The organism is Virgisporangium aurantiacum, assembly GCF_016863635.1.
Taxonomy (GTDB): domain Bacteria; phylum Actinomycetota; class Actinomycetes; order Mycobacteriales; family Micromonosporaceae; genus Virgisporangium; species Virgisporangium aurantiacum.
In genome coordinates, this window is the sequence record NZ_BOPG01000034.1 from 1 (window position 1) to 344496 (window position 344496).

A 344496-nucleotide genomic window follows, 5' to 3' on the forward strand; every position below is an offset into this window, starting at 1 on the left:
GCCCTTGCTGGGCCCGGTTACTACCTTAACCGCTTCCCGGCCCGAGTGCAAAATCGGCGTTTACCGATTTCTTGCTCTACACCGGTGGACATGGTTCTAAATGACCGCTTGGGCCCTCTAGTCAGTCCAGTGAGTTCGGCAAGCCGTCCGCGTAGAACCGCGCACGTTTCCTTGCCGATCTCGAAGCTTACCCCCACTCTCACCGGCCACGCAAGTGACCGGATCAAGATCCTTCCGGGGTTATCCCCGAACCGGGGCCGTGAGGCCCGTTGCCGAGGCGTCGACAAACGTACGCGCGACGCCCCGGCAACGTCAAATCGGGCGACCCGGATCACACTCCGAGATCGACGCCGGCCACCGTCTTCTTGCCACGCCGCAGCACCAGGTACCGCCCGTGCAGCCGCTGACCTGCGGGAACGGGCTCGTCTGCCGCACCGGTCACCCGTTCGTTGTTCAGGTAGGCGCCGCCCTCCGCGATCACCCGGCGTGCCTCGCCCCGGCCGGCCACCAGGCCGGCCAGCCGCATCAGCTCGGCCAGCGGCGCGTCCGCCGGCGCCGTGACCAGCCCGGCCTCCGCCAGCGCCGCCCGCAGGGTGGAGACCGGCAACGACGCCAGGTCGCCGCGCCCGAACAGGGCCCCGCTGGCGGAGACGGCCGCGGAAGCCTCCTCCGCGCCGTGGACCAGACTCACCACCTCGAGGGCGAGCTTCTTCTGCCCGGCCCGCAGGTGCGGCCGCTCCGACGTCTCCTTCTCCAGCGACGCGATCTCCTCGCGGTCGCAGAACGTGAAGACGCGCAACAGGTGCGCCACCTGCGAGTCCGGCGTGTTCACCAGGTACTGGTACAGCGCGTACGGGCTGGTCATCGTGGGATCGAGCCACAGCGAGCCGCCACCGGACGACTTCCCGAACTTCTTGCCGTGCTCGTCGGTGATGAGCGGCGTGGCGATCAGGTGCACCGTCTCGCCGGTCACCCGCCGGATGAGGTCCGTGCCCGCGGTGAGGTTGCCCCACTGGTCACTGCCGCCGAACTGCAACCGGCACCCGTGCCGCCGGAACAGCTCCAGGTAGTCCATGCCCTGCAGGATCTGGTAGCTGAACTCGGTGTAGTTGATGCCGAGCTCCGAGTTCAGGCGGGCACTCACCGCGTCTTTGGCGATCATCCGGTTGACCCGGAAGTGCCGCCCGATGTCGCGCAGGAACTCGATCGCCGACAGCTGCGACGTCCAGTCCAGGTTGTTGACCATCGTGGCCGCGTTCGGACCGGAGAAGTCGAGGAACGGCTCGATCTGGGCCCGGAGCCGGTCGACCCACTCGGCCACCGTCTCCAATGGATTGATCTTGCGTTCGGAGTCGGGGTTCGGGTCACCGATCAGGCCGGTGGCGCCGCCCACCAGGGCGAGCGGCCTGTGCCCGGCGAGCTGCAGCCGCCGCGCGGCGAGCACCTGCACGAGGTGCCCGATGTGCAGGCTCGGGGCGGTGGGGTCGAACCCGACGTAATAGGTGACCGGCCCCTTCGACAGCTCGGCGCGTAGTGCGTCCAGGTCGGTGGAGAGCGCGATCAGGCCGCGCCACTGCAGTTCGTCGATAGCATCGGTCACGTCGGCGATTGTCGCAAACCTCCGGGCCGCCGGGCGCACGCATATCCCAAAGCAACAGGACGATGGGAGGCATGACACCTGAAGACGCCGTCGCCTTCGGCAGCACCTTCACCGAGTTCATGGACTACGTCCGCACCATCGCCCCCGCCAAACCGAGTTCGCTGGTCGCCCGCCTCACCGACCACCTCGGCCAGCCTCCCGACAAGCTTCCCGTGGTCACCTCGCCGTTCCCGGTCTACCAGCACGCCAACCTGCAGGTCGCCATCGATGCCTATCTCGCCGTGGAGGGCCGCACCCACGACCTCGTCGGTGCCGCCGGGCCGGGCCGGGAACACTTCACGTTCGCCGAGATCATCGCGAGCTCCGGCGTCCGCGGCATGTACGGGCTCGGCACCGCCGACTACATCTCGGTGCCCGTCGGGATCGACGCGGAGATGGCCTGCGTCAGCTTCGGCATCTTCCTGATCGGCGACGGTGACAGCCGCTTCGCCGTCCTCCTCCGGTACAGCACCCAGCGCGGCCCGCAGCCGCGCTGCGAACTCGACGTGCTCGCGCCCGACACCGGTACCGCGCGGCGCTTCCTCGCCGAGATCCAGGACCTGATCCGCAAGCACAACCTGCTGCGCGGACAGGTCATCTCGTTCGAGCCGCACGAGTTCGGGCACGGCGTCGGCCCGCTGAGTTTCCACCGGCGACCGCAGATCGACGCGGCCGACGTGATCCTGCCGCCGGGCACGCTCGACCTGATCCACCGGCAGGTGCTCGGCGTCGCCGAACACCGCGACCGCCTGCTGGCCGCCGGTCACCACCTCAAGCGCGGCGTGCTGCTGTTCGGGCCGCCCGGAACGGGCAAGACCCACACCGTCCGGCATTTGATGGGACGCCTGCCCGGCGCGACCGTGGTGGTGCTCACCGGCCTCGGGCTGGGCGCCGTCCGCGAGGCCTGCGCGCTGGCCAGGCAGGTCACGCCGGCGCTGGTGGTGCTGGAGGACGTCGACCTGGTCGCCGAGGAGCGCATGCCCGGCGGTCACCAGAACCCGCTGCTGTTCCAGGTGCTCAACGAGATGGACGGCGTGGCCGGCGACGCCGACGTGGCGTTCCTGCTCACCACCAACCGGGTCGACCTGATCGAACCGGCGCTCGCCCAGCGGCCGGGCCGCGTCGACGTCGCCGTCGAGGTCCCCCGCCCCGACGAGGACGGCCGCCGCCTGCTCCTCGACCTGTATGGGCGCAACCTGAAGCTCACCGGCGCGGAGGTCGACGAGCTCGTCACGGCGACGGCCGGCGCCACCGCGTCGCTGTTCTCCGAACTGGCCCGCCGCGCCGAACTCCTCGCCGCCGTCGCCGGGGAGCCGACGGCCACGGCCGCGCAGACCCGCGCGGCGCTGGCGGAACTCCAGGCGAGTGCCGCCGCCCTAACCCGGAGCGAGCATCGGGCGTAGTGCGTCCAGGACCGCGGGATCTTCGATGGTCGAGGGGACGGGTTCCTCCCGGCCGTCGGCGATTCCGCGCATGGTCTTGCGGAGGATCTTTCCCGAGCGGGTCTTCGGGAGGGCGGGCACCACGGTCACCTGGCGGAAGGCGGCCACCGGGCCGATGCGGTCGCGCACCAGCGCGACAAGCTCACGAGCCAGCTCGTCGGGGTCCACCGAGACGCCGGCCTTCAACACCACCAGGCCGCGCGGGACCTGGCCCTTCATCGAATCGGCGACGCCGATCACCGCGCACTCGGCGACGGCCGGGTGCGCGGCGAGCACCTCCTCCATCGCGCCGGTCGACAGCCGGTGCCCGGCGACGTTGATGACGTCGTCGGTGCGGCCCATCACGTACAGGTAGCCGTCCTCGTCGAAGCGCCCGCCGTCGCCGGTGAGGTAGTGGCCGGGAAACGCCGACAGGTACGACGACACGTAGCGCTCGTCGTCGTTCCACAGCGTGGGCAGGCAGCCCGGCGGCAGCGGCAGCCGGATCACGATCGCGCCGTCCGTTCCCGGCAAAGCGTCGTCGCCGGCGGCGTCGACGACCCGCACGGCATAACCCGGCACGGGGACGGTCGGCGAGCCGGCCTTGGTCGGCATCGGTTCCAGCCCCTGCAGGTTGGCGACGATCGGCCAGCCGGTCTCGGTCTGCCACCAGTGGTCGACGACCGGCACGCCCAGCTTGTCCACCGCCCAGTGGTACGTCTCGGGATCGAGGCGCTCGCCCGCGAGGAACAGCGTCGACAGCGACGAGAGGTCGTACCGCGCGAGCAGCGCCCCGTCGGGGTCCTCTTTCTTGATCGCCCGGAACGCGGTCGGCGCGGTGAACAGCGCCTTGACGCCGTGCTCCTGCACCACGCGGAAGAACGCGCCGGCGTCCGGCGTCCCGACGGATTTTCCTTCGTAGAGGACGGTCGTGGCGCCGGCGAGCAGCGGCGCGTAGACGATGTACGAGTGCCCGACCACCCACCCGACGTCGGACGCCGCCCAGAACACGTCACCCGGTTGGATGTCGTAGACCGCGCCCATCGACCACCGCAGCGCCACCGCGTGCCCGCCGTTGTCGCGCACGATCCCCTTCGGCCGGCCCGTGGTGCCCGACGTGTACAGGATGTACAGCGGATCGGTGGCGGCCACCGGCACGCACGGGACGGGAGAAGCGCCGCTCACCACGTCGTCCCATGAAACGAAGCCCGAAGCCTCAGCCTGCGGACGCTGCCGGACCACGATGTGGTTCGGTTTGAAGGAACTCAAGGCCAGCGCCGCCTCCAGGAGCGGCCCGTACCGCACGACGCGGGTCGGCTCGACGCCGCACGACGTCGCGACGATCACCACCGGCCGGGCGTCGTCGATCCGCGCCGCCAGCTCGCTGGCGCCGAACCCGCCGAACACCACCGAGTGCACGGCGCCGATGCGGGCGCAGGCGAGCATCGCGATCACCGTCTCCGGGACCATCGCCATGTACAGCACCACGCGGTCACCCTTGGAGACGCCGAGTCCCCGCAACGCGCCCGCGAAGAGCGCCACCTCGTCGCGCAGCTCGGCGTACGTGTAGGAACGCTGAGCGCCCGTCACCGGGCTGTCGTAGATCAGCGCGACCCGGTCGCCGTGGCCGGCGAGGACGTGGCGGTCGAGCGCGTTGTGGCAGGTGTTCAGCTCCCCGTCGGGGAACCAGCGGTAGAAGGGCGGGTTGTCGGCGTCGAGCACCCGCGTCGGCGGCCGGGACCACTCGATGGCCCGGGCCGCCTCCGCCCAGAATGCCTCCGGCTCAGTGATGCTCCGCTGGTACGCGCTCAGGTACGGGCCCATCCGCTGATACTGCACCGATCCGGGCCAGCTTAGAAGGCCACCAGGACCGCGGGCCGGTATCGAGCACCAGTGCCGGTACCAGCAGCGACCGGACCACGAACGTGTCCAGCAGCACGCCGACGGCCACCGTCACGCCCAGCTGCATCATGAAGACCAGTGGCAGCACGGCCAGCACCGAGAACGTCGCCGCGAGCACGAGGCCGGCGCTGGTGATGACGCCGCCGGTCACCGCCAGCGCCCGCGGCACACCGACCGCGTGCCCGTGCCGGGCGGTCTCCTCGCGGGCCCGCGTCATCAGGAAGATCGTGTAGTCGACGCCGAGGGCGACCAGGAACAGGAAACCGTTGAGCAGCAACGAATTGTCGACCGTCGGGAACCCGATCAGGTGGAAGATCATCGCGGACGCACCCAGAGCGGCGCCGAACGACAGCACCACGCTGAGGAGCAGCAGCACGGGTGCCACCACGGCCCGCAGTAGCACCACCAGGACCAGCAGCACCACCACCAGGATCACCGGCAGCACCACCCGCAGGTCCCGGTTCATGGCGGTGTCGGCGTCGAGCCCTTCCGCGGCCGGCCCACCGACGAGGGCGGCCGGGTCCGCCGTGCGCACGGCTGCGCGCACGGCACCCACCGTCTTCCGCGCTCGTGCGCTGTCGGACTCCGCGGTCAGCGTCAACGGGACGCGCACCCAGGCGCCGTTCGTCGACCGTTCCGGTTCGCCCAGCTCGGCCACCCCGGCGATCCCGCCCAGCGCGGCGGTGACCTCGGCCTGCCGGTCGGCCCGGGCGTACACGTCGGTCGGGCTGTCGGAGCCGGCCGGGAAGTGGCGACCGAGCTCCGTCATGCCCCGCACCGAGTCCGGTGTCGTCACGAACGACGCGCTCAGCGGGAGTCCCGTCGACATGGTCGCGACACCCGCGGTCAGCGCGGCCAGGACCACCGCGGTGCCCATCCAGACCACGCGGGGCCGCCGCGCGCCTCTTTTCACCAGGCGGGCATATCGCGACCCCACCGGCGCGAGGTCCGGACGGAACCTGGGGGTCGCGGGCCAGAACACCCAGCGACCGCAGACCACCAGCACCGCCGGCAGCAGCGTGATCATCGCCAGCAGCGCCGACCCGATGCCGAGCGCGGCCACCGGGCCGAGGCCCCGGGTGGAGTTCATGTCGGCCAGCACCAGGGCGAGCAGCGCCAGGATCACCGTCGCCGACGACGCGACGATCGCCGGCGCGCTGCGGGCGAGCGCCCGTCGCATGGCGGTGTGCCGGTCCGGTTCCCGGTGGAGTTCCTCCCGGTAGCGCGAGACCAGCAGCAGCGCGTAGTCGGTGCCCGCGCCGAACAGCAGCACGGTGAGAATGCTGGCGCTGGCACCGTCGACGACCAGGCCGCCGTACCTCGCGCTCACGGCGACCAGTGCCTGCGCCACCGTCACCGCCGCGCCGACCGCGACCAGCGGCACGAACAGCAGCAGCGGGCTGCGGTAGGTCACCAGCAGCACCAGCGCCACCACGCCGGCGGTCACCAGCAGCAGCACCGAGTCGAGCGACTCGAACGCGCCGTCGAAGTCGGCGCCGATCGCCGGGCCGCCGGTCACCCACACCCGCAGGCCGGCCGGCCCGCCGGTGATCTGCTCGCGCGCCCGCTCGACGATCGGACCGACCGCGTCCTCGGCCGCCTGCTCGGCGGTCAACGGCATCCGGACGAGGATCGCCGTGCCCTTCTCGATCGGCGGCGTGGCGGCGAGCGCTTCCGCGTCCTGCCGCGCCTTCCGCCGGTCGTCGTCGGTCAGGCCGCTGTCGCGGACGTAGAGCAGCAGCAGGTACTCGGGGTCGCCGCGGGTGAACTCGCGGTCGGCGAGGTCGAGTGCCCGGGTCGAGCCGGCGTCGGCCGGCAACCAGTTCCGGGCGTCGTTGGTCTCGACATCACCGATGCGCCCGGCCACGATCGTGGCGATCGCGATGACGAGCACCCAGCCGGCGACCACCAGCCACTTGGTCCGGCGGCCCGACGGGATGGCCGCGATCCGTTCCCAGGACATGTCGTCCCCTCCTCTGTCGTCGCCGACAGCGTGGGGATCGACGGAGGTCGCGCGCATCAGCGCGGGAGCGTGCTCTCTGTGTACGCACGCCGACGTACTTGCTACTCCGCGAGTCGCCGGTCGAGGAAGCGGCGTTCGGCGCCGTCGTCGGTGAGGTCCCGCGCCCGCCGGTAGGCGGCGCGTGCCTCGTCCGCGCGCCCGAGCCGGCGCAGCAGTTCCGCCCGGGTCGAGTGCAGGTAGCGGAAGTCGTGCAGGCCGAGCCCGTCGACGATCCGCAGGCCGGCCTCCGGCCCGTCGGTCTCGGCGACGGCGATGGCCCGGTTCAGCTCGACGACCGGCGAGGCGGTCAGGCGGCCGAGCTCGCCGTACAGGGCGGCGATCTGCGGCCAGTCGCACGGCTTTTCGGCGTGCAGCGAGGCGATCGCCGCCTGCAGGACGTAGGGCCCGCGTCCGCCGAGGGCGATGGCCCGGTCGAGCTCGGCGCGGCCCCGGGCGATCTGGGTGGCATTCCACCGGGCCGGGTCCTGGTCGCCGAGCAGCACCAGCTCGCCGTCGGCGAACCGGGTCTCGCGGCGGGAGTCGTGCAGGAGCATCATCGCCAGGAGCCCGCGCACCTCGGGCTCGCCGGGAAGCAGTTCGCTCAGTGCGCGTCCCAGCCAGATGCCCTCGGCCGCGAGTTCGTCGCGGCCGCCGTAGCCCTCGTTGAAGATCAGGTAGACGACGGCGAGCACGGCGTCGAGCCGTTCGCGCAGCAGGTGGTCCGGCGGCACCCGGAACGGGATCCCGGCCGCCTTGATCTTGCGCTTGGCCCGCACCAGCCGCTGCGCCATCGTGCGCTCCGGCACGAGGAACGCGCGGGCGATCTCGTCGGTGGTCAACCCGCCCAGGGTGCGCAGGGTGAGCGCGACCTGCGCCTCCAGCGCGAGCGCCGGGTGGCAGCAGGTGAAGATCAGCTCCAGTCGCTCGTCCGGAAACGCGGTCTCCATCGGCACCTCGGCGGCGCTCTGTGTCGCGGCGGTCTGTTTGGCGGCGCTCTGTTTGGCGGCGAGGGTCCGGTCGCGGCGGATGCGGTCGACGGCCCGGTTGCGCGCGGTCCGCATCAACCAGGCCCGCGGGTTGGCCGGCACGCCGTCGCGCGGCCACCGGTCGGCCGCGATGGCGAACGCCTCCTGCGCGGCGTCCTCGGCAAGGTCAAAATCACCGAGGACGCCGATCAGGGTGGCCAGGACGCGTCCCCATTCCGCCCGGAAGACGTCGCCGAGAGCCGTTACCAATACACCTCCGACGGCCGGATCTCGACGGCGCCGCCGTGGCGCGCCGCCGGAACGCGGGCCGCCACCTCGATGGCCGCGTCGAGGTTGTCGGCCTCCAGAATGAACAGGCCGCCGACGGCCTCCTTCATCCCGACGAACGGCCCGTCGGTCGTGAGGGTCCTGCCGCCCTCGACCCGCACGGTGGTCGCGTTCTCCGCCAGCCCGAGCGGCGGCATGGAGGTGACACCGGGCATCTCGTTGATCCCCTGGTAGTCGGCGTAGACCTGCTTCTGCTCGTCCTCGCTGAGCGCGGCCTGTTCGTCGAGAGCCGGGCCCTGGTAGATCAACATGACGTACTTCATCGCTGCCTCCCGTGTCGGTCGCGGTTTCGTCGCAGTAAGACGAACACAGCGCCGGAAAATCGACAGCGCGACACGGAGAATCTGATCAGTCCAGGTGGTCGGCGGGGGCGGTGGTCAACAGCCAGGCCAGCGGCAGCTTCGTCGCGACCTCGTACTCGCCGGACGGGGCCAGGCGGTGCAGGGTCACGGTCTGCGCGGCGTCGCGGTCGACCAGCCAGTACCGGGCGATGCCCGCGCGGGCGTACTCCTGCCGCTTGACCATCTCGTCGGTCGCCTCGGATCCCCGCGACACGATCTCGACCACCAGCAGGAGATCGGTCAGCGCGAGCCAGACGCCGCGCGGTTGCGGTTGTGACCACACCGTCAGGTCGGGGATCCGGCCGGCGTCACCGTTCGGCCCGGGAACCCGGATGCCAACCGCCTGGAGAACCTGGTCGGCAGACCAACCCGCGGCGGCGAACCAGAACATCAGACGGCTGGCGATCGTGGCGTGCTCCGAATCGGGCGGCGGCATGATGGAGACCCCTCCCCCGGAGCTCATCTCGTACCGATGGCCGTACCGATCGGCGGTCATCATCGCAGTCAGGTCGTCGAGCGTCACGACAGGCGGCATCTGTTGCCCCACGGCTTCCGCAGTCATAAGCCAATCCTACGGGCGGGGGATGTCCAGGCCGCTCTGGTACGCGAGCACGACCAGCTGTGCGCGGTCGCGGGCGTTGAGTTTGGTCAGGGCGCGGCTCACGTGGGTGCGCACGGTCGCCGGGCTCACCACCAGTGCCGCCGCTATCTCGTCGTTCGACAGGCCGGTGGCGACCCAGCCGACGATCTCCCGTTCGCGGTCGGTCAGGGTGGACAGGTCGGCGGTCACCGGGCGGGTGGTCGGTGCGGCGCCGCCGAAGCGCTCGATCACGCGGCGGGTGACCTTCGGCGACAGCAGGGCCTCGCCGGCCGCCACCACGCGGATACCGCGCAGCAGCTCCGCCGGCTCGGCGTCCTTGGTCAGGAAGCCGGCGGCACCGCGGCGCAGCGCCTCGAAGACGTACTCGTCGAGCTCGAACGTCGTCAGGATGACCACGCGACACCCGCGCAGTTGCGGGTCGGCGGTGATGCGGCCCAGCGCGTCGAGGCCGTCGAGGCCGGGCATGCGCACATCCATCAGCGCCACGTCGGGCGTCGTCGCGCGGATCAGGTCGAGGGCGGCGGCGCCGTCACCGGCCTCGCCGACCAGGTCGAGGTCGGGCTCCACCTCGATCATCGTGCGCAGGCCCATGCGCATCAGCGGCTGGTCGTCGACCAGCACCACCCGGATCACGAGCCCCATGGTGCCCTCGCACACGTGCTCGGTCACGCGCGCACCGGCAGGCTGGCCCACACCCCGAACCCGCCGCCGTTCCGTGGTCCGGCCGCGAACGTTCCGCCCACCGCCCGGGCCCGCTCGCCCATGCTCGCGAGCCCGGTTCCGCCGGCCTCGCCGTCGACGGGGCCGCCGACTGTGCCGTCGACAGGGCCGCGGCCGTCGTCGGTCACCGTGATCGCGACGGTGTCCGGGCCGTACGTGATTTTCACTGCCACGTGACGCGCGTGAGCGTGCCGGACCGCGTTCGTGAGCGCCTCCTGGACGATCCGGTAGCCGGCCACGTCGACCGGAGCCGGCACCGGGAGCGGTGTCCCGTCGACGTCGAGCCGTACGGCCAGCCCATCCACGTCGGTGGCGGCGACCAGCGCCGGCACGGCGGCGAGCCCGTTCACCGGCGCCGAGCCGAGCGTTCCGGTGAACGTGGCCAGGGTGGCGCGCAGCTCGTCAAGCGCGCCGTTGCTGGCCTGGCGGATCGCGGTCAGCGAGCGGGCCAGCGGCTCGGCCGCCACCGGGCCGGGCTTGCCCAGCACGTGCAGCGCCGCACCGGCGTTCACGCTGATCACGGCGAGACTGTGGCCCACCACGTCGTGCACCTCCTGCGCGATCCGCAACCGCTCCTCGTAACCGGCCTGCCGGCGCGCCTCGGCCAGCCCGCGGCCGAGGGCCTCCCGCCGCAGCCGCACCGCCACCCCGGCACCGACCGCCGCCGCGATCCAGACCGTCGACCCGATCAGCGTGGCGAGCGGCCCCTCCTTGTCGTTCTCGAACCACAGTGCCCACGCGACGTGCACCACCACGGTCGCCAGCCCGGCGACCTTCGTGAACCGCCCGTCGCGCCAGGCGGCCACGGAGTACAGCGCGACCCCGCTCAGCAGGAACACCGGGCCGTACGGGTACCGGAACTGGAGGAAGACGATCGTCGCCGCCAGCGCCACCGCGAGCGCCACCCCCGGCCACCGCCGCCGGACCACCAGCCCGCCCGCACCCACCGCGACCAGAACAACGCCCAGCGCGTCCATCGGCCGCGCCTCGTCCTGGCCGTTGCCGGCCGCCCCCGACGTGACGGCGACCAGCACACCGACCACGACCGCGAAGAGCGTGTCGGCCACGAGCGGATGCACCCGCCACCACCGCATGCTGCCCGACTCTACGGACGGCACCCCACGAGCGCGTCAGCACGCCGACGTACATCGGATGGCGTATGAGCCCGGTCACGGCAAGGACCGATTACCCAGATGAACCCTTACCGTGGCTGACGTGAGCTCCGTTCGCCGTGGTTACCTGTTCGGCATCGCCGCATACCTCGGCTGGGGATTCTTCCCGCTCTACTTCAAGCTGCTGGAGCCGGCCGGCCCGAACGAGATCCTCGCCCACCGCATCGTGTGGTCGACCGTGTTCATGGCGGTACTGCTCGCCGTGCTGCGCCGGTACCGGTTCCTGCGCGAGTTCGTCCGCCAGCCGAAGCGCGTCGCCGGGATGGCCCTCGCCGCCGTGCTGATCGGGCTCAACTGGTTCGGCTTCATCTACGGCGTCGGCACCAAGCAGGTCGTCGAGATCTCGCTGGGCTACTTCATCACGCCGCTGGTGAGCGTGGTGCTGGGCGTGCTCGTGCTGCGCGAGCGGCTGCGGCCGATCCAGTGGGTGGCGGTCGGCGTGGGCGGCGTCGCCGTCATCGTGCAGGCGGTCGACCTCGGCCGGCTGCCCTGGCTCGCGCTGCTGCTCGCCGCCAGCTTCGGCTCGTACGGCCTGCTCAAGAAGCAGCTCGGACTGCCGGCGGCGGAGGGCATGTTCGTCGAGTCGACCATGCTGGTGCTGCCGGCCCTGGTGTACCTCATCGTGCTGGCCGGATCGGGCGACGCGACGGTCGGCAAGACGTCGGTGGCGCACACGGTGCTCATCGTGCTCGCCGGCGTGATGACCGCGCTGCCGCTGATGAGCTTCGCCGAGGCGGCCAACCGCGTACCGCTCACGGCGCTGGGCATCCTGCAGTACATCGCGCCGATCATGCAGTTGGCCACCGGCGTGCTGATCTTCCACGAACCGATGCCGCCGGCCCGGTTGGCGGCGTTCGGCCTGGTCTGGATGGCGCTGGTGGTGTTCACCTGGGACGGGCTGCGGCAGCGCCGCGCCCGGCTGGCGTCAGCCGCAAATTCATTGCCCGCGGCGACAGCCGCAGATTCAGCGCCCGCGGCGACAGCCGCAGATTCAGCGACGGCGCAACGAACGCACCAGAACCCACGCGATGACCGCGAGCACGAGCGCACCGAGGCCGTAGACGGCGGTCTTGCGGGCGGCGTCGGTGCTACCGGCGAGGCGGAAGAGGTCGACCGGCTCGGCCTCGTCGAGCGTGGCGGTCGCGGCCGGGGCCGCCGCCGGCTGCACGTCCCCTGACCCACCCGACACGGCGGCGGCCTCGACCGGCGCCGCCGGCTCGTCGCCGCCGCCCAGCTTGCCGGCCAGGCAGTCGGCGAACTGGCCGAGCAGCTTGGCGCTGACGTCGGAGATCATGCCGCGGCCGAACTGGGCCGGCTTGCCGGTGACGGTGAGATCGGTGACGACGTCGACCAGGGTCTCCTCGCCCTGCCCGACCAGATGCGCGGTGATCGTGGCACCGGCGGTGCCGGCCGAGCGGGTGTCGCGCCCGCTCGCCTCGACCACCACACGGTGGGCCGCCTCGTCGCGCTCGACGAAGCGGCCCTTGCCGCTGTAGGTGAGGCCGATCGGCCCGAGCTTCACCTTGACGGTGCCGGTGAACTCATCGCCCTCGACGCCGGTGAGCGTGGCGCCCGGCATGCACGGGGCGACTCTTGGCAGGTCGAGCAGCACCTCCCACGCCTTCTCCACCGGGACGGGCACCGTGAAGGTGTGCTCGAGCTTCATCGTTGAAGACCTCCGCTGTCAGCCCAGCGCGGACAACACCGCGCGCTCAGTCAACACCCTAGCCAGATGCGTGCGGTACTCGCGCGAACCGGTCAGATCGTCGGACGGTTCGGCGCCGTCGGCCGCGTGCGCGGCGGCCGCCCTGACGGCGTCCTTGTCGGCTCCGGCTCCCGCCAGGGCCGACTCCACGGCGTTCGCCCGCACCGGCTTCGGTCCCATGTTGGTGAGCGCGACGCGGGCCTCCGCGATGCTGCCGTTGCTGCGCTTCACCAGCGCCGCCACGCCGACCAGCGCCCAACTCTGCGCCGTGTGGTGGAACTTCTCGTAGTGGCTCGACCAGCCGGTGCGCTTGGGCACCCGCACCGCGACGAGCACCTCGCCCGGTTCCAGCGCACTCGTGAGGTAGTCGACGAAGAAGTCGGCCGCGGGTACGGAACGCCGCCCGTTCGGGCCGGCCACCTCGAAGACGGCCTCCGAGGCGACGGCCACCGCCGGCAGGTCGCCGGCCGGATCGGCGTGCGCCAGCGCGCCGCCGAACGTGCCGCGGTGGCGCACCTGCCGGTCGGCGACCGTCGCCGTGGCCTGTGCCAGCAACGGCGCGTGCTCGGCGACCAGCGGATCGCGCAGCACGGTGGCGTGCGTGGTCATGGCGCCGATGACGAGGTCGTCGCCGTCCTCACGCACGCCGCGCAGGTCGGCGATGCCGCCGAGGTCGACCACGGTGGTCGGCGCGGTGAGCCGGAGCCGCAGCAGCGGCAGCAGGCTCTGGCCGCCGGCGAGGACCTTGGCGTCCTCGTCGGCCAGCGCCGCGACGGCTTCGTCCACAGTGGACGGCCGGGTGTAATCGAACGCCGCCGGGATCACTTGGCACCTCCGGACTGGATGGCCCGCCACACCCGCTCGGGCGTGCACGGCATGGCGACGTCGTTGACCCCGAACTGGCGCAGCGCGTCGACGACGGCATTGACCACGGCGGGCGTCGACGCGATCGTGCCCGCCTCGCCGACACCCTTGGTGCCGAGCGGATGGTCGGGCGCCGGTGTCTCGGTGCGGTCGGTGGTGAAGTCGGGCAGGTCGGCCGACGACGGCAGCGTGTAGTCGACGAACGTGCCGGTGAGCAGGTTGCCGTCGGCGTCGTAGACGGCCTCCTCGAACAGCGCCTGCGCGACGCCCTGCGCGATCCCGCCGTGCACCTGGCCCTCGACGATCAGCGGGTTGACCACCTTGCCGATGTCGTCGACCGCCACGTACTTGCGGATGCTGACCCGGCCGGTCTGCGTGTCGATCTCCACCGCGCACAGGTGGGTGCCGTGCGGGAAGGAGAAGTTGACCGGGTCGTAGGTGGCGTCGGCGTCGAGCGTCGGCTCGATGCCCTCGGGCAGGTCGTGCGCGGCGAACACCGCGAGCGCGCAGTCCTGGATGCTCTTGCCCTCGCCCGGCGTGCCGCGCACCTTGAACTGGCCGCCGCTGAACTCCAGGTCGTTCGGGTCGCATTCGAGCATGTGCGCCGCGATCGGCTTGGCCTTGTCGACCACCTTCTCGCAGGCGTTGTACAGCGCGATCCCGCCGACGGCGAGCGACCGGCTTCCGTAGGTGTCGAGGCCCTTGTGCGAGGTGCGGGTGTCGCCGTGCAGCACCTCGATGTCGTCGAACGGCACGCCGAGGGAGTCGGCGACGATCTGGCTCCACGCGGTCTCGTGGCCCTGGCCGTGCGGCGACGACCCGGTGACCACCTCGACCTTGCCGGTCGGCAGCATCCGGACGCTCGCGGTCTCCCAGCCGCCGGCGCCGTACCGCAGGCTGCCGAGGACGCGCGACGGCGCGAGCCCGCACATCTCCGTGTACGTCGAGGTGCCGATGCCGAGCTGCACCGGGTCGTTCGACTCCCGACGACGCTGCTGCTCGGCCCGTAGGTCGTCGTAGCCCAGCAGATCCAGTGCCTTCTCGGTGGCCGCCTCGTAGTTGCCCGAGTCGTAGGTGAGCCCGCAGACCGTGGTGTACGGGAACTCCTCGTGCGTGATCCAGTTGCGGCGGCGCACCTCGATCGGGTCGAGGTTCAGCTCCACCGCGAGCTCGTCCATGATCCGTTCGATCGCGTACGTGGCCTCGGGCCGGCCGGCACCGCGGTACGCGTCGGTGAACGTGGTGTTGGTGAACACGCCGAGGCACTCGAACCGGTACGCGGGCACCTTGTAGATCGCGTTGTACATGAACGCGCCGAGGATCGGCACGCCCGGCGTCACCAGGCCGAGGTAGGCGCCCATGTTGGCGTGCAGCTTCACGCTGAGGGCCTTCAGGTGACCCTCGCGGTCGGCCGCGATCTCGATGTCCTGGATGACGTCGCGGCCGTGGTGGGCGGTCAGCAGGCTGTCGGACCGGGACTCGGTGTACTTGACCGGCTTGCCCATCTTCTTCGCCGCCATGAAGGCGATCAGTTCCTCGGGCGTCACCTGGAGCTTGCCGCCGAACCCGCCGCCGACGTCGGGCGCGACCACGCGCACCTTGTGCTCCGGCGTCCCGGTGATCATCGAGACGAGCAGCCGCAGGATGTGCGGGATCTGCGTGGCCGACCAGATCGTGTACTGGTCACCGGTCGGGTCGACGACGACGCTGCGCGGCTCCATGAACGCGGGGATCAGCCGCTGCTGCTTGTACCGCCGCTTGAGGTGCACCTCGGCGCCCTCGATCGCCGGACCGACCGCCTCGCCGGTGCCGGCCTCGGCCGAGTCGAACACCCACGTGTACGACTTGTTCGTGCCCTTGTCGGCATGCACCAGGTCGGCGCCCTCCTCCAGGGCCGCCTCCATGTCCATGATCGCCTGCAGCGGCTCGTAGCCGACCTCGATCGCGGCGAGCGCGTCGATCGCGGCGGCCCGGCTCCGCGCGACCACGACGGCCACCGCTTCGCCCACGTGGCGCACGGTGTCGACGGCCAGCGGCAGGTGGTCGGGGTGCACCATGTCCTCGGTGACCGGCCAGGCGCACGGCAGGCCCGGCTGTTCCACGTCACGGCCGCTGAACGCGGCGACCACGCCCGGTTCGCGGGTGGCCGCGGAGACGTCGACCGAGGTGATCCGGGCGGACGCGAACGGGCTGCGCAGGATCGCCAGGTGCAGCATGCCCGGCAGGATCACGTTCTCGGTCCAGGTGGTGCGGCCGGTGATCAGCCGCGCATCCTCTTTGCGGACGCGCGGGGCGCCGACCTCCCGCTTCGCGGTTACCGGCTCTTCGGTGATTGTCATGTGACGCCTGCCTTACGGAGCCGGGACCGGGACGACTTCTTCGGGGACGTCTTCGCGCGGCAGCCCGGCGTCGGGCGTGCCCGCCTCACCGGCCTCCGCGTTCGACGAGAACGAGGTGACGCCCTCGGCGCGCATGATCTCGGCCGCCGCACGCACCGCACGCACGATGTTCTGGTAACCGGTGCACCGGCAGAGGTTGCCCTCCAGACCCTCCCGGATCTCGGTGTCGGTCGGGTCGGGGTTCTCGCTGAGCAGGTCGACCGCGGCCATGATCATGCCGGGGGTGCAGAAGCCGCACTGCAACGCGTGCTTCTCGTGGAACGCCCGCTGCACCGGGTGCAGCGAGTTGTTCGGGCCGGCCAGGCCCTCGATCGTGGTGACCTCCACGCCGTCGGCCTGCACCGCGAGCACCGAGCAGCTCTTCACGCCGCACGGATGCCCGTCGGGGCCGGTCATCAGGATGGTGCAGGCACCGCAGTTGCTCGTGTCGCACCCGACCACGGTGCCGATCTTGCCGAGCTGGTCGCGCAGATGATGGACGAGAAGCGTGCGTGGTTCGACGTCGTCGTCGTACCGGACACCGTCGACGGTGACGCTGATCCGGGTCATGGGACCTCCCGGCTGCAGGATTGGGTGTGTTGCTGTTCACACAATCTTGTTGAGCCGGAAGCCGCAAGGCCCTTCGCGTAACCCGCCGGAAATGAGGGTCGCCTTACTCGACGAGTTCGTGGTGGATGCGGCCGTCGAGGGCCGTGAGGCGGTTTCCGGTGCCGCCCCACCGGGCGGCGATGATTTCGGCGGCGATGCTCACGGCCGTCTCCTCGGGGGTCCGGGCACCGAGATCGAGCCCGATCGGCGACGCCAACCGGTCCAGTTCCGCCCCGGTGAGCCCGGCCTCGCGCAGCCGTTCGAGGCGGTCGTCGTGGGTGCGGCGGGAGCCCATCGCGCCGACGTAGGCCAGCGGGAGCCGCAGCGCCGTCTCCAGCACGGGCCCGTCGAACTTCGGATCGTGGGTGAGCACGCACACCACGGTGCGCTCGTCAACCAGCCCCTGCTCGGCCTGCGCCGTCAGGTACCGGTGCGGCCAGTCGACCACCACCTCGTCGGCGTCGGGGAACCGCGACGTCGTCGCGAACACCGGGCGGGCGTCGCACACCGTCACGCGGTACCCGAGGAAGCCGCCGATGCGGGCGACGGCGGCGGCGAAGTCGATCGCGCCGAAGACGATCATGCGCGGCGGCGGGGCGTAGCTGGCGACGAAGAACGTCAGGTCCTCGCCGCGCCGCTCGCCGGAGTAGCCGTAGTGGAGCTGGGCGCTGCGACCGGTGGTGAGCAGGCCGCGCACGTCGTCGGCGACGGCCGCGTCGAGGCGGTCGCTGCCCAGCGTGCCGTCGACCCGGTCGGTCCAGACCACCAGGCGGCGCCCACGGCGTCCAAGAGGATCTTCAGCCGGTGCCTCGACACACGTCGCCACCGCGACCGGAACGCGGTCGCGGATCGCGGCCGCGACCGCGCCCAGCTCCGGGAACGACGAACGGTCGACCCGCTCCACGAACACGTCGATGATGCCGCCGCAGGTGAGCCCGACCGCGAACGCGTCGTCGTCGCTGACCCCGAACCGCTGCAGCACCGGCTCGCCGGAGGAGATCACCTCCTTGCCCAGGTCGTACACGGCGCCCTCGACGCAGCCGCCGCTCACGCTGCCGACCGCCGACCCGTCCGGCCCGACCAGCATCGCCGCACCGGCCGGACGCGGCGACGAGCGCCAGGTCCCCACGACCGTTCCCATCCCGACCGGTTCCCCCGCGGCCCACCACCGGTGCAGGTCCGCCAGCACGTCACGCACGAGCGATCACCCTCACCAACTCCTCCAGCGCGTCGAGGCTGTGCCCCGCCACGAAGTCGTCACAGAACGGCAGAGCGGCCGCCATGCCGCCGGCGAGCGGCGCGTAGCCGCTCTTGCCCCGGTGCGGGTTCACCCACACCAGCCGGTACGCCAGCCGGTGCAACCGGCCGACCTGGGCCGCGAGCAGGGCGGGATCGCCGCGCTCCCAGCCGTCGCTGCAGATCACCACGACGGCGCCGCGGGCGGTGCCGCGCTGCCCCCACCGGTCCACGAAGGCGCGCAGGGAATCGGCCAACCGCGTGCCACCGTGCCAGTCGGGGATCACCGCGCCGGCCGCGGTCTGTGCGGCGTCGGGGTCGCGGTGGCGAAAGGCCCGGGTGACGCGCGTGAGGCGCGTGCCCAGCGTGAAGACCTCGGTGCGGGTGGGGCGGAGGCGCACCGCCGCGTGGGCGAAGCGCAGCAGCGCGTCGGCGTACGGGGTCATCGAGCCGGAGACGTCCACCAGCAGCACCAGCCGACGCGGGCGCCGCAGCCGGCCGCGGCGCCGCAGCGCGGTCGGCTCGCCGCCGTTGCGGATCAACGCGCGGACCGTGCCCCGCGCGTCCACCTCGCCCCGCGACGCGGGCCGGCGCCGCCGGGTGCGACGCGGCGCGGTGCCGGGGGTCAGCAGCGCGAGGAGGCGACGGACCTCGGCGCGCTCGCGCGCGGTGAGCGCGGCGACGTCGCGGGTCCGCAGGATCTCGACCGTGCTGGTGGAGACGCCGACGGTGCCCTCTTCCTCGTCGTCTCCGGCAGCTCCCGGTGTGCCACCGACGAATGGCGCGGTCATGCTCGGCATGGTCGGTGCCGTGGGGAGCGGTTGCCGCTTCGTGCTGTTGCCGAAGTAGGTCCGGAAGACCCGGTCGTAGATCGGAAGGTCGTCGGGCTCGGCACACAGCGTGAGCCGGCCGGCCCAGTACAGCTCGTCGACGCCGAGCAGGTCGACGGCCGCGAGCATCGCCGGCACCCGGTGCGCGTCGGCGACCACCCCGGCGTCCCGCAGCGCCCGGGCGAACCCCACCAACGCCGCGACCGTCACAGGATGTCCTGGATCGTGGCGCGGACCCGCTCGATGTCCTCCCGGTACTTGAGCACCGCGCCGAGGGTGGCGGCGGCCGTCTCCTTGTCGAGGTCCGTGGTGCCGAGCGTGTCGAGCGCCGCGGCCCAGTCCAGCGACTCGGCGACACCGGGCGGCTTGATCAGGTCGAGCTCGCGCATCTTTCTGGCCGCGCTCGCGACCTGCGTGGCCAGCCGCTCGGCGACGTCCGGCAGCCGGGTGCGCAGGATTTGGGTTTCCCGCTCCACGTCGGGGTGCTCCACCCAGTGGTAGAGGCAGCGCCGCTTGAGGGCATCGTGGACCTCGCGGGTGCGGTTGCTGGTGAGAATGGTCAGCGGCGGGGTTTTCGCCTCGATCCGCCCGAGCTCCGGGATCGTCACGGCCGCGTCGGCGAGCACCTCCAGCAGGAACGCCTCGAACTCGTCGTCGGCCCGGTCGACCTCGTCGACCAGCAGCACGCAGGGGCTCTGCTCCAGCGCCTGCAGCAGCGGCCGGGCGATGAGGAACCGCCGGTCGTAGAGCCCGTTCTCGAGGTCCTTCCTGCCCTCGGCCTCGGCGGCGCGCAGGTGCAGGATCTGGCGCGGGAAGTCCCAGTCGTAGAGCGCCTGTGCGGCGTCGAGGCCCTCGTAGCACTGGAGACGTACGAGCTGCGCGCCGGTCGCTTTCGCCAGCGCCGCGGCGAAGGCGGTCTTGCCGACCCCGGCGTCGCCTTCGAGAAAGAGCGGGCGGCGCAGTCGCAGGGCCAGGTATCCGGCCATGGCCAGGCCGTCGTCGGCAAGATAACCGGTGGACGCGAGCAGCGCGGCCAACTCGGCCGGTGACGTGGGGTCGTTGGTGGCCGCCGCGCCACCGCCCGCCGCGCCGGTGTCGTGCACGGCCTGTTCTGCGTTCCCGGCGCTCATGGGCCTACTATGCGCCCGCCTCGGCCAACCGGCCAGATCTTGGCCCGGGTTGCGGACTTTTCACCTTTTACTCATGAAAGCGCCTTAGCCTCGCACTCATGTCGTTAATGCGCATTCCGGCCGCAGTTGCCCTTTGCGTCGCCACCGCCCTCGGCCTGGCCGTCGGCGCCACGACCGGTGCCGCCGCGGCCGGATCCGACACCCGACTGACCCACGCCCAGGCCGTCAAGCAGATGGACGCCGCCGGCATCACCTGGGACGCCAGCGGCAACTGCACCGAACGCACCCGGCCGGTGTGCACGTCGTTCACCGGCGTCCGCCAGTCCACGATCGACGGCCTCCGCACGCTGAAATCGGCGAGCAGGTGCCCGATCGTGGTCACCGGCGGCACCGAGACCGGGCACGCCAGCGGCACCTACAGCCACTGGAACGGCTGGAAGATCGACGTCCGGCGCAACGCCTGCGTCGACGCCTACGTCGCGAAGTGGTTCAAGCCGATCGGCGAGGTGGCCGGCTGGGGCATCCAGTACCGCGCCAAGTCCGGCAACCTGTACACCAACGAGGGCCACCACTGGGACATCCTCTTCTACAGCTGCGGCTGCCGCTCCTGAGCGCGGGCGCGGGGAACGTGGCGGCGGTAGGTGCTCACGGTCGGGTCGTCGGCGTACCAGAAGCGCCAGGGAATGTCGTGGGCGCCGGTCACGCCCACCCGGGGGCCGGCCTCGATCTCGGGCGGCTCACCCACGGCACGCGGCCGACGCAGGCGCACGGCCGAGCCGAGGGCGAGCAGGTCGACGCCGTAGTGCTCACGCGTGATGCCCAGCGTCGAGCACAACCGCGCCGGCCCCCGGGCCAGCTCCGCGTCCCGCCGGGCCGCGGGTCGCCGTTCGCGGGCGGTCGCCAGCCCACGGACCACCTCGCCGGCCCGCAGCAGCACCGCCGAGGCCTCCCCGTCGGGTCCGCAGACCACGTTCATGCACCAGTGCATCCCGTACGTGAAGTACACGTACGCGAACCCGGCCGGCCCGAACATGATCTCGTTACGCGGTGTGCGTCCCCGAAACGCATGTGACGCGGCATCGCGCATCCCCGCGTACGCCTCCGTCTCCGTGATGCGGACCGTGACCCCGCCGGCGGACAGCGCGCACCCGAGCAGACCGCGCGCCGCCTCCTCTACCGGCCCGGCCAACAACCGACGCAGGCTCAGCGCGGGACCACGTTCTCGCCGGCCCATTCGCGCCAGCGGTCGATCCGGCCCGCCGCCGTCGCCAGCTGGTCCGAGACCGGACCCGGCCCGGTCGACCCGGGCGTCATCCGGGCCGCCAGGGCCCCCGCCACCGACAGGACGGAACGCACGTCGGGGGTCAGATGGGGACTCACCGACGCCAGGTCCTCGTCGGTGACCTCGTCGAGGGCGCAGTCGCGGGCGGTGCAGATCACCACGAGTTTGCCGGTGATCTCGTGGGCCTCGCGGAACGGGACGCCGCGGCGGACCAGCCACTCGGCGACCTCGGTCGCCAGCGTGTACCCGCGGGGCGCGTCGAGAGCCATCCGCTCCTCGTCGACGCGCATGGTGGCGATCATGCCGGTCATCGCGGGCAGCACGAGTTCGAGCGTGTCGACGGCGTCGAAGACCGGTTCCTTGTCCTCCTGGAGGTCGCGGTCGTAGGCGAGGGGCAGGCCCTTGAGCATCGCGAGCGTGCCGGCGACGTGGCCGATCAGGCGGCCGGACTTGCCGCGGGCCAGTTCGGCGATGTCGGGGTTCTTCTTCTGCGGCATGATCGACGACCCGGTGGCGAAGGCGTCGTCGAGCTCCACCCAGCCGAACTGCGGGGTGGTCCAGATGACCACCTCCTCGCCCAGCCGGGACAGGTGCACACCGACCAGCGCCGCGACGAAGAGGAACTCCGCCGCGAAGTCGCGGTCGGCGACCGCGTCGATGGAGTTCGCGGCCGGGCTGTCGAAGCCCAGTTCCTTGGCGACCTGCGCCGGGTCCAACGGCAACGAACTTCCCGCCAGGGCTCCCGCGCCCAGCGGCGACACCGCGGCCCGCTTGTCCCAGTCGCGCAGCCGGTCGAGGTCGCGCAGCAGGGCCTGGACGTGCGCCAGCAACTGGTGCCCGAACGAGATCGGCTGGGCCGGCTGCAGGTGGGTGAAACCGGGCGCGGGCGTGTCGATGTGCCGGCCGGCCTGGTCGGCCAGCGCCGACGCCAGCTCGGCGAGCCGACCGGCCAGCCCGCGGACCCGCTCGCGCAGGTACAGCCGGAGGTCGGTGGCCACCTGGTCGTTGCGCGACCGGCCCGCCCGCAGCTTGCCGCCCAGCGCGCCGAGCCGTTCGAGCAGCCCGCGTTCGAGCGCGGTGTGCACGTCTTCGTCGTCGACGGACGGCCGGAACTCGCCGGCGGCGCAGGCGGACTCCAGGTCGTCGAGCGCGGCGAGGATCCGGCCGAGCTCGTCGGCGTCGAGCAGGCCCGCGCGGGCCAGGACACGGGCGTGTGCGCGGGACGCGGCGAGGTCGTACGGGGCGAGCCGCCAGTCGAACTGCACGCTGACGGACAACCGGGCGAGGGCCTCGGCCGGCCCGCCGGTGAATCGCCCGCCCCACAGCCGGGTGGCGCCATCGGTCTGCTGGGTCACGCCTCAGATCCTCTCAGTCCTGCATCTCGTCGGTGTCAGAGGCCCAGTCGGAGGCCGAGTCGGAGGCCAAATCGGAGGCCGAGTCGGAAGCCAGGTCGGACGCCCAGGCGGTGAAGCGGGCGGCCAGGTCGGCACCGCTCACCCCCTCCCGCGCGACCAGCAGGATCGTGTCGTCGCCGGCGATCGTGCCGAGCACGTCGGGCAGCCCGGCCCGGTCGATCGCGCTGGCCAGGAACTGCGCCGCGCCCGGCGGCGTGCGCAGCACCACCAGGTTGCCGCTGGCGTCGGCGCCGGTGAGCAGCTCACGCAGCAGCCGGATCAGGCGCGCGGGCGCCTCCCCGACGACGAAAGGACGCAGCGGCCGCTCGTTCTCCGGCGGGATCACGTAGGCGCCGCGGACCTTCACGGCCTGCAGCTCCTCCAGGTCGCGGGAGAGCGTCGCCTGGGTGACGTTCATCCCGTCGGCCCGCAGGTGCTCGACGAGTTCGGCCTGCGACGTCACCAGGTTGGCCCGGATCAGTTCCGAGATCCGCGCGTGCCGGGCGGCCTTCGTGTGGGTCACGGACCGATCAGCCACTGCAGCAGCGCCTTCTGGGCGTGCAGCCGGTTCTCCGCCTGGTCCCACACCGCGGACACCGGTCCGTCGAGCACGTCGTCGGTGATCTCCTCGCCGCGGTGCGCGGGCAGGCAGTGCAGCACGATCGCGCCGTCGGCGGCGCCGTCGAGCAGGCGCGCGTTCACCTGGTACGGCAGGAACGGGGTGATCCGGTCGAGCCCGTCGCCCTCCTGGCCCATCGAGGTCCAGGTGTCGGTGGCGACCACGTCGGCGCCGGCAACGGCCGCGACCGGGTCGGTACCGGCATCGACCGAACCCCCGGTGGTCGCGGCGATCGCGGCCGCTTTCGCCAGAACGTCGGCGTCGGGGACGAAGCCGGCCGGCCCCGCCACCCGCACGTGCATGCCCGCGGTGGCGCCGCCGAGCAGGTACGAATGCGCCATGTTGTTCGCCGAGTCGCCGAGGAACGCGAGCGTGCGCCCCTTCGTGTCGCCGAACCGCTCCCGCACGGTGAGCAGGTCGGCGAGGATCTGGCACGGGTGGAAGCCGTCGGTGAGCGCGTTCACCACCGGCACGGTGGCGCCCGCGGCGACCTCGCTGAGGCGCGTGTCGGCGCTCGTCCGCATCACGATCGCGGCGACATAGCGCGAGAGCACGCGCGCCGCGTCGCCGAGCGTCTCGCCGCGGCCGAAGTGGGTGGTCTGCGCGTCGATGATGAGCGGGTGGCCGCCGAGTTCGGCGATGCCGGTCTCGAACGACGCCCGCGTGCGCAGCGACGACTTCTCGAAGATCACGGCGACGGCCCTGGGCCCGGCGAGCGGCCGGAATCCGGTGCGGTCGGCCTTCATGGCGGCGGCGAGATCGAGCACCGCGGCCTGGTCGGTCGGGTCCAAGTCGTCGTCGCGCAAAAAGCTGTTGGACGTCATGAGAGCGCACCGGTCAGGGCGGCGACGAACCCGTCCGCTTCCTCATCGGAGAGCACGTACGGCGGCGCGATCCGGAGCACGTCGGGCTGCACGGCCTGGGCGAGGTACCCGGCGTCCATCAGCTTCGCCGCGAGCGTCGCCGACACCGGTTCCGTGAGCACGATCCCGAGCAGCAGCCCCGCGCCGCGGACGTGCGAGACCACCGGCGAGCCGATGCCCTCGATGGCGCGCCGCAGCCGCTCCCCCAACCGCTTCACGCGGTCGAGCAGGCCCTCGCTCTCGATCGTGTCGAGCACGGCTAGGCCGGCCGCGCAGCACACCGGGTTGCCACCGAACGTGGTGGCGTGCATGCCGGGCTGCAGCAACGTCGCGGCGTCGCCGAACGCCAGCAGCGCGCCCAGCGGAAGCCCGCCGCCGAGCCCCTTCGCCAGCGTGATCGCGTCGGGCTCGACGCCCTCGGTCTGGCAGGCGAACCAGTGCCCGGTGCGGCCGACGCCGGTCTGCACCTCGTCGAGCACGAGCAGCGCGCCGTGCCGGGTCGCGATCTCGCGCGCCGCGCTCAGGTAGCCGGCCGGCGGGACGACGACGCCGTTCTCGCCCTGGATCGGCTCCAGCAGCACCATCGCGGTCGTGTCGTCGACCGCGTTCGCCAGCGCCTCGACGTCGCCGTAGGGCACGTGCGTCACGTCGCCCGGCAACGGCAGGAACGGCTCCTGCTTGGCGGGCTGGCCGGTGAGCGCCAGCGCGCCCATCGTGCGTCCGTGGAACCCACCCTCGGCCGCGACGACCCGCGTCCGGCCGGTGCGCCGCGACAGCTTGAACGCGGCCTCGTTCGCCTCCGCGCCGGAGTTGGAGAAGAACACCCGGCCCGGGCGACCGGCCAGCGCCAGCAACCGCTCGGCCAGTTCGACGGCGCGCGGGTGCGCGTACAGGTTGGAGACGTGCCCGAGCGTGCCGATCTGCTCGGCCACGGCCGCCACCACGGCGGGGTGGGCATGCCCGAGCGCGTTCACCGCGATGCCGCCGATGAGGTCCACATAGGACCGTCCGGACTCGTCGGTGACGACGGCGCCCTCGCCGCGCACCAACGCCAGCGCCGGCGGCCCGTACGTGTTCATCGCGGCGTTCGACCAGCGATCGATCAGAGTCATGGGGTCACCATCGTTCCGAAGCCCTCCGAGGTGAAAATCTCCAGCAGTATCGAGTGCGGCACCCGCCCGTCGACGACGTGCGCGGCCGGCACGCCGCCCGCCACCGCGCGGTGGCAGGCCTCCATCTTGGGTGCCATCCCGGCGTCGAGCGTGGGCAGGATCTTCTCCAGTTCCGCCGCGGTGAGCCGGGAGATGAGGCTGGCCGGGTCGGGGTAGTTCGCGTACAGGCCCTCGACGTCGGTGAGCACGATCAGCTTGCGGGCCTTCAGCGCCACCGCGAGCGCGCCGGCGGCCGTGTCGGCGTTGACGTTGTGCAGCACGCCGTCGGCGTCGGGCGCCACGGTGGCGATCACCGGGATGCGCCCGGCGGCGATGAGGTCGGTGACCGCGTCCGGGTTGACGTACCCGACGTCGCCCACCTGACCGATGTCGACCGGCTCCCCGTCGACGATCGCGTGCCGCCGCACGGCGGTGAACAACCGCGCGTCCTCCCCCGACATGCCGACGGCGTACGGGCCGTGCTCGTTGATGAGCCCGACGAGTTCCCGCCCGACCTGCCCGACGAGCACCATGCGCACGACGTCGGCCGCCTCCGCGGTGGTGACCCGCAGCCCGCCCCGGAACTCCGACTGCATCCCGAGCCGCTTCAGCATCGACGAGATCTGCGGCCCGCCGCCGTGCACCACCACCGGGTGGATGCCGACGGTACGGAGGAACACCATGTCGGCGGCGAACGACCGCTGCAGTTCCGCGTCGACCATCGCGTTGCCGCCGTACTTGACGACCACGATGCTGCCCGCGAACCGTTGCAGCCACGGCAGCGCCTCGATGAGCGTGCTCGCCTTGCCCAGCGCGATCCCGAGGTCCCGCGCCCGTTTCCCGTTGTCGCTCATGTGGAGTAGGCCGAGTTCTCGTGGACGTAGGCCAACGACAGGTCGTTGGTGCGGATCGTCGCCGCCGCGTCGCCGGCGTGCAGGTCGATGGTGACGTCGACGGCCCGTCCGGACAGGTCCACAGTGGACCGGTCGGCGCCGGCCGCGCCACCGACGCAGATGGGCACGCCGTTGATCGCCACGTCGATCCCGTCGGGGTCGAAGGCGGCACGTGTGGTGCCGATCGCCGACAGGATGCGGCCCCAGTTCGGGTCGTTGCCGAAGAACGCGGTCTTCACCAGGTTGCTGCGGGCGACGGCGCGGCCGACCTCCACCGCATCGGCCTCGGTGGCCGCGTTGGTCACCGCGATCGCGATGTCCTTTGTGGACCCTTCGGCGTCGGACTGCAGTTGCGCCGCGAGGTCTTCGCACGCGGCGGTGACGGCCGCGGCAAGCTCCTTTGTGGACGGTGCGACGCCGCTCGCGCCGTTGGCGAGCAGCAGCACGGTGTCGTTGGTGGACATGCAGCCGTCGGAGTCGAGCCGGTCGAACGTCAGCCGGCACGCCTCGCGGAGCACGGTGTCCACTGTGGACGCGTCGGCCACCGCGTCGGTGGTGAGCACCACGAGCATGGTGGCCAGGCCGGGCGCGAGCATGCCGGCACCCTTCGCCATGCCGCCGACGGTGAAGCCGTTCGCCGCGATGGCAACGTTTTTCGGCCGGGAGTCGGTGGTCATGATGGCTTCGGCGGCTGATGCGCCGCCGTCGGTCTCGGCCTTCTCCAGAGCCTCGGTGACGCCGGTGAGCAGCGCCGGCATCGGCAACCGCTCGCCGATCAGCCCGGTGGAGCACACCGCCACCTCGGCCGCGCCGACGCCGAGCGCCGCCGCCGTGTGCTCGGCCGTCGCGTGCGTGTCCTGGAAACCGGCCGCGCCGGTGCACGCGTTGGCGCCGCCCGAGTTCAGGACGACCGCCCGCACCTGCCCGTGCCGCACCACTTCCCGGCTCCACAACACCGGCGCCGCCTGCACGCGGTTGCTGGTGAACACGCCGGCGGCATCGTAGCGTGGGCCGTCGTTGAGCACCACGGCGACGTCGAGGCCGCCGCTGGCCTTGAGCCCGGCGGCCACACCCGCCGCCCGGAAACCCTTGGGGGACGTCGTCGTCACGGCGCGACCCCGTTCACCGCGAGGCCGGCGGTCTCGGGCAGGCCGAGCATCAGGTTGGCGCACTGCAGGGCCTGGCCCGCGGCGCCCTTCACGAGGTTGTCGGTCGCGCTCGTCACGATGATCCGTCCACTGTCGACGTCCACGCCTGCCTGCATGAGGCAGGTGTTGGCGCCCAGCGTCGCGCCGGTGTGCGGCCACCGACCCTCCGGCAACACGTACACGAACGGCTCGTCGCCGTAGGCGTTCTCCAACGCCTCGCGCGCTGCTCGCGCGTCACCGATGGGTCTTGCCGTGACGGTGGCGAGGATTCCGCGTGGCATCGGCGCGAGCACCGGCGTGAACGACAGGCCGCGGGCGCCGGTGGCCTGCTTGATCTCGGGGACGTGCTGGTGCGCGCCGACCCGGTACGGCGTGAGCCCGCCCATCACCTCGCTGGCCAGCAGGTGCGGCTTGAGCCCCTTGCCGGCGCCCGAGGTGCCCGACGCGGCGACGACCACCACGTCGTCGGGGTCCGCGACACCGGCCGCGATCAGCGGGGCCAGCGCCAGCGTGATGGTGGTGGCGTAGCAGCCCGGACCGGCCACCCGGTCGGCGGCGGCGATCACGGCGCGCTGCCCGGGGAGTTCCGGCAGCCCGTACGGCCAGGTGCCGGCGTGCGGGCCGGAGTAGTACGCGGCCCACTTCTCCGGGTCGGCGAGCCGGAAGTCGGCGCCCAGGTCGACCACCTTGACGCCCGCCGGCAGCTTCGACGCGATCGCGGCCGACTCGCCGTGCGGCAGCGCGAGGAACACCAGGTCGGCCTCGGCCAGGGCGGCGGGGTCGGTGGCGGTGAACGTGCGGCCGGCATATTGGACGAGGTGCGGGTGGACGTCGCCCACCGCGGCACCCACGGACCCCTGCCCGGTGACGGCGCCCACCTCGAGGTGCGGGTGCCCGGCGATCAGGCGCAGCAACTCACCGCCGGCGTAGCCGCTGGCACCGGCGACGCTGACCGTGAGTCCCATGATCCACATCCTCTCGCGTGACGAATAGTTATGCAGCGGACAGTATCATCATGCGTAACACGGTGGCAACAACCGTACGCCCACAGCGAACCCGGCTCGCGGGGGTCATGGCGGCGTGATCGGGTGGGTCGATGCGGATCCTCGTCATCGGTGGCACCGAGTTCATCGGCCGGCGCACCGTCGAACTGCTCGTCGAGCGCGGCGACGACGTCCTGATCGTCCACCGCGGGCAGACCGAACCGGAGCCCGTGCTGGGCACCCACCTGCACGCCGACCGGTCGCAGTTCGCCACGCTGGGCGAGCAGATCCGCGCGTTCGGGCCGGATGCCGTGCTCGACGCCATGGCGATGACCGCCGCCGACGTCGAGGCCGTGCTGCCGCACCTGCCCGACGTGCCGATCGTGCTCCTGTCGAGCATCGACGTCTCGCTCGCCTACGAGATCCTGCTCGCCCGCGGGCCGGCCCGGGTACCCGTCCCGTTCGACGAGGAGGCGCCGCTGCGCGCGAACCGGTACCCGCACCGCGCCGGCACCACGCCCGGCGAGCGCGGCCACGACTACGACAAGCTCGACGTCGAGCCCGCCTACCTCGCCCGCGGCGCCGCCGTGCTGCGGCTCGGCATGGTGTACGGCGCCCGCGACCCGCAGCGGCGCGAGGAGTTCGTGCTGCGCCGGGTGCGCGCCGGCCGCACCCGCATCCCGGTCGGCCCGGCCACGCTGCTGCTCCCCCGCCTGTACATCGACGACGCCGCGTCGTCGGTGCTCGCGGCGCTCGACCGGTTCGACCAGGCGAGCGGGCAGGTCTTCCACGTCAACGAGCAGGCGACGTACCCGGTCGGCGCGTGGATGCGGGCGATCCTGGCCGTCGCCGGGCACGAGGCCGAGCTGGTGCGCGTCGCGGACGATCTTCTGCCCGCCGACCTGGCCCTTACCGGCGGCATCGAGCAGCACCTCCTCGCCAGCAGCGCGAAGGCGACCCGCCGGCTCGGCTGGCGGCCCACCGACCTCGACGAGGCGATCGGCCGATCGGTGCGGTGGCACCTGGCGAACCCGCCGGCCGACCCCAACCCGGATTTCGCCGGAGACGACGCGGCGCTCAAGGCGACCTAGCGTCGCGCACCAGCAGGGCGGCCTGCACCCGGTTGGCGCAGTCGAGCTTGGCCAGCACGCGGCTCACGTACGTCTTGATCGTGGCCTCGCTCATGTGCAGCCGGGTGCCGATCTCCGCGTTGGTGAGCCCCTCGCCCACCAGCGCGGCGATCTCCGCCTCGCGCCCGGTGAGCGCGCTCAGCCGGCGCGCGGCGCGCTGCCGCCGGTCGGCGCCGTCGGGGGCCACCATGCCGAGCAGCATCCGGGTGACCGGCGGCGACAGCCACGCGTCGCCGGCGTGCGCGGCCCGCACCGCCCGGAGCAGCTCCTCCGGCGTGCAGTTCTTCAGCGCGAACCCGGCCGCGCCGCCGCGCAGCGCCCGCACCACGTTCGGCTCCACGCCGAACGCCGTGAGCAGCACCACCCGCAGGGCGGGCAGGCGCCGGCGCAGCTCCTCCGCGGCCGAGAGGCCGTCGAGCAGCGGCATCCGGATGTCGAGCAGCGCCACGTCGGCCCGCTGGCGGACGGCCGCGTCGACCGCCGCCCGCCCGTCGGCCGCCTCCGCGACCACCGTGACGTCGGCCGCCGACTCCAGCACCGTGCGGACACCGGCCCGGATCAGCGGCTCGTCGTCGGCGATCACCACCCGGATCACGTGCGCACCCCGGTGATCATCGAGAGCAGCACCAGCACGAGAACCGACGCCGCCACCACGCCGCCGAGGGTGACGGCCTGCCGCGTCGGCCGCCCCGGTTCCAGATCGGCGGGGACCGTCGGCAGCATGGCCAGCACCGTGAACCCCGCACCGGCGCGGTCGTGACGCAGCATCCCGCCCGCCGCGCGCACCCGCTCGTCGAGCCCGGCCAGCCCGAACCCGCCCGAGCTGCCGACCGGCGCGTCCGCGGCGACCGGGTTGGCGACCGGGTTGGTGACCCGGACCAGCACCGAATCGGGCTCCCAGGCCACGGTGACGGTGACCGGCTGCCCCGGCGCGTGCTTGGCCGCGTTGGTGAGCCCCTCCTCGACCACCCGGTAGACCGCCTCGTCGACCGGCGCGCCGACCCGTTCCCGGTCGCCCGACGACGCGAGCGTCACCGTGACCCCGGCCGACCGGTGCTCGGCGACCAGCGCGTCGACCGAGTCGACGCCGGGGCCGGCGGCGGCCGGCCCCGGCTCGCGCAGCGTGCCGACCAGGACGTACAGGTCGTCGAGCGCGCCGCGGGCCGCGCCGGCCAGCTGCCGCACCGCGTGCCGGTGCTCGGCGGGGAGGTCGGCCACCTCCAGCGCCGCCGCCTGCACCGACACCAGGCTCAGCCGGTGACCCAGCGAGTCGTGGACGGTACGGGCGATGCGCAGCCGCTCGTCGAGGCGTTCGCGGTCGGCCTGGAGGTCGCGGCTCCACCGCAGGTGGCGCACCAGCCGCTCGTGCTGGGCCAGGTAGCGGCCGGCCAGCAGCGGCAGCACCGCGAACACGAGGTACGTGGTGACGGCGGCGGCCGCGGTGCGCGTCACCGGCCCGTCTTTCGGTTGAAGCGCGAGCTGACCGACCAGGCCGCCCACCGCGGCCCCGACCACCACGGCGCCGCCCGACCGGCCGACGACCGCGCGACCGGCCTGGTAGCCCGCCCACAGCAGCAGCACCAGCCCGGCGCCCGACACCAGCGCGAGCCCGATCGCGGCCACGTACGCGGCCGGCGCCGACCGGCGGCGCAGCGCCACCGCACCGGCGACGGCCAGCCCGTACGCGACCGTCGCCCACCAGCCCGGCGAGCGCGCGCCGGCGAAGATCAGCGTGTCGGCCAGGACGATGGCCACGGGACCCCAGGGCATGACCGGACGCTACCGCCCGCCACCGACGACTTTCGGCTACGGAATCCGCGACTTTGGTGAACTGCACCGGGGTTTGATCGGAACCTAACGTCCGCCCGGTGATAGAAGTCGACGGAGTCACCAAACGCTACGGCCGCGCGACCGCGGTCGACGACCTGTCCTTCACCGTCCGGCCGGGACGGGTGACCGGGTTCCTCGGGCCGAACGGCGCCGGCAAGTCCACGACGATGCGGATCGTCCTCGGCCTCGACCGGCCGACCGCCGGCCGGGCCCGGATCGACGGCCGGCCCTACCGCGACCTGGCCGATCCGCTGCGGCGGGTCGGCGCGCTGCTCGAAGCGGACGCGGCGCACGGCGGCCGGCGCGCCGTCGACCACCTGCGGTGGCTGGCCCGGAGCAACCGGATCGGCCGCGCGCGGGTCGCGGAGGTGCTGGAACTGGTCGGCCTCGACGAGGTGGGTCGCAAGCGGGTCCGCGGCTTCTCGCTCGGGATGAAGCAGCGGCTGGGCATCGCGGCCGCCCTGCTCGGCGACCCGCCGGTGCTGCTCTTCGACGAGCCGGTCAACGGGCTCGACCCGGCGGGCGTCGTGTGGATCCGGACGCTGCTGCGCTCGCTCGCTGCGGAGGGCCGGACCGTGCTGGTGTCGAGCCACCTGATGGCCGAGATGGCGCAGACCGCCGACCACCTCGTGGTGATCGCCCGCGGCCGGCTGCTCGCCGACGCGCCGCTCGCCGACGTGGTGGCCGACGCGCCGTCGCTGGAGGACGCGTTCATGCGCCTGGTGACCCCATGATCTCCGCCGATCTGATCAAACTCCGGACGCTGCGGGCGACCCCGGTGACGGTCCTTCTCACCATCGTGGTGTGCGGCGGGCTGAGCTACCTGCTCGGCCTCTCCGGCTCCTCCGCCGCCGAGCACGGGCGGTTCGACGTGGTCTTCTTCACGTACTACGGCGTGCTGCTGGGCCAGTTCGCGCTCGTGGTGTTCGGCGTGTTCGCCATGGGTGGCGAGTACTCGTCGGGCACGGTGCGCGCGTCGCTGCTCGCGATGCCGCGGCGCGGCCGCTTCTACGCGTCCAAGATCATTGCGACCGGGCTGGTCGCGCTCGCCACCGCCGTGGTGGCGGTGGCGGCGGCGTACCTGGGGGCCCGGGCCGGCCTCGGCGAGTACGGCACAGGTCTCGGTGACCGCGACATGCTGGCCGGGTTCGTCGGCGCCACCCTGTACCTGCCGCTGATCGCGCTGTTCGCGTTCGGCGTGGCGACGATGGTCCGCAGCTCCGCGATCGCCCTCGGCGTGCTGATGCCCGTGCTGTTCCTCGGCTCGCAGGGCATCGGCAACGCCCCGAAGGCCGGCACCGTGCTGCAGTTCCTCCCCGACCAGGCCGGCGCGACGATCCTGCACATCGCCGGCCGCCCCGACGACCCCGACTACTCCCGCGACTTCGGCCCCTGGACCGGCCTGGCGATCCTCGCGTTGTGGACGGCGCTGGCGCTGATCGGTGGCCACCTGGTGCTGCGGAGACGCGACGCCTAATCCGCCGGTGTGGTGTCGAGGACCCGCGCCAGCGCGGCCCGGTTCCGCACGCCCAGCCGCCGGTACAGGCGGGTCAGGTTCGCCTCGACGGCCTTGATCGACAGGAACAGCGACCGGGCGATCTCCCGGTTCGTCGAGCCGGCCCGCACGAGTTCGACGATGCGCCGCTCGGTGTCGCTGAGGCCGGCCGCCCGTGCGCCGTCGAGGCGCAGGAGGTCGGCCTCGGCGATCGCGAGCCACGGCGCCGCGCCGATCGCCTCGTACCGGCGGACCGCCTCCGACAGCGCCGACCGCGCCGCCGCCCGCCGGTGCGCGCGCCGTTCGAGGACGCCGAGCGTGTGCCAGGCCCGGGCCAGCTCCAGCGGGTACGGATGCTCGGTGCAGGCGTCGACCACCGCCCGCAGGAACGCGACGCCGTCGCGGGGCTCCTTGGTGGCGGCGATCAGCACCGCCTCGGCCCGGTCGAGCCCGAGCAGCACCACCCGCCGGTCGAGCCGGTTGGCCCGGGCCCGCACGTCGGCGAGCACGTCGGCGGCCTCGTCGCGGGCACCGGCGGCGACCAGCGCCTCCACGAAGTCGGCGTGCCACAGCAGCACCGACGGGTCGGTGCGGGACAGCCGCTGCTCCAGGTCGTAGCACTGGCGCATCAGCTCGACGGCGGCCACCGAGTCGCCCCGCATCTGGTGCACCTGGCCGCCGATCGCGTAGGCACCCCGGAGCCAGTCCTCGTCGCCGGCCGACAGCGACTCGGCGAGCGCCCGCTCGGCGAGGTCGGCCGCGGCCGACACGCTGCCGCCGTACATCTCGGCGGTCGCGGCGGCGATCAGGGCCGGCCCGGGGGTGGGCGCGACGTCGAGGTACAGCCGCAGGCAGGCGTGCCCGGCCGCCACCGCGTCGGCGCACCGGCCGGCCCGGGCGAGGATGTTGGCCGCGTACAGCAGCACCCGCATGAGCTCGCGGACGGTGCCGGTGCGCTCGACGGCGTCGCGCAGCGCGTCGATGCGCCGCTCGGCGTCGACGACCTGCCCCGCGAACAGTTGCCGCAGCGCGGCCATGTGCCGGGCGTCGACGGTCTCCTCCGACAGCGGAAGGTCGTGCGCCATGTCGCCGGCCCGCACCGCCAGCTCATCGCCGGCCGGGCCGCCGAGGATGGTGCCCTGCCAGCTCAGCACCTCGACCAGCCGCTCGGCGGCGGCCGACTCGGTGGCCGACTCCGCGGCCCGCTTCAGCTCGGCCATCGCGGTTTCCCGGTCGGCGTCGTACCAGGCCTTCTGCGCGCGGTAGAGATGGACGTTGGCCAGCAGGTCGGGCTCGTCGACCGCGTCGCCGTAGGCGGCGTCGAGCAGCGGCGCGATGCCGCTCTGGTCCTGCCCGGCCAGGTCGATGAGCAGGAGCCGGGCGTTCACGCGGGTGCGCCGGTCGGCGGCGTCGCGCAGCGCGGCCGACGCGTACCGGTGCGCCTCCTCCTCCGCCCCGGCGTGGTAGGCGTACTGGGCGGCGTGCAGCCGGCGCACGGCGGCCACGTCGGGGGTGTCGCGGGGCGTGCGATCGGCGGCCAGCGCGGCGAGATCGGCGGCGGCGTCGGGGGCGCCGCGCAGTTTCGCGGTGGCCGCGGCGTCGGCGAGCGTGCGGGCCAGCGCCTCGTCGGGCGTCGACGAGGCGGCGGCGAGGTGCCGGGCCCGCTCGACCGGGTCGGACACCACGTCGGCCAGCCGGCCGTGCGCCCAGCGCAGCTCCTCGGTGCGGGCGTCGGCGTAGACCATCTCGCGCAGCAACGGGTGGGTGAAGCGCACCGCGCCGTCGAGCGCGGCGGTCACCACCCCGGCTTCGATCGCGTCGGCCAGGCCGTCGGGGTCGGCGCCGCTCCGTTCGATCAGATCACGGGACGGGCGTGCGGCGGCCGCCGCGATCAGCAGCGGGGACCGGCCGGCGGTGGACAGCCGGGCCAGCCGCTCGGCGAGCAACGACCGCAACCGGTCGGGCACGGGCAGCGGACCGGTGGGCGAGACCTCGCCCCGCTCCTGGAGGCTGCGGCCCAGCTCGACGGCGAACATCGGGTTGCCGCCGCTGGCCGTGTACACCCGGTGCAGCCGGTGCCTCGGCACCCCGGCGCCGAACCGGTCGCGCAGGATGTCGGAGACGTCGGCCGAGGTCAGCGGCGGCACGGCGAGTTCGGCGCAGGGCGGGGGGCACAGGTCGGCGCGCGCCGGCGACTCACCCTGCGCGACCCGTTCGGCCGCGACCACCTGGACGGGCACCGTGCCCAGCCGGCGCGCTACGAACCGCAGCACGCCGGCGCTCGGCTCGTCGATCCACTGGGTGTCGTCGAGCACGAGCAGCACGGGCCGCTCGACGGCCAGCCCGCGCAGCAGTTCGAGCACGGCGAGCCGCACGGCGAGCTGGTCCTGCGGGGTGGCGGGCACGGCACTGCGCAGCAACGCCCCGTCGAGCGCGGCCCGCAGGTGCGGCGGCAGCGGCGGTGGCTTCGGCCCGTCGAGCACGCCGTCGAACAGGTCGACCAGGGCGAGATACGGAAGGTCGGCCTCGGCCTCGGCGGCCGCGGCCCGGAGCACCAGCGACGTCGGGGGCAGCGTTAATGCGTCGATAACGGTGGATTTGCCAATTCCCGCCGGACCCCACAGCAGGACGCTACGGCCCGCGGCGAGCTCGGCACCGGCCTGTGCCAGGAGCTCACCGCGGCCGACGAGCGTCACCGGCCGGGAGGTAACCACGTGACGAGTCTGCCGTTGACGGCAGAGAAATGCGACCGGGAAAATGGACCGGTTTCATACCTTGGCCTGCGGATCCGGGCGCACGATCGGGTGAATTTGCCCCGGTCGATACGGGTCCGGACCGCCCTGCCGCCACAGGCTCTGCCCATTCGTGCACAGCGATCCGACCCACCTTGAGATGATATTCACGCACCGCATCAGGCGCCGCGCAGCACCGCCCCGAACCGCGACGACGCGACGGCCACCGCCGCGTCACGGGCCGCAACCGCCTCCTCGACGGTCAGCGTGCGGTCCGGTGCCCGGAACGTGAGCTTGTAGGCGAGCGACTTGTGCCCGTCGCCCACCTGCGCGCCGGTGTAGACGTCGAACAACCGCAGCGACTCCAGCAGGTCACCCGCCCCCTCGACGAGCGCCTGCCGCACCTCCGCCGCCGGCGTCCCCGCGCCGACGATCAGCGCGACGTCGATGAGCGCCGGCGGGTAGCCGGAGATCGCCGGCGTCACCACCACGCCCGGCAGCGGCAGCGCGTCGAGGTCGAGCTCCATCGCGCAGGTGCGCGCCGGCAGGTTGAGCGCCGCGCAAACGGCCGGGTGCAGCTCACCGGCGTGCCCGACCACGACACCACTGTGTACGAGCTCGGCGCAGCGGCCGGGGTGCCACGGCGGGTTCGTGCCCGCCCGCACCTCCAGAACAGCGCCGGCTGCTTCGCCGACCCGCAGCGCGGCCTCGACCGCGTCGGCCCACGACGCCGGGCGGCCCGCGCCCCACCAGCCGGCCGGCTCGACGTCACCGGCGAACACCGCGGCGACGTGCCACGGCTGGCGTGGGACGAACGTCTCAGCTTTGGCGAGGTCCTCGTCGGCGGGCCGGTGGGCCACCGGCAACGCGGGCGGCTCGCCGCTACCCGTGGCGGGGTGGAACACCCGGCCGATCTCGAACAGGGCGACGTCGCGGTGCCCCCGGCCGATGTTGCGGCGCAGCGTCACCAGCAACGGCGGCAGCAGCGTCGTGCGCAGCGCCGGCTCCTCCTCGGAGATCGGGTTGCGCAGCTTCACGCTCGCCCGGCGCGGGTCGTCGTCGGGGATGCCGAGCGTGTCGAGCGCGGCCTCGCCGACGAACGGGTAGCTCAGCACCTCCACCAGGCCGGCCTCGGCCAGCGAGCGGCCGACCGTGCGGCGGCGGCGCTGGGCCGGGGTGAGGCCGTTGCCGGGCGGGGCCACCGGCAGCAGGCTCTGGATCTTGTCGTACCCGTCGATCCGGATGACCTCCTCGGCCAGGTCGGCCGGGTCGGTGAGGTCGGGCCGCCAGGTCGGCGGCGTCACCACGAGCTCGTTACCGTCGACGGACACCGCGCAGCCGATCTCGCGCAGGATGTCGGCGGCCCGCCCGTCGGCGTAGGGCACCCCGGCGACCCGGGCCGGCAGGTCGGCGTCGATCGTCACCGGCGCGGTCACCGGGTGGACGTCGAAGTCGAGCACCTCGGCACCGGCCGTGCCGCCGCCGTGCTCGACGAGCAGCCGCACCGCCTTCTCGATCGCCGGCAGCGCCAGTTCCCGGTCGACGCCGCGCTCCCACCGCTTCGACGCCTCGCTGCTCAGCCTGTGCCGCCGGCAGGTGCGGGCCACCATCACCGGGTCCCAGTGCGCCGCCTCGAACAGCACGTCGACGGTGTCGGGCTGCACCTCCGACGTCTCGCCGCCCATCACCGCGGCGAGCGAGATCGGGCCGGTGTCGTCGCAGATCACCATGTCCTCGGGGTCGAGCGTGCGCTTGACGCTGTCGAGCGTCGTCAGCTTCTCGCCCTTGCGGGCCCGCCGCACCAGCAGCGGCCCGTTGATCAGGCTGAGGTCGAACGCGTGCATCGGCTGCCCGAACTCGAGCATGAGGTAGTTGGTGATGTCGACGGGCAGGTTGATCGACCGCACGCCCGCCGCGATCAGCCGGCGCCTCATCCACGACGGGCTCGCCGCCGTGGGGTCGACGCCGCGCACGGCGCGCGCCGCGAACCGGTCGCAGCCGGCCGGGTCGTCGATCGTGACCGGGTACGCCGGCTCCGCCGTCGCGCCGGGCGCGTCGATCGCCGCCGGGTCACGGAACGCCAGGCCGAGCGAGTGCGACAGCTCCCGCGCCAGGCCACGCACCGACAGGCAGTAGCCGCGGTCGGGCGTCACGTTCAGCTCGACCACCGTGTCGTCGAGCCCGACGAACGGCCGCGCGTCGACACCGGGCACGACACCGGCTTCGTCGGCCAGTTCGATGATGCCCTCGTGATCGTCGCTGACCCCGAGCTCGCGCCCGGAGCAGATCATGCCGTTCGAGATCTTGCCGTACGTCTTGCGGGCGCTGATCGTGAAGTCGCCCGGCAGCACGGCACCCGGCAGGGCGACCGCCACCAGCAACCCTGGACGCACGTTCGGCGCGCCGCAGATGATGCCCCGCGGTTCCCCATCGCCGACGTCGACCAGGCAGTAGTTGATCAGCTTCTTCAGGCCGGGCACCTGCTCGGCCTCGAGAACGCGACCGACCACGAGAGGACCGGAAACCGCGGACCCCAGCGCCGTGATGCCCTCGACCTCGAGCCCGACCCGCACGAACGCGTTCTCGAGCCGCTCGGCGTCGAGGTCGGGAAGGTCGACGTACTCCTTGAGCCACGAGAGGGAAACCTTCATGTCAGCCCTCCGTCCCGAACGCGCGGGAGAACCGCACGTCGCCCTCGACCATGTCGCGCATGTCGGTCGCCTCGTTGCGGAACATCAGCGTCCGCTCGATGCCCATGCCGAACGCGAACCCGCTGTAGACGTCGGGGTCGACCCCGCACGCCCGCAGCACGCGCGGGTTGACCATGCCGCAGCCGCCCCACTCGATCCACCGCGGACCGCCCTTGGCCTGCGGGAACCACAGGTCCATCTCGGCGCTCGGCTCGGTGAACGGGAAGTACGACGGGCGCAGCCGGGTGCGCGCCTGCGGACCGAACATCGCCCGGGCGAAGTGGTCGAGCGTCCCCTTGAGGTGGCCCATCGTGATGCCCTTGTCGACCACCAGGCCCTCGACCTGGTGGAACACCGGCGTGTGGGTCGCGTCGAGCTCGTCGGTGCGGTAGACCCGGCCCGGGCAGACGACGTAGATCGGCGGCTTGTGGGTGAGCATCGTGCGCGCCTGCGCCGGCGACGTGTGCGTGCGCAGCACCAGCCCCGGCGCGTCGACGAAGAACGTGTCCATCATCGTGCGCGACGGGTGGTCGGGCTCGATGTTGAGCGCGTCGAAGTTGTACCACTCCAGCTCGACCTCGGGACCCTCGGCGATCTCGTAACCCATGCCGACGAACAGGTCACCGATGTGGTCCATCAGCGTGGTGAGCGGGTGCCGGGCACCGCGCGGGCGGCGGGCCACCGGCAGCGTGACGTCGACGGCCTCGTCGCGCAGCACCCGCGTCTCGCGTTCGGCGACGAGCTCGGCGTGCCGCGCGTCGTACGCGGCCTGGATCGCGGTGCGCGCCACGTTGACGCGCTTGCCCGCGTCGGCCTTCGCGGCGGGCGGCAGCGCGCCGATCTCGCGCCGCGCCAGCGCGACGGGCGCTCGGTCGCCGAGGTGCGCGGGGCGCGTCTGGACCAGCGCGTCGAGATCGTGTGCCGCCGCGAACGCCTTCTCGGCACCGGTGACGGCGTCGTCGAGGGCGGTCTGATCGAGCAGCGCGACCTGCTTGGGGTCGTAGTCAGCCATGATGAATGGAATCTCCCGGGAGGAATCGGCGCCTAGTCTAGGTACCTGCGGCTGTGCCGCCGCCCACCGGGTCTCTCGCGCTACAGCCCGGTGGGCTGGCTAAAGGTCCGCACGGTGACTCCTCTGCTCGGCCGCACTAGCGTACAGACACACCGCGGCGGCGGCCGCGAGGTTCAGGCTCTCGGCGCGGCCGTAGAGCGGCACCCGCACCCGGTGGTCGGCGGCGCCCGCCAGTTCCGGCGGCAGGCCGTGCGCCTCCGAGCCGAACAGCCACGCGGTGTCGTTCTTCAGCGGCGCGTCGGGCAGGGCCACCGGGCCGTAGCCGTCGGCGGCGAGCACCGTGTAGCCGCCGTCCTTCAGGGCCTTCACCACCGCGAGCGGGTCGGCGTCGCGCACGACGTCGAGGTGGAAGAGGCTGCCGGCGCTCGACCGCACGGCCTTGCCGTTGTAGGGGTCGACGGCGTCGCCGGCGAAGACGACCGCGCCGGCACCGGCCGCGTCGGCGGTGCGCAGCACGGTGCCGGCGTTACCCGGGTCGCGGATCTCGCAGAGCACCGCGATCAGGCGCGGCCGCCGGGCGAGGGCGTCGGTCAAGGGGACGTCGAGCGCGCGGCACACCGCGACCAGCCCCTGCGGGTGCACGGTCTCGGCGAGCCCGTCGAGGGCGGCGTCGGTGACCGTCCACACCGGAGCGTCGCCCGCAGCGCCAACGACGTCACCGTGCAGTTCCAACGCCGCGGCGGTGCCGAACAGCTCGACCACGTGCCCGGCCGCCTCGCGGACCGCCTGCGGGCCTTCGGCCAGGAAGAGGCCGGCCTGGTCGCGGGCGCGGCGGCGCTGCAGTTTCCGGGCAGAAAGAACCCGGGGCGACCGTGCCGAGAATGGCGTCACCCCGGGTCGCAATCCGTGTTGCCGGTCAGGCGGCGGCGGGCTGGGTGCCGCCGTGGTCGGCGACGGCCTGCTTGGCCACGGCGACGATGCCGGCGAACGCCTTCTCGTCGGTGACGGCGAGATCGGCGAGGATCTTGCGGTCGACCTCGATCCCGGCCAGTTTGAGGCCCTGGATCAGGCGGTTGTAGGTGAGCCCGTTGGCGCGGGCCGCCGCGTTGATCCGGGTGATCCACAGCTGGCGGAAGTCGCCCTTGCGGTCGCGCCGGTCACGGTAGGCGTACTGCATCGAGTGCAGCATCTGCTCCTTGGCCTTGCGGTAGAGCCGGGACCGCTGGCCCCGGTAACCGCTGGCGCCCTCAAGGACTGTGCGGCGCTTCTTCTGGGCGTTGACCGCCCGCTTCACGCGTGCCACTGGCTTGTACTCCTCATCAATGACCGGCCGCTGTCCCAGCAGGCCGGTCTACTTCTAATCGGGTGGTGAGGACGCGCGTGTCAGCGGCCCAGGAGCCTCTTGATCCGCTTCGTGTCGGCCTTGGTGAGCACGACCCTGCCCGTGAGACGGCGGGTGCGGGTGGACGACTTGCCCTCGAGCAGGTGGCGCTTGCCCGCCTGCTCGGAGACCACCTTGCCGGTGCCCGTCAACCGCACACGCTTACCCATGCCGGTGTGGCTCTTCATCTTCGGCACTGAACTTCCTCTTCCCTAGCTGGCCAGCACCCACCTGTCGGCAGGTGCTGGTCGGCGCTCGCTGTTGGCCGATATTCGGGCTGGCCGAAATTCGGGGCTGGCGCCATCAATCGCGGCACCCGTCAGCCCAGTGCCGTCATCCGTTCGTACTCCTGCTACCCGGCGCGCGCTACGCGATCGCCTCCGGCGCCTCCGGCGTCTCCCGCGGTTCGGACTTCGCCGCGTGAGCCGCCACGGCGGCAGCCTTGGTCGCCCGGTGCGGGGCGATCACCATGATCATGTTTCGGCCGTCCTGCTTCGGAGCGGCCTCGACGAAACCGAGCTCCCCGACCTCCTCGGACAGCTTCCGCAGGAGCCGGAAACCCAGCTCCGGGCGGCTCTGCTCGCGGCCGCGGAACATGATCGTCACCTTGACCTTGTCGCCTGCCTTGAGGAACCGCACGACGTGACCCTTCTTGGTCTCGTAGTCGTGCGAGTCGATCTTCGGGCGGAGCTTCATTTCCTTGATGACGGTCTGTTGCTGGTTACGCCGCGCTTCGCGCGCCTTCAGTGCGCTCTCGTACTTGAACTTGCCGAAGTCCATGAGCTTGCACACCGGAGGGCGCGCCATCGGCGCAACCTCGACCAGATCCAGGTCGACATCGGCGGCCAGTTGCAGGGCTCGCTCGAGCGGGACGATGCCCACCTGCTCACCCTCGGGGCCGACCAACCGTACTTCGCGTGCTCGGATCTGCTCGTTGACGCGTGGCTCGACGCTGATGGGGCCTCCTCGATTGGTCCTTTACTTGGGTACTGCACATGCTGAGGTACTTCCCGCAAAACCGGCCACACCGGCGCATCGAGGGCAGGAAAGCGAATAGGCCCCGGAGCATGCCTGCGCATGCTGGGGCCCGCTCGACCGATCGGCTGGCACACCGAACACGCTGCCCCTTTTATGGGCGAGCATGCCGGTGAACCGGCACCGACCGGACCCGGCCACCGTAGCGGCGACACGGGTGGGAGCGGAGCTCCGCTTTACCTACCGCCGAAACGGCGGAGTGGTCGACTCAGGGAACAGAGTACCAGGTACGGAACGTCACCTGCGTGCCACCTATTCCGGCGCCGCCGGGACCTGCGTGTACCTGGCGTGCATCGCGCGCAACGCCCGTACCGCCCGTACCGCGTGCTCCTTGTCGGCGGCCTGGATCGCCAGCACCGAGATCAGGTCGTCGTCCTGGAGGTCGAGCGTCACCCACGGGGCGCCGCGCCGGAACGAGACCTCGCGCACCACGCCCCACGGAAGGTCGGTGGTGCCGAAGAGGTTCCGCACCCGCACGCCGCGGGCGTCGGCCTCCAGGCTCGGCCGGGCCAGCAGCAGCGACCCGGCGGCCAGCAGCACGCCGAGCAGGACCATCGCCACGTGGTCGGGCGTCTCGAACACGGCGCCCGTCTCGTTGAACGTGCCCCGCAGGCTGAACGAGATCCCGACGAACACCGCCACGATCACCGGCGCCGCGATGTACACCATGATCCGGATCCGCCGCGGCCGGACCCGCAGCACGTCGTCACTCACGTATCCGAGTCTCCCACTACAACCGGCTGGCGCGGATGTCGGTCACCAGGATGGCGCGGGCGCCGGCCTCGTAGAGCTCGTCCATGATCCGGTGGACCTCGGCCCGCAGCACCATCGCGTTGACGGCCACCCAGCCCTCGCGGCGCAGCGGCGAGATCGTCGGCGACTCGATGCCCGGCGTGAGCGCCACCGCGGCGTCGAGCTGGTCGGTCGGCACGTCGTAGGCGATCATCACGTACCGCCGGGCGACCAGGACGCCCTGCAGCCGGCGGATCAGCTGGGTGATCCCGGGCAGGTCCGGCCCGTCGGCCCGCCCGATCAGCACCGCCGACGACCGCAGGATCGGCTCCCCGACGGTCACCAGCCCGAGCTGGCGCAGCGTGGCGCCGGTCTCCACCACGTCGGCGATGACGTCGGCCACGCCGAGGCGGATCGCGTTCTCCACGGCGCCGTCGAGCCGGATCACCCCGGCCGAGACGCCGAGCTCGGTCAGGTGGCGGCGGACCACGCCCGGGTAGGAGGTGGCGATGCGGCGGCCGGCGAGCTGTGCCGGCGACCCGTCGTTGCCGTCGGGCGCGGCCGCGAAGCGGAACGTGGCCCCGCCGAAGTCGAGGTCCATCACCTCCTCGGCACCGGACTCGGCGTCGAGCAGCAGGTCGCGGCCGGTGATGCCGAGCGCGAGATCACCGGAGCCCACGTAGGTCGCGATGTCGCGCGGGCGCAGGTAGAAGAACTCGACGTCGTTGGCGCTGTCGACGCAGATGAGGTCGCGGTCGGACGAGCGCTGCCGGTAACCGGCCTCCCGCAGCATCTGCGCGGCGGGCTGGGACAGCGTCCCCTTGTTGGGGACGGCGATGCGCAGCACGGGCCCTCCCCTACAGGTACCGGTAGACGTCGCTGAGCGTCAGGCCCTTGGCCAGCATCAGCACCTGCACCTGGTACAGCAGTTGGGAGATCTCCTCCGCGGCGCGCTCCGGGCTCTCATGCTCGGCGGCCATCCACGACTCGGCCGCCTCCTCGACGACCTTCTTCCCGATCGAGTGCACCCCCCGCTCCAGGGCGGCGACGGTTCCCGATCCCGGCGTGCGGGCGGCGGCCTTGGCCGACAGCTCCTCGAACAGCGCGTCGAAGGTTTTCACGAGGCGCCATTCTGTCACCGGGGCCGGAAAGACTACGCGGGCAGGTCGCGAAGGGTGACGGCCGCCTCCAGCGCGGCCACCGTCGCCGACCAGCCCTTGTCCTCCCGCGAGTCCTCGAACCCGGCGCGGTCGCGCGCCTGCCCGATCGAGTCGACCGTGAGCACGCCGTGGGCGACCGGGGTGGACGCGTCGAGCGCCACCCGGGTCAGCCCCTCGGTCACCGACTTGCACACGTACTCGAAGTGGGCCGTGTCGCCGCGCACCACCACGCCCAGCGCCACCACCGCGTCGCACCGGCCGGCCAGCGCCTGCGCCACCACCGACAACTCGACCGACCCGGACACCCGGGCCTCCAGCACGTCGGCGACGCCGCACTCCTTCGCCGCCGCCCGGGCCCGTTCGAGCATCTGCTCGACCAGCACGCCGTGCCACCTCGTGGCGACCACGCCGAGCCGCAACCCGGACGCGTCGACCGAGGCACCCTCGGGTTGGCCCCAACCGGACATCTACGCCAGCCCTTCCGCGATCAGATCGCGCTCGTCGAGCAGATGACCCATCCTGTCGCGCTTCGTGCGCAGGTACCGGACGTTCTCCGGATGTGCCCGCACCGGGGTCGGTTCCCGGCCGGTGATCTGCAGCCCGTAGCCCTCCAGCCCGGCGCGCTTGGCGGGGTTGTTGGTGATCAGGCGCATGGTGTGGATGCCGAGGTCGACCAGGATCTGGGCGCCGGTGCCGTAGTCGCGGGCGTCGGCGGGCAGCCCCAGGTCGAGGTTGGCGTCGACGGTGTCGCGGCCGGCGTCCTGCAACTGGTACGCCTGCAGCTTGTGCAGCAGGCCGATGCCGCGTCCCTCGTGGCCGCGCATGTAGAGCACCACGCCGCGACCCTCCTTGGCGACCGCGGCCAGCGCCGCCTGCAGTTGCGGCCCGCAGTCGCAGCGCAGGGACCCGAACACGTCGCCGGTGAGGCATTCCGAGTGGACGCGCACCAGCACGTCGGCGCCGTCGGCGATGTCGCCGTACACGAGTGCCACGTGCTCGGCCGTGTCGTACGTGGTGCGGTAGCCGACGGCCTTGAACACCCCGTGCGGCGTCGGTATCCGGGTCTCGACCACGCGCTCGACCTGCTTCTCGACCCGCCGCCGGTAGGCGACCAGGTCGGCGATGGAGATCAGGGCGAGGCCGTGCTCGGCGGCGAACTTCTCCAGGTCGGGCAGCCGCATCATGGTGCCGTCGTCGTTGACCAGCTCGCAGAGCACCCCGGCGGGCCGCAGCCCGGCCAGCTCGCACAGGTCGATGGTGGCCTCGGTGTGGCCGGGGCGGCGCAGCACCCCGCCGCGCTTGGCCCGCAGCGGCACCACGTGCCCCGGGCGGGACAGGTCGGTCGGCGAGGTCGTCGGGGCGGCGAGCGTCCGGATGGTGTGCGCCCGGTCGGCCGCCGAGATGCCGGTGGTGACGCCCTCGCGAGCGTCGACGGTGACCGTGTACGCGGTGCCGCGCCGGTCCTGGTTGGTGTGGTGCATCGGCGGCAGGTCGAGCCGGTCGGCGTCGTCCTCGGTCAGCGGCGCGCAGACGAAGCCCGACGTGTACCGCACCATGAACGCCATCAGCTCGGGGGTGGCGTGCTCGGCGGCGAAGATCAGGTCGCCCTCGTTCTCGCGGTCCTCGTCGTCGACGACGATCACCGCGCGGCCGGCGGCGATGGCCTCGACGGCCGTCTCGATGGGATCCAGGGTCATCGCGAACTCACCATTTTCTCGACGTACTTGGCGATGATGTCGACCTCGAGGTTCACCGGGTCGCCGACCTGCTTGCGGCCGAGCGTGGTGCGCTCCAGCGTGGTCGGGATGAGGCCGACGCTGAACCGGTCGGCGCCGGTGCCGATGACGGTCAACGACACGCCGTCGACCGTGATCGAGCCCTTCTCGACGATGTACCGCATCAGCGACGGCGGTGCGGCGAACGTGACCGACTCCCAGCCGGCGCCGCCGGCCTCCCGGACCTCGACGGTGCCGACCGCGTCGACGTGCCCCTGCACGAGGTGACCGCCGAGCCGCGTGGTCGGCAGCGCCGCCCGTTCCAGGTTGACCTTGTCGCCCTCGGCCAGCTCACCGAGTGAGCTGCGCTTCCAGGTCTCGGTCATCACGTCGGCGGTGAAGGCCCCGCCGTCGACCGCCACGACCGTAAGACACACTCCGTTGACGGCGATCGAGTCGCCCTCGGCTACGTCCCTGGTGACCAGCGGACCGTCGAGCACCAGCCGGTCGGCGGCCACGGCGACCACCGTTCCCAGCTCTTCCACAATGCCGGTGAACACGGCACCCCCTCCTGCACGCTCGAACGTGCGCGGCGGAAGGAGGAGTGGGTGCGGGAAACCGCGGAGGCCCTGATGCGCGCGGCGACACAGCGCGGATAGGGCTCCGCCATCCCGCGCGCTGCCTCCCATCCGGACTTTCACCGTCGGCCCTGGGGTCACACCAGGTCCACCGGCCGATGGATTCGGCCGGGTCGCGGGCTTACCAGCCGTCAGGCTGGATCACCGCCGGTTCGGAATTGCACCGAGCCCCGCCAACGCGCGTGGTGGGTTACTTTCGCGAGTGTCGCACACCCCGTCGTTACCTGCCCGCGATGTAGATCACACGGACGGCTACGCGGCACCGGGATCGAGCGGCACCGGTTCCTGCGGCTCGCGCGGGAGGGGGACCGAGCCCTCCGCCGGCGTCGCCGACGATCCGCCGCCGAACGTCGACCCGGGGCCGGGCGGCGCCGGTGGGCCCTGGAAGCCGCCCGACGGGCCGACGTACTCCCCCGGCGCCAGGCCGAGGTGGGTGTCGGGCGCCAGGCCGTAGTGGCCGCTCGCGGCGCCCCGCCGGTCGAACGCGACGTACGAGCCGGGAAACTTCTTCGCGACCGTCTTCATGTCGGAGGCGACGGCCACGATCTCGCGCGGGTCCGACCACGCCCGCGCCACCGAGAACGCCACCCCGATCGACAGCGTCACCAGGTTCGCCTGCTGCGGTTCGCCGCGGCGGCTCTTCAGGACGATGTGCCCGCGCGCCGCGTCCTCCGGGTCGTACAGCGTGTCGGCCGACCGCTCGAAGTCGTTCACCGTGGTCTCGGTGAGCGGGCGCACCTGCTCGGGGCCGCAGACCAGCACGAAGTCGTCGCCGCCGACGTGGCCGATGAACGCCGGCGGCCCCTCGACCGAGGTGACCGCGCGGTTCAGCGAGCGGGCCAGGGCGGCGATGAACTCGTCGCCGCGGGCGAAGCCGTACCGGTCGTTGACGCTCTTGAACCGGTCGATGTCGAGGTAGCAGACGGCGTAGTCGTCGCCGCCGCGGGACCGCTCGGCGATCTCCAGCAGGATGCGGTTGTTGCCGGGGAGGCCGGTGAGCGGCGACACCTCCCGGTACTCCTGGGTGCGGCGCAGCGTCGACCGCACCCGGGCCACCAGTTCCATGGTGTCGAACGGCTTGACCAGGTAGTCGTCGGCGCCGGCCTCGAGGCCGAGGACCTTCTCGGCGGTGACCCCGCGCGCCGTGAGCATGATGATCGGCATCGAGGCGGTGAACGGGTTGGCCCGCACCCGCTTGATCAGCTCCAGCCCGTCGAGCCGGGGCATCATCCAGTCGACGATCGCCAGCGCCGGCTGGTGCTTCTCGATGATCTCGAGCGCCTCGTCGCCGTCGCTCGCGATGAGCACGTCGAAGCCCTCGATCTTCAGGTACATCTGGATGAACCGCACGATGTCGACGTCGTCGTCGACGATCAGCAGTGTTTCGGCGACCTCGCCGGGCGCCGTCATGAATGGGACCCCCCGGCGAGCCGCCGCAGCCGGCGCACCGCCTCGGCCGGATCGTCGGCGCCGTAGACGGCCGTGCCGGCCACGAACGCGTCGGCACCGGCCTCCGCGGCGGCCGCGATCGTGTCGTCGGCGATGCCGCCGTCGACCTCGACCCGGATCTCCAGGCCGCTGTCGGCGACGGCCTTCCGTACCGCCCGGACCTTGTCGAGCATCTCCGGAATGAACGACTGGCCGCCGAAGCCGGCCTTGATCGTCATGATCAGCACGGTGTCGAGGTGCGGGAGCAGTTCGAGGTAGGGGTCGACCGGGGTGTCGCGGTCGATCGCCAGGCCGGCCCGCGACCCGGCCGCCCGCAGGTCCTTCGCCAGGCTCACCGGGTCGTCGGTGGCCTCGGCGTGGAAGGTGACGTTGTACGCGCCCGCCTCGGCGTACCCGAGGGCCCACCGCTGCGGGTTCTCGATCATGAGGTGACAGTCGAACGGGAGCGTCGTGGTGCGCCGCAGGCTCTGTACCACCGGTAACCCGATCGTGAGGTTCGGGACGAAGTGGTTGTCCATCACGTCGACGTGCAGCCAGTCGGCAGCTCCCTCGACGGCTCGCGCCGCGTCGGCCAGGTGCGCGAAATCGGCCGCGAGGATGCTGGGGGCGACAATCAGCGACGGTGCACTCACCCGGCAATTGTACGAACGCGAACACCCAACGGGTTCGGCCGTTACGGGGATTTCACGCTCGCTTCAGTAATGACAGGAACATCGCGTCGGTTCCGTGCCGGTGGGGCCACAGTTGCACGGCCGGACCGTCACCCGAATCTGTGACATTTTCCATCAGCGGACGCGCGTCGACCTGCTCGATTCCGCCGTCGAAGCGGCGGATCGTCTCGTTCACGGTCATCCGGGTCTCGTTGATATGCGGCGAACACGTGACGTAAGCGACAATTCCCCCGGGTCGCACCAGCCGGAGCGCCGCGAGCAGCAGTTCCCGCTGCAGGCGGGTCAGCGGCGGGAGGTCGTTCGGCTGGCGGCGCCAGCGGGCCTCCGGCCGCCGGCGCAGCGCGCCCAGGCCGGTGCAGGGCGCGTCGACCAGCACCCGGTCGAAGGGATCGTCCTCGAACTCGCGGCCGTCCTCGCACACCACGTCGACCGGCAACCCGCGCACGGCGTGCTCGACCAGCCGGGCCCGGTGCGGCGCCACCTCCACGGCCGTCACGCGCGCGTCGCGCAGCGCGGCCAGCGAACCGAGCAGGGCCGACTTGCCGCCGGGTCCCGCGCAGAGGTCGAGCCAGCGGGAGTCCGGGCCGTCGACCGGCGCGTCGGCGAGGGCCGTCGCGACGAGTTGGGAGCCCTCGTCCTGCACGTGCGCCAGGCCGCGCTTCACCGCCGGGTGGTCGCCGGGCGAGCCCTCGGCCAGGTGGACGGCGTACGCGCCGTACGGTCCGACGGTGCCGCCGGTCTCCGCGGCCAGGTCGGCGGCGGTGATCCGGCCCGGTCGGGCGCACAGGTGCACCGGTGCCGGGGTGTTGTCGGCGACCAGCAGGTCCTCGAGTTCGGACTTCTTGTCGAGGGCGTCGCGGAAGGCCCGCACCACCCACGGCGGGTGGGCGTACCGGAGGCCGACGTCGTCGGGGCCCAACTCGTCGAGCCACGCCGGCCAGTCCTGCCGGCCGATGCGGCGCATGACGGCGTTGGCGAAGCCGATCGCGCCCGGTGCCACGGTGCGCACCAGGTCGACGGTGGTGTTCGTCGCCGCGTGCGTCGCCACCCGGGTGTGCAGCAACTGGTAGGCGCCGAGCCGCAACGCGTCGCGGGTGGGCGGGTCGATGCGCTCGACGCCGCGGTCGGCCGCCGCCGCGATCACCGCGTCGAGGCTGCCGCTCTGCCGGAGGGTGCCGTACGCGAGTTCGGTGGCGAAGGCCGCGTCGAGCCCGTGCACGTGGTGCTCGGTGAGCAGTTTCGGCAGCACGAGGTTGGCGTACCCGTCGTCGCGGTGCACGGCGCTGATGGTCTGGAACGCCACCCACCGGGCTGGATCAACCCGGTGCCCGCTGCGCGCGTCCACTATTCGAACCGCTCGCCCGGCGCGAGCCGCAGGCCGCGGACCCAGGCCGCGGCGGCCATGGCCTTCTTGCCGGCCGGACGCACCTCGCCCAGCGCGACCGGCGTGGTGGCCGTGCCGACCAGAACCGTGTCCTTCTCGACGCGGACCTCACCCGGCGGCAGCCCCTCGGTGCGGACCGGCTTCACCGGGCCGAGCTTGACCCGCTCGCCGCGGAGGGTGGTCCAGGCACCCGGCGCCGGCGTGCAGGCCCGCACCCGCCGGTCGACCGCGAACGCGGGATCGGCCCAGCGCACCCGGGCGTCGTCGGCGGTGAGCTTCGGCGCCAGGGACACCCCCTCGCTGGCCTGCGGCACCGCGTCGAGGCTGTGGGCGGCCAGCCCGTCGAGGACGTCGACGAGCAGTTTCGCGCCCGACACGGCGAGCCGTTCGAGCAGGTCACCGGACGTGTCGGTGGGCCGGATCTCGGTGGTGAGGGTGCCGTACACCGGGCCGGTGTCGAGCCCCTCCTCCAGCTGGAACACGGCCGCGCCGGTGACCTCGTCGCCGTGCAGCACCGCATGCTGCACGGGCGCCGCGCCACGCCAGGCCGGCAGCAGCGAGAAGTGCAGGTTGATCCAGCCCTTCGCCGGGATCGCGAGCGCGGCCGGCGGCACGAGCGCGCCGTACGCGACCACCGGGACGCAGTCGGGCGCGATCTCCTTGAGGCGGGCCTGGAACTCGGGCTCGCGGGGACGCTGCGGGGTGAGCACCTCGATGCCGTGCTCGTCGGCCCACCGCCCGGCGGGCGAGCGGACCAGGTGGCGGCCCCGTCCGGATGGCGCGTCGGGCCGGGTGACGACCGCGACCAGGTCGTGTGCGGAGGCGGCGATGGCGTCGAGCGCGGGCACGGCCACCTCGGGGGTGCCGGCGAAGACCAGCCTCATGGGCGTCACAGGCCGAACGGACCCGACGCGTGCGGGCTCACCTTGACCACCGGCGGCGCGGCCGGGTCGTACCACGGCGCCTCGCGGATCGCCTTCATGGCGTTCTTCCGGGCCTCCGGGTCGAGCCGGTCGACGAAGAGGACGCCGTCGAGGTGGTCGGTCTCGTGCTGGACGCAGCGGGCGAGCAGGCCCTCGCCGGTGACCTGGGCCGGGTCGCCGTACTCGTTGAAGCCGCTGGCCACGACGTTCTGCCGGCGCTTGGTGTCGAAGTGCAGGCCCGGGATCGACAGGCAGCCCTCCGGGCCGTCCTGCTCCTCGCCGTCGGGGAAGTGCAGCACCGGGTTGATCAGGTGTCCGAGCACGTCGTCGACGTCGAATGTGAACACCCGAAGGCCCACACCGATCTGCGGCGCGGCGAGGCCGGCGCCCTCCTGCTCACGCATGGTGTCGGTGAGGTCGGCGACGAGGCGGCGCAGCTCCTTGTCGAAGTCGACGACGAGCTCGGCGGGCGTGCGCAGCACCGGATCGCCGAAGAGGCGGATCGGTTGGACGGACAAGCGGGACTCCTGGCAAACGATTCCGGCGCGGGACGACCGCCCATCCTACTGCGTCGGACGTCGCCTCAGCGCCGCGCGTAGGCGAGGACCGCCGCGGACTCGCCGGGGAGATCCACCGAGTCGTGCCAGAGCGCCAGCCCGGGCTCGCTGGCGAACAGCACCGTCCGCGGGATCCCGCGCAGGTTGATCCGCTGGGTCTCCGGCGCCAGGTTCGCAACCACCACGCACCCGCCGCGGCGGATGGCGACGTGCCGGTCGCCGGGCCAGACCTCCACCCGGTCGAGCCGGGGATCGGAGAGGTCGGGCCGCGCCTTCCGGAGTTTGATCAGCTCCTTGTAGACGGCGAGCAGGTCGCGGTGCGGCGGCTTGCCCACCTCCGACCAGTCCAGCTTCGAGTCCTCGAACGTCGACGGCGCCTGCGGGTCGGGCACGTCCTCGGTGGCCCAGCCGTGCGCGGCGAACTCGCGGCGGCGGCCGGCGGCGACCGCGGCGGCCAGCTCGGGCTCGGGGTGACTGGTGAAGAACTGCCAGGGGGTCGACGCCGCCCACTCCTCGCCCATCCAGAGCATCGGCGTGAACGGCGCGGTGAGCAGCAGCGTCGCGCCGACCTTCAGCAGCCGCGGCGACAGCGTCGCCGACAACCGGTCGCCGACCGCGCGGTTGCCGATCTGGTCGTGGTTCTGCAGGTAGGCCACGAACCGGTGGCCGGGCGTCCGGGACCGGTCGACCGGCCGGCCGTGCACCCGGTTGCGGAAGCTCGACCACGTGCCTGCGTGGAAGAACGCACCGGTGAGCACCGTGGCCAGGCTGTCGAGCGACCCGAAGTCGCCGTAGTACCCCTGCCGTTCGCCGGTGAGCAGCGCGTGCAGCACGTGGTGCACGTCGTCGTCCCACTGGGCGTGCACGCCCGCGCCGCCGGCCTCGCGCGGCGTGATCAGCCGGGGGTCGTTCAGGTCGGACTCGGCGATCAGGGTCAGCGGGCGGCCTTCGTGCGCCGACAGCGCGTCGACCTCGGACGCCAGCTCCTCCAACAGGTGCACGGCCCGGTGGTCGACCAGCGCGTGCACGGCGTCGAGGCGCAGCGCGTCGACGTGGTAGTCGCGCAGCCACATCAGCGCGTTGTCGACGATGTACCGCCGGACCTCGTCGGACTCGGGCCCGTCGAGGTTCATCGAGCTGCCCCAGCTGTTCGTACCCGTGGACAGGTACGGCCCGAACTGCGGTGCGTACGCGCCGGACGGCCCGAAGTGGTTGTAGACCACGTCGAGCACCACACCCACGCCGCGCCGGTGGCACGCGTCGACCAGCCGCTTGAGCCCGTCGGGCCCGCCGTACGCCTCGTGCGGGGCGTACCAGCACACGCCGTCGTAGCCCCAGTTGTACTCGCCGTTGAACGAGGCGACCGGCAGCAGCTCGATCATGTCGACGCCGAGGTCGACCAGGTGGTCGAGCCGCCCGATCACCGCGTCGAACGTGCCCTCCGGCGTGAACGTGCCCACGTGCAGCTCGTACAGGACGCTTCCGGGCAGTTGTCGACCCGTCCAGGCCGTATCGGTCCAGTTGAAGGCGTTGTGGTCGTACAGGCGGCTCGCCCGGTGCACACCCTCAGGTTGCCAGAGCGAACGCGGATCTGGTACCGGACTGTCACCATCCGCTATCAGAAAGGCATAGTCAGGCCCGGCGATGTCGGCCGACCACCAGCCGCCGTCACCCCTGGTCATCTCATGGTCAAGACCGTCTGTGCCTTCATAGGAGCGCACGCGCATCCGGGGCGCGTTCGGCGCCCAGACCGAAACAGAGGTCATTTTTCGTCCATTGCCAGCAGCGCGACGGGATACGTCTCCAGCAGATCACGGATCAACGGCGACTGCCCGGTAACGACCGTCCCCGTCAGTGCGTCCTTCCACACACCGCCCGGCAGGGCGAGCGTCGTGTCGCCCCAGCCGCCGCGCCGGGCCAGGCCGAGCGGCAGCCGCGTCGCGATCGCGATCAGGGTGCCCCGCGAGAACGCCAGGCAGTGGTCCGCCGCCGGGCCACGCGCGGCCAGCGCGGCGTAATCGGTCAGGTCGCGGCCGCGTCGGGCTTTCAAAGCCGAGGTGACGACGAGCAGCTTGGCCGCCCCACCGAAATCGATCGGGGGACGCCAGCCGGAGGCGATCCGCGCGAGCAGGTCGCGCCGCAGGTCGAAGTCGACGTCGCGCCGGTTGTCCGGGTCGACCAGCGAGTTGTCCCACAGCTCGGTGCCCTGGTACACGTCGGGCACGCCGGGCATGAGCAGCTGCACCAGCTTCTGGCCCAGCGAGTTCGACCAGCCGGCGGGCGTGATTCCGGCGACGAACGCGTCGATGTCCGCGCGCAGCCTCGGGTCGTCGTAGGCCCGGTCGACGGCCGCGCGGACGGCACCCTCGAAGGACCCGTTCGGCTCCGCCCAGGACGTGTGCGTCGACGCCTCCCGGATCGCCTTCTCCAGGTACGCCCGCAGCCGCTCGCGCCCGATCGGCCAGGTGCCGGCGACCGTCTGCCACAGCAGGTGCGCGGTGGCCGGGTCGGGCACCGGTGCGGCGGCGCTCCACCGGTCGACGGCCGCGCCCCACTCGTCGGGCAGTTCCGACAGCACCGCGAGCCTGGCCCGGACGTCCTCGCCGCGCTTGGTGTCGTGGGTGGAGAGCGCGGTCATGGAGCGGGGCCAGGCCGCCTGGCGGCGCGCACCGGCCGCGTGGAACGCCGCGGGCGACAGACCGAACCGGGACGGGTCGCCGCCGACCTCGTTCAGCGCGACAAACCGCGACCAGCGGTAGAACGCGGTGTCCTCCACGCCCTTGGCCATCACGGCGCCGGTGAACTGCTGGAAGCGGGCGGCCAGCTCGTCGACGCCGGCGCCCAGCCGGGGCGCCAGCCGGTCGATCGCATCGACGAGGTCGGGGCGGCGGACCCGCGCGGCCGCGAGCGCCTCGGCGAGATGCTCACCACCGGCGCCGGGCAGGTAGCTGCGGTACACCGGGAAGGACGCGGCGATCTCGGCGAGCGCCTCTCCCGTCCCCTCCCCGCCGCCCGCGAGCGACGACAGGCGCGACAGTTCCGCGGCCAGCAACCGGGTCGCGGCCTCCAGCTTTCCGGTGTGGACCAGGTCGATCCAGGCGTGCGGCGCACCGGCGAGCCGGGTGTCGAGCGCGGTGAACGCGTCGGCGGCGGCCGGGTCGACGAACACGCCGCCGGCCTCGACGAGCGCGTCGTAGCCGGTGGTGCCGTCGACGGGCCAGGCCGGCAGGTCCTCGCCGGGTTCGAGGATCTTCTCGATCACCAGCCACGCGTCGGGGGCGTGGTCGCGCAGCCGCTGGAGGTAGCCGGCCGGGTCGCGCAGGCCGTCGGGGTGGTCGATCCGGATGCCGTCGACGTCGCCCGCCCTGTACCAGCGCAGGATCTCGGCGTGGGTCGCCTCGAACACGTCCGGGTCCTCGACGCGCAGCCCGGCCAGGTCGGTGATCGCGAAGAACCGCCGGTAGTTGATCTCGGTGTTGCCGCGCCGCCAGTCGACGAGTTCGTAGTGCTGCTCGTCGTGGGTACCCGTTCCCGGCGCGAGCGGGAAGCGGTGGTCGTAGTACCGGAGTTCCCCGTTTTCGATCCGCAGTTTGTCGGTGTCGGCGTCGCTGCCGAGCACCGGGATCAGGATGCGGCCCCGGTCCCAGTCGATGTCGAACCAGTGCGCGTATTCGCTCTTCCGGCCGTTCTTCAGAACGTCCCACCAGGCCGGGTTCGCGTGCGGCACGGCGACGCCGACGTGGTTGGGCACGATGTCGACCACCAGGCCGAGCCCGTTGTCGCGCAGCGCGTCACCCAGCGCCTGCCGCTCGGTCTCGCCGCCGAGCTCCGGGTTGACGCGGGTGTGGTTGACCACGTCGTAGCCGTGCGTGGAGCCGGGGACGGCTTCCAGCAGCGGCGACGTGTAGAGATGCGAGACGCCGAGGTCGGCCAGGTAGCCGGCGAGGCCGGCCGTGGCGGCGAGGCCGAAGCCCGGCCGTACCTGGACGCGGTACGTGCCGCTGGGGATACCCATGTTCACACCACCCGGTCGAGGACGACGAGGGACCGCTCCCGCACGAGGAGCTTGTTGTTGGCCTCGACCACCGTGCCGTCGCGCGGATCGGCGGTGTCCAGTACAGCAGACCACTTCTGGCCGTACTCCGGCCCCGGTAGCACGAATTCGAGTGGTTCCCAGTACGCGTTCCACAGCAGCAGGAACGACGAGTCGGTGCGCCGTTCACCGTGCGGGCCGAGTTCCCGGATCCCCTCGCCGTTGACGAACAACGTGATCGAGTGGCCGAAGTTGTGCCACCAGTCCGCGTCGTCCATCTCGCTCCCGTCGGGGGCGAACCAGCCGAGGTCGGGGATCGGCGTGCCGGCCACCCGTCGCACCGGGCGGCCGGTGAAGAACTTGCGCCGGCGGAACACCCGGTGCCGGCCGCGCAGTTCGGACAGCCGCTTCGTGAACTCGAGCAGTTGCTCGTCGGCGCTCTCCCAGTCGACCCAGCTCAGCTCGTTGTCCTGGCAGTAGGCGTTGTTGTTGCCGTGCTGCGTGCGGCCCATCTCGTCGCCGGCGAGCAGCATCGGCACGCCCTGGCTGAGCCACAGCGTGGCCAGGTAGTTGCGCCGCATCTGTGCGCGGAGCGTCTTGATACCGACGTCGTCGGTGGGGCCCTCCGCGCCGCAGTTCCACGACCGGTTGTGGTTGTCGCCGTCGCGGTTGTCCTCGCCGTTGGCCTCGTTGTGCTTGTCGTTGTAGCTCACGAGGTCGGTGAGCGTGAAGCCGTCGTGCGCGGTGATGAAGTTGATGCTCGCGAACGGGCGCCGGCCGTCGTCCTGGTACAGGTCGGCCGAGCCGGCGATGCGGCTGGCGAACTCGCCGAGCGTCTCCGGCTGGGTGCGCCAGAAGTCGCGGACGGTGTCGCGGAACTTGCCGTTCCACTCCGTCCACAGCGGCGGGAAGTTGCCCACCTGGTAGCCGCCCGGCCCGACGTCCCACGGCTCGGCGATCAGCTTCACCAGGTTCAGCACCGGGTCCTGCTGCACCACCTCGAAGAACACCGACAGCCGGTCGACGTAGCTGTGGTCGCCCTCGCGGGCCAGTGCGGAGGCGAGGTCGAACCGGAACCCGTCGACGTGCATCTCCTGCACCCAGTACCGCAGCGAGTCCATCACCAGTTGGAGGCTGTGCGGGCTGCGGACGTTGAGGCTGTTGCCGCAGCCGGTGAAGTCGGTGTAGTGGCGCGGGTCTTCCTCGGCGAGCTTGTAGTAGTGCTGGTTGTCGATGCCGCGGAAGCACAGCGTCGGCCCGAGGTGGTTGCCCTCGGCGGTGTGGTTGTAGACCACGTCGAGGATCACCTCGATGCCGGCCGCGTGCAACGACTTCACCATCGCGCGGAACTCCTGCACCTGCTGGCCGCGTCGACCCATCGACGAGTAGCCGTGGTAGGGCGCGAAGTAGCCGATGCTGTTGTAGCCCCAGTAGTTGCTGAGGCCGGCCTCGATCAGCCGGTGGTCGTGCACGAAGTGGTGCACCGGCAGCAACTCGATCGCGGTGACACCGATCGACTGCAGGTGCTCGACGATCGCCGGGTGCCCGATCGCGCCGTACGTGCCGCGGATCTCCTCGGGGATCTCCGGGTGCCGCATCGTGAGGCCCTTCACGTGCGCCTCGTAGATGACGCTGTTGTGGTACGGCACCCGCGGCGGCCGGTCGTTGCCCCAGTCGAAGTACGGGTTGACCACCACCGCCTTCGGCATGTGCGGGCCCGAGTCGAGCGTCGACAGCGAGTCCGGGAAGCCCCACTCGTAGCCGTACAGCGCCGGGTCCCAGTCGATGTCGCCGTCGATGGCGCGCGCGTACGGGTCCAGCAGAAGCTTGTGCGGGTTGCAGCGCAACCCGCGCCCCGGGTCGTACGGACCGTGCACCCGGAACCCGTACCGCTGGCCGGGCTCGATGCCGGGCAGGTAGCCGTGCCAGACGAACGCGTCGACCTCGGGCAGCGGGATGCGCCGCTCGTTGTTGTCGTCGTCGAACAGGCACAGCTCCACCGCGTCGGCGACCTCCGAGAAGACGGCGAAGTTGGTGCCCATCCCGTCGTAGACCGCCCCGAGGGGGTACCGCTGGCCCGGCCAGACCTGCATGCTCGCGCTCCGTTCGTTCAACACCGGAACGTTCATGGTCCCACTCCGGTGGGTGGTGCCCTGCCTATGCCCGTCTCAGCGGTGTGGCTAACGGCCACGGCGAGTAAGGTGTCGGCAGGCAAAAAGCCGTACGGCGAAGGCGGGGCGCTGGCGCGTGGGTAATCGGTCGACATTCGCTTTCGGGCCCGAGGTGTGCGCCGACGTCACCGGTCCGTCCGGTGGCGCCCACCGGGAATGGCTGGTCGCCGACGGCACAGGCGGCTTCGCGTCGGGAACCGCGTCGCTCGTGCGCACCCGGCGTTACCACGGGCTGCTGGTCGTACCCGGCCCCAACGGGCGGCGGATGGGCCTCGCGGCGCTCGACGCGGCCGTCACGATCGGTGGCGGAACGCCGGTGCCGCTGTCGGCGCACGAGTGGGCGTCCGGCGTGGTCTCGCCGGCCGGGCACCTTCACCTCGAACTGTTCGAGGTCGTCGACGGGCTGCCCCGGTGGCGGTGGCGGATCGGCGACGTCGTGCTCGAGCGCGAACTGGCGATGGTCCACGGGCAGACGAGTCTCGGCGTGGTGCACCGGTTGGTGTCCGCGCCCGGACCGGTGCGGGTCGCGCTCACCGCGCTGTGCACGTGGCGCGACGCCCACGGCAACCGCACGGCGTCCGGCGCGGCGCCGGTGCAGACCCGGGTGGCGAACGGCGCGGTCGTCGACGACGGGTACCGGCTGGCCGGCCCCGGCTGGCGTCCGCGCGGCGAGTGGTGGTTCGACGCCCACCTGCGCGAGGAGGCCGCCCGCGGGCTCGACCCGATCGAGGACCTGTGGTGCGCCGGGTCGTTCACCGCGACCCTCGAACCCGGCGACGTCATGGAGGTCTCGGCCTGGGCCGGCGACCTGCGCCACCAGCCGCCGCCGGCCACCGCGGTGATCGCGGCCGCGCGCAAGCGGGCGCGCTCGGTGGTCGCGGCCGCGAAACCGCACGACGACGTCGATGCGACGCTCGCCCTCGCCGCCGACGCGTTCATCGTGAAGGGACCCGACGTGGTGGCCGGGTACCCGTGGTTCGACTGCTGGATGCGCGACGCGCTCGCCTCGTACGAGGGGCTGTTCCTGCGCACCGGGCGGGCCGCCGAGGGCGCGGCGCTGCTGCGCCGGTACGCGAGTTCGCCGGCGCTGGTCGCCGACCTCGCCCAGGGCGCCTGCGAGGCGCCGTTGTGGCTGGTGCACGCCGTCGACCGGCACGTCGCCGCCACCGGCGACGGTCACCTCGGCGCCGAACTGGCCACGCCGCTCGACACCATCCTGGCCGGCTACGCCGCCGACGACGCGCCGTTCGCCGCCCGCCTCGACCCGACCGACGGCCTACTCGCCCTGCGCCCGTCCGACGCCGCGGCCACGTGGATGAACGTGCGCACCCACGGCCACGCGGTGACCCCGCGCGACGGCAAGCCGGTCGAGGTCAACGCGTTGTGGGTCAACGCCCTCGCCGCGCTGGCCAAGCTCACCGAGCGCGCCGGCCAGGACGCCCGGGCGCTGTGGGCCGGCCACGACGCCGCCCAGCGCAGCTTCAGCAAGCGCTACCTGGCCCCGGCCGGCTGGCTCTACGACGTGGTCGACGCCCAACCGGCCGCGTACCCGCTGGGCGGCGGCACCCACCTCGACGACCCGGTGCTGCGTCCGAACCAGTTGTTCGCCTACGCCCTCCCCTACGCCCCGCTCGACGGCGCCGACCCGGCGGCCGTACGCGCCGTGAGCCGTTCCCTGCTCACCCCGCTGGGCCTGCGCACCCTGGCCCCGACCGAGTACGGCTACCAGGGCCGGCACGCCGGCCCGGAACCGGTGCGGGCCGAGGCGTACCACCAGGGAACGGCGTGGCCCTGGCTGATCGGCGTGTACGTCGACGCCTGCCGCGCGGTCGGCCAGCCGACCACCGGCCTGCTCCGCGGCCTGGAGGCCCACCTCTCCGAGCACGGCGTCGGCTCGGTCAGCGAGGTGGTCGACGGCGACGCCCCGTACAAGGCCAGCGGCTGCCCCTTCTCCGCGAAGTCCGTGGCGGAGCTCATCCGGGCCCGGGCGGCCCTCCGCACCTGATCGTCCGGCTGCGTCGCGATGGCCAACCGGTCGACCTCAACAGGCTGCTTGTGAACCGGTAATCACGTAGGAAACGAGGGTGCGGAACCTTACCGCCCGCCCCGCTCAACATCCAGGCCCCCGACCGAAGATCGACCAATCGGTAGACACGATCCACCTCACCGGTGTCGGCATCCGTCCGCCCGCGCGGTGATGCGAAGACTGCACACGGTCGTAATCTCCCCGCCGTTGGCCGAAAGTCTGCGAAAAACCGCAGGCCACGCGTGCTCACCGTCGGGGAAGGGTGGGGATGGATTCCTCCGCAGGACAATCGTGGGTGCGTGGGGCGGCCGGGCGGACGCTCCGGATGGTTCTCTCGATCGTCATCCTGGTGCCGACATTGACCCTCTTCGGTCTGGTCTACACCTCCACCAGCGATCAGAAGGACTTCGCCGACCTCGAACACCAGGGCATCGAGTACCTGAGCGCGCTGCTGCCGGTCGAGATCGCGCTGATCGACGCGCAGGCGGCCGCCGTCAGCGGCCAGCAGTTGCCGCGCGAGAACCTGAACCGGGCGGTCCAGGCGGCCTCGGCCACGAACGCCAGGCTGGGCGCGAGCCTGCGCACCGAGGAGCGCTGGGCCGAGGTCCGCGCGAAGATCGAGGCGCTCACCGACCTGCGCTCCCTCGGCGCCCAGGACACCTACAACGCCTACACCGAGGTCACCGACCTGCTGCTGGCGCTGGTCGAGAAGGTGCGCACGAGCTCGAACCTCGTCCGTGACCCCGACGCCGACACGTTCTACCTGCAGGACGCGGGCGCGCAGGAGCTTCCCGAGGCGATCGCCGCCGCCGGTCAGCTGGCCGACCTCGCCGTCATCGCGGCGGGCAAGCCGGCCGCCGAGCAGCAGGCCTCGGCCGGCGACCTGATCTCGCAGCAGAACTCACTCGCCAGCAACGCGTCCGACCTCGCCGACGGGGTCCGCCTCGCCGTCGACGCCACCGGCAGCCGCACGCTGGGCGCGAACCTGCTCAGCCGGCTCGACCGCTTCCGCAAGATCATCGACCTGCTGATCCCGTCGACGTCGCTGCTGCCGGGCCGCACGGTCACGGTCGACCCGGCGCGGATCGCGCGCAACCGGGCCGAGGCGCAGACCGCCGCCGCCGACCTGTCGCAGGCCATGCTCCGCGAGATCGACGTGCTGGTCGACAGCCGCGTGTCCGACCTGAACTCGCGCCTCCTGCTCGCGGCGGCCACGGCCGTCGTGGCCGTCCTGCTGGTCGGTGCCGGGCTCGCGCTCGACCTGATCGCGCGGCGGCGCCCGCGGGCGGCCGCCGGGCCTCCGGTCGGCCCGGTCGGGGTGACGGAGGTGAGCGTGGCGCCCGCTCCGGAGCTGGTGCCGGCGGGACGCCATGCGTGGCCGCCGCCACCCAGTGCCTCGCATCCTGGTGCTTCGCCGCATCCCGGTGTTTCGCCGCATCCCGGTGCCTCGCCGCATCCCGGTGCTCCGCTGGAGGATCCCGCCTTCGCCCAGCTCGCCCAGTGGGAGCAGTTCGGTGCTTCTCGGTAGGCTGCGGATCCGCGCCAAGCTGACCCTGCTGGTGATGATCCCGCTGGTCGCCGTCGCCGCGCTCACGATCCCGGTGGTGGTCGGGCGCATCCAGTCGGCGTCGCGGGCCAGCGACACGGCCCGCTCGGTGCGGGTCGCCAGCCAGGTCGGCTCGCTCGGCCAGGACCTGCAGCGCGAGCGGCTGCTGGCCGTCGGCTTCCTGATCGGCGCCGTCGACCGGAACCGGCTGGTGCTGCAGATGTCGGCGGTCACCGACCGGATCACCGACGTGCGGTTCGAGCTCGGCGACGAGCTGCCCGACGAGGTCGACGACGCGATCGACGGCGTCAAGAAGCTGGCCGACCTGCGGCTGGCGGTGCTCGCGAACACCGCGCCGACGTCGACGGTCACCGACGGCTACGACGAGGTCATCGACGAGCTGATCAACTCGCTGCGCCTGGTCGACGGCGTCGACGCGTCCAGCGACGAGGGCCGCCAGATCGTCGCGCTCGACGCGCTGCTGCGCGCCGACGAGGCGAACAGCGAGGGCGCCGCGTTCCTGCTGCTGCTCGCCCACGAGCCGAGCGCCGTCCTGGCCGCCCGGTTCAACACCGAACAGGACCTGCTGGGCGAGTCGCTCGAACGCTTCACGTCGTTCGCGACGCCGACCCAGATCTCGCTGTACCAGCTTGTCGCGCAGGCGTTCACCGACCGGTTGGGTACCGGCTTCACCGCCGACCCGCTCAAGGAGATCGCCGCGTTCCCGGTGGCGTCGCTGTTCCCGTCGCTGGAGTCGTTCATCGCGCTGGGCAACTTCGTCGAGAAGCGGATCGTCGCCGACGTCACCGCGGCCGTCGGTGCCCGGCAGAACCGGGCGCTGGTCACCGCGTACGGCGTCGGCGGTGGCGCGCTGGCCATCCTGCTGCTGGTGGTCCTGCTGGTGCTCGCGGTGGCGCGGGCGGTCGCCCGGCCGCTGACCCGGTTGACCGTCTCCGCCGACCGCGTCGCGCGGTTCGCCGAGGCGGAACTGGTGCGCATCGCCGACGACGAGACGGAGCACATCGAACGCGTCCACCTCGAAGCGGTCGACGTCACCGCCCGCGACGAGGTCGGCGACCTGGCCCGGGCGTTCGAACGGGTGCAGGACACCGCGGCCCAGCTGGTCGAGCGGCAGGTGGCGAGCCGGCGCAACGTCGCCGAGATGTTCGGCCACATCGGCCGCCGCACCCAGGGCCTGGTGTCCCGCCAGGTGTCCATGATCGACGGCCTGGAGAACGACGAGCAGGACGAGAAGAAGCTCTCGAACCTGTACCGGCTCGACCACCTCTCCAACCGGCTGCTCCGCAACGCGACCAGCCTGATCGTCCTCTCCGGCGCCGACTGGGCACAGGAGCACGTCGCCCCGATGCCACTCGCCGACGCCGCGCGGCTCGCGCTGGCCAAGGTCGAGGACTACGTCCGGGTCGACGTGCGGATACCGGGCGACATCGTGCTGACCCCGGCGATCATCGCCGACGCGGTGCAGATGATGGCCGAGCTGATGGAGAACGCGACGTCGTTCTCGCCGCCGCACACCCGCGTGTCGGTGGTGGCGGTGTCGACGGGCTCCTCGGTGCGGCTGACCGTCACCGACCACGGCATCGGCCTGTCGCCGGAGCGGATCGCCGAGGAGAACGCCCGGTTGGAGCGCCGCGAGCGTCTCGACCTGGCACCCACCCAGGTGCTCGGCCTGTTCGTGGTGGGCCGGCTGGCCCGCCGGCACGGGCTGCGCGTCCACCTGGCCGCGACGTCGGGCGGTGGCGTCACGGCCACCGTCGAGCTGCCCATGTCGGTGCTGGTCGCGGCCGCACCGGCCGTCGACCCGGCGTCGACGCCCGGCAAACTGCAGCTGGTCGGTGCGCGGTCCCGGCCGGCCGCGTTGGGTGGCACGATCGCCCTCCCACCCCGCGGCGACGCGCTCCAGCGCCTCCGCGACATGATCGAGGACGGCGCACCGTCCTGGAACGCGTTCGCGCTCGGGTCCCCGAACTCCCCGTCGGATTCACCGCCCGCTCTCGCTGCACCGGTCGCCAATCCGCCGGCCTGGCCGCCGGCCACGCCGGACGGCCCCGCCGCTCTGGCCGCTCCCGGCGCTCCCGGCGCTCCGGCGGGCGAGAACGGGGCCGCGAACGGGCACCCCGTCGGTCCGACCAGCCCGTCCGGGCTCCGGCAGCGGGTACCGGGCGCCAACCTCATCAGCGGCGGCACCGCGGGCCCGGCCGATCGCCAACCCCCCAGCCCGCTCGACGCGGACGCCGCCCGGGACCTCATCGAACAGTTCGAGTTCGGCGTGAACCGGGCACACGAGGAGCCCGCTCCGGCTCCCCCGCTGCGGCCGTCGTCCCCCGTCGCACCGCCGTGGCCGGCCGCCGCTTACCCCGTCACCCCGGAACCGGCAACGGCGGCACGCGAACTGCCGACCCAGCCGGCGGCGGCCGCACAGCCGGCGGGGGCCGGCCTCGCCGCCCAGCCCGCCAGCGCGGCCGGGCACGCCGCCCCGGCCGAGCACGCCAGCGCGGCCGGCAACGCCGAGCAGCCCGCGTTGCCGGCGTCGATCTATGCGCCCACCGAGGCGTTGCCGGTCTACACGCCGCCGCGGCCGGCGACGCACTCGGACACCACCAGCGCCGGCGGATACCAGCTCCGCCCGACCGGCACGTCGCTGAACCGGCGGGTGCCCGGCGCCACGCTCGCCACCAGCCTGGTGCCGCCCCAGTCGGACCGGGCACCGGCCGCCTTCACCCAGATCGACCCGGACGAGGTGCGCAGCCTCGTCGAGCAGTTCGAGTTCGGGGTCACCGAAGCTCTCCAGCACGCTGAACCAAGGAGCGACAGAAGTTCATGAGCGTCACACATAACTTGAGTGCCGAGGCCAAGACCTTCAACTGGCTGCTGGACAACTTCACCCAGAACACCGTGGGCGTGATCGAGGCGGTGGCCGTGTCGTCCGACGGGTTGCCGATCGCCATGTCGGCGATCCAGGACCGGGCCAACGCCGACCGTCTCGCGGCCGTGGTGAGCGGCATGACCAGTCTCGCGGGCGGCGCGGCGCACATGTACAACATGGGTGACCTGAACCGGGTCATCGTCGATCTGACGCGCGGGTACCTGTTGGTGACGGCGATCAGCATCGGATCGGTGATGGGCGTGATCGCGAGCCGCACCGCGAACCTGGGCAACGTCGCGTACGAGATGACGTTGTTCGCGAACCGCGCCGGTGCCGCGCTGACCCCGCAACTGATCATTGAGCTGAAGAACTCCGTTCAGCCGTGACCCAGTCACCGGACGCCGGAGGGGCGGCTCGACTGCCGCCCTATCTGCGTCACGCGTTCGGTGACTTCACTCCGTCTCCCGCGCCGGCCGAACCGGCCGAGGAGACGCTGCGGCCGTTCGTCCTGACCTCCGGGCGGGTCTCCTCGGGTGACCGGGAGATCAGCCTGGAGACGCAGGTGACGTCGAACTACGACGACGCCGGCACGGCGCACTACGCGACCGCGGGCCTGCCGTCCGAGCTGCGGGCCATCATCACGCTGTGCAACGTACCGATGTCCGTCGCCGAGATCTCCGCGCGGCTGCGGCTGCACCTGGGCGTCACCAGGATCCTGGTCGGCGACCTGCGCGCCGCGGGCCACCTGGAGATCCACCACCAGGACGTAATCGAGAACCATTCCCCCGACGTCATTTTGCGAGTGATTCGTGGACTTCGTGCAATCACCTGATACCGGCACGGCGGTAACCGGACGCCGCGCCGCTCCCCCGCTGCCCGTGAAGATCGTGGTGGCGGGCGGCTTCGGCGTCGGCAAGACCACCACCGTCGGCGCCATCTCCGAGATCGAGCCGCTGACCACCGAGGCGGTGATGACCATCGAGTCGGTGGGCGTCGACGACCCCGGCATGCGGGTCGGCAAGACCACCACCACCGTCGCGATGGACTTCGGCTGCGTCACCATCGACTCGACGCTGAAGCTGTACCTTTTCGGCACGCCGGGCCAGGACCGTTTCGGATTCATGTGGAATGATCTGTCCCGCGGCGCGCTCGGTGCGCTGGTGGTCGTCGACAGCACCCGCCTCGACGACTGCTATCCGGCCGTGGACTACTTCGAGAACGCCAAGGTCCCCTTCGTGGTGGGCGTCAACGCGTTCGACGGCCATCTGGCGCACGACATGAACGAGGTGCGCTGGGCGCTGGCCGTCAACGAGACGGTTCCGGTGGTCGCCTTCGACGCCCGGGACCGCCTGTCCGTCCGCGACGCCCTACTGGTCGTGCTGGAGCGAGCGCTGGACCGCGCCATGAAAGTCACCCGCTGACGCCGCGGTCAACGCACGTCCGTCTTCCGGATCTTGGACTCCCGGAGGGCCTATGACACCTCGTGCAGTCCAAGATCCGGAAGTGTGCGGGACTTCAGGATAGCCACGATGGCGCGCACCCGAGGGTGGTCGAAGAGGTCCTCCAACGCGACCGGCAGCGGGATCCGCCAGTTCGGGTACTCGTCCATCGTGCCGGGCAGGTTCGGCTGCCGCGTCTCGCCGACGGCGTCGTACGGCGACACCGCCACCAGGGTGCTCGGCGTCGCCGCCAGCAGCTTGTGCAGCCCCAGGATCAGCTCGTCGAGCGACGGCGAGGCACCCACGAAACCCAGGGAACGCAGCAACGACACCAGCAAGGAACGGTCGGCGTCGGCATCCGCCTGTTCCTCCGCCTCGGGCCGGGTCAGCTGGCCCAGCCGGGCGCGCACCGACACGTGCTCGCCGGTCAGGTAGCCGGCCGCCGTGGGCAGGTCGTGCGTCGACACCGTCGCCAGCGCGTCGACCGGCCACGACAACGGTGGCACGAACGAGCCGTCCCGCGACCGGGCGAACCACAGCACCTCGCAGCCCAGCATGTTCCGAGCAGCCAGCCCCTCGGTGACCTCGGGCAGCACCGTCCCCAGATCTTCGCCGACCACCACGGCACCGGCCCGGGACGCCTCCAGCGCGAGGATCCCCACCATCGCCGCCGAGTCGTACCGAACGTACGTCCCGTCGGCCGCGGTGCCGCCCGGCGGGACCCACCACAGCCGCCACAGCCCCGCGACGTGGTCGACCCGCAGGCCGCCGGCATGGCGCAGCATCGCCCGCACCAGGTCGCGGTACGGGGCGTAGCCGGCCGCCGCCAGCCGGTCGGGGCGCCAGGTGGCCAGGCCCCAGTCCTGGCCGAGTTGGTTGAAGGCGTCCGGCGGGGCGCCGACCCGCACGCCGTCGGCCAGCACGTCCTGCAGCAGCCAGCCGTCGGCGCCGCCGGGGTCGATGCCGACCGCCAGGTCCTGGACGATGCCGATCGGCATCCCGGCCGCCGCCGCCCGCACGGCCGCCAACTGCTCGTCACACTGCTCCTGCAGCCACGCGTGGAACGCCACCCGCGACGCCAACTCAAAGCGCGCAACTGCAACGGCTTCAGAAGAAGGATGCCGAAGATCAGCCGGCCACTCCCGCCAGTTCCGCCCGTGCACCTCCGCCAGCGCGCAGTACGTCGCGAAGTCCCGCAACGCCGGATCGGACGGCACCGCCGCGGATGAAGGCCCGGCCAGCACCGCGGACTTCGCCGCCCACACCGCGTCGTAGTCGATGAGTTCGCCGGGAGGAACCGGCGACGGCCCGTCGACCCGGAGATACAACGGGTTGATGAACCGCCGGCTCGTCGGCGAGTACGGCGACGCCGGCACCGGATGCCCGGGCGCCACCGCGTGCAGGGGATTGAGCAACACGAACCCCGCGCCGTCGGAAGAAGAACGCTGAACGAAGGAAGCCAGGTCCCCGAAATCGCCCATGCCCCACGACCCGGAAGACCGCAGCGCGTACAACTGCAGCATCCAGCCCCACGTCGGCGCCGGCCGGGCGATGCGCGCGGGGGTCACGATCACGGCCGTCTCGCCGCCCGCGTGCACCAGGCGGTGATATCCGAGGGGCAGGTCGCGCGGCAGGGTCGCGGCCATCGGCCGCTCACGGCCGTCCTCCAGAATCAAAAGACCATCGGGGACGGCATGGGCGTCCCCCTCCGTTACCACGATGGCCCCGTGCGTCGCCGTACGCGCCGACGCCTCCGCCAGCGCCGCCCGGATCGCGGCCGGGCTCGACGCGTCGACGTCGAGCAACCGCAGGATCTCGACGACGGTCTCCCGCGCGATCGCCGTGGGCCGCCGTTGCCAGTTCTCGTACTCGGTGGCCACGCCGTGCGCGGCCGCCAGCCGCTCCAGCAGAGGGTCGATCACAGCTAGCGGATCCTTCCTGAGGAACGCCTGAGAGGACGGCCCCGCGACGGTACAACACGCGGATTACCGTCGAGGGATGTCGGTCAAACCGCGGCGGATCGATCTCCGGGCGCTGCTGCCCTACCTGCGTCCGCACCGCCGGGTCCTGCTGCTCGTCGCCGCGCTGTCGCTGGCCGGCACCCTGGCCACCCTGCTGCAGCCGCTGCTCACCCGCGCGGTGCTCGACGCGATCGGCAACAGCGAGCCGGCCGGCCGGCTCGTGGCGGGGCTGGTGGCGCTGCTCGCGATCGTCGCGGGGCTCAACGCCGTCCGCGACTACCTGCTCCAGCGCACCGCCGAGGGCGTGGTGCTCGCCTCCCGGAGAACGCTGGCCGGGCACCTGCTGCGGCTGCCGATCGCCGAGTACGACAGCCGCCGCACCGGCGACCTGCTCTCCCGGGTCGGCGCCGACACCACGCTGCTGCGCGCGGTGGTCACCTCCGGCCTGATCGACATGGCGTCCGGCATGATCATGATCGCCGGCGCGGTGATCGCGATGGTGCTCCTGGATCCGTTGATGTTCACGGTGACCGCGGGCGGCGTGGCGCTGGCGCTCAGCGGCGGCATGGTGGTGGCCCGGCGGGTGCGTCCGGCGTCGCGGGCCGCGCAGGAGCGCATCGGCGAGATGACCGCCACCGTGGAACGGGCGCTCACCGCGGCCCGCACGATCCGGGCCAGCCGGGCCGAGGAGCGCGAGACCGAGGCGGTCGGCGCGGCGGCGGAGGCCGCGTACCGGGCGGGCCTGCGGGCGGCCCGGCTGCAGGCGTGGATCGGGCCGATCGGGGTCGCCGCGATCCAGGGCGCGTTCCTGCTGGTGCTGGGCATCGGCGGGGCGCGGGTCGCCGACGGGTCGCTGTCGGTCGGCGACCTGGTGGCGTTCGTGTTGTTCCTGTTCTTCCTGGTGATGCCGCTCGGCCGGGTGCTCAACGTCTACACCCAGTTGCAGATGGGGCTGGCCGCGCTGGAGCGCATCCACGAGGTCCTCGATCTGCCGCTGGAGCCCGACGCGCCGCAACCGGCGCCGCGGCCGGTGGAAGCCGCGCCGGCCGTCGAGTTCGCGGGGGTGGACTTCTCCTACGGCGACGGGCCGCCGGTGCTGCGGCAGGTGAGCTTCGCGGTGCCCATGGGCACCCGCACCGCGCTGGTCGGCCCGTCGGGCGCGGGCAAGTCGAGCGTGCTCGCGCTGGTCGAGCGGTTCTACGAGGTCGACGCCGGTGCGGTGCGGATCGACGGCGTCGACGTGCGCCGGCTGCCGCGCGAGGTGCTCCGCGGCCGCCTCGGCTACGTGGAGCAGGAGGCGCCGGTGCTCGCCGGCACGCTACGGGCCAACCTGCTGCTGACGGTCCCCGCCGCGACGGACGCGGAACTGCTCGCCGTGCTCGACGCGGTGAACCTCGGCGACCTGGTCGCCCGCACCCCCGACGGCCTCGACGCCCAGGTGGGCGAGGGTGGGGTGCTGCTCAGCGGCGGCGAGCGGCAACGGTTGGCGATCGCGCGCACGCTGCTCGCGTCACCCCCGATCTTGCTCCTCGACGAGCCGACGTCGAACCTCGACGCCCGCAACGAGGCGGCCCTGCGGGCCGCGATCGACGCCGTGTCGGCCGACCGCACGATGATCATCGTCGCGCACCGGCTCTCGACGGTGATCGACGCCGACCAGATCGTGGTGGTCGACGGCGGCCGGGTGGTGGCCGTCGGCCGGCACGCGGAACTGCTCGACACCAGCCCGCTCTACCGGGAACTCGCCACCCACCAGTTCCTGGTCACCTGACGTTCAATCCGCCCACGCGGGGCCAGCGCATGACGGATAGTAACAACATGGTGACTGGCTCGCGTTCGTCCTCCACCTACGCGCTCGCTGACCTCGCCCTGGCGCTGACCCGGGGGTCGGCCCGGGTCGAGGGGGTGTGTGAAACCGCGACGCGCGCCGCCGCGGAGATGATCGGCGACGGTGCGGCGGTCCAACTCGTCGGCGACGACGACCGCTACGGCGTGATGATCGCGTACCACCCCGACCCCGAGCGGTCCCGCGCGCTCGGCGAGGCGCTGACCCGGCGCGGCGCGGCGCCCGAGGACCCCTACTCGGAGTCGATGCGCGCCACCCGGCGGCCCGTCATCCTGTCCCCGCTGACCCCCGAACGCCTCGCCGACCTCGCCCCCGCCCGCCGCGCCGCCGACGTGCCGGGCGAGCGCGCCACCGCCGCCGGCGTCTCCGCCGCGCTGCTGTGCCCGCTGATCGCCGACAACAAGTACCTCGGGTACCTGCTGGTCGCGCGCACCACGCCGGAGGGCGCCTACACCGAGGCCGACGCCGACCTCATCCGCGACATCGCCGGTGAGCTGGCCCTGGCGCTGGCCACCGCCCGGTCGCTGGAGCGGCTGGAGGTCAGCGAGGAGCGGTTCCGCCGGGTGCTGGAGAGCATTCCGGAGGGCGTCCTGCAGATCGACGCGACGGGCGTCACCACGTTCGCCAACCAGCCGTGCGCGGGCCTGCTGGGCATGCCCCGGGAACAGCTGGTCGGCCTGCCGTTGAGCGGTTTCCTGGACGACCGTGGGCAGCGCCTGCTGGCCCGCTGGATCTCCGGCGCGGCCGCCGAACCGATGCCCGGGCCGGCTCTCGTACCCGCGCCGGAGGAGCCCGGTAGCACGCCGCAACCCGCCGGCTCGGCGGTCGCCGACGCCCGCGTGGTGCGCGCCGACGGGTCGACCCGCAGCGTCCGGCTGTGCCTGTCGGTGCTGCAGGAGGACCACGGCCACCCGGGCAACTCGCTCTGCCTGGTGACCGACCGGACCGAGCAGGTCGACGCCCGCGGACTCAAGCGCCAGCTCGACCACCTGCGCCGGCTCGACAGCATGGGCCAGCTCATCGGCGGCATCGCCCACGATCTCAACAACGTGCTCACCATCGTCGGCGGCTCCGCCGACATGATCGCGGGGACGGCGGAGCCCGGCTCGCCGCAGCACCAGCTCGCCGCCGAGATCGTGCACGCCGCGGTGAAGGGCCGGGCCCTGGCGCACCAGCTCCTCGCGTTCGGACGCGGCGGCAGCCGCCCGGAGACCATCCGCGTGCCGGACCTGCTCGAGGACATCAAACCGCTGTTCGCCCGCACGCTGGGCGAGCACATCCACCTCGACTTCACCCACAGCCCGGACGTGTGGCCGGTGCGCGCCGAACGCGGTCCGCTGCAGCAGGCCCTGGTGAACCTGGCGGCGAACGCCCGCGACGCGATGCTGCACGGTGGCGTGATGACCGCGAAGGCCGACAACGTCGTGGTGGCGCCCGGCGACCTGGACGACGCGTCGGTGGCCGGGCGCTTCGTCCGCCTGGTCATCGCCGACACCGGTGCCGGCATGGACGAGCAGACCCGCCAGCGGGCCCTGGAACCGTTCTTCACCACCAAGTCGGCCGCCGTCGGCCTGGGCCTGTCGACGGCGATGAGCGTGCTGCGCGGCATCGGCGGCTACATCACGCTGCAGTCCGAGCCCCGCATCGGCACGACGGTGCAGCTCTACCTGCCGGCGACCGATCCCGCCGCACCCACCACCGAACCGCGGCTCCCGGCCACCGACCTGGCCATCGGGCCGGAGCCGGCGATCCCGGCGGTGAGCTCGGGTGACCCGGCCGCCGCGATCGTCGCGCCGGCGGCGCCGCCGACACCCGCACCGGCGCGGACGTCGACCGCGCACGTCCTGGTCGTCGAGGACCAGCCCGAGCTGGCCCAGCTGATCCGCCGGCTCCTGGAACCCGCCGGCTACACCGTCACCGTCTCCACCGAGGCCGAGACGGCGTTCGACACGTTCGCGACCGTCGCCGACCCGGCCCTGCTCATCACCGACGTGGTCATGCCCGGAATGACCGGCCCCGACCTGGCCGCCGCGATGCGCGACCGCCACCCCGGCCTGCCGGTGCTGTTCATGTCGGGCTACACGGCCGCCGCGCTGGGCCCCCAGGTGCACCTCGACGACAACAGCGCGCTGGTCGAGAAGCCGTTCAACCGCAACACCCTGCTCGCCGCCGTGGAACGCTTCGCCAAGCCCACCTGAGCCGCCCGCTATTCGTGCGCCGCCACCGGCTGTTCGTGCGCCGCCACCGGCCGGGAGTGGGCCAGCGCCAGGTCGGCGGTCCGGCGGCCCAGTGCGCCCAGCACCGCGTCGCGTAGCGGGGCGCGCCGCACCGGCGTGCGCACCGTGTACCGGCTGTCGGCCGGCGAGCGGTCGGCGAGTCCGACCACCGCGATCACGGCCGTCGACCCGGATGCGAGGGCACCGGCGGGCGTGCTGCGCGCGTCCACGATCATGAGATCGAACGGCGTCCCGCCCCCGCACACGACCTCGGCCCCCCAGCGGCTCAGCTGGCGCCGCAGCGACTCCCGCACCAGCGGCTGTCCGTGCTCGACCAGCACCCGCAACCCGCGCAGGTCGGGCCCGTCCGGCACACCCGGCTCGGCCTGTTCCAGCGACACCGTGCACGTGAACGCGGAGCCGACACCGACCCTGGACTCGACCTCGATGCCGCCGTCCATGAGCTGCGCCAGTTCGCGGCAGATCGACAGGCCGAGCCCGGTGCCGCCGTACTTGCGGGTGGTGTCGGTGCCGGCCTGGGTGAACGGGGCGAACACGCGGGCGATCGCGTCCTCGGGGATGCCGATCCCGGTGTCGCGGACGGTCATCCGCAGGTCGCACCGGCGGCCCGCGGCAAAGGCGCCGGCAAAGGCGACGGCGACGGCGCCGGGAACGACGTCAACCTCGACCGACACCTCGCCCTCCCGCGTGAACTTGACCGCGTTCGCCAGCAGGTTGACCAGCACCTGCCGCAGCCGCACCGGATCGCCGACCACGGTGTCGGGCGTGCCGGGGCCGAACAGCGATGCCAGCGCCAGGCCCTTCTCCTCGGCGCGGGGCGCGACCATCGTCACCGCGTCCTCGACGCACGCGACCAGGTCGAACGGGATGCTCTCCAGCTCCAGCCGGCCGGACTCGATCTTCGACAGGTCGAGAATCTCGTCGATCACGCCGCACAGGTGGTCGCCGGCGCCGCGCACGATGCCGGCGTACTCGGCCTGCTCGGCGGTGAGTCCGGTCCCCTGCAGCAGGGTGGTGAAGCCGATGACGGCGTTGAGCGGCGAGCGGATCTCGTGGCTCATGTTGGCCAGGAACGCGGCCTTCGCGTCGGCGGTGCGCTGGGCCTCGGCGCGGGCGCGTTCGAGCTCGTCGCTCTTGTCGGACAGTTCGGCGTAGACGGCGAGCAGGCCGCGGCTGGTCTCGTCGAGTTCGACGCGCAACGCCTCGACCTCGGCGCGCAGGGCCTCGATCTCGGCCGGAAGAGCATCGAAGCCGGTCATCGGGCCCCTCCCGGTGACACGACGACGACCGTGGCGTCGTCGCGGTTGCGGGTGTGATCGCGGAGCAGGGTCGCCGCGGCCACGGCCGGATCGTGGCCGAGGAGCTCGGGGTCGGGGACGAGCCGGGACGACAGGCCGTCGGTCCACAGCACCAGGCTCGCGCCGGCCGGGAACGGCATCGAGGCGATCCGCGTGCGCGGCGGCTGGACGTGCAGCCCCAGCGTGCCGCCGTAGGTGACCAGCCCGCGCGCGTCACCGGATGCCGGCACGACGCGGCCGTTGACGTTGCCGATCGCGAAGTAGCGCAGCAGACCCTCGGCGGCGTCGATCCGGCACATCGTCACCGCGGCGCCGCGGGTGTCGCGCATCCGGGCATTGGCGCGCGGCACGAACTGCTCGAAGTCGTCGACGCCCGCGGCGAACCCGATCAGCGCCGCGTCGGTGGCCAGCGACGCCTTCGGGCCGTGGCCGAGCCCGTCGACCACGGCCACGGTGAGCACGTCGCCGTCCTCGGCGACCGCCCACCCGTCACCGCAGGGATCGACGACGCCGACCGAGACGCCGGCGCAGCGGCGCGGCTCCGGTGGGCGTCCCGGATGATCTTTTGGTTCCGCGAGATCGACCACCGACAGGATCACCGTGCCGCGGCCCGGCCCGGTCCAGGCGTCGAACCGCGCCGAGGCCCGGCGGACCGCGCGGAGGCCGCAGCCGAGGCCCGCCGCGTCCGGCACCCGCCCGGCTCCCGGCCCGGCTCCCGGGCCAGCGAGGACGCCGGCCGGGTCGGTCACGCCCGGGCCGTCGTCGACGGCGACAAGTTCGATAGCGGACGGCGTGAGCGCGCGGACCAGCAGCCAGCCGCCACCCGCGTGGCGCACCAGGTTGGTGGCGAGTTCGGTGACGACCAGTTCGGCGCGACCGTGCCGGTCCTTGTCCGGGCTCAGGTCGTCGACGAGCTTCGCCACCTCGCGACGAGCCGCGCCGACGTCGGCGTCGGCGCCCACCGGCCACCGCGCGTGAGCCGGCTGGCGGCCTCCCACCAGCACCCGGTGCGGCGCGTTCACCCCGGTCACCGGCTCAACGGCCCCACTGCGTGATCGTGACCGTGGTGCCCTTGCCGACGTCGGACTCGATGCTGAACTCGTCGACCAGCCGGCGGCTGCCGGGCAGGCCGAGCCCGAGACTGTCGGCGGTGCTGTAGCCGTCGCGCATGGCCGCCTCCATGTCCTCGATACCGGGCCCGTTGTCCCGGAACGTGGCCCGCACCCCGCGGCGGCCGTGGTCCTCGGCCGGCTCGATCGTCGCGACCCCTTGGCCGTGGGTGGCGTACCGGAAGATGTTGCGGGCCAGTTCGCTGCCCGCGGTGACGAGCTTGGTGGCGGCCGTCAGGTTCAGGCCCGCCTCCCGGGCCTCGGCCCGGAGAACCGCCCGGACCCGGAGGAGGTCGCCCTCCGCCGCGATCGGGACCGTGTGCGTGTGTGCCTGGGGGTCGGCAAGGTCAGTGGACGTACTCATCGCGACGTCCGCGCAGACGCGCCATACCCTGCTCCGCTGTGAGTGCCGTGTCGACGTGCCGCAGCGGCACGCCCAGTTCGACGAGTGTGATCGCGACGGCCGGTTGCACGCCGACGATCGTGGCATCCGCCCCGAGCAGCCGGATCATCGCGACGATCCGCGAGATGATCCGGGCCACGAACGAATCCACCACGGACAGCCCGCTGACGTCGATCAGCACGCCGCGGGCCGAGGTCCGGGCCACCTCCCGGGTGACCTCCCGTTCGATCTCCTCGATGGTGGCGTCCTCAAGGTCGCCCTGAAGCATGACGAGCAGGTTGCCGCCCATCCGCATGATCGGAACCAGCTCAGGCATGGCTGCCCACCAGCGCGTCCCGGTCGCGGTTGCCGGTCAGGGCCGGCGCCGCGCCCACCATCGTGAGCGCCAGTTGCAGCGCCTCCCGCAGGTTGCTGCGGCTGCGCAGCGAGCCCAGGTCGATGCCCAGGTGCACGATCGCCTGCGCCGTCTCCGGGCGCACGCCGCTCAGGATGCTGGTGGCTCCCATCAGCCGGGCCGCCTCGACGGTCTTGAGCATGTGCTGGGCCACCTCCGTGTCGACCGCCGGCACGCCGCTGACGTCGAGGATCGCCACTTCGGCCTGGTACGCGGCGACGCGTTCGAGCAGCCCCTCGGTGAGCCGGGCGGCGCGGGCGCTGTCGAGCGTCCCGATGATCGGCAGGACGAGCACCTTGTCCCAGACCTGGATCACCGGCGTCGACAGCTCCAGGATCTCGTCCTGTTGACGCTGCACCAGCAGTTCCTGCGCCCGCTTGTCGGACAGGTCGCGGCCGACGGAGACGAACCCGATCACCGTGTCGGAGTCGTCGCGGATCGGGCTCATGATCGTGCTGCCCCAGAACCGGCTGCCGTCCTTGCGGACCCGCCAGCCCTCGGTCTCCAGCCGGCCCAGCCGCACGGCGCCGGCCATCTCCCGGTCGGGCACGCCGTTGCGGGCGTCGTCCTCGGGGTAGAACGTCGACACGTGGTGACCGATGATCTCCGCGGCCCGGTAGCCCTTCAGCTTCTCGGCGCCGGGGCTCCACGACCGGATCACGCCGTCGGTGTCGAGCCGGATCACCTCGTAGTCGGTGATCGCGTCGAGCATCCGCTCGACGGCGCGCATCTCGATCTCCTGCTCGCGCCGGTCGGTGTGGTTGCGGGTGACGCGGACGAAGCCGAGCAGCGTGCCGCCGTGCCCCCGGATCGGCGTGAGCGTGACCGAGGCCCAGAACTGGGTGCCGTCCTTGCGGACCCGCCAGCCCTCGGCGTCCAGGCGGCCGGTCTCGGCGGCGGCGCGCAGATCCTGGGCGGGGCGGCCGTCGCGCACGTCGTCCTCGGGGTAGAAGACGCTGCCGGGACGTCCGATGATCTCCCCCGCCGCGTATCCGAACAGCCGCGCGGCGCCCTCGTGCCAGGTGCGCACGTGCCCGGTGTCGTCGAGCTTGATCACCTCGTAGTCGGTGATGCTGTCGATCATCTGCTGATAGAGGGCCAGCTCGCCGTCCATCGCGACCTGCATGTTGCGCCTCCCCAGGGGCAAGCACTACAAGCTATCGAGTAATCACTTACCGTGTTCGAAGCCTAGCAGCGGGATGTGGTGCGATCAGGCGAACGCCCGCACCGAGCAGCCGATGGCAAGGGCCGATTCACGACGCACTGTTGAGGAACGGCCGCCGGACCTCCTGCCCGACCCTTCGGGGTCGGCCGGCGCCTTGGTGTGCGGTGGGGCTTCTTCCCTGGTCGCCCCGCCGCACCCCGGGCCGTCTACAGCAGTTCGAGCGGATCGATCTGGACCCGCACCGTCCCCGGCGCCTTCCGCGCGCTGCGCACCGCGATCGCCACCTTCAGCGCCGCCGCCAGCGCCAGCCCGTCGCCGCGGGACGTGCGCACCAGCGTCCGCTCCTGCCCCTCCTCGCCGGTGTCCACCGGCCCGAGCAGGTCGGCCTCCGCCGGCAGGTCGGCCGCGGCCAGCAGGTCCGCGACCGCGTCGGCCGCACCGGTCACCGACGCGATCCGCGCGGTCGGCGGGAAGCCCAGCTCGCGCCGCTCGGCCAGTTCCCGGGCGGCGAGCCAGGCCGCGTCCCACCGCACCAGCGCCTGGACCGTGGCCAATCCCCCCTCGGCCATCACCACCACCTGGCCGCCGTCGGCCGCCGGACGCGCCAGCGCCGCCGCGGCGAACCAGCGGCGCACCGTCTCCTCGGTGGCCCGCAGGTCGGCGCGGGTCAGCAGCGCCCAGGTGTCGAGCAGGAGCACGGCGCCGTAGCCGCCCTCGGCCACCGGTTCCGCGCCGGGGGTGCACACCACCACGGCCGGCTCGGCCGGGACGGTGGCCAGCACGGCGTCGCGCCCCGACGTGCGCACCGGCGCGCCCGCGAACGCCCGGCCCAGTTCCTCGGCGGTCCGCCGGGCGCCGATGACGGAGGCCCGCATCCGCCGGTCGCCGCAGGTGACGCAGGCATGGTCGGCGGCGGCCCGGCCGCACCAGCGGCAGCCCGGCACGCCGCTGGCACTGGCCAGGGCGAGCGGCCCGGAGCAGTGCTTACACCGGGCCGGCGTGCCGCACCGGGCGCACGAGACGGACGGCACGTACCCGCGGCGCGGGACCTGCACCAGCACCGGCGCGCCGGCGGCCAACGCCGTCCGGGCCGCCTTCCAGGCCAGGGTCGGCAGCCGCGCCGAGCCGGCGGCCGGGTCGTTGTCCTCGCCCGACGCGACGACGCGCGGCGCGTGCGCCCGGGTGGCGGCGCGATCGGCGACCAGCTCGTGCGCCCAGCCCGCCTCGACGAGCTGTTGCGCCTCGGCGGTGCGGGTGAACCCGCCCACGAGGGCGGCACAGCCGGCCCGCTCGGCGCGGGTCAGCAGCACCTGCCGGGCGTGCGGGTAGGGCGCCCGGGGTTCGGCGTGCAGGTCGTCGCCGTCGTCCCAGATCACCACCAGGCCGAGGTTCTCCACCGGCGCGAACGCGGCGGCGCGGGTGCCCGCCACCACCCGGACCGACCCGCGCGCGGCGGCGAGGAACCGCCGGTACCGCTCGGCCGGGCCCAGCGCGGCGTTGATCGCGACGTGCCGGTCGGAGCCGAGGTGCGCGGTGAGCGCGGCGTCGAGCCGGTCGAGGTCCCGGGCGTCGGCGACGACGGCCAGCGCGCCCCGGCCGGTGGCGTGCACGGCGGCCACGGCGGCGGCGACGCGGGCCGGCCAGTCCTCGCCCGGCAGGGCGCCCCACACCGCCCGGGGCGCCTTCCCATCGGCGAGCGCCCGCAGGTAGGCCGCACCGGTCCGGTACCGCTCCCACCCGGGGTCTTCCACAAACGACGCTCGATCCGGTGCGGATTCCGGGCCGGATTCCACACTGGATCGAGCGTCGTTTATGTCAAGACCGGCCTCCGCGCGGGCGTGGCGGGGCGGCACCGCCAGACGCAGGACGTCGGCCAGCGTGCCCGCGTACCGGTCGGCGACGGCGCGGGCCAGGGCCGCCACCTCGGCGGTGAGCACGCGCTCCGGCGAGACGACCCGGTCGAGGAACGCGAGGCGGCCGTCGTGCTCCGAGCGGTCGACCCGCTCCAGCAGGAAGCCGCCGACCAACTGCCCGCCGAACCGCACCCGCACCCGCACGCCCGGCCGGGCAGCCGCGTCGTCGGCGGCGGCCACCAGGTAGTCGAACGGCCGGTCGAGGTGGGGCAGCCCGACCTCGACCACCACCCGCGCCACCGGCGCGGTCGCGGCCGGTTCCTTGGCGGCCTTGGCCGCCTTGCCGCGCCCCTTGGCCGTGGCAGCCGCCCGGGCCGCGGAAGCGGCTCCCGGTACCTCTACCTCGAACAGGTCCAAGCGGCGATGTTAAGCGCCCGCCGCGCTCTTCAGGTCGTTCACGCGGTCGGTGCGCTCCCAGGTGAAGCCGGGCAGCTCGCGGCCGAAGTGACCGTAGGCGGCGGTCTGCTGGTACACCGGGTTGAGCAGGTCGAGATCGCGGATGATCGCGGCCGGACGCAGGTCGAACACCTGGTCGATGGCCTTCTCGATGCTCTCCACCGGCACGGTTTCGGTGCCGAACGTCTCGACGAACAGGCTCACCGGGTGGGCCTTGCCGATCGCGTACGCGACCTGCACCTCGCACCGCTCGGCGAGGCCGGCGGCCACCACGTTCTTGGCGACCCAGCGCATCGCGTAGGCGGCCGACCGGTCGACCTTCGACGGGTCCTTGCCGGAGAACGCGCCGCCGCCGTGGCGGGCGTAGCCGCCGTACGTGTCGACGATGATCTTGCGGCCGGTGAGGCCGGCGTCGCCCATCGGGCCGCCGATCTCGAACCGGCCGGTGGGGTTCACCAGCAGCTGGTAGCCGTCGGTGTCGAGGTTCAGGCCACCGAGTTCGGGCGCGATGACGTGGTCTTTGATGTCGGGCGAGAGCAGCGACTCGAGCGAGATGTCGGGCGCGTGCTGGCTCGACACCACGACGGTGACCAGCCGGACCGGCTTGAGCCCGTCGTACTCGATGGTGACCTGGGTCTTTCCGTCGGGCCGCAGGTACGGGACGGTGCCGTCCTTGCGCACCGCGGTGAGGCGACGGGCGAGCCGGTGCGCGAGCGCGATCGGCAGCGGCATCAGCTCGGGCGTCTCGTTGCAAGCGAAGCCGAACATCATGCCCTGGTCGCCGGCGCCCTGGTTGTCGAGCGGGTCGGCGGCCTCGCCGCTGCGCTGCTCGATCGCGGTGTCGACGCCCTGCGCGATGTCGGGCGACTGCGACCCGATCGACACGCTGACGCCGCACGACGCGCCGTCGAAGCCCTTCTTCGACGAGTCGTAGCCGATGCCGAGGATCGTTTCCCGCACGATCGCCGGGATGTCGGCGTACGCGCTGGTGGTGACCTCACCGGCGACGTGGACCTGGCCGGTGGTGATGAGCGTCTCGACTGCGACGCGGCTGCGTGGATCGGCGCCGATCAACGCGTCAAGAATGCCGTCACTGATCTGATCAGCGATCTTGTCCGGGTGGCCCTCGGTGACCGACTCGGAGGTAAAGAGGCGCCGTGCCACAGTGCTCCCTCGTGACTGATGAAATAGAGCTTTCCTAGCGGGTTTCGGGAGAGTCTACGGCGCAGCCAGCACCGCAGGCACCCGACACTTACGCGAGCCGGGAAAGTGTGTGGTCGATTACAGCGTCGGCGAGTTCGTCCTTCGTCATCTCACCAAGCGTCGCTCGCGGCCCGGTGGAGTCCAGCACGACGGCCGCGTTGGTCTCGGCGCCGAACGTGCGCCCGCCACCCACGTCGTTGAGCACGATCAGGTCGGCGCCCTTGCGCGCGAGCTTCTCGCGGGCGTTGGCCAGCGCGGCGTCGCCGCCGGCGGTCTCGGCCGCGAAGATCACCAGGACCTGCCCGGCCGGCTTCTTCGCGCCGAGTTCGGCCGCGATGTCGGGGTTCAGCGCCAGGTCGATGGTCGGCGTGGCGCCGTCATTCGTCTTCTTGATTTTCTGTGACGCGTAGCGCGCGGGCCGGAAGTCCGCCGGCGCGGCCGCCATCACCACCACGTCGGCTCCTTCGGCGGCGGCGACGGTGGCCGCCCGCAGTTCCTCGGTGGTCTCGACCCGCACGACGTCGACGCCGGCCGGGTCGGGCAGCGTGACATTGGCCGCGATCAGCGTCACCGACGCCCCGCGGGCGATCGCCGCGCGGGCGAACGCGTACCCCTGCTTGCCCGACGAGCGGTTGCCGATGAACCGCACCGGGTCGATCGGCTCGCGGGTGCCACCGGCGGTGACCACGACCCGACGTCCGGTGAGGTCATTTGGTTTGCCGGACCGCCGCAGCAGCGCCAGCGCGGCGGCGAAGATCTCGGGCGGCTCGGGCAGCCGACCCTTGCCGGTGTCCTGGCCGGTGAGCCGTCCGACGGCCGGTTCGAGCACCACGGCCCCCCGCGCCCGGAGCAGCGCGACGTTGGCCTGCGTGGCCGGGTGCTCCCACATCTCGGTGTGCATGGCCGGCGCGTACAGCGTCGGGCAGCGGGCCGTGAGCAGCGTGTTGGTGAGCAGGTCGGCGGCGAGGCCGGTGGCGGCGCGGGCGAGCAGGTCGGCGGTGGCCGGTGCCACCACGACGAGAGAAGCCGCACGCCCGATCCGGACGTGCGGCACCTCGTGGACGTCGTGCCACACCTCGGTGGCGACGGGCTGCCCGGACAGGGCGGCCCAGGTGGGCGCCCCGACGAACTCCAGGGCGGCCGCGGTGGGGACCACCCGTACCGGGTGGCCCGACTCGGTGAACAGGCGGAGCAGTTCGCACGCCTTGTAGGCGGCGATTCCGCCGCCCACACCGAGCACGATCAAGTCAGGCGGTTTCGGTCGGCTCGGCGGTGAGGAGACCGGCGTTGATCTCGCGCATCGCGATGGAGAGCGGCTTCTCCTGCGGAGTGGTTTCGACCAGCGGGCCGACGTACTCGAGCAGGCCCTCGCCGAGCTGGCTGTAGTAGGCGTTGATCTGACGGGCGCGCTTGGCCGCGAAGATCACCAGGGCGTACTTGGAGGAGCTCTTCTCGAGCAGCTCGTCGATCGGCGGGTTGGTGATGCCTTCGGGGTTGGCGACGGTTCCGGCCACGGAGAATCAAACCTCAATCACTGCGGGAGAGTTATCGGAGCGGTGAACAACCGCGAACCGAGCAATCCTACCAGCTCCTCCGCGGCGTGCTCGACGTTGTCGTTGACGACGGTCGTGTCGAACTCCGCCTCGGCCGCCATCTCCTCACGGGCGTGGGCCAGGCGACGGGCGATCGTCGCGTGGTCCTCGGTGCCACGGCCGGTGAGCCGGCGGGCCAGCTCCTCGAAACTGGGTGGAGCGAGGAAGACCAGCCGCGCCGACGGCATCGACCGGCGCACCTGCCGGGCACCCTGTAGGTCGATCTTCAACAGCACGGGCTCCCCGAGGGCGAGATGACGCTCCACCGGCCCGCGTGGCGTGCCGTAGAGATTGCCCGCGAACTCGGCCCATTCGAGCATCTCGCCCTCGCGGACATGCGCCCGGAACTCGTCTCGGTCGACGAAGTGGTAGTGGGTGCCGTCGACCTCGTAGGGCCGGGGCGGACGCGTAGTACAGGAAACGGACAGCCAGACCCAGGGCGAGCGCGCCCGAATCAGCTCGATGACACTGTCCTTGCCGACTCCTGAGGGGCCGGAAAGGACGGTCAGCCGGGCTGCCGGGCGCGCGTCGTCATCGTTGCTCACTGCTTGTTTCTACCAAGCGGTTATTTCCCGCTGTTGGCGAACTCCCCAAGCAGTGCTTTGCGCTGCTGATCTCCGAGGCCACGGAGGCGCCGGCTGTCAGCAATTTTGAGCTTCTCCATGATCTGCTGGGCACGGATCTTGCCGATGCCCGGCATCGCCTGCAGCACGGCCGAAACCTTCAGCTTGCCGACGACGTCGTCCTCGGCACGGCCGAGCACCTCGGCGAGCGAGGTCTTGCCCGACTTGAGCTGGTCCTTCAGCTCAGCGCGGGCCTTGCGAATCTCCGCCGCCTTCTCCAAGGCTGCAGCGCGCTGTTCCGGGCTCAGTGACGGAAGCGGCACCAGGTCTCCTCAGGTCCTTGACTGAATGTGGTGGACAACTGCTGGGGTTACTGCGGGTGCACTTCGTGCAGTGTGCCCCCGCCGAGTGCACACGGGGTAGCTGTGCACTCCTGTGACTACTGAAACGGGTGTTACTGGCGCGGGGAAAACTAGTCTTCCACGCGGCATTCGGCAACGTTGGCGCGCCATGATCCTCAAGAACGAGATCACAAATTGTGACGTAGGTCGGCGGCGGCCCGGTCGGCGGCGGCTCGGAGAGCGTCGATACCGGGTCCACTCGTGAGGATCTCTCGCGAGTACGCCCCGAGCACGGACGGGAGCGCCGCACCGAAGATGGAACGCAGGTCTCCGGGGCGCGCACCCTGGGCACCGAGGCCCGGCGCGAGCACCGGTCCGCGCATGCCGGCAAGGTCCAGCGGCGGCTCCGTAGGGTCACCACCGATGGTCGCGCCGACCACCGCGCCGACGTTACCCATCGGGTCGAAACCGGCATTGACCTGCGCAATCTCGTCGATAATCGTCTGCGCAACAGTTCGGCCCGACGACCCGACGGCCCGCTGGACCGCGCCGCCCTCGGGATTCGAGGTGCGGGCCAGAACGAACACCCCGGCGCCGCTGGCAAGGGCTGTGTCGATCATCGGACGCAACGAGCCGAACCCGAGATACGGGCTCGCGGTGATCGCGTCGGCGGCGAGCGGTGACGCCGGATCGAGGTATGCGTCCGCATACGCGGCGGCCGTCGAGCCGATATCTCCACGCTTGATGTCCAGGATCACGAGAGTCCCCGACTGTCGCAACTGTCGGATAGTTGACTCAAGAACCGCCACGCCGGCGGAGCCGTGCCGCTCGAAAAAAGCCGATTGAGGCTTGATCGCGGCAACCCGCCCAGCTAGCGCCGATATGGCCGTTTCGCTAAATCTTCGTAGGCCGGCCGGATCGTCCGGCAGCCCCCACGCGTGGAGCAACGACGGATGCGGGTCGATGCCGACGCACAGCGGACCCCGCTCGTCCATGGCCGCCCGCAGGCGCGCCCCGAAATGCTTCACCGGACCCCTCCCAGTTCCCGGACACAGGCCCGCACCAGCGCCGGCCCCTGGTAGACCAGCCCGGTGTAGAGCTGCACCAGGCTCGCGCCCGCGTCGACGAGGCGCCGCGCGGCCGCGGGCGAGTCGACGCCGCCGACCCCGATCACCGGGATCGAACTCTGCGAAGTGATTAACTTCACTACTTGAATGACCCGATCGTGGACGGGCGGACCGGACAGCCCGCCCTCCTGCGAGGTCGCGAGGGCCGACTCCGACGCCACCACGCCGGCCCGCGACACCGTCGTGTTGGTCGCGATAATCCCGTCGACCCGGTGCTCGGCGGCCACCTCCAGCAGCTCGGCCAGCGCCGGGTCGGTCAGGTCGGGAGCGACCTTCACGAGCAGCGGCCGGTCGGTGTGCTCCCGGAGCGCGCCCAGCAGGTCGCCGAGAAACGCCCGGTCCTGCAGGGACCGCAGGCCGGGCGTGTTCGGTGAGCTGACGTTGACGGCGAAGTAGTCGCCGTACGGCCCAAGTATCCGCAGCGACCCGACGTAGTCGTCGACCGCCTCGGCGAGCGGCGTCACCTTGCTCTTGCCGAGGCTGATCCCCAGCGGGTACGGCAGGCGGCCCAGCCGCCGCAGGCGTTCCGCGAGCGCCGCCGCGCCGGCATTGTTGAAGCCCATCCGGTTGACGATCGCCCCGGTCGCCGGCAGCCGGAACAGCCGCGGCCGCGGGTTGCCCGGCTGGGCGTGCAGGGTGACGGTGCCGACCTCCACGAACCCGAAGCCCAACGCCGGCCACGCCCGCAGCGCCACGCCGTTCTTGTCCATGCCCGCGGCGAGCCCGACCGGGTTCGGAAACTCGATCCCGAACACGCTGACCGGCGCCGCCGGCGCCCGCCGCATCCGCAACAGCGGCGCGGCGGTCCGCAACGTCCGCAGGGTCCGCTCGTGCGCGGCCTCCGCGTCGAGCCGGAAGAGCACCCGCGTGGCCGCCCTATACACGGCCACCCCCGTGCGCGGGGATCATGCGTAGTCCTCGCGGAGGGCGGCGTGCAGCTCCTGGAGCGGTCTCACCTTCATCTCGCCCCGGATCAGGGCCTCGATGCCCATCACCGCCGCCGCCGCGCCCGGGATCGTCGTGACGCAGGGGATGTCGGCGGCCACGGCGGCGCTGCGGATCTCGTAGCCGTCCTGGCGGCCGGCGGAGCCCTGCGGGGTGTTGACGACGAGCGCGATCTCGCCGCTCGCGATCAGCCCCACCGCGTTGACGGCCGTCTCGCCCTGCTCGTAGTGCTTGGGGACGATCTCGCACTCGACGCCGTAGCGGCGCAGCACCTCGCCGGTGCCGACGGTGGCCACGATCGTGAAGCCGAGGTCGGCCAGCCGCTTGACCGGAAAGATCATCCCGCGCTTGTCGCGGTTGGCGACGGTCACCAGGATCTTGCCGGTCGTCGGCAGCGACCCGTACGCGGCGGCCTGGCTCTTGGCGAACGCGTGCCCGAACGCCGTGTCGATCCCCATCACCTCGCCGGTCGACTTCATCTCCGGACCGAGGAGGCTGTCGACCCCGCGCCCGGCCGGCGTGCGGAACCGCTTGAACGGCAGCACCGCCTCCTTCACCGCCAACGGCGCGCGCGGCGACGGCGTCGAGCCGTCTCCGCGCGACGGGAGCATGCCGTCGGACCGCAGTTCGGCGATCGTGGCGCCGAGCATGATGCGCGCGGCGGCCTTGGCCAGCGGCACGGCCGTCGCCTTCGACACGAACGGCACCGTCCGGGACGCCCGCGGGTTGGCCTCCAGGACGTAGAGCGTGTCGTCCTTGAGCGCGTACTGGACGTTCAGCAGCCCCCGCACGCCGATCCCGCGCGCGATCGCGGCCGTGTACCGGCGGACCTCGACCAGGTGCACGGCCGACAGCGTCATCGGCGGCAGCGCGCAGGCCGAGTCGCCGGAGTGCACGCCGGCCTCCTCGATGTGCTCCATCACGCCGCCGATGTAGACCTCGCCGGTGGCGTCGCACAGCGCGTCGACGTCGATCTCGATGGCGTCGTCGAGGAACCGGTCGACGAGCACCGGGTGCTCCGGCGAGATGTCGGTGGCCCGGCCGATGTACTCGCGCAGCACCGCGTCGTCGTAGACGATCTCCATGCCGCGCCCGCCGAGCACGTACGACGGCCGGACGAGCACCGGGTACCCGATCTCGTCGGCGATCGCCTTCGCCTCCGGGTAGCTGGTGGCGGTGCCGTGCGCCGGAGCGCGCAGCGACGCCGACGCGAGCAGCGCGCCGAACGCGCCCCGGTCCTCGGCCGAGTGGATCGAATCCGGCGAGGTGCCCACGATCGGCAGCCCGGCCTGGGCGAGCCCCCGGGCCAGCCCCAGCGGCGTCTGCCCGCCGAGCTGGACGATCACGCCGACCACGCCGGGTCCGCCGGCCGCCACGCCCGAGTTGTGCTCGGCCAGGTAGACCTCGTACACGTCCTCGAACGTGAGCGGTTCGAAGTAGAGGCGGTCGGCGGTGTCGTAGTCGGTCGAGACCGTCTCCGGGTTGCAGTTGACCATGACCGTCTCGTAGCCGACCCCCCGGAGCGCCTGGACGGCGTGCACGCAGGAGTAGTCGAACTCGATGCCCTGCCCGATCCGGTTCGGCCCGGATCCCAGAATCAATACTTTGGGACGCGGTGAGGGCGCGACCTCGGTCTCCTCGTCGTACGACGAGTAGTGGTACGGGGTGGCCGCGGCGAACTCGGCCGCGCAGGTGTCGACGGTCTTGTAGACGGGGTGCAGGCCCATCCGGTGCCGGAGCGTGCGTACGCCGTGCTCACCGGCGAGCTCCGGACGCAGCGCCGCCACCTGCCGGTCGGACAGCCCGGCCCGCTTCGCGCGGCGCAGCAGCGCCAGGTCGAGCACCGGCGCGTCGGCGACGGCGGACCGCAGTTCCACCAGGCCGGCGATCTCGTCGACGAACCACGGGTCGTAGCCCGACGCGGCCGCCACCTCGGCCACCGAGGCGCCGGCCCGCAGCGCCCGTTCGGCCGTGTAGAGACGCCCGTCGTGCGGCACGCGCAGCGCGGCGAGCAGCTCAGCCGCGTCCAGAACGGGATCCGGCACGGACCAGAAGCCGGCCGCGGCGGTCTCCATCGACCGCATCGCCTTGCCGAGCGCCTCGGTGAAGTTGCGGCCGAGCGCCATCGCCTCGCCGACCGACTTCATCGTGGTGGTCAGCTCGGTGTCGGCGGCCGGGAACTTCTCGAACGCGAACCGCGGGATCTTGACCACGACGTAGTCGAGGGTCGGTTCGAAGGCGGCGGGCGTCGACAGCGTGATGTCGTTCGGGATCTCGTCGAGCGTGTAGCCGATCGCGAGCTTGGCGGCGATCTTGGCGATCGGGAAGCCGGTGGCCTTCGACGCAAGGGCCGACGATCGCGACACCCGGGGGTTCATCTCGATGACGACCAGCCGCCCCGTCGCGGGGTCGACCGCGAACTGGATGTTGCAGCCGCCGGTGTCGACGCCGACCTCGCGCAGCACGGCGATGCCGAGGTCGCGCATCCGCTGGTACTCGCGGTCGGTGAGGGTCATCGCGGGTGCGACGGTCACCGAGTCGCCGGTGTGGACGCCCATCGCGTCGACGTTCTCGATCGAGCAGACGACCACGACGTTGTCGTTGCGGTCGCGCATGAGTTCGAGCTCGTACTCCTTCCAGCCGAGCACGCTCTCCTCGATGAGCACCTCGGTGACCGGCGACGCGGCGAGCCCGGACCCGGCGAGGCGCTCCAGGTCCTCGTCGGTGTGCGCCATGCCGGAGCCGAGCCCGCCCATCGTGAAGCTGGGCCGGATCACCACCGGGAGACCGAGGTCGTCCACCGTCGCGCGGACCTCGTCCATCGAGTGGCACACGCGGCTGCGCGGCACCTCTCCCCCGGCGCGGCCGACGATCTCCTTGAACAGCTGCCGGTCCTCGCCGCGACGGATCGCGTCGATGTTCGCCCCGATCAGCTCGACGCCGTGCTTCTCCAGCACACCGGCCTCGTGCAGGGCCACCGCCGTGTTCAGGGCCGTCTGGCCGCCCAGGGTCGCGAGCAGGGCGTCGGGACGCTCACGCGCGATCACCTGCTCGACGAACTCGGGCGTGATCGGCTCGACGTACGTGGCGTCGGCGTACTCCGGGTCGGTCATGATCGTGGCCGGGTTCGAATTGACCAGGGACACCCGCAGACCCTCGGCCCGCAGCACCCGGCACGCCTGCGTACCGGAGTAGTCGAACTCGCACGCCTGGCCGATCACGATCGGGCCGGACCCGATCACCAGTACATGCCTCAGGTCGGCGCGCTTAGGCACCGATCACCTCCACGAACCTGTTGAACAGATAGTCGGCGTCGTGCGGGCCGGCGGCCGCTTCCGGGTGATATTGGACGGAGAACGCCCGCGCGTCGAGGCACCGGACACCTTCGACGACGTCGTCGTTGAGGCAGACGTGGCTGACCTCGACCCCGCCGTACGGCGTCTCCGACCGGCGGTCGCGCGGCGCGTCGACCGCGAAGCCGTGGTTGTGCGCGGTGACCTCGACCTTGCCGGTGACCCGGTCGAGCACCGGCGAGTTGATCCCGTGGTGGCCGTACTTGAGCTTGTACGTGCCGAAGCCGAGCGCCCGGCCGAGGATCTGGTTGCCGAAGCAGATGCCGAACAGCGGGATGCCCCGGTCGAGCACCTGCTTCGTCAGCTCCACGGCGTGGTCGGCCGTTGCCGGGTCGCCGGGTCCGTTCGACAGGAAGACCGCGTCGGCGCTGATGTCGTCGATGGTCGCGGTGGCCGGGAGGACCTGCGTGGTGACGCCGCGCGCGGCCAGCCGCCGCGGCGTGTTCCGCTTGATGCCCAGGTCGATGGCGGCGACCGTGAAGCGGTGCTCGCCCTCGGCCGCGACCGTGTACGGCTCCTTCGTGGTGACCTCGCCGACCAGGTCGGAACCCTCCATGGCCGGCTGCTCCAGGACCGTCGCCAGGAGGTCGTCCCGGCTCAGGGTGGTGGAGATGCCGACGCGCATCGCGCCGCGCTCGCGGAGGTGCCGCGTGAGCGCCCGGGTGTCGATGCCCGAGATGCCGACGATTCCCTCCTTCTTGAGACGGTCGGCCAGGCCGCCGGTCGAGCGCCAGTTCGACGGTGACCGGGCCGGGTCGCGCACGACGTACCCGGCGACCCAGATCTGCCCGGACTCGTCGTCCTCGTCGTTGACGCCGGTGTTGCCGATGTGCGGCGCGGTCATCACCACCACCTGCCGGTGGTAGGACGGATCGGTGAGCGTCTCCTGGTAGCCGGTCATCCCGGTGTTGAAGACCGCCTCGCCGAACGCCTCGCCGACCGCGCCGTACGCCTCGCCTTCAAAGGTCCTGCCGTCTTCGAGAACCAATAGGGCCGTCATTTAACCGCCTTGCCGTCGAGCACCGTGGGTTCACCGTTGAGGAACGTCGCGACGATGCGACCCGGAAGCGTCATTCCCGCGAACGGGGTGTTGCGGCTGCGGCTGGCCAGCGCGCCGGGGTCGACCTGCCAGCGGGCGGCCGGGTCGACCAGCGTGAGGTTCGCCGGGGCGCCGGGCGCCGGGTCGACGCCGTGCGTGTCGAGGCCGGCGATGCGGGCCGGCGTGCGCGACATGCGCTCGGCGATCTCGTCCCAGCTCAGGCCGCCGGTCTCCAGGATGATCGAGAGCGCCGTCTCCAGGCCGAGCATGCCCGGCCGGGCGTACGCCCACTCGCACTCCTTGTCCTCGGTGGCGTGCGGGGCGTGGTCGGTGGCGACCGCGTCGATGACCCCCTCGCGAAGGGCCGCGCGCAGTGCTTCGACATCGGCGTTGGTCCGTAGCGGCGGGTTGACCTTGAACACCGGGTCGTACGACTCCGCCCGGACGTCGGTGAGCAGCAGGTGGTGCGGGGTCACCTCGGCGGTGATCCGGACACCGCGCTGCTTCGCCCACCGGATGATGTCGACGCTGCCCGCCGTGGAGACGTGGCAGATGTGCAGCCGGGCGCCGACGTGACCGGCCAGCAGCGCGTCGCGCGCGATGATCGCCTCCTCGGCGACCGCGGGCCAGCCGGTGAGGCCCAGCCGGGCCGACATCTCGCCCTCGTGCATCAGCGCGCCGACGGTGAGCCGCGGCTCCTCGGCGTGCTGGGCGATCACGCCGTCGAACGCCTTGACGTACTCCAGCGCCCGGCGCATCAGCCGCGGGTCGGAGACGCAGTGGCCGTCGTCGGAGAAGATCCGCACGGTGGCGGCTGAGTCGGCCATGGCACCGAGTTCGGCCAGCCGCTCACCGGCCAGCCCGACGGTGACCGCGCCGACGGGACGCACGTCGACCAGCCCGGCCTCGCGGCCGAGCCGCCACACCTGCTCGACCACGCCGGCGGTGTCGGCGACCGGGTCGGTGTTGGCCATCGCGCACACGGCCGTGTACCCGCCGAGGGCGGCGGCGCGGGAGCCGGTGGCCACCGTCTCGGCGTCCTCGCGGCCGGGCTCGCGCAGGTGGGTGTGCAGGTCGACCAGGCCGGGCAGCGCCACCAGGCCGTCGCCGTCGATACGTTCGACATTGACGGCCGTACGGGCCTCGGGGCCGGCTGCGGCGACCTGGCCGTCCTTCAGCAGCAGATCGGTCGGCGGCCCGTCGAGGACCCGGACCCCGGTGATCAGATATGTAGACGTCACTTGACGCTCCCCAGCATGTGGTAGAGGGCGGCCATCCGGACGGCGACGCCGTTGGCGACCTGCTCGACGATCGTGGACCGGGCCGAGTCGGCCACTTCCGGCGTGATCTCCATGCCCCGATTCATCGGACCGGGGTGCATGACGATCGCGTGCTCGGGCAGCCGGCGCATGCGCTGGCCGTCGAGGCCGTACCGGCGGGAGTACTCGCGCGCGGAGGGGAAGTAGGCCTCGCCCATCCGTTCCTTCTGCACCCGCAGCATCATCACCGCGTCGACGTCGGGCAGCACGGCGTCCAGATCGAAGCTGACGCCCGCCGGCCACGCGCCGACGCCCACCGGCACCAGCGTGGGCGGCGCGACCAGCGTGACCTTGGCCCCCAGTGTGTTCAGCAGCAGGACGTTCGACCGGGCCACCCGGCTGTGCAGCACGTCGCCGACGATCGCCACGTGCCGGCCGGCGATTCTGCCGAGCCGCGAGCGCAGCGTGTACGCGTCGAGCAGGGCCTGGGTGGGGTGCTCGTGGGTGCCGTCGCCGGCGTTGAGCACCGAGCCGGCGATCCAGTTCGCCAGCCGGTGCGGCGCGCCCGACGCCGGGTGACGGATCACCACCGCGTCGGCGCCCATCGCCTGCAGGGTCAGCGCGGTGTCCTTGAGGCTCTCGCCCTTGGACACGCTCGACCCCTTCGCCGAGAAGTTGATCACGTCGGCGCTCAGGCGCTTGGCCGCCGCCTCGAACGAGATCCGGGTGCGGGTCGAGTCCTCGTAGAAGAGATTGACGACCGTGCGGCCGCGCAGCGTCGGCAGCTTCTTCACGTCGCGGTCGGCCATCGCGGCCATCTCGGTGGCGGTGTCGAGGATCAGGGTGGCCGCGGCGGCGTCGAGGTCGGCCGCGGAGAGAAGGTGCTGGATCATGCCGGTTCTCCTCTCAACAGGACCTCGTCGCGGCCGTCGATCTCGGCCAGCAGGACCTTCACCTGCTCCGCGTGGGAGGTGGGGATGTTCTTGCCGACGTAATCGGCCCGGATCGGCAGTTCCCGGTGGCCGCGGTCGACCAGGACCGCGAGTTGCACGACCCGCGGGCGGCCGAGATCCTTCAACGCGTCGAGGGCGGCCCGCACGGTGCGGCCCGAGTAGAGGACGTCGTCGGTGAGGATGACCCGGCGGCCGTCGACGCCGCCACGAGGTAGCTCTGTGTGACCGATTGCTCGCGCTCCGCGGAGACGAAGGTCATCTCTATACAGAGTGATGTCGAGCACACCCACAGGTACGTCGAGACCTTCGAAAGTTGCAATTCGCTGTGCCAACCTCCGGGCCAGCGGAACGCCCCGAGTTGGTATACCAACCAGCGCTACATCGCTTGCGCCAGAGGTCTTTTCGAGGATCTGATGGGCGATTCTGTCGATGACTCGACCGATATCTCCCGATTCGAGGATCGTCTTACCCTGCGTGGCGGCGTTGGCCGCGGGCACAGGCGACGCTGGGTAGCCCAAGGAGGGACCTCCTTCCCCGCCTCACCGGACGGGTCGTTAAAGGACGCCAAACGCCCGCCAGCCTAACAACCCAACCAGCCCGTCCGTACCTCGCGACCCGCCGCTTACCGATCGGTTAGGTCACACCTCTTGACCGCATGTCAGAACCCAGTTACGGTCACGCTCCGTAGCGATCGCGGGGAACCACCCTCGGACCAGTCACTGGGAGTGTCCGTATGCCGTCTGAGTACGCCAAGTCCCTAGGAGCCCGGCTCCGTTCCATCCGGCAACAGCAGGGGCTGTCTCTTCAGGGCGTCGAAGAAAAGTCCGCCGGCCGGTGGAAGGCCGTCGTCGTCGGTTCCTACGAGCGGGGAGACCGGGCCGTCACCGTGTCCCGGCTCGCGGAGCTGGCCGAGTTCTACCGGGTGCCGGTGGCGGAGCTGCTGCCCGAGGGCAGCGGGGTCCGTCACGAGGCCGCCGGCAAGATCGTGCTCGACCTCGAGAAGCTGTACGACGTCGCCGGCGAGGCCCTCGAGTACGTCGCCCGGTACGCCCGGGCCATCCAGCAGCAGCGCGGTGACTACAACGGTCGCGTGCTGTCGATCCGCGCCGACGACCTGCGGTCGCTGGCCATCGTGTACGACGAGTCGACCTCCAGCCTCGTGGAGCGGCTCAACGAGCACGGCGTGCTGGTGACCGACCCCCGGTCGCTGTTCGCCAACTGAAGAACTGAACACACGCAAAAAGAGGGCTGTCCCCGGCCGGGGGGTGGCCCTCTTTCGCGTCCCGGGTGGAACCGCGGATGGTCAGGCCGCGTACTCGGCTATGCGGCCCAGAACGCCGTTGAGGAAGCGCGGGGAGTCGTCCGTCGACAACGAGCGGGCGAGCTCCACCGCCTCGGTGATCGCGACGGGAGAATCGATGTCGTCGGCGTAGAGCAGCTCGAACACCGCGATCCGGGCCAGGTTGCGGTCGACGACCGGCATGCGGTCCAGCGTCCAGCCCTCCGCGTAGGAGGAGATCACCTCGTCGATGCGGTCGAGATGCGCCATCACGCCCTCGACCAGGCGCACCGTGTACGTCAGGTGCTCCGGACGGGGCTCCGGCATCCGCCCGATGTAGCTCTCCAGCGTGCCCCGGATCGACTCGTCGCGCAGGTCGGCCTGGTAGAGCACGTCGAGGGCGCGCTTACGCGACTTGCGCCGCGCCGACACGTTGCCGAGCGGCATGGTCGCGTCGGACGTGAACCAGGTGTCCTCGTCGTGGTCGTGCCCGTCAACCGCGGGTTCGGGCATTAAGAGCGCCCGAGGTAACGGCCGTCTCGCGTGTCGACCTTGATCTTCTCGCCGGTGGTGATGAACAGCGGCACGTTGACGGTGGCACCGGTCTCGACCGTGGCCGGCTTGGTGCCGCCGGTCGACCGGTCGCCCTGCAGGCCAGGCTCGGTGTAGGTGACCTCGAGCATGACGCTCGTGGCGAGCTCGACGTACAGCGGCACGCCCTCGTGCGTCGCGACGGTGGCCTCGGCCTCGGGCAGCAGGTACTTCGCCGCGTCACCCACCGTGGCGGCCGGCACCGGGATCTGGTCGTACGTGTCGAGGTCCATGAACACGAAGTCGTCGCCGTCGGCGTACAGGTACTGCATGGTGCGCTTGTCGACGGTGGCCGTCTCGACCTTGGTGCCGGCGTTGAAGGTCTTGTCAACGACCTTGCCGGAGAGCACGTTCTTCAGCGTGGTGCGGACGAACGCCCCGCCCTTGCCCGGCTTGACGTGCTGGAACTCCACGACGCTCCAGAGCCCACCGTCGAGGTTGAGCACGAGGCCGTTCTTCAGGTCATTGGTCGAGGCCATGAGTTAACGCAATCTCTTTCCGGCGGGGGTCGGGCGTGAATGGGGGCTCGATCGAGCCTGGGCAAGTGTACCGACGGATACGCCCTGACGCTCAGTCGGTCTGGTCCCGCTGGGTCGAAAGGTAACGAAGGGCCAGGTGGTAACCCTCGACACCCAGGCCGCAGATCACCCCGGTCGCCACCGCGGAGATCACCGAGTGGTGCCGGAACTCCTCGCGGGCGTGGATGTTCGAGATGTGCACCTCGATGAGCGGCCACCGCAGCAGCGCGCACGCGTCGCGCAGGGCGTAGGAGTAGTGCGACCATGCGCCCGGGTTCAGCACGACCGCGGCACCCGCGTCGGCGGCGTCGTGGATCCAGCCGATCATCTCGTGCTCGGCGTCGGTCTGGCGGGCCTCGACGTCGAGCCCCAGCGTCTTGCCGAACTCGATGCAGCCCTCGACGAGCGAGTCGTACGTGGTGACGCCGTACACGTCGACCTGCCGGCTGCCGAGGCGGCCGAGATTCGGGCCGTTGAGCAGGTACACCTTCATTCCGCGACACTCCCGTACACGGCCAGCAGCTCGTCGTCCGATGGCCCCTCCACCACCGACGGCCGGGCCAGGCCGTCGAGGACGACGAAGCGCAACCGCGCCCCGCGGGCCTTCTTGTCCACGCGCATCGCGTCGAGCAGCTCGGGCCACGCGTCGCGCCGGTAGCGCACCGGCAGGCCCAGCGATTCGAGCACCGTGCGGTGCCGGGCCGCCGTGTCGGCGTCCAATCGACCGGTTCGGCGGCCGAGTTCGGCCGCGAACACCAACCCGACCGACACCGCGTCGCCGTGCCGCCACCGGTAGCCCTCGAACCGCTCGATCGCGTGGCCGAGCGTGTGGCCGTAGTTGAGGAACTCGCGCACGCCGCTCTCGCGCAGGTCGGCGCCGACCACCTCGGCCTTGACCCGGACCGCGCGCTCGACCAGTTCGGCGATCGCCGTGTCGCGCTTGCCGGCCTCGATCAGGTCGAGGATCACCGGATCGGCGATGAAGCCGCACTTGACCACCTCGGCCATGCCTGCGGTGAGGTCGGCGCGCGGCAGCGTGTCGAGCATGGCCAGGTCGCAGAGGACGCCCGCGGGCGGATGGAACGCGCCCACCAGGTTCTTCCCCGCGGCGGTGTTGACGCCGGTCTTCCCGCCGACCGCCGCGTCGACCATGCCGAGCAGGCTCGTAGGCACCTGCACCACCGCCACGCCGCGCAGCCAGCACGCCGCGACGAAGCCGGCCAGGTCGGTGACCGCTCCCCCGCCGACGCCCACCACCGCGTCGGTGCGGGTGAACTTGGCCCTGCCGAGTGCTTCCCAGGCCTGCTCCGCCACCGTGATGGTCTTGCCGGCCTCGGCGTCGGGGACCTCGATCGGCAGGACCGTGCGGCCGCTGCCCTCGATGGTGCTGATCGCCTTTTCCGCGTGTGCCTTCAACGGCGACGCGAACAGCACGGCCACCTGGGAGGCCTTGCCGAGCAGCGGCGGGAGTTCGGGGAGCAGGTCGTGGCCGACGAGCACCGGGTACGGGCGGTCGCCGGCGACCTCGATCGTGGTCGTCACCCCGTCGCCTCTCTCGGCGACAAATCAGCAACAGCCTTCAGGATTTCGTCCGCGATGTCTTCGGGGGTGCGGCCGTCGGTCGCCACGGTGATCGTCGCGACCTCCGCGTAGAGGGGACGCCGCTGGTCGAGCAGGTGTCTGAGGGTCGCCCTCGGGTTGAACGCGAGCAGGGGACGCCCGGCGCCGAGCCCGACGCGGCTCACGGCGTCGGCGAGCCCGACCTCCAGGTAAACCACGCGGTGATCCTTGAGCAGGTCCCGCGTCTCGGGCGCGAGGATGGCGCCGCCGCCCAGCGCCAGGACGCCGTCGTGGGTCTCCAGCGCGGCTTTCACCGCGGCCCTTTCGAGCGCACGGAAATGGTCCTCGCCGTCGTCGACGAAGATGTCGGAGATCGGCTTCCCGGCCGTGGCGACGATGTCCTCGTCGGTGTCGCGCAGGGGCCTTTCCAGGCGCTGGGCGAGCACCTGCCCGACCGTGGACTTGCCGGCGCCCATCACACCGACGAGCACCACCGCGGGCTTCACCGGATGACCAGCGCGTCGAGGTACGCGGTGACGTTGCGGCGGATCTCGACAACCGAGTCGCCGCCGAACTTCTCCGTGGCGGCCTCGGCCAGCACCAGCGCCACCATCGCCTCGGCGACCACGGCCGCGGCGGGCACCGCGCACACGTCGGACCGCTGGTTGATCGCGGTGGCCGGTTCGCCGGTGGTGACGTCGACCGTCTGCAGCGCGCGGTTCAGCGACGAGATCGGCTTCATCGCGGCCTTCACCCGCAGCGGCTCGCCGGTGGTCATCCCGCCTTCGAGGCCGCCGGCCCGGTCGGTGACCCGCCGGACGCCGTCGGCGGTCGGAATGATCTCGTCGTGCGCGACCGACCCGCGCGAGCGGGCCTGCGTGAACGCGTCACCGATCTCGACGCCCTTGATCGCCTGGATCGACATCAACGCCGTGGCCAGCCGCGCGTCGAGCTTGCGGTCCCACTGGGTGTGGCTGCCCAGCCCCGGCGGGACCCCGTACGCGAGCACCTCGACGATGCCGCCGAGCGTGTCGGCGTCCTTCTTGGCCGCGTCGACCTCGGCGACCATGCGCGCGCTCGCCTCGGGGTCGAGGCAGCGCAGCGGGTCGGCGTCGATGCGGTCGAAGTCGTCGGGACGCGGCTGCAGCCCGGACTTGATCGCGACGCTGCCCAACTCGACCACGTGCGACACGATGTCGACGCCGAGGGCCTGCTTCAGCAGCGCCTTCGCGACCGCGCCGACGGCGACGCGCGCCGCGGTCTCGCGGGCGCTGGCCCGTTCGAGGATCGGCCGGGCGTCGACGTGGCCGTACTTCTGCATGCCGGCGAGGTCGGCGTGCCCGGGGCGGGGCCGGGTGAGCGGCGCGTTCCGCGCCTGCTTCGCCAGTTCCTCCGGATCGACCGGGTCGGCCGCCATCACGGTCTGCCACTTCGGCCACTCGCTGTTGCCGATCCGCACCGCGACCGGGCTACCCAGCGTCACCCCGTGCCGCAGGCCGCCGATGATCTCGATCTCGTCCTGCTCGAAGCTCATCCGCGCGCCGCGCCCGTACCCGAGCCGCCGCCGGGCGAGGTCGCGGCCGAGGTCGGCACTGGTGACATCGATGCCGGCCGGCACCCCGTCGAGGACAGCAACCAGCGCGGGGCCGTGCGACTCTCCCGCGGTCAACCAGCGCAGCACGGCGAACAGTCTGTCACACGCGGTTCTGCAGGGCCGCGCGCATCGCCTCGACCGGAGCGGGGACGCCGGTGAAGAGTTCGAACTGGCGCACCCCCTGCGCCAGCAACAGGTCGAGCCCGCTGACGATCGGGCACTCCGCCCGCCGCGCCGACTCGGCCAGCGGGGTGGGCCAGGGGTCGTAGACCACGTCGAAGACCACGGTGGGCGCGGCCCAGGCGGCGACCGCCAGCGCGTCGGCGCCACCCTTCGGGACGGTGGAGATGACGACGTCGTAGGTGGCGGCGTCGGCCGCGCGTCCCCAGGTCTCGACTGTCATCGGTACGCCCAGCGCGTGCGCGACCGGGCGCAGGTCCTCCCCCGCTTCGGGGCGCCGCACGTACAGGGTGACCCCGGCACCGAGGTCGACGGCGGCACCGAGCGCGGCCCGGGCGGTGCCGCCGCCACCGAGAATCGCCATCCGGGTGGACCGCCCGGCGCCGGTGCCGGCTCCGGCGCCTGCTCCGGCCGTGCGGAGCGCGTCGGTGATTCCGGGCGCGTCGGTGTTGTACGCCGTCCAGCCGTCGGCGCCCCGGACCAGGGTGTTCGCCGCGCCGAGCGCCCGCGCGAGCGGGTCGACCCGGTCGGCGACGGTGAGCGCGACCTCCTTGAGCGGCATGGTGAGCGACAGCCCGTGCCACGTCTCATCGAGGCTTTCCACGAACGCGGCGAGTTCGCCCTCCGCGCAGTCGACGGCCGTGTACTGCCACGACGCGTCGAGACCCGCGGCGGCGTACCCGGCGGTGTGCATCGCCGGCGACAGCGAGTGGCTCACCGGCAACCCGAGCACGGCGGCCCGGTTCAGCACGTGAGGACGCCGTTCTGGCAGGCGATCTTCTTGTTGGCCTCGTGCTCGGCGTCGGTGGTCGCGAACGCCGAGTGGCCCGCCTTGTCGATCGCCACGAAGAAGATCCAGTCACCCGCCGGCGGGTCCATCGCGCCCTTCAACGCCGCCTCACCCGGGTTGTTGATCGGCCCGATCGGCAGCCCCTTCACACTCGTCGTGTTGTACGGGCTGCTCTTGTCGTCGAGCTCGGCCGCCGTCAAGGCCGACGACGGCTTCATCGGCTTGCCGTTGAGCTGCAGCCAGTAGTTCGCGGTGACGTCGTACTGCAGCGGGATCTTCGCCTTGTAGACCCGGTTGTACGTGACCCGGGCGATCTTGGCGAGGTCTTCCGCGACCCCCGCCTCGGCCTGGGAGAGCGACGCCGTAATCAGCGCCTCGTACGGGCTGATGCCGCGCTCGGCCTGCACCCGGTCGACGAACTTCAGGGTGGTCGCCACCTCGATGAAGTGGCCGACCATCTCGGTGAGCATCTGCTTCGCGTTGGTGCCGGGGTCGAACTCGTACGTCTGCGGGTACAGGAAGCCCTCGATCGACGGCTTCACCTGCTTGCCGTCGTTGCGCTTGAACCAGAAGTCGGGGACGCCCAGCGCCTTCGGATCCTTCGCCGCCTCCTGGAGATCGGCGAGCGGGATCTTCGTCTCCTTGGTGATGATGTTCAGCGTGTCGATGACCGTCTTGCCCTCGGGCACGGTGAACTTGAGGACCTGGCGGCTCTGGTCGCGGTCGAGCAGCAGGAGCAGCGCGTCGGCGGCGCGCATCTGCTTGCGCAGCTTGTAGACGCCGGGCTGGATCTCCTTGCTCCGCGGGTTGTCCTTGGCCGCCTCGACGAACGCCTTCTGGCTCTTGACCACGTCGAGCTTCTCGAGCTCGGCGCCGATCTGGGTGGCCGTCTGGTTCGCGAGGATCGAGACCTGGACCTCGCCGCTGCCGCCGGAGTTGTAGTCGGGCGCCGCCAGCAGATTCTGGATCTTGTCGAAGCCGTACCAGACCCCGCCGCCGATGCAACCGAGGATCGCCACCACGACGATCAGCGCGACCGCGGTCTTCCCGCCACCCGATCCGCCGGGGCGGCGACGGTGGCGGTGCCGGCCGCGTTCACCCTCACCGTCGTCGAAGGACAACCCGAGGTCGTCACTCACGTTCGCCTCCGCTGCGTATCAAGCCAGCTCTGCAGGATCTCCACCGCGGCTGCCTGATCCACCACCGCGCGTTGACGCCTTCCCCTGACGCCACGCTCACGCAGCCTACGCGTAGCGACCACTGTAGACATGCGCTCGTCGACGAAGCGGATGGGCACGGGTTCGAGGAGCGTCGCTAGACGGTCGGCATATTGCCTGGTCACGGCCGCGGCCTGCTGTTCGGATCCGGACAATGACACAGGAATGCCAACGATGACCTCGACTGCCTCCAGATCCTTAACGATGCCTGAAATCTCAGACATGTCACTGGGTATCTGGTCCGGCGGAGTGCTCTGAGCTCGGGCCACGGTAGCCACCGGGGTGGCCAGGATCCCGTCCGGATCCGATCTGGCCACCCCAATACGAACAGTGCCGACATCGATGCCGACGCGTACGCCGCGTACCCACTGAACACCCGTCACGATTCAGCCAATCGTCACGCGCCGGCGACCGCCTTCTCGACGGCGGCCAGGAGGTTCGTCGCCTCGGCCGCCGGAACGCCACCGCCCTGCGCGAGGTCGGGGCTGCCGCCACCGCGTCCGCTCAGCGCGCCCTTGACCAGGTCGGCCGCGGAGACGCCGCGGTCACGCGCCGCCTGGTTGACGGCCACCACGAGCGACGCCTTGCCGCCGGCGCGCGCGGCCACGGCCACCACCGCCGGGCGTCCCGTGATCTTGCCGCGGATCTCCTGGGCCAGCGTGCGGACGTCGTTGCCGCCGGCACCCTCCGGCGCCTCGACCCCGACGTAGGCCACGCCGTTGATGTCGCGCGCCTGCTCGGCCAGTCCGGCGGTGCCCGCCAGCACCAGCTGGGCCTTGAGCTTTTCGAGTTCCTTCTCGGCGTCACGCAGCTGGGTGATCGTGTTCTCGACCCGCTCGCCGACCTGGTCGAGCGGCACCCGGTACAGCTCGGCCAGCCGGCTGACGAGCAGGTGCTCCTTGGCCAGGAAGTCGAACGCGTCGATGCCCACCAGCGCCTCGACCCGGCGCACGCCGGCACCGATCGACGCCTCGTGCAGGACCTTCACCAGGCCCAGCTGGCCGGACCGGCCGGCGTGGGTGCCGCCGCACAGCTCGCGGGCGTACTCGCCGACCTCGACGACCCGCACCTCTTCGCCGTACTTCTCGCCGAACAGGGCCATCGCGCCGATCTTCCGCGCCTCGGCCTGGCTCGTGACGAACCAGCGGACCTCGAGGTCGTCCATCAGGACCTCGTTGACCTGCTGCTCCACGTCGCGCAGCACCGACGGCGACACCGCCTGCGGGGTGTTGAAGTCGAACCGCAGCCGGCCGGGCGCGTTCAGCGAACCGGCCTGCGTGGCCGACTCACCGAGGAAGTTGCGCATCGTCTGGTGCACGAGGTGGGTGGCCGTGTGCGAACGCGAGATCGCTTTGCGCCGCGTCACGTCGATCTCGGCCAGGGCCGGGAGGCCCGGCCGCACCTCGCCCCGCGTCACCACGCCCTTGTGGACGATCAGGCCGGGCAGCGGCTGCTGGACGTCCTTGACCTCCACCACCCCGCCGTCGACGGTGATCGTTCCGGTGTCGGGCTGCTGGCCACCGCCCTCGGCGTAGAACGGGGTGACGTCGAGGACGATCTCGACCCGCTCACCCTCGCCCGCGGCTTGGAGCGTGGCGCCGGTGGGTGCGAGCACCGCCCGCACCGTGGTCTCCCGCGACAGCTCCTGGTAGCCGGTGAACTGGATGGCGCCGCCGGTCTCCAGCGCGGTGCGGTACGCCGACACGTCGGCGTGGCCGGTCTTGCGCGCCTGCGCATCGGCCTTCGCCCGGGCCCGCTGCTCGGACATGAGCGAGCGGAAGCCCTCGGTGTCGACCGTGAGGCCGGCCTCCTGCGCGATCTCCAGGGTGAGGTCGATCGGGAAGCCGAACGTGTCGTGGAGCTGGAACGCCTTGTCGCCGCTCAGCGCGGGCTTTCCGGCCTTCCGGGTCTCCGCGATCGCGGTATCGAGGATCGTCGTGCCCTGCCGGAGGGTGGCGAGGAACGCCTCCTCCTCGGCGTAGGCGTACGACGCGATGCGGTCGTACTCCTCGGCGACCTCGGGGTACGACGGCGACATGCAGTCGCGGGCGACCGGCAGCAGCTCGGGCAGCGCCGGCTCCTGCCACCCGAGGAGGCGGATGGCGCGGATGGCCCGCCGCATGATGCGCCGCAGCACGTAGCCGCGGCCCTCGTTGGCCGGCGTCACGCCGTCCCCGATGATCATCAACGCGGTGCGCACGTGGTCGGCGATCACCCGTAGCCGGACGTCGTCGGGGTGGCTCTCGGTGGCCGCGTGCCCCGACCGCGCGCCGTACTTCCGGCCGGTCATCTCGGCGGCGCGCGCCAGCACCGGGCGGACCTCGTCGATCTCGTACATGTTGTCGACGCCCTGCAGCAGCGCCGCGACCCGCTCCAGGCCCATGCCGGTGTCGATGTTCTTCGCCGGCAGGTCACCCAGGATCGGGTAGTCCTCCTTGCCGGTGCCCGCGCCACGCTCGTTCTGCATGAACACGAGGTTCCAGAACTCCATGTAGCGGTCCTCGTCGACCTCCGGCCCGCCCTCGGGACCGTAGGCGGGGCCGCGGTCGAGGTACAACTCGGAGCACGGACCGCACGGGCCGGGGATGCCCATCGACCAGAAGTTGTCGGCCTTGCCGCGGCGCACGATGCGCTCCCTCGGCAGGCCGATCACCCGGTGCCAGATGTCGATGGCCTCGTCGTCGTCGAGGTAGACGGTGGCCCAGATGCGGTCGCCGTCGAGGCCGTAGCCGCCCTGCTCGACCGGCTTCGTGGAAAGATCCCAGGCGAGCTGGATCGCGCCTTCCTTGAAGTAGTCGCCGAACGAGAAGTTGCCGTTCATCTGGAAGAACGTGCCGTGGCGACTGGTCTTGCCGACCTCGTCGATGTCGGGCGTGCGCAGGCACTTCTGCACGCTCACCGCCCGCTTGAACGGCGGCGTGCGCTGGCCGAGGAAGTACGGGACGAACTGCACCATGCCGGCGTTGATGAACAGCAGGTTCGGATCGTCGATGGCGGGCAGCGGCGCGCTGGGTACGACCGTGTGGCCGTTCGCCTCGAAGTGTGCGAGGAAACGCCGCCGGATGTCCGCTGTCTTCATCGGTAGTCGGTGCCCTTCTCCGGATGCAGGTCCTCGTCCAGGAGCATGCTCTCGTCGAAAGCCGAGCGGATCTCTTCCTCGCGCTCGACCATCGCGTCCCGGACGTCATCCACAAAGGTACGGACCGACTCGAGCATGCCCACAGCGCCCTGCTGCACCGAGCCGGCGACCCCCTGCGGGGTGAAGGCCTGCGCCTTCTTCGCGACCGCGCGGAACACCAGCGCACCGACGGCGAGTCCGATCCCGAGCCAGAGGAGGCGACGCATTGTTTGCTCCTTTAGGAAGAACGGCGAACCTTGCGCTGGCGGCGGAGTTCGCTGCGGACGGCCTTGTCCTCGTCGGCCTGGCGGCGGTTCGCCGCGGCCTTGCGGACGCCGTACCCGAACGCGGCGACCTTCACCAGCGGGTTCGCCGCGGCCGCACTGACCACAGTGGACAGATTGGCGACGTTCGTGCTGATGTGCTGGACGTTGTTGGTGATCGCGTCGAGGCGGGCAAGCTGAAGGTTCACGCCGTCGAGGCTCGTGTGTACCTGCACCAGCGCCGTGTTGACGTTGCCGATCGTGCCATTCACCTGCGTGAGGAGCGGACCGGTCTGGTCGGCGACGTCGCTCATCGCGCGGGTGGCGGCGTCGACGGTGTGCCGGAGCTTCAGGATCGGCAGGGCGAGCGCCACCACGAGTACGGCGAACGCGATTGCGGCGACGAGCCCCGCGACCTCCAGAGGTGACACGGACCTCCCCTTTCCTCATGTTTCCCCGTGGTCAACGTGGAGACCCTACCGTCCGTAGTGGGCGTTCGCCTTCCGGGCCGGTCGTGTCGTTCGTGCTCAGACGTGCTCAGGCTTTCTCACGTTTCGAACGAGACCTTGTTGATGACCTTCAGGGTGACCACGGTCGGCGGGCACACGGCCTCCGCCAACGGTGTGGCCGGTTGGCTCGGGTCGGGCACCTTGAGCTGCACCTCGCACTCGGGCTGGTACACCCACAGGTCGAGCACGTACTCGTCCCGCTGCCAGCACGTCTCGAAACCGCCCTGATCGGTGGACGGGCAACCCTCGATCTTCCACTCCGCCCACCCGGCCTTGCGCAACGCCGTCACATAGACCGCGCTCGTCTCCTCCGGATTCCGTTCGGACCGCAGGATGCGCTGCCGCAGCTGGCACTCGCCGATGCACCACCGGCTGCCGGTCGTCTCGTCCTTCGCGTCGCGGGCCGCCCATCCCGGCACGGCGAGCCCGCTGAGGTGGCCGAACATCGGGTCGCTGCCCGCTTCGCGGGTCGCGTAGAAGGTGAGCGGCGCTCCGAGCACGACGAGCACCAGCACAATGATCATGGCGACGCGGGTGCGGCTCACCTCGTTGAACTCGCGCCGCAGAGACGCCCGTCGATTGGTGCGGATCGCCCGCGTCCCCCCGAACAGCGGATCGACGGTGATGTCACCGATCTCGCCGACCGGCTCCGCGTCCGGATCGCGGTCGAGGCCGTCCAGGCGGAAGCCGCTGACGTCCGGTCCCAGGCCCAGGCCTCCGCCGCCCGGGCCGCCCGGGTCCGCGGGTGCACGGACCTGAGTGGACGCCGCAGCCCGCGGCAGTTCCTCGTCGAGGCCCGGTTCCCTGCCCCGCACGGCCGATTCGGGCATGTCCGGCGCATCCGCCGGGTCCTCGACCACGTCCGGTCGGGGCGGCGCGGCGGGCCCCGCGATCGAACCCAGCGCCTCCGCCAACCCCGCCGACGGCGGCCCGGCGATCGAACCCAACGCCTCCGCGAGCCCGTCCTCCGGCGCGGCCGCCTCCGGGCCGACCTCGGTCTCGGCGCCCTGGTGCCGGGCCCGCTCCGCCCCGACCCCACCGTCACCCGCTGGCGACGGCCGAGGCGCCGGCGGACGTGCGGGTGCGGCGGGCATTCGCGCGACCCCGGGTTGGGTTCCACCCGGATGCGGTGCCGGGCCCGAGCCCGGATGCGGCGCCGGGCCCGGATGCGGCGCCGAGCCCGGATGCGGCGCCGAACCCCGTCCCGGACGCATCGGCGCCCCGGAGCGCGGAGCCTCACCAGGGCGCGAACCCGCCGGCGGCTCACCATGAACCGGCGGCGCCACCCGACCGGGATGCGGCGGTGCGACGGCGTGTGCCGCTTGGACCGGCGCACCGGGGTTCGGCCGGACCGGTCCGCTTCGCCCGGTCGGCATCCCGCCGGGGGCCGGTATGCCGGGGGCTGGTACGCCGGGCTGCATTCCACCGGGCGTTCCACCCGGCGGCCCACCGGGCATTCCACCCGGCCTTCCACCAGGCGTTCCACCGGGCGGCGCGGCGCCGGGAGGCATCGCGCCCGGCGGCACCGGACCCGTGGGCCTCACACCCGGGGGAACCGCACCTGGGGGCCTCACGCCCGGGGGAACCGCACCGGGAATGCGGCCGCTCGGCACCTGACCAGGCACGGGCTGCGCGGGCGCCCCACCGGACACCCGACCCGACGGCGGCTGTCCCGGCAGCGGCTGTCCCGGCAGCGGCTGTCCCAGCGGCGGCTGTCCCAGCGGCGGCTGTCCCGGCGGAACGGCACCGGGCACCCGGCCAACAGGAGCCTGCCCGGGCGGCACAGCACCCGGCACCCGACCAGCCGACGCCTGCCCGGGTGGGACAGCACCCGGCACCCGGCCAACGGGAGCCTGCCCGGGCGGCACAGCGCCGGGCACGCGGCCGGATGGGACCGGGCCGCCACCCATGGGGCCGGGCGAAACCGGGCCCGACGGGGCCGGGACTCGACCCGCTCGTCCCTGGGGATGCCCGGCCGGTCCCTGCCCATGTCCTGCCGGTGCCTGGGGATGACCGGCCGCTGCCTGGGGATGTCCCGCAGGTGCCTGGCCATGTCCCGTGGGTACCTGGCCATGTCCCGCGGGTGCCTGGGCGCGGCCCGCCTGTGCGGGGGGCGTGGCCCGGCCCGTCGAGGCCGGGGGTCGTAGGCCTCTGGTGCCGCTGCGCCGGCCGGCACGGGACTCGTCGTTGACCACCGGGATGTGTTCGGTGGCCTGGTCGTCGGGGACCCGGCGGTTCTCGCCCGTGTCGTTGGGGTGCTGCCGGGGAACGGGCCGGCCGTACGGCGGCTGCCCCGGCTCGGGACCGTGTCGCTCCGGGCCGGCGGGCGGACGAGCGGACGTGCGGTCGCCCGGGATCGGGTACCCGCCGGTCCGGTCGCGGGGGACGGCGCGGTATTCGCCGGTCCGGTCGCGCGGGGGTGCGGCGTACTCGCCGGTGCGGTCGCGCGGAGGACCGGCGAACTCGCCCGTCCGGTCGCGCGGAGGACCCGCGAACTCGCCGGTGCGGTCGCGCGGAGGAACCGGGAACTCGCCCGTCCGGTCGCGCGGAGGACCGGCGGGCCGTTCGCGGGGAGGGGGTGTGAACTCGCCGGTGCGGTCGCGGGGAGGGGTGGCGGGGCGCTCGCGGGGAGGGGGTGCGGCGGGTCGGTCGTGGGGGACGGCCGGGTATTCGCCGGACTGGTGACGGCCTGTGCGTTCGCGGGGGACGGCGGGGTACTCGCCGGATTGGTGGCGGCCAGGCTGGGCCTGGCTCGGCGGCACGGTGTTCGGCGGCGCTACGGCCCGCGGCGCGACGTTCGGTGGCGCTGCGGCCCGCGGCGCGACGTTCGGTGGCGCTGCGGCCCGCGGCACGGCGTTCGGTGGCACAGCGTTCGGCGGCGCCACGTTCGGCGGCACAGCGGTTGGTGGCACAACATTCGGCGGCACGGCGGTTGGTGGCACAGCCGGGTATTCGCCGGATTGGTGGCGGCCGCCCGGCCGGTCTGCGGGGACTGTCGGGTACTCGCCGGATCGGTGTCTCGGGACCGGGGGGACCTCGCCGGTGCGCTCTTCGGCGCGGCGTCGGCCGCCCGCCGGGCGCTCCGGCGGACCTCCGTGGCGGCCGCCCGGACCGCCGGGCCCAACCGGGGCACCGTGGGAAGCCGGGGCACCATGAGAAGCCGGGGCACCGGGGGAAGCCGGAGCGCCGGGGGGAGCCGGGGCGTCGTCGGGGCGGTCTTCGGCTCGGCGGCGGCCGCCTCGGGTCGGGGGTTCGTCGTCCCAGGCGACGTCCCGCGGGGTCACGCCGTCTCCTCTCGACCGTTGGGGGAGGCGGCCCGAACACCCGGACCACCACCGCCACGCACGATACGCCGCAACTTGGGCAGTCGGTCAGCCACCGAACGCTCGGCCCCGTGGTCGCTGGGCCGGTAGTACTCGGTGTCGGTCAGGCCGTCGGGAGCGTACTGCTGGGTGACAACACCGCGGGGGTCGTCGTGCGGGTAGCGGTAGCCGGCGCCGTGTCCCAGGCCTTTTGCCCCGTAATAGTGTGAGTCGCGAAGGTGGCTCGGGACCGAGCCTCCGCGCCCGGCCCGGACGTCGTCGAGGGCCTTGCCGATCGCGGCGGTCACGCGGTTGGACTTCGGCGCGGTGGCCAGGTGGACCACGGCGTGGGCCAGGTTCAGCTGGGCCTCGGGCAGCCCCACGTACTCCACGGCGTGCGCGGCGGCGTTCGCCACCAACAGTGCCATCGGGTCGGCCATCCCGACGTCCTCCGACGCGAAGATGATCATGCGGCGGGCGACGAACCGGGCGTCCTCCCCCGCGGCGAGCATCCGGGCCAGGTAGTGCAGGGCGGCGTCCGGGTCCGAGCCTCGCATGCTCTTGATGAACGCGCTGACCACGTCGTAGTGGGCGTCACCGTCGCGGTCGTAGCGCAGCGCGGCCACGTCGACGGCCTGCTCGGCCGTCGACAGGTCTATCTCCTGACGACCGGCCGCGATTGCCGACGCGGCGGCGGCCTCGAGCGCGGTGAGGGCCTTGCGCACGTCGCCGCCGGCGAGCCGGACCAGGTGATCTTCGGCCTCGGTGGCCAATGAAACAACACCCGCGAGGCCGCGCTCGTCGGCCAACGCGCGGCGCACCAGTCCGCGCACGGCGGCCTCGTCGAGGGGACGCAGGGTGAGCAGCACGCAGCGCGACAACAGCGGCGAGATGACCGAGAAGTACGGATTCTCCGTGGTGGCCGCCAGCAGCGTGATGGTCCGGTCCTCGACGGCCGCGAGCAGGGAGTCCTGCTGGGTCTTGCTGAACCGGTGCACCTCGTCGATGAACAGCACGGTCGGGTCGCCGCCGGAGCGGCGCCGGCGGCGCGCGGTGTCGATGACCGCCCGGACGTCCTTGACGCCCGCGTTCAGCGCCGACATCGCGACGAACGTGCGGCCGCCGGCCTGCGCCACCAGGTGCGCGATCGTGGTCTTGCCCGAGCCGGGCGGGCCCCACAGGATCACCGACATCGGGCTGGTGCCGGTGACCAGTTGACGCAGCGGGGCGCCCGGGGCGAGCAGATGACCCTGCCCGACGAGCTCGTCGATGGAGACGGGACGCATCCGCACCGCCAGCGGCGAGTCGTCAGCGGGTGCCGAAAAACCGTCAGCGGGGGCGGCGGCAGCACCGGGAAGGTCGAAAAGGCCGTCATCCACGTCGCCGACCCTAGCCGCTCCCCATCCGGAATCGCCGTTGTGGTGGACTCCTACGCCGTGGAATACAAGGTCATCGGCGGGCGGGACGCCCTACTGGCAGCGACCGGCGGCCACCCGTACGTGATGCTCACCACCACCGGCGACGTCACCGGCTACCGGGCCGACGGCCTGCTCGGCTGGATCGCGCGCGAACCGGACCGGACGCAGGTCTTCGCGCTGGGCGAGGCGGTCGCGGCGGTCGCGTTCGTGCGGCGGATGCGAGGGGACGCGCGCTGGGTGCACCTGCCGCACCTGACGAAGGCCCAGGTCGCCCCGTTCGACTCCGACGTGCACGACGACTGGGAGCACCTGATCACCCGCACTGCCCCGCCGCCCGACCCGGCCGGCGTCACGGTCGTGCCCCTGGACCCGGACGCCGATCCGGAGATCGACGCGCTGCTCGACGAGGCGTTCCCGGACAGCACCAGCCGGCCCGGCGACAGCCGGATCCGCCGCTGGTACGGCGTCCGCGACGGGACGGACCTGGTGGCGGTCGCCGCGGACCGGTCGCGCGGCGGGATCGGGTACATCGCCGGGGTGGCCGTGCGTCCGGACCACCGGCGGCGGTCGCTCGGCGCGGCGCTCACGACCACGCTCACCCGCCGGCTGTGCGCCGAGTTCGGCGGCTGCTCGCTGAGCGTCATGTCGGACGCGGACGGGCCGCGTCGCCTCTACGAACGGCTCGGCTACGGCGAACCCCTGGAGCGGACGAGCCTGCGGCTACGCGAACACCGGTAGCTCGACGCCCTCGCGGTGCTGCTGCGGGCTGACGCCCAACTCGCGCTTGAACGCCGCGCTCAGCGCGAACGCGGAACCGTAGCCGACCTTGCGGGCCACCGAGCCGAGCGTCGCCTCGGGCTCGCGGAGCAGGTCGGCCGCCATCGCGAGGCGCCAGCCGGTGAGGAACTTCATCGGCGGCTCGCCGACGAGGTCGGTGAAGCGCCGGGCGAGCGCCGCCCGCGAGACGCCGGACCCCGCGGCCAGCGAGGCGACGGTCCACGGGTGGGCCGGGTTGTTGTGGATCATGCGCAGCGCGGGACCAACGACCGGGTCGGTGTGCGCCCGGTACCAGCCGGGCGACCCGGCGTCGGGACGCGCCAGCCAGGCCCGGAGCACCGCGATGAGCAGCAGGTCGAGCAGCCGGTCGAGCACCGCCTCCTGGCCCGGCTCGTCCTTGACCAGTTCGGCGTTGAGCAGCGGAACCAGCGGGGTGTCGAGAGCGCCGGCCGGCATCGTGAGCCGCTTCGGGAGGACGTTGAGCAGGCGCCGGCTGACCTCGCCGTCCATCTGGTAGGTGCCGACCAGCATCAGCGTCGCGCCGTCCGGGTTGGTGCCCCAGCTGCGCACGCCGAGAGTCATCTCGTCGGTGAGGCTGCGGCCGTCGGGCGTGGTGCAGCGCTCGCCGGGGTGGATGACGACCTGCGGCCGGGTGTCCGGGGCGTCGGCCACCGTGTACGGGTCGCGGCCGCAGACGACCATGATCTCGCCGGGTCGCAGGTGCTCGGCCGGGGCGTCGTCGGGCCGCACCCAGGCGTCGCCGCGCACCATCGCGACCACGCAGAGCGGCGCCTCGTCCTGGATCCGCACCGACCACGGCGGGTCGAGCAGCGCCCGGATCAGGAACGCGTTGCGGGCGCGCGGCCCGTCGAGCAGTGAGGCGAGGGCGTCCATGGGTGTAGACGATCGCGCATGGGCGCGCGGTTCTCAACCATGTTCGGGGTGCCGCTTTCATACGACGCTCGATGCATGACCGAACTGACACTGGTTCTCGGCGGCACCGGCAAGACCGGACGCCGCGTCGCGCAGCACCTCGCCGACCGCGACCGGGCGGTCCGCATCGGGTCCCGGGCCGGCCGGCCCCCGTTCGACTGGGACGACCTGACCACGTGGGAGCCCGCCGTGCAGGGCGTCACCGCGATGTACGTCACCTACCAGCCCGACCTGGCGTTCCCCGGCGCCGCCGAGCAGATCGGCGCCTTCACCAAGCTCGCGGTGGCCGCCGGTACCCGGCGCATCGTGCTGCTCTCCGGCCGCGGCGAGGAGGAGTGCTGGCCGGCCGAGGACGCCGTGCGCGGCAGCGGCGTCGAGTGGACGATCCTGCGGGCCAGCTGGTTCGCGCAGAACTTCTCCGAGTCGTTCCTGCTGCCGTCGGTGCTGGCGGGCGTCGTGGCGCTCCCGAGCCCGGACGTGCCCGAGCCGTTCATCGACGTGGCCGACATCGCCGCGGTAGCGGCCGCCGCCCTGACCTCTGAAGATCATATTGGACGCGTGTACGAGCTGACCGGTCCCCGCCTGGTCACGTTCGCCGAGGCGACGGCCGAGATCGCCGCGGCGACCGGTCGCCCGGTCCGCTACCAGCCCGTGTCGGTCGACGAGTACGCCGGCGCGGCCGCCGAGTTCGTCGGCCCGGAGGCCGCTCCAGCGGTGGCGGCCCTGTTCGCCAAGGTCCTCGACGGCCGCAACGCCAGCGTCTCCCCCGAGGTCGAACGCATCCTCGCCCGCCCCGCGCGGGACTTCCGCGCCGTGGTCGCGGAGGCCGCAAAGTCCGGCGCGTGGCGGTAACGCCCCAAGATCGCGGTCGATCTTGCAGTTGTGGTGGTACCCAAAACGGGGCAAGCCAGGGCGAACCTGGCACCACAACTGCAAGATCAACGCGGGAGGGTGAGGTGCGGTTCCAGATCGGGGAAGTGGGACAGGAGGTAGCCGGAGTCGAGGTGGATTTTGGCGGGGCGGGTCAGCGCGCTGTCGGAGAGTTTTCCCGCGGGGACGCGGGACGGGTCCAGGCCGTTTCGGAGGGCGGTTCGGATGCCCAGTTCGTGGCGGCTCATGGGGGTCAGGCCGGCGACGTTGACGACGCCGGTCAGGTCGGACCCGGCGAGCGCCAGCAGGGCGGCCGCCAGGCCGCCGACGGGTACGGGGCAGCGGATCTCGTCGACGAACAGGGCGCCGGGAGCCTCCCCACGGGTCATGGCCAGGGCGGTCTGCTCGTGGCGGGACAGGGGCGCGACGCCGTCGGAGACGATCAGCGAGGTGCGGGCGAGCACGGCGTCCGGGCACACCGCCGACACGGCGGCCTCGGCCGCCGCCTTCGCGGCCCCGTACGGGAAGACCGGGGACGGGTCGTCGGCCTCGGTGTAGGGCTCGGGCCGTCCGGCGTGCACCGCGTCGGAGCTGACGTGGACCAGGCGGGCGCCCACGACCGCGGCGGCCGCGGCGACGTGGGCGGCGCCGCGGACGTTCACCGGCCAGCTGGCCTGGGCCGGTCCGCCGGCGTTGCCCAGCGCGGCGGCGACGTTGATCACGGCGGCGGGGCGTACCGAGGCGAACCGGGACACGACCGCGGCGCGGTCGGTGATGTCCAGGCCGGTCCGCCGCGACGCGCCCACCACGGCCCAGCGGCTGTAGACGGAGTTACGCCGGAGAGCGTCTCCCGCGTATCCCGAAAGCCCGACGACCAGCAGGACCTCGCGCGACAACAGCGACCACCGATTACGCCGGCGCGACCGGAGCCGCGACGCCCGCGGTGCCGGTGGCCGCGCCCGACGCGGAGCCCGACGCCGGGCCCGACGGCTTCGGTTTGGCGTCGACGCCGGCCTCCAGGCGCTGCTGCGCGGTGATCGGCGTGGGGGCGCCGGTGAGCGGGTCGAAGCCGCCGCGGGTCTTCGGGAACGCGATCACCTCGCGGATCGACTCGGCGCCCGCCAGCAGCATCGTGACGCGGTCCCAGCCGAACGCGATGCCGCCGTGCGGGGGCGGGCCGAACTTGAACGCCTCCAGCAGGAAGCCGAACTTCTCCTCGGCCTCGTCGGGGGTGATGCCGAGCAGGTCGAACACCCGCCGCTGCACGTCGCCGCGGTGGATACGGATCGAGCCGCCGCCGATCTCGTTGCCGTTGCAGACGATGTCGTAGGCGTAGGCGAGGGCGTCGCCGGGCTTCTGGTCGAACGTCGCCATCCACTCGTCGGTGGGCGAGGTGAAGGGGTGGTGGACGGCCGTCCAGCCGTCGTCGGTCGGCTCGAACATCGGCGCGTCGACGACCCAGCAGAACGCCCAGGCGTCCCGGTCGACCAGGTTGGCCCGGTTGGCGATCTCGACGCGGGCGGCACCGAGCAGTTCCTGCGCCTCGCGGCGGTTGGTCGACGCGGCGAAGAACACGGCGTCGCCGGGCTTGGCGCCGACGGCGTCGGCGAGGCCGCCGAGGTGGGCTTCGCTGAGGTTCTTGGCGACGGGGCCGCGGGGCTCGCCGGTCTCCGCGTCGAGCACGACGTACGCGAGGCCCCTGGCGCCGCGGGCCTTGGCCCAGTCCTGCCAGCCGTCGAGTTCGCGCCTCGTTTGCGAGGCGCCGCCCGGCATCACCACGGCGCCGACGTAGCCGCCGGCGTCGATCGCCGCCGCGAAGACGCGGAAGGCGGTGCTGCTGAGATATTCGGACAGATCGGTCAGCTCGACGCCGTAGCGCAGGTCGGGCTTGTCGGAGCCGTAGCGGGACATCGCGTCGTGCCAGGTCAGGCGCGGGATCGGGGTGGTGATCTCGTGGCCGGCGAGCTCCTTCCAGAGCGCCTGGACCAGCGTCTCGCCGAGCTCGATCACGTCGTCCTGGGTGACGAACGACATCTCGATGTCGAGCTGGGTGAACTCGGGCTGGCGGTCGGCGCGGAAGTCCTCGTCGCGGTAGCAGCGGGCGATCTGGTAGTACCGCTCCATCCCGGCGACCATCAGCAGCTGCTTGAACAGCTGCGGCGACTGCGGGAGCGCGTACCAGGTGCCCGGCTGCAGCCGCACCGGCACGAGGAAGTCGCGGGCGCCCTCGGGGGTGGAGCGGGTGAGCGTCGGGGTCTCGATCTCGAGGAAGTTGCGGGCGTGCAGCACCTCGCGGGCGATCTGGTTCGCTCGCGAGCGCAGGCGGATGGCGCCGGCCGGGCCGCCGCGGCGCAGGTCGAGGTAGCGGTAGCGCAGGCGGATGTCGTCGCCGGCGTCGACGTTGTCGTCGACGGGGATCGGGAGTGGGGCGGCCTCCGAGAGGACCGTGAGTTCTGCCGCGACGACCTCGATCTCGCCGGTGGGCAGTTCGGGGTTCTCGTTTCCGGCGGGGCGGGCCGTCACCTCGCCGACGACCTTGATGCAGAACTCGTTCCGCAGCGAGTGGGCGTCGTCTTCACGGAAGACCACCTGGACGATCCCGGACGCGTCGCGCAGATCCACGAAGATGACGCCGCCGTGGTCCCGGCGGCGGGCCACCCAGCCGGCGAGCGTGACGGTGGTGCCGGCGTGCGACGCGCGCAGCGTACCGGCGTCGTGGCTACGGATCACGGTGGAACTCCCTGTCGGCGTTGATCGGACCGTCGGTCATTCTCTCAGGCGCTTCGGGCGTGCCGCTCGCGGCACGCCTCACGACTCGTGTTCGTGCAGGCCCCCGGCCGCCACGTGGATGAACACCGCGCCCACCTCGTCGACGGTCTCGGGCGTCTCCACGTACCCGTCCACCGCTTTGACCACCGTCTCCAGCGCCGCCCGGTCCTTCTCCCGCCCGTACGAGACGATGCTGAGCTGCACCGGGCGCTTCGGGTCCCGCGCCGCCGCCAGCGCCGTCGCCAGCTGGGGTGCGTCGACGGGGGTCTCGTCCCGCCCGTCGGTGAACACGAAGACCTGGTTCGGCATGCCGTCGACGTAGGAGTCCCGCGCGGTCGTGTACGCGGCCAGGATCGTGTCGTACAGGCCGGTGCCGGTGTCGCGGGCGGCGAGGCCGTCGACCGCCGCCGTCCACGCGGCCCGGTGGTCCGGGGTCAGCGGGGCCGGTTGCAGCACCACCCGGTGTGCGGCGCCGAACTCCCACAGGCCCACCCGGGCGTCGTCGGGCAGCAGCGTGCCCAGCGACCGGCCGCCCTGCCGGACCAGGTCGATCACCGGTGTGTTGGTGCCCGGGGCCGGTGACGCCATCGAGCCGGAGGTGTCGACGACCATGAGCAGGCTGGTGCGCCGGTCGGCCGGGTACCAGGTGGCGAACACGTGGTCGACGTGGTGCGCGCCGAGCACGTCGAACGGCTTGGCGGCGAGGCCGGGCAGCGGGCTCACCGGCGCGCCGGCCACCGGCAGCGTGTCGGCCCGGCGCAGCTTCGCCGCCGCCAGCGCCTCGTCGGCGCGGGTGCCGCGGAGCGCGTCGAGCAGGCGGGTGACCGCCGCCTGGTTGTCCATGGCCGCATTCGTCGGCAGGAACGCGTACCGCAGCACCGCGCTGCGGTCGGCGCCGGTCAGGTACGTCATGCCGGCCGGCAGGCCCGCCTCGCCGAGGAGCGCGTACTCGGCCACCAGGCCGACCTCGCCGGATTGGGTGGGCAGCGCCGGCTTGTCCCCGGCGACCGTCCGGGTGTGCGGCAGCGCGCGGCTGAGCGCGAGCGACGACGCGTCCATCCCCTGCGCCACCCAGACGCCCTCGCCGATCGCACCGGCGGCGACCAGGCCCTCGCCGGACCCGGCCGGGTCGCGGACCGCGAGCTTCACCCCGGCCGGGTCGCCGACGAGCCCGGCGAGCCCCAGCCAGGAGCCGCCGGCCGTGCGCACGCGGCCGGCGGTGTCGGCGTCGGTGACCATGAAGATCGGGCTGGTGGCGATCACCGTGCCCGATCCGAGGGTGCCCTTCGGCGCCAGTTGGAGGCGTCCGGCGGCGGCGGTCCAGGAGGCGTCGTCGGGGATCCAGACGTCCGCCCCCAGCTGGGCGGCGCGGCTGGGCGCGGCCCGGCCGTCGACCACGTCGAGGGTGACGTCGAGGCAGTCGTCGCCGGCTTGCAGCGCGGGCTTCAGGTACTCGATCACGGGAGCGAACGACGCCGCGGCGACCACGCGCACGTCCGTCGCGCACCCGCCGTCGGCGGTTCCGGTCGGCGTGCCGCGCCGGGCGTAGACGGTGGCGGCGACCGCCAGCGCGGTGATCAGGACGATCGCGCCGAGGGTGCCGAGGACCGACGCGCTCATGAGGCGCTTCGGCCGGTGCCTCCCCATCGTTGGTCCCATCGATACGCGGCGGCTGTTGAAGAGGCCACCCTAACGAGTGCCCCGAGGGCAATCGATCGGTCGAATACCCGCCCGGAATGGGCCGTCCGGCCACACCTCCGTGCCCGCGACTCTGCCGGCCGTTCTCGCCGATTCGGCCACGGCCGGACGTAACGCGTCGGAAACTTCATCCTGCGACGATCCAAGCCCCGCGAGGAGGTGCCCGGATGTTCCTCACCCGCCACGAGCAGGAGCGGTTGATGATCCACGTCGCCGCGGAGCTCGCCTGGAAACGGCGCGGTCGGGGCCTGCGGCTGAACTATCCCGAGGCGGTCGCGGTGATCACCGCGTTCCTGCTCGAAGGCGCCCGCGACGGCCGCACCGTCGCCGACCTGATGTCCGCCGGTCGCACCGTCCTCACCCGTGACGACGTGCAGGACGGCATTCCCGAGATGCTCGCGGAGGTGCAGGTGGAGGCCACGTTCCCGGACGGCACCAAGCTCGTCACTGTGCACGGGCCGATCCCGTGACCGAGCACTTGTGCGAGGTCACCATCCGGCTCAGCGGAGTCGATCCGCTCGCGGATCGGCTCCGAGGCTTCACGTCGCGGAGCGAGGTGAAGCCGTGATCCCGGGTGAGGTTCTGTTCGGCTCCGGCGATGTGGAGATCAACGCCGGCCGGGCCGTCGTGGAACTGCGGGTGGTCAACACCGGCGACCGGCCGGTCCAGGTCGGGTCGCACTTCCACTTCGCCGAGGCCAACGCGGCGCTCGAGTTCGACCGCGCCGCTGCCGCCGGGCACCGCCTGGCGGTGCCGGCGGGCACGTCGGTCCGCTTCGAACCGGGGATTCCGCGGGTGGTCACCCTCGTCGCGCTGGGCGGCCGGCGCGTCGTCCCGGGACTTTCTTTGAAGGTGACGGCGTGAGCAGTCTTTCCCGTGCCCGGTATGCCTCTTTGTACGGACCCACGGCGGGTGACCGGATCCGGCTGGCCGACACGAACCTGCTCATCGAGGTCGAGCGCGACCACTGCGCCGGCGGCGACGAGGCGGTGTTCGGCGGCGGCAAGGTGATCCGCGAGTCGATGGGCCAGTCCACCGCCAGCCGTGCGGACGGCGCGCCCGACACCGTGATCACCGGCGCCGTCGTGCTCGATCACTGGGGCGTCGTCAAGGCCGACGTCGGCATCCGGGACGGGCGCATCGTGGCCCTCGGCAAGGCCGGCAACCCCGACACGATGGACGGCGTCGACCCTTCACTCGTGATCGGGCCGGGCACCGAGATCATCGCCGGCAACGGGCGCATTCTGACGGCCGGCGCGATCGACTCGCACGTCCACCTGATCTGCCCCTCCATCTTGGAGGAGGCGCTGGCGGCCGGCATCACGACGGTGATCGGTGGCGGCACCGGACCGGCCGAGGGCACCAAGGCGACCACGGTCACGCCGGGAGCCTGGCACCTGGCCCGGATGTTCGAGGCGCTCGACCCGTGGCCGGTCAACGTGCTGCTGCTCGGCAAGGGCAACACGGTCTCCGAAGAGTCGATGTGGGAGCAGCTGCGGGCCGGCGCCGGCGGCTTCAAGCTGCACGAGGACTGGGGCACCACGCCCGCGGCGATCGACGCGTGCCTGCGGGTGTGTGACGCGTCGGGCGTGCAGGCGGCGATCCACACCGACACGCTGAACGAGGCCGGCTTCGTCGAGGAGACGCTGCGCGCGATCGGCGGCCGGGGCATCCACGCGTACCACACCGAGGGTGCCGGCGGCGGTCACGCGCCCGACATCATCACGGTGGCGTCGTTACCCAACGTGCTGCCGTCGTCGACGAACCCGACCCGCCCGTACACCCGCAACACGCTCGACGAGCACCTCGACATGCTCATGGTCTGCCACCACCTGAACCCCACGGTGCCGGAGGACCTGGCGTTCGCGGAGAGCCGCATCCGCCCGTCGACCATGGCGGCCGAGGACCTGCTGCACGACCTCGGCGCGATCTCGATGATCGGCTCCGACTCGCAGGCGATGGGCCGGGTCGGCGAGGTGGTCATGCGCACGTGGCAGACCGCGCACGTGATGAAGGCCCGCCGTGGCCCGCTGGCCGGTGACGGCGCCGCCGACAACCTGCGCGCCCGCCGGTACGTGGCGAAGTACACGATCTGCCCGGCGATCACCCACGGGCTGGAGGCCGAGGTGGGCTCGGTCGAGCCGGGCAAGCTCGCCGACCTGGTGCTCTGGGACCCGGCGTTCTTCGGGGTCCGCCCGCACGCCGTGATCAAGGGCGGCATGATCGCCTGGGCCCAGATGGGCGACGCCAACGCGTCGATCCCCACTCCCCAGCCGATCCTCCCCCGTCCCATGTTCGGCGCGTACGGTCGGGCCGCCCCCGCGACCTCGCTGCTGTTCGTGTCCCCCACCGCCCTGGACGACGGCCTCGCCGACCGGCTGGACCTGCAACGCCGACTGGTCCCGCTGGCCGACGTGCGCCGCCGGGGCAAGACCGATCTCCCGCTGAACGACGCGCTGCCGAGAATCGAGGTGGCCCCCGACACCTTCACCGTCACGGTCGACGGCGAGGTGGTGGAGCCCGAACCGGTCGAGGAACTCCCGATGGCCCAGCGCTACTTCCTGTTCTGATGACCCCTGCGACCCTCCTCCTGCTCGCCGACTCGCGCCTGCCGGCCGGTGGCCACGCCCACTCCGGCGGCCTGGAGGAGGCCGTCGCCGCGGGCCGGGTCACCTCGGTCGCCGACCTCGCGCTGTTCCTCCGCGGCCGCCTCGCCACGACGGGCCTGGTCACGGCCGCCTTCGCCGCGGCCGCCTGCCACGCCGCAGCCGCCTGCCACGCCGCAGCCGCCTGCCACGCCGCGGGCGACCCGCCACGACTCGCCGATCTCGACGCGGAACTCAACGCGCGGACGCCGTCGCCCGCGCTCCGGAAGGCGTCCCGCGCCCAGGGCCGCGCGTTGCTCCGGGCCGGCCGGGCAATGTGGCCCCTCCCGGCTACCACGCCACCGGGCGGGGTGTGGCCCGGGCCGGAGGGTGCGCACCACGCGGTGGCACTGGGCGTCGTGGCGTGCGGCGCGGGGCTGGCGCCGGCCGATGCCGCGATCGTCGCGGCGTACGGTGCGGTCACCGGGCCGGCCAGTGCCGCCGTGCGGCTGCTCGGCCTGGACCCGTACGCGGTGCAGGCCGTCCTCGCCGGACTCGCCGCCGACTGCGACGCCACCGCCGCCAGCGCCGCGGCACTGGCCGCCGAGGGTCACCTGCCCGCGGCGACCGCGCCGCTGCTCGACATCGGGGCCGAGCGTCACGCCCGGTGGGAGGTGCGCCTCTTTGCCTCCTGACCCGCCATCGACCGCCCAAGATCGCCGTTTCAGGAAAGAACCTGGAGTCTCGCTGCAGGTTTCTTCCTCAAAACCCGATCTTGAGGCCGCTCCACCCCGGAACCACCGGAAGGGAATCGGATATGTCGCCACATAACGACCACGTCGGTGGTGATCCGCACGAGCCGATCGACCACACCCACCCGCGGGCGGTGCGGATCGGGATCGGCGGGCCGGTCGGGTCCGGGAAGACGGCGTTGGTGGCGGCGTTGTGCCGCACCCTGCACGCCGACGTCAACCTCGCCGTGGTCACCAACGACATCTACACGACCGAGGACGCCGACTTCCTGCTCCGGAACGGGGTGCTGCCCGCCGAGCGGGTCCGCGCGGTCGAGACCGGGTGCTGCCCGCACACGGCGATCCGCGACGACATCGCGGCCAACCTCGACGCGGTGGAGGACCTGGAGCACAGCCTCGGCGGCCTGGACCTGGTGCTGGTGGAGAGCGGCGGCGACAACCTCACCGCCACGTTCAGCCGGGGGCTGGTCGACCGGCAGATCTTCGTCATCGACGTCGCGGGGGGCGACAAGGTGCCGCGCAAGGGCGGGCCGGGCGTCACCTCGGCCGACCTGCTCGTGATCAACAAGACCGACCTCGCCCCGCTGGTGGGCGCCGACCTGGGCGTGATGGACCGGGACGCGCGGGCCCGCCGCGGCGACGCGCCGACCGTGTTCCTGTCGCTGGTCGACGATCCGGCCGCCGGCCCGGTCGCCGACTGGGTGCGCGCGTGCGTCGCCACCCGGGTCTGACTGCGAACGCCGTCCTCCGGGCCGACGGCACGCGGCTGACCACCCTGCACGGCGAGCCGCCCCTGCTGCTCCGGCGGACGGGCACCGCCGCCGACGGCGCCACGATCGTGCACCTGGTCGGCGGCGCCGCGGGTCCGCTGGCCGGCGACCGGCTGAGCCTCACGGTCGACCTCGACGCGGGCGCCGCCGTGGAGATCCGCTCGGTGGCCGCCACGGTCGCCCTCCCCGGGCGCACCGCCGACTGGTCGACGCTCACCGTCACGGTCCGGCTCGGGCCGGGGACCATGCTCCGCTGGCTGCCGGAGCCCCTGATCGCCGCGGCCGGCTGCCGGCACGTCGGCCGCGCCGAGATCGACCTCGCGCCCGACGCCCGCCTACTGTGGCGCGACGAGTTGATCTGCGGGCGCCACGGCGAGCCGCCCGGCGACCTGCGGTCGGAACTGCGGGTGCGGCACGCCGGCCGGCCGCTGCTCGCCCACGACCTGGCCGTGGGCCCGGCGGCCGAGGGCTGGGCCGGGCCGGCGGTGCTCGGCGGCGCGCGGGCGGCCGGGTCCCTGCTCACGGTGAACCTGCCGCACCCGGAGAACGCGATGCCGCTGGCCGGCCCGGGCGCGCTGCTCGTGACGCTGACCGACGACAGGCCCTTCGCTACGGCGTGAGGATGTCCGGCACCCGGTCGGTGGCCGGGGGCTCCCAGGTCTGCGGGTCGGCAACGGCCTGGTCGCCCGAGCGGATGTCCTTCACCTCGTGCTGATCCGCCGGGGACGACGGCGGGAACCACACGAACGGGATGCCGCGCCGGTCGGCGTGCCGGATCTGCTTGCCGAACTTCGCCGCGGCCGGCGCCACCTCGGTGGCGATGCCGCGGCGGCGCAGGGCGGCGGCCACCGCGTCGCTCGCTCCGCGCGTCTCCTCGGCGGTGACCGCGACCAGCACGCACGCCGGCACCTGGCGGGACGCCGACAGCGCGCCCGCACCGAACAGCAGCCCGAGGATCCGGGTGATGCCCAGGGACACCCCGACGCCGGGGAACCGGTCGGACCCGCTCTCGGCGAGGTTGTCGTACCGGCCGCCGGCGCCGACCGCGCCGGACTGCTCGTAGCCGCGCATCTTGGCCTCGTAGACGGTGCCGGTGTAGTAGTCGAGGCCGCGGGCGATGCTCAGGTCGGCCAGCAGCAGGCCCGGCACCAGGCCGTTGGCGGCCTCCATCACCAGCGTCAGCTCGTCGAGACCCTCGTCGAGCAGCGGATCGGTCACCCCGAGGCGACGCACGGCGTCGGCGAACGCGGCGTCGGGCGTGGCGATCTCCGCGAGCGACAGGCACGCCTTGGCCTGCGCGTCGCTGAGGCCGAGGCCGACCAGCTCCTCCGCCACGCGCGACGCGCCGATCTTGTCGAGCTTGTCGACGACGCGCAGCACCGCCGGCGGGTCGGCGATCTCCAGCCCCCGGTAGAAGCCCTGCGCGAGCTTGCGGTTGCTGGTGTGGATCACCACCTGCGGGATCGGCAGGGCGGCCAGCGCCTCGGCCGCGACCACGGGCAGCTCGTAGTCGTAGTGCAGGGCGAGCGTGTCGCGGTCGACGATGTCGATGTCGGCCTGGCGGAACTCGCGGTAGCGGCCCTCCTGCGGCCGCTCGCCGCGCCACACCTTCTGGATCTGGTAGCGCCGGAACGGGAACTGCAGGCGGCCGGCGTTCTCCAGCACGTACCGGGCGAACGGCACGGTGAGGTCGAAGTGCAGGCCCAGCCGCTCGGCTTCGGCGGCGGCCTCCTCCGAAGCCTGGAGCCGGCGCAGCGTGTAGACCTCCTTGGAGGTCTCGCCCTTGCGGAGCAGCTGGTCGAGCGGCTCGACGGCGCGGGTCTCCACCGGCGCGAACCCGTGCAGCTCGAACACCCGCCGCACCCGCTCGACGAACGTGTTCTCGATGAACTGCTCACCGGGGAGCCACTCGGGGAAGCCGGACAGCGGCGTGACGCGAGCCATGATCTACCACCCTCTCCGCGGTGCCGCGCCGGAAACCTGACGCAGGAACGGGTTCGTCGCCCGCTCCTGTCCGATCGTGGTCTGCGGGCCGTGGCCGGGCAGCACCAGCGTCTCGTCGGGCAGCGGCAGGATGCGGTCGCGCAGGCTGGCCATCATCTGGTCGGAGTCACCACCGGGCAGGTCGGTACGGCCGATCGAGCCGGCGAACAGCACGTCGCCGCTCAGGCAGATCGGGGGGACGTCGGCCTCGCCGGGCAGCCGGAAGAGGACCGAGCCCCGGGTGTGCCCGGGGGCGTGGTCGACGGTCACGGAGAGGCCGGCGAGGTCGAGGGCGAGGCCGTCGGAAAGCGGACGGACGTCGGACGGCTCGACCCACTCGAACCGGCCGCCGAACAGCTGGGTGAGGTCGGCGGAGAGCCCCTTGGCCGGGTCGACGAGCATCTCGTCGTCGCCGGGGTGCAGGTAGGCCGGGATGTCGCGTTTCGAACAGACGGGCGTCACCGAGAACGTGTGGTCGAGGTGCCCGTGGGTCAGCAGGACGGCGACCGGGTTGACCTTGTGCTCGGCGAGCACCTCGTCGAGCCGCTTGGTGACCCCGATGCCCGGGTCGACCACCACGCAGTCCTCGCCCGGCGCGGGGGCGACCACGAAGCAGTTCGTGCCGAAGGCATCGGCCGGGAAACCGGCGATGAACACGCAGCCACACCTTTCCGAAGGGCTTAACGAGGTCTCGTTAGGCACATCTGTAGCCAGACCGAGACAGGTCGCCCACACGACTCCAGGGTTCGGACCGTACACTCGCTCCGGCGTGTCGCGCGGGAACGCGCGACGCCGGGGAGTAGACACCGCCATCCTACGGAGGACCCGAATCGTGGCCCGCACCAGAGACCGCCAACGGGCACTCGCCCGCGCGAAGCTGGACCGCCAGATCGCTCGTCGCGCGGCGGCGGCGCGAAAGAAGCGGCAGATCCAGGCGGGTACCGCGGTCGGGTTGGCGGTGGTGCTGATCGCCGTGGGGGCGCTCTGGTTCTCGGGCTTCTTCGATGGCGAGAAGGACAAGAACCCGCCGCAGGGCAGCGGCACGTGCGCCTGGAACAGCACCGAGGGCGGCGAGAACGTCAAGGACGTCGGCCGGCCACCGACCGGCGACATCCAGACCTCCGGCGTGGAGACGATGACGATCACCACCAACCAGGGTGTGATCAAGGCGATCATCGACACCGCCAAGGTCCCCTGCGCGGCGGCGAGCTTCTCGTTCCTGTCCAGCAAGGGATACTTCGACAACACGAAGTGCCACCGGCTCACCACCAGCGGCGGCTACGTGCTGCAGTGCGGTGACCCGTCCGGGACGGGCAGCGGCGGGCCGGGCTACCGCTACGCCGACGAGAACCTGCCGGCGCCGCTGCCGAGTGCGAGCGCCGATCCGTCGGCATCGCCGTCCGCCTCCGCGTCGGCCGCCGCCGGGCAGGCCCTGTACACGCGGGGCATGATCGCGATGGCGAACTCCGGCGACGACACCAACGGCAGCCAGTTCTTCATCGTCTACAAGGACTCGCCGGTGTTCCAGGCGAAGTACACGATCCTCGGCACGGTCACCGAAGGGCTCGAGGTCGTCGACAAGATCGCCGAGAGCGGGGTCGCCGAGGGCGGCACCAGTCCGACCGACGGCAAGCCGAAGGTCGACGTCACCATCCAGTCGTTGATCATGAGCAGCAACGACGCACCCGCGGAGACGCCGAGCAGTCAGCCCGCGTCGGTCAGCCCGTCGGCGACGACCTCAGCGTCCACGCAGTAGGGGCCCGTGCCGGCGGCCGGCCGGCGGGTCGCTAGTGTCCATCCACCAGAAGGAATGTGCAGGGGGAACCGACCGTGACGTCGAACCGGGACCGGGACCGGCGGCAAGCCGCGCGGGCGCGGCTGGAACGCGAGATGGCGCTGCGCGCCGACGCTGCGCACAAGCGCCGCCGTACCCAGACCTTCATCGCCGGCGGCGCGGCCGCGGTCGTGCTGGTCGGCGCGATCGTGTGGATCGCCATCGCGGTCGGCGGTGACGACGACGGCAACGACCCCACGGTCGCCCCCAACGCGAGCGGCTCGGTCTCGGCCAGCCCCACGAGCTGCGACTACAAGCCGCTGGTCGACCCGAGCTCGTCGGCCTCGCAGGAGCCGCTGCCGGCGACCGTCAAGGAGGTCGGCAAGCCCGAGGCGAACGTGCCGCGCTCCGGCAAGCAGGTCATGACCATGGTGACCAACCTGGGCGAGATCCAGGTCGAGATGGACCTGTCCAAGACGCCGTGCACCGCCGGCAGCTTCGCGTACCTGGCGATGAAGAAGTTCTTCGACAACACGAAGTGCCACCGCCTGGTCGCCGACATCGGCGCGCTGCAGTGCGGCGACCCCGGCGGCGACGGCACGGGCGGGCCCACCTACCGCTTCGGCGACGAGAACCTGCCGACGAACCGGCGGCCGGCCTACCCCGAGGGTGTCGTCGCGATGGCGAACGCCGGGCCCGACACCAACGGCAGCCAGTTCTTCTTCGTGTTCAAGGACAGCCCGCTGCAGGCGCAGTACTCGTTGTTCGGCAAGATCACCAAGGGCCTGGACATCATCAAGAAGGTCGCCGAGGGCGGCGACGACGGCGCCTACGCCCAGCAGGCCGGCGGCGGCCACCCCAAGACCGAGATCAAGTTCCAGTCGGTGACGGTCAGCGCGGTCTCCGCGTAAAGAGCCGCTCGGAAAGCGCGCCCCCCGCGGGGGGCGCGCTTTTCAGTTCCCCGAGGTGACGCGGTACGCGTCGTAGACGCCGTCGACGCGGCGCACGGTGCCCAGCAGGTGCTTCAGGTGCTGCGGGTCGGCCATCTCGAAGCTGAACCGGCTCACCGCCACCCGGTCGCGGGTGGTGCTCACCGTCGCCGACAGGATGTTGACCTTCTCCTCCGACAGCACCTTGGTGATGTCGGCGAGCAGCCGGTTGCGGTCGAGCGCCTCGACCTGGATCGACACCAGGAACGTCGACGCCGAGGTCGGCTTCCACGACACCTCGAGCATCCGCTCGGGCTGCGCCTTCAGGTCGCCTGCGTTGGCGCACGTGTCGCGGTGCACGCTGACCCCGCCGGACCGGGTGATGAACCCGAAGATGTCGTCGTTGGGCACCGGCGTGCAGCAGCGGGCCAGCTTGATGTAGATGTCGGAGTCGCCCTGCACCACCACGCCCGGGTCGGACGCCGAACTGCGCACCCGGGGTTGGCGGGTCGGGATCGCCGTCTCGGCGACGTCCTCCACCACTCCCTCGTCGCCGCCGTACCCGGCGACCAGCCGCTGCACCACCGACTGCGCCGACACCTGGCCCTCGCCGATGGCCGCGTACAGCGCGGCCACGTCGGCGAGGTGCAGGTCGCGCGCGATGGCGTTCAGGGCATCGGACGTGAGCAGGCGCTGCATCGGCAGCCCCTGCTTGCGCATGGCCTTGAGCAGCGAGTCCTTGCCCAGCTCGATGGCCTCTTCGCGGCGCTCCTTGTTGAAGTGCTGCCGGATCTTGGTGCGCGCCCGCGGGCTCTTGACGAACCCGAGCCAGTCCTGCGTCGGCCCCGATGTGTCGGACTTCGACGTGAAGATCTCGATGACGTCGCCGTTGGACAGCGACGACTCCAACGGCACCAGCTTGCCGTTGACCTTCGCGCCGATGCACTTGTGCCCGACCTCGGTATGCACCGCGTACGCGAAGTCGACCGGCGTCGACCCCGACGGCAACGCGATCACGTCACCCTTCGGCGTGAAGACGTACACCTCCTGGCTCGACAGGTCGAACCGCAACGCATCGAGGAACTCCGACGGATCGGCCGCCTCCCGCTGCCAGTCGAGCAACTGCCGCAGCCACGTCATCTCGTCGATGTGCGCCGGCGGACCCGCGATCGTGGCGTTCTTCGTCTCCTTGTACCGCCAGTGCGCCGCGATGCCGTACTCCGCCGTGCGGTGCATCGCGTACGACCGGATCTGCATCTCCACCGGCTTGCCGGTCGGGCCGATCACGGTGGTGTGCAGCGACTGGTACATGTTGAACTTCGGCATCGCGATGTAGTCCTTGAACCGGCCCGGAACGGGCTGCCAGTTCGCGTGGATCACACCGAGTGCCGCGTAGCAGTCGCGCACGCTGTCGACCAGAATGCGCACGCCCACCAGGTCGTAGATGTCGGCGAACTCCCGGCCGCGCACGATCATCTTCTGGTAGACGGAGTACAGGTGCTTCGGCCGCCCGCTCACCTCGGCCTTGATCTTCGCCGTGCGCAGGTCGTTGCCGACCTTCTGCGTCACCTGGCGCAGCAGCGCCTCCCGCTGCGGCGCATGCTCGTTGATCAGGCGGTGGATCTCCTCGTACCGCTTCGGGAACAGCGTCCCGAACGAGAGGTCCTCCAGCTCCCACTTGATCGTGTTCATGCCCAGCCGGTGCGCCAGCGGGGCCAGGATCTCCAGCGTCTCCTTGGCCTTCTGCTCCTGCTTCTCGCGCGGCAGGAACGTCAGCGTGCGCATGTTGTGCAGCCGGTCGGCCAGCTTGATCACCAGAACGCGCGGATCCTTGGCCATCGCGACGACCATCTTGCGGATCGTCTCGGCCTTCGCCGCGTCGCCGAGCTTGACCTTGTCGAGCTTGGTGACGCCGTCGACCAGCAGCGCGACCTCGCCGCCGAACTCGGTCCGCATCGACTCCAGCGGGTACCCGCAGTCTTCGACCGTGTCGTGCAGCAGGGCGGCGGCCAGCGTCGTGGAGTCCATGCCGAGGTTCGCCAGGATCGTGGCGACGGCCAGCGGGTGCGTGATGTACGGGTCACCGGAGCGCCGGTACTGCCCGTCGTGCAGCTCGTTGGCCTTGTCGTAGGCCTTCTGCAGCAGCCGCAGGTCGCCCTTCGGGTGCGACGACTTGTGCACCGAGATCAGCGGTTCGAGCACGGAACTGACCTGCTGGCTCTGCCACGGCGCGTTGAACCGGGCGAGCCTGGCCCGGACCCGCCGACCGGTGGGCGTGCCGAGCAGCCCGAACGAGCCCGATCCCGGGTCGGCCGCGCCGGTGGACCCGCCGTCAAGCGCGTCGCCGCCGGGCGTTTCGCCCTGGCGCCGGGATCCGTCGCCGGGGAAGGGCAGGACTACCGCGCCGTTCTCGGCGGGCCCGTCACCGTTCGCGGGGCCACCGTTCGTCCCATTGGGTGCACCGCCGGTTTCGGGGGCCATTTTGGTCGGCACGGCCGCGCCGGCCGGCCGAACTCCCCCGCTGCCGGCACCCCCCACGGGAGGCGCGTCATCGCCGGACACCGACCGCTCCTCCTCGACCACGCCGTCTCCGCCCCCTCGACTCAGGCCGGAACCCCGGCCCGAGACGCCATCGTACCCGTCGCTGGCTGCTGCGATCCCCGCCAGTATTAATGCGCTCACCTACGTGAGCGCGGCCTCGGGGTGCTTGTCGGGTACTCGTCGGTCCGGTCGGTCACGCCACCGCCAGCAGGGCGTGCACCTCCCGGGGCGCGAGCTTGGCCCTGGCTCCGAGGAACTCCAGTTCCAGCAGGACGCTGAACCCCGTGACCGTGCCGCCGGCCTGCTCGATGAGGCCCAGGGTGGCGGCGGCCGTGCCACCGGTGGCGAGCACGTCGTCGACCACGAGGACCCGCTGGTCAGCCGTGAAGGCGTCGGCGTGCAACTCCAGGGTCGCCTCGCCGTACTCCAGCGCGTACGTGGCCGACAGCACCTTCCGGGGTAGCTTGCCCGCCTTGCGGACGGGCACCACTCCCACCCCGGCGGCGTAGGCGACCGCGGCCGCGATCACGAATCCGCGGGCCTCGATCCCGGCCACCACGTCGAAGCTGCCACGCCCGTGGTGCTCGACGATCGCGTCCATGGCGGAGCGGAACGTCGGCCCGTCGGCGAACACCGGCATCAGGTCCTTGAAGACGATGCCGGCCTTCGGAAAGTCCGGGACGTCGAGCACCCGGCTCGCCACCAGGTCGGCGATCGCCTCGCCGCTGTCACCACGGGCCGTCACGCGTTGTCCCCGCCCTACCGGCGCTTGCCGCTCTGGCGCTTGCGCGGGGTCGCCCGGCCCCCACCGGAACCGCCGCCCGACCGGGCCCCGCCACCGGAGCCCGCCCGCGTACCGGACCGCGACCCCGAACCGGCCAGCGCCTTCTTCACCGGTGGTGCGTCGTCCTCGACGCTCTCGACCTCGTCGAGATCGTCTTCGTCGACCTCGCGCGCCGGCTTCTTGGAGAGGCTGGTGGTCTGGCCCTTCTTGGCCGCCTTGCGGGCCTCGCGCGGGTCGATGCCGGCGCGGCGGGCGGCGACGCGCTGGGCGTGCAGCTTGTACCGCGTGTCGAGCATCTTGATGTCGACCAGCCACGGCGTCGCCAGGAACATCGACGAGTACGCACCGGTCGCCAGACCCACGAACAGCACGAGCGCCAGGTCCTTCAGCGTGCCGACACCGAGCAGGCCGGCGCCGACGAACAGCAGGGCACCCACCGGCAGCAGCGCGATGAGCGACGTGTTGATCGACCGCATCAGGGTCTGGTTGACGGCCAGGTTCGCCGCCTCCGGGTACGTGTACTTGGTCGAGCCGAGCAGGCCGCGGGAGTTCTCCTGCACCTTGTCGAACACGACGACGGTGTCGTACAGCGAGAAGCCGAGGATCGTCAGCAGACCGATCACCGTCGCCGGACTCACCTCGAACCCGACCAGCGAATAGACGCCGGCGGTGAGCACGAGGTCGTGGACCAGCGCGGCGATCGCCGCGATCGCCATCGCGCGTTCGAACCTGATCCACAGGTAGGCCGCGACGAGCACCAGGAACACGCCGAGGCCGTACAGGGCCCGTTTGCTGACCTCTTTACCCCACGAGGAGCTGACCTCGCTGACCGCGATCTGGTCCTTGTTGACGCCGGTGACGTCCATGATCGCTTCGGTCGCGGCTTCGCGATCCTCGTTGCTGAGCTTGGGCGTACGGATCAGGTAGTTCGCGTTCTGGCCGACGGTCTGCGCCGAGGTGACCGTGACCCCGGCCTCCGTGATCGCGTCGCTGACCTCCTGCACCGACACGCCAGCCTTGGTCGGCGCGATGAACTGCGTGCCACCGGCGAACTCGACGCCCCAGTGGAAGCCGCGGAACACCATGCTCGCGATGCACACCAGGATGATGATCGTGGAGGCGAGGTACCACCACTTGCGACTGCCGATGAAGTTGATGTTCGTCTCGCCCCGGTAGAGGCGGCGCAGAGCACCCATGACTCAGGACTCCTTCGTGCGCAGTGCGCCGGACCGGCCGGTGGCCGACGCGGCCGCTGACCGGTCGGAACGCACGTTGCCGAGGCCGGAGAAGCGCGGTGAGGTGAAGGCGTTCGCCCGGGACAGCAGGGCGACCAGCGGGTGGGTGAAGAGGAACACGACCATCACGTCGATGATCGTCGACATCCCGAGGGTGAAGGCGAAGCCCTTCACACCGCCGACGGCGAGCAGGTACAGCACCGCCGCGGCGAGCATCAGGACGGTGTCGGCCGACAGGATCGTCCGTCGGGCCCGGGACCAGGCCCGGGGCACCGCGCTCCGCACGGTTCGGCCGTCTTTCACCTCGTCTTTCAGACGTTCGAAGAACACCACGAAGGAGTCGGCGGTGATACCGATGGCGACGATGAACCCGGCGACGCCGGCGAGGCTCAACGTGTACCCGAAGTTGCGCCCGAGCAGCACCAGCGACGCGAACACGGCGGCCGCCGAGACGAGCAGGCTGGCCACCACCACGAGGCCCAGCGCCCGGTAGTAGAAGAGGCAGTAGAGCACCACGAGCCCGATGCCGAGCGCGCCGGCGAGCAGGCCGGCCTCCAGCGCCGCGAGACCGAGCGTCGCGCTGACCGTGTCGACCGACTCGATCTTGAAGCTCAGCGGCAGCGAGCCGTACTTGAGCTGGCGCGACAGCGTGTCGACGTCGTTCTTGGTGAAGGAGCCGTAGATCTGCGCGTCACCGGCGATCACGCCCTGGATGGTGGGCGCCGACACCACGCGGTTGTCGAGCACGATCGCGACCCGGCGCTGCTCCTCGGGGGTGGTGCCGTCGCCGTAGACGTCGCTGGTGAGCTTGGTCCACTTGTTCTGGCCCTCGCCCTTGAACTCCAGCGACACCACCCAGCCGTTGGTGGGGTCGGTGCCGAAGCTCGCGTCACCGACGTCCTCACCGACGACCGACGCCTTGTCGAGCATGAACTTCGTGGGCGCGCCGTTCTCCTCGCCGCAGGCCACGACCTCCTGGTCGGGCTGGACGATCGAGCCCGGCGGGCGCTGGTTGAGCTTGGCGCAGCTGATCTGCGGGATGTTGTACTGCATCTGCGCGGGGAGGACCGCGACCTCGTCGCCGGTGAGCGTCTTGAACGGCTCGAAGATCGCCGCCGTTTCGCCGGTGACCTGGCTGGGGTCCTGCACCTGCTGGGCGATCGACAGCACGTCACCGAGCTTGTTGACCACCGACTCGCGCAGCTTCTGGATCTCCGGGTCAACCGTTGAGCTGGCGCTGGGCGATCCGCTCGGCGCACCCGAGGCGCTCGCCGACGCGCTCTGCGACGGTGCCGCGCTCGACGCGCTCGCGCTCGGGCTGGCACTGGCGCTCGCACTCGCCGAGCCGCTGGGGCTGGCCGACGCGGTGGCCTCGGGATCTTCGCCGCTGCTGTCGGCCGTGGAGGCCAGCACCTTGCGGAACCGCAACTGCGCCGGCTGCACCAGCTTGCGCAGCTCGTCGGGGTCGGTGGAGCCGGCCACCTGGACGACGATGTTGCGGGTGCCGTCGATGGTGACGCTGGGCTCGGAGACGCCGCTGAGGTCGACCCGCTCGGAGATGATCTGCCGGGCCTGCTCCATCTGCTCACGGCTGGGCGCACCACCACCGGGCGTGCGGGCGGACAGCGTCATGCTGGTGCCGCCCTGCAGGTCCAGGCCGAGTTTCGGATGGGGCTTCTTGTCGCCGGTGAAGAACACCAGCCCGTACAGGGCTACGATGATCAGCGCCAGAGCCACGAAGTATCGTGAGGGCTTGATCTGCCCTGGTTGTGCGGCCACGGTGGTTCGGTCTCCCCTGGATGACGAAGGGACGGCGCGGGCGGCGGTGCCGGCGCGTCAGTCCTGGTCTACGACCTTCTTGGCGGTGGTCTCCGAGCTCTCCGGCCTCTTCTCGAGGTCTGGAGCCGGCCGTGCCTCAAGATCCGGCGCGAGGTCGTCCTCGACCTCTTCCTCCTCGTCGTCGCTCGTCGCGGCGGTAACCACGCGACTGATCGACGACCGAGAATACGTGTTGAACACGCCCGGGGAGACCTCGAGGACGACCTTTTCGTCGTCGATCTCCGACACGAAGCCGTAGAGGCCGCCGATGGTCAGCACCTCGTCGCCGGGGCCGATCGACTTCTGCATCTCATCGATCTGCTGGCGGCGCTTCTTGTTGGGGCGGATGAACAGGAAGTACATGGCACCGAAGAGGAGCGCCATCATCAGCAGCGTGGGCATGAAGCTCCCGCCTCCGCCCGACTTTTCCGCAGCGAACAACACTTGGCCTTGCCTTCCCTTGACCGGACGGGGCGCGTCCGGGCGGTAACCGGTTCGCCACGCGAACCGCGGCGAGTCTAGTCGGTGAAACTTCGCGTTGCCTCGGTGCCGTTATCACGGCTTCGTCACGCGCGCGCCACCCGCCACGGGTTCACCCCGCCAGAGGCCAACCGTGACACTAGGGGTCCAGACTAAACAAACCCTCCGGTGCCTGTGTGACCGGCGTCGCTATCTGGGGTGCCAGGGAGCTCGGCGGCGTCCGGCCGAGGTGCCGCCAGGCGTTGCCGGTGGCGACCCGCCCGCGCGGGGTCCGGGCCAGCAGACCGGCCCGCAGCAGGAACGGCTCGCACACCTCGGCAACGGTGTCGGGCTGCTCGCCCACGGCGATGGCCAGCGTCGACAGCCCCACCGGTCCCCCGCCGAAGTTCTCCACCAGCGCGCGCAGCACGGCCCGGTCGAGCCGGTCGAGGCCCAGCGGATCGACGTCGTAGACCTTCAGCGCGGCGCGCGCGGCGGTGAGGTCGACGATGCCGGCGCCGCGCACCTCGGCGTAGTCGCGTACGCGACGGAGCAGGCGGTTGGCGATCCGGGGCGTGCCGCGGGAGCGGCCCGCGATCTCCGTGGCGCCGTCGGGCGTGATCTCGATGTTCAAGATCTGAGCGGACCGGCGGAGCACCCGCTCCAGTTCCGCCGGCTCGTAGAAGTCCAGGTGACCCACGAAGCCGAACCGGTCGCGCATCGGTCCCGTGAGCAGGCCGGCCCGGGTGGTGGCACCCACCAGCGTGAACGGCTCCACGTCGAGCGGGATCGCGGTGGCGCCGGGTCCCTTGCCGACCACCACGTCGACCCGGAAGTCCTCCATCGCGCTGTAGAGCAGCTCCTCGGCCGGCCGGGCGATGCGGTGGATCTCGTCGATGAACAGCACGTCGCCGGTGCCCAGGCTGGTGAGCACCGCGGCGAGGTCACCGGCCCGTTCGATCGCCGGCCCGCTGGTGAGCCGCAGGCCGCTGCCCAGCTCGGCGGCGACGATCATCGACAGCGTGGTCTTGCCGAGCCCCGGCGAGCCGCTGAGCAGGATGTGGTCGGGCGGGGTGCCGCGCCGCAGCGCGCTGTGCAGCAGCACCTCGAGCTGCTCGCGCACCCGCTCCTGCCCGACGAACTCGGCGAGCCGCTTCGGCCGGACGGTCGCCTCGGCGTCCCGGTCCTCCGGTGCCGCGACGGGCGAGGTCTCGTCGCTCACCGACTCGTCCCGAGGAGCCGGATCGCCTGCTTGAGCAGCACCGGAACCGGTGGCGGATCGCCGTCGACCCCCTCGGCGACGGTGGCGACGGCCTGTTCGGCCTGCGCGGGCGTCCAGCCGAGGCCGATCAGGCCCTCGCGGACCTGGACGTGCCACGCGGCCGCGAGCGGCGCGGCCACCGCCGGCACGTCGCCGCCGATCGGGCCGATCTTGTCGCGCAGCTTCAGCACCAGCAGCTCGGCGCCCTTCTTGCCGATGCCCGGCACCCGGGTGAGGGTGCTGACGTCGGCGGTGGCGATCGCCCGGCGCAGCACGTCGGGGCTGTGGACGGCGAGCGCGGCCAGGGCGATGCGGGGGCCGATGCCGCTGGCGGTCTGCAGCAGGTCGAACAGGTGACGGGCGTCGTCGCTCACGAAGCCGAACAGGGTCAACGAGTCCTCGCGCACGACCAGGCTGGTGGCCAGCCGGGCCTCCTCGCCCACCCGCAGGCCGGCGAGCGTGCTGGCCGCGCAGGTGACGGCGAGCCCCACCCCGCCGACCTCGACCACGGCTCCCTCGGGCCCGATCGCGGTCACCCGGCCCCGGACGCTGGCGATCATCGGTAACTTCCCTTCTTCGCGGCTGCGGCAGCCTCCGCCAGTTTGTTCTTCACCGCGCCGCGCCAGGTATGGCAGATCGCGAGCGCGAGCGCGTCGGCGGCGTCGGCCGGCTTCGGCCGCTCGGTGAGCCGCAGCAACCGGGTGACCATGGCCGTCACCTGTTCCTTGCCGGCCTGCCCCGACCCGGTGACCGCGGCCTTGACCTCGCTCGGCGTGTACATCGCGACCGGCAGCCCGGCCCGCGCCGCCGCCAGCAGCGCCACCGCGCCGGCCTGCGCCGTGCCCATCACCGTGCGGACGTTGTGCTGGCTGAACACCCGCTCGACGGCGACCTGCTCGGGGCGGTGGTCGGCGATCAGCCGGGTGAGCTCCCGGTCGAGGTGCAGCAGCCGCTGCGACAGTTCGAGGCCGGGATCGGTCTGCACCACGCCGACGAAGACCAGGTCACCCGGCCGCCCGGGCCGCCCTTCGACCACACCGACCCCGCACCGCGTCAGCCCGGGGTCGACGCCGAGCACCCGCACGCGAGCCCCTCCCGCCACTCGAACATCGGTTCGAGACTAGTACTCCGGTCGCACCGTCAAGCAGGCGACACGCGCGTCAGGCGCGTCAGGAGGGCGGCGCGGATCGACGGGCGGGAGCCGAACGTCTGCAGGAAGATCGCTTCGCGGGCGATCCGCTGGGCGTGGTTGTCCAGCCGCACCGCGCGGCTGCCCGTGTGCACCACGAGCGCGGCCGACGCGCGCAGCACCAGTTCCGACGCGGCTGCCCGGGCCGCTGGCAGCGGTAGATCTGTCGCCGAGGGAGGCGACTGGCGGGCGTCGGGGCCGTCGGCGGTCAGGAGGGCCTCGCGGCAGCGGTCGACCTCGTCGTCGAGCGGGGTCGGGCCGAGGAGCCGGCAGCAGCGGGCCGCCACGCCGATGGACAGGAAGCCGTTCAGCGTGGAGCCGGCGGCCTCCGACCTGGTCCACTCGTCCAGCGGCACGGTGCGGAGGAGGCGGTCGGCCGGGACCGGGTGCCCGGTGAACGTCACCGTCGCCGTGCGGCTGGCGCGGGTGGTCACCACGTCGACCAGGTCGGCCGACATCGTCGGACCGGGCGTCAGGTCGACCAGCAGGTAGTGGACGACGTCGTTCTCGTCGAGCGCGGCCACCTGCACGACGTCGACCAGGCCCCAGCCGGTGACCCAGTCGACGGACCCGTCGAGCCGGTACCCGTCGGCGACCGGCCGGACCCGCACCGGCGCCGGCCCGCGCACCGACGCCATCGCGATGCCCGCCGTCCGCTCCCCGCTCGCCAGGAGCGGCACCCAGTGCGGCGCCCGCTCGGCGACCGCGATCAGCGGACCGTGGTGCTGGATCCAGACGAACGCGGTGGCCAGGCAGCCGCCGGCGAGCGCGGCGGTGACGGCGGCGACGGTCGGGAAGTCCACCGCCGGCGGCGCGAACAGGCCGTACAACCCGGCACCGGCGAGCCGGTCGAAGTGCCCGGCCGGCACCCGGTCGGCCCGGTCGACGGCGAGCGCGGCGGGGAACAGCACGTCGTCGGCGATCTCGACGGCCCGACGGACAAGAGCGGTCACAGGGCGCCAGGGTACTAACGTCGCCATCATGACCTCGGGGACGGCGTTCAGGATCCCGATGTGGCGGGCGCTCGCCGTGTTCCGGTTCACCGCGCTCGTCTACGCGGGCGCGCTGGTGGTCTGGCGCGCCCCCGACTACGAGCACCCGCTCGCCGGCTGGCTGGTGCTGGCCGGCATGGTCGTGTGGACGTTCACCGCGGCCGGCCTGTACCGGCGCCGCGGCTCGAACCGGTGGCCCGTGCTCGTCGCCGACCTGCTCGTCGCGATGGTGTTCGTGCTGGCCAGCCGGTGGATCGTCGGCGGCGCGCAGTTCAAGGAAGGCTTCTCGATCGTCCCGGTGACGTGGCACGGCGCACCGGTGCTGGCGTGGGCGCTGTACGGCGGGCGCCGGCTCGGGCTGCTCGCGGCGGCGATCCTCGGCGCCTGCGACATCTACGTGCGGCAGGAGGTCGGGGTCAGCACGATCACCGGCGCGGTGCTCATGATCCTGGCGGCGGCGAGCGTCGGATACGTGGTGGGGCTGACCACCGAGGCCGAGCACAAGCTGCAGGAGGCGGCTCGGCTGGAGGCGGCGTCGCGGGAGCGGGCCCGGCTCGCCCGCGACATCCACGACTCGGTGCTGCAGGTGCTCGCGATGGTGCAGCGGCGCGGCGCCGAACTCGGCGGCGAGGCGGCCGACCTGGGTCGGCTGGCCGGCGAGCAGGAGGTCGCGCTGCGGGCGCTGGTCAGTGGCGCCACCAGCACGCATACCGGTACGGCGGAGGTCAATCTGGTCGCGAAGCTGGAGGCGCTCTCCGGGCCGGGCGTCACGTTCGCGGCGCCGGCCGGGCCGGTGCCCGTCCCCGGAAACACCGCCGACGCCGTGACGGGCGCGGTGGCCGCGGCCCTCGACAACGTCCGCCGCCACGCGGGCGACGAGCCGCGCGCGTGGGTCCTGGTGGAGAGCGAGCCCGGCACCGTCACCGTCACCGTGCGCGACGACGGCCCGGGCATCCCCGCCGGGCGCCTCGACACGGCGGCGAGCGAGGGACGGCTCGGGGTCAGCCAGTCGATCCGGGGCCGGATCAGCGAGCTCGGCGGCGAGGTGGTGATCTTCTCGGCGCCCGGTCAGGGCACCGAGGTCGAGCTGCGGGTGCCAGTAACCTGACCGGCATGGCGGTTCGCGTGATGGTCGTCGACGACCACCCGATGTGGCGCGACGGGGTGGCCCGTGACCTGGCCGAGGCCGGGTACGAGGTGGTGGCCTGCCTCGGCGAGGGGGCGCAGGCGGTGCGGCTGGCCGCGGCCACCCGTCCCGACGTCGTGGTGCTCGACCTGCAACTGCCCGACCTGCGCGGCGACGAGGTGATCCGGGGCATCCGGGGCGCCCACCCGGAGGCCCGGGTGCTCATGCTCTCGGCGAGCGGCGAGCAGCAGGACGTGCTCGACGCCGTCAAGGCCGGCGCGGCCGGCTACCTGCTGAAGTCCGCCGGCCAGGCCGACTTCCTCGACGCCGTGCGCCGCACCGCCGCGGGCGACGCCGTGTTCACCCCCGGCCTCGCCGGGCTGGTGCTGGGCGAGTACCGCCGCCTGGCCACCACGCCCGCCGACCCGGACGCGCCGGAGCTCACCCCGCGCGAGACCGAGGTGCTCCGTCTGGTGGCGAAGGGCATGTCGTACAAGCAGATCGCCGAGCGGCTGGTGCTGTCGCACCGCACCGTGCAGAACCACGTGCAGAACACGCTCGGCAAGCTCCAGCTCCACAACCGGGTGGAGCTGGCCCGGTTCGCCATCGAGCGCGGCCTCGACGCGGACTAGGACCGGGTCGGCGGGGTCACGCCGCCCGGGCCGCCGGGCCCGGCTTGGGAGCGGTGGGCGGCGGCACCGCGGCACCCTTCGGCACCCGGTCGTGGGTCGTCGCCGGCTGCGGCGGAACGGCCTCGGGCAGGCGGTGGACCGCGAGCAGGCACACGTCGTCCTCCTGCCCCCCGGCCGCGAGCATGCGGTCGGTGACCTCGCGCAGCAGCCGTTCCGGCGTCCGGGCCCCGGTCGCGACCAGGGCGACCAGGTCGCGCATCGACTGCTGGGGATCGGCCGTGCGGTGGTCGACCAGCCCGTCGGTGTAGACGAGCACGGTGTCCCCCGGCGCCAACCGGACCGTGTTCTCGGCGTAGTGGACGTCGTCGGCGAACACGCCGAGGATCATGCCGGACGGGTGGTCCAACTGGACCACCTCACCGCGGTGCCGCAGCAGCGGGGCGGGGTGGCCGGCGTTCGCCCAGGTCAGCTCGTGGGTCTTCGGGTCGTAGACGCCGTAGACCATGGTCGCCAGGTCCAGGTCGCTCACCCGGGTCAGCAGATGGTTGACCCGGCGCAGCACCTCGCCCGGCGCCGGGTCCTCGACCGCGTACGCCCGCACGGCGTTGCGCACCTGACCCATGATCGTGGCGGCCCGCAGGTCGTGGCCGGTCACGTCGCCGACGGCCAGCGCGAACCGCCCGTCCGGCAGCGCGAACGAGTCGAACCAGTCGCCGCCGATGTCGACCCGCTCCACCACCGGCAGGTACGCGGCGACGATCTCCGTCTCCGGCGCCACGGGCAGGCTCGCCGGCAGCATCGCCCGCACGAACATCTGCAGCGCCTGGTGCTCGGCCTCCAACTGGGCGCGGGCGTGATCGGCCGACCGGATCGCCGCCTCGGCCGCCCGCTCCTGCGCCCGCTGGGCGGTGATGTCCTGCAGCGTCCCCCACAACCGCGCCGGCTCGCCGGCCTCGTTCCGGATCACCTCGCCCGTGCCGTAGACGTCGATGACCATGCCGTCCGGGCGGACCAGCCGGAACTCGCCCGCGAACGGTGCCTCGCCGGTGCGCAGCCGCTCGAACTCGCGGGCCATGCGCTCGGCGTCGACCGGGTGCACGAGCACGTCGCCGGTGCCGGACAGGAACGCCACCGGGTCGCCGACGATCGCGGCCATTTGTGCCGAACCGGCGATCGCGCCGGTGGCCAGGTCGATCTCCCAGCTACCCATGCGCGCCAGCTGCTGGGCCTGCTCCAGCTTGCTGGCGAGTTCGGCCGTGGCGCGCAGCGCCTGTGCCTCGGCCTCCAGCTTGGCGAGACGGTGCTGCTCGGAGACGTCCATGACGATCAACGCCACGGCGACGAGGGTCCCGTCGCTGGTGCGCACGGGGTAACAGCTCACGTTCGCGAAGCTCACACCGTCACCCCGGATCGGGACATCGGACGCGGCCGCGCTCTCGCCGGATTCCCTGACCCCGCCGGGCATCGCGCGGACGAGCGGCGGCAACCCGGACGCCTCGGCGAGCGCGATGCCGACGAGCGGCCGGTCGCCATCGCCGGCCAGTTCCTGGAACGCCCGGTTCGCCTGGTGGAAGACCAGGTCGGGGCCGAGCAGCGCGATCGCGCTCGGTGCCGACTCGACGGTGGCGGTCAGTTCGGCCAGCGCGCGCCGGTGCTCCTGCTCCAGCTTCACCCGGTCGGTGATGTCGATCGCCCCCGAACCGACGCCGATCACGGTGCCGTCGGCGTCGCGGATCGGGTAGCGGTTGCTCAGGTAGTGCCGGACGCCGTGCGGCCACTCGACCGGCGCGACGATCGCCTCCTGCGTCTCGCCGGTCTCCAGCACCTTGGCCACGACCTTGTCGACGAGACGACCGATCTTCGCGCCGAACAGTTCGGTCGCGGTGCGGCCGATGTGGTCGGCAGCCGGGATCCCGGTGAACTCGGCGTAGTGGTCGTTGGCGTAGCGGAAGCGCATCCCGCGGTCCATCAGCGCGAACCCGATGGGTGCGGAGTCGAGCATCGGGCCGAGGATCCTGACCTGCTCGGCAAGTCCGTGGGCGCGGATCTCGGCGGCGGCGCGGGCCGCCTCGGTGTCCCGGGACCGGTTGTAGGCCCGCCAGTACACGCCGAGCACCACGACCGCCGCGATCACGAAGCCGGCCAGGTGCGACACCGCGTGGTCGGGCGGCAGGACGAACCGGGCGTATGCCGCGGTGGCGAGCACCGCGGCGGCGGTCCCGGCGGTGAGCCCGCCCAGAATGGACCCGACGGCGACGGCCGCCAGCAGGAGCGATCCGCTCGTGCCCTCGTTGATCTCCACCGTCGCGATCAGGAGCCCGGGTACGAGGGGCGCCAACGAACCGGCCGCGACCCCCCACCCGCCGGGCCGCCCGAACGTGCTCACCATGCGGCTACTCGACGTGGAACAACCGGGTCAGCCCCGTCAGCGTGAGCAGGTTGAGTACCCGCGGGACGGGCGAGCGCAGCACCATCGTGCCGCCGGCGGCCTCGGCCCGCTTGTGCAAGCGGACCAGGACGGCCAGCCCGGTGGAGTCACAGAACGTGAGCTCGCTGATGTCGAGCACCACCCGCCGGCCCAGATCGGCCAGCTCGCCGGCGGTGTGCTCCAGTCGCTCGCACGTGCGGATGTCGAGCTCACCGCTGATCCGCACGACATCGTCACCGACCGGTTGCACCGTGAGCTGGGTGCCCGGGTCCACCGTCATTCCGCACCTCTTGTCCCTGCGCCGGCCCTGTCCGCCTCCGCGCCTGCGTCCATACTGCACCGGTAGGCGACGGGTGTCGCTACACCAGAGCCTGAAACACCGATTCTCGCCCGCACGGTGAGTCACTTGGCACGGCTTCCGGCGCATCCAGCCGGATGGTTACCGCACGTGACCGATCAGGCGGGTGGTGCCGCTCCGGTCAGCACAGCGGCGACCACCCGCTCGGCCAGATCGGGGCCGTCGAGCGCGGGGTTCCAGCGCATGGTGCGCTGCAGGATCATCGGCGCGGTGAGGACCAGCAGAACGACCTCGACGTCGAGGTCCGCGCGGAGTTCGCCGGTGTCGATGCCGCGCCGCAGCACCGCCCGGGTGACGGCACGGCGCGGCTCGATCACCTGCTGGTACCACTCGTGCAGGTCGGGGTTGCGGGCGATCTGCGGCAGGATGCAGGTCATCACCTTGCCGCTGCGGGCGCCGTTGGGCTGGCCGATCTGCGACATCAGCGTGATCAGGTCGGCCCGCACCGACTCGCCGGCGACCTCCGGGATCGGGAGTTTCATGGACGCGACCGCGTCGATCACGACCTGGTCCCGGCTCGCCCAGCGCCGGTAGATCGTCGCCTTGCCCACACCGGCCCGCGCCGCGATCGACTCGATCGAGATCGTCTCGAGGGCGTCGCCGTCGGCGATCATCTCGAGGACGGCGTCGATGATCGCCTGTTCGGACCGGGCACTGCGCGGCCGACCCGGAGAGCGCTTCTCCGAGTCGGCCGCGGCGGCGGTAGTCATGCCGCTCATTATCCCTGCTACGTCCGCGCCGGCTCCGCAGCCGGCGCTTCCTGCGGTGACGTCGCTCCGGCCGGTGCTCCCGCTGTCGCCGTCGCCGCCGCAGTTGCCGCCGCCGCCGTTGCCGCCGGGTCCGCTGTTGCCGCCGGGTCCGCTGTTGCCGCCGGGGCCGGGGCCGACACCGGGGCGCTGCGCCGCGGCATCCACGCCAGCACGACGATCACCGCGACCACGCCGAACGCCGCCGCCACCCCGGCGGCCAGGTGCATCGCGTCGACGAACGCCTCGTTCGCCGGGCCGATCAGGGCCTGCCCGGCCGGGCCGATCTTCTCGGCGACGCCGTACGTCCCGGCGATCGACTCGCCGGCCGTGTGCCGCACCGCCTCCGGCAGCCCGGCGACGGTGTCCTCCATCGAGCCCCGGTACGCGGCGGCGAGGATCGAGCCGAGCACCGCCACGCCCAGCGACCCGCCGAGCTGCCGGATCGTGTTGCTGACCGCCGACCCGACACCGGCCTTCTCCCGCGGCAGCGTCGACATCACCGACTCGGTGGCCGGCGCCATCACGTTGGCCATGCCGGCACCCATGACGAAGAAGATCACGCCGAGGATCCACAGCGGGGTGTCCGTCCCCATGAACATCATGCCGACCAGCGCGACCGTGACCAGCGCGAGACCGGTGGCGCAGATGGCCTTGGGCCCGAACCGCCGGACGAACGCGGCGCTGCGCGGCGCGAAGATCAGCTGAGCCGCGGCGAACGGCAGCAGCAGCAGACCGGACTGCAGCGGTGTGTACCCGCGCACCAGCTGCATGTAGAAGACGCTGAAGAAGAACACGCCCATGCTCGCGAAGAACACCAGGCCGACCGCGCCGACCGCGGCGGAGAACGCCGGGTTGCGGAAGAGCCGCACGTCGAGCGACGGGAACCGCAGCCGCGACTCGAACCAGATGAACCCGGCGATCACCAGGGCGCCGACGGCGATCGTGCCCCAGGCACGCGGCCGGTCGAAGCCGTGCTCGCCGCCGTCGATGATGCCGTAGACGAACAGCACCAGCCCGACGATCGACAGCCCGACACCCCAGATGTCGATCGCACCGGGGTGCGGGTCGCGCGACTCCGGCACCAGGGCGACGACGGCCACCAGGCCGGCGATCACGATCGGCACGTTGATCAGGAAGACCGAGCCCCACCAGAACCGCTCCAGCAGCAGCCCGGCCACGATCGGGCCGATCGCCACCGCCAGGCCGACCGCGCCGGCCCAGACGCCGATCGCCTTGGCCCGCTCCCGCGGGTCGAAGACGTTCGAGATGATCGACAGCGTCGCCGGCATGACGGCCGCGCCGCCGATGCCCATCAGCGCGCGGGCGGCGATCAACTGGGTCGGGTCCTGCGCGTATGCGCTCGCCAGCGAGCTCAGGCCGAACAGCACCAGGCCGATCAGCAGCATGCGGCGCCGGCCGAACCGGTCACCGAGGACGCCCGCGGTGAACAGCAGTCCCGCGAAGACCAGCGTGTACGAGTTGATCGACCATTCGAGCTGGCCCTGGCTGGCGCCGAGCCCCTCCACCGGGTCGGCGATCACCCCCATGGCAACGTTGAGCACGGTGTTGTCCAGCACGACGACCAGCAACGACACGACGAGCACCCCGAGAATCGCCCAGCGGCGCGGGTGCCCGGTGTTGGCTGTGATCTCGTTTCTCGTGGTCGTAGCGGAAGCGCTCACGACCCACCCCCATTAGCGATACAGAACGGTCTCGTTTCTAACGGTGCCCAAGCTATCGTCGCTGGCGACGAAACGGAACGGGTCCGTATCGAAAGTGACGCCGATCACGCGGCGGCGGCCATGCTTGCGGATCTTGGACTCCCGTACGCGCTCGACTCTCGTGGCTTCGGGTCGGCGACCCGGTGCCCGGGTGATTTGCTCGCTTTGTCCAGCCCGCGTAGACCCGGTTTGCGGATCTTGGACTCCGCGCGGGCCTGGGGCACCTCCTGCAGTCCAAGATCGCCGCGGCCCGCCGGCCCGCGCCGACGACCGGGCACGGATGAACATCAACTTCGACGGATGAGGTTCACGAATGCCCGGTGAGCGCTCTGCTGCCCGGACCGACCGCCCGCCGCCAGTGACCGCCCGCCACCCGTGAGCGTTCTGCCGCCGATGGGCGCCCGCCGCCCGTGAAGCGCCCCGCCGCCCGTGAAGAGCCGCCACACCACTGGGCGGCACGCCGCCTTTCGCGTCCTAGGAGGCTAGGATGCGAGTCCCCGGGGCGGCGGTGGGTGGGGGCTGGAACGGGGCACCAGCGGCGGGCACTACCAGTTTTGGGAACGGCGGAGGCGTCTCGGGCGGCCGTCGGGGTCGTAGACGAGGCGGTAGGCGGGCACCGCCCACAACCGGGTCAGCCGTCCCAGCCGCTCGGGCCGATGGTGGCGCAGCCGGCCCTTCGGGCGCTCCCCCACGCGTCCGGCGTCGTACCAGGCGTCCAGTGCGGACGCGGCGGCGTCGATCGCGGCGGCCGCCGACGACGGGTCGAGCAGAGCCTCGTCGTCGGCCCGGTCGAGGTGCTCGCGCATCAGGCGTAGCCGCAGGTCACGGGCGTACACGCGGGCGCCGTCGCCGGTGCCGGCCGGGTCGAGCGGATGCCGGTCGTCGCGGGTGTCGTCGAGGACGGCGCAGGACAGTTCGCTGTCGTGGGTCCACGAACGGCGGTTGAAGTTGTCGCTGCCGACGCTCGCCCACACGTCGTCGACGACGCAGACCTTGGCGTGCACGTACACAGGGTCACCGCGATGGTTCTCCACGTCGAACACGTGCACGCGATCGCCGCCCGCCCGCTGGCATACGGAAAGCGCCTGGGCGCGGCCGACCTGGTTCGGCGGCAGCGCGAACGCGCCGTCGACGTCGGGGTAGCGGGGCACCACGACGATCAGGTGCAACGACGGGTTCTCCGTGAGGGCAGCCGCGAACAGCTGGGCCACCTCGGTCGACCACATGTACTGGTCCTCGAGATAGATCAACCGCCGCGCCCGGCGGATCGCCTTGGCGTAGCCGTGCGCGATCGAGAACTCGCCGTCGGGGGCGAAGTTCGGGTACGCCGTGCGCAGCGACGGGTACGTGCGCAGCACCTGCACGGTGTGCGGGCCGCACGGCGGCGGGTCGGGCGGCTGCGCCGGCAACGGGTCGGCGACCAGGTCGGCGCCGCTCAGGCGGTCGCGGGCCAGGGCGACGGGGCTGCGCAGGTCGAGGCGGGTGGGGTCGGTCCAGCGTTCGCGGAACGACGTGTCGAGCGCGCCGACCACGGGCCCGCGGAGCTCCAACTGGACGTCGTGCCACGGCGGGTTCGAGCCGTACTTCGGCGACATGTTCACCGCCTGCGGGTCACCCGCGTGGGACGCGTCGTCGCGCCGGCTGTGACACAGGTCGATGCCGCCGGCGAACGCGACGTCGCGTTCGGGAGATTCGGGGTGACGCAGGACGACCACCTTCTGGTGGTGCGAGCCACCCCGGCGGACCCGTTGGTCGAGCAGCACCTCGCCGCCGGCCGCGCGCACGTCGTCACCTAAATGTCTGTTCTCCTCCTCGCTGAACTGCATCCGGTCGAGGTGTGAGCGCCACATCAGTCCCTTGACGACCACGCCACGCCGCGCGGCGGCGGCGAACAGGTCGGCGACGGTGGGGCCGTCGTCGCGGAGGAGCTGGTCGGGGTCGCCGCGCCAGTCGGTGAAGAACAGGTGGTCGCCGGCCTTCAGGGCCTCGACCTCGCCCACGAGCCGGTCGAAGTAGGTCGATCCGTGGACGAGCGGCTCCACCCGGTTGCCGGCGACGTGCGCCGGGATCGCCGTGGCCGGGTTTCTGCGTTCATCGGCTGTGAGCAGCCAGTCTTCGACATGCATCAGGTCACCACCTACCAAGCGCGGCGCATTCGTTTGCGCCACGGTCGGCCGTCCGGATCATAAACGATCTTGTAGACGGGCGTCGCCCACAGCCGGGCGAACGGGCCCAGTTTCTGCGGGTGGTGACGCCGCAGCCGCCCCGGCGGACGCTCGCCGACCTGGCCGCCGGCATACCAGGCGTCGAGCGCGTCGGCGGTCGCCTCGATCTCCTTCACGGCTTCGTCGGGGTCGATCAGGGACTCGTCGTCGGCCCGGTCGAGGTGCTCGCGCATCAGGCGCAGCCGCAGGTCACGGGCGTAGACGCGGGCGCCGTCGCCGATGCCGGCCGGGTCGCTCGGTGCGCGCTCGTCGCGGGTGTCGTCGAGGACCGCGCAGGACAGCTCGCTGTCGTGCGTCCACGACCGGCGGTTGAAGTTGTCGCTGCCGATGCTCGCCCACACGTCGTCGACCACGCAGACCTTGGCGTGCACGTACACCGGGGTCCCCTCGTGGTTCTCCACGTCGAAGACGTGCACCCGCTCGCCGCCGGCCCGCCGGCACACCTCCAGCGCCTGCGCGCGGCCGACCTGGTTCGGGGGCATGGCGAGGGCGCCGTCGACGTCCGGGTGCCGGGGCACGACGACCACCAGGTGCAGGTCGGGGTTGGCCTTGAGCGCGCGGGCGAACAGGCGGGCCACGTCGATGGACCACATGTACTGGTCCTCGAGGTAGATCAACCGCCGGGCCCGCTTGATCGCCTTCGAGTACCCGCGGGCGATCGACCGCTCGCCGTCGGGTGCGAACGGGTACCGCGGCTTGGTCGCCGGATACGTGCGCAGCACCTGCACCGCGTGCGACCCGGCCGGCGGCGGGTCGGGTGGCTGCGGCGGCAGCGGCCCGGGGTCGAGGTTGGCGCCGCGGATCAGGTCGTGCAGCCAGGCGATCGGGCGGCGGGTGGCGGTCGACGTCGGATCGTTCCACCGCTCGCGGAACGACGTGTCGAGCGCGCCGACCGCGGGCCCGCGGATCTCGACCTGGACGTCGTGCCACGGCGGATGCTCCCCGTACCGCTTCGACATCGGCACGGCCTGCCGGTCGCCCCGGTGCTCCGAGTCGTCACGCCGGCTGTGGCACAGGTCGATGCCGCCGGCGAACGCGATGTCGCGTTCGGGATTGTCGAGGTGACGCAGGACGACGAGCTTCTGGTGGTGCGAGCCGCCCCGGCGCACCCGCTGGTCGAGCAGCACCTCCCCGCCGGCCGCTTCGACCTTCTCGCTGACCTCGCGGTTCTCCTCCTGGCTGAACTGGCCGATGTCGAGGTGCGACCGCCAGAGCAGCCCGCGCACCACGACCCCACGCTTGGCGGCGACCCGGAAGAGCTCGACCATCGTCGGACCGTCGTCGCGCATCAGCTGATCGGGGTCGCCCCGCCAGTCGGTGAAGAACAGATGGTCGCCGGGGCCGAGCGCCTCCACCTCGTCGACCAGCCGGCTGAAGTAGTTCACGCCGTCGACGATCGGGGTGGCGAGACTGCCTTCGCACCACGCGGGCAGCAGGGTGCGGCGGTTACCCCGCTGCTTCGGCGTCAGGAACCAGTCCTCGATCTGCACCGATGTGGGATTCCCGTCTGTGCGGCCCGTCGAAACAATCCCCGTGGTGGGAAGGATCATCCCGGGGTTCCGCCAGGTGCGAACCTGGGCAGTCAGTCGGTGTTGCGTTTGGCCGCGTACTCGGTATCGAGCTCCGACAGCAGCCGGGTCTGCTCGCGAACATACGCGGGGTGACCGCCGGAGAGGGTCAGCCGGTGGATCAGCACCAAGGCGTCGTCGTCGGCGCGATCCGGGGTCTGCTCGACGATCCAGTACTCCGGGATTCCCCGCTGGGCGTACCAAACAGCCTTGTCGGTGTACTCGCCATTTTCCGAGTGTTCGGAGACGATCTCGATCACAAGGCTGAACGCGGAACCGGGCAGATTCGAGTAGGCCGCCAGGCCCGGAGGCAAGTGGCTGACGACGCCGAGATCGGGAAGCCGGTTGTCGCGCGGCCGGTCACCGCGGACGCCGGGATCCTGAAGGACGTTGGCTCCCACCGCGTGGAGCATCAGCAGCAGGCGACGAGCGATCACCTTATGCCAGTAGCTCGACGGGGTCATGATGACGAGGTTTCCCTCGTGCAGTTCATACCGGTATCCCTCGGGCAGCGACGCCAGATCGTCAACGTCGAGTTGCTCGATCGGCGGCAGCATGAGGCCGGTCATCGCTCGTCACCACCTCCTGGGGCACCAAGCTTAACCTCGGTTCGGCTGACTCAGCCCGAACGCCGACAGTCTCATCGTCCGCCAACGGTCACGGACGATCATATACGTTCACACTCGTTCTATCTAGGTTCTCCGTGTCGGGCGCCGGGGCGGACCGGACGGGTCTGCCCCGGGCAAGACGGACCTGCGGCCTACCAGACGCAGACCACGTGGACGGAACCGTTGCCGTCCACGTAGGTGTCGCAGTGGGCGACGACCCAGTCCACGATGCTCCTGACGAGGTCGACGAACCAGTCGATGATGTCGTCGAGGAAGCTCCGGGCGTTGAAGTACACCGATTTCGGCCCGGAACCGCCGGAGCCGGCGACCAGGTCGCCCAGGGTCATCCGGGCGTCCGGCTGGTCGACGGTCCCGAGCACCGTGATGCCGTCGACGTGCTTGCCGGCCAGCACCGCGTCGATCTGTGCCTGGGTCGGCGGCTTGTCGCTCCGGGCGGTGACGACGGCGCGGTCGATCCGCGCGGCCGGATCACCGCTGACGAGTTGCGCCAGCGTGGACAGGTCGCCGAACGTCAAGTTGCCGGACCGCTCGGACATCGTGAACGTGTCGATCCTCAGCGCGCCGGCCGCGTCGACGATCAGCCGGTCCGTGGTGACGAGGGCGCCCTCGCCGTACCCCCAGGTGCCCGCCGCGCACCGGAACGGGCCGCGCGTGGCGCCCTCCGGATCCGTCGAGCGCCCGCCGCGCTCCTCGACGACGCATCCCGACGCGCCCTTCGCCGCCGCGACGGTCGGCGCCACCAGGATCAGCCCCGCCAGTGTTCCGCCCACGACGGTCAGCACCGCCAGGCGATGTGTCAGCCGCATGCCTCTCTCCTCTCCCTCGAATCCGGAGCCAGCACCATGGCAGCGCGCACTGAACCCGGGCTGGAACGCTCCCGGCCGCCGCTCCAGCACCGTTTCAGCCGGTGCCGGCAGGGTCGCGGCAACCGGAGGGAGACAACAATGAAGATCGCAACGGCCCTGGCGACGGTCGCACTCGTCACCGTGACCGGCGGTGCCGCCCGGGCGGAGCCCCCGCGGCAGGCGCCGGCCGTCGTCGAGCTTCCCGGTGGCGTCGAAATGCTGATCGGGGACGTCGTGGAGCAGGTGGAGCGCGCGCTCGGTCGGCGGTTGGGCCCACCAACGACGGCGATCGCCGCGGACGCCGGCGGACGGGCGTTGACGACCGCCGAGGTCGTCGAGGTGCTGGTCGGGAAGCGGCCGGCCGGCGTCACGGTGCTGGGCGTGGCGACGGACGGGCAGCTGTCCGACGCGACGATCGGCGACGTCGGCGACGGGGTCGTCGACGGGCGGGCGGCGCGCCCGATCTGGGCGTTCGGCGGCGTCTCGTTCATCGCCGGTAGCTGGGACTTCTTCGGCCTGACCTGCTGGGTGGTCGGCGGCACCGGGCACGTCACCTGCGCGCTCGTCGAGACGTTCCCCCGACCGACGACGGAGCCGTGACAAGGGAACGGTGGATATCGATCGCTACGCTGACCGCGCCGGTCTGGAATCGACGGTGCGAGGACGGTGGAGCGCGTGCAGGTACGGCTGCTGGGGCCGCTCGACGTCACCCGCGCCGGCCAGGTGGTGGAGATCCCCGGCCTGCGTCGCAAGGCGGTCCTCGCGGTGCTGGCGCTGCACCCGGGCGACGTCGTCCGGGCCGACCAGCTCATCGACCTGGTCTGGGCCGGCTCGCCACCGGCGACGGCGGCCAACACGCTGCAGAGCCACGTGTCGTACCTGCGCCGGGTGCTCGGCCACGCGGCCATCGTCGCCCGACCGCCCGGTTACCTGCTGAGCCTCGGCACCGACGTGCAGGTGGCCGACGGGCTGATCGGTGCCGCGAAGCGGGTCGGCGACCGGGCCGCGGCCCGATCCGACCTGGAGGCGGCGCTGGCGTTGTGGCGCGGGCCCGCGCTGACGGACACGGTCGGCGTCCCCTGGTTGGAATGGCAGGCCGAGCGCCTCACCGAACTGCATCTGGACGCCACCCTCGCCCTCGCCGAGATCCGCCTGGAAACCGCGGACCACGACGGGCTCGCGGCGGAGCTCGAACAGCTCGCGCGCCAGCACCGGTGGAACGAACGGCTCCACCGGTGCCTGATGCTCGCCCTCTACCGGGTGGGCCGGCAGCGGGAGGCACTGGCGGCGTACCAGCGCCTGCGGCGGTCCCTGGACGAGGACCTCGGCATCGCGCCGAGCCCGCCGCTGCAGGACCTCGAGGTCGCGATCCTGCGCCAGGACCCGGTGCTCGGCGCGCGTCCCCCGGTGAAGGGCACCGCGGTGGTCCCCGCTCAGCTTCCCGCCGGTACCAACGCCTTCAGCCGGCGCCGGGCCGAGCTCGCCTACCTGGACTCGCTCGTGGGCGACGGGGCGGCGCACGGCGTGCCGATCGCGGTGATCTCCGGGATGGCGGGCGTCGGCAAGACCGCGCTCGCCGTCCACTGGGGTCACCGTGTCGCCGACCGGTTTCCCGACGGCCAGCTCTACGCGAACCTGCGCGGGTTCCACCCGACCGGGCCGGCGCTGGACCCGTCGGACGCGCTGCGCGGCTTCCTCGACGCGTGCGGCGTCGCCCGGGAGCGGATCCCGGCCGGGCTCGACGCGCAGGCGGCGCTGTTCCGCAGCGTGGTGAACGGCAAGCGGATGCTCGTGGTGCTCGACAACGCGCGCGACGTGGACCAGGTGCGCCCGCTGCTGCCCGGGTCACCGTCCAGCGCGGTCGTGATCACCAGCCGGAACCGGCTCGCGGAACTGGTCATCGCCGAGGGCGCCCGTCCGCTGGCACTGGACCTGCCCAGCCGCGACGACGCCCGGGAGCTCCTGGTCCGCCGCCTCGGCGCCGACCGGTTCGCCGCCGAACCGGAGGCGACCGCGGAGCTGATCGCGCGCTGTGCCCGGCTGCCGCTCGCGCTCGCGGTCGCGGCGGCCAGTTGTGCGATCCATCCCGAGCTGTCCGTCGCGGCCGTCGCGGCGCAGCTCGGCGGCGCCGCGGGCGTGCTGTCCGCACCGAGCGGCGCCGACGGGGGTGCCGACGTCCGGGCCGTGTTCTCCTGGTCCTACCGGACACTCGGCCGGGCCGCCGCGCGCCTGTTCCGGTTGGCGGGCCTGCATCCGGGCACCGACATCTCGGCCGCCGCCGCGGCCGGACTCGCCGGCCTACCAGCTGCGGAGACCGGCCGGTTGCTCGCCGAACTCGCCCGCGCGCACCTGCTGACCGAGCCGGAACCCGGCCGCTACGCGTTCCACGACCTGCTGCGCGCGTACGCCGCCGAACTGGCGCTCCAGGAGGAGAGCGGGCCGGACCGGGCCGCCGCCGAACTCCGGCTGGTCGACCACTACCTGCACAGCGCGATCGCGGCGGCCACGCGTCTCGATCCGCGCGGCGAAACGATCGACGTCCCGCCGCCGGCGGTCGGTTGCGCCCCGGTGGACCTGCCCGATCACGACCGGGCGACGGCCTGGTTCGTCGCCGAACGATCGGCGCTGCTGGCGACGATCGCGCTGGCCGCCGGGCGCGGACTCGACGGTCACACCTGGCGGTTGGCCCGGGCGATGCAGGGCTTCCTCGACCGGTGGACCTACTGGGAGGACCAGGCCGCCAACCAGCGCCTGGCGATCGACGCGGCCGGACGCGAACGCCTGCCGGCCGTCGAGGCCAACGCCCAGTGCAGCCTCGCGACCGCGTACGCCCAACTGCGCCGCTTCGACGCCGCGCAGCAGCACCTCGAACGCGCCTTCGACCGCTACGGGCAGTTGCCCGACGACGAGGGGCAGGCCAAGGTCCAGTACCAGTTGGGCTGGCTGGCCAACCAGCAGGGTGACGCCGACCGGGCACTGCGCCACGCGCGGCTGGCGGTGCACCTCTACCGCCGGGCGGGCAACGAGGTCGGCGCCGCGCGGGCGTTGAACTCCCTGGGCTGGGACCACGCGCTGCGGGGCGACCACCTGCGCGCGCGGAGCCGGTGCGAGCAGGCGCTGGCCCAGCTGCGACGGCTCGGCGACCGCCGGTTCGAGGCGGCCGCCTCGGACAGCCTCGGCTTCATCCACCACCACCTCGGCGACCACCGGTCGGCAATCGACCGGTACGAGCAGGCGGCCCGGATGTACCGCGAGATCGGCGACCGCTTCTACGAGGCGGACACGCTCCACCACCTCGGCGACGCCCGCCTCGCCGACGGCGACCGGGCCGCCGCTGCCGCCGCCTGGCGCGCCGCGCTGGCCGCGTTCCCGGATCCGACCCATCCGGACGCGCAGGCCGTCGCCCGCAAGCTCGCGGACCGGTGACGCTAACGGATCGGCGGCGTGTTGGGTTGGTGCCAGGTCGGGCAGCCGGGCGGCAGATCCGGGACCGTGCAGTCGACGACCACGGTGAAATCCTTGAGCTGGCAGGCGTACCAGTAGGGCACCGGTTCCTTCAGCGTCGAACCCGCCGCCGCGCACGCGTCCCAGAGCGATTTCGCGCCGGGCCCGCGATACCCGCACTCCCCGGTGCCGGCCGCGCAGTCCACCTCGCCGGCGCCGAAGGCGCATCCGTACCGGTCGGCGTCCTCGTCGTAGGAGCCGTGGAACGACGCGCAGATCGTCTTCAGCTCGGCCGTCCGGATCGTCACCGGACCGGCCGATGCCGGCCCGGCCGGGGCAAGACCACCGGCGAACACGAGGACGACCAGCAACCGGCGTAACGTGCGGACCCTGCTCACGCTGTTCCTCCTTCACGGCCTGGCGGGGACTCTGCCACCGACCGCTGAAACGGCGCTGGAACGCCGTCGACTTTGGACGGATGCGGCGGCGCCCGGCCCCGCCGTACCGTGCGCTCATGACGAACGCGACCCGGCTACCGTGGGCCGCGTGAACGGGCCCGGTAGGATTTGGCACCGTCGATCTCCGGGAGCCGCACACGATGCCCTTCAAGCCCCTGACGGTGATCGAGGGGCCCGGCGAATGGGTCGGTACCCTCGCGTTCAGCCCTGACGGCGCCACCCTCGCCAGCGGTTCCGGCGACCGCACCGTCAGGTTCTGGGACGCCCGCACCGGAGAGCCGAAGCAGACCTTCTGGCGGGCCCCCGAGAAGGCCCTGTACATCGGGAAGGTCGCCTACGACCCGTCCGGCACCCGCCTGGCGGTCTCCACCGGCACGCGCACGGTCCGTATCTGGGACCTGTCCGGGACCGCGAGGCGGCCGCAGACCCTCACCGGACGCGTCCGGTACTCCTTCGACGTCGTCCGTGACATCGCCTTCAGCCCCGACGGCGGTCACCTGGCGGTCGGCTACTCCGACGGCCGGCTGCGGATCTGGAACACGCGTACGGGCGGCCAGGTGGCCGGCTTCCGGGACCGGCGGCGCATGCGCCGGGAGATCGCGGGGCTGGCGCCGCGCACCGGCGGCGTGTACGCCGTCACCTATCTGCCCGACGGCGAACGGATCGCGGTCGCCGACCGGGTGCCGTCGGTGAGCCTGTACGACGCGGCCACCGGGTGCCGGCTGACGCGGCTCGGCGACCCCGCGTTCGAGCTCGAGCGGGACATGAACGCCGTCGCCGCCCACCCCGACGGCACGCTGCTCGCGAGCGCCGATTTCGACCTGGACAGGAGGGTCGGCGACATCATGCTGTGGGACCTCCCCAGCGGGACGGCGCGGCGGCTGCGACGCCGCCACACCGGCGTGATCAACCGGCTCGTCATCAACCCGGCGGGCACCCTGCTGGCCAGCGTCGCCAACGTCGATCCGGTGCACCTCTGGCACCTGCCGTCGGGCGAGCACGCGGCCACCCTCACGGGTCACCGGGGTTCGGTGCGCAGCGCCGCCTTCCATCCCGACGGCAGCATCCTGGCCACGGGCGCCGACGACACCACGATCCGGCTCTGGAGCATGTGATGGCCGACCTGGCGGCGCTCGTCCGGACCGGTCCGCCCGGGGCGGTCGCCGCGGCGGTGAGCGGTCTCGATCCGGCCGGGCGGCGGGCGGTGGCCGCGGCGCTGCCGGGGTTGGTCCGCGAGCTGACCCGGGACTGGTGGTACTCGGGCTGCGAGGCGTCGCTCGCGGTCGCGGCCGTCGGGTGCATGCCGACCGCCGCGAAGGCCGCGGCGCTGCTCGCGCGCCGCACGATCCAGATCCGGGGGGACGCGGTGGCGCCGGCCGTCGCGGTGGCCGGGCACCACGGCGTCGGCTGGCTGGCCGACCTGGCGTACCGGCTGGCCGCCCGCGCACCGGGAACGACCGTCGAGTTCGTCGCGGGGTTGATCGCGCACGAGAACGCGCCGCCGCCGCGCGACGACGACTTCGCCCTGGCCTGGCTGCGGGGCATGATCTTCGGCGACCGGGAGACGCCCCTCGTCGACCGGCTGCGCACCGACCCGTTCCTCGACGCGCTGCTGCCCCGGATGTTCGAGGTCGACCGCCTCGGCGCGGACTTCAACGCCGGCACCAACGTGTACCGGACGGGCGCCGGGCTCGTCCGCGTCGACCTGCCGCAGGCCCTGGCCGCGCTGGCCGCCGAGGGCCGGCTCGATCGCGACCTCCTGCTGGACGGATGTGTCGCGCGGCTGCTGCGCGGCGGCAAGCCGGCCGACCTCACCGGCTACGTCGCCCTGCACGACCGGCTCGAACCCACCGCGGCCGAGGCGACCGCGCGCACCGCCGACTACCTGCGGCTGCTCGCCGACGGTCCCAACGCCGCGGCCGTCATGGCGCAGAAGCGGCTCCGGGCCACCGGTGCCGCCGAGGTCGACGCGGTGCTCGACGCGTCGCGGGCGGTGCTGGCCCGGCCGGAGAAGCCGCTGGCGCGCACCCAGCTGATCTGGCTCGACCGGCTGGCCCGCGAGCATCCCGCCCGCGCCGCGGAGATCGCCGCCGTGGCCGCGGTCGCCGCCGACCATCCGGCCGTCGAGGTCCGCGACCGCGCGGCGGCGCTGGTCGCGAAGCATGCGGGGCCGGCGGTCGCGGTGGTCGCGCCCGTCGCGGTTCTTTCGGGGGACGCGCTACAGCCGGCGTCGGGACCGGCACCCGTGCCACCACCGATCGTGGACCCGGACGAGCTGGCCGAGGAGATCGCCCCGTTCGTCCGCTCGATCTACGACCGCGACGGCGGGCCCGCGGCGATGACGCTGGAGCGGATCCTCGACGGGTGCGTCCGGCTCGCCGGCGACCGGCTGGGCGCCGCCTTCGGCCCGGTGCTCGTCCGGCACCGGCTCAGGTTGGAGGCCGGTCCGTACGCCGACAGCTGCGTCGCCGACCTGCTCGGTGACGCGCTGCACGCCGCGTCGGGCGTCCCCCGTCCCGTCGACGACCCCGTGCGGACCGCGATCGGGTTCGTGCGGCGACCGGCCCGCGACCGGGAGCCGGCGCCCCAGCGGATGATCATCGAGCGGCTGGCCGAGACCGCGAAGCGGGTCCGGCCGGGCGGCCCGCCCCTGCTCGCGACGCCGACACACGCCAACGGCTCCGTCGACCCGGCGGCCCTGCTCGACCGGCTCGCGGCGTCGGCGGGAACCGGTCGCGAGCCATGGCCGACCGACCTGGCCCAGGCCCTGCTGCGCCTGCCCGCCGGCGTCGACGAGGCGACGGCGCGCGCGGCCGAGCGGCTGCGGACCCCGGCCGGCGACCGGACGGCCGCCTGGCTGCGGGCCGGCGGCCTGCCCACACCCGAGTCGCGCACGGTCGAGGTGACCCGCCGGGCCGAGGGCCGCTTCCCCGGCGACATCGACTGGATGCCCGAACGCCGCATCGCGGTCGCGACCGGTCCGCCGCCCGGGTACGACGACCCGACCGGGCTGCTCACCCGGCCCACCTCTGACACCGGCGAGTACCTGCCGCTGTGGTCGAAGTTGTGGCCGGCGGTGCTGCCCGGCTACCGGGAACTCGTCGCCGCGTGGATGCTGCCGTCGATCGCCGGCGGGGCCCAGTTCCGCCAGCGCCCGCACGAGACCGGGCCGGTGCTGGTCGACATCGCCGCCTGCACCGGCGCCGGCGGGCCGGCCCTCGCCCTGGCACTCGCCTACGGCCTGGCCGCGAAGCACGTGACCGACCGGGTGGCCGCGGTCGACGCCCTGCTGGCCCTGGCCGGCGCCGGCGACCTCGACGCGCCTGCCACGGGCCGTTGGATCGGTGTGCTCGCCGCGGCGGGCATGCTCACCGCGTCCCGGATAGAGCGTCCGCTGCGCGACGCCGCGGCGGCCGGTGCCCCCGCGACCACCTGGCGGTTGCTGGCGGCGGCCCTGCCCCCGATCCTGGCGCTGCCGAAGCCGCCGCCGGGGGCGCCCGACCTGCTGACCCTGGCCGCGGAGACCGCGGCCGCCACCGGCCTCCCGATCGAGGTGCCGGGCCTGGCCGAGGTGGCCGCCCTCGGCACGAAGACCCGCCTGGTGACGGAGGCGCGGCGCCTGGACCGGGCGCGGAAACCGGGCGCCTAGACTCTGCCGCATGCCCGCCACCGGGTTCGCCCTCGGCACCGCGTCGTCGGCGCCGCCCGCCCCGAGGTGACGATGACCTGCCCGGCGAGTTGGGCGGGCCCGCGCCGGGGAGTGCTCGCCGAGGCGGCGGAGAAGGCCGGGCTCGGCACCGTGTCGTTCGTCGCCGAACCGGTGGCGGCGGCCGCGTACTTCGTGCACGTGCTCGGCCACACGATGCCCACCGGATCCGTCCTGGTCGTCCACGACATGGGCGCCGGCACGTTCGACGTCACGGCCGTCGCCCGCACGGCGCGCGGCTTCGAGGTGGTCGCCGTCGCGGGCCGTGACGACCTCGGCGGCGCCGACCTGGACGCGGCGCTGGTCGACCACCTGGGCACGGCCGCCGGCATCGACCACCCCTGGGTCACCCACCCGGCGACGGTCGAGGAGCGCCGGTGGCGCCGGCTGCTGTGGGACGACGTGACCGCGGCGAAGGAGCGGCTCTCCCGCGCCGCGACGGCGGAGATCCTGGTGCCGGCCGCGGGCGTCGAGGCCCACCTGACGCGCGCCGAACTGGAGTCGGCGGTCGGACCGGCGCTCGCGGAATCGGTGGCGGCGACGGCGAAACTCACGGCGGCGGTGACGGCGGGGACGCGCGGGGTGGCCGGCGTGTTCCTGGTCGGCGGGACCAGCCGGATCCCGCTGCTGTCGACGTTGCTGTTCCGCGCGCTGGGCCGGGCACCGGTGGCGATCGAGCAACCCGAACTGGTGGTGGCCGAGGGCAGCGTGCTGCCGGGCGTCCCGAAGGATCCTGCCCCGGCGTCCGCGCGACCGACGGTGGGCCCTGTGGCCGGCCCGGCGCCGGCGGCGCCCGTGCCGCCGCGCCCCGAGCGGTGGAGGCGGTGGCTGCCGGCCGCGCTGATGCCGCTGGCCGCCGCCTCGGCGACGGTGCTGATGGCCGTCGGAACCCTGGTGGTGCTGGGCGTGGCCGTCGGCGGCCTGGTGGGGTGGAGCATCCTCAACGGGCAGGGCTTCCTGCCCAACTGGGGATGGCTGCCGGCGGCCCCGTGGTCGGCGGAGCCACCGCCGGGCGCCTAGCCGACGGCGGCCATGACCTCGTCGGAGACGTCGAAGTTGGCGTAGACGTTCTGCACGTCGTCGCAGTCTTCGAGGGCGTCGATCAGCTTGAAGATCTTCGTGGCGCCGTCGGCGTCGAGGGGGACCTGGACGCTGGGCAGGAACGAGGAGTCGGCCGACTCGTACTCGATCTCCGCCTCCTGCAGCGCGGTGCGCACCGCCACCAGGTCGGTGGGCTCCGACACCACCTCGAACGCCTCGCCGAGGTCGTTGACCTCCTCGGCACCCGCGTCGAGCACGGCGAGCAGCACGTCGTCTTCGGTCTTGTCGCCCTTCGGGACGATCACCACGCCCTTGCGGGAGAACATGTACGACACGCTGCCCGCGTCGGCGAGCGTGCCGCCGTTGCGGGTGAGCGCCGTGCGCACCTCGGTGGCCGCCCGGTTGCGGTTGTCGGTGAGGCACTCGATCAGCAGGGCGACGCCGTTCGGCCCGTAGCCCTCGTACATGATCGTCTGCCAGTCGGCGCCGCCGGCCTCGGCACCGGAGCCGCGCTTGACCGCGCGGTCGATGTTGTCGACGGGCACCGACGACTTGCGCGCCTTCTGGATGGCGTCGAACAGCGTGGGGTTGCCGGCCGGATCACCGCCGCCGGTGCGCGCCGCCACTTCGATGTTCTTGATGAGCCGGGCGAACAGCTTGCCGCGCTTGGCGTCGACGACAGCCTTCTTGTGCTTGGTGGTCGCCCACTTTGAGTGGCCGGACATCAATCCTCCGTCGACTTGGCCCTCCGCGCCATGTCCACGAAGAGCCGGTGTACGCGACGATCTCCGGTCAGCTCGGGGTGGAAGGCGGTCGCGAGGACGTTCCGCTGGCGTACCGCGACGATCCTACCTTCTGACGGCCCGGCGCTGACGCGGCCCAACACCTCCACGTCGTCGCCCACCCGTTCGACCCACGGCGCGCGGATGAACACCGCGTGGAAATCCTCGCCGTTGAGCGCCACGTCGGCCTCGAACGAGTCGACCTGCCGCCCGAACGCGTTGCGCCGCACGGTCACGTCCAGAGCACCCAGCGAGACCTGGTCGGGCCGCCCGTCGAGCACCTCGGACGCCAGCATGATCATGCCGGCGCAGGAGCCGTACGCGGGCAGCCCGTCGAGCACCCTTTTGCGCAACGGCTCGTACACGCCGAAATCAACCATGAGCTTGCTCATCGTGGTCGATTCGCCACCCGGAATCACGATCCCGTCAAGATCGTCGATCTCGGAAGGCCGCCGAACGGGTTCAGCTGCCACGCCGAGCGAACGCAGCGCGGCCAGATGCTCGCGCACGTCACCTTGCAGGGCGAGGACCCCGATCAGGAGCTCACCAGCCACGGGTGGCGAGCCGCTCGGAGTCGGGCAGGGTCGCGACGTTGATGCCGACCATTGCCTCCCCGAGGCCCCGCGACACCTTCGCGATCATCGTGGGGTCGTCGGCGAACGTGGTGGCCTTGACGATCGCGGCCGCCCGCTTCGCCGGGTCGCCCGACTTGAAGATGCCCGAGCCGACGAACACGCCCTCGGCGCCGAGCTGCATCATCATCGCCGCGTCGGCCGGGGTGGCGATGCCGCCCGCGGTGAACAGCACCACCGGCAGCTTGCCCGTCTCGGCGACCTCCTTGACCAGGTCGTACGGCGCCCGCAGCTCCTTGGCGGCGGCGAACAGCTCGGTCTCGTCGAGCGTCGCCAGCCGGCGGATGTCGCCGCGGATCTGCCGCATGTGCCGGGTGGCCTCGACGACGTTGCCGGTGCCGGCCTCGCCCTTCGAGCGGATCATGGCCGCGCCCTCGGCGAGCCGGCGCAGCGCCTCGCCCAGGTTGGTGGCGCCGCACACGAAGGGCACGGTGAACGCCCACTTGTCGATGTGGTTGGCCTCGTCGGCGGGGCTGAGCACCTCGGACTCGTCGACGTAGTCGACGCCGATCGCCTGCAGCACCTGCGCCTCGACGAAGTGGCCGATGCGGGCCTTGGCCATCACCGGGATCGAGACGGCGTTGATGATGCCGTCGATCATGTCGGGGTCGCTCATCCGCGACACCCCGCCCTCGGCGCGGATGTCGGCCGGCACCCGCTCCAGGGCCATCACGGCGACCGCGCCGGCGTCTTCGGCGATCTTGGCCTGGTCGGGAGTGACCACGTCCATGATCACTCCGCCTTTGAGCATCTCCGCCATGCCCCGCTTGACGCGGGCGGTGCCGGTGACGGGCGTGTGGTTCTCGGTCTGCGCGGACACGGGTGATCCACTCCTTCAAGATCTTGGGATTCCACCCCATCGTACGTCCGCGAGCTGGGCCGGGAGCAGAGCCAATCAGAACAGGGCGGCTTCAGGCCTGCGGATCGTCGATGTCGAAATAGCGCGGCACCGGATGCTTGCTCGCCAGCCGCAACACCCGCACCAGGCGCCGCCGCCGCAACGACAGCGCGTCGCGCACGAGGTCGTTGTGCACCTGCCGGGCCAGGGCCACCCGCCGGCTGGCGCGGGCCAGATCGGCTCTCACGGCCGGTGGCGCGCCGCCGGGCCCGCCGGGGAGTTCATGTGACGCCGTGAGCACCGGCCGCAGCACGCGGGTGAGATCGTTCTCGGCGGCCTCCCGCTCGTCGGGATCCGCTTCGAGGGCTACCCGGGCGGCCCACCGCAACTGGCTGTCGCCCAGCGGTTCGGCGGCCTCCGCCGCGGCGGCGGCCCGGCGTACCAGGTGCGCGTCGAGCGCGGCCTGGGCGGCGGCGGCGCGGGCGTGGCTGCGGTCAAGGCGCCCGGCCACCCAGAGCGCATAGACGGCGACGAGCACCAGCACCGCGACCGTCGACCCCCACCACCACACCCCACGCAGTGTAGGAGGCACTCAGCCGGCGCCGTGGTGCACCTCGATCGCGGTGGCGTAGACCTCCAGGATCTGCTGGGCCAGCACCGGCCAGTCGTACTTCGCCACCACCTTGCGGGCGTGCTCGGCCTGCGCGCGCCGCCGGTCGGGGTCGTCGAGCAGCTCACCCAGCACGGTCGCCAGCCGGTCGGCGTCGTTGACCGGGAACAGCTCCCCCCCGCCGTCGAGCACCCGCCGGAACGCGTCGATGTCGCTGGCCACCACCGCCGTGCTCGCCGCCATCGCCTCGGTGAGGATCATGCCGAACGACTCGCCGCCGGTGTTCGGCGCCACGTACACGTCGACGCTGCGCAGCATGCGCCGCTTGTCGTCCTCGGAGACCAGCCCGAGGAACACGATCCGTTCCCGGATGCCGGCCGGCACGTGCCGCACCGCCTCGTCGGGGTCGCCCGGCCCGGCGACCAGCAGCCGCAACCCCGGCCGCTCGCCGGCCAGCCGGCAGAACGCCTCGCGCAGCGTCGGGAAGCCCTTGCGCGGCTCGGTGAACCGGCCGAGGAACCCGATCGCGCCGCCGGCACCGGGCCAGCCGGGCAACGGCGTCGCCGCCTCGAACTTCGCCACCGCGACCCCGTTCGGGATCTCCCAGCCGCTGCCGCCGAGGTGCTCCACCTGCACCTTCCGGGCCAGTTCGCTCACGGCGATGCGTCCGGTGATCTTCTCCATCATCGGCTGCAGGATGCCCTTCCCCGCGGCGATGATGCGCGACCGGGGCTGGGCGGTGTGGAACGTCGCGACCACCGGCGCTTCCGACGACAGCACGGCCAGCATCGAGAGGCTGGGCGTGATCGGTTCGTGCACGTGGACGACGTCGAAGTCACCGGTGGCGAGCCACCGGCGGACCCGGGCGGCGGAGACCGGTCCGAACGCCAGCCGCGCCACGGACCCGTTGTAGGGGACGGGCACCGCGCGGCCCGCCGGCACCACGTACGACGGGTGCGGGGCGTCCTCGTCGGCCGGCGCGAGCACGCTGACGTCGTGGCCGAGCGTGATCAGCGCCTCGGCCAGGTCGCGGATGTGGTTCTGGACCCCGCCCGGCAGGTCGAAGGAGTACGGCGACACGATGCCGATGCGCATTCGCCTTCCCCCGCTGCTCAGGCCGCCGACGTGGCGGCCGTTTCCGTGAGCCAGATCCGTTGCAGCATGTGCCAGTCTTCCGGATGCCGGGCGATGCCCGCCGCGAGCCGATCGGCGATCCGCTGGGTCAGCTCGCGCACCCGCACGTCGAGCGGCCCGTCGGCCGGCATCTCGATCGGGCCGTCGAGCTCGGCGACCGGACGCCCTGGTTCGTACCACATGTGCGCCACATACAGCGGTGCGCCGCTGCGCAGGGCGAGGATCGCCGGGCCGGGCGGCATCTTCGCGCGTCCACCGAAGAAGGTCACCTCGACCCCGCGGGAGGTGAGGTCGCGGTCAGCGAGCAGCGGAACGACCGCGCCGTCCTTCAGCCGGTCGATCAGCATGTCGAGCGGCGGCCGCTCGCCGCCGGTCAGCGGGATGATCTCCATACCCAGCTTCCGCCGGAACGCCAGGAACCGCTCGAAGACACCCTCCGGCTTGAGCCGCTCCTGGACGGTGGTGATCGGCCAGCCCTTGGCGGCGACCCAGGCACCGGCCGCGTCCCAGTTACCGCCGTGCGGCAGCGCGATCACCGCGCCGGTGCCGGCGGCGACCGCTGCGGCCAGCTTCTCCTCGCCGTAGAGATGGAACCAGTCGCGCACCTTCGCCGGTGACAGCGCCGGCAGCTTGAAGGCCTCCTGCCAGTACCGGGTGTACGAGCGCATGCCGCGGCGCACCAGCGCGTCCAATTGCTTTTCGGGCATTTCCGGGCCGACCACCGTGCGCAGGTTCCCGGCCAGGCGCCGCACCCCCCGGCCGCGTCGCCGGGCCGCGACGGTCGCGGCCGCGGCGAAGAAGGGCCAGGTGACGCCCGTGGGCAGCGCCCGCACCACCCGCCAGGCCGCCGTGTACCCGAACTCGGTGGCGCTACCCATCGACCCCGCCGTTCGAAGGCTCGGTCCGCGTCTGCTTGTAGACCGTGTGGAACCGCTGGACGACGGTGACCACCGACAGCAGGGCCAGGATCCACAGCACGATGTACATGCCCACGTCCCAGCCGAACCCGGCGGCGAACCCGCCGACGCCGATGCCCAGCAGGCGCTCCGGCCGCTCGACGACCCCGTTGCTGGCGGTGAGCCCGAGCGACTCGGCCTTGGCCCGCACGTACGAGGTGACCTGGCTCGCGATCAGCACGACCAGCGCGGCGAACACGGCGTGCCAGGCCTCGTCCCTGGCCGCCCACCAGGCCAGCGAGGCGAAGATCGCGCCGTCGGCGACCCGGTCGAGGGACGAGTCGAGGAACGCGCCGAACCGGCTCGACGTGCCGCGGGCCCGGGCCATCGCGCCGTCGAGGATGTCGGTGAGCGCGGAGATCGTCGCGAGGATCACGGCGACGAGGATGAAATCGTTCGCGGCGAGCACCGACGCGACGAGGATGCCGACGGTGCCGGCGACGGTGATCGCGTCGGGCGTGACCCCGACGCGCAGGAGCGTCCGGGCCACCGGGTCGACGACCTTGCCGACCGCCGGCCGCACTCCGCTGAGGATCTTCGCCATGGCGGCACCTACCTTAACCGCCTGGGGAGCGCGGTGACCTGAGGGCGCGGCTTGTTACATAGAGTTCCTGGAAGGTTTCAGGTTGGGGTTGTGTCGGGTGGCGTTCGGGTGTGGGATCGCTTAAACAGCGAGCGGACGTGAGGTGTCTCACATCTGAACCGGTGACAGGAGGCGCGTAATGGCGCAGAAGAACCAGGACAAGGGGGTCGCCGGCGCTGTGCCGGCGGTGAGCGACCCCGGCAGGGTACGCAACGTGGTGCTGGTCGGCCACTCCGGCGCCGGCAAGACGTCTCTCGTGGAGGCGTTGCTGGCGGTCACCGGAACCATCAGCCGGGCCGGATCGGTGACCGAGGGCACCACGACGTGTGACTCCGACCCCGCGTCGGTGAAACAGCAGCGGTCGGTGGCGCTCGCCTGCGCGCCGATCCAGCACGAGGGCATCAAGGTCAACCTGCTCGACACGCCGGGCTACGCCGACTTCGTCGGTGAGCTGCGCGCGGGGTTACGCGCCGCCGACGCCGCCCTGTTCGTGGTCTGCTCGGTCGACGGCATGGACGCCGCCACCGCCGCCCTGTGGGAGGAGTGCGCCGCCGTCGGCATGCCCCGCGCGGTGGCCGTCACCCGCCTCGACCACCAGCGGGCCGACTTCGAGGAGACGCTGGTCGAGTGCCAGCGGGTGTTCGGCGACAACGTGCTTCCCCTGTACCTGCCGCTGCACGGCGACGACGGCCAGAGCGTCGCCGGCCTGATCGGCCTGATCACCCAGCGCGTCTTCGACTACAGCAGCTATCCCCCCGACGTGCGCGACCCCGACGCCGAGCACCTGCCGCTGATCGAGGAGTCCCGCAACGCGCTGCTCGAAGGGATCATCGCCGAGAGCGAGGACGAGACGCTCATGGAGCGTTACCTCGAGGGCGAGCAGATCGAGACCTCGGTGATCATCGACGACCTCGAGAAGGCGGTCGTCCGCGGCCACTTCTATCCCGTGGTCCCGGTCTGCGCCGAGACCCGGGTCGGCCTCGACGCGCTGTTGGAGGTGCTGACCAGCGGGTTCCCGTCGCCGATGGAGCACCCGCTGCCGGCCGTCGCCGGTGTCGACGGCAGCCCGCGCGAGCCGCTCACCTGCGACCCCGACGGGCCGCTGGTCGCCGAGGTGGTCAAGACCACGATCGACTCGTACGTCGGCCGGGTGAGCCTGGTGCGCGTCTTCTCGGGCACGCTGCGTCCCGAGTCCGTCGTCCACATCTCCGGGCACGGCATGAGCGAACGCGGCCACCCCGACCACGACAACGACGAACGCTTCGCGCACCTCTACTCCCCGCTGGGCGCGACCCTGCGCGAGGTGAGCGCCTGCGTGGCCGGCGACATCTGCGCGATCACGAAGTCGACCAGCGCCGAGACCGGCGACACGATCTCCGGCAAGGAGACCCCGCTGCTGATCGAGCCGTGGGAGATGCCCGAGCCGCTGCTGCCGGTGGCGATCGTCGCCAAGACCCGCAGCGACGAGGACGCGCTGGCCAAGAACCTGGGCCGGTTGGTCGCCGGCGACCCGACCATGCGGCTGGAACGCAACGCCGAGACCCACCAGCTGGTGCTGTGGTGCATGGGTGAGGCGCACGCCGACGTGGTGCTCGACCGGCTGAAGTCCGGCGGCGTCGACCTCGACACCGAGCCGGTGAAGGTCGCGCTGCGGGAGACGTTCGTCACCGCGTCGAAGGGGCACGGCCGGCACGTCAAGCAGAGCGGCGGGCACGGGCAGTACGCCGTCTGCGACATCGAGGTCGAGCCGCTGCCGCGCGGGGCGGGCTTCGAGTTCGTCGACAAGATCGTCGGCGGCGTGGTGCCGCACAACTACATCCCGTCGGTGGAGAAGGGCGTCCGGCACCAGATGGAGCGCGGGATCGTCGCCGGCCACCAGGTGGTCGACGTGCGGGTGAGGCTGTTCGACGGCAAGGCGCACTCGGTCGACTCGTCCGACGCCGCGTTCCAGACGGCCGGTTCGCTGGCCCTGCGCGACGCCGCCGAGCACGGGCAGGTCGCGCTGCTCGAACCGGTCGACGAGGTGACGATCCGGGTGCCCGACCAGTTCGTCGGCGCGGTGATGAGCGACCTGTCCGGCCGTCGGGGCAGGGTGCTCGGCACCGAGCCGGATCCCGCCGGCAACGACCGCACGCTCGTGAAGGCCGAGGTACCGGCCACCGAACTGGTGCGCTACGCGGTCGAACTGCGCGCGATGACGTCGGGCGCCGGCACGTTCGCCCGGGTGTTCGCGAGGTACGACCAGATGCCCTCGCACCTCGCCGACCAGGTACGCAAGGAGCACGCCAAGGCATAACTCCCCCTGGAAGCAGTGGACGCCCGATGGTGCTGTCGGGCGTCCACTGCTGTTCCGGGTGTCCGGCGATTTCTGTCAGGTGGCCGACAGGGTGGAATTGTTGGTCGTCTCAGGGGTCGCGTCTCTTCCCCGTGAACCGGCACACTTCGGGACGGACTCCACGGGAGAGCACGCGATGAATCAGGCATCCCCCGCCTGGCAGCGCACCCGTCGACGGGCTCGCGCCGTCGTCGTGGCGCTCGTCATGCTGGCCACCGCCGCCCTGCTCACGGCGGCGCCGACCGCGTCGGCGCACCCCGTTCAGTCCTCGAAAGCCTTCGATCCCGACGAGGTGGGCTGGGGCGCCGTGCACGGGCGCACGTTCGCCGACTTCCAGCAGGACTTCGCCGCCTACGACAAGGCCGGCTATCTCGTCGTCGACCTGGAGGCCGACACGTTCGGCGGCGACCTGCGCGTCGGCGCGGCGTTCCAGTACAACACCGACAAGCGCGGCTACCTGGTCAAGACCCGGATGACCGAGGCCGACTACGCGCAGTGGACCGAGTGGGCCGACGTCCACGACTTCCGCATGGTCGACCTGGAGATCTACGTGCTCGACGGCGCGCGGCACTACGCCGCCGCGTGGGTGCAGAACGTCGAGGGCCTCGCCGGGGACGACCACCACGACCTCACCTACGCCCAGTTCGTCGACTACTACGAGGAGCAGAAGCGGCTCGGCCGCATGCCCGTCGACTTCGACGCCTACCAGACCGCGGCCGGCACCCGGTACGCGCTGATCTGGATCGACAACCCGGAGCACCTCGGCTGGCGCCTGCACGGCGACATCAGCGAGACCGAGTACGGCCAGCGGTTCGACGAGTACCGTGACGCCGGCCTCCGTCCGGTGGTCCTCGACTCGGTCAACGGCTCGTCGGCGGGCGGCGCGGGCCAGCGCTACGGCGGCATCTGGATCGAGAACCCGAACAAGCGGTACTGGATCTCGAACCGCGACCTGACCGGGCCGCAGTACGCGAACCGGTGGCACCGCAACGTCGACCTGGGCTACCGCCAGATCTTCACCGGCCGCTACCAGACCGCGGCCGGGGTGCGGTACGCCGCGATCTGGCGGGCCAACACCGACCGGCCGGCGTGGCCGCTGCGCCCGGGCGTCGACGCCAAGGTCGACGGGTTGATCGGGAGCACGCCCGGCATCAGCGTGTCGGTGGTGCGCAACGGCAAGGCCGTCTACCAGCGGGGGTTCGGCCACGCCGACGTCGCGAACGGCGTCTGGATGGACTCCGACCACGTGCTGCGCACGGCGTCGGTGGCCAAGGCGGTCGCCGGGATCCTCACGCTGCGGCTGGAGGAGCAGGGTCTGCTCAAGCGGACGGACACGGTGGCTGGCGACATGCCCGGCCTGCCCGCCCAGCACGGCGGCACCACGTACGAGCAGTTGGTGAGCAACCGCGGGTGCGTGCGGCACTACGCGAACGCGGGCACCGATCCGGCCGCCGCCGCGGCCGACGCCACCATGTCGACCACCGACTACGCCACCGCCGGCGCCGCCGCGCCGATGTTCTGGGCCGACCCGCTCGTGCCGGGCTGCACGGTCGGCATGAACGACGCGTACAGCACGCACGGGTACACCCTCGCCGCCGCGGGCATGGAGGCGGCAAGCGGCGGCACGCCCGTCTCGCTGCTGTTGCGCCAGCGGCTCTGCGACCCGCTCGGCCTCACCACGCTGCGGCAGGAGGAACCCGGTGACGCGTCGGTGCGCCGGTCGAAGATCTACGACGGCGCGGCGCCGGTCGAGGTGCCGCGCGACGAGATCTCCTGGAAGACGCTCGGCGGCGGCCTGGAGACCACCCCGAAGGACCTGACCCGGCTCGGGTCGCAGCTGCTGGCGGGCGCGGTGCTCTCGCCGGCGAACGTGACGTACCTGTGGACGGGGACCGGCTGGGGCTACGCATACGGCTTCGGCATCGGTACCGAAAGTGGACACCGACGGGTGGCGAAGAACGGCTCCCAGCGTGGCGCCGACTCCTTCCTGCTGATCTACCCCGACGATGGAATCGTGATCGCGGTGATGGCCAACCGGAGAGCCCAGGGCGGCGGGACGGCACCGGCCGAGGCGATCGCGAACGAGATCGGGAAGCAGATGCTCGCGCAGCTTCCCTAGCGGATCGCGCGTCGGTGCTGTCGGCTAAGCGGCAGACCACCGACGGTCACGGGGGAAGGACCTACTGTGCCGCCGATGGAGGACCGTGCGCTCGTCGCGGCGCTCGTCGCGGGTGACCCCCGCGGACTCGACGGCGCCTACCGCCGCTACGCCGCCCGCCTCTACGCCTACAGCCGCACCCTGCTGCACGACGGCGAGGCGGCCGCCGACGTCGTCCAGGACACGTTCGTGATCGCGGCCCGGCAGGCCGGCCAGCTCCGCGACGCCGACCGGCTGGCGGCCTGGCTGTACGCGATCGCCCGCAACGAGTGCCGCCGGCACGCGCGGGCCAGCGCCCGCCACGTCCCCCTGGAAGCCGCCGGCGATCCGGTCGCCGAACCGCTCGACCCCGCCGCCGCGCTGCAGGCCCACCAGGTCCGCGAGCTGGTGCACGCCGCGGCCGCCGGCCTGGGCGACGGCGACCGCGAGGTGATCGAGCTGGCCCTGCGGCACGGCCTGGCCGCCGGCGACATGGCCGACGTGCTCGGGATGCCGACCAACCACGTCCACGCCCGGCTGTCGCGGGCCCGGACGGCCCTGGAGCGCGCCATCGGCGTCCTCCTGGTGGCGCGGGCCGGCGGCCGCGACTGCCCGACCCTGGCCGCCCTGCTGGTCGACTGGGACGGCCGCCTGAACCCCCTGCTCCGCAAGCGCATCGGCCGCCACCTGGACGGCTGCGCCACCTGCTCGGACCGCCGCAGCCGCCTGGCCAGCCCGGCCGCGCTGCTGGCCGCCTACGTGGCCGGCCCGTTCGCGGTGGCCGCGGGCGTCCTCGCCGAACCCGACGCGCTCCGCCCGGTCGGCCACCCGGTCCCCGTGGACGCGCAGACCGGCTTCCCGAAGCAGACCGCGTCCCTGCGCGTCCCCACTCCCCGCCGGCGGGTGCTGGCCGCCGCCCTGCTGGTCCTGCTCGCCCTGGGCGCGGCCACCGTGTTCGTGCTGTCGACGGGCTCTGCGCCCGCCCCGCTGGCCGACCGCTCCGGCGAGACCCCGCCGGCCGCTCCCCCGGCCACCGACTCCCCCACCCCCGGTGGCACCCTTTCCGACGAGCATGGTTCCGCCAGCCCGGCCGGGCCCGGCGACTCGGCGCAGCCGGGCGGTGCGGGTGGTTCCGGTGACCCGGGTGACCCGCCTCCGTCGCGTGATCCGGGCGGGCCGGGCATCCTCGGCACGCCGCCACCCTCCCGCGAACCGGCACCCTTCGTCCTGCGGGTGACCCGGGCGGACCCCACCTGCGGCGCCGACGGCGCCACCTGGACCGTCACCGTGTCGGCCACCGGCACCCGGCCGATCCGCTCGGCCACGCTGGTCGTCCGGGCCGCGCCGGGTGCGGCACCGCAGCGGGTCACACTCCGGGTGGACGGGTCCACGCTGTCGGGGTCAACCCCGCCGGGGCGGGGGCCCTCCGCCGAGTGGTGGATCGAGGCCACCGCCACCGATGCGGCAACCGCCACGACCCCCGCCCGCTCGACGCCCACCCCATGCGGCCGCCGCTGACCCACCCAGGCGCACGTGAGGAATGCGCAAGGCGGCTGCTTTCACGATCTTGGAATCCCGTTGCTGTCATGGCGACAACCACATTCCTTCGTGAGCCCGATTTGCGGATCTTGGACTCCTGTAGGGGTTATGGCACCTCTTGTAGTCCAAGATCCGGAGCGGGGAAGTCCGTCCACGTCATGGCACACACGAATCTCCCCGTTCATTGAATCCGACCAAAGCGGGCACGCACACGCACCACCTGAACAATTACGGTCTCGGAAGCGGTGATCATGGCGACCAGCTCGTCGGGGTCACGCCGCGGGCCTTGAGGACGTGCTTCTCGACCTTCTCGGTCGGGGTCTTCGGGAGCGATCCGACCACGTCAACGTGGGTCGGGAGCATGTGCCTCGCCATCCGCGACGCGCACCAGGACACCAGGGCCGCCGGGTCGATCGTCCGGCCGGGGCGGGGTACCACGGCCACCATCACGTCCTCCTCGGTGAGGTCGCTGGGGACGCCGTAGGCGGCCGCTTCGAGGACGTCGGGGTGGGCGGCCACCACCTCCTCGACCTCGAAGGCCGAGATGTTCTCGCCGCGACGGCGGATCGAGTCGCTGAGGCGGCCCACGAAGTAGACGTAGCCGTCGGCGTCCTGCCGCGCCAGGTCGCCGGTGTGGAACCACAGGTTGCGCCGGGCGGCCAGGGATTCCGCCGGCATGCCGAGGTAGCCGTCGTTGATGAGGCCGGGCTCGTTCGGGCGTACCACGATCTCGCCCACCGCACCGACCGGAACGGGCACATCGGCGGCGTCGACGAGCCGCACGTCGTACGCGGGGATCGGGCGGCCGCAGGCGCCGGGGCGGCGCGGGAGCGACGGGTCGGAGTAGATCGGCACGCCGACGTCGGTGGAGCCGTACGCCTCCACCAGTTTCACCCCGAACCGCTCCTCGAACGACGACGCGAACTCCGGCATCGGCACGCCCCAGCCGAGGCGGACGGAGTGCGCGCGATCGTCCACCTGGGACTGTCGCTTGTGGAGGATCGTCAGCGTCGCACCCATGAAGTCGAACACGGTGGCGCCCATCGCCCGCACCTCGGGCCAGAAACCGGACGCGCTGAACCGTTCGCCGATCGCCGCGGTGGCGCCGAGCACGAGGGCCGGCATCACCGTCATCACGGTCGCGTCGAGGTGGAACAACGGGAACGGGCAGTAGAGGACGTCGTCGGCCCGCAGCCCGAAGTTCTCCACCATCAACTCGGCCTGCCGCACCGCGAACCGGTGTGACAGCAGGCATCCCTTCGAGCGGCCGGTGGTGCCGGAGGTGAACAGCACCAGCGCCGGGTCGGCCGCACCGTGCGCCGGCGGCGGCGGATCGCCGGGCGCTTCGAGCACGGAATACGGCAGCACCGTCCACTGTGGAAAGAGCCGCGAAACCCCCTCGTGGTCGCCGCGCACCACAAGGGTCCGGGCCGCGGTCAGTTCATTGTGGACGGACGTGAGCGCACCGACCAACGAATCGTCCACGACGAGCACGGCCGCACCGGTGAGATTGAGGACGTGCGCCAGCGCCGGCCCGCGGAACGCCGTGTTCACCGGTGCCGCCACCGCGCCGAGGCGGTTGGCGCCGAACCAGGTGACCACCGCCTCCGGACAGTTCGGGAGCAGCACCGCCACCAGGTCACCCGCGCCCACCCCCAGACCGGAGAATGCGGCCGCGGCGCGCGCGCTCAACGCGTCACATTGTTTGTAAGTGAGCTCGCGCCTGGAGAAACGGAGAAAGGCCGCGGAACCCTTTTCCTGAGCGCGCTGCGAAAGCAGCGCGTCGACCGTGGGTGTCACAGCCCGGACGGACGCCGGTGGCGCTTGCGCTCGGCGAAGTTGCGGAGCCGCTGCTGGAGTTCCTCGTTGCCGAAGCCTTCGAGGACGGCGGCGGCCTCCGCGTCGAGCGTCTCCTGCCACGGACGCGGGTCGGCGTTCAGCAGTTCCTTGGTGAGCCGCACCGCCTCCTTCGCGTAGCGGGCCGCCTGATGCGCCATCGCGACGGCCTTCGACTCCAGGTCGTAGACCGGCACGACGCGCGTGACGAGGCCGACCCGCAACGCCGACGCGGCGTCGAGGACGGTGCCGAACAGCAGCAGTTCGCGGGTCCAGCCCTCGCCGATGAGTTGGCGCAGCAGCACCGACGAACCGTTCGACAGCGTGAGGCTCCACTCGACCTCGGGGCAGGCGAACCGCGCGTTGTCGGCGGCGATGCGGGCGTCGCAGTTGACCGCGATCTCCAGCCCGCCACCGTAGGCGTAGCCGCCGACGGCGGCGATCACCGGCTGCGGCGCGAACCGTAGCGCCGTCGCCAGTTCCTGGAACTGGGCGGCCTGTGCCCGCATCTGCTCCGGCTCGAGGCCGGCGGCGGCGACGAGGTCCTCGCCGGTGTTGAACGCCTTCGGGCCGCCGGTGAGGACGATCGCCCGTACGTCCGGGTCCTCCGTGGTCTCCTTCACCGTCCCGAGGAGGAGATCGAGCATCGCCGGGTCGAGGGCGTTGTGAACCTCGGGGCGGTTCATGCGGACGACCGCCACCGGCCCGTCGCGGGTGACCTCGACCGTGCTCATTTCCATGCCCCCGAGATGAGGTCGCGGGTGTCGTGCAGGAGCTGCGGCAGCACCTTGGTGCGGCCGATGACGGGCATGAAGTTGGTGTCGCCGCCCCAGCGCGGCACGATGTGCTGGTGCAGGTGCGCCGCGATGCCGGCGCCGGCCACCGATCCCTGGTTCATTCCGAGATTGAACCCGTGCGGGGAGCTGACCGCACGCATTACCCGCATCGCGGACTGCGTGAACTCCGCGAGTTCGACGGTTTCGGCCGGGTCGAGGTCGGTGTAGTCGGCCACGTGTCGGTAGGGGCACACCATCAGGTGGCCCGGGTTGTACGGGTAGAGGTTGAGGACGGCGAAGACGGTCTCGCCCTTCCTCACGACGAGAGTCTGGTCCGGCTCCGCTTTCGGTGCGACGCAGAACGGGCAGCCCGACGGCTTGTCGTAGCCCTCGGCCGGTCGCTCCGCACCGGCGATGTAGATCATCCGGTGCGGAGTCCAGAGGCGTTCGAGATCGTCGGGCGTACTCATGCCCGAGATCCTATTCCGCTGCTGACGGCCCCTGGTTGACCCGGCTTTCGACGATTGTCGCGATGTGCTCGACGGCCTCGGCGAGCGGGACGTTGTTGCGCTGGGAGCCGTCGCGGTACCGGAACGACACGGTTCCGCCCTCGACGTCCTGATCGCCGGCCAGCACCATGAACGGGATCTTCTGCTGCTGCGCCGTGCGGATCTTCTTCTGCATGCGGTCGTCGGAGTGGTCGGTCTCCGCGCGGATGCCCTTTTGCTTGAGCCTTGCGACGAACTCGTCGAGGTACGGCGCGTGGTCGTCGCGGATCGGGATGCCGACCACCTGCACCGGCGCCAGCCACGCCGGGAACGCGCCGGCGTAGTGCTCGGTGAGCACGGCGAAGAAGCGCTCGATCGTCCCGAACAGGGCGCGGTGGATCATCACCGGGCGCTGGCGGGTGCCGTCGGCGGCCGCGTACTCCAGCTCGAACCGGGGCGGAAGCTGGAAGTCGACCTGGATGGTCGACATCTGCCAGGTGCGGCCGATGGCGTCCTTCGCCTGCACGGAGATCTTCGGGCCGTAGAAGGCCGCGCCGCCCGGGTCGGGCACCAGTTCGAGGCCGGACGCCTCGGCGACGCTCCGGAGCGTCTCGGTGGCTTCGTCCCAGTCGGCGGGGTCGCCGATGAACTTGGGCGAGTCGTCGCGGGTGGACAGTTCGAGGTAGAACTCGGTCAGTCCGTAGTCCTTGAGCAGCCCGAGCACGAAGTTCAGCAGGCTGGCCAGTTCGCCGGCCATCTGTTCGCGGGTGCAGTAGATGTGGGCGTCGTCCTGCGTCATGCCGCGCACGCGGGTGAGGCCGTGCACCACGCCCGACTTCTCGTACCGGTACACCGAGCCGAACTCGAACAACCGCAACGGGAGCTCGCGGTAGGAGCGCCCGCGGGAGCGGTAGATCAGATTGTGGAACGGGCAGTTCATCGGCTTCGGGTAGTACTGGGCGCCCTCCATCTCCATGGGCGGGTACATGCCGTCCTTGTACCACTGCAGGTGCCCGGAGATCTCGAACAGTGTGCCCTTGGAGATGTGCGGCGTGTTGACGAAGGAGTAGCCCTCCTCCTCGTGCCGGCGCCGCGAGTAGTTCTCCATCTCGCGCCGGATGATGCCGCCCTTCGGGTGGAACAGCGGCAGGCCCGAGCCGACCTCCTCGGGGAAGCTGAACAGGTCGAGGTCGGCGCCGAGCTTGCGGTGGTCGCGCTTGGCCGCCTCCTCCAGCATCCGCAGGTGGTCCTTGAGCGCGTCGCGCGTCGGCCAGGCGGTGCCGTAGATCCGTTGCAGCTGCGGGTTCTTCTCGCTGCCGCGCCAGTAGGCGGCTGCGGTTCTCATCAGCTTGAACGCGGGGATGAGTCTCGTGGTCGGCAGGTGCGGGCCGCGGCACAGGTCGGACCAGCAGGTCTTGCCGGAGTCGGCGTCGAGGTTGTCGTAGATCGTGAGGTCTCCGGCTCCGACCTCGGCCATTTCCTGATCGACGTCGCCCTTGATGTCGACGAGTTCGAGCTTGTACGGCTCGTCCTTCAGCTCCTGCTTGGCCTCGTCGAGGCTGGCGAACCTTCTTCTCCGGAACCGCTGGCCGGCCTTGACGATCTCCTGCATCCGCTTCTCGAGCTTCGACAGGTCGTCGGGCTGGAAGGGGCGTTCCACGTCGAAGTCGTAGTAGAAGCCGTGCTCGATCGGCGGGCCGATGCCGAGCTTGGCCTCCGGGTAGATGTCCTGCACGGCCTGGGCGAGCACGTGCGCGGTGGAGTGGCGGAGCACGGTCAGCCCGTCGGGGCTCGACATCGGCACCGGCTCGACCTCGGTGTCCGTCTCCGGCGCCCAGTCGAGGTCGCGGAGCTTCCCCTCGGCGTCGCGCACCACGACGATCGCGTTCGGGCCGTTGACCTGGAGCCCGGCCTCGGCCACGGCCGTGGCGGCCGTCGTACCCGCGGGCAGGGCGAGACGGTCGGGCGGGGCGGCGGCACGTGATGCGGACACGGTTGATCTCCCTTATGAGTCTTCTGTGCCCGATCGTATCGGCCCGGCCGCCGGTGACCGGCGTGGCCCGCCCGCGCGCCCGCGCCGCGAGGCCCACGCCGCGAGGCCCACGCCGGGGACGGCGTCGTCCGGCCCGCCTGGGGCTTGGTCCGGCCCGCGGCTTGGTCCGGCCCGCCCGGCGCCGGGCCGCGCTCCCAAGATCACCTTTTGAGGAAGAAATCTGCAGTGAGACTTTAGGTTCTTTCCGCAAAAGGTGACCTTGCAAGGGCCAACTCGGCTCAGAAGCGGAAGTTCGACACCAGGCCCTGCAACTGGTCGGAGATCTGGGCCAGTTCGTCGGCGGCGTGCTGTGACGCGGTGACCGACTCCGTGGTGGTCTTCGCCGTCGTGGCGACGCCGCTGATGTTCGCGGCGATCTGGTTCGAGCCGGCAGCCGCCTCCGAGACGCTGCGGTTCATCTCGGTCGTCGTGGCGGTCTGCTCCTCGACGGCGCTCGCGATGGTCGTCTGGTAGTCGTTGATCTGCGTGATCACGTGCGTCACGTCGGCGATCGCGGCGACCGCGCTGGTGGTGTCGGCCTGGATGGCGTCGACGCGGCGGGAGATGTCCTCGGTGGCCCGGGCCGTCTCCTGGGCCAGATCCTTGACCTCACCCGCGACCACGGCGAAGCCCTTGCCGGTGTCGCCGGCGCGGGCCGCCTCGATCGTGGCGTTGAGCGCCAGCAGGTTGGTCTGCTCGGCGATCGAGGTGATCACGCGCACCACGTCACCGATCATCCGGCTCGACTCGCCGAGGCGCGAGACCGTCGCGGTCGTCGCCTCCACGGCCGTCACGGCCCGGCCGGCGATCGAGGCGGCCTCCTGCGCGTTGTGGGCGATCTCGCGGATCGACGCGCCCATCTCCTCGGAGCCGGCGGCAACGGTCTGGATGTTGCGGGAGACCTCGCTCGCCGCCGAGGCGACGACGTCGGCCTGGCCCGACGATTCCGCGGCGCCGCCCGCGATCGTGTGCGACAGGCTGCCGATCCGTTGACTGGTCGAGCTCAACCGGCCGGTGCTGCCGGCGACGCCGGCCATCGCCTCACCGATCCGCGCGAGCGCGGAGTTCACCGACCCGGCCATGCGGCCGACCTCGTCGTTGGACCGGACGTCGAGGCGCTGGGTCAGGTCACCGGCGGCGACGGCCGCCATGGCCCGCTCGGCGTCGGCGAGCGGACGGGTGATGCTGCGCGTGATCCACCAGGCCACCACGCCGGCGAGCACGATCGCGAGGGCGAGCAGCAGGCCCATCACGGTCAGGAAGCCGTCGGCGACGTGCCGGGCGGCGGCGCTCTCGACCTGGTTCATCGACTCTTCCAGGTCGATCAGCACGTTGATCGCCGCGAGCCACTCGATGAACAACGGCTTCGCCTGCTGCATGAGCACCTGCAACGCCTGGTCGACGTTGCCGGCCATCCGCAGGTCCACCACCTGCTTGATCAGGGGCAGCGTCTCCGTCTCGATGCGTTTGATCTCGGTGAGCGCCTTGACCTCGGCGGAGCTGACCTTGCCGGGCGTACCGAAGATCGCGTCGAGCTTCGACGCCGAGTCCGTGTACTTGCCGGCGAGCACCCCGATCTTGTCGATCTCGGGCTGTGCGTCGGCGGGCGTCGACAGCATCACGACATCGCGGAGGCTGATCGCGCGGTCGTGCACGCTACCGCGGAAGTTGATCGCATACCGCTGTTTCACGGCGTTCTCGTCGTTGATCGTCGCCAGGCGGTCCTGGATCTCCTCCACCCGGACCACCGCGATGACGGTGAGAACGACCGTGGTCAGCAGCACGGCGAGGAAGCCCAGGCCGAGCCTGCGGCTGATCGCCAGATTCGTCAGTGACACGCGCTCAACTCCGCTCGCCGGTCCGGGATTGCCTGCTCTCATCGGCAGGTCTCCGGCGCACTGAAGGAATTTGTGCGGCGGCGTGGCCGGCCCCCGGGCGGGGGCCGGCCATCCCGGATCAGCGCTTCCAGAACGGACGGCGTTCCCTGCCGGCCGCTCCCCCGGCGGGTGCCGCCCCGGGCCGCTCCGCGGGCAGCTCGCCGCGCTGCTCCCCGGGCGTCTCGCCGGCCAGTTCCGCCAGGGCGGCCTCTGTCCGCGACCACAGGTCGGGGGTCGCGGTGGGGGTGCCGAGGAGTTCGGTGGACAGGTCGGCGTACCGCGTCAGCGTCGGGTCGGTCGGCGCCGACAGCCGGAGTTCGGTGGCGACGCCGCTCAGCCAGCGCCCGATCGTCCGGAGCGCCACGAGCCGGTCGGCGGCGGACCGGTCGGCGGCGGCGCGCAGCCGCTGCAACTGGTCGCGTGCGCCGGTGACCACCTGCATGACGACGTGCGCCGGGGCACCGACGACGCCGGCCCGGGTCACGGACTCGCGCGGGCCCTGCTTCGGCGCCGGCTCGGGTGCCCGGTTGCCGGGGACGGGGGGCGCGAACGGCGCGGCCCCGAACGGAGGTGCGCTAACCGGTCCGCTGCCCGAACCCAGCGGGCCGCCCGAAACCGGCGCACTGCCCGGCGCCGGCGGGGCGCCCAGGAGCGGCGGCGGAGCCGGGACCGGCGGTCCGGCCGGCGGAGTCTGGACCGGCGACCCGGTCGGCGGCGCGAACTGCGCAGCGCTCGGCGGCGCGGCCCGGTCGAGCAGGCCGTCCGAGAGTTCCGCCTCCATCGCGTAGTTCGCCCCACCGGTCTGCCGCGGGGCGCCGGCCGCTCGGCCCATCATCCGGCGGAGCCCGCCCGTGGACGCCTGCGCGGCCATCGGCGCCGGACGCGGCGCGCCGTAGGCGACCGGTTGCGCCATCTCCCAGCCGGACACCGGTTCCACCGGCTGCACCACCTTGTGCGTCCCGCCCTCGGCGACCACCCGGTCGTCGACCGCGACGTACGCGGTGAACCGGCACAGCACACCGAACCGTAGCGACGCCGCGACGATGCGGCGCTCCAGGTCCGACGCGGCGGTGCGGGCGGTCACGGCGTACGCGTCTTCGAGGTCGCGGACGTGCGCGCGGGCCCAGATCGCCGTGGCGGCCGCGTTGTCGTGCCGCTCGCCGGTGACGTCGGCCTGCCACGGCGTGCCGTCGGCCGCGGTGCCGCGAACGGCGAGCCGGCCCCCGGCACCGGTGTACCGGCCCCGGATCACCAACGGCACGCCGGGGAACAGGTCGGGCAGCCGGGTGGGCGTCACCGTACCGTCCACAATGGACAGACCGGCCGGCCCGAGGGAAACCCCCGTCACCAACGGCGAGCCGACGCGGCGGTGGATGTGCGCCATCACGTCGTCCAGTTGGTCTTCGCTCTCGACGAGCTCGAAGCGCCCGCCGCCCGCGGACGCCAACCGGCCGAGAAAGCCCGCGTTCACCGCGCGGTCGATGCCGATGGTGTGCACGCGGATGCCGGTGAGGTCGCCGATCTGGCCGAGGATCTGGTCCTCGTTGCCCACCTGGCCGTCGGTGACGAGCACCAGCACCAGATCCCGCTGCCGGTCGTTAAGGAGCGCGCGCCCCTCCCGCAGCGGCGCGAGCATCTCGGTGCCGCCGCGGGCGTCCACTGTGGACAGATGGCGCACGGCGCGGAACCGGTTGCGGTCGGTGGCCGCCACCAGCCCGGCCGGCAGGCCCTCCACGGTGTCGACGACGTGGTCGAACGTGAGGACGGCGAACCGGTCGGCGTCGGTGAGCGTGTCGACGATGCGGGCGGCGGCCCGCCGGGCGCTGACCATCTTCCAGCCGGCCATGCTGCCGGACCGGTCGAGCACCAGGACGACGTCGCGCGGCCGCGGCGGCGCGCTGCCGGCCGGCGGCAGGACGGTGAGCTCGAACGTTCCGCCGTCCTCGCCGTCGTCCTTGTGCAGCGCGAGAACCGGCTCCGTGCGCTCGTTGTCGTAGTCCAGCCGCAGCACGAAGTCGCGGTCGGCCCGCTCGCCCGGCGCGATCCGCCACCGTCCGTCCACTTCGGACACCGCATGCAGGCTCGACCGCACCGCGCCCAGCGGAAGCCCGCCCGGATCGACGCCGACGTCGATCGACAGCCGTACCGGGTTCGGGAATCCGGGCAGCAGCACGGGCGGCGTGATGCGGGACGCGTCGGGAACCGCGTCGGTGTCGGGCGACCACCCGTCGCCGGCCTGCTCGCCGCCGAGCGGCGCGCCCGGGATGTACCGCGGGGCGACCACCAACGGGAACCGGAACAGCGCCGCACCGTCCGAAATGGACAGTGGACCGGCGAGCGTGAGAATCACCGAAACCTGTTCGCCCGGAACGATGTTGCCCACGCGCATGGTGAAGACGTCGGGCCGGTCCTCCTCCGCGATGGAGGCGCGCTGTCCCGCGGCGATCGCGCGGTCGTACGTCTCCCGTGCCTCGGCCCGCTCCTGGAGCTTCGCCTCGACCGTACGGTCGGCGGCCACCATCTTCATGCCGGTGACGGCCGCCCGGTCGGGCAGCGGAAAGATGTAGGTCGCTTCGAGCGGCCGGTCGTGCGTGTTCACGAACTGCTGCGTCAGCTCCACGCTGTACACCAGGCCGGTGACGTCGGTCTTCACGTCGACGGCGGCGAGCGGCAGGTTCCCCCGCTCGGTGCGCAGGCAACCGATGCCACCGTCGTCGAGCGGACCGGCCACCCGGCCCGCCTGCTCGTCGGTCATCGGCACGATCTGAACGGTCATGATGATCTCCTCGGGTCGTGCAGCAGGCCGCGTGTGGTCAACAGATCGATGAGTGGCTGGGCCGCGGCGCGGAGCGCCGCGAGATCGTCGTGGTCGGGCCGGGTCGGCAACAGCAGCACCACACCACCCGGCAAGGTGACGCCCGTGAGCACGCCCTCCGCGCCTTCGCGCCCGGATTCCGGCGCGGCGGGTTGCGGTGCCTCGGGTTGCGGTGCCCCGGGTTCCCGTGACGCGACGACCGGTTCCGGTGCGGGCGCCGTCACCGGCTGCGCCCAGAACGCGCCGCGCGGTGCGCGCGGTGCCGGCTCTTTCGGCGTCCCCGCATGCGCCGGATCCAGGCCGGCGATCCCGTACACGACGGTGTCGGTGGCGCCGACCAGTTCGGCCTGGATCTCCGCGAGGCTGCGCCCCTGCGCCTGCCGTCGCTTGATCGCCACCAGTTGGGCGAGATGCCGCGGCCCGTACAGCGCCGACCGTCCCCGCATCCCGTCGGGCCGGTCGAGCAGGCCGATCGTGGTGTACCACCGGATCGCCCGCCGGTCGGGCACGTCGCGAACCCGCCCGTTGGGCGCGCCGGGATAGTCCACCGCCTCCAGCGCGGCGGACACCCGGGCGACCAACTCGTCCAGCGTCCACTCGAACCCCATGCGGACGACAGTAACACTGTCACTCAACAGTGACAGTGTCATCTTCCACGGTCCGGGGGACGCACCTGGTGGTCGTCGTGCCCGTCCCGACAAGTCGATCTTGCAGTTGTGGTGGGCCGCAAACAGTAGTAAATACAGGCGAAAAAGGCACCACAACTGCAAGATCGACGCCAGAGAACAGCTCCCGGTTCTCGATCTTGCAGTTGTGCTCGCCGTAAAACGGGAGCATTCCGACGAAAGGGCGAGCACAACTGCAAGATCAACCACGTTGGGTCCACTGATCTCGTGGCTGCTCAGGCGGTGGACACCAGTTCGCGGGTCAGTGGGAGGCGGATGGTCGCGCGCAGGCCGGGGGCGGCGTCGGTCAGCGTGACCGAGCCGTCGTGGCGGCGGATCAACTCGCGCACGATGGCCAGGCCCAGGCCGCTGCCGCCCTCGTCGCGGGCGCGACCGTCGTCGAGGCGGGTGAAGCGGTCGAACACGCGCTCGAGGTCCGGCGCGGGGATGCCGGGGCCGTCGTCGGTCACCTCGACGACCGCGGACCCGGCCTCGGCGTAGCCGGTGAGCGTCACCCGGCCAGCCGCGTGCCGCACGGCGTTGTCGAGCAGGTTGGCCACCGCGCGGAGCAGGGCGTCGTGCTCGCCCAGCGCGATCAGTTCCAGGCCGTCGGCCACCAGCAGGTCGACGGGCACGCGCGCGCCGCGGCACCGGTCGTGCGCCTCGCGCAGCACGTCGGCCACGTCGACGGGTGCGAAGCGGTCCTTCGAGGGAGCGGCGTCGTCGGCGCGGGCCAGCAGCAACAGGTCGTCGACCAGGCGGCTCAACCGGACCACGTCGGCGAGCAGGTCGGGCACCAGGTCGGGCGGGACGCCGTGGCGGCCGGCGACCTCCAGTTCGGTGCGCATCGCGGTCAGCGGGCTCCGCAGTTCGTGGGCGGCGTCGGCGACGAACGCGCGCTGCCGCGCCCGCGCGGTCGACAGCCGGTCGAGCATGCCGTTCAGCGTGATGGCCAGCCGCTGGATCTCGTCCTCGGAACACGGGACGGGCAGCCGGTCGTCGCGGCGCGACCCGGTGATCGACTCCGCCCCCACGCGCAACTGCTCCACCGGCCGCAGCGCCGCACCGAGCACCCGCCAGCCCAGCACGCCCATCGCGATCACCAGCAACGGATAGACGACCAGCAGGTGCCCGCGCAGCACACCCATGCTGTGGAACACCTCCGCCACCGGCCGCCCGACGACGACAGTGTCATCGCCGACCGGCACCGCGACCACGCGGATCGGCCCTTCGACCGCGACCCGGTTCCCGTCGACGTACTGGTGCTCGCCCTTGCGCGCCGCCGCCAGTTCGTCGGGCTGGAGCAACGACACCAGCCGGTCGGCACCGACGGACGCCGACCGCACCCGGCCCTCCGCGTCGACCACCTGCACCAGTTGGCCGCCGGCCACCGGAACCGGGTCGGGCAACTCGCCCTCGGCGGTGAGGGCCGCGACGTCGTGCGCGGTGCTCTCGGCCGCCGCGTCCACCGAACGCTGCAACGCGATGCCGAGGACCAGGAACAACGCGACCCCGCCGACGAGGAACCCCGCGGCCAACCCGCACGTCCCGATGATCACCAGGCGCGCCCGCAACGACCGGACGCGCCACCACCGCATCACGGGGAGCCGCCGCCGAGCGGCGCCCCGCCGCCGAGCGGCGAGACTCCGGCCACCGGCGACCCGCCAGCGACCGGCGAGACTCCGGCCACCGGCGAGACAGGCGAGACACCGGCCGCCGGCGAGACGTGCGCCAGCCGGTAGCCCGCTCCCCGCACCGTCTCCAGGCGGTCGCGCCCCAGCTTGCGCCGCAGGTACCCGATGTACACCTCGACCACGTTGGGGGCGGTGTCGGCCGCGGCGTCCCACACGTGGTCGAGCAGTTCGATCTTGGACACCACCCGGTCGGGCCGGCGCATCAGGTACTCCAGCAGCGCGTACTCCCGCGCGGTCAGGACCACCGGCTCCCCGGACCGCGTCACCGACCGCGCCGCCGGGTCGAGCTCGATGTCCCCCACCACCAGCACCGTGGGACGCGACGGCGCGCCCCGGCGCAGCAGCGCCCGCAGCCGGGCCAGCAGCACCACGTACGAGAACGGCTTGGTCAGGTAGTCGTCGGCGCCGCAGTCGAGGCCGTCGGCCTGGTCGTACTCGCCGTCCTTGGCCGACAGCATCAGCACCGGCAGCCACTGCTCCTCGGCCCGCAACTGCCGCACCACGCGGTAGCCGGACAGGCCGGGCAGCATCACGTCGAGGATCATCGCGTCGTAGTCGCCGTGCCGGGCCAGGTCGAGCCCGCTCACCCCGTCGTGGGCGAGATCCACCGCGAACCCCTCGGCGGCCAGCCCGCGCTGCAACGCCCGGGCCAACCGTTGCTCGTCCTCCACCACCAGCAGCCGCACCCCAACAGCGTGGCACGCACGGGCCCGAACCGGGAGCGCACTCTCAGCGCACTCTCAGTGGCAGCGGAGGACCATATAGGACATGTCGATCTTTGCTACCCGCCCGGCGTTGCGCTGGCTCGTCCCGGTGGCCGTCACCGCCGTGGTCGTCGGCGGCGGGGCGGCGGCCCGCTCGATCGCGGCGTCCGCCGAACCGTCGCTGCCGGCCCGCAGTGCCGCCCAACTGCTGGTCGACCTGCAGACCGCGCCGCTCGACGGCCTCTCCGGCACGGTCCGCACGAACGCCGCCCTTGGCCTGCCCGAACTGCCCGACGTCGACAGCCAGGGCAGCACCGACATCACCCAGCTGCTCACCGGCTCGCGCACCGCCCGGGTCTGGTACTCCGGCCCCGACAAGGTGCGCGTCGCGCTGCTCGGCACGCTCGGCGAGGCCGACGTGATCCGCAACGGCACCGACGTGTGGCACTGGGACAGCAAGGCGAAGAAGGCCGTCCACAGCACGATCTCGGGAGCGACGCCGGACCCGCGCCTGCCGCAGACCCCGCAGGACGCCGCCGACCTCGCGCTGAAGGCCCTCGACCCGACCACCACGGTCAGCACCGGCTCCAGCGCCCGGGTCGCCGGCCGGGACGCGTACGAGCTGATCCTCACGCCGAAGGACGCCGCCTCGCTGGTGGGCCAGGTGCGCCTCGCGATCGACGCGAAGGAGCACGTGCCGCTGCGGGTGCAGGTGTTCGCCAAGGGCACTGGCCAGCCGGCCTTCGAGGTCGCGTTCACGCAGGTCAGCTTCGACCGGCCGAGCGATTCGCAGTTCGTGTTCAAGCCGCCGGCCGGCACCACCGTCGAGGAGGCCCCGCAGACGGTGCCCGACGCGGCCGGCAAGACGGAGAAGGCGTCGAAGGTGATCGGCCAAGGCTGGACCGCGGTCCTCGCGACGACGCTGCCGGCTCCCTCGGGTGACAGCGATGAGAGTGGACGCGCGCAGGCGCAGTCGGTTCTCGACCGCCTGCCCCGCGTGAGTGGCGACTGGGGCAGCGGGCGCCTGCTGTCCGGCAAACTGTTCACCGTGCTGCTCACCGACGACAACCGCGTCTTCGCCGGCGCCGTCTCGCCCGAGCGCCTCTACGAGGCGGCCCGTGCCAAGTAGGAGCGGAACCGACCGCAACGGTAGGTCTGTCGCCGAGAGAGGCGACTTAGCGGTCGGGAGCACCGGGCTCACCAAGCGGTTCCGCCGCCAGGTCGCCGTCGACGGCGTCGACCTGGCGGTGCCGCGCGGCGCGGTCTACGGGTTCCTCGGGCCGAACGGGTCGGGCAAGACCACCACGATCCGGATGCTGCTCGGCCTGATCCGGCCCACGGCGGGCGGTCACACGCTGCTCGGCCGGGCCATGCCCGCGCACGCCGGCACGGTCCTCCCCCGGGTCGGCTCGCTGGTCGAGGGGCCGGCGTTCCACCCGTACCTGTCCGGCCGGGCCAACCTGCACCGCCTCGACGCGGCCGACCGCACCGCCGACCCGCGCACCGCGAAGCAGCGCGTCGACAAGGCCCTCGACCGCGTGGGCCTGCTCGCCGCCGCCACGAAGCGGTACCGGGCCTACTCGCTGGGCATGCGCCAGCGGCTGGCCCTGGCCGCGACCATGCTCGTGCCGCGCGACCTGCTGATCCTCGACGAGCCCACGAACGGGCTCGATCCACAGGGGACGCGCGAGGTGCGCGCCATCATCACCGCGCTGGCCGCCGACGGGGCGACGGTGCTGCTGTCGACGCACCTGCTCTCCGAGGTGGAGCAGATCTGCACCCACGTCGGCGTCATGCACCTCGGCAAACTGGTGGCACAGGCGCCGCTGGCCCAACTCCGGGCCCAGGCGGTACCCCGCATCAGGGTCGACACCGACCAGCCCGAGGACGCGGCGCGCGTCCTGGAAGCGCTCGGCGTCACCGAGGTGGAGACCGCCGGAACCAGCGCGACCGGCCTCCCCGGCGGAATCGCCCCGGAGAAGATCGTCGCCGCGCTGGTGCACGACGACGTGCCGGTGCGCGGCTTCGCCGTGGTGACGCCCGACCTCGAGGAGCTGTTCGTGTCGCTGACCGGGGAGGGCTTCGATGTCAGTGGCTGAAGCGTCGCCGGCCGAGGTGGTCGTGAAGGCGCGGCCGTTCTCCACCCGCTTCCTCCGCTCGGAGCTGATGCTGATCTTCGGGCGGCGGCGGAACTGGGCGGGACTGGCCGTGCTGGCGGCCATCCCCTTGATCATCGCCATCGTCACCAAGATCTGGCCGCCCGGCGGTGGCCCGGGCGGCGGACCCGGCGGCGAGGGTGGCGAGGGGCCGAGCTTCTTCAACGACATCACCAGCAACGGCCTGTTCGTCGCGCTGACCGCGCTCACCGCGGAGCTGCCGCTGTTCCTGCCGCTGGCCGTCGCCGCGATCGCCGGTGACGCGGTGGCCGGCGAGGCCAACCAGGGGACGCTGCGCTACCTGCTGGCCGTGCCGGTGCACCGCACCCGGCTGCTGCTGGTGAAGTACGCGGGGGTGGTGATCTTCGCGTTCGCGGCGGCGCTGCTGGTGGCGGCCGTCGGGACCGTGGCCGGGCTGGCGCTGTTCGGCGGCGGCGACGTCCTGCTGCTGTCCGGCACCACGGTCGGTTTCGGCGAGGGGCTGCTGCGGCTGCTCGGGGTGTGCGCCTACATCGCGATCGGCCTGTCGGCGCTCGGCGCGATCGGGCTGTTCGTGTCGACGCTCACCGAACAGCCGATCGGCGCCACGATCGCCACGATGATCCTCATCGTGGTGAGCTACATCCTCGACGTGATCCCGCGCCTGGAGTGGCTCGGCCCGTACCTGCCCACCCACTACTCGATGGAGTACGGCGAACTGCTGCGCGACCCGGTGAGCCTCGCCGCGCTGCGACCCGGCCTGTTCTCGGCCGCCTGCTACACCGTCATCTTCCTGACGGCCGCCTGGGCCCGGTTCGCCGGCAAGGACGTGTCCAGCTAGCGCTGATTACTTGTGGCGTCCGCCGGCACCGTCGGCGGGCACCAGCGCGGCCGCTTCGTACATCTCCCGCGCCCGCGCCAGCATCAGCTCCTCCTGGTCGTTCTCGCGCCGCACCGTGAAACCGACCGTCGCGTACGCCAGCGAGCTGATCATCACGCAGGCGAGCACCGCGATCGGCGCCAGCAGTTCGAACGCGCTCATCCCGCCGCTGACCGGCGGAATGTCGCCGGCGAGGTCGATGCGCACCGCCGCCATCCCGGTGTAGTGCATGCTGCACACCGCGACGGCCATCAGCAGCGCGCCGGCGACCGTGGCCGAGGCGCCCTTGATCACCGCGGCGAACCACAGCGCCACCGTCGACGCCACGATCGCGATCGCGAACGACGCGCCCACCAACGCCGGGTCGTACGACAGCGTCCCGGAGAACTTGAGCGCGGACATGCCGCTGTAGTGCATCGAGGCGACCCCGATGCCGGTGACGATCCCGCCCGCGACGATGCGCACCGCCGACGGCCGCATCGCGAAGACGGCGAGGAACAGCCCGATCGCCACCATCACGACCGACAGCCCGAAACTCACCGCGGTGATCGTCGGGTCGTAGCGGATCAGCGTGTCGGGGACGTCGAAGCCGAGGATCGCCATGAAGTGCATCAGCCAGATGCCGGTGCCGCCGAGCGCGATGGCCGACATGACCAGCCAGCGGCCCCGGCTCCAGCCCACCGCTCCGCGGGCCCGGCCGGCGAGGACGAGGCTCAGAAGCGAACCGAGGAACGCCAGAACGAACCCGAGAACGGGGTTGATCCAGCCGTACGCGAAGTGATGTACCTGAGCCACGCGAGCCACCCTCCGATAGACCGGGAGATTGAATCCCCATCCGGCAGCGGCGCCTCGCACAGTTCGTGCGTTGTTTCCCGCACTTCGACACCGCCCGGTGGGTATAGGTGACTTCGTGGCGGAACAGGTGTTGGAACGACAGGCGACGGTGCCCGCGCGCGCGGAGCCGCCGCCGAAGCAGCCGTGGTGGCGCAAGGCCTGGCGCTACCTCCGCCGGCTGCAGGAGGACATGAGCAACGACAACCTGACGCTCGTGTCGGCCGGCGTGGCGTTCTACTGGATGCTCGCGCTGTTCCCGGGGATCATCGCGATGGTCACCGTCTACGCGTTGTTCGCCGACGCCGGGCAGGCGCGCGAGCAACTGTCGCCGATCCTGGGCGCGCTGCCGGAGGACGCCCGCACGCTGATCACGGATCAGTTGGACAAGACGGTCGACGCCGGTGGCGGCGGCCTGACCTTCGGCCTGGTGGCGAGCCTCCTCGCCGTCCTGTGGGCGGCGTCGGGCGGCATGCAGGCGCTGATGACCGGCCTCAACATCATCTACGGTGCGCAGGAGACCCGGAACTTCGCCCAGCTCCGGGGCATCTCGCTGCTGCTCACGATCGGCGCGCTGATCTCGGCCGGGGTGGCGATCGCGCTCGTCGCCGCGTTCCCGGTGGTGCTCGACCGGATCGGGCTCGACCCGGTGGCCGCCGTCGGCGCGCAGGTGGTCCGCTGGCTCATCCTGCTGGTCCTGATCGGCACCGGGCTGTCGGTGATGTACCGGTTCGGCCCGGCCCCGCACCGGGCCCGGTGGCACTGGGTCACCCCCGGCAACGTCACCGCCGTCGGGCTGTGGTTGCTGGCCTCGCTCGGCTTCTCCCTCTACGTGAGTTCGTTCGGCTCCTACAACAAGACCTACGGCGCGCTGGCAGCGGTGATCGTGCTGCTCATGTGGCTGTACCTGTCGGCGGTCGTGATCCTGCTCGGCGCGGAAATCGACGCAATCCGGGAGCAGACCGTTTTGGTGAAGGACGGTCGGGTAGTCGAACTGGGCACCGCTAGAGAAGGAGTTGAACGCACCATGAGCACGGTCACTGAATCCGTCGACGTTGCCGTTCCGGTTCGGACCGCGTACAACCAGTGGACCCAGTTCGAGGATTTCCCGCAGTTCATGGACGGGGTCGAGGAGATCCGTCAGGTGACTCCGGAGATGACCCACTGGAAGGTCAAGATCGCCGGTGTCGAGCGTGAGTTCGACGCGCGGATCACCGAACAGCACCCCGACGAGCGGGTGGCCTGGACGTCCGTCGACGGCCCGACACACGCCGGCGTCGTCACGTTCCACCGGCTCGACGACTCCCACACCCGGGTGACGGTCCAGATGGACCTCGAACCCGAGGGCGTGGCGGAGACGGTCGGCGACAAGGCCGGCTTCGTCGACCGGAAGGTCAAGGGCGACGTCAAGCGCTTCAAGGAGTTCATCGAGTCCCGCGGTGGCGAGACCGGTGCCTGGCGCGGCGACGTGGCACGGCCCCAGCCGTAAAGTAAGCCCCGCTGGAAGGGCCGCACCCCGGGAAGGGGTGCGGCCCTTCCGTGTCACCAGGGGCTTTGATGGCTTTCGTGGCGGCGCCGCATGTCGATCGCGATGCGGCGGGCGGGCCGGTACGTGGCTCCGCCGGAAGGGGCCGGACGGCGCCGGCTGAACGGGATCGGACCGGGGAGGTACGGGTAGCTCGTCATGACATCATCGTGGCATCACTAGTGACGTCATGTCAAGCCGTAGTGGCATTAGCCGTGGTCAGCAACCACCCGCAGCACGACCCCGTGCTCCAGCAGCGCCTTTACGGCTGCGAGTACGAAAGTGAAGCCCTGCACGCTGTCGAGCGCGTGCGCCGCGATGGCATCACTGGTGTCACCCTTGATGTCATCCTCGACGATCCGGACGTGCGTCCCGCGCTCGTGCGGCGTGAACGTCCACTCGACCGTCGACGGGTCGTCGGGGTTCCACTCGACGAGGATCCGCTCGTTCGGCACGACGTCCTTGACCGTGACCGTCGTGCCGACGCCGAACATCTCCCACTCCCACCGCACGGTGGCACCGGGTTCCAGCGGCCCGCTGCTCTTCGTGAACCAGAACCGGGTGGTGACCTCCGGGTCGACGAACGCCCGGAACACCTCCTCGACCGGCCGGCGGATGATGAGTGCGGTCTTCGCGATCATGATTTCTCCGCTTCTGTCCTGAGGTTGGCGAGCCGGCGGTCCCAGGCCCGCGCCACGTGGTCAAGGCGGCGGCCGAGTTCGGACAACCGCGCGCCGACGGCCTCGTACCGCCGTTCCCGGCCGACCGGCCGCGACTCCACCAGGCCGGCGCCTTCGAGCACGGCCAGGTGCTTGTTGATCGCCTGCCGGGAGATGGGGAACTCCCGGGCCAGCGCCGACGCCGACGACGGATGCTCGCCGAGGTGCACCAGCAGGTTCCACCGCGTCTCGTCGGCGAGCGCGGCCAGCGACACCGGGTAGGCGATCACGCAGTGCCTCCGAAATCCCGCACAAGACCCTGGCGTGACCGCCTACGCTCCGCTCCGGCGATCACGCCAGTGCCCGGGCGAGTGCCCCGAGCTCCTGGTGCCAGCCCCTGTCGTTGCCGTCACGGTTGGCGCGGCGGACGTCCTCGGCCGAGTCGAGCCCGTCGAACCCCGACTCGACCACCCGCACGGTCACCGTGCCGTCGCCGTGATCGTCGAGCCAGAACTCCACCAGCGTGGTCGGCCCGTCGACCGACCGGGTCACGCCGTCGCTGCGCCACCGGAACGCCGCGTACGTGCGCGGTTCGAGCGCCACGACGCGGATCTCGAACTCGCCGCACGTCGGGTCGTGCACGCGGCAGAGGTCGCCGTCGCGCTCGATGCGGTGGTTCACCACCTCGCCGTCGTTGATCCACCAGCCCGGGCGGGTCACCAGGTCCCAGACCCGCTCCACCCCGGCGGTGATCGCGATCGACCGTTCGATCCTGTCGTCCACCCACCGACCCTCGCACTTCAGGGGTCGATGTGCAACTCCAGGGTTGCAGGTAGGACGATCTTCGAACCGTCGAGGACCTCGCGGTCGGCCGCCGTCATCGGGCCGGGTTCGAACAGCGCCGCGCCGGTGCCCGGGTTGCGCGACCATCGCGGATGCGCGCCGCCGCTCACCTGCACCCGGATCCGGTGGCCGGCGCCGAACACGTGCGCCATCGGCCACAGCTCCACGTCGACCTCCAGCACGCCGTCCGCGGTCGCCACCCTGGTCAGGCCGTCGCAGATGTTCACCGACCGGCCGTCCGGGTGCACGTCGCAGACCCGCACGAACACGTCGAACGACGGCACCGACGACGTCGTCCGCACCACGGCCCGCACCGGCCCGACCGCCTCGACCGGCGCGGCCAGCGGCGCGCTCGTGTACACCAGCACGTCGGGGCGCGCCTCCAGCCGCCGGTTGTCGCGGATCCCGGCCACGGTCCCCATCAGCCGCGGCCCACCGACCGACGGCGTCGGATCCGCCGGGTCATATCGAAACGACCGCCCTCCGGTGCCGGGTCCACGCGTCGGCGCAAGGCCACCGTCACTCGTCAAAAACCACTCCTGGACGCCGTGAGCAGGTGGCCAGTCATCCAGTGCCCGCCATTCCTCCGTCCCCCCGACGAACACCCGCACCGGTGCGCCGGTCGCGGGCGGGCCGCCCCGCAGGTGCTCGTCGAGGAACGGCAGCGCCTCGCGCACCGACGCGAACAGCAGGCCGGTGCTGCCGTGGTGCCACGGGCCGATCACCAGCCGCGGCTGCCGGCCGGCCGCGCGCAGCGTCGCGTAGTCGACCAGTTGCCAGGGCAGGAAAATGTCGTACCAGCCGCCGATCATCAGGATCGGGGTGGTCACGTCGGCCACCCGGTGGGTGTGGCCGCGCTCGGTCCAGTACGGGGCGTCCGCCTCCGTTTCCCGCAGCCACTCCTGGAAGTGCGGCACCGCCGCGCCCACGGCCACCGCGTCGGCCTCGGCCAGCGTCGGGTGGTGCAGTCCGCGCTTCAACTTCGGCTGCCCGCGCAGGAGTTCCGCGACGGCCGCGGTGGCCGGGCCGCGCTGGGCGGCCAGGATCGAACTCCAGGTGAGCACGGTGTCGAACGAGAAGCCGCCGCCGGCGTAGGTGGGGTCGCGGAACGACGACGCGGTCACGGTGGTGCACAACGCCTTCAGGTCGCTGCCGGCGTCGGCGGCCACCGCCCACTGGGTGAAGCCGACGTAGCTCGGGCCGAACATCGCGAACGCGCCGCGGTACCACGGCTGCCGCTTGAGCCAGTCGACGCAGTCGAGGCCGTCGTCGCGCTCGTTGCGCATGGGTTCGAACGTTCCGCCGGAGTCGGCGGTGCCGCGGCACGACTGCACCACCACGCGGTAGCCGCGTTCGGCAACGGTGCGCGCGATCACGTTCGTCGGCGCGCCCCGGCCGTACGGGGTGCGTACCAGGAGCACCGGCGCGTCGGGGTCGACGGGCTCGTAGACGTCGGTTTTCAGGATCACGCCGTCGCGCGTCCGCACCGACAGTCCACGATGGACCGTGACGCGGCGCTTCGTCGCCGGCCTTTTGGGGAGGGCGGGGAGCTTGGCCACGGTGGCGAACGCACGCGAGACAAGGGTCACATCCGGAAGGCTAGGTGACCCCCGGCCGGTCCGCCCGGTTCGGCGGGCGGGAGAATTGCGGAATGGCAGTCCGCTCTGATCTCCGTAATGTGGCCATCATCGCCCACGTCGACCACGGCAAGACCACGCTGGTCGACGCCATGCTCACCCAGGCCGGCGCGTTCCACGCGCGCGCCGCGGCGGCCGACCGGGTCATGGACTCGATGGATCTGGAGCGGGAAAAGGGCATCACGATCCTCGCCAAGAACACCGCGGTGCACTACGGCGACTACACCATCAACATCATCGACACCCCCGGCCACGCCGACTTCGGCGGCGAGGTCGAGCGCGGGCTGACGATGGTCGACGGCGTGGTACTGCTGGTCGACGCGTCGGAGGGGCCGCTGCCGCAGACCCGGTTCGTGCTGCGCAAGGCGCTCACCGCGAAGCTGCCGATCATCCTCGTGATCAACAAGGTCGACCGGCCCGACGCCCGGATCAAGGACGTCGTCGACGACACGTACGAGCTGTTCCTCGATCTCGACGCCGACGAGCACCAGATCGAGTTCCCGATCGTCTACGCGTGCGCCCGCGACGGCCGTGCCTCGCTCAAGCAGCCGGCCGACGGCGCGATGCCCGACAGCGAGACGCTGGAGCCGCTGTTCGCCACGCTGTTCTCGACGATCCCGGCCCCCTCGTACGAGGAGGGTGCGCCGCTGCAGGCGCACGTCACGAACCTCGACGCGTCGCCGTTCCTCGGCCGGCTGGCCCTGTGCCGGGTGCGGCAGGGCACGATCAAGCGCGGCCAGACGGTGGCCTGGTGCCGTGAAGACGGCACGATCAACCGGGTGCGCGTCTCGGAACTCCTCATGACCGAGGCGCTGGAACGCAAGCCGGCCCAGGAGGCCGGGCCGGGCGACATCATCGCCGTGGCCGGCTTCGCCGACATCATGATCGGCGACACCCTGGCCGACGCCGACAACCCCATCCCGCTTCCCCGCATCACCGTCGACGAGCCGGCGATCTCGATGACGATCGGCACCAACACGTCGCCGCTGGCGGGCCGGGTGAAGGGCTCGAAGGTCACCGCGCGCCTGGTCAAGGACCGCCTCGACCGCGAGCTGGTCGGTAACGTCTCGCTGCGCATCCTGCCCACCGAGCGCCCCGACACGTGGGAGGTCCAGGGCCGTGGCGAGCTGGCGCTGGCCATCCTGGTGGAGCAGATGCGCCGCGAGGGCTTCGAGTTGACCGTCGGCAAGCCGCAGGTGGTCACCCGCGAGATCAACGGCAAGGTGCACGAGCCGGTCGAGCGCCTCACCATCGACGCGCCCGAGGACTACCTCGGTGCCATCACCCAGCTGCTCGCGTCCCGCAAGGGCCGCATGGAGCAGCTGGTCAACCACGGCACCGGCTGGATCCGCATGGAGTGGCTGGTGCCCGCCCGCGCGCTGATCGGCTTCCGCACCGAGTTCATGACCGAGACCCGCGGCACCGGCATCCTGCACCACGTGTTCGAGAGCTACGAGCCGTGGTTCGGCGACCTGCGCATCCGTCCGACCGGCTCGCTGGTGGCCGACCGGGCCGGCGTGGCGACCCCGTTCGCGATGATGAACCTGCAGGAGCGCGGTTCGATGTTCGTCGAGCCGACCACCGAGGTGTATGAGGGCATGATCATCGGCGAGAATTCCCGCGCCGACGACATGGACGTCAACATCACCAAGGAGAAGAAGCTCACCAACATGCGCAACTCCGCCGGCGAGGAGACGGAGAAGCTGATCCCGCCGCGGCGGCTGTCGCTGGAGCAGGCGCTGGAGTTCTGCCGCGAAGACGAGTGCGTCGAGGTGACCCCGGTGGCCATCCGCATCCGCAAGGTCCTGCTCGACGGCAAGGACCGCGAGCGGGCCTTCCGCAAGCGCGCCCACGCCTAAGTCTCGACGAGCGGCTTGTACTCCTCGACGGGCACGTCGAACGTCCACGCGACGCCCTGGCGTGCCGTGCGTACCCAGGGCGGCACCCGCAGCCAGTACACGCGGTACGTGCCGTCGGGCTCCGGCGTGGAGTTGACCACCTCGACCATGGCCAGGTCCTCGTCGCGGTCCATGGCGACGCGCCACAGCACGCCGGTGTCGTCTTCGTGCTGCCGGGTGGCGCCGAACTCGCGGGCGTACCGCTCGTAGCCGAAGTGCTCGAGCATCACGCGCCGCAGTTCCGCGTTGGTCTCGGCGGTGATGCGTTCGGCGGTGAGGTGCGGCAGCACCTCGGCCAGGGAGTCGGGGATCGGCATGCCGTGCCAGGCGTGCATCCCGAACCCGTCGGGGTAGCCGAGCGCCGCCCCGTCGCCCCGGTGGAGGCGGCCGATGTTGTCGCGGTGCAGTTCGGTCGGCCGGTCGCTGAGGACGGCCACCCGCTCGTACGGCCACCACCAGCCCACCTGGCGCGTGACCGCGCCCAACGGCGCCAACCCGGGATGCTGCGGCCCGGTGCCGACGACCTCGGCGGTGGCCGCGAACGTCGCCAGCCAGGGCGCCTCGTGGGTGCCGTACACCGCGTCGAACAGGGCGTCGCGGGCGTGCTCCGGCAGCTCGCCGGTGAGGTGCCGGCGCAATGGCTCGACCACCCGGTCGACCACGAGCCGCCACGACCCCGCCGACGCCGCCGTCCACACCTGCGCCCAGCCCACCGGCCCCAGCGCCGCCGACGCCGCGGCCCGCGCCGCCGCCCACGGCACGTTCCGCAGGGTCGCCCGCACCGGCCGGCCCCGGTCGGGCTCGCCGGCCGCCGCGATCGCGCCCGCCCGCGGCGACCCGGCCCAGATCACGCGGCCGGGCTCGGCCAGACCGGCGGCCCGATAGGCGGCCCGCACGGCCGACTCGGCCGCGGCCCGGTCGGTGGGCCCGGTGGCCAGGCCGACCTCGCCCCAGGCGTCGGCCGCGTCGGCGGCCGCCCGCCCGAGGGCTCCCGCGGCCACATCGGTCGGTGCCATCAGTCGGCCACGTAGCGGTAGTCGCCCGGCACGTACTCGCGCTGGCGGACGATGCGGTAGCGCCCCGCCGGGACGGTGATGGCGCCGTGCTCCTCGTGCACCACCCGCGCCTTGGTGACGATCTCGACGAACAGCCGGTCGATGTCGTCGGGGGCGGCGTACAGGGCCACGTCGGGACCGGTGATCACGTGGGCGTGCCCGGTGGCCTCGCCGCGCGCGAGCACCAGCCGCCCACCGTCGCGCGGGCCGGGAACGAGGCCGCCGGGAAGGTCGTCGATCGGGACGATCAGCACATCGCCTTGTCGGTACATGCCCACACCGTATCGATGACCTACGACATTTCCTGTCCCCCGCAGGGCTCAACGAAGCGCGGCGATCCGCTCCAGGACGCCGCCCGCGAAGACGTCGTACAGGGGCAGCGTGCGCAGGTGCACGTAGCCGATGTGGCAGTCGCAGGTGGTGTTGGGGCAGGGGCGGGGACGCAGGCCGGCCCGCCAGGAGCCGTCGTACAGGTTGCCGATCGGGTCGCGGACGAAGTGGCAGCGGCGCACCGTCCCGTCGCCGTCGACCGACACCACCGTGTCACCGGTGCGGCAGTCGGCGCCCAGGCTCTGGTGCGGACGCACGCTGAACCCGAAGTGCGGGTCGATCGCCGTCCAGTCGGCCTCCGCCGCGGCGTCGTACGAGCGGCCGTCGGCCGCGTTGACCCACAGGTACACCTCGTCGGGCAGGTCGCGCCGCAGCGCCCGCGCCTCGTCGAGGTGCTCGGGCAGCCCGACCACGCCCACCGAATAGCGCACGCCCAGCCCGGCCACCTCGCGACACCGTTCCAGGAACGCCGACCGCGTCACCTCGCCCGGGTGGTACGTGCACCACAACGCCACCTTCGCCGGCGAGGCCGCGGCCAGGAACCCGGGCCGCGCGGCCAGGTTCGTCTGGATGGCGACCCGCTCCACGTGCGGCAGGTGTGACAGCCGCACGATCGCTTCGCGGTACCACGATCGGGACAGACCCTCGCCCCACGGCGTGAACAGCACGGAGATCTCCGTGCCGCGCTCCGCGGCGAGCCACCCGACGAACCGGTCGAGGGCCGCCCGGTCGGCGCGCAGCGCCTCCGGCGGGTCGCGCCTCTTCGCGAACGGGCAGTACGGGCAGTCGTAGTTGCACGACGCCAGCGGCCCGCGGTACAGGATGGACAGTTTCATCGCGTCGCGTACCCGGCCATCGCCGCCCGCACGCCCGGCGACACCAGCCACGGCCCGATCGCGTCCGAGTACGCCAGCCCGTCGGCGGTGAGGCGCAACGCGTTCGCATCCAGAAAACCGGATTCGGCGAGCGATACCAACTGCGGGAAGTCGTCGTCCACTGTGGACCCGAAGCGCGCGGCGTACCCGGCCCGGCGCACGCCGCCGACCCGTAACAACGACTTCAGGAGCCACCGCCGGCGCTGTTCGAGCGCGTCGAGGGCGAAGCCGTACTCGGCGACGTCGAAGTCGGTGGCCGGCCGGCCGAGGTAGTCGTCGATGATGGCGCGCACCTGCCCGATGCCCACCGCGTAGTCGAACGAGTAGTGCAGCCCGGTGGTGTACGAGCGCGCGCCGCAGCCGAGCCCCACCATGCCGTCGTCCTGGCAGCAGTACTCCGGCCCGTCGAGGACCGGCGCCGACGCCAACCGGAACATGCGCATCGACTCCTGCCGGTAGCCGGCACCCGCCAGCACCTCGACCGCTCGGCGGTACAGGGCGAGCCGCTCGGCGTCCCATAAAGGATCTTCCGCGGCACCACGACGGCCGAGACCGGTGAGCGGCCGCACGTACAACGGATAGAGGTAGAGCTCCTCCGGCCGCCACGACAGCGCCGTGGCCAGCGAGTACTCCCAGGTCGCGGCCGTCTGGCCGGGGATGCCGTAGATGAGGTCGAGGTTGAGCGTGTCGACGGCGCTCGCGCGGATCGCGGCGAGCGCGCGGTCGACCTCCGCGCGGCGTTGCGGCCGCCCGGCCCGGTGCGCCTCGTCGTCGAGGAACGACTGGACGCCGATGCTGACCCGCGTGACGCCCCGCGCCGCGAGCACCGCGAGCCGGTCGGGGGTGGCCGTGGCCGGCGACGTCTCCACGCCGAGCGGCACCCGCGCCCCGCCGGTGAACCCGTCGACGACGTCGAACAGCCGCTCCAGTTCCGGCGCGGTGAGGTAGGTAGGCGTGCCGCCGCCGATCGCGACCCGGGCGAACTCGGTGCCGCCGGGCAGCGCGTCGCGCACCCGTTCCGCCTGCACCGTGAGTTGCGCCAGGTATGCCGACACCTGCTCGGCCGGCGGGTTGGCGCGGGTGAACAGGTTGCAGAACCCGCACCGCATCTCGCAGAACGGCACGTGCACGTAGCAGAACAGGGCGCGCGTGTCCTCGCCCGCCCACACGTCACGCAGCGCCGGCCGCGGCCGCAACGGCCGGTACGCGGTCTTGTGCGGGTACGCGTAGAGGTAGCCCTGGTACGGCGAGCCCAGCATCACAGCATCATTTCCGCATACGGCACCGTCCACACGACTTCGTGCGCGACGCGGTGTCCGGTGAGGCCGTCCTCGCCGTACGCGGTGCCGTGGTCGGAGCACACGATCGCCGCGCACGGCCGGTTCCGCGACGTCATCGCCGTGACCAGGCGCGGAATCTGCCGATCGACGTACTCCAGCGCCGCGGCGTGCGACTCGATCGAGTCGGCGTCGGCGCCCTCGAGGTAATGCCGGTTCGGCTGGTGCAACGCCGCCACGTTCAGGAACACGAACACGGGCAGGGCGGGCGGCGTCGCGGCGAGCGCGGCTTCGAGCCGCGCGAGTTGCGCTTCGAGGCAGTGCTTTTCGGTGACGCCGTAGGCAGGCTCCCAGTACGCCTCGTGGAACAGCGACGGCAGCACCCGCCCCAACGGCGAGCGCAGATTGAAGAAGCCCACCCCGCCGAGGCACACGGTGCGGTAGCCGGCGTCGGCGAACGCGGTGACGATGTCGGGCGCGTCGAACACCCACGTACCGTCCACAGTGGACTCACTGCCCGGAAACCGGGCCGCGAACGGGCGCGGGTGCGGCCCGGGACCGGGCGGCGTGGGCAGGAAACCGGCGAAGAACGCGTGGTGCGCCGCGTAGGTGAAGGTCGCCGGCGAATGCCTTTTCTCCCACCGGTTTCCGGGCAGCAGGGCGGCCAGGTTCGGAGTGCGTCCCTCGTCGAGCAGCCGCGCCGCGACGTCGTACCGCAGCGTGTCGAGCGTCATGAACAGCATGTCGTGGGTGCCGACGACATCCTTCAGCATCGCGCCACCAACCTGTGCACCTGCTCGGCGTACGTGTCCCGCCCGTGCTCGTTGAGCAGCCCCGGCAGCAGGTCGCCGAACGCGTTGACCTCGGCGACCGCGTGCCGCCGCCAATTGCTGGCGAACATGAGGTCGACGCCCACCTGCAGGCAGCCGGGGAACTGCGCGGCGGCGCGGGCACAGGTCTCCATCGCCGCCGCCCACTGCTCCTCGCCCGCGGCCCGCCGCACCGCCGCGACGTCACCCCGCTGGGCGCCCAGGTGCAGGTTGGTCATCGGGTGCCGGCTGGCCCGCACCACCACGTGGGTCGGCTCGCCGCCGATCACGACCACGCGCAGGTCGACCGTGCGCCCGCCCAGACCGGCCTTCGGGTACCAGCGCTCCACGTGCAGCGGCCCCAACCGGTCGACGATGTACCGCACCGTCGCCTCGTCGGTGTACCGGCGCACGGTGAGCGAGTTGTAGAGCCGCCCGCCGGACACCTCGACCGACGTGGTGGCCACCAACCGCCGTCCGGCCTGTTCGAACGCGATCACCCCGGACGCCGACGACCCGTGCGGCGGCTTGATGAACACCCGGCTCCAGCCGGCGCCCCACATCTCCCCGCGCAGGTCGGCGTAGCCGGACAGCGGTGGAGCCGCCTCCGGCACCGGCACCCCCGCGCTCGTCAGGACGGCGTGGCACCGCCGCTTGTCGAACAGCACGGCCAGTTCGGCCGGGTCGTTGAGCAGCGTGCCGCCGAGTCTCTCCAACGCCTTCGTGAACCCGGCGTACCAGGCCTCCCCCGACCGGATCTCGCCGTGCTCCGCCGGCTCGGCGTCGCCGCGGAGCAACCGGTCGACCTCGGCGTCACCGTCGGGCGAGTCGATCCGCACCAGCGCGCCGCGCGGGATCCCGGGCGTCTCACCGGCCGCGAGCCGCCGCCACGGGATCTCCACCGCCGGCGGCAGCCCGGCCGCCCGCACGGCGTCGGCGAACAGCCTCGCCCGCCGCCCGCCCGGGTTCGTGACCACCGCCAGTCGCACCGCTGCCACCTCTACTCGCTCACCGCGATCCAGCGGTCGTCTTCGTCGTCGTGCATCTGCTCGTCGACGTCGACCGCCACCCCGGGCAGCTCGGCGACGATGCGCTCCATCATCTCGGTGGACATGTAGTGGTGCCACAGGTCCAGCTCGTCGAGGTGGGTCAGCGGCTGCCCGGCGAGCAGGGCGGCCGCGCCGCGGTCGGTGAGCACCCCCATCGACAGGTCGAGCGTCGTCAGCCGGGCCACGACCGGGGCACCGGCCACCGCCGCCGCGACGTCGTCGGCGATCTCGGAGTTCTGCAGGCCCAGGGACGTCAGCGCGGGCAGCCGCGATCCGCCGAGCAGGTCGGCGAGGTCGGCCACGGTGGTGTCACCACCGTAGTTCCCGGTGCCGAGCCACAGCTCCAGGAACCACAGGTTCGGCAGGTCGGAGGCGCCGACCGCGCGCACCACCGCGGCCGGCAGGCCGCCGCTCTCGAACGTCAGCTGGCGCAGGCCCTCGTGCCGCACGGGCCGCAGGCGCAGGCCCTCGCCGCCCCGCACGGTGAGGATCTCCAGCCGCGGCAGCGCCTCCAGCAACGGCGTGAGGTCGTCGTGCTGGATCCAGGAGATCTCGCACTCCTCCGGGACCATGTCGCCGAGGAACAGCGCGCGCAGGTTCGGCAACGGGGCGAGCTTCTCGGCCAGCATCGGCACCGGCAGCTTCTCGTCGTACGCCGCGCCGCCCCACTGGCCGACGATCAGGGCGGCGACGTTGTCGACGCCGACCGTCTCCAGGAACGTGTCGAGCAGCCCCCGGAACGTGTCGGGGCCGTCGTCGTAGTCGAGCTCCAGCCGCCAGGCGTAGTCGGTGTCGGCCGGGTCGACCGGCTCGGCCGGATCGAACGTGCGGACCAGCAGCCCGCCGAAGCCGTCCGGGTGGTCGACGAACCTCATGCCCGCTCCCCTACTCGCCGACGGCGACGTACCGGTCGCCCTCGTACTCGGCCTGGCGTTCCTCGAGGTCGACCGCGACGCCGGGCAGGGCGGCGGTGATCCGGGCGGCCAGTTCCGGCGAGACGAAGTGGTGCCGGAGGTTCAGCGTGGCCAGGTGGGTGAGCGGCTGGCCGGCGAGCAGCGCCCGCACGCCGTCGTCGCCGACCGCGCCCATCGACAGGTCGAGGTGTGCCAGCCGGGCCACCACCGGAGCCGTGGCGACCGCGGCGGCCAGCGCGTCGGCGTCCCAGGCGTTGCGCAGGCCGAGGTCGGTGAGCGCCGGCAACCGGGCGCCGCCGAGGATCTCAGCCAGGTCGTCGACGGTGGCGTCGCCCCCGTACCGCGGATCGCCCAGCCACAGCTCCAGCCGTTCGAGCCGGGGCAGGTCGCTCGCGCCGATCGCGCGGACCGTCTCGGCCGGCAGCCCGCCGCTCTCCAGCTCCAGCACCCGCAGCTCGGCGTGGGTCACCGGGCTGAACCCGGTGCTGCCGCGGACCCGCAGGTGGGTCAGCCCGGGGTAGGCGGCCAGCAACGGGGCCGGATCGGCGGTCTGCAGCCAGGACACCTCGCACTCGTCGATCGTGATGTCGCCGACGAACAGCGCCCGCAGGTTCGGCAGGCCGGCCGCGCGCTCGGCCAGGACGTCGACCGGCGGTGGGTGGTGGTTCGCGCCGCCCCACTCGCCGATCACCAGCGCGGTGGCCACCGCACCGAACTCGGCGACGAAGCGGTCGAGTTCCGCGGCGAACTCCGCCGGCCCACCCGCGTACTCCCAACACACCCGCCACGCCACCGCCGCCGGATCGGCGACCTTCCCGGCCGTCCGGACGTCGTAGTCCTCCACCCGGCAACCGGCGAAGTGCTCGACCCGGCTGTAGAACGCCACCGCTACTCCCCTACCGAGACGTACCGGTCGCGGGTGTCCTTCTGCCGATCGCCCAGGTCGACCTCGACGCCGGGCAGTTCGGCGACGACGCGCGCCATCATCTCCTCGGACAGGTAGTGCCGGTGCAGGTCGAGCCGCCGCAGGTGGGTGAGCGGCTGGCCGCCGAGCAACGCCCGGGCGCCGTCGTCGCCGAGCGTGCCCATCGACAGGTCGAGCACCTCCAACCGGGCCACGACGGGCGCGCTCGCCACGACGGCCGCCACGGCGTCGGCGTGCTCGGCGTTGCGGAGCCCGAGGTAGCGCAGGCTCGGCAGGCGGGCGCCGCCGAGGATCTCGGCGAGGTCCTCGACGCCGCTGTCGCCGCCGTACCCCTCGGTGCCGAGCCAGAGTTCGAGGTAGATGAGCGCCGGCAGGTCGCTGGCACCGACCCCGCGGACCGTGGACGCCGGCAGCCCGCCGCTCTCCAGCACCAGCGACTGCAGCACCGGGCTGCTGACGGCGGAGAAGCCGGTGCTGCCCCGGTTCGACAGGTGGGTGATGCGCGGGAAGGCGGTGAGGAACTTCGACACGTCGTCCTGCCCGATCCAGGAGACCTCGCACTCCTCGAACGTCATCTCGCCGACGAACAACGCCTCCAGGTTCGGCAGCGAACCCGCCCGGGCCACGATCTCCTCGACCGGCGGCGGGTCTTCGTACGCCGTGCCCCACTGCCCGATCACGAGCGCGGCGACGGCCGGCCCGAACGCCGCGATCAGGGCGTCGAGCGCCGCGAGGAACACCTCCGGCTCGTCTTCGTAATCCACCGACAGCCGCCAGGCGACGACGCCGGGATCGACCACGTCCGGCACGTTCCCGGCGTCGAACTCGACGACCGGAAACCCGGCGAACGTTTCCAGGTGCTCGTTGAACGTCATGGATATCCCCCCGGAGCGCGGTGTTTGATGGACGCGCGGACGCTACCGCAGACCGCACCCACGTGTGGGGCGGTCGACGGCCGAACTGCCTCGTGCCTGCCGCTACTTGACTGCTGCTACTTAACTCCGGCGACGTCCATCGCGCGGAGTTCCTTCTTCAGTTCCTTGACCTCGTCGCGGATGCGGGCGGCCACCTCGAACTGGAGTTCGCGGGCGGCGCCGAGCATCTGGTCGTTGAGGTCCTGGATGAGCGTGGCCAGTTCAGCCCTGGCCATGCCGGCACGGGCCGGCGTCGGTGTCGCGGTGCGGGCCCGGCTGCGGGTCTCCGGAACGGGTGCCTTGCCGCGGCTCATCTGCCGGCCGCCGCCACCGACGATCGCCCCGCCGGGGCCGTGCCCGCCGATCGCACCCTCGGTGTCGTCGGCCTCGCGGTAGATGTCGTCGAGGATGTCGCCGATCTTCTTGCGCAGCGGCGTCGGGTCGATGCCGTGCTCCTTGTTGTGCGCCTCCTGCTTGGCCCGCCGCCGGTTCGTCTCGTCGATCGCCAACGACATCGACGGGGTCATCTTGTCGGCGTACATGATCACCTGGCCGGACACGTTCCGCGCCGCGCGACCGATCGTCTGGATCAGCGACGTGCCCGACCGGAGGAAGCCCTCCTTGTCGGCGTCGAGGATCGCCACCAGCGACACCTCGGGCAGGTCGAGACCCTCCCGGAGCAGGTTGATGCCGACGAGCACGTCGAACTCCCCGCTGCGCAGCTCGCGCAGCAGCTCGACCCGGCGCAACGTGTCGACCTCGGAGTGCAGGTACCGCACCTTGATGCCGTGTTCGAGCAGGTAGTCGGTGAGGTCTTCGGACATCTTCTTGGTCAGCGTGGTGACGAGCACCCGCTCGTTGCGCCCCGTACGCAGCCCGATCTCGTGCATCAGGTCGTCGATCTGGCCCTTGGTGGGCTTGACCACGACCTCCGGGTCGACCAGGTTCGTGGGCCGGATGACCTGCTCGACGAACTCACCGCCGGTCTTCTGCAGCTCGTAGTTGCCCGGCGTCGCCGACAGGTAGACGCTCTGGCCGACCCGCTCGACGAACTCGTCGAACCGCAGCGGCCGGTTGTCCATCGCGCTGGGCAGCCGGAACCCGTGCTCGACCAGCGTGCGCTTGCGCGACGCGTCGCCCTCGTACATGCCGCCCACCTGCGGGACGGTGACGTGCGACTCGTCGATCACCGTGATGAAGTCGTCGGGGAAGTAGTCGAGCAGGCAGTGCGGCGCGCTGCCGGCCTCCCGCCCGTCGATGTGGCGCGAGTAGTTCTCGATGCCGGAGCAGAACCCGACCTGGCGCATCATCTCGATGTCGTACGTGGTGCGCATGCGCAGCCGCTGCGACTCCAGCAGGGCACCCTGCCGGTCGAGCTCGGCCAGCCGCTCCTCGAGCTCGACCTCGATGGCCTTGATCGCCCGCTCCATCCGCTCGGGACCGGCCGCGTAGTGGCTGGCCGGGAAGATGAGCAGCTGCGGGACCTCGCGGATCTCGTCGCCGGTGAGCGGGTGCAGGTAGGCCAGCCGCTCGATCTCGTCGCCGAAGAACTCGATGCGGATCGCCAGCTCCTCGTACGCCGGGATGATCTCCAGCGTGTCGCCCCGGACCCGGAACGTGCCCCGGTTGAACGCGAGGTCGTTGCGCGCGTACTGGATCTCGACCAGGCGGCGCAGCAGCTTGTCGCGCTCGATCTCCTTGCCGACCTCCAGGCGGACCGACCGGTCGAGGTACTCGGCGGGCGTGCCCAGGCCGTAGATCGCCGACACGGTGGCCACGACGATCACGTCGCGCCGGGTGAGCAGGCTCATCGTCGCGGAGTGCCGCAGCCGCTCGACCTCCTCGTTGACCGACGAGTCCTTCTCGATGTAGGTGTCGGTCTGCGGGATGTAGGCCTCGGGCTGGTAGTAGTCGTAGTAGCTGACGAAGTACTCGACCGCGTTGTGCGGCATCAGCTCCCGGAACTCCTTGGCCAGCTGGGCGGCCAGGGTCTTGTTCGGCGCGAGCACCAGCGCCGGGCGCTGCATCTTCTCGACCAGCCATGCCGTGGTGGCGCTCTTACCCGTACCCGTAGCGCCCAGCAGCACCACGTGTTTCTCGCCCGCGCGGAGGCGCCGGGCCAGCTCGGAGATGGCGGCCGGCTGGTCTCCGGACGGTTGGTAATCACTGACGACGCGAAGCTCGCCGTCGAGGCGCGGGATGTCGAGCGACATGCCAACCACCGTAACCCCGGGGTGTGACAACTTCGGGTGCAGGCCCTCCCAGCCATGATCAGCTTCGATACACGATTGTCTTACCAAGATCATGAAGCTACCGTTTTGGGGGTAGGCCGCTCGCGGGTGGCCGACCGGAAGGTAGGCCCGGCTAGATTGAAATGATCGATCCGGCCGGACCCTTCGGCGCCGGGTTAGCAGCCTCGGCCGGCAAGGCCGGTGAGCGCAACCCGTGCGGCGGCGCCTTGAGCAGCGCCCCGGCACCCGCGAGCGCCTCACTCTGTTTAATGCGCCCGCCTCCGCGGGCGCGGCCCGGGTACGTTTGGCCCGTGGATCTTCGCCTTGAACTTTCGGACATCGAGGCTGTCCTGCTCGACATGGACGGCACCCTGGTCGACTCCGACGCCGCCGTGGAACGGGCCTGGACCACCTGGGCGGCCGAGTTCGGCGTCGACGCCGCCGCGGTGCTGGCGATCGCGCACGGCAGCCCGGCCGACAGCACCGTCCGGAAGATGTTCGCCGACGCCACCGACGACGCGGTCGACCGGGCCGCCACCCGGCAACTGGAGCTCCAGTACGACGATCTCACCGGCGTCACCGCGCTGGCCGGCGTCGAGGACCTGCTGGCCGTCCTCACGAGGCGGAACCTGCCGTGGGCCGTGGTCACCAGCGCCGACGTGCGGCTGGCGGAGGCCCGGCTGGGCGCCGCCGGCATCGTCGCGCCGCTGCTGGTGACCGTCGAGGACATCAGCGCCGGCAAGCCCGACCCGGAGGGCTTCCTGCTGGCCGCGAAGCGGCTGGGCGTCGCACCGGAACGCTGCCTCGTCGTGGAGGACTCCGAGCCCGGGCTCGCCGCGGGTCGCGCCGCCGGCGCGGTCACCGCCGCCCTCAAGGGCCTCGACGGCGACGTGCGGCTCACCGACCTCGGTCAGCTAGCGGAACTTCTCGCCTGACGCGATCCTCCGCCACACCTCGTCGACCTGTTCCCGCAGGTCGTCGAGCGTTCCGTCGTTCTCGATCGCCACGTCGGCCACCGCCCGGCGCTGCTCGTCGGTGGCCTGCGCCGCGATCCGCGACTCGGCCTCCGCCCGGCTCATCCCGCGGGTCTCCGCGAGCCGCCCGATCCGCACCTCCAGCGGCGCGAACACGATGATCACCAGCTCGAACATGGCGGCCAGCCCGCCCTCGACCAGCAACGGCACGTCGTTGACCACCACCGACCCCGCCGGCGCGGCCATGATGAGCTCGGCGGTCCGGGCCCGGATCAGCGGATGGGTGATCCCCTCCAGCCGGCGGCGCGCCGCCTCGTCGCCGAACACGACCCGCCCCAGCGCCGGCCGGTCGAGCGCACCGTCGGGACGCAGCACCGCGGCACCGAACGCCGCCACCACCGCGGCCAGCCCCTCGGTCCCCGGCGCGACGACCTCCCGGGCCACCGTGTCGGCGTCGACGATCACCGCCCCGTGCGACGCCAGTAGGGACGCGACGGCCGACTTCCCCGCCCCGATCCCGCCCGTCAGTCCGACCAGCACAGAAGCCTCCCGCGATAGCGAACCGCCCCCGCCGCGGGTGCGACGGGGGCGGATCTGCAACAGAGCGTGGTGCTACTTACTTGCCACCGGCCAGCTTCTCCCGAAGGGCGGCGAGCGCCTCGTCGGTGGCCAGCGTGCCGGACGGCTCCTCGGCGCCGGTCGAGCTGCGCGAGGACGAGGTGGACGTGCCACCGCCGCCACTGCTCGCCGGCGCGGCTCCGCCGGCGGCCGGGGCCTCGGGGATGTCGGCGGCGCGGGCGGTCTGCACCTGCTTGGTGTGGGCCTCCCACCGGGTGCGGGCCTCGGCGTACTGCCGCTCCCACTCCTCGCGCTGCTTGTCGTACCCGTCGAGCCACTCACCCGTCTCCGGGTCGAAGCCCTCGGGGTAGATGTAGTTGCCCTCGTTGTCGTACGTGGCGGTCATGCCGTAGAGGGTCGGGTCGAAGTGCTCCTCGCCCTCCACGAAGCCCTCGTTCGCCTGCTTGAGCGACAGCGAGATCCGCCGGCGCTCCAGGTCGATGTCGATGACCTTGACCATGACCTCGGAGCCGACCTGCACGACCTGCTCCGGGATCTCCACGTGCCGCTCGGCCAGTTCGGAGATGTGCACCAGGCCCTCGATGCCGTCGTCGACCCGGACGAACGCACCGAACGGAACGAGCTTGGTGACCTTGCCCGGCACGATCTGCTGGATGGCGTGCGTGCGGGCGAACTGACGCCACGGGTCCTCCTGCGTCGCCTTCAGCGACAGGGAGACCCGCTCACGGTCCAGGTCGACGTCGAGAACCTCGACCTCGACCTCCTGGCCCACCTCGACGACCTCGGACGGGTGGTCGATGTGCTTCCAGGACAGTTCCGACACGTGCACCAGACCGTCGACCCCACCGAGGTCGACGAACGCGCCGAAGTTGACGATCGAGGAGACCTGGCCCTTGCGGACCTGGCCCTTCTGCAGCTTGTGGAGGAACTCGGTACGCACCTCGCTCTGGGTCTGCTCCAGGTAGGCGCGGCGGGACAGGACCACGTTGTTGCGGTTCTTGTCCAGCTCGATGATCTTGGCGTCGAGTTCCCGCCCCACGTAGGGCTGCAGGTCGCGCACCCGGCGCATCTCGACCAGCGACGCGGGCAGGAAGCCGCGCAGCCCGATGTCGAGGATGAGACCGCCCTTGACCACCTCGATGACGGAGCCCCGGACGACGCCGTCCTCGTCCTTGATCTTTTCGATCGTGCCCCACGCCCGCTCGTACTGCGCGCGCTTCTTGGACAGGATCAGACGGCCTTCCTTGTCCTCCTTCTGGAGGACGAGGGCCTCGATGTGGTCGCCGACCGACACAACCTCAGCGGGATCGACATCGTGCTTGATCGACAACTCACGAGAGGGGATGACCCCTTCGGTCTTGTAGCCGATGTCGAGCAGGACCTCGTCCCGATCGACCTTGACGACGGTTCCTTCGACGATGTCGCCGTCGTTGAAGTACTTGATGGTCTCGTCGATGGCCTTGAGGAAGTCCTCATCAGAACCGATGTCGTCGACGGTGACCTTGTTGCGGGTGGCGCTCGAGGTGGCCTCGATGCTGCTCGTCATGTGGGCTGTTGCTCCGGTCGGATGGTGGCGTCTGTAAGACTGGGCGCGCGCGTGGACCCCGCCGCCGGGCAAGTACGCGAATCACGGAGAAAGGCGCGGATTGTCTGACGACCGCGAACCTGCTCCCTACCGAGGCACGCAGGCCCACATGTGCATCGAACAGCCTACCGTGCGCAATACCACAAGGTCCAACGCTCCCAGGTAACAGCTGTGCACTCCCGTACCGTGGCCCGCATGACCGAACCCGGGGTCGCCCGCCGCCCCGTCTCCCCCGCCGAGAGCAGCCGCGCCAACCGCCGCTGGTGGGACGCCGACGCCGACAGTTACCTGGCCGAACACGGGGAGTTTCTCGGTGATTCCGATCTCCTCTGGTGTCCGGAGGGGCTGCGGGAGGCCACCGCCGGGCTGCTCGGCGACGTCCGGGGGCGGCGCGTCCTGGAGGTCGGTTGCGGCGCGGCGGCCGGCTCACGGTGGTTGGTCACGCAGGGTGCCCGGCCGGTCGCGATGGATCTGTCCGCCGGCATGTTGCGGCACGCGTCGGTCCTGAATGAAAAGACGGGGATACGGGCACCGTTGATCCAGGGTGACGCGTCAGAGCTGCCGTTCGGGGCGGGTCACTTCGACATCGCCTTCACCGCCTTCGGCGCCATCCCCTTCGTCGCCGACTCGGAGCGCGTCATGCGGGAGGTGTTCCGGGTGCTCCGGCCCGGCGGGCGCTGGGTGTTCTCGGTCACCCATCCGATGCGCTGGATCTTCCTCGACGATCCCGGCGAGGGCGGGCTGGTGGCCGTCCACTCGTACTTCGACCGGCGCCTGTACGTCGAGGAGGACGAGCACGGCGAGCCCACCTACGTCGAGCAGCACCGGACCGTCGGCGACCGGGTCCGCGAACTGGTGGCGGCCGGGTTCACGCTGCTGGACATCATCGAGCCGGAGTGGCCGGCGGGGCACGACCGGATCTGGGGCCAGTGGAGCCCGCTGCGGGGGCGGCTGTTCCCCGGCACCGCGATCTTCGTCACCCGCAAGCCGAATTCGGGTTGACCTCAAGCGCGGTTGGGGTGGCAACCTTCCCCCGTGACCGCCGATCTCACCACCGGAACGCCGCCCCTCTCCTACCGCCAGGTGCTCCGCGACCGCCGGCTGGCCACCCTGCTCTCCGGCGACGTGGTGTCGAAGATGGGCGACGGCATGACGTTCGTCGGCCTCCCGCTGCTCGCCCTCGAACTGCACGGCCGGATGCCCGCGGCGGTGGCGATCGCCGTGATCACCGGCGCGCCGTACCTCGCGCCGATGGGGCTGAGCCTGTTCTACGGGCTCGGGAAGCGCCGGTTCGACCCGCGGCTGGTCATGCTGGCCGACTCGACGCTGCACGTCGTCGTGTACGCGCTGCTCGGCGCGCTCGCGCTGGCCGGCACGCTGACGCTGCCGGTGCTGCTGGGCGGGTTGCTCGTGGCGTCGCTGCTGCGCCTGCTCTCGGCGAGCGCCCGCCGGCTGGCCGCCACCGGGATGGTCGAGGAGGACGGGCGGCTGGCCGTCAACGGGCTGATCGGCACCACCGACAACCTCGCGCTGTACGTCGTCGGGCCGGCGCTGGGCGGGGTGCTGGTCACCGTGTTCGGCACCGACCTGCTGCTGCTGATCGTCGGCGTGTCGTACGTGGCGCTGCTGGCGGCCGCCGCGGTGGCCGTCCCGAAGAAGGTGGCCGCGCCCGCCGAGGAGCCCGGCCGCGCCTCGTCCGGATGGGCGATCATGCGGCGGGCGCCGGTGGTGGTACGGCTGGCGCTGGTCGTGTTCCTGTTCGACCTGTTCTACGGTCCGGTCGAGGTGGCGCTGCCGCTGCTCGTCACCGGCGAACTCCGTGGCGACGGCGGCGCCTACGGCGCGCTGTGGACCTGCTTCGGCGTCGGCGCGCTGGTCGGTGCGCTGCTGACCAACCAGTTCCGCCGGATCCGGCCGCAACTGCTGCTGGTCGCGATCATCGGCGGCTGGGCCTGCTGCGCCGCCGTGGTCGCCGTGTCGCCGAACCTGTGGGTGGCCGGCGCCGGCCTGGCGCTGGGCGGGGCCATCTACGGTCCGTTCCTGGCCGTCGCCTACACGCTGTTGCAGAGCCTGCTCCGCACGGAGGACCAGCAGCCGGTGTTCACCCTGTGGGGCGCCATGGTGACGGTCGCGATGCCGCTCGGCCTCGCGGTCGGCGGCCCGCTGGTCGCCACGGCCGGCGCCCGCGGAGGCATCCTGGTGAGCGCCCTGATCACCGCGCTGCTGGTCCCGATGGCCCTGCGCTGGCTACGGAACAGGCCGGCGCCGGCCGCTGCCGATCAGCCGGTTTCGCCGGCCAGCCGGTAGGACTTCAGGCGGTCCACGGCCAGCGTGGTCGCACCGACCACGGCGACGCCGGCCAGAATCGCGGCGACCGCGACGTTGAGCCGGCCCGTGATCAGGGCGGACCCGGCGACCTTGTCGGCGATCGCGACGCCGTACTGCGTCACCGACAGCACCGCCGTACCGCTGATGAACCCGGTGAGCATGCCCTCCCAGAGCAGGATGTACGCCAGCCCCACCAGCGTGGGACGGGCGCTGAGCAGGCTGACCGCCAGGAAGATCGCGCAGTAGGCGACCGACGCCACGGCCGAGCCGACCGCGAGTCCCGTACCCAGCCGGACGCCGTCTGCGAGCGTCCCCGCCACGAACATCGCCGGAACCACCACCGCGAGCGTCGAGACCACCGCGACCACGAGTTTGGTCAGGATGATCTCCCGACGCGGCAGCGGCTTGGCCAGGATGTGCGCGAGCGTGCCGTCGTCGATCTCCGAGCCCAGCGCGCCGGTGCCCACGATCAGCGCGATCAGCGGCACCACCACGTTGAACCCGAGCCCGCCGAGCACCGTCGGCACCCACTCGTTCTTGTAGTCGGGCGCCAGCGCGCCGAAGAGAACGGTGAGCCCGACGAGCAGCACCGGCAGCAGGAGCAGGATCAGGAACCGGCGACGGCCGAGCAGCCCCCGGGCCGTGATCCGGGCGATGGTCGGGTTCATGAGGCTCCCACCAGGTACGAGAAGACGCTTTCGAGGGACTCGTCGGCTGGCCGCAGACGGTGCAGGCGCAGGCCTTCGCGGCGCACGATGCCGGGCAGCGCGCGGGTGAACGCGCCGTAGTCGGCGGCCTGTACCACCAGGCCGGCCGGTTCCACCTCGACGCCGCGCACCCACGGCGCCCCGATGAGCACCTGGGCGAGCCGCCGGTCGTCGCTGGTGTTGACGCTGAACACGTGCGGCCGGTTCGTCATCAGCCGGCGGATCGTGCGGAAGTCGCCCGACGCGGCCAGCCGCCCCGACACCATCACCTGCACGGTGCCCGAGACCTGCTCCACCTCTTCGAGGATGTGCGAGCTGAACAGCACCACGCGGCCCTCGTCGCCCATCCGGTGCAGCAGGTCCATCATCTGCATCCGCTGGCGCGGGTCGAGACCGTTGAACGGCTCGTCGAGCAGCAGCACCGACGGCTCGTGCACGAGCGCGGCGGCGAGCCGGACGCGCTGGCGCATGCCCTTCGAGTACGTCGAGATCCTGCGGTTCCGCGGGTCGCCGAGTTCCACGAGGTTCAGGGCCTTCTCAGCCGCCCTTTTCGGATCGGCGAGGCGGTGCAGCTTCGCGCTGGCGAGCACGAACTCGGCGCCGGTGAGGAACCCGTGCACGGCCTCCTTCTCGGTGACCAGCCCGAGGTGCCGGTACACGTCCGGGTTGCGCCACGCCGGCTGGCCCGACACCGTGATCTCGCCCTTCGACGGCGGCAGGAAGCCCGCCATCATGTGCAGCAGGGTGGTCTTGCCGGCCCCGTTCGGTCCGAGCAGGCCGGTGACGCCCGCGCCGAGGCTCATCGTCACGTCGTTGACCGCGACGACGTCGCCGTACCACGTCGACACGTTGACGACTTCGATGCTCATTGCTCGACCCTCCGGTAGCGCGCCAGCAGCACAGCGAGGCAGGCGGCGACGATCACGACCGCCGTCACCGCGTACACCGGGCCGGTGTTTCCGATGTCGACCGGCGACTCGTGGTGGGCGAGCCAGGCACCCACGCCGGACACCACCCAGGCCGGGTTGACCAGGCCGGCCAGGTGGCCGGGCGTCCCGCTGAGCACCGACAGTGCGCCGGCCACCGGAATCGTCACCATGAACACCGCCACGATGCCGCCGGCCGCGAACGCCCGGCGCGGCGTGAACGACGAGATCATCAGCGCCACCGCGGACATGACCAGCGCGAACAGCAACGTGTACAGCCAGCCGCCGAGCAGGTCGGTGACCGCGCGGCGGAAGTCGCCCACGCCGTCGACGCTGAACGCGTCACCGAGGAACATGATCAGTTGCGGCCCGCCGAGCAGCAGGAACACCGCGCTGACCAGGGCCGCGTACTTGATCATCACGTAGTCGTCGCGGCGGACCGGCCGGGCGAAGTAGAGGACGAGCACGCGCGCCCGCAGGTCGCGGGTGAGCAGTTCCGGCGCCACCGAGGCGAGCAGGAGCATCACCACGAAGCCCATCGCGTCGACGAACTCCGGATAGGTGCTGAGCTGCTCGCCGCTCTGCGACTCCAGCGCCGCGATGAACGTCGCCGCCAGCGTCACGATCGCGACGACCGCCCACGGGAACAGCTTGGCCTTGAACCCCCGACCGAGGCCGAACGCGGTGCGCAGGCTGTGCGTGTAGAGGCTGCGGGCGCGGTAACTTCGGCCGAGGCGGGCACCGGTGTAACGCTGGTAGCCGATGTCGTGGATGACACCCGTGGTCGATTCAGACACTGGCCTTCTCCCGGGCAGGTTCGGTCGCGAACAGTTCGGACAGGCGGCGGCGCTGCCGGTCGAGCCGATGCAGCGGCAGTTCCAGGTCGGCGACCGCCGCCACGATCGCGTCGGCGGTGTCGTCGGCCGCGGCGTCGGCCGCCGCCTCGTCGGCGCCGCCGGGCGAGTTGACGAGCAGCGTCCGCGCGTCCCGCGTCACCGAGAAACCGCGCTCCCGGAGCGCGGCCTCGAGCTCGGCCGTGCCCTCGTCGACCTCGACGACCAGAACGTCGCGGACGGTCGTCGCGGCCGCCATCGTGCCCGACCGCAGCAGCCGGCCGCCGTCGATCGCGATGAGCGCCGTGCAGATCCGCTCGACCTCGCCGAGCAGGTGCGAGCAGACCACGATGCTGATGCCGAACTCGGTGCCGATGCGGTGGATGAGCTCCAGCATCGCCTCCCGGCCGGCCGGGTCGAGGCCGTTGGTCGGCTCGTCGAGCAGCAGCAGGTCCGGGTCGTGCACCAGCGCCTGCGCCAGCTTGACCCGCTGTTTCATGCCGGTGGAGTAGCCGCCGATCTGCCGGTACCGCTCCTCGTACAGCCCGACGTGGCGCAGCGCCTCGGAGGCCCGCTCGCGGGCGGCGGTGCGCGGCAGGCCGCTCATCCGGCCCAGGTGGGTCACCAGTTCGGCGGCCGACTGCTCGGGTGGGAGGCAGTCGTGCTCCGGCATGTAACCGACCCGGCTACGGATCTCCGCGCTCTTCTCCGCCGGATCGAGCCCGAGGACGGTGGTGCTCCCGTCGGTGGGCGGCAGCAGGCCGAGAAGAATCTTGATGAAGGTGGATTTGCCCGCTCCGTTGGCGCCGACGAGCGCCACGATCCCCGGGTCCACCGCGACGGTGAGACCGTCGAGCGCGGTCACCCCGCCCGGATAGCGCTTGGTCAGCGCACTGGTGGTGATGAGTGTCACGCTGCGTACGGTAGGCCCTCGGGTTCCCCCGGGGATCCGGGTTCACCCCCTAATGCGGGCCGGTTCCGTTTCCGCGGGGACGGCGTACGCGAGCACCAGGAGCAACGCCAGCGCGCCGAACCCGGTGAGCGCAACGGGGTCCACGGACGAGTCGAAGTAGTACGCCGAGAACGCGGGGAACGACCCGAACCGGTCCGGGCTCAGGGGGTCGGTGCCGGCCGCGTCCGTCACCATCGCGCCGACGGCCCGGAAGGTCGTCAGGGCCGACAGGCCGAGCGCCGCGGCCGCGACCGTCGCGGCGGTCACCGGCGGCATCTGGCGCCACGCCGACAACCGGCGCACCCGGTAACCGATCCGGGCGGCGAGCAGCCAGCCTGCGAGCAGACCCGCGATCAGGCCGGCGAGCGTCAGCGGTAGCACCGACCAGGGCTCGGTCTGCTGCACCATCACCATCACCTGCGGCGAGTACCGGCGCTCCATCACGCCGGTCACCATGATCTCGGTGCCGTCCCGCACGGCGACGAAGGTGAGGGTGTCGGCCGGAAGGGTGGTGCCGTCGTCGGCGTAGTGGACGGTGGTCTCGCGGGTCTGGATCGGACCGACCCGCCAACCCTCCGCCGCCAGGCGTGCCCGGGCCTCGTCGGCGCTCCAGCCGACCGGGACGACCATGCCCATCATGGCCCGTTGCCGCAGGCCGAAGAGCTGGCCGTCACCCTCGATGTCCTGGTGGGCCGGCTGCCCGAGGGCCACGCCGACGACCCTGCCCAGGGTGGAATCGGTCGGGAGCGCGGGTGCGGTGGCCCAGCCCAACGCCGACCCGGCCGCACTGCCCAGCGCGCCGACGACGAGCGCCGACAGCACGGCGACGGCGATCATCGTCCGGCCGACGGGGAGCCGGAACCGTTGCCGCAGGCCGCCGGCGAGCAGGTTGCGGACCTCGCGGCCGGCGGGGCGGTCGCGGCCGGGCCCGGCGGCGTCCATGAGCGTGGTGAGGATCTCGGCGCCGTGGCGCCGCCGGTAGGCCCGCGGGTAGGCGAGGAGCAGTCGCCGGTAGCGGCGCTCCAGTGCGCCCGCCCGCAGGTCGGCACCGGTCCCGCCGCGGAGGGTCCCGCCGGTGACCCCGCCGCTGACCCCACGGCCGGCCCCGCCGACGGCCTCGCCGGTGGCCCCGCCGCCGCTCATCTCACCGCCGCGCATCTTCGCGCCGCCCAACTCCGCGCCGCCCAACTCGCCGGCGCCCATCTCACCGGCGGCCGTCATGCCTGGGCTCCGAACGCGATGCCGGTGGTGGGGCGACCGCGGAGCCGGGCCTCGGCCGCGGAGGTGTTGCGCCGCAACCGGGCCACCTCGGCGGCCAGCGCACCCGCGCCCTCGTCGGTGAGGCGGTAGTAGCGGCGCAGGCGGCCGTCGACGGCCTCCTCCCGGTCGACGGCGACCAGGCCCTGTTCGGCCAGCCGGTCGAGGGCGCCGTACAGGGTGCCGGCGCCCAGCACCGTCTCGCCCTGCGACAGGGCGCTGACCTCCTGGATCACGCCGTAGCCGTGGAGCGGGCCGGCGGCGAGCGCGGTGAGGACGAGGAACGTGGGTTCTCGCATGGCAGTCACGCGGCGATATTACGTTTACTGATATGTAGCGTCAACCGTACGGTCGAGGCGATGCAACTGCTAGTGGTCGGCGGCGTTCCAGTTCGAGCCGTAGCCGACCGACACCGACAGCGGGACGTCGAGCGCGTACGCGCCGCCCATCTCGGCCCGGACCAGCTTCTCCAGCTCGTCCCGCTCGCCGGCGGCCATCTCGAACACCAGCTCGTCGTGGACCTGCAACAGCATCCGCGACCGTAGGCCGGCCGCGCGGATCGCCGAGTCGACCCGGAGCATCGCCACCTTGATGATGTCGGCCGCCGAGCCCTGGATCGGGGCGTTGAGCGCCATCCGCTCGGCCATCTCGCGGCGCTGGCGGTTGTCGCTGGTGAGGTCGGGCAGGTAGCGACGGCGGCCGAGCAGTGTCTCGGTATAGCCGTCGCGGCCAGCCTGCAGCACCACGGCGCGCAGGTACTCGCGCACGCCGCCGAAGCGCTGGAAGTACTCCTCCATCAAGACCTTGGCCTCGTCGGGCGTGATGCCGAGCTGCTGCGACAGCCCGTACGCCGAGAGCCCGTACGCCAGGCCGTAGTTCATCGCCTTGATCTTGCGGCGCTGGTCGGCGGTGACGGCCTCCGGCTCGACCGTGAACACCGACGACGCGGTGGCCGAGTGGAAGTCGAACCCGGAGTTGAACGCCTCGATGAGCGCCTCGTCCTTCGACACGTGCGCCATGATGCGCATCTCGATCTGGCTGTAGTCGGCCGTCAGCAGGCTCTCGAAGCCCTCGCCCACGACGAACGCCCGCCGGATGCGGCGGCCCTCCTCGGTGCGGATCGGCACGTTCTGCAGGTTGGGGTCGGTGCTCGACAACCGGCCCGTGGCGGCCACGGTCTGGTAGAAGGTCGTGTGGATGCGGCCGTCGTCGCTGACCGACTTGAGCAGGCCGTCGACCGTGGACTTCAGCTTGGCCACGTCGCGGTGCCGGAGCAGGTGGGCGAGCACCGCGTGCTCGGTCTGCCCGTACAGCCACTGCAGCGAATCGGCGTCGGTGGTGTAGCCGCTCTTGATCTTCTTGGTCTTCGGCAGGCCGAGCTCGTTGAACAGGATCTCCTGCAACTGCTTCGGCGAGCCGAGGTTGAACTCGCGGCCCACCACCTGGTGTGCGCCCTGCGCGGCCGACTTCACCTCGGCGGCGAAGTTGGCCTCGAGCTCGGACAGGTACCCGGTGTCGGCCGCGATACCGGCCCGCTCCATGCCCGCCAGCACCTCGACCAGCGGCAGTTCCACCTCGGCCAGCAGCCGCTCGGAGGCGCCGCCGTCGCGGGACAGGTCGGCGCGCAGCGCGTCGGCGAGGTCGAGCGTGGCGCGGGCCTGGAGCATGAGGCTGCGCTCGGCCTCGCCCTCGTCGCCGAGGCCGTCGAGCGCGAGCTGAGCGTCGTCTTGCTTCGTCTCGACCTTCAACTCGCGGTGCAGGTAACGCAGCGCGAGGTCGGCCAGGTCGTAGGTGCGCTGGTCGGGACGCGCCAGGTAGGCGGCGAGCTCGGTGTCGACGGCGACGCCGTGCAGCTCCCACCCGCGCTCGGCGGCGGCGAGCAGCACCCGCTTCATGCCGTGCAGCACCTTGGGCCGGGTCGGATCGGCGAGCCAGGCGAGCACGGCCGTCTCGTCGGACTCGTCGAGCGCCGACGGGTCGAACCAGGCACCGGCGCCGCCGGCGGTGGCGATCGCGATGCCGCTCATGGTGCCCGTGCCGCGGCCGAACTTGCCGGCGACCGCCACCCCGACCGGCTGCTCGGGCAGCACGTGCTCGCCCAGCCACGCGCCGACCTGACCGGTGGTGAGCAGCGTGCCCGCGATGTCGAAGCCACCCTCGGCCTCCGGCTCGACCGCGTCGAGGTACTCGTAGAGCCGGTTGCGGAGCACCTGGAACTCCAGCGAGTCGAACACCCGGTGCACGGCCTCGCGGTCCCACCCGTGCCAGGCGAGCTCGGTGGGCTGCACCGACAGGTCGAGGTCGCGGACCAGCCGGTTGATCTCGTAGTTGCGCAGCACGTCGCCGAGGTGGGCGCGCAGGCTCTCGCCGGCCTTGCCCTTGATCTCGTCGACCTTCTCGATCAGCGCGTCGAGCCCGCCGTACTGGGTGATCCACTTGGCGGCGGTCTTCGGGCCGACGCCGGGCACGCCCTTGAGGTTGTCGCTGTTGTCGCCGACGAGCGCGGCCAGGTCGCGGTAGTGCTCCGGCGGGACGCCGTACTTGTCCATGACGCCCGCCGGGTCGCGCCGGGCCATGTCGCTGACCCCGCGCATGAAGTAGAGGACCGTGACCCCCTCGGCGACCAGCTGGAACGCGTCGCGGTCGCCGGTACAGATCAACACGTTCATGCCCGCCTCGCTGGCCTGGGTGGCGAGCGTGGCGATCACGTCGTCGGCCTCGTACCCGGGCTTCTCGACGTACGGGATGCGTAGCGCGTCGAGCACTTCCTTGATGAGCGGCACCTGCCCGACGAATGCGTCGGGGGTGGCGGACCGGCCGGCCTTGTAGTCGCCGTACTGCTCCGTACGGAACGACTGCCGGGAGACGTCGAAGGCCACCGCGATGTGGGTGGGTTTCTCGTCGCGCAACACGTTGATCAGCATCGACGTGAACCCGAACACCGCATTGGTGGTCTGCCCCGTGGTGGTGGAAAAGTTCTCGGGGGGCAGCGCGTGGAACGCGCGGTATGCGGAGGAATGCCCGTCAAGTAGCAGCAGAGTTGGCTTGGTCTCACCCACGTCCGAAACTCTAGTCGGGGGGTCTGACACAAAACGCGACACCCGGCCGCGCGGACCGCGCGGCCGGGTGCCTACAGCTTCAGGTGACGACCTCAGGCGACGCCGAGGTACGCCTCCTTGACCGACGGGTCGTTGAGAAGGTCCCGGCCGGACCCTTCCTTCACGATCTGTCCGGTCTCCATGACATATGCCCGGGTGGCCCGGGAGAGGGCCTGCTGGGCGTTCTGCTCCACCACCAGGATCGTGGTGCCCTGCTGGGCGATCTCGGTGATGATGTTGAAGATCTGCTGGATCAGCATGGGCGCGAGGCCCATCGACGGCTCGTCGAGCAGCAGCACCTTCGGCCGCGCCATCAGCGCCCGGCCGATGGCGAGCATCTGCTGCTCGCCGCCGCTCAGCGTGCCGGCCACCTGCTTGCGCCGCTCCTCCAGCCGGGGGAACAGGCCGAACACCCGCTTCTGGTCGTCGGCGATGCCCGCCTTGTCCCGGCGGGTGTAGGCGCCCATGTCGAGGTTCTCGGTCACCGTCATGCCGGGGAAGATCCCCCGACCCTCGGGCGCCTGGCACAGGCCACGGACGACCCGGAGGTCGGCCCGCAGCTTGCTGATGTCCTGACCCTGGAACCAGATGCTGCCCCGCTGCAGCGGGAGCAGACCGGAGATCGCCTTCATCGTGGTGGTCTTGCCGGCGCCGTTGGCACCGATCAGCGCGACGATCTCGCCCTGCTCGATGCCGAGGCTGATGCCGTGCAGCGCCTCGATGCGGCCGTACGCGACCGTGACGTCACGAAGCTCAAGAAGCATCGTCGGGTACCCCCAGGTAGGCAGCGATGACCTTGGGATCCCGGCTGACGTCGGCCGGCGCGCCCTCGGCGATCTTACGTCCGAACTCGAGCACGACGATCCGGTCGGTGACGCCCATGACCAGCCGCATGTCGTGCTCGATGAGCAGCACCGTGTGGCCGAGGTCGCGGATGCGCCTGATGAGCTGGAGGAGGTCCTCCTTCTCGGCCGGGTTGAAGCCGGCCGCCGGCTCGTCGAGGCACAGCAACTTGGGCTCCGTGGCCAGCGCCCGCGCGATCTCCAGGCGCCGCTGGTAGCCGTAGGGCAGTTCGCGGGCGACCACGTTGGCCCGGTCGGCGATGCCGACGAACTTCAGCAGGTCGTACGACTTCCGCTCGGCCGCCTTCTCCTCCAGCGCGTGCCGGGAGATGCCGAAGATCTTCGCCATCGACCGCGTGAACGACTGCCAGGCGCTGAACGGACTCGCCGGGTCGACCTGCGGCAGTTCGTGCTCCTTGGGCCGCTTCCGGTACAGCCGGAACAGCGCGCCCGGAACGCTGGTCTTGTGCCGGGAGTCGGTGCCGACCAGCACGTTCTCCAGCGCGGTCATCTCCGGGAACAGCCGGATGTTCTGGAACGTGCGGGCGATGCCCATCCGGTTGATGTGGTGCGGCTTGCGGCCGCTGATCCGCTGCCCGTCGAACGTCACCCGGCCCGACGTGGGCCGGAAGACCCCGGTCATCACGTTGAAGCAGGTGGTCTTGCCGGCGCCGTTCGGGCCGATCAGGCCGAGGATCTCCCCCTGCCGGATCTGGAAGCTCACCTCGTTCAGCGCGACGACGCCACCGAACCGCAGCGTGACGTTGTCGATGTCGAGCAGCACCCCGCCGGCCGGCGCGTTGACCGGCGGCTGCACCTCGGTCTTGGTCAGTTCAGGCACTGGGCGCCACCGCCTCTTCACGGTCCTTGAGTTCGCGGGCGCGGCGCCGGCTCGGGATCAGACCCTGCGGCCGCAGGATCGGGATGATCACGAGCGCGAGACCGACCATCAGCGGGCGGTAGTCCGACAGCTCGCGGAACCGCTCCGGGATGTAGGTGAGCAGGATCGCGCCGACGGCGACACCGGCCATGTTGCCCGGGCCGCCGATGACCACCATCGCCACGAACATGATCGAGAGTTCGAGGGAGAAGTTGGCCGGGTCGACGTAGCCCTGCCGGCTCGCGAACAGCACGCCGGACAGGCCGCCGAGCGCCGCGCCGATCGCGAACGCCCACAACTTGAACTTGAAGCCGTAGACGCCCATCACCGACGCCGCGTCCTCGTCTTCCCGGATCGCCAACCAGGCCCGGCCGACCCGGCTGTGTTCCAGCCGCCGCACCAGGAAGATCACGATGAGGAGCACCGTGAGCGCCATCCAGTACCAGGGCTTGATGTCGATCACGCCGAAAAGCCGAGTGCCGTCGGCCTTCTCGCCGGGCGGCCCGGGGATCGAGGTGATGCCCTGCGGGCCACCGGTGAACTCCGAGTTGCGCGCGGTGATCCGGATGATCTCACCGAATCCGAGCGTCACGATCGCCAGGTAGTCACCGCGCAGGCGCAGCGTCGGCCAGCCGAGGATGACACCGGAGATCATCGTGAGCGCGATCGCGATGGGGATGCAGATCGCCCAGGAGACCGCCCAGTCCTGCGAGAGGTTGAACTCCTCCCGCATCCACGCGACCACCTTCGAGTCGGGCGATCCGAAGAGGCCGACGCTGTAGGCGCCGATCGCGAAGAAGCCCACGTACCCGAGGTCGAGCAGGCCGGCGAGGCCGATGACGACGTTCAGGCCGATCGCGATGATCACGTAGATCGAGATCGTGAACAATGTCGCGGCCCACGAGGTGCCCTGTGCGATCGCGTCGGTGCGCAGGTAGTTCAGCCCGGGGATGCCGAACAGCGGCAGGTAGTACAGGAACCCGATGAACGCGGCGAGCCCGATCAGTTTCTGCCAGCCGGGCAGCGTGGCCCACCGGTCGCGGATCGACTGCTTCTTGCGCGGTTGCTGCGAGGGTGGGGGCGGCTGGCTGAGATCCAGCACGCCCTCTTTCTGATCACTCATGCTCGGGCCCTCCCGAGTGATTCGCCGAGGAGGCCGGTGGGCCGGAACATCAGCACCACGACCAGAACGATGAAGGCCGCCACGTCTTCCCAGTTGGAACTGTAGAGGGTGGCGAAGTAAACCTCGACGATGCCGAGCACGAAGCCGCCGAGCAGTGCGCCACGCAGGTTGCCGATGCCGCCGAGCACGGCCGCGGTGAACGCCTTCAGACCCAGGACGAAGCCGATGTTGAACCGGGTCTGGCTGTACTGGAGGGAGAACAGGAGCGCCGCGCCACCGGCCATGATCCCGCCGACCACGAAGATCAGCATGATGACGCGTTCCTTGTTCACGCCCATGAGCGCCGCCGTGTCGGGGTTCTGGGCCACCGCGCGCACGCCCCGGCCGAGGCGCGTGCGGTTGATGAAGACGTCGAGCGCGATCATCATCAGGATCGCCGACACGATCACGATGATGTGGAGGTTGGTGATCCCGAACTTCCCGAGCACCGGGATGTCGATGTTCACCACCTCCTTCGACCTGACGATCGTCGGCATGCCGATGATCAGGCGGCCGAACGGCTGGCCGAAGATCTTGGCGAGCACGAAGCCGAAGATCTCCATGAGGACCAGCGACGCGCCGATCGCCGTGATCAGGAAGATCAGGGGTGGTGCGTTCTTCTTGCGCAACGGTCTATACGCGAGCCGTTCGATGACCAGGGCCGTGCCACCGGATGCGATCGACGCACCGATCAGTCCGGCGACGACGAGCAGGAGAACCATGCCGACGCCGGGGCTGTTGGTGGCGCCGAGGAGGGTCCAGGTGCCGAGGACCGCATAGGTCCCCACCATGAACACCTCAGAGTGGGCGAAGTTGATCAGGCGGAGTACGCCGTAGACCAGCGTGTATCCCAGCGCGATCAGCGCGAAAATCGCCCCTTTCGACAGTCCCTCGATCGTGTACTGACCCAGGTTGCCGAAGAGTTCGTCAAAATTCACCGCGGCTCCATTACGAGGGGGTGCGGCCGGAAGCGAACTTCCGACCGCACCCGAGAACCTCTATTTGAGTTACTTGACTTCCTGGTCAGCCACGATCTGGCCACCCTTGACCACGTAGGCCCAGATCACCAGGTTCGACGCGGTGATCTCACCCTTGTCGTCGAACTTGATCCGCTTGGTCACGCCGTCCTTGTCGTAGGCGGAGACGAAGTCGAGGATGTCCTTACGGGTGTTCTTGCCGGCCTTGAAGGCGTCGAGGAAGATCGTCGTCGCGTCCCAGCCCTCGGCCGCGTAGACACCGGGAGCGGCGCCGTACTTGGCCTTGAAGTCCGACTGGAACGAACCCTTCGACTTGTCACCCGGGAGGCAGGGGCAGGTCACGACCGCGCCCTCGGACTCCGAGGCACCGGCACCGGTCGGGAACGCCGGGTCGTTGATGCCGTCGCCACCGATGAACTTGGCGGTGACGCCCGCAGCGCGGAGCTGCTTCAGGAACGGCGCGGCCTCGTTGGTGTAGCCGCCGTAGAACACGGCGTCGGCACCCGAGTTCTTCACCTTGCCGACGGTGCTGGAGAAGTTGGTCTGCTTCTCCTGGACCTTGTCGGACCCGATCGGGGTACCGATGGTGCTGCTCACCTTCGCCGCGAGCGCGGCGCCGTAGGCGGTGCCGTCGTCGACGACGAAGATCTTGGTGGACTTCCAGACGTCCTTCATGTACTTGGCCGCCGCCGGGCCCTGCGAGTCGTCGTTACCGACGACCCGGTGGAAGACCTTCCAGCCCTTGGTCGACAGGTCTGTCGCGGTGGCCGAGGGGGCCACCATGGCGAGGCCCGCCTGCTCGTACGTGGGCGCGGTCGCCCGGGTCTCACCCGAGAAGTGACCGCCGATCACGCCGAGGAAGGACTGGTCGCCGGCCACCTGGCTGGCAACCGGGGTGGCCTTCGCGGGGTCACCCTCCGTGTCGAACTCGACCAGTTCGACCTTGCAGTCCGAGTTGGCGGCGTTGAACTTCTCGACGGCCAGCTTCGCCGCGTCACGCGACGGCAGGACCAGGCCGGAGTTACCACCACTAAAAGCACCGAAGATGGCGAGCTTGCCACCACATTTTTCACCACTGCCGGAACCGGAGTCCGAACCCGAGTCCTGGCATGCGGCCGCAGCAACGGCCAGCACTGCAACCAGCGCCACGCCGCCGAGCGTGCGTAGATTTCGCCTCACGGCTCCTTGCCCTCCTCCAAGTGCAGGCGACGCTTAAGGCGGCACGGCGCACCTCGTTGTAGAAGTGCGCAGTCCGTCCCACCGGGTGAGAACCACCCGCCTGCGTAGCGGTCCGCGGGCCGGACAGTACCCGAGCAGAGAACCTGCCAATAGCACCGGACCCTAGGCAAAGACCAAACTGTTACGTGCAGTCGATCCGGACCGCGCCCAGCAACATCGCCGTTACCTTTCCCCTCTTCGACCGGGGAAGATCACCCGCTACTATCCGCTGCCCACACCCGGCCGGCGGCGGCGTCGTCGGACAGGTAGAGCCAGTGCCCGTCGGCCCAGGCCACGGCGGCGGCCGAGTCGGACGCCGCGGCCTGTTCGGCCGGCTGCGGCGCCCGCGTCCAGGTGCGGCCGAGATCACGGGACGCCCACAGCTGGTACTGCTGCCCGTCGCTGACGGTCGCCAGCAGGACGCCGTTTCCCGCCAGGTTTCCCGCGGCGTTTCCCGCGGCGAGCGACAGCACGACGGCCGGCCGCGCGGCGCCACCGCCGGACGGGGTGGGCGGGCGGGTGTTACCGAACGCGCCGAGCGCCTCCCACGCCTCTCCCCCGGCCGGCCGGCGCCAGGCGCCGAACGTTCCACCGCGGAGGCCCACCGCGACGAGATCCTCACCCGAACCGACGACCCGCTGCAGTTCCTCGTAGTCGTTCGAGCCGGGCAGGACGGTACGGGTCCAGGCCGCGCCGTCGGTCGACGTCCACACGACCGGGTCGCGGTCGCCACGGCCCGCCTGGGTGCCGCCGCCGACCACCACCCAGCCGTTTGCGGTGCCGACCACGTCGGACGCCGCGCCGTCGAGGCCGGGGTCGCTCGCCAGCGGCGTGACGTTCTCGTGGATCTCGAACGCGGCGCCGTCGGCCGACGTCCAGACGGCCGCGCCGGTGACCCGGTTGCCGGTGATCATGAAGCCGGTGGGCCCGGCGCCCATCCGGGCCACGTTGACCGCGTCGCCGCCCCCGTACAGGGTGAACGCGGCGGGGATCTCGGACAGGGTGCCGTCGGCACCGAGCCGCCAGGTGCTCACGCGGGGATTGCCGTGGACCCCGCCGAACCGCGCGCCGACCGCGGCCAGGCCGCCGGTCTTACAGGCCAGCGTGTAGAAGATGTTCTGCTTGCCGTAGAAGGAGATGGGTGCCAGCGGCAACGGCGTCCAGGTGCGCGCGTCGGTGGACGTCCACATCGCCGGCCGGGTGTCGCCGGTCGGGGTGGCGACCCCGCCGCCGAGGTACCACTTCCCGTCGCAGGCCGTGGCGGCCCGCACCACGATGCGTCCCGGGTCGCCCGGCGGAACCGGCACGGATACCTGCTGCCAGTTTAAATGCGGTGGATCGGGCGATTTGGTGGGCGTCTCATCGCCTTTTGATGTGCAAGCGGCCGCGAGGGCCGCGACCACGCCGACCACCGCGAGCGCGAAACGCATGCCGGGAGTCTAGGCGGCGTCTCGTGGGGCAGCCGTCCCTTGAAGGCCGTCCGTTACGAATTGGCCTCGGGTTCGGCGGCCGTCTCGGCGATGATGCGGTCGGCGACGTCGCGCATGGTCATCCGGTGGTCCATTGCGGTGCGCTGGATCCAGCGGAAGGCCTGCGGCTCGGTCATGGAATAGGTGGTCATGAGCGCGCCCTTGGCCCGCTCGACCAACTTCCGGGTCTCGAGACGGTCGGCCAGGCTGGCGACCTCCGACTCGAGGGCTGTCATTTCGGCGAACCGGGCCGCGGCGATCTCGATCGCCGGCACCAGGTCACTCTTCTGGAAGGGCTTGACCAGGTAGGCCATGGCGCCGGCAGCCCGGGCCCGTTCGACCAGGTCACGCTGGCTGAACGCGGTGAGGATCACGACCGGCGCCAGGCGCGAGCCGGCGATGTTCTCGGCCGCGGTGAGGCCGTCCATGATCGGCATCTTGATGTCGAGGATCACCAGGTCGGGCCGCAACTGCTCGGCCAGCCGGAGCGCCGCCTCCCCGTCACCGGCCTCGCCGACGACGTCGTAGCCCTCCTCGATCAGCATCTCCCGCAGGTCGAGGCGGATGAGCGCTTCGTCTTCGGCGATCAGTACCCGCCGGCGCGTCGGCGCCGCCTCCCGCCCATCGGTCACGCCCGACTACCCCCCTCGCTCCACGGACGGGATCTCGTTTCCGTCGCGATCAGAGTAGTCGGTATCCTGTTGGGCGGACCGGTCCCCGTATCCCAACCGGCAGAGGAACGGAGCTCAAACCTCCGACAGTGTGGGTTCGAATCCCACCGGGGGCACTGAACAGACCCGTACTTGATCATCTTCTGTGGTGATCCGCCCGATTGCGGCGGTCAGGGTCGGTTCGATGTCCAGTGTCCGGTTGCCCGGGCGGCCGGCGATGTCGGTGTTGATCTCGGCCAGTCGTTCTGGAATCGAGATCTTGTTTGCACTCCTCGCCGCGTGCATCTGAGGAGTGCGGTGGACGGATGGCGGCGCCCGTACCGGTCGGGCCTGGGTCGATGGATCGTGGCCCTGTGGGAGGGCGCCGCGATGGTGTTTCTCCATCGGACCTCGGCCGAGCTGTTCCATCTCGATGGCCGGCCGGCCGACATCCTCGCCGTTGTGCTCGGGGCCTTCTGGGTCGCGCTGTGCGTCCGGTTGGCCCGGATGGGTGTGTTCGTCGGCGGCGGCGGGATTCAGATCCGTGGCCTGGTGACCCGTCGGACCATTCCCTGGCGGGCGATCGAGCGGATCACCGTGCAGCACGTCAGCCAACGGGTACTCGGGCTCACCATCCCGGCCGGACGCGCTGCCGTCATCGAGCTCCGCGACGGCGGACACATCGACTCGACGCTCTCGACCGAGGGCGTCGACTTCAAGTTCAGCCCGAAGCGGTTCGTCCAGGCGTGCACCCAGCTCCGGGCCGAGCACGCCTCCGCGCGGCAACTCACGACGAACCCCACCTGACGCCGACCCGCGTCGACGGCGGGGAGCCTAGGCTGGCCGGGACTTCGAACTCTAGGGGGTCGGGTGGACGGCACGGCGGCCGAGATCGCGGCGGAGCAGGCGTACTTCGACCTGGCCGCCGAGTTCCGGGGCAAGAAGCTCGCGGGGCTCGATGATCTCGCCACGGCGGGGGCCAACCCCGGTGCGGCGGCGCGGATCAAACGGTATGCGAACGCCGCTCGGGAAGCGCTGCAGGGTGCCGATCAGGCGGTGGCCTTCGGACGGATCGACGGACGGTTCGGCCTGCTGTACATCGGTCGGCAACTGATCAACGGCACCGAGGACGATCCGCTGGTGGTGAGCTGGCACGCACCGGCGGCGGCCGCCTACTTCGAGGCGAGCCATGCCGACACCAAGGGCGTGGACCGTAAGCGGGTCTTCGAGTGTGACGGCAACACCATCGTCAACCTGACCGACGTCGTGTTCGCCGACGTTGCCGAGGCCGTCGACACGCACCTGCTCGCCGAGTTGGCCCGAGGCCGGACCGGTCGCCTACGCGACATCGTCGCGACGCTGCAGGCCGCCCAGTACGCGCTGGTCCGCGCTCCGGCCGATCGGCTGCTGGTGATCGAGGGTGGGCCGGGTACCGGAAAGACCGCTGTCGCACTGCACCGGGTGTCCTGGCTGCTCTACCACCACCGGGACACGATCCGGGCCACCGATGTGCTGGTCGTCGGGCCTCATCCGACGTTCATGCACTACATCGGCCTGGTCCTGCCGGGGCTGGGCAGCACCGAGGTGGTCATGCGCGACATCGGACGGTTGGCGCCCGAGGTGACGCGCGGCCGGGTCGAGCCGGTCGAGGTCGCCACCATCAAGGGGCAGGCGCGGATGGCCGGTCTGCTGGCGCGCGCCCTGGACGCGCGGATCGGCGTCCCCGAACCGGCCGAGCGACTCATGATCGGGAGCCGGTTCTACACACTGCCGCATGCCGAGGTCGCGGCCGCGATCGAGGTGGGTCGGTCGGCCGACCTTCCCTACACCGGTCGACGGGAGGTGTTCCGGGATCGGATCGATCGGCTCGTCTCCGACCTGGCCGGTGCCGCGTCGGCCGGACGGCAGCCCGTGGCCGACCTGGTCGAGCGGCTGTGGCCGCGGCTGTCGGCGGCCGGATTCCTGCGCGATCTGTTCGGTTCGCTCCGCCGGCTGCGGGCGGCCGCCGGCGCGGACTTCACCGCCGCGGAGATCGCGTTGCTGCACCGTCGTGCCGCGGACCGGCTCACCGAGGAGGTGTGGTCGGCCGCGGACCTGCCGCTGCTCGACGAGGCCGGTGACCTCATCGACGGGGACGTTCACCGGTATGCGCACATCGTGGTCGACGAGGCACAGGACCTGTCACCGATGCAGCTTCGCAGCGTGGCGCGCCGGTCGGCCACCGGGGCGCTGACGATCGTGGGTGACATCGCCCAGTCGACCGGACCGTGGGCGCGCGACACGTGGGACGAGGTCGTCGAACATCTGCCCACCGCGTCCGGCGTGGAGAAGGTTCCGTTGCGGTACGGATACCGGGTCCCCCGGCAGGTGTACGAGATGGCGGCCCGGCTGCTGCCCGTCGCCGCGCCGGCCGTGGCACCCGTGGAGGTGATCCGCGACGGACCGCAGCCACCGACCGTCCACCAGGTGGGTCTCGCGGGGCGGGCGGGCCGCACCGTCACCGTCGCGATCGAGCATGCCGCCGGAGGTCGCTTCGTCGGCATCGTCTGCCCACCCCGGTGCCGGCGCGAGACGGAGGCGGCCCTGGCCGCCAACGGCGCCACCTGGAGCAGCGCCGAGCGCGGCGAACTGGGCACCGCGATCAACCTCGTCAGCCCCGAGGAGGCCAAGGGCCTGGAGTTCGACGCGGTCGTCGTGGTGGAACCCGAGCAGATCGTCGCCGACTACGAACGTGGCCACCGCATGCTCTACGTCGCGCTCACCCGCACCACGGCGTATCTGGACATCGTGTGTGTCGGTGATCCGCTGCCGCTGTCGCTGCCGGCCACGCCGAAGGCCCCGGCCGGCGACGACCCCGGCGGCTTCAGCGCCCGGCAGGCGCAGCACCTCGCGGAGCACCTTGCCGGGCAACTGCGTGCGGCGGCACCGGAAACGGAGTGGCAGGCGGTCCTGCGGCGCGTCGGAGAGCTGCTCGACCCGTCGTGAGTCAGAACCGCGCCGGTGCCGGCCGGCTGATCGTCTCGGAGGTGAGCCGCCGGCCCACCGTCCACTGCACGATCTGACGGATCACCTCGCCCTTCACCGCCTTGCCGGGTACGGAGATCCCGAGTTCCTTCGCGAGCGCCCTCAGCTGGACAACCGTCAACTTCAGATCGTCGACGTATCGCTCGGCGCCGACCGTGTCACCGATGGCCACCAGTTCGTCGCGGACCTTCTCCGGCGTCACCGACAGCGGTTTGGCCGCCGGCCGCCGGGCCGCGGGACGACTGCCCTTGGCGACGACCTGGAGCTTCGCCGTGCCGGCGATCAGGTCGTCGAGCTGGTCGGCCGGGAGGGTTCTGAGAAACTCCGATACCCGGAGCAGCACCGCGTGGGTACGGTCGACGGGGTTGGTCACCAACGCTCCCTAGATTCTGATCTTGGCGAGCAGCTCGACGCCGAGCTGCTGAAGCTCGTACCGGACCGCATCGTTCGCCGTGGGCGAGAGCACCGCGGGGATGCCCCCCTCGCCGGCGTTGCCGAACGTGGTCTTGTTCTCCCGCACGGTCTGCCGGAAGACCGGCACCTCGATCTGTTCGCCGAGCCGGAGGTAGTTCTTCTGTACGTTGATCGGGCCGGCGCTGGCGTACTGGACCATGGTGTAGACGATACCGAGGATCCGCGGGTCGATCCGCAGGTCACCGGGCGGCGCCACCCGGTTGTACTCGTGCACCAGTTCGGACAGCTTCTTGCGCAGGAAGTCGATGCCCAGCGTCGAGATGTAGTCCGGCTTGGCCGGAACCACAAGGTAGTCGCTGGCGACGATCCCGGCCCGGGTCACCATGGTGAAGTTGGGTGCGCAGTCGATCAGCACCAGGTCGTACTCCGCGAACGGTTCCTCGGCGAGCGCCTCGGCCAGTGACCGGTGCAGCTCCAGATAACGCGGGCTGCCGTGCTGGAAGCGGGATCCGCCGAGCTCGGCCGCGAAGTCCAGATCCACGTCGATCAGGCCCAGGTGCGAGGCGACCAGGTCGAGCCGTCCCTTGCCGTTGCCCGCGATCACCGCGTTGACCGCGGGTGGCGTCGACACGAACTTCGACAACGGCTCGGCCGATTCCGGCGAGAGCACGCCGCCGAACCACTGCAGAATGGTGCGCTCGTCGGCCAGTTCCCGTTCCCACACGACGGGGTCGTACAGGGAGAAGGTCAGGCTGGCCTGCGGATCCAGATCGATCAGCAATATCGTCTTCCCGCGGTAGGCCAGTTCCGCACCGATGTTGGCGGCCAGCGTCGTCTTTCCCACGCCGCCCTTGTAGTTGATCACGGTGACGACGGTTCTGTCCGGCTGCCCGCTCCCGACCATGTCAGTAGCATGCCACCCGCCCCGTCGTGTCCGGTGCTGTCCGGCGCTGTCCGGTGTGCGCGGCCTCCGCGCCCCGCTGACCTGCGCCGCACCGGCCCCGAACCGGCCGGTGTCCGGATTCGGGCCGCGGGCGACGGTCCGCTGAAACCCTGGCCGCATCCGACGACCAGGGAGGGAACAGATGAAAGCGTTGACGACCCGGAGGCTGGCGGCCGCGCTGCTGGCGATGGCATGCGCGGCGACCGGTGTGGTCGTGTCCGCCGGGCCGGCCCGGGCGGAGTGGCCCTTCGTCCACATCCAGAACTACAACGGCGGCAAGTGCCTCCAGCCCACGTCCGCCGTGCCGAACGCGCTGGTCGTCCAGCGCTCCTGCGACGGCACGAGCTGGTTGCAGCAATGGGACGCCACGCAACCGATCGCCGGCTCGTCGGACTTCGTGCTGCGCAATCGCGCGTACCCGGACCTGTGCCTCGACATCGCGGCGAACAGTATGGAGGAGGTCGTGGACGGCGTGCCGCTGCAGGTGTTCTGGTGCGACCCGGTGACGTGGCCCGGCGAACGGTGGCCCCGGGCGGGGCGGGTCCGCGTCCCGGACTACTACCAGTTCTACAGCCGGATCGCCACGTCCCTGTGCATCGACGTCCGCAACAACTCGACGTCCAACGGCGCGCAGGTCATCTTGAGCTCATGCTGGGTCGGCGACGTCTCGCAGGCGTGGCGGTTCAGAATCTTCTGACAGACGGAGCGGCTGTCGGACGGGCGTCCGGCAGCCGCTCCGCCCGCGTCGATTGCGTGACACCCTGACAGTGCCGCCTCGTCGTCACGGTAGGAGGCCGACCATGGCCGAGTTCTACCAGGGTTTCGCCTTCGAACACGACGCCCAGAACCGATTGACGGTCGAGGGCAACCCGGTTGAGGCCGAGTCGGCGCGCGCGTACATCGACAGCTCACAGGAGCTCCGTGCCCGCGAGCGGGAGCGGGCGGAACACCTGCGGATTCTCCGGGACGGCAAAGCCGCCTGGAACCAGTGGCGGCGCGAGCATCCGGAGGTCCATCCGATGCTCGCTGCCCATGACTTCACCGAGCGCGACGCCGATATCGTCCTCGATGGCTACGACTTCAGCTACACCAACTTCACCCAGGCGAATCTTCGGGGGATGCGGCTCCGGGATGCCAACTTCCATCAGGCGATCCTGGCCAGAGCGGACCTCGCCGGCGCACACCTGGAGGGGTCCAACTTCTGCCGGACCGATTTCTACGAGACGAACTTCGAAGGGGCCCGGCTCACCGGGGCGAACCTGCAGGGCGTGCAGCTGGCCAGGACGAACCTGACACGAGCGCACCTGCGCGGGTGCACGGTCTACGGACTGTCGGCGTGGGATGTGAAGCTGGATGATGCCGACCAGAGCGGCTTGCGTATCCACTACGACGAGCTCGTGGGCGGGCAGCGGATCGAACGGCAGGCGACCGTTGACGGCATCGACGTCGCCTCGTTCATGTACCTCACGCTCAACAACGCCAACATCGCGCGGATCATCGACGCGACGACGTCGAAGTGGGTGTTGCTCCTCGGACGCTTCCAGGTCCACAAGGACGTCCTGGACGAGCTGGCGACGGCGCTCGAGGAACGGGACTTCATTCCGGTCGTATTCGATTTCGAGCGTGCCCGTGAGCGCGACCTCGTCGAGAGCATCATTCTGCTGGCCGGGCTCAGCCGGCTGGTCGTCGTGGACATCACCGACCCGAAGTCCACGCCGATGGAGCTGCTCGCCATCGTCCCGAACCTCTCGGTGCCCGTCGTGCCGATCATGAGGGCGGGCACCAGTCCGTTCGGTGTCTTCTCGGGCATTCTCAAGTTCCCCTGGGTGCATCGGCCGCCCATCGAGTACGAGAATCCGCAGCAGCTGATCGGCGAACTCGAGCCCCTCCTTGCTGCTACTTCGCCGGACGTCGCCGGCGGCGGTGCCTGATCGCCTGAGGCTCCGGCGGTATGTGCGACCGGACGGTAGACAGCACACTTGCGGCATGGATGGCGGTAGTGCCCGGTTCAGCATCCTCGGCCCGTTGATCGTCCATCTCGACGGCGGGCGGCCGGCCGAACTGCGTGCGACGAAGCCGCGCCTTCTGTTGGCCACGCTGCTGTTGCACGCCAACCGGCCGGTGAGCGTCGACGAGTTGACCGAGGCGCTGTGGCCGATCAAGCCGCCCCGCACCGCCGCGGGTGCGCTGCGGACCCACGTGTGGTCCGTGCGGACGTCGTTGGGCCTGCGCGGACTCGTGGCCCGTCCGCCGGGTTACCAGCTCGATGTCCCACCCGACGAGCTCGACGCGCTGGTGTTCGACCGGCTGGCGCTGTCGGGCGAGGAGGCCGCCGACCGTGGTGACCTTCCCGCCGCGGTCGACGCGTGGGGTCGGGCGCTCGCGCTGTGGCGCGGCACCGTGCTGGACGGCATCGACCTCGGTCCCGCGGCGCGGGCCACCGTCACCGCGCTCACCGAACGCCGGTACACGATCCTGGAGCAGTGGGCCCGGTCCGCGATGACCATCGGGCGGTACGCGACCACTGTCTCCCCGCTCGCCGCGGCCGCTCTCGAACAGCCGCTCCGCGAACGGCTGCACGAGCTGCACATGGAGGCGCTGTACCGGTCCGGGCGGCAGGCCGACGCGCTGGCCGTGTACCAGTCGCTGCACGGCCGGCTCGCGACCGAGCTGGGGATCGAGCCGGGCCAGTCGCTCCAGCGGCTGCACCGGGAGGTCCTGTCCGGTGCGGCCGGGTCCGCACCCCGGCAGCTGCCGCGGGACGTGGGCGAGTTCGTCGGCCGGCGACCGGAGCTCGAGGCGGCTCGGGCCGGGCTGCCGCTCGTCGCCATCGCCGGACCGGGCGGTGTCGGCAAGTCCGCGTTCGTGGTGCGGCTGGCGCACCGGTTGGCCGCCGGCTTCCCGGACGGCCAGCTCTACGTGGACCTTCAGGGCTCGTCGGCCGGGCTGCGACCGCTGGAACCGCTCGACGTCCTGGGCCGGTTCCTGCGCGCGCTCGGCGAACGCGACAGCGACCTGGCGACGGTCGCCGAGGCCAGCGCCGCGTTCCGCGCCGCCACCGCCACCCGGCGACTTCTCGTCGTCCTGGACAACGCCCGCGATCTGGCCCAGGTGCGTCCCCTCGTGCCCGGCGGCGCGACCACCGCGACGCTGATCACCAGCCGCCGGGTGCTGTCCACCCTGGACGGCGCGGCGCACCTGACGCTGGGCGTCCTGCCCCCGGACGACGCCGTGACGCTCCTCGGCCGGCTGGCCGGCTCTCGCCGGGTCGCCGCCGAGGCCGCCGCCGCGCGTCGCGTCGCCGACTGGTGCGGCCGCCTGCCGCTCGCGCTGCGCATCGCCGGTGGCCGGCTGGCCGCCCGCCCGTCGTGGACCATGCAGACCCTCGCGGGCCGGCTCGCCGACGCCCGGCGCCGGCTCGACGAGCTGTCCCTGCCCGATCTGGACGTCCGGTCGAGCATCGAGGTCAGCCACGCGCACCTTGCCGGCAGCGAGGACCCCGACGACCGCGCCGCGGCCCACGCGCTGGCCCTGCTCGCGCTGCCGGACGGCGAGGAGCTCGGCCTGGCGGCCGCGGCGGCGCTGCTCGGCCTCGACCCGGTGGACGCCGACCGGGTGCTGGAACGGCTCGTGGACGAACAGCTGCTGGAGAGCCCCGCTCCGGCGCGGTACCGGCTGCACGACCTGATGCGGCTGTACGCCCGGTCGCTGCCGTCCACTGTGGACGATGCGTTGCCGCGGCTGCTCCGCTGGTACGCCGCGACCTGCTGGCAGGCGTTCCGGTTGCTCCGCCCGTCGGACGGGCGGGTGGCCACCGCCGGCTCCTGGGCATCCGGCGGCGCGGCCTTCGACGACGTCGCGCAGGCGCTGTACTGGTTGGAGACCGAACGGCCGAACCTGGTCGCCGCCGTGCGCCAGATCGCCGCCACGCCGCGCGCCGCCTCGCAGTTGCCCGACGCCGCGGCGACGCAGCTGGCCCGCGCCCTGTTCGCGTTCTTCCACGTCCGGGGGTATCTCAACGACTGGATCGAGGTCAACCAGGCCGCGCGCGCGGTCGCCGTCCGCGCCGGCGACCGGACCGCGCAGGCGCACGCCTGCCGCGACCTGGGCGCGGCGTACGAACTCCGGGGCGAGTACCAGCGGGCGCTCGGGTGCCTGCACGACGGCCTGACCGGGTACACCACGGTCGGCGACCGGGCCGGCCAGGCGGCCTGCCTGAACAGCATCGGCCTGGTGCACGACAGTCTCGGGCAGCTCGAAGAGGCGGCGTCCTGCCTGGAGCGCAGCCTGGCCATCAGCCGCGACCTGGCCGACCGGCACAGCCAGGGGATCAGCCTGAACAACCTGGGCGAGGTGTACGGCCGGCTCGGCTCGTACCGGCAGGCGCTGGGCTGCCTGGACGAGGCGCTGGCGATCTTCCGCAGCACCGGCAACCGGCCGGGCCAGGCCGCCGCGCAGGCCAACCTCGGCGACGTCCACGAGCACAGGGGCGGGTACGACGAGGCACTCGTCCACTATGGACAGAGCCTGGCGGCGTTCCGGGAGCTGGCCGCGCCGGTCGGCCAGGCCACCGTGCTGATCGCGCTCGGCCGGGTGCACCGCCACGAGGGCCGGTATCCGGACGCCCTGGACTGCCTGCGCGCGGGCCTGGAGATCGCCGAACGGGTGGACGAGCGTCGCAGCACGGCGATCTGCCTGCGTGAACTCGGCGCCGTACACAATGCGACCGGTGCGGCGCCGGCGGCCCGTGCGGCCTGGCGGCGGGCGCTGGCGATGTTCGAGGAGCTGGGCGTGCCGGAGGCCGACGAGGTACGGGCGCTACTCGCCTGAACCCGTCGACCTCCGGCTGAACCCTCAGCTGACGATGGACAGTTCGTACGACACCGTGATCCGGCCCGTGGTGACGAAGCCGACCGCGCAGGCCGTCACCTCGGTGATCTCCGGATCCAGGGCGACGGTCTGATCGATGCCACCGTCGGTGGTGGTGAGCAGGGCCGCCCAGTTGCCCTCGTAGTTGTTGGTGTTGCCGGTGACGGAGATGAACCATTGGGTGCGGCCGGTTCCGGTACCCGCCAGTCGAACCGTGGTGCCGGGTGTGACGGCGGTGCGGTCGCCGCAGGCCGTGGCGCTCGTCGACAGCGTCGCCGTCTCCGGGCCGAGGTCGGTGACCGCCGTCGGGCTGGTCGAGGTGAGCAACATCTGGTAGTGGGTGATGCTGAAGACGCTGTACTTCATGATCTTCTTGGCGACGACGCACGCCCGGTAGACGAAGGTGCCCGGTGCCGTCGGTGCGACGGTCCGGTCGATGGGCGTCTGCGCGCCGCTCGGCGAACCCGCGGCGGCGCTGAAGACGACGGTCTCCGCACCGCCCACGGCGCTCGACCGCAGCACCGTCCACTCACCGGTGCCGTTGGTGAAGAACCCGGTCAATCTCACCCCGTTGTCGGACTGGACGTAATCGGTGCACCGAACGTCGCCGACTCCCAATGTCTGGCCGGTGGCGATTCCGGCCGCGCCGGCCGGTGCCGCGGCCGCCGCCAACATCAGGGCGATGGACGCCACGCACACTCCCGCCCGTGTCCAGGTCGTCCTCATCCTCATCGGTCCTCCTCGCGGTTTGGGGCCTCCGCGACCCAACATGCCGCCCGGGCATCAAGGATTCGTCAAGGCCGGCTCACCGCGGCTCGGCGAACGCCGGAAGCTACCGGACCTTGATGCCGGCCACGATGCGGCCGGCCAGGTCGCGCGCGGCGGTGACCGCGATCGTCGGGTCCGGGCCCGACGAGTCTCCGCGCAACGAGAACTCCACGCTCACGACGACGTTCGCCCGTCGCGCCACGACCTCGGCGGACGTGGTGGAACTGGTGGCGTACGCCTCGTCGCCGATGTCGTCGATCCGCAGCGGGCTCGTGATGTCGTCCAGGTCGCCGCGGAAATAGCGGATCGCGGCGGCGAGGCCCGAGGAGGTGCCGGTCCCGTCGAAGCGCGTCACCCGTGCCGACACGCCGACGTAGGGGGCCGGTGGCTTGGCGTCGAGCTTCATCGTCCAGCCGCAGATCGAGTACGGGGTGAGGTCGCCGTCGAAGTCGGTGTCGTCCTGATTGAGCTCGCGGGTGTCGGCCGGCCAGTGGGCGGCGAGACCGGCCGCGTCGAGCGACGCGCACGCCGGGTCGAGGCGGGTGGCCACCGGCGCGAAGGGCGACACCACGCCGCGCCACGCGATCACCCCGACGAGCATCACCACCGACACGACGAGGAACACCCGCAGCCACGGCTCCAGCCGGATGGACGGCGGGGAACCGCGGCCGGCCAGAACCCACGCCGCGATCAACGGAATGCCGACGATCAGCACGGTTCCGGCGCCGGCCAGCACGATGGAACCGGCCATCCGGTAGTCGATCGGCCCGCCGAACAGCCCGGCCAACATGATGGCGAACCAGGCGGCAAAGTAGACCAACACGACGAGGCCCAGGGCGCCCGCCGTCGCCCGCCTGCGGAGCCCATGGCGAGCCGCCGTCTCAACCCCCGTCATGCCCGTCGATGATAGGTGCCCTCATCCACCGTCAGCTAAATCGCCGTCATTTCGACGACCGTGTCCTCCGGGGTGAGCGTGCGGCCGTCGGCGGAGCGGATTTCCAGTCGGGCCAACGGTTGCCGGGTTTCGCGGTCGACCATGCGGTAGTGGGGCTCGTCGGGGCCGAAGGCGAACTCGTCGCTCCACTGTCGCAGTGCCACCAGCACCGGGAACAGGCCGCGTCCCTTGGCGGTGAGGACGTACTCGCGGTACGCACTACCGTCCTCGGCCGGGACCGTCTCCAGGATCCCCTGCCCCACCAGGTTGTTCAGCCGCGCGGTGAGGATGTTCTTGGCCACGCCCAGGCTCTTCTGGAACTGCCCGAACCGCCGTAGCCCGTCGAACGCGTCGCGCACGATCAGCAGCGACCAGCCGTCACCGATGGCGTCGAGCGGCCGCGCGACGGGACAGCACGCGTTCTCATGGCTGACTCGTTTTACCACGAAGTCATGGTTGCATCTTGAAACCCAATCTGCAAAGCTGCCTTGGTTGCATCTTAAAACCAGATTGGACGGACGTGCAGCGGACCCTCGTGCTGGCAGCGGCCGGCGGCGTGGCGGTGGCCTCGGTCTACTACGCCCCGCCGCTGCTCGACGTGCTGGCGGCCGACTTCGACCTGCCCCGCGCGACCGTGGGAACCGTCGTCACGGCCACCCAGGTGGGCTACGGCCTGGGGCTGGCGCTCGTGGTCCCGCTGGGCGACCGGCTCGACCGGCGGCGGCTGATCGTCGGCCAGTTCGCGTTGTCGGCCGTGGCGCTCGCCGCGGTCGGGGTGGCGCCGTCGGCGCGGTGGTTGCTCGGCGCGCTCGCGGTGACCGGTGTGCTGGCGGTCGTCACGCAGGTGCTGGTGGCACACGCCGCGGGTCTCGCCGAGCCGGCCGACCGCGGCGCCGCCGTCGGCACGGTGACCGGCGGGATCGTGCTGGGCATCCTGCTCGCCCGGGTGGTCGCCGGCACGCTCGCCGACGTGGCCGGCTGGCGCGCCGTCTACCTCACCGCGGCCGCGCTCGCGCTCGTGATGGCCGAACTGTTGCGCCGCACCCTCCCCCGCCGTCCGCAGCAACGGGTGTGGCTGTCGTATCCGGGCCTGCTCCGGTCGACGGCGCGGTTGTTCGTCGAGGTTCCGGTGCTGCGGGTCCGCGCGGTGCTGGCGCTGCTCACCTTCGCGGCGATGACGGTGCTGCTGACGCCGATGGCGTTGCCGCTCAGCGCGCCGCCCTACGCGTTGTCGACGACCGCGATCGGGCTGTTCGGGTTGGCGGGCGCGGCGGGCGCGCTCGGCGCCACCCGCGCCGGGCGGCTGGCCGACCGCGGGAAGGCGCGCCGGGTCACCACGATCGGGCTCGTGGTGATGCTCGCCGCGTGGCTGCCCGCGGTGCTGCTGCCGTGGTCGTTGTGGGGCCTCGTGATCGGCGTCGTCGCGTTCGACTTCGGGCTGCAGTCGGTGCACGTGACGAACCAGAACGTCGTACACCGGGCCGATCATCGGGCGCCGAGCCGGCTCACCGCCGTCTACATGATCTTCTATTCGATCGGATCGGCCGCCGGCGCCGCGGCCTCCACCACGATGTACGCCGCCGCCGGATGGCGTGGCGTGTGCGCGCTGGGCGCCGGGATCAGCCTCGTCGCCCTCGCGTTCTTCCTCGTCACCGAACGAATCACCGACAGAAGGAACCGACATGACGCACTACCGCACGGTCCGCATCCACGACGCCGACGTCTTCTACCGCGCGGACGGTGACCCGGCGAACCCGACGATCCTGCTGCTGCACGGCTTTCCGGCGTCGTCGTTCATGTTCCGCGATCTGATCCCGTTGCTGCGCAACGACTTCCACGTGGTCGCGCCGGACTACCCCGGCTTCGGCCACAGCGCCACGCCGCCGGGATTCACCTGGACGTTCGACCGCCTCGCCGACGTGGTCGAGGCGTTCACCGACGCGCTCGGCCTCGACCGGTACGGGCTGTACCTGCAGGACTTCGGCGGACCGGTCGGATTCCGGTTGGCCGCAAGGCATCCGGAGCGGGTCGCCTTCCTCGTGGTGCAGAACGCCAACGCGTACGAGGAGGGACTGCCCGACGAGTTCTGGGCGCCGGTCCGCGCGATGTGGGCCGACCCGACACCGGAGAACCGCGCGGCGATCGTCACGGCCGCCACGTCGGACGAGGCGCTGCGATGGAACTACGTCCACGGAATTGCCGACCCGACCCGCGTCAGCCCGGACAGCTGGGTGCTGCAACGCGCGCTGCTCGACGGTCCCGGCGTGCTGCCGGCGATGACCGATCTCCTGTACGACTACCGCACCAACCCGGCGCGGTACCCACAATGGCAGGAGTATTTCCGCCGGCACCGGCCCGAGACGCTGATCGTGTGGGGACGCAACGACGCCATCTTCCCGGCGGCCGGCGCCCACCCGTTCACGCGCGACCTCCCGGCGGCCGACCTCAACATCCTCGACACCGGCCACTTCGCCCTGGAGGACCACGCCGACGTGATCGCCGCGCACATCAAGCGATTCGCGACGCGTCAGCCGCGCATCGACTCCTCGGCCGAGCGCAGGTAGTTGCGCCGCACGACGTCGTCGATGTCGGGTTCCTCCAGCGTCAGGTCGTTCACCTGAGCGTGCCTGCCGACCAGTTCCAGGATGCGCGCCGCGGTGGTGTCCGTCGGCACGAACGACAACCGCTGCTTCGACCCGCCGCTCTCGACGTCGAGCAGGCGGGTGCCGGGGATGTCGTCGAGCGGGCGGGTGGGCCCGGCGAGTTGCAGAACCATGACGCGCTCCGCGCCGACCCGCTCGGCGAGACCGGTCAGGGTGCCGTCGTAGGCGAGCTTTCCGTGGTCGACGATCAGGATGCGCTCGGTGAGGCGCTGCACGTCACCCATGTCGTGGGTGGCCAGCAGCAGGCTGGTGCCGTGCAGCTGACGCTGCTCGGTGAGGAACACGCGCAGGCGCTCCTTGCTCAGCACGTCGAGCCCGATGGTGGGCTCGTCGAGGATCAGCAGCGGCGGGGAGTGCAGCAGCGCCGCCGCCACCTCGCCGCGGATGCGCTGGCCGAGCGACAACTGCCGCACCGGGGTCGAGACGAACTCGCCGAGGTCGAGGCGGTCGATCAGCTCCTCGGTGCGCCGCTGCAGCGTGGCCGGCGCCAGCCGGTGGATCGCGCCGAGCACCCGGAACGACTCGCGCAGCGGCAAATCCCACCACAGCTGGCTGCGCTGGCCGAACACCACGCCGAGCTGGCGGGCCAGCCGCTTGCGGTGACGTACCGGTTCCATCCCGCACGTGCGCGCGGTTCCGGACGTCGGCGCCAGGATCCCGCACAGGACCTTGATGGTGGTCGACTTGCCGGCGCCGTTCGCGCCCAGATAGCCGACCGCGGCGCCCCGCGGGATGTCGAACGTGAGCCCGTCGACGGCGTTGACGGTGGTGCGGTTGCGCCGCAACCATTTGCCGGACGGGGTGTGTACGACGAACTCGCGCCGCAACTCACGTACGTCGATGATCGGGTCGGTCACGCTCGCATAGTATGTCGACGTGTTCGGGGGCGGCGTCGGAAATGCGGTGCGTGCCGAGGCCGTCCTGTTCGCCACGCTGGTGGCGATGGGCTTCCGCCGGTGGTCCACGTACCGGTTGGCGGCCCTCGCGGGTGCGTTCTCCAACACCGTCTTCGGGCTGGTCCGCGCGAACGTCACCATCGCGGTGGTGGGCGTTGCCGGCGGCACGGTCGCGGGGTACGACGCGGTCGGCGTGGCGACGTACGTGTGGGTCGGCCAGGCGCTGCTCGGTTCGGTGTACATCTTCCAGTGGACCGATCTCGCGATGCGCATCCGCACCGGCGACATCGCCGTCGACCTCGGCCGGCCGGTCGATCCCCAGTTCGCATACCTGGCCGGCGACCTCGGCCGGGCGGCGTTCGACCTGATCCCGCGCGGCGCGCCGCCGCTGATCATCGGTGCGCTGGTCACCGGTGTGGCGCTGCCCGCCAGCCCGCTGCCGTACCTGCTCGGGGTGGTGAGCCTCGTGCTCGCGGTGGTCATCTCCTTCGCCGGGCGGTGGCTGGTGAACCTGGCCGGGTTCTGGCTGATGGACCTGCGGGGACCGATGGCGACGTACCTCGTCGCGGTGAGCGTCCTCAATGGACTGATCGTGCCCGTGCACTGGTTCCCGGACTGGTTGAAGACGCTCGCCGCGTGCACGCCGTTCCCGTCGATGCTCCAGGCGCCCATCGACGTGGTCACCGGTCGGGTCCAGGGCCTGGACGCGTTGTCCGTCATGGCCGTCCAGGTGGGCTGGGCGGGCGCTCTCCTCGGGCTCGGTCAGGTCGTGTACCGCCGCGGTGCGCGACGCCTGGTGGTGCAGGGTGGTTGACTCGCTCCGGCCCTACTGGGTCATCCTCGGTTCGCGGATGAAGTCGCAGACGACGTACCGGCGCTCGTTCGCCATCGACCTCGCGGTGAGCATCGGCGGCACGACGATCGGCTTCGCCGAGGTCTACGTCATCTTCACGAACGTCACCGTGCTGGGCGGGCTCGACTTCGCCGCCACCGCCATGATCTTCGCGCTGTCGCACGTGTCGTTCACGATCGCCGACCTGTTCGTCGGGCACGTGAGCAACCTGCCTGTCTACGTGCGCACCGGCACCCTCGACGCGTTCATGCTCCGTCCGTTGTCGGTGTTCGGCCAGCTCGCCACCGCCGACATCACGCTGAGACGGTTGGGCCGGACGGCGACCGGGTTCGTCATCCTGGCGGTGGCCGTGCCGATGAGCGACGTCGACTGGACGCCCGCCAAGGTCGGGCTCGTCGTGATGACGGTGCTGGCCGGCACGGGCATCTACGGCGGCCTGATCGTCGCCGGCGCGGCGGTGCAGTTCTGGTTGGTCGAGGGCGGCGAGTTCGCGTCGGCCATCACCTACGGCGGCAACTACGCGGCGCAGTACCCGGCCAGCGTCTACCATCCGGTGGTGCGGGTGCTGTTCTCGTTCGTGGTGCCGGCGGCGTTCGTCGCCTACCTGCCGGTGCTGGTCCTGCTGGACAAGCCGGGCCCGGCCGGGCTGCCGCAGTGGCTGGGCTGGTGCACGCCGCTCGCGGCCGCCGCGGTGTGGGCCGTGGCGATGTGGACCTGGCGCGCGGGCCTGCGCCACTATGCGGGAACGGGCTCATGATTCTTCCGGCGGTTCGGGATCCCCGCTTCATCACGCTTCGTCGCGGCGGAACCCTCACCGACTCGGATCACCACCTGCTCGCCCTCTGGGCGGCGTCGTGCGCGGAGCACGTCCTTCCGCTGTTCGAGTCGGTCCGGCCGGCGGATCCGCGCCCACGTGAGGCGATCGAGCACGCCCGCGCCTGGGTGCGTGACGAGGTCACGATGATGCGGGCCCGCGCGGCGGGCGGCCATGCGATGGGTGCGGCCAGAGAACTGCGAGGCGCCGCACGGCATGTCGCGTACGCCGCCGGTCAGGCGGCGGTCGTCGCACACGTCGCCGCGCACGAACTCGGCGCGGCCGCCTACGCCATCAAGGCCGCGCGTGCCGCCGCGCCGGCAGGCGAAGCCGACGCCGCGGGGCGGACCGAGTGCCGATGGCAGCGCGACCAACTCCCCGCGGCGATCCGCGAACTCGTGCTCGACGACCAGCGGCTGCGGAACGACATCTGCTGGTCGGTGTTCGACTGCTGAGCCCGGGTCACTGACTCCGGCGACGTTCGCGCAGGGAGCGCATCTTCGCCTTGGCACCGCAGGCGTTCATGGCGCACCACACGCGTCCGTTCTGCGACTGGTCGACGAAGAGCAGGGTGCAGTCGGGCGCCAGGCATTTGCGGACCCGTTCGGCGTCCGGGCCTGTCAACAGGGTGACCGCGTCGGCCGCGGCCGCGGCCAGGACGTCGTGGGCGTCGGCCACGTGTGACGTGGCGTGGAAGCCGGACGCCGACCAACCGAGCGTCGGCACCGGCCGGCGGCGGGCCCGGTCGTTGACCGTACGCAGGTCGGCGGGTGCGGGCCGGCGGCCGGATCCGGTCACCAGGCGGTGGATCGCCTCGCGCAGGGTGCGGGCGGCCGACAGGTCGGCGTCGACCACCGCCGGTGCGGTTCGGCAGAGGCCGGCCTCCACCGCCCAGCGGGCCAGGTCGGCCGGGGTCCGCAGGCGCTCCAGGTCGACGATCCCGCGCTTGCCGAGAGTGGCGACGAAGTCGAGGCACAACCGCCCGCCGACGAAGCGAAACGCCGCGACTCCCACGCCGGAAACATTACCTGCTGATCTGGTAACGCAGCAGCGCTTACCCTAAGGTTACCTTCTCAACCGGTAACACCGATGGGAGGGCACATCGTGCGGGCGATGATCGTCGAGGAGTTCGGGGGACCCGAGGTGCTGCGGCCCGGGTCGCTGGCGGAGCCGCAACCGGAGGCGCACGAGGTGGTCGTCGGCGTCGAGGTCGCCGCGGTCAACCGGATGGACGTGCTGCGGCGCACCGGCAACTACCACGCCGGCGGCGGCCTGCCGGCGGTGCTCGGTGCCGAGGGCTGCGGCGTCGTGGTGGCGGTCGGGAGCGCCGTGCACGACCTGCGCCCCGGCGACCGGGTGTTCGGGTCGGGCGGGCGGCCCGGCTGGTACGGCGAGCGGGTGGCGGTGCCGCGGTCGCGCCTGGCGCCCGTCCCGGACGGTCTGGACGCCGGAACCGCCGCCGCGTTGCCGGTGGCGGGCGTCACGGCCTGGTACACGCTCACCCGGCTGGCGGCGGTCGGCCCCGGTGACACGGTCGTCGTCTTCGCGGCCGCCAGCGGCGTCGGGTACCTCGCCGTCCGGCTCGCCGCGCACCTCGGCGCCCGCGTCGTCGCGGTCGTCGGATCACCGGCCAAGGCGGCGGCCGCGCGTGCGGCCGGCGCGGCCGACGTGGTCGACCACTCCCGGGAGGACGCACCGGCGGCCGTCCGGCGGCTGTTGGGCGACCGCGGCGCCGACGTCGTGCTGGATCTGGTCGGCGGGCCGACGTTCGGCCACGCGCTGACGCTGGCCGCAGCCGGCGGACGGGTGATCGCCGTGGCGAACGTCGCGCTGGCACCGACCACAATGGACACCCGGGACTTCTATCCCCGTAACGTGTCCATCCACGGCTTCCAGCTGAACGGGCTCATCGCGCTCGGTCGCCTGGATCTGCCGGCCGCGCTGGCCGCGACCGCCGCGCTGGCCGTCGAGGGCGTACTCGTCCCGCACGTTCACGAGGTTCTGCCGCTCGCGGACGCGGCGGCGGCGCACGCGCTGCTGACGGACGGCGACGTCGTCGGGAAGCTCCTGCTCCGCGTCGACGGGTGAGCGGCTCCGCTACCCGAACGACGTCGGACGCTGCGCCTTCAGCGTCCTGAACGTGCTCGCGCCCTGGGCGTCGCCGTCGTCGAGCCCGGCCCGGAGATTGCCGGCGACGGTCGCCTGCCAGTCGATCCGGTCGGCGAAGCCGCGGATCCGGTCCGCCATGTCGCGGCGGAAGTCCTCGTAGAGTTGCTCGATCCGCCGGCCGGAGGCGGTCTGGCCGAACGTGAACGGGCGCAGTCCGCTCCCGGCGAGGTACCGCCCGGCGACGCCGTTGAGCGTCTTGACCTGCTCGCGCAGTTCGGTGACGGCGGTGGCCAGGGCGCCGGTTTTGGCCACGGTCTCCAGCGACGACTGGGGTTCCGGCCCGCGCGGCGGCAACCGGGGCACCCGCGGGAATCCGGCCACGACCGCGCCGAGCGCCTGTTCCTGTTGTCCGACAACGGTATCGGCGTTCCAGCGGGCCACGATCCCGTTGAACTCCGCCTGGATCCGGCGCAGGAACTCGCTGGCGACGGCCTGCCCGATCAGGTCGTCGGCGTCCCGGACGAACCCCGTGGCGATCCGCTCGACGTCGAGGGGCGCCTGCCGGACCTGTGGTTCCGCGACGTTGAGCCGGTCGACCAGCGAGGTCGGCGCGCGGTCGGCCCGGGGTGACGCCTGGAGCAGGTCGGCCAGCGCGGCCAGCCCACGGTGGGCCGTCGTCAACTCCCGACGGGTGGCGACGGCGAGCGTGCCGGACCAGTTGGGGTCGATCAGTCGCAGCTCGACGGTCGTCTTGACCTTGGCCGCCGCCACCTTCAGGTCGTGGGCCGCGCTGCTCGCGGTGGTGATGGCGGCCGTGATCGCCGCCGGGTCACCCTTGACCTCGTACCATGCCGCCTTGATCCGGTTGAGATGCGCGGTGCAGTGCGCCGACACCTCCTGCTGCTGGGCGGAGCCGCCCTGCATGACCGCCCAGTCGTCCGGATGACCCGCCATCAGCACACTCCCGCCCGATGGGCAGCAATTATATCCGTCGATGAAGACGCGCTCACACGATCACCCCGCCCTGCGCGGCGAGGTCCGTGCCGATGCGGTCGAGCACCTCGTCGGCGCGGTCGCGGACGTACAGGTGGCCGCCCGCGAACGGGTACACCTGGCAGTCCTCCGTCGTGTGCCGTCGCCAGGCGAGCATCTCGTCGACCCGCACCTCCGGGTCGTCGACCGCGGCGAAGCAGGTGAACGGCATCGGCATCGGCTCCTCGACGACGTACTCGTACGTCTCGCACAGCTCGAAGTCGGCGCGCATCATCGGCGAGAGGTAGTCGAGCAGGTCCGGATCGACCTGCCCGACGGTCGACGGCCCGGCCAGCTCCGCCAGCCGGGCCAGGAACTCCGGACGCGGCAGCGTGCTGGCCCGCGGCCGCCACCCCGGTAGGTCGGGCGCGCGGTGCGCGGAGACCATCAACCGCACCGGCAACGGAGCGCCGCCCCGGCGCAGCGCGCGGCACAGTTCGAACGCCACGAGCGCGCCCATGCTGTGCCCGAACAGCGCGTACGGCCGGTCCAGCAGCGGCAGCAATTCGTCGGTGAGCTCGCCGACCAGCGCGTCCAACCGGCGGAACGCCGGCTCCTTCTGCCGGTTCTCCCGGCCCGGCGGCTGCACCGCCCACACCTCGGCCCACAGCTCGTCGGGCAGCGTCCACCGGTTGAACATCGACGCGCCGGCGCCGGCGTTCGGCAGACAGATCAGGCGCAGGGCCGGGTCCGTCGTGCCGCCGCACCGGCGCAACCAGCGCGAGGTCAGCTCACCCACCACCTGACGATTCTGTCAGGCAGCGGGCCTCCGGTGCGGTCGCGTCAACCGGTGACGCTAGAGGCGGATCTGGCTGACCCGGGCCAGCGTCGTCGCCGGGTCTTCGCCGTCGCGGAGGTCGACGTCGTCGGTGATCCGGCCGTCGGACAGGCGGATCAGCCGGTCGCAGCGGGACGCCACGTGCTGCTCGTGGGTGGCCAGCAGGATCGTCATTCCGCGGTCCTTCCGCAGGGTGACCAGCAGGTCCATGATCTGCTGGCCGGTCTTCGAGTCGAGGTTGCCGGTCGGCTCGTCGGCGAGCAGCAGTTTCGGCTCGACCATGAGGGCGCGGGCGATCGCGACCCGCTGCTGCTGGCCGCCGGACAGCTCCGACGGGAGCGCCTTCTCCCGGCCGGCGAGGCCCACCGCGTCGAGCAGTTCCCGCGCCCGCGAAGCCCGGTCGTAGCCTACGCGGTAGGGAAGCGTCGGAACCACCACGTTGTCCAGCGCGGTCAGGGGCGGGAGCAGGTGGTAGCGCTGGAACACGAAGCCGATCCGTTGCCGGTACGCGGCCAGGCGCCCGCGCTTCAAGGCGGTCACCTCGACGTCGTCGACCGTGACGGAGCCGCCGTCGGCCCGCTCGATCGCGCCGACGAGGTGCAGCAGCGTCGACTTGCCCGAGCCGCTCGGGCCGGTCAACGCGACCATGGCGTCCGGCTCCACGTCGAGGCTGATGCCGTCGACGGCGACGATCTCCCCGTACCGCTTGGACAGGTTCTCGATCCTGAGCATGGTCACTCCTCGGCCAGGAGACGCGCGGCCGGCAGGCGGCGCAGCAGGACGGTCGGCACGATCGCGGCGACACCCGCGATCAGGACGCCGACGGCCGCGGAACCGACGGCGACGGCGACGAGACGGGCCGGCACCTCGCCGACCAGCCACGCGGCGACGGCGAGCCCGGTACCGGCACCGGTGACGGCGCCGAGCAGGCCCAACAGCCCGCCCTCGTAGGCGATGAGCCGGACGAGCGCGGCCTCGGTCCAGCCGGACGCGCGCAGGGTGGCGAGCTCGGCGGCGCGGTCGCGGACGTTGAGGTACATCACGTCGGCGACGGCCACCACGCCCAGCAGGACAGTCGCCACGGCGGCGAGCTGGTCGACGCCCCGCACGGTCACCGAGACGGCGTCTCCGAGCAGCGTGCCGACGACCGTCCCCTGGAAGGCGAACGTCACCGCGGCGAGCACGGTCAGCGCGGCGACCCCGATCGCCAGCGCGCCGGCGCCGAGCACCGTGCGGCCCGGCACCCGGGTCAGGTTGACCAGGCTCAGCCCGAACACGGTGCGGGCGTGCCGGCGCCGCCGGGCCGTGCCACGCACCGGGCCCCGGACCGAATGGAGCGCCGTCGCGGGATGGGTCCGCGCGGCACCGACCGCCGGGACCACGCCGGCGACCAGCGCCAGCGCGAGCGCGATCGGGACGGCGAGCACCGCCTGCCCGATCGTCACCCGGATGTCCATCAGCGCGGCGAGCGGCGCGGCCAGGCCCACGGCGGCGAGCCCGGCGACCGTGCCGATCACCGCCACCTCGCCGAGGATCGACGCGGCGATGCGCCGGGCCGGCCAGCCCAGACAGGACAGCACGGCCAGCTCGGTGCGCCGGTCGCGCACGGCCGCGCTCACCGCGTTGCCGAGGAAGAGCGCGCACACGACCAGCACCAGCACGAACAGGATCAGGCTCTTGCGGTCGGTGGCCCGCACGATCCGGCTGGCCACGCCGATCGACGACCAGCCCTCGCCGACCCGCAGCACCGGCCGGCCGAACGCGCCCGCGGCCAGTTCCACGGTCTGCGGCGCGGGCGATGAGCCGAGCGTGATGTCGACGTCGAGGCCGGTGCGGCGGGCGATCTCCTCGGCGGCGGCCCGGACCCGCTCGGCGTTGACCTCGCTGTATCCGGAGACGCCGGCGACCCGGACCCGGATCGCGCTGATCGGCGCGGCGGCCTGGGCGGGGTGCCGCTCGAACAGCGTCGGCACGACGCTGAGGCTGGTGAGCAGCAGCGGCGGGGCCGCCAGGTAGCCGCCCGGGTTGCCGCCGGGCAGGAGCGGTCGGTCACCGAGGGCCCCGCGGCTCGCGGGGTCGGCGCCCGCGGCGGCCGGCGGCTCGTAGGTTTCGAGGGGGACGCGGGAGACGTCGCTGAAGCCGGCCAGCTTCTCCGGATCGAAGACGCCGACGGGTTTCCAGCTCTGGATCGCCCCGCCGGAGGTGGAGTCGACGAGCTCGATCCGTTTCAGCGGACGGAACCACGGGTCGGCGGTCAGCCACGGCTCGGCCAGGCCGGCGAACCGGCCGGCGCCGAAGATGTTCGGGGTCTGCGGGACGGTCGTCGCGCGGAGGGTGCCGTCGGGCAGCCGCTCGTACGTCGTCGGGCCGGGTTGCACCACGGTCTCCAGCAGGTCGCCCCAGGCGTCGCTCGCGAAGCGGTCGGTGACCGATTCGAGGTACCGGTCGTCGACGTCGCCGCGCCACTCGCCGGCCGGCGTGCCCCGCGGACCGGTGAGCGCCGGGAGCAGCGCCGCGGATCGCAGGCCGGCGACCTGCTGGGGCGGCAACCGGGAGTACCGCGTGTTGCCCTGCATGTCGATGTACGACCGGCTGGTCGCGATCACCGGGAAGACCCGCTGCGCGGCCATGTTCGCCGTCGCCGGGGCGTCGGCCGTCCGGTCTCCGCCGGTGAGCGCACGCCCGGCGACGGTGGCGCCGCGGAGACCGACGAGGCGCTCCTCGGCGTCGGGGTCCACGGCGGCGAGCAGGTACGGGACGCTGACGTACCGTTCGACGACCAACCGGTCGACCGGGGCGGCGACGGGCGTTCCGGGCCGGTGGTGGGCGTCGGTCTCGAAGCGTCCGTCGGGGCGCAGGTGGGCCGTGAACAGCCACGAACCCGTCAGCTCGGAGCGCGTCTCGCCGGCGCCGGGGTGGGTGGTCAGCGCGACCTCCGGGCCGATGCCGCAGACGGGCACCGTGCGCCCGTCGGGCAGCACCTCGCGGGGCGGGAACGCGGCGATGTCGCCGCCGCAGTCGACCGGCGGGTACTCGCGGCCGTCGGTGTACCGCGAGGGCCGGTCGAGCGGGGCCGCGTCGTCGACGAGGTCGAGGAAGAGCACCTTGTTCTTCGTCACGTAGACGAAACCGGGATCGGCGACCCCGTGGGAGAGGCCGCGCTCCGCCTCGAAGGTGGTGTCGATCCGGATCACCTGGCTGTCCAGGCTCCGGTCGACGGCATCGGTGAGGTCGAACGGCACCGGCAGGCTCATCGTCGAGTAGCCGATCATCGCGATCGGCGCGGCCACGTCGACCCCCGGTACCCCGCGCACCTTCGCCCAGTCGTCGAGCGTGAGCCCGCCGAACTGCCCGGACAGGTAGTTGGGCCGCACCAGCCGCTGCTCCGCCTCCAGGGGCGTGCGCGCCCCCTTCGGGCGGACCAGGATGTCGTACGCGGCGGACGTCTCCCGCGCCAGCACACCCGTGACCACGAGCCTGGACGTGTCCGTCGTGCCGGTCAGGACGACGAAGCCGGTGGTCGCCACCAACACGCCCGTCAGCAGCGCCACCGACCTACCGAGCCGGCCGCGCAGGTACCGCCAGATGAACCGGACCACCGCTCACCCTCCCCCGATCGCTCCCCGCCACTGTGCGCGATACATTGTCACAATGCAAGAGCGACCCGGGAGCGGGTGAAGATGCCCATCCAGCACGCGGTCCTGTCACTCCTGGCGGCCCGCCCCAGCTACGGCTACGAGCTCAAGAGCGCGTTCGAGGCGGCGGTCGGTCCGCAGTGGGGCACGCTCAACATCGGTCACCTCTACCAGGTGCTCGACCGGCTCTCCCGCGACGGCCAGGTGGTGTCCGAACGCCACGCCCAGCAGGTCAAGCCCGATCGCGTCGTCTACGCGATCACCGACACCGGCCGGGCCGAGCTGGCGGAGTGGCTCGGCACGCCGAGCCCGCGCGGCAGCGGCTTCCGCGACGACTTCTTCCTCAAGGTCACCGCCGCCGCGCGGTCCGGATCGGCCGACACGGTGCGCGCGGTGCTGACCAACCAGCGCGGGCTGCTGCTGCGGGAACTGCGGAACCTGGAGACGCTGCGGCGGGAGCGGGACGATCCGGTGGTCGGGCTGCTGCTGTCGGCCGCCGCCCGGCACGTCGAGGCGGATCTGCTGTTCATCGAGGACGCCGACGGCGTCCTGCTGCGGGACGGCGGCGCGACGCTGGCCCGGCTGCGGGTCACCGCTTCCGGCGAGGTGCCGCCGCCGGCCGGAAAGATCCGGGACGCGTCATAGGCGGCCCGGACCGGTGACCGCGTGCAGCAGCCGTTCGATGGCCGACTGGTCCCCGACGACGGCGACGCTTCCGTCGGCGACCGCGGTGGCGAGGGCGGCCGGGTCGGCGAGCAGGGCGCTGAACGTCCCGGCCGCCGCGCGGAGCGAGACGTCCGCCGTCGCGGGCTCGCCGGCTTCCACCTCCACCCGCCCGGACGCCGTGCGGACCGTCCACACCCGGCCGTCGAGTTCGAGCCGGTAGCTCGTGGGCGGCGCCGCGGGGTCGGTGCGGGCGGCGCCGCGCAGGAAGATCAGCACGGACGTGGCGCTGAGCGCCGTCGGTGGCGGCGGTTCCGGCGCGTCGATCCCCCAGTCGCCCAGGGCCACCAGGATCGGTTCCAGCTTCCGGCCCCACTCGGTGAGCTCGTAGACCGCCGGTGCCTGCCGGCGGCGGATCACGCCGTTCTGCTCGAGCTCCCGGAGCCGGTCGGCGAGCAGGTTCGAGCTGACGTTCGGGAGCGCCTGCCGCAGGTCCGAGAACCGTTGCGGCGTCAGCAGCAGCTCGCGGACCACCAGCAGCGCCCACCGCTCCCCGACGACGTCGAGACCGCGGGCGATCCCGCACGAGTCCCGATAGCTGCGACTGGTCGGCATCGGCTGGGCCCTCCTCGTTGTTTTTAACAACTGACCGTGGTTAGTATTCGCTCCATGTTACTCGAGGACAAGAACGCGGTGATCTACGGCGGGGGCGGTGCCATCGGCGGCGCCGTCGCCCGGGTCTTCGCCCGGGAAGGCGCGCGGGTCTTCATCGCCGGCCGCACACAGGCGAAGCTCGACGCCGTCGCGCACGACGTCGCCGCCACGGGCGGAAAGGTCGAGACGGCGCTGGTCGACGTCTTCGACCAGGGTGCGGTCGACCGGCACGCCGACGCGGTTGCGGCGACGGCCGGCAGCATCGACGTCGCCCTCAACGCCGTGAGCGTCATGCACGACCAGGGAACCCCGCTGGCGGACCTGTCGCTGGAGGAGTTCATGCGACCGGTCGACGGCTTCCTCCGGACGTTGTTCATCACCAGCAAGGCCGTGGCGCGGCACATGGGCCGGGCGCGTCCCGGCGTCATCCTGACCCTGTCCGAACCGGGCGCCAAGCTGGCCGTGCCCGGCATCCTGGGCCACGCCGTGAGCGCGGCCGGCAAGGAGGCCTTCACCCGGGTCCTGGCCGCGGAACTGGCCCCCGGCAACATCCGCGTCGTCGGCATCCGTCCACATGCGACGGTCGACGCGCCGGCCGCGGGCTCCTACACGGCGGACCTCTTCGAGCCGCTCGCGGCCGCGTCCGGTTCGTCGGTCCAGGAGTTCCTCGAGGTCGGGCTGGCATCCGGAACGCTGCTGAAGCGGCTGCCCCGGCTCGCCGAGATCGCGGAGACGGCCGCGTTCCTGGCGTCCGACCGGGCGGGAGCGATGACCGGAGCCATCGCCAACCTGTCCGCCGGCGCCCTCGTCGACTAGGCGGTTTCAGGACCGGCGCCCGGCGCGCAGCCGGGCGCCGAGGTCGCTGACCTCGCCGAGGTGCCGCAGCTTGTCGGGGTTGACGATCGAGCGGATCGCCTGGATCCGGCCGTCGACGACGTCGAGCCCGACGACCGCGACCAGGAGGTCCCCGGTGTCGAAGACCATGGCGCCGGGTCCGCCGTTGACCTCGACGGCCGTCAGGCGCACGCCGCCGAACCGGGCCAGCACCGACCGGCCGGCCCGCAGCGTCCGCGCCACGCGCTCGCGACCGGTGATCGGACGCGGCGGCGCGGGCACGGTGCCGCCGCCGTCGCCGTGCAGCGCCACGTCGTTCGCCAGCAGCGCCTCCAGCTCCCGCAGGTCGCCGTTCTCGACGGCGGCGAAGAAGCGCGCGGCCAGTTCGTCGCGCTGCTCCCGGGAGGCGCGGTGGCGCGGCCGGCGCTCCCGCACGGAGGCGCGGGCCCGCGAGACCAGGTGCCGCGCGCCGTCCACGTCGGTCCCGACGATGTCGGCGACCTCCTGGTACGGGTAGTCGAACACCTCGCGCAGCAGGAACGCGGCCCGCTGCCGCGGCGTCAGGCTCTCCAGCAGCACCAGGAACGCCAGCGACAGCGAGTCGGCCTGTTCGGCCTGCTCGGCCGGTGACAGGTCGGTGACCACGGGTTCCGGCAGCCACTCACCCACGTACCGTTCCCGCCGCACCCGGGCCGACCGGAGGTGGTCGATGGCCAGCCGGGTGACGAGCGTGGCGACGTACGCCCGCGGGGAGACGATCGGCTCCTGGAGCTGGTGCATCCGCAGGAACGCCTCCTGCACCACGTCCTCGGCCTCGCTGACGCTGCCGAGCATCCGGTACGCGATGGCGAACGCCCGGGGCCGCAGCTCGCCGTACAGGTCCGCGGTCAACGCAGTCCCTCGGCGAAGCCGGTCCGCCAGGTCGGGTACCGCGGCGTCCACCCCAGTTCTTTCTTGATCTTCCCGCTGGAGATCCCGCGGGCCCGGGTCATCAGGCTCACCGCGCCCTCGCCCGCCACCAGACGCGCGAGCCAGGCCGGCACGCGCCGCGGCGGCTTCGCGCCCAGCGCGCGGGCCAGCTCCGGCAGGAACACCCGCACGGGTGCCGGCTCGTCGTCGGCGACGTGGTAGATCCCGGGCGTACCGCGCTCGATGGCCGCGACCGTCGCCGACGCGGCGTCGACGATGTGCACCAGCGACCAGACCCCGCCGCCACCACCGACGATCGGGAACCGCCGCCCGCGCACGTACCCGGCCATGACGGCGTCCGGCTCGGCGCTGATGCCCGTCCCGGGACCATAGAAGCCACCGTAGCGAAGCGCGATGCCCGCGCCCCAGGCGATGCCGGTCACCGCGTCCTCCAGGTGGCGCAGGGCGGCCACCGACCGGGCGGCGTCCGCGGGCGGGTGCGGCTCGATCCGGACGCTCTCGTCGGCGGCCGGCCCGCCGGTGCGTTCCATCCACATCGCGTTGCTCTGCGCCACGACCCGGCGCGCGCCGATGGCCCGGGCGGCGGCCAGGAGGTGGTCGGTGCCCTCGGTGCGCAGCCGGTCGGTGGCGGCGGCCATCCGCGCCACGTGGCGGAAGTCGGCCGGCCCGGACAGCGCGGTGAGCTGGTGGACGACGACCTCGGGCTCGGCCCTGGCCACCGCCCCGGCCACCGAGTCGGGGTCGAGCGCGTCGACGACCACCGGTTCCGCGCCGAGCGCGCGGAGCGCGTCCACCTTGGCCGCCGACCGCGTCGACCCGACGACCGCATGGCCGCGCGCCACCAGTTGCGGCACGAGGTGGCGGCCGATCGCACCGGACGCACCGGCGATGAAGATCTTCATGCCAGCACAGACGAGACGATCGAACGGTTCATGAACGGTCCACGATTCTTTTTCCGGCGCGGCCGGTCTACATGTGCATGACGATGCCGAGCAAGCAGTCCGAAGCGGTCCGCCGCCACTGGGTGGCGTCCCGCCGCGCCATGGTGGAACCGGACACCGAGGGCATGGACGACGAGTCCTGGGGCAATCTGACCGCCGAACCCCGCGCGGTCGACTACGTCGAGACCGAGGCCGCCGGCCTCCCCGCGATGTGGGTGACGCCGAAACGCAGCGTCGCCGACCGGGTGCTGCTGTGCATGCACGGCGGTGGGTTCATCGGCGGCTCGATGTACACGCACCGCAAGCTGTTCGGCCACCTCGCCAAGGCGACCGGTGCCCGCGCGCTGATCTTCGACTACCGGCTCGCGCCGGCACACACCCACCCGGCACAGGTCGACGACGCGACCGCGGTCTACGGCTGGCTGCTCGACCAGGGGATCCGCGCCGACCACGTCGCGTTCACCGGCGACTCCGCCGGCGGCGGGCTGACGATCACCACCCAGCTCCGGGCCCGGGAGCGGGGCCTGCCGCTGCCGGCCGCGGCGATGCCGTTCTCGCCGTGGGTCGACATGGAGGCCGTCGACGGGTCGTACGACACGAACCGCGACCGGGATCCGTTCTTCCACCGCGAGTCCGTGCGGCAGATCGCGGGCATGTTCCTCGGCGCGGCCGATCCGCGCGATCCGCTGGCCAGCCCGGTGCGCGCCGACCTCCGCGGCCTCGGACCGATCTACATCCAGGTCGGCGGCGATGAAACCCTTGTGGGTGACGCGCGGCAGCTGGCCGAGCATGCCCGGGCGGGCGGCGTCGACGTCCGGATCGACGTCTTCCCCGCGATGCTGCACACGTTCCAGATGGCCGCGGGTCGGGCACCGGAGGCCGACGAGGCGATCCGGAGAATGGCCGCCTGGGTGCGTCCTAGGCTCGGCCTGTGAGGGGAGACGACTTCGCCCGTCGTACCGAACCGTTCCGGCGCGAGCTGCTGGCGCACTGCTACCGGATGCTCGGTTCGGTGGACGAGGCCGAGGACCTCGTGCAGGACACGTACCTGCGGGCGTGGCGGTCGTACGACGGGTTCGAGGGCCGGTCGTCGGTGCGCGTCTGGCTGTACCGCATCGCCACCAACGCCTGCCTGACCGCGCTCGACCAGCGCGCCCGGCGGGCCATCCCGTCGGGCCTGGCCGGTCCCACGTCCGACCCCTCCGCGGTCCCGTCCGCGGCCCCGTCCATGGCCCCGGACGTAGCCTGGCTGCAACCGATCCCCGACTCGACGGACCCGGCCACGATCGTCGCGGAGCGCGAGAGCCTGCGGTTCGCGCTCATCGCCAGCCTCCAGTGCCTGCCCCCACGTCAGCGGGCCGTGCTCATCCTGCGCGAGGTCCTCGCCTTCCCCGCCGCCGACGTGGCCGCCATGCTCGACACGACGACCGCGGCGGTGAAGAGTTCCCTGCAACGGGCCCGGGCCCGCCTGGACGAGGCATCACCGCACCCGGAGCAACAGACCGAGCCGACCGACCCGCACGCCCGGATGCTGCTCGACCAGTACATCGCCGGGTTCGAGCACGCCGACGTCGCGGCCCTCGAACGCGCCCTGCGCACCGACGCCGCGATCGAACTGGTCGGCACGCGCACCTGGTTCTCCGGACGCGTCACCTGCCTGCGGTTCCTCACCGGCGTCGTCGGATCCCCCGGCGACTGGCGCATGGTGCCGACCACCGCCAACGGACAACCGGCCGCCGCCGCATACCGCCGCGACGGCGACGGGATCTACCGCGCCTTCGGCCTCGGCGTCCTCACCACGACCGACACGGGCATCGCCCGGATCCTCGTCTTCGACGGCGGCGCCGACCTGCTCGCCCGGTTCGGCCTCCCACCGACCCCGGTGCCGGCACCCACGTAGCCGTTCGACGCGCACAGCTCTTGGGAGACAACGGTCGGCTACGACAGACCTTTGTCTCCCAGATCCGGTCGTCGTGCGGCTAGCGCAGGGTACGGACGAGCCGGGCGGTGATGAGCTCGAAGAAGCCGGGAGCGCGCCGCGGCCGCCCGGTTGCCGGGTCGGGCACCCGCAGCCCGTGATCGGCGCCGGGGAAGACGACGATCTCGTGGTCCCGGTGGCCGGAGCGGGCGAACGCGGCCTCGTACGCCGCGACGCTGGCCTCCGTGGGCACCAGGACGTCGTCGGAGCCGAAGATCGCCAGGATCGGGCAGGTCAGCTTCTCCAGCGCCGGGACCGGGTCGAAGTCGGCGATGCCGGCGAAGAACTCCAGCTCCTTCACGCTGGTGACCTCGGCCAGTTCGGCGGCGCGGGTGCCCACCAGGTGGATCTCGTCGGTGAGGATCGCCGCGGCGGCGTCACCGGCCCGCAACCGGCTCAGGACCCGCCGGTACAACGCCAGCGCGTCGGCGATCTCCTCGGACGTGTAGCCCTCGGCCGCTCCCTCGGCCCCGATCTGGTACTCCTCGCTCTCCGCGACCGAGACGCCCGGCCCGGAGAACGTGATGATCGTCCTGATCCGGCTGTCGATGTTCGCGGCCAGCGGCGCGATCCAGCCTCCCTGGCTACCGCCGAGCAGCCCGATCCGCTCCCCGTCGATCTCCGGCTGGGCCGCGACCGCGGTGACCGCGGCCACCGTCTCGGCCGCCCGGTCCGCGAACGTCAACCGCGTCCAGTCACCCCCGGACTCGCCGCATCCCGGCTTGTCGTACCCGAACACCGCGATGCCGACCGCCGCCAGCCGGCTACCCATGTCTTCCCAGTTGCGCGCGTACTCGCCGGACATCGGCCCGGACCCGTGCACCGTGACCACGGCGGGAACCGGCGCGGTCGAGGTGGCCGCGGGCGGCAGGTGCAGGTCGCCCACGATCTCCCCGCCACCAAACGAAAACACCAACCGTCGACGCACAGGCGTGAACAACATGGCCGCACGATACCGATCAGCGTGGGCGTGGTGTCGCGCAGTCAGATGGTCGACGCGATGGCTTTAACTATTCCGCAGTTGCACGCATGAACATTGAAGAACGTTCCTATACCTAATTGCGTCAATATCTGCGATAAATGAATGACGTTTAGCTGACTACCGGACACGCGGAGTACTTTCCTCAAAACGTGATAAAAGGGGGATTGCGGGCGGCGTGGGCAGCAGTAACGATCTTATCCGTTGATCCTCCCCACGGCGATCGGACAATGATGTTCAGTGCTGTGATCGTGCTCGCCGCCGCGGCTTCGGTCGAGTGGTACAAGTGGTGCGCGCTGTTTTTCTAACGTGATTTCCGGGCTGCTGCCGATACATTCCAACGGCGGCAGCCCACTATTCACAGCAGTCGGACGAGCAATTCTTCTGCCATTGATGTCGGCAACTCGCCGAGCGACTCGATCGCCTCCGCCCGCGTCACCGCCGCCGCAACGGCGCCCGACGTGGCCGTCATCGCTTCCGTGAGCACCACCAGTGCGCGGCTGCGACGGACCGGATCACCGATCGCCCGACCGATTTCCACGGCCCGCTCCGCGTCGTCCAACGCGGACTCCGACCGGCCAGTCGCGAGGGCGATCTGAGTTGCCGTGATGAGCGCATCGCATCGAACGATGTCGTCGTGCATCCGGGTAGCGCAGTCGACCGCCTTCCGGCAGTGCGTCAACGCCCGATCCTGTTCGCCGGTCTCGTGGAACAGGGCGGCCAGCGCCGCGTGGGTCTCGCCCTGCCCTCGAACGGCCTGATCGCGCGTCCGGATCGCGAGGGCCTCCGCGAAGTGGCCGGCCGCCTCGGCGAAGCGACCGAGCCGCCGGCACGCCATTCCGAGCCGGTGGAGCGTCGAACTCTCTCCGACCCGGTTGCCCGTGCGACGGCACATGGCCAGCACCTCGGTGAAGGCGACGACGGCCGCCGCCGTCTGCCCGGTGGCCAGCCGCACGGAGCCGATGTTGTGCAAGCACACGGTCTGCGCGTCGGGGTCGTCGGAATCGCGGGCGAGTTGGAGCGCGGCGGTGAAGCTCTCGGTCGCGTGGTCGTGGTCGCGCATGGCGAAGTAGGTCGACCCCTGATTGACCAGGGTCCCGAGCTGCCCGTCCCGGTGGTCGTCCAGGCGGGCCGCGGTCAGGCCCAGTGCGCAGAACTCGAGCACGTCATCCTGTCGCCCGTACCGGTCATAGAGTTCGTGCGCCGTGCCGATCAGCTGCCACGCGGGTCGGAACAGGCCGAGATCGATGGCCTGACGGGTGGCCGGGCCGAGATTCGCCCGCTCGGCGCCGCACCATGCGACGGCCGCCGCGTCGGTGTCGAAGGTCATCGGCTCGACGCCCTGCGGTGGCACGAGATCCGGCACCCGGGGACGGTCGGGTGCCAGTACCCGCGCCGCGTCGATCATCGACCACAGGAACCAGTCCGCCAGGCGGCGGACCGCGTCCCGCCGGAACGTCGCGGGCTGCTCCTCGGCACGGTCGGCCGCGAAGCGCTTCAGGAGGTCGTGCAGGCGGAACCTGCCAACCGTGTCGTGACCGATCAGGTGCGCGCGGGCCAGGCCGTGCAGCGCGGTATGGACGGCGGTCCGGGGGTCGCCGGCCATGGCGGCGGCCGCCTCGACGCTGATCGTCGGACCCGGGAACAGACCGAGGAGCCGGAACAGGCGGCTGTCGGCCGGTGGCAGCGCGTCGTAGGACCAGGCGAACACGGTCTCCAACCGGGCCTCCTCGTCATCGCCGTCGGAGCCGAGAAGGTGCCGGGAGAACTCTCCGGCCAGATCGCCAACGGGAACGTGGGAGCGTTCCGCCACGTGTTCACCGACGATCCGCACGGCGAGTGGCAGGCCGCCGGTCAGGCGCACCAGCTCCTGGACCCCGTCGGGGTCCGCCGCGGCGCGGCGCGGACCGATCACCGCCGTGAGCAGCGCCGTGGAATCGGACGCCGACAGCGGCGGGACCGTGATGCAGCGGGCACCCTCGCGAATGGACAGGCCGCGCAGTCTGTTCCGGCTCGTCACGATGGCCGCGCACGGCCCGGTGGTGGGGATCAACGGGCGCACCTGTTCGGTGGTGCGGACGTTGTCGAGTACCAACAGCACCCGTCGATCGGCGAGCAGGTCGTTGAACAGGTCGCGCCGCTCATCGACGTCACCGGGCACCTGATCGGCCGCGACACCGAGCGCGGACAGGAACCGGCCGAGGGCGCGCGCGGGTTCGAGGTCCGGCCCGGTGCCGAACGCGTTCGCGTTCAGGTAGAGCTGGCCGTCCGGGAAGCGGTCGCGGTTGCGGTGGGCCCAGTGGACGGCCAGGGTCGTCTTGCCCACGCCGGGCATCCCGCTCAGCACGACGATGCCCACGCCGGCCGCGTCGTCGATGTCGTGGAGGAGGTCCTCGTGGCCGGTGAAGTCCACGACGTCCATCGGAAGCTGGCGCGGCACCGGAGCCGCCGGCCGTGGCACCGCGCCGGCCCCGGCGAACGCGGGCATCGTGACCCGCGAGTCGGTGTGCAACCGGCGCCGGAACCGTTTGCGGAACTGGACGGAGAACGTCCGTGCGTCGTCGACGCGGCCGGTGGCGGCCAGCGCGCGCATCCAGTACTCCGCCAGCGCCTCGTCGAGGTCCCGGTCGAGCACGAACGGTTCGAGGCGGGCCAGCACGCGGTGGGGCTGGCCGAGCGTCAGCTCGTGGTCGGCGAGCAGCTTGTGTGCCTCGACCAGTTCGTCGTGCATGTGGTTCCGCAACTGCTCGGTGTACGGGCCGCGCAGGTCGGCCAGGGGTTCGCCGCGCCAGAACCCGATCGCCTCGACGAGCATGGCGGCGGCCGCGGCCGGTGCGGCGTCGCGTGCCCGCGCCACCAGCCGCCGGAAGCGGTGGAAGTCGACCAGGTCGGGGTCGAGGTCGAGGCGGTACCCGCTGTCGACGCGGACGAGCGCGTCGGGGCGTCCGATCCCGTCGAGCACCCGGCGGGTGCGGCTCACCAGCGCGTAGAGGTTCGACCGCGGCGTCGGCTGATCGCCCCACAACTGGTGCAGCAGCGTGTCGGTGCGGACCGGAACCCGCACGTGGAACAGCAGCATGGCCAGCAGCGCCCGCTGCTTCGCCGCCCCCAGGTCGACCGGTCGGCCGTCGGCGTGCAGGGCGGTGCGGCCGAGAATCACGAAGTCCACTGGGCGGCCCCCCAATCCCAGCGCATGTACCGCAAGTGTCAGACAGTAACTACTCCAATCCATAGCGTGTTTTCGAACTGCGCAACATCTGACATCGCCCTGGCAAACCGGTTGCAAGCCGCCTGCAAGGTGACCGGCAACGGGGCGACCGCACAGTGCTCCCCATGACCCTGGGGAGGGAACCATGAAGATCGACGCGCTCATCGTCACCGCTCTCGCGGTCGAGCACCGCGCCACCGTCGACGCCGGGTTGGACGGCATCGGCGAGCATCCCGGCATCGACGCCTGGGAGTGCCGGGACGCGCACCGGCCGACCCCGTACGAGATCGGCCGGTTCGTGCTCGCGGACGGGTCGGCGCTCCGGGTCGCGGTCGCCCGGGCCACCCGCACCGGGTGCATCGCCGCCGCCGCGACCGCGTCGTGCCTCGCGGAGCGGCTGCGCCCGCAGTGCCTGGCGATGTCCGGCATCTGCGCCGGCAACCCGGCGGCCGTCGACCTCGGTGACGTGGTCATCGCCGACAGCACGTACGTCTACGACGAGGGCCACCGGACGGTCGAGGGGTTCACCGCGAACCACCGCCAGATCCCGATGCCCGACGGCTGGGTGCGCGCCGCCCAGGACCTGGCGGACCTGCCGTTCCGGCTCGCGATCGGGCCGATGGTCAGCGGCAACATGGTGGTCAAGGACGGCCGGATCTGGCAACGCCTCGCGGCCCGGGGCGGGCGGCACGTCGTCGGGCTCGACATGGAGGCCGCGGCCGTCGCCACGACGGCGTACCACCTCGGGCTGCCGGCCTGGGCGGTGGTCAAGGGCGTCGCCGACCACGCCGATCCCCGCAAGGACGACCGGTACCGCTCGGCGGCGGCCGACGCCGCGGCCCGCGTGCTGTGGACGCTGCTGGTCCGCCAACTGGCCAGGTAGAACACGTTAGCGTCGTGGGCATGACCTTTCTCGACACCGTCCGCCGGCTCGCCGCCGCCGTCGACACCACGGCCATCTGTGACGTCGCCCGCGACGTGCGGGTCATGTCGCCCGCCCTGCGCTGCCGGTCGGCGGCGCCGATCCTGTGCGGGCCGGCGCTCACCGTGCGCTGCCGCGACGACTTCCTCGGTGTCGTCCAGGCCATCGAGCGGGCCGCGCCGGGCGACGTGCTGGTGGTCGACGGCGGCGGGCGCGAGGCCGCGTTGGCCGGCGAACTGTTCGCGCGGGCGGCGCTGGGCAAGGGGCTGGCCGGCATCATCGTCGACGGCGGGTACCGGGACATGCGGTTCGTCGCCACCTGCCCGCTGCCGGTGTACAGCCGGCACGTCGGACCGATGGCGGGCACGACGGTCCGCCCGGTGACGGTCGGCGGCACCGTCAGCTGCGGCGGGGTGCCGGTGACCGCGGGCGACCTCGTGATCGCCGACCTCGACGGCATCGTCGTGCTCGACCCCGCCGACGCCGAGGCACAGCTCACCGCCGCCGCCGACGTGATGGCGGCCGAGGAGCGGGTGGTCGAGCGGCTCGACGCCGGCGCGACGCTGGGCGACTGTGTGAACGTCGCCGATCACGTCGCCCGGCTGACCCGCGGCGAGCCGTCGAAACTGAGCTTTACGGTGTGATCAAACGCTTGTGGAGGAATCCGGCCGTGGCGTCGACGGCTTCGGTGACCCACGGCTCGCGATCGTAGAGGTCGATGTGCTCGTTGGCGTCGAGCCAGACGATGCCCTTGTCTCCGGCGGTCTCCGCATGCATGGCGGCGGCGAGGTCCGGCGAGCAGTAGGCGTCGACCTTTCCGTGGACGATCAGCAGCGGCGTCCCGGCGAGCAACGGCGCGGCGCCGAGCGCGTCGAAGGTCATCAGCGAATGCAGCGATCCGCGCGTCACGGCGTTCGTCCAATGCGGGGACGCCGACCGCGCGGTGCCGTAGTAGGCATACGGTTCGTCGCCGGCCATCGCCGCTTCGCCACCGTTCGGGGCGACCGCGGGCACGAACTCGTCGTACCGGTCCAGGAACGACCGCAGCGCCGAGCGGTACGTGTCGACGCCCATCTGCCGGGCGAACCAGGCCGGGCTGTTGTACGCGCCCGCGATCCCGACGGCGGCCCGCAACCGCGGATCCTGCGCCGCGGCCCGCACCGCGTAACCGCCGCCGAGGCAGATGCCGACCACACCGAGGCGATCGGCCGGGGCGCGTTCCCCAGAAATGCGCTCGGCCAGCAGATCCACCGCCGCGCGCAGGTCGGCCAGCTTGCCGCCGCTGTCCTCGTGGCCGCGCCGGCCGCCGCTCTCGCCGAACCCGCGATGGTCGAACGCCAGCGTGCTGATCCCCGCCGCGGCGAGCCGCTCGGCGTACAGCCCCACCACCTGGTCCTTGACGCCCGTGAACGGACCGGTGAGCACCACGGCGGGCGCCGGTCCGTCGACGAGCCGTAGCACCCCCACCAGGTCGACGTCGCCGCTGCGGAAGGTCACCCGGTCGATCTGGAATTCGCTCACGCCCGCAAGGCTAGGCTCGCCACGGAACACCGGCCAGAAGGCACTTCGCGGTGCCCATGAAGCGGCGCAGAAGCGGGAGATCGGCGATGGACCTCGTGGTACCCGACGTCCTGGAGGAGAGCTGCGCCACCCGGCGGGCGTTGGAGCGGCTGGCCGCGAAGTGGCGCGTCCTCGTCGTCTACTCGCTGCTGCCCGGACCGCAACGTCACGCGGACCTCCGCCGCCGGCTGCCCGGCATCACCCAGAAGGTGCTCACCGAGACGTTGCGCGGCATGGAGGCCGACGGCCTGGTCGAGCGGCGGGTGCTGCGGGAGACCGCGCCGCAGCACGTCGAGTACGAGCTGACCGCGCTCGGCCACACGCTGCGCGAACCGCTCGCGGCGATCTGCGCGTGGGCGCTGGAGCATCCACCCGCGGAGATATGACGGTATGCCATCCGACGGCCAGACCATTGATGACTGTCGAACGCATCGCTAGGGTGACCAACGTATCGACGATCTCGAATACGGGGGTGTTCCCTTCATGCGCATGCCCAGCCTGGCGACCGCCGGTCTGCTCGCCGCCGCCGTCGCGGCGAGCACACTGCTCGGCGCACCCGGAGCCGGTGCCGCCACCGCCGACCACACGATGAAGCTGCTGTTCGACGGCGCCGGCGAGTCGCTCAACGGCGTCACCTACCACTCGTTCCGCATCCCGTCGCTGGTGCGGACGAAGGCCAACACGCTGATCGCGTTCGCGGAGGGGCGGGCGGCGAGCAACCGCGACTACGGGAACATCAACGTGATGTTCAAGCGCTCGACCGACAACGGGAAGAACTGGTCGGCGCTCGACGAGGTGGTCGGCAAGACCCAGGCCACGTGGGGCAACCCCACCGCCGTCGTCGACCGGCAGACCGGCACCATCTGGCTCTTCCTGTCGTGGAACCCGGAGGGCACCAGCCAGGGCGAGGTGGACGGCTGGACCCCGATCACGCGGTGGGACCAGCGCCGCGTCTTCCTCACCTCCAGCACCGACGACGGCGTCAGCTGGGCCGATCCGGTCGACCTGAGCGAACAGCTGAAGCCGAAGGAGCACGCCGACGGCACGGTGTGGGACTGGGACGCCGTCGGCCCCGGCGTCGGCATCCAGACGACCGACGGCACGTTGGTGATTCCGGCGCAGCACCGCAACCTGATCAGCCGCGATCACGGCGTCAGCTGGACGCAGGTCCCGGTGAACAACGCCGCGACCGGCGTGCCGCAGGAAGGCACCGGCGAGGCCACCGTCCTCCAACTCGCCGACGGGCGCCTCTACCGCAACGACCGCGCCGCCGCCTACTGGAAGGACACCGTCGAGGCGACCAAGCGCCGCTGGGTGACCCGCGGCACCCTCGACGGCGCGTTCGACCCCTTCCGCGCCGACAACGGCCTGCCCGACCCCCGCTCGGAGGGGTCGGTGATGCGCTACAACACCGACGCGCCGAGCCGGATCATCTTCCTCAACTCCGCGAGCACGAGCACCCGCACGGCGATGCGGGTCCGGGTCAGCACCGACGAGGCGGTCTCCTGGAGCTGCTCCCGCGCCCTGGCCGACGTGCCACTGCCGGCGCCGGGCACGCCCGGGTGGGCCGGCCTCGGTTCGGGTGTGGTCAAGGAGGGCGGGTACTCCAGCCTCGCCCGCACGAACGACTACCACATCGGCGCGCTGGTCGAGGTCAACGAGAACGCCCGCGACTCCACCACGAGCCTGACGTCGCACCGCTCGATCGTCTTCCGGAAGTTCAACCTCCCCTGGCTCCTCGCCGGCACGGGTACCTGCGTCTGACCCATTGACGACCCCCGACGCGACCCGTAGGTTCGGCGCACTGGTCTAGTCCACCCATCCACGGCCGTCGGGCGGGACGGTCGCGTACCTCTCTGGAGGGGCTCGTGCGCACCCGATTACTCATCACGGTGGGGACCATCGTGGCCGCCACTGCCGCCGGCCTACCCGTCACCGCTGCCCACGCCGGATCGGGCGGCGGAGGTCACGACGACGAACCACGCCGCGTCGGCTACTACACCCAGTGGAGCAACTACAGCGGATACCTCGTCAGGAACATCGACACCAGCGGGCAGGCCCGTCGCCTGACGCACATCAACTACGCCTTCGGCAACGTCGGCGCCGACGGGAAGTGCTTCATCCGCAACGAACCCGGCCAGGGTGACGCGTGGGCCGACTTCCAGCGGGGCTACCCGGAGGCGGAGAGCGTCGACGGGAAGGCCGACACCGCCGAGCAACCGCTCGCCGGCAACTTCAACCAGCTCCGCAAGCTCAAGGCGAAGCACCGCGATCTCAAGGTGCTCATCTCGCTCGGCGGCTGGACGTGGTCGAAGTACTTCTCCGACGCGGTGCTCACACCGGAGTCGCGGCGGGCGTTCGTCGCGTCCTGTATCGATCTCTACGTCAAGGGCAACCTGCCGGCGCTCGACGGCCGCGGCGGCCCCGGCAGCGCGAAGGGCGTCTTCGACGGCATCGACCTCGACTGGGAGTGGCCCGGTTCGCCGGGCAACGTCGGCAACGTCATCCGGCCCGAAGACAAGCAGAACTTCACGGCCGTGGTCGAGGAGTTCCGGAAGCAACTCGACGCCTACGGTCGGCAGACCCGCAAGCACTACGTCCTGTCGGCGTTCCTGCCGGCCAACCCGACCGCGATCGACGCCGGTTTCGAGGCCCGGAAGATCTTCCGGAACCTCGACTTCGGCACGCTGCAGGGCTACGACTTCCACGGAACCTGGGAACCGTTGACCAACCAGCACTCCGCGCTCCGGGTGCCGAGCGGCAACCCGACCACGCCGGACTTCTCGGTGACGTCCACAGTGGACGCATGGCTGCAGCGCGGCGCGCCGCGACAGCAACTCGTGGTCGGCGTTCCGTACTACAGCCAGGGCTGGACCGGCATCACCAGCACGGCCAACAACGGCCTGTTCCAGCCGGCAACCGGCGCGGCACCCGGCCTCAACACGTACCGGGCGGTGTCGGCCCTGATCGGCACCGACGGGTTCCGCGTCTACCGCGACACCGCGGCGGGGCACGCCTGGATCTTCAACGGTTCCACGTTCTGGACCCTCGACGATCCGGCGCTCATCGCGCAGAAGGCCCGCTACATCCGCACCCAGCGGCTGGGCGGCGGCATGATCTGGTCCCTCGACGGCGACACCGACGACGGCGCGTTGACCAGGTCGCTGGCGGCCGGGCTCGGCTGCCGCTTCTGAGGCCCGCTCTGCTGAGACACAGCGCGGCGGCCGGTCACCGTGACCGGCCGCCGCGTTCGCGGTCCGGCGCCTTCATGGCGACGTGAGGCCGGCGTCGTGGGCGAGCAGCGCGATCTGGGTGCGGTTGTTCAGGCCGAGCTTGGTCAGGATGTGCGACACGTGGGACTTCACCGTCGGGACGCTCATGAACAGGTCGCGACCGATGTCGCGGTTCGCCCGGCCGGCGCCGATCGCCAGCGCCACCTCGCGCTCGCGGTCGCTCAGCCGGGCCAGCTGATCGCGCGCCTCCCGCCGCCGCGCGTTGGCGCCGGAGTCGCTGACGTGCGCGATGAGCTGCCGGGTCACCACCGGCGACAGGATCGGATCGCCGGCGGCGACGCGGGAGATCGCGGTGAGGATCTCGGCGGGACGGGTGTCCTTGAGCAGGAAGCCGCTGGCGCCGGCCCGCAGCGCGCGCAGCACGTACGCGTCGGCGTTGAACGTCGTCAGCACGATCACCTCGGGCGGATCGGGCCGGGCCCGGAGCAGTTCGGTCGCGGTGAGACCGTCGAGCGTGGGCATCCGGATGTCCATGAGAACCACGTCGGGCGAGTGCGCCTCGACCGCGGCGGCCACCTCCGTGCCATCACCCGCCTCCGCGACCAGCGCGAGCTCCGCCGAGGTGGCGATGATCATCGCGAGGCCCGCCCGCACCAGCGGATCGTCGTCGACGATGAGGACCCGCACCGGATCGGTCATGCCCGGACGATACGCAGCGGCGGAGCCCGGAGCATCCGTCCAAAGTCGATTCCGGCGCCGCTACCTCGGTAGGCCGGTTACCGACCGGAGACCGACGCGCCACTCGCTCGCCGCAAGCGACGCTGGCCCCACCGAACACGTGGAGGGCGCCATGAACCGGGATCCCCGGGTGACGATGTCGACGCTGTGGATCGTCGTGCTGATCAACATGATCTTCGCCGACATCCTGAACCTCATCACGCCCGGCACTCTTGCCGAGATGATGACCCTCCGGATCGCCCCGGGGCTCCTGCTGGTGTTCGCGGTGCTGCTGGAGATACCGATCGCCATGGTGTTCCTGTCGCGGGTCCTGCCGTACCGGGCGAACCGGTGGGCGAACATCGTCGCGTGCGGCGTCACCGTTCCGTTCACGATCGGCGGCGGCACGGCTAACCTCCACTACGCGTTCTTCGCGACCGCGGAGGTCGTCTGCATGGTGGCGATCGCCCGGTACGCGTGGCGCTGGCGAAATTTCTCGCCCGCGACCGATGAGTCTCCGGCGGCCGCCCGGTCCTACCCGTGACCGAACCGCCGAGGCAGAGAAAACCAGGGAGTGATCATGGGCGAGTACGCCGACGTGAACGGGGTCCACCTCTACTACGAGACGCACGGAACGGGTCGTCCGCTGATCCTGCTCCACGGCGGACTCATGTCGGGTGCGATGTTCGGGCCGGTGCTGCCCGCGTTCGCCGAAAACCACCAGGTGATCGCCGTCGACCTCCAGGGTCACGGCCGCACCGCCGACGTCGACCGTCCCATGGACCCGGCCCTCATGGCCGACGACATCGCCGCGCTCATCGACCACCTGGGGCTGGAGAAGCCCGACGTGGTCGGCTACTCGCTCGGCGGCGGGGTGGCGTACCACCTGGCATTCCGCCACCCGGAGAAGCTGAACCGGGTCGTGTCGGCCTCGGCGAACATCCGTCGCAGCGCCATCTACCCCGAGATGCTGGAGCAGCAGCTCCAGGTGGGTGCGGCGGCCGCCGAGTTCCTGAAGGACACGCCGATGTACCAGCTGTACCAGGAGGTCGCACCGCGTCCCGAGGACTTCCCGCAGCTGCTCGACAAGATCGGCACGTTCATGGCCAAGGACTTCGACTTCTCCGAGCAGATCCGCAACCTCCAGGTCCCGACGCTGGTGGTGGCCGCCGACTCCGACATGGCGCCGCCGAGCCACTACGTGGAGATCTTCAACCTGCTCGACGGCGGGCTGCGCGACGGCGGCTGGATGGGTGAGGGCCGGCCGAAGGGCGGGCACGCGCTCGCGATCCTGCCCGGGCTGACGCACTACAACCTCGGCGTGTCACCCCTGTTCGCGGCCACCGCGCTCGCTTTCCTCGATCAGGACGCCCAGGAGGCCTCCTAGCGGCTCGTCGGGAACGACGCCGGTGCCCTCCCAGTTGCCGCCGGTGACCGCGTCGACGACGGACGCGTTCGGCACGTGCGCGAGCACCGTCGGCGCGAGCCGGACCGGCAGCACGTGATCGGCCGCGCCCGGGGTCGCCGCGCCGACGACGGTGACCCGGCCGTGGCTCCGCAGGTGGTACGCGAGTGCCTCCCCGGACGAGAACGTGCCCGGCCCGACGAGCACCCGGGCGTCCTGGCGCAGCGCCGTGCCGGGCGGCAGGTCCGGCGTCCACCACTGGCGGACGCCGTCGCGGTAGACGACGTCGGACAGCTTGACCGCCGCGTCGCCGAGCAGCCGGCCGGCCACCAGCGCGACGGTCGCCGGATCGCCACCGCCGTTGGCACGCAGATCGAGGACGATGCGGTCGGCACCGCGCAGCAGCGTGAACGCCGCGTCGAGGTACGGGCCGGCCAGCCCGACGGCGTCCAGACTGTCGAGGCGCAGCACGCCGGTGCCGTCGGCGAGGCGGCAGACCCGGCTGACCGCTCCCGCCCGCCGCCGCACGTCGTCCGGATCCGGCGGCGGCCACTCCGGATCATGCCCGGGCCCGGCGGCAGGCTCGCTGCCGCCGGGCTCGTGGATCAGCGCGACGTGCCGGGAGACCGTCCACGCGCACCGCTCGACGGCCGCGCAGCCGGCGGCGCTGACCGGCGCGTCGTCGGCGCCGAACCGGGCGGCCAGCTCCGCCGCCAACGCGTCGCGCCGGTCACCGGCCGGCATCAGCCGCTCGATCCAGCCGACGAGCCGCCCGACGACGTCTCCGATCGTGGTCATCCGCCGACACTAGGACGACCGGCCGCGCCGCCGCCTACGCCGACAGCGAACTACGCGGGGATGGGAGCGTCCCGGCAGACCGTTCCCGCCGGTGGGACCGTCAGGTCGAGCAGGAACGCGTACATGTGACCCTCGGCGCAGAGGCTCTTGCGGCGCGCGGTGTGCCCCTCGCCCTCCCAGGTCACCAGGTGGCCGTTCGCCAGCGTCGTCGACAGCGTCACCGAGTCGGCGTACGGCGTGTCGGGGTCGCCGGTGTTCCCGACCACCAGCACCGGGGACGAGCCCCGGCCGTGGAACGGGCCGGTGTAGCGGCTGCGCCGTTCGGCCGGCCACTGCAGGCAGGCCGGCGCGTGGGTCTGGTCGTAGGCCGGCGGGCCGTACGCCATGCCGGGCGCGGTCAGCGGCGCGTCGGCCGCCGCCTTCGCGAGCTTCGCGCGGAGCAGCGGAAGGCTGCGGGGGTAGACGCGGTCGGCGCACTCCACCGAGACGTTCGCCGCGTTGAACCGGGTGTCGGAGTCGGGGATGACGTACATCAACGAACCGGTGCGCGACTCGGCGGCGAGCAGGTCCGCGCCCAACGTCACCCAGCGGCGGGTGCCGGAGTTGAGCCGGAACGTCAGCTCCGACAGCATCGTCGCGCCGTTGACGGTGACGTTGCCGGCCGTGTCCCGGATCGGGTCGGCGTCGAGGGAGGACAGGACGGCCCTGATCCGGTTCGCGAGGCTCGTGGTCGTCGACCCGGGTACCGCGCCGGCGAACCGGCAGTCCACCGGGTTCGCGGCGCACCAGTCGAGGAAGCGGAACATGGCCGACTCGGTCGCCACGTACTGGCCATGGTCGTAGGCGTACGGGTCGTTGGCGTACTTCTCCGGGTCGTAGCCGGCGTCGAGGACCACGGCGCGGGTCCGCTGGGGGAACAGGTTCACGTAGACGGTACCGACGTACGTCGCGTACGACTCGGCGAACAGCGTCAGCTTCGGGTCGCCGACGGCCGCGCGCAGCAGGTCGAGGTCGCGGGCCTGGTACTCGGCCCCGACGTACGGCAGCAGGTCGCCGGAGTTGGCCTGGCAGGCGGCGTCGAACTCGGCGGCGAGCCGCACCGCCGTGTCGAACGAGGTCGGCGTCGGCGTCGTCGACACCTGCGCCCACTGGTTCCGGTACGCCGGCGTGTCGAGGCAGGTCAGCGGCGGGCCGCTGCGCTGCACGCCGCGGGCGTCGTAGCCGACGATGTCGAACTTCGCGCGGACCTCCGCCGGTGAACTCGTCGCGTACGACGACACCCAGCCCCACCCGGACCCGCCCGGGCCACCGGCGTGCAGGAACAGCGTCCCGATCCGCTTGGCGGGGTCGGTCGACGGCGCCTTCCGCAGTTGCAGCGTGATCTTCGGGCCGGCCGGACGGCGGTAGTCCAACGGGACCTGTGCGGGCGCGCACTGATAGGCGGCGTCGTCGGCGCACGGCGTCCAGTTGAGAACGGGCACGCCGCTCTCGGCCCGCGCCGCGACCGGGAAGGCCGCCGCGCTCGCGACGGTCGCGGTGGCCACGACAACCCTGACCATCGATCTGATACTCATGTATGTAGGACGGCCCGGGACGCAAGGGACGTCACGCGTCAGATCGGATGTCCGCGCCATTCGGCCGCCGGCACCAGCGCGACCGGGAGCGGTCGCTCGACGGTCGTCGTGAGGTCGATGCGGCGGCCCTCGGCCGACGAGCGCAGCAGCGCCGTCATCACCTCCAGCACGTGCAGGGCGACATCACCACCCGCGCGGGCCGGCCGGTCGTCGGTGGCCGCGAGGAAGTCGAGCAGGCCGACGCCGCGGGCGCCGTCGACGTAGCCGGCCGACGCTGCCAGCGGACGCCAGCCGGAACCGCCAAGTTCGAACAGCGACGGCTCGCCGTCGAACCGGTTCGGGTCGGGGACGGACAGCGTCCCGGACTCGCCGTGGACCTCGATCGGCGCCGCCGCCGTCGCGACACCGTCGAACGTCGTGGTGACCGTCGACAGCGCGCCGCTCTCGTGGAACAGCACCCCCGTCACGTGGCTGTCGACCTCGACCGCGATCCGCTCCCCCGCCCGCGGACCCGAACCGATGACGCGTTCGCCGCGCAACCGGCTGCCGGCGCCGACCACCGCGCGCACCGGCCCGAGCAGGTGCACCAGCGCGGTGACGTAGTAGGGGCCCATGTCGAGCAGCGGCCCGCCGCCGGGCCGGTAGTAGAAGTCGGGATCGGGGTGCCAGCGCTCGTGCCCCGGCGTCACCATCGTCGCGGTCGCGGCGAGCGGGCGTCCGATCCGGCCGGCGTCGATCGCGGCCCGCGCGGTCTGCGTCCCGGTACCGAGGACGGTGTCGGGCGCGCACCCGACACCGACGCCCGCCGTCGCGGCCGCGCTCACCACCCGCGCCGCGTCGTCGAACGTGACCGCGAGCGGCTTCTCCGAGTAGACGCTCTTCCCGTTCCCGATGGCACCGAGGTCGATCGCGGTGTGCGCGGCCGGGATCGTGAGGTTCAGCACCGCGTCGACGTCTCCGCTCGACAGCAACCGATCGACCGTGAGCGCCTCCGCGTGCTCGAGCCCGGCGGCGGCCGCGGCCGACCTCGATCCGTCGAGGTCGGCCACCGCGGTGATGCGGACGCCCGGGTGACGCGCGAGCGTGTCGAGATACGCCCGCGAGATGTTGCCCAGCCCCACGATGCCCAGTCTGGTGATACTCATGCCGGCAACTATGCCCTGATGACCTCGTACAGCGCCGTCCAGTTCCGGGTGCCGTGTCCCGCGGCGATCGCCCGCTCGTAGTGCGACCGCACCGCCGCCGGCAACGCGAGGTCGACGCCGTACCGCTCGCTCGTGCGCAGGATGTGCTCCGCCGTGGCACCCATCATCAGCGCGGTGCTCAGGTCGCCGGGGTGCTCGCCCGTCGCCAGCGCGGCGGCCAACGACGCGCCGTCGCCGACCATTGCGGGGATGGCGGTGAGGGTCTCCAGGGCACCGGGGAGGAACCCGGCCGGATCCGCGCCCGCGGCCGAGACGAGGGCCGTGGCGTGCAGGATCCCGGACAGCGAGGTGAGGAACACGTCGAGGTGCGCCTGGTAGAACAGTTGGGCCAGGCCGGGATCCGCGCCGAGGTACCGGGTGTCGCCGATCAGTGCCAGCACCGGCCGGTGCCGCTCGAACACGTCGCGCGGTCCGCTGTAGAACGCGTACGCGCCCGGGTGACCGACCGCGGGCGCGGGCACCATCACGCCGCCGGTCACGAAGTCGGCACCGCGTCCGGCGGCCCAGGACGAGGCCGCGCGCGACGCGTCCGGCGTGTCGGAGCTGAGGTTCACCAGGGTCCGTCCGGTGAGGACGGTCCCGTCGAGGATCTCGTACATCGCCGCTTAGTCGGTGAGGCTCAGGATGGTCAGGTCGCCGGCGGCGACGGCGTCGCCCGGTGTGTCCGCGAGCACCGCGCCGGCGGCGACGAGTTCCGCCGCGCGTCCACCGGTGCGGTTCCAGACGGTCACCGCGTGTCCGGCGCGCAGCAGCACGGCCGACATCGCCCGGCCCATCGGGCCGAGCCCGATCACCGTGGTGTTCATCGTCTCAACTCCTCGTAGATGCGGGCCGTTCCCTGCGCGCCGAAACCGGCCTCGATCTGGCTGCGAACCAGGTCGTGCACCGGCTTCAGCAACCGGGTGTCGACGCCCTGCTCCTCGCTGGCGGTCAGCAGCGCGGCGAGCGCGGTCTCGGTGAAGTACAGGCTCTGCCCGGTGTACGTGCCGCTGTCCACAGTGGACGCCATCCCCGCGAGTCCACCGGTCATCGCGGCGAGGAACGGCGCCTGCATGGCGGCGAACCCCCGCGCCGAGCCGCCGTCGGCCGCGACCATCGCCGCACCGTGCAGGAACCCGGCGAACATCGTGTACATGCCGGTGAGCATCGCCATGTCGTACAGCGCCGCGGCGCCGGCGTCGACGCCGAGGAACGTGCTCGTCCCCCACCGGTCGAGCAGCGGCCGGTTGGCCTCGAAGGCGCCGGCGTCACCGCTGTAGAGCACCGCCGAACCCGGCCCGCCGATCATGCCCGGCACGGCCATGATGGCGCCGTCGAGGTAGGTGACGCCGTGGTCGGCCGCCCATGCGGCCAGGCCCCGCGACTGGTTGGGCGTCGTGGTCGTCAGGTTGATGAGCGTCCGCCCGGCCAGGCCGCCGGCCGCTGGGCCAAGAACTACCGGGTCGAGAACATCGTGGACGGACGTGAGGTCGAACAGGCACGCGACGATCACGGGGTCGGCGGCGACCGCGGCCGCGACGGTGTCGGCGACCGTCGCGCCGCTCGGCGCCTTGCCCGGACTCCGGTTCCAGACAACGGTTCCGGCCCCGTGCTTCAGATTGGCTGCCGCGAGCGCACTGCCCATCTCGCCCAGCCCGAGGAATGTGGTCACGCGGATCATCGTTCGCCGGGTACATTCGTGGCGGCAAGTACCCACTATTTAGTTCGGTACTTACCATTTCGTAAGTGTCAGAGGAGGAACGATGACGACCGACAGGCGCGGGCCGTACATCTGCGGCATCGACGCGGCGATGGACGTGGTGTCGGGCAAGTGGAAGTCGCTGATCCTGTGGGAACTCGACAACTACGGCACGCGTCGCTTCGGCGAACTGCGGCGCGGGCTGCCGGGCGTCAGCGAGAAGATGCTCGTCCAGCACCTGCGCGAGATGGAGCAGGACGGGCTGGTCCACCGCGAGGTCTTCCGCGAGGTGCCGCCGCGGGTCGAGTACTCCCTCACCGAGCACGGAAGAACGCTCAACGAGGCGCTCCGCCCGCTGGGCGCGTGGGGCAGCCGGCGCTGCGAACGACTGGTCGCCGACGGCGAACTGGCGAGCCGTTAGCCTGTCCGTCATGGTCGACGCCGACGATGTGCGCCGGGTGGCGCTCTCGCTGCCCCACGTGGTCGAGATCGACTCCGAGGGCTTCGACTTCCGGGTCGCCAACAGGGGCTTCGTCTGGTCGTATCCGGAGCGACTGCCGGGCAAGCCACGGGTCATCCGCACCGACATCGCCGTGCTCTACGTCGGCGACGAGGCCGAGAAGCAGGCGCTGCTGCTCGGCGAACCCGGCATCTTCTTCACCAACCCCGGGTACGACGGGTTCCCGCTCGTGATGGTGCGACTGTCCGAGGTAACCGATGCCCGCCTGCGCGAACTCGTCACCGACGCCTGGCGGATGCGGGCGCCGGAGGACATCGCCGCCGAGGTCAGTGACCCTTGAACGCCTCCTCCAGCCACCACGAGCCCCGCTCACCGGTGACCTTCGCGTCGACCAGCATCGGCCGGTCGCGCGGACCCGCGAGCCAGGAGACGACGGGATCGAGGTCGTCGACGGCCCGCACGGTCACCGCGTCGCAGCCGTAACCGCGGGCGATCGCCGCCAGGTCCGTGTCCGGGAACGTGACCGTCTCCAGCGAATGCCCGAAGTGGTGCACCTCCGCGCCGTACGCGGCGTCGTTGTAGACGACGATCAGCAGCGGCAACCCCAGCCGCACGGCCGTGACGAGTTCGGCCGCCGACATCAGGAATCCACCGTCACCGAGTGCGGCGACGGTGAGCCGGTCGGGCCGCGCGACGGCCGCGCCGAGCGCGCTCGCCAGCCCCAGCCCCACCGACTGGAAGCCTTGCGTGAAGCAGAATCCGACCACGTCGGGCACCGACAGGAACATCGACGGGTAGCCCATGAAGTTGCCCGAGTCGACGGCCACCGTGCGCTCCGCCGGCAGCAGGTCGTCGAGCGCGACGCTCACCGTGCGCGGGTCGATCCGCCCGGCCGTGGAATCGTCCACATAGGACACGTCGCGCCAGCGGCCATCCGAGGCTATCCGGGCCCGGACATCGTCGGAGCGGTAACCGTTGCCGCGCCAGGGATCCAGCAATTCGTCCACAGTGGACGCGACGGCGGCCACGTCGCCGGCGACGCCCACGTCGACCGGGCGGTTGACGCCGAGCGCGGTCGGGTCGCGGTCGACCTGCACCACCGTCGCATGTGGACCGATGAGCCGCTGGTGCCGGGTGGTCCACATGTTCAGCGTGCTGCCCCACGCCACCACCAGGTCGGCCGCGCCGATGAGTTCGACGGCCAGCGGGGTGGCGAACCCGCCCGAGACGTCGAGGTTCCACGGGTCGCCGGTGAAGAGTCCCTTCGCGGCGGCGGACACGGCGAGCAGCGCGCCGCACCGGTCCGCCAGCCGTACCAACGGTTCCCGGGCGCCGCGCGCACCGCGTCCACCGATGAAGACCGGACGTTGCGCGGCCCGGACCGCCGCGACCAGCTCAGCCACCGACGGCACCGGCTCCGCCAACTGCTCCGGCAGTTCCGGCACCGAGAACCGCGCGGACCGGGCCTGGACGTCGAGCGGCAGCCCGAGCACCACACAGTTGCCCTGCGCCGCGGCCCGGTACGCGGCGGTGACGTCCTCGGCCGCCCGCTCGGCCCGCACCCGCTGGAACCGCGCGCCCACCGCGGTGGCGGCGGCGCGGAGGTCGATGAAGAAGTTCGACCGCTCGGCGGTGGCCTCCGGCGCGAGGACGATCAGCGGCGTGTGGCTCTTCGCCGCCTCCGCGATGCCGGTCAACGCGTTCGTGACGCCCGGACCCTGATGCACGGACACGACACCGACCGCGCCGCTGGTGCGGGCGTAGGCGTCGGCCATCGTGGCGGCACCGGCCTCGTGCGCGGTGGCGACGAACGTCGCGCCGCCGGCGACGAGCGCGTTGGTCACGTGGAAATTTCCGCTACCGACCACGCCGAACACCCGCCGGACGCCGTGCGCGGCGAGCACCCGGCCGACGACCTCGGCCGTACTCGCATCCGACGTCATCGTTCGACGAGCGCGAGCACCCGGCAGGGGCTGCCCGAGCCGCCGACGATCGGCAGCGGACCGGCGATCACCACCGCGCCGGTCGGCGGCAGTTCGGCGACGTTGCGCAACTGGGTCAGCCCGTACTTGTCGTTGCCGAGCAGGTACGAGTGGCACGGGAACGGCGGGTCGAACGAGTGCGCCGCGCCCGCGTCGGTGCCCACCGTCTCCACGCCGACGCCGAGGATCGGCGTCTCCTCGGCGAGCCACTTCGCGCACTCGGCCGAGATGCCGGGCGTGCTGCCGGCGTTCGTGAACGCCGCGGCGTCGTCGCCACGCGCGTCCCAGCCGGTGCGGTAGAGCAGCCAGCCGCCGGCCGGCAGCGCGCCGTTCGCGGCCTCCCACTCCCTGATGTGGGAGATTTCAAGGAGGAAGTCGGGATTTTCGGTGGCGTCGGCCGCGCGGTCGATCACCACCGCGGGCGCGATCAACCGGGACGCGGGAACGCGCGCGACGTCGGCCGCGTCGCGCCCGGTGACCCAGTGGATCGGCGCGTCGAAGTGCGTTCCCGTGTGCTCGCCGGTGGTGATGTTGTTCCAGTACCAGGCCGGTCCGCGGTCGTCGTAGCGGCTGATCTCGGTGAGAGCGAACGGCCACGTCTGGCCGAACTGCTCGGGGAGCGCGAGGATCGGCGTCTCCGCCGACAGCGGTGCGGTCAGGTCCACTACCTCGACGGTGCGGGCGGCGAGCGCGGCGACCAGATCCTGGAGTACGGGCATGGTCAGAACCTAGAAGCCTTGCCGGTGTCTGTCACGCTTTTCAATGTGAAGATCACCGGGGGACGCGTGGTGTGGGCGGCCGTGATCACGTGCGTGCTCGGCGTGGCCGTCGCCGGGGCCGTGATCGTCGTTCCGCCGCTCCTCCCACCCGGCCCGCGCCCGCTGTTCCAGCTGCCCGTCGCCTGCGGCGAGACCTGGAAGCTCGGCACGTACCCGGGCCACGACGACTTCGACGTCGACCTGTTCCCCACCCAGGGCGAGGCCTGGGGACGCCCGGTGCTCGCCTCGTACGCCGGCGAGGTCGTCGCCGCGGGCATCAACGGGACGCTGGGCGCCCGCACCCCGGACAACCCGACCGGCCCGCACGGCCGCGGCGGCGGCTACTGGGTCAAGATCGATCATGGCGGCAAGTGGCAGACCCAGTACCTGCACATGATCGAGCCGCCGATGGTGGCCAAGGGCGACCACGTCGAGCGCGGCCAGCAGATCGGCCGGGTCGGCAGCACCGGCGACTCGGGCGCCCCGCACCTGCACTACGAACAACGCCGCGGCCGGCAGAAGGTCGAAACCTGGTTCGACGGCCACCCGTCCGGCATCACCACCGACGACCACGAGTACACGTTGACGAACACCAGCAACAACTGCCCGGACTAGGATCCGGCCGTGGCTGAGCATTCCGATGTCGTGGAACTGCGGGCGCTCGTGCCGATGGAACCCGGGGGCACCGAGCGGATCGACTGGACCGCCGCCGAGGCGAGCCTCGGCACCCGACTGCCGGCCGACTACCGGTCGTTCCTGGACACCTACGGCGTCGGCGACATCCTGAACATGGTCGTCCTGCCACCCATGGAGATCGATGTCATCGGCCCGAGCATCGCGACCGAGACCGACGAGTTCCGCACCCTGTGGAACGAGGACGGCGGCGTCACCGGGGTCGCCGGAGACGTGCTGCCCTGGGGCGGCGGGTGCAACGCCAACCTGCTCGGCTGGCTGACGACCGGCCCGGATCCCGACGCGTGGCCGGTGGTCGTGTGGCGTCGCCACATGAGCTCGGACGAGACGCACTGGGCGCTGTTCGACTGTGGCATGGTCCGGTTCATCGTCCGGCTGATGCGCGCGGAGTTCGACCGCTGCCCGCTCGGCGACGCGTCGTTGTGGGGGCGGCCGGCGCCGTTCATCAGCCGGCGTGAGCAGCGTCGCCGGCTGGTCGCCGGGCTCGACCCGATGACCGGCGAGCCCGACCCCTACGCGGAGATGTTCCCGATCCACGAGTGAGCCGGTACTCAGGGCGGCCTGAGTAGCCGGGCGGATCCGCGCGGACGGCCGGTGGCCGAGGCTGGACCGCATGAACCTGACGCGGTGGTGGGTGGTCGTCGTGGCGGCGGCCGGTACGGCGCTGCTGTTCGCCTGGCTCGGGCGGTTGGCGGGCGTGGCACCGGAGGTGCTGTGGACGGTGGGCGCGACCGTCGCGGCGTTGACGTGGGCGGCCGTGCTGGTCACCGTCCCCTGGAACTTGTATTTCGGTGCCCGGCGGGTCGCCGCCGAGCAGACGGAGTCGACCGGACGCGGCATCGTGGTGCGGCCGGAGCGGATCGCGGAGGCGCGCCGGATCGCCCGGTGGATGCTGCGGTTCGCGATCGGCGGGCACGTCGGCACGGCCGCGGTGACGGCCGTGGTGGCGTACGCGACCGGCGAGGTGGTCGGGTACTACCTGGCCGGCTTCTTCCTGCTGTCGACGGTGCTGCGGCCCGCCTCGGCGTACTTCGCCCACCTGCGGCAGCGGATCAGCACGCTCGAACGCGAGACCACGTTCCCCCGCGACGACGTGCTGACGCTGAAGAGCCGGGTCGACGACCTCGACCGCGACCTGACCGCCCTCCGCGAACAGGCCGACCACCGGCTGACGGGCGTCGACGACGACCTCCGCCGCCGGGCCGCGGACCTCGCGCACGTGCGGACCCAGCTGACCGCCGACCTCGCCCGGCTGGCGGACGCGCAGGCCACCGACCGGGCCGCCGCCCGCACGGCCGACGACGACCTCCGCCGCACGCTCGACCGGGTGGCCCGCCACGTCGACGCGACCCTCAACGGCGTGAGCGACCACCAGGAACTGCTCACCGGCCTGCGCGCCCTGGTCCGGATGATCCGGGCCGAATGATCCGGGCCGAATGACCTCAGCCGGCGGCCGGGAGTCCCTCGGCCGGCGGTGCCGACGGGCCCCGAGCCGGGCGCAGCCGCTCCATCAGCAGGTGGGCCGGCCCGCCGACCGCGACCAGCACCAGCGCGAGCGGCAGCGGTTGATCGTCGAAGACGCCGACGACGAGCGCGTTGGCCACCGGCGGCCAGCCGCCCAGCAGCTCACCGAGGCCGCCACCGGCCATCGCCGCGATCAGCATCACCGGCCACCGGTGGCGGCGCGCCAGCCACAGTCCTGCCGCCGCCCCGGCCACCAGACCGACGACGCTCACCGCCCAGTACGTCCACGGAGCGAAGTACACGCCGTGCCGGCCCCATTCGCCGACGCCCTTCCACGCCAGCACGGACAGCCCGAGCAGCACCAGCCACAGCGCCAGCGGCCGCGGCGGCGTCCAGCCCAGCCGCCGGGCGGCCACCAGCATCGCCATGACCCCCACCGGCGCCGACATGAAGAGCAGCAGGGTGCGCATGTTCTCCGCCGCGTACGGGCCGCTCAGCACGTCGCCGACGGTGGTCGCGAACAGCGCGGTCAGGACGACGAGCAGCGTCCCGCACACGGCCAGCGCGACCCGCACCGCGCCGGCGAGCCACGCGACCGCGACCACCAGCGGAACCAGCGCGACGCCGAGATCGAGGGGAAGCCCGTCGCGGAACGGGCCCATGTCGCGCTCCAGCACCGCACCGGTGTGCTGGTCGATCAGGCGACCCAGCGACTGGGTGGCGGCGGCGATGAGTACCGCCGTTCCGAAGATCACCACCGGCGTGCGCGTGGTTCGCAGCCGTAACCGCAGCGCCAGCCAGATCAACGCCAGCACCTCCGCGCGGTGCGGACGCGACCGGCCGCCGCTCACGTCGCAGAGCAGCCCGACGAGTTCCTCGCCCCGGGCCTCCCGTTCGCCCGGCGGCAACAACCACAGCAGGCGGCGGCACCGCCGTTCCAAAGGCGTCACGAGTTCACTATATACCGCAACGCGATATGTTCAATCCTGCGAGCTATAAGCGGGCTCCGGCTGGCTCTGGCGCTGCCGCTTCCGCACGAGCAGCACCGACAGCGCACCCGACGCGAGCACCACGATCGGCAGCCACAGCGTCACCCGCATGCCGTTGACGAATCCGGTGTGGAAGATCTTCGTCGCCAGCTCCACGACCTGCGGCGGCGTGCCCGGCGGGAACGTGACACCACCGGCCGAACTGCCGATGTCGAGGTTGCCGGCCGACCCGGCGAACCGGGTGAGGAACTCCTCGCGCTGCGCCGGTGGCAGCGCCGCCGACTCCGCCCGCGCCGCGTCACCGATCTTGTCGGTGAGCTGGGCCTGCAGCAACGCGCCGACGGCCGCCGACCCGATCACACCGCCCAACTGCCGGGTGGTGTTGATGATCCCGGACGCCGCACCGGCCATCCGCGGTTCGACGTTGCGCATCGCCACCGTCTGCAGCGGCGCGAACGTGAGACCCAGGCCGACGCCCGCGATCACCAGGCCCGGCAGCAGATGCCACTGAGTGGAGTCGACGTGCGAGGACGCGATCAGCACGCCCATGCCCAGCGAGAACAGGCTCAGCCCGACGAACAGGATCGCCTTGCCGCCCGTCTTGTCCGACAGCCGCCCCGCGAACGGCGCGATGAACATCGAGATCAGCGACATCGGCGCGAACGTGAGGCCGGCCTGCAGCGCGGACAGGCCGAGCACCGACTGCAGGAAGATCGTGAGCGGCAGGAACAGGCCGAGCATGCCGAACGCGATCGCGGCGGCGACGTAGTTCATGACGCTGAAGTTGCGGTCGCGGAAGATCTGGAACGGCACGAGCGGCTCGCTCTCGCGGACGGCCCACTGGTGCCAGAAGAACGCGGCGAGCAGCACGACGCCGGCCGCGATGATCTCGACGATCGTGATCGGTCCCCAGACCTCGCCCCAGTCGTGCGATTGGCCCTCGATCAGCCCGAACGTGATCAGGAACAGGGCCGCGGTGACCAGGACCGTGCCCAGCCAGTCGAGCTTGTGTCGGCGGTTGAGCTTGAGGTCGGGCATCACGATCGCGGCACCGACCAGCGCGACGATGCCGACCGGCAGGTTGACGAAGAAGATCCATCGCCACCCGAAGTCGGTGACCAGCCAGCCGCCCATCACCGGCCCGGCCAGCGTCGCGATGCCGGCGACCCCGCCCCAGATCCCGAACGCGGCACCGCGCTTGTCGGGCGGGAAGATCACGGTGAGCACCGACAGTGTCTGCGGCGTCAACAGCGCGCCGCCGATGCCCTGCAGCACCCGGAACACGATGAGCTGGTCGGGGTTCTGCGCGAACCCGCACGCCACCGACGCGCCGGTGAAGACCACCAGGCCGACCATGAACAGCCGCTTCGGGCCGTAGAGGTCACCGAGGCGGCCGGCGGTGATCAGCAGCACCGCGTAGACGAGGATGTAGGCGTTCAGGATCCACAGCACGTCGGCCAGCGACGCGTGCAGGCTGTCGCTCATCGCCGGGATCGCGACGTTCACGATCGTGGTGTCGAGCAGGATCATGAAGAAGCCGAGACACAGGATCACCAGCACCAGCCAGGGGCTGTGCTTGAGCTCGGTGTCGGTGTGGGCCGCCGGTTTGGCCTGATCACTCACACCGGATCACGGTACGCCGGATGCGGCGATCGCGCCTCAGTCGCGCACCACGTACCGCAGCGGTTCACCCGCGGCGAAGCGGCGCACCTGGTCGACGATGACCTTCTCCACGCGCGGCCGGAACGCCGACGAACTGCCGCCCACGTGCGGGCTCATCAGCAGCCCCGGCACCGTCCACAGTGGATGTCCGGCCGGCGGTGGCTCCGGATCGGTGACGTCGACCGCGGCGCGCAGGCGTCCGCCGGAGAGCTCGGCCAGCAGGGCGTCGGTGTCGACCACCGGCCCGCGCGAGACGTTCACCAGCAGCGCGCCGTCGCGCATCCGACCGAGGAACTCGGCGTCGACCAGTCCCCGGGTGTCGGCGGTGAGCGGAACGCACAGCACCACCACGTCGGCGCGGGGCAGCAGGCGGGGCAGGTCGGCCATCTCGGCCACGCCGTCGCGCGCCGAGCGGGCCACCCGCAGCACGTCGACCTCGAAGCCGGCCAGCCGCTGGTCGACGGCCTTGCCGATGCCGCCGTAGCCGACCAGCAGCACCGTGCGGTCGGCGAGCGCGTCGTACCAACCGAAGCGCCAGTCCTGCTGGTCGCGGCCCTGCACGAAGCTGGGGATGCCGCGCAGCGACGCCAGCATGAGCGTCACGGCGAGTTCCGCCGTGCTGGTGTCGTGGACGCCGCCGGCGTTGCACAGCGTGACCCCGTCGGGCAGGTACGGCAGCACGTGCTCGAAGCCGGCGGTCTGCGTCTGCACCACGCGCAGCGCGGGCATCCGCTTGATCAGCTCCAGCGGCGCGAGGTCGAACGTGTACGGCGCCACGTAGAACTCGACCTCGTCGAGCGTGTCCGGCGGCTCGTCGCCGCTGTCGTAGACGTCGACCGACAGACCGGCCGGCAGCCGGCCCACCACCCCGGAATACGGAACCCAGACACGCACGGGGATCACGGTAGCGGACGCGGCAGCGTCACCGTCACGATCAGGCCCCCGCCGGGGTTGGGCTCCGCGCGGACGTCGCCGCCGTGCGCGGTCACGATCGCGCGGACGATCGACAGCCCGAGCCCGGCACCGGCGGTACTACCACCTGGGCCGCCGCCGGCCGGGCGACGCGGGTACCGGCGGAACGGCTCGAACAGCCCCGGGATCTCGTACCCGGGCACCACCGGCCCGGTGTTGCGCACCTCCAGCAGGGCCCGGTCGCCGGACGCGCCGCTCGTCACCCGGACCCACCCGCCCGGAACGTTGTAGCGCACGGCGTTGTCGACCAGGTTCTGCACCAGTCGTTCCAGGAGGACCGCGTTCCCGGTCGTCGGCGCGGGCCCGAGCTCGGCGTCCACGGAGGCGTCGTCGGCCACGCGCTCCACCAGATCCGCCAGGTCGACGTAGGCCCGGTCGATCACCTCGTGCTCCGACCGGGCGAGCAGGAGCAGCCCGTCGATCAGCCGCTCGTGCCGGGCCGAGACGTCGAGCAGCGTGGCGCCGAGGTCGCGCACCTCCGGCCGCTGCAGGACGGCGACCTCGATCAGCGCCCGGTTCACGGCGAGCGGCGTCCGCAGCTCGTGCGACGCGTTGGCGATGAACCGCCGCTGGCTGTCGAACGACCGGTCCAGCCGCTCGATCATGACGTCGAACGCGTCCGCCAGCTCCTTGAGCTCGTCCTCCGGCGCGACCAGCGAGATGCGCTCGTGCAGGCCGCGCGCGGGCGAGACGGCGATCCGGCGGGCCGTTTCGGTGACGCGGTGCAGCGGGCGCAGCAGCCGCCCGGCGAGCAGCCAGCCGACGGCGACGGCCACCCCGCCCACCACGGCCAGCGCGACGAGGCCACCCGCGAGCAGCGCGTCCAGGGCGTCGTCCCAGGTGTCGTCGACCACGTGCGACCACGTGGGCGGGGCCTTCGTCTCGGGCGGTGACCCCGCGACCGACGTGCTCTCCTCGCCCGGCACCCGCCCGGCCACGAGCAGGTACGTGACCCCGACCAGCGCGAGGCCGGCCACCAGGAACAACCCGCCGTACACGAGCGTGAGCCGGGCCCGGATGGTGAGCCTCACGGGATCCGGTACCCCACGCCCGGCACGGTCAGCACCACCGGCGGATCGCCGAGCTTGCGACGCAGCTTCAGGATCGCCATCCGGATCGCGTGCGTGAACGGGTCGGCGTGTTCGTCCCACGCCTTCTCCAGCAGGTGCTCGGCGGAGACGACCGCGCCGTCGGCCCGCAGCAGCTCGGCGAGCACCGCGAACTCCTTGCGCGACAGCGGCACGTACCGGCCGTCGCGGAACACCTCGCGCCGGTGCGGGTCCAGCCGGATGCCCGCGCGGGCGAGCACCGGCGGTGCCGCGGGCCGCGCCCGGCGTCCCAGCGCATTCACCCGCGCGGACAGCTCGGCGAACGCGAACGGCTTGGGCAGATAGTCGTCGGCGCCGAGCGCGAGGCCGGCGACGCGGTCCGCGACGTCGGTCGCGGCGGTGAGCATCAGCACCCGGGGCGTGGCGCCGTCGTCGACGAGCACCCGGCACACGTCGTCGCCGTGCACCACCGGCAGGTCGCGGTCGAGCACCACCACGTCGTAGTCGTGCAGCCCGATCCGTTCCAGGGCCGCGCCGCCGTCGTGCGTCACGTCGACGGCGTGCGCGTCGCCGCGCAGCCACGTCGCGACCGCGTCCGCGAGCAGGGGTTCGTCCTCGACCACCAGGATGCGCACGGGGTCATCGTCGCAGCGGGCGGCGTCACCTCGGCGTAAGCGTTTCCGGTGACGGCCGGGAAATGGCCGCCCCGCTGTACTCCTCCGCATGAGGACGATCGCTCTGGTATTCATCACCCTCCTGCTGGCGGTGGCCGGCTGCGGCGGGAAGAACGGCGGCGACGGCGTCGCCACGGCCGGCGACGCGGGCGCGAAGGCCAGCGCCTCGGCCGCGGCGCCCAAGGACCAGAAGGAGCAGGCGCTGAGACACGCGCGGTGCATGCGCGAGAACGGCGTGCCCGACTACCCCGACCCGAAGTTCAACGACAAGGGCGGCCAGAGCATCGACCTCGAGGGCCTCGACCCGGCGAAGGTGGAGAAGGCGGCGCAGGCCTGCCGGCAGTACGAGCCCAACGGCGGCGAGCCGCAGAAACTCGACCCGCAGCGGCTGGAGCAGCTGCGCGCGTACGCGAAGTGCATGCGGGACAACGGCGTCGAGAACTTCCCGGACCCGACCGACCAGGGCATCCAGGCCGACGGCAACACGTCCGGCCTCGACCCGGCGAGCCCGTCCTACCAGGCCGCCGACAAGGCGTGCCAGAAGTACGCCCCGCCGCCCGGTGCCGACGGCGGCCCCGGCCTGGACACCAACGGCTGAGACGCTCAGGGTTCCACCGTCACCGCGGCCGCGAAGCCCGGCGCGAACCACGACGGCGCCGCCCGCCGGAACCGCTCCGGCGGCCAGCCCACCGCGCCGTCGGGCACCACGCCGGCCCGGGTACCGGGCAGGTCGGCGAGCACCATCCGGTGCACCGCGTCGGGCGCGACCGGCCAGGCACCGATCACCACGTAGGCCGGGCAGCCGCGGTGCGACAGCGCCTCGAGCGTCAGCGCCGTGTGGTTGATCGCGCCCAGCTCGGGCCGCGCCACCACCAGGGCCAGCCCGCCGAGCTGCTGGGCCAGGTCGGCGGTCGTCCACCCGTCGCCCATCGGGACGAGCAGCCCGCCGGTGCCCTCGACCACCACCAGGTCGTGCTCCGCGTCGAGCTCCTCGACGGCGAGCAGCACGTCGTCGAGGGCCACCGGTGGCTTGCCGGTGGCCCGGGCGGCCGCGAGCGGCGGCAGCTGCTCGCTGTACTCAGCCAGCGACCGGGCGTGGGCGGGCGCGGCCAGCCGGCGCACGGTGTCCACATCGGACTCGCGACCGGGCCGGGCGCCCGTCTGCGCCGGTTTGAGGACCGCGACGCTGGCGCCGGACGCGCCAACCGCGGCCGCCACCGCGGCGGTGACGACGGTCTTGCCCACGGCGGCGTCGGTGCCGGTGACCAGCAGAACTGCCACGGGAAAACCCTTTCGGACGGCGGTGATCTGTAGATTACGTGCATGCGTATGGGGACCGCGCCCGCTCGATGGGTGCTACTGGCCACGGTTCTCGGGTCGAGCATGGTCATGCTGGACGCCACCGTGGTCAACGTCGCACTCCCCCGGCTGGGTGCCGATCTCGACGCCGGATTCAGCGGGCTGCAGTGGGTCGTCAACGCCTATACCCTCACGCTCGCCGCATTCATCCTTCTCGGCGGATCTCTTGGCGACCACTACGGCCGGCGGAAGATCTTCCAGGTCGGCGTCACGTGGTTCGCGCTCGCCTCGGTGCTGTGCGGGCTGGCGCCGACCGTCGAACTGCTCGCCGTCGGCCGGGCCCTCCAGGGCGTCGGTGGTGCGCTGCTCACGCCGGGAAGCCTGGCGATCATCGCCGCGACGTTCGACCCCGCCGACCGGTCCCGCGCGGTGGGTGCCTGGTCGGCGCTCGGCGGCGTCGCCGGTGCGGTCGGCCCGTTCGCCGGTGGCTGGCTGGTCGAGTGGAACTGGCGGGCGGTCTTCCTGGTCAACCTGCCGTTCGCGGCCGTCGTGCTGCTGGTCTCGGCCCGCCACGTGCCGGAGTCCCGCGACGAGTCGGCGCCCAAACGCATCGACATCCCGGGCAGCGTGCTCGCCGCGGCCGGGCTGGGGCTGCTCACCTACGGCCTGATCCGCGCCGGCGCGGGCCTCGACGCGCTGGTCGTGGGCACCGTCGTCGCCGGTGCCGCGCTGCTCGCCGCGTTCGTGCTGGTTCAGCGCCGCTCCGACCACCCGCTGGTGCCGCTGGACATGTTCGCCAGCCGCCGGTTCACCGCGATCAACCTGGTGACGTTCGCGACCTACGCCGCCCTCGGCGTCTTCTTCTTCCTGCTGGTGCTGCACCTCCAGGTGGTGGCCGGGTTCTCGCCGCTGCTCGCCGGTACCGCGATGCTGCCGGCCACGGTGCTCATGCTGTTGCTGTCGGCGCGGGCCGGCGCGCTGGCCGACCGGGTGGGCGCCCGTCCGCTGCTGATCGTCGGGCTCCTGTTCGCGGCCGCGGGCGCCCTGCTCACGTTGCGGGTCGACGAGAAGGCGTCGTACGTGGTCGACGTGCTGCCCGCCGTCGTCGTCTTCGGCCTGGGGCTGTCGACGCTGGTCGCGCCGCTCACCGCCACCGTGCTGAGTTCGGCGCCGCCCGGGCACTCGGGCGTGGCGTCCGGGGTCAACAACGCGGTCGCCCGGGTCGCCGGGCTGCTCGCGGTCGCGGTGATCCCGGTGGTGGCGGGCCTGGCCGGCGCCAACTACACCGACGTCGACCGGTTCGCGAGCGGCTTCCGCACGGCGATGCTCATCTGCGCCGGGCTGCTCCTGGCCGGCGCCGCGCTGGCCGCGGTCATGATCCGCCCGGAACCCCGGGCCGCGCCGGCGCCCGACGTCGACGTCTCCAAGTGCACCCACTGCGGCTTCACCGCCCCGCAACTCCAGCCGAACGAGGCCGCCCGCTAGCGGGACGGGGGGTCCCAGTCGGCCGCGACGGCGGCCACCCGGTCGAGCAGGCGGGGAGCGAAGCGGCTGCCCACCGAGAAGCGGCCCCGCGAGTGCAGGGCGGCGTCCAGGCGCCGGACGTGCGACGACATCCGGTTGACCCGGGCCGAGCGCAGCCGGGCGAAGTCGTCGAGAGCCTCGCCCAGCGAGCCGCCCGGCACCACGCCGTGCAGCACCGCCTGCAGCGTGGCCGCGTCCTCCGTCGCCAGGCCCGGACCCTGCCCGGCGTGCGCCGACATCGCGTGCGCCGCGTCGCCGACCAGCACGTAGCCGCCCCGGCCCGCGCCGTGCGCCAGGCGCGGCACCGGACGCAGGTCGCGCACCGTCTCCTGCACCAGGTCTTCCGGCTCGGTGGCGGCGAGCAGGTCGCCGATCGGCGGATGCCACCCGGCGAACCACCGGCGCAGCAGCGTCAGCTGGGTCTCGGCCGGCTCCGGACGGGCCGCGCCCGGCGCCGCCGCCAACCAGGAGACGCCACCGCGCTTCTCCCCCCGGTCGCCGAGGCTCGCGTAGCTGAACCGGTGCCCGTCGCCGATCAACTCGCCGGCCAGGTTGTCGCCGAGACTCGGCACCCGGTACCACGGGATCACCGCCCGCCACAGCGCGTACCCGCCGCTGACCAGCGTCGCCGCCGGGGCGAGGCGGCGGCGCAGCACGCTGTCGGCCCCGTCGGCGCCGACGATCAGGTCGGCCTCCCACGTGGTGGTGCCGTCGCTGACCCCGGGCCGCTTGGTCGTGGGCCGCGTCGTCCGGATCGTGACGCCGGTGCAGATCTCCACCTGGTCGCCGAGCCCGGCGACGAGCATGTCGTGCAGGTCGGCCCGGTGCACCGCCACCACCGGCGGCGCGGTTCCGTCGGGCTCGTGCAGCCAGCGCCCGTCGGGACGGCGGACGCCCACCGGCGGCACCGGCGTGGCGATCGCGTCGATGCCCCCGGCGCCGCCGAGCCCGAGCGACGCGAGCGCCCGCAGCGCGTTCGGCCACAGCAGCACGGCGGCCCGGCCCTGGCGCAGCCGGTCGGCCCGTTCGAGCAGCGTGACCCGCCAGCCGGTCCGGGCCAGCGCGCCCGCCGCCGCAAGGCCGGACATGCCGGCCCCGACGACAACAGCCGTGCGCGCGGCCACCTAGGTGCCGGGACGGGACTGTGCCGGCTCGCTGTCGCCGGTATCCGGTTCGTCGCCGGATTCGTCGGGTTCCTTGCTGAGATCGACCCCGTCGGGCTCGTCGTCGGGTTCGTCCGCGACCTCGGCGTCGTCGTCGGTGTCGGTGTCGGTCGCGGTCTCGATCGCGGCCTCGGGCCCGGTCCCGGTTTCAGCGGACGCGGGTGAGCCCGGCGCCGGTATCACGGTGATCGTGCCGTCCTCGTCGACCCGCAGGTACTCCTGCGGCCCCTTGACCCGCAGGAAGTAGATCAGCGCGCCGAGGAACACCACGATCGCGGTCCAGTTGTTGAGCCGCATGCCGAGGATGTGGTTCGCCGGGTCGGTGCGCATCAGCTCGATCCAGAACCGGCCGACGCAGTACGCCATCACGTACACCGCGAACGCCTTGCCCTTGCCGAACCGGAACCGCTTGTCGAGCTGCCAGACGAGCAGCGCCACGCCGAAGTCCCACACCAGCTCGTACAGGAACGCCGGGTGGTACGTGCCGAGCACCGACGGCTCGCCGGTGGCCGTCTCGACCGCCTTGCCCGACGCCGTGTCGAACTCGTAGACCTTGAGGCCCCACGGCAGCGTGGTCGCGCCCCCGTACAACTCGTTGTTGAACCAGTTGCCCAGCCGGCCGATGCCCTGCGCCAGCGGCAGGCCGGGCGCCAGGCAGGCGGCCACGAACGACAGCGGGATGCCCAGCCGCCGGCAGGCGATCCAGGCGCCGACCGCGCCGCCGAGCACCGAGCCCCAGACACCGAGCCCGCCCTCCCAGATGTAGAGGGCGCGCACCGGGTCGCCGTCGGCGCCGAAGTAGGCCTCGGGCGAGGTGATCACGTGGTAGATCCGGGCGCCGATGATGCCGGCCGGCACGGCCCACACCGCGAGGTCGAGGACCAGGGACTTCGGGGCTCCGCGCGCACGCATGCGGTACTCGGTGACCACGCACGCGGCGACGATGCCGAGGATGATGCATACCGCGTAGGCGCGCAGTGGCAGCGGCCCCAGGTGCCAGACGCTCTGGGTAGGGCTGGGGATGGCGGCGAGGTTCACGGGTGCACACGCTACCGTCGACCCCCGGTCCGCCGTTGGCCTGGTGCGGCGTCGCGCCCGGTTCTAGGCTTTCCTCCTATGAACTCCCTCACATCGGCCGTCGGTGCGGTGATCACCGACGAAGCCGGCCGCGTCCTCCTCTGCCAGCAGCGTCACGGTCACCGGCTCTGGGGCCTCCCCGGTGGCAAGATCCGCACAGACGAAGACCCCATCCACGCCGCCATCCGCGACATCCGCGAAGAGACCGGGTGCGAGACCGAGATCGTCGACCTGGTCGGGCTGTACCGGCTCACCGGCGACGGCTGCGGCGACGACCTTCCCGACGTCCTGACCTACGTGTTCCGCGGTCGCCTGTCGGCCTCCGACGTGGCGGTCAACTCGCCCCGGATCGCGCGCCTCTCCTGGCACGCCCCCGACGACCTGCCGGAACCCATGACCGCCACCACGCGGCACGCCCTGGCCCATGCCACCGAGGGCCGCTCGGGTGTGGTGTGCGCCGTCGAGCGCGACAAGGAACCCGAGATTCCGGAAGCCGTCAGCGTCTGACGCCCGCGACGCCCGCGGCCAGCTCGGCCGCGAGAGCGCCGACCGCCGTCACGCCACCCTCGGCCAGTGCCGAGACCAGCGCGCTGCCCACGATGACCCCGTCGGCGTACGCGCCGACCGCTGCCGCCTGCGCACCGTCGCGCACGCCCAGCCCCACCGCGACCGGCGTGTCACTCACCGCGCGCACCCGGGCGACCAGATCGGGCGCCGACGACGACACCTGGTCACGCGCGCCGGTGACGCCCATGACCGCGGTCGCGTACACGAAGCCGCGGCACGCGGCGGCGGTGGCCTTCACGCGCGCATCGGTCGACGACGGCGACACCAGGAAGATCTTGTCGAGTTTGTGGTCGTCGGCCGCGGCGATCCACTCGGCGGCCTCGTCCGGGATCAGGTCCGGGGTGATGAGGCCGGCGCCACCGGCGGCGGCCAGGTCGCGGGCGAACCGCGCCACCCCGTACCGCTCGACCAGGTTCCAGTAGGTCATCACCACCACCGGCGCCCCCGCGCCGGCCACCCGCTCGACCGTGCGCAGCACGTCGGCCGACCGGATGCCGAGAGCCAGCGCCGCCTCGGTGGCCCGCTGGATCACCGGGCCGTCCATCACCGGGTCGGAGTACGGCCAGCCGACCTCGACGGCGTCGACCCCGGCGGAGATCATCGCGGTGATCGCGTCGACCGCGCCGTCGACGGACGGGAAACCGGCGGGCAGATACCCGATCAGCGCGGGCCGCCCCTTGCCGAACGCATCAGAAACGCTCACAGCACCTCGAACCATGAGCCGGCGGTCTCGACATCCTTGTCGCCGCGACCGCTCAGACAGACCAGGACGGTGGGCTCGCGGCCCAGTTCCCCGGTGAGCGTGGGGATGATCCGCAGGGCGCCCGCGAGCGCGTGCGCGCTCTCGATCGCCGGGATGATCCCCTCGGTGGCGCACAGCAACTTGAACGCGGCCATCGCCTCGGCGTCGGTGACCGGCTCGTAGATCGCCCGGCCGAGGTCGTGCAGCCACGCGTGCTCCGGCCCGACGGCCGGATAGTCCAGCCCGGCCGAGATCGAGTGCGACTCGACGGTCTGCCCGTCGTCGTCCTGGAGCAGGAACGTGCGGGCGCCGTGCAGCACGCCGGTGGACCCGCCGGTGATGCTGGCGGCGTGCCGGCCGGTGTCGACCCCGTCGCCGCCGGCCTCGAACCCGTACAGCTTCACCGACTCGTCGGGGATGAACGCGTGGAACGCGCCGATCGCGTTCGACCCGCCGCCCACGCACGCGGCGACCGCGTCGGGCAGCACACCGAACTTGTCGAGCGTCTGCTGCCGGGCCTCGACGCCGATGCCGCGCACGAAGTCGCGCACCATGGCCGGGAACGGGTGCGGGCCGGCGGCGGTGCCGAGCAGGTAATGGGTGCTGTCGACGTTGGTCACCCAGTCGCGCAGCGCCTCGTTGATCGCGTCCTTCAGCGTCTTCGAGCCCGTCGACACCGGGATCACCGTGGCGCCGAGCAGCTTCATCCGCGCCACGTTCAGCGCCTGCCGCCGGGTGTCCTCCTCGCCCATGTACACGACGCACTCGAGATCGAGCAGCGCGCACGCGGTGGCCGACGCGACCCCGTGCTGGCCGGCACCGGTCTCGGCGATCACCCGCGGCTTGCCCATCCGCTTGGTGAGCAGCGCCTGGCCGAGCACGTTGCGCACCTTGTGCGCGCCGGTGTGGTTGAGATCTTCCCGCTTCAACAGAACCCGCGCCTGAGCGTGCGACGACAGCCGCTCGGCGTGGTACAGCATCGACGGCGTCCCGGCGTAGTCCCGGAGCAACCGGCCGAACTCCACCTGGAACGCCTCGTCGGCCATCGCGTGCCGGTACGCGGCGTCGAGCTGCTCGAGCGCGGCGATCAGCGCCTCCGGCACGAACCGCCCGCCGAACTTGCCGAAGTGTCCAAAGGCGTCGGGCATCAGCCCGGCGACCGAAGCCGTCATCGCACGGGCCGGGGCGTCGCCGGGTGGCTGCCGGCCGTCACCAGTTCGGCCACCGCGTCGCGCGGGCTCTTCTGCGTCACCAGGCCCTCGCCGACGAGCACCGCGTCGGCGCCGGCCGACGCGTACCGGATCAGATCGTGCGGTCCGCGGACACCGGACTCGGCGATCTTCACGACCTTGGACGGCAGCCCGGGCGCGATCCGCTCGAACGCCGACCGGTCGACCTCCAGCGTGCGCAGGTCGCGCGCGTTGACGCCGATGACGCGGGCACCGGCGGTGAGCGCCCGGTCGGCCTCCTCCTCGTCGTGCACCTCGACGAGCGCGGTCATGCCCAGGCTCTCGATGCGGTCGAGCAGGCCGCTGAGCGTGTTGTCGTCGAGCGCCGCCACGATGAGCAGCACCAGGTCGGCGCCGTAGGCGCGGGCCTCGTGGATCTGGTAGCTGGAGACCACGAAGTCCTTGCGCAGCAACGGCACCTCGACCGCGGCTCGCACGGCCGTGAGGTCGTCGAGGCTGCCGCCGAACCGGCGGCCCTCGGTGAGCACGCTGATGCAGCGCGCGCCGCCGGCCGCGTATTCGCGGGCGAGTGCCGCAGGATCGGGAATGTCGGCCAACCGGCCCTTCGACGGCGAGGACCGCTTGACCTCCGCGATGACCCCGACACCGGGCGCACGGAGCAGCGTGTACGCGTCGCGTGGGGGTGGCGCCGCCGCAGCGAGTTCCTTGATGCGCTCGAGCGGGACCTCGGCCTGCCGTGTCGCTACGTCCTCGCGCACTCCGACCAGGATGTCGTCAAGGACCCGACCGCCCTCGTTCGGGATCTGCGGACTCCCCTCTTCGGGTGTCATGCGAGCGATGCTATTTGCCTGGCCGAGCAGCGGGGCGTCCGGGGTACGCGCTGGCCCACCACCAGCGGTAAGGCATAATGCACCCCTTGAAGTGCCCGTTCCGGTCACGAAACGGACTATCCGCCGGGCCGCAGCACACTGATCATCCGCCAGGCGCGTTCCGCGTCGATCGCACCGCCGTCGAAGTCGCCGTACTGCGCCGTCACCTCGAGCCCCGCCAGGCGGGCCGCCGCACGCAGTTCGTCGCGGGTCCAGAAGCGTTGCGCCATCGTCTCCTCGATGCGCTGCTCGCCCCACGGTCCGCAGACATCGATGGTCACCACCGCGTTGGTCACCTGGGTCACCGGGTCCATCGGCTCGTCACCCTGTCCCCAGCGCACCCGGACCCGCACGCCGTCGCGCTCCACCGTCCAGTCGGTCTCGGTGTGCTGGCCGACGCCGAACCCGTCGGCCGGGTGCAGCGTCTCCACCACGTAGGCGCCGCCGGGCGCGAGGTGGCGCCGCACGCAGGCCAGGTGCGCGGTGAGCGACTCCAGGTCGAGCACGTACGCCAGCGAGTCGATCAGGCAGAACACCAGGTCGAACTCGCGGCCGAGATCGAAGGCGACCATGTCGGCGTTGGTCACGCTCAGCAGCGCGAGGCCACGCTCGGTCGCGCGCTCGGCCGCGCGCACGCACATCGCGGGGTTCAGGTCCATCGTGGACGCGCTGAGCCCGCGCGCCACCAGTTCGAGCGCATGGTCGGCGGGTCCCGCGGCGACCTCCAGGGCGCTGGCGACGCCGCCGCCGTGCCACTTCAGCAACGCGTCGACCTCGTGCGGCACGTCGCGGTACGAGAACGCCATCTCGTACGCCCGCGGAAAGTCGAAGACGTTCATGCCGTCGGGTCCCGGCCGTGGTCGAGTTCGTCCCACATGCTCGGCTGTTTCGTGCTTCGCTCGTAGCGGGCGCCCATCGTCGCCCACGACCGTCCCTTGTAGACGGTGAGCCAGCCGGCGTCGAACACCGCGAGCCCGCCCAGCGCGGCCACGATCGGCCAGAACGGCGCGGCGTCGCGCGCCACCGCGAGCGCCACCGCGAGCACGATGCCGACGCCCGAGAACAGCAGCAGGCCGCCGATCACCGTCCGCACAAAGCCTTTCGTGGCGAGCAGGGCACCACCGCCGGCGAGCGCCACCAACGCCAGCGCGGCGAGCCACGGGTAGCGGTCGCTCCCGGTCACCTGGTCGGCCGCAGGTCCGAACGTCCCCGGAACCGGATCCGCTCCCGCGTCCCACCACCCGCGCGACGCGGCCAGGAGGGCGGCGCCCGCGCCGACCACGGCGGCGGTCACGGCGTACCCGCGTTCCCGTTTCATCGCGCGGGTTTCAGGGTCTCCGCGGCGGCGATCGCGCCGAGCACCGCGGCCGCCTTGTTGCGCGACTCGGTCTCCTCCGCCACCGGATCGGAGTCGGCGACGATGCCGGCGCCGGCCTGCACGTAGGCGACCCCGTCGCGCAGGAGCGCGGTGCGGATCGCGATCGCGGTGTCCATGTCGCCGCCGAACCCGAAGTAGCCGACGACGCCGCCGTACAGGCCGCGCCGGGTGGGTTCGAGCTCCTCGATGATCTCCATCGCGCGCACCTTCGGCGCGCCGCTGAGCGTGCCCGCCGGGAATGTGGCGGCGAGCACGTCGAACGCGGTGCGGCTCTCCTGAAGCTCGCCGACCACCGTGGAGACGATGTGCATCACGTGGCTGTACCGCTCGACGGTCGCGAACTCTGGCACCTCGACCGTGCCCGGCACGCACACCCGCCCGAGGTCGTTGCGGGCCAGGTCGACGAGCATCACGTGCTCGGCGCGTTCCTTCGGGTCGGCCATCAGTTCGGCCGCGAGCGCGGCGTCCTCCTCCGCGGTGGCGCCGCGCCACCGGGTGCCGGCGATCGGGTGCAGCAGCGCCCTTCTCCCGGTGACCTTGACGTGCACCTCGGGCGAGGAGCCGACGACGTCGAAGCCGTCGAACCGCAGCAGGTACATGTACGGGCTGGGGTTGGTGGCACGCAGGACGCGGTACACGTCGACGGGATCGGCCGTGGTCGGCCGCTCGAACCGTTGCGCCACCACGATCTGGAAGCACTCGCCGGCCCGGATCGCCTCGATGGCCTTCTCGACGGCCTTCGGGTAGCCGCCCGGTTCGGTGCGGCTCGTCGCCGCCTCCCGCGTCGGTTTGTCCACTGTGGACACCATCGGCGGGGTGGGCCGCGACATGGCCGTGGTCATCGCGTCGAGCCGGCCGATCGCCTGGTGGTAGGCGGCGGTGAGATCGTGGTCGGTGGCGTCGGCCGGGACGACCGCGTTGGCGATGAGGATCGCGACGCCCTCGTAGTGGTCCAGCGCCACCAGGTCGGTGGCGAGCATCATCCCGAGCTCGGGGTGGCCGAGATCGTCCTCCGCGAGCTCGGGCAGCCGCTCGATGCGCCGCACGAAGTCGTAGGAGAGGAAACCGACCAGCCCGCCGGACAGCGGCGGCAGGTCGAGGTCCTCCGGGTCGGGCCCGGTGAGCGCGGCGACGGTCTCCCGCAGCGCCGTCGCCGGATCCGGGTGGTCACCGAGGCCGTCGGGCGGGGTGCCCAGCCAGACCGCCGCGCCGTTCCGCTCGGTGAGCGTCGCCGCGCTGCGCACCCCGACGAACGAGTACCGCGACCAGACCGCGCTCGCCTTGCCGGAACCGGATCCGCTGCCCTGCTCGGCGGACTCCAGCAGGAACGTGCCCGGCCCGCCGGCCAGCTTCCGGTAGACGCCCACCGGCGTCTCGGCGTCGGCGAGCAACCGCCGCACCACCGGGACCACCCGCCGCCGCCGGGCCAACTGCCGGAACGTGGCCTCGTCGGGCGCGACCCCGCCGGTGGTCATTTCGTCAGCTCCGTGAAGAAGCAGTTGTGCGCGCCGGTGTGGCAGGCCGCCCCGGTCTGGTCGACCGTGAGCAGCAGCGTGTCGCCGTCACAGTCGACCTTGACCGAGCGCACGTGCTGGTGGTGCCCCGACGTCTCGCCCTTGACCCAGAACTCGCCCCGGCTGCGCGACCAGTAGGTGGCCCGGCCGGTGGTGAGCGTGCGGTGCAGTGCCTCGTCGTTCATCCAGGCCAGCATGAGCACCTCACCGGTGCCGTTCTCCTGGACGATCGCGGGGATCAGCCCGTCTGCGTTGCGCTTCAGCTGCCGGGCGACCTCGTCAGGTAACACCGTGCCATTGTGACAGCTACAGGTTGACCGCCCGCATACCTGCCTCCCCATAGCGGTCGCCGGCGACCGCGTCGCGGGGGATTCCGTCGATCAGCGTGGCGATCTGCCGCGCCGTCAGCTTGACCTCGGTGGCCGCCGTGTTCTCCTCGACGTACTTCGCCCGGCGGGTGCCCGGGATCGGGAGGATGTCGTCGCCCTGCGCCAGCACCCAGGCGAGCGCCACCTGCGCCGGCGTGCAGCCCACCTCGTCGGCCACCGCGCGCACGGTGTCGACCAGCTTCAGGTTCCGGTCGATGTTCTCGGCCGTGTAGCGGGGCGCGGCGACGGACCGGAAGTCACCGCCCTCGCGCAGGGAGTCACGGGTGACCGTGCCGGTCAGCAGGCCGCGCCCGTACGGCGAGTAGGCCACCAGGGCGACGCCGAGGTCGCGGCAGGTGTCCAGGAGTTCGTCCTCCGGGTCGCGGCTGAACAGCGAGTACTCCACCTGCACGGCCGCGATCGGGTGGACGGCGTGGGCCCGGCGCAGCGTCGCCGGCGACACCTCGCTGAGGCCGAGGTGACGGACCTTGCCGGCCTCGACCAGCTTCGCCATCGCGCCGACGGTGTCCTCGATCTCGACCTCGGGCAGCTTGCGGTGCATGTAGTACAGGTCGATGACGTCGACGCCCAGCCGTGTGAGGGAGGCCTCGCAGGCCTGCGGCACCCACTCGGGTGACGTGTCCTGCCAGCGGCCCGAGTCGGGCGACATCCAGTTCGACCGGTTCGCGTTCGGCCCGTACCGGGTGAGGAACTTGGTCGCGAGGAACACGTCGTCGCGGCGGCCCTTGATCGCCCGGCCCACCACCTCCTCGCTGTGGCCGGCGCCGTACATGTCCGACGTGTCGAGGTGGTTCATGCCGAGGTCCAGCGCCCGGTGGACGGTCGCGATCGACTCGTCGTCGTCGGCGACCCCGTACACGTCGCTGAAGGACATGCAGCCCAGCCCGACCGCACCGATCGACGGACCGTTCGCTCCAAGAATGCGCTGCTTCATGACGCCTCGATTCCCGAGTAGATGTCGATCTTGAATTCGATGACCTTCAGGTCCTCCTGCAACGCGTTGATCTGCGTGAGGACGCGCTCCCGGTGGTCGACCAGGATCTGCAGCTTCTCCGCGACCCCGGCGTCGTTCTCGAGCCGGCTGAGCTCGACGAACCGGATCATGTCGCGCACCGGCATGCCGGTGGACCTGAGCTTGAGCAGGAAGCCGAGCCGGCCGAGGTCGTCCTCGCTGTAACGGCGGCGGCCGGCGGCGTCACGGTGCACCGGGTCGAGCAGGCCGACCTGTTCGTACCAGCGCAGGGTGTGGGCGGAGAGGCCGGTCTGGGCCGAGACCTCGCTGACGGTGTACGCACGTGCCGTTCCGATGCTCACGTCCTCCAGCCTCCTACTTCGAGTGCGCTCTAAGTCAAGGGCACTCGAAGTCCCGTCTTGCGCGATCACCGGTATTTCACCTACCGTTGAATTCAACACCCGTTGAATGGAGATCGGTATGGAACACGCGGTCGAGGTGCGCGACCTGGTCGTCACCCGCGGCGCCAAGCCGGTGCTGCACGGCCTGACCTGCACCATCGAGGCCGGCATGGTCACCGGCCTGCTCGGTCCCAGCGGCAGTGGAAAGACGACGCTCCTGCGCAGCATCGTGGGCGTCCAGAAGATCCGGTCCGGTCAGGTGCTCGTGTTCGGCCAGCCGGCCGGCGCGCCGCCGCTGCGCCGGCGCATCGGCTACCTCACCCAGGCGCCGAGCGTCTACGCAGACCTCACCGTGCGCGAGAACGCCCGGTACTTCGCCAGCCTGTTCGGCGTCGGCGCCGCCCGGGCCGACCAGGCGATCGCCGACGTCGGGCTCGCCGACGCCGCCGGTCAGCTGGTCGGCACGCTCTCCGGCGGCCAGCACGCCCGCGCGTCGCTCGCCTGCGCACTGGTGAGCGAGCCCGACCTGCTCGTCCTCGACGAACCGACGGTCGGGCAGGACCCGGTGCTGCGCAACGAGTTGTGGGACCGGTTCCGCGCCCTGGCCGCCGCCGGCACCACGCTGATCGTCTCCAGCCACGTCATGGACGAGGCGAGCCGCTGCGACCGGCTGCTGCTGATCCGCGACGGCGACCTCATCGCCGACGACACCCCCGCCGCCGTGCGCTCCGCCGCCGGCACCGAAGACCTCGACGAGGCGTTCCTCCGCCTCGTGCTGGCCAGCGAGAAGGAGAAGGTGGCCTGACATGTCACCCCGGCTGACCCTGCTCACCGCCGGACGCATCCTGCGCCAGTTGCGGCACGACCGGCGGACCATCGCGATGATCATCGTCATCCCGACCGTGCTGCTCACGCTGCTGCGCTACCTGTTCGAGGACAAGCCGCTGCTGTTCGACCACATCGGTCTGATCATGCTCGGCGTGTTCCCGCTGGTCATCATGTTCCTGCTGACGAGCGTGGCGATGCTCCGCGAACGCACCAGCGGCACGCTGGAACGCCTGCTCACCACGCCGATCGGCAAGGCCGACATCCTGTTCGGCTACGGGCTGGCGTTCGCGGTGGCCGCCGCCGTGCAGGCCGTCGTGGTCTCGGTGGTCTCGTACTGGCTGCTCGGGCTCGACACGCTGGGCGAGCAGTGGCTGGTGATCGTGCTCGCGATCACCAACGCGGTGCTCGGCGTCGCGCTCGGCCTGTTCTTCAGCGCGTTCGCCAGCTCGGAGTTCCAGGCGGTGCAGTTCATGCCCGCCGTCATCCTGCCGCAGGTGCTCCTGTGCGGCCTGTTCACGGCCCGCGCGCAGATGGCCGGCTGGCTGCAGGCGATCAGCGACGTGTTGCCGATGTCGTACTCCGTGGAAGCCTTGCAGGAGGTGGGTGCCCACGCGGAACCCACCGGCACGTTGTGGCGGGATCTGGGCATCATCGTCGGGTGCGTCGTGGTCGCCCTCCTCGCCGGAGCAGCTACCCTTCGCCGGCGCACCGCCTGACCCGCACCCGAGGAGGCACCCGTTGGCCCGCACCGGACGGCGACCCGGCCGCCAGGACACCCGCGAGGCGATCCTGTCGGCCGCCCGCTCCGCGTTCGCGGAGAACGGCTTCGACGGCGCCTCGATCCGGCAGATCGCCGGTGCGGCCGGGGTCGACCCCGCTCTGGTGCACCACTACTTCGGCACGAAGGACCAGCTGTTCGTCGCCGCGATGGACTTCCCGCTCGATCCGGCGAAGATCCTGCCCCAGGTGGCGGCCGGCGGCATCGACGGCATGGGCGAACGGCTGGTCCGCATGTTCCTCACGATCTGGGACGGCCCGGCCGGCGCGGCGGGGGTGGCCCTGGTGCGCAGCGCCGTCCGCAGCGATCTGGCCGCCCGCCTGCTCCGCGAGTTCCTCACCACCCAGGTGCTCCGCCGGGCGCTCGACCACCTCGACGTCGACCCGTCCGAGGTGCCCACCCGCGGCAACCTCATCGGGTCCCAGCTGATCGGCCTGGCGATGATGCGATACGTGATCAAGCTGGAGCCGCTGGCCAGCGCCGCGCCGGAGGCGGTCGTCGCCGCCGTCGGCCCGAACATCCAGCGCTACCTCGACCAGCCGCTCAAGCTCTTCTGAAATGTGACTGATCCGCTGCCGCGCCGGGTGGCGCGGTTGGGGCATTCTGGACCCCATGGCCTATCAGAACGGGTCCTGGCCCGGCCACCCGCAGCGCTACGGTCCGGCGCAGTCAGCCACCCGCGGTTACCCGGCCACCCAGAACCACCCGGGGCACCCGGGCTACCCGGCATACCCGGGCCAGCCCGCCACGCAGACGTGGCCCGACGGGTCCTGGCCCGCCGAGCCACCCGGCCCCGGCCAGTCGCCCGACTACTACCTCGGGCCGCCACCGGCGCCGCCGCAGTACGGGTTGCGCGCCGCGCCGGTCGGGGTGCACATCGTCGCGGTCCTGCAGTACGTCACCGGCCTGGTGCTGATCCTCGGGGCCGGCGTCATCGGCGTGATCACGTTCAACGACGGCCGCATCGGTGACACGTCGGTGCCGGAGAGCATCCGCGGCGCCGTCACCGGCATGGGGCTCGCGATCGCCGCCCTCGCCCTGGTGGCCGGCTTCATCGCGCTCTCCATCGGCCGGCGGCTGCACCGCGGCCGGCGCGGCGCCCGGATGCTGGTGCTCGTGCTCAGCGCGGTGAGCCTCGGCATCAACGTGTACACGCTGGTCACCACCGGCGTCGCCGACCCGCTGTCGGGCCTGGTCCTGCCGACGCTCTACCTGGTGCTGCTCAACACCCCACCCGTGCGCGCCTGGTTCCGCCGCTACTGACTCAGGCGGGTTGCTGCTCCCGGGTCTGGTCGAGCCAGGACGCGAACAGCTTCCCGTAGATCGAGTCGGCCCGGGCCACCAGTTCGGCGTGCGAACCGCGCTGCACCACCACGCCCTTGTCGAACACGATCACGTCGTCGGCGGCCTGCGCGGTGGACAGGCGGTGGGCGATCGCGATCGTGGTGCGCCCCCGGGTCACCGCGTCGAGCGTGCGCTGCAGCCGGACCTCGGTGGCCGGGTCGACGGCGCTGGTCGCCTCGTCGAGCACCAGCAGGTCGGGGTCGGCGACGTACGCCCGGGCCAGCGCCACCAGTTGCCGCTCGCCGACGCTCAGCGCCTCGCCGCGCTCGCCGACCGGCGTGTCGAGGCCGGCCGGCAGGCCCTCCACCCAGTCGGCCAGGCCCAGTTCGGTGAACGCGAGATCCAGGTCGGCGTCGCTGAGGTCGGGCCGGGCGAAGCGGACGTTGGCGGCGACGGTGGAGTCGAACAGGAACCCGTCCTGCGGCACCATCACCACCCGCCGGCGCAGCGACTCGAACCGCACGTCGGTGAGCGGCACGCCGGCGAGCGTCACCGCGCCCTCGGCCGGGTCCATCAGGCGGGTGAGCAGCTTCGCGAACGTCGTCTTGCCGCTGCCGGTCTCGCCGACCACCGCCACCCGGGTCTGCGCCGGGATGGCCAGGTCGACGTCGTGCAGCACGGTCGGCCCGCCCGGATAGGCGAACCGGACGTGCTCGAACGCCACCGACAGCGGCCCGGCCGGCAGGTCGGTACCCGCCTCGCCCGGATCGGCCACGTCGGGCTCCACGTCGCCGATGTCGAGGACCCGGCGCCAGCCGGCGATCGCGTTCTGGGCCTCGTTGAGCATCTCGGTGGCGACCTGCACGGGCTGGATGAACAGCGTCACCAGGAACAGGAACGCGGTGAGCTCGCCGACCGTGAGATGCCCGTCGATGCCCAGCCGCAGCCCCATCAGCACGACACCCACCAGCGCCAGCCCGGCGGTCAGCTCGGCCGCCGAGAAGCTCGCGACGGTGGTGCGCATCGCCTTGAACTGGGCGGCCCGGTTGCGCTCGATCGCGGCGTCGAGCCGCTCCTCGGTGCGCCCGGCGACGCCGTAGGCGCGGATCACGTCGGCGCCGACCACGCTCTCGCCCACCGCGGCGAGCATCGCGCCGACGTGCTGGCGCACGATCGTGTAGGCCCGGGCCAGCTTGCGCTGGAAGATCCGACTGATGAACACCATCGGCAGGAACGCCACGTAGACGACGAGCGTGAGCTGCCACGAGTACGTCGCCATCACGATCGTGGTGACCGTCAGCTGCCCGAAGCTGATCAACAGGATGATGCCGCCGAACTGCAGGAACTGGCTGATCTGGTCGACGTCGGTGGTCACCCGCGACACCAGCGACCCGCGCCGCTCGGCCTGCTGGTGCAGCGTCGACAGGTCGTGGATGTGGCGGAACGTGCGCACCCGCACGTCGGCGAGCGCCGTCTCGCTGACCGTGAACAGCCGCACGTTCATCAGGAACGTGCACGACATGGTGATCATCAGCACGCCGAGCGTGATCGCCACGATCACCCCGACGGCGCCGACGTCGGCCCCGCCCGGCGCGCGGAGACCGTGGTCGATGCCCTGCTGCACGGCCACCGGCGTCACGACGCGACCGGTGGTGGCGATCAGCGCCAGCCCGAGCGTGCCGGCGAGGCCGGTACGCAGTTCCGGCGACATCGCCAGGCCGCGCCGCAGCGTCCGCCAGGTGCCTTCGGGTTGCTTCTCGGTGGACGCGCTACGCATATGCCTGCTCGCGTTCCCGCTCGGCGTCGGCCTGCTCGTAGGCGGTGACCAGGTTCGCGTACCCGGGGACCGTGGCCAGCAGGTCGGTGTGCCTGCCCCGCGCCACCACCCGCCCGTGCTCCAGGTAGACCACCTCGTCGGCCAGCGCGATCGTCGCCCGCCGGTACGCGACGACCAGGATCGACGCACCGGCATCGCCGGCGCGTAAGGCGGCGAGGATCGCGGCCTCGACGCGCGGGTCGACGGCGCTGGTGGCGTCGTCGAGCACCAGCAGGCGCGGACGCCCGGCCATCGCCCGGGCCAGCGTCAGCCGCTGCCGCTGCCCGCCGGACAGCGACGTTCCCCGCTCGCCCACCTCGGTGTCGAGCCCCTCGGGCAGGGCCTCGATGAACCCGTCGGCCTGTGCCTGCCGCAGCGCCCGCCACACCTGCCCGTCGTCGACGCCGTCGCGCCCGAGGCTGACGTTGCCGCGCACCGAGTCGTCGAACACGAACGGGATCTGCGGCACGAGCGCCACCGTGCTCGCGACGGCGGCGTGGGTGAGGCCGGCGAGGTCGGCGCCGTCGAGCGCCACCCGGCCCGAGACCGGGTCGACCAGACGCGCGGACAGCGCGGCGATCGTCGACTTGCCGCTGCCGGTGGGCCCGACGAGCGCGACGGTGCGCCCGGACGGCACCTCGAAGGTGACCCCGTGCAGCACCTCCGGGCCCTCGGAGTACCGGAAGCTCACGTCGTCGAAGCACAGCGCCGCGGGCCGGTCGTGCTCCGCGAGCGTCCCCTCGCCGTATTTCATGTCGCCGGTGGCCGCGAGGACGCCGGCGACGCGCTCCCACCCGACCACGCTGCGCGGAAGTTCGCCGAGCACCCAGCCGATCGCGCGCACCGGGAACGCCATCACGGTGAACAGGAACGCGACGCTCACGACGTTCTCCACCGTGGTGGCGCCGTGCGACAGGCGCAGCGCGCCGACCAGCAGCACCGCGAGCGTGCCCATCGTGGGCAGCGCCTCCAGCATCGGGTCGAACAGGCCGCGGACCCGGCCGACGCGGATCAGCGCGTCGCGCAGGTCGCCGGTGCGGGCGGCGAACCGCTCGGTCTCGGTGGCCTCGCGCCCCATCGTCTTGACCACCAGCGCGCCGTCGAAGCTCTCGTGCGCGATGCCGCTCACCTCGGCCCGCAGGCGCTGGGCGGCGGCCGCCCGCGGCGCCATGCGGCGGGAGTAGAAGACGTTGACGGCCAGCAGCGCCGGGAAGACCGTGAGCCCCACCAGGGCCAGCACCCAGTCGGTGACGAACAGCGCGGCCATCGCCGCCACCAGCATCACCACGGTGCCGACCGCGAACGGGAACGGCGCGATCGGGTACCAGGCCGACTCGACGTCGGAGTTCGCGTTCGACAGCAACTGGCCGGTGGGGTGCCGGTGGTGCCAGGACAGCGGCAGGGCCAGGTAGCGGCGGGTGACCTCGCGGCGGTAGCGCGCCTGGAGGCGGTACTGCATGGCGCCGGCGCCCAACCGGCGCCCCCACAGCCCCGCGACCTTGCCCACCGAGATGCCGAGGATCAGCGCGGCCCCGCTCGCGACGGCGGCCCGGGTGACGTCGGCACCCTCGATCGCCGGCACCACGACCCGACCGATCACCGCGCCGAGCACGAACGCCGTGGCGATGGTGAGGAGCGCGAACACGACGCTGCCGGCGACGGCGATCGCGAACATACGGGGTTCCTTGCGGATGGCCAGACCCAGGATGCGGATGCCCCGGCCGAGTACCCGTTCGTCCTCCACCGACGCCCCTTCCTGAGTAAGCCCGAGACCGACTATCCATCCTTACCGGGACGCCCGCGCGCCGCACCTGCTATTTCTATGTGTCCGCCGTCACAGCGTCTGATTTCGCTCGCTGCCGCTCGCGCCCCCGGAGTTACCGGCACCGTCTATGGTTCTGCGCGTGACGAAGTACGCGAAAGCCGAGCGGGCGGCACTCGCCGACACGTTCCTCGCCGTGGGTGCCGAGGCCCCGACGCTGTGCACCGGGTGGGCCACCCGTGACCTGCTCGCCCACCTGCTCCTCCGGGAACGCCACCCGGTCGCGGCGTCGGGCGTGCTGATCAAGCCGATGAAGGGCTACACCGAGCGCCGGCAGCAGTCGATCGCCCGGCGCGACTACGCCGCTCTGGTCGCCCAGCTGCGCAAGCCGCCGGTGTGGAGCCCGGTCAGCAACCCGCTGACCGACGAGCTGGCCAACACGCTGGAGATGTACGTCCACCACGAGGACGTGCGGCGGGCCCAGCCCAACTGGCGGCCGCGCGCGATCGATCCGGGCCTGGAGGGTGCGCTGTGGAACACGGTGCGCCGCACCAGCCGACTCACGCTGCGGAAGTTTCCCGCCGCCCTCGTCATCGAGTCGCCCGGTCACGGCCGGGTGTCGGCCGGCACCGGCGGCCGGGAGGTTTCGTTGCGCGGCCGGCCCGGTGAACTGGCCATGTTCCTGACAGGTCGCCAGCAGGTTGCGGATGTAGCGTTGACCGGCCCGGACGAGTTGGTCGAGCGGCTGCGCAACGCCCGCCTGGGCGTGTGACCATACGGCTCTGGTCGAAGCGCGGCGGTAACACTACTGTTCGGTATCAACCCCTGACGTGACGCCGGTCACGTGGTTTTCGCGCGCGGAGGCCCCCCGATATGACTGACCTTTTGTACCGGTCAATTCCGGAGATGTTTCTCAAACGTGTATCGGAGTCGCCCGACAAACGAGCGCTCGCCCACCCCGCACCCGGAGACTCCGGCCCGCCGGTCTGGCTGACCTGGGCCGAGGTGTCGGTGCGCGCCAAGGCGATCGCCGCCGGCCTGTACGACCTCGGCATCCGCACGGAGGACCGGGTGGCGATCCTCGCCGGCACCCGGTACGAGTGGGTGCTCGCCGACCTCGGCATCATGTGCGCGGGCGCGGCCACCACCACCGTCTACCCCACCACCGAGGCCGACGACGCGCAGTTCATCGTCCGTGACTCCGGGTCGAAGGTGCTGTTCGCGGAGAACTCCGACCAGGCCGCGAAGCTCACCGGCGTCGACCTCACCGCCGTCGTGGTCATCGACGGGACGCCCAGCGAGGGCCAGATCACGCTCGCCGAACTCGAGGAGCGGGGCACGGCGGTGCTCGCCGAGAAGCCGACGCTGATCGAGGACATCGCCGAGACGGTCAAGCCCGAGCACCTCGCGACGCTGATCTACACGTCCGGCACCACCGGCCGCCCGAAGGGCGTCGAACTGCTGCACGCCGGCTGGGTGTGGCAGGGCCAGCGGCAGGCCGAACTGGGCCTGCTCAACGCCGACGACCTGCAGTACCTCTGGCTGCCGCTGTCGCACTCGTTCGGCAAGACGCTGCTGTGCGGCATCATCTACGTCGGGTTGCCCACGTACGTCGACGGCCGGGTCGACAAGCTGATCGACAACCTCGGCACGATCCGCCCGACGCTGATGTGCGCCGCTCCCCGCGTCTTCGAGAAGGTCTACAACCGGGTGGTGACGCAGGCCAAGGAGGGCGGCGGCGCCAAGTACAAGATCTTCCAGTGGGCGCTGGGCGTCGGCAAACGGCACGCCGCCGAGCGGCACGCCGGCCGCACGCCGGGCGGCCTGCTCGCGTTCCAGTACGGCATCGCCACGAAGCTGGTGTTCAGCAAGCTGCACGCGCGGCTCGGCGGCCGGATCCGCGCGATGGTGTCGGGTTCGGCCCCGCTGGCCAAGGAGATCGGCGAGTTCTTCCACGCCGCGAACCTCAACGTCCTGGAGGGCTACGGGCTCACCGAGACGTCGGCCGGGTCGTTCATCAACCGCGAGGAGGCGGTCAAGCTCGGCACGGTCGGCCAGGCCATCGGCGACCTCGAGTGCAAGATCGCGGAAGACGGCGAGGTGCTGCTCCGCGGCACGCCCGTGATGCGCGGCTACCACAACCTCCCGGCCGAGACCGAGGCCGCGTTCACCGACGACGGCTGGTTCCGCACCGGCGACATCGGCGAACTCGACGGGAACGGCTACCTGCGGATCACCGACCGCAAGAAGGACCTGATCAAGACCTCGGGCGGCAAGTACGTGGCGCCCAGCCACATCGAGGGCATGTTCAAGTCGATCTGCCCGTACACGTCGCAGGCGGTGGTGATCGGGCAGGCCCGCAACTACTGTTCGATGCTGGTCACCCTCGACCCCGACGCGATCGCCCAGTGGGCCGCCGGCACCCCGCTGGAGGGCAAGGCGTACGGCGACATCGTCGCGTCGAAGGCCGCCAGCGACCTGATCGACGGCTACGTCAAGGAACTGAACGCCCGCCTGAACCGCTGGGAGACGATCAAGAAGTTCGTGATCCTCCCGCGGGACTTCAGCATCGAGGAGGGCGAGCTCACGCCGTCGCTGAAGGTCAAGCGCCGCGTGGTCGAGACCACGTTCGAAAGCGACATCACGCGGATGTACTCCGGCGCGGTGGCCGAGGTCTGACCTTTCCTTACGCGACCACGGCGGGCTCGGACCAGCGCCTGGTCGGACGTTCCACCCGGTGGCGCGCCTCGGCGAGGCGCGCCACCGCTTCGCGTACCTGGGGCACGGGCAGCACGTACGGCATGCGCATGAAGCGTTCGAAGGTCCCGTCCACCCCGAACCTCGGGCCGGGCGCGATCCGCAGGTCGAGTTCCGCGGCCGCGCGGGCCAGGGCCGTCGCCACCGGCGCGTCGAGCTCGATCCAGAGGCACAGGCCACCGGACGGCACGGTGAAGCGCCACTGCGGCAACTCCGCGCGCAGCGCGGCCACCAGCGCGTCGCGCTGGGCGCGCAGGTCGCGCCGCCGGGCCGCGATGATCTCGTCGGACGCGTGCAGCAGGTGCACCGCGATCAACTGTTCCAGCACCGGCGACGCCATGTCGACGTTCACCCGCAGCGCGGCCAGCCGGGCGATGGTCGGCGCCGCCGCCCGGATCCAGCCTATGCGCAGCCCGCCCCAGAACGGCTTGCTCATGCCGCCGATCGACACCGTGCGCGCGCCCCGGTCGTAGACGGCCACCGGCGGCGGGTTGGCGCCGGCGTCCAGCCGCAGGTCGGCGAACGACTCGTCGATGACCAGTTCGGTGCCGGCCGCGTGCGCCACGGCGGGCAGCCGCGCCCGCAACGGCTCCGGCATCAGGTGCCCGGTCGGGTTGTGGAAGTCGGGGATCAGGTAGGCCAGCCGCGCCGACGCGCCGCGCAGGGTCGAGAGCATCAGCTCGGGATCCCAGCCGTTGGCGTCGAGGTTGTAGGTCAGGATCCGGTGCCGGTGCGACGCGAGCGAGGTGAGCGCGTTCGGGTAGGTGGGCGCCTCGACCAGCACCCGCTGGCCGGGCGCGGCGAACAGCCGCACCAGCAGGTCGAGCCCCTGCTGCACGCCGGCCGTGATCATGATCTGCTCGGGGTCGGTGGGCAGGCCGCGCTCGGTGTAGCGGGACGCGACCAGCTCGCGCAGCGGCACGATCCCGGTGGGCTGGTAACCGCGCCGGCTCAGGTACGGCGGGAGGTCGAGCGCGGCCTTCTGCACCGCGTCGGTGATCTGCGGCGGGGCCGCGAGGGCGGCGCAGTTGAGGTCGATGACGTCGTCGTCGCCGTCGTCGATCGTCATGATCACGCCGCCGCTGCCGATCCGGTGCCCGCCGGGCAGTTCGGTCCAGCTGCCGGCACCGCGCCGGCTGGTGAGGTGACCCGACTCACGCAGCGTGCGGTACGCCGCGGTGACCGTGGTGCGGCTGATGCCCAGCGCGTCGGCGAGTTCCCGCTCGGCCGGCAGCCGCACGCCGAGGGCCAGCCGGCCGTCGGTGAGGAGGCCGCGCACGGCCTCGGCCAGGGCGGCGTACTCGGGGCCACGACGATGGGTGCGCACGTGCCACTCGCCGAGCAAACGGGCCAGTTGGACTCCCCGCATGATCCCCGCCACGTCCACCTCCGGGAAATTGGTTCTTTTGTCGAAGGCCAATCGCCACGAGATTGGCATGCGTGACCGAAATTGGCAACCGCATGCCACTCCGCTACCGGTTCCTGCGGCGGTTCCTCCAGCTGCAGGTCGGCCTGGTGCTGTACGGCGTGAGCATGGCGATGTTCATCCGCGCCGATCTCGGGCTCGACCCGTGGGACGTCTTCCACCAGGGCGTGAGCGAGCGCACCGGGCTCCGGTTCGGCTGGGTGGTGATCATCACCGGCGCCGCTGTGCTGCTGTTGTGGATCCCGTTGCGCCAGCGTCCGGGCATCGGGACGGTCAGCAACGCGATCGTCGTGGGGCTGGCCGTCGAGGCCGCGCTGGCCGTGATCCCTCCGGTCGATCCGCTGTGGGCACGGGTCCTCGTTCTCGTGGCCGCGGTCGCCTTGAACGGCATCGCCACGGCGTCATATATCGGCGCCGCGCTCGGGCCGGGACCGCGCGATGGCCTCATGACGGGACTTGCCAGGCGTTTCCCGCGGCTGTCGATCCGGCTCGTGCGCACCGGGCTGGAGATCACCGTGCTCGCGGTCGGCTGGTTGCTGGGCGGCTCGGTCGGCCTCGGCACGGTCGTGTACGCGCTGGCGATCGGGCCGCTCACGCAGGCGTTCCTGCCGCTCTTCACGGTGCGATACCGTCAGCCGGGTGCTGCGCCCGACGTATCCGATCCGCACTCCCCGGCTGGCCCTGCGCCCGTTCACCCGTGACGATCTCGACGCCGTCCACACCTACGTCAGCGATCCCGACGTCGTGCGCTTCCTCTACTGGGAGGTGACCACCGACCGCGCCGCCGCCCGCAAGATGCTCGACGCGAAGATCGGCAACTGGACGCTCACCGACGCCGGCCAGAGCCTGGTGCTCGCGGTCGACCTGCTCGACGACGGGCCGCTGGTGGGCGAGGTCGTGTTGAAGTGGCTCAGCCGCGAGCACCGGCAGGGCGAGATCGGGTTCGTGGTCACGCCGGCGCACCAGGGTCACGGGTACGCCACCGAGGCGGCGACGGCCATGCTGGCGCTCGCCTTCGACGACCTCAAGCTGCACCGGGTGATCGGCCGCTGCGACCCGCGCAACACCGCGTCGGCCACGGTGCTGGAGCGGCTCGGCATGCGGCGGGAGGCGCACTTCGTCCAGAACGAGATCTTCAAGGGCGAATGGGGCGACGAGTACGTCTACGCTCTGCTGGCCGACGAGTTCCGTGGCCGTGCCCCTTCGGGCAGGGCCTAGGCTGCCACCCGTGGCGACTCTGCTCTCGGTCAATCTGGCCCACCCCCGTGACGACCGCGGCCGCACCGTCCGCCTGACCGGCATCGACAAGCGGCCGGTCACCGGCCCGGCCCGCCTCGACGTCCCCGGCGACGGAGGCAGCGGCGTCGGCGGCGACCTGATCGGTGACGGATCGGTGCACGGGGGCGGCGACCAGGCCGTCTACGCCTACGCCCGCGAAGACCTGGACGCCTGGTCGGCCGAGTTGGGCCGGCCGCTCGCCAACGGACAGTTCGGCGAGAACCTCACGACGCTCGGCCTCGACGTCACCGGCGCGCTGATCGGCGAGCACTGGCGGATCGGCGGGGTGCTGCTGGAGGTCACCGCGCCGCGCATCCCGTGCACGACGTTCGCCCGCTGGATGGACGAGCCACGCTGGATCAAGCGGTTCACCGAGCGCGCGGTGTCCGGCGCGTACCTGCGGGTGCTCGAACCCGGCCCGGTCGAAGCCGGTTCGGCGATCGAGGTGGTGCACCGGCCCGGCCACGGCGTCACGACCGGCCTGACGTTCCGGGCGCTCACCACCGAGCCCGACCTGATCCACCGGCTCGTCGGCGTCGACGCGCTCGCCGCCGACATCCGGGAGAAGGTCGCGCGCCGCACGGCGGGAGTTCTTTCGTGACCGAGCACTTGTGCGAGGGCACCATTAAGCAGAGCCGCCCCGGTCAGGGCGGGTCACCACGGAGTGGGGACCCGTCATGACGCGGTTAGCGATTGACCTTGGCACCTCGCACACCGTCGCGGTCGTCGAACGGCCGGGCCAGCAACCGCGTCCCCTTCTCTTCGACGGTTCCCCGGTGCTGCCCTCCGGTGTCTTCGCCGCCGCCGGCGGAGGCATCCACGTGGGCCGCGACGCCGAACGCCTGGCCCAGCTGGAACCGCACCGGTACGACCCGCACCCGAAGCGGCGCATCGACGAGGGGACGGTGCTGCTCGGCGACTCCGAGTACCCGGTCGCCACGCTGCTCGCCGCGCTGCTGCACCGGGTCGTTTCCGAAGCGGGGCATGCATCGAGCGTCGTATTGACCTGCCCCGCCGACTGGGGCCGCCTGCGCCGGTCGGTGCTGATCGACGCCGCCCGCCAGGCCGGCATCGCCGACCCGGTGCTCGTCGACGAGCCGGTGGCCGCCGCCGCCTACTGCACCCGCGTCCTCGGCGGGCACGTGCCCGACGGGCAGTCGCTGCTGGTCTTCGACTTCGGCGGCGGCACGCTCGACCTGGCGCTGGTGCGCCTCGATCCGGGCGGCAGCCGCGTCACCGGGGTCAGCGGCCTGGAGAACCTCGGCGGCCTCGACGTCGACGAGGCGCTGGTCGGCCACCTCGGCCAGCTCGTGGCGGCGCGCGACCCGGCGACGTGGCAGCGGTTGTCCCGGCCGTCGAATCCGGCCGAACTCCGGGACCGGCGGACGTTCCGGGCCGAGGTGCGCGTCGCCAAGGAGATGCTGTCGCGCACGACGGTCGCGCCGGTGACCGTGCCCGGCTGGTCGGAGACGCTGCACCTGACGCGCGAGGAACTCGACCGGCTCGCCGGTCCCCTCGTCGACCGCGCCGTCGACGAGACCCGCCGCCTTCTCGACGGCGTCGGCCAGCCGATCACTGGGATCCTGCTCGTCGGCGGGTCGAGCCGGATCCCGCTGGTGGCGACCCGGCTGCACGGCCGGTTCGGCGTCGCGCCGATGGTGCCCGAGCAGCCGGAGCTTCCGGTCGCGCTGGGTGCGCTGGCCTCGGTGGAGAACGCCGCGCCGACCTCGGGAGCGGCACCGACCTCCGGCGGGCCCCGGCAGACGCGTACCCCGGGACCGGTGATCCCGGGACCGGTGTCCGGACTACCGGGAACGCCGGTCTCCGGAATGCCGACCGGCCAGGTCTCCGCCGTGCCGACGGGTCCGGTCTCCGGTGCCGCCTTCTTCGAGGGCGAGAACACCGACACCGGCATCCCGGTCCCCCATGACCCCGGTGCGGCCTGGACCGGCCGCCCGCAGGCCAACCACCCCTGGGCCGCCCCGCCCCCGCCCCGACGCGCCCGACGCGGCGCCCCGCGCGGCGCGATGATCCTCGCGATCGCCGCGAGCCTCGCCGTCATCGTGCTCGCCGCCGGCACGATCTGGTTCGTCCGCGACGCGGTCGGTGACACCAAGGAGCCCGGCACCGGCGCACAGGGACCGAACGCCACCACCACCGGCGCCAGCGCGTCCCCCACGGCGAACCGCGGGCCGGCGCCCACCGGCTTCGCCTGGTGCGAAGCACCGGAGAAGGCGCTCTTCTGCCCCACCACGCCGGTCTGCGAGTCCGAGGACGACGACGAGATCGACTGCGCCAAGGCCCACACCACGGAACTGTTCGCCGGCGGCATCCTCCCCTCCGAAGGCTTCGCCGGCTCCGACCAGCTCGACAAGTCACCCGAGGTCAAGGCCGGCTGCAGCGCCGCGACCCTCGACGCGCGAACCGCCGACAAGAACAAGACGAAGGACTGGAACCGCTACGCCCAGTGGCAGTGGCGCAACGGCGTCAACCTGTTCCTGTGCTTCACCGGCCCGGAGAACGGAACGACCACCGGCTCGGTGATCAAGCAGGCCACCTGACGGCGCTACGTCCGGCCGTCCCAGATCTTGACCAGCACCTCGGGCTCGATTCCCCCGGCGACGAGCACGCCGGCGTACCGTCGCGCGTGGTCGTCGTCGTCCTGGGCCGGTTCCCAGTAGATGCCGAGATTTCCGCCGCCGGCGATGTAGCAGATCCGCACCTTCGTCACCTGGCCGGCCGGTATCGGCCCGATTTCCCAACCCCAACTGTCGAAGGCACGCCACGTGTCCTTGCCCGCACGAATCGGGTTGAACAGATCCGACCTCTTTCCGTGGTTACGGAAGCTGATGAAGTAGGCGGCCCATTGATCGCCTGCGCATCGCACGATCGCGTTCGCGTCGTTTCCGACCGGCTGGTCCACCCCGATCTCGCCGAGATAGACCAGAGGCTCGGGACGAGCGCAGTCGCCGACGTCCGCCCGGACGTTCGTGGCGAACTGGGCGAGCTCGGGGTCCCTGGTGAACTCGTCGGCCGTCAGCCTCCGCACCAACCACCATCCGCCGGCGCCGACCAGCAGCAGCGCGACAAGGGCCGCGGCGAGCCGGTACCGCCGCTTGCGTCGACGCGCCGCCGACCGTCGCACCCGCTCGGCGGACAGCTCCTTGACCAGGCTGGAAACGTCCTCGCGCCACCGGGATTCCTCGATCCGGCGGTGTTGACGGCCGGCGAGGGCTCGCAGCGGTTCCGGCAACGCCTCGGCACTGGGCATCGGAGTGTCGTTCAGCAGTACCGGGATCACCCGGGTCTTACGGTTTCCCAGCGCCAACCGGACCTCGTGGTGAACCCAGTCCGAGTCGCTGTCGATCAGGCGGCGCCCGGACCCGTCTCCCATCGCGAGCCAGGACTTCCCGATGAGAACGATCACGACCTCCGCCCTCGCCAGAGCGGACACGATCCGGTCTCCGAACGGCGCACCCGCGTATCTACGTTGTGTAGTCGGGGATTTGTCTGCCGACTACCGCTATGCCGGACCGACCCCGGTGATCCGCACCGCGGCCGCGCCGATCTCGTCGGACTCGGCCAGGTCGATCTCGGCGTGGATGGCCCAGTCGTGATCGCCGTTCGGGTCGTCGAAGATCTGGCGCACCGTCCACTTCTCGCGGCCGGCGTCGATCATCAGCAGGGCCGGCCCGCGCGCGTCGGGGCCGATGCCGATCTCGCCGTACTCCTCGAAGTACGGCTTGAGCGCCGCCTCCCAGTCGACGGTGCCGTCGAGTTCGGAGAGGTCGTACCAGCGGTGCAGCGCCGCCAGTTCCACCCGCCGGAACAGGGCGTTGCGGACGAGGACGCGGAACGCGCGGGCGTTGCGCGTCACCGCCGGCGGCCGGTCCTCGATCGCGTGCACCGCCTCGCCGGCCTCGCGTTCGGCGGCCGTCGGGTCGCGCAGCTTCTCCCACTCGTCGATGAGGCTGGAGTCGACCTGGCGCACCAGTTCACCGAGCCACTCGATGAGGTCGGTGAGTTCCTCGGTGCGCGCGTCCTCGGGAACGGTCTGCTTCACCGCCTTGTAGGCGTCGGCGAGGTAGCGCAGCACGAGTCCCTCGGAGCGGGTCAGCCCGTAGAAGCTGATGTACTCGGTGAACGTCATCGCGCGCTCGAACATGTCGCGGGCCACCGACTTCGGCGCGAGTTCGTGGTCGGCGACCCACGGGTGCCCGCGCCGGTACAGCTCGTACGCCGCGTCCAGCAACTCCGCCAACGGCTTTGGATAGGTGACGCCCTCGATGAGTTCGACCCGCTGGTCGTACTCGATGCCCTCGGCCTTCATCGCCGCGACGGCCTCGCCGCGCGCCTTCGACTGCTGTGCCATCAGCACCTGCCGCGGATTGTCCAAAATGGACTCGACGACCGACAGCACGTCCAGGGCGTAGATGGGCGACTCGCGGTCGAGGAGCTCGAACGCGGCCAGCGCCAACGGCGACAGCGGCTGGTTCAGCGCGAAGTCGAGTTGCAGGTCGACGGTGAGCCGCACGATGCGACCCTCCTCGTCGGGCGTCTCGAGTCGCTCGACCACGCCACCGGCCAGCAAGGCCCGGTAGATGGCAATCGCCCGCCGGATGTGCCTGCGTTGCGTCGGACGGTCGTCGTGGTTCTCCGTCAACAGATGGCGCATCGCGTCGAACGCGTTGCCCGGCCGGCTGATGACGTTCAGCAGCATCGCGTGGCTCACCTGGAAGTGCGAGGTGAGCGGCTCCGGTTCCGCCTCGATCAGGCGCTCGAACGTGGGGCGGCCGTACCCGATCGTCCCCTCGGGTGGTTTCTTGCGGACGACCTTGCGCCGCTTCTTCGGGTCGTCGCCGGCCTTCGCCAGCGCCCGCTCGTTGTCGATGACGTGCTCGGGCGCCTGCACCACCACGGTTCCCATGGTGTCGAAGCCGGCCCGGCCCGCCCGCCCGGCGATCTGGTGGAACTCGCGCGCCTTCAACAGCCGCGTCTTCACGCCGTCGTATTTGGACAGTCCGGTGAAAAGCACTGTCCTGATAGGAACGTTGATGCCGACGCCCAGCGTGTCGGTCCCGCAGATCACCTTCAACAACCCCGCCTGCGCAAGGGTTTCCACGAGCCGGCGGTACTTCGGCAGCAGCCCCGCGTGGTGCACGCCGATGCCGTGCCGCACCAACCTCGACAGGGTCTTGCTCCCGAACCCCGCGGTGAACCGGAAGTTACCGATGAGGTCCGCGATCGCGTCCTTCTCCGCCCGCGTGCACACGTTGATGCTCATCAACGCCTGCGCGCGTTCCAGCGCGGCCTGCTGGGTGAAGTGCACGACGTACACCGGCGACTGCTTCGTGGTGAGCAGTTCCTCGAGCGTCTCGTGCAACGGCGTCAGCACGTACTCGTAGTGCAGCGGCACCGGCCGGTCGACCGACCGGATGATGGTGGTCTGCCGACCGGTGCGGTGGGTCAGGTCCTCCTTGAACCGGTCCATGTCGCCGAGCGTCGCCGACATCAGCACGAACTGCGCCTGCGGCAGTTCGATGAGCGGCACCTGCCACGCCCAGCCGCGGTCGGGCTCGGCGTAGAAGTGGAACTCGTCCATCGTCACCATGCCGACGTCGGCCCGCTCGCCGAACCGCAGCGCGATGTTCGCGAGGATCTCGGCCGTGCAGCACACGATCGGCGCGTCGGCGTTGACGCTCGCGTCACCCGTCAGCATGCCGACGTTGGTTGCGCCGAACGTCGCGCACAGCTCGAAGAACTTCTCGCTCACCAACGCCTTGATGGGTGCGGTGTAGTACGTCCGGCGGCCTTTCGACAGCGCGGCGAAGTGCGCGGCCGCCGCCACGAGACTCTTGCCCGACCCGGTCGGCGTGCTGAGAATGACGTTCGAGCCGTACGCGATCTCCAGGAGCGCCTCCTCCTGGTGCGGGTACAGCGTGAGACCGCGGTCGCCCGCCCAGGTCGCGAACGCCTCGTAGATGGCGTCGGGCAGTTCGTCGTCCGGCAGGTCGTCGGGCGGCACCAGCTCGATGAGGCCGGTCATCGTCGGATGTAGCGCAGGTCGGCGATCGCGCGGCCGGCGTCGCGGCCGCGCTTCTCGAACTTCGTCATGGGACGCACGTGAGCGTCGGCCGCCGCCTTGATCAGCAACGGATCCCGATCGAGCGTCGCCGCCATCGCCTCGGCGTACTCCGGCCAGTCGGTGGCGCACCACAGCAGCCCGCCCGGTGCGAGCCGGCTCGCCAGCAGGGCCACGTGCGTGGGCTGCACGAGGCGGCGCTTGTGGTGCCGTGCCTTCGGCCACGGGTCCGGGAAGAAGGCGTGCACGGCGGCCAGCGTGCCGGGCGGTACGCGTCCCATGATTTCCAACGCGTCCTCGAAGGCGATGCGCACGTTGGTGAGCCCGCGTTCCTCGACGGTGGCGAGCAGGTTGGCCACGCCGGGGGTGTGTATCTCGACGGCGAGGTAGCCGCGGCCGGGATCGGCCTGCGCCATCGCGGCGGTCGCCTCACCCATGCCCGAGCCGATCTCCACCACCAGCGGCACGTCGACGCCGAACAACGATTCCGCGGTGACCGGCCCGTCGGCACTGATGCCGTGCGTGGGCAGGAGGCGGTCGAGGGCGTCGTGGTGCCGGCCGCTGAGCCGCCCGCGCCGCGGGTGGTACGTCCGGATCGACTTCACCCTGTGAAACCTAACATTCGCACTTGCGTTCGGTCCCGTCCCACGGCATCCTCCGGCCGTGCCCGAGCACTTGTGCGAGGGCACCGTTCAGCAGAGCCCGCCCGGTCAGGGCGGGTCACCACGGAGTGGGGAGCCGGCGTGACCGACACGGCCTACCACCGGATGGCGCGAGGGTCGGCGGCCGCGTGGTGGCGCACGGCCCTCGGTACCGTCCTGATCCTCGTCGGGACGCTCGTGCTCGCCGCCGTGCTCTACGCGGCCGCGCTGATCGCCGGCGAGGTCGTGGGCGTCCCCCACGATGGCGACGACTTTCCGATCCTGCCGCCGCTGGTCGAGGCCGCCCTGACCTTCGCCAGCATCGCGGTCGGCCTCCCGGTCGTGCTGCTGACCGCCCGGCTGCTGCAACGCCGGCCGCCCGGCACGCTGTCGTCGGTGGCCGGGCGGGTGCGGTGGGGCTGGCTCGGCCGGTGCCTGCCGATCGCGTTCGCGACGATCGCGCTGATGTTCGCGGCGTCGTTCGCTCTCGCGCCGTTCTTCCCCGAATCCGCCGACGAGACCGACGGCGGCGCCTGGGTGGGCGTCGGGCCGTTCCTCGGCGCGATGCTCGTGATGGTGCTGATCGTGCCGGTCCAGGCCGCCGCCGAGGAGTACGCGTTCCGCGGGTGGCTGTTGCAGGGGGTCGGCGCGCTGACCCGGTGGCTGTGGCCGGCGATCCTGGTGCAGGCGGTGCTGTTCGCGGCCGTCCACGGATGGGGCACCCCGTGGGGCTTCGTCGACCTGGTCATCTGGGCGAGCTTCATGGGCTGGGTGACGGTGCGCACCGGTGGGCTGGAGGCGTCGATCGCGCTGCACACCGCCAACAACCTGCTGTCGATGACGTGGGCCGCGGCGTTCGGCCTCCTCGACGTGGACGAGACGGCGGCCGACATGTCCCTGCTGGGCCTGGCCATCGACATACCCGTGGTGACCGGCTACGCACTCCTGGTCGTCTGGCTGGCCCGTCGGCGCCGCATGCCGACCCGCACCGCCCCCGCCGCCTCTGACGCCTTGGACGCCGCCGCTTGAAGGTGTCCTGCGGCACACAGGAGACACCCAGCTTCAGCACACCCCATGTTCAGTTCGGACTGCGATCGTGATCCAGTCGCCGGCCATTTGGAGGAGCCATGCGGGTGGACCCGAACGTCAGGAACGTCGTGGCACCGACGGGCGGCGCCGTGCGCGTCGTCGGTGACGCCGGATCGGGCCCCGGTATCGGCCTCGTCGAAGGCCTGATCCGCCACCTACCCTCCGCCTGGACGGTCACCCCGGCCGCCGGCCCGGCCGCCGCCGGCCCCGACGACCTGGCCCTGCTGGTCTACCCGACCGCCGCCGAGGTGCAGGCCGCCCACCGCGCCCTGGGCGACGGCACCCGCCTGGTGGTACTGATCGAATCCACCGCCACGGCCGAGCGCGTGGCCGAGGTCCTCGAGGCCGGCGCCGACACCTGCGTACGGGCCGGCTCCGCCGCCGTCCTGGCCGGCCACCTGGTCGCGTGCCGCCGCCGGGTCGCCGGCCGCGAACCGATGACGCTGCGCATGCGGAACAACCGGTCCCAGGTGGGCGTGAGCCGCCCACTGAGCGCCATCCGCTCCCGCTGAGCCGCTCGATCCCCGCGATCGTGGACTCCGTTGATCTCTGAACCAGGGTGTTCCACAACAACGTGGGTGATTTTGTCTGCTGGAGCAGGCAAAATCACCCACGTTGTTGCGGCGGCGATGCGTGACAATTCGGTTCCATCGACGCAGCTGGGGCTACCGACCGGTAGGCCGCCCGTGGCAGGCTCTCCCCCATGTCCGAGAGTGCCGCTGCCACGGCACCAGAGCCGCCATCACAGCCACAGCCCGCAGCTGCCGAGGCGCCGCCGACGAAGACCCGGCGCCGCCTCAGTTTCCGTGGACGTCCGGTGCCGCCGCCGGTCATCTGGCTCAGTGGCGCCCTGGTGCTCGTGCTCGCCGCGTGGGCGAGCGTCACCTGGATCAACGCTGCCCTCGGGTCGGAGACGTGCGCCAGCCCGGTGGTGCTCGAAGTGGCCGCCGCACCGGCGCTCGCACCGGCGCTCGGCGATTTGGCCGGGCCGGGCGCGGCCGGTTCCTGCGCCGAGATCAGGGTGTCCGCACGGGACTCCTCCGCCTACGCCGAGATTCTCGCCAACCCGCCGCCGGGCATCCTGCCGCAGGTGTGGATCCCGGAGTCGAGCTTCTGGCTCGGCCGGGCGCAGGCCCGCGGCGCGTTCACGATCCCGGAGACCGGCACCTCGATCGCGACCTCGCCGGTGGTCATCGCCCTCACCGAGGCGGCCGCCGGCAACCTGGGGTGGCCCGGCCGGCCCGTTCCGTGGGCCGACCTGCTCGGCACCGGCGCAAACCTGCCGGTCGGCATCCCCGACCCGGCCGCCGACCCGGTCGGGATCGCCGGGCTCATCGGCGTGCAGGCCGCCACGGCGAACCGCTCCGACGCGGGACCCGCCGAGTCGCTGGTGCTGCGCCGGCTCACGCAGTACGTCGCCCCGCGGGCCGCGGACCTGTACCTGCGTCTGCCGGAAGCGGGCGGCGGCGCCGGCACCCTCCCGGCGTTCCTCACCTCGGAGCAGGCGCTGCTGCGGCACAACGCGCGCGGCGGAGCGGCGACGTCGCTGGTCGCGTCCTATCCGGGCAGCACGGTGCCGACGCTGGACTTCCCGTACGTCGTGCTACCGGGAGCGCAGAAGGCGGAGGTGGCGGCCGCCACCGCGTTCCTCGACCGGCTCCTCCGTCCCGATGCCAGGCAGGCCCTGCAGAAGGCCGGCTTCCGCGACCCCGACGGCACGCCACCCGCGATGAAGGACCCCCAACCGAGCGCCAGCCGCGTGAGCACCGCACCCATCAACCCCGTCGCGATGCCCACCGAGGACGACCTCGTGCAGGTGCTCAGCCGGTGGACCGGCGTGCAACTGTCGGCGCGCATCCTCGCGGTCATCGACGTCTCCGGGTCGATGAACGAGCGGACACCCACCGGGCAGACCCGGCTGTCACTGATGATGCAGGCCGGCCAGGAGGGCGTCGGTCTCCTGCTCGACTCCACCGAACTCGGCATCTGGGTGTTCTCCACCCGCATGAACGGCACTCTCGACTACCAGGTGCTGGTGCCCACCGGTCCGCTCGCGAACCAGCGCGGACGCATCGTCAGCGCGCTCGGTGCCATCAAGGCGAAACCCGACGGCGACACCGGCCTCTACGACACGACGCTGGCCGCCTACCAGGAGGCCCGCCGCACCTGGATGCCCGGCCGGATCAACGTCCTCCTGATCGCCACCGACGGCCGCAACGACGACGACAACAGCATCAGCCGCGCCCAGCTCCTCGCGGAACTGCAGAAGCTCGCCGACCCGCGCCGCCCGCTGCCGATCCTGTTCATGGGCCTCGGCGACGGCATCGACGTCAACGAGCTGAACGAGATCGCGAAGACGGTCGACGGCCGCGTGTACGTCGCCCGGCAACCGAACGACATCCGGGGGATCTTCTTCGCCGCCCTGTCCGACTTCGGCTGCCAGCCGCCGTCATGCCGGAAGTGATCAGCGCAGCGCGGCCACCAGCCGGGCGAGCAGGTCGGCCGCTGCGGCGGCGGTGAAGTCGCGGCGGCGGGCACGCACCGTCAGAGCCGTCGCCGCGGTGGTGCTCACCACGCCGACCGCCACCCCGGACGGCCCGCTGGGCTGCGGGTAGAACGTAAGCGACGCCACCGGCCCGCCGATCTCCACCGCGCCGAGGTTGGAGACCAGGAACGTGGCGCCCAGCCGCCGGGCGAGCACCCGCGCGCCCAGGCGCACCACGACGTTGCGCGACGGCGGGAAGTCGGGTTCGAGTACCTGGTTCTCGAGCATCGTCCGGACCAGCGAGCGATCCGCTCCGGGTGGCAGCCGCAGCCGGAGGTACGCTGCCCGGTGCTCCGGGGTGAGATCGTCGCCGTCGCGGCGGGACGCCCCGATGGCCGCCACCACGCGGCCGTGCCGCCCCCCGTTCCAGTCCTGGACCACCGCCACCGCGGCGGCGGTCACCGCGGCGGTGCCGGCGCGCAGCCGGGGCAGCCGCTCCGCCACCAGGACCTCGCCCCGGCCATCCGGCCGGGCCGGCGGGACCGCGCGCACCCGCGTCGGCGGCGCGAAGACGGCCTCGCCGACCCGGCGGGCGGCGGCCAGTGCGAACGAGGGGGCGATGACCCGATCACGCATCCCCACGACGTTCGTCCGCACCGGCTGGTCGACAGCCGCGCCGAGCAGGGCGAGCAGGCCGAGGCCGTCGACCGCACCGTGGTGCCCGGCCAGCAGCAGCACCGGAGGGGACCCGACGAGGGCGGCCCGGACCAGCGGTTCACGCCCGTCGTACGGGCGCCCCGCGAAGTCGTCGCGCACCTCGTCCGGCCGGCCGGTGGCGACGACGGATGGCGCGCCACCGAGGTGCGGGTACCGCGCGGAGAGAGCGGCCAGGCGGGCATGCAGCGTTCCGGCCTCGATCGGCTCGCTCAGGTCGGCCTGGAGCACGATGCTCCACGGCACGGTCGGATCGCCGTACAGGCCCACGGTCGCGCGGGCGCGCAGCCAGGCCTCGTGGGCTGAGCTGGAATCGCGGCCGGGAACGCGGCCGGGGTCGCGTTCGACCGGCTCGCCGCTGTGCACGCGCGACAGGATAGCAACCGAGCGGATCGAGACGATTTGTAATCGGCGACGGCTACCGATCGGTAGCCGCGGCATGGCAGGCTCCCTGCATGTCGGAAACCGCCGGCCTCGTCGCGCCACCCCATCCGGCCCCGGGCCGGCGCGAGGGTTGGCTGGCCCGGTGGTACGGCACCGACCCGGTGCGGGCGGCGGCCATCGGCCTGATCGCCGTCCACCTGGTGATCCGGGCCCAGGTCGGCGCCGGCGGCTACCTGGTCTACGACGACTTCTCGCTGGCCTGGCGCGCGGCCGAGCTGGACCTGTTCCCCGACCTGATGTTCTTCGTGTACAACAACCACCTGATGCCGGGCACGATGCTCGTCACCTGGGTGGTCACCACCGCCTGGCCGATGTCGTACCCGCCGTACCTGGTCGTGATGCTCGCCGGCCAGGCCGTGCTGGCGGTCGCGTTCTATCGGCTGCTGCGGCTGGTGCTGCCGGCGACCTGGGGCGTGCTGATCCCGCTGGCGATGTTCCTGTTCAGCCCGCTCACGCTGGAGGCGACGGCCTGGTGGGCGGTCGGCGGGTCGCAGCTCGGCATGCTCCTGGCGCTGGTGCTCGCGCTCGGCGCACAGGTGAAGTACGCCCGCACCCGCCGCACCCGGCACCTTGTCTCGCTGGGCCTGTCCTTCGCGCTGGGAGTGCTGTTCTTCGAGAAGACGTTGCTCCTCGCGCCGATTGTCTTCCTCTTCACCGCCTGCCTGCTGGTCAGCGGTGGCCCGGTGCGCAGCACCGTCGAGACGGTGCGCCGGTTCTGGCGCTCGTGGCTGGTGCTCGGTGCGCTCGCCGGCGGCTACGTGATGCTGTACCTCGCGCTGGCGCCCTCGGGCGCCCGCCAGCCCGCCAACACCGGTGAGGTCGTGACGTTCGCCCGCGAGATCGTGGGTACGACGCTGCTGCCCGGCCTGATCGGTGGCCCGTGGCGCTGGATCGACGTCGGCGAGGGGCCGCCGCTCACCGCGACGCCCGAGGTGCTGCGATGGGCGACCTGGGCCGCGTTCGCCACCCTGGTGATCGTCACGGTGAGCCGCCGCCGGATCGCCGCCCGCGCCTGGTTGCTGCTCGCCCTCGACATGACCATGACCGTCGTGCTGCTCGCCACCACCCGCCTCGGCGGTATCTACAGCCCGGCCGCGGGGTTGACCACCCGGTACGTCACCGACGTGGGGCTCGTCGGCGCGCTCTGCGTCGGGGTCGCGCTCTTCGGCCTCGCCCCCGCACCAGCGGCGGCCGCGGCAGAAGCCACGCCGGAAACCACGCCGGAAACCACACCGGAACCCGCGCCGGTGGACGCGCCGGCAACCGCGCCGACGAGGCCGGACGGGCGGCGCGTCGCCGCCGCGGCCGCGCTCGTGGCGGCGCTTGTGCTGCTGGTCGGCAGCGGCGGGTGGACGTCGGCGCGCTTCGGCGACGACTGGAAGCACAAGGTGGGCCGCGAATACCTGGCCACCGTGCGGGCCGAACTGGCGCAGGCGCCGCGCAACGAGGTGTTCTTGGACGCGGTCGTTCCGGACTGGGTCATGCCGGGCGTGTCCGCGCCGGACAACCTCCAGTCCCACATGTTCCGGTTCCTGGAGCCACGGCCGCAGTTCGTCACCGCCGCCGAGAATCCACGGATGTTCAACGACCAGGGCCACATCCGGCCGGTGCAGATCGACGGCGTGACCAACCGTCCCGGCCCGGAACCCAACTGCGGCTACAAGGCGACCGGCGGCCGCACCGCCCGCGTCGAGCTGCAGAAGGACGTGTTCGCCTGGAGATGGGCGATCCGGGTCGTCTACCTGAGCGGGGGCGACGCGCCGGCGGTCGTCTCCTTCGGCAGCACCGTCACGCGGTTCCAGATCCGGCACGGGGTGAACCAGATCGTGATCGTCGTCGGCGGCGGTGGAGACCACGTCAACCTGACGATCCTCGACCCGAACGTGACGGCGTGCACCAACGAGGTGACCGTCGGAACGCCGAGGCCCCAACCATGATCGACGTGCGCCCGTGACGAACCGCCCCACCGCACGGCTGCGTGGCGCGGTCGACGCCGTGCGCCGGCGCCCGCTGACGGTCGCCAGCCTGCTCACCCTGGTAGCGATCTCGTTCATCCAGCGGCCGGGCCGGATCACCTTCGACACCAAACTGGACCTGACCGTGAACCCGGCTGGGCTCATGGAGCGCTCGCTGCACCTGTGGAACCCGATGGCCACCTCCGGCGAGTTGCAGAACCAGGCGTACGGCTACCTGTTCCCGATGGGGCCGTTCTTCGCCGCCGGGCAGGCGCTGGGCGTCCCGATGTGGATCACGCAGCGGCTGTGGTGCGCGCTGGTGCTGTGCCTGGCGTTCGGCGGCGTCCTGCTGGTGGCCCGGGCCCTCGGCGTCGGCTCTCCCGGCGGCGAGCCCGGCCGACCCGGTGAACCCGGTGAGTCCGGAAGCTCCGCCCTGCGGCCCGCGGACGTCGCCCAGCACCTCGGCGCGTTGGCGTACGCGTTGGCGCCGCGGATGCTCACCGAGATCGGCCCGGTGTCCGCCGAGATGCTGCCGGCCGCTCTCCTCCCGTGGGTACTGCTGCCCCTGATCCGCATCCGGGCACCGCGCCGGGCGGCGGCGCTGTCCGGCCTCGCCGTGCTCTGCATGGGTGGCGTCAACGCCGCGATCGTCGCCGCGGTGCTGGTGCTGCCCGCGCTGTGGCTGCTGACCCGCCCCGTCACGCGCCGGCACCTCGCGCTTGTCGCCTGGTGGATCGTCTCGATCGCCGGCTGCGTGCTGTGGTGGATGCTGCCGCTGGTGCTGCTCGGCCGGTACAGCCTGCCGTTCCTCACCTACATCGAGTCGGCGGCGAACACGACGGGCGTCGTGTCACTGTTCCAGGCGGTGCGGGGCACGAACCAGTGGGTCGCGTACGTGGTCGAGGGCGAACCGTGGTGGCCAGCCGGTTTCCTGCTCGTCGACAACCCGGTGCTGATGGCCGCCACGATGGCCCTCGCCGCTGCCGGCCTGGCCGGGCTCGCCGCGCGGGGCCTGCCGGAACGCCGGTTCCTGGTGCTCGGAACGCTCGCCGGCCTGACCCTGATCACGGTGGGGTTCGTCGGCGCGCTCGACTCGCCGCTCTCCCACGCCACCCGCCACCTCCTCGACGGCCCGCTCGCGCCGCTGCGCAACGTGCACAAGTTCGAGCCGGTGCTCCGGTTGCCCCTCGCCCTGGGCCTGATGCACGCGTTGACCCGGGTGCCCGCCGGCGCGTTCCGCCGCGTCCCGGTGCGCTACCACCGGGTCGCTCAGGCCACCGCGCTGCTGCTGGTGACCGTCGTGGCCGCGCCCGCCTGGATGATCGCCCTGCGGCCCGGTCCCGGTTGGAGCGACCTGCCCGGCTACTGGCGGCAGGCCGCCGGCTGGCTCGCGGCCCAGGACCGGGACGCCCGCACCCTGCTCGTGCCCGGCACCGGCTTCGGGCAGTACGCCTGGGGCCGGACCATCGACGAGCCGATCCAGCCGCTCGCCGGCGCGCCGTGGGCGCTGCGGAGCCAGGTCCCGCTCGGCTCGGAGGGCAACACCCGGGTCATGGACACGGTCGAGGAGGTCCTCGCCGGCGGCCGGGGCTCGCCCGGGCTCGCCGGTTACCTGGCCCGCAACGGTTACAGCTACCTGTTGCTGCGCAACGACATCGACCGCTCCCGGCCCGACATCCCGCCGATCACGGTGATCCGGCAGGCGCTCGCGCGCTCCCCGGGGCTACGCCTCGTGAAGGAGTTCGGGCCGCAGCTCGCCCCGCCGGACGAGACCCGCAGCCCGGTCGACTACGGCGAGCAGCCGCCCCGGCTCATCGAGATCTACGCGGTCGGCGAGCGGGTGCCGACGGTCCGCGCGGTGCCGACGGCCGAGGTCGCGACCGTCAGCGGCGGCCCGGAATCGCTGCTGCCGCTGCTCGAACAGGACCTGATCAGCGCCGACCGGCCCGCTCTGCTCGCCGGCGACCGCGACGAGGACCAGCCACAGGCGACCGGTCCCTGGCTGGTCACCGACGGGCTGCGCCGCCGGGAACGCAACGTCGGCCGGGTGCGGGACAACGTCAGCCAGACGTTCACCGCGGCCGAGAACTCCCGCCAGGGCCGGACCGCGCTCGACATCCTGCCGTTCCCCGGCGAGGAGCATCAGACCACGGCCGTCTACCAGGGCGTCCGCGCCGTCACCGCCTCGACCGCGGCGAGCTTCGCCGACGCGCCGACCGGCACCGAGCCGTCGCGGCTGCCGTTCGCCGCGATCGACGGCGACCCGGCGACGGCCTGGGTGAGCGCGTCCCTCGACGGGCCTGTGGGCCAGTGGCTGGAGGTGGCGCTGGACACTCCGCGCCGGATCCCCGAGGTCCGCCTCAGGTTCGTCGACGACGTGCGGGTGGGCTGGCAGGTCACCCGGTTCCGCCTCACCACCGACCGCGGCTCCGTCGAACACGACGTGACACCGGGCGCGGAAGGCGTCTACGCGACGCCGGCCGGCCTGGCGACGACCGTGCGGGTCACGGTGCTCTCGGTCACGGGCGGGCGCACCACCGGCAACGTCGGCATTCACGAACTCGGGCTACCCGGGGTCGGTACCAGCCGGGCGCTGCGGGTGCCCGTCGACCAGAGCGCCGCCGCGGACGCGCCGGGGTACGCGTTCAGCCGCGGCCACTATCCCCGCGGGGCCTGCTACCCGGCGGCGAACGAGGGCAACGCGGTCCGCTGCGACCCCCTGCTGGCCCGCACCGGCGAGGAGGCGCACGGCCTGGACCGGCTGTTCCGCACCCCGCGGCCGGCCCGCTACGGCCTGACCGTGACCGCGGTGCCGCGTCCCGGCGCCTTGCCGCCGCTGGTCCCGGCGCTGCTGGAGGCCGACGCATCCTCGTCGCTGTCCGGCGACCCACGGGTCGGGCCGTTCGCCGCGATCGACGGCGACCCGACCACCGCGTGGCTGGCCGACGTCGGCGACACCGCGCCGACGCTGAAGCTGTTCTGGACGGACATGCGCAGCCTTGACCGGATCTCCGTCCGCTTCCCGGGCCGTCCCGTCGGCTCCCGCGCCACCACGATCGAGCTACGCACGCCGGTCGGCACCCGCACAGCCACGTTGCGCGCCGACGGCAGCGCCACCTTCGATCCGATCGTCACCGACAAGGTCGAGATCGTCATCACCGGCTTCGATTCGCGGGTGCTCGACCGCCGCAACGCGAGCCAGGCGACGCCCGGTTTCGCCGAGGTGGACCTGCCGGCGCTGGCCGGCCTGCGGCCACCGTTCGGCCCGGACGCCCCGCTCGACGTGCCGTGCGGGCGCGGCCCGGTCGTCGAGCTCGACGGGGTCCGGTTCAAGACCTCGATCACCGGGACGCTTGACGACTTCCGCAGCCGGCGCCCACTGCCGGCGACGATCTGCGACCTGTTCGCCGCCGACGCGCTGGACCTGCCGGCCGGGGAGCACCGCCTGCACTCGGAGCCCTCGGCCTCGTTCCTGATCCAGGACGCCGCGCTGCGCCCGGTCGCGGCGGGTCCGATGTCGGATCCCCCGGCGGAGCGGGCCACCACCGTGACGAAGTGGACCGCCACCGACCGGGCGATCCGCGTCGCCGCCGGTCCCCGGTCGCTGCTGGTGATCCCCGAGAACGCCAACCCGGGCTGGCGCGCCACCCTCGGCGGCCAGCCGCTGCGGGCCACCCGCGTCGACGGCTGGCAGCAGGCGTGGGTGGTGCCGGAGGGCGAAGGCGGGCTGGTGCGGCTCGAGTTCACGCCCGACCGTCCGTACCGGCGCGGGCTCGCGATAGGTGCGGGCGCGGCGCTGCTCGTCGTGCTGTTCGCCGCCGTGCCACCGCTCCGCCGCCCGGTGCCGTCAGGCCCCGCGCCGACTCGCCGCCGCATCGGGCGCTACGTCTTCACCGTCGCCGTGCTCGGGCTGGTAGCCGCGTTGTCCGGTGTGCTGGCCCTGGTCCTACTCATCGCCGGAGCGCTGGTGCGGCAGGTGTACCCGCGGGCCATGGCCTGGATCGCGCTCGGCGGCGCGGGTGTCGCCACCGTGGTCGCGGTCGCCGGCCGGCTCAGCGGGCACTCGCAGAACTGGGCCTACAGCACCGTCGCCCAGGCCGCCATGCTCACCGCGGTCTGCGCCGGGGTCGCCGCCGCGGCGATCGTCGTCCCCGGCACCCCCGACCCCGACGACCTCCGCGCCGACGCCGACGAGCACCAGCAGCCCGGCGGCGGTGGCGGCGGCACCGGCGACCGCGGTGACCGACCCGTTGAGCCAGAGCGCGACGAGGCCGATCTCGACGGCGATGGCCACCCACACCGCGAGGATCGACCGCACGTCACCGCTCGCGACGCGGGAGAAGAGCAGCAACTGGGCAACGGCAAGCAGCGACCCGGTGAGCGCGAACAGCCACAGGGGCACGACCTCCCCTCGGTATCCCGCACCGCCGATGACCGGTAGCAGCCGCGGCCCGACGAGCGCCGCGAACAGCACCACCGGTGTGTCGATCGCGAGCACGGCGAGCACACCGGTCCGCAGCGCCGACCGGCGACCGGCGCTGTCGGCCAGCCGGGGCAGCACGACGACGGCGACCGCCTGCGGCAGCCAGTAGGCGGCCTTGGCCAGCACCGCGCCGACGGCGTACACCCCCGACGCGTGCGCCGACAGCACGTTGCGGGCGAGGATCACGTCGAGGTTGAGCAGCACCACCAGGCCCACCGTGGCATAGGCGGCGTGGGCCACCCCGCGCAGGAGGGCGGGCGCGGGGCGGGCCGGCCACGGCCGTCCGCAGAGGACGAAGGCGGCGGCGGTCGCCAGCAGGATGCCGGTGGCGAGCCCGGCCAGCGCGGCGGTCGCGCTGCGTCCGATCACGAGGCCGGCGATCGCGCCGCCGATGCGCAGCACCGTGTCGAGACCCATCACGAGCGCGAGCGACCCGAACCGCTGCCGGCCCTGCAGGACGCCGCAGAGCGCGCCGTACACCGGGAACGCCGTCAGCGCGACCGGCAGCACCAGGGCCGGCCCGGCGCCGTGCAGGTGCAGCAGGGCGACGAGCACGGGCGCGCTGGCCAGCGCCGTCACCCCGACCGCCGCGCCGAGCCCGACGCCCAGGCCGACGGCCGAACCGACGGCAGAGCGCCGGGCCGAGGTCCGCCCGACCGTGGCGACGTACAGCGCGACCCCGGTCTGCACGCTCATCGCCGGCACGATGCCGACCACCAGCACGGCCATCAGCGCCGACAGCTCACCGAACGACGCCGGGACGAGCAGCCGCGCCGCCACCACGGTGAAGACGTAGTTCGAGACGTTCCCGGCCAGCGACGCGACCGAGACGATCAGCGCCTGGCGGTGCACCCGGGCCACGGGCCGTGCCGCGGCGACCGCCATCGCAACCCCTCCCCAATGCCGGCTTACCGGTCGGTAACATCCAGACTCTATCGGGGATGACCGCCCACCGGGAGAGCCGATGACACACCGACCACGATGGCCAGGGCGTGTCCTCGCCGCCGCCTGCGCGGTGCCGGCGCTCGTGATCGTCGGCCCGGCCCTGGCACCGGGTTTCGTGCTGCGGTACGACATGGTCTTCACGCCACGGCAGCCGCTGCTGGCCGAGAGCGTCGGGCTCGGGTCGGCGCTGCCCCGGGCGGTACCGGCCGACGCGGTGGTCGCGCTCGCGACCACCGTCATTCCGGGTGACGTGTTGCAGAAGGTCGTCCTGCTGCTCACCGTGTGGGCGGCGGCCTACGGCGCGGCCCGCCTGTGTCCGGCCGCACCGCTGGTCGCGGCGGTCTTCTACACGTGGACGGCGTACGTCGCGGAACGGCTGCTCATCGGGCACTGGTCGGTGCTGGTGGCGTACGCATGCCTGCCGTGGATCTGGGCGGCCGGGCTGCGCGTCCGGGAGGGGGCGGCGGGCGGCTGGCCGGCGCTGATCCTGGCCTGCGCGCCGGCGGTGCTCGTGCCGACCGGCGGGGTGCTCGCGGCCGGCGCGGCGGTGGCGGCCGCCGGGCTGCGGAAGGCACCGCGGACGGTCCCCCTGATGGTGGGGATGAACGCGCCGTGGTGGCTGCCGGGGCTGCTGCACGGGGCGACGGGCAACGGCGCGTCCGATCCGGCCGCCGTCGACGCGTTCGCCGCGCGGAGCGAGGGGCCGGGCGGCGCGGTGGTCAGCGTGCTCGGCCTCGGCGGCATCTGGAACGGTGACGCCGTGCCGGCCGGCCGGTCGGGTGTGCTGGTGCCGCTGGTGGCCCTGCTGCTGGTGGCGGGCGGCGGCTACGGGCTCTGGCGGCTCGCGCGGGTGTGGGGGCGGGCGCCGGTGCTGGCGCTGGCCGGGCTCGGGCTGCTCGGGATCGCGATGGCCGTCGCGTCCACCGTGCCGGGGCTCGACGCCGCGGTCCGCTGGCTCGTCGCCGACGTGCCCGGCGCCGGAATCCTGCGCGACGGCCAGAAGTGGGTCGCGTGGTGGGCGCTGCCGGCCGCGCTGGGCTGCGCGATGGCGGTCGACGCGATACCACCAATAGGGCCACGGGCCCGGACGGCGGCGCTGATCGGTGCGGCGCTGCTGCCCGTCGCGCTGCTGCCGGGGCTGGCGTGGGGGGTCGGCGGCCGGCTGGAGCCCGTCCGCTATCCGCGCGACTGGTCGGCGGTCCGCGCCGAGCTCGACCGCGACCCGCGCCCGGGCGACGTGCTCGTGCTGCCGTTCCAACCGTTCCGGCAGTTCGACTGGAACGACCGGCGCACCCAGCTCGACCCCGCCCCCCGGTTCCTGAACCGGTCGACGGTCGTCGACGACACGCTGGTGGTCGGCGACCGGGCGCTGCAGGGCGAAGACCGGCGGGCGGCCGAGGTGGGCGCGGCGATAGGTGACCCCGACCGGCTGGCAAGGCTCGGGATCGGCTGGGTGCTGGTCGAGTACGGCACCCCGGGCGCAGTCGGGCCGTCCGAGCTGGCCAGGCTCACGCCCGTCCTCGACGGCCGGTGGCTGGCGCTGTACCGCGTCCCCGGCAGCGTCGCCGAACCACCGCGGACCGTGACCGACCACACGGCCGCGCGCACGGCGGTGATCGCGGTCGACGCGGCCGTCCTGATCACGGTTCTGATCGCGCTCGGCTGGTGGTTGCGACGTAGGTTACCGACGAGTACATTCATGTCCGTCGCCGAACATGGTGCGATCTGACGAGGAGGCTCCCCCGTGCGCATGGTCGCTGCCATCCTGATCTCCGCCGTTCTCGGCATCGGCCTCGCTGCGGGCGCAACCGCCGCGATCGTCACGACCAACGCGCCCGACAAAGATGTCGAAGCCACGTTCAAGGGCGAGACCAACGTCAAGCAGCGCGACGTCGTTCCCTACGGCCAGCGCTGACCCCCCACGCACACAGCTGAACGGCTCGGCGGGACCCTCGATCCCGCTGAGCCGTTCTTCTTTGCGTGCCTATGTGGCGGCGGGCGTGTGGCGCGACGCGTTCCCCACCGGCTGGCCGGCCAGCACCGCGCGCACCACCCGGTCGAAGCTGCGGACGCTGTGCTCCCACTCGAATCCCGCCACGTACTCGCGGCTGGCCTCGCCCAGCGCGGTGCGCATCAGCCCGCACTTGAGCAGGCCCTCCACCGCCGTCACGAACTCGTCGAGGTCGTCGGCGAGCAGGCCGGTCTTCCCGTTCAGCACCGACTCCCCCACGCCGCCCGCGGCGTGGTAGGCGACCGTCGGCACCCCGTGGGCACCGGCCTCCATCACGACGATGCCCCAGCCCTCCTTGACCGACGGGCACAGGTGGACCCACGAGCGGGCCAGGATCTCGTGCTTCTCCTGCTCGTCGACCCAGCCGTGGATGGTGACCCGGTCGGCGACGCCGTGCGCGGCGGCGTACGCGGCGAGCGGCTCGGCCGACGGGCCCCGGCCGATGATCTCCAGCCGCAGGTCCGGCCAGCGCCGGTGCAGCCGGGCGACCGTCTCGACGGCGTGCTCGATCCGCTTGTGCGGCACCAGTCGGCTCACCACGACCAGCAGCGGCCGGGAATCGCGGCCGGAGGTGACGTGCGGTACCGGGTCGAGGCCGTTCGGCACCACGGCGACGCGCTCCGGATCGATTCCGAGCAGCGCCAGTTCGGTGCGGGTGTGCTCGGACACCGTGACGTAGCGGCAGTTCCGGTAGACGCGCGGTGCCACCCACGACTCCAGCCACCAGCCGACCCGGCCGAGCACCGGGCCGAACCACGACCGCCACTGCAGCTTGTGCAGGTGGTGCACGAGCACCACCACCGGGCAGCGGGCCACCAGCGTGGTCAGGAACGGCATGCCGTTCTGCACGTCGACCACCAGGTCGGGGCGCAGTCGCAGCACGGCGATCACCGCCCACAGGTAGACGGTGAGCCGGCCGCCGCGGCGCACGTACCGCACGCCGTCGATCACCTCGTCGCGCGGGCCACCCGCGGGCCGCGCGCAGAACATGGTGACGCGGTGGCCGCTGGCCGCCAGACCGACCGCGATCCGCTCGACGTAACGTTCGGAACCACCGGACTCCGGATGGCCTGTATCACGCCATGTCGTGATAAGTACATTCACCATGACGACCGCCAGGTGGCCACATGACCCACGCGACGCTTGACCGCTCGGTGCGGCTCTTCCGCGCCTTCCTGGTGGAGCAGACCGACCCCGACCGCTTCTACAAGGAACTGGCCGACGACTCGGTCGCGCTCCTGAAGACATATACCCCGCTCGATGGAAAATCCATGCTCGACGTCGGCGGCGGCCCCGGCTACTTCGCCGACGCGTTCCGCGCCGCCGGCGCCGGTTACATCGGCGTCGACCCCGACGCGGGTGAACTGTCGGCCCGCGGTGGCCCGGCGGCGGGAATGGTGCGGGCGAGCGGGATGGCGCTGCCGTTCGCCGACGCGTGGTTCGACGTGTGCTACTCGTCGAACGTGCTCGAGCACGTGCCCGACCCGCACAAGATGCTCGACGAGATGGTGCGCGTGACGCGTCCCGGCGGAACCGTGTTCGTGTCGTTCACGCCGTGGTGGTCGCCCTGGGGTGGACACGAAACTGCGCCCTGGCACTACCTCGGTGGTGGGTACGCCGCCCGCCGCTACCGCCGCCGGACGGGTCACGAGCCGAAGAACCGGTTCGGACACAGCCTCTACCCCATCTCGATCAATGCGGCCCTGAAATGGGCGCGCGGTACCGGACAGGCGGACCTTGTCCACTTCCTGCCGAGGTATCACCCGTGGTGGGCCCGCTGGGTCGTGCGGGTCCCGGTGGTGCGCGAGGTCGTGTCGTGGAACCTCGCGATGGTGTTGCGGCGTCGCTGACGCCGGGTTTGTCGACCCGAGCCGGTGCCCGCGGAGCACCGGCTCGGCGTCATGTCAGCCGGTCGGTACCGGTTCCGGTTCCACGGCCTTCGGGCGACCACGGTGCCGGCTCCGGGGAGTGCCGCGGCCCGACACCAGGAGCAGCACGCCACCGATGACCATCAGCCCGCCGACCGTCCACATCACGATCGGGCCGGTGCGGGTCAGCAGCACCAGCCGGTCGGCGGCCTCGCTGGCCTTGTCGACCTGCTGCTGCACGGTCTGCGGCGTCCAGGCGAGCGTGCCGGCCAGCACCACGAACTGCTTGTTGCCCGGGCCCTGGAGGAACTGGCGCTGCTGCTCCTCGCCCTTGACGATCTGCCCGGTGTGCGGCTCGACCCAGATCTTGCGCACGTTCTCGTACATCTGGTCGCTCGACAGCGTGCCTTCGGTGCTGCCGAACAGGCTGCCGGGCACCTGCTGGGTCTTGACCTTCGTCGGCTCGATCCGCTGCACGAACCGGTACGTGGCCAGGCCGTTCACCGACTCCTCGCCGTCGTAGGCGATCGGCAGCGCGCGGCGCAACGAAATGTCGAAGAACGTGTAGTCCTTCTTCTGGGTGTCGAACGGGAACTTGTACTGCAGGCCGCGCTGGTCGACGTCGGTCGTCTCGGTGCCGTCGTCGATCTTTTCTTTCTCGCAGTCCTGCAGGCCCTCCGCGGTCCGCCGGTCGACGCACACCCACTGCTCGATGGCGTTGATGAGCGTGCCGCGTTCGTCCTCCACGACGAGGCCGACCCGCCACAGGGCCACGTCGCCGTTCAGTTTCACTTCGGGGGCGTCGTACTGACCGCTGACGATCCGCCGGGCGGTGACCGTGGCGTCGGTACGGATCGGGTTACCGCCCTTGGCCAATTCACCCGGGTAGAACACTGTCATGTTGGTGCCCTGGGCAACCGTCTCGCTATCGGGGTCGAGGGGTGCGACGGCGAGCCGATCGTAGATGACCGTGGGCATCAATAGACCGAGCGTTATACCGAATGCACCCAGTGTGACAAGAAGAATGCCGGCAACGCGTCGCATCGAACCTCCACGCACGTGTCCACAATCACAGGCGTCGCTGAGGTTACCGCGCAGTAGCTTGTAAGGAAAGCGATGGCGAGAAACATTCGGGAGCTATTCTGCGCTGCCGGGTTTCCTGACGCCCGTTTCAGGTGGCGAGCAGACCGATCGTCCACGTGCCGGCGATCACCAGCGCGGTGCTCAGTTCGATGAGCATCGAAAGGCCCGCCGCCTGCAACGCCGCCTTCGTCGACGGCCATGCCTGTTTGCTGTCGCCCACCCGTCGCCACTCGGCCAGCCAGACGCCGAGGATGAAGCCGATCGGCAGGCCGACGATCGGGATCACGAAGAAGCCGACCAGGCCCAGCGCCCCGCCGGCGAGCAGGGTGAGGTTCGGTACGCCGCTGCGCTTGAGGTTGCGGCCGGGCCAGGCGTACTTCGACACGAGCCCGAGCAGCGCCACGATCGTGACGACGGCGACCACGGCCCACCGGCCCACGCTGTCGACGCCGCCGAAGATCGCCCACACGACCGTCGCCGTCCAGCACAGGATCACGCCGGGCACGAGCGGGATGATCACGCCGAGCACGCCGACCACCATCGCCAGGGCGCAGATGACGGTGATCGACGATTCGGAATCGCCTAGGTCCACGCCCGAAACCTACCGGTCGCCCCGCCGACCCGCACGGGCACGGCACCCAGGAGGACGCCGGCGAGCACCGCCGATCCACCGACCACCTGCGTCCAGCCGACCTCCTCGCCCAGCAGCACCGCCGCGGAGGCCAACGCGAACACCGGTGCCAGCATCGCGAACGGCGCGACCGTCGCCGCACCGTACCGGCGCATCAGCGTCCCCCACGCGCCGAACCCGAACAGCGTCGCCAGCACCGCGATGTACGCGACCGCGCCGACCGCGCCCGGGTCGAGCGCCCGCAGCGCCGCCGCCACCTCGCCCGGCCCGTGCACCGCGAGCGACAGCGCGGCCAGGATCGGCGTCGCCACCACGCTCACCCAGACCATGAAGTTCAGCAGGTCGGGCGCGGTCGCCCTGCGCATCGCGACGTTCGCCAGCCCCCATGCCGCACCCGCCGCGACCACCAGGGCGAACGCCGTCACCGGCCGGTCGGCGCCGAGACGCGCACCCAGCAGCACGATGCCCGCGGTAGCGACGCCCAGCCCCACCACGACCCGGCGGCCCGGCCGCTCCCGCAGGAACGCCGCCGCGAACACCGCGGTGAACACGGCCTGGCACTGCAGCACGAGCGCGGACAACCCCGCCGGCAGCCCGGCCGCCATGCCGGCGAACAGCAGCGGGAACTTGACCACCGCGAGGCTCAGGGCCACGGCGACGATCCACCGCCAGGGCACCGTGGGACGTCCGACGAAGACGACGGCCAGTGCGCATACGGCGAACCGCAGCGTGACGAACACCAGCGGCGGCATCGTGTCCAGCCCCACCTCGATGACGACGAAGTTCACGCCCCACACGAGCGCGACGAGCAGGGCCAGGGCCAGATCGCGAGGCTTCACGGGGTCCGATCGTGCCCGTCAAGGTCATGAAGCACCATCGAATGTTTCTATGCGTTACCTGTTAGCCTCGCTACATGATTGAACTCGGTCGGCTGCGGGCGCTGTGTGCGGTCGCGAGCCACGGGACGGTCACCGCGGCGGCCGCCGCCCTGCACTGCACGCCGTCGGCGGTGTCGCAGCACCTCGGGAAGCTGGAACGCGAGACGGGCACCGTGCTGGTCGAGAAGGACGGCCGCGGCCTGCGGCTCACCAGCGCCGGCCGGGTCCTGGTGGAGCACGCCACCCGGGCGCTGACCGCGGTCGAGGAGGCCGAGGCGGCGCTGGCCGCGCACCACGGCGTCGTCGCCGGAAACCTGACGATCGCGTCGTTCCCCACCGCCTGCCGCGGGCTGGTGCCGGGGGTGCTCACCCGGCTGGCCGTCGACCATCCGACGCTGTCCACCGGCCTGATCGAGGCCGACCGCGACACGATGATCGAGGCGCTGCGCCGCGGCACCGTCGACGTCGCCGTCCTGGACGAGTGGCCGGAGCTACCGGTGACGTTCCCGCCCGAACTGGAGCACGAGGTGCTCGGGCACGACGTCGCCGACCTCGTCGTCCCGGCCGGTCACCCGTTGGCGGCCGGCACGGGTCCGGTGGCGCTGGCCGACATCCAGCATGAACGCTGGATTGGGTCGACGCCCGGCACGGTCTGCCACGAGTGGCTGGTGCGGGTCCTCCCCCGCGCCCGGCCGAACCTCCTGGTGGCGGAGTTCGAGACCCAACTGACCCTGGTGGCCGCCGGCCTGGGGGTTGCCCTGGTGCCGAGGCTGGCCCGCACCGCCCTCCCGCCCGGAACCGTGGCCCGCGAGGTCGCCCCGCAGGCGTCCCGCCGGGTCCTGGTCGCGACCCGCCGGGCCTCGGCCCGGCGCCCGGCGGTGGCCGCCGCGATCGCCGCACTGCACAAGACCTGGGCCGCCCGGCCCTGATCTCAGCGGACGGATACGCCGGCCGCCGACAGCTCGTGCTTCACGTCGGCGATCTTCAGTTCCCCGAAGTGGAAGACGCTCGCGGCCAGCACCGCGTCGGCACCGGCGCGGACCGCCGGCGGGAAGTGGGACACGGCACCGGCACCGCCGGAGGCGATCACCGGTATCGTCACGGCCGCCCGGACGGCGGTGATCAGCTCGAGGTCGAAGCCGTCCTTGGTGCCGTCGCGGTCCATCGAGTTGAGCAGGATCTCGCCGGCGCCCAGTTCGGCGGCGCGGGCGGCCCACTCGATCGCGTCGATACCGGTGCCGCGGCGGCCGCCGTGCGTCGTCACCTCGAACGAGCCGGTGTCGTTCCGCCGCACGTCGAGCGACAGCGTGAGCACCTGGCTGCCGAACCGTTCCGCGATCTCGCTGATCAGCTCGGGCCGCGCGATCGCCGCCGTGTTCACCCCGACCTTGTCGGCACCGGCCCGGAGCAGGGTGTCGACGTCGGACACCGCCCGCACGCCGCCGCCGACGCACAGCGGGATGAACACCGTCTCGGCGGTGCGGCGCACCACGTCGAGCATCGTGGCCCGGCCGTCGGAGGACGCGGTGACGTCGAGGAACACCAGCTCGTCGGCACCGGCCGCGTCGTAGGCGGCGGCCAGCTCCACCGGGTCGCCGGCGTCGCGCAGGTTGACGAAGTTGACGCCCTTGACCACCCGACCGGCGTCGACGTCCAGGCACGGGATCACGCGAACGGCGACGCTCACGGTCACACCGCGCCGCGCAGCGTACGCAGCGCGTCGTCAACGGTGAACGCGCTCGCGTACAGGGCCTTGCCCACGATGACGCCCTCGACGCCCACCGGCTCCAGCGCCGCGACCGCGCGCAGGTCGTCGAGCTTCGCGATGCCGCCGCTGGCGATCACCGGACGCTCGGTGCGCTCGCACACCTGCAGCAGCAGCGTGAGGTTGGGGCCGCTCAGCGTGCCGTCGCGCTGCACGTCGGTGACCACGTACCGGCTGCACCCGGCCAGTTCGAGCCGTTCGAGCACCTCGAACAGGTTGCCGCCCGGCTTGGTCCAGCCCCGGGCGTGCAGCGTCTCGCCGCGCACATCGAGCCCGACGGCGACCTTGTCGCCGAACCGGCCGCACACGTAGTCGGTCCAGGTCGGGTTCTCCAGCGCGGCGGTGCCGAGGTTCACCCGCGCGGCGCCGGTGGCCAGCGCCCGGAGCAGGGTGTCCTCGTCGCGGATGCCGCCGCTGAGCTCCACCGCCACGTCGAGCTTCTTGACCACGTCGGCCAGCAGTTCGTGGTTGGAGCCGCGCCCGAACGCCGCGTCGAGGTCGACCAGATGGATCCACTCGGCCCCGTCGCGCTGCCAGGCGAGCGCCGCCTCCAGCGGATCGCCGTACACCGTCTCGCTGCCGGCAGCGCCCTGTACCAGGCGAACCGCCTGGCCATCGGACACGTCCACAGCGGGCAGCAGGGTCAGGGTCACGTCAGATCCTCCGGTCGAAGGCCAGCACCACGATGGCGGGTGCGACGAGTACAACGAGCACGGTAATCGCTACACGCAGCGTCAGGGACCCTACGAGCAGCCAGACCAATACCAGCACACCCAGGCAGCCGGCGACGATCGCGGCACGCTGGCCGCGCGAGCGACGTGCGAACATGCGTCCCGTACGACCCACGCGCGGCCGCAACCGCCGCGCGAGCGCCCGGCGCTGTGCGGCCCGGGCCTGGAGCCGGTCGCGCCGCGCCTGGGCGGCCTCCGCCTCGGCCAGCCGGGCCGCCCGCCGCACCGCACGTTCCTTGCTCATGACAGCGATCGCACCCAGTTCCGGAGCAGGGTGGCACCGGCGTCGCCGGACTTCTCCGGGTGGAACTGGGTGGCCGCGAGCACGGCGGTGTCGAACGCGGCGACGAAATCCCCGCCGTGGTCGGTCACCGCTGCCCCGTCCAGGCCCGGCGTCGGCCGGGCCGCATACGAGTGGACGAAGTAGAAGCGCTCGCCCTCGCCCAACCCCTCGGCCAGGCGGGCGTTCGCGGGCCACCGGACGACGTTCCACCCCATGTGCGGCACCACCGGCGCGTCAAGGCGGGTGACCTCGCCCGGCACCAGCCCGAGCCCCTTGGTCTCGACCCCGTGCTCGGTGCCGGCCGCGAACATCACCTGCATGCCGACACAGATGCCGAGCACCGGCGCGCCGGCCCGCACCCGGTCGGCGATCACCGGACCGGCGTTGATCGCGTCGATGCCGGCCATCACCGCCGCGAACGCGCCGACGCCCGGCACCACCAGGCCGTCGGCCCGGGCCGCCGCGTCGAGATCACCGGTGACGGTGACGTCGGCGCCGACGCGGGCCAGCGCGCGTTGTGCCGACCGCAGGTTGCCCGACCCGTGGTCGAGCACGACAACCGTTGCCATCGAGAGCCTCCCCTCAGCCGTAGACGAGTCGGAGGGCGCCGGCCGTCACCGACATGAGCGCCATCGCCCCGAAGAGCGCGACCGCCTTCGTCGACGCACCCTGCTGCCGCATCGACCACGCGCCACCGATGAGTACGCCGCCCAGCGCGAAAAGGACCACGGTCAGAACCGTGCTCACAGGACGCCCTTGGTGCTCGGCACCTGGCCGGCGTTGCGCGGGTCGACCGCCACCGCCTGGCGCAGCGCCCGCGCGACCGCCTTGAACTGCGCCTCGACCACGTGGTGCGCGTCGGGCTGGGCCCCCGGCCGCGACGCCCGCAGCACCGTGACGTGCAACGTGATCTTCGCGGTGTGCCCGAACGACTCCCAGATGTGCCGGGTGAGGCTGGTCGGATACACCGGCCCGATGTAGGGGGCGATGGTCGTGGGCTCGTCGTGCACCACGTACGGGCGCCCCGACAGGTCGACCGACGCCTGCACGAGCACCTCGTCGAGCGGGACGATCGCGCTGCCGAACCGGGTGAGGCCGGCCTTGTCGCCGAGCGCCTCGGCGAACGCCGTGCCCAGGGCGAGCGCGGTGTCCTCCACCGTGTGGTGGGCGTCGACCTCCAGGTCGCCGGTGGTGTGCACGCGCAGGTCGAACCCGCCGTGCTTGCCCAGCTGGGCGAGCATGTGGTCGTAGAAGCCGATGCCGGTCGACACGTCGACGGAACCCGACCCGTCGAGGTCGACCCGCACGCTCACCTTGCTCTCGTGGGTGTTGCGCTCCACGCTCCCGACGCGTCCCATCACAGCACCTCTCTGATCGCCCGCAGGAACGCGTCGGTCTCCTCCGGCGTGCCGGCGGTGACGCGCAACCACCCGGCCAGCCCCACGTCGCGTACGAGCACGCCGCGGTCGAGCAGCGCCCGCCACACCGCCGACTGGTCGTCGAAGCGCCCGAACAGCACGAAGTTTGCGTCGCTGTCGGCGACGGTCAGCCCGTCCCGTCGCAGCTCCGCCACGATGCGGTCGCGCTGCTCCTTGATCGCGTCGACCGTGGCCAGCAGCGCCGGCGCCTGGCCGACCGCGGCCCGCGCGGCGGCCTGGGTGAGCGACGACAGGTGGTACGGCAGCCGCACCAGCAGCATCGCGTCGACCACCGCCGGCCCGGCCGCCAGGTAGCCGACGCGGCCGCCGGCGAACGCGAACGCCTTGCTCATGGTCCGGGTGACGACCAGCCGCGGGTACCTCCCGAGCAGCGCCAGCGCGCTGGGCGTTCCGGGCCGGGCGAACTCGGCGTACGCCTCGTCGACGATCACCATCCCGGTCGCCTCGTTCGCGACCGCCTCGATCACGTCGGGCTGCAACGCGGTGCCGGTCGGGTTGTTCGGCGAGCAGAGGAACACCACGTCGGGCCGGTGCTCGCGCACCTGCGCGACCGCCTCACCCGGGCCGAGGTCGAAGTCGGGGCCGCGCTTCGCCGGGATCCACCCGGTGCCGGTTCCGGCGCACAGCAACGGGTGCATCGAGTACGACGGCGTGAAGCCCAACGCCCGGCGTCCCGGCCCGCCGAACGCCTGCAGCAACTGCTGCTGCACCTCGTTGGAGCCGTTCGCCGCCCACACGTTCGCCTCGCCGAGGCCGTGCCCGAGGTAGGCGGCGAGGTCGGCGCGCAGGGCCTTCGCGTCGCGGTCCGGATACCGGTTCAGATCCTTGAGGACGCCCGTGAGCGCCTTCTCGACGGCCGCCGCGACCGGTTCCGGCAACGCGTACGAGTTCTCGTTCGTGTTCAGGCGCACGGCGACGTCGAGCTGCGGCGCGCCGTACGGCTTGAGCCCCTTCAGCTCGTCCCTCAACGGCAGCGTCATGTCGAAAACCTCGCGGTGACGGCCTCGCCGTGGGCGGGCAGGTCTTCGGCGTGCGAGAGCGCGACCACGTGGCCGGCCACCTCGCGCAGCGCCGCCTCGTCGTACTCGATGAGCTGCACGCCGCGCAGGAACGTCTGCACCGACAGCCCGCTCTGGTGCCGGGCGCAGCCGCCGGTGGGCAGCACGTGGTTCGACCCGGCGCAGTAGTCGCCGAGCGATACCGGCGACCAGGCACCGACGAAGACCGCGCCGGCGTTGCGCACGCGTTCGGCCACTTTTCGCGCGTCGCGGGTCTGGATCTCCAGGTGCTCGGCGGCGTAGGCGTCGACCACCCGGAGGCCCGCCGCCAGGTCGTCGACCAGCACGACCGCCGACTGCGGACCGGTGAGCGCGGTGGTGACCCGCTCGCTGTGCTTCGTTGCCGCCACCCGGGCCACCAGTTCCTTCTCGACGCTGCCGACCAGTTCCTCGCTGGCCGTGACCAGCACGCTCGCCGCCATCGGGTCGTGCTCGGCCTGGCTGATCAGGTCGACCGCGACGTGCACCGGGTCGGCCGTGTCGTCGGCGAGGATCGCGATCTCGGTGGGCCCGGCCTCGGCGTCGATGCCGACCTCGCCGCGCAGCAGCCGCTTCGCGGCGGTGACCCACACATTGCCGGGACCGGTGATCATGTCGACCGGCTCGCACTCGCCGGGTACGCCGTAGCCGAGCATCGCGATCGCCTGGCCGCCGCCCACCGCGTACACCTCGTCGATGCCGAGCAGCGAGCAGGCGCCCATGATCACCGGGTGCGGCAGGCCGGTGTCGCGCTGCGGCGGGCTGCTGACGGCGATTCCCTCGACGCCGGCGGTCTGCGCCGGTACCACGTTCATCACCACGCTGGACGCCAACGCGGCCAGCCCGCCGGGCACGTACAGCCCGACCCGCTGGACCGGGATCCACCGCTGGGTGACCGTGCCGCCCGGCACCACGTTCGTGGTGACGTCGGTGCGGCGCTGATCGGCGTGCACCTGGCGGGCCCGCCCGATCGACTCCAGCAGCGCGGCCCGCACGTCGGGGTCGAGCGCGTCGGCGGCCCGGCTCAGGGCCTCGACGGGTACCCGGAGATGCTCCAGTTCCACCCCGTCGAACTTCCGGGTGGCGGCGCGCACCGCGTCGGCACCGTGCTCGCGCACCGCCTCGACGATCGGCCGCATCGCCTCGGTGGCGGCGGTGACGTCGACGGCGGCTCGGGGCAGGAGACGGCGCGGGTCCGCAGCGGAACCGCGCAGGTCGATCCGGGTCAGCACCCGGACAAGTCTAGGTCGTGCCTGGTGCCGCCCGTTCCCGCCCGCGCCGGTGTCCGAGGGCCGGACTTGATCTCCGTCGCTAGGGTTCCCACCATGACGACGGTCATCGATTACGGGTCCTTCCGCGCCCGCCTCGACGCGGCCAAAACCACGGACGCCAGGTGGCGGTTGCTCAACGCGTTCCAGCGCGAGTGGGGCCTCGACATCGAGGACGAATCGGGCATCGGCTGGATCGACGACAACCGTGAGCGGCTCGACGAACTCCGTGACGACCCGTCGTCCTACGACGAGGACGAAGACGACGACTTCGAGCACGTCGACCTCGCCCTGGAGGTGCCGGGCGCCCTGGACGAGTGGTGGAGCCTGCCGTTCAACTCGTTCGTCGCCAACCCCCGCTTCTACTGGACGCATCCGATCTACCCACCGTCGCTGGAGGCCGGCGGCGGTGACGAGATCGACCTGACGCCGGGCCTGTTCGGCACCACCGACCTGCGCGTGTGCCGGTTCATGGCCGAGTACCAGTACTGCAACGAGTGGGGCTACGCCGCCGCGCACGCCGACCTGTCGGACCCGCCCGCGCTGGTGACCGCCGACGAGAGATGGCGGGTGCAGGCGCGCAGCCTGTCCGAGTTCTTCCTCCTGATGGCGGTGGTCCGCCTGCCGAGGTACGTCGGCTGGACGGCCGTCCCCGACCGGGCCGCTGCCCCGGATCCGTTGCCGGCACTCGGTTTCCTGCCGTGGCGCGAACTCGGCGGCAACGTCACCGTGCACGGTGCCCCGGACGCGCTCGTCTACCACGACACCGCCGACGGGTCCGAGCAGCCGCTCGCGGTCGCCGCCCGGACCCGGGAGGCGCTCGACGGGGTGGCCGCCCGCCTCGGCGTCACGTGGAAGGAGACGGCGCCGCCACGGCACGCGACGTGAGTTGCCCGGCGGGTCGAGCCGGTGCGGGTTAGTCTTTGGCCGTGACCGCGCGGCTGCCGCTCTTCCCGCTCGGCACGGTGCTGTTCCCCGGGCTGGTGCTGCCGTTGCACATCTTCGAGCCGCGTTACCGCTCGCTCGTCCGCGACCTCATCGACCTGCCGGCCGACCAGACGCGCGAGTTCGGCGTCGTCGCGATCAAGAGCGGCTGGGAGGTGCAGTCCACCGGGCCGGGCGGCCTCACCGCCGGTGGGTCGCTCACCCTCTACGAGGTCGGGTGCACGGCCGAGGTCCGCACGGTCACCGAGCATCCCGACGGCCGGTTCGACCTGGTGACGGTCGGGCGGCGGCGGTTCCGCACGAAGCAACTCGTCGACGATCCGGCCCCGTACCTGGTGGCCGACGTCGAGCTGCTGAGCGAGCCGACCGGCGACGAGCAACTGGCCGAGCGGCTGTCGACCACGGTCCTCGACCTGTTCCAGCGGTACATCACGATGATGCGGCAGCAGACGCCGGAGGTCGGCGAGCAGCTGCCCGACCGGCCCGGCGTGCTCTCGTACCTGGTGGCCGCGAGTGCGGTGCTGCCGCTGGAGGATCGGCAGCGGCTGCTCGCCGCCGACGACACCGTGCGCCGCCTGCGGGCCGAACGGACGCTGCTGCGTCGCGAGGTGACGCTGCTCAACCGCCTGCGGGCGGTGCCGGCGCCGCTCGGTGATCTGACGTCTCCGGCGAGCCCGAACTGACCATGTCGCCGGCCTTCTCGTCCTCCGGGGCGGGCTCCGGGGCGGCCTCCGGATCGGGTCCCGGCGCCGGTTCCGGCGGCACCCAGTGCACAACCGCGCGTTCCGGTCGCAGGCTCGGCGTCGGGTAGAAACCGGCCAGGAAGGTGTAGATCGCCACCGCGATCATCGCCTGCACCAGCACCGCACCCTGGATCCGGAACCCGGCCAGGTCGATCACCGCCGAGTACACCTTGACCGGGATCTCGAACCGGGAGCCGACCGGCGCGCTCGTCAGCAACCGACGGTACTCATCGAGGTCGATCCGCTGGCCGAGCCAGGCCATCAGCGTCGCACCGGCCACCGAACCGACCGCGAGCCCGGCGAGCATGATCGGGCCGCGGCGCCGGCGCAGCAGCAGCCACACCGCCACCGGCGCCAGGATCCCGACCCCGGCGGTCATCAGCAGGTAGACGCTCTCGCCCGCGACGTACCCCTCCGGGTGCGGCTCGGTGTACACCGCGCCGTCGGCGGTCATCTCCAGAACCGTGCGGGGGCTGATCTCCGCCCACACGTAGGCGAGGCCCGCGCCGAGGCCGGTGAGCACCACGGCGACGGCCAGCGCGGCGGCGATCTCGATCAGCCAATCGCGCGGGGTGGTGCGGACCTCCGGCTCGCCGACCACCGGCACCCAGTCGGGCGGCGGGGCGGCGTACCCGTTCTCACCGTTTCCGACCGGGCCGTTGCCGACCGAGCCGTTGCCGACCGCGTCGGGGCCGATCGCCCATATCGGCTGGTCGGCCGGCGCCGGCGGGGCGGGCGCGGGCTTCGTCAGATCGACCGGCGCGGGTGGCTCGTCGGGTCCGGATGATGGCGAGTTCACCTTGTGATCCTGCCACGCCCACCTGAGTGCCGGACGCCGGTCAAGCCCCCGGCGCGGCGGTGCCCCTCAGCTCGCCAGCGAGCCGGGGCCGAGCAGCGCCTTCAGGTCGCCCATCAGCGCCGGCGTGGCGTTGACCCGCAGCGGGCCGAGCCGCAGCAGCGTGCTCCGGCTGCCGTTGACCAGTTTGAGGTGCACCTCGGCCGAGCCGGGATGGCTGGCCAGCACCTCCTTCAACCGCTCCACCAGCGGCGGCGTGCATCGCGACGGCGGCAGCGCCAGCACCACCGGCTTGTGGTCGTCGGGCGCGCTGATGTCGGGGATCGACAGGTCCATCGCCATCAGCCGGGGCTGGTCGTCGCGCCGGTCGACGCGCCCCTTCACCACCACGATCGCGTCCTCGGCGATGTACTGGCCGACGAGCTCGTACGTGTTGGGGAAGAACAGCGCCTCGACCGCGCCGGTGAGGTCCTCCAGCGACGCCGACGCCCACGCCTTGCCCTGCTTGGTGATCCGCCGCTGCACCCCGGACAGGATGCCGGCGAGCGTGACCACCGAGCCGTCGGAGACCGCGCCCTCCTCGTTGAGGCGGGCGATCTGCATGTCGGCGGCCTTGTTCAGCGCGTGCTCCAGGCCGAACAGCGGGTGGTCGCTGACGTACAGGCCGAGCATTTCCCGTTCGAACGCCAACAGGTCGGACTTGTCCCACTCCGAGGTCGGGATCGGCGGGGTCACCACCAGGCCGGGATCGCCGGACGAGTCGCCGTCGTCGAACATCGAACCGAACAGGTCGAACTGGCCAACGGCCTCGTTCTTCTTGACGTCGACGAACGCGTCGATCGCGTCGGCGTGCACGGCGAGCAGGCCCTTGCGGGTGTGCCCCATCGAGTCGAACGCGCCGGCCTTGATCAATGATTCGATGCTCTTCTTGTTGCAGGCGACCTGGTCGACCTTGCGCAGGTAGTCGTAGAAGTCGGTGTAGTCGCCCTTCTCCTTGCGGCACCGCCGGATCGCCTCGACCACGTTGACGCCGACGTTGCGCACCGCACCCAGGCCGAACCGGATGTCGTTGCCGACGGCGGTGAACCGCAGCGTCGACGCGTTGACGTCGGGCGGCAGCACCTTGATGCCCATGCGCCGGCACTCGGCCAGGTAGACGGCCGACTTGTCCTTGTCGTCGCCGACGCTGGTGAGCAGCGCCGCCATGTACTCGGGCGCGAAGTTGGCCTTGAGGTAGGCGGTCCAGTACGCGATGAGCCCGTAGCCGGCGGTGTGCGCCTTGTTGAACGCGTAGTCGGAGAACGGGACGAGGATGTCCCACAGCGTCTTGATCGCCGCCGGCGAGTAGCCGTTGGCCTTCATGCCCTCGGAGAACGGGACGTACTCCTTGTCGAGGATCTCCTTCTTCTTCTTGCCCATCGCCCGCCGCAGCAGGTCGGCGGCGCCGAGCGAGTACCCGGCGAGCTTCTGCGCGATCGCCATGACCTGTTCCTGGTACACGATCAGGCCGTACGTGTCGCCGAGGATGTCTTCGAGCGCCTCCGCCAGCTCCGGGTGGATCGGCACCACCGGCTTGCGGTTGTTCTTCCGGTCGGCGTACTCGTTGTGGGCGTTGGCACCCATCGGACCGGGCCGGTACAGCGCGAGCACCGCGGAGATGTCCTCGAAGTTGTCGGGGACCATCGAGCGCAGCAGCGAGCGCATCGGGCCACCGTCGAGCTGGAACACGCCGAGCGTGTCGCCGCGCGCCAGCAACTCGTAGGCGGCCTTGTTGTCGAGCGGCAGCTGCTCCAGCACCAGGTCGTCGCCCCGGTTCTCCTTGATGGAGATGAGGCAGTCGTCCATGATCGTGAGGTTGCGCAGCCCCAGGAAGTCCATCTTCAGCAGGCCGATGGACTCGCACGCGCCCATGTCCCACTGGGTGATGATCGCGCCGTCCTGCTCGCGCTTGTGGATCGGCAGGACGTCGACCAGCGGGTCACGGCTCAGGATGACGCCGGCCGCGTGCACGCCCCACTGCCGCTTGAGCCCCTCGAGGCCCTTCGCGGTGTCGACGATCTTCTTGACCTCGCCGTCGGAGTCGTACAGCTGGCGGAACTCGACCGCCTCCGGGTACCGCGGGTGCTTCGGGTCGAAGATGCCGGTGAGCGGGATGTCCTTGCCCATCACCGGCGGCGGCATGGCCTTGGTGATGCGGTCGCCCATCGCGAACGGGTAGCCGAGCACGCGCGCCGCGTCCTTGACCGCGGCCTTCGCCTTGATCGTGCCGTACGTGATGATCTGGGCGACCCGCGCCTCGCCGTACCGCTCGGTGGCGTACCGGATCATGTCGCCGCGCCGGCGCTCGTCGAAGTCCATGTCGATGTCGGGCATCGAGATGCGGTCGGGGTTGAGGAACCGCTCGAACAGCAGGCCGTGCGGGATCGGGTCGAGCTCGGTGATGCCCAGCGCGTACGCGATCAGGGCACCGGCGGCCGAGCCACGGCCCGGGCCCACCCGGATGCCCTCCTTCTTGGCGTGGTCGACGAGGTCGGCGGTGACCAGGAAGTAGCCGGGGAAGCCCATCTTGCAGATGACGTCGAGCTCGTACTCGGCCTGCTTGGAGTGGCCCTCCGGCACGCCGCCGGGAAACCGGCGCTCCATGCCGCGCCGCACCTCGGCCCGCAGGAAGCTCTCCTCGGTCTCGCCGTCGGGCACGGGGAACTGCGGCATCAGGTTCCGGGACGCGAACACGCTCTTGTAGTCGCCGATCTTCTCGGCGATCTCGAGCGTGTTGTCGCAGGCGTCGGGCACCTCGGCGTCCCAGAGCTTGCGCATCTGCTCGGCCGACTTCAGGTAGAAGTCGCGCGCGTCGAACTTGAACCGCTTCGGGTCGGCCAGCGTCGACCCCGACTGCACGCACAGCAGCACCTCGTGCGCGTCGTGGTCGGGCTCGAACGTGTAGTGCAGGTCGTTGGTGGCGACCGGCTTGAGGTTGAGCCGCTTGCCGAGCGCGATCAGGTCCTGCCGGATGCGGGTCTCGATGTCGAGCCCGTGGTCCATGAGTTCGAGGTAGAAGTTGTCGGGGCCGAAGATGTCGCGGAACTCCGCGGCCGACTCGCACGCCTTCTCGAAGTTGCCGATGCGCAGCCACGTCTGCACCTCGCCCGACGGGCATCCGGTGGTGGCGATGATGCCCTTGCCGTACTGGTTCAGCAGTTCGCGGTCGGCCCGGGGCTTGTAGAAGAAGCCCTCCAGGCTCGCCCGGCTGCCGAGCCGGAACAGGTTGTGCAGGCCGTCGGCGTCGGCGGCGAGCATCGTCATGTGGGTGTAGGCGCCGGACCCGGAGACGTCGTTCTCGCCGCCGTCGGCCCACCGCACCCGGGTCCGGTCGCCCCGGTGGGTACCCGGTGTGAGGTACGCCTCGGTGCCGATGATCGGCTTGACGCCGGCGGCCGTCGCCTGCTTGTAGAAGTCGTAGGCGCCGTAGATGTTGCCGTGGTCGGTCATCGCCAGCGCGGGCATGCCCTGGCGGCTGGTCTCCTCGAAAAGATGCTTGAGCCGAGCGGCGCCGTCGAGCATCGAGTACTCGGTGTGCACGTGCAGATGCACAAACGAGTCACCCATGCCGCGCCCCCTTAATCTCACGCCGAGAACCCGAGGCACCCCACCCGGGCTGGCGACTCAGGAGAGCCTAGTCCGTCCGCGGCGGACTTCGACCAGTGCGACACGTCGCACCACACCGCCGGACAAGGCTGGCACTATCCATGACCCGTCGTGGCAAAACTCTTACCCACCGCGCTGCCCTGCCGATGTGGCTGGCACTACCCCCGCAAGCACTGTGAGGCCCCCATGAGCACCGAGGCTCCAGCGGTGTACCACGCATCGCCGTATCCCGCGATCGTGCACCAGGCCGCCCGGCACCGCGCCGCCGGCGGCAACCTCCGACTGCCCGTCCTGGGATGGGTCATCCTGGGCGTCCTGATCGTCGCCCTCGCCGCCGCCGGCGTGCTGTTCGCGCTCTAGGCGTACGGGTCGCTGTCGCGGGCGTACGGGTCCATCATCACGGCCGCCGCCCGCAGCCAGGCGGCCTGGGTGGCGGGCTGGAGGTCCGACAGCTCGATCAGCGAGCCGCTCTCCAGGGCCGGGTCGTACGGGACCACCACGACGGCGCGCGTGCGTGCCGCGAAGTGGGCGGCCAGGTCTTCGATGAGCGGCGTCGCGTTCGGCGACGGGCACGAGAGCAGCGTCACCGCGTTCGACACCATGTCGTCCATGCCGGCCTCGTCGAGCAGGTCGAGCATCCAGTCGGCGGTGAAGGCCGCGTCTTCGCGCGGCACGGTGGTGACGACGAGTTGGTCGGCCGCCTGCAGCACGGTCTGCCAGTTCGGGCTCTCCACGTTGTTACCGGTGTCGACGCAGATGACGTCGTGGGTGCGGCGCAGCAGGTCGAGCACCCGCTTCACCGTGTACGGGTCGAGCCGCTGCGCGAACCGCGGGTTCTCCTCACCGGCGAGGACGTCGTACGTGCCGTCGGACGCGTGCCGGAGGTAGTCGTCGAGCCGCGTGTGCAGGTCGTAACCGGCCGCTCCCTCGACGTCCACCAGATCTCTGACCAGGTGCCGGATGGTCCGCGCGTGCCGCGCGGACCCGGCCCGGAGCCCGAGCGTGCCGCGCAGTTCGTTGTCGTCCCAGGCCAGCACGCCCTTGCCGCGCACGCTCCCGACGGACGCCGCGGTGAGCACGGTGGCCGTGGTCTTGTGGACGCCGCCCTTGGGGTTCGCGAACGCGAGCACGTGCGGTGAGGCAAGCTCGCGCCGCAGCACCTCGACGAACGCGTCGGTGGCGACGGGCGCCGGCTCGGCCGCCTGCTGCCATTCCTGCTGGTAGCCGTTGACCGGCTGTTCGTAGCCGTTGACGGGCTGCTCGTACCCCTCGGCCTGCTGCGGGTAACCGGCGTACTCGTCGTACCCCTGCTGCGGCGGGACCTGGGCATAGCCGTAGCCGTTGCCGTTCCCGTTGCGCGGGTACTCCTCGTACGCCTCCTGCGGCGGAGGCTGGGGATAGTCCTCGCGGCGCGGCTCGTAACCGCGCCCGTTGTACTCGCTGTAGCCGGCATCACGGCCGGCATCGCGGTATCCCTGCTCGCCGTATCCGTTGTCGCGGTACCCCTCGTCGGCGTAACGCGCCGTTCTGGCCTGGGCCAATCGGTCCTCCGAGAAACGGCCGTCGTAGTCGTCGTCGCCGGGGCCACCCCGGCCTAACAGAGCGCGGTCGAGGAGTGACCTCCACCGGGGGTTATCCTCCGCGGGACGCCCCCAACTTGCATCGGTGCGCTCCACGGACAACTCCCCATTTCTCGCCCGACCTCGCGGCCGGTCTCCATCGCCTCACTCGGCGACAGATCAACTGCTGCCGGTCGCCTCGGTCGGCGACAGATCAACTGCTGCCAGCCACACCACCGCGTCCGCTACAGGCTACGGATGTAACGCGGATCAGACCACTGGCCAAGGCGAAGAATTGTGCGACTTCCCGCCCGGGCCCCACTACTCAACGTCGCGGCGAGGCACCGGGGTTACGCCTGCAGAGAGGTCAACGCGGCAGCCAGGTCCTTCGGGTACGGGCTCTCGAACTCGACGTACTCTCCCGTGCCCGGATGGGCGAAGCCCAAACGCACCGCGTGCAGCCATTGCCGCTGCAGCCCGAGGCGCGCCGCGAGCGTCGGATCGGCACCATACGTGAGATCCCCCACGCACGGGTGCCGCAGCGCGGCGAAGTGCACCCGGATCTGGTGGGTCCGTCCGGTCTCCAGGCGGACATCGACGAGCGTCGCCGCCGGGAACGCCTCCACCGTGTCGTAGTGGGTGATACTGGGCCGGCCGCCGGCCACCACCGCGAACTTGTAGTCCTGGTGCGGGTGCCGGTCGATCGGCGCGTCGATCGTGCCCCGCGACGGGTCCGGATGCCCCTGGACCACCGCGTGGTACCGCTTGTCGACCTCGCGTTCCTTGAACGCCCGCTTCAACGCGCTGTACGCCCGCTCGCTCTTGGCGACCACCATCACCCCGGTGGTGCCCACGTCGAGGCGGTGCACCACGCCCTGCCGCTCGGCGGCTCCGCTGGTCGACACCCGGTGGCCGAGCGCGGCGACGCCGCCGATCACGGTCGGGCCGGTCCAGCCCGGGCTGGGGTGCGCGGCGACGCCGACCGGCTTGTCGACCACCACGATGTCGTCGTCGCTGTAGATGACGGACATCCCGGTGACCGTCTCCGGAACGATCTCCACCGGCGCGGGCGGCGCCGGCAGCGCCACCTCCAGCCAGGAGCCGGCCTTGAGACGGTCGGACTTCACCTTCACCGATCCGTCGACCTCGACGTCACCGGCGTCGATGAGTTCGGCCGCGCCGGTGCGGGAGAGCCCGAACATCCGGGCGATCGCCTGGTCGAGCCGCATGCCGTCGAGCCCGTCGGGCACCGGCATCGACCGTCGGTCCCGGCTCATCCGCGCGTCTCTTCTTCCGCTTTTTGCTCTTTTTCCGCTTCTTCGGCTTTGACTCTTTCGGCGGCGGCTTTTTCGGCCCGGCTGGGCAATCTGGTCCCGTCGCGCTGCCGGCCGCTGAGCTCCAGCAGGATGATCAGGACGACGCCGATGGTCAGCGCCGAGTCGGCGCCGTTGAACACGGGAAAGCCCTGGCCACGCTCGTCGAGGAGGCTGACCATGTCGACCACGTGACCCACGAACGGACCGGGCGACCGGAACAGCCGGTCGCCGAGATTGCCGATCACCCCGCCGAACACCAGACCGAGCGCGATCGCCCACGCCGTCGACCGGACGTTACGGATCACGAAGCCGAGCACCACGGTCACGACCAGCGCAACGATCGGGAACACCCAGGTGACACCGGTGCCCATGCTGAACGCCGCGCCGCTGTTCCGCACGTGCATGAGATAGACCAGGCCCCCGAGCACCTTCACCGGTTCCCGGTCGGCCAGGTACACCACGGTGAGATGCTTGGTGACCTGGTCGATCAGCGTCACCGCGACGGCGATGCCGAAGAAAAGAGTGAGGACGCGGCGCCGGTCGATCTGAGAACCCTGCGCCACGCCCACCCACTCCACGCTTGATCGAGAAGCGCTAGCGGCGCTCCTCCAACTGCTTGCAACTCACGCAGAGCGTAGCCGACGGGAATGCCGCCAGCCGCTCGACCGGGATCGCGTTCCCGCACCGCTCGCACCAGCCGTAGCTGCCCTCGTCGAGCCGCTCCAGGGCCCGCTCCACCTGGTTGATGCGCTCCAGGATGTTGTTGGCCAGCGAAATCTCCTGCTCGCGCTCGAACGTCTTGGTTCCGGTGTCGGCCTGGTCGTCGCCGGCGGAGTCGGTCAACCGGTCGCGCTGCAACTCGGCGATGTCGGCCACCGTCTGGTCGTACTCGGTACGCAGTTCGAGGTGCCGCTCACGCAGCGCGTTCCGGATCTCCTCGGTGTCGGCCTCGCTCCGCGTGCCCCGCTTGGCGGCGGCGGCGCGCCCGGCGTTGCCGGCTGACTTGGCCGACGTGGCCTTCGTCGCCTTGGTCGGCTTGGATTGTGCTGTCTGGGCCATCGTCGCTCCCTCGACCGCGGCGGCCGCGGTGGTCGATACTGCGTTGGGTGGGTTTCCCCCGCCGGCCCGAACCGGGCCGTCAGAGGTCGTCGTCCGGCCAGGGCCGGCGGTTTGTGCCCGGCGCGGGGCGCCGGACACGTCGCTTGTGTCGGGGGGACGGGACGAGCCTGTTTTCTTCGCACCTACCGCCACGCCGGCGGCCGTCTTCGTTGCCGTCTTCGAAGCCGTGGTTCCAGCTGCCCTGCTGGCCACCGTCTTGTTACCTACTGCCGTGCCGGCCGCGCTCTTGCTTGCCGTGGTCCTGCCGGCAGTCGCCTTGTTCGCTGCCGTGACGGCGGGGGCCGCCTTGGCAGTGGGTGCCGCCTTGGCCGAGTTCGCCTTGGCTGGAGCCGCCTTGGAAGGGGCTGCCGTGCCGGCCTTCGCGGAAGCCTTCCTGGCCGGGGCCGCCTTGCCAGGGGTCGCCTTCGCCGGGGCCGCCTTGCCGGCAGTGGCTTTCGCCGGAGTCGCCTTCGCCGGAGTCGCCTTCGCCGGAGTCGCCTTCGCAGACCCGGCCTTTGCCGCATTGCCGGCACCTGCCCTGGCCGGAGCCGCCTTGCTGGCACCCGCTTTCGCCGGGGCAGCCTTGCCGGCGGGCGCCTTCGCGGGGGCCGCCTTCGCCGAGGTCGCCTTGCTTGCGGGCGCCGCCTTCGCCGAGGCAGCCTTGCCGGCGGGCGCCTTCGCCGAGGCAGCCTTCGCCGAGGCCGCCTTGCTTGCGGGCGCCTTCGCGGGGGCCGCCGTCGCGGGAGCCGCCTTCGCCGAGGCCGCCTTCGCCGGGGACGCCTTGCCGGCACCCGCCTTTGCGGCGCCCGCCTTCGTGGCGCCGGCCTTCGCGGGGGTCGCCTTGACAGCACCGCCCTTTGCGGCGCTAGCCTTCGCGGGG

At 71.9% G+C, this 344496-nt stretch carries 309 protein-coding genes, 1 tRNA gene, 6 pseudogenes and 1 riboswitch; of the genes and pseudogenes, 98 read left to right on the forward strand and 218 right to left on the reverse strand.

What is annotated here, in order from left to right:
* Positions 1–331 precede the first annotated feature (331 nt).
* Positions 332–1600, reverse strand: coding sequence for a tyrosine--tRNA ligase (gene tyrS, locus Vau01_RS27875; protein WP_203998344.1), 1269 nt, complete (start codon positions 1598–1600; stop codon positions 332–334).
* Between the two features lie 71 nt (positions 1601–1671).
* Between tyrS and Vau01_RS27880 the strand changes: the two genes are divergently transcribed.
* Positions 1672–3042 carry an AAA family ATPase gene (locus Vau01_RS27880; protein WP_203998346.1) on the forward strand — a complete coding sequence of 457 codons (1371 nt, stop codon included), beginning with the start codon at positions 1672–1674 and terminating at the stop codon, positions 3040–3042.
* Here Vau01_RS27880 and Vau01_RS27885 read toward each other — a convergent pair.
* The 7 genes from Vau01_RS27885 to Vau01_RS27915 all read right to left on the reverse strand — a co-directional run bounded on the left by Vau01_RS27885 (position 3016) and on the right by Vau01_RS27915 (position 11033).
* Positions 3016–4884: a propionyl-CoA synthetase gene (locus Vau01_RS27885; protein ID WP_203998348.1), complete on the reverse strand. Its 1869-nt coding sequence runs from the start codon at positions 4882–4884 to the stop codon at positions 3016–3018. The two genes, Vau01_RS27880 and Vau01_RS27885, sit on opposite strands and share 27 nt — an antisense overlap.
* Positions 4844–6925: an MMPL family transporter gene (locus Vau01_RS27890; RefSeq protein WP_203998350.1), complete on the reverse strand. Its 2082-nt coding sequence runs from the start codon at positions 6923–6925 to the stop codon at positions 4844–4846. The genes Vau01_RS27885 and Vau01_RS27890 overlap by 41 nt, the downstream gene beginning before the upstream one ends.
* A gap of 101 nt (positions 6926–7026) precedes the next feature.
* Positions 7027–8199 (reverse strand): RNA polymerase sigma factor, encoded by a 1173-nt coding sequence (locus tag Vau01_RS27895; RefSeq protein ID WP_203998352.1) that lies wholly within the window; start codon positions 8197–8199, stop codon positions 7027–7029.
* The gene (locus Vau01_RS27900) at positions 8193–8540 is read right to left on the reverse strand and encodes a YciI family protein (RefSeq protein ID WP_203998353.1); all 348 of its coding nucleotides are present in this window, start codon (positions 8538–8540) and stop codon (positions 8193–8195) included. Before Vau01_RS27900 ends, Vau01_RS27895 begins: the two co-directional genes overlap by 7 nt.
* Positions 8541–8625: 85 nt before the next feature.
* Positions 8626–9180, reverse strand: coding sequence for a Uma2 family endonuclease (locus Vau01_RS27905; RefSeq protein WP_203998355.1), 555 nt, complete (start codon positions 9178–9180; stop codon positions 8626–8628).
* Between the two features lie 9 nt (positions 9181–9189).
* Positions 9190–9852, reverse strand: a complete 663-nt coding sequence (locus Vau01_RS27910) for a response regulator (RefSeq protein ID WP_203999063.1) — start codon at positions 9850–9852, stop codon at positions 9190–9192.
* A gap of 32 nt (positions 9853–9884) precedes the next feature.
* A complete protein-coding gene (locus tag Vau01_RS27915) occupies positions 9885–11033 on the reverse strand; it encodes a sensor histidine kinase (RefSeq protein ID WP_203998357.1) in 1149 nt (382 codons plus the stop codon).
* 121 nt (positions 11034–11154) lie between these two features.
* Between Vau01_RS27915 and rarD the strand changes: the two are divergent.
* Positions 11155–12063, forward strand: a pseudogene (gene rarD / locus Vau01_RS27920) (EamA family transporter RarD); the annotation flags it as partial.
* Positions 12064–12102: 39 nt separating this feature from the next.
* On the opposite strand, the gene Vau01_RS63570 reads toward rarD, so the two are convergent.
* From Vau01_RS63570 to Vau01_RS27950, 7 genes are all read right to left on the reverse strand, one after another.
* Positions 12103–12777 (reverse strand): SRPBCC family protein, encoded by a 675-nt coding sequence (locus tag Vau01_RS63570; RefSeq protein WP_239151908.1) that lies wholly within the window; start codon positions 12775–12777, stop codon positions 12103–12105.
* Between the two features lie 18 nt (positions 12778–12795).
* Positions 12796–13641, reverse strand: a complete 846-nt coding sequence (locus tag Vau01_RS27925) for an FAD binding domain-containing protein (RefSeq protein WP_203998363.1) — start codon at positions 13639–13641, stop codon at positions 12796–12798.
* Complete coding sequence (locus Vau01_RS27930; RefSeq protein ID WP_203998366.1) at positions 13638–16019, reverse strand: xanthine dehydrogenase family protein molybdopterin-binding subunit; 2382 nt, start codon at positions 16017–16019, stop codon at positions 13638–13640. Before Vau01_RS27930 ends, Vau01_RS27925 begins: the two co-directional genes overlap by 4 nt.
* Positions 16020–16031: 12 nt before the next feature.
* Positions 16032–16628 (reverse strand): (2Fe-2S)-binding protein, encoded by a 597-nt coding sequence (locus Vau01_RS27935; RefSeq protein ID WP_203998369.1) that lies wholly within the window; start codon positions 16626–16628, stop codon positions 16032–16034.
* A gap of 103 nt (positions 16629–16731) precedes the next feature.
* Entirely contained in the window at positions 16732–17865 is a 1134-nt protein-coding gene (locus Vau01_RS27940) for an XdhC family protein (protein WP_203998371.1), read from the reverse strand.
* The gene (locus Vau01_RS27945) at positions 17858–18943 is read right to left on the reverse strand and encodes a vWA domain-containing protein (RefSeq protein ID WP_239151910.1); all 1086 of its coding nucleotides are present in this window, start codon (positions 18941–18943) and stop codon (positions 17858–17860) included. The genes Vau01_RS27940 and Vau01_RS27945 overlap by 8 nt, the downstream gene beginning before the upstream one ends.
* Positions 18940–19863, reverse strand: a complete 924-nt coding sequence (locus Vau01_RS27950) for an AAA family ATPase (protein ID WP_203998374.1) — start codon at positions 19861–19863, stop codon at positions 18940–18942. Before Vau01_RS27950 ends, Vau01_RS27945 begins: the two co-directional genes overlap by 4 nt.
* A gap of 98 nt (positions 19864–19961) precedes the next feature.
* Between Vau01_RS27950 and Vau01_RS27955 the strand changes: the two genes are divergently transcribed.
* A complete protein-coding gene (locus Vau01_RS27955) occupies positions 19962–20474 on the forward strand; it encodes a hypothetical protein (RefSeq protein WP_203998377.1) in 513 nt (170 codons plus the stop codon).
* Here the strand turns inward: Vau01_RS27955 and Vau01_RS27960 are convergent.
* Genes Vau01_RS27960 through argC form a run of 8 tightly spaced genes read right to left on the reverse strand, consistent with a single transcriptional unit; the run spans position 20450 to position 28178 of the window.
* Positions 20450–21097, reverse strand: a complete 648-nt coding sequence (locus tag Vau01_RS27960; RefSeq protein ID WP_203998380.1) for a DNA-3-methyladenine glycosylase — start codon at positions 21095–21097, stop codon at positions 20450–20452. The two genes, Vau01_RS27955 and Vau01_RS27960, sit on opposite strands and share 25 nt — an antisense overlap.
* Positions 21067–22500: an argininosuccinate lyase gene (gene argH / locus Vau01_RS27965; protein WP_203998383.1), complete on the reverse strand. Its 1434-nt coding sequence runs from the start codon at positions 22498–22500 to the stop codon at positions 21067–21069. Before argH ends, Vau01_RS27960 begins: the two co-directional genes overlap by 31 nt.
* A 13-nt stretch (positions 22501–22513) precedes the next feature.
* Positions 22514–23062 (reverse strand): arginine repressor, encoded by a 549-nt coding sequence (locus Vau01_RS27970; RefSeq protein ID WP_203998386.1) that lies wholly within the window; start codon positions 23060–23062, stop codon positions 22514–22516.
* Entirely contained in the window at positions 23059–23982 is a 924-nt protein-coding gene (gene argF / locus Vau01_RS27975) for an ornithine carbamoyltransferase (RefSeq protein ID WP_203998388.1), read from the reverse strand. Before argF ends, Vau01_RS27970 begins: the two co-directional genes overlap by 4 nt.
* The gene (locus Vau01_RS27980) at positions 23979–25133 is read right to left on the reverse strand and encodes an acetylornithine transaminase (protein ID WP_203998390.1); all 1155 of its coding nucleotides are present in this window, start codon (positions 25131–25133) and stop codon (positions 23979–23981) included. The genes argF and Vau01_RS27980 overlap by 4 nt, the downstream gene beginning before the upstream one ends.
* Complete coding sequence (gene argB, locus Vau01_RS27985; protein ID WP_203998392.1) at positions 25130–26026, reverse strand: acetylglutamate kinase; 897 nt, start codon at positions 26024–26026, stop codon at positions 25130–25132. The genes Vau01_RS27980 and argB overlap by 4 nt, the downstream gene beginning before the upstream one ends.
* On the reverse strand, positions 26023–27174 hold the full coding sequence (gene argJ / locus Vau01_RS27990; RefSeq protein ID WP_203998394.1) for a bifunctional glutamate N-acetyltransferase/amino-acid acetyltransferase ArgJ: 1152 nt from the start codon (positions 27172–27174) through the stop codon (positions 26023–26025). Before argJ ends, argB begins: the two co-directional genes overlap by 4 nt.
* Positions 27171–28178 carry an N-acetyl-gamma-glutamyl-phosphate reductase gene (gene argC / locus Vau01_RS27995; protein ID WP_203998395.1) on the reverse strand — a complete coding sequence of 336 codons (1008 nt, stop codon included), beginning with the start codon at positions 28176–28178 and terminating at the stop codon, positions 27171–27173. The genes argJ and argC overlap by 4 nt, the downstream gene beginning before the upstream one ends.
* Positions 28179–28309: 131 nt before the next feature.
* Here argC and Vau01_RS28000 point away from each other — a divergent pair, with 131 nt between their 5' ends.
* The gene (locus tag Vau01_RS28000; RefSeq protein WP_203998398.1) at positions 28310–29287 is read left to right on the forward strand and encodes an NAD-dependent epimerase/dehydratase family protein; all 978 of its coding nucleotides are present in this window, start codon (positions 28310–28312) and stop codon (positions 29285–29287) included.
* Here the strand turns inward: Vau01_RS28000 and Vau01_RS28005 are convergent.
* Together Vau01_RS28005 and Vau01_RS28010 are read right to left on the reverse strand one after the other, a co-directional pair.
* Positions 29274–29921, reverse strand: a complete 648-nt coding sequence (locus Vau01_RS28005; protein WP_203998400.1) for a response regulator transcription factor — start codon at positions 29919–29921, stop codon at positions 29274–29276. The two genes, Vau01_RS28000 and Vau01_RS28005, sit on opposite strands and share 14 nt — an antisense overlap.
* Positions 29918–31096: a sensor histidine kinase gene (locus Vau01_RS28010; protein ID WP_203998403.1), complete on the reverse strand. Its 1179-nt coding sequence runs from the start codon at positions 31094–31096 to the stop codon at positions 29918–29920. The genes Vau01_RS28005 and Vau01_RS28010 overlap by 4 nt, the downstream gene beginning before the upstream one ends.
* 98 nt (positions 31097–31194) lie before the next feature.
* Between Vau01_RS28010 and Vau01_RS28015 the strand changes: the two are divergent.
* Positions 31195–31839: pseudogene (locus Vau01_RS28015) on the forward strand (ABC transporter ATP-binding protein); the annotation flags it as partial.
* Between the two features lie 47 nt (positions 31840–31886).
* The gene (locus Vau01_RS28020) at positions 31887–32633 is read left to right on the forward strand and encodes a DUF2705 family protein (RefSeq protein ID WP_203998410.1); all 747 of its coding nucleotides are present in this window, start codon (positions 31887–31889) and stop codon (positions 32631–32633) included.
* Here the strand turns inward: Vau01_RS28020 and Vau01_RS64700 are convergent.
* The 21 genes and pseudogenes from Vau01_RS64700 to glgX all read right to left on the reverse strand — a co-directional run bounded on the left by Vau01_RS64700 (position 32630) and on the right by glgX (position 56856).
* Positions 32630–35365 carry an ATP-binding protein gene (locus tag Vau01_RS64700; protein ID WP_203998413.1) on the reverse strand — a complete coding sequence of 912 codons (2736 nt, stop codon included), beginning with the start codon at positions 35363–35365 and terminating at the stop codon, positions 32630–32632. The genes Vau01_RS28020 and Vau01_RS64700 overlap by 4 nt on opposite strands.
* 197 nt (positions 35366–35562) lie before the next feature.
* On the reverse strand, positions 35563–38034 hold the full coding sequence (pheT, locus tag Vau01_RS28030) for a phenylalanine--tRNA ligase subunit beta (RefSeq protein WP_203998416.1): 2472 nt from the start codon (positions 38032–38034) through the stop codon (positions 35563–35565).
* A gap of 1 nt (position 38035) precedes the next feature.
* Positions 38036–39085: a phenylalanine--tRNA ligase subunit alpha gene (gene pheS / locus Vau01_RS28035; protein ID WP_203998419.1), complete on the reverse strand. Its 1050-nt coding sequence runs from the start codon at positions 39083–39085 to the stop codon at positions 38036–38038.
* Between the two features lie 99 nt (positions 39086–39184).
* The gene (locus Vau01_RS28040) at positions 39185–39976 is read right to left on the reverse strand and encodes a TrmH family RNA methyltransferase (protein WP_239151911.1); all 792 of its coding nucleotides are present in this window, start codon (positions 39974–39976) and stop codon (positions 39185–39187) included.
* Positions 39977–40001: 25 nt separating this feature from the next.
* Entirely contained in the window at positions 40002–40388 is a 387-nt protein-coding gene (gene rplT, locus Vau01_RS28045; protein WP_203934958.1) for a 50S ribosomal protein L20, read from the reverse strand.
* Positions 40389–40468: 80 nt separating this feature from the next.
* The gene (rpmI, locus tag Vau01_RS28050) at positions 40469–40663 is read right to left on the reverse strand and encodes a 50S ribosomal protein L35 (RefSeq protein ID WP_203998424.1); all 195 of its coding nucleotides are present in this window, start codon (positions 40661–40663) and stop codon (positions 40469–40471) included.
* Between the two features lie 169 nt (positions 40664–40832).
* Positions 40833–41423, reverse strand: coding sequence for a translation initiation factor IF-3 (gene infC, locus Vau01_RS28055; protein ID WP_203999069.1), 591 nt, complete (start codon positions 41421–41423; stop codon positions 40833–40835).
* 330 nt (positions 41424–41753) lie between these two features.
* Entirely contained in the window at positions 41754–42215 is a 462-nt protein-coding gene (locus Vau01_RS28060; RefSeq protein WP_239151912.1) for a PH domain-containing protein, read from the reverse strand.
* 16 nt (positions 42216–42231) lie between these two features.
* Entirely contained in the window at positions 42232–43080 is an 849-nt protein-coding gene (hisG, locus tag Vau01_RS28065; protein ID WP_203998426.1) for an ATP phosphoribosyltransferase, read from the reverse strand.
* Between the two features lie 10 nt (positions 43081–43090).
* Positions 43091–43354 (reverse strand): phosphoribosyl-ATP diphosphatase, encoded by a 264-nt coding sequence (locus Vau01_RS28070; protein WP_203998428.1) that lies wholly within the window; start codon positions 43352–43354, stop codon positions 43091–43093.
* 32 nt (positions 43355–43386) lie between these two features.
* Entirely contained in the window at positions 43387–43860 is a 474-nt protein-coding gene (ribH, locus tag Vau01_RS28075; RefSeq protein WP_203998430.1) for a 6,7-dimethyl-8-ribityllumazine synthase, read from the reverse strand.
* On the reverse strand, positions 43861–45090 hold the full coding sequence (locus tag Vau01_RS28080) for a bifunctional 3,4-dihydroxy-2-butanone-4-phosphate synthase/GTP cyclohydrolase II (protein ID WP_203998431.1): 1230 nt from the start codon (positions 45088–45090) through the stop codon (positions 43861–43863).
* Positions 45087–45668, reverse strand: coding sequence for a riboflavin synthase (locus Vau01_RS28085; protein WP_203998433.1), 582 nt, complete (start codon positions 45666–45668; stop codon positions 45087–45089). Before Vau01_RS28085 ends, Vau01_RS28080 begins: the two co-directional genes overlap by 4 nt.
* 113 nt (positions 45669–45781) lie before the next feature.
* Positions 45782–45928, reverse strand: a riboswitch (FMN riboswitch).
* A 277-nt stretch (positions 45929–46205) separates the two neighbouring features.
* Positions 46206–47156: pseudogene (locus tag Vau01_RS28090) on the reverse strand (response regulator); the annotation flags it as partial.
* A complete protein-coding gene (gene rpe, locus Vau01_RS28095; protein WP_203998438.1) occupies positions 47153–47827 on the reverse strand; it encodes a ribulose-phosphate 3-epimerase in 675 nt (224 codons plus the stop codon). The pseudogene Vau01_RS28090 and the gene rpe, both read right to left, overlap by 4 nt.
* A gap of 52 nt (positions 47828–47879) precedes the next feature.
* Positions 47880–49169, reverse strand: a complete 1290-nt coding sequence (locus tag Vau01_RS28100; protein WP_373320327.1) for an RsmB/NOP family class I SAM-dependent RNA methyltransferase — start codon at positions 49167–49169, stop codon at positions 47880–47882.
* A gap of 41 nt (positions 49170–49210) precedes the next feature.
* Complete coding sequence (gene fmt / locus Vau01_RS28105) at positions 49211–50134, reverse strand: methionyl-tRNA formyltransferase (RefSeq protein ID WP_203998441.1); 924 nt, start codon at positions 50132–50134, stop codon at positions 49211–49213.
* Positions 50135–50139: 5 nt separating this feature from the next.
* Positions 50140–50691, reverse strand: coding sequence for a peptide deformylase (gene def / locus Vau01_RS28110; protein ID WP_203998444.1), 552 nt, complete (start codon positions 50689–50691; stop codon positions 50140–50142).
* Between the two features lie 65 nt (positions 50692–50756).
* Positions 50757–52496: a malto-oligosyltrehalose trehalohydrolase gene (treZ, locus tag Vau01_RS28115; RefSeq protein ID WP_203998447.1), complete on the reverse strand. Its 1740-nt coding sequence runs from the start codon at positions 52494–52496 to the stop codon at positions 50757–50759.
* Complete coding sequence (gene treY, locus Vau01_RS28120; RefSeq protein ID WP_203998450.1) at positions 52493–54745, reverse strand: malto-oligosyltrehalose synthase; 2253 nt, start codon at positions 54743–54745, stop codon at positions 52493–52495. Before treY ends, treZ begins: the two co-directional genes overlap by 4 nt.
* A 2-nt stretch (positions 54746–54747) precedes the next feature.
* Positions 54748–56856 (reverse strand): glycogen debranching protein GlgX, encoded by a 2109-nt coding sequence (glgX, locus tag Vau01_RS28125; protein WP_203998453.1) that lies wholly within the window; start codon positions 56854–56856, stop codon positions 54748–54750.
* Positions 56857–57010: 154 nt separating this feature from the next.
* Here glgX and Vau01_RS28130 point away from each other — a divergent pair, with 154 nt between their 5' ends.
* The 6 genes from Vau01_RS28130 to Vau01_RS28155 all read left to right on the forward strand — a co-directional run bounded on the left by Vau01_RS28130 (position 57011) and on the right by Vau01_RS28155 (position 64814).
* Positions 57011–58939 carry an amylo-alpha-1,6-glucosidase gene (locus Vau01_RS28130; protein ID WP_203998456.1) on the forward strand — a complete coding sequence of 643 codons (1929 nt, stop codon included), beginning with the start codon at positions 57011–57013 and terminating at the stop codon, positions 58937–58939.
* A 346-nt stretch (positions 58940–59285) separates the two neighbouring features.
* Positions 59286–60488 carry a hypothetical protein gene (locus tag Vau01_RS28135; protein ID WP_203998459.1) on the forward strand — a complete coding sequence of 401 codons (1203 nt, stop codon included), beginning with the start codon at positions 59286–59288 and terminating at the stop codon, positions 60486–60488.
* Complete coding sequence (locus tag Vau01_RS28140; RefSeq protein WP_203998462.1) at positions 60475–63351, forward strand: sensor histidine kinase; 2877 nt, start codon at positions 60475–60477, stop codon at positions 63349–63351. The genes Vau01_RS28135 and Vau01_RS28140 overlap by 14 nt, the downstream gene beginning before the upstream one ends.
* Positions 63348–63779 carry a roadblock/LC7 domain-containing protein gene (locus Vau01_RS28145; RefSeq protein WP_203998465.1) on the forward strand — a complete coding sequence of 144 codons (432 nt, stop codon included), beginning with the start codon at positions 63348–63350 and terminating at the stop codon, positions 63777–63779. The genes Vau01_RS28140 and Vau01_RS28145 overlap by 4 nt, the downstream gene beginning before the upstream one ends.
* Positions 63776–64225: a DUF742 domain-containing protein gene (locus Vau01_RS28150; protein WP_203998468.1), complete on the forward strand. Its 450-nt coding sequence runs from the start codon at positions 63776–63778 to the stop codon at positions 64223–64225. Before Vau01_RS28145 ends, Vau01_RS28150 begins: the two co-directional genes overlap by 4 nt.
* Positions 64203–64814, forward strand: a complete 612-nt coding sequence (locus Vau01_RS28155) for a GTP-binding protein (RefSeq protein ID WP_203998471.1) — start codon at positions 64203–64205, stop codon at positions 64812–64814. The genes Vau01_RS28150 and Vau01_RS28155 overlap by 23 nt, the downstream gene beginning before the upstream one ends.
* A gap of 50 nt (positions 64815–64864) precedes the next feature.
* Here the strand turns inward: Vau01_RS28155 and malQ are convergent, their stop codons facing one another.
* A complete protein-coding gene (malQ, locus tag Vau01_RS28160; RefSeq protein WP_239151913.1) occupies positions 64865–66754 on the reverse strand; it encodes a 4-alpha-glucanotransferase in 1890 nt (629 codons plus the stop codon).
* A 76-nt stretch (positions 66755–66830) separates the two neighbouring features.
* Here malQ and Vau01_RS28165 point away from each other — a divergent pair, with 76 nt between their 5' ends.
* Both Vau01_RS28165 and Vau01_RS28170 read left to right on the forward strand, forming a co-directional pair.
* Positions 66831–68564 (forward strand): ABC transporter ATP-binding protein, encoded by a 1734-nt coding sequence (locus Vau01_RS28165; RefSeq protein ID WP_203998474.1) that lies wholly within the window; start codon positions 66831–66833, stop codon positions 68562–68564.
* Positions 68565–68611: 47 nt separating this feature from the next.
* Complete coding sequence (locus tag Vau01_RS28170) at positions 68612–70837, forward strand: hybrid sensor histidine kinase/response regulator (RefSeq protein WP_203998475.1); 2226 nt, start codon at positions 68612–68614, stop codon at positions 70835–70837.
* 8 nt (positions 70838–70845) lie between these two features.
* On the opposite strand, the gene Vau01_RS28175 is transcribed toward Vau01_RS28170, so the two are convergent.
* The 18 genes from Vau01_RS28175 to pyrR form a co-directional block, all read right to left on the reverse strand.
* Positions 70846–72135, reverse strand: a complete 1290-nt coding sequence (locus tag Vau01_RS28175) for an ATP-binding protein (protein ID WP_203998477.1) — start codon at positions 72133–72135, stop codon at positions 70846–70848.
* Entirely contained in the window at positions 72132–73205 is a 1074-nt protein-coding gene (locus tag Vau01_RS28180; RefSeq protein ID WP_203998480.1) for a SpoIIE family protein phosphatase, read from the reverse strand. Before Vau01_RS28180 ends, Vau01_RS28175 begins: the two co-directional genes overlap by 4 nt.
* 4 nt (positions 73206–73209) lie before the next feature.
* Positions 73210–73647: an ATP-binding protein gene (locus Vau01_RS28185; protein WP_203998482.1), complete on the reverse strand. Its 438-nt coding sequence runs from the start codon at positions 73645–73647 to the stop codon at positions 73210–73212.
* On the reverse strand, positions 73631–74002 hold the full coding sequence (locus Vau01_RS28190; protein WP_203998484.1) for an STAS domain-containing protein: 372 nt from the start codon (positions 74000–74002) through the stop codon (positions 73631–73633). The genes Vau01_RS28185 and Vau01_RS28190 overlap by 17 nt, the downstream gene beginning before the upstream one ends.
* Positions 73995–75206, reverse strand: coding sequence for a PAS domain S-box protein (locus tag Vau01_RS28195; RefSeq protein WP_203998486.1), 1212 nt, complete (start codon positions 75204–75206; stop codon positions 73995–73997). Before Vau01_RS28195 ends, Vau01_RS28190 begins: the two co-directional genes overlap by 8 nt.
* A 245-nt stretch (positions 75207–75451) precedes the next feature.
* Positions 75452–77386 (reverse strand): primosomal protein N', encoded by a 1935-nt coding sequence (locus tag Vau01_RS28200; protein ID WP_203999081.1) that lies wholly within the window; start codon positions 77384–77386, stop codon positions 75452–75454.
* A gap of 138 nt (positions 77387–77524) precedes the next feature.
* Positions 77525–78718, reverse strand: coding sequence for a methionine adenosyltransferase (metK, locus tag Vau01_RS28205; RefSeq protein WP_203998489.1), 1194 nt, complete (start codon positions 78716–78718; stop codon positions 77525–77527).
* Positions 78719–78806: 88 nt separating this feature from the next.
* On the reverse strand, positions 78807–80003 hold the full coding sequence (gene coaBC / locus Vau01_RS28210) for a bifunctional phosphopantothenoylcysteine decarboxylase/phosphopantothenate--cysteine ligase CoaBC (protein WP_203998492.1): 1197 nt from the start codon (positions 80001–80003) through the stop codon (positions 78807–78809).
* Position 80004: 1 nt separating this feature from the next.
* On the reverse strand, positions 80005–80271 hold the full coding sequence (rpoZ, locus tag Vau01_RS28215) for a DNA-directed RNA polymerase subunit omega (protein WP_203998495.1): 267 nt from the start codon (positions 80269–80271) through the stop codon (positions 80005–80007).
* Positions 80272–80288: 17 nt separating this feature from the next.
* Entirely contained in the window at positions 80289–80894 is a 606-nt protein-coding gene (gene gmk, locus Vau01_RS28220; RefSeq protein ID WP_203998497.1) for a guanylate kinase, read from the reverse strand.
* Between the two features lie 20 nt (positions 80895–80914).
* Entirely contained in the window at positions 80915–81235 is a 321-nt protein-coding gene (gene mihF / locus Vau01_RS28225) for an integration host factor, actinobacterial type (protein WP_203934001.1), read from the reverse strand.
* Between the two features lie 206 nt (positions 81236–81441).
* Positions 81442–82281 (reverse strand): orotidine-5'-phosphate decarboxylase, encoded by an 840-nt coding sequence (gene pyrF / locus Vau01_RS28230; RefSeq protein ID WP_203998499.1) that lies wholly within the window; start codon positions 82279–82281, stop codon positions 81442–81444.
* Positions 82278–83270, reverse strand: a complete 993-nt coding sequence (locus Vau01_RS28235) for a quinone-dependent dihydroorotate dehydrogenase (protein ID WP_203998502.1) — start codon at positions 83268–83270, stop codon at positions 82278–82280. Before Vau01_RS28235 ends, pyrF begins: the two co-directional genes overlap by 4 nt.
* 15 nt (positions 83271–83285) lie before the next feature.
* Entirely contained in the window at positions 83286–86600 is a 3315-nt protein-coding gene (gene carB / locus Vau01_RS28240) for a carbamoyl-phosphate synthase large subunit (RefSeq protein ID WP_203998505.1), read from the reverse strand.
* Positions 86593–87678 carry a glutamine-hydrolyzing carbamoyl-phosphate synthase small subunit gene (carA, locus tag Vau01_RS28245; RefSeq protein ID WP_203998507.1) on the reverse strand — a complete coding sequence of 362 codons (1086 nt, stop codon included), beginning with the start codon at positions 87676–87678 and terminating at the stop codon, positions 86593–86595. Before carA ends, carB begins: the two co-directional genes overlap by 8 nt.
* Positions 87675–88958 (reverse strand): dihydroorotase, encoded by a 1284-nt coding sequence (locus Vau01_RS28250; RefSeq protein WP_203998509.1) that lies wholly within the window; start codon positions 88956–88958, stop codon positions 87675–87677. Before Vau01_RS28250 ends, carA begins: the two co-directional genes overlap by 4 nt.
* Positions 88955–89869, reverse strand: coding sequence for an aspartate carbamoyltransferase catalytic subunit (locus Vau01_RS28255; protein ID WP_203998511.1), 915 nt, complete (start codon positions 89867–89869; stop codon positions 88955–88957). The genes Vau01_RS28250 and Vau01_RS28255 overlap by 4 nt, the downstream gene beginning before the upstream one ends.
* Complete coding sequence (gene pyrR / locus Vau01_RS28260) at positions 89866–90426, reverse strand: bifunctional pyr operon transcriptional regulator/uracil phosphoribosyltransferase PyrR (protein ID WP_203999084.1); 561 nt, start codon at positions 90424–90426, stop codon at positions 89866–89868. Before pyrR ends, Vau01_RS28255 begins: the two co-directional genes overlap by 4 nt.
* Positions 90427–90662: 236 nt before the next feature.
* Here pyrR and bldD point away from each other — a divergent pair, with 236 nt between their 5' ends.
* Complete coding sequence (gene bldD, locus Vau01_RS28265; RefSeq protein WP_203998513.1) at positions 90663–91151, forward strand: transcriptional regulator BldD; 489 nt, start codon at positions 90663–90665, stop codon at positions 91149–91151.
* Positions 91152–91232: 81 nt separating this feature from the next.
* On the opposite strand, the gene nusB is transcribed toward bldD, so the two are convergent.
* The 14 genes from nusB to Vau01_RS28335 form a co-directional block, all read right to left on the reverse strand.
* The gene (gene nusB / locus Vau01_RS28270) at positions 91233–91640 is read right to left on the reverse strand and encodes a transcription antitermination factor NusB (protein ID WP_203999086.1); all 408 of its coding nucleotides are present in this window, start codon (positions 91638–91640) and stop codon (positions 91233–91235) included.
* A gap of 80 nt (positions 91641–91720) precedes the next feature.
* Positions 91721–92278 carry an elongation factor P gene (gene efp / locus Vau01_RS28275; protein ID WP_203998515.1) on the reverse strand — a complete coding sequence of 186 codons (558 nt, stop codon included), beginning with the start codon at positions 92276–92278 and terminating at the stop codon, positions 91721–91723.
* A gap of 91 nt (positions 92279–92369) precedes the next feature.
* A complete protein-coding gene (gene aroQ / locus Vau01_RS28280) occupies positions 92370–92810 on the reverse strand; it encodes a type II 3-dehydroquinate dehydratase (RefSeq protein ID WP_203998517.1) in 441 nt (146 codons plus the stop codon).
* A complete protein-coding gene (gene aroB, locus Vau01_RS28285) occupies positions 92807–93859 on the reverse strand; it encodes a 3-dehydroquinate synthase (protein WP_203998519.1) in 1053 nt (350 codons plus the stop codon). The genes aroQ and aroB overlap by 4 nt, the downstream gene beginning before the upstream one ends.
* Positions 93856–94383: a shikimate kinase gene (locus tag Vau01_RS28290; protein ID WP_203998521.1), complete on the reverse strand. Its 528-nt coding sequence runs from the start codon at positions 94381–94383 to the stop codon at positions 93856–93858. The genes aroB and Vau01_RS28290 overlap by 4 nt, the downstream gene beginning before the upstream one ends.
* Positions 94380–95558 (reverse strand): chorismate synthase, encoded by a 1179-nt coding sequence (gene aroC, locus Vau01_RS28295; protein WP_203998523.1) that lies wholly within the window; start codon positions 95556–95558, stop codon positions 94380–94382. The genes Vau01_RS28290 and aroC overlap by 4 nt, the downstream gene beginning before the upstream one ends.
* Before the next feature lie 13 nt (positions 95559–95571).
* Positions 95572–96402 carry a shikimate dehydrogenase gene (locus Vau01_RS28300; RefSeq protein WP_203998525.1) on the reverse strand — a complete coding sequence of 277 codons (831 nt, stop codon included), beginning with the start codon at positions 96400–96402 and terminating at the stop codon, positions 95572–95574.
* A complete protein-coding gene (gene mltG / locus Vau01_RS28305; RefSeq protein WP_203998527.1) occupies positions 96396–97580 on the reverse strand; it encodes an endolytic transglycosylase MltG in 1185 nt (394 codons plus the stop codon). The genes Vau01_RS28300 and mltG overlap by 7 nt, the downstream gene beginning before the upstream one ends.
* Positions 97577–98041, reverse strand: a complete 465-nt coding sequence (gene ruvX, locus Vau01_RS28310) for a Holliday junction resolvase RuvX (RefSeq protein WP_203998529.1) — start codon at positions 98039–98041, stop codon at positions 97577–97579. The genes mltG and ruvX overlap by 4 nt, the downstream gene beginning before the upstream one ends.
* Before the next feature lie 14 nt (positions 98042–98055).
* Positions 98056–100737 carry an alanine--tRNA ligase gene (alaS, locus tag Vau01_RS28315; RefSeq protein WP_203998532.1) on the reverse strand — a complete coding sequence of 894 codons (2682 nt, stop codon included), beginning with the start codon at positions 100735–100737 and terminating at the stop codon, positions 98056–98058.
* Positions 100734–101003, reverse strand: coding sequence for a hypothetical protein (locus Vau01_RS28320; RefSeq protein ID WP_203998535.1), 270 nt, complete (start codon positions 101001–101003; stop codon positions 100734–100736). The genes alaS and Vau01_RS28320 overlap by 4 nt, the downstream gene beginning before the upstream one ends.
* An 11-nt stretch (positions 101004–101014) precedes the next feature.
* Complete coding sequence (locus Vau01_RS28325; RefSeq protein ID WP_203998538.1) at positions 101015–101470, reverse strand: DUF948 domain-containing protein; 456 nt, start codon at positions 101468–101470, stop codon at positions 101015–101017.
* A 116-nt stretch (positions 101471–101586) separates the two neighbouring features.
* Entirely contained in the window at positions 101587–102642 is a 1056-nt protein-coding gene (locus tag Vau01_RS28330; RefSeq protein WP_203998541.1) for a hypothetical protein, read from the reverse strand.
* Positions 102643–104828: 2186 nt separating this feature from the next.
* A complete protein-coding gene (locus tag Vau01_RS28335) occupies positions 104829–106229 on the reverse strand; it encodes a replication-associated recombination protein A (protein ID WP_203998544.1) in 1401 nt (466 codons plus the stop codon).
* Between the two features lie 57 nt (positions 106230–106286).
* On the opposite strand from Vau01_RS28335, the gene Vau01_RS28340 reads away from it, so the two are divergent.
* Positions 106287–107006, forward strand: coding sequence for a GNAT family N-acetyltransferase (locus Vau01_RS28340; RefSeq protein ID WP_203998547.1), 720 nt, complete (start codon positions 106287–106289; stop codon positions 107004–107006).
* Here Vau01_RS28340 and Vau01_RS28345 read toward each other — a convergent pair.
* A complete protein-coding gene (locus Vau01_RS28345; RefSeq protein ID WP_203998550.1) occupies positions 106989–107939 on the reverse strand; it encodes an AraC family transcriptional regulator in 951 nt (316 codons plus the stop codon). The genes Vau01_RS28340 and Vau01_RS28345 overlap by 18 nt on opposite strands.
* 75 nt (positions 107940–108014) lie before the next feature.
* Here Vau01_RS28345 and Vau01_RS28350 point away from each other — a divergent pair, with 75 nt between their 5' ends.
* Entirely contained in the window at positions 108015–108830 is an 816-nt protein-coding gene (locus Vau01_RS28350) for a Rossmann-fold NAD(P)-binding domain-containing protein (protein ID WP_203998553.1), read from the forward strand.
* Between the two features lie 86 nt (positions 108831–108916).
* Here Vau01_RS28350 and Vau01_RS28355 read toward each other — a convergent pair whose 3' ends face one another.
* The 3 genes from Vau01_RS28355 to Vau01_RS28365 form a co-directional block, all read right to left on the reverse strand.
* The gene (locus Vau01_RS28355; protein WP_239151915.1) at positions 108917–109744 is read right to left on the reverse strand and encodes a sugar nucleotide-binding protein; all 828 of its coding nucleotides are present in this window, start codon (positions 109742–109744) and stop codon (positions 108917–108919) included.
* A 13-nt stretch (positions 109745–109757) separates the two neighbouring features.
* A complete protein-coding gene (gene aspS / locus Vau01_RS28360; protein WP_203998555.1) occupies positions 109758–111578 on the reverse strand; it encodes an aspartate--tRNA ligase in 1821 nt (606 codons plus the stop codon).
* Between the two features lie 78 nt (positions 111579–111656).
* Entirely contained in the window at positions 111657–113237 is a 1581-nt protein-coding gene (locus Vau01_RS28365; protein ID WP_203998557.1) for a substrate-binding domain-containing protein, read from the reverse strand.
* 245 nt (positions 113238–113482) lie between these two features.
* Here Vau01_RS28365 and Vau01_RS28370 point away from each other — a divergent pair, with 245 nt between their 5' ends.
* The 6 genes from Vau01_RS28370 to Vau01_RS28395 all read left to right on the forward strand — a co-directional run bounded on the left by Vau01_RS28370 (position 113483) and on the right by Vau01_RS28395 (position 118042).
* Positions 113483–113785 (forward strand): urease subunit gamma, encoded by a 303-nt coding sequence (locus tag Vau01_RS28370; RefSeq protein WP_203998559.1) that lies wholly within the window; start codon positions 113483–113485, stop codon positions 113783–113785.
* A 94-nt stretch (positions 113786–113879) separates the two neighbouring features.
* The gene (locus tag Vau01_RS28375) at positions 113880–114179 is read left to right on the forward strand and encodes an urease subunit beta (protein WP_203998561.1); all 300 of its coding nucleotides are present in this window, start codon (positions 113880–113882) and stop codon (positions 114177–114179) included.
* A complete protein-coding gene (locus Vau01_RS28380) occupies positions 114176–115885 on the forward strand; it encodes an urease subunit alpha (RefSeq protein ID WP_203998563.1) in 1710 nt (569 codons plus the stop codon). Before Vau01_RS28375 ends, Vau01_RS28380 begins: the two co-directional genes overlap by 4 nt.
* Complete coding sequence (locus Vau01_RS28385) at positions 115885–116595, forward strand: urease accessory protein UreF (protein WP_203998565.1); 711 nt, start codon at positions 115885–115887, stop codon at positions 116593–116595. The genes Vau01_RS28380 and Vau01_RS28385 overlap by 1 nt, the downstream gene beginning before the upstream one ends.
* 122 nt (positions 116596–116717) lie before the next feature.
* Positions 116718–117383: an urease accessory protein UreG gene (gene ureG, locus Vau01_RS28390; protein WP_203998568.1), complete on the forward strand. Its 666-nt coding sequence runs from the start codon at positions 116718–116720 to the stop codon at positions 117381–117383.
* On the forward strand, positions 117362–118042 hold the full coding sequence (locus Vau01_RS28395) for an urease accessory protein UreD (RefSeq protein ID WP_203998571.1): 681 nt from the start codon (positions 117362–117364) through the stop codon (positions 118040–118042). Before ureG ends, Vau01_RS28395 begins: the two co-directional genes overlap by 22 nt.
* Here Vau01_RS28395 and hisS read toward each other — a convergent pair.
* Together hisS and Vau01_RS28405 are read right to left on the reverse strand one after the other, a co-directional pair.
* Positions 118032–119366: a histidine--tRNA ligase gene (gene hisS / locus Vau01_RS28400; RefSeq protein ID WP_203998574.1), complete on the reverse strand. Its 1335-nt coding sequence runs from the start codon at positions 119364–119366 to the stop codon at positions 118032–118034. The genes Vau01_RS28395 and hisS overlap by 11 nt on opposite strands.
* Before the next feature lie 3 nt (positions 119367–119369).
* Complete coding sequence (locus Vau01_RS28405) at positions 119370–120062, reverse strand: MBL fold metallo-hydrolase (RefSeq protein WP_239151916.1); 693 nt, start codon at positions 120060–120062, stop codon at positions 119370–119372.
* Between the two features lie 175 nt (positions 120063–120237).
* Between Vau01_RS28405 and Vau01_RS28410 the strand changes: the two genes are divergently transcribed.
* Together Vau01_RS28410 and Vau01_RS28415 are read left to right on the forward strand one after the other, a co-directional pair.
* Entirely contained in the window at positions 120238–121161 is a 924-nt protein-coding gene (locus tag Vau01_RS28410) for a peptidylprolyl isomerase (RefSeq protein ID WP_203998580.1), read from the forward strand.
* Between the two features lie 74 nt (positions 121162–121235).
* Positions 121236–122090 (forward strand): peptidylprolyl isomerase, encoded by an 855-nt coding sequence (locus tag Vau01_RS28415; protein ID WP_239151917.1) that lies wholly within the window; start codon positions 121236–121238, stop codon positions 122088–122090.
* 42 nt (positions 122091–122132) lie between these two features.
* On the opposite strand, the gene Vau01_RS28420 is transcribed toward Vau01_RS28415, so the two are convergent.
* The 9 genes from Vau01_RS28420 to Vau01_RS28460 form a co-directional block, all read right to left on the reverse strand.
* Positions 122133–124589, reverse strand: coding sequence for a RelA/SpoT family protein (locus tag Vau01_RS28420; protein ID WP_203999095.1), 2457 nt, complete (start codon positions 124587–124589; stop codon positions 122133–122135).
* Between the two features lie 253 nt (positions 124590–124842).
* Positions 124843–125394 carry an adenine phosphoribosyltransferase gene (locus Vau01_RS28425; protein WP_203998583.1) on the reverse strand — a complete coding sequence of 184 codons (552 nt, stop codon included), beginning with the start codon at positions 125392–125394 and terminating at the stop codon, positions 124843–124845.
* A gap of 14 nt (positions 125395–125408) precedes the next feature.
* Entirely contained in the window at positions 125409–126629 is a 1221-nt protein-coding gene (gene secF, locus Vau01_RS28430) for a protein translocase subunit SecF (protein WP_203998586.1), read from the reverse strand.
* Between the two features lie 3 nt (positions 126630–126632).
* Positions 126633–128405: a protein translocase subunit SecD gene (gene secD / locus Vau01_RS28435; protein WP_239151919.1), complete on the reverse strand. Its 1773-nt coding sequence runs from the start codon at positions 128403–128405 to the stop codon at positions 126633–126635.
* Between the two features lie 99 nt (positions 128406–128504).
* Positions 128505–128888, reverse strand: a complete 384-nt coding sequence (gene yajC / locus Vau01_RS28440) for a preprotein translocase subunit YajC (RefSeq protein ID WP_373320328.1) — start codon at positions 128886–128888, stop codon at positions 128505–128507.
* Positions 128889–129105: 217 nt separating this feature from the next.
* Positions 129106–130167, reverse strand: coding sequence for a Holliday junction branch migration DNA helicase RuvB (gene ruvB / locus Vau01_RS28445; RefSeq protein ID WP_203998589.1), 1062 nt, complete (start codon positions 130165–130167; stop codon positions 129106–129108).
* A complete protein-coding gene (gene ruvA, locus Vau01_RS28450; protein WP_203998592.1) occupies positions 130164–130766 on the reverse strand; it encodes a Holliday junction branch migration protein RuvA in 603 nt (200 codons plus the stop codon). The genes ruvB and ruvA overlap by 4 nt, the downstream gene beginning before the upstream one ends.
* A complete protein-coding gene (gene ruvC / locus Vau01_RS28455) occupies positions 130763–131290 on the reverse strand; it encodes a crossover junction endodeoxyribonuclease RuvC (protein ID WP_203998594.1) in 528 nt (175 codons plus the stop codon). The genes ruvA and ruvC overlap by 4 nt, the downstream gene beginning before the upstream one ends.
* A 56-nt stretch (positions 131291–131346) precedes the next feature.
* Positions 131347–132348 carry an acyl-CoA dehydrogenase family protein gene (locus Vau01_RS28460; protein ID WP_239151920.1) on the reverse strand — a complete coding sequence of 334 codons (1002 nt, stop codon included), beginning with the start codon at positions 132346–132348 and terminating at the stop codon, positions 131347–131349.
* A 28-nt stretch (positions 132349–132376) separates the two neighbouring features.
* On the opposite strand from Vau01_RS28460, the gene macS reads away from it, so the two are divergent.
* Both macS and Vau01_RS28470 read left to right on the forward strand, forming a co-directional pair.
* Positions 132377–133495 carry a MacS family sensor histidine kinase gene (macS, locus tag Vau01_RS28465; protein ID WP_239151921.1) on the forward strand — a complete coding sequence of 373 codons (1119 nt, stop codon included), beginning with the start codon at positions 132377–132379 and terminating at the stop codon, positions 133493–133495.
* A gap of 5 nt (positions 133496–133500) precedes the next feature.
* Complete coding sequence (locus Vau01_RS28470; RefSeq protein ID WP_203998600.1) at positions 133501–134145, forward strand: response regulator; 645 nt, start codon at positions 133501–133503, stop codon at positions 134143–134145.
* A gap of 16 nt (positions 134146–134161) precedes the next feature.
* On the opposite strand, the gene Vau01_RS28475 is transcribed toward Vau01_RS28470, so the two are convergent.
* The 8 genes from Vau01_RS28475 to Vau01_RS28510 all read right to left on the reverse strand — a co-directional run bounded on the left by Vau01_RS28475 (position 134162) and on the right by Vau01_RS28510 (position 144629).
* The gene (locus Vau01_RS28475; RefSeq protein ID WP_203998603.1) at positions 134162–136534 is read right to left on the reverse strand and encodes a SpoIIE family protein phosphatase; all 2373 of its coding nucleotides are present in this window, start codon (positions 136532–136534) and stop codon (positions 134162–134164) included.
* A gap of 4 nt (positions 136535–136538) precedes the next feature.
* Positions 136539–136853 carry an STAS domain-containing protein gene (locus Vau01_RS28480; RefSeq protein WP_203998605.1) on the reverse strand — a complete coding sequence of 105 codons (315 nt, stop codon included), beginning with the start codon at positions 136851–136853 and terminating at the stop codon, positions 136539–136541.
* Between the two features lie 176 nt (positions 136854–137029).
* Positions 137030–137641, reverse strand: coding sequence for a TetR/AcrR family transcriptional regulator (locus Vau01_RS28485; RefSeq protein ID WP_308440486.1), 612 nt, complete (start codon positions 137639–137641; stop codon positions 137030–137032).
* Positions 137642–137658: 17 nt separating this feature from the next.
* Positions 137659–139362 carry an MFS transporter gene (locus Vau01_RS28490; RefSeq protein WP_239151922.1) on the reverse strand — a complete coding sequence of 568 codons (1704 nt, stop codon included), beginning with the start codon at positions 139360–139362 and terminating at the stop codon, positions 137659–137661.
* A 584-nt stretch (positions 139363–139946) separates the two neighbouring features.
* Positions 139947–141527: a phospholipase D family protein gene (locus Vau01_RS28495; protein ID WP_203998610.1), complete on the reverse strand. Its 1581-nt coding sequence runs from the start codon at positions 141525–141527 to the stop codon at positions 139947–139949.
* A gap of 11 nt (positions 141528–141538) precedes the next feature.
* The gene (locus Vau01_RS28500; protein WP_203998614.1) at positions 141539–143116 is read right to left on the reverse strand and encodes a phospholipase D family protein; all 1578 of its coding nucleotides are present in this window, start codon (positions 143114–143116) and stop codon (positions 141539–141541) included.
* A 92-nt stretch (positions 143117–143208) separates the two neighbouring features.
* Positions 143209–143763 (reverse strand): Uma2 family endonuclease, encoded by a 555-nt coding sequence (locus tag Vau01_RS28505; protein WP_203998617.1) that lies wholly within the window; start codon positions 143761–143763, stop codon positions 143209–143211.
* Positions 143764–143954: 191 nt separating this feature from the next.
* Positions 143955–144629 carry a hypothetical protein gene (locus tag Vau01_RS28510; RefSeq protein WP_203998620.1) on the reverse strand — a complete coding sequence of 225 codons (675 nt, stop codon included), beginning with the start codon at positions 144627–144629 and terminating at the stop codon, positions 143955–143957.
* Between the two features lie 138 nt (positions 144630–144767).
* On the opposite strand from Vau01_RS28510, the gene Vau01_RS28515 reads away from it, so the two are divergent.
* Both Vau01_RS28515 and Vau01_RS28520 read left to right on the forward strand, forming a co-directional pair.
* A complete protein-coding gene (locus Vau01_RS28515) occupies positions 144768–145268 on the forward strand; it encodes a hypothetical protein (RefSeq protein ID WP_203998623.1) in 501 nt (166 codons plus the stop codon).
* A gap of 75 nt (positions 145269–145343) precedes the next feature.
* Positions 145344–148094 carry an AfsR/SARP family transcriptional regulator gene (locus tag Vau01_RS28520; protein WP_203998626.1) on the forward strand — a complete coding sequence of 917 codons (2751 nt, stop codon included), beginning with the start codon at positions 145344–145346 and terminating at the stop codon, positions 148092–148094.
* A 2-nt stretch (positions 148095–148096) separates the two neighbouring features.
* Here Vau01_RS28520 and Vau01_RS28525 read toward each other — a convergent pair whose 3' ends face one another.
* On the reverse strand, positions 148097–148510 hold the full coding sequence (locus Vau01_RS28525) for a hypothetical protein (protein ID WP_203998628.1): 414 nt from the start codon (positions 148508–148510) through the stop codon (positions 148097–148099).
* A 200-nt stretch (positions 148511–148710) separates the two neighbouring features.
* On the opposite strand from Vau01_RS28525, the gene Vau01_RS28530 reads away from it, so the two are divergent.
* The 3 genes from Vau01_RS28530 to Vau01_RS28540 all read left to right on the forward strand — a co-directional run bounded on the left by Vau01_RS28530 (position 148711) and on the right by Vau01_RS28540 (position 153296).
* On the forward strand, positions 148711–149685 hold the full coding sequence (locus Vau01_RS28530) for a WD40 repeat domain-containing protein (protein WP_203998632.1): 975 nt from the start codon (positions 148711–148713) through the stop codon (positions 149683–149685).
* Positions 149685–152219: a DUF7824 domain-containing protein gene (locus tag Vau01_RS28535; RefSeq protein ID WP_203998634.1), complete on the forward strand. Its 2535-nt coding sequence runs from the start codon at positions 149685–149687 to the stop codon at positions 152217–152219. Before Vau01_RS28530 ends, Vau01_RS28535 begins: the two co-directional genes overlap by 1 nt.
* 72 nt (positions 152220–152291) lie before the next feature.
* A complete protein-coding gene (locus tag Vau01_RS28540; protein WP_203998636.1) occupies positions 152292–153296 on the forward strand; it encodes an Hsp70 family protein in 1005 nt (334 codons plus the stop codon).
* Here Vau01_RS28540 and Vau01_RS28545 read toward each other — a convergent pair.
* The 7 genes from Vau01_RS28545 to pgsA form a co-directional block, all read right to left on the reverse strand.
* Positions 153293–154042, reverse strand: coding sequence for a YebC/PmpR family DNA-binding transcriptional regulator (locus Vau01_RS28545; protein WP_203998638.1), 750 nt, complete (start codon positions 154040–154042; stop codon positions 153293–153295). The two genes, Vau01_RS28540 and Vau01_RS28545, sit on opposite strands and share 4 nt — an antisense overlap.
* Positions 154042–154653, reverse strand: a complete 612-nt coding sequence (gene pdxT / locus Vau01_RS28550) for a pyridoxal 5'-phosphate synthase glutaminase subunit PdxT (RefSeq protein WP_203998640.1) — start codon at positions 154651–154653, stop codon at positions 154042–154044. Before pdxT ends, Vau01_RS28545 begins: the two co-directional genes overlap by 1 nt.
* Positions 154643–155551, reverse strand: coding sequence for a pyridoxal 5'-phosphate synthase lyase subunit PdxS (pdxS, locus tag Vau01_RS28555; protein WP_275423960.1), 909 nt, complete (start codon positions 155549–155551; stop codon positions 154643–154645). The genes pdxT and pdxS overlap by 11 nt, the downstream gene beginning before the upstream one ends.
* Positions 155552–155642: 91 nt before the next feature.
* Entirely contained in the window at positions 155643–156149 is a 507-nt protein-coding gene (locus Vau01_RS28560) for a hypothetical protein (protein ID WP_203999113.1), read from the reverse strand.
* A gap of 12 nt (positions 156150–156161) precedes the next feature.
* Positions 156162–157274 carry a glycosyltransferase family 4 protein gene (locus tag Vau01_RS28565; RefSeq protein WP_203998642.1) on the reverse strand — a complete coding sequence of 371 codons (1113 nt, stop codon included), beginning with the start codon at positions 157272–157274 and terminating at the stop codon, positions 156162–156164.
* Between the two features lie 17 nt (positions 157275–157291).
* Positions 157292–158191, reverse strand: coding sequence for a phosphatidylinositol mannoside acyltransferase (locus tag Vau01_RS28570; protein ID WP_203998645.1), 900 nt, complete (start codon positions 158189–158191; stop codon positions 157292–157294).
* Positions 158184–158813 carry a phosphatidylinositol phosphate synthase gene (pgsA, locus tag Vau01_RS28575; protein ID WP_203998648.1) on the reverse strand — a complete coding sequence of 210 codons (630 nt, stop codon included), beginning with the start codon at positions 158811–158813 and terminating at the stop codon, positions 158184–158186. Before pgsA ends, Vau01_RS28570 begins: the two co-directional genes overlap by 8 nt.
* A 178-nt stretch (positions 158814–158991) precedes the next feature.
* Here pgsA and Vau01_RS28580 point away from each other — a divergent pair, with 178 nt between their 5' ends.
* The 3 genes from Vau01_RS28580 (at position 158992) to Vau01_RS28590 (ending at position 164842) form a co-directional block, all read left to right on the forward strand.
* Positions 158992–161148, forward strand: a complete 2157-nt coding sequence (locus tag Vau01_RS28580; RefSeq protein WP_203998651.1) for an elongation factor G-like protein EF-G2 — start codon at positions 158992–158994, stop codon at positions 161146–161148.
* Between the two features lie 175 nt (positions 161149–161323).
* Positions 161324–163306: a serine hydrolase gene (locus tag Vau01_RS28585; protein ID WP_203998654.1), complete on the forward strand. Its 1983-nt coding sequence runs from the start codon at positions 161324–161326 to the stop codon at positions 163304–163306.
* Positions 163307–163381: 75 nt separating this feature from the next.
* Complete coding sequence (locus Vau01_RS28590; RefSeq protein ID WP_203998657.1) at positions 163382–164842, forward strand: sigma-70 family RNA polymerase sigma factor; 1461 nt, start codon at positions 163382–163384, stop codon at positions 164840–164842.
* 270 nt (positions 164843–165112) lie between these two features.
* Here Vau01_RS28590 and Vau01_RS28595 read toward each other — a convergent pair whose 3' ends face one another.
* The 9 genes and pseudogenes from Vau01_RS28595 to Vau01_RS28635 all read right to left on the reverse strand — a co-directional run.
* On the reverse strand, positions 165113–166663 hold the full coding sequence (locus Vau01_RS28595) for an AMP-binding protein (protein WP_203998660.1): 1551 nt from the start codon (positions 166661–166663) through the stop codon (positions 165113–165115).
* A complete protein-coding gene (locus Vau01_RS28600) occupies positions 166660–167439 on the reverse strand; it encodes an enoyl-CoA hydratase/isomerase family protein (RefSeq protein ID WP_203998663.1) in 780 nt (259 codons plus the stop codon). Before Vau01_RS28600 ends, Vau01_RS28595 begins: the two co-directional genes overlap by 4 nt.
* The gene (locus Vau01_RS28605) at positions 167430–167945 is read right to left on the reverse strand and encodes an HIT family protein (RefSeq protein ID WP_203998666.1); all 516 of its coding nucleotides are present in this window, start codon (positions 167943–167945) and stop codon (positions 167430–167432) included. The genes Vau01_RS28600 and Vau01_RS28605 overlap by 10 nt, the downstream gene beginning before the upstream one ends.
* A 10-nt stretch (positions 167946–167955) precedes the next feature.
* Complete coding sequence (gene thrS, locus Vau01_RS28610) at positions 167956–169956, reverse strand: threonine--tRNA ligase (RefSeq protein ID WP_203998668.1); 2001 nt, start codon at positions 169954–169956, stop codon at positions 167956–167958.
* A gap of 278 nt (positions 169957–170234) precedes the next feature.
* Positions 170235–171833, reverse strand: a complete 1599-nt coding sequence (locus Vau01_RS28615) for a methyl-accepting chemotaxis protein (RefSeq protein ID WP_203998670.1) — start codon at positions 171831–171833, stop codon at positions 170235–170237.
* Positions 171834–171951: 118 nt separating this feature from the next.
* Positions 171952–174648 (reverse strand): VIT domain-containing protein, encoded by a 2697-nt coding sequence (locus Vau01_RS28620; RefSeq protein WP_203998672.1) that lies wholly within the window; start codon positions 174646–174648, stop codon positions 171952–171954.
* Positions 174645–175295, reverse strand: coding sequence for a MerR family transcriptional regulator (locus Vau01_RS28625; protein WP_203998674.1), 651 nt, complete (start codon positions 175293–175295; stop codon positions 174645–174647). Before Vau01_RS28625 ends, Vau01_RS28620 begins: the two co-directional genes overlap by 4 nt.
* A 293-nt stretch (positions 175296–175588) precedes the next feature.
* Positions 175589–176950 (reverse strand): sensor histidine kinase, encoded by a 1362-nt coding sequence (locus tag Vau01_RS28630; RefSeq protein ID WP_203998676.1) that lies wholly within the window; start codon positions 176948–176950, stop codon positions 175589–175591.
* Positions 176951–177084: 134 nt separating this feature from the next.
* Positions 177085–177732: pseudogene (locus tag Vau01_RS28635) on the reverse strand (response regulator transcription factor); the annotation flags it as partial.
* A gap of 82 nt (positions 177733–177814) precedes the next feature.
* Between Vau01_RS28635 and Vau01_RS28640 the strand changes: the two are divergent.
* From Vau01_RS28640 to Vau01_RS28650, 3 genes are read left to right on the forward strand one after another with little or no spacing between them, the layout of a single operon-like run.
* Complete coding sequence (locus Vau01_RS28640; protein WP_203998680.1) at positions 177815–178879, forward strand: LolA family protein; 1065 nt, start codon at positions 177815–177817, stop codon at positions 178877–178879.
* On the forward strand, positions 178869–179849 hold the full coding sequence (locus Vau01_RS28645) for an ABC transporter ATP-binding protein (protein ID WP_203998682.1): 981 nt from the start codon (positions 178869–178871) through the stop codon (positions 179847–179849). Before Vau01_RS28640 ends, Vau01_RS28645 begins: the two co-directional genes overlap by 11 nt.
* The gene (locus Vau01_RS28650; protein ID WP_203998684.1) at positions 179836–180726 is read left to right on the forward strand and encodes an ABC transporter permease; all 891 of its coding nucleotides are present in this window, start codon (positions 179836–179838) and stop codon (positions 180724–180726) included. The genes Vau01_RS28645 and Vau01_RS28650 overlap by 14 nt, the downstream gene beginning before the upstream one ends.
* Positions 180727–180732: 6 nt before the next feature.
* Here Vau01_RS28650 and Vau01_RS28655 read toward each other — a convergent pair whose 3' ends face one another.
* On the reverse strand, positions 180733–181560 hold the full coding sequence (locus Vau01_RS28655; RefSeq protein WP_203998686.1) for an MHYT domain-containing protein: 828 nt from the start codon (positions 181558–181560) through the stop codon (positions 180733–180735).
* A gap of 148 nt (positions 181561–181708) precedes the next feature.
* On the opposite strand from Vau01_RS28655, the pseudogene Vau01_RS63585 reads away from it, so the two are divergent.
* Both Vau01_RS63585 and Vau01_RS63590 read left to right on the forward strand, forming a co-directional pair.
* Positions 181709–182548, forward strand: a pseudogene (locus tag Vau01_RS63585) (YihY/virulence factor BrkB family protein); the annotation flags it as partial.
* A 75-nt stretch (positions 182549–182623) separates the two neighbouring features.
* On the forward strand, positions 182624–183085 hold the full coding sequence (locus Vau01_RS63590; RefSeq protein ID WP_239151949.1) for an SRPBCC family protein: 462 nt from the start codon (positions 182624–182626) through the stop codon (positions 183083–183085).
* 245 nt (positions 183086–183330) lie between these two features.
* On the opposite strand, the gene Vau01_RS28665 is transcribed toward Vau01_RS63590, so the two are convergent.
* The 4 genes from Vau01_RS28665 to Vau01_RS28680 all read right to left on the reverse strand — a co-directional run bounded on the left by Vau01_RS28665 (position 183331) and on the right by Vau01_RS28680 (position 186212).
* Complete coding sequence (locus Vau01_RS28665) at positions 183331–183762, reverse strand: SRPBCC family protein (protein WP_203998689.1); 432 nt, start codon at positions 183760–183762, stop codon at positions 183331–183333.
* Positions 183759–184070: an ArsR/SmtB family transcription factor gene (locus tag Vau01_RS28670; protein ID WP_203998691.1), complete on the reverse strand. Its 312-nt coding sequence runs from the start codon at positions 184068–184070 to the stop codon at positions 183759–183761. Before Vau01_RS28670 ends, Vau01_RS28665 begins: the two co-directional genes overlap by 4 nt.
* Before the next feature lie 61 nt (positions 184071–184131).
* On the reverse strand, positions 184132–184563 hold the full coding sequence (locus tag Vau01_RS28675) for an SRPBCC domain-containing protein (protein ID WP_203998692.1): 432 nt from the start codon (positions 184561–184563) through the stop codon (positions 184132–184134).
* A 17-nt stretch (positions 184564–184580) separates the two neighbouring features.
* Entirely contained in the window at positions 184581–186212 is a 1632-nt protein-coding gene (locus Vau01_RS28680; RefSeq protein ID WP_203998695.1) for a CocE/NonD family hydrolase, read from the reverse strand.
* Between the two features lie 62 nt (positions 186213–186274).
* Between Vau01_RS28680 and typA the strand changes: the two genes are divergently transcribed.
* On the forward strand, positions 186275–188119 hold the full coding sequence (typA, locus tag Vau01_RS28685) for a translational GTPase TypA (RefSeq protein WP_203998698.1): 1845 nt from the start codon (positions 186275–186277) through the stop codon (positions 188117–188119).
* Here typA and Vau01_RS28690 read toward each other — a convergent pair.
* The 10 genes from Vau01_RS28690 to uvrB form a co-directional block, all read right to left on the reverse strand.
* Positions 188116–189174: a DUF6745 domain-containing protein gene (locus tag Vau01_RS28690; protein WP_239151925.1), complete on the reverse strand. Its 1059-nt coding sequence runs from the start codon at positions 189172–189174 to the stop codon at positions 188116–188118. The genes typA and Vau01_RS28690 overlap by 4 nt on opposite strands.
* Positions 189174–189485, reverse strand: coding sequence for a DUF8820 family protein (locus Vau01_RS28695; RefSeq protein ID WP_203998701.1), 312 nt, complete (start codon positions 189483–189485; stop codon positions 189174–189176). Before Vau01_RS28695 ends, Vau01_RS28690 begins: the two co-directional genes overlap by 1 nt.
* A gap of 48 nt (positions 189486–189533) precedes the next feature.
* Positions 189534–190379, reverse strand: a complete 846-nt coding sequence (locus Vau01_RS28700) for an STM4011 family radical SAM protein (RefSeq protein WP_203998703.1) — start codon at positions 190377–190379, stop codon at positions 189534–189536.
* Positions 190376–191677 carry an STM4012 family radical SAM protein gene (locus Vau01_RS28705; protein WP_203998705.1) on the reverse strand — a complete coding sequence of 434 codons (1302 nt, stop codon included), beginning with the start codon at positions 191675–191677 and terminating at the stop codon, positions 190376–190378. Before Vau01_RS28705 ends, Vau01_RS28700 begins: the two co-directional genes overlap by 4 nt.
* Entirely contained in the window at positions 191677–192468 is a 792-nt protein-coding gene (locus Vau01_RS28710; protein WP_239151926.1) for an STM4013/SEN3800 family hydrolase, read from the reverse strand. Before Vau01_RS28710 ends, Vau01_RS28705 begins: the two co-directional genes overlap by 1 nt.
* Positions 192462–193493: an STM4014 family protein gene (locus tag Vau01_RS28715; RefSeq protein ID WP_203998707.1), complete on the reverse strand. Its 1032-nt coding sequence runs from the start codon at positions 193491–193493 to the stop codon at positions 192462–192464. The genes Vau01_RS28710 and Vau01_RS28715 overlap by 7 nt, the downstream gene beginning before the upstream one ends.
* Before the next feature lie 11 nt (positions 193494–193504).
* The gene (locus Vau01_RS28720) at positions 193505–194428 is read right to left on the reverse strand and encodes an STM4015 family protein (protein ID WP_203998709.1); all 924 of its coding nucleotides are present in this window, start codon (positions 194426–194428) and stop codon (positions 193505–193507) included.
* A gap of 10 nt (positions 194429–194438) precedes the next feature.
* Positions 194439–195353: an STM4015 family protein gene (locus Vau01_RS28725; protein ID WP_203998711.1), complete on the reverse strand. Its 915-nt coding sequence runs from the start codon at positions 195351–195353 to the stop codon at positions 194439–194441.
* Positions 195354–195355: 2 nt separating this feature from the next.
* Complete coding sequence (locus Vau01_RS28730) at positions 195356–196267, reverse strand: STM4015 family protein (RefSeq protein WP_203998713.1); 912 nt, start codon at positions 196265–196267, stop codon at positions 195356–195358.
* A gap of 116 nt (positions 196268–196383) precedes the next feature.
* On the reverse strand, positions 196384–198519 hold the full coding sequence (uvrB, locus tag Vau01_RS28735; RefSeq protein WP_203998715.1) for an excinuclease ABC subunit UvrB: 2136 nt from the start codon (positions 198517–198519) through the stop codon (positions 196384–196386).
* Between the two features lie 329 nt (positions 198520–198848).
* Between uvrB and Vau01_RS28740 the strand changes: the two genes are divergently transcribed.
* Complete coding sequence (locus tag Vau01_RS28740) at positions 198849–199472, forward strand: HAD-IA family hydrolase (RefSeq protein WP_239151927.1); 624 nt, start codon at positions 198849–198851, stop codon at positions 199470–199472.
* 12 nt (positions 199473–199484) lie between these two features.
* On the opposite strand, the pseudogene coaE reads toward Vau01_RS28740, so the two are convergent.
* Together coaE and rpsA are read right to left on the reverse strand one after the other, a co-directional pair.
* Positions 199485–200051 (reverse strand): annotated as a pseudogene (coaE, locus tag Vau01_RS28745) (dephospho-CoA kinase); the annotation flags it as partial.
* Between the two features lie 76 nt (positions 200052–200127).
* Positions 200128–201636 carry a 30S ribosomal protein S1 gene (gene rpsA, locus Vau01_RS28750; RefSeq protein WP_203998724.1) on the reverse strand — a complete coding sequence of 503 codons (1509 nt, stop codon included), beginning with the start codon at positions 201634–201636 and terminating at the stop codon, positions 200128–200130.
* Positions 201637–201870: 234 nt separating this feature from the next.
* On the opposite strand from rpsA, the gene Vau01_RS28755 reads away from it, so the two are divergent.
* Together Vau01_RS28755 and Vau01_RS28760 are read left to right on the forward strand one after the other, a co-directional pair.
* Entirely contained in the window at positions 201871–202677 is an 807-nt protein-coding gene (locus Vau01_RS28755; RefSeq protein WP_203998727.1) for a class I SAM-dependent methyltransferase, read from the forward strand.
* Positions 202678–202710: 33 nt separating this feature from the next.
* Positions 202711–203982, forward strand: coding sequence for an MFS transporter (locus Vau01_RS28760; protein ID WP_203998730.1), 1272 nt, complete (start codon positions 202711–202713; stop codon positions 203980–203982).
* Here the strand turns inward: Vau01_RS28760 and Vau01_RS28765 are convergent.
* The 14 genes from Vau01_RS28765 to Vau01_RS28830 form a co-directional block, all read right to left on the reverse strand.
* Positions 203955–204671 (reverse strand): ABC transporter permease subunit, encoded by a 717-nt coding sequence (locus Vau01_RS28765; protein ID WP_203998733.1) that lies wholly within the window; start codon positions 204669–204671, stop codon positions 203955–203957. The genes Vau01_RS28760 and Vau01_RS28765 overlap by 28 nt on opposite strands.
* Positions 204668–205579, reverse strand: coding sequence for an ABC transporter ATP-binding protein (locus tag Vau01_RS28770; RefSeq protein ID WP_203998736.1), 912 nt, complete (start codon positions 205577–205579; stop codon positions 204668–204670). Before Vau01_RS28770 ends, Vau01_RS28765 begins: the two co-directional genes overlap by 4 nt.
* On the reverse strand, positions 205576–206433 hold the full coding sequence (locus Vau01_RS28775) for an ABC transporter permease (RefSeq protein WP_203998740.1): 858 nt from the start codon (positions 206431–206433) through the stop codon (positions 205576–205578). The genes Vau01_RS28770 and Vau01_RS28775 overlap by 4 nt, the downstream gene beginning before the upstream one ends.
* Complete coding sequence (locus tag Vau01_RS28780; protein ID WP_203998742.1) at positions 206426–207382, reverse strand: ABC transporter ATP-binding protein; 957 nt, start codon at positions 207380–207382, stop codon at positions 206426–206428. Before Vau01_RS28780 ends, Vau01_RS28775 begins: the two co-directional genes overlap by 8 nt.
* A gap of 42 nt (positions 207383–207424) precedes the next feature.
* Positions 207425–208642, reverse strand: a complete 1218-nt coding sequence (locus Vau01_RS28785; RefSeq protein ID WP_203998744.1) for a hypothetical protein — start codon at positions 208640–208642, stop codon at positions 207425–207427.
* A complete protein-coding gene (locus Vau01_RS28790) occupies positions 208639–208977 on the reverse strand; it encodes a PadR family transcriptional regulator (RefSeq protein ID WP_203999122.1) in 339 nt (112 codons plus the stop codon). The genes Vau01_RS28785 and Vau01_RS28790 overlap by 4 nt, the downstream gene beginning before the upstream one ends.
* Before the next feature lie 69 nt (positions 208978–209046).
* The gene (gene polA, locus Vau01_RS28795; RefSeq protein ID WP_203998746.1) at positions 209047–211737 is read right to left on the reverse strand and encodes a DNA polymerase I; all 2691 of its coding nucleotides are present in this window, start codon (positions 211735–211737) and stop codon (positions 209047–209049) included.
* A 92-nt stretch (positions 211738–211829) separates the two neighbouring features.
* Positions 211830–212540, reverse strand: a complete 711-nt coding sequence (locus Vau01_RS28800) for an ABC transporter ATP-binding protein (RefSeq protein ID WP_203998748.1) — start codon at positions 212538–212540, stop codon at positions 211830–211832.
* Positions 212530–213450 (reverse strand): ABC transporter ATP-binding protein, encoded by a 921-nt coding sequence (locus Vau01_RS28805; RefSeq protein ID WP_239151950.1) that lies wholly within the window; start codon positions 213448–213450, stop codon positions 212530–212532. Before Vau01_RS28805 ends, Vau01_RS28800 begins: the two co-directional genes overlap by 11 nt.
* A 1-nt stretch (position 213451) precedes the next feature.
* A complete protein-coding gene (locus Vau01_RS28810; RefSeq protein ID WP_239151951.1) occupies positions 213452–214543 on the reverse strand; it encodes a branched-chain amino acid ABC transporter permease in 1092 nt (363 codons plus the stop codon).
* A 74-nt stretch (positions 214544–214617) separates the two neighbouring features.
* On the reverse strand, positions 214618–215598 hold the full coding sequence (locus Vau01_RS28815; RefSeq protein ID WP_203998752.1) for a branched-chain amino acid ABC transporter permease: 981 nt from the start codon (positions 215596–215598) through the stop codon (positions 214618–214620).
* Between the two features lie 69 nt (positions 215599–215667).
* The gene (locus Vau01_RS28820) at positions 215668–216816 is read right to left on the reverse strand and encodes a branched-chain amino acid ABC transporter substrate-binding protein (RefSeq protein ID WP_203998755.1); all 1149 of its coding nucleotides are present in this window, start codon (positions 216814–216816) and stop codon (positions 215668–215670) included.
* Between the two features lie 251 nt (positions 216817–217067).
* Positions 217068–218285, reverse strand: a complete 1218-nt coding sequence (locus Vau01_RS28825; RefSeq protein WP_203998757.1) for a hypothetical protein — start codon at positions 218283–218285, stop codon at positions 217068–217070.
* A gap of 53 nt (positions 218286–218338) precedes the next feature.
* A complete protein-coding gene (locus tag Vau01_RS28830) occupies positions 218339–218956 on the reverse strand; it encodes an ANTAR domain-containing response regulator (protein WP_203998762.1) in 618 nt (205 codons plus the stop codon).
* 81 nt (positions 218957–219037) lie between these two features.
* Here Vau01_RS28830 and Vau01_RS28835 point away from each other — a divergent pair.
* The 3 genes from Vau01_RS28835 (at position 219038) to Vau01_RS28845 (ending at position 221959) form a co-directional block, all read left to right on the forward strand.
* Positions 219038–219111, forward strand: a tRNA-Leu gene (locus Vau01_RS28835).
* A gap of 181 nt (positions 219112–219292) precedes the next feature.
* Positions 219293–219781 (forward strand): PH domain-containing protein, encoded by a 489-nt coding sequence (locus Vau01_RS28840; protein WP_203998764.1) that lies wholly within the window; start codon positions 219293–219295, stop codon positions 219779–219781.
* A 63-nt stretch (positions 219782–219844) separates the two neighbouring features.
* On the forward strand, positions 219845–221959 hold the full coding sequence (locus Vau01_RS28845) for a HelD family protein (RefSeq protein ID WP_203998767.1): 2115 nt from the start codon (positions 219845–219847) through the stop codon (positions 221957–221959).
* Between the two features lies 1 nt (position 221960).
* On the opposite strand, the gene Vau01_RS28850 is transcribed toward Vau01_RS28845, so the two are convergent.
* Positions 221961–222371: a hypothetical protein gene (locus Vau01_RS28850; RefSeq protein ID WP_203998769.1), complete on the reverse strand. Its 411-nt coding sequence runs from the start codon at positions 222369–222371 to the stop codon at positions 221961–221963.
* 9 nt (positions 222372–222380) lie between these two features.
* Positions 222381–223316, reverse strand: a complete 936-nt coding sequence (locus Vau01_RS28855) for a ParA family protein (protein WP_203998772.1) — start codon at positions 223314–223316, stop codon at positions 222381–222383.
* Between the two features lie 181 nt (positions 223317–223497).
* On the opposite strand from Vau01_RS28855, the gene Vau01_RS28860 reads away from it, so the two are divergent.
* The 3 genes from Vau01_RS28860 to Vau01_RS28870 all read left to right on the forward strand — a co-directional run bounded on the left by Vau01_RS28860 (position 223498) and on the right by Vau01_RS28870 (position 228185).
* On the forward strand, positions 223498–224052 hold the full coding sequence (locus Vau01_RS28860) for an RICIN domain-containing protein (protein WP_203998775.1): 555 nt from the start codon (positions 223498–223500) through the stop codon (positions 224050–224052).
* Positions 224053–224155: 103 nt separating this feature from the next.
* A complete protein-coding gene (locus Vau01_RS28865; protein ID WP_203998777.1) occupies positions 224156–225286 on the forward strand; it encodes a pentapeptide repeat-containing protein in 1131 nt (376 codons plus the stop codon).
* 55 nt (positions 225287–225341) lie between these two features.
* Positions 225342–228185, forward strand: coding sequence for an AfsR/SARP family transcriptional regulator (locus Vau01_RS28870; protein ID WP_203998779.1), 2844 nt, complete (start codon positions 225342–225344; stop codon positions 228183–228185).
* 24 nt (positions 228186–228209) lie between these two features.
* Here the strand turns inward: Vau01_RS28870 and Vau01_RS28875 are convergent, their stop codons facing one another.
* From Vau01_RS28875 to Vau01_RS28885, 3 genes are all read right to left on the reverse strand, one after another.
* Positions 228210–228956: a hypothetical protein gene (locus tag Vau01_RS28875; protein ID WP_203998781.1), complete on the reverse strand. Its 747-nt coding sequence runs from the start codon at positions 228954–228956 to the stop codon at positions 228210–228212.
* Positions 228957–229056: 100 nt separating this feature from the next.
* The gene (locus Vau01_RS28880) at positions 229057–229887 is read right to left on the reverse strand and encodes a hypothetical protein (RefSeq protein ID WP_203998783.1); all 831 of its coding nucleotides are present in this window, start codon (positions 229885–229887) and stop codon (positions 229057–229059) included.
* A gap of 35 nt (positions 229888–229922) precedes the next feature.
* Positions 229923–230372: a winged helix-turn-helix transcriptional regulator gene (locus Vau01_RS28885; protein ID WP_203998785.1), complete on the reverse strand. Its 450-nt coding sequence runs from the start codon at positions 230370–230372 to the stop codon at positions 229923–229925.
* A gap of 74 nt (positions 230373–230446) precedes the next feature.
* On the opposite strand from Vau01_RS28885, the gene Vau01_RS28890 reads away from it, so the two are divergent.
* Together Vau01_RS28890 and Vau01_RS28895 are read left to right on the forward strand one after the other, a co-directional pair.
* The gene (locus Vau01_RS28890) at positions 230447–231670 is read left to right on the forward strand and encodes an MFS transporter (RefSeq protein WP_203998787.1); all 1224 of its coding nucleotides are present in this window, start codon (positions 230447–230449) and stop codon (positions 231668–231670) included.
* Complete coding sequence (locus Vau01_RS28895) at positions 231609–232490, forward strand: alpha/beta fold hydrolase (RefSeq protein WP_203998790.1); 882 nt, start codon at positions 231609–231611, stop codon at positions 232488–232490. The genes Vau01_RS28890 and Vau01_RS28895 overlap by 62 nt, the downstream gene beginning before the upstream one ends.
* Here the strand turns inward: Vau01_RS28895 and Vau01_RS28900 are convergent.
* Entirely contained in the window at positions 232454–233446 is a 993-nt protein-coding gene (locus tag Vau01_RS28900; RefSeq protein ID WP_239151929.1) for an ABC transporter ATP-binding protein, read from the reverse strand. The genes Vau01_RS28895 and Vau01_RS28900 overlap by 37 nt on opposite strands.
* 19 nt (positions 233447–233465) lie before the next feature.
* On the opposite strand from Vau01_RS28900, the gene Vau01_RS28905 reads away from it, so the two are divergent.
* The 3 genes from Vau01_RS28905 to Vau01_RS28915 are packed head-to-tail and all read left to right on the forward strand — an operon-like array spanning position 233466 to position 235607.
* The gene (locus tag Vau01_RS28905) at positions 233466–234299 is read left to right on the forward strand and encodes an ABC transporter permease (protein WP_239151930.1); all 834 of its coding nucleotides are present in this window, start codon (positions 233466–233468) and stop codon (positions 234297–234299) included.
* Positions 234292–235095: an ABC transporter permease gene (locus tag Vau01_RS28910; protein ID WP_203998794.1), complete on the forward strand. Its 804-nt coding sequence runs from the start codon at positions 234292–234294 to the stop codon at positions 235093–235095. The genes Vau01_RS28905 and Vau01_RS28910 overlap by 8 nt, the downstream gene beginning before the upstream one ends.
* A complete protein-coding gene (locus Vau01_RS28915; RefSeq protein WP_203998797.1) occupies positions 235092–235607 on the forward strand; it encodes a putative immunity protein in 516 nt (171 codons plus the stop codon). Before Vau01_RS28910 ends, Vau01_RS28915 begins: the two co-directional genes overlap by 4 nt.
* Positions 235608–235614: 7 nt before the next feature.
* Here Vau01_RS28915 and Vau01_RS28920 read toward each other — a convergent pair whose 3' ends face one another.
* On the reverse strand, positions 235615–236166 hold the full coding sequence (locus Vau01_RS28920) for a CGNR zinc finger domain-containing protein (RefSeq protein ID WP_203998800.1): 552 nt from the start codon (positions 236164–236166) through the stop codon (positions 235615–235617).
* Between the two features lie 99 nt (positions 236167–236265).
* Between Vau01_RS28920 and Vau01_RS28925 the strand changes: the two genes are divergently transcribed.
* On the forward strand, positions 236266–237240 hold the full coding sequence (locus tag Vau01_RS28925; RefSeq protein WP_203998803.1) for a quinone oxidoreductase family protein: 975 nt from the start codon (positions 236266–236268) through the stop codon (positions 237238–237240).
* 9 nt (positions 237241–237249) lie between these two features.
* Here Vau01_RS28925 and Vau01_RS28930 read toward each other — a convergent pair whose 3' ends face one another.
* Genes Vau01_RS28930 through Vau01_RS28945 form a run of 4 tightly spaced genes read right to left on the reverse strand, consistent with a single transcriptional unit; the run spans position 237250 to position 242670 of the window.
* Positions 237250–238215, reverse strand: a complete 966-nt coding sequence (locus tag Vau01_RS28930) for a hypothetical protein (RefSeq protein WP_203998806.1) — start codon at positions 238213–238215, stop codon at positions 237250–237252.
* A 52-nt stretch (positions 238216–238267) separates the two neighbouring features.
* Entirely contained in the window at positions 238268–239032 is a 765-nt protein-coding gene (locus Vau01_RS28935) for a thioesterase II family protein (RefSeq protein ID WP_203998809.1), read from the reverse strand.
* A gap of 57 nt (positions 239033–239089) precedes the next feature.
* On the reverse strand, positions 239090–239803 hold the full coding sequence (locus tag Vau01_RS28940) for an ABC transporter ATP-binding protein (protein ID WP_203998811.1): 714 nt from the start codon (positions 239801–239803) through the stop codon (positions 239090–239092).
* 2 nt (positions 239804–239805) lie between these two features.
* Positions 239806–242670, reverse strand: coding sequence for an FtsX-like permease family protein (locus Vau01_RS28945; RefSeq protein WP_203998814.1), 2865 nt, complete (start codon positions 242668–242670; stop codon positions 239806–239808).
* Between the two features lie 81 nt (positions 242671–242751).
* Here Vau01_RS28945 and Vau01_RS28950 point away from each other — a divergent pair, with 81 nt between their 5' ends.
* On the forward strand, positions 242752–243351 hold the full coding sequence (locus Vau01_RS28950) for a PadR family transcriptional regulator (protein WP_239151953.1): 600 nt from the start codon (positions 242752–242754) through the stop codon (positions 243349–243351).
* Here Vau01_RS28950 and Vau01_RS28955 read toward each other — a convergent pair.
* Positions 243346–243984 carry a winged helix-turn-helix transcriptional regulator gene (locus tag Vau01_RS28955; RefSeq protein WP_203998820.1) on the reverse strand — a complete coding sequence of 213 codons (639 nt, stop codon included), beginning with the start codon at positions 243982–243984 and terminating at the stop codon, positions 243346–243348. The genes Vau01_RS28950 and Vau01_RS28955 overlap by 6 nt on opposite strands.
* A 54-nt stretch (positions 243985–244038) precedes the next feature.
* Here Vau01_RS28955 and Vau01_RS28960 point away from each other — a divergent pair, with 54 nt between their 5' ends.
* The gene (locus Vau01_RS28960; RefSeq protein WP_239151931.1) at positions 244039–244839 is read left to right on the forward strand and encodes an SDR family NAD(P)-dependent oxidoreductase; all 801 of its coding nucleotides are present in this window, start codon (positions 244039–244041) and stop codon (positions 244837–244839) included.
* 6 nt (positions 244840–244845) lie between these two features.
* Here Vau01_RS28960 and Vau01_RS28965 read toward each other — a convergent pair whose 3' ends face one another.
* Together Vau01_RS28965 and Vau01_RS28970 are read right to left on the reverse strand one after the other, a co-directional pair.
* On the reverse strand, positions 244846–245748 hold the full coding sequence (locus Vau01_RS28965; protein WP_203998823.1) for an RNA polymerase sigma-70 factor: 903 nt from the start codon (positions 245746–245748) through the stop codon (positions 244846–244848).
* The gene (locus tag Vau01_RS28970) at positions 245745–246689 is read right to left on the reverse strand and encodes an NAD-dependent epimerase/dehydratase family protein (protein ID WP_203998826.1); all 945 of its coding nucleotides are present in this window, start codon (positions 246687–246689) and stop codon (positions 245745–245747) included. Before Vau01_RS28970 ends, Vau01_RS28965 begins: the two co-directional genes overlap by 4 nt.
* Positions 246690–246766: 77 nt before the next feature.
* Between Vau01_RS28970 and Vau01_RS28975 the strand changes: the two genes are divergently transcribed.
* On the forward strand, positions 246767–247663 hold the full coding sequence (locus tag Vau01_RS28975) for an alpha/beta hydrolase (RefSeq protein ID WP_203998829.1): 897 nt from the start codon (positions 246767–246769) through the stop codon (positions 247661–247663).
* Positions 247660–248628 carry a sigma-70 family RNA polymerase sigma factor gene (locus Vau01_RS28980; RefSeq protein ID WP_203998832.1) on the forward strand — a complete coding sequence of 323 codons (969 nt, stop codon included), beginning with the start codon at positions 247660–247662 and terminating at the stop codon, positions 248626–248628. The genes Vau01_RS28975 and Vau01_RS28980 overlap by 4 nt, the downstream gene beginning before the upstream one ends.
* A gap of 79 nt (positions 248629–248707) precedes the next feature.
* On the opposite strand, the gene Vau01_RS28985 is transcribed toward Vau01_RS28980, so the two are convergent.
* Positions 248708–249649, reverse strand: a complete 942-nt coding sequence (locus tag Vau01_RS28985) for an alpha/beta hydrolase family protein (protein ID WP_203998835.1) — start codon at positions 249647–249649, stop codon at positions 248708–248710.
* A 394-nt stretch (positions 249650–250043) separates the two neighbouring features.
* Complete coding sequence (locus tag Vau01_RS28990; protein WP_203998838.1) at positions 250044–252854, reverse strand: AfsR/SARP family transcriptional regulator; 2811 nt, start codon at positions 252852–252854, stop codon at positions 250044–250046.
* 184 nt (positions 252855–253038) lie between these two features.
* Here Vau01_RS28990 and Vau01_RS28995 point away from each other — a divergent pair, with 184 nt between their 5' ends.
* Both Vau01_RS28995 and Vau01_RS29000 read left to right on the forward strand, forming a co-directional pair.
* On the forward strand, positions 253039–253776 hold the full coding sequence (locus tag Vau01_RS28995; protein WP_203998841.1) for a 5'-methylthioadenosine/S-adenosylhomocysteine nucleosidase family protein: 738 nt from the start codon (positions 253039–253041) through the stop codon (positions 253774–253776).
* A 20-nt stretch (positions 253777–253796) separates the two neighbouring features.
* The gene (locus Vau01_RS29000) at positions 253797–254459 is read left to right on the forward strand and encodes an RraA family protein (RefSeq protein ID WP_203998845.1); all 663 of its coding nucleotides are present in this window, start codon (positions 253797–253799) and stop codon (positions 254457–254459) included.
* Here the strand turns inward: Vau01_RS29000 and Vau01_RS29005 are convergent.
* The gene (locus Vau01_RS29005; protein ID WP_239151932.1) at positions 254449–255336 is read right to left on the reverse strand and encodes an alpha/beta hydrolase; all 888 of its coding nucleotides are present in this window, start codon (positions 255334–255336) and stop codon (positions 254449–254451) included. The two genes, Vau01_RS29000 and Vau01_RS29005, sit on opposite strands and share 11 nt — an antisense overlap.
* 86 nt (positions 255337–255422) lie before the next feature.
* Here Vau01_RS29005 and Vau01_RS29010 point away from each other — a divergent pair, with 86 nt between their 5' ends.
* From Vau01_RS29010 to Vau01_RS29020, 3 genes are all read left to right on the forward strand, one after another.
* Positions 255423–255761 (forward strand): winged helix-turn-helix transcriptional regulator, encoded by a 339-nt coding sequence (locus Vau01_RS29010; RefSeq protein ID WP_203998848.1) that lies wholly within the window; start codon positions 255423–255425, stop codon positions 255759–255761.
* 97 nt (positions 255762–255858) lie between these two features.
* Positions 255859–257139, forward strand: a complete 1281-nt coding sequence (locus Vau01_RS29015; protein WP_203998851.1) for a sialidase family protein — start codon at positions 255859–255861, stop codon at positions 257137–257139.
* Positions 257140–257243: 104 nt separating this feature from the next.
* Entirely contained in the window at positions 257244–258569 is a 1326-nt protein-coding gene (locus tag Vau01_RS29020) for a glycoside hydrolase family 18 protein (RefSeq protein WP_239151933.1), read from the forward strand.
* 72 nt (positions 258570–258641) lie between these two features.
* Here the strand turns inward: Vau01_RS29020 and Vau01_RS29025 are convergent, their stop codons facing one another.
* Complete coding sequence (locus tag Vau01_RS29025; RefSeq protein ID WP_203998853.1) at positions 258642–259307, reverse strand: response regulator; 666 nt, start codon at positions 259305–259307, stop codon at positions 258642–258644.
* Positions 259308–259458: 151 nt separating this feature from the next.
* Here Vau01_RS29025 and Vau01_RS29030 point away from each other — a divergent pair, with 151 nt between their 5' ends.
* Positions 259459–259869 carry a DUF6326 family protein gene (locus tag Vau01_RS29030; protein WP_203998855.1) on the forward strand — a complete coding sequence of 137 codons (411 nt, stop codon included), beginning with the start codon at positions 259459–259461 and terminating at the stop codon, positions 259867–259869.
* Between the two features lie 36 nt (positions 259870–259905).
* Positions 259906–260712 (forward strand): alpha/beta fold hydrolase, encoded by an 807-nt coding sequence (locus tag Vau01_RS29035; protein WP_203998857.1) that lies wholly within the window; start codon positions 259906–259908, stop codon positions 260710–260712.
* On the opposite strand, the gene Vau01_RS29040 is transcribed toward Vau01_RS29035, so the two are convergent.
* Genes Vau01_RS29040 through Vau01_RS29065 form a run of 6 tightly spaced genes read right to left on the reverse strand, consistent with a single transcriptional unit; the run spans position 260650 to position 265958 of the window.
* Positions 260650–261528 (reverse strand): S41 family peptidase, encoded by an 879-nt coding sequence (locus Vau01_RS29040; protein WP_203998859.1) that lies wholly within the window; start codon positions 261526–261528, stop codon positions 260650–260652. The two genes, Vau01_RS29035 and Vau01_RS29040, sit on opposite strands and share 63 nt — an antisense overlap.
* Positions 261529–261578: 50 nt before the next feature.
* Positions 261579–263087: an alpha/beta fold hydrolase gene (locus Vau01_RS29045; protein WP_203998861.1), complete on the reverse strand. Its 1509-nt coding sequence runs from the start codon at positions 263085–263087 to the stop codon at positions 261579–261581.
* A gap of 53 nt (positions 263088–263140) precedes the next feature.
* Positions 263141–264247 (reverse strand): Gfo/Idh/MocA family protein, encoded by a 1107-nt coding sequence (locus tag Vau01_RS29050; protein WP_203998863.1) that lies wholly within the window; start codon positions 264245–264247, stop codon positions 263141–263143.
* Between the two features lie 8 nt (positions 264248–264255).
* Positions 264256–264906, reverse strand: coding sequence for an imine reductase family protein (locus tag Vau01_RS29055; protein WP_203998865.1), 651 nt, complete (start codon positions 264904–264906; stop codon positions 264256–264258).
* Positions 264907–264912: 6 nt separating this feature from the next.
* Positions 264913–265113, reverse strand: coding sequence for an NAD(P)-binding domain-containing protein (locus tag Vau01_RS29060; RefSeq protein WP_203998868.1), 201 nt, complete (start codon positions 265111–265113; stop codon positions 264913–264915).
* Positions 265110–265958 carry an NAD(P)-dependent oxidoreductase gene (locus Vau01_RS29065; RefSeq protein WP_239151934.1) on the reverse strand — a complete coding sequence of 283 codons (849 nt, stop codon included), beginning with the start codon at positions 265956–265958 and terminating at the stop codon, positions 265110–265112. The genes Vau01_RS29060 and Vau01_RS29065 overlap by 4 nt, the downstream gene beginning before the upstream one ends.
* 91 nt (positions 265959–266049) lie before the next feature.
* Here Vau01_RS29065 and Vau01_RS29070 point away from each other — a divergent pair, with 91 nt between their 5' ends.
* Together Vau01_RS29070 and Vau01_RS29075 are read left to right on the forward strand one after the other, a co-directional pair.
* Positions 266050–266406: a winged helix-turn-helix transcriptional regulator gene (locus Vau01_RS29070; protein ID WP_203998875.1), complete on the forward strand. Its 357-nt coding sequence runs from the start codon at positions 266050–266052 to the stop codon at positions 266404–266406.
* A gap of 10 nt (positions 266407–266416) precedes the next feature.
* Positions 266417–266785 (forward strand): MmcQ/YjbR family DNA-binding protein, encoded by a 369-nt coding sequence (locus Vau01_RS29075; protein WP_203998878.1) that lies wholly within the window; start codon positions 266417–266419, stop codon positions 266783–266785.
* On the opposite strand, the gene Vau01_RS29080 is transcribed toward Vau01_RS29075, so the two are convergent.
* Positions 266772–268388: a thiamine pyrophosphate-binding protein gene (locus tag Vau01_RS29080; protein ID WP_203998881.1), complete on the reverse strand. Its 1617-nt coding sequence runs from the start codon at positions 268386–268388 to the stop codon at positions 266772–266774. The two genes, Vau01_RS29075 and Vau01_RS29080, sit on opposite strands and share 14 nt — an antisense overlap.
* A complete protein-coding gene (locus tag Vau01_RS29085) occupies positions 268385–269146 on the reverse strand; it encodes a cyclase family protein (RefSeq protein ID WP_203998884.1) in 762 nt (253 codons plus the stop codon). The genes Vau01_RS29080 and Vau01_RS29085 overlap by 4 nt, the downstream gene beginning before the upstream one ends.
* Before the next feature lie 45 nt (positions 269147–269191).
* Here Vau01_RS29085 and Vau01_RS29090 point away from each other — a divergent pair, with 45 nt between their 5' ends.
* The 3 genes from Vau01_RS29090 to Vau01_RS29100 all read left to right on the forward strand — a co-directional run bounded on the left by Vau01_RS29090 (position 269192) and on the right by Vau01_RS29100 (position 271304).
* Positions 269192–269800, forward strand: a complete 609-nt coding sequence (locus Vau01_RS29090; protein ID WP_373320329.1) for a M23 family metallopeptidase — start codon at positions 269192–269194, stop codon at positions 269798–269800.
* A 9-nt stretch (positions 269801–269809) separates the two neighbouring features.
* Complete coding sequence (locus Vau01_RS29095) at positions 269810–270421, forward strand: SMI1/KNR4 family protein (RefSeq protein WP_203998890.1); 612 nt, start codon at positions 269810–269812, stop codon at positions 270419–270421.
* A 70-nt stretch (positions 270422–270491) separates the two neighbouring features.
* Positions 270492–271304, forward strand: coding sequence for a hypothetical protein (locus Vau01_RS29100; protein ID WP_203998892.1), 813 nt, complete (start codon positions 270492–270494; stop codon positions 271302–271304).
* Positions 271305–271320: 16 nt separating this feature from the next.
* Here Vau01_RS29100 and Vau01_RS29105 read toward each other — a convergent pair whose 3' ends face one another.
* From Vau01_RS29105 to Vau01_RS29125, 5 genes are read right to left on the reverse strand one after another with little or no spacing between them, the layout of a single operon-like run.
* Positions 271321–272292, reverse strand: a complete 972-nt coding sequence (locus tag Vau01_RS29105) for a hypothetical protein (protein ID WP_203998895.1) — start codon at positions 272290–272292, stop codon at positions 271321–271323.
* Between the two features lie 30 nt (positions 272293–272322).
* Positions 272323–273954, reverse strand: coding sequence for an MFS transporter (locus Vau01_RS29110; RefSeq protein ID WP_203998898.1), 1632 nt, complete (start codon positions 273952–273954; stop codon positions 272323–272325).
* 36 nt (positions 273955–273990) lie between these two features.
* Complete coding sequence (locus Vau01_RS29115) at positions 273991–274887, reverse strand: 2-hydroxyacid dehydrogenase (RefSeq protein WP_203998901.1); 897 nt, start codon at positions 274885–274887, stop codon at positions 273991–273993.
* Between the two features lie 5 nt (positions 274888–274892).
* The gene (locus Vau01_RS29120) at positions 274893–275996 is read right to left on the reverse strand and encodes a sensor histidine kinase (RefSeq protein ID WP_203998904.1); all 1104 of its coding nucleotides are present in this window, start codon (positions 275994–275996) and stop codon (positions 274893–274895) included.
* Complete coding sequence (locus tag Vau01_RS29125) at positions 275993–276649, reverse strand: response regulator transcription factor (protein ID WP_203998906.1); 657 nt, start codon at positions 276647–276649, stop codon at positions 275993–275995. Before Vau01_RS29125 ends, Vau01_RS29120 begins: the two co-directional genes overlap by 4 nt.
* Before the next feature lie 88 nt (positions 276650–276737).
* Between Vau01_RS29125 and Vau01_RS29130 the strand changes: the two genes are divergently transcribed.
* The gene (locus tag Vau01_RS29130; RefSeq protein ID WP_239151935.1) at positions 276738–277286 is read left to right on the forward strand and encodes a hypothetical protein; all 549 of its coding nucleotides are present in this window, start codon (positions 276738–276740) and stop codon (positions 277284–277286) included.
* 5 nt (positions 277287–277291) lie between these two features.
* Here Vau01_RS29130 and bioD read toward each other — a convergent pair whose 3' ends face one another.
* Positions 277292–277969 carry a dethiobiotin synthase gene (gene bioD / locus Vau01_RS29135; protein ID WP_203998909.1) on the reverse strand — a complete coding sequence of 226 codons (678 nt, stop codon included), beginning with the start codon at positions 277967–277969 and terminating at the stop codon, positions 277292–277294.
* A gap of 42 nt (positions 277970–278011) precedes the next feature.
* On the opposite strand from bioD, the gene Vau01_RS29140 reads away from it, so the two are divergent.
* On the forward strand, positions 278012–279472 hold the full coding sequence (locus tag Vau01_RS29140) for an MFS transporter (RefSeq protein WP_203998912.1): 1461 nt from the start codon (positions 278012–278014) through the stop codon (positions 279470–279472).
* On the opposite strand, the gene Vau01_RS29145 is transcribed toward Vau01_RS29140, so the two are convergent.
* The gene (locus tag Vau01_RS29145) at positions 279469–280599 is read right to left on the reverse strand and encodes an FAD-dependent oxidoreductase (protein WP_203998915.1); all 1131 of its coding nucleotides are present in this window, start codon (positions 280597–280599) and stop codon (positions 279469–279471) included. The genes Vau01_RS29140 and Vau01_RS29145 overlap by 4 nt on opposite strands.
* Positions 280600–280635: 36 nt before the next feature.
* A complete protein-coding gene (gene lgt, locus Vau01_RS29150) occupies positions 280636–281712 on the reverse strand; it encodes a prolipoprotein diacylglyceryl transferase (protein ID WP_239151936.1) in 1077 nt (358 codons plus the stop codon).
* 78 nt (positions 281713–281790) lie between these two features.
* Here lgt and Vau01_RS29155 point away from each other — a divergent pair, with 78 nt between their 5' ends.
* Complete coding sequence (locus Vau01_RS29155; protein WP_203998918.1) at positions 281791–282258, forward strand: NUDIX hydrolase; 468 nt, start codon at positions 281791–281793, stop codon at positions 282256–282258.
* Here Vau01_RS29155 and trpA read toward each other — a convergent pair.
* The 9 genes from trpA to Vau01_RS29200 all read right to left on the reverse strand — a co-directional run bounded on the left by trpA (position 282248) and on the right by Vau01_RS29200 (position 289714).
* A complete protein-coding gene (trpA, locus tag Vau01_RS29160) occupies positions 282248–283036 on the reverse strand; it encodes a tryptophan synthase subunit alpha (RefSeq protein WP_203998921.1) in 789 nt (262 codons plus the stop codon). The genes Vau01_RS29155 and trpA overlap by 11 nt on opposite strands.
* A complete protein-coding gene (gene trpB, locus Vau01_RS29165; RefSeq protein ID WP_203998923.1) occupies positions 283018–284232 on the reverse strand; it encodes a tryptophan synthase subunit beta in 1215 nt (404 codons plus the stop codon). Before trpB ends, trpA begins: the two co-directional genes overlap by 19 nt.
* Positions 284229–285080, reverse strand: coding sequence for an indole-3-glycerol phosphate synthase TrpC (gene trpC, locus Vau01_RS29170; protein WP_203998925.1), 852 nt, complete (start codon positions 285078–285080; stop codon positions 284229–284231). The genes trpB and trpC overlap by 4 nt, the downstream gene beginning before the upstream one ends.
* 116 nt (positions 285081–285196) lie before the next feature.
* Positions 285197–285958: a class I SAM-dependent methyltransferase gene (locus Vau01_RS29175; protein WP_203998927.1), complete on the reverse strand. Its 762-nt coding sequence runs from the start codon at positions 285956–285958 to the stop codon at positions 285197–285199.
* Positions 285955–286437 carry a Trp biosynthesis-associated membrane protein gene (locus tag Vau01_RS29180; RefSeq protein ID WP_203998929.1) on the reverse strand — a complete coding sequence of 161 codons (483 nt, stop codon included), beginning with the start codon at positions 286435–286437 and terminating at the stop codon, positions 285955–285957. Before Vau01_RS29180 ends, Vau01_RS29175 begins: the two co-directional genes overlap by 4 nt.
* Positions 286434–287972 carry an anthranilate synthase component I gene (locus tag Vau01_RS29185; RefSeq protein WP_203998931.1) on the reverse strand — a complete coding sequence of 513 codons (1539 nt, stop codon included), beginning with the start codon at positions 287970–287972 and terminating at the stop codon, positions 286434–286436. Before Vau01_RS29185 ends, Vau01_RS29180 begins: the two co-directional genes overlap by 4 nt.
* Positions 287969–288352 carry a phosphoribosyl-AMP cyclohydrolase gene (gene hisI / locus Vau01_RS29190; protein WP_203998933.1) on the reverse strand — a complete coding sequence of 128 codons (384 nt, stop codon included), beginning with the start codon at positions 288350–288352 and terminating at the stop codon, positions 287969–287971. The genes Vau01_RS29185 and hisI overlap by 4 nt, the downstream gene beginning before the upstream one ends.
* The gene (locus Vau01_RS29195) at positions 288318–289334 is read right to left on the reverse strand and encodes an aldo/keto reductase (protein WP_203998935.1); all 1017 of its coding nucleotides are present in this window, start codon (positions 289332–289334) and stop codon (positions 288318–288320) included. Before Vau01_RS29195 ends, hisI begins: the two co-directional genes overlap by 35 nt.
* On the reverse strand, positions 289331–289714 hold the full coding sequence (locus Vau01_RS29200; protein WP_239151940.1) for a MerR family transcriptional regulator: 384 nt from the start codon (positions 289712–289714) through the stop codon (positions 289331–289333). The genes Vau01_RS29195 and Vau01_RS29200 overlap by 4 nt, the downstream gene beginning before the upstream one ends.
* Before the next feature lie 118 nt (positions 289715–289832).
* On the opposite strand from Vau01_RS29200, the gene Vau01_RS29205 reads away from it, so the two are divergent.
* From Vau01_RS29205 to Vau01_RS29220, 4 genes are read left to right on the forward strand one after another with little or no spacing between them, the layout of a single operon-like run.
* The gene (locus Vau01_RS29205) at positions 289833–290558 is read left to right on the forward strand and encodes an ABC transporter ATP-binding protein (protein WP_203998941.1); all 726 of its coding nucleotides are present in this window, start codon (positions 289833–289835) and stop codon (positions 290556–290558) included.
* A gap of 1 nt (position 290559) precedes the next feature.
* On the forward strand, positions 290560–291297 hold the full coding sequence (locus Vau01_RS29210) for an ABC transporter permease (protein ID WP_203998943.1): 738 nt from the start codon (positions 290560–290562) through the stop codon (positions 291295–291297).
* A 22-nt stretch (positions 291298–291319) separates the two neighbouring features.
* Positions 291320–291916, forward strand: a complete 597-nt coding sequence (locus tag Vau01_RS29215) for a TetR/AcrR family transcriptional regulator (protein ID WP_203998946.1) — start codon at positions 291320–291322, stop codon at positions 291914–291916.
* A 55-nt stretch (positions 291917–291971) separates the two neighbouring features.
* Positions 291972–292622, forward strand: a complete 651-nt coding sequence (locus Vau01_RS29220) for a hypothetical protein (RefSeq protein ID WP_203998949.1) — start codon at positions 291972–291974, stop codon at positions 292620–292622.
* Position 292623: 1 nt separating this feature from the next.
* On the opposite strand, the gene Vau01_RS29225 is transcribed toward Vau01_RS29220, so the two are convergent.
* Positions 292624–294420 carry an ABC transporter ATP-binding protein gene (locus Vau01_RS29225; protein ID WP_203998951.1) on the reverse strand — a complete coding sequence of 599 codons (1797 nt, stop codon included), beginning with the start codon at positions 294418–294420 and terminating at the stop codon, positions 292624–292626.
* Entirely contained in the window at positions 294413–296134 is a 1722-nt protein-coding gene (locus tag Vau01_RS29230) for an ABC transporter ATP-binding protein (protein ID WP_203999145.1), read from the reverse strand. Before Vau01_RS29230 ends, Vau01_RS29225 begins: the two co-directional genes overlap by 8 nt.
* Before the next feature lie 229 nt (positions 296135–296363).
* Between Vau01_RS29230 and Vau01_RS29235 the strand changes: the two genes are divergently transcribed.
* A complete protein-coding gene (locus tag Vau01_RS29235) occupies positions 296364–296993 on the forward strand; it encodes a TIGR03085 family metal-binding protein (protein WP_203998954.1) in 630 nt (209 codons plus the stop codon).
* A gap of 134 nt (positions 296994–297127) precedes the next feature.
* On the forward strand, positions 297128–298900 hold the full coding sequence (locus Vau01_RS29240) for an AMP-dependent synthetase/ligase (RefSeq protein WP_203998957.1): 1773 nt from the start codon (positions 297128–297130) through the stop codon (positions 298898–298900).
* Between the two features lie 7 nt (positions 298901–298907).
* Here Vau01_RS29240 and yczR read toward each other — a convergent pair whose 3' ends face one another.
* Positions 298908–300359, reverse strand: a complete 1452-nt coding sequence (yczR, locus tag Vau01_RS29245; protein WP_203998960.1) for a MocR-like transcription factor YczR — start codon at positions 300357–300359, stop codon at positions 298908–298910.
* 59 nt (positions 300360–300418) lie between these two features.
* On the opposite strand from yczR, the gene yczE reads away from it, so the two are divergent.
* From yczE to Vau01_RS29265, 4 genes are all read left to right on the forward strand, one after another.
* Positions 300419–301105: a membrane protein YczE gene (gene yczE / locus Vau01_RS29250; protein WP_239151941.1), complete on the forward strand. Its 687-nt coding sequence runs from the start codon at positions 300419–300421 to the stop codon at positions 301103–301105.
* The gene (locus Vau01_RS29255; RefSeq protein ID WP_203998963.1) at positions 301044–301622 is read left to right on the forward strand and encodes a GNAT family N-acetyltransferase; all 579 of its coding nucleotides are present in this window, start codon (positions 301044–301046) and stop codon (positions 301620–301622) included. The genes yczE and Vau01_RS29255 overlap by 62 nt, the downstream gene beginning before the upstream one ends.
* 10 nt (positions 301623–301632) lie before the next feature.
* Positions 301633–302283 carry an MOSC domain-containing protein gene (locus Vau01_RS29260; protein ID WP_203998966.1) on the forward strand — a complete coding sequence of 217 codons (651 nt, stop codon included), beginning with the start codon at positions 301633–301635 and terminating at the stop codon, positions 302281–302283.
* 76 nt (positions 302284–302359) lie between these two features.
* Positions 302360–304243, forward strand: a complete 1884-nt coding sequence (locus Vau01_RS29265; protein WP_203998969.1) for an Hsp70 family protein — start codon at positions 302360–302362, stop codon at positions 304241–304243.
* Between the two features lie 5 nt (positions 304244–304248).
* Here Vau01_RS29265 and Vau01_RS29270 read toward each other — a convergent pair whose 3' ends face one another.
* From Vau01_RS29270 to trmB, 3 genes are all read right to left on the reverse strand, one after another.
* A complete protein-coding gene (locus Vau01_RS29270) occupies positions 304249–305109 on the reverse strand; it encodes a hypothetical protein (protein WP_203998972.1) in 861 nt (286 codons plus the stop codon).
* Between the two features lie 96 nt (positions 305110–305205).
* A complete protein-coding gene (locus tag Vau01_RS29275; RefSeq protein WP_203998974.1) occupies positions 305206–307728 on the reverse strand; it encodes a DEAD/DEAH box helicase in 2523 nt (840 codons plus the stop codon).
* The gene (trmB, locus tag Vau01_RS29280; protein ID WP_203998976.1) at positions 307725–308369 is read right to left on the reverse strand and encodes a tRNA (guanosine(46)-N7)-methyltransferase TrmB; all 645 of its coding nucleotides are present in this window, start codon (positions 308367–308369) and stop codon (positions 307725–307727) included. The genes Vau01_RS29275 and trmB overlap by 4 nt, the downstream gene beginning before the upstream one ends.
* Before the next feature lie 138 nt (positions 308370–308507).
* On the opposite strand from trmB, the gene Vau01_RS29285 reads away from it, so the two are divergent.
* The 3 genes from Vau01_RS29285 to Vau01_RS29295 all read left to right on the forward strand — a co-directional run bounded on the left by Vau01_RS29285 (position 308508) and on the right by Vau01_RS29295 (position 311958).
* Positions 308508–309434: a CPBP family intramembrane glutamic endopeptidase gene (locus Vau01_RS29285; protein ID WP_203998979.1), complete on the forward strand. Its 927-nt coding sequence runs from the start codon at positions 308508–308510 to the stop codon at positions 309432–309434.
* A 98-nt stretch (positions 309435–309532) separates the two neighbouring features.
* Complete coding sequence (locus Vau01_RS29290; RefSeq protein ID WP_203998982.1) at positions 309533–310006, forward strand: hypothetical protein; 474 nt, start codon at positions 309533–309535, stop codon at positions 310004–310006.
* A 305-nt stretch (positions 310007–310311) separates the two neighbouring features.
* The gene (locus Vau01_RS29295) at positions 310312–311958 is read left to right on the forward strand and encodes a substrate-binding and VWA domain-containing protein (RefSeq protein ID WP_203998985.1); all 1647 of its coding nucleotides are present in this window, start codon (positions 310312–310314) and stop codon (positions 311956–311958) included.
* Here the strand turns inward: Vau01_RS29295 and Vau01_RS29300 are convergent, their stop codons facing one another.
* Positions 311959–313059, reverse strand: coding sequence for a hypothetical protein (locus tag Vau01_RS29300; RefSeq protein ID WP_203998988.1), 1101 nt, complete (start codon positions 313057–313059; stop codon positions 311959–311961). It lies immediately after the preceding gene.
* A gap of 89 nt (positions 313060–313148) precedes the next feature.
* Here Vau01_RS29300 and Vau01_RS29305 point away from each other — a divergent pair, with 89 nt between their 5' ends.
* The 4 genes from Vau01_RS29305 (at position 313149) to Vau01_RS29320 (ending at position 322435) form a co-directional block, all read left to right on the forward strand.
* A complete protein-coding gene (locus Vau01_RS29305) occupies positions 313149–315074 on the forward strand; it encodes a hypothetical protein (RefSeq protein WP_203998991.1) in 1926 nt (641 codons plus the stop codon).
* 13 nt (positions 315075–315087) lie between these two features.
* Positions 315088–319533 (forward strand): alpha-(1->3)-arabinofuranosyltransferase, encoded by a 4446-nt coding sequence (locus tag Vau01_RS29310; protein ID WP_203998995.1) that lies wholly within the window; start codon positions 315088–315090, stop codon positions 319531–319533.
* Between the two features lie 1006 nt (positions 319534–320539).
* Entirely contained in the window at positions 320540–322249 is a 1710-nt protein-coding gene (locus Vau01_RS29315; RefSeq protein ID WP_203998998.1) for an MmpA family trehalose lipid delivery protein, read from the forward strand.
* A 15-nt stretch (positions 322250–322264) separates the two neighbouring features.
* Complete coding sequence (locus tag Vau01_RS29320; RefSeq protein ID WP_203999001.1) at positions 322265–322435, forward strand: hypothetical protein; 171 nt, start codon at positions 322265–322267, stop codon at positions 322433–322435.
* Between the two features lie 69 nt (positions 322436–322504).
* Here Vau01_RS29320 and Vau01_RS29325 read toward each other — a convergent pair whose 3' ends face one another.
* A complete protein-coding gene (locus Vau01_RS29325; RefSeq protein ID WP_239151942.1) occupies positions 322505–323635 on the reverse strand; it encodes a glycosyltransferase family 4 protein in 1131 nt (376 codons plus the stop codon).
* Positions 323636–323658: 23 nt separating this feature from the next.
* Between Vau01_RS29325 and Vau01_RS29330 the strand changes: the two genes are divergently transcribed.
* Complete coding sequence (locus tag Vau01_RS29330; protein ID WP_203999007.1) at positions 323659–324381, forward strand: class I SAM-dependent methyltransferase; 723 nt, start codon at positions 323659–323661, stop codon at positions 324379–324381.
* A 54-nt stretch (positions 324382–324435) separates the two neighbouring features.
* Here Vau01_RS29330 and pgfA read toward each other — a convergent pair whose 3' ends face one another.
* From pgfA to Vau01_RS29345, 3 genes are all read right to left on the reverse strand, one after another.
* Positions 324436–325443, reverse strand: coding sequence for a cell envelope lipid trafficking protein PgfA (gene pgfA / locus Vau01_RS29335; RefSeq protein WP_203999010.1), 1008 nt, complete (start codon positions 325441–325443; stop codon positions 324436–324438).
* Between the two features lie 127 nt (positions 325444–325570).
* Positions 325571–326074 carry a DUF456 domain-containing protein gene (locus Vau01_RS29340; RefSeq protein WP_203999013.1) on the reverse strand — a complete coding sequence of 168 codons (504 nt, stop codon included), beginning with the start codon at positions 326072–326074 and terminating at the stop codon, positions 325571–325573.
* Positions 326065–326952 (reverse strand): EamA family transporter, encoded by an 888-nt coding sequence (locus tag Vau01_RS29345; protein WP_203999016.1) that lies wholly within the window; start codon positions 326950–326952, stop codon positions 326065–326067. Before Vau01_RS29345 ends, Vau01_RS29340 begins: the two co-directional genes overlap by 10 nt.
* Before the next feature lie 74 nt (positions 326953–327026).
* Here Vau01_RS29345 and Vau01_RS29350 point away from each other — a divergent pair, with 74 nt between their 5' ends.
* Positions 327027–327920 (forward strand): LysR family transcriptional regulator, encoded by an 894-nt coding sequence (locus tag Vau01_RS29350; protein ID WP_203999019.1) that lies wholly within the window; start codon positions 327027–327029, stop codon positions 327918–327920.
* A gap of 2 nt (positions 327921–327922) precedes the next feature.
* Here Vau01_RS29350 and hisF read toward each other — a convergent pair whose 3' ends face one another.
* From hisF to hisD, 8 genes are read right to left on the reverse strand one after another with little or no spacing between them, the layout of a single operon-like run.
* Positions 327923–328678: an imidazole glycerol phosphate synthase subunit HisF gene (gene hisF / locus Vau01_RS29355; RefSeq protein WP_203999022.1), complete on the reverse strand. Its 756-nt coding sequence runs from the start codon at positions 328676–328678 to the stop codon at positions 327923–327925.
* Between the two features lie 2 nt (positions 328679–328680).
* The gene (gene priA, locus Vau01_RS29360; protein ID WP_203999025.1) at positions 328681–329409 is read right to left on the reverse strand and encodes a bifunctional 1-(5-phosphoribosyl)-5-((5-phosphoribosylamino)methylideneamino)imidazole-4-carboxamide isomerase/phosphoribosylanthranilate isomerase PriA; all 729 of its coding nucleotides are present in this window, start codon (positions 329407–329409) and stop codon (positions 328681–328683) included.
* A 1-nt stretch (position 329410) separates the two neighbouring features.
* On the reverse strand, positions 329411–329731 hold the full coding sequence (locus Vau01_RS29365; RefSeq protein WP_203999028.1) for a hypothetical protein: 321 nt from the start codon (positions 329729–329731) through the stop codon (positions 329411–329413).
* Complete coding sequence (hisH, locus tag Vau01_RS29370) at positions 329728–330339, reverse strand: imidazole glycerol phosphate synthase subunit HisH (protein ID WP_203999031.1); 612 nt, start codon at positions 330337–330339, stop codon at positions 329728–329730. Before hisH ends, Vau01_RS29365 begins: the two co-directional genes overlap by 4 nt.
* A 13-nt stretch (positions 330340–330352) precedes the next feature.
* Positions 330353–330517, reverse strand: coding sequence for a CG2302 family histidine operon protein (locus tag Vau01_RS29375; protein WP_203999033.1), 165 nt, complete (start codon positions 330515–330517; stop codon positions 330353–330355).
* Positions 330514–331128 (reverse strand): imidazoleglycerol-phosphate dehydratase HisB, encoded by a 615-nt coding sequence (gene hisB / locus Vau01_RS29380; RefSeq protein WP_203999036.1) that lies wholly within the window; start codon positions 331126–331128, stop codon positions 330514–330516. Before hisB ends, Vau01_RS29375 begins: the two co-directional genes overlap by 4 nt.
* Positions 331128–332189: a histidinol-phosphate transaminase gene (locus Vau01_RS29385; protein ID WP_203999038.1), complete on the reverse strand. Its 1062-nt coding sequence runs from the start codon at positions 332187–332189 to the stop codon at positions 331128–331130. Before Vau01_RS29385 ends, hisB begins: the two co-directional genes overlap by 1 nt.
* Positions 332186–333478: a histidinol dehydrogenase gene (hisD, locus tag Vau01_RS29390; RefSeq protein WP_203999041.1), complete on the reverse strand. Its 1293-nt coding sequence runs from the start codon at positions 333476–333478 to the stop codon at positions 332186–332188. Before hisD ends, Vau01_RS29385 begins: the two co-directional genes overlap by 4 nt.
* Positions 333479–333571: 93 nt before the next feature.
* Here hisD and Vau01_RS29395 point away from each other — a divergent pair, with 93 nt between their 5' ends.
* Both Vau01_RS29395 and Vau01_RS29400 read left to right on the forward strand, forming a co-directional pair.
* A complete protein-coding gene (locus tag Vau01_RS29395) occupies positions 333572–334402 on the forward strand; it encodes a hypothetical protein (protein WP_203999044.1) in 831 nt (276 codons plus the stop codon).
* Positions 334403–334443: 41 nt separating this feature from the next.
* Entirely contained in the window at positions 334444–335142 is a 699-nt protein-coding gene (locus Vau01_RS29400; RefSeq protein ID WP_203999047.1) for an LON peptidase substrate-binding domain-containing protein, read from the forward strand.
* Here Vau01_RS29400 and Vau01_RS29405 read toward each other — a convergent pair.
* Entirely contained in the window at positions 335078–336001 is a 924-nt protein-coding gene (locus Vau01_RS29405) for a hypothetical protein (protein WP_203999049.1), read from the reverse strand. The two genes, Vau01_RS29400 and Vau01_RS29405, sit on opposite strands and share 65 nt — an antisense overlap.
* A gap of 66 nt (positions 336002–336067) precedes the next feature.
* Positions 336068–339604: a DNA polymerase III subunit alpha gene (gene dnaE, locus Vau01_RS29410; RefSeq protein ID WP_203999051.1), complete on the reverse strand. Its 3537-nt coding sequence runs from the start codon at positions 339602–339604 to the stop codon at positions 336068–336070.
* A 225-nt stretch (positions 339605–339829) separates the two neighbouring features.
* Here dnaE and Vau01_RS29415 point away from each other — a divergent pair, with 225 nt between their 5' ends.
* A complete protein-coding gene (locus tag Vau01_RS29415; protein WP_203999053.1) occupies positions 339830–340003 on the forward strand; it encodes a hypothetical protein in 174 nt (57 codons plus the stop codon).
* Here the strand turns inward: Vau01_RS29415 and Vau01_RS29420 are convergent.
* The 4 genes from Vau01_RS29420 to Vau01_RS29435 all read right to left on the reverse strand — a co-directional run bounded on the left by Vau01_RS29420 (position 340000) and on the right by Vau01_RS29435 (position 343577).
* Positions 340000–341325 carry a MinD/ParA family ATP-binding protein gene (locus Vau01_RS29420; protein ID WP_373320330.1) on the reverse strand — a complete coding sequence of 442 codons (1326 nt, stop codon included), beginning with the start codon at positions 341323–341325 and terminating at the stop codon, positions 340000–340002. The genes Vau01_RS29415 and Vau01_RS29420 overlap by 4 nt on opposite strands.
* Positions 341326–341552: 227 nt before the next feature.
* Positions 341553–342479, reverse strand: coding sequence for an RluA family pseudouridine synthase (locus tag Vau01_RS29425; RefSeq protein WP_203999057.1), 927 nt, complete (start codon positions 342477–342479; stop codon positions 341553–341555).
* Positions 342476–343081: a signal peptidase II gene (gene lspA / locus Vau01_RS29430; protein WP_239151943.1), complete on the reverse strand. Its 606-nt coding sequence runs from the start codon at positions 343079–343081 to the stop codon at positions 342476–342478. The genes Vau01_RS29425 and lspA overlap by 4 nt, the downstream gene beginning before the upstream one ends.
* Positions 343082–343112: 31 nt before the next feature.
* The gene (locus Vau01_RS29435) at positions 343113–343577 is read right to left on the reverse strand and encodes a TraR/DksA family transcriptional regulator (protein WP_203999061.1); all 465 of its coding nucleotides are present in this window, start codon (positions 343575–343577) and stop codon (positions 343113–343115) included.
* Between the two features lie 111 nt (positions 343578–343688).
* Here Vau01_RS29435 and Vau01_RS29440 point away from each other — a divergent pair.
* Positions 343689–344496: pentapeptide repeat-containing protein (locus tag Vau01_RS29440; RefSeq protein ID WP_373320332.1), on the forward strand; the 808-nt coding region annotated here is incomplete at its 3' end.

Bases quoted from the DNA above. Each gene is read 5' to 3' on its own strand.
- Vau01_RS28710 (WP_239151926.1), bottom strand. From the start codon at position 192,468: ATGCTGAAGGATGTCGTCGGCACCCACGACATGCTGTTCATGACGCTC.
- pheT (WP_203998416.1), bottom strand. From the start codon at position 38,034: ATGAAGGTTTCCCTCTCGTGGCTCAAGGAGTACGTCGACCTTCCCGAC.
- carA (WP_203998507.1), bottom strand. From the start codon at position 87,678: ATGACGGCCCTATTGGTTCTCGAAGACGGCAGGACCTTTGAAGGCGAG.
- Vau01_RS28580 (WP_203998651.1), top strand. From the start codon at position 158,992: ATGGCGCAGAAGAACCAGGACAAGGGGGTCGCCGGCGCTGTGCCGGCG.
- Vau01_RS28960 (WP_239151931.1), top strand. From the start codon at position 244,039: ATGTTACTCGAGGACAAGAACGCGGTGATCTACGGCGGGGGCGGTGCC.
- rpsA (WP_203998724.1), bottom strand. From the start codon at position 201,636: ATGACGAGCAGCATCGAGGCCACCTCGAGCGCCACCCGCAACAAGGTC.
- Vau01_RS27950 (WP_203998374.1), bottom strand. From the start codon at position 19,863: ATGAGCGCCGGGAACGCAGAACAGGCCGTGCACGACACCGGCGCGGCG.
- Vau01_RS28940 (WP_203998811.1), bottom strand. From the start codon at position 239,803: ATGCTCAGGATCGAGAACCTGTCCAAGCGGTACGGGGAGATCGTCGCC.
- Vau01_RS27880 (WP_203998346.1), top strand. From the start codon at position 1,672: ATGACACCTGAAGACGCCGTCGCCTTCGGCAGCACCTTCACCGAGTTC.
- Vau01_RS29030 (WP_203998855.1), top strand. From the start codon at position 259,459: ATGAACCGGGATCCCCGGGTGACGATGTCGACGCTGTGGATCGTCGTG.
- Vau01_RS29230 (WP_203999145.1), bottom strand. From the start codon at position 296,134: ATGTTCGCGATCGCCGTCGCCGGCAGCGTCGTGTTCGCGCTCCTCACC.
- Vau01_RS28705 (WP_203998705.1), bottom strand. From the start codon at position 191,677: ATGCTGGGCTCGCCGTACCAGGGCTACCTCTACGCGTACCCGCACAAG.
- Vau01_RS28770 (WP_203998736.1), bottom strand. From the start codon at position 205,579: ATGAGCATCGAAGTCGTCAACGTGTCGACGTGGTACGGCGACGTCGTC.
- treY (WP_203998450.1), bottom strand. From the start codon at position 54,745: ATGGGTATCCCCAGCGGCACGTACCGCGTCCAGGTACGGCCGGGCTTC.
- Vau01_RS28190 (WP_203998484.1), bottom strand. From the start codon at position 74,002: ATGCCTGAGCTGGTTCCGATCATGCGGATGGGCGGCAACCTGCTCGTC.
- Vau01_RS27890 (WP_203998350.1), bottom strand. From the start codon at position 6,925: ATGTCCTGGGAACGGATCGCGGCCATCCCGTCGGGCCGCCGGACCAAG.
- glgX (WP_203998453.1), bottom strand. From the start codon at position 56,856: ATGCAGGTCTGGCCGGGCCAGCGGTACCCCCTCGGGGCGGTCTACGAC.
- Vau01_RS29315 (WP_203998998.1), top strand. From the start codon at position 320,540: ATGACACACCGACCACGATGGCCAGGGCGTGTCCTCGCCGCCGCCTGC.
- Vau01_RS28420 (WP_203999095.1), bottom strand. From the start codon at position 124,589: ATGGCCCCCGAAACCGGCGGTGCACCCAATGGGACGAACGGTGGCCCC.
- Vau01_RS29290 (WP_203998982.1), top strand. From the start codon at position 309,533: ATGCGGGTGGACCCGAACGTCAGGAACGTCGTGGCACCGACGGGCGGC.
- pgsA (WP_203998648.1), bottom strand. From the start codon at position 158,813: ATGGCGAAGATCCTCAGCGGAGTGCGGCCGGCGGTCGGCAAGGTCGTC.
- Vau01_RS28135 (WP_203998459.1), top strand. From the start codon at position 59,286: ATGGTTCTCTCGATCGTCATCCTGGTGCCGACATTGACCCTCTTCGGT.
- hisB (WP_203999036.1), bottom strand. From the start codon at position 331,128: ATGGGACGCGTCGGGAGCGTGGAGCGCAACACCCACGAGAGCAAGGTG.
- Vau01_RS29070 (WP_203998875.1), top strand. From the start codon at position 266,050: ATGACGACCGACAGGCGCGGGCCGTACATCTGCGGCATCGACGCGGCG.
- Vau01_RS28915 (WP_203998797.1), top strand. From the start codon at position 235,092: ATGATTCTTCCGGCGGTTCGGGATCCCCGCTTCATCACGCTTCGTCGC.
- Vau01_RS28470 (WP_203998600.1), top strand. From the start codon at position 133,501: ATGGCGGTTCGCGTGATGGTCGTCGACGACCACCCGATGTGGCGCGAC.
- Vau01_RS29205 (WP_203998941.1), top strand. From the start codon at position 289,833: ATGGAACACGCGGTCGAGGTGCGCGACCTGGTCGTCACCCGCGGCGCC.
- yajC (WP_373320328.1), bottom strand. From the start codon at position 128,888: ATGCCCACGCTGCTGATGATGGCGCTCCTCTTCGGTGCCATGTACTTC.
- Vau01_RS29425 (WP_203999057.1), bottom strand. From the start codon at position 342,479: ATGAGCCGGGACCGACGGTCGATGCCGGTGCCCGACGGGCTCGACGGC.
- Vau01_RS29225 (WP_203998951.1), bottom strand. From the start codon at position 294,420: ATGCGTAGCGCGTCCACCGAGAAGCAACCCGAAGGCACCTGGCGGACG.
- Vau01_RS28320 (WP_203998535.1), bottom strand. From the start codon at position 101,003: ATGCGTCGCCTCCTCTGGCTCGGGATCGGACTCGCCGTCGGTGCGCTG.
- Vau01_RS29040 (WP_203998859.1), bottom strand. From the start codon at position 261,528: ATGACCACGATCGGAGACGTCGTCGGGCGGCTCGTCGGCTGGATCGAG.
- Vau01_RS28665 (WP_203998689.1), bottom strand. From the start codon at position 183,762: ATGATCGCGAAGACCGCACTCATCATCCGCCGGCCGGTCGAGGAGGTG.
- Vau01_RS28875 (WP_203998781.1), bottom strand. From the start codon at position 228,956: ATGAGGATGAGGACGACCTGGACACGGGCGGGAGTGTGCGTGGCGTCC.
- Vau01_RS27960 (WP_203998380.1), bottom strand. From the start codon at position 21,097: ATGGGCCGGCGAGAACGTGGTCCCGCGCTGAGCCTGCGTCGGTTGTTG.
- hisH (WP_203999031.1), bottom strand. From the start codon at position 330,339: ATGGCAACGGTTGTCGTGCTCGACCACGGGTCGGGCAACCTGCGGTCG.
- Vau01_RS27930 (WP_203998366.1), bottom strand. From the start codon at position 16,019: ATGACAATCACCGAAGAGCCGGTAACCGCGAAGCGGGAGGTCGGCGCC.
- argC (WP_203998395.1), bottom strand. From the start codon at position 28,178: ATGGGACTCACGGTCAGCGTCGCCGGTGCCAGCGGCTACGCCGGCGGT.
- Vau01_RS28605 (WP_203998666.1), bottom strand. From the start codon at position 167,945: ATGAGTACGCCCGACGATCTCGAACGCCTCTGGACTCCGCACCGGATG.
- Vau01_RS28330 (WP_203998541.1), bottom strand. From the start codon at position 102,642: ATGCCCGCCGCACCCGCACGTCCGCCGGCGCCTCGGCCGTCGCCAGCG.
- Vau01_RS28165 (WP_203998474.1), top strand. From the start codon at position 66,831: ATGTCGGTCAAACCGCGGCGGATCGATCTCCGGGCGCTGCTGCCCTAC.
- Vau01_RS28540 (WP_203998636.1), top strand. From the start codon at position 152,292: ATGACCTGCCCGGCGAGTTGGGCGGGCCCGCGCCGGGGAGTGCTCGCC.
- Vau01_RS28640 (WP_203998680.1), top strand. From the start codon at position 177,815: ATGTCGATCTTTGCTACCCGCCCGGCGTTGCGCTGGCTCGTCCCGGTG.
- Vau01_RS29100 (WP_203998892.1), top strand. From the start codon at position 270,492: ATGAACCTGACGCGGTGGTGGGTGGTCGTCGTGGCGGCGGCCGGTACG.
- Vau01_RS29145 (WP_203998915.1), bottom strand. From the start codon at position 280,599: ATGTCCGGCCTTGCGGCGGCGGGCGCGCTGGCCCGGACCGGCTGGCGG.
- Vau01_RS27905 (WP_203998355.1), bottom strand. From the start codon at position 9,180: ATGACTGCGGAAGCCGTGGGGCAACAGATGCCGCCTGTCGTGACGCTC.
- Vau01_RS28485 (WP_308440486.1), bottom strand. From the start codon at position 137,641: ATGACTACCGCCGCCGCGGCCGACTCGGAGAAGCGCTCTCCGGGTCGG.
- Vau01_RS29080 (WP_203998881.1), bottom strand. From the start codon at position 268,388: ATGACGTCGGATGCGAGTACGGCCGAGGTCGTCGGCCGGGTGCTCGCC.
- Vau01_RS28700 (WP_203998703.1), bottom strand. From the start codon at position 190,379: ATGAAACTGTCCATCCTGTACCGCGGGCCGCTGGCGTCGTGCAACTAC.
- Vau01_RS28515 (WP_203998623.1), top strand. From the start codon at position 144,768: ATGAAGATCGCAACGGCCCTGGCGACGGTCGCACTCGTCACCGTGACC.
- Vau01_RS29240 (WP_203998957.1), top strand. From the start codon at position 297,128: ATGTTTCTCAAACGTGTATCGGAGTCGCCCGACAAACGAGCGCTCGCC.
- Vau01_RS29130 (WP_239151935.1), top strand. From the start codon at position 276,738: ATGAGGACGATCGCTCTGGTATTCATCACCCTCCTGCTGGCGGTGGCC.
- Vau01_RS28880 (WP_203998783.1), bottom strand. From the start codon at position 229,887: ATGACGGGGGTTGAGACGGCGGCTCGCCATGGGCTCCGCAGGCGGGCG.
- Vau01_RS29185 (WP_203998931.1), bottom strand. From the start codon at position 287,972: ATGACCACCGGCGGGGTCGCGCCCGACGAGGCCACGTTCCGGCAGTTG.
- hisS (WP_203998574.1), bottom strand. From the start codon at position 119,366: ATGGCTCGCGTCACGCCGCTGTCCGGCTTCCCCGAGTGGCTCCCCGGT.
- Vau01_RS29330 (WP_203999007.1), top strand. From the start codon at position 323,659: ATGACCCACGCGACGCTTGACCGCTCGGTGCGGCTCTTCCGCGCCTTC.
- bldD (WP_203998513.1), top strand. From the start codon at position 90,663: ATGCCGTCTGAGTACGCCAAGTCCCTAGGAGCCCGGCTCCGTTCCATC.
- Vau01_RS28950 (WP_239151953.1), top strand. From the start codon at position 242,752: ATGCCCATCCAGCACGCGGTCCTGTCACTCCTGGCGGCCCGCCCCAGC.
- Vau01_RS29045 (WP_203998861.1), bottom strand. From the start codon at position 263,087: ATGGTCAGGGTTGTCGTGGCCACCGCGACCGTCGCGAGCGCGGCGGCC.
- Vau01_RS28170 (WP_203998475.1), top strand. From the start codon at position 68,612: ATGGTGACTGGCTCGCGTTCGTCCTCCACCTACGCGCTCGCTGACCTC.
- efp (WP_203998515.1), bottom strand. From the start codon at position 92,278: ATGGCCTCGACCAATGACCTGAAGAACGGCCTCGTGCTCAACCTCGAC.
- Vau01_RS29305 (WP_203998991.1), top strand. From the start codon at position 313,149: ATGTCGGAAACCGCCGGCCTCGTCGCGCCACCCCATCCGGCCCCGGGC.
- Vau01_RS28080 (WP_203998431.1), bottom strand. From the start codon at position 45,090: ATGACCCTGGATCCCATCGAGACGGCCGTCGAGGCCATCGCCGCCGGC.
- Vau01_RS28855 (WP_203998772.1), bottom strand. From the start codon at position 223,316: ATGGTCGGGAGCGGGCAGCCGGACAGAACCGTCGTCACCGTGATCAAC.
- Vau01_RS28985 (WP_203998835.1), bottom strand. From the start codon at position 249,649: ATGTTGTTCACGCCTGTGCGTCGACGGTTGGTGTTTTCGTTTGGTGGC.
- ribH (WP_203998430.1), bottom strand. From the start codon at position 43,860: ATGTCCGGTTGGGGCCAACCCGAGGGTGCCTCGGTCGACGCGTCCGGG.
- Vau01_RS29025 (WP_203998853.1), bottom strand. From the start codon at position 259,307: ATGACCGATCCGGTGCGGGTCCTCATCGTCGACGACGATCCGCTGGTG.
- Vau01_RS27980 (WP_203998390.1), bottom strand. From the start codon at position 25,133: ATGACTCTGATCGATCGCTGGTCGAACGCCGCGATGAACACGTACGGG.
- uvrB (WP_203998715.1), bottom strand. From the start codon at position 198,519: ATGTCGCTCGACATCCCGCGCCTCGACGGCGAGCTTCGCGTCGTCAGT.
- Vau01_RS28600 (WP_203998663.1), bottom strand. From the start codon at position 167,439: ATGGAAATGAGCACGGTCGAGGTCACCCGCGACGGGCCGGTGGCGGTC.
- Vau01_RS29055 (WP_203998865.1), bottom strand. From the start codon at position 264,906: ATGTACGAGATCCTCGACGGGACCGTCCTCACCGGACGGACCCTGGTG.
- Vau01_RS28185 (WP_203998482.1), bottom strand. From the start codon at position 73,647: ATGAGTACGTCCACTGACCTTGCCGACCCCCAGGCACACACGCACACG.
- Vau01_RS29350 (WP_203999019.1), top strand. From the start codon at position 327,027: ATGATTGAACTCGGTCGGCTGCGGGCGCTGTGTGCGGTCGCGAGCCAC.
- Vau01_RS27935 (WP_203998369.1), bottom strand. From the start codon at position 16,628: ATGACCCGGATCAGCGTCACCGTCGACGGTGTCCGGTACGACGACGAC.
- Vau01_RS28585 (WP_203998654.1), top strand. From the start codon at position 161,324: ATGAATCAGGCATCCCCCGCCTGGCAGCGCACCCGTCGACGGGCTCGC.
- Vau01_RS29180 (WP_203998929.1), bottom strand. From the start codon at position 286,437: ATGAAACGGGAACGCGGGTACGCCGTGACCGCCGCCGTGGTCGGCGCG.
- alaS (WP_203998532.1), bottom strand. From the start codon at position 100,737: ATGAAGACAGCGGACATCCGGCGGCGTTTCCTCGCACACTTCGAGGCG.
- Vau01_RS29365 (WP_203999028.1), bottom strand. From the start codon at position 329,731: ATGAGCAAGGAACGTGCGGTGCGGCGGGCGGCCCGGCTGGCCGAGGCG.
- dnaE (WP_203999051.1), bottom strand. From the start codon at position 339,604: ATGGGTGACTCGTTTGTGCATCTGCACGTGCACACCGAGTACTCGATG.
- Vau01_RS28765 (WP_203998733.1), bottom strand. From the start codon at position 204,671: ATGAACCCGACCATCGCCCGGATCACGGCCCGGGGGCTGCTCGGCCGT.
- Vau01_RS28790 (WP_203999122.1), bottom strand. From the start codon at position 208,977: ATGCGAGAACCCACGTTCCTCGTCCTCACCGCGCTCGCCGCCGGCCCG.
- Vau01_RS29050 (WP_203998863.1), bottom strand. From the start codon at position 264,247: ATGAGTATCACCAGACTGGGCATCGTGGGGCTGGGCAACATCTCGCGG.
- typA (WP_203998698.1), top strand. From the start codon at position 186,275: ATGGCAGTCCGCTCTGATCTCCGTAATGTGGCCATCATCGCCCACGTC.
- Vau01_RS28020 (WP_203998410.1), top strand. From the start codon at position 31,887: ATGATCTCCGCCGATCTGATCAAACTCCGGACGCTGCGGGCGACCCCG.
- Vau01_RS28870 (WP_203998779.1), top strand. From the start codon at position 225,342: ATGGATGGCGGTAGTGCCCGGTTCAGCATCCTCGGCCCGTTGATCGTC.
- Vau01_RS63590 (WP_239151949.1), top strand. From the start codon at position 182,624: ATGAGCACGGTCACTGAATCCGTCGACGTTGCCGTTCCGGTTCGGACC.
- ureG (WP_203998568.1), top strand. From the start codon at position 116,718: ATGTCGCCACATAACGACCACGTCGGTGGTGATCCGCACGAGCCGATC.
- pheS (WP_203998419.1), bottom strand. From the start codon at position 39,085: ATGGCTGACTACGACCCCAAGCAGGTCGCGCTGCTCGATCAGACCGCC.
- Vau01_RS28345 (WP_203998550.1), bottom strand. From the start codon at position 107,939: ATGGACGCCCTCGCCTCACTGCTCGACGGGCCGCGCGCCCGCAACGCG.
- Vau01_RS28350 (WP_203998553.1), top strand. From the start codon at position 108,015: ATGACCGAACTGACACTGGTTCTCGGCGGCACCGGCAAGACCGGACGC.
- Vau01_RS27885 (WP_203998348.1), bottom strand. From the start codon at position 4,884: ATGGGCCCGTACCTGAGCGCGTACCAGCGGAGCATCACTGAGCCGGAG.
- Vau01_RS27955 (WP_203998377.1), top strand. From the start codon at position 19,962: ATGTCGTTAATGCGCATTCCGGCCGCAGTTGCCCTTTGCGTCGCCACC.
- Vau01_RS28930 (WP_203998806.1), bottom strand. From the start codon at position 238,215: ATGGCGGGTCATCCGGACGACTGGGCGGTCATGCAGGGCGGCTCCGCC.
- Vau01_RS27915 (WP_203998357.1), bottom strand. From the start codon at position 11,033: ATGCGGTGGTGGCGGGTGCATCCGCTCGTGGCCGACACGCTCTTCGCG.
- Vau01_RS28010 (WP_203998403.1), bottom strand. From the start codon at position 31,096: ATGCCCTGGGGTCCCGTGGCCATCGTCCTGGCCGACACGCTGATCTTC.
- Vau01_RS29085 (WP_203998884.1), bottom strand. From the start codon at position 269,146: ATGCCCGTACTCCAGGATCTGGTCGCCGCGCTCGCCGCCCGCACCGTC.
- trpA (WP_203998921.1), bottom strand. From the start codon at position 283,036: ATGGTTCGAGGTGCTGTGAGCGTTTCTGATGCGTTCGGCAAGGGGCGG.
- Vau01_RS28175 (WP_203998477.1), bottom strand. From the start codon at position 72,135: ATGACCGGCTTCGATGCTCTTCCGGCCGAGATCGAGGCCCTGCGCGCC.
- Vau01_RS28545 (WP_203998638.1), bottom strand. From the start codon at position 154,042: ATGTCCGGCCACTCAAAGTGGGCGACCACCAAGCACAAGAAGGCTGTC.
- Vau01_RS29275 (WP_203998974.1), bottom strand. From the start codon at position 307,728: ATGACCGGCCTCATCGAGCTGGTGCCGCCCGACGACCTGCCGGACGAC.
- Vau01_RS29000 (WP_203998845.1), top strand. From the start codon at position 253,797: ATGACCTTTCTCGACACCGTCCGCCGGCTCGCCGCCGCCGTCGACACC.
- Vau01_RS63570 (WP_239151908.1), bottom strand. From the start codon at position 12,777: ATGAAGCTCGAGCACACCTTCACGGTGCCCGTCCCGGTGGAGAAGGCG.
- Vau01_RS28625 (WP_203998674.1), bottom strand. From the start codon at position 175,295: ATGGGGTTCGAGTGGACGCTGGACGAGTTGGTCGCCCGGGTGTCCGCC.
- pgfA (WP_203999010.1), bottom strand. From the start codon at position 325,443: ATGCGACGCGTTGCCGGCATTCTTCTTGTCACACTGGGTGCATTCGGT.
- Vau01_RS28495 (WP_203998610.1), bottom strand. From the start codon at position 141,527: ATGCATGTCGAAGACTGGCTGCTCACAGCCGATGAACGCAGAAACCCG.
- Vau01_RS28695 (WP_203998701.1), bottom strand. From the start codon at position 189,485: ATGTACCGACAAGGCGATGTGCTGATCGTCCCGATCGACGACCTTCCC.
- Vau01_RS28535 (WP_203998634.1), top strand. From the start codon at position 149,685: ATGGCCGACCTGGCGGCGCTCGTCCGGACCGGTCCGCCCGGGGCGGTC.
- Vau01_RS28865 (WP_203998777.1), top strand. From the start codon at position 224,156: ATGGCCGAGTTCTACCAGGGTTTCGCCTTCGAACACGACGCCCAGAAC.
- Vau01_RS29035 (WP_203998857.1), top strand. From the start codon at position 259,906: ATGGGCGAGTACGCCGACGTGAACGGGGTCCACCTCTACTACGAGACG.
- Vau01_RS28590 (WP_203998657.1), top strand. From the start codon at position 163,382: ATGGAGGACCGTGCGCTCGTCGCGGCGCTCGTCGCGGGTGACCCCCGC.
- Vau01_RS29175 (WP_203998927.1), bottom strand. From the start codon at position 285,958: ATGAACGTCTTCGACTTTCCGCGGGCGTACGAGATGGCGTTCTCGTAC.
- Vau01_RS29220 (WP_203998949.1), top strand. From the start codon at position 291,972: ATGGCCTATCAGAACGGGTCCTGGCCCGGCCACCCGCAGCGCTACGGT.
- Vau01_RS29395 (WP_203999044.1), top strand. From the start codon at position 333,572: ATGACGACGGTCATCGATTACGGGTCCTTCCGCGCCCGCCTCGACGCG.
- Vau01_RS27900 (WP_203998353.1), bottom strand. From the start codon at position 8,540: ATGAAGTACGTCATGTTGATCTACCAGGGCCCGGCTCTCGACGAACAG.
- Vau01_RS29015 (WP_203998851.1), top strand. From the start codon at position 255,859: ATGCGCATGCCCAGCCTGGCGACCGCCGGTCTGCTCGCCGCCGCCGTC.
- Vau01_RS29265 (WP_203998969.1), top strand. From the start codon at position 302,360: ATGACGCGGTTAGCGATTGACCTTGGCACCTCGCACACCGTCGCGGTC.
- Vau01_RS28730 (WP_203998713.1), bottom strand. From the start codon at position 196,267: ATGACGTTCAACGAGCACCTGGAAACGTTCGCCGGGTTTCCGGTCGTC.
- Vau01_RS28000 (WP_203998398.1), top strand. From the start codon at position 28,310: ATGCGGATCCTCGTCATCGGTGGCACCGAGTTCATCGGCCGGCGCACC.
- Vau01_RS28650 (WP_203998684.1), top strand. From the start codon at position 179,836: ATGTCAGTGGCTGAAGCGTCGCCGGCCGAGGTGGTCGTGAAGGCGCGG.
- Vau01_RS29385 (WP_203999038.1), bottom strand. From the start codon at position 332,189: ATGACGCTGCCGTTGAGGGACGAGCTGAAGGGGCTCAAGCCGTACGGC.
- Vau01_RS28785 (WP_203998744.1), bottom strand. From the start codon at position 208,642: ATGACGGCCGCCGGTGAGATGGGCGCCGGCGAGTTGGGCGGCGCGGAG.
- Vau01_RS28720 (WP_203998709.1), bottom strand. From the start codon at position 194,428: ATGAGGTTCGTCGACCACCCGGACGGCTTCGGCGGGCTGCTGGTCCGC.
- Vau01_RS29210 (WP_203998943.1), top strand. From the start codon at position 290,560: ATGTCACCCCGGCTGACCCTGCTCACCGCCGGACGCATCCTGCGCCAG.
- Vau01_RS28530 (WP_203998632.1), top strand. From the start codon at position 148,711: ATGCCCTTCAAGCCCCTGACGGTGATCGAGGGGCCCGGCGAATGGGTC.
- Vau01_RS28895 (WP_203998790.1), top strand. From the start codon at position 231,609: ATGACGCACTACCGCACGGTCCGCATCCACGACGCCGACGTCTTCTAC.
- aroQ (WP_203998517.1), bottom strand. From the start codon at position 92,810: ATGAAGGTGTACCTGCTCAACGGCCCGAATCTCGGCCGCCTCGGCAGC.
- trpB (WP_203998923.1), bottom strand. From the start codon at position 284,232: ATGACGGCTTCGGTCGCCGGGCTGATGCCCGACGCCTTTGGACACTTC.
- ruvA (WP_203998592.1), bottom strand. From the start codon at position 130,766: ATGATCGCCAGCGTCCGGGGCCGGGTGACCGCGATCGGGCCCGAGGGA.
- Vau01_RS28510 (WP_203998620.1), bottom strand. From the start codon at position 144,629: ATGCGGCTGACACATCGCCTGGCGGTGCTGACCGTCGTGGGCGGAACA.
- Vau01_RS28955 (WP_203998820.1), bottom strand. From the start codon at position 243,984: ATGCCGACCAGTCGCAGCTATCGGGACTCGTGCGGGATCGCCCGCGGT.
- treZ (WP_203998447.1), bottom strand. From the start codon at position 52,496: ATGACCTCTGTTTCGGTCTGGGCGCCGAACGCGCCCCGGATGCGCGTG.
- Vau01_RS28145 (WP_203998465.1), top strand. From the start codon at position 63,348: ATGAGCGTCACACATAACTTGAGTGCCGAGGCCAAGACCTTCAACTGG.
- trpC (WP_203998925.1), bottom strand. From the start codon at position 285,080: ATGACACCCGAAGAGGGGAGTCCGCAGATCCCGAACGAGGGCGGTCGG.
- Vau01_RS29195 (WP_203998935.1), bottom strand. From the start codon at position 289,334: ATGAAGCAGCGCATTCTTGGAGCGAACGGTCCGTCGATCGGTGCGGTC.
- Vau01_RS28565 (WP_203998642.1), bottom strand. From the start codon at position 157,274: ATGCGCATCGGCATCGTGTCGCCGTACTCCTTCGACCTGCCGGGCGGG.
- Vau01_RS28370 (WP_203998559.1), top strand. From the start codon at position 113,483: ATGTTCCTCACCCGCCACGAGCAGGAGCGGTTGATGATCCACGTCGCC.
- Vau01_RS28800 (WP_203998748.1), bottom strand. From the start codon at position 212,540: ATGCTTCTTGAGCTTCGTGACGTCACGGTCGCGTACGGCCGCATCGAG.
- Vau01_RS29060 (WP_203998868.1), bottom strand. From the start codon at position 265,113: ATGAACACCACGGTGATCGGGCTCGGCCCGATGGGCCGGGCGATGTCG.
- argF (WP_203998388.1), bottom strand. From the start codon at position 23,982: ATGACGTCCAACAGCTTTTTGCGCGACGACGACTTGGACCCGACCGAC.
- Vau01_RS28475 (WP_203998603.1), bottom strand. From the start codon at position 136,534: ATGGTGAGCACGTTCGGGCGGCCCGGCGGGTGGGGGGTCGCGGCCGGT.
- secF (WP_203998586.1), bottom strand. From the start codon at position 126,629: ATGGGTGCTCTGCGCCGCCTCTACCGGGGCGAGACGAACATCAACTTC.
- Vau01_RS28970 (WP_203998826.1), bottom strand. From the start codon at position 246,689: ATGAAGATCTTCATCGCCGGTGCGTCCGGTGCGATCGGCCGCCACCTC.
- Vau01_RS29075 (WP_203998878.1), top strand. From the start codon at position 266,417: ATGGTCGACGCCGACGATGTGCGCCGGGTGGCGCTCTCGCTGCCCCAC.
- Vau01_RS28365 (WP_203998557.1), bottom strand. From the start codon at position 113,237: ATGAGCGCGTCGGTCCTCGGCACCCTCGGCGCGATCGTCCTGATCACC.
- Vau01_RS28690 (WP_239151925.1), bottom strand. From the start codon at position 189,174: ATGGCACCGACCGATGTGGCCGCGGGAGCCCTCGGGCGGGCGGCCGCC.
- Vau01_RS29010 (WP_203998848.1), top strand. From the start codon at position 255,423: ATGGACCTCGTGGTACCCGACGTCCTGGAGGAGAGCTGCGCCACCCGG.
- Vau01_RS28195 (WP_203998486.1), bottom strand. From the start codon at position 75,206: ATGCAGGTCGCGATGGACGGCGAGCTGGCCCTCTATCAGCAGATGATC.
- Vau01_RS28570 (WP_203998645.1), bottom strand. From the start codon at position 158,191: ATGGGTAGCGCCACCGAGTTCGGGTACACGGCGGCCTGGCGGGTGGTG.
- Vau01_RS28755 (WP_203998727.1), top strand. From the start codon at position 201,871: ATGACCGAACCCGGGGTCGCCCGCCGCCCCGTCTCCCCCGCCGAGAGC.
- Vau01_RS28825 (WP_203998757.1), bottom strand. From the start codon at position 218,285: ATGCGTTTCGCGCTCGCGGTGGTCGGCGTGGTCGCGGCCCTCGCGGCC.
- fmt (WP_203998441.1), bottom strand. From the start codon at position 50,134: ATGAGGCTGGTCTTCGCCGGCACCCCCGAGGTGGCCGTGCCCGCGCTC.
- Vau01_RS28925 (WP_203998803.1), top strand. From the start codon at position 236,266: ATGATCGTCGAGGAGTTCGGGGGACCCGAGGTGCTGCGGCCCGGGTCG.
- argB (WP_203998392.1), bottom strand. From the start codon at position 26,026: ATGAGCGACAACGGGAAACGGGCGCGGGACCTCGGGATCGCGCTGGGC.
- Vau01_RS28620 (WP_203998672.1), bottom strand. From the start codon at position 174,648: ATGACCGTTCAGATCGTGCCGATGACCGACGAGCAGGCGGGCCGGGTG.
- Vau01_RS28630 (WP_203998676.1), bottom strand. From the start codon at position 176,950: ATGCGGTGGTGGCGCGTCCGGTCGTTGCGGGCGCGCCTGGTGATCATC.
- Vau01_RS29435 (WP_203999061.1), bottom strand. From the start codon at position 343,577: ATGGCCCAGACAGCACAATCCAAGCCGACCAAGGCGACGAAGGCCACG.
- Vau01_RS28860 (WP_203998775.1), top strand. From the start codon at position 223,498: ATGAAAGCGTTGACGACCCGGAGGCTGGCGGCCGCGCTGCTGGCGATG.
- Vau01_RS29155 (WP_203998918.1), top strand. From the start codon at position 281,791: ATGAACTCCCTCACATCGGCCGTCGGTGCGGTGATCACCGACGAAGCC.
- Vau01_RS29415 (WP_203999053.1), top strand. From the start codon at position 339,830: ATGAGCACCGAGGCTCCAGCGGTGTACCACGCATCGCCGTATCCCGCG.
- Vau01_RS28255 (WP_203998511.1), bottom strand. From the start codon at position 89,869: ATGATCCAGCACCTTCTCTCCGCGGCCGACCTCGACGCCGCCGCGGCC.
- Vau01_RS28480 (WP_203998605.1), bottom strand. From the start codon at position 136,853: ATGACGGTGGACCCGGGCACCCAGCTCACGGTGCAACCGGTCGGTGAC.
- Vau01_RS28385 (WP_203998565.1), top strand. From the start codon at position 115,885: ATGACCCCTGCGACCCTCCTCCTGCTCGCCGACTCGCGCCTGCCGGCC.
- hisI (WP_203998933.1), bottom strand. From the start codon at position 288,352: ATGGGGAGGCAGGTATGCGGGCGGTCAACCTGTAGCTGTCACAATGGC.
- Vau01_RS29140 (WP_203998912.1), top strand. From the start codon at position 278,012: ATGCGTATGGGGACCGCGCCCGCTCGATGGGTGCTACTGGCCACGGTT.
- Vau01_RS28995 (WP_203998841.1), top strand. From the start codon at position 253,039: ATGAAGATCGACGCGCTCATCGTCACCGCTCTCGCGGTCGAGCACCGC.
- Vau01_RS28975 (WP_203998829.1), top strand. From the start codon at position 246,767: ATGACGATGCCGAGCAAGCAGTCCGAAGCGGTCCGCCGCCACTGGGTG.
- macS (WP_239151921.1), top strand. From the start codon at position 132,377: ATGACCTCGGGGACGGCGTTCAGGATCCCGATGTGGCGGGCGCTCGCC.
- Vau01_RS28505 (WP_203998617.1), bottom strand. From the start codon at position 143,763: ATGACCGGCCTCATGCTGCCGCCGATCGAGCAACTCGACGTTGACGAT.